The following is a 459,445-nucleotide window of genomic DNA, read 5'->3' as shown; positions in this document are numbered from 1 at the left end:
CCTGGGACATGATGGTGTTGAGGCGCTCGCTGCCGGCCATGGCCACGAGGGCACCGTGAAAGTGCTGGTTGGCGCTACCAAGCCCTTCGCTGTCGCCAGCCTCGGCCGCGCGCTTTCCTTCTTCCACGGCCGCGCGCACGGCCGCAACGCTTTCGGCACTGCCGCCACCCCGCACGGCGCTGACTTCGATGGCACGCCGTACGGCGTAGACGTCGTGGATGTCGCTGACCTCGAGGCTGGCGACAAAGACGCCGCGGTTGGGCTGGCGGACCACCAGCCGCTCGCTGGCGAGTTCGGCGAATGCCTCGCGCACAGTGTTGCGGGAGACCCCGAGCTCCTCGGAAAGCGCTTCTTCCTTCAGCTTTGTCCCGGGAGGAAGCCCCCCTTCAGCGATCTGGAGCCGCAACTCGCTCGCAACCCGGGTGGCCACCGACGGCACAGCCACGCGCAGCCGCGCCGCGCCGGATGCTGCTCGCTCCGTTGATTCCTGCGGGTTCACTGTGGCCATACACCGAATTTACACGAGCCAACCACAATCGGATTGTTGAATTGTTGAACATTTCCGCTGGAGGGTGCATCCTTGTGTAAGGACGAGTTGAGATGAGGGTCACAATGCACGCAATAGATTTGAACAGCGACGTCGGTGAATCCTTCGGGCGATGGAGCCTGGGAGACGACGCAGCAATGATGGCCTCCGTGTCGAGCGCCAACGTCGCCTGCGGTTTCCATGCGGGTGATCCCAGCGTCATCCGGGCAACCTGCGAGGCAGCCGCCAAGGCCGGCGTGGTGGTCGGGGCCCACGTTGGCTACCGCGATCTGGCCGGATTCGGCCGCCGGTACATGGACGTCGACCCCCGCGAACTGGCCGACGACGTCGTCTACCAGATCGGCGCGCTGCAGGCGCTGGCCGCAACGGCCGGCACCAGCGTCCGCTACGTGAAGCCGCATGGCGGCCTCTACAACGCCATCGTCCGCAACACCGCGCAGGCACGCGCCGTGGTGGACGCGGTGAAGTCGGTGGATCCCGGCCTGCCCATCCTTGGCCTGCCCGGCTCGGAAGTGCTGCGGCTCGCGGAGGCAGCCGGGCTCCGGGCCGTCTCCGAGGCCTTCGCGGACCGCGCCTACAACCCGGACGGCACGCTGACCTCGCGCTCCCAGCCCGGTTCTGTGCTGGAGGACCCGGAGACGGTTGCCGCCCGCGTCCTGCAGATGACCACCGGGCAGGCCATCAGCGCGGTCGACGGTTCGGACCTCAAGATCAGCGCGGAATCGGTGTGCGTCCACGGGGATTCTCCGGGAGCTGTGGCCATGGCCGTGGCTGTGAAGCGCGCGCTCGACACCGCTGGCATCAACATCAAAGCCTTCGTCTAGCATGAAGCGACGGATTCAGGACCCGATGGCAAACATCAACGCAGACACGCCCTTTGCATCATCCGGCCAGCCCGCGCCGGACGTCCGCCCCAACACCGCGCCCCCAAGCACCGCGCGTGCAAACACCACGCCCCCAGGCACCGCCCGCCCGGACCTTACGCGCCCCGGCAGGGTGCGCGCGGTGCGGCCGGTGGGAACGCGCACGGTCCTCGCCGAGCTATCCGGAACGCAGGACGTGCTCGCCCTGCAGGCCGTGCTCCTCGAGGACCCACTGCCGGGCCAGCAGGATGTCCTGGCTGCCGCCGAAACCGTCATGGTCAGGGCCGAATCGCCGGCCGCCGCCCGTCGGATCGGGCAGGCCCTCCTGGCGCTGGACCTCACGGCACCGGCTGAGCAGAGCGGCGGCCTGGTGGTCATTGACACCGTGTACGACGGCGAGGATCTCGCCGAAGTGGGGCAGCTGACCGGCCTCGGTGCCGACGGCGTCATCGCAGCCCACACGGGCCAGGTCTGGACCGTTGCCTTCGCGGGCTTCGCGCCCGGCTTCGGGTACATGGTGGGCGAGAACCAGGCGCTGGAGGTTCCGCGCCGGAGTTCCCCGCGCACCGCTGTCCCGGCAGGATCGGTCGCGCTGGCAGGGAACTACTCGGCCGTCTACCCGCGAAAGTCTCCGGGAGGCTGGCAGCTGATCGGCCGCACCGGAGCGAAGATGTGGGACCTCGACCGCCCCGAACCCGCGCTTGCCAGCCCGGGGCACCGCGTGCAGTTCCGCGCCGTCCGCGACGTGGTCCGGCTGGCAGGCCAGGACAGCGACCAAACCGACAGCCAGCAGCAAGCCCCGGCAACCACCTCCGGGCTCCGCGTCCTTGCGCCCGGAATCCACAGCCTCATCCAGGATCTGGGCCGGCAGGGGCATTCAGCCCTCGGTGTCTCCGCGGCCGGGGCGCTGGACCGGGCGTCGCTCCGCAGGGCAAACCGCCTGGTCGGGAACGCGTCGTCGGCCGCCGCCATCGAGACCGTCTCCGGCGGGCTCAGGGTCCAGGCCGTCGGGGACCAGGTCCTGGCCGTTGCGGGGGCACCGTCGGCACTCACCGTTTCGACGCCGTCGGCCTCCCCCGACGCGCCGGAAACCGGCGATGCACAGAACGGTGATGCACAGGACCGGCAGCGCACCGTTCCGGTGGCCGCACCGTTCGCCCTCCTGGACGGCGAAATCCTCACCATCGGGATTCCCGACGCCGGCTTCCGCAGCTACGTGGCTGTCCGTGGCGGCGTCGACGCGCCGCCGGTGCTGGGCAGCCGCTCCACGGACACCATGTCCGGCATCGGCCCGAAGCCTCTGGCGGCCGGCCAGCTGCTGCCCTCCGGCGGCGCGGCCGAGTCCGGGGTCGTGGGCAGTCCGGAAATCCAGCCCGACTATCCGCACGGCGGGGTCACGGTGCTGGACATCGTCCCGGGCCCGCGCGCGGACTGGTTCGACCAAGCCGCGATCGACTCCCTGTGCGGCCAGGACTGGACGGTCAAGCCGGAGTCCAACCGCGTGGGCATGAGGCTGCAGGGAACACCGCTGCAGCGCAGCCGGCAGGGCGAACTGCCCAGCGAAGGAACGGTGGCCGGTGCCATCCAGATGCCCCCGGAGGGCCTGCCCGTCCTTTTCCTCGCCGACCATCCCATCACGGGCGGCTACCCGGTGATCGGCGTGGTGGTGGACCACCAGCTCGACCTGGCCGCCCAGGTCCCGATCGGCGGGAGCATCCGCTTCCGCATCGCCCCCGAATCTGCCGCAGCCCCGGCCGGCCCCTCCGAAGAAGCTCCAGAAAGAAAAGCGAGTAACTGATGCACAAGGTCCTCATTGCCAACCGCGGCGAAATCGCCGTCCGCATCGCCCGGGCCTGCGACGACGCCCGGCTGGCCTCCGTGGCCGTGTACGCGGACATCGACGCGGACGCCATGCACGTCGCCGCCGCGGACGAGGCCTTCAGCCTCGGCGGCAACTCCCCGGCGGACACCTACCTGAACATCCCCAAGCTGCTCGATGTGGCAGCCAGGGCGGGAGCGGACGCCGTCCACCCCGGCTACGGCTTCCTGTCCGAGAACGCGGATTTCGCCCAGGCCGTGCTGGATGCCGGACTCGCCTGGATCGGGCCGTCGCCGGAGGCCATCCGCCAGCTCGGCAACAAAATCACCGCCCGCGAGATCGCCGTCCGCGCCGGAGCACCGCTCGTGGCGGGCAGCGACGGACCGGTGGAATCCGCCGCGGAGGCCCGCGCCTTCGCCGAAGAGCACGGCCTGCCGATCGCCATCAAGGCGGCCTTCGGCGGCGGCGGCCGCGGCCTGAAGGTGGTCCGGAACTTGGAGGAGATTGAGGAAGCCTTCGACTCAGCCGTCCGTGAGGCCGTGGCCGCGTTCGGCCGCGGCGAATGCTTCGTGGAGCGCTACCTGGACCGCCCGCGCCATGTCGAAGCCCAGGTCCTGGCTGACACGCACGGCAACGTCGTCGTCGTCGGAACCCGCGACTGCTCCCTCCAGCGCCGGCACCAGAAGCTGGTGGAGGAGGCCCCGGCGCCGTTCCTCAGCGAGGGGCAGCGGACCCAGATTTACGACGCCGCCAAGGCAGTTTGCCGGGAAGCCGGCTACTCGGGCGCGGGGACGGTGGAGTTTTTGGTCGCCGCCGACGGCACCGTCGCCTTCCTCGAGGTGAACACGCGGCTGCAGGTGGAACACCCCATTACCGAGGAGACCACGGGGATCGACCTGGTCCAGGAGCAGTTCCGGATCGCCGCCGGGGAACGGCTCCGCGTTACCGAGGATCCCGCCCCGCGCGGCCATGCCTTTGAATTCAGGATCAACGCCGAGGACGTGGGGCGCGGCTTCCTGCCCTCCCCCGGGACCATCGGCGACTTCACCGCCCCCACCGGTCCCGGCATCCGGCTGGACACCGGAGTCCGGTCCGGCTCCTTCGTGGCACCGCAGTTCGACTCGCTCCTGGCGAAGCTGATCGTCACCGGCGCCGACCGCCAGCAGGCGCTGCGGCGGGCGCGCCGGGCCCTGGCCGAGATCAGCATCACCGGCGTGGCCACCGTCCTGCCGTTCCACCGCGCGGTGGTGGAGGCTCCGGACTTCGTTTCCGAGGCCGGGCTGGACGTCCACACCCGCTGGATCGAGACGGACTTCGCGGACAGCATCCTCGCCGATCCTGACTTCAGCCCCACCAGTCCCGAGGGCCGCCGGCGCACCATCACCGTGGACGTCGACGGCCGCCGGCTCGCCGTCGGGCTGCCCGCCGACCTGCTGGATGGCTGGGCGCGTTCAGGCCAGGCGCTTCCCGCCGGCCTGGGGGTTTCCGCCGCCGGCCCGTCCGGCAGCGGCTCCCCGGACGGCGCCTCTGACCCGGCGGAACTCCGCGCCGCCATGAGCGGCACCGTGGTGAAGTGGCTCGTGGAACCGGGCACCGATGTGACCGCCGGCGATCCCGTGGTGGTCCTGGAAGCGATGAAAATGGAAACCAGTGTTCCCGCCCACCGGGGCGGCGTCCTTTCCGGCGTCGCCGCCAGCCCGGGCGACGTGATCACCTCAGGCTCGGTCCTCGCGCTTATCGGCTAAGCCGCTGACCGGCTCCGCCACCCTGCGCGAACGTACACTTGGGGCCCTTGGGAAGCGTTTCCTGAGGGCCTCAAGTGTACGTTCGCGCTGAATGTGGGGAGGCTCACGCGTGCCATGCACCGCGCCGTGGGTTGTGTGTCAAACCTCACCCTCCGATTCGGGTCAAATCGGTTGAAAAGCCTTCCCGCGCCTGTGCATCATGGAATGGAACCACAGAGGAATACGCTTTCCTACGACGGTTTAGAAGTTCAAACACAACAAAATCCTGGTGGACGCAATGAGGCCAAACCGGTGAGCTCGTCGAGCTGCCTTAGGCCTCCGAGCGTTTTCTGGGCCGACCTGTTCCGCGGCATCGCATTGGCGCTATGCCCAGACACGAAAGCACTGAGAAATGACCTTTGAAACCGCCGAATCAATGACGATCAAAATCTGGGACCGTTCTGCAGTGAACCACACGCTGGAGACGCTGGTGCACGATTTTTCCCGCCGGGCCAACGCACAGAAGAGTGACGTCGCCGTCACCCTCAGCGGCCCGAACACCTTCACGCTCAGCCTGAACACCGCAGGCGCTGCACTCTAGTCAGTACCCCGGACAAAACGTAAGAGGACGACGGCGGGACATTCCCGCCGTCGTCCTCTTACGTTTTTGATCTGAATAGCAGAGCAGCGCGTCAGGCGCGGGAGTGCTCGGCCAGGAGGGCGTCGATCTGCCCTGCGGCCTCCTTCATGCCGTCCTCCATGCCCATCTCGATCATCTTGTTCATCTGTTCTTCGGATTCGAAGACGGACTGGACGGTCATCCGGGTGCGGCCGCCGATGTCCTCGAGCGTGACGGTGGCGTGCGTGGTGCCCATCGCCTCCACCGGGGCGCCGTTGTCGTCGGCGAATCCGTCGTCGAACTCGAGGCGGTTCGGTGCCTGGATGTCGGTGATGCGCCACCAGCCGCCGGCCTTCTCGCCCTCCGGGCCGGTCATGTAATAGGAAGCCTCTCCGCCGGGGGTGAATTCGTACTGGCTGAACGTTGCCGGCCAGGTGGGCGGACCCCACCAGCGCTCGAGCTGCCGCGGGTCTTCCCAGATCTGCCAGACGCGCTTCACGTCAGCGTCGAACTCTGCCACGAGGATGAAGCTGAGCGCCTCTGGATTCTTGGTGGAACTGATAACCGTCATTGCCGGACCCTTCCTATTCTTCAGCGAGGATGTCTGCCATCCGGGCGACGCGCTGCCGCCAGATCGCCTCGTACTCGTCAAGCAGCCGGCGGGCTTTCTCCAGGCCTTCGTGGTTGCCCCGCACGATCTGCTCCCTTCCGCGCTTCTCCTTGGTGACCAGGGAGGCGCGCTCCAACACCGCCACGTGCTTTTGAACGGCGGCAAAACTCATGGCGTAGAGGGCCGCCAGGCCGGTCACCGAGTACTCGCCCACCGTCACTCGGCGCATGATGTCCCGCCGGGTGGTGTCCGCGAACGCCTGGAAGAGGCGGTCGAGTTCGGCATCGCTAAGCTGATCTACAACCATTTGGTTGTAGGATATGGCCGCCGGGGGAAGGGTGTCAATGGCCTTGGCCCGGCAGGCTGCCGCTCACAGTGCCCCCACCCCAGAGTCCGCGGGCATGGTCCCGTCGTCCTCGTACTCCGCGGCGCCGGCCAGGTCGCGGCCGGCAACGTATCCGAACGCCAGAGCCGGGCCGAGGTTGATGCCGCCGGCCGGATAATGGCCGCCCATCACGCTGGCCTGGTCATTGCCGGCGACGTACAGCCCCGGGATGGGCCGGCCGCCGTCGTCCAGGGCCCGCGAGCGCCCGTCCACGTCAAGCCCGGCGAACGTGCCAAAACTGCCCGGCACCACCCGCACGGCATAGAACGGGCCTTTCTCGATGGGGCCCAGCGACGGGTTCGGCTCCACAGACGAGTCGCCGCCGTAGCGGTTGAAGGGCGTGGAGCCGCGGCCGAAGTCCGGGTCCGCGCCTGCGGCGGCGTTGCGGTTGAACCGCTCCACGGTGTCCTTCAGCCCGGCGGGGTCGATGCCGCACCGCCTCGCGAGTTCTTCGATTGTGCGGCCCTTCTTCAGGTAGCCGGAGCGCAGGTAGGGGAAGAGCGGCACGGGCAGCGGCTTGGCCATGCCCAGCGGGAAGCGGCGCACAAAGCGGGAATCGGCGATCTGCCAGGCCTCCGCCTGCTCCCCCGCCGGCGTCGCCTCCAGCATCGCCGCCACGTAGTCGTAGTACCCGTTGGCCTCGTTGACGAACCGCTTCCCGCTGCGCAGGACGCCGATGCTGCCGGGCTTGGCGCGGTCCATGATGTGCGGGAACGTGCCGGTGCGGCCGCTGCGGTACGGCACCAGCGACACCGGGCACCACGCGGCCCCGGATTTCACGTCGGTCCGGAAGCGGGCACCCACCTGCTGGCCCAGGCTGATGCCGTCGCCGCTGGCCTCCGCAGGCGCCAGCGTCCAGTGTTCGCGCCCGGTGGGCGTGTGCGGGAACAACTCCTTCCGGCGCTCCACGTCCTGCGGGAACCCGCCGGCGGCCAGGACCACCCCGCGTGCGGCGTTGATCCGCAGCTCCCCTTCCGGGGTTCCGACGACGGCGCCCGTCACCTTGCCTGCCCCGTCGGTCAGCAGGCGGCGGGCCGGTGTGGAGACGCGGATGTCCACGCCAAAGCGATCTGCCGACTGCAGCAGCCGGCCGGTCAGGGCCGTGCCGTTGACCAGCTGCATGTTGCGCCGGTGCGTCAGCAGGTCCAGGATGTGCAGGCCAAAGCGCCAGCCTGCATGGATGAGTCCACGGGGATTGCCCCGGGACGCGGAAAGGAATTTGGCCAGGTCCGGTCCGGCCATGATGCCCATTCCCAGGAACGAGGTTTCATACAGCTGGTGCCGGAGCCTGGCGCGCACCTCCGGACGGATCCGCCGGGCGTTCATCGGCTTGGGCCCCACGGAGCGGTGCCCGGTCCCGGCGCCGGCAAGCCAGCCATAGATGTCGTTGATCCTGGCACCCGGCACGAACTGCAGCGCCGTCTTCTCGTGGAAGAAGCCCACCATGTGCGGCACCGCCTCCAGGAACGCGTCCACCCTGTCGGCCTGGTAGTCGGCCCCCAGGACACCGCGCAGGTAAGTGCGGAAGGTCTCCTTGTCCTCACTGACGCCGGCTGCCCTGGCCAGCGGATTGCCCGGCGCCCAGGCCCAGCCACCCGACCATGCCGTGGCGCCCCCGCACACGTCCGCCTTTTCCACCACCACAACCTTCAGCCCGTGGTAGGCGGCCGTCACGGCGGCGGCCAGGCCGCCCGCGCCGGAGCCCACCACCAGGACGTCGCAGTTTAAAATGTCGGGGTTCGGGGTGTCGGGGTTCGGGGTGTCGGGGTTCGGGGTGTCGGGGCTTGCGGGCGGCACACCGTCTCCGGCCGGGGAAGGGGTTGTTGCATCAGTCGGAAAAGTCATTTCTTGCTCCAGTGCTTCTTTCAGTGTCCGAATTCGTCAGAGTCCAGCCGCGGCGGTGCGCCTGTTTCCAGGGCATCGATGCCGGCCATTTCCGCCTCGGTAAGGGCAAAGCCGAAGACGTCGAGGTTTTCGCGCTGCCGCCGGTCGTCGGCGGATTTGGGGATGGCCACCCTGCCGGACTGGACCTGCCAGCGGAGCACCACCTGCGCCGGTGTCTTGCCGTATTCCTCGGCGGGACCGGTGACGGCAGCGGCGGAGAGGAAGCTGCCATTGCGACCCAGCGGGCTGTAGGCAGCGGTGGCAATGCCGTGCCCACGGTGGAAGGCCAGCTGGTCCGGCTGCTGGTGTTCGGGATCGATCTGCACCTGGTTGATGGGAATTTCCAGGCCTGCCGCCTGCAGCTCCCGCAGGTGGGCCGGCTTGAAGTTGGAAACACCCCAGCACCTGATCAGCCCCTCCTCGGCCAGCCGGGTGAGCCCCTCCGCTGCCTCGACAAACCGGCCCTGGGCAGGATTCGGCCAGTGGATCAGGAAGAGGTCCAGATACCCGGTGCCAAGCCGGCGGGTTGCCGCACCGAAGGCCTCGCGCACACCGGCTCTGCCGTGCCACTGCCTGTTGAATTTGGTGGTGAGGAACAGGTCCCCGCGGGCGATGCCGCTGCGGCGGATCCCCTCCCCCACGGCTTCTTCGTTGCCGTAGTTTTCGGCGGTATCGATGTGCCGGTACCCGTTGGCGATGGCGCGGGCCACGGCGTCGGCGGCCGCCGCGCCGGTCATCGGCCAGGTGCCCAGGCCGATCAGGGGAATGACGACGCCGGGCGCCAGTTCCGCCGTCGTGCTCTCCTGTACTGCCTGGCTTTCCTGTACTTCCCTGCTCATTTGCTGCCTGCTTTCTGGAGGTTGTCCGCCGCCTGCAGCACGGTGTCGGCTGCGGCTTTGAGCTTCCCTGCCCAGCCCAGCTCTCCCAGCCGGGCGACCGTGCTGTCCGACGGAACCTCGACGCTGGCCGGAACATCCGCCGGGAAGGTGTTGACCAGGGCGGCCAGGTCGAAGCCGCCCTCGCCCGGAACACCGCGTTCCGAGCGGGACTCCGTCACCAGCGCCGCATGGCCGGCCGGACGCGCCACGGGCCCGTCGCACAGCTGCAGCAGCGGCACCAGGTCAAGGTTCGCCTCGAGGTCCCGCCATTGCGCGGACCCCGGGAGGGCCCCGAAGCGGTTCAGGTGGAGAGCGTCCACCATAATGTTGCAGCCCGCGGTGCGCGCCAGGGCCACCGCATCCGGGATGGAGTGCACCGCCTGGTAGGAGATGGGCTCGAGCGTGGGGGTGATGCCGTGGTTGCGGCCGTCCTCCGTCATGCGCGCCAGCGTGTCGGCGAGGCGTGCGGTGTCGGGGTCGGACGCGGCCACCGTCAGGGATGCCGCGCCGAGGGCCTGCCCGGCCTCCATCATGGCAAGCCACGCGTCGCGCTGGTCGGTTCCGTCCAGCAGCAGGAACTCGATGTCGCGGACCGTGACCCCGGTGTCGTCCATCCGGGCCAGGGTCTCCTTCAGCATCAGCGACCCCGGCTGCAGGTCATAGGGCCGCTCGGCGGGAGTGACGGGGCGGACGCGGGCACCGATAAAGTCGAAGCCGGCCTCAGCGGCGACCGACACCAGCTGTGGCGGGGCGGTGTTGAGGAGGGAGAGCTGGGCCAGGCCCAGTGGGCGGCGCGGTGCGCTCATGATGTTGCTCCGTTCATACTGAGTTCGACGGGTCGGGTGGGTCCGGCGGAGGCCGAGGGCTCGGCCTCAAGCATTGCGGGCTCGGCGGCAAGCGCTGCGGCGATGCGCTGCGCTGCGTCATAGCCGCTCTTCACCGCATGTGAGGCGATGGCCGGGGTGTGGTCCACCACCGTTCCGGCCAACGCGACCGGCACGCCGGCTTCACGGGCCAGGTCCGCCTCGCGGTCCTCCGCGGGGACGGAACCGTCCAGCGGCAGCACCGAACGGGACACCAGCAGGTTCCCCGGCGCGTCCAGCCACTCCGAGACGGTTCCGTCCCGTCCCGTTCCGGCAGGGGACGGGACAGCGATCCGGATCCGGCCGCCGTCGTATTCCTCGATCGTGGCACCCAGCCGGATCCGGACACGGGGATTCTGTTCCAGCCGGGGCACGGCAAGGATCTTTGCCCGCCGCCCGGATTCGGGAGCGAGGACCTCCTGCGGCCCCACCAGCAGCACGGCGGTGCCGCGGACCGCGAGGGTGTCGGCCAGGCTCATGGCCACGGAGTCCGCGCCCCAGATGGTCACGGCTTCCGGGACGTCGCCGAAGGCCGGCCCATCGAGGTGCAGCACCTTGGGGTGGGCGGCGAGCCAGTCGCGCACGTCTGCCACGCCGGGCAGGCCTGCGCCGGGGAAGCCTGCCCGGGGCCGGTTCCCGCCGGTGGCGAGCACGACGGCGTCGGCCCCGGTTTCCCGGACCAGCGCACCGACGTCGCGCGGATCCACCTGGCTGCCCAACCGGACATCAACACCCAACCGGTCGTTCTCGGCAGCGGACCAGTCGGTGAACCGGTGGAAATCCGGCGTCGACTTCATCCGTTCGGCGAGGGCGAACTGCCCGCCGAGCCGGGCGCCGTCGTCGAGGACGGTCACCTGCGCACCTGCCAGGGCAAGTTCCCGGGCGGCCGTGAGGCCCGCGGGGCCGGCACCCACCACTGTCACCCGGGCGCCCGGCCGCACCCCCGGCGTCGGAAGCGGGACCCGCGAGCGCCCGACCGCGGGGTTGACGGTGCACGTGACCTGCCCCTGGCCAAGGGTATCGATGCAGACGTTGCACGCGATGCAGGGACGGTACGCCTCGCCCCGCAGCAGGCCGCCCACAAAGGCCGGGTCCGCGTGGATGGCCCGTGCCAAACTGACGAAATCGCAGACGCCGTCGCCGAGGACCTCCTCGATGACGGCCGGCGAGTTAAGCCGCCCGGCCATGCCCAGCGGCAGCCCGAACCGGCGGTACGCCGCGGCGTAGTCCCGGAGCAGGCCGGGCTTCCATTCGCCGGGCTGCACAATCCATTCGCCGGCGTCGTAGCTGCCGGCGGACAAATCCAGGAAGTCCAGCTGCTCCAGGTGTGCCTTGGCCATGATCGCCACCTGGTCTTCGGCGCTGATGCCGTCCGCCGGGCCCTCGACGACGGACACCCGCACCCCGACGATGGCGTCCGGCGCGGCCTCCCGGACGGCGTCGATGACCAGGTTCAGGAAGTGCTCCGGGGCGGCGAACTCGTCCGTGCGGTGGTTGGAGATAGGGGACATGAACTGGTGGATCAGGTAGCCGTGCGCGCCGTGGATGTTGATCACGTCAAAGCCGGCCTCCACCGCTCGGCGGGCCGCCGCGGCGTAGGACGCCACGAGATCGTGGCATTCCCCGGCGGTCAGTTCCCGCGGCACCTCCCCGCCGGCCACCGCGCACGGCACCGGCGACGGCGCCACGTTCTTGTGCCCGGTCACCGCCGCCTGGGCGGTCCGGCCGCCGTGGTTAAGCTCGACGGCGGCCAGGGCACCTTCGGCGTGCAGCGCCTCGGTGAGCCTGCGCAGCCCGGGAATCATCGCGTCGGTGTGCAGGCCCAGCTGGTGCGTGCGGCCTTTGCCGTCGGCCCGCACGTACGTGGCTTCGGTGGTCACCAGTCCGAGGCCGGCCCTGGCCCGGGTGACGAGGTAGTCGATGTACTGCTCGGTGATGTGCCCATCGGTCGTCCCGTAGTTCCGTTCCATCGGGGCTGAGGCGAGCCGGTTGCGGAGGGTGCGCGGCGTGCGGCCGTTCCGGCCCAGGGTGAGCGGGCGGGCGGCGTGGCGGGTGTTGTGCTCCGTCATGGCCTAGCCTGCCGCTTCCGCCGGGACCCGGGTAACGACGTCGGCCGGTATTTCCACAGTGCGTGGAACCTCGGCGTCGGCGAACCGGACGGGCCGGCCGGTGCGCGAGGATTCGTAAACGGCCAGCAGGATGCGGAGGGATTTCAGCGCGTCCCTGCCGGTGATGGCGGGCTCGGTGCCGGCGTCCAAGGCCTGCACGAAGTCGCGGACCTGGCTGGTGTGGTGCGGAATCAGCTGGCCGTTGATGGTGGAGAGGTCAACGTTCGGCTCCACGCCCTCGGGATGGACGGGCTCCACGGTGATCCTCTCCCCCACGGCCCACAGGTCCAGCCTGCCGTCGCTGCCCTCCGGGAATTCCGTCAGCGACGCCGAGGCTCCCGTTTCGCCGGTGATCCTCAGCTGGATGCCGAGGTTGGGCGACACCACCGTCGAGGCCTCCAGCGTTGCCATGGCGCCGGAGGTGAAGGTGATGACCGCCGTGGCGGAGTCCTCCACCTCGATGTAGTCGCCGTGGCGGTAGGTATTCACCTTCCCGTAGACCTCCGCCACGTCGCCGAGGTACCACTGCAGCAGGTCGATCTGGTGGATGGCCTGCGTCATGAGCACGCCGCCGCCGTCGTTCTCCCAGGTGCCGCGCCAGGCGTCCCGGTTGTAGTACTCCGGCGCGCGGTGCAGCATCACGGAACACTGGGCCATGAGCGGCCGGCCCAGTGTTCCGTCGTCGATGGCGGAGCGTATCCGCTGCGCGGCCGGCCAGAAGCGGCGCTGGAACAGCGCCCCGAACTGCACGCGGGCCTCCTCGCACGCCTCCACCATGCGCTCCGCCGATGCGAGCCGGGTGGCAATCGGCTTTTCGCACAGCACATGGACCCCGGCGGCCGCGGCCTTGACCACCACCTCTTCATGGGTCGGATGGGGTGTGCAGACGGACACGATGTCCACGCCCAGCGCCAGGATCTCGTCCACGGTGTTCACCGCATGCGGCACGTCCCAGTCCCGGGCGGTGGCGCGTGCCCGGTCAAGGTCGATGTCGCACACGCCAACCACCTGGACGTTGTCCAAAGCCCCGAAGGCCTCGAGGTGGTTGCGGGAGATGGCGCCGCAGCCCACGATTCCGGCTCGGTACGTGCGGGGGGCGGTTGCTGACGGGGTCATGGTTCCAACTTTCATTCTGGGTGGGGCGGTGGCCGGGTTTCAGCGGGGCGGGGCCGGGTTTCAGTGGGAAGTGCGCCGCTGGCGCGGCAGGCCGAGCTCCTCGAGCGGGGTCTTATGGGTTTCGCGGGCCGTGGCGATGGCGATCGCGGAGACTGCCAGGCAGGCCACGGTGAAGACCGCCACCGGGACCCAGCCGCCGGGTCCCGGCTGGGCCAGGACGGTGGCGATGGCGGGGGCGAACCCGGTGAGGATCAGGCCCACCTGGCTGCCGATGGCCATCCCGGAGTAGCGGACCAGCGCCGGGAACATCTCAGGGAAGAAGACGGTCCACACGCCGTTCCAGCAGGAGTAGAAGACGGACATGTTCAGGAATCCGAAGACGAAGATCAGGGCGATGTTGTGCTCGCTGATGGCCCAGAAGTATCCGAACGAGGTGACGGCGCAGCCGAGGGAGCCCACCAGGAGCACCTTCTTGCGGCCGATCCGGTCCGAGATGATGCCGGCCAGCGGGATGGTGAACATGGACAGGCCGATGGTGAGTGCGTTGACCGTGAGCATCAGGGTCCGGTCCAGTCCAATGCCCTTGCCGGTGGCGTAGGCCAGCGCGTACACAGTGAAGGTGGTCTGCATGACGGAAAACAGCATCACCAGGGCCACGCGTAGGACGTCGCGCCACTGGGTTTTCAGCACCTCGGCCGCCGGGATGCCCTTGGGCTTCTTCGCTTCCACGGTCTCCTCGAACACGGGCGGCTCCTCGAGCCGGGTGCGGATCCAGTAGGCGACCAGCAGCACCACGGCGGACAGCCAGAACGGGACGCGCCAGCCCCAGCCGAGCAACTGCTCCTCGGGGAGGGCAGCGAGCGGGATGAACACCACTGTGGAGAGCACCATGCCGGACGCGTAGCCGGTCATCACGAAGCTGGTGAAGAAGCCGCGGCGTCCTTCCGGGGAGTGTTCCATGGTCAGGGTGGACGCACCCGCGGCCTCGGCGCCGGCGGAGAATCCCTGCGCCAGCCGGCCCACCAGCAGGAGCGCCGTGGCCCAGTAGCCGACCTGGTTATAGGTGGGCAGGAAGCCGATGCCGATGGAGGCCACACCCATGATCACCAGCGTGATCATCAGCGCCTGCTTGCGGCCGATCCTGTCCCCGAAGTGGCTCATGATGACGCCGCCGAGGGGCCGTGCCAGATAGCCGACGCCGAACGTGGCCATCGCGCCGAGCAGGGCAACCACGGGGTCTCCGCCGGGGAAGAAGATCCTCGGGAACACCAGCGCTGCTGCCGTGCCGTAGATGAAGAAGTCGTAGTACTCCAGCGTGGATCCAAGGAAGGAAGCCAGTGCGGCCTTCCGCGGGGTCTTCGCCGGGAGGCTGGCCGCGTCTTCCAGGACGGCGGTCTGTGCTGCGGGTGTTGGGGGCTGGACGTGTCCCATAGGTTCTCCTCATTGAGTTTCCAGGGCGGCCGCCACCGAAGTTGGTGGGGCCAAAGTGGTGAGCGTGCACCGTGTCCGGTGGCTGTCGCTCTGGAGGAAAACACTAGGAGCAGGGAAAAGCGCCGCGGCGAAACTTCCCATTCAACGGGACGTTGACTGTCCCGGGGCCCGGGGGGGGAAAAGCGTCAGGTCAGGTTCCCTGAAGCCAGGGCCGCGTGCCGTACGGACGGCGCTCTGCGCCCATCATCCGGGACAAACCGCGGCCCGCGGCCACCAGGACGGGAAGAACCACCTTGGGGTCCTCATCCGCCGTCGGAATTACGACGGCGATCGCCCCGATCACGCTGTTGCCCTCGCCAAAGACGGGGACGGAGTAGGCGGTGTTTTCCTCCACCAGCACGCCCGCCATGCGGACGTAGCCGCGTTCCCGGATCAGGGCGAGCTGGGCGCGCAGGCGCACCGGGTCGGTCTCCGTGGCAGCCGTGGTTTTCTCCAGCGGCCCGGCCAGGAACCGTTCCTGCACGTCGCGCGGCATGTGCGCCATCATGGCCATGCCGGACGACGTGTTGTGGATCAGGAGCCGGCCGGCCACCGCGGCAAGATTGGTGGCGGTGCCATGCCGGTCCAGCTGTTCCAGGTAGAGCACGGTGCCGGAACCGACGTCGGGAATGGAGAGCGAAACCTGTTCCCGGACGGCGGCGTGGACACCTTCCAGGAACGGCAGGCCCCGGCGTCGGAATTCCTCAAGCGGATTGCTGCGGGATGCCAGTTCCCACATCTTCATGCCGACGCCGTAGTCGCCCGCCTCGCTGCGGTTCAGCAGCCCACTGTCCACCAGGTCGTTGGCCAGCCGGTGGGCGGTGCTGCTGGACATGCCCGTGGCGCGCACCAGTTCGCTCAGCGACATCCGCGGCCGGCCCTTCGAAAAGGCATCCAGGATCTTCACCACGCGCTGGATGACGGATTCGCCGGAGGGCGAGTTGGCCATCAGGCCCGCCGCAGCCCGGACGCATCCCCGCCATAGTCCAGGCCGATCTGCCGGGCAGCCTCCTGCAGGCGCGGCACCACGGACTTTTCAATGTCCTCGGCGGGCGAGCGGTGGGTCTGCAGGGAGACGTTGACGGCCGCCACCACGTCATGGCCGCGGCACACCGGTACAGCCACGCCGCGCAGCCCCTCCTCGAGTTCCTGTGACACGATGGCCCACCCCCTTGACCTGGCACGGTCAATTTCCGTCCGCAGCTGGTCGAGGCTTGCGATCGAGTGTTCGGTCAGCTTCTGCAGCCGGACGGTTTCAAAGTAGGCCTGCAGATCCGTGTCGGTCAGGGCCCCCAGCAGCACGCGCCCCATGGAGGTGGCCCAGGCCGGGAACCTGGTGCCCACGGTGATGGTCACGCTGAGCAGCCGGGGCGAGGGCACGCAGGCGACATACACGACGTCTGCGCCGTCCAGAATGCAGAGGGAGGTGGTCTCGTTCAGCTCGGCGGCAAGCGTCTTCAGGTGCCGGTCCGCGATGGCCGGAAGCTCGAGGTTGGCCAGGAAGGACCGTCCGATGTCCAGCGAGCGCGCGGTCAGCTCGAAGTGCGCCCCGTCCGCACGCAGGTACCCGAGGTCGGCAAGGGTGAGGAGGAACCGCCGGGCGGAAGCCCTGGTGGTATCCGCCGCCGCGGCCACCTGGGACACCGTCAACCGGGGAGTGTTCGGGGTGAAGGCCCGGAGCACGTCGAACGCTTTTTCGACCGATTTCACGAAGTAGGCCGGCTGTTCGTCCATGAGCTCCCTGCATCTCCCGGCAACCTCCAGCGATGACCGCTCAGACGTGTGGAAGCCGCACTGTTCCTGACGTACCAAGAATACGGTCCGCCGCCCGGCAGGGCGCAGGGCAACAAAAACGGATTGTGAGTCACTTCACTCTGCGCTATCCTTTTTCTAGTCGCATATCGCACGCCTGTTCGCGATACGCACAAATCAACGATCCGGACCCCGTCTTTCAGTGCGGAAGGACCCCCTGCAATGACCGATCTCGCCCCCACTCAGACCGCTGAGGCGAAGCAGTACCAGTTGAAGCGCGCCAAGAAGGCCGCCCTCGCCGCCTTCCTCGGCGGCGCGCTGGAGTACTACGACTTCTTCATCTACGCCACCGCGGCGTCGCTGGTCTTCTCCAAGATCTTCTTCCCCTCGGGCGATCCCACCGTCGCCCTCATCGCCTCGTTTGCCACCTTCGGCGTGGCCTACGTGGCGCGCCCCTTCGGCGCCGTCGTCTTCGGCCACCTGGGGGACAAGATCGGCCGCAAGAACACCCTCGTCCTGACCCTGGTGCTCATGGGATCGGCCACGTTCCTAATCGGTGCCCTCCCGGACTTCAGCGCCGCCGGCTACTGGGCGCCCGCCCTGCTGGTGGTCCTGCGGCTCATGCAGGGTCTCTCCGCCGGCGCGGAAACCGCCGGAGCCTCCGCCCTGTCCACCGAGGAGGCTCCGGAAGGCCGCCGCGGCTTCTTCGCCAGCTTCGCCATGAGCGGCATCTCCGCCGGCATCGTCCTGGCCTCCCTGGCCTTCCTCCCCGTGGCCGCCATGAGCGAGGCGGACCGCCTCGCCTGGGGCTGGCGCATCCCGTTCTGGCTGTCCCTCCTGGTGCTGGTGGTCGCGTACCTGGTCCGGCGCTCCCTCGAGGAGCCCGAGGTCTTCGAGGAAAAGCACGACCACGGCGAACTGGTGAAGCTCCCCTTCGCAAAGATGTTCAAGACGCACCCGGCGCAGTTCTTCCAGGTTGCCCTGATGTCCTTCGAAACCGTCACCAACACGTTCATGCAGTCCTTCGGCCTGGCCTACGCCGTGTCCGTCGGAGTCCCGGCATCGACCATGCTGTGGGTGAGTATCGTAGGCAACGTCATCGCCATGTTCAGCCAGCCGCTGCTGGCACGGCTCTCGGACAAGTTCGGCCGGCGCCCGGTGTTCATCGCCGGCGTCCTGGGATCCGGGCTGATGATCTTCGTGTACTTCTCCGTCATCTCCACGGGCAACATCCCGATGATCTTCCTCGCCAGCACCGTGATCACCGCCGGCACGTACTCGATGTCCAACGCGATCTACCCGGCCTGGTTCTCCGAGCTGTTCAACGTCAAGGTCCGCTACTCGGGCATGGCCATCGGCCTTCAGGTCGGCATCCTCTGCGCCGGCTTCACGCCGCTGCTGGGTACCGCGCTGGTCGGCGCCGACAAGGCCAACTGGGGCCCCGCCGCCTGGATCGTCGCGGCATCGTCCCTGCTGGCTGTGGCAGGTGCATACTGGGCCCGCGAAACCCACAAGACACCGCTGCGGCAGCTGGGCAACCCGGTCCGCTAGCACAAATCCGTAGCGCGAACTGGCAGATAATGCCCTCAAGTTACCGATTTGAGGGCATTATCTGCCTTTTCGTGGGATAGTTCTGCCGTCCGAGGGCACAGGAGGAACTGGATGGAGCTTCGGCAGATCGAGGCGTTCCTTGCCGTGGCCGAGGAACTGCACTTCGGCCGGGCAGCGCACCGCCTCCGCATGGCCCAGTCACCGCTGAGCCAGACCATCAGGAAGCTCGAGAAGGAGCTCGGCTCGGATCTGTTTGAGCGCAACACCCGTTCGGTGGCGCTAACGACGGCGGGTGTCGCTTTTCTGCCCCACGCCCGCCGGATCATCGACGAACTTGATCTCGCCCGCCGTTCCGCCGTCACCGAACCGGGCACGTTCTACGGCCGGCTCAGCATCGGCTTTTCCGGGGCGCTGAACCACCGGACCCTTCCCCCGCTGACGCGGGCGCTCCGCCACCGCTACCCGTCCCTGGACCTGACGCTCACCGGTGGCCTGCTGACCCAGGACGCCCTGCAGCAGCTCCGCAACGGTTCCCTGGACCTGGCCTTCGTCGGGCTGCCCCTGGACGCTGGCACGCTGTCCACCCGCACCGTCGCCCTCGAACAGCTGGGCGCCACCCTGCCGGTGGACCACCCGTTGGCCGAACGGCCGGCGGTCGGGCTCGCCGAACTGTCCGACGACGGTTTTGTCACCATGCGCACCGCGCAGGGATCCACGCTCCGCGAGGCCATCTTCTCCGCCTGCGCGGCCGCCGGGTTCCGGCCGAGGGTGGCACAGGAAGTCACGGATCCGTACACCGCGCTGTCACTGGTGGCCGGCGGCGTCGGAGTGAGCCTCATGCCCTCCTCCGTCGCGAGCATCATGCCGGGCGGCACCGTGTTCATCCCGCTGACCGGCACTGCTCCGCTGCTGGAATCGGGTCTTGCCTGGAACCCGGCCGGCATCTCCCCCGCCCTGGCACTCGCCCTGGCCGTCGCCGATGAAGTCCTCCCGACGCCGGCGGGCTGACCCGGTCTCCACTCGCTGGCACCCAGGCCGGCTGAGGCACCCAACCCGCCTCCGCCGTCGCACATTATGTGCTTTCCGCACATACTCATTGACCAAATAAGTGTTGGACGCGGCACAATCCCGATGGCCACGATGGAGGGAACATCCACCAGCTCAACGATGAGGACACACCCATGGGAACATTCGCCGTCACCTACGCCTACGCCGCCAACTCGACCGCCGGCCGGGACGAACACCGCCCCCGCCACGTGGAATTCCTGCAGGAGCAGTTCGACGGCGGCACGCTGGTGAAGAGCGGTCCGTTCGGGCCGGAGGAGGAACCGGGCGCGCTGCTGATCATCGAGGCTGACTCGAAAGCCGACGTCGAGGCCCTGATGGACCGGGACCCGTTCTATCTCAACGGGCTCGTGGAGCAGCGCAGCATCCGGCAGTGGAACGTCTTCTTTGGTGCCGACGCCGGCGCCAAGCGGAACTAGGTGCGCGCCATGCTGATCGCGCGCACCGTCGCCAGGGAGACCATCCGGTACGAGGAAGTTCCGGAGCCGGTCCTCGAGCCCGGCCATGCCCTGGTCCGCGTCCACAACGTCACCCTGTGCGGCACCGACCTGCACATCTGGGAGGACGACTATCCGGCCGGGCTGCCCGTCATCCAGGGCCATGAGTTCGCCGGCGTCGTCGAAGCCGTCGGAAACAACGACGCCGGCATCCGCACCGGTGACCGCGTTGCCGTCAGCCCGATGGTTTACTGCGGACAGTGCCGGCCGTGCCGCCTGGGCCGGTTCAACGTCTGCGAGAACATCGGCTGCATCGGCTGCTATTCGGACGGCGCGCTGGTGGAACTGCTCAGCGTTCCGGTGGAGAAGCTGTGCCCCGTGCCGGGCGGCCTGGAACTGGATCTCGCAGCAATGGCCGAGCCCGCGTCGATCGCCATGCAGGCGGTGAACCGGGGCCGGCCTGTGTCAGGGGAAACGGCCCTGGTGCTGGGCAGCGGTCCGATCGGTCTGCTCGCCACGCTGTACCTGACGGATCTGGGCGTGAACGTCGTTTGCGCCGACACCGAGCCGGACCGGCTGGCGCTGGCCTCCGTGTTCGGGGCCGTCGAGACGCTGCTGGTGGATCCCCGTGCGGACTTCCCTGGCGCGGACCAGGCCGTCCGGCTTGATGCGCTGACGGACTCGTCCGGGCCGGAGCTGGTCATTGAGGCCACCGGCGTTCCGTCCTCGCTGGAGACCGCCGTCCGCCTGGTGGCGAGCGCCGGACGGATCGTGCAGGTGGGGATTTCGGCGCGGACCGCGTCCGTCCCCATGAATGCCGTCCCGTTCAAGGAGATCGACCTGCTGGGCAGCCGGAACAGCCTGAATCTCATCCCGGCCGGGCTGGAGCTGCTGGCCCGGCACCGGGACCAGGCCCGCGCGCTGGTGACGCACCGCTTCGGCTTCGGGGACCTGCAGCAGGCCTTCGAACTGATGCGCAGCCGCACCGAACCGGTGGGCAAGATCGTGGTGGCCATGCCGGCCTCGCAGTCCGCCCACCCGGCGGGAACCGACGCGCTCACGGGAGTGCGGGCGTGAGCGGGATCGAAGCCGTGGGCAGCACGGCGCCAAGCCCGCTGCTCACCCCCGCCGGGAACATCTCGGGCACCTACGACGTGGTGGTCGCGGGCAGCGGTGCTGCCGGCCTGGTCGCCGCGATCCGGGCGGCCGACGCCGGGCTGAGGGTGCTGGTGGCCGAGAAGGCACCGCTGCTCGGCGGCACCACGGCGGCCGGGGGCGGTGTGATGTGGGCACCGAACAACCACCTGGCCCGGCAGGCCGGTTACCGGGACAGCCACGGGGACGGCGTCGCGTACCTCGCCGAGGCCGCCGGGCATGTGCTGAGCCGCGAGGAGGTGGAGTGGTACGTCAGCACTGTTCCACGCGCCGTCGCGTATCTCGACGCCGAAACCCGGCTTTCGCTGACGCCGATAGCCCGCCCGGACTACCACATGGAGTGGTCCGGCGCGGCCGACGGCGGACGCGGCCTGGACAACGGTGCCTTCGACCCGTCGGGGTACCCGGGCCTCGCTGAGGCGATCCGGCCGTCGTCGTATTTTCCGCTCCTGACCATGACGGAGCGCGACCAGCTCAACGGCCGGGCCGCGGATCCGGAGCTGCTGGCCCGGCGGGCCGCCACGGGCGTGCGGACCATGGGCGGCGCCCTGGTGGGGTCGCTGCTGGCGAGTGCGCTGGACCGCGGCGTGGAGATCGCAGTCTCCGCGCCGGTCGAGGAGCTGGGCCGCGATGGTGACAAGTGGACGGTGACCCTCGGCGGCGCAGCAGCCGGCAAAACTATCTCAGCGGCCGCCGTCGTGCTCGCTTCCGGCGGTTTCGAGTGGAACCCGCGGCTCCGCCAGGCGTTCCTGCCGTTTCCGGTGACGCCCATCAGCGCGCCGTCCAACGAGGGCGACGGCCTGGAGCTGGGGCTGAAGGCCGGCGCCGCGGTGGCCGACATGACCGCCATCTGGGGAGTGCCGGTAATTTCCGAGGCCGCGCACGAATACGACGGCGTTCGGTCCGGCCGGATGGGCAATGTGGAGATGACCCTCCCCGGCTCGATCACCGTGAATGCGGCCGGGAAGCGCTTCGTGAATGAGGCGCTGAACTACCACGACGCCTGCCGCGTGTTCGCGTCCGTTGACCCGCTGACCGGCCGCCAGCAGAACAACCCGGCGTGGCTCGTGTTCGACGCTGCGTATCTGGCGAAGTACCCGGTGGCCGGCTCGGCCGCGGGTTCTCCGGCCGTTTGGATGACGGCCGCGGATTCGCTGGAGGAGCTGGCCGGCAAGGTGGGGATCGATCCGGCCGGGCTGGCCGCCGCGGTGGCCCGGTTCAACGCCGACGCCTCGGAGGGGGTGGACACGGAGTTCCACCGGGGCGCCACGGCGCAGGACCGCTTCCTCGGCGACGCCGCCAACACCCCCAACCCGTGCCTGGCCCCGCTCGCGACGGCTCCGTTCTACGCCGTCCGGATTTCCGCCGGCGTGCTGGGAACCTCCGGCGGCCTGGACACCGACTTCAACGGCCGGGTCCTGGACCGGCACCGGCAGCCCATCCCGGGACTCTACGCAGCGGGCAACGTCTCCGCGGGAGTTTTCCGCAACAACTACCCCGGCGGCGGCGCAACCCTCGGCTCGGCCATCACCCGGGCCTTCGCAGTCGGAGAGCACCTCGCCGCAAACCTCTAGGCCGCGCACCTTGGAGTTTTTGTCCACTTGTCGCGACTTCCGGGGCGTTTAGCGCCCATTATCTGTACAAAAACTCCAGGCAAACGAAGGACGACGGCGGGACCACCCGCCGTCGTCCTTCTTGCGTTAGCGCCGTCCCCGGCAAACCGCAGGCCCATCCACTCACCCCTGTGACGCAACTCATGGAAAACCATTGACAAGCTTGTACAAGTTTTTCCATACTTGGAGGGAAGGGTTTCAACGAAGCAACTGGAGGACCGATGCCGGCCAAACTCACGGACGTCGCAAAGCTCGCGGGCGTCTCACTCGCCACCGCGTCACGGGCGTTCGGCGACCCCGGCAGGCTCGCCGCCGAAACCCGGCAAAAGGTCATGGACGCTGCCACCCAGCTTGGCTACGACGTCCCGGGACTCAGCGGCAGCCGGACCTTCGGCGTCGTGGTCCCGGACATCTCCAACGCAGTGTTCGCCGCCCTCATCAAGGCCATCCAGGACCGGGCCTGGCACGGCCGGCACCGGATGGTGCTGGCCGACACCGCCGAATCCTCCACCCGCGAACGCGACCACCTGGCGTCCTTCGCCACCGGGGTGGACGGCATCATCCTCTGCTCGCCGCGGCTTCCGTCGGAGCAGATCCACAACCTGGCCGGCAACGCGCCGCTCGTGGTGATCAACGGCGAGGCAGACCACGCGGCCCGTGTGCTGATGGAAGCCGGCGAAGGGATCCGGCAGGCCGTCGAGCACCTGCATGCCCTCGGCCACCGCAAGCTCGCCTACATCCCCGGCCCGGCCTCCTCCTGGGCCAACGGCCAGCGGCTCGCGGCCATCACCCGTCTCTGCGACGAGTGGGGCATCGAACTGGTCACCGTGGGCAACCAGAACGCCACGGTCGACGGCGGCCTGGCCGCCGCCGCTTCGGTGGTCGCCAGCGGCGCCACCGCCGTCATCGCCTACAACGACCTCGTCGCCATCGGCATGCTCGCCGGCGCCCGGACGCTCGGCTACCACTGCCCCGAGGACATCAGCGTGGTGGGCATCGACGACCTCGACATCGCCGCGGCCGCCGAACCCGGGCTCACGTCCGTCCGCGTTCCCATCAGCCGCAGCGGCTCCCTCGCCCTCGAGCTCCTCCTCGAACAGATTGCCGGCAAGCCCACCGCCACCGAGGCGGTCCACCTGAACTCGCAGCTCATCGTGCGCGGCTCCACCTTCGCCGCACGCAACGCAGACCACACCCTCCAGGGAAAGTAACCATGAGAATCGTCATTGCAGACTCCAACCTGATGCCCCAGCGTGCCACCTTCGAGGCGGCGCTGCCGGAAGGCACCGTCACGTCCTGGCACGACAGCTGGAACGAACACTCCGTCCTGACCGACCTCAAGGACGCCGACGTCTTCGTTGGCCCCAAATTCACCGCGGCCATGGGCGCCGAGGCACGGAACCTTCGCCTCGTGCACGTCGCGGGTGCCGGCTACGACGGCATCGACGCGGACGCCCTGCCCGCCGGGGCCGTCTGCGCCAACACCTTCCACCATGAGGGCTCCATCGCCGAGCACATTGCCACCGTGCTCGTGGCGCTGCGCCGCAACCTGCTGGGCCAGGATGCAGCCCTGCGCACCGGCGTCTGGTCCTCCTCGGTCTACTCCCCCGAGATCCGCCAGCCGGAAACGCTGCGCGGCGCAGTGGTGACCTTCCTCGGCTTCGGCCACATCGGCAGCGCCGCCTGGAAACTGCTGCAGGCCTTCGGCGCCGAAGGCATCGCCATTACCCGCAGCGGCTCCGTCAACGCCGAAGAACACTCCCTGCGCTGGACCGGCACCACGGACCGCCTGGGCGAGGCCCTCAGCGAATCCGACGTGCTGGTGGTCAGCATCCCGCTCGACGCCGGAACCGCCTCCCTGATCGGTTCGGCGGAACTGGACAACCTCGGCCCCGACGGGCAGATCGTCAACGTCGCCCGCGGCCCCGTCGTCGATGAAGCGGCACTTTACGAGGCCCTGAAGGACCGCCGGATCGCGGGCGCCGCCATCGACGTCTGGTACCAGTACCCGGGGACCGACGGCCGCGGCGAACCCTCTGCCCTGCCGTTCGGCCGGCTCGACAACGTCATCATGACCCCGCATTCCTCCGGCGTCACCGCCGAAACCTTCCGCGGCCGCGCCCGTGAGATCGCCGAAAACATCATCCGCCTGTCCGCGAACCAGCCCCTCAAGAATGTAGTGATTTCCCGATGACCCGAAAAATCGTCGACGTCGACGTCCTCGTCACCAGTCCCAGCCGCAACTTCGTCACCCTGAAGGTCACCACCGACGATGGGCTGATCGGCTGGGGCGACGCCACCCTCAACGGCCGCGAACTCTCCGTCGTCAGCTACCTCCGCGACCACCTCGCCCCCGCCCTGCTGGGCAGGGACGCGGACCGGATCGAAGACACCTGGCAGTACTTCTACCGTGGCGCCTACTGGCGCCGCGGGCCGGTGACCATGGCCGCGATCGGCGCCATCGACCTGGCCCTGTGGGACATCAAGGGCAAGGCCCTGGACGTCCCCGTCTACCAGCTACTTGGCGGCGCCGCCCGGGACAAGATCCTCACCTACACGCACGCCACGGGCTGGGACCTGCCCGAGCTCCTCGACTCCGTGGACCGCCGCCGCGAACAGGGCTTCCGCGCCGTCCGCGCCCAGTCCGGGGTGCCGGGCCTGGACAAGGTCTACGGCGTCACCCGCGGAGCGGCAAGCTACGAGCCGGCCGGACGCGGCGCCGGACCCGTCGAAGAGGACTGGGACACCTCCGCCTACCTGCGCCACGCCCCGAAGGTCCTGGCCGCGGTCCGCGAGCACGTGGGCCCGGAGCTCAAGCTTCTGCACGACGTCCACCACCGGCTCAACCCCACCGAGGCTGCCCGGCTGGCCCGGTCCCTTGAGGACGTGGACCTGTTCTGGCTCGAGGATGTCACGCCGGCGGAAAACCAGCGGCTGCTGCGCACGCTGCGCCAGCAGACCACCGTTCCGCTGGCCATCGGTGAGGTCTTCAACACCGTCTGGGACTGCGAGCAGCTCATCACCGAACGGCTCATCGACTTCATCCGTACCGCCGTCGTGCATGCCGGAGGCATCTCCCACGTCCGCAAGATCCTGGCCCTGGCGGAGGTTTACCAGATCAAGGGCGCGCCACACGGGCCCTCCGACGTCTCGCCGATCAACCTCTCGGCTTCGCTCCACCTGGGCCTGGCCACGTCCAACTTCGCCATCCAGGAATACATGGGCTACGACCCCCTGGTGTCCGAGGTGTTCCAGTCCAGCTTCCGCTTCGAGGACGGCTACCTCCACCCCGGCGACGAGCCGGGCCTCGGCGTGCACGTGGACGAGGACGCCGCCGCCCGCTTCCCCTACAAGCAGGCCTACCTGCCCATCGCCCGCGAGCTCGACGGCTCCATGAAGGACTGGTGACCATGACTTCCGCTTCCCCGCTGTCCGCCGCCATCCCCGGGATCCTGCGGCGACCGGCAGCACCGGCCGCAGGGATCGTGCACCTGGGCCTCGGCAACTTCCACCGCGCCCACCAGGCCGTCTACACCGACGCCGCCGTCACCGCCCACGGCGGCGACTGGGGCATCATCGGCGTCGCCAGCCGCTCCGCCGCCATCCCGGACGCCCTGCGCGCCCAGGACATGCTGTATACCGTGGTGGAAATTTCACCCGAAGGCTCGACGTTCTCCGTTCCCCGGGTCCACACGGATGCCTTCACGGCCGCCGCCAGCCCGGACCGGGTGGTCAGGGCCATCGGGGATGCCGGCACCCGCATCGTGTCGCTGACAGTCACCGAAAACGGCTACAACTACACCCCCGCCACCGGCGCCCTGAACCTGCAGGACCCGGCCATCCGGCACGACCTCGCCCACCCCGGCTCACCCCAGACCCCGATCGGGCAGATCGTCCGCGGCCTGCAGCACCGGTCCCGGACCCACGCCGAACCCGTCACCATCCTCAGCTGCGACAACCTGGCCGACAACGGCCACCACACGCAGCGGCTGGTCCGCGAATTCGCCGCGCTGCTCCCGCCCACCGAAGCCGCCGAGGCCCTGGCCTTCATCGACACCCGCACCAGCTTCCCGTCCTCCATGGTGGACCGGATCGTGCCGGCCACCACCGACCACTACCGCAGCCTGGTCTCATCCCAGCGAGGCTACAGCGACCGGATCCCGGTCCCGGCCGAACCGTTCACCATGTGGATCATCGAGGACAACTTCATCGCCGGACGCCCCACGTGGGAAGACGGCGGCGCGGTGTTCTCCGACGAGGTTGCCGGCTACGAGCAGCTGAAGGTCCGCATGCTCAACGGCACGCACTCCCTCATCGCCTACCTCGGAGCCCTCACCGGCGCCGCCACCATCCCCGAGTCCGTCTCCCACCCGGCCATCGAACTCGCCGCCCGCTCCGTCCTGCGCAACGAGTACCTGCCCAGCGTCTCTGTCCCGGCCGGGGTGGACGTGGACGCCTACGAGGAACAGCTCTTCTCCCGCTGGCGCAACACGGCACTGGGCCACCGCACCAGCCAGGTGGGCTCCGACGGGTCCGTCAAACTCCGCCAGCGGATCCCGCTGCCGGCACTGCAGATGCTCGAAGACGGCCGGATGCCGCAGCTGCTGGCCCTCACCGCCGCCGCGTATCTCGCCTGCATCGCCCCGCTGCCCGGGTTCGATCCCGGACCCCAGGCCCACGCCATGGAGGACCCCGCACGCGGACTACTCGCCGGGCTGGCGGCCGAATCCCGCTCAGGCCAGGACCTCGCCCGCAAGGTCCTCGGCGACCACCACCTCCTCGGCGAGGAACTGGCCGAACGCGACGAATTCACCGCCCGCACCGGCGAGTTCATCGACATCATCCACTCGGCAGGACCGCTGGCCGCCATTGCCGAAGCCAGCACTGCCGCGTCCCTCACTCCAGCCCCGTCCCTCCAAACCGTTCGGAGCACGCCATGACCACCCAAGCCATACCGTCAATCAACACAGCCGGGCTTCCCACCGGCACCCGGGCCGCCGTGCTGCACGGCGCCCGCGACCTGCGCATCGAACACAGGCCGCTGCCCGCCCTCGGCCCGCAGGACCTGCTGGTCGAAATGCGCTCCGGTGGGATCTGCGGCTCGGACATGCACTACTTCGCCGACGGCCGCAACGGCACCAACGTGCTGCGCCAGCCCACCGTCCTGGGCCACGAAGGCGCCGGCGTCGTCGTCGCCGCCGGACCGCAGGCCACCGTCGCCGCGGGCACCGCCGTCGTCATCGAACCGGCCCTGCCCTGCCGGGAATGCCCCACCTGCCGCTCCGGGGGCTATAACCTCTGCCCCGCCGGAACCTGCTTCGGTTCCCCGCCCACCGACGGGCTGTTCGCCCGCCACGTGGTGGTGCCCGAAGCCGCCGTCCACCTGCTGCCGGACACCATCCCGGCCGAAATCGGGGCAGCGATCGAACCGCTCGCCGTCGCCGTCTGGGCCGTGGAACGGGCGCAGGTCCGGAAGGGGCACCGCGTCCTGATCACCGGCGCCGGGCCCATCGGCCTGCTGGTCGCCCAGGTCACGGCAGCCCAAGGCGCCGCCGAGATCGTGGTGACGGACGTGAACGACGCCCGCCTCGCTGTCGCAGCGAAGTTCGGCGCCACCCGCACCATCAACACCGCAACCACGGCCCTGGACCTGGCGGGCGTGGACCGGCTGATCGAATGCTCCGGCAACACCCGGGCCCTCGCGGACGGCATCCAGACCCTCGCACCGGCAACCCGCGCCACCGTCGTTGGCCAGGCCAAACCCACGGTGGACGGCATCCCGCTGGGGTTCCTTCAGCGCTACGAAATCGACCTCGTCACCGCCTTCCGCTACGCCGACGCCTTCCGGACGGCGATCGACCTCGCCTCCTCCGGCGTCGTGGACCTGCCGTCCATCATCACCAGCACGTTCCCGCTCGAAGACGCCGCGGCCGCCCTCACCGCCCCGGTGACCGACCCCACCAACCTCAAAGTACTCATCACCTATTGACCAAAATGCAGGCCCGTCAGGGTCCGCTGGTTGAGCTTGTCGAAACCGCAGGACATCCATTCAAAGGAGTTTGGAAATGACCACAGCAGCACACCTCCCCCCGGGGGAAGTCGATCAGAGCAAAGTCCGGAAGGCCGCCGTCGCCGGCCTCATCGGCACCACCCTGGAACTGTATGACTTCGTCATCTACGGCACCGCCTCGGCGCTCGTCTTCAGCAAACTGTTCTTCCCCAACGTCTCCCCCGCAGCTGCGCTGATCGCCAGCTTCACCACCTTCGCCGTCGGCTTCCTGTTCCGTCCCCTCGGCGGCATCTTCTTCTCCCACTTCGGCGACCGCCTCGGCCGCAAATGGATCCTCGTGGTCACCCTGCTCCTGATGGGCGGCGCTACGCTGGCCATCGGCCTGCTTCCCACCTTCGACCAGATCGGCCTGTTCGCCCCGGTCCTGCTGTGCGTGTGCCGCGCGGCCCAGGGCTTCGGCGCCGGCGCCGAACAGTCCGGCGGCGCAACGCTGCTCACCGAATCGGCTGCCCCTGGCACCCGCGGCAAGCTGGCCTCGCTGATCATGGTCGGCGCGGCTGCCGGCACCGCCCTCGGGGCACTGGTGTGGATCGCCGCCCAGTCCCTGGCTCCGAACGACATGCTCACCTGGGGCTGGCGGCTGGTCTTCCTCTCCAGCATCTTCGTCACCATCGCCGCCCTCATCATCCGCCGCAAGCTCGACGAATCCCCCGTGTTCGAAGAGATCAAGCAGGCCCGCACCGAACCGCCCGCACCGCTCAAGGAGGTCGCCAAGCATGGCAAGGCCAACGTCCTGCGTGTCATCCTCATGAACTTCGGCGTCAGCACCCAGTCCTACACCATCCAGGTCTTCATGGCCTCGTACCTGATCACCGTCGTCGGCACGGACCCCAAGTTCATCCCGCCGGTGCTGCTCATCGGTGCGCTCTGCGGCGGCGTCGCGGCCGTGTCCTTCGGCATCCTGTCCGACAAGATCGGCCGCCGGCGGGTCGTCTCGCTCATCACCGGGGCGCTGATCCTCTTCCCGGCACCGGCCTTCATGCTCCTGACCACCGGCTCCCCCGTGGCCATCGTGCTGGTGATCATCGTTGGCTTCATGCTGGCCTGCCAGGGCGTGGTGGGTGTGCACATGAGCTACTTCCCGGAGATCTTCGGCAGCCGCTACCGCTACGCCGGCGTCACCCTGGGCCGCGAGTTCTCCTCCATCATCGGCGGCGGCATCGCGCCGATGGTCTGCGCCGGACTGCTGGGCCTCTTCAGCAACTCCTGGATCCCGGTGGCCATCTACATGTCGCTCACCATGCTCGTCAGCTTCGTCGCCACGCGGCTCTCGCCGGAGACCGTCAACCGCGACCTGACCGACCCCGAGGACGCCCGCCGTACCGGCGGCGTGGTCGCCACCCCTACAGTGGCGGCTGAACTGGCCGCCGCCCGCACCGCCAAGTAACGCACCCCTTCAGGCAACCAAGGACAGTGCACGACGGCGGCACGCGCCGCCGTCGTGCACTGTCAGTTCCGCTTTACAGCACTTCCACCGCAAAGGAATCCCATGCTCCGCCTCGAAAACCCCGGCACGGCGTCCCGGCCGGCACCCTCCGCAGTCCTCCGCGAGACCCGTGCCGTGGCTGTCCTCCGGGCCGGGCATGCCTCGGACTACGCGCCGGTCATCGAGGCCCTGCAGCGCGGCGGCGTGCTCAGCATCGAGCTCACCCTCAGCACGCCCGGCGTCTGGGAAGAGCTACCCCTCCTCCGCGAGCGGTTCGGTGACTCCCTCGAGATCGGCGTCGGGACGGTCACCGACGCAGCGGAAGCCGAGACGGCCCTCGACCTGGGCGCGGCCTACATCGTCACACCGGTCATGCATCCGGGCGTCATTGAGGCGTGCATCGGCCGCGGCGTTCCGGTCTACCCCGGCGGCCTGACGCCCACGGAACTGCACACCGGCTGGAAACTGGGCGCCACCGCGGTCAAGATCTTTCCGGCCTCCACGGTCGGTGCCGGCTACGTTTCACAGCTGCGCGGCCCGTTCCCGGACATCGAAGTGATCCCGTCCGGCGGCGTCAACATCGAGGACGTGCCGGCCTGGATCAGGGCCGGCGCGCTTGCCGTCAGCCTCGGCGGGCCGCTCCTCGGTGACGCCTTCAAGGGCGGCGACCTGCGGGACCTCACGGCCCGGGCACGGCGTGTGCGCGAGCTGATCGACCAGACGGCCGAGCAGCCGGGGGCGGCCAAGTGAGCGCGGGCAACCAGGTGAACCCGGCACCGTACGTCCTCACGTTCGGCGAGACCATGGCGCTGATGCGCGCCGACCAGGTCGGCCCGCTCGCGCACGCCTCCACCATGAGCCTGGGCATCGGCGGTTCCGAGTCCAACGTTGCCATCGGTCTCCGCCGCCTCGGCGTGCAGGCTGTATGGTGCGGTCGGATCGGGGCGGACTCCCTGGGCCAGCTCGTGGAGCGCGAGATCCGGGCCGAAGGCGTGGACGTCCGCATCGCCGTCGACCCTTCCGCCCCCACCGGGCTGATGATCAAGGAACGCCGCACTCCTGACGCACAGCGCGTCAGCTACTACCGCGCCGGAAGCGCCGGGTCCCGGATTGCACCGGCCGACATCGACGACGAACTCATCTCCGGAGCCGGGCTACTGCACGTCAGCGGCATCACGCCCGCCCTGTCACCCCAGGCGGAGGCCACGCTTCGGCATGCCATCGGTGTGGCCAGGGCTGCTGGCGTTCGCGTGTCCTTCGACCTGAACTTCCGCGGCAACCTCTGGTCCGCCGAGGGTGCCGGCAGCGTCTACCGCGGCATCATCCCGTTGGCCGACATCGTGTTCGCCGGCGAGGACGAGGCAGCGATCGCCGTCGGCCCGGGTGAACCCGAGGACCTGGCCCGGAGAATCGCCGACCTGGGTCCGGGCCAGGCCGTGATCAAACTTGGTGCCGACGGTGCCCTAGCCCTGGTTGACGGCACGTTGTTCCGGCAGGCCGCCGTTCCCGTTTCAGTGGTGGACACGGTCGGCGCCGGCGACGCCTTCGTGGCCGGATACCTGGCCGAACTCATGGAAGGCCGCAGCCCCGCTGAACGCCTCCGCACGGCCGCCGCCACCGGCGCCTTCGCCTGCCAGGTCCCCGGGGACTGGGAAGGTTTTCCCCGCCGCCACGAACTCGCGCTCCTGGAAGCGAAGGAGCCGGTCTCCCGCTAGCACCGTGCTACTTCAAGAGACCGGTTGGAGTTTTTGTCCACTTGTCGCGACTTCCGGGGTGTTTAGCGCCCATTATCTGTACAAAAACTCCACTCTCACCGGGCGAACTGGGCCGCTCCGAAGGAAACACTGAACTGGACGCACCACAGGTCCACAGACCTGTACCGGGCCAAGTCAACGTCCTCGGGGATCGCATACACCTGGTTGCCCTGGTTCCCCTTGATCACCCCGAGGTCATGGTGTTCCGCGGAACCGGCCGTGAACCACCCGGCCGTTCCCTCCACCACGTCCGCGGCACTGAGCCAGACATGCACATCCGGGCCGTTGGAAGTGTCCAGGTTCTCCAGAGTCAGAACGCGTTTCCCGTCAGGCTGCCGGATGATTCTGACGGTTCCTGTGGTGGCGTGCTCGTGGCTGATGAGGGAGCCCACGGCCAGTTGAACCGGACCGGCGGGCGGCTTCAAGGAGGGCGGCTTCGAGGCAGGCGGGGTGGCGGAGGGGGCGGGCGGCGTTGGCGCCGCGGAGGCCGCGACTGTGGGCAGCTGCTCATCCACCCGCACGTCGACAAACAACAGCCACGGTTTGAACAACGCGAGTCCCAGCGCCAGCACGGCGGCACCCACAGCGGCGGCGATCACCCAGCGGCGCTTGCGTTTGCGGGCCTGCATGCTGCAAATCTACACCCGGTCCCGCAGGCGAGTTTTTGTCCACTTGTCGCGACTTGAGGGGTGTTTTGGGGCCAATATCTGTACAAAAACTCCCGGCAGCTAGCCCACCTGCGGCAGGGGCTCCCCTGCTGGGATACCGGCTGACATGCCTGCGGCAATCGGCGCGGAAATCGCGGCAGGGAGTTTGCCCGGGTGGGACTGCAGCCAGGCCGGGATCCGTTCGGCCGGCAGCGGCTTGCTCCACAGGTACCCCTGGGCGAGGCGCACACCCAACCGGCGGAGTTCGCCCAGCTGGACGGCGGTCTCCACGCCTTCGGCCACGACGTCAAGCCGCAGGCTCTCGGCCATGCCAAGGACCAGTTCGATGATCGTGGCCCCGTGCGGATCGGTCCCCAGCTCCTCCACAAAGGTGCGGTCGATCTTGAGGGTCCGGGCCGAGAGCCACTTGAGGTAGCTGAGCGAGGAGTAGCCGGTGCCGAAGTCGTCGATGGACAGCCCTACCCCCAGGCGGGCCAGCCGCTGCAGCGTCTCCTTGGGCAGGTCCGGCTGGTCCATGAGCACGGTTTCGGTGATTTCCAGGTGGACGGCCGCTGCGTCGATGCCGGTGTCGCGGATGGCCGCCTCCACAACGTCGGGAAAGTCGCCGGCCACGAGCTGGCGGCCGGAAATGTTCACTGCCGCCGTGAAGTTCTCCGCCCCCGGGACCTGCGAGCGCCACTGCTGCACCTGGCGCAGCGCCTCGCGGAGCACCCATGTGCCGATCGGCAGGATCAGGCCCGTCTCCTCGGCAATCGGAATAAAGGCATCGGGCATGATCGGGCCGTGCTCGTGGTGGTGCCAGCGCAGCAGTGCCTCAAAGCCGACGGCGCCCTCGGTGGAAACGTCGATGACCGGCTGGTAGTTCAAAGACAGCTCATTCCGTTCCAGGGCAAGCCGGAGATCGGACTCCAGGTCCAGGCGCCCGGTGGCCCGTCCGGCCATGTGCACGTCGTAAATCGCCGACGAATCCCCGCCGGCGGATTTGGCCCGGTACATGGCGGCGTCAGCCCCCTGCAGCATCGATTCTGCGGTGTCCTCCTCCTCCGCCAATGCGATGCCCACGCTGACGTTGAGGTAAATCTGCCGGCCATCCACGTCGAACGGCTGCCGGGTCGCATCCCGGATCCTTTCGGCCAGGGTCTGGGCCCCGCCCATCTGCAGGTTCTGGCAGATCACCACGAATTCGTCGCCGCCGAACCGGCCCACCGTGTCACCGTCCCGGACGGCGGCCTTCAGCCGCTCACCCAGCAGCACCAGAATGGTGTCGCCGGCGCTGTGGCCGATGCCGTCGTTGATCAGTTTGAACCGGTCGACGTCGACGAACATCACCACCGGCCGGGCGGCCCGGTCCAGGAAACCCTGCAGTACCTCGGTGACCATGTACCGGTTCGGCAGGCCGGTCAGGGCGTCATGGCGCGCCTGCCATTCCAGGATCTGTTCAGCGTTCTTCCGGTCGGTGATGTCCAGGACGGTGTCCAGGAACCGGATCGGCTTGCCGTCCGCGCTGTTCATGCTGCGGATCCGCGAGTGCAGCCACCGCTGTTCCCCGGTGGGCCGGATGATCCGGTATTCGAAATCGGCGAAGCCGAGCCCGTGATCCAGGCTCTCCCACACTTCGCGGACACGGTCCCGGTCATCGGGGTGCGTCCGCGCCAGGATGGCTACCCGGTCTTTCCGGTCGCTGGCGGACATTCCCAGGATCCGGTCGAATTCCTCCGAATGCCACGTCTCCCCGGTGGCAACGGTGTGCTCGACGCTTCCAACGTGGGCCATCTCCTGGGCGGCCAGCAGCCGCTCACGTTCGGCATCGGCCGCGGCCTTCAACCTCTGGATCTCCGTGATGTCCCTGGCAATGGCCGATGCCCCCACCCGGATGCCGTCCTGGTCGTAGACGGGGGAAACGGTCAGTTCGACGTCGATCACCGACCCGTCCTTGCAGCGCCACCGGGCCTCCACACCGGTGACGAACGCCCCGCTCCCCGAACGGGAGGTGACCTCCGCGCCGAAGTAGGCTCCGTCGTCGGCGGTCACCAGCCCGTGGCTCTGTCCCACAGCCTCCCAGGAGCTCCAGCCGAGCATCCGCGCCGCCCCCGCATTCCAGCTGGTGATCTTCCCGGTGAGGTCAGCGCCGATGATGGCATCGCCGGAGGATTCGACCATGGCCGAGAGCCTGCGCAGGATCGCCTCGGTGTGCTTGCGGTCCGTGATGTCCTTTGAAATCGCCACGACCGCCACGGGGACGGTGTGCCGGCCCCTGATCCGGCTGACTGTCGCGTGCACCGGAAACTCCCGGCCCGTGCTGTGGCGGGCCCACAGTTCGCCCGCCCAGTCCCCGCCGCGGGCCACCCTGTTGGCGATTTCGCGGTCGGTTGCGCCGCCGCCACGGATCTCAGCGCCGCCGATGATGCCCAGGTCCGTGATCTTCAGCCCCAGAACCCTGTCCGAGCCCAGCCCGTACAGCCGCTCCGACGCGCGGTTCCAATACGTGATGCGCCAGTCGCCGTCCATGCCGATGACCGATTGGCCGATCTCGTCCAGCAGCAGCGACTGCATCACTAAATCGTCGCGATGTTCCCCAGCCATAACCTCTCCGACAGGTGCTCCCCCAATGGCAGCGCGCTATGCACTCGGACCCGTTTGCTTAGGGAACCGTGCTGGCAGTAAATCAGCAGGCCGGGTTTCCTGCAAGGGTTTTGGCTACGTGGCGGCCTCCGCCTCGGCGAGCCGGATCATGCGAAGCTCATCCCGCACCGCACGGGAAGGCCAGTGGTCACCGGCCAATTCCCTGAGCCGGGCGGGACCGGCCCCCGGGAAAAGCTTGTCCATAAGCCCCGCCGCGTGCAGCAGGCCAATCAGCGCGGCGGTCCTGGCGTCCGACGGCGATCCGTTGAGTATGCTTTCGATCCTCGCCAGAAGTGCCGCCTCCGGAGCATGGTCCTTCTCCGGGTAGCGCGTGGTCCTGAAGACGCCAAGATGCTTTTCGCCCACATGGGTCACGACGCCGAGAGCCGCCATGCCCTCATAGACGCTGTGCAGTACGGCGCGGCTTTCCAGCATGGCGACCCACCGCCGCGGGCCGTGCGGCCGGGATTTGTCGTGGATCAGCTCCCACTGGTGCCGCAAGTCAGATTGCGGAGGGGCTCCGGTGGCCCTGACGTATTTTCCCTGCAGCTGGATTGCGCCCAGCAGGTCCAGCTCGGCCAGGATTGCGCCGGACAGGGCCGCCCTGAGCACGCTCTGCGGCACCTCCGGCTCGCCGTCCTTGTCATTCGTTGCCAGAAGAAGGAACGCCTGCGGCAGGTTCAGCTCGCCGGCGCCCGGCGTTTCGGTGCTCATACCCTCATGGTCCACCGCTCCAGCCACCGCTGCAATGCAGGACCGGAGCGGATTTCACGCCGGAAACCAAAAACCACTTTCCGCAAACGAAATTGCAGAGTACATTGGATGCAATCAATCTTGCAGAGCGATCTGGGCCACAGATCCCGCGCCCGCCACAGATCCTGTCCAGAGAAAGAGGTCTGACTTGAACCCCAACACCGCCGGCCTGGAAGCCAGCCCCGGAACCGGCGCGGGCCCCACCTCCCATGCGTGGCTCGGCGACGCGCTTCCGGACGTTCCGCTGTCCAAGGCCCAGAGCCGCGTGGTGGACGTGATTGCGCGCAACCCGCAGCTTTCCTCGTACGCGGACATCGCGGAGATCGCCCAGCGAGCCGACGTCAACAATTCGACAGTGGTCCGGGCGGCCCAGCACCTGGGCTACCGGGGCTGGCCGGACCTTCAGCGGGAACTGCGGTCCCGCTACCTGGTGATGATCTCCACCGAGGACACCCTGACCGAGCACGGGGAACACCGCAGTCCCCTGCATGACGCGCTCAACCACGACATCGAGAACCTGCGCCTGACCCTGGACTCCAATACGGCCGACGACGCCGAAGCGGCCATCGCCACCATGGCGGCGGCCAAATCCATCATCGTTCTGGGGCTAGGATCGTTCGCCGGTCCCGCCAGCGTGATGGCCCATCTGGGCTCGACCATGGGATACCCCATCACCCTCGAGAACCGCGGCGCGGTCCACCTCGCTTCCAGCGCCAACGCCTTGGGGCCCGGTGATGTCCTGGTGGTCATCAACATGTGGCGCTCGATGCGGCAGATCATCGTCACCGCCGAAGCCGCGAAACAGGCGGGCGCCAAGGTCGTCGCCATCAGCGACATGCGCCGCGGCCGTCTGGCGGCCGTCGCCGACCACCTCCTGGTGGTGGCATCGGAGGGCATCTCCTTCTTCCAGTCCGTCACCGCCGCAAACTCTCTGGTCTACGGCCTGCTCGCGGGCATGGAGGCCGCGCACCCCGAGCGCAGCCGTGCAGCCATCCGCCGCACCCAGCAGCTGTGGAAAGACCTCGACATCTACCTCGACTGACCTGCAGCCCACACCCCTGCCTTCTTCCAGGAGCACATTCATGAACACCAGCACAGAACGCCGGATCGCCGTCATCGGCCTCGGCTCCATGGGCGGAGCGATGGCAGCCGCGCTTCACAACGCCGGCTGGGAGGTCACCGGCTTCGACCCCTCCGAAGCCGCACGGACCGCCGCGTCCGAGGCCGGCATCGCCACCACCGCCAGCGTCGGAGATCTCGCCGGCACGCCCTACGCGGTGCTCTCGCTGCCCGCGGCCAGCGTCGTCGAGTCCACCGTTCCACAACTCCTGGCGTCACCGGGAACTGTCGCGATCATCGACACCACCACCTCCGAACCGGCAACGAGCAAGCAGATGGCCGAACTCGCCGAAGCGCAGGGCGCGGCGTTCGTCGATGCCCCGGTCTCGGGCGGCCGCGACGGCGCGGCAACCGGAACGCTGAGCGCCTTCGTCGGGGCAACCGATGCGGCCCTTGCCGCCGCCGAACCCGTCCTGCTGGCACTCACCGGCGGCAAGTACAACCACATCGGCGGACCCGGCAGCGGCAACGTCGTCAAGCTCCTCAACAACGTCCTGGCCGCGGCCAACCTTGTCTCGGTCGGGGAGGCCCTGGGAGTCGCCAAGGCCTACGGCATCGATCCGGCCAAGGCGGCAGCAAGCATCAGCGAAGCCTCCGGCGGCAGCAAAGTCTCCGCGAACATGTACCCCAACTGGGTGCTCTCCGGTACGCACGATTCCGGTTTTTCCCTGGGGCTCATGGCACGCGACGCGGCCCTCGCGGTCGACGTCGCCGCGCGGATCGGCGAAAACCCGGCGCTGCTGGCCGCCGTCGCCGGCCAATGGCAGGACGCGCTGGCCGCCCTCGGACCGGGCGCGGATTTCACCGAGATCGCGCGGACCGTCGCCCCGGCCGTCACCCCTGCGGGCGCCCCGGGCAACACAGCCCCCGGCAACACAGCCCCCGGTAAAACAAGCCACACCACCGCCGTCGCCTGACTGCGCCCGAAGCAAAAGACTCAGACAACAAAGAGGATCGCCACATTGAGCACCACCACAGCACCCACTTCCTCGTCAGCGGCCACCGCCCGGTCGGTCCTGGACGCCGCGTTCCCGGCCGGGCTCGGAGCATTCCTTGACGGCAGGACAGTCCCCGGCAGCGGCGAGACCATCACGCTCACCGCCGCCGCAACGGGAGAACCGTTCGCCACCTACGCCGACCCCGGCACCGAGGGCGCCAACGCCATCCTTGAAAGCTCAGTCGCCGGGGCAGCAACCTGGGGCGAAATGAACGGGTTCGAACGGGCCGCCATCCTGCGCAACGTCAGCCGCACCATTGAAGTGCACGCGGAGGAACTGGCCATTCTCGAGTCAGCCACCACCGGGAAGCCCATCCGCGACGCCCGCGCGGAGGCCGCCAAGGTGGCCGAGATGTTCGGCTACTACGCGGGCTGGGCGGACAAACTGACCGGCCAGACCATCCCCGTACCAGGCCCCTGGCACACGTACACCGAACGGGTCCCCTGGGGCGTCGTCGTCGCCATCACCCCCTGGAACGCGCCCCTGTTCACCGCCGGCTGGAACTCCGCGGCTCCGCTGGCCGCGGGCAACGCCGTGATCATCAAACCCAGCGAATTCACGCCAGCCTCCAGCATCCGGCTGGCGCAGCTGGCGCACGGGGCCGGTCTGCCTGCAGGCGTGTTCAACGTGGCCACGGGGCTGGGCCAGACCGTGGGCGCGGCACTCACGAGCGACCGGCGCGTCGGCAAAGTCAGCTTCATCGGCTCCGTTCCCACCGGCCGCCGGGTTGCCGTCGCGGCCGCGCAGGCCGGCATACCCGCGCTGCTGGAACTCGGCGGCAAGAGCGCCAACATCGTGTTCGCTGATGCGGACCTGGAACGCGCCGCCGACGGCGCCATCGCGGCGATCTTCTCCGGCGCCGGGCAGTCCTGTGTGGCGGGGTCGCGGCTCCTCGTGGAGCGCAGCGTGCACGCCCAGTTCGTCGAACTGGTCGCACAAAAAGCCGCACGGCTGCGCGTCGGCGACCCGCTGAGCGCGGACACCGAGGTGGGCCCCATCATCACGGCGCAGCAGTTCGCCACCGTCACCACGCTTATCGAGGCCGGAATGAACGACGGCGGACGCCGGGTCACGGGCGGAACGCTTCCCGACGCTCTGGCCGGGTCGCCTCTGGCCGGGGGCCACTGGGTGATGCCCACCCTGCTCGACGGTGTGACGCCGCAGAACCGCCTGGAGACCACGGAAGTCTTCGGGCCCGTCGTCGGGGCCGACGCCTTCGACTCGGAAGCCGAGGCGATTGCCCGGGCCAACAACACCAACTTCGGCCTGGCGGGCGCGGTGTGGACCTCGGACGTTTCCCGCGCCCATCATGTGGCGCGCCAAGTGAACGCCGGCACATTCTGGATCAACTCCTACAAGACCATCCACGTGGCCGTTCCGTTCGGCGGTTTCGGGGACTCCGGCCACGGGCGCTCCTCCGGTCCCGGCGTCCTGGACGAGTACACGCAGACCAAGGCCATCTGGGTGCCGACCCGTGCAGCGGGTGCCCCCTTCCCGTCCCTCTCCTACTAGGGCAGGCATGTTCATGGAACCGACAGATACACCAGCCCTCCGCACGGCTCTTGCCGAGGGCGTTAGCAAATGGAAACCGCGGGCCCTGGCAATGGCGCAGCAAATCCACGCCCTCAAGGAGGTGTCCTTCGAGGAGGTCCACTCGGCCGGCGCGGCAGCAGACCTGCTGGCCGCGGGCGGCTTCGAGGTGGAACTCGGCACCTGCGGCCTCCCCACGGCCTTCACCGCCAGCGCCGGCAGCGGCGAACTGACGGTGGCCCTGTGCGTGGAATACGACGCGCTGCCCGACATTGGGCACGCCTGTGGCCACAACCTGATCGCGGGCGCCTCCGTCGCCGCTGCCCTGGCGCTGCGGCCCTTCGTCGACGAGCTGGGCATCACCCTGAAGACCATCGGAACGCCCGCCGAGGAACATGGCGGCGGCAAGGCGCTCATGCTCGAACGCGGCGCGTTCGACGGCGTCAGCCTGGCCCTGATGGTCCATCCCGTCCAGGACGGGGTGACGTATAACCCCGCAGGCACCAGCGCCCAGGCTGTGGGCCGGTACCGGGCGACGTTCACGGGAAAAGCCGCCCATGCGGCGGCCGCCCCGCACCAGGGCGTGAACGCCGCAGACGCCGCCGTGCTGAGCCAGGTGGCCGTCGGGCTCCTGCGCCAGCAGATCCCCGGTGACCACCGCATCGCAATGTATGTTGCAGAGGCCGGGCACGTCACCAACATCATTCCGGAACGGGCGGTGGTGGAGTTTGAATGCCGCGCCTTCACGCTGAAGGAATACGAAGCGCTGCTGGAGCGCGTCCGCCGCTGCTTTGAAGGGGCCGCGCTGGCCACCGGCGCCACGCTGGCCATCGAGGACACGGAACCGCTCTACGAACCGCTGATCCAGGACGATGCCCTGGCCGCGCACTGGACCGAAGCCATGGACGTGTTTGGCAAGGACACCTCGCCCTCGGCCGGCATCAGCGGCGGCTCCACGGACATGGGCAACATCTCCCAGGTCATCCCGAGCCTGCATCCCTGGCTGAGCATTCCCGGCGCGGACGTCCCCATCCACTCCCACGCCTTTGCCGCACTGGCAGACTCCCCGGAGGCCTACGCCGTGATGTTCGAGGCAGCCACCGCGCTGTCCTGGACAGTCGCCGCCGCGGCCACCACCCCCACCGAAAGGGCACGCCTGATCAGAGCGGCCTTTAGCCGTCGGACGGACACACAGGAAGGCACACCATGAGCACCAGCACAACACCCGCGCGGACAGACAAGGCCGGTATCCGGCTCACGCTTCCCATTGCCGCGCTGGCCTTCGTCATTGCGCTGGCAGTCCAGCTGATCGGCCAGGCGAAGATCGACGTGGGCATCGGCGCGATCGTTATCTTCCCCATGGTCTGGGGCCTGATCCTCGGCCTGCTGGTCTCGGTCCAGAAATTCAAGCCGCTGGGCCTGGACCTGCAGCGGGTCGCGGCCGCCCTGGTCGGTGTTGCCGTGCTCCTCCTCGTGGCCAGGCTGGCGTTCAACATCGGGCCCAGCCTTCCCACCCTGCTCAAGGCGGGCCCGGCGCTGCTGCTGCAGGAGGTCGGCCACCTGCTGGGCACCATCGCGCTGGCGCTCCCGCTGGCCGTGTTGCTCCGCATGGGCAAGGCGACGGTCGGAGCCACGTTCTCCCTTGACCGCGAACCGTCCTTCGCAATGGTCTCCGAAAAATACGGCCCCGACTCCGACCAATACCGCGGCGTCCTGGCCATGTACGTTTTCGGCACCCTGTTCGGCGCCGTCTACATCACGCTGCTGACCTCGCTCGTGTCCAACTGGAAGATCTTCGATCCCCTGGCCCTGGCCATGGGTGCAGGCGTGGGGTCCGGGTCCATGATGGCGGCGTCCTCCGCCAGCATCATCGCCGCCTACCCCGGCGATCAGGAGGCCGTCCTGGGCATGGCGGCCATCTCCAACCTGATCACCACCATCCTGGGTGTCTACGTCGGCATCTACCTCGCCCTGCCGCTGGCGGACCGTTTCTACCGGGTCCTCACCCGCAGGCAGAGCCGGGAAGAGGCTGCAGTCACGGCCGGCGCCCCGGCACAGCATGCGGACACCCAGCGCAGCACCGGCGGCGCGGACTCCGGCGGTGCGGACTCGGCCACGGAAGCAGCCCAGGCGGAGGAAAACCGCCGCTTCCGCGAACGGGTTGCCGAATCGTCGGCGGCCATGCACCTTCCGCTGTGGCTGTCCCTCTCGGTGCTGACCGTCCTCGGCATCGGCACGGCCTCGATCGCGGCCAAGGGATTCAGCCTGACCATCGTCGCCGGGTACGCGATCATGCTGGCCCTCGTTCTGGTCAGCATTGCCCTGGCCAGGCTCACCAAGAAGATCTCGGCCATCGTCTACATCACGACCATCGGCGCCTACATCTCGAGCCCCTGGTTCTTCGGCGCCGCGGCGCTGAACGGCCCCATCAAGTCGGTGGACTTCCTCTCGATCGCCACGGTCATGCTGACGCTCGCCGGCCTGTCCCTGGGCAAGGACATTCCGCTGCTGAAAAACATCGGCTGGAAGATCATCCCGGTGGGTCTGGTGGCAGTCACCGCATCGTTCCTGCTGTCCACCGTGATTGCGGAGTTCGCCCTCGGGCTTTGGCATTAAGCCTGTGGCATTAAGCCTTCGGCACTAAGCCTTTGGCACTAACCACGAACGCGCAAATGGGAAGCGGACGACGGCGGGACCTCCCGCCGTCGTCCGCTTCCTTTTCATTTGGCTCTTGTCAGCGCTATCGGTCCGTGAGATGGTGCGGCCAGCCGGACTTTCGGCCGCGCCGGATGTTTGGCAGTACAGCGCGGCACCCCAAATGGTGCCGCCGTCAGGGGCACATGGCCTTTACACGCCTGGCCCCGTACATCCGGCTCCCGGTCGCAGCAATGGCATGGCCACGGCGACGCAGGACGCCACGCTTCCATTCACAGCACCCTTTATCCAAGGAAAACCTGATGTTAGGCACCAGCAGCCGCCTCGCCGCCGTCGCACTCGCCGCCGGCCTCATGGGCATCGCCGCCCCCGCCCACGCGGCCCCCGCGGCACTCGTCAGCGCAGGACCCGGAATCCTCGTCGCCGACGGCGCCGCCGTCGATATTCCAGTGACCTTTGTCTGCGATACCGACCCCACCCTGCTCATCGCCGTGCCCGTCATCCAGCTCACCCAGAGGGTCAGCGACGGACGGATCGCCGGCGGTATCGGAAATGAACAGCTCAGCTGCACCAGGAAGGCCCAGACCGTCACCATCCGGGTGGTTCCCAACGTGATGGCGTTCAACGAGGGCACGGCCGCGGCTACGGTCGTTCTGCAAAGCTGCAACGCGCAGTTCCAGTGCTCCGCGGAAATCATCAACACCGAACTGAAACTCGCCAAGGGCGCGGGAACCGGGATCCTGCCCCAGAGGTAGGGCTACGAAAGTTCCAGCTCGCGGACGATGCGCTCCACCAGCGATGTTGGATCGCCGAGGATATCCACGGGAATATGCACCTCGTCGGGCCCCAGCGGCTCCAGCGTCGCAAGCTGTGAAGCCAGGAGGCTGCCGGGCATGTATTCGTGCGCCCTGCCGCTGATCCGGCCCGAAATGGTGGCGGCCTCGCCGGAAAGGTAAATGAAGACCAGGTCAGGTGCGAAGCTGCGCAGCAGGTCCCGGTAGCTCCGCTTGAGCGCCGAGCAGGCGATGATGCGCGTGCTTGCTCCGTCGCCGGATGTTGCCAGCGCGGCACCGATTTCGGCGAGCCAAGGCGCCCTGTCCTCATCGTTCAGCGGCGTGCCGCTTGCCATCTTCGCCTTGTTGGCGGCCGGATGAAAGTCGTCCCCGTCGAAGAAGGGCACGCCCAGGCGCTCGCCCAGCAGCGCACCGACGGTCGACTTTCCGCAGCCGGAGACACCCATGACAACCAGGGGCGGCAGGTTCGTGATCATTGTTGTTCTTTCCATAGGTGGCCCCGGCTTAGCCGGTGAAGTTGAGGAGGACTTTGCCGGATTGGGCGGAGTTGCGGGCGATGTCGAAGGCTTTGAGGGCCTCGGTGACGGGGTAGTCGTGGGTGATGACCGGGCCGATGTCCAGGGTGCCGTCGGCGAGGGCGGTGATGACTTCGTCGATTTCGTCGTTGAACCGGAACGAGCCTTTGAGGTCCAGTTCCCGGGTGATGGCCAGGGAGATCAGGACCGGCTGGGCTCCGGTGGGCAGCAGCCCGACCATGACCACGGTCCCGCCCCGGGCCGCGCCCTGGACCGCGGAGGCCAGGCCGTGGTGGTTCCCGGAGGACTCGATCACGACGTCGGCCTGGACCGCGCTGATCGCCTCCGTGTCAGCGGCGTTCAGGACCTCGTCCGCGCCGACCGCCGCGGCGATCTCCAACGGTTTGGCGTGCATGTCCACCGCGACGATCCGGGCCGCGCCGGCGCGTTTGAGGACAGCGACCGCCAACGCCCCGATCGGGCCGGACCCGATGACCAGGGCCGTTTTGCCGGCCACGTCCCCGGCCCGGGCCACCGCGTGCCAGGCAACGGACGCGGGCTCGACCAGCGCCGCGGTCCGCAGATCCAGGGTCTCGGGCAGGGCGCGGAGCATCCGCACCGGCAGGTTCACGTACCGGCTGAACGCCCCGTCCGTGTGCGGGAACCTCGCCGCCGAACCCAGGTACGTGCAGCCCGGGGACAGGTTCGGCCGCTCCGCCGGATACCGCGGCGCGTCAGGACCCTCACCGGGGCCCGGGGTGGCCGGGTGCACCGCCACCGGCGTCCCCGCAACCGGGCCGGTTCCGTCCCCCGCGGCCCGGACCACCCGTCCGGAAATCTCGTGCCCGAGGACCAGCGGGGCCCTCAGGATCGACTCGCCCGCCGCGCCGTGCAGCCAGTAATGCAGGTCCGACCCGCAAATCCCCCCGTACAGCACCTCCACCACCGCCTCATCCGGCGCCGGAGCCGTCAGCGGGACGTCCTCGACCCGCAGGTCCCCCTTCGCGTGCGCGACCACCGCCGGGCCCGATACCGGGAGTTTGAGCGTGCCCTCTGCTGTTGTTGAAGCTGCCGTGTGTGTCATCAGACCACCACCGTCATTCCGCCGTCGATAAAGATCGTCTGCCCGTTCACAAAATCAGACCCGGACGAGGCCAGCCACACCGCCGGCCCGGCCAAATCCTGCACCGTGCCCCACCTGGCCGCCGGGGTCCGGCCCAGGATCCAGGCGTTGAACTGCTCATCATCGACCAGGTTCTGCGTCATCTCCGTATGGATATACCCCGGCGCGATCCCGTTGATCTGCAGCCCAGCGCCCGCCCACTCAGCGGTCATCGCCCGGGTCAGGTTCCGCAACCCGCCCTTCGCCGCGACATACGGCGCGATCGTGGGCCGGGCCAGGTCCGTCTGCACCGAACAGATGTTAATGATCTTCCCGTGCCCCCGCCCGATCATGTGCCGGGCCGCCGCCCGCCCCACCAGGAACGCGCTGGTCAAATCCGTGGAAATCACCCGCTCCCAATCCGCCACATCCAAATCCAGCATCGGCACCCGGTGCTGGATCCCGGCATTGTTCACCAGGACCTCCAACGGGCCCACATGCTCCTCCACCCACGCCACACCCGCCGCGGCCGCAGCGTCATCCGTGACATCAAACGCCACACCATGCACCCGCCCCGGCGCGTACTCGGCCGCCATCACCGCCTCGGCAGCCTTCAGCCGCTCAGCATTCACACCGTTGAGCACCACCGTCGCACCCGCATCAGCCAACGCCCGCGCCAACGCATGACCAATCCCCCGGCTCGAACCCGTCACCAACGCAACCCGCCCAGTCAAATCAAAAAGCGACGTCATGCGAAGGGGCCCTTCTGAACCAGGTTGGCGGGGGTATGTCCTGCGGCCAGTGCTTCGAGCTGCCGCCGCAGGAGCTTCAGGATCCGCGGCTGGAACGCGGACGCGTTGCCGCCAACGTGGGGTGTGATCAGGGCGTTGGGCGTGGACCACAGCGGGTGGTCCTGCGGCAGCGGTTCGGGATCGACGACGTCGAGGGCGCACTGCAGGCGGCCGGACAGGACTTCCTTGGTCAGCGCTGCCGTGTCCACCACCGGGCCGCGCCCCACGTTCACCACGAGGGCGCCGTCGGGCAGGGCGGCGAGGACTTGCTCGCCGATCAGGTGGTAGGTGTGGTCGTTCAGCGGCAGAACCGTGACCAGGATGTCGTGCGCGGCGGCGAGCGCGGCCAGGTCCGCGGAGCCGTGGACCTCGCCGTGCTCGTCGGTCCGCGCCGTGCTTCCGACGCGGGTGACCGTGACCTCGAAGGGCTCGAGCCGGCGGGCGATCTCGTGGCCGATCCCGCCGACGCCCACCAGCAGCACGCGGCGGTCCGCGAGGGACTGGCGCCGTTCCGGCCGCCAGAGGCCGTACTGCTGGTCGCGGACGGCCTGGTCGATGCCGCGCAGTTTGGCGAGGATCAAACCGACCGCCAGTTCCGCCGTCGCCGCCGCATGGACGCCGGAGGCGTTGGCGACGCCGGCCGCCGGACCGGCGGCCTCAATGACGCCGTCGTATCCGGTGGACTGCGTCTGGACGAACTTCAGTTCGTCCACCCGGGCGAGCGATCCCAGAACCGCGCCGGCGTTGATGTACGGGAGGATGACGCCGTCGATCTCTCCCAGCGTCGCGTCTTCGGGGTCCGACGTCATGTCCCAGACGACACCTCTCAGCCCCTCCGGAAGGGGTGCGAGATCGGCGAGCAGTTGCCGGTCGGGGAAGCTGACGGTGCGTACTGGTTGCATCGGAAACCTGTTTCTGTGGAGCTGGACGGATTGGGCGGGCGGACTCTTGCGGGTCCGTGGCGGTTAGCGCCGGTCGAACGTGAGCCCGCCGGGGACCTGGAAGGTGGGCATGAGTTCCAGCATGCCAACGTTCACGTGGCGCGGCGTTTCGATGGCGTAATCCATGGCGTTGACGATGTCGTCAGTAGTCAGGGATTCGTAGCCCTCGTAGTACGTCTTCCAGGCCTCTTCCATGGCCTCGGGCGTGCCGCCCATGTTGCGGCCGAAGATCTCCGTCTCGACGCGTCCGGGGCAGATCTCGGTGACACGGATGCGCTTGCCCACGGTGTCGTTGCGCAGCTGGCGCGAGATCTGGTGCACGGCTGCCTTGGTGGCGTGGTAGACCGTGTGGCCGTAGAAGTTGTACAGGCCGGCGATGGAGCTGATGTTGATGACGTGGCCGCGGTCGCGTTCCACCATGCCCGGCAGGACCAGGCGGGTGAGCTGGAGCAGGCCGCGGAGATTGACGTCAATGAGCTCGTCGATGTCGTCCTCCGAGGAGTCCAGGATGTTGCCGGGCCGGGACACTCCGGCGCAGTTCACCAGGACGTCGATTTCGAGATTTCCGACGGCGGCAGTCAGGGCCGCGGTGTCAGTCAGGTCGACGACGTGGGGAATGGCGCCGGTCTTGTCGGCCAGCTCCTTCAGGCGCTCCTCGTTGCGGGCCACGGCGTGGACGGTGAGTCCGCGCTTGGTGAGGCGCTCGGCGATCGCGGCACCCATCCCGGTTGAGGCGCCGGTGACGAGGGCGGTTGAGTAGTCTGAAAACGGCATGTAAGTCTCCTGGTTGTGCAGTAGTAAGTGTTAGGCGTCGCGCAGCGGAAGGTGCGCGCGGTCCTTGACGGTGCTGACGGCGGCGAGGGTGCCCAGGGCCGTGATGACGGCGTAGAAGGCGGGCATGTAGACGTTGCCGGTGGACGAGATCAGCCAGGTCATCAGCAGCGGGGCGGTTCCGCCGAAGAGCGCCGAGGAGATGTTGTAGCCCAGGCCGTAGGCCGAGTAGCGGACGCGGGTGGGGAACAGTTCCACGATCAGGATGTGGATCACCGCGGTGTGCCCGGCGAAGACGACGGCCATGAGGCAGGCGCCCAGGATGGCCAGCGCCATGTTGCCGGTGGCGATGAGTGCGTACGAGGGGATGCCCAGGACAGCCATGGCGATGGCCGAGCCGGCGATGACCTTCTTGCGGCCAATGCGGTCGGAGAGGGCGCCCATGAACGGGATGGCGATGCAGATGACCACCAGGCTGCAGGCGGTGACGAGGAGGGCCTCACCGATAGTGAAGTTGAGCTGCTTGCCCTTGAGGAAGGTGGGCATGTAGGAGAAGAGAACGTAGTAGCCGGAGCCGTTCATGAGCGGGATGAACAGGGCCAGCAGCATCGCGCGGCGGTGTTCGGCGGAGGCGAAGGCTTCCTTGAGGGGGTTCTTGGACAAGCCGCCCTCTTCCTTCAGCTTCACGAAGTTGGGGGTGTCCGCGATGGCCTTGCGGATGTACCAGCCGATGACGCCCATGGGGATGGCGACCAGGAACGGGATGCGCCATGCGAACGCGCCGAAGCCACCGCCGTCGATCGCTGCTGCGGTAAGCCACGGGGACATGGAGAAGGCAACCAGGGTGCCGGTGAGCAGGGCGGCGAAGGAAGCGATCTGGGCGTACGAGGTGATGATGCCGCGCTTGCCTTCGGGGGCGTGCTCGGCGAGGAAGGTCATGGCGCCGGCAGCCTCACCGCCAACGGAGAAGCCCTGGAGCAGACGAAGCAACACCAGCAGCACGGGGGCCGCGATGCCGATCGCCGAGTAAGCGGGCAGGAGCCCGATGCCGGCGGTGGCGATGCTAATCAGCAGGATGACGAAGACCAGGAGCTTTTGGCGTCCGATCTTGTCTCCCAGGATGCCGCAGACGACAGCGCCGAGGGGGCGGACGAAGAAGGACACGGCGTAACCGGCGAAGACGAACAGCAGGGCGTTGTCCGGGTTGCCAGGTGCCAGGAACACGAGCGCAAGCGTTCCGGCCATGAAGGCGAAAATGCCGTTGTCGTAAAGCTCCACAAAGATTCCGACGCACCCGGCGGTGACGACTTTCCGGGTCTGCCTCGCATCGAGGCGGTCATGCTGGGGGGCACCCGCACGCGTTGATGTAGACATTTTCATTCCTAACTTGGACTTGGTTCGAGGGGAGGTCATCGGGGATCCTTAGCCGCCGGCGGCCGGTACGAGTTCCGGCCATCCGGGATCCTTGCCGATGCCCAGGAGGGCGAAGACAGTGCTGACTCGGGAACGGAGGTTTTCCAGTTCCCTTAGTGCCGCCCGATGTTTTGCTGTGGCCTCGGGGACGGTGGTCTTGCGGAAGGTGATGGTGTGCCCCGGCCGGGCCTGGGCGAGGGTGTCGAGCGAGCGGCTGGTGACCACTGCCAGGACGGGATAGCCAGCGGTGACTCCGCGTCCCCGGTGCAGCACCAGCAGCTCTTCCCTGGAGGGAACCTCGATGGCTCCCACCGGAACGCCGCGCGACAGCACTTCGGCCGACGATTGTCGTTCGGGAAGCGCCCCGCCGAGGCGCAGCCCGATGTGGTTGCTCCGGGCGCTGACGGTGTATTCGGTGTTGAACAGCAGCTCTGCTGTGGCGCCGAATTCTTCAACGTCCGGACCGTCCGTGACGTCAATGACCGCCCGGCTGCTGAACACGGGCCGGGTCAGCCCAAGCCGGAACAGCGGAAGGTCAAAGTATGGCTGCCGGATTGGTCCGACGCTCCTGGAGGTCTTCAGCTCGGATCCTTCGGAGAGCCGAAGGCCGAAGCCGATGACCGTATCGGGGGCACAGCTTCCCAGCAGCGCCGGTGCCTCGACCGAACCGTGGACGGCAATGTAGGCGCGGAGGCCGCCGGTGATGCGGCGCACCGCCACGGTCTCCCCCGCACGCACCGATACCGGTTCCCACTGCGGGCATTCGCGCCCGCCGACCGTGAGGGTCAGCGGTGCGCCGGTGACGGCGATGAGGAGGTCCGTGGTGGCCTGCATGCGGAAGTCCAGGGCGGTTATTTCCAGCAGCGGGGCGTTGTCGGCGTTGGCGGCGAGGATGTTCGCCGCCCGCGCGGAGAACTGGTCGAGCGCCCCGTTGACGGGAAGGCCGAACCGGGGACCGCGGAAACGGCCCAGGTCCGTGACCACGGAGTTTCCGGGCTGCTGGATGACCAGAGATCCGCTCATCGTGCCGCCTCCAGTTTCCGCCCCGCATAGTCAGCGAACTCTTCCGGCTGGATCTGGCGGAACGTCAGGAGGTCGCCGGGCAGGTAGGGAACCAACGGCTCGCTGGCTGCATCAAGGACGGTCAGCGGGGTCTGGCCGATGACGCACCATCCGCCGGGAGCCACCGCCGGGGCGATGACGGCCTGGCGGCCGGCGACGGCCACGGCGCCTGCCGGAACGGACAACCGGGGGTCCTTCAGCCGCGGAACGGGGAGCGGAAAATCGGGGCCGTCCATCATGGGTGAACCCGCAGGGGCGCCGAGACAACGGATGACGTAGGACTTGGCCGTATGCAGGGCGATGATCTCCTCCACGGAGAGCTGCTCGTGCTCGGCAACGCGCTCCAGGTCCGGGCCGTACTCGCCGCCGTAAACCACCGGAACGCTGAACGCCCGGGGCGTGCGGGCGGGGGCACCGACGTGCTCAAGCTGGCGCATGCCAAGGAGGACGAATGCGCGGACCTGGCGCGCCGAGGTGACCCCGGGGTCAAATTCCACGAGCAGCGAGTCGTACGTCGGCACTGCGCCGTGTACGCCGTCGGCCCCTGCAGTCTCAAGCCACTGGGCCAGGGAGTGGACGGTGTTCCAGTTGGCCTCCGTGTCAGCGGAGGAGGCGACGACCCGCAGGGCCGAATCGCCGGACTCGAAGATCTCCACGGGAGTTGGATTTGGGGTGGCAGCCATGTCAGGCGACCTTCTCTTTGGCCTCTTTGGCGGCAAGAACCTGGGCGAGCGGGGCGATGGTCACTCCGGCGTTCTCCAGTTCGGCGCGGACCTGGCGGGCCAGCTGCACGGCGCCGGGCGTGTCACCGTGCAGGAGGACGGTGTCGGCAACAATCGGCAGATCTGTGCCGGTGACGGTCTCAATGAGCCCCTCACAGACCATCCGCACGGTGCGCTTCACGATGGCGGCAGGATCGTGGATCACGGCGCCGGACCGGCCGCGGGGCACCAGGGTGCCGTCGGCTTCGTAGGCGCGGTCGGCGATGCCGACGATGCCCACTGGGAGCTGCCGTTCGGCAGCGGCGGAGGCCAGTTCGCCGTCCTGTGCCAGGACGATGAGGCCGGGGTTCAGGCGGGCGGCGGCGTCGGCTACGGCCGCTGCGTAGTCGGGGCGGGTGGCAACGAGGTTGCCCAGGCGTCCGTGCGGTGCAATGTGGGCGACGCTGGTGCCGTGGTACGCGGCGAAGGCGCTCAGGGCACCGAACTGGTACAGGACGTCGTTGCGGACCTCGTCGGCCGTCAGGTCCATGGCGCGCCGGCCAAAGCCACGCAGGTCCGGGAAGCTCGGGTGTGCCCCGATGCTGACGCCGCGGCGGACACATTCAGCGACTGTGGCGTGCATGATGTCCGGGTCACCGGCGTGGAAGCCGCAGGCGATGTTGGCACTGGAAACCACCTCGAGCAAGGCCGCGTCGTCGCCCATCGAGAAGGCGCCGAAGCCTTCTCCAAGATCTGCGACGAGATCAACTGTGGGTCCCATTATCTGCCTTCCTGGGGTGATTAGCAGCGGCCTTGCCCGCCGGGGCCAAGGGATCAGCTGCGCTGGTGATGGAGTGTGTCCGAACAGGCTCTGCGGAGGCTTCCTGGTTCGGCGCTGCCGGGCTACCGGCTTCTGCAAAAAAGTCTGACACCGGGATTTGGCTCACACAAAGACGTAATCGGTGTCACGGGATAGGTGCCGGTTATGACCTCCTCCGCAGTGGAGTCCATGATCGTCTCCTTCCCACTAAGGAGGGTTCGGCTCTTGGCGGCCCGCCCTCGTTGAATTGAAGATATGGAGCATTTATTTCGGGAATGTAAAACAGGGCGCCTATTTCGATGAAGTCTATTTCTATGCAAAATGCATCTGACCCCATCAGGAATTCGCATGTCACCGGAGGGGATAGAATGTAGGCTTAGTGAAATAGCGTTCTGGGTTCAACCTAGTGTCAGCGATGTGGATCACACAAAGACTTATTGCGTGTCCCTCCATAGCAACCCGTTATGACCTTCTCTGGGTTCAGGGCGCCGCGAAGAGAGAGGGCGGCCGTGGACACCAGGAAACTTGCGTACTTTGTACAGATCGTGGACTCGGGGAGCATCACCAAGGCGGCGGCCGCACTTCACGTGGCACAGCCGGCCCTGAGCCAGCAGGTTTCGGCGCTGGAGACTGAACTGAAGCAGCGGCTGCTGATCCGCAGCAAGCAGGGCGTGCAGCCCACGGCCGCCGGGCACACGCTGTACCGCCACGCCCAGTCCATCCTGCGGCTCGTCGCACAGGCCCGGCAGGACGTTGCCAAGTCCGGGGCCGCGCCGTCAGGCAGGGTGTCCATCGCCATTGCGCCCTACAGCATGGCCTCGAGCCTGACGCCTCAGATCATCAGCGAAGTGGCCCGCCGGTACCCGGATATCGTCCTGCACGTCACGGAAATCTATGGCGGCGTCCTGAGTGAAGCCATCAAGAATGGCCGGCTGGACATGGCCCTCATCTACGAGCCGGGCCCCATCCGCGGCGTCCTCTTCACCACGATGATCGTCGAGGACCTGCACCTGGTGGTCAACGCCGCCAGACCGGATGTTAACGCGCAGGACGGCGAGATCACGCTGGAGGAGGTGGCCCGCCTGGGGCTCTTCCTTCCCGAGAAGATCCACACCCTCCGCCAAGCCGTGGAGAAGGGCTTTGACAGCAAGGGACTCAAACTCCAACTGGTGGGCGAAGTGGAGTCGGTGCCGTCCATTGCCCGCCTCCTGCGGGCGGATCTGGGGGCTACGATCATGCCCAAGTCGGCTGCGGACGCACTGTTCCACGAGGAGGACTTCCGCGTTCTGCGGATTGTGGACCCCGCGCTGCAGTGCAAGATCGCGCTGTGCACGCCCGACCACGATCCCCTCTCGGAGGCGGCGTCCGCTGTACTCCTGGTGCTGAAGGAAATGCTGCAGGAAATGCTCAGCAATAAGTATGGCGGGTAGGGTTTCATAGGTTCCGCTTATTAGGGCACTCATCATTTGTCTTAGTAACCGGCTCCCCGGGATTCTAATATTGGCAGCAAGCCAAGAAATTGTGGAAAAGCACTTTCCACAAACAGAATCAACGGGGAGCCAGCCATGAAAAAGCTCAGCACCATCAGGAGAACTACCGACCCGAGTCTCGGACTTATGGCGAAAACCGGGTCCCACTGCCCCACCAACGGTTTCTGGCGGCCGGAGGACCGGTCCGCTCCAGTCTTCGTTTTCGAGGGGAGCATCATGCCGGTCAGCGGCGGCGGCTCGACGGTCTGGCACCTGGAAGACGCCGTCTTCGGCGCCCCGGCTTACCCGGGCCACCAGCGCGTCTAACCGCGCTCACCACTCCGGCACCCAACTGGGTAGCACTTCAGGGCGTTCCCAGGGCTGGGAAGGCCGCGAGCTGCTACCGAGTTTCCACTTCCCCGCGGGATGAAAACGCGTACGACGGCGGTGCTGCCGCGATTTGGTCCTTCTGCTCGGCTGTTTCCCGGCCCCGCACCCAACTGGGTAGCACTTCAGGGCGTTCCCAGCGCTGGGAACGCCCCCTGCTGCTACCCAGTTTTCGTTCTCCGGTGGGTTCAGGAAACTTTTTGAATCCCGCCCCATGTGGCGCCCGATCGACCCTTTATTGTCAGTCCCCCTTGGCAGACTGAGTACATGGAAGGCAGCTGGAATTCTGCACTGACAGCAGGAGCGCCGCACGGCGGAGTTCTGCAGGCTGCCGCGGTTCCTGACACTCTTCTTCCAGAGGCCGTTTTCCCCCTTGCCGCGTTCCCCGAGGGTGCGTTCGCGAACCGTTCCGTTCCGTTTGAGGGGTTGGCGGACGGCGGGTTGCCGTATGACGACGACCCTGACGCCGCGTATCCGGCCTCGTTCCCGGAGGACCCGTTTCCCGAGGCCTTGTTGGACCGTACAACAGCGACGGGTTGGCTTCTCCCGGCAGCAGACCTCACCGACGGTGCCGGGCTGATCGACCAGATACGCGGCTACGAGGACTTCAAGTGCTGGGCGGCCGGTCAACAGGCACGGCTTGCCGTCGCCTTCGAGATCCTGCACCGCGAGGAACAAACCGAACTCGCGGAGCAGGGCAGCCCTGAGACGCTGTTGGCTGAGGACCTCGACAAGAAACGTCCCAAAGAACAGAGCCCGGGCGCCGCTGAGCAGATTGCGCTGGCCCGGGGCGAGTCCCCGCACCGCGGCGGCCGGCTGCTCGGCATGTCGAAGGCCCTGGTCAAGGAGATGCCCCACACCCTGGCCGCCCTGGACACCGGCCAGCTCAATGAAGAGCACGCCATGTACGTCGTGAAAGAGACCGCCTGCCTGAGTGTGGCCGACCGGACCGCCGTCGACGAGGAACTCGCCGCCGACACCGGAACCTTCACCGGCGCCGGAACCCGCACCGTCATCGCCGCAACCCGGGCCGCCGCAACCCGCAGGGACCCACGCTCGGTCACCCAACGGGCGAGCCACGCCGCGTCCGAACGGACCGTCAGCCTGCGCCCGGCCCCGGACTGCATGACCTACCTGACGGCGCTGCTGCCCGTCCAACAGGGCGTTGCCGTTTACGCGGCCCTGACCCGGCAGGCCGATACCCTCCACGGCGCCGGAGACCCGCGCTCCCGCGACCAGATCAAAGCCGACACCCTCGTCGAACGCACCACCGGCACACCCGGCGGCATCACCGGCATCGAGATCAACCTCGTCATGACCGACCACACCCTCCTCCAAGGCGACACCGAACCCGCCCGGATCCCCGGCTACGGCACCGTCCCCGCAGACTATGCCCGGAACCTGCTAACGCAGGGGCAGGTAGAAGGAGGCCAGGGGCTCAAAATCTGGCTCCGCCGGCTCTACACCGCCCCCGGAACCGGCGACCTCGTCGCCATGGACTCCCGACGGCGCCTCTTCCCCGCACCACTGCGCCGCTTCATCCAAATCCGCGACGACACCTGCCGCACCCCCTACTGCGACGCCCCCATCCGCCACCACGACCACATCACCCCCTGGCACGACGACGGCCCAACCAGCCTGGCCAACGGTGCCGGGCTCTGCGAAGCGTGCAACCACGCCAAGGAACTTCCCGGCTGGAAAGCAAGGCCCAGACCCGGACCCCGGCACACCATCGAACTCACCACCCCAACAGGCCACACCTACCGATCCACTGCGCCTCCACCGCCCGGATCCGGGCTGATTCAAACCAGCCGGTCCGGAAGCGGGGTGTGCGAAACGCACCAATCCGAAAAGCCTGGCCCATCGCCCTAGCGGGCGGGGTTGCGGCGGACAGGCGCAGCCGGGGGGAGCAAGCGGGAAGCAAAGCGCAGGAGGCAAAAGAGCGGCGGCATAGTTACGCCTCAGGCGGGACAGAAGACTGTCCCGCCTGAGGCGGTGCCGGCGCTTACGATCGCGGCGCGGTCGCGTCCAGGCTGTCGGATCCAGCCACCTACGCAACTACGCGGGCTCGACGGCCAGGCCCCTGGCCTTCAGATCCTCGGGTCGCCGCTTCACGAAAACGCGATTACGCCTGTTCGACGAGCAGGCCCTTGGCCTTCAGAACTTCGGTGAGCTTGCACAGTTCGATGGTCGTTCCGCCTGCCTTGTAGAGGCCGATCAGCTCGCGCTCGGCGTCGTCACGTTCCTGCGAGAGGCGTATGACTTCCTCGATCTCGTCCTTCCGGACCACAACAACGCCGTCCGCGTCGCCGCGCAGGACGTCGCCGGGGTAGATGATCTCGTCACCGAAAACCACAGGGTGGTTGATGGGGCCGATGGTCTCCTTAACAGTGCCCTTGATGGAGACACTGCCGGAGAACACGGGCAGGCCCAGTTCGATGAGGTCCTGGGTGTCGCGGACGCCGGAGTCCGTCACCAGGCCCGCGAGGCCCTTGGCCTTCATGGCGTTGCCGAGGACGTCGCCGAACGTGCCGGCTTCCTCGTACTCGCCAGCCGCGGCCAGGACAACGTCCCCGGCCTCGGCGTAGTGGATGGCCACCTGCAGCATGAGGTTGTCCCGCGGCGCGCAACGGACGGTGGTGGCAGGCCCGCAGAAGGACATGCTGCGGTCGATTGGCTTGATCTTGGAGCTGAGCGCTCCCTTGCGGCCCTGTGCCTCGTGGATCGTGGCCGAGGAGAACTGCGCCAGGCGACGGACGGCGTCGGCGTCGGGTCGTTCGATGTTGGTCTTGACGTGGATCACGGGATTTTCCTTCATTTGATGGGGTTAGCTGAGTGCCCGATTAGTGGGGTTAGCTGAGTGCCCGCACGGCCTTGTCGATGGCTGCGATGGACTCTTCAATGACGTCGAGGCTGGTGGCGTAGGAGATGCGGAAGTACGGGCCCAGGCCGTAGGCCGAGCCCTGGATGACAGCGACCGAGGCTGCCTCAAGAAGGTAGAGCGTGAAGTCCTCATCGTTGGCAATGACCTTCCCTTCCGGGGTGGTTTTGCCGATGGCACCGCCGCAGTTGACGTACGCGTAAAAGGCGCCTTCCGGCGTCGCGCATGAAAGGCCGTCGACGGCGTTCAGCGCGGCTACCGCCGCATCGCGTCGGCTGCGGTAGACCTCTACGCTCTCCCGCACGAATGTCTGGTCGCCGGTGAGCGCGGCGGCGCCGGCGGCCTGGCTCACCGAGGACGGGCAGGAGGAGATCTGCGACTGGAGCTTGTTGATCGCCGCGATCAGCGGCGCCGGCCCGGCGGCGTAACCCAGCCGCCAGCCGGTCATGGCGTAGGCCTTCGAAACGCCGTTGACGGCGAGAACGCGGTCCTTCAGCTCCGGGACAACCTCCACCAGGCTCGAAATCCGGCCGGAACCGAAGTAGATCTGGTCATAGATCTCGTCCGTCAGGACGTAGACGTTCGGGAAGTCCGCCAGGACATCCGCCAGGGCCCGTAGTTCCGCCCGGGAGTACACGGCGCCCGTCGGGTTTGACGGGGTGTTCAGGATGACCCACTTGGTCCGCTCGTTCAGCGCCCCGGCCAAGGCTTCGGGGGTCAGTTTGAAGCCCGACTCCTCGCCGCAAGTGACAACCACCGGGGTGCCCTCGTTCGCAAGCACCATGTCCGGGTAGGAAACCCAGTACGGCGCGGGCACCACAACCTCGTCGCCGGCATCCAGCGAAGCCATGAACGCCGTGAAGATCACCTGCTTGGCGCCACCGCCGATGGTGATCTCAGCCGGTGTGTAGTGGAGGCCGCTGCGCAGCTCGATCGTCTGGAGGATCGCCTTCTGCAGTGCCGGCGTACCGGTGACCGAGGTGTACTTCGTCTCGCCCTTGCTGATCGCCTCAACCGCTGCAGCCTTGATGTGTCCAGGCGTATCGAAGTCCGGCTCACCGACAGTCAGGTCCAGGATCCGGCGCCCTTCCGCCTTCAACTCACGCACGCGGGCCGCTGCGGCCACGCTGGCAGAAGACTTGATGCGGGACACTCGCGATGCAGGTTCAAATTCAGACATGGTCTCTTCCTAGGGAGTCAGGACGGAGCGATACTCGTTCCTTCGACACTAGGGAATCCCCGCCCGTATGGATAAGACCTAATCTGCGTGGACGGATAAGCGTCTCTTATGGACCGCCGTCGGCCTCCTGCAAAAGGACGCAAGTCAAACTTTTTGGTTATGGCTCCACGCACTATAGGTATTTCCGCCCCAACGTCCGGCCTGCCTAGCCTTCTACATAAACCGGGCCCGCTTGGCGGCCGCCATCTGGCCAGCCCAAGCCGGCACCGTCCGACGTAAATCCGAACCGAGGAGTGCTCTTGGCTGTTCTGCACCGCGACGACCGCCGGGAGGGCTACTACCGCTACCGGGGGACGGCGAAACCCGACAAGACCGCTGTCCAGGCGGAAAAGACGCGCAAGCTGCTCAGGGACAGCCGGCAGCGGATTTCCTTCAATGCCACCAGCATGCGCGCCCTCTCCGTCCGGTTGAACCAGCGGATTGCGCAGGCGCTTTGCGACGGCCTGAAAATCACCCGCCTCGCCGACGCCGCGGAGCTCTCCCGCTGGGCGGTCCGCACAGTGGGCCTGTCGGCCGAGGACCTGATCCCGTCCGGGCTGCCGGCCGAGCAGCATCTTGCGGTGATCAGCCAGCTCAAGTCTGAGCTGGCTGAACTTGAAGAGGCCAAGACGGCCCTGGAAGACCGCCGCCTGAACCTCCTGGCAGGAGCACGACGGCGGGGGGTTCTGGATGACTATGAGCTCGCCGCCCTCAGCGGTTTGCAGCGCGAAACGATCCGGAAAATGACCTGGGGCGTCCAGCCGGAATCCGGAGCGATCCCTGCGTAATCCGGCACGGCGCCGTCGTACGCGGCAAGCCCTAGCTAGCCAGAGCATGCAAGCGTAGCGTCGAACTGCACGCTGTTGCTGGTTTCTCGGAGGTGGCCCCGATGGCTGGATGGAATGCTGATACGGCGGCGGGTCCTTTGGGGGCCGGGACAGTCACTTTGGTGGAGGGATCATCCTTCTGTATTTCCTTGCCGAACGGGGACATCAGTGCCGAGCATCCGCATGGCCTCTTCGTGCAGGACGCCCGCATTCTTTCGGGCTGGAGCCTGACGGTTGATGGCCTGGCGCTGGAGCCGCTGGCGGCCGAGACCAAGGAGCCGTACCGGGCGCTGTTTGTCGGGCGGGTTCCCCGCTCTGACGGCTACGCCGACAGCCCGCTGATCGTGGAGCGACTGCGGGAGGTCGGGGCCGGCATCCAGGAGCAGGTCACCGTCCGGAACTACTCCCTCGAGCCGGTCGAATGCGTCATCGCACTGAGGATCGAGGCGGACTTCGCTGACCTCTTTGAGGTGAAAGAGGCACGCATCCGGCGCCGCTGGGACGAAAGCCGTCAGGCCGACGGCGGTGCGCTCACCATTCGGGCCGCATGGCAGGACGTCCGGAAGGGAATGGTTGTCCAGGCCCCCGGTGCGGACATTTCGACGGGTGCGGTGACGTACCGGGCTTCAATTCCGGCGCACGGACACTGGAGCACGGTCCTGACCGTGCTGCCCAGCACCGGGGGAACCGCCTCCGCGACCGCATTTGTCCATCCTGACGGGGATGGCCTGTCCCCCCGGGACCGCCGCCGGCGGGAGTGGGTGGCGAAGATTCCGGTCCTGCAAATGGGCAACCGGTCGGTTGAACGGACCCTTCGCCGCAGCTACGACGATCTGGGCGCCCTTCGGATCGAGGACCCCGACCACCCGGAACGGGTCGTCGTGGCCGCCGGGGCGCCCTGGTTCATGACCCTGTTCGGCAGGGACTCGCTGTGGGCCTCAGTAATGGCGATGCCCGTGGACCCGTCCCTGGCCCTCGGCACCCTGCAGACCCTCGCGGACCGCCAGGGCACCGTGGTGGACCCGATGACCGAGGAGGAGCCGGGCAAGATCCTCCACGAGGTCCGGCTCGACGTTTCCAGCGGGCTGTCCCTGGGCGGCAAGTCCAACTATTACGGCAGCGTCGATGCGACACCCTTGTTCCTGATGGTGCTCGGGGCGGTCAGCCGCTGGGGCTTCGCCGGGGATACCATCGCCGCCCTGCTGCCGCATGCGGACCGCGCGCTGGAGTGGATCATGAACTACGGGGACAGGGACGGCGACGGCTTCGTCGAGTACGAGCGCCTCAACGACCAGGGGCTGATCAACCAGGGCTGGAAGGACTCTTGGGATGGAATCAACTTCGCCAACGGCAAACTCGCCGAGCCGCCGATCGCACTCTGCGAGGTCCAGGCCTACGTGTACGTCGCTTACCTTTCGCGCGCCTGGCTGGCGTACGACGCCGGGGACACGGCTTTTGGGAATGAGCTCGCCGACCGCGCGGCCCGGCTGAAGAAACAGTTCAACGAGCAGTTCTGGATCCCTGAACGCGGGTACTACGCCATTGCCCTGGACGGCCAGAAGCGGCAGGTCGACGCGTGCGCGTCGAACATGGGGCACTGCATGTTGCAGGGCCTCATTGACGAGGACAAGGCGCCTCAAGTGGCCGAACGTCTGATGTCCCCCGAAATGTTCAGCGGCTGGGGCGTGCGCACCCTGGCCAGCGACATGGGCGCGTACAATCCTGCCAGCTACCACAACGGATCGGTGTGGCCGCACGACAACGCCATCGTCGCGGCCGGACTCCTCCGCTATGGCTTCGTGGCCGAGGCGCAGCGGATCGCCACCGGCATGATGGATGCCGCCGAGTACTCCGATGGCCGGCTCCCGGAGCTGTTCTGCGGTTTCAGCCGGGAACAGCTCGCCGCCCCCGTCCCGTATCCGACGGCGTGCTCTCCGCAGGCCTGGGCGGCGACCGCGCCGATCCAGCTGGTGACGAGCCTGATGCGCTACGACCCGGTGGTTTCCGCCGGCGGGGTATGGATGGATCCCGTTCTTCCGGAGTCCTTTGGGGATCTGCACATCACCAACGCACCTCTGGGCGGTGGCCGCATCACCATCGACATTGCCAGTTCCATCCCCTCGGTCCAGGGGCTGCCCGACGGGATGACGTTCCTCCGGGGACACCGTCCGTGGATGATCGAACTGGTCGAGCAGGCCCATCAACGCCGAGCGGAAGCGCGGCGCGAAGCGGGACCGTAGGACTCCGGAACCACTAGTCAATCCCGATACCGGAGCCGAACTCCGTCGCGGTTGCCGTACATCTGGCCGCCCTGCCCCGCGGAACTGATGATCCACACCAAGCCGGAGTCCCGCGTCTTGGAGTCGACGCGGCTCTGGCCCTGGTCATGATACGCCGTCCTGTGTCATGCGACGCCCTCCAGGATCTTGGCCCGTGGCTGCACGGAGACGTAGTCGCCCTTGAAGAAGAGCAGGGGGTCGACGTCGGAACGGGCGCTCAGTGCGTGGACTGCGGCCACCACAATGGTGTGGTCGCCGCCGTCGTACTCCTGGTGCAGCTCGCAGTCCACCCAGGCCAGGGCGCCGTCGAGCACAGGGTTGCCGAGGGGCGACGGCGAGTGGTCAACGCCGGCGAACTTGTCCGCACCGGACCGCGCGAACTGGGCCGCGAGGTGCTGGTGGTCGGCGGGAAGGATGTTGATGGTGAAGCGGCCCGCCTGGCGCAGCAGCGGCCAGGTGCTGGAGGTCCGCGCCGGGCTGAAGGTCACCAGCGCCGGTTCCAGCGAGAGGGATGCAAAGGACTGGCAGGTGAACCCGGCAGGGCCGTTCTCCGTCGCCGCGGTGATCACGGTCAGGCCCGTTGCGAAGTGGCCCAACACGTTGCGGATCCGGCGCGGGCTGAGGTCTGAGAGTTCCGTCATGGCGAGTCCTTTCGAAGCGTGTACACCCAATCAAGCACCTCGCCGCCTGCTTCCAAACCTCGGCTGCAACGAATTGACGCGCATGGAAACGCAGCTTCACCGGCCGAAGCGGGGCGTAACAAAACCGGGCCAAATGCGTGCCTTGGGTGACGAATTCTGGTGCTGAGGACGCGGCCGACGGCGGCCTGGTGAGTACCGCGAGCCTGTTGCCCTTGCTGGTGGTGTACACGCTGGACCTGGCCGGATACCAGGCGGCGCAGTCCGTCATGGCGTAGTCAGCCGCCATGCAAAGACCGAGTTCTACACACAGGCGACATGGGGCCGGGGCTTGCCTAGGCTACCGGTACGTGGTGTGCCCGAGAGGCCAGGGAGCGGTCTGCAAAACCGTTGACGCGGGTTCGAATCCCGCCATCACGTCCAAGCGAAATCCCGACGGAGACCCAACCGGCCAATAGCTCGGCGGCCTTCTGCCGCCGCTTCAACCGGTCATAGTTCCGAATTTGCGGAAGAAAAAGCCACAGTTATCCGCAAATAGTGGATTATGGTGTTATGCCGAAAATCCGCATCTCCGAAGCAGCGCGGTTCCTGGGCGTCAGCGACGACACCGTCCGGCGCTGGACCGAGAATGGAACGCTCACCCCCGTCAAGGACGCCTCCGGCAGGCTGGCTGTTGAAGGACTTGAACTCGCGCACCTCGCCCGCGACCAGGCGCAGCTGCCCGAGGACCCCACCCGCGTGGGCAGCTCGGCGCGCAACCGGTTCGTTGGCCTCGTCACCGGCATCACCGCGGACAAGGTCATGGCCCAGGTGGAGCTGCAGTGCGGCCGGTTCCGCGTCGTCTCCCTGATGAGCAGCGAAGCCGTTCGGGAGCTCGGCCTGGAACTCGGCTCCGTGGCCACCGCCGTGGTCAAGGCCACCACCGTCATCATCGAAACACCCCAGGGAAAGAGCATCATATGAGCACCACCCGCGCGCGCATCACCGCCCTGCTGGCCGCCGGCGTCCTTGCCGCGGGGCTGTCCGGCTGCGCTTCCAGTACCGCGGGCGGCAATGCCGCCAACAGCACGGCCCCGAACGGCAGTTCGACGGCCGGCACCAGCGGCACCGTGACCGTGTTTGCCGCCGCGTCGCTGAAGGCGACCTTCACCAGGATCGCCTCCGAATTCGAAGCCGCGAACCCCGGCACCAAGGTCACGCTCAACTTTGCCGGGTCCTCGGACCTGGTCACGCAGATCAGCCAGGGAGCCCCGGCGGACGTGTTCGCCTCCGCCGACACCAAGAACATGGCCAAGCTGTCCGACGCGAAGCTCATCGACGGAGCGGCCAGCAACTTCGCCACCAACGTCCTGGAAATCGCGGTTCCGCCGGCCAACCCGGCGTCGATCAGTTCCTTCGCCGACCTGGCAAAGCCGGGCGTCAAGGTGGTGGTGTGTGCACCGCAGGTGCCGTGCGGCTCCGCCACAGAAACGGTGGAAAAGGCCACCGGAACCACCCTGAAACCTGTCAGTGAGGAATCGTCCGTCTCAGACGTCCTGGGCAAGGTCACCTCCGGTGAAGCCGACGCCGGCCTGGTCTACGTCACCGACGTCAGGACCGCAGGCGGCAAGGTCAAGGGCATCACGTTCGGTGAGTCGGACCAGGCCGTGAACACCTACCCGATCGCCACCGTGGGCAGCAGCAGGAACAAGGAACCGGCCAGGGCCTTCATCGCCACGGTCACCGGCAGCGAAGGCAGGAAGGTCCTCAGTGACGCCGGTTTCGGCACCCCGTAGCAAGGCTTGGACGGCCCGCAAAACAAACAGGCGGGACACCGGATACACCGGCGTCCCGCCGTGGGTGTTCGCCCTCGCGGCAGCAGGAGCCCTGTTTGTCCTGCTGCCGCTGGCTGCCATGGTGGCCAAGGTGAACTGGGGGCAGTTCATCCCGCTCATCACCTCGGAATCCTCCCTCACCGCGCTTGGCCTGAGCCTGCGGACCTCGGCCGCCAGCACCATGCTGTGCATCGTGCTCGGCGTCCCGCTGGCCCTCGTGCTGGCCCGAGCCAGCTTCCCGGGCCAGCGGCTGCTGCGGGCCTTCGTGCTGCTCCCCCTGGTCTTGCCGCCTGTCGTCGGCGGCATCGCCCTGCTCTACACATTCGGCCGGCAGGGCCTGCTCGGCCGGAGCCTGGAGCTGGCGGGGATCCAGATCGCCTTCTCCACCACCGCCGTCGTTCTCGCCCAGACGTTCGTCGCGCTGCCGTTCCTGGTGGTCAGCCTCGAGGGCGCCCTGCGCACCGCCGGCACGAAGTACGAGGCCGTCGCGGCGACCCTCGGCGCCCGCCCCACCACCGTGCTGCGCCGCGTCAGCATCCCGCTGGTGCTGCCGGGGCTGGCTTCCGGCGCCGTGCTGTCCTTCGCGCGCTGCCTTGGGGAGTTCGGTGCCACCCTGACGTTCGCCGGCAGCCTGCAGGGGGTCACGCGCACCCTGCCGCTGGAGATCTACCTGCAGCGGGAGACCGACGCAGACGCCGCCGTCGCGCTCTCACTGGTGCTGGTCGCGGTGGCCGTCGCCGTCGTCGGACTTTCCTACCGGCGCCCCCGGGCGCTGCCGGCAGAGGCAGGACCAACAGCATGACCTTCACACTCAACGCCGCCCTGCACGCTCGCAACTTCGACGTCGGGCTCACGCTCGGGCCCGCCGAAACCGTCGCCGTGCTGGGGCCGAACGGAGCCGGCAAGTCGACGTTGCTGGGGATCATCGCCGGGCTTCTCCGCCCGGACAGCGGGCACGCCGTGCTCGGAGGGAAAACGCTGTTCAACCTCGACGGCGGGAACAGTCACTTTCTGCCGCCGCACTCCCGGGGAACAGCATTGCTCGCACAGGAGCCACTGCTGTTTCCGCACATGACTGTGCTGGAGAATGTCGCCTTCGGACCGCGGGCGGCCGGCGCGAACCGGGCCAGTGCGATGCAGACGGCACGGCACTGGCTGGCCGAGGTGGAGGCCGCGGAGTTCGCGGACCGGCGGCCCGGCCAGCTCTCCGGCGGACAGGCACAGCGCGTCGCCATCGCCCGCGCCCTGGCCACGGACCCCGAGCTGCTGCTCCTCGACGAACCCATGGCCGCGCTCGACATCCATGCCGCCCCCATGCTGCGCAGGCTCCTTAAACGCGTCCTCGCCAACCGCCGGGCCATCATCATCACGCACGACGCCTTGGACGCCCTCATGCTCGCTGACCGGGCCATCGTCGTCGAAGGAGGGCGGATCACCGAGGAAGGACCTACCCGCGGCGTCCTGGAAAAACCGCGGAGCAAGTTCGCCGCCGGCTTGGCGGGCCTGAACCTCCTCCCCGGAACCATCACAGGCCACGGGCTCACGTCCGACGGCGGACTGGACATCACCGCGCACACCGAGGACGGTGCCGTTCCCGGCCAGAACGGCGTCGCCGTCTTTTCGCCGACGGCGGTCTCGGTCTTCCTGAGCGCTGAACACGGCAGCCCGCGGAACTCGTTCGCCGTCACCATCACGGACCTGGAGCCCCACGGCGACCAGATCCGTGTCCACGCCGGCGGGCTGTCCGCGGACATCACCCCGGCAGCCTCGGCAGACCTAGGACTCACCCCCGGGATGACCGTCTACTTCGTCATCAAGGCCACGGCCATCGCCGTCTATCCCGCGTAGGGACACAAACGTACGACGGCGGGACGTTCCCGCCGTCGTACGTCTTGCCTCTAGTTCCTGACGGCTAGTTCTTGACCACGTCCAGCTCGACGACGGCCCAGGACAGCGCCGGCAGGCTCAGCCGCAGCTCGGAGCCGCTTGCCTTCGCCCCTTCGAGCGGCTTCAGGTCCACGCGGTCCGGGCTTCCCTGGGTATTGATCGTGAAGCGGTCCCCGCCCTCCGGGATTTCCAGGACCTCGGCGCGGAGCACCTGGCGGGCGTCAAAGCCGCGCAGGGTTACCTCGACGTCGGCCGCTTCCTCCAGGCCGCGGTTCGCGAAGAACAGCGCCACCCGGCCGGATTCCTCATTCCACGTCGCGCTGACGTCCACGAGGTCGGTGTCGCCGAAGCGGGCGTTGCCGTACTTGTCCGAGTCGACGGACAGGCGCAGGATCTGGCCCTTCGCCAGTTCGGCCATCCGGGCGAACGGGTGGAAGATGGTCTGGCGCCAGGCCGGGCCGTTTTCCTCGCTGAAGATCGGCGCGATCACGTTGACCAGCTGCGCCTGGTTGGCGATCTTGACCCGGTCACCGTGGCGGAGCAGCGAGTTGAGCAGGGTGCCGACGACCACCGCGTCCGTCACGTTGTACTTGTCCTCGATGACCCTGGGGTGCTCGCGCCAGCCCGCCTTGGAGACGTTGTGCGGCTGGTCCTCGGTGTCGAGGCCGCGCTGGTACCAGACGTTCCACTCGTCGAAGGACAGGTGGATGTGCTTCTTGTGCTTGCCCTTCGCTCGGACGGCGTCCGCCGTGGCGATCACCGACTCGATGAAGTAGTCGGTGTCCACGGCGCTGGCGAGGAAGCTGCCGACGTCGCCGTCGTGCTCCTGGTAGTAGGCGTGCAGCGAGACGTAATCCACTTCGTCGTAGGCGTGGGTCAGCACGGTCTGCTCCCAGGCGCCGAAGGTCGGCATTGCGGAGTTGGAGCTGCCGCAGGCCACCAGTTCGATGTCCGGGTCCACGAAGCGCATGGCCTTGGCGGCCTCCTGGGCCAGCCGGCCGTATTCCTCGGCGGTCTTGTGCCCGATCTGCCAGGGCCCGTCCATCTCGTTGCCGAGGCACCACAGCTTGATGTTGAACGGGTCCTTGTGGCCGTTCTTGGCGCGCAGGTCGGACAGGTAGGTGCCGCCCGGGTGGTTGGCGTACTCCACGATCTCGCGGGCCGCCTCCACTCCCCGGGTGCCCAGGTTGATGGCTTCCATGATTTCGGTGCCCGCCTGCCGGGACCAGTCCACGAACTCGTGCAGGCCGAAGGCGTTGGTCTCAAGGGTGTGCCAGGCGCCGTCGAGCCGGCGGGGGCGGTTTTCCCGGGGGCCGATGCCGTCCTCCCAGTTGTAGCCGGAGACGAAGTTGCCGCCGGGGTAGCGGATGACGGTGGCGCCGAGCTCCTTAACGAGCTTGAGCACGTCCTGGCGGAAGCCGTTCTCGTCGGCCTCCGGGTGGCCGGGCTCGTAAATACCGGTGTACACGCAGCGGCCCATGTGCTCAACGAAGGAGCCGAAGAGGCGGCGGGGTACTTCCCCGATGGTGAAGTCGCGGTCGAGGGTGATCCTTGCGCGGGACATGTGGGGTATCTCCTTGGTTGTGTTTCAGATTCTTGATAGTCAGGGGAAAGCGAAGGTGCCTGGTCAGGTACCGGCGAGTCCCGTCGTCGCAACGCCTTTGATGATCTGGCGCTGGAAGAACAGGAAGACGAGGATGAGCGGCAACGCCGCGAGCAGCGCGGAGGCCATGTTCTGCGCATACTGGATGCCGTAGGCGCTCTTGATGGTCTGCAGCCCCACCGGCAGGGTCAGGATGGAGCCGTCATTGGTGGAGATGAAGGGCCAGAGGAAGTTGTTCCAGGCGCTGATGAAAACGAAGATTGCGACGGCGGCCAGGATGGGCCGTGAGAGGGGCAGGATGATCTGGGTGAAGATCCGCATCCGGCTGGCGCCGTCCATCACCGCGGCCTCCTCGAGTTCACGCGGGATCTGGTCGAAGAACTTCTTGAGCACGAACACCATGGCCGGGTGGATGACCTGCGGCAGGATGATGGCCCACGACGTGTCGATCATGTGCAGTGCCACCATTTGGTAGAACAGCGGGATGATCAGGACCGGCGGCGGGATGATGATGGAGGCGATGATCACCGTCATCAGCACCTTTTTGCCGCGGAAGTCGATGCGGGACAGGGCGTAGGCCACCAGCGCGGAAATGGCCAGCGTGATCACGGTGATGGCCGCGGAGGTGTAGAGCGAGTTCCACGTCCACAGCGGGATGTTGCCGTCCTGGAACACTTTGACGAACGCGTCGGCGGTAAAGCCCGACGGCGGGATCCAGCTTACTTTCGGCGCCGCGGCGTCCGTCTCGCTCTTGAAGGCGGTGGCGGTTGCCCAGGCGAAGGGAATCAGCCAGAGAACGGCGAGGACCGCGGCGACCGCCAGGACGGCGGCCCTGCCCGCCGTCATCTTCTTCCGGGGCTGGCGGAGTTGTGTGGCGGACGCGCTGCGGGGGGCGGGTCGGGTGAGGGTCTGGGTTGCCATGGTTATGCACTCCTGCGGCGAGTAATGAAGAACTGCATGACCGAGACGGCCACGATCAGCCCGAAGAAGATGTAGGAGATGGCTGCGGAGTAGCCGAGCCGGTAGCCGGTGAACCCGCTTTCGAAGATGTACTGCACCACCGGCCGGGTGGAACCTGCCGGGCCGCCGGCAGTCATCTGGTAGACCTGATCGAAGATCTTCAGTGAGGCCAGGATCTGCAGGAGCACTATCATCACCGTGGTGGGCGTCAGCTGCGGCAGGGTGATGGAGAAGAACTGCCGCCAGGCTCCGGCGCCGTCCAGCGATGCCGCCTCGTAGTGCTGCGCGGGAATGTTCTGCATGGCGGCCAGGTACAGCAGGAAGTTGAAGCCCACCGTCCACCAAAGGGTGGCGATGACGATGGCCCACATCGCCACGTTCGGGTCGTTCAGCCAGGCCACCTTGGGCAGCCCGATTTTCGCCAGGGAGTCGTTGATGAGGCCCAGTTGCGGGTTGTACATCCAGGAGAAGAAGAGCGAGACCACGGTGGACGCGAGCAGGTACGGGGCGAAGTAGGAGAGCCGCCACAGCCACTGTGCCGGGAGCCCGACGTTGACCAGTGCGGCCATGACGAGGGCCACGAGCACCAGCGGAACCGTGCTGATCACCGTGAAGTAGAGCGTGTTGCCGAGGGAATGCCACATGTCGGCGTCGGCCAGGGCTTCGGCGTAGTTGGCCAGGCCGATCAGGCTGTCGTTGGCCCCGGTGAGGGACTTGCCGGTGAGGCTCATATACAGGCCGTACAGCAGGGGCCACACCAGGAAGACCACGAAGAACGCCAGGAACGGGGCGGCAAAGCCCCAGCCGTTGAGGTTGTCCCGGGTCCGGCGGGGACTGGAGGTTGCTGAATCGGACGCGTTGCGGGACGGGTTTCTGCGTGACTGTCCGGGCAGGGACGACGCCTTCTGCTCGGCGCCTTGGGATGTTGCTAAGGAACTCATCGGGGACTCCTTTGTCGCTCAGTGCTTTCGGAAGCTCAGTGGCCTCAGACCGGGTTGGGCCGGGAAAGAAGGGTGTTGGTGCGCCGCACGAAGGCGTCCCAGCCATCGGCTGCCTTGTCGCGGCCGAGGAGTACGTTCTGCACGTTTTCCGCGAAGTACGTCTGCCAGTCCGAACCCGAGCCGCTAAACCAGGCCTCGGGATCGTAGGCGATGATGTCCGCGGCGTTGGCGTAATGGATCTGGGGCGTGAGTTCCCGGTAGGCCTGTGACTGCACAATGGGCTGGTAAGCCGGAATGTGGCCTGCCTCCGCCCAGGACAGCGACCCCTTGAGCATGTCGCTGACGAACTTGTACACGTCGCGCCGCTTCTCGTCGTCGACGTTCAGCTGCCTTGGCAGGACGAAGGAATGCGAGTCCGCGTAGGAGGCCGGGGTGCCGTAGAGCGTGGGGATGGTGGCGGCATCGACGGGCAGGTCCGCCTTCTTGAAGGTGGGGAGTTCCCAGACGCCGCTGAACAGCATCCCCGAACCGCCGCGGGCAAATTCCGCGATGCCCGTGCCGATGTCACCGCTCTTCGCCGCGACCGTGTCGTCGAACAGCGAGGCCATGAATTCCAGGGACTCGACGGCGGCATCCCGGTCGGCCTTCATCGGCTGGCCAGGTGTGAGTTCCATGTCCACCCCGTGCTGCTTGTAGAGCGTGTAGAACAGGCGCCACATCTGCGATCCGCTGCCGAGGTAACCGAAGGACAGGCCGTGCGCCTGCGTCACCTTCTGCATCTCGCGGGCCATGGCAAGGAAGTCCTGCGGAGAAGTCACCTCCTGCAATTGCCCGTTAGCGGCCAGTACCCCCGCTTTGCCGGCGACGTCGGTGTTGTAGAACATGACGAAGGGATGGGAGTCCAGCGCGATGGAGAACACCTTGCCGTCGTGCTGGCTCTTGTCCCAGATCCGCGGGGCGAAGCTCTCCGCCGTCACGCCGTGTTCGGCCAGCAGGGACATGTCCCACGGATCGATGAGTCCGCCCGGCGCATAGCCGGGGACGCGGCTGGCGTGCATAATGGCAAGCTCCGGGGGCCGGCCGCCGGCTGACGCCATGGCCAGCTTGGTGTAGTACGGCGGGCCCCACGCGAGGACGGTCGGATGGACCTTGAAGCCGGGGTTGGCCCCGTTCGCCGCGCTGATCATGGCCTGCATCTTGATGCCGTCGCCGCCGGACAGCAGATGCCAGAACGCAATGTCCCGAACGGCCGCCGCCGAGGCGGTTCCGCCGCAGCCGGTGAGGCCGGCCGCGGCAAACACAGCGCCCAGGGCCGCGGTTCCCGCCAGCAGCTGCCGCCGTGACACCTGTTTGCCGGACAACTGATTCCCGGCGAAAAATTCAAACTGCTTCACCCGTCACTCCTTTGGATGGGTCCGCTGAAAGTAATCCTTGTGGCACCGCGCCAGCCGTTCCGGTCCGCTGCATTCGGGATCCGGGGAGGGCTGGCGTGTGACGCAGACCTCACATTACATCGTTGTAAAACGTGGCACAAGGAAAAATTGTTAGCGCCAACAATATGATGTGACGGTCTCGCTTAGCTGGGGGTGCTGTCCCGCTCGATGATCCTGTAACCGACGGTGACCACGCGCTGTTCGCCGGCCCGGTCGGTCATCCGCTCGGTGAGCAGGCGCAGGGCCTCGCTGGCCACGCGGCGCTTGTCGAAGGACACGGTGGTGAGCGATGGGACGGCATATTGCCCATCGGCGATGTCGTCAAAGCCGGCCACCGCCACGTCGTCCGGAACCTTGATTCCGCGCCTCCACAGCACGCTGAGCGCGCCGATGGCCATGGAATCGGTGAAGCAGAACAGCGCGTCGGGGAGCGGGTGCGAATCCAGATAGGAGGCGAGCGCACCCGCCGCCGTCTGGGGCGTCCACTTCTCGCAAGGGATCAGCAGCGATTCGTCCTGGTCAATGCCGAGTTCCTCAAGCGCGGCCTGGTAGCCGCGGGTGCGCAGAACTGCCGCTGCCGAGTGCCGTCCTTCAGCAGTCCCCAGCACGGCGATGCGGCTCCGGCCAGTCCGGGCCAGCGCGAGGGTCATGTCGCGGGCGGCGGCAACACTGTCCACCCACACCCTGTCGGCCAACTGCTGGGACACCTCCCCCAGCAGGACCACCGGGGGAAGGGAGACGCCCATCTTGACGGCGCTCTCGTCCAGCACCACGGGGTTGAGGATCAGGCCGTCGATCAGGTTGGACCGCGCCCGGGACATCAGTTCGTATTCGCGGCGGGGATCGGACCCTGTTTCCTCGATCTGGACGTGCCAGCCCTGTTCGTGGGCGACCTCCACCACGTGGTGCGCGATCTCGGCAGAGTACGGCGTGGCCAGGTCCGGCAAGGCGAGAGCAATAACTCCCGACCTGCCGTTTCGCAGGCCGCGGGCGGAGAGGTTGGGCACATAGTCGAGTTCGAGGATGGCCTGTTCGACCTTGAGCCTGGTGGTTCCGCTGACCGGCACCACGCCGTTCATCACATTCGAGACAGTCTTGGGTGAAACCCCGGCACGGCGCGCGACGTCCTTGACCGTTGCGCGCACTGCTCCCCTTTCAAAGACGGATGTGAACGATGTTACAGCCCGCTACCCCGCCTGGCTGGCGCCGCCAGCCAGCCCGGCTTTCCGGCGTCGGCCATTCACCAGAATCCAAACGGCGACGCCGACGACGACCGCCGCCACCCCGCCGGCCACGGCGGGCAGGGCGTTCCAGGAACCGGCGGATGATTGTGACGCCGCTTCCGCCGTCGGCGCCCCGGACGCAGGCGGCGTTGCTGCCAGTGCTTCCGCGGAGTACCGGACCACCGCGCCGCCGCCCGGCGACGTTCCCGGGCTGATCACGATGACGGAGCCGTCGGGGGCCACCGCCAGGTGACCGGGGCCGCCGTCGGTGGGGATGGAGCCTCCCACTTCTTTGGCTTGGGGACGGATGACGGAGAGCTTCTCTGTCACCAGGCTCGTCACGTACAGCGAGCCGTCCGGTGCGACGGCTACGTCCTGCGGCCCGCCCTCGACGGAGATCCGCTCAGCCACGGTGCCGGCGCCCGGCTTGATGACGGCGATGTCATTGGACTTGATGTTGGCCACGAAGACGGTTCCGTCGGGGCCGGCCGCGATCCCGTGCGGTTCCTCGGACGTTCCGGTGCTGGAGACCAGCTCGATGGTCTTTGAGACGGCGTCCGCCCCTGCCGGGATCACGGAGACCGTGCCCGCGGTCTGGTTGGTCACGAACGCGGTTCCGTCCTTGGCCACCGCGATTTCCGCCGGTCCCGCCCCGACTTTGATGATCCGATCCACGGCCGTCCCCTTCGGCGCAATGACGGCGACGGTGTTTCCCGCGGGGTTGGCGACGTACACCGTTCCGTCGGGTCCGGCGGCGAGCGGGTGAAGCCCGGCGGACACCGGCATCGTTCGTGCCATCGTGGCGTCTCCGGCCGGAATGACGCCAACGGCGCTCTGGTCCCCGTCCGTCGTCGCTACGTAGAGGGTGCCGTCCGGGCCGAGCGCGAGCCCGGTGGTGATGTGTCCTCCGGTGCTGATGGTGCGGGTCGGCTTGGTGGCCCCGGAGGGAACCACGAAGATGCCGCCGCCCTGGCCGTAATTGCCGAGGTAGGCCGTGCCGTCTGCCGCAATGGCCACCCGCACGGGCGTGCCGCCGACTTCGAGATCCTCAGCTGGCGCTGCCACTGCCGGCGCCGTCCCCAGGCACAAGATTGCTCCGAAAACGGCAGTGAACGTGGCCCAGCGGTACTTCATGAAATTTCCCCCAACAGATTCCCCAATAATGCTTCGGCCTGAAGCCAACCCAAAGAAGCGTACTAGCTGCCGGGACGGCCCCATTGACCGCTGCCTCCGGAGTCCCAATAGTTGGGGGCATGGCAACAGCGATTTCCGATGCAGAGTTCTCTTCCGCCGACGGCGTCGCGGAGTGGCGGGTGCTGTTCTGGGGTGCGAAAACCCTGTACGAGACAGGCGACTTTGCCACTGGGGCAAAGTTTGTTGCCGCGATCGCAGAGGCCACCCAGGCCTTGGGCCACGCCCCGCTCGTGGACCTCAGGCCGGACACCGTGACAGTCCAGGTCATCACGCCGGGTGTGGGCCTGAGCGACCGCGACCTCGAGCTTGCCCGCAGCATCTCCGGCATTGCCGCCCGGCTGCGGCTGAAGTCGGATCCCTCGGCCGTGCAGCACGTGCAGCTCGCGTTCGACGCCGCAGACCGGCCGGCTGTGATGGAGTTCTGGCGGGCGGCGCTGGGCTACGTCGCCGTCGGGGACGAGGACCTCATCGAACCCAACCTCATAGGTCCACCCGCGTGGTTCCAGGACAAGGAGTTCGTTCCGCCGCGCAACCGCATCCACATGGACGTCTCGGTCCCGCACGACCAGGCACAGGCGCGCATTGACGCGATCGTGGCCGCCGGCGGCCGTGTCCTGGGCGACCGCTACGCGCCCGCGTGGGTGTCTCTCATCGACCCCGAAGGGAATGTGGTGGACATTTGCACCTGGCAGGGGCGCAACTGACATTGCACCAGTCCACCAAGCAGTGAGGAAAACAAAATGAGCAACGAAGGTCCTGTACTCGTCGTGGGCGGCACCGGCTTGCTTGGCGGCAAGGTGGTCTCCGCGCTGCTGGCCGGCGGCAAGCAGGTGCGCGCCCTGGTACGGCCGGGCTCCGATGCGTCGCGCCTTCAGGGCGGCGTGGAGGTTGTCCGGGGGGACATGATGGACCCAGATTCCCTAGTCCGAAGCATGGAGGGGCCGATGCCGTAATCACCACCGCAGCCGGATACACACGCCACAGCAAGGGCGACACTGCCGACATTGACATCACCGGCAACGCCAACCTCGCCGATGCGGCAGCCCATGCCGGTGTTCGCAGGTTCGTGCTCACCAGCATCCTGACGTGCGACCAGACGCCCGGAGTCCCCCATTTCTGGCACAAGAGGCTCGCCGAGGACCGGCTCGAGGAACAGCAGGTGCCATTCGTGGCGCTCCGTCCCGGCGCCTTCCTGGACCAGGTCACGCGGTTTGGCGGCGACCCGTACACGAAGCGCCGGCTGACCTGGTTCGGTTCCAGCGAGGTTCCGATGACCTTCGTGCTGACGTCCGATCTGGCCGCCTACCTCGCAGCTGCCGTCGATGCGGACGTCGCCCCCGGATCGCGAATCGATATCGGCTGGGACCGCCCGGTGTCCATGCACCAAATTGCGGATATCAGCGGCCGGCTTCTGGGCGGGCGGGTCAGGGTCCGTTCCGTCCCGGCAGGCGTCCTGCGCGCTGCCGGCAACGTCCTCGGAACTGCCGTTCCCCTGGCCCGGGACATGAGCGCCATGATCGACTGGTTCCAGACGGGCCGCTACGTCGCCGATACCACCCGCCAGCAGGAAGTCTTCGGTCCGCCGCCAACTGCTGAGGACGCCGTGGCCAGACTTCTGACCGAGCTCGGACACACTGTCCGGAAATAATCAGTCCCTACGCGTCCAGGAAGCGCAGCAGGTGCGGGAGCGTCGCGTGCATGGCCTGCAGGTCGCCGTTGCTGGCGGCGAGTTCGCCGAGGTAGTCGCCGTGGCCGCCGGGCACGACCAGCAGGCGGGCACCGGGGATGGCGCGGGACATCCGCATGGCGTGGTCGGGGCTCATTACGTCCCGGTCGGCGCAGAGCACCAGGGTTGGCGCGGTGACCCGGCCGAGGTCCTGCTCGGACCAACCCGGGAAGCCGACAATGCGCTGCCGGTCCAGCTCGAACAGCCGCTCGAGGTGCCCGGGTTCGGGATTGATGCTGCGGTCCGCGTCCTTGTAGGCGGCCGGCATGTTGTCCAGGGTGGCAGTCTTCATGCCCTCCCAGAATTCGTCGGGCACCGCGTCCCGGCTGAAGAACGTGGAGGCGGCGATGAGGCGGCGTACCCGCGCGGGGCGCTGCATTGCCAGCGCGAGGGCGGTGTGGCCGCCGGCGCTGAAGCCAAGCACGTCCACCGAGTCCAGCTGCAGCTGGTCGAGGACCGCAACGACGTCCCCGGCCGAGTTTTCGGCAGTGAGCGGCCGGTCTGTCGGCAGGGTGCGGCCGTGGCCTTCCTCGTCGACGGCGATTACCTGCCGCTGGGCGGACAGCAGCGGGATGATGCTGGCGAAGTTCGTCTGGATGGTTGAGCCGCCGCCGGGGATGAGGAGCAGCGGCCTTGTGCCGGTTGTCGCGCTGCCGTGGACCTCGTAGTACATGCGCAGGTCGCCGTTGGCCGCGTATCCATGGGTGAAAGTCACACGGCATCCTAACGCCGCGTGGTTAAGGGTGGATAGGGCTTCCCATCCGCTCCTCCCCGGGGTCCGAATACTTTTCAGAGTCCCAGGAGCAGCAGATGACCATCAGCATTCAGCAGGACACCGCCCGGACCGGAGTGCCTCCGCTGCGGCGGTGCGTCATTGCCACGGAGTTGGGTCCCGCCACTGTCCGTGTTCAGCAGGGCACGGGAAGCGGGCCCGGTAATCCGGCTACCGCGGCAGCGGAGGTCTACCTGCACGGCGCCGCAGGATCCTGGACCACGTTCCGGCCCCTGGTGGTCCGGACGCCGGTCATTGACCGCGTGCTCATTGACCTGCCCGGATGGGGTGATTCCACGGCTGGCGCCCGGCTGGACCACCTCAGCGTTGAATCCATGGGGCGCGCCGTCGTCGAAATACTGGATTCGCTCGGCTACCGGCGCTGGCACCTGGTGGGCCATTCCATGGGAGGCTTCCTGGCACTGCACATTGCCGCGAAATGGCCGCAGCGGGCTGCCAGCGTTGCAGCCATTTCGGCCACCACATTCGCCGTGTCCGCGGCGGCCCTGGGTCCCTTGCGCGGACTGCCCGGGTTCCCAGCGTTTGCTGGCATGCTGCTGGCCATGCGCTCCATGGCAGCGCTCGGCCCGTCAGGTCCGGCATTGATACGGGCTGCCGGCGCCACACCGGTGCTGGGGCTGCTGACGTCACCGCTATTCGCCGACCCGCCAGGCGTCCCCCGCCACGTGGTCCGCGGGCTTGCGTCCGATGCCCGGCCGGCCAGCTTCGCCGCAGCCGTCCGGGCTATCGCTCACTACGACTTTGGCCAGTGGCGCGCCATCCGCTGTCCGGTGCTGGCCACGCGCGGGGACAGCGATGTGTTCACGCCGCCGTCGGACCTTTTCCGGCTGGCCGGCGTCGTCCCGCACGTCCGGCTGGAGACCATCGCGCGCTGCGGCCACTTCGCCAACATCGAGCAGCCGGAGCATGTGCAGCGGCTGCTCGATGACCTTCGTTCTGCGTGAAGTTCCCACTCGTTCGGTTGGTGTTCCGCGGCGCTTCAACGTCCTGGGGGAGCTTCCCCGCCCTAAAGCTTCCCCGCCCTGAGAGGTTCGGACTGCGTTAACTGGCCGTTCACTATCGGATAAAGTGCCCTTGCCTGAATGGACGGGACCATCCCCATCACCGTTTCAGGAGACACTGTGTCCCGATCCTTCACCACGTCCAGGCGCGGATTCCTCGCCGCAACCGGCGGCGCCGTCGCGGCCGCCGCTGTCTACGGCTTCTCGGCAGCCCCCGCCTGGGCAGATCCGCGTTTCCCGCAGAACCCCTTCACGCTCGGGATCGCATCCGGTGACCCCACCCCGGACGGCATCGTGCTGTGGACCCGCCTGGCGCCCGAACCGCAGGCGGCAGACGGGATGGGCGGCATGCCGCCGTACCAGGTCCAGGTGAACTGGCAGGTAGCCACCGACCCCGGCTTCCGCAACGTGGTCAAGGCAGGCAGCGAACAGGCCACGCCCGAACTCGCCCACTCCGTGCACGCCGAAGTCAGCGGGCTGCGGCCGTCGGCGGACTACTGGTACCGCTTCCGCGTCGGCACCCAGGAAAGCCCGGTGGGCCATACGCGCACCGCCCCGGCTGCAGGCTCGGACCCCAGCCGGGTCACCTTCGGCCTGGCCTCGTGCCAGTCCTGGGCCGGCGGCCGCTACGCTGCCTACCGCACCATGGCGCAGGAGGATCTTGACCTCGTAGTGCACGTGGGCGACTACACCTACGAGGGCCGGAACCACGAGTCCCTGGCCGACTTCCGCAACAACCACGCCAAGTACAAGAGCTCGGTGGACCTGCAGGCCGCGCACGCGAAGTTCCCGTTCGTCGTGACGTTCGACGACCACGAGGTGGAGAACAACTGGGCCGACGGCGTATCGCAGCCGGACAACGAGGCATCCAACGATCCGGAGCGTTTCCTCCAGCTGCGGGCCCACGCCTTCCAGGCCTACTACGAGCACCTCCCGCTGCGCCGCCCGCAGCAGCCCACAGGCCCGGACATGGTCCTGTACCGCCGGCTGGACTACGGCAACCTCGCCAGGTTCCACGTCCTGGATACCCGGCAGTACCGTTCGGACCAGCTGACCGAAAACTTCCCCGGCGGCCCGCAGCACCCCGACGTGTACGACCCCTCCCGCACGCTGATGGGCGACGAACAGGAGCAGTGGCTCTTCCAGGGCCTGTCGTCCTCGTCCGCCCGCTGGAACGTAATCGCCCAGCAGACCATGATGGCCCAGTACGACTACGACCCCGGCGAGATCCTGTCGGTCAACCACGACCAGTGGGACGGCTACGTTATCTCCCGCAACCGGCTCACCAACTTCATCGACCAGCAGGCACCGGCCAACCCGGTGGTCCTCAGCGGGGACTGGCACGCCGCCTTCGTCAATGACCTCCGCCTCGACTACGCCGACCCGGGCTCGAAGGTGGTGGCCACAGAGTTCGTCGGAACATCGATCAGCTCCGGCTGCGGCTGGGCCCAGGCCATCAAGAACGGCCTGCCCGCGAACCCGCACACCCGCTACATCAACCCGGACAAGCGGGGCTGGACCCGCTGCACCGTGACGCCCGAGGAGTTCCGCAGCGACTACCTCGTCGTAGCCTCCGCCGCCGATACGGCCTCACCCGCCGTCGTCGACGCCTCGTTCGGTGTCCGGAACGGCCACGCGGGCGCGGAGCGGATCTGAACATGCCTATCCTCAACCACCGCCTCAGCAGGACCGGCATCGCCGCCCTGGCCTTGGGACTCCCCGTTGCCTGCCTCGTCGCCCCCGCAGGTCCCTCCGACGCTGCGCCGCTGACCCCGGCCCACGAAGCCGCTGCGCCCGCGGCGTCCGGCACCCTGGACCTTGGCGCCGCAGACCTGCCCGAGCACCGGACCGTCGCCACTCTGGCCCCCGGCCTGACCCGGACCTCCATCACCCGCGGGACCCCCAACCACGACCTGCAGTGGACCGCCGAGGTAGCCATCCCCTCGGCGTCACCAGACCCCGACGCGCCCGCGTCAGCACTCTCCACGGAGGCACAGGCCCGTTCGGTGGCCGGCAAACTCCAGGCAGCCGGCGTTCCCGCCCGCGCCGAGCACGTTCAGTCCCCTAAGCTGGCCGACTCAGGCGGCGACCTCGGCTACCGGGTGCGCGCCGGACAGTTCCCCACCAAAGCCGATGGGGCCGCCACCGTCGCGGAGATCAAGTCCGCCGGCTACGCCTCCTCCGTGATCTACACCGGCTGGGACGGCGACGAGGGCACCAGCGAAAACACCCGCGGACCCTGGAAGCTGGAAGTCCTCACCATTGATCCGAAGGTGTTCCGGGGAGACCTGGCATCCTCCTTCGGCCCGAACCTCCAGGACCGGGAAACCACCAGCCAGCTGGGATCCGCCGCGGGCGCACTCGCGGCCGTGAACGGCGGGTACTTCGTGCTGGACCCGAAAGCCGGAGCCCCCGGCGACCCGGCCGGCGCGGCTGTCCAGGACGGCAGGGTGCTCAGCGAACCGGTCGGCGACCGGCCCGCCCTGGTCATCGGCGCCAGGAATGAGGGTTCCATCCAGCGCCTGCACTGGGACGGTTCAGTTACTGCTCCGGGGAACGCCGGAGAACTTGCGCTGGACGGCGTCAACCGCGTGCCCGGCCTGGTCCGGAACTGCGGCGGCACCGACGACACCCCGACCTCCCTGCCCCTGCACGACTTCACCTGCACCGACACGGACGAGATTGTGGCCTTCACGCCCGAGTTCGGTTCCTCGACACCCTCCGGGCCCGGGCAGGAAGTCGTCCTGGATGCCCACGGGACGGTCACCGCCGTGAACAACGTCCGCGGCACAGCTGTCCCCGCGGGCGGGCACACCCTGCAGGCCACCGGAGCGGACGCGGACAAACTCGCGGGCCTGGCCAAGGTCGGCTCCCGGCTGAAGGTCGAAACGGCCCTCATCGACAACAACGGCACGCCCCTGAAGACCGGCGCCACCACCGACGTCGTCAACGGCGGCCCCGTGCTCGTCGAGAACGGCAGGGAAAACGTGACGGCTGCCCGGGACGGCATGGTCCGCACCGGCGACAGCAACAGTTTCTACTACGGCTGGGTCCACAAGCGGAACCCGCGAACGAATGCCGGTGTTGACGCCGAGGGCCGCACGCTGCTGGTCACCGCCGACGGACGCCAAACGACGTCCCTGGGCCTGAGCATCAAAGAAGCTGCGGACGTTGCCCGTTCGCTCGGCATGGTCAACGCCATCAACCTCGACGGCGGCGGGTCCACCACCATGGTCCAGGACGGCCAGGTGGTGAACTCACCCTCCGATGCCGCCGGTGAACGCCCGGTGGGCGACGCGCTGCTCCTTCTGCCCGGCCGCAGGCCCTGAGATTTGTCCACCCCCAATCAATCAACTGGAGAACAACCATGAAGTACACCAAGCTGCTGACCGCGGCTGCACTGTCCGCCGGCCTGGCGCTGGGAACATCCCTCCCGGCCCGGGCAGCGGACACCAACCCCAATGGCGTGGGCAACCACTTCGACCTGCAGGCGCACCGCGGCGGACTCGGCCTCACCGTCGAATCCACCCTCGCTTCCTTTGCCAAGGGACTGGAGGTCGGCGTGAGCACCCTCGAGCTTGACCTGCAGATCACCAGGGACGGCCGCGAAGTCATCACGCACGACCGCAAAATCAGCGGACAGAAGTGCCAGGACACGGCGCCCGTCACGCCTCGCGACCCGCTGTATCCGTATGTCGGGAAGTACATAAAAGACCTCACTTTCGCCCAGGTCCGCAGCCTGGACTGCGGCTCCCTGACCCTGGCCAACTTCCCCGGCCAGCAGGCATCCCCGGGCGCAAAGATGCCGACCCTGGCGGAGGTGTTTGACCTGACCAAGCGCTACCGCGCCAGCCAGGTCAAGTTCAACATCGAAACCAAGGTTGAAGCAGGCGCGCCCGAGCAGACGGCACCGCGGGAACAGTTCGTCGACATCGCCCTGCGCGAAATCAAGGCCGCCGGCATGCAGCACCGCGTCTCCATCGAGAGCTTCGACTGGGGCGCGCTCCGGCTGGTGAAGGAACGCGAACCCGGCGTCCGGACCGTGGCCCTCACCAACAAGGACTTCCTGCAGGCAGGGCAGCCCGGCGCCTCACCCTGGCTGGGCGGCATTGACTCCGACGACTTCGGCGGCGACCTCGTGGACGCTGCTTCCTCGCTTGGTTTCGACGCCATCTCCCCGGTCCACGGCACACCGCAAAACGGGAAAGTCACGGACGCCGGCTACGTACCCTACGTGACCGCGGACATGGTGAACCGTGCCCATGCGAAGGGTATGCAGGTCATCCCGTGGACCGTCGACGACCAGCCGACCATGCGCGCCCTGATGGATACCGGGGTGGACGGCCTGATCACCGACTACCCGGACCGGCTCCGGGACGTCATGTCGGAGCGTTTCCTGAAGCTGCCCAAGCAGTACACCCTGGAACCGGAAGCGTCCGGCGCGGCAATCAGCTGACGCCAACGTTCCAGTGCTCAAGGTCCTGCTCCGGTTCACCGGGGCAGGGCCTTTTGTCGGAGGGGCATCAGCCCGGCAAGGGTGAACGTTGGATTAAACGTGCGGCAACCCACGCCGGATCCAGGTTGCTGGTGGCTATCCTTAGCCCCATGGCTCCATGTCAACGCGGTGAGCAGGAAGGGATCGGGCGCTTGACGGATGCGCATCCGGAGTGGACCCTGATGTATCGCAAGGGCTTGTCCCGGAAGAAGATCGCCGAACTGGCACGGGTCAAGCTCTCCGCAGTCACGTCCCACCTCACTGCAGCCAAGGCCGCAGACCCCGGCCTGAAGAACGAGCACCGGGCAGCGTCGGACGATGCCGCCAGCCACGCGGCGCCCGGCATCAAACGCCTGTATCAGCTGCTCGCCATGGTCGAGGCTACGGGCCGCTACCCGTCCCGCAACGCCGAGGACAAGGCCGAACGGGAACTCGCCCAGTGGCTGCGGCGCCGCCGCCGCGACGCCGACGCTGGCATCCTGAACCCGGTTATCGGCGCCGGCCTGTCCGTCCTGCCCGACTGGCGGCGCAAGCCACGCGAGGCTAGGGAAGATCAACGATGGCAGGACCACCTGCAGCAGCTGGCCGCGTATCTGGCGGCAGGGAATCCCTGGCCCCGCACCACCCCCGGCGTGATCGGGCTGGAAAAGGAACTCGGTGGGTGGTTGCGCAGCCAACGCTACAAGTTCCGCCACGGCGACCTCTCCCCCGCACGTTCAGGCGCGTTGGACGCTGCCCTGCCAGGTTGGCTCGACGGCCGCAAGGACCTCCCGGGTTAGGGCCGGGACACCGGAATTTGGCGCGGGACGACAATTACCGGGCGGCGCTGGATGCGGATGAGCCGGGCAGACACGGACCGTTCCAGCAGCCTGCTGAAGGTGGCGCGGGCGCCGTAGCGGGGACCTCCGACGATGATGGCCGAGGCGCCGGCGCTGTCGGCCAGCCGTGCCAGCGCCTCCGGAACGGACCCGTTCAGAACGCGGAGGGACCAGGTTTCTCCGGGGGCGCCCAGGACCGCTTGCAGCGCTGAACGCACATCCGCTGCCGGGAACAAAGATTCGAGGTTGGGTTGGGGGTCGATTGAACCCGCCGTCCGCGTGCCAGCGGCATCGAATTCGGCAAGGTACCCGGACGGGTCCACGAACGCGCAGACAAGGTGCACGCCCAGCCCGTCCGCGAGTTCGGTTGCGCGCGCAATCAGACGCGGCGGCGGGGCCCACGGCACGCCGACGATCAGGGGTCTCCGTGTCCATGCGGGCCCCTGGTCCCGGTCGAAGGGAAGGTCATCCATCGGCTCGGGACGGCGCGTTGCCAGAACGGTTGACATGCGCACGACGGCTAATACGTTTCACGTGTCCTATTTTGTCCGGTTTGCCAGCACGCGGCCGAGGCGCAAGCGGATTAATCCGCCGGTAATCTCCCGTCCAGCGGCGGGGCACCTTTTGGTCACTGCCGCATCGTGTGGCCTCCCTAGTGTCTGAGCGGTGCCCTTCGCACCCATCACTCGCACTTGGGAGAACCTCCACATGAAACGCACATTTTCTGTGTCCGCATCGGCGACGCTTGTTGCAGTAGCCGCCCTTGCCGGGCTGGCCGCCGCTGGCTCCCCCGCCAGCGCAGCCAACGACGCCGCTGACAACGGCCGTGTGAAGAACGTCATCTATCTGGTCGGAGACGGCATGGGCCGCACCCATGTCACCGCCGGCCGTGAACGCTTCTACGGTGCCGACGGCAAACTGAACATGGAAAGGCTGCCAGCCCACGGCTACGTCAGCACCTATTCCGTGGAAAAAAACTCTGGCCAGCCCGGGCAGGAAGGTTTCCGCCCGAACTACGTCACCGACTCCGCATCATCTGCCACCGCGTGGGCATCCGGTGTCAAGACCTACAACGCCGCCCTGGGCGTGGACGCCAAGGGGACCTCCGTCCCGACGCTCATGGAAATGGCGAAGCAAGCCGGCTACCGCACCGGCAACGTCTCCACCGCCGAAATCACCGACGCCACCCCTGCCGGGCAGATGAGCCACGCCCTGGCCCGCGGCTGCCAGGGACCCGTGTACTCCGCGGCCGCCTGCCAGGACACCACCATCACCGGTTCGCCCCTTGCCACCAGCGACCTTCGCGTTACCCCGATCGCGGACCAGATCGCCCGCAACGGCACCGCGGACGTGATCCTCGGCGGCGGCCTGAGCCGCTTCGACACCGCTGACGAGAAGGCCCTCCGCGACCAGGGCTACACGGTACTCGGCTCCCCCGCCTCGCAGTCTGTGGCAACCAAGACCGACCTCGCCTCAGCAGCAGGGGACAAGGTGTTTGGCCTGTTCAACAAGGGCAACCTGACCGTGGAGAAATCGAAGCAGGACAACCCCTCGGCGCCACAGGCCCAGGAACCGACCCTGGCCGAAATGACCAAAAAGTCCATCGACCTGCTCGGCTCCGGCAGCAAAGGCAACGGCTTCTACCTCCAGGTCGAAGGCGCACTCATCGACAAGCGCTCCCATGCCAATGACGCGGCCCAGACCCTGGAAGAGATCAAGGCCTTCGACGACGCCGTCGCCGCGGCCATGGACTTCGCCCAGAAGGACGGCAACACCCTCGTGATCGTGACCGCAGACCACGAGTGCGCCGGGTTCAACATCATCGAAAAGGGCTCCTTCACCAACGCCGAAGCAGCGAACCCGCCCGCAAATGTGGACAGCGGCAATACGGCGAACAACTCCACGCCCACCCGTGCGGGCGGCAACACCAAGGACGCCACCCGCTCCACCGGCATCATCAACGGGGCAGGTTCGTCGGATCCGCACAACTTCGCCCCTGCCACGTTCCGCACCCCCGATGACGCCGCCGGCGTACAGGACGGATCCAAGGACGCCAGCCTGTGGCTGACCTACCTTTCCGGCAACCACACCGGAGCGGATGTCCCCGTCTTCTCCTTCGGCTCGGGCTCGGAAAAGCTCCAGGGCAGCGTAGACAACACCGATCTCTTCACCATTGTCGGCGACGCCCTGCGACTCAGCTAAGCAATAAGAAAACCGGTGGCCGGGGACGCTGGGCCGCCCCGGCCACCGGAACCATGCCCCATCCTTCCAGGACAGGAACACCCACATGCACCCCAAAACGAAGGCCGTCCTCGTGGGCGGCGCAACACTGCTGGCTGCGGCCGCTGTCCTCGCGGGGACGCTCAGCCAGCCCGCAGGCCCGGCATCCGCCGAAACGCCACATCCGGTAGCGACCGTCCAGACAACGCTGCCGGGCCTGGTTCCGGCATCCGGGGAACCCGAACTCCCCGCGCTGCAGACGGCGAATCCCCAGAAGGGCCGGGCCGTCCAGGTCAAGGGAGCCTTCGATGACCGGTTCGTCCTTGAGCAGCTGGCCTTCACCCCCACCGGCGCCCGCGGAACAATCCGCATCACCAGCGATGTCAGCGACCTGCTCGAGCTGCAGGTCCTGGCCGGCTTCTACGACAAACAGGGCAGGCTGCTCGGCACGGGCCGCTACGTACACCACGCCGAGGAAGACGGCCATAGCCACTCCGGACCGCCGTCAGAGACCGAAAAGTTCAGCGTCCCTGTCCCGGAAAACCTCCGAGGCAAAGCGGTCTCCGCCGCCGTGGGCGTCCCCGTCCTCGTCAACGAATAGGCATCGTCAACGAGTAGCGGCGGCGGCGCGCGCCGGGTGCTACGGCGCGGGGTCCAGGTGCGCGCTCTTGACCTCGGGAGGCGTCGCGCCCTGGATGACCCAGCGGTTGCCGTCCGGGTCGCTGAGGAAGGCGAACTGCACCCCGCCCATGTCCTGGACGTCACTGATGCCGGCGCCGCGCTCCTGCAGTTCGGCGCGGACAGCCTCAATGTCGGGCACCACGAGCTGCAGCCCTTCCAGGCTCCCCGGCGCCATGCTGGTCATGCCCGTCCCGATGACGATCGAGGCAGCCGAACCGGGCGGCGTCAGCTGCACCACCCTCATTCCCGGGATGTGCTCCACATCGTGGTCCAGGACGAAGCCCAGCTTCTCCACGTAGAACGACTTCGCAGCGTCCACGTCGGCTACCGGCACTTGCACAACTTCGAGGCGCATCTCCATGTGGCCCACCCTACCGCCCCGGCCCGCGCAAAACGCCGGTTCAGCCCGCCAGGACCTGCCGGATCCCGAACTCCCCCACGGAGTACATCCGCAGATTGTCGTCGGAGTTGCTCAGCATGGCGGTGGACAGGACGAGTGCCCAGCCGCGGGCACGCGTCCAGGTGTCCCTATCCACCGAGGTGCCAAAGGCGCCGATGAAGCGCTGCCGCGCGCCGGCGTCGAACATTAACCAGCCCACCGCAAGATCGACGGCGGGGTCCCCGGCCCCTACATCGCCGAAGTCGAGCACGCCGGCCAGGGATCCGTCGGCCGCCAGCAGAATGTTGGCCGGATGCAGGTCCCCGTGGAGCATCATGGCCGGACCAGCCCATGCCAGGGCGGCACGGGCCCGCGCCCATACCGCTCGCAGCCCCGCCGCCTGCGGGTAGCGGTCCCGGTCCGCGAGCCTTTCCAGCACCGCCGCGTTCCGGTCCACCAGCGGCACCCCGCGGACAGGATTCACCGGAACCGTTGCATCCGCGGGCACGTGAAGCGACTTCAGGAAGGCAGCCAGGCCATCAGCCGCCGGCGCACGGTCCGCCGGCGTGACGTCGACCGCCGGTGCGCCGGGAACCCACCGCACGATGCTCCACGGCCAGGGAAAGTCCGACGCCGGCTGCCCGGCATGGACGGGGACGGGCACCGGAACCGTGGACCGGCCTGCGATGCCCGGAAGGTACAGCTGCTCATGCAGGATCAGCGGCACGGCTTCGGCCCGGCGCGGCAGCCGGACCGCCAGATCGCTGCCGAGCCGGAAGGTCGCGTTGTCCCAGCCAGTGGCGACCCGCATGAGGGACCGCGCGGCAAGGTCCGGCCGCTGGTCCCGGATGAGGGCGTGGACGACGGCGTCACTCACCTCGATGGTGGCAGGCGGCATCTGTGCCATTCGGAGACCCGCTTTCCTCAGTAGACACTGCCCTCGAGCAGTTCAGAGAGCCGGTTTGCAGCCCGCCGCAGTTCGGGGACGCCCGCCTTCAGCCCCTCCTCGGTGGCGGCTTCCACCGGGCTGGTCAAGGCGATGGATTCACTGGGCAGCCCGGACCTGTTGATCGCAATCGCCACCGAGAGCACCCCGGTGGCGCGCTCGTCGGACGAGTAGGCGTAGTCCGTCCCGGGCTCGGGCAGGCGGGCCTTGAGTTCGGCCAGACTGAAGGTAGGACTTTCGTGCCCGGCCGCAACTGCGCCCTGAACCACGTCCTGGAGGTGTTCGTCCGGCGCGCCGGCCAGCAGGATCTTGCCGGCGGCGCCGACGGTCAGGGGAAGCCGCTTTCCGAGCGGCATGTCGTACCGGAGCGGGGCGTCACCGTCGACACGGACCACCAGGATGCGCTCAAAGCCAAGGCGGGTGTAGAGGGACGCCGTCATTCCGGTCTGCGCCGCCACCTGCTGGAGCACCGGGCGGGACGCGGTGACCAAGGGGTCGTTCTCTATGTAGCTGCGGGCCGCGGGCAGCACGGCCGGGCCGATCCGGTAGGTCTTGTCGGTCTGGCTGACCATCCCGAAATCCTGCAGCACGCGCAGGATACGCAGAGTGGTGGGCAGGCTCATGCCGCAGTTCCGCGCCAGATCGCTGAGCCGCTGGGGGCGGTCCGCCCGCTGCAGTTCCGCAAACACCTCCAATGCCCGCGACAGCGAGCGCATGTTGGAGGGCTTACCGCCGTCGTCCGCTGCAGTGGCGGGCTGCGCATTGGTGACCGTCATTCTTTCATTCTATGTAAGTTCCAGTCTCCCTCGACCCGCTTGACAGTCCCTGTGGGCCGTGTCACTATTTCTTCTGACGTAAGACACTTTCATTCTATGAAAGCAATTGGAAGGCATTTTGATGACAACGGAGTCGACCATGACCCAGTCCCCCGCCCGGGCGAGGCCAGCGCGCAGCGTCCTGGCCGGGATCGCCGCCTTCGGGGCACTGGGCGCCTACGTACTTGTCAGCTCAGTGGGCCTCGGCCTCTGGACCTCCCTGGGTCCCGGACCCGGGATGTTCCCGTTCGCCATGGGCGCGGTGCTCGCCTCGATGTCAGTCCTGTGGCTGCTTCAGGAGCTCAAGCGCCCCAGCGCGGCAGGCGAAAAGGCCGACGGCGGACTGGTGCTCGCCGTCGTCGTCAGCCTTGTGCTGCTGGCAGCGTTGCTGGACCTGCTCGGCTTCCAGCTGAGCATGTTCCTCTTCCTGATGTACCACCTGAAGATCCGGGGCAAGCGGGGCTGGCTGTCCGCCCTGCTGACCGCCCTGGCGGGAAGCGTCGGAGCTTTCTACGCCTTCAACTACGGACTGAACGTGGCCCTGCCTGTCTCCTCTATTCCCGTCCTGAACCTGATCGGACTCTAGACATGGACACCCTCAATGAACTGCTGAACGGCTTCGCGGCCGCGCTGACATGGCAGAACCTCATCTTTGCGTTCCTGGGCTGCCTGCTGGGTACCGTGATCGGCGTCCTGCCGGGCATCGGCCCGGTGGCCGGCGTCGCGCTGCTGATCCCGCTCACGCTGAACATGGACCCCACCGGCTCGATCATCATGCTCTGTGCCATCTTCTACGGCACGGCCTACGGGGGAACCATCACCAGCGTGCTGCTGAACACCCCGGGTGAGGCGGCATCGGCCATCACCACCATTGACGGCCATGCGATGACAAAGATGGGCAAGGCCGGAGCGGCCCTGACCATCGCCGCCATCGGTTCCTTCGTCGGCGGCACCATCGCCACGCTCGGGCTTGTCGCCGCCGCCAAACCCCTGGGCGAGCTCGGCCTCCTGGTCGGTCCGCCGGAGTTCTTCGCCCTCATGGTCGTCGGCATCTCCCTGCTCGTGGCGCTGGCCGGAAAATCCATGGTCAAGGCCCTGATCTCCGGAGCCCTGGGCCTGCTGATCTCCATGGTCGGCATCGACCCTGTCGCCGGCGCCCCCCGCTTCACGTTCGGCATGGACCGGCTCCTGGACGGCGTGAGCTTCGTGGCCGTCATCGTCGGTGTCTTCGGCCTGTCCGAGATCCTCTCCTACCGCAAGGGCGCGGCTCCGGCCGCCGTGCACGCCCCCGGCTTCCGGTCCCTGCTGCCCACGGGCAAGGAGTGGCGCCGCAGCGCGCCTTCCATGGCCCGCGGAACCGGCATAGGCTTCGGGCTTGGCCTGATCCCCGGCATGACCGGATCGGTCGCGTCACTGCTCTCCTATGGCGCCGAGAAGAAGTTCTCCAAGCACCGGAACGAGCTGGGCAAGGGCGCCGTTGAAGGCGTTGCCGGGCCGGAAACAGCCAACAACGCCCACGCCAACGCCGCGCTCATCCCCCTGTTCACCCTCGGCATCCCCGCCTCCCCGACCATCGCTGTCCTCATGGGGGCTTTCCTCCAGCAGGGCCTCACTCCCGGACCGACACTGTTCACCGAGCACTCCGAAATCGCCTGGGCAATCATCGCCAGCCTCTTCATCGGCAACCTCCTGCTCGTGCTGCTCAACGTCCCCCTGGTGGGGCTGTGGACCTCGATCCTGCGGGTCCCGGCCCCGATCCTGACCGCGCTGATCCTGCTCTTTATGGTCATCGGCGCCTACACCATCAACTTCAGCGTCTTCGACGTCTTCGTGATGATCGGTTTCGGCCTGCTGGGCCTGGCCCTTCGGCACTTGGAGATCCCGCTGGCCCCCATGGTCCTCACCCTGGTTCTGGGTCCGCTGATGGAACGGTCGCTGCGTGAATCACTGGAAATCTCCCAGGGCGATTTCAGCATCTTCCTCAACCGGCCGATCTCCCTGGTCCTGATCATCGTCGGCGTCCTGATCATCTGCAGCCCGCTGCTGAAGCTCCGCAAGCCCAAGGCCCTGATGGACGACGACCCCGAAACCTAAACCGCCCGCACTCCCCTCAAGAAACAACCTCCCCCCAACAAACAATCACCCTCTTCGAAGGAGAAGAACTTGTCACGCAAGAACCAGTCACGCGCCAAAATCACCGCGGCCATCGCCGGAGCAGCCCTGCTCGCCCTCACCGGATGCGGCGCCAATGCCGGCGCAACCTCAGCCGCCGGCGGTGACTTCCCTAAGAAAGGCAAGTCCATCGACCTCATCGTCGCCTTCTCCTCCGGCGGCGCCGTGGACACCGCGGCCCGGCTGGTCCAGCCCGTCCTGGAGAAGGAACTCGGCACCAACGTCGAGGTCATCAACAAGCCCGGCGCCGGCGGCCAGATCGGCTACACCCAGCTGACCAGCGCCAAGCCTGACGGCTACACGATTGGCGCCACCGGCTCCCCGTCCGTCGTCGTGTCCCCGCTGGACCCCAGCCGCGGCGCAAAATACACGCGCAGCAGCTTCCAGCCCCTGGGCCGCCAGGTCATTGACCCGGCCGTCATCGCCGTCCAGCCGGACAGCCCGTACAAAACGCTGAAGGAACTGCTCGACGCCGCCAAGGCCAAGCCCAAGTCCCTCACTGCGAGCACCACCGGCCTGCAGACCGGCGAGCACTTCGCGCTGGCCCAGATCCAGGAGGCCACCGGCGCCGAGTTCGCACCGGTCCACTTCTCGGAAGGTGCCTCCCAGGCCACCACGGCATTCCTTGGCAAGCACGTCGACATCCTCGTGGCCAACGTCAGCGACGTCACCGACCTGACCAAGCAGAACAAGGCCCGCGTCCTGGGCATCATGACCGCCGAGCGCTCCCCGTCGCTGCCGGACGTTCCCACGTTCAAGGAAAGCGGCTACGACGTCGAAGCCGGCACCGCCCGCGGCTACTCCGCCCCCGCCGGCCTGCCGGACGCCATCGCCAAGAAGCTCGAAGCTGCCCTCCAGAAGGCCATCGAGGACCCCGAGGTCATCAGGAAGATGAACGACCTTGGCCTGCAGACCAGCTACCTCTCCGGCAAGGACTACCAGACGTTCTGGGCAGGACAGGAAGCGGACTTCAAGAAGGTCCTGCCAATGGTCCAGAAGAAGGACTAGCCCGCCCGCGTACGGCCCAGACCGCCCGTCCCAGCTCAAACCAACACAACCAGGGAAGACACCGCCATGACCACCCCCGCCCTTCAGGACACCTCCTTCACCCGCCCGGACCAGGAACTCATCAATCGGCTGGCCAAGCTGCCCGCCGCGAACATCGGAGACGCGGTGGACCGCCTTGGTGTGGCGGATTCCGCGATCCAGGCGGTCTGGCCCGGCGCGAAAATCGCCGGACCCGCGTTCACCGTATGGACCCGCCCCGGGGACAACCAGGGCATCCACGAAGCGCTGAAGCTGGCGCAGCCGGGGGACGTCATCGTTGTTGCGGGCGGCGGCGACGAGTCCCGCGCCCTCCTCGGTGAGCTGATCGGCGAGCGCGCCATCAACCTCGGCATCGCCGGCTTCGCCCTTGACGGCGCGGCCCGCGATGCCGAGGCCCTCGGCGAGATCGGCATGCCGGTCTTCGCCCGTGCGGTCACCCCGGCAGGCCCGTACAAGAACGGGCCGCACCGGCTCGGCGGCCCCATCGCCTTCGGCGGCGTTCCCGTCCTGCCCGGCGACATCATCATCGGCGACTCCGACGGCATCGTGGTCATCCCCAGCGAGCAGGCCTCAGCCGTTGCGGAAGCAGCCGAAGCGGTTTTCGCCGACGAAACCAACCGCCGGGCGTCGATCATCGCCGCCCGCGGCCAGTAGCGAACGCCCAGTAAGTAAGGAACAAGTCTCATGACAAAGTGCACCATCATCGGCCTGGGCGAAGCAGGTGCGGCCTACGCCTCCGCGCTGGTAGCGGCCGGCCACCAGGTCACCGGCTTTGACCCCGTGGCCCCGAACACCCCGGCCGGAACAACGCGGGCAGCCACCTCCGCCGAAGCCTGCCAGGGCGCGGACATCGTGCTGGTGCTCACCGGTGCCGCGGCTGCCCGCAGCGTGGCCAAGGAGTGTCTGTCAGTGCTCCCGGCCGGCAGCACCTACGCGGACTTCACGTCGTCGTCCCCCGCCGTGATGGAGGAACTTGGCCGGCAGGCCGGCCAGGTCCAGTTCGCCGACGTCGCGATCCTTGGGCCCGTCGCTGCCCTCGGCGCCAAAACCCCGCTCATGGTCAGCGGTCCCGGATCCGCCGCGGTGGTGCAGCTTCTGGCGCCGCTGGGTGCCGGCGTCGAAACCGCCGACGGCGGGCCGGGGGCGGCCATGTCCCACAAGCTGCTGCGCAGCGTCCTGATGAAGGGCCTGGCCTCGGTGGTTGTCGAAGCGGTTACCGCCGGCCGGGCTGCCGGGCTTGAAAGCTGGATCCGGGAGCAGATCGCCCGCCAGCTCGCCGGGGACGGCCAGGCCGTCATCGACAGGTTCCTCACCGGAACGTCAAAGCACGCCGTACGCAGGTCGCGGGAAATGCAGGACACCGCTGACTATCTTGGCGAGCTCGGCGTCCCCGCGGAAATGACGGAAGCCTCAGCGGCCGCCCTTGCGCGGATCGCGGCAGCATCGGCACCGGAGGCGGCCCTGCGCTGACCGCGCATGAGGCAGAATCAATGAACAGGGAATCAAGGATGAACCCGGAAGCAAACGAACACCCCGAAGGAGCAGCCCGATGATCGGCATCTGGGCACTGGGAGCCTATCTGGCTGTCATCCTGCTCTGGACGACCGTCATCAAACGCAGCGTCGGCGAAGCGATGCTCCTCGGATTCCTCGTTGTCCTTCCGTTCACCGGGGCCGCCGCCCAGGTCGGCTGGGACGCGTTCTACGACGCCATTACCGATGAGATCGTCTATGCCACCATGGCGTTCGTCTTCATGGGTTACCTCCTGGAGCGGACCGGCGTGCTGGACCGGCTGATCGACCTGCTGAACTCCCTGATCGGTGGGGTCAAAGGCGGCCCGGCGTGGGTCTCCACGGTCGCGTCGGCCGGCCTGGGCGGGGTGGTCCACAACCAGGCCGCGATCGCCGCGACCGTGGGCTCGGTGACCATCCCGTGGATGGAAAAGTCCCGCCTCGACAAGCCGTCCGCCGCAACGCTCGTGGCAGGTAACGCAGGCATGGGCATCACCTTCCCGTTCAGCGCCTCGATGTTCGTCCTTGTGGGATCCTCCACCGTCGGGCCGCTGCTAAAGGTCAACGACCTCGTCCTTCCCCTGCTGCTCGGCGGGCTCTGGTGCTTCCTGCACCGCCTGATCGTCACCTACGTGCTGATCCGCAGGAGCGACATGGCACCCCTCGATGCGGCGCACCGGACGCCTGTCCGGCGGGCCTTCGCCCAGGGCTGGGCCACCATGGTCCTGTTCGTCGTGGTGGCCATCCCGCTGATCCTCACCTCCGGTGCAATCGCCAAGGCCCTTTCCGACTGGACGGGCTCGGACGTAGCCAAGTCCGTCAGCGTCATCGTCTGGATCCCCGTGGTCCTGATCATCACGGGCCTCATCCTGGGACGGAAAAGGCTGCCGCGCGGAGGCAAGGCCTACTGGGATTTCCTGCAGCAGTCCGCGCCTCGCTTCGGCGTCGTCGGCGTCACGGTGGTTTTCGCCTTCGCCGGCGCCAACGCCCTGGCCGCCACCGGACTGCCCAAGCAGATGACGGCGCTGCTGAACCAGTTCAACCTGCCGCTGTGGCTGCTGGCCATCCTGATCGGCCTGATTGTCATCGCCGTGGCGGCACCGCTGTCCGCGACGGCGACCATGGCCGCCGTCGGAACCGTGGGTGTGGCCACGCTGGTGGCCGCCGGCGTCCCGGCGACCACCGCGGCAGTCGCGGTGCTGGTCTTTTCCTCCTGCGAGGCGGCTGTGCCGCCCGGCGGCGCTCCGCTGTACGTCGCGTGCGGCATCGCCGACGTAGACCCGTACAAAACGTTTGCCCGCCTGTTCGTCCTCTACGCCCTGCCGCTGCTGGCCATCGGCGTGCTGATCGCCGTCGGTGTCCTGCCGATCTAAGGAAGCGTGGAAATGCAGAAGTTACGACACACCGTCAACGCCATCTTCGTGGTCAGCCTCGCGGCACTCCTCATCGCCGGAATAGTTTTCGTGGCCGGGCAGGCCCTCGCCCTGATCACCGGGCAGGGTGACTGGCTGGTGACACTCAACGAGGCCGTCAAGGGCCCGGCATGCATCGCCGCGTCCGTCTGTGCCATCGCCGGTTTCCTGCTCAGTTACAAGGCGCCCGCGAAACAGAACAGCCCGCAGCAGGAAGCCCGCACGCCATGACCTCCACGGAATCCGGCGCAACCTACCCCTCCTACGAGGCACTTCTGGAACGGGAAGGGCAGCTTTCGGGCACGTCGTGGGGTCTGTTTCCCGACGCCGGGCGCGGCACGCCGTCCTTTATCCGGCCCGATTCCGTCCGGGACGCGGCCGGCTGCGTCAGGACCGGCACCGTCTTCGGCCTCGACTACTCCGCCGACGCGTTCGACCCCGGGATGTCCCTGAAACGGCGCGCTCCCCGGCACACGATCTACTCGGCACACCCCGCCCACCGGGACGACTTCCTGGACGGGTATTACCTGCAGGGATCCAGCCAGATCGATGGCCTCCGGCACCGCCGGGCGGACGACGTCGGCTTCTACAACGGCACGCCCGACGACGACATCCGGGAAGGAACAGCGGCCCTCGGCATCCAGGGGTGGGCGGAGCAACCCATCGTCGGCCGGGGCGTGCTGGTGGACGTCGACGGATATTGCCGGGAACAGGGCACGCCCATCGACCATGCGGCCGGGCAGTCTCTTGGCCTGAACCTGATCCAGGCGGCAGCAGAGGCCCAGTCCCTGACTCTCCGGCCTGGGGACATCCTCATGATCCACACAGGGTGGTCCGAGTGGTTCCTCGCGCTCCCCGCCGGGGAAAAGGAGAGCCAGCGTGACAGCCGCCGGGCCAGCGGCATCGAACAATCGGCCGAGTTCGTCGCCTGGGCATGGGACAACCGGTTCGCCGTCATCGCGGCGGACAACTTCGCCGTCGAATGCCTGCCGCCCGTCCCGGCGAGCCCATTCCGGGACACGGCGCCCAACGACCACGGCATGATGCACCAGCAGCTCCTCGCCAAACTCGGCCTCCCCCTGGGCGAACTCTGGCAGCTCGGCCCACTCAGCCGGCACATGAACGCCACCGGGAGCTGGGACGCGCTCGTCACCATCAAACCGCTGAACATCACGGGAGCCACAGGCTCCCCGGCCAACGCTACGGCGGTGACCTAGCGCCGCCACCTCCCCGACTTGTTAGCCACGTCACATTCGTCTATCGTAGTCGGGGGCCACAGCGTGGTGGCCCTTTCTAAATTGGGGAGAAAACTTAGTGAATGAGAAGCTGCGGGTCCTGGTCAGCGTTGACCTCGACGGCGCCAAGGCCCGGGTCAAGACGCAGGGCCATGTGACTGTCCAGAGCATTCAGGGCCTGTACGACGTCATGAAGCGTGCCGACTCGCTGGTTCCGGGGCTGGCACTGGAACTCGACATGACCCTTGCCGAGGTGGAGCCCCAGGCCATGGAGGAGCTCCGCGGCTGCGCCCGCTCCCACCACCTTCCGCTGCAGGTCGATCCGTTCCAGCGCGACTACCGGTTCAGCATCCTGGCACCCACCCTGGTAGCCCTCCCGGTCGCCGCACCTGTGCTGGCAGCCGCCTGACCTCAAATCCCGGCGGCCCAGTCGTCGTCATAAGCGCGGCCTCGGAAGTGGGCCCGGAGGTACTCCCCCACAACAGCGGCGCCAAGGTCCCCGGTTTCGGGCGCCACCACCCGGCCGTCGATTCGGCGGGCCAGCCGCCGGACGAACCGTTCAAGTCCCGGGTCGTCGCCGAGCCGGAAGAACGTGGCCTGCGTGCCGGCACGCGCCAGCCGGTCCAGTTCCGCGATCGTGACGCGGATGGTCTCCGGGTCCGGCGGCCAGCAGAACCATGACTCGCCGTCGGCCAGCAGATGGGCGGTGGGCTCGCCGTCGGTCACCACGAGCAGGACGGGCTGCATCGACGGGTGCTGGCGGAAGAAGCGGCCGGCCAGCAGCAGGCCGTGGTGCAGGTTGGTTCCCTGTTCCCGCAGGGGCGGCAGGGCCGTGAGCTCGCCGATGTCCATGGACTGCGCGTAACGGCCGAACGTGACCAGCTGCAGCCGGTCCCCGCGGAACCGGGTCGAGACAAGGTGGTGCAGGGCGAGCGCCGTGCGTTTCATGGGCACCCACCGTCCTTCGGCCGACATGGAAAAGGACACGTCAGCGAGCAGGACGACGGCGGCCTGGGTCCGCGCCTCCGTTTCCGTCACCTCGATGTCGCCGACGGCGAGGTGCAGTCCCCGGCCCGGATCACCGCCGTCGGCCATGGTGCGCCGGATCGCGTTGGTGATGGTGCGGGTGACGTCCCACGGCTCGGCGTCGCCGAACTCCCACTGGCGGCTGGAACCGGTCTGCTCACCGGCGGCCCCGGCGACGCGCGTATCCCGCCCGCCCTGCCGGCCGGACAGTTGCTTGGCGGTGTCCCGCAGCAGCGATTTCCCGAGCCGCCGCATGGCCTGGGGTGACAGCCTGAGGTCACCGTCGGCCCCGCGCCGCAGGTAGCCGCCGTCCTGCATCGCCCGCTCGATCTCCGCGAGGGTACGGGCGGTCACCGCGGCGTTCTGCCCGAGCTGGCGGGCCAGGGCATCCAGGTCCAGGTCATCGAGGGTTGACCCGTTGTAGTGCTGGGAGAGCTGTTCGGACAGTTCGTCGAGCTCGGCGATGTCCTGCAGTACGCCGGTGCCGTCTCCCAGCCCAAGTCCTTCCTGGCCCCCGAAGCGTTCGGAGCCGTTCCAGTCCTCGCCCGGCCGCAGGGCGCGCAGGCTGTCGTCGAGCTGGTTGAGCTGGGCCATGAGTTCGGCCGAGCCGAACGCCTGGGCGGACAGCCGCATCAGCTCGGCGCGCTGCTCGGGGGACATCGACTGCAGCAGCCGCTGGGCCGCGGCCGCGCGCTTGGCGAGGGCGTCCACCAGTTCCTCGACGGACTGCGGATTCTCCGGAAAGTAGTCACCGTGCTTGGCCATGAACTCCCGGAAATCCGCGTCGGTGTCCTCGCCGCGGCGGTGCTTGCCGAGCAGTTCGTTGAGGTCGCGCAGCATCTCGCTGACGGCTTCGCGGTCCTCATCCGTGGCGTTTTCGAGCGCCTGCTTCATGCCGGCAAACCGCTGGTCAAGGACTTCACGGCCCAGCAGGTCCTTGATCCTGTCGTAGGCTCCCCGGGCGCTGCTCGACTGCCAGTCATAGGAGGCCAGTTCGTTGACCGCTGCCGCCGTGGACGGGGGCAGGTTCTGCAGCTGCATCTCCCGGAAGGCGCGCTCGGTGTTGTCCATCATGGCGTCGCGGGCGAGCTGCTTGCGCTCCTCCAGCACCGCGGTGTCGAGCAGCTTCCTGACCTCGTTGAGGGTGCCGTCCAGCCGGTGCCGGCCCAGCAGTTCACTCCGCCGCTGCTGGACGCGCCGGGCCAGGTTGTCGAGCCCTTCGCGGTCCCGGCCGCCGCGCCGCAGGAACTCCTGCAGGGCATGCCGCGGCGAGTAGCCGGCCATGACGTCCTCGGCGATTGCGTCGAGCGCCTCTGCCAGATCGACCGGCGGGGCGAGCGGATCCGGACCACCGGCGTACCGGCCGTACCTGGACCGGTTGTGAAGGGTCATCATGCCTCCTGTGCCGAGCAGAAACTGTACTTAGCCGTAGACCGTTTCCTCGTCGTCGGACTCCTTGGAGATCCGCCGGGCGAGGTAGAGGCCCTCCAGTGCAAGTTCGACGGCGGCGGCTCGCTGTCCGTCGTTTTTCGCGCCCAGGCGCTCACTGATTTTGTCGTAGAGGCTTGATCCGTTGAGGGACGGAAGGTTCTCGAGGAACTCCTGTGCCGTGACCTGGTCCCCGGTGGTCACGGTGGTGTGGCCGTCGAGGGCGGCCACGAGCGGGCCCATGTCGAGGCCCTGGAAGTGCGCCCGGACGGCTTCGGCCGTGGCCGTGCGCAGGAGGTGGTCCAGGACGCCCTGTTCGCGCCCTTCCTCACCCGACTCAAACTCGATCTTTCCCGTGAGGACCTCCACCGCGGTCTCGAGGTCGATGATGCGCGCCACGGCCTCGTCCTCCCCGCGCACGCTGGCCCGGCGCAGGGCTGCCGCGGCGACGGTCTCGGCACCGGCGATGGCGAACCGTGCGGAAACCCCCGAGGTCTGGTTGATGGCCGGCGACTGCCGCAGGGCGCGGGTGTAGCGGGCCAGGATCTCGAGGATGACGGGCGGGACGTCGGCCACCAGCTTCCCCTCCTGCCGGATGACGGAGACCTCGTCATCGAGCTCGATCGGGTAGTGGGTGCGGATTTCGGCGCCGAAGCGGTCCTTCAGGGGCGTGATGATCCGGCCGCGGTTGGTGTAGTCCTCGGGGTTAGCGGACGCGACGACGAGCACGTCAAGCGGCAGCCGCAGCACGTAGCCGCGGATCTGGATGTCGCGTTCCTCCATCACGTTGAGCATCGACACCTGGATCCGCTCGGCGAGGTCGGGCAGCTCGTTGATGGCGATGATCCCGCGGTTGGAGCGCGGGACCAGGCCGTAGTGGATTGTCTCGGGGTCCCCCAGACGGCGGCCCTCGGCCACGCGCATCGGGTCGACGTCGCCGATGAGGTCGGCGACGGAGGTGTCCGGCGTCGCAAGCTTTTCGACGTACCGTTCCGAGCGGTGGCGCCATGCCACCCGCATCCGGTCCCCCTCGGTGAGGGCACGGGCGCGGGACTGCTCGGTGATCGGATCGTACGGGTGCTCGTTGAGTTCAGACTCCTCGATCACGGGCGACCACTCGTCCAGCAGCCCGGCCAGGGTGCGGAGCAGCCGGGTCTTGCCCTGCCCGCGTTCGCCGAGCAGGACGACGTCGTGGCCGGCGATCAGGGCACGCTCGAGCTGCGGCAGGACGGTCCGGCTGAACCCGAACAACCCGGGCCACGGGTCGCGCCCCGCGGCGAGCGCGGCGATCAGGTTGTCGCGGATTTCGTGGCGCAGGTCCTTGTGGACATGGCCGGCAGCTCGCAGTTCGCCAACAGTGAAGATATCGGGACGATCACTCACCCCTCTACCGTAGTCCTAGGTGGTAGAGGGAATCGAGCAATTTCCTCGCTACGCTTAGATCCTGATGACTGCAGCAACGCCGCCGGCGCCGCCTTCGGAAGAACCACTGGGACCGCCGTCGAGACCGGAAAGCACGCTCCTGCTTCTGGTGCGCCACGGGGAGACGCCCACCACGGGCAAGGTGCTGCCGGGGCGGGCACCGGGACTGCACCTGTCCGAGCGGGGCCGGGCCCAGGCCGAGCGGGTCGCGGAACGGCTGGCGGGCCTGGCGGTCGATGCCATCTATTCCTCGCCGCTGGAACGCACCTTCGAGACCGCCGAGCCCACCGCAGCCCGCACAGGACTGGACGTGAACCACGACGACGGCCTGCTCGAATGCGACAAAGGCGACTGGACCGGCGCCGCGATCGCCGAAGTGGCGGCCTTGCCGGAGTGGCAGACCGTACAGCACAACCCGTCCGCCTTTCGTTTCCCCAACGGCGAGAGCTTTCCGCAGATGCAGGCGCGGATCGTCGGGGCGCTTGAAGTACTGTGCGCGGCGCACGCCGGGGGCGTCGTCGTCTGCTTTTCGCATGCCGATCCCATCAAGGCGGCAGTCGCGAATGCCCTGGGCACGCCCCTGGACCTTTTCCAGAGAATCGTGATCAGCCCGGGGTCGGTCTCGGCCATCTCCTATTCGGACGGCCAGGCGCCCGCCGTGCTCATGGTGAATTCGACGTCGGAACCGCTGAGCGGGCTGCGGGCGTGAAGGTCAAGGTGCCGTGACATGGGACAGAGGGTGACATGGGACAGCCGGTGTCCGGCCGGGAGCTGACCCTCCTCGCCGAGGGCCAGGTCGAGCTCCTCGGACGCATCCCGCGCAGCAGCAACGAGACGTTCCTGGTGGAGGTCTCCTCCGGAGACGACTCCTCGTATGCGGTGTACAAGCCGGAGGCCGGAGAACGGCCGCTGTCCGATTTCGAGCCCGGACTGTACCGGCGGGAGCGTGCGGCCTACCTGCTGAGCGAGTCCCTGGGCTGGGGAATCGTGCCGCCGACGGTGATCCGCGAGGAGGCCCCCCTGGGGGTCGGGTCGCTGCAGTGGTTCATCGACTGCGACTTCAGTGAGCATTACTTCACCCTGTACGCCGATGTTCCGGAAACCCATCGCGACCTGGCGCGGATCGCCCTGTTCGATTACGTCGCCAACAACACCGACCGCAAGAGCGGGCACGTGCTGCGCGGCGACGACGGGCGGGTGTGGGGCATCGACCACGGGCTGTGCTTCTCGGCAATCTTCAAACTGCGCACCGTGATCTGGGACTTCGCCGGTGACCCCATCCCCGAAGCCCTGATTGATGACATCGCCCCGCTCGCCGAGGCCGTGCCCGCCGACGTGACCGAACTCCTCGACGGCTCGGAGGTCGCGGCCCTGCAGCGCCGGGTGCGGCGCCTGCTGCACGAACCGGTGCTGCCGGTGGACCACACCGGCATGCGGTACCCGTGGCCGCTGGTGTAACAGGCTCCAGGCGCGAACGGACACTTGTGGGCCGGGCGTTGGGGCCACAAGTGTCCGTTCGCGTTATACGGTCGATTTACGCGTAGGGGTCAGCGATGCCGATGTACTGCGTGGTGGTGTACTCGGCGATGCCTTCGGAGCCGCCTTCGCGTCCCAGGCCGGACTGCTTCACCCCGCCGAAGGGTGCCGCGGCGTTGGAGATGACACCGGCGTTGAAGCCGACCATGCCGAACTCAATCTGCTCTGCCACCCGGAACATGCGCGCGTAGTCGCGGGTGTAGAGATAGGCGGCAAGGCCGTACTCAGAGGAGTTGGCCATGGCGATGGCCTGTTCCTCGGTGCTGAAAGTGGTGATCGGTGCGACCGGGCCAAAGATCTCGGTGCGCAGGATCTCGGCGGTGTTGGATACGCCCGACAGGACCGTGGGCTGGTAGAAGTATCCCTGCCCCTCTATCGGAGCCCCGCCGGTGACCACCGTGGCCCCCGAAGCGACAGCTTCCTCGACCAGGGCATGGACATCCTTGCGGGCGCCGCCGTCGATCAGCGGGCCAACCGTCACGCCGGCCTCTGTGCCGCGGCCGGGGCGAAGCGCCTTCATGGCCTCGGCGAACCTGGCGGTGAACTCCTCCGCCACGGACTCGTGCACGAGGAACCGGTTGGCGGCGGTGCACGCCTCCCCCATGTTCCGCATTTTCGCCGCCATCGCGCCCTGCACTGCCTTGTCCAGGTCGGCGTCCCCGAACACGATGAACGGGGCGTTGCCGCCGAGCTCCATCGACGTGCGCAGCACGTTCCGGGACGCCTCCGCCATCAGCTGCTTGCCCACCGGCGTCGAGCCGGTGAAGGAGATCTTCCGCAGCCGGGCGTCCGTCAGCAGAGGTCCTGAGATGGAGGAAGCCGACGACGACGAGACGACGTTCAGCACCCCGGCCGGCAGACCCGCTTCCATCATCACCTGCGCGAAGAGCTGGGAGGTCAGGGGCGTGAGCTTTGCCGGCTTGAGCACCATGGTGCATCCGGCCGCCACGGCAGGCGCTACCTTGCGGGTGGCCATCGCCAGCGGGAAGTTCCACGGCGTGATCAGCAGGCACGGCCCCACCGGCTTGTGCTGCACCAGGATCTTGTTCTTGCCCTCGGGGGTGGTCAGGTACCGCCCGTAGTCCCGCACCGCCTCCTCCGAGAACCAGCGCAGGAACTCGGCGGCGTAGGCAACCTCGCCCCGCGCTTCGGCCAGCGGCTTGCCCATCTCGAGGGTCATGAGCAGGGCGAAGTCCTCGGCGCGTTTGGTCACCAGCTCGAAGGCACGGCGCAGGATTTCGGCCCTTTCACGCGGAGCGGTCCGCGCCCAGGACGCCTGGACGGCGTCCGCTGCGTCAAGCGCGGCGAGGGCGTCCGCGCTGGTGGCCGAGGCCAGGGTCGCCAGGACCTTGCCGGTGGCCGGGTCTTCGACGTCGAACGTGCCTCCGCCGGAGGCCTCCCGCCATTCGCCGTTGATCAGCAGCCCGGTGGGCACCGACTCCAGCAGTCCGGCCTCGCGCTCAGTGGTCACGGATTTTCCTTCAGCCACATTGGGCTCCTTACTATGCGTAGCTCATGGGGTCAGGCCCGGGCGGCCGGCGTGGCGCGGGCGAGGAGTTCCTGGCTGGTAACCACTTCGCACATGGGCGAGAGCAGCGCCAGGAGGGCCAGGGTCTGCTGCTGGGCTTCGTCGCTGACGGCGGCGCAGGCGTCGGAAACAACAGTGACGAAGCGTCCGGCGTCGACGGCGCCGAGTGCCGTGGATAGGACACAGCAGTCTGTGGCCACACCGGTGAGCACTATCTCCGTGCCTTCGGGAACCAGGGCCGCGAGCTCGGGTCCCCATTTGGAGAAGGTCGGGGCATCGAGCACGGTTGCCCCGCCTGGGACATCCAGAGTGATGTCCCAGGCCTCAGAGCCAGAGGGGAACCGCATCCCGTCCCAGCGCCGGTAGTAGGCGGCCCAGGCCCCGGCCTCGGCCTCGTCCCGGACGAACCTGGTGAACACTGCACCGGAACCTAGTGCCTGCTGCAGCCGGCTGATGACCGGCACGATCTCCTGGTACCGGGGCACCTGCCACTGGCCATCGTCACGGAAAGCCCGCTGCATGTCGATCACCACGAGCGTGGCCCCGTCCAGCCGGGAACCGCCCTGTTTCACAGGGTCTGGGCCGCGGGGCTGCTGTCCAGCATTTCCCGTCCGGAGAGGCGCTGGCGCCGGTGGGTGGCGAAGTAGACACCGGTGGCGACGGCGGCACCCACGTAGTAGGAGAGGTCACCGATCTGCGGGAAGGCTGCGGCGATGGGGCCGGTGTAGATCGAGGACATCCAGAACGGGGAAGAGAGTACGACGCCGGCTGCCCAGGCCACGAAGCCCCATTCGAACTTCCGGCTCTTGTCGAACAGTTCGCGCAGGCCCCGCTCGGTCCGCCGGCCTCCGAAGAGGTAGTCGCACACGAGGACCGCGACGTACGGGGCGATGCAGTAGGCGGTCAGGTTGAGGAAGGCAGTGAATCCGCTGTTGAACCCGGTCTGGCCCCACAAAGCCACGAAGTATGAGGCTACGCAGATAAAGACGACTGCGGTGTGGCGCTTGACGGGGACACCCATGGTCTGGATGGAGATGGCGCCGCCGTAGACGTTCAGGAAGTTCTGCGTGAAGGAGGACAAGGCGACGACGCCGAGCCCGACGGCGGCCCAGGGGCCCATGAGCTCCTTGAGCGCACCGATGCTGTCGGACGCGGTGGTGGTCGATCCGAGGAGGGTGCCCAGGATGCCCATCCAGACAAGGGTGACGAAGTTTCCCGACATGGTGGCCCAGCCGGCGCCGCGCCGGTTGCCGGGGGTGTTGGGCAGGTAGCGGGAGTAGTCGGAGGCGAACGGCATCCAGGCGACGATGAAGGAGAAGAACCAGCCGAAGAAGATGATCCAACCGCCGATGCCGTCAAAGCCGGGCGCGGATTCGTTGGCGGTGTTGACGATGCGGCCGTTGGCCGCTGCCACGATGGTGATGAAGACGAAGCCGATAACCAAAACGAACGACAGGATGCGCTGCAGGAAGTGGATCAGGTTGTATCCGATGACGGCCACCCCGAGCTGGATGCCCATGAGAATCAGGGAGGAGACCCAGAACGGAATATCCGTCAGCAGCGCGATGGCCTGGCCGCCGAGGATTACCGTCACGGCGGCCCAGCCGATGCCGGCAAACACGTTCACGTAGGCCACCGGGAAGAGGTTGCCGATGAAACCGAGTGGTCCCCGGCCCTGCATCTGCTGCGGAACGCCCAGCCGGACTCCCATTGCCGACAGGTATCCCATTCCCGCCGAGGAGGTCACGCCGGCGAGGACGATGGCCAGGACTGCGGCCCAGAAGGGCAGGCCAAAGTAGGTGGCGCTGAAGCCGAGGACGACGATGGGGAAGTTCATTCCCGCGGCGAACCAGAGGAAGAACTGGGAGCGCGGCTTTCCGTGGCGTTCGACGTCGGGGATGTGCTCGATGCCGTACGGCTCGATCTTGGTGAGGCTGTCGCGGTAGCCGCGGTCTTCGGCGACGCTGTTTTCGGCGGCGCTCATGGTGTCTGGGCTCATTTTTGTCCTAAGGTGGGATGCGCACCTTGGTGCGCTGCTTGAGAGCAGATTGGGTCGGCGCGGCTGGTTTCCTGTCCGAGGGTGGTCAGCCGCGCCGGAACTTTAGAGTTGGGCGAGTTCAGCGCCGTCGAAGAACCGTCCGGCCTTGTAGACCATCGGTGCCGTGCTGCTGGTTTCCGCGTGGCGGACCCGGCAGATGAAGACCGTGTGGGTCTTGGCCTGGAACCGCTCCTGGATTTCGGCTTCGAGGGATGCCGCCGAGCCGTCCAGGAGGGGGCTTCCCTGGGGCCCTTCATGCCAGTCGAGCTCTGCGAACTTGTCCGGCGCCTTCGAGGCGAAAACCTTCACCGTGTCCAGCTGCTCAGTCCCCAGGATGTTGATGCCAAGGTGGCTCGAGGAGAAGAGCGCAGGGTAGGTGCTGGACGTCTTCTGGACGCATACCAGCACCAGGGGCGGTTCGAGCGAGACTGAGCAGTAGGAGTTGGCCGCCAGCCCCTTGGGGGTTTCGCCTTCCTTGGTGGTCACGACCGTGACCCCGGTGATGAACTGCCGGTTGAAGGCCTTCATCAGGTCCGGGTCCAATTCCGGGAAGCCCTCGCCGTCGGAAACGGCGGGTGCGGCGATGCCGCGCAGGGGCCGGATGCCGAGGCCGGCGAGCAGTTCACTCCCGTCCCAGGTCACTGATTCCCTGACGATCCTCCCGTCCTCGAGGACCAGGATGTTTGAACCCCGGGTCTGAACGGTGAGTCCCGTCGCGGGAACCCCGAGGTATTCGTGCGTGTGTGTGCCGGTAGAGGTCCAGAAGACGGCGACAGTGCCGTCCCCTTCAACGACGTCGTCGACCGTGGTGCGCAGGTCGGGGAAAGCTTCCCGGACCGCGGCGATCTCTGACTTGAGGCCGGCAAGGTCGACGGTTGCACCCGTCGCCTTGCTGGTGCGCGTGTAGCCGGCGGCCACGAGGCCATCGAGGGCATCAAGGTCTCCCTTGTCCCAGGCCGCGAGCCAAGCCGATGTGATGAGCGGTTCCAAGGTCTGTTGCATACCAACGACGGTAAGCCAGCTCACATCGTAAGGTCAAGAGGAATACGGAAATCCGCGGTTTTCCCCGAAAAATAGGGAGTTCTCGAAAAGAATCCCCAAACCGGTTGACGCCACTGATGCATGCAACATACGCTTTCATGTATGCAAGATGATCTTGAAGTAGTCAGGGAAGCAGCTGACCGGGACGCGCTCCTGGACAGGATCCGTCGCCTCGTCCTGGGAGGCGACTTTCCCCCGGGCGCAGTCGTTCCAGAGGCTTTCCTCGCCCAGGAGTTCGACGTGAGCCGGACCCCGATCCGCGAAGCACTTAAGCAGCTTCAGCATGAAGGCCTGGTGGAGATCCGCCCGAAGGTTGGCACCTTCGTGCGGGAACCCACCCGCAGGGAGATCATCGAGCTCTTCCAGCTCAAGGAGTCCCTCGAGGGACTCGCGGCATCACTGCTCGCCCGCCGCGGGGACGTCCAGGAACTGTCCGTACTGCGGCGGAACCTTGAGGAGTCGGAAATGGCTTCGCTTACCCATGACACCGACGCCTATGCCCGGCTGGTGCACGAGTTTCACTGGACGATCGTGCGTGGCTCGGACAACCGCAAGCTTGTTGAGCACTACGAGCGGCTCATGAACCAGCTCGCCTACCAGCGGCTGGTCCTGCGCACGGTCGAGCATCCGGGCAGGCTCGAAGCCTCCACCCGTGAACACCGCGCCGTCCTGGACATGATCGAGCACAAAGACCCCTTCGGGGCCGAATCCGCCATGAGGAACCACGTTCACGCCTCATCGAGAGAGGCCCTGGCCGACCCGGCGCAAGACCGCCGCCGCTGAACCAACGACCCACGAAAGGAAGCCATGCGCTTCTCCATGATTGAAGAGCCCAAATGACGGGCGACCAAAGTTTCGGCATCCGCAAGATCGTGTACTACAGCGAGGAAATCCTGCTCGAAAACGGTCTCTCCCCCGCCGTGCCGGCGGTCCGGGCAACGGCAGCGGCCGTGGTCACCAATCCCTGGCTGGGCGGCAGCGCTGCCGATGACCTCGGCGAGGAAGTGGTGCAGCTCGCCCCGGTGCTGGCGCGCAAACTCACCGACGTGCTCGCAGCCAACCTTGGGGGCGTGGAGGCAATCCAGGCCTTTGGCAAGGCCGCGATTGTTGGGACCGACGGCGAAATCGAGCACGGCGCTGCGCTCATCCACACACCGTTCTTCGGCAACCTCGTCCGCGAGTACTTCGAAGGCGAATCCATCATCTGCTTCGCCGATGACCGCGGCGACGCCGGCGCCTCCCTGGTCGTACCCCTCTGGCACAAGAATGCCGCAGCAACACGTACCCACTATCAAACCATCACCACACGCGTCGGTGACGCACCCCGCCCAGGTGAGATCGTCGTCGTCCTCGGCGCATCAACCGGGCCGCGCCCCCACTCCCGTATCGGGGACCGCCTCACCGACCCCATCGTCAAAGCAGACACACTAGGAGAACTTGTTTCATGAGCATCCGTAAGATCGTCACCCTGACCGAAGACGTCCTCATCGAAGGCGGCCGGGAGGTCAGCCCGGCGGCAAGGGTCGCCGTCGTTGCAGCCATCGTCAAGAATCCCTGGGCAGGCCAGGGCTTCGTCGAGGACCTCTCCGCCGGCATCGACGGCAACGCGTCCGACATCGGTGCGCTGCTGGCCCCCCGCGTGCTCGAAGCCCTCGGCTCGCCGGCCGAAGCGTACGGCAAGGCCGCCATCGTGGGGCTGAACGGCGAAATCGAGCACGGCTCCGGGCTGATCCACACGCTGGCCTTTGGTAACCACTTCCGCGACGCCGCCAACGCCACCACGCTCCTGCCCGCGGTGGAAAAGCGCGGCCCGGCCGGTGTTGTCTTCGACATCCCGCTCAAGCACATCACCGACGCCACCATCCGCTCCCACCACCAGAGCATCGAGGTGAGGATCAACGACGCACCGCACGCCGATGAAATCGTGATCGCCCTCGCCGCAGCTGCCCAGGGACGGCCCCAGCAGCGCCTCGCAGCGTTCGCCACCGAAACGAAGTAGGTGCCAGACGCCGTGAGCCGCGACCGCATAGCCCTCATCCACGGCGTCGGCCTCGACGGGTCGATGTGGGGCCCCCTTCGCGAGTTCCTCGAGCCGGAATACGACGTCCAGGTCCTGGAACTGCTGGGGCACGGACGCCGGCCGCACGCTCCCGACGGGGTGACGCTGGCCGGGCTCGCGGCGGATGTCGCCGAACGGCTCGAGCCGAATACGCACCTTGTGGGCTTCTCGCTGGGCGCCCTCGTGGCCCAGCAGCTGGCCAGGTTCAGGCCTGACCTGGTTGCCAGCCTGGTCTCGGTTGCCTCGGTATGCGCCCGTACCCCCGAGGAGCACGCCGCTGTCATGGTGCGCCTGGCCTCAGCGGAATCCGATTTTCCGGCAACAGTGGAAGCATCTATCCGCCGCTGGTATCCGGAAGGGTCCTCCGTCGCGGCGGAGCAGGTTGAGGCGACGCGGGAAGTCCTGCTGAAGAACGATCCCAAGTCCTTCCTGGCCTGTTACCGCGTGTTCGCGACCGCAGACGCGGAAATCGCCGCCGAACTGCCGCTGATCACCGTTCCTTCCCATGCCGTGACCGGTGAGCTGGACCCGGGGTCGACGCCCGAGATGAGCGCCCGGCTGGCCGCAGCCATCCCCGGCTGCACCTACTCCGTCATCAGCGGCGCCCGCCACATGATGCCGGTGGAACGTCCCCAAGAGCTCGCCAACACACTCACTGCTTTCTTCAAGGAGCATTCACATGTCCACTGATCGCCGCTATGAGCACTTCATCAACGGGGAGTGGGTCCCGCCGTCGAGCGGTGCCTACTTCGACAGCACCAATCCGGCGACGCTCGACGTGCTGTACCAGGCCGCACGGGGTAATGAGGCCGACGTCGAACGTGCTGTCTCAGCAGCGTCCGCGGCTTTCGAAAATCCCAGCTGGCGAAACCTCAGCCAGACCAAGCGTGGGCACCTGCTCCGCCGTCTCGGTGACCTCGTTGGTGAGCACGCAGATGAGCTCGCCCGGATGGAAAGCCAGGACAACGGCAAGCTCCTGCGGGAGATGCGTGCCCAGCTGGCGGCCATGCCGGAGTATTACTACTACTTCGCCGGGCTGGCCGACAAGATCCAGGGCGACACCATCCCCGGCTCCACCCCGGCCATCCTGAACTACACGCTGCGGGAACCCCTGGGCGTGGTAGGTGCCATCACGCCGTGGAACTCGCCCTTGACGCTGACCACCAGCAAGCTCGCACCCGCCCTAGCAGCCGGCAACACCATCGTCATCAAGCCCTCCGAATACACCTCGGCCACCGTCCTCCGCCTGGCAGCACTTGCCGATGAGGCAGGGTTCCCGGCCGGTGTGGTCAACGTGGTCACCGGCTTCGGCGCTGAGGCCGGCGCGGCCCTGGTGGATGACGCCCGGCTGGCCAAGATCTCGTTCACCGGCAGCACTGCCACCGGCGCGCGGATCGCGTCCTCAACGGCATCGCGCTTCATCGGCTCCACCCTGGAGCTGGGCGGCAAGTCACCGAACATCGTCTTCGAGGACGCCGACATCACGAACGCGTCCATGGGTGTTGTGGCAGGCATTTTCGCCGCGGCCGGCCAGACCTGCATCGCGGGAAGCCGGGTGTTCGCCCACAAGTCCGTTTACGACGAACTGCTGGAACGCGTCGCGAACCGTGCCCGCAGCATCGTGATCGGCGATCCGCTCCTCGACGCCACCGAGCTCGGCCCGTTGGCTTTCCAGGACCAGCGCGACAAGGTGGCCAGCTATGTTGACCTGGGCGTCTCCGAAGGCGCCACCGTCCTGACCGGCGGAGGCCGTCCCAATATCCCGCTCGGCGGCTACTTCTTCGAACCCACCGTGCTGACCGACGTCGATAATTCCATGCGCGTGGTCAGGGAGGAGATCTTCGGCCCCGTTGCGGCCATCATGCCCTTCGAAACCGAGGAGGAGGTGCTCCGGCTCGCCAACGACACCACCTACGGACTCGCCGCCGGCGTCTGGACCACCAACCTGGCCCGGGCGCACCGGATGGCCAGCCGGCTGGAGGCGGGAACGGTCTGGGTCAACACGTACCGCGCCATGTCCCCGGCGTCCCCGCGCGAGGGCTTCAAGACCAGCGGCGTCGGGGTGGAGCACGGCATGGAAAGCATCCGTGAGTACACCAGGCTCAAGAGCATCTGGATCAACACCGACGAGTCCCCCATCGCCGACCCCTTCATCATGAGGAGCTGACCGCCTTGCCTCTTATCGAAGTCTCCATCGCCCGGGGCCGGACCCCGGAGCAGCTCCGCGCGCTCATCGGCGAGCTTCACCGCGCCGCCGAGAACGCCGTGGGAGCGGCACCCGAAAACACCACCGTCATCATCCGCGAGATTGAGCACGAACACTGGTCCCGCGGCAACCAGACCATCGCCGAACGCAACGCGGCAGCCGCAGATCCTAGGAGTTCCTAATGCGCTTTTCCCTCTTCGTCCACATGGAGCGCTGGGACGAGTCCGTCTCACACCGCGAGTGCTTCGAGAACCTGACGGAACTCGCCCTGATCGCCGAGGCCGGAGGATTCAGCACCGTCTGGATCGGTGAGCACCACTCCATGGAGTACACCATCTCCCCCAGTCCCATGCCCCAGCTCGCCTACCTGGCAGCGCGCACGTCGCGGATCCGGCTCGGCGCCGGAACCATCATTGCGCCCTTCTGGAACCCGCTCCGGGTGGCCGGCGAGACGGCGCTGCTGGATGTCATCAGCAACGGCCGGATGGAAGTGGGACTGGCACGCGGCGCCTACCAGTTCGAGTTCGACCGGCTCATGGGCGGCATGTCAGCGGTCGACGGCGGCAAGCACCTGCGTGAGATGGTGCCGGCCGTGCGCGCGCTCTGGGAAGGTGACTACGCACACGACGGCGAGGTCTGGCAGTTCCCCACCTCCACCAGTGTCCCGAAGCCGCTGCAGAAGCCGACGCCGCCCATGTGGATCGCCGCCCGCGACATCTCCTCGCACGAGTTCGCCGTCGCCAACGGCTGCAACGTGATGGTGACGCCGCTGATGAAGGGCGACGAGGAGGTCGAGGACCTGGCTCGCAAGTTCGACACCGCGGTGGAGAACAACCCCGGCGTCCCCCGCCCGGACCTGATGGTGCTCCGCCACACCCACGTCCACCCCGCAGACGAGCCCGAGGGCTGGCGGCGTCCGGCCGAGGGCATCCAGAAGTTCTACCGGACGTTTGACGCCTGGTTCGGAAACAAGACCACCCCGAAGAACGGATTCCTCGAGCCCAGCCCGGAGGAGAAGTTCGCCGACCGCCCGGAGTTCACGCCGGAGTCCCTCCACCGGACCGCCATGATCGGCACGCCCGAGGAGGTCATCGAGCGGCTCCGCCACTACGAGGCGCTCGGGGTCACCGAGTTCAGCCTCTGGTCCGACAACAGCCTCACCCACGAGGAGAAGAAGCGCTCGCTCGAGCTCTTCATCGAGCACGTGGTGCCGGCCTTTCAGGAGCAGCCCGTAGCCGCGGCACGTTAGTGCCAAATGCCGGCTGAGCCCCTTTAAACGCGAACGGACAGTTGTGGCCCCTGCAGTTGGGGCCGCAACTGTCCGTTCGCGCGTTACGGGGTGAGGCGTATGCGAATGGTGCCTTAGCCTGCGGCCAACTGGGCGGCGGCAGTGTTGAAGTCGAAGTCAACGAAGGTCATGCCGCCGGTGATGTTGATGGCTTCGCCTGAGATGCTGCGTGCCGCGTCGGAGAGAAGGAAGACGCACAGTTCGCCAATCTCCCGTGCCGATTGTGGCCTGCCCATGGGGATGGGCTCTGTGTGTTTTGCGAAGATCTCGTCCGGGGAGTCGCCGGTTTCATCCGCCTCCGCTTCAAGGATCCGGTCCCAGATCGGGGTCCGCACAATGCCGGGGCAGACGGCGTTGACTGTCACGTTCAGTGGACCCATGTCGAAAGCGAGACTGGTGCTGAATCCGATGACCCCTGCCTTGGATGCGGCGTAGGCACCCTGGAGGGCGGCCGGATTGCGGCCGGTGATGGAGGCGATGTTGATGATCGCTCCGCCACCGTTTGCGTTCAGGACGGGGGCGATGGCAGAGCACGCGCGGATCGTTCCTTCGAGGTTGGTCCTTAGAATGCGTGTCCATTCCTCCTCACTGTTGAGCAGGAAATGCTTGACCAGGGAGATCCCGGCGCAATTGATGAGGCCCCAGACGTTTCCCGTTTCGACTGAGATGTCTTCAAGCCGGCTCTTGGCGGAGGGGTCTGCGACATCGACGACGACGGTGCGGTTGTGCGGCACGGAGGTGGCCGCGCTTGCGAGTTTGTCGGCGTCGATGTCCGCCATGATGATTCCGTATCCGGCTGCCGCCAGTGCCTGGCAGACGCCGTCTCCGATTCCGGAGGCTGCGCCGGTGACGACAACCCACTTCCTGCTGGTCTCAGACATGGCTGCTTCCCTTCCCGAGTTGCGGCTTGAAGATGACTTTAAGGCCGCGGCCGCTTCGTGCCAGGTCTATTCCTTCGAGCACGTCATGCAGCGGCAGCACGTGGCTGATGATGGGATCCAGCGGCAGCGCTTGGGACTGGATCAGGTCTAGCGCCTCCTGCATGGTGTACCGCATGAGGAACGCCCCGAGGATTTGGAGTTCTTTGGTGGTGACGTCAACGGCGGGAAAGCCCGTGGTGATGGCTGAATTGAGGCCGAGGACAACGATCCTGGCCTGGTTTGCCGCCATGTCAACCGACAGGTCTAGTTGTGACCCCACTGCTTCAAGGATCAGTGTGGGGCCATGGCCGTTGGTCGCGTCCCGGACCGCTTGTGCTGCGTCAGTCTCCCGCGGATTGATGACCAGGTCTGCGCCGACTTCCTTCGCGACGTGTGCCCGGTTCGCGGCGGGCTCGATAACGATGACTTGTCCTGCGCCTTGGTTTTTCAGTGCTGCCACGGCGAGCAGGCCGATGGGTCCGCCGCCGATGACGACTGCTGTTTCACCGGCGTGGACGCCGGATTTCCGCAGTCCGTTCAGGACGCAGCCCAGTGGCTCCGCCAGGACGATCTGTTCGGCAGGGATGTTGGGATCCACCCGGTAGGCGTAGTGGGCCGGTATCCGGACGTATTCGGCCATGCCGCCGTCCCACCACTGGCCTGGTGTGCGCGGCCACCCGGGAACCGGACATTCGGGATTGTCGTAAAGGGATTCGCAGAAGTTGGGGTCGCCGGTGCGGCAGGTGTTGCACCGTCCGCAGGGCGGATTCTGGTCGACGGCGACTGTGTCGCCGACGGTCAGGGAGCGGACATCCTGGCCGACGGCTACTACTTCTCCGCAGAACTCGTGGCCGAAGATTACGCCGGGTTTGGCGGGGTGGGTCGGCGGAACGTCAAGGATGTGCAGATCGGATCCGCAGATTCCGACTGCTCCGACCTTCAGGACGACATCATCGGGCTGGATGGGCGCGGGCACGGGGCGCTGTTCGAGTTCGAGGATCCCGTTTCCTTTGAATACGGCGGCGAGCATGGTCTCACGCATGAGCGTCGGGTTTCCTTTCTGTTTGTTGGTAGAGCTCGATGGTGACGCCGAAGGGGTCCTTGCCGTAGACCCACAGGTCTCCTTCCTGCCCGGGAAGGTCCAGAAGGTTCGGGTCGCTGTAGAACGTGATGCCTGCCTCTGCCAGGCGGCGCCGGGCGGAGTGGATGTCAGGCACTTTCAAGGCGAGGTGCCCTACGCCGGGCTGGTCCGTGGTCCGCGGAAGGGCGGATTGGTAAGGGCCGTCGAATTCGTGGATCTCGATAACTGTGCTGCCCAGGCGCATGAAGGCCCAGCGCAGCTTCACATCATCCCCGTCCAGTCCCAGGGGCTTCCCGGGGATCATGGCCCACGGTGATGGACTCCCGGAGACGAGTCCCAAATGCTGGGTGTAGAACGCCACGGCCTTCTCGAGGTCCGGCACCACGATTCCGACGTGATGTAGTTCGAATTCGCCAGCAGTCACGGCTGACGTAACGGTCACAGCAATCCGCCTTTGGTCCACCCGCGGGCCTGGTCACCGAAGGCGCGGTGCCCGTCCTCTGTGACAGCGACGGTGTCCTCCAGCTTGATGAAGCCGCGCGTCGGGTGCAGCATGGTCGTTTCGATGGACAGGACCATGCCGGCCTGCAGAGGGAGGTTGCCGTCTTCGTTGGGATAAGGGACCGGGCCTGTGGCGGTGAGCCGGGGAGCTTCGTGGCTGATCAGGCCCATGCCGTGGGCAACGAACGTGGTGACGCTGCGGTGCGGGCTGTCCTCGAGGACTTTGAGGGCCGAGTCGAAGATCCCCTGTCCGGGCGCGCCCTCTCGGACGGGGATGCGCGCGGCCTGTTGGACGGCCTCGATTTCCGCCAGCAGGTCGATCAGTTCGCTGTCGGGTTCGCCCATCACGGCCATGCGGGCCAGGTCTCCGATGTATCCGCCGAGATTTCCGCCTGAGTCGAGGCAGAGGACTTCACCTTCCTGCCAGGGGATGTCGGCGGGCGCGCGGTTGTGGCTGGGGCCGCTGCTGGCCAGGCAGTATTCGAACGTCAAACCGCGGTTGGTCTGTTCCCTGCGGAGTGCCTCGACAAGTTCCCTGCGCGTGGTGCCAGGACGGTGTCCGGTGAAGACGGCCTGCATCGAGTCAACGATGCTGACTGATGCCTGTTCCATGGTGGCCAGTTCGGCCGCGCTCTTGCAGGCGCGCAGGCGCTCGAGGACGAACTGGGCATCCGCGATTTCAATGTCCTGGGTTTTGTCCAGAACATTCATCGCTTCCACGGGCAGGAAGGATGCTTCGATGCCGACGCGTATTTGGCCGTGTTGGACATCGTGGAGGTGGGCTGCGGCGGATGTGATGGCGTCGGCCGCTCCCCAGCTGGTGGCTTCGATCCGCTCCACCCAGACCGGGTCCACGTCGAGCTGCCAGGGTTCCATGGCGTTGGCAATGTAGGTGCTGGCTTCCGGGTGCTTCCGGAAGTAAAGCAACACGGGAAGGTACCGGCTCACGCCGATGGCGTCCATGTAGTCGAAGAAGAAGAACCGGTGCCCGCCGAGGAGGTACTGGATGTTGTGTTTGGACGTGACGAGCAGGACGTCCAGGTTTGCCTCGTCCATGAGGCGGTCAAGATGGTCGTGGTTGAACGGAATTTTCATGTCTGGGCTCCTTTCCGGGTATCTAACGGTTGCTGAGGCGGCGGCTGTTGATGGCATCGAGCAGGACCGCGATGAAGATGATGGCTCCCTGCATGAACTGCACCCAGAAGGGGCTCACGTTCAGCAGGGTCAGTCCGTTGTTGATCACGCCGATGAGGAGCACACCAATGAAGGTCCCGAGCATGCTGCCTTTACCGCCGAACAGGCTGGCTCCGCCGATGACGACGGCGGCGATGACCTGAAGTTCGACGCCGGCACCGGCTGTGGGTGTGGCCGAACCGAGGCGTCCGACGAGGATGAGGGACGACAGACCGGCGCAGAGGCCGGCCAAGATGTACACGATGAACAGGACGCGGTTGTCCTTGATGCCGGAAAGACGGGCCGCTTCCCTGTTTCCGCCAACGGCGAAGATCTGGTGTCCCAGTGTTGTCCGCGTCAGGATGAGATGGCCGACGACGAAGACGAGAATCGTCAGTACCGCGGGCAGCTGCAGCCCCAGAAGCGAGCCGCTTCCGATCCAGGTGAGGTTTGGCGGCAGGCCGTAGACGCTTTGGCCCTGGCTCAGCTGCAGCGTCAGGCCCCGGCCCATGCCAAGGACTGCCAGTGTCACGATGAACGGCGCCAGTCCCAGAACTGTGATGGAGAAGCCGTTGAAGGCTCCGATAAGTGCTGCGACAGCGACGATGATCAAGACGCCGAGGAACCCGTCAACCCCGTTGTGAACGAGCGTTGCCCCGATCATCCCCGAGAGTGCGATAGTTGACCCGACGGCCAGGTCAATTCCGGAAGTGATGATGACGAACGTGGCGCCGACCGCGGCGATGCCGACGATGGCCGACTGCGTCACGATGTTGGTGACGTTGGCTGCCGTGAAGAACTTGCTGGAGAGCAGGCTCATGACGATGCAGCTGACCACAAGGGCCACCGCGATCGGTGTGGTGGGGTTCTTGGCAATCCGTGTCATCCAGCCGGAACCGGTCTGTGTCCAGCTGGAGGCTTTGGGTGTGTTCTGCTGCCGGACTGGAGGCCTGGCAGTTGTAGTTTGGTTTGTCATGGCTTTCCTGATTCTGCTTGACCGACCGACGCGTGATGCAGCATTGCTTCACGGTCAAAGCCGTCCCGGGTGTATTCGCTGACGACCCGCCCATTGCGGAGAACATAGGCGCGGTCCGACATGGCCAGCACTTCGTCTGTGTCCGAGCTGGCCAGGATCACGGCGGTTCCCGCGGCAGCCAGGTTGAGGACCTGCTCGTAAATCGCTGCCTTGGCGCCGACATCGACTCCCCGAGTGGGGTCGTCCAGGAGGACGACCTTTGGATTGTTCGCCGAGACGCGCGAGAGGATCACCTTTTGCTGGTTGCCGCCCGAGAGCCTACCGACCTGCTGCCGCACCGAGTCGGTCTTGATCCCGAACCTGCTGATTTGCTCGGTGGCGTGCTTTTCCACGGACCGTGGACGGAGCAGACCCAGGCGGGACACGGCGGGGTACAGACCGAAGACCAGGTTGTCCTGGACAGTTCCTTCCAGAACCAGGCCTTCCTGCTTGCGGTCCTCCGGGGCATAGATGACACCCTGGTCCCGCGCGCTGGCGATGCTGCCGGGCTTGAGGGGCCGGCCGCTGACGCTGACGGAGCCGCCGGTGACGGTGTGGGCGCCGGCGATGGCTTTCATGAGCTCGGTGCGGCCCGCTCCTGCGAGTCCGATCAAACCTACGATTTCGCCGGCGTGCGCTGTAACGCTGGCAGCTCGTACCCCCGGGGCATCGATCTGTGCGGTCTCCAGGACCGGTGCTCCGCGTGGCCGGTCCCGCCAGGGGTAGGCGTGTTGCAGGTCCCTGGCCAGCATGGCGGTGACCAGCATTGCCTCGTTCCATTCGGAGGTCGGTTTTTCGGCGACGACGGAGCCGTCCCGCATCACGACGATCCTGTCCGTCACCGTGAACATTTCGTCCAGGTGGTGGGTGACGTACAAGATAGCCAGTCCTTGGTCCCGCAGTTCCCGGATGGTGCCCAGGAGGGCGTCCACGTCAGCCTCCGGCAGGGAGGAGGTGGGCTCATCGAAGACGAGCACACGGGCCTCACGTGCCAGGCAGCGGGCGATTTCGACGAGTTGGCGCTGGGCGATGGTCAAGGATTTGACGGGCTGGGAGATATCCAGACGGCCAAGGCCAACCCGCTCCAGGGCTGCAACGGCTCGGCGGTCACGGGCACGGCGGTTCACTGCCCCGGCCAGGTTCGGTTGCCGCCCCAGCAGAACGTTGTCAGCGATCGACATTTCAGGAATGTCTGTCAGTTCCTGGTAGATGACGCTCACTCCGGACCGGATCACCCCGGCGGGGTTGCTGGGCAAGGGCGTCCCGCCCAGGACGGCGGTACCGGAGTCGGCCACCACCGCCCCGGCAAGGACCTTGATGAGGGTCGATTTGCCGGCACCGTTTTCCCCTGCCAGCCCGGTGACGGTTCCCGGTTCCAGTCGGAGCGACACGTCCTTGAGCGCCTTCACACCTGGATAGCTCTTGCTGATCCCGCCCAGCTGCAGGATTTGGGGCTGGCTAGAGAGCATCGGCCCACACGCCGTAGGACTTCACTTCGGCGGAGTCGATGTTGTCCTTGGTAATCAGCTGAGACGGCCATTCGACGCTCTTCTCAACCGTCTTGCCCGCGGCCATGTCGGCAATAAGGTCAATCATCTTCTCGGACATCTTGATGGGCTGCTGGCTAATGCTGGCATCCTGCAATCCCTTCCGGATGTCTTCGATGGCGGGCTTGGGGCCGTCGATTCCGATGACGTAAATATGGCCCTTCTCCCCGACGGGCTTCCACCGGCCTGCGGCCTGGATGGCAGCCGTGACGCCGACGGCTTCGGCGTCGTTGGCGCAGAACACTGCGTCGATTTCCGGGTTTGCCTGGAGGATGTCGGTCATGATGGCGTTCGCCTTGGCCGTGTCCCAGCCACCGTCCTGGGTGGCCACCACTTCAATGCCAGCGTGCCCGGCGACAGCTTCCTTGAAGCCCTTCTCGCGGCCATTGGCGGCCGGGGAGCCTGCCATGCCCATAATGTCCACGACCTTGCCGGTCACCGAACCGTTCTTCTTCTCAAGGAACTTGGCAATTTCGTCCACGGCCAGCTTGCCTGCCTTGACGTGGTCCTGGCTCAGGGTCACATCGACGGGCGCGTCGATGGTGTCGGCGAGGGCGAAAACGGGAATGCCCCGCTTCTTGGCTTCGTCGACGGCCCCGGCGATGGCCTTGCCGTCAGCAGGGTTGATGGCGAGGTAGTCCACTCCCCGATTGAGCAGGTTCTGGACGTCGCTGATCTGCTGGTTCGGGTCGCCGTTGGCGTTCGTGGTGATGAGTTCGTAGCCGTGAGTCTTGGCACCGTTTTCGAGGCCTTTCACGAGCCCGGCGAAAAAGGGGTTGGACACTGTGTAGCCGGAGTAGCCCACGGTGATCTTGCCGTCATCAGCGGCAGCGGCCTGAGCAGCGGGGGAGGAATCCTGGGCACAGGCGCTGAGGCTGGTGGTGCCGAGAGCGAGGGCTGCCAAAACGACGGCTGCCTTACGAATGGTTTGCTTCATTGCAACTCCAAGTTAGATGTATACAGGCGACTGTCGCCTGTATGCAGGTTAGGTAGATCACAGTAGGCTGTCAATAGGTCCTCAATTTCCGTAGATACTGGGAGGACCGGAGTGATCGGATGGAAGAGAAAATGACGAATCTAGGAGAGCTCGCCCGGGAAGAACGCCCCGTGCGGTCCCCGTCGCTGGCAGATCAGGCCTACGCCACCTTGAAAAGGTGGATCCTCAGCGGGCAGCTGGATGCCGAAACGGTATTGAGCGAGAATGACCTCGCGCGTCGGCTCTCGATCAGCAGATCCCCGCTCCGGGAAGCCATTCGTAAGCTGCAGGACGAAGGGCTGCTGGCTGCGTCGGGTCCGAAAGGCTTCGGTATTCCGCCGATCTCACTGGAACTGATTGATCAGGTATACGGGGTTCGCCTCGCGCTTGAATCCGAGGCCGCGGCACACGCCACCTCCATTCCTGAGGCTGAGCTGGCCAGGATGCGCCAGTTCATGGAGAAGATCCGCCCGGAAGTCATGGCCGGAGACGCCCAGCGCTTTACCGAGGTTGATTTCGAGTTCCACGACCTTTTCGTGCGGAATTGCGGCAATCCGTTGCTGATCAGTTACATCGAGCGGCTGCGGGGAAACATCCAGAGAATTCTGGTGTACTCAGGCCAACTGGAGGAACATTCCATACATTCCTTCGAGGAACACATGGCAATCCTGGAAGCCATGGAAGCCCAGGACCCTCCCCGAATCAAGAAGACCGTCCGGCAGCACATCGAGGGGGTCCGGGACAGGCTCCACAGTTCTCTCCTGGGCACGGCCGAATAGCCCGGAGGTACGGTCTGTCGGCCGGCCACAGCCGACCCCACAGAACGCGCCGGGGAACCGCGGTTTAGCTCGCGGTCCCCCGGCCGGTCCTTACGTGGAGGGGAAGTTGTAGGACGCTCCGGAGGTGTGGTGCGCTTCGGGCCAGCGTGAGGTGATGACCTTGCCGCGGGTGTAGAAGGAGACGCCTTCGGGGCCGTAGATGTGCTTGTCGCCGAAGAGCGAGGCCTTCCAGCCGCCGAAGGAGTAGTAGGCCACCGGGACCGGCAGCGGCACGTTGATGCCGATCATCCCCACGTCCACGGAGCGCTGGAACTTGCGGGCAGCGGCGCCCGAGGACGTGAAGATCGCGGTGCCGTTGCCGTAGGGATTCGCGTTGATCAGCTTGATGCCCTCGTCCAGGTCCTCGACGCGGACGACGACGAGGACAGGTCCGAAGATCTCCTCCTGGTAGGCGGTCATCTCGGTCTTGACATGGTCGATCACGGTGGGGCCAACCCAGAAACCTTCCTCGTGGCCCGGCACGACGAGGTCGCGGCCGTCCACCACCATGGCGGCACCGGCCCGTTCTGCCTCCGTGATCGTCTTGACGATGAACTCCCGGGATTCGGGGCTGATGACCGGGCCCATGTCGGCATCCGGTTCGGTGCCGTTCTTGACCCTGACATCGAGGGCACGTTCCTCGACCTTCTTCACCAGCAGGTCCGCCGCGTCCCCGACGGCGACGGCCACGGAGATGGCCATGCAGCGCTGCCCTGCCGAACCGAACGCCGCGGCGGCGAGGTGGTCCGCGGCGTTGTCCAGGTCCGCGTCGGGCAGGACGATGGCATGGTTCTTGGCGCCGCCGAGAGCCTGGACGCGCTTGCCGTGGGCGGTGGCGACTTCAAGGATGTGCTTGGCCACGGGGGTGGAACCGACGAAGGAGATGCCGTCGACGTCGGGGTGCGTCAGCAGGCCGGAGACCACCTCGCGGTCGCCGTGCAGGACCTGGAAGACGCCGTCGGGCAGGCCGGCCTGCTTCCAGAGCTTGGCCAGCAGCATTGCAGCCGACGGAACCTTGTGCGAGGGCTTGAGGATGAAGGCGTTGCCCGTGGCGATGGCCATCGGGGCCATCCACAGCGGCACCATGACCGGGAAGTTGAAGGGGGTGATGCCCGCGACGACGCCGATCGGCTCTCGGAAGGAGAAGACGTCGATGCCGGTGGACGCCTGGTCCGAGTAGTCGCCCTTGAGCAGCGTCGGGATGCCGCAGGCGAATTCGATGACCTCGAGGCCGCGGCCAATCTCACCCTTGGCGTCGGAGAGCACCTTGCCGTGTTCGGAGGTGATCAGTTCGGCGAGTTCGTCCACATGGGCGGCGACCAGTTCGCGGAACTTGAACAGCACGGCGGTGCGCTTGGCCAGGGAAACATCTCCCCAGGACTCTGCGGCTTCTTTGGCAATGGCCACTGTGGCGTCCAGGTCTTCGCGGTTCGCCAGGCGCAGCTGCGCGGTGACGGCGCCGGTGGCGGGGTTGTAAACGGCCTTGGTGCCGGTTCCGTTGCCGGCGGCCTCGGCGCCGCGGATGAAGTGGTTGATGGTGGTGGTCATTACTGCTCCTGTAGTAAACGGTGGTGTTCAAAGGGCTGTACTGCCCGGATTGCGGCAGGGAGCCCGGAGGCGAGGGATTCGTGCGCAGCCAGCCTGACCGCGAGATTTTGTTCAGTGAGTTCGCGGTGGACGACGTCATGGCCGGAGTTCCGCACCCAGGTGCTGAACCTTTCGATTTCGACCTTGAACTGGTCTTCAACGATGTCGAAGATCTCTGAGCGGCCGTCGCGGAGTGAAACAGTGACGCGCGCGGCCTCTCCCGGGTCCGGGTCAAAGGCCCTGTCCAGCGTGATGTGGCCTTCGGTTCCGATAATTTGCAGCGTGTGAGTGCGGGGTCCCTCAAAGCCGCAGTCAAAGGTTCCGATGACGCCGTCGTAGTCGAGGATGCCGGCCACGGTTGTTTCCACGGTGTCCGCCGGGCTGGTCCCTTTCGCAAAGACACTGCTGGGGGCCCTGCCCATAACCATGTTCATGATGTCGACGGCGTAGCATCCCACGTCGTTGATGGCGCCACCTTCGAGGCCTGTCTGGAGCCGGACCTCACCCGGTGTGCGGTTCATTACGAAGTGGAACCGTGCGTGCATCGACACGATCTGCCCGATCCGCCCCGAGTTGATGAACTCGCGAACCTTCTGGTGCTGGGGGTGGAAGCGGTACATGAAGGCTTCCATGAGCGTGACGTTGTTCCGCTGGCAGGCCTCCACGGCGCGGCTGTAATCCTCCAGACTTCCGACCAGAGGCTTTTCGCAGAGGATGTCCTTTCCTGCCTCGGCGGCGGCGACAATCCAGTCGGCGTGCAGACCGTTGGGGAACGGAAGGTACACGGCCTCAATGTTCGGGTCGGCAAGGAGCTCTTCGTGCGATTGGTACACCGTGGGGATGTTGAACCGTGCCGCGACCTCCGTTGTGCGTCCGTTCGGGCTGCTGATCGCCGACGCGACAGCGTTGCGCGCCTTCTGCATGGCAGGCAGGAACCTGTCCTGCGCGATCCGGGCAGTGGTGAGCACGCCCCAGCGCACGGCAGTCATGCCTGAAGCTCCTGCTCCAGTGCACGGAGGAAGGCAACGGATTGCCGGACGTCGCGGACAGGTCCTTCGTCGGCGGGTTCGGTTTCCAGGATGGTGTCCTGCTCCATAGTGAACCAGCCGGGGTATCCGGCGGAGAGCAGGTCTTTGACGATTCCGCCGATTCCGACATCGCCCTGTCCCAGGGGAACGTACATTCCGGTTTTCACGCCGTCGGTGTAGGAGATCTCACCGGCCTGGACCCGCCGGGCAACTGCCTTGCGGACATCCTTAAGGTGCGTGTGGCCCACGCGGGAGGCGTAGTCGCGGACCAGTTGGGTCGGGTCGGTGCCGCCGATGAGCAGGTGCCCGGTGTCGAGGCAGAGGTTCGCTCCGGTGTCGTTCAGGACCCGGTCCACATCGGCGGTTGTTTCGATCATGGTGCCCACGTGGGGATGCACGACTGCCTGAATCCCCTTGTCCGCGGCGGCCTTGACGATGGTGTCCAGGTTGCGTCCGAACAGGTACCAGCCCTCGGCGTCCAGCTCATGGCGCTGGTCGTAGCCGGCGACGCCTGTTTCGGCGGCCAGGACCATGATGCTGGCCCCTGCTGCTTCGTAGGCGTCCAGTTCCGCGGCGACGGCCCGCAGGGGGTCCTTGGCGGGGTCATGCAGGATGATCGGGAAGAATCCGCCGATGGCCTGGAGGTTGTGGCGCTTCAGGACTTCGGCGCGTTCGGCTGCCTGTTCGGGCAGGAACCCGGCAGGGCCGAATTCGGTGGCGCTGATCCCCAGAGCGGTCATTTCGGACAGTACCCGGTCTGCCTCAAGCTGGTGGCCCCATCCCGGGACCTCGCAGACGCCCCAGGAAATGGGGGCTGCGGCAAGGCGGCTGGTGATGATGCTCAATCTGATCCTCCAATGACGTACTGGTCCCAGTCGATGACAGATCCAGTGACCACTCCGCTCCTGCTGGAGAGGAGAAAAACGACGAACTCCGCGATTTCATCCACCTGGCCGAGCTTGCCCATGGGGACGGACTGGTTGGCCTTTTCGAGCCAGTCGTCGCCGGCACCGTGAAAGCGTTTCTGGGTTTCGGCTTCACCGTCGGTGGCGGTCCATCCGATGTCCAGCCCGTTGATGCGGATCTTGTCCCAGCGGTGGGCATGGGCCGCGTTGCGGGTCACACCGGCCAGGCCCGCCTTTGCTGCCACATAGGGCGCAAGGTACGGCTGGCCGCCAAGCTCGGCGATGGAGATGATGTTGACGATGGATCCGGGGGCCCCGCGGTCACGCAGGTGTTTAATGGTCTCCGCCATGATGAAGAACGGCGATTTCAGGTTTATTGCGATGTGGGCGTCGAAAAGGTCCGGCGTCGTGTCCAGCATGGTGCCGCGCGTGGTCAGGCCAGCCGCGTTGACAGCGCAGTCGAGGCGGCCAAAGGCGTCGATTGTTTCCAGCACTGATGCGCGCGCCTGTTCGACGTCGCCGAGGTCCGTTTTGATGAAGCGGCTCTCGGTGCCGGAATCCCGGAGCTCGGCGGCGATCCTTTCGCCCGAGTCCGCATTGCGGCCGGTGACAGCCACTGCGGCTGCACCTTCGGCGGCTGCGCGACGGGCGATGCCTGCCCCCAGTCCCTGCGTGCCTCCGCTGACGAGGAGGACTTTGTCTTTTAGCAGTTCGCTGTACATTACTCCTGTCCAACCTTCACAACGCGGCCCGAACGCGCGGATTCCTCAGCGGCATTGGCAAGGACCAGTGCCTGCAAGCCGTCCTCAAAGCCCGGGCTGCAGGAGGTTCCTGTGCGGATTGACTGGACAAAGCTCTCCAGCTCCCGGCGGTATGCCTCGGCGTAGCGCTCGAGGAAGAAGTGCAGGTACGGGTCGGCCTCTTCGGCGCCTGCCGCGGTGTATTTGCGGACGCTTGTGGGAGTGAGGTTGCCTGCGGTGAGCATGCCGTCGCTGCCGAATGCTTCCAGCCGCTGGTCGTGCCCGAAGGCGCTGTGGCGCGAGTTGATGATCGTGATCTGCTCGCCCCTGGCACCACGAAGACTGATAACGACTGAGTCAAAATCGCCTGCTTCTTCGATGTAGTCGCAGAACAGGTTCGATCCTGTCGCTGACACCTCGATGATCTCCGGGACAAAGAAGCGGGCCATGTCGAGATCGTGGATGCTCTGGTCCCGGAAGATGCCGCCTGAATTGGCGATGTAGGATGCCGGTGCCGGTGCGGGGTCGCGGCTGATGATGGTCAGCTGCTCGAGGCGGCCGATTTCCCCTGCCTGGACGCGTGCCTGGACCGAGGCGAAGTTCGGGTCGAAGCGGCGGTTGAACCCGAGCATCAGCGGCGACTTGCTGTCGCGGATGCTGTCCCGGCAGGACCGTACCCGGTCGATATCGAGGTCGATGGGCTTTTCGCACAGGGCGGCGACACCGTGGGCTGCGGCCCGGGAAATCAGGTCCACGTGGGTGCTGGTGGGCGATCCAATGATGATGGCGTCCAGATCGCCGGTGGCGAAGGCTTCGTCAACGGTTGCTACCGCACGGGCACCGGTTCCCGCTGCCAGAGCCTGGGCACCTTCGATGAACGGGTCAGCGATGACCGCCAGTTCCAGATCCGGGTTGGCGAGGATGTTGCGGGCGTGGACCTGGCCGATGCGGCCGGAGCCGAACAGCGCAACCTTGAGGGGTCGGTCAGTGGACATGGGTAGGGGTCCTTTCTTGGTCGGCACCGGTGAGTGGTTCGGCGGGTGCGCTGTCGTGGTCGTTGATGTGGATGGTGGCGCCGCCCTGGTTCATGGATCTCACCAGGGCATGCGCAACGCGGGTCGCGTTGAGGGCCTCTTCCGCTGTGGCCAGGGGAGACCGCGTCCGGGAGGTCAGTGCGTCGATCCAGGCCTGGGATTGAAGGCGGTAGGCGTCGGCAAAGACCGGCCTCCAGTCCGCCGCGTAGGTTCGTGTCGCGGCCAGTGCGCGGTTGGCCGTGGTCAGCTGGGGAGCTGACAGCGCGATGGAACCCTGTTCGCCCAGAACTTCGCAGCGCACCTCGTAGCCGTACTGGGCATTAAGGAAGACGTCGACGGTGGTCAGAACTCCGTCAGCCGTGCGAAGGTGCAGAAGCTGAGGGTCCTGCCGCGTGGTGTCCAGGGCTGTGCTTCTGGGGGCGTGCCAGCTCACAGATTCAATAGGTGAATCCAGAAGCCAGGCGGTGATGTCGATTTCGTGAATGCCGGAATTGGTAATCGTGGACGCCGAGTTCCCATCGGGATAGGACTTCACGTTGCGGTGCGAACTCAGGATCATCAGGGGCTGGCCGATGGCTCCCTCGGCGAGCCGTTCCTTGAGTTCCCGGTAGGCCGGATGGAACCTGCGCATGAAGCCCACTGAAATCAGCGGGGTGCCCCCTATGGCTTTTTGTTGGCTAACGAGGGCCTGGCACTCCTGGACTGTCGGCGCCAGTGGCTTCTCGCACAGGACAGGTTTGCGGAGTTCGAGGCAGGCGGCAACCTGATCTGCATGAGCGCCGTCATGCGAGGCAATCAGGACAGCATCCACGAACGGCGATGCAATGAGCTCCTCAGCGGAACTGAAGGGCCAGGCACCGGTTTCGACGGCAACGGCGTGGGCACGGTCACTCGCAGGATCCGCCACGGCTGTAACGGTCGCCCCTGAGATGCTGCCATGGAGAATCCGGGCGTGCTCGGCGCCCATGACGCCGGCTCCCACTACTCCAACTCGTATGGTCATGGTGCTGCCACCGCCGCGGGAGTCCGGCCGGCAAGTACGTCCACCGCGCCCTTGGCTGCGTCGCGGACGGTGTGGGCCATGCCCTGCCGGGTGAAGCCCATCAGGTGCGGCGTCAGTACGACGTTTTCGTGGTCGAAGACCGGATGGTGGGTCGGCGGCTCTGGATCATAGGCGTCCAGTCCGAGCCCGGCCAGATGTCCTGAGCCCAGTGCATCGTGGGCCGCATCCAAGTCCACCAAACCGCCCCGGCTGCAGTTGACCAGGACCGCCCCCGCCGGCATCAGGCCGATGCGTTCGGCGTTGATGAGGTTCCTGTTCTCCGGTGTCAGGGGAACATGGAGCGTGGTGAAATCACTGCGGGCCAGCAGTTCCTCGACGCTGCCGCACCGGATTTCGGCCGGCACATCGGCGAAAGGATCGTAGGCCAGGACCTTCAGGTCAAAGGCCTCAGCGATCCTTGCTACCCGGCGCCCGATCCTGCCGTACCCGACAATGCCCAGGGTGAACCCTTCGAGGTCACCCACAGTCACCGAGGCCCGTTGCTCCCAGCGGCCCTCCCTGACCAGCGATGTCAGGGTTGACAGCTTCTTGACGAGCGCGAGAAGGTGCGAGAAAACGCCTTCGGCAACGGAGGCTGTGTTGCTTCCCGGGGTGATGACAACCGGGATTCCCCGGCTGTTAGCTTCCGCGACATCGACAAGGTCGGTGCCTACTCCTGTCCTGGCGATGACTTTCAGGGCCGGCATGCGGTCCAGAAGCTCCCGGTCAACCCGGTAGGCAGCCCGGACGATGGCGGCGTCAGCCCTGGCGAGGTCGGCTTCGGTGGGATTTTGGATCAGTTGCTGGTGCGGCGAAAGCACCGGTTCCACGAGATCGGCTTCGACACTGCCGAGAGCCACGAATATTTGGGGTGTGCTGAAAGAAGCCATCGTCTTCCTTGAAGATGTGAGTATGCATTCCCCCGGGCCGAAGGGCCACAGGGGTGACTGTGTGGGTATAGGTCAGAGGCCCAGCAGGCTGGACTTGCGTATGACCAGTTCGGGCACGACCGGCTGGTGCACGAAGCCCTCGCCGCTGTCGCTGATGCGCTGCAGGAGGGTTTTGGCCCCTGTGATGCCGATCGTGGAACTGTCAGGGTCGACAGTGGTGAGTCCGAGCCTGGGCATGGCGCCGAGGGCGATGTTGTCGTAACCGGTGATCGCGATTTCAATCCCGCGCTCATCGGCTGCCGTCATCGCCCCAAGTGCTGCCAGGTCGTTGATGCAGGCCAAAGCCGTGGGACGCAGGCGTCCGGAGGAACCCAGCGCCCGTTGGGCTGCGACGTACCCGGACTCCTGTGAGAAGTCCGCGTCCACAATGTGAATATTGCGTCCCAGCCCATGTTCTTCCATGGCCGCCGTGTAGCCCCTGACGCGTTCCCTGCCAACCGAACCGCCGAGTCCGCCCAGGTGCGCGATGCGCTCGTGGCCTTGTTCGATGAGATGCTCTATGACCATCGAAAGTCCGTGGGCGTCGTCGCTGCGGACTACATCGGCGGTATCTATGTAGTCCGGCCCTCCGCCGGCGAAAACAACGGCCCCTCCGGAAACGACCCGGCTGAACGGGGCCTTGTCAGGCACCGTTCCGACTACGAGGAGACCCGCGACGCCCAGATCGCGGAACGCCTGGAGGATGGAGAGGTCGACGCCTGAACCTGCCGCCGATGCCGTGGCCGCGCTGAAGAGCACGGTGTGTCCGGCTTCTTCCAGTACCGGCCGTGCGGCATCGACGACGTCGAAGGCCCAGGGGTTATGGAGGTCACTGACCAGCACGCCGATGTTGCCGCTGTGCCTGCTGGACAGTGATCTGGCGGCGAGGTTGAGCTCGTACCCGATTTCCTCCATGACTTCCAGCACCCGCTGGCGGCGTTCCTCACTGACGCGCGGAGAGTTGCGCACGACAAGTGAGACCAGGGACTTTGATACGCCGGCGCGTTCGGCCACGTCCCTGATTGTTGGCCGCCGGACAGATGCTGTTGCCATGGTTACGCCCGGGCCGCGGTGGTGCCGTTGATTTCCTCGATCTTCTGCCACTGCCCCGACAGCGAGGACGCTTCGGCCGCGCTGACGATGGCGGCGGCCGAGGCAGCATCGTGGATGTTGGAGTTCTCCTGCGCTCCGCCGGTGACGGCGACCAGGAACTTCTTCGCTTCGATGACCTTCAGGTCATCGAAGCCCATGCTGTTGCCGGGGCCGGGCTGGAAGTGCGCGTAGTCGCCGTAACGGGGACTGGCGTTGACGGTGGTGTATCCCTGTTCCTCATTGCCGCGTCCCAGGCAGACCTTAAGCTCGTTCATGCGCTCGAAGTCCCATTTGAGTGAACCTTCGGTCCCGTACACTTCGATCTGGTAGCCGCACTCGGGGCCGACGGCGACGCGGGACGACTCGATGGTGCCAACGGCGCCGGCGCCGCGGGCGGACGGGCCGAAGCGGACGAGCGCTGCGGCGTAGTCCTCATTTTCGACGTCTCCCATTTCACCGTTTTCGATCACTGCGAAGTGCGTTGCGGACCCCATCGCAAGCTTCGGCCGCTGCGTATAGACGGTGCTGGTCAGAGCGGTGACCTCGGCGATCGGTCCAACTACATACTGGCACAGGTCGGTGGCGTGGCTGAACAGGTCTGCCAGGACGCCGGTGCCGGCGAGTTTGCGGTCGAAGCGCCAGGACAGTGCACCGTTGGGCTCGGAGGCGTAACCGGAGAAGAAGACTGCCCGGACGTTGGTGATGCGGCCCAGCCGGCCGGCGGCGATCAGCTCACGTGCATGCTCCACGGCCGGTGCGTGCCTGTAGTTGTAGCCGATGGAGGTGATCACGCCGGCATCCACTGCCGCTTCCTGCACCGCGGCCGTTTCTTCATAGCCGCGGCCCACCGGCTTCTCGATCCAGAAATGCTTGCCGGCCTTCGCAGCGGCGATTCCGATTTCCGCGTGCAGGAAGTTGGGTGCGCAGATGGAGACCACGTCCACGTCCGGGTGGTTCAGGACGTCGTTGTAATCGGCAGTGCCCTCGGCGAACCCAAGGACATCCTTCGCGAACTGGATCCGGCTGGGCTCGGTGTCGGCGGCGATGACCAGCTTCGTCTTGATGCCAAGTTCCGGGTAGACGTACGGTACGGCCTGGTAAGCGCGTGAATGGAGCTTTCCCATCCATCCGACGCTGATGAGGCCGACGCCGACGGTGCGGGTTTCTGTGCTCACGTTCTTGCCTTTCTTTCTAGGTTTGAGGTCAGTTGCGGGCGGTTTCGAAGGCGTCGCGGAACGCTGCCGACATGATGGTCGAGTCGGAGCCGATCGCGACGAACCGGAAACCCTGGCGGACGCACTTGGCGGCGGCCATGCCGTCCACGGCCAGAATCCCGGCCGCCTTGTTGTGCAGCTGCGCGGCAGCCACAACCCGCTGCAGTGCGTCCTGGAAAACACTGCTGTCCAGCTGCAGGGGAACGCCCAGGGCGAAGGACAGGTCCAGCGGGCCGATGAAAACGACGTCGACCCCGTCCTGAGCGGCGATGTCCTCGACGTTCTCGAGGGCCGCAGCGGTTTCGATCTGGATGATTCCGACGGTTTCCTGCTCGCCGGCCGTCAAGGGTCCCCGGTCCATGCCCCAGCGGCAGGCGCGGTTGTAGGTGGCCACACCGCGGTCCCCGTGCGGCGGGTACCGCAGGTGCCGCACAGAGTCCCGGGCCTGTTCGACGCTGTCCAACCGGGGAACCATGATGCCTGCCGCCCCGTTGTCCAGGACGCGGCCGATCCGGATCCGGTCCCCGGATTCAACCCGCACGATGGCCGGGACTCCGTACGCTCCGGCAGCGATGACGCCATCGCGGACTACGTCCTCACCCCCGGCGCCGTGTTCCAGGTCGATCAGGACCCAGTCTGCGCCGGCGGCGGCGCAGACTTCGGTGGCGGTGGCAGACGCCATGCCCACGAAGGTTCCGACAGTGGTTTCGCCGGACGCGAGCCGGCGGCGCAACTGGCCGGCGTTCAGGGGCGTGGCGCTCATCCGAACCACCGCTGGCGGCCGCGTGCCTCTTCGTACTCGGAGCGCAGCTTGTTGACCCATTCCTGGGATGAAACTTCGGCCGGGGCAACGTCCCACCAGACGTCCCCGCCGGGCAGGTCAACATGGGGAACCGTGGGTACCACGATGACGACGGGCCCTTCGGTGTCGCGGGTGGAGGCCAGTGCTTCCCTGACTTCTGCCGCCGTGGTGGCCCGGATGGCCAGCGCACCAAGGCCTTCAGCGATCTGGCGGAGATCGACTTTGAGGTAGTCACCGTCCAGGCGTGCCTTGGGGGCGTCGTCGACAGCGACGCTTCCGCCGGTGGTGCGGTACCGGAATTCGTTGCCGAATTCCCTGCCGCTGCGGTTCATCTGCAAACGGTGGATCACCTGGTACCCGTGGTTTTCGGACACGACCACGGTGACATTCAGACCCTCCTGTGCCGCGGTGACGATCTCCGTCGGTGCCATCAGGAACGTGCCGTCACCGATAAAGGTGACCACGCGGTTGTCGTTGTTTCCCTCGGCGAGGCGCACACCCATGCCGGCGGCGATTTCGTAGCCCATGCAGGAGAACCCGAATTCCAGATGGCAGTTGCGGTTGCCGGTGGCGTCCCAGACTTTCTGCAGGTCACCGGGCGGTCCCCCGGCGGCGGCGATGATGGTGTCACCGGAGCGGGCGTGCTCCTGCATCAGCCCGATCAGCTGCGGCTGCGTCAGGACCGCGCCGGTGACCGGGGCATCGGGGTGGTCCTCGGGGCGGAAGGCCGTGTCGGCGTCGAGCCACTGGGCCCGGATGGGGGCCCACTTGGCCTTCTCGGAGTGAACGGTTTCCTGCCACGCTTCGCTGGTGCTGTGGCCCTCCAGCGCACGGGCCAGTGCTTCCAGCCCGAGCCGGGCGTCCGCGAGGATGCCGGTGGCACCCTGCTTACGGGTATCGGCATCCACGATGTTCAAGGATGCGAAACGGACGTCCGGATTCTCAAAGATGGACTGCGATCCCGTGGCGAAGTCGGTCAGGCGGGTGCCTACGCTGAGAACCAGGTCGGCCTGCTTGACCAGGGTGTTGGAGGCGAAGTTCCCTTCAAGTCCGACACCACCGACCTGCCACCATTCATCCTTGGTCACGGCGCCCTTGCCGCCGAAGGTTTCAACCACGGGGATGCCCGCCTGGCCGGCCAGTGCCTCAAGCGCGGCGTGGGCATCGGAGTAGTGGATGCCGCCGCCGGCGATGATCACCGGACGGTCAGCCGCGCGGATGAGCCGGGCGACGTCGTCGACCTCTTCCAGGTCCGGCAGCGGCCGCCGGATCTTCCAGTCGCGGGGTTCGAAGAACTCGGCCGGGAAGTCGTAGGCGTGGGACTGCACGTCCTGGGGCAGCGAAATGACCACCGCGCCGGTATCCGTTGGGCTGGTGAGTACCCGCATCGCCTGCGGCAGGGCTGTCAGGAGCTGCTCCGGGCGTGTGATCCGGTCGAAGAACCGTGACACCGGCCGGAAGGAGTCGTTGACCGTGGCGTCAGCCTCGGTGGGGTGTTCCAGCTGCTGCAGCACCGGCCCCTGGTGGCGGGTCGAGTAAGTGTCACCGGGCAGCAGCAGGAGCGGGACCCTGTTGACCGTTGCCAGGCCGGCGGCGGTGACGAGGTTGAGGGCGCCCGGGCCGATCGATGCCGTCACGGCGAGCACAGCCTGGCGGCGGCTGGCCTTGGCGTAGGCGGTGGAGATGTGGGCCATGTACTGCTCGTGCCGGCCCTGAATGAACGGCATGTCGTCGGCCAGTTCGTCGAACGCCTGTCCGAGGCCTGCGACGTTGCCGTGTCCAAAGATCCCCAGTGCGGCGGGGACCAGGCGGCGCCGGACGCCGTCGGCCAGCGAATACTGGACGGAGAGGTACTTGATGACGGCTTGGGCGGTGGTGAGCCTGATGGTCTGCGTTGGTGTGGTCATTGCCTTAATTTCCGGTTGTCGTGGTTACCAGGGGCGTCCGTGCAGGACGACTGTCTTCTCTTCGGTCATTTCCTGGACGGCGGAGCGGACGCCTTCCTTGCCGATCCCGCTGCCTTTCAGGCCGCCGTAGGGCATCAGATCGGCACGCCACAGCGGGGACCAGTTGATGTGGATGTTGCCTGCGTCGATCTGCCGCATGGCCTGAACCGTTCCGGCCACGTCGTTCGTGAAGATTCCCGCCCCGAGGCCGTAGTCGTTGTCGTTGGCCATCGCGATGGCGGCGTCCATGTCCTGGGCGGAAGAAACCGCGACGGCGGGTCCGAACAGTTCGTTCCGGCTCAGGTTCGACCGCGGGTCGACGCCGGCGACGACGGCGGGTGTCACCACCGCGCCGTCACGGTCACCGCCGGTGAGGACCCGGGCACCGGAATGGCGTGCCTCGGTGATCGAGGAATGGACGCGGGCTGCTTCGTCCTCGGAGATCAGTGAGCCGAGCCTGGTGTCCTCTTCCTTGGGGTTGCCCACCGCGATCGCCTCCACCTTCGGGACCAGCGCGTCCAGGAAGTCCGCCTCGACGCGGCGGTCAACGATGACCCGCTGCACGGAGATGCACACCTGCCCGGCATTGATGAAGCCGCCTGCCGCCACGGCGGTGGATGCCAATTCGAGGTCGGCGTCCGGCAGGATGATCACCGGGCAGGAGGCCCCCAGCTCAAGGGAGAGCTTCTTCACGCCGGCGATTGAGCTGATGCGCGTGCCGGTGCTGGTGGAGCCGGTGAAGGACACCTTGCGCACCCGCGGGTCAGTCACCAGGACGTCGCCCAGGGAGCTGCCGGGACCCGTAATCACGGACAGCGCTTCCGGCGGCAGCCCGGCGTCGACGAAGCACTGTGCCAGCTTCAGCGCCGTAAGCGGCGTTGCCCGGGCGGGCTTGAGTACGACGGCGTTGCCGGCCGCCAGCGCGGGGGCAATCTTGTGCAGCACCAGCAGGGCGGGGTAGTTGAACGGCGTGATGGCGACGACGATGCCCACCGGCTGCCGCAGCGTGAACCCGATCTTATCCAGGCCGGTCCCGGCATTCGCGTCCAGCGGGAGCGTGGAGCCGTAAAGCTGGCTTCCTTCATACGCAGCCAGGCGAATGATGTTTCCGGACCGGCTCGCCTCGCCCCGGGCCTCCGTGATCGGCTTGCCGGTCTCGGCGCTGATCGTCTGGGCGATGTCTTCGGCCCGTTCATCTGCCAGGGCAGCTGCCCGGAGGAGGATATCGACGCGTGCATGGGCCGGCGTGGCCCTTTGCACGTGCGCGCCGATCTCGGCGCGGTCGAGGGCGGCCAAGGCGTCCTCCGCCGTGGCGACGGGCACCGTGTCGATGGTCCGGCCATCAAAGGGTGAACGGACCTCTTCGGTCCGGCCATCCGCGGCACCGCGCCAGGTTCCGCCTACTAGCATTTCCATAATTGCTCCATCCCAGGTGGTGACCGGCCTGGTTGGACCGCTCACGTTTCGTTCGTCTCTGTGTTTCGTTGGAATGCCGGGCGCACAGGCCCGGCAGCACCCTTAGCCGGCGCTGCGCCGCGAGTGTCCGGCCTGACTGGCAGGCTCGGAGTCAGTCACGTCGGCGACTTCTGCCTGGACTTCCTTCACGATGTCGCTGTGGCCGCCGAGCTGTTCGAGTTCGTGGGCGAGTTCGGCCAGTTCGGCGCCGCCGGCCATCTGGGCGGTCAGCTCGTCGATGGTGATGTCCTTCTTCTCGTAATAGCCGATCGACTTGCCGCGTTTGAGCAGCAGGAACCGGTCCCCGACCGGGAAGGCGTGGTGCGGGTTGTGGGTGATGAAGATGACCCCGAGCCCGCGGTCACGGGCCTGCAGGATGTACCGCAGGACGACGCCGGACTGCTTCACGCCCAGCGCGGCGGTGGGTTCGTCCAGGATCAGGACCTTCGCGCCGAAGTACACGGCCCGTGCGATCGCCACACACTGGCGTTCACCGCCGGAGAGCTGCCCGATGGGCTGCTCAACATCGCGCAGGTCGATGCCCATGTCTGCCAGTTCCTTCTTGGTGATGTCCCTCATCTGCTGGACGTCCATGCGGCGGAACGGCCCGGCGCCCTTGGTGAGTTCGGAGCCGAGGAAGAAGTTCCGCCAGATCGGCATCAGGGGGACCACGGCCAGATCCTGGTACACGGTGGCGATGCCGGCATCGAGCGCCTCACGCGGGGAACTGAACTTCCTTTCCTCCCCCATGATCTGCAGCACGCCCGCGTCATGCTGGTGCAGGCCGGCGATGATCTTGATCAGCGTGGACTTGCCCGCGCCGTTGTCCCCCAGCACGCAGGTGACACGGCCGTTGTCCACGGCCATGGTCACATCGCTCAGGGCGATGACGTTCCCGTAGTGCTTGCCCACGTTCTCCAGGGAGAGCAGGTGCACCGGGGTGTGGGTCAGCGGGTCTTTTTCGTCTTTCAGCAGCGTCTGCTGGTCGATCTGGTGTGCATTCATTGGTCCGGGCCCTTTACTTCAGTTCCGCGCGGCGCTTGACGATCAGGTTGACGATGGTGGCCAGCAGCAGCATCAGGCCCAGGAAGAACTTGAACCAGTCCGGGTTCCACTGCGCGTACACGATGCCCTTGTTGGCCATGCCGAAGATGAACGCACCGATCGCACCGCCGACGGCCGAACCGTACCCGCCGGTGAGCAGGCACCCGCCGATCACCGCGGCGATGATGTAGAGGAACTCGTTGCCCACGCCCTCACCGGACTGCACGGTGTTGAACGCGAACAGGTTGTGCATGCCCAGGATCCAGCCGCAGAACCCCACGGCCATGAACAATCCGATCTTGGTCTTGGTCACCGGCACACCCACGGCGCGGGCGGCGTTCGCGTCGCCGCCGGCCGCGAAAATCCAGTTGCCCACCCGCGTGCGCAGCAGCACCCACGACGCCACAGCCACCAGGGCAATCCAGATGAACACCGTGACATTGACTTCGATGCCTGCGATGTTGACGCTGGAGGCGAAGATCGCCCGGGCTGCCGCAAATCCCTCGATGTCCGAGACGGAAGGGGTTGCAACCGCTCCGCCGATCAGGCGGGTCAGGCCAAGGTTCAGGCCGGCAAGCATCAGGAAGGTCGCGAGGGTGACGATGAAGCTGGGCAGCTTGGTCTTGATCAGGATCCACCCGTTCAGGAACCCGATGCCCAGGGAAACGACCAGGGCGAAGGCCACCCCGATCCAGATATTCATGCTGAAGTACCAGCTGAACATGGATGCCGCCAGGGCAGACGTAATGACGGCGACGCCGGTGGAAAGGTCGAACTCGCCGCCGATCATCAGCAGGGCTACGCCGACGGCCATGATGCCGATCGTGGAACTGCCGTACAGGACGGTGGCCAGCGAGTTCGGCTGCAGGAACACGGGGGCTATCGCGGAAAAGAAAATGAAGAGGACAACCGCTCCGACGAGTGCTCCGATTTCAGGCCGGACGAGCAGTTTCTGAAGGGGGCTCCGTGAGCTGACGCGCTCATCGGGAGCGAAGGTTGTTAGGACAGCATTGGCCATGATGTTGACTCCTTTGCGTGGGGTGCCGGGCCCGGTACCGAATCCGGCACCCCACGGTTATCTCTTGCTGTTTAGCGGATGCCCGACTGGGCGAACTTGGAGACCTCGGCCGCGTTGGTCTTGTCGACGACTGCGGGACCGGTGTAGACCTGCTGGCCGCCTCCGACCTTGAAGCCGCCAATCTTGTTCAGCCAGATGGAGTCGACTGCTCCATAACCCTGGAGGTACGGCTGCTGGTCGACGGTGAACTCGACGCTTCCGTCCTCAACGGCCTTGGCCAGGTCACCGTTCAGGTCGAATGAGGCGACCTTGACCTTGCTTCCGGCTTCCTTCACGGACTTCACGATGGTCAGCGTGAACGGGGCACCGAGTCCGATGATGGCGTCAGCATCCGGAGTGGACTGAAGTTTGGCGGTGACGGTCGAAACCACCGAAGTCATGTCGGCACCATTGACATTGAGGCTTTCGGAGCCGGGCACCTGCTCCTTTACGCCTGCACACCGGTTCTCCAGCCCCACGTGCCCCTGTTCCTGAATCACGCAGATGGGATGCTTGATCCCCTCGGCGGCGAGCCGCTGGCCGACTGTCACGCCGGCGAGCTTGTCGCTCTGGCCGAAGTGGGTGATCGCACCCATGGCCTTGGACTGGTCTTCGCCGGCGTTAAAGCTCACTACCGGAATGCCGGCGTCGACCGCCTTTTTGACGACGTCCTTCAGGGCGTCGGGCTTCGCGAGGGTGACCAGGATCCCGTCGACTTTCTGGTCGATGGCCTGCTGGACCAGCTGCGCCTGGCGGCCGCCTTCAGCGTCGCCGCTGTAGAGCAGCTCCACGTTGTCCTTCTTGGCAGCGCTTTCGGCGCCCTTCCTCACGATGTCCCAGAAGGTATCGCCAGCCGCGGCATGGGTGATCATTGCGACCTTGAGCCGGGCTGTATCGGCCACCTGGCCTGCCCCGCTGCCGGAGGCTGCAGGCTCGGTCTTGCCGCCGGTGCTTGAGCACGCCCCCAGTGCCAGAAGTGGAACGACGGCCAGAGCGGTAATGCCCCGCCGCCAGTTGAACTTTGCCACGTGAAATCTCCTTTGATTCGCGCCATACCCGACCGTGAACTGCTGCTGCTGAACCCTGCCAAGACATGGAGGGAGGACGGGGGCCGGTGGTGTGTGAACGGATGTGATCCACATCATTTTGTGGAACGGTCCAACGGTAGAACGCGCTGCCCGCCTTTGTCAATGGACCGTTCCATCGCAGTAATGGACCGTTCCATCGAACTGTGGTTTTATATGGGGACACCTTGCCGACTCTGGCCACCGACCATCATTTGCTTCAAGGGAGAAACAATGACCACCAAGCCTGCCCCGGAGCTGGTTGCATCCTGCTGGACCAGCGCAGGAAACGCGGCACCCCTGCGGAACCCCGAGACCAGTCCAGTTCCCATCGCTGAGCGGATCGAGGCGATCGCTGCCACCGGCTGGTCAGGATTTGGATTGGCCCACGACGACCTGGCCGCTGCCCGCTCCACCCTCGGCTTCCAAGGGCTGCGAAAGCTGATCGATGACGCCGGGTTCCGTTATGTCGAGGTCGAATTTCTGAGCGACTGGTGGGACGACAGCCTCAGCTATGACTGGCGGCCCAAGTTCGATCTCCTCCTCGATGCCGCCGAGACGCTGGGCGCACGTTTCATCAAACTCGGAACGGCCTTCGGGGACGCGGCGCCGGATCTGGATATGTTCATTGATCCGCTGCGGCGCCTGACTGCAGAAGCAAAGGCAAGAGGCACCAGGATTGCCCTCGAACCCATGGCTTTCTCCGCAGTCCGGTCCATGCCTGCAGCCGCCGACCTGATGCGGTCAGTGGGCATGCCGGAATGCGGCCTGGCGGTGGACTACTGGCATGTCTTCCGTGCCGGCACCACGCTGGAGGAGCTCTCCGAGAGCCTGACCGCAGAGCAGATCTTTGCGGTGGAGCTCAACGACGCGGACGCAGACGTGCGGGGAACACTGTTCGAAGACACCCGGGACAACCGACAGCTGTGCGGGCACGGCGCACAGGACGTCACCGGTTTCATCGCCACGCTGCAGGACCTCGGCTTCGAAGGGCCCTGGGGAGTGGAGATCCTGTCCGAAGAACACCGGTCGCTTCCGGTCCGCGAAGCACTGCGGTTGGCTCGCACCACGGCATTGGACTGCTTTCCAGCATTGAGTAGGCAGCCGGATAACGCCCTGGAAAGTGTCTGAACACCTTGAAAAATCAGCTTCATCTCCAGCACGACTGGGGGCCTGTGGTGGGCGAACTCGTTGAAATCCGCCAGGGCGGGCAGGCAGTCCGCGCGGGACTGGTCGACGGAGTAACCGCGGACGGCGGCATCCTCTGGCTGGCCGCCCAAGGGGCGGAGCCCCGCTCGATGTTCGAACGCTCACAGGGGTTCAGCGTCTGGATCGAATACAAGTGGGAATCAGCCGCCGCACGGTGATACCAAAGCGGACGACGACGGCGGGACGTCCCGCCGTCGTCGTCCGCTTACGGGCCGTATGCTTGCCCGTCAGCTGTCAGTACACTGGGACGCATGACCGAGCAGGAACCGGCCCCGGTCGAGGATGCCGAGGCTCCGACTCTGACCGATCCAGACGCCGTCGATACGTCCTTGCGCAGTCCCGAACAGCGGTCCCGCACGTTCGCCGGAATCCTGGTGAATACCGCGCTGGCCAACGTCACCACCAGCTATCTCTGGTTCGCCCTGACGTTCTGGGTGTACCTGGAGACGCGCAACGTGATCGCCACCGGGGTGGTCGGCGGCGCCTACATGCTCCTGATCGCCCTTTCCAGCATCAGCTTCGGCACCTTCGTGGACCGCTACCGCAAGCTGGCCGTGATGCGCTTCGCTGCCGGCTTCACCCTGGTGATGTTCGTGCTGTCCGGGGTCATGTTCCTCCTGACGCCCGCCGGCCGGATCCTGGACCTGGCCCGGCCCTGGTTCTGGATCTTTACGCTGATCATCCTGGTCGGTGCGGTGGTGGAAAACATGCGCAACATTGCGCTGTCCACCACGGTCACCATCCTCATCGAGCCGGACCGGAGGGCCAACGCCAACGGGCTCGTGGGAATGGTGCAGGGACTGATGTTCATCGTCACCTCTCTGCTCTCCGGGCTGTCCGTCGGGCTGCTGGGCATGGGGTGGACGATCGTCGTCGCCCTGGTACTCACTGCCTTGGCGTTCGCGCACCTGCTCACCCTGCGCATGCCAGAGGAAGTGCGCGCGGCCGCCACGGATGCCCGGGGCGGATTTGATCTGCGCGGTTCACTCGCTGCCGTGCTTGCCATAGCCGGATTGTTCGCGCTCATCCTGTTTTCCACGTTCAACAACTTCATCGGCGGCGTCTACATGGCGCTGATGGATCCGTACGGACTGGAAATGTTCTCCGTGGAGATGTGGGGGGCCGTCTTCGCACTCGGCTCCACCGGCTTCATCGTGGGCGGCGCACTGATCGGCAAATTCGGGCTCGGCGCCAACCCGCTGCGCACCCTGCTCATCGCCGTGGCGGTGATGGGACTCCTCGGTGCGGTGTTCACTCTGCGGGAGTGGGCCTGGCTGTACGTTGCGGGCATCTGGCTGTACCTGGTCCTCATACCGTTCGTGGAGGCCGCCGAGCAGACAGTCATCCAGCAGGTGGTGCCCCTGCCCCGCCAGGGCCGGGTGTTCGGATTCGCCATGGCCTTCGAATCCGCTGCGGCGCCGGTCACCGCATTCCTCATAGCCCCGATCGCCCAGTTCTGGATCATCCCGTATGCGCGGTCCGCCGAGGGCGCCGCCCAACTGGCCCCGCTCCTGGGCGAGGGCACCTCGCGCGGCATCGCCCTGGTATTCCTGGCGGCCGGAGCCATCATGGTCGCGGCGGCGTTGGCCGCTTTTCTGACGCCTGTCTACCGCAGGGTTTCGGCATCGTATGCGCGGGCGGCGGCAGACGCCCCGGGGACTTGATGAGGTGCCCGGGAACGGGATGACGTGCCGGGCCTCCGCAGCAGTCATAAACCGCAAGGCCTAGGTCCGCGGCGTTGATGCAGAGCTACCGGTACCAGCCCACGGCGCGGTCGTAGTTGCACTCCAGCGCGCCCGTACCTTGGTCAGTGCCTCCTCCGGCCGGGAAGTAGATGGCGCCAAAGTTGGCGCCGACCGCTTCGATCCGTCCCTGGGCCCAGATCTGGGCCGCCTCCAGGTCGGTTTCAGGGATGGGTTCCCGCGTGGTGCGGCCCGTCTCGTAGTGGATGTCCAGTTGGTACTCCCCGGGCTGGGACGTCCCGGGATGATTGCGGGGGTCCTGCTCGTCCCGTCGGCTTATGAGCACCTGGGCCGCCGCATGGAGAGTGGACTGTTTGCTCGGTGCGTTGCCTTGCTGCTGCTGTTTAATTCGGAGGCCCGATGCCGCGCTTTCAACGGTATCCTCGGGCGTGACGACGTAGTCTGAGCCGCTAACGTCAGATTCTGAGCCCCCGACACTTTTCAGATGCTGCCCGAAGTGATCGGAGCTGGACTGGATGGGGTTCATGCACCCTCCTTGAGGGTATTCGCGGCGATTGCCGACGGTTCCCACCCTAGACCTACCTCCCGGCCTTCGGACCCTGTGCCGGTGATAATAATGTGCCGGGTTAGGCGCAGCGTGCCTGCGGCGCGTCTATGATGGCGAGCTGGCCGGTTTCGGGGACACCGGGAAACTGCACCTGCGGCGCTTCAACAATGGCCAGCTGGCCGGTTTCGGGGACACCAGGAAACTGCACCTGCGGAGCTTCAGCCGCGGGCGCCGCCGGCTCCTGCGCCGAGCGCATCCGAAGAAGCGCCACCGCGGAAATGAGGAACCAGGCGACATTCGTGACCACGGACGGCCATGCTTCGTGGAATGCACCATTGATAATGAAGGCACACGAACCGAGGAGGTTCGCGGTCTGGAATCCCTTGCCGGCCTTCAGCCAACCCATGGACACAGCCAGGTACGCACTGAGAATGGCAACCGCGCCTGCCCAACCGGAGATTTCCCACAGCAGTTCCATGATGTCCTTTCAGAGTTGCTGCCCGGCCGCCATTCGCTGGGCGGAGTGGAGATGACGGGCGATATGTTTTTGTTTCGCAAGAGGCGCCGTTGCCGAAAAGAACAGGCATCGCCGGATCAGCGTTTGTTCAGCCGTCCGGCAGGGACCTCGTCCCGCTGGACGGTCCGGCCTGTATCCCTTGTGTCTACTTTTAACTGCAATTATGAGGACGGAAAAGCTTTAGATCAATTGCATTCCACTGAAGACATGGTTTAGAACTACTTAACATGGATATCGATCCGCGCCGGCTGCGGGTTCTGCTTGCGGTTGCCCGCACGGGCGGGGTGCTCGCCGCGGCTGACGAACTGGGGATTACGCCGTCTGCCGTGTCCCAGCAGCTCAATAAATTAGAGGACGAGACGGGGCACGCTTTGGTGGTGCGCACACCCAAAGGCTCGGTTTTGACGCCCGCCGGACTGGCCATTGCGGAAGCCGGCGAGGAGATAGAACGCGCACTGAGCGTCGCCCGCGCCCGGATAGAAGGCGGGGCCAAGATCGCAGGGGTCGTGCGAGTGGGCGGATTCACCAGCTTTGTCCGCACGGTGGTGATCCCGCGCCTGCCCGAGTGGCGCATCCAGTACCCGCAACTGCAGATCCGGATGATTGAGGACGACTACCCCGCCTTGATGCGGCTGCTCCGGCAGCGCGCGCTCGACGCCGTCGTGGTCGAACTCGATTCGACGACGCCCGGTCAACGTTCGCTCTCCGCCGGAATGACCGAGGAGCCCCTCCTGGATGAGCCCTGGAAACTGGTCGTACCCGCGGGTGCCCTGCTCACCACCGAGAACATCGACCTTGGCCGGCTGCCGCTGCCGTGGCTCGGCGTCGAGTCCTCAGCCGCCAACGCTTCGGTGCTCGGCCGGCTCCGTGAGTCAACGGGTGCCCAGATGGAGACGGTGCACCAGTACCAGGACACGCTGACCGCTCTCGCGCTGATCGCCGCGGGCGAGGGTGTCGCCATTGTGCCCACCCTGGCGCTGACCGGAGTGGTCCAGGACGGCGTGGACATCCTGGACGTCCCCGGGCTGGGTACGCGACGCATCGTTCTGCGGCGGTTCGACCGGCGACGGTCGGCCAGCATGCCTGTGGACACAGTCGCGCGCCTTCTGCGGGAATCGGCAGCGGCGTTCGACACGCGGTCGACGTCCTGACCGGGGTCTAACCGTCCAGGCGCACACCGCGCAGCAGCACGAGCGTCCCGCCCACCACCACTGCCGAGGCCAGGAAGACTCCTGCCGCGCCAAGCCCGGCCGCCACTACGCCGATGGCGCTGGGCAGCACCACCTGGCCCACTCTGTTGCCGGCCAGCCGCAGGGCCAGCGCCCGGCCGCGCTGCCCCGCCGGCGCCTGCGCTGAAAGCCAGGACATGGTGAGTGGCTGGCCGATCCCGAGCCCCAAGCCCAGCACAGCCATGACCACAAACAGCAGCCAGGCCGGCATGGGAACTGCGGCCGCGGACAGTGCGATTGTGGACAACGCCAGGCTGAACACCAACAACCGCATGCGCCCCAGCTTCCGGGCCATCTGGCCCAACAAGAGCCGGGAAACCATGGAAAACACGGCGCGGGTGGTGAGCATCAGGCCCACCGTCGCCGCGCTGAGCCCGCGCTCGGATCCGAGCGCCGGGAGGTAGACCATGGTCAGGTCCACCACGGCCAGCACGGTGGCGCTGGTGGCCAAAGCCCGCGCGACGCCGGGTGTCTTCAGCGGCGAAACAACACCGCCTGTGCCGCCGGCGCCGTCGCCCACAACGGCTTTCCGTTTGCCGCCGCTGACTTTGGCCGAGACGCCGAAAGTGGTCACGAAAAGCACCAGGCTCATGCAGGCAGAGAGGAAGAAGATGGCCTGGGTGTCGGGGCGGACCGAGGCGCCTCCCACCAGGGAAATCGCCAACGGCCCCAGGGCCTGTCCCAACGATGCCGCGAAGGTCAGGTAGCCGAAGGCAGAGTCCATCCTGGATGAGGCAGCGTTGTTGGCCACCACGGCCTGCTGCCCCACGACGCAGGCAAGTTGGCCGGCACCGAGGAGCGCGGTTCCGATCACCAGAGTCACGATCGATGATCCCCACAGGAGCAGGAAAGCAGAGCAGGCAAGAACGACGCCGGATCCGATCGCCATCAGCCGGCGCTCACCCAGGCGGTCCACCAGTCCGCCCGTGGGGACGGCGAGCAACAGGGGAAAGACGGCGTAGCTGGCCGCGAGGAGACCCAGTGCGAAACCGGGAACGTCCAGCTCGAGCGCCCGGTAGGTGGCGGCCGGGCGGACCAGGAAGGTTACAGCCTGGATCAGGGCGGAATGCGTGAGGAGGGCAGTGGCCGAGCGGCGTCCCAGTTCACCGATCATGGGGTGACGAGGTTGCTGCCCGTGATGGCACGCACCGCCGCGTCCCGGGCTCCCATGACATGGTCGAACGCGAGCTTGGCGGCTTTTTCGGGCTTGCCGGCGGCCACCGCCTCCACCAGGATCCGGTGCTGTGCCAGGGCCTGGTCCCGCCGTTCCTGCGTGCTGTTGGTGAAGTGGCGGTACCGCTCCATCTGGCTGGAGATCTGGCCATGGAACCGCAGGGCCCAGGAATTCCCGGCAATCTCTGCGATTTTTGCATGCAGGGCCATGCCCAGTTTCATGGCTTCATCGGCAAACTGCACCAGGGCGGCGTTGCGCGCAAGGATTCCGTTGAGCGCTTCGATGTCCGCCGCCGTTGCCTTCACGCACGCCTGCCGCGCCATGAGCGATTCCATCGCCGCGCGCACCTCGTACAGCTCGGAAATTGCCGCCTCATCCAGGGCCGGGACCAGCACGCCCCCGGTGGGCTGCTGCTCCAGCAGGTTCTCCGAGATGAGCCTCCGGATTGCCTCGCGCAGCGGCGTACGGCTCACCTGCAGCGCCTCTGCCATTGCCGGTTCGTAAATGCGTGCCCCGGGCTTCAGCTCAAGGGTCAGGATCTGCCGCTTCAGCTCCGTGTAGACAACGTGTGCCCCGGTGTTCCGGGACGGTGAATCTGCCATGTCGTGACCTCCGGCTCCATCATACTTGTATACATCTATACAAGTACTCCTTTCCCGCTCAGGCGGGACAACGTACGTTTCAGTGGAGACCTGACGTCACACAACGCGAAAGCATCCTGCCCCGGACAAGCAACGTCCTACCCTTGACAGGTGACTTTGACTAAGATCCGCACCGCCGCCGCGAGCTCCCTCGCCGCCGCAGGTCTCCTGTTTACCCTCGCCGCTTGTTCCACGCCGGCCGCCACCCAGCCATCTACCTCTGCACCGGTTTCCCCGGCAACGTCTTCATCCAGCGCCGCTTCCGAGCCCTGCGCCGGAGTGAAGGTCATCATCGATTCGGGCGCCCTGAAGCAGAATGCCGCTGATACGTCCGTTTGCGTGCCCGTGGACGCGCCGACCCTCGCCTCCAAGGTGCTCGACGAGGCAAAGGTGAAAACCGAGGGCACCGCCCAATATCCCAAGGAACTTGTGTGCCGCGTGAACGGTGTGCCCGCCGCAGACTTCGACATCGCGCACAAGGGCGGCACGTACCGGGAAGAATGCAAAAAGATGCCAGCCGCCTTTGCCTACTGGGCTCTCTGGGTTAAGCCGGCCTCCGGTGCATGGGCGTACGCCCAGGAAGGCCTCGCCACCCTGAAGGTGAGCCCGGGACAGAGCCTGGAACTGCTCTACACGGTCGACGGCGCACCGGCCGCCCCCGCGGCATGACCTTTCGACCCGCGCCGTTACGTGCAGGGGCGGCTCTCGCCGCCGTATTCATCGCGGCGCGGGTCATCTACCGCATCCTTTTCAACGGGGCGGACATTGGTGACACGGTTCTGCTCAACATACCGGCGATGCCGTTGCCTGCCCCGTACGCCCATGTGGTCCTCCTCGGTCCGGTAACAGCGCCTGGCCTGTGGGAAGCGGTCCTGTCCGCCCTGCCGATTGCCGGGATGATTCTCGGTTTCGGCATCCTCAACGCCTGGGTGGACGTGGCCCGCGGCTTCGTGCACCTGGCCCGCGGCGGCCCCATGCAGGGCATTGCCCGGATGCTCGTGGTGGCTTGGGCGGCCCTTCCGGCGCTCGCCGACGCCGTGGGCTCTGTGCGCCTGGCGTTTCGATTGCGGGGCGAACGGTTCGGACCCCGCGCCCTCGTCCCCGTGCTCGAGCGCACCCTTGAGCACGCGGGCCGGGTCGCCGCCGCCCTGGAGCTGCGCGGCTTCGGGAGCCGGGCAGCACAGGAACCCGGCCCGCACCAACCAAGCCAGGGTACCGAAGCGCCGGTCCTCGTCCGGGATGCACAGTTCCGCATTGGCGACGCGCAGGTGCGCGTCGCCGGGTTCGCGCCGCCGGGCGGGTCAATTGCGGTCATTACCGGGCCGACGGGCTCCGGCAAGTCCACGATCCTGCGAGCCATCGCGGGCCTCCTCTCCCACGTTGACGGCGGAGAAATTTCCGGCACGCTGCGCATCGCCGGAACAGACCGTGCCACCACGCCGCCCCGAGATACCGCCCGCCTCATCGGCGTCGTCCTGCAGAATCCCCGCGCCGCCTTCGCCACCACCCGGGTCCGGGACGAAATCGCCCTCGCCCTTGAGCTGCGCGGCATCGCATCCGGGACCGCCACGGCCCGGGTGCTGGAGGTCGCGGAGAGCATCGGAGTGTCGACGCTGCTGGACCGGAATGTCAGCACCCTCTCCGCGGGTGAGGCAACGCTCGTAGCCATCGCCGCCGCGGTGGTGGAGCAACCGGCCGTGCTCCTGGTTGACGAGCCCCTGGCCGACCTCGACACCGCAGCACGCGGACACGTCATCGCCGTGCTCAGCGCCCTCGCCCGCGAAGCAGGTGTCTGCGTCATTGTGGCTGAGCACCGGGCGGAGCCGCTGGTACCCGTTGCCGACTCTTGGTGGACCCTCGACGACGGCGCCCTGGCGCCAGGTGCTGCCCCATCGCCGCCGTCGGCCCCTGTCATTGCCCGTCCGATGCCGGCCGTTGCCAGCCCGACGCCGGCACCGCCGGAGGAGCACGCGCCCGTGCTGACTGCCGCCAAGCTCGCTGTGCACCGCCAGGGCAAGCCGCTGGTGCGCGAGGCATCCCTGACCCTGCACCGCGGTGAAGTGGTGGCCCTGGTGGGGCCGAACGGAGCTGGAAAATCGTCCCTCCTGGTGGCGCTCGCCCTCGGTGAAGGCGCAGGCAGTGAAGGAACGGTCGACGGCGGTACGGTCGACGGCAGCCGTGTGGCCTTGGTGCCGGACGCCTCGGACGACCTCTTCACACGGGATACCGTCGCAGCAGAGCTCCGCGCGGCCGAGCGGCGCTTGGCCCGCGCTGCGCGTAAGGCAGGGCGGGTGGGCCCGGGCGGCGGCCAGCTTTCCCCACCGTCTGCGGCGTCGCACCTTGTCCGGTTGCGGGGAGACGGCAGCATTCCCATCGGACACGAGCATCCCCGGGACCTCTCCGCAGGAGAGCGCAGGATCCTTGCCATCGCGCTGCAGACCATGGACGATCCCCAGGTACTCCTCATCGATGAGCCCACCCGTGGACTCGATCCTGCGGCTCGCGCAGCAGTCTCGGCGGCGCTGCGGGCCGCAGCGGACGCCGGCGCGGCGGTCCTGATCGCCACCCACGACCACGATTTTGCCCACGGCCTCGGCGCCCGGATCCTCCCGATGCGTGACGGCGTGGCGCCCTCATCCGCAGAAGCCGGCCCGGCCATTGCCGCCACAGTCAGTGTTGCCACAGCGCAGCGCCTCGAAACAGCGGAACGCATCGTTGCACCACGGTTCACCGACCGACGAACAGACATTCCTGCTGGGAAAAAGGCCCGCCGCATCCGGATGCCGCGGGGCGTCGAGCTCGCGATTCTGGCCGCTGCGAATCTTCTGGCGCTCGGCGCATTCTGCTGGCCGCTGCTCGCCGCGGCCCTCCCGGAGGATGCCGCGGCGGCCCTCCCCTACGCGGCGCTGGCCATTGCACCGCTCGCCGTCGTTGCCATCGTGGTATCCCTCGACGGCTCGGTCCGCTCCGCGCACACGGTGGCGTTGCTCGGCGTCCTGGCCGCCGTCGGCTCGGCTGTGCGGGTGGCCAGCACCGGCGTCGGGGGCGTGGAGGCAGTCTTTATCCTGCTGATTTTGGCCGGCCGGGCCTTCGGAGCCCGTTTCGGCATGCTCCTCGGCGCCGCCACCATCGCCGTCTCCAGCGCCTTGTGGAGTGGCATCGGGCCGTGGTCGCCGTTCCAGATCTTCGCGTGTGCGTGGGTGGGCGCGGGGGCCGGCCTGCTCCCCCGCCGGGTGCGCGGAAAAGCCGAGCTGTGGATGCTGTGCGGCTACGGCGTCGTGGCGTCCTACCTGTTCGGCCTGTTGACCAACCTCTGGTTCTGGCCGTTCGCGGTGGGTGCCGGCACCGGGATCTCGTACGTGCCCGGCGCGCCGCTGGGCACCAATCTGTCCAGCTTCCTGCTCTATTCGCTTTTGACGTCGACGGCGGGCTGGGACACCCTGCGTGCCGTCACCACGATCATCGGAATCGCTGTGGTGGGGCGGGCCATTCTCGCCGCCCTCCGGCGGGTGAAGCCGGTCTCCAGCCTGGACAGGCAAGCCGGGCAGGCTCACTCCGCTCAGGCCGGGTACCGGCTTCAGCTCACACCTTAAAGAGCTGCACACAGGTAAGCGGACGACGGCGGGAATCTCCCGCCGTCGTCCGCTTTCCTTTATGTCAGACGTTGGCTTTCCGCTTGAACCAGCCCCACACGGCCGTGGCCAGGAACAGGACCAGGCCGATGAATGCCAGCCACAGCAGGCCCTTCACCACGAAGCCGAGGATCGAAAGGACAAGCCAGATGATAAGCAGTGTGATGATAATTCCCATAGGGGAAGCTTAGGCCTTGCCCCCGCTGAAACAGGCTTCAACTCACACCTTGAAGTACTTCGCCTCCGGGTGGTGGAACACGAACGCGTCGGTGGACTGTTCGGGGTGCAGCATCAGCTCATCGCTGAGGATCACGCCCATCCGCTCGGGTTTCAGCAGTTCCGTCACCTTGCGGCGGTCCTCCATGTCCGGGCACGCGGGGTAGCCCAGCGAGAAGCGGGCACCGCGGTAATCGAGCTTGAAGTACCCTGCCTTGTCCTTCGGCTCCTCGGCCGCGAAACCCAGCTCGGAGCGGATGCGCGCGTGCCAGAACTCCGCCAGCGCCTCGGTGAGCTGCATGACCAGACCGTTGAGCTCGTAGTAGTCGCGGTAGTGGTTTCCCTTGAACAGCTCGGAAGTCACCTCTTCGATCTTCGATCCGGCGGTGACCAGCTGCACCGGCAGCACGTCGATCTGGCCCGATTCGCGTGAGCGCACGAAGTCGGCAAGGCAGAGGTGCCGGTCCCGGCGCTGGCGCGGGAAGTCGAAGCGCAGCCGCTCGGTGCCGATCGGACCGCCTGAGCCACCGTCGGGGGCGAGCAGTCCCGCGGTGCCGAGCACGCCGTCGTGATCCTCCCCGTGGTGCAGCACCACCACCTGTTCCCCCTCGGAGACCACCGGGAAATAGCCGTACGCGACGGACGCATCGAGCATTCCCTCGGCGAGGATGCGGTCCAGCCAGTAGCGCAGGCGCGGCCGGCCCTCGACTTCCACCAGTTCCTCGTAGGAGGCGCCGTCGTCGCCGCGGCCGGGCTTGAGCCCCCACTGCCCCATGAACGTGGCGCGCTCGTCGAGCAACGCCGCGTAGTCGTGGAGTGCCACGCCGCGCACAATGCGCGTGCCCCAGAACGGCGGCGCAGGCACGGGGTTGTCGGCGGCCACGTCGGAACGGCCGGGCATGGCCTCCGGCTCGGTCACCGTGAACTGCGGGCCTCCCTTGTGGATCCGCTTCTTCAGGGGCGGAAGGCCGACGGCGTCCGGGGCGGCGCCGCGGGCCACCTGCACCAGCGGTTCCATGAGTGCCAGGCCCTCAAAGGCGTCCTTGGCGTACCTGACGGTTCCTTCAAACTGCCCCGCCAGGTCCTGCTCCACGTAGGCGCGGGTCAGGGCGGCACCGCCGAGGATGATCGGCCACTTTTTCCCAAGCCCCCGCGACTGCAGTTCCGCGAGGTTCTCCTTCATCACCACGGTGGATTTCACCAGCAGCCCGGACATGCCGATCACATCGGCGTTGTGCTCCTCGGCCGCGGCGATGATGTCGGCGATCGGCTGCTTGATGCCAATGTTGATCACTTTGTAGCCGTTGTTGGTGAGGATGATGTCCACCAGGTTCTTGCCGATGTCGTGCACGTCGCCGCGCACGGTGGCGATCACCATGGTGCCCTTGCCCGACGCGTCCGACTTCTCCATGTGCGGCTCGAGCAGGGCCACGGCGTTCTTCATCACCTCGGCGGACTGCAGCACGAACGGCAGCTGCATCTCACCGGCACCGAAGCGCTCACCCACGACCTTCATGCCCTCGAGCAGCTGGTCGTTGATGATGCCGAGCGGGGTCATGCCTTCGCTGCGCGCCAGGTCGAGGTCCTCTTCGAGGCCCTTGCCTTCGCCGTCGATGATGCGCCGCTGCAGGCGTTCGCCGGTGGGCAGCGCCGCGAGTTCCGCCGCACGCTGGTCCTTGAGCGCTGCGGTGTCGACGCCGGCGAAGAGGTCCAGGATGCGCGCCAGGGGGTCGTAGGTGACGTTGCCGTCGGCGTCGTATTCGCGGCGGTCCCAGACGAGGTCCAGCGCCACCTGGCGCTGCTCCTCCGGCAGTGAGGCAAGCGGCACGATCTTGGCGGCGTCGATGATGCCGCTGGACAGGCCCGCCTGCACGGCCTCGTGCAGGAACACCGAATTCAGCACGATGCGCGCTGCCGGGTTCAGGCCAAAGGACACATTCGAGACGCCGAGCGTGGTGTGGATGCCGGGATACTTCGCGGTGATCTGGCGGATGGCCTCGATCGTTTCGATGCCGTCGCGGCGGGTTTCTTCCTGGCCGGTCGCGATGGGGAAGGTCAGGCAGTCGACGATGATGTCCTCCACGCGCATCCCCCATTCGCCCACCAGGGCGTCGATGAGGCGCGAGGCGATCGCCACCTTGCCTTCGGTGGTGCGTGCCTGGCCGTGCTCGTCGATGGTCAGGGCGATCACGGCCGTGCCGTGTTCCTTCACGAGCGGCATGATGCGCGCGAAACGGCTGTCCGGGCCGTCGCCGTCCTCATAGTTGACGGAGTTGACCACCGGGCGCCCGCCGATGTGTTCGAGCCCGGCCTGCAGCACGGGCGGTTCGGTGGAGTCGATGACCAGCGGGAGGGTGGAGGCCGACGCGAAACGCGAGACGATCTCCTTGATGTCGGCCACGCCGTCGCGCCCCACATAGTCGATGCAGACGTCGAGGAGGTGCGCGCCAACACGGACCTGCTCGCGGGCAATATCGACGCAGTCGTCCCAGCGCTCTTCCAGCATCGCCTGGCGGAACGCCTTCGAACCGTTCGCATTGGTGCGCTCACCAATGGCAAGGTACGAGGACTCCTGGTCGAACGGCACATGATGGTAGAGGGAAGCGATGCCTGCTTCACGCTCGGTGGGGACGCGGCCGCCGTCGGCGCCCCTCCCGCCGATGGTGACGGCGGCGCTGCTGCGGAAGGGCGCAAGACGTTCGACGACGGCGGCCATGTGCTCCGGCGTCGTGCCGCAACATCCGCCCACGAGGCCCAGGCCGAATTCGCGCACGAACTGCTCGTGCGCGGTGGCGAGTTCGCTGGGTGACAGCGGATAGTGCGCGCCGTTGGGGCCGAGCACGGGGAGGCCGGCGTTGGGCATGCAGGCGATGGCCACGGAGGATTCCTTGGACAGGTGGCGCAGGTGCTCGCTCATCTCGTCCGGCCCGGTGGCGCAGTTCAGGCCGATGGCGTCGACGCCGAGCGGCTCCAGCGCGGTGAGCGCCGCACCGATCTCGGAGCCCATGAGCATGGTTCCGGTGGTTTCGACGGTCACCTCGACGAAGATGGGGAGCCGGACGCCGCGGGTCACGATGGCCTGCTTGCAGCCGTTGACCGCGGCTTTGGTCTGCAGGAGGTCCTGGCTGGTCTCGATGAGGAAGGCGTCCGCTCCGCCGTCGATGAGGCCCTCGGCCTGCAGGGCGAAGGTCTGCTTGAGGTAGTCGTAGCTGGTGTGTCCGAGGCTGGGGAGCTTCGTGCCCGGCCCCATCGAACCCAGGACCCACCGCATCCGGCCGTCTGTTTTTTCCGCCGCTTCTGCACGCTCGCGGGCGATCTGTGCACCCTTGCGGGCGAGCTCCTCGATCCGGTCGTCGATGCCGTAGTCAGAGAGGTTGGACCAGTTGGCGCCGAAGGTGTTGGTTTCGACGGCGTCGATTCCCGTGGCGAAGTACGCGTCGTGGATGTCCGCGAGGACGTCCGGCCGCGTGTCGTTGAGGATCTCGTTGCAGCCTTCCAGGCCCAGGAAGTCGTTCTCGAGCGACAGTTCCCGGCCCTGCAGCATGGTGCCCATGGCCCCATCGGCGATGACGACCCGGTGGTTCACTGCATCCAGGAGTTCCTGCGAACGGACGGGGCGGGGGACGGAGTCGATATCAAGCGCGAAACGAGGCATGTGACCAGATTACGGCGGGGCCCGAAACATTGCGCCGTGTTTCCGTGTACTACGACGGCGGGTGGTCGCCTTGGAGGGTCAGCCCGCACCCTGGCCCTCGCGGGCCGTCTCCTCCAGGATCCTGGCTGTGGGCGCCGCCGTCATCAGCTGCCCTATCACGTCCGGGTTGTCCCACACATCGCTGCGGAGCCGTTCCAGAAAGGCGTTCGCAGAGTCCTTGGTGTCGAAGTCAAGGAGCACCGCCACACTGTTCTGGTCCTCTGTATCCCGGAACAGGCGGACAGACCTGGCGCCCGAGGCGACGCGGCCCGCAGGATCGCTGTCGAATACTTTCTTGAAAGCCTCATAGTCCCGGACCGGATAGCTGATCTGCAAGGTGAACATCGTCGTTCCTTTCCTTCGGGCTGTGTCAGGTCAAAGATAGGCCTTCCAGCGTCATCCCGGTAGGGCCGAGGGCGGCAATGCTGCGGGGTCCTCCCGGCGTCTGGTGCCGCTCCCCTACAGTGCCGACCAGCCGCCGTCGGAGACGAGGATGGCACCGTTGACGTTGGTGCCGTCGCGGGTTTCGACGGCCTAATGGCCAGCGCCGGCGCTTACGTGGAGGTGGCCGGAACCGTACTCGTGGACCGACGCTTTCCGGCAGATCTGGCGGCCAGAACGGTCGGGGCGCTTGACGCGCATGACGCTGTTTATGTCCTGGAGGCGCCGGACGAGTTGCACGTACCACCGGCAGCGTTGGAACGTCTACGCGCTATCCTTGACGCCCGTTTCCGGAGGGCACCCCAAGGCCCGGTTGGTTCGTCCGCTATCCTCGGTGCCGTTCGCGCCACCGGGGTCCATGGCACTGTGCCGTTCGCCAAGGTTTCCGTGTTTGACTCGCCGGTAGCCATGGGGTCCCTGGTCGAGGAAATCGGCGGGGAGGTCGCCGCGATCGCCAATTCGGTGGCCGACGAGGGCCGGCACGCAGGGGAACTGTATCAGCGCGGGATCAGCAAGGCTGATGGCGTAGCATCCGTCATCGCTCATCTCGGCATTGCCCGCGAAGACACGATTGCTGTTGGTGACGGAGCCATTGACCTAGAGATCATCGCCTTCGCTGGCATTGGTATCGCTATTGAAGGATCCCTTCCCGAGCTTGTCGCGATCGCAGATGGCACTGCTGCCCGGCCGCGGGAGGAGGGCCTCGTTGCCGCCTTCGCCGATCTTGGCCTCATTTGACGGTGGTATTCGGGTTTTCTTCTCCGTCATGGCTGGACCGTTTCGGCCTTTGACCGCGTGCCGGCAATCTTCCCCCCACGACAACGGTCGGCTCGTGCCGGTTGTTGCCGACGTCGTCGACCGCGAAGGACCTGAGGTTGCCCTCGCCGAGCACCTTCCAGCCCTTGGCGAACTCCGGGTGGTAGCCAACATCGCCGGCATCTATCCGCCATCCACCCTGAAAACCGCCACGAAGGAGCTTTTCCGTAACGTCTTCGACGTGAACGTGCTTGGGGTCCATTAACGTCATGGCCGCCGCGTCCCCATACCTCTCCGAGGGCGCATCGACCGTCAACTTCGCATCCATCGACGGGTACGCCGTCTCTCCAGGCCAACTTGTGTACGGTGCGTCAAAAGCCGCAGTCATCATGCTGACCAAAGCGACAGCGCTGGAACTCGCCCCCGCGGCATCGGGGTGAATGCCATAGCCCCAGGTTGGGTCGCCACCACTGTCACTGCCGCCACGGACCGCATCAAGGAAGCAGCCGCATCCATTCCGCTGGGTCGGGTAGCAACTCCCGAAGAGATCGCCGAGTGGGTATGGATACTCTTCGCGAGCACGGCTTCATACGTCACAGGCGAAACCGTCAGCGCTGGCCGGTGGATTTGTTCTCAGGTGAACCCGCGTAGCTGTCCAGCATGAGCAGGGCCCATGGCCTGGAAATCGATCACTGCTGCGATCGGCCGGAGTTGCTCCGGCGGAAACGCGGCATCTAGCTGGGCTTCGAATACAGGTTCGTAGATGGCTATCGTCCGTTCTTCTACCCGATATTCCAATCAGATGCCGGGGTCGTCACTTATAGCCATCACGACCGCTTGGGCAATTTCACGTTTGTTGGAAGCGTCAAGACAAGTTATTCGTTGTTCTTGCATTCAGTCAGACTGGGCTACACCCCAACCTGACAAATTTCCCCCTTTGTCGGCGCTACAGATTTGGTTCTCTTAGCGAGAGTGAATTGGCCCGGCATCGCTGACACACTGCGCTGCCCGTACTCCGCTTGCCTCAGCATGCGGCACAGGTTAGGCCAGTAAGCGCCGTTCGCAGTTAATGCGTCTTGCTCCGGCCTTCCGTTCCTTTGGCGAGGACGTGGGGTCAGTGATCGCGCCGTGCCCACATGAAGCCACGACGCATTAGCTCTTGGACCGGAGCAGCGGTGAGGTCATCGAGATAGTGGCCGAGCGCGCTGTAAAAGATGCGGCCGTCCCCCCACTGCTTGGTCCATGCCTGGGGCATTCTTTGTCCGGCAAGCCATGGCATATGTTCACCATCAAACACGGTTTCAAGCAGCACGTGATTGCGCGGGTCCACATTCATGTAGTACTGCTCGCTGGCAGCCTGGAAGTCGTCGATGTCGGCGGTGATGGGGTGCTCCCGGTCCACGACGTATAGGGGGTAGGGGTGCCGGGTCCCTTCGCCTGCCGGGTGGTAGAACACGTCCGCGCCGAGCATCATGTGGTACATCACGCTCCCGCGGAAGGCGGCTCCCCCGCCGTGCCACGAAACGAATCCGGTTCCGGCCTGCACCGCACCAAGCAGACTGGCCTCCTGTGACGGGGTGAGGGTCTCACTGAGCAGGGCATTGTTCCAGTTATTGATGATGAGGTCGTAGCCGGTGAGATCCTGGTCCAGGACAAAAATATCGGTGGATTCGTCAACCTGGAATTCAAGCTCGTCCAGTAGGCCGCGGGTCCATTCCGCTACTCCGTAAGGGTTATGGCCTGGCCATCCACCGTATAGATAGAGCGCCCTCGTCATCCGGTTTTTCCTTCGCGGTTGGAGTTGATGTGACTGGCTGGCGGCATGGAGATAGTTTCAGGAAACCCCCCCGCTGCCGGCGGTTTGGGTTGCTTAGTTATCGGTAATTGTCGCCGTCGTCGGCCGGGACTCCGCTTTGCGAAGGTCGTGGTGTTCACCCGCGCCCCCGCCGATTTGAGTGAAAACCGTGGGCCGGGTCCTGCGCCATCGAAGTCCAATCAGGACTCCTGCGATCAGAATCGCGATGAGAAGGAGTTGTTCTCCCATGGCCACCCATTGGGGTGCCCCGATCGACATCGAGAAGTGCATCGATGTCAGTGTGACGAGGAGGATTAGACCGGCCAGGGCCAGGACCGGGGCGATGAGTGTGTTCCAGCGGCCCTCCGTGTGCCGGATGATTCGGAAGTAGCGCAGAGCCGAAATGGTGGTGAGGGTGAACAGGATCAGCAGGGCAAACGTACCCAGCGCGAACATTGATGAGTACATCGCAACGGCGTCCAGGCCGCTGAAGAGGAAAGGCAGAGTGACCAGGACGGCCGCGGCAGTCGCAGCGGCTGACGCATAAGCGGGTGAGCCGTGTTTGCTGTGTGCAGCGCCCAGGCGCGACGGCAAAATACCGTCCTTGCCAAGTGAATACAGGTACCGCGAAAGCGAATTGTGCGTGGAGAGGGCGCCAGCGAAGACACTTGTGACGACCAGGACGACCATGGCCTCCGTCAGGGTGCTGCCCATGTAGTACTTGAATCCACCGTTGAAGAGAATCGTGGGGTTCGCTGCACCCGCCGCTGCGACATGGTCCGGACCCCAAAAAGTCACCAGGGCCCAGGATGTCAGGATGTAGAAGCCGCCAAGGCCGATGATCGCAAGATAGGTCGCACGGGGGATCGTCTTATCGGGCTGCTTCACCTCGTCCCGGTAAATGGCTGATGACTCGAACCCGAGAAAGCACGTGATCGCGAACAACGTGGCCACACCCAGCTCGCCGGAGAAGACGTGGGAGGGCTCAAAGGATTCGAGCTGATAGCCCTGGGGGCCGCCTGTTGCCAGGACAGGCACGTTGAAGAGCATGACCAGCACAACTTCCATCACCATGAAAACCGCAAGGACCTTGCCGGAAAGTTCCACGTTGAAGTGGCCTAGGACAGTGATGATGACGCATGCCACCGCACCCCAGATCCACCAAGGTATGGAGGGGCCGTGAAAAGCGTCGAGCACGTTTCCGACTGAAACTCCGAAGAAGGCGTAGCTGCCGACCATGTACACCAGGTAGGTGACGGCGGCAAGAAATCCGGAACCGAGGCCGATGGTCCGTGACAGGCCCGCCGTGATGTAGGTGTAGAAGGCGCCCGGCTTGGGGAGGTTCCTCGTCATCGTGGTGAACCCGACAGCGAACAGCAGGAAGATCAAGCCGACGAACGCATAGATCATCGGCGTTCCGATCCCGTTGCCCTGTGTGATGCCCAGTGGCAGCACACCGGTGACATTGCCGATAGGTGCCGACATCGCCAAGACGGTCAAGGCTAGCTGCAGCGTGCCCATTGTGCCACGCAGTTGCCCGGATGCACCGGCCCCTGCGGCGCATTGCCCCTTGGTCTGCGGCGTCACAAAGGTCTCAGCTTCGGGATTGTGAACGTCAGTGCTCATGGTTCCTCTTGAAAGTTTGAGTATCGTGCCCAAAGCCTCGATCTGCTGGTTGCCTTGGACATTGGGTTGTCCGATCCACACGTGGTGCCCGGCAACCCCTTATTGGGTGACTCGCATCACTATAAGCAAGAATACACATAAAGTATCTTTAATCAAGGTTAACCTTTTGACGCCCGCCATCCACGGTGGCGGTCCCTATGGCCACACTCCGCAACTGCTGAGTCTCGCATCCTGTCCTCGTTAGGAAGTCGCTTGTGTACGATCGTACGCGCAAGAGGTTTCGGTCGCTAGTACCCCAGCTGCTCGAGAGCAGGTCTGTGGGCCTATCTGCTTAGTCGGATGCGGCGCCAAGGAAGGGGGCGGCCTGACGTGAATCGGGTGGCACGAGCGCCAGGGACGGAAACGAGTCCAGGCCGAATCGAGCGGCAAGCGGAGCCGGACCAGGCAGACAAGGCTGAAGCAGAACGCAGACTTGTCTTGAGGGACGGCGAGGCCCATGAACTGCTGAGGCGGGAATGGGAGAAGGAGGAGGTGCCATTTCTGTTAGCAGATCAGCCATGGAACCGCGCAAGCATCATCGTTTGCCGGAACGCCAGTGCCGGAGTGCATCGCCGCTGGGCACATTGCCGTAGCCGGACTTCTGCCACAGACCATGAAAGTTTCCTAGGTCAAACAAACCCAGGGCGGCACCCACAATTGGCTGATCCCGCGACACCTCAAGCACGGGGCTTCTAGTTCACCCCGGTTCGACTCCTTAGCCCCTGCGACGAGTATCGGGTTCGACCGCCCACGCAGCACGATGCAGGCTGGTGGCGAGGGCGCCCCGAAATGAAGCCCATACCGCTGCCCGTCCTGCCGATTCCGTGGCGACTATCGGGGCCTTGGGAAGGGCGCTTTGCGCCTCCCCTGCTTTGCCGGCGAGGAAAAGTGCAAGGACCGAGGTTTCCATGGTTCTCCAAAAAAATTCGTGAGCGTGGGGCTGAGGGCAGGCTGCCGCTTGGCATGATTGGCCGTGGAGGCTGCCTGCTGGGGACGGGGCAGCACTATAGGAGGTTGCACGGTTTTACCCGGGCCGGCCACTTGTGTACGATCGTACGCAGAAGTCCCGATGGAGTCTAATCCTTCCAAGTGGGAACTGCATACGTCATCGGCTAGCACCGTGCCGCCCCCACCGGCATGAAGCGTTCGCGCCATGCCACAGGCCAAGAGGCTGCTTCAAACGCCGAGGGTCTTTGCTGGACGGGCATATTAACGCTCGCGCCGTTGTACTTTCCTGATCCTGTTTTCCTACACACCAAGGATGAAGATGCCAGACGTTATCAGCAACACGCGCCAGTTGGTGCGGGCACGATGGGGCGTCTTCGGTGCTTTCACTCTCGTGGGTTTCTTAACAGCCATCTGGTTGGTTAATATCCCCGCGATCCAGGAGCGGACAGCAACTTCACATGCTGTGCTCGGCGGGCTGATCCTGCTCCTGGGACTGGGGGCGCTCGTTTCGATGCAATTTGCAGGGAGACTGATCGGGCGGTTCGGAAGCCGTGCCTCGACCGGGCTCGGATTGGTCATTTTGGTCGTCACTGTTAATCTCCCGGGATTGGCGAGTGATCCGGTATCGCTGGGACTGGCCTTGTTCATCTTTGGTCTGGGCCATGGGGTCACGGACGTAGCGATGAATCAGCATGCCGTCGTCGTTGAACGCGGATATCGTCGACCGATCATGTCAGCTTTCCATGCCTTCTATTCCCTCGGTGGTGCGGTGGGTGCAGTTGCCGGTGCCGCCGCTCAGTCCTTGAGTCTGGAGCTGCCCTGGACGCTGCTGTTTGCGAGTCTGCTGGGAGTGGCGGCCATTTCCTTTGCAGCGCCTGCTTTGCTGCCCCGGGCGCAGGAAAGGCGGCTCGAAGCCGGACTTCCTCATGGCGGCACGGCGGAAAACGCCGCCCCTGCGGAGGGCGTTCCAGTCCCCCGCCGGCGTGGGCGCGTATTTACGCTGGCGGTCTTGGCTTTCCTTATCCTGTTGTCCGAGGGGGCTGCCAACGACTGGAGCGCCCTTCAAACCGTCGAGCGGCTTAACCAGCCTGAAGCCGCGGCGGCCCTTGCGTACGGCGCGTTCGCCGCCGCGATGACCCTGGGGCGGCTTCTGGCTGACCGTGTGGCCCATGCATTCGGACCGGTAAACGTGGTTCGATATGGTTCGCTGGTCGCCGGAGGGGGAATGCTCGCTGTGGTCACCTCCGGTGTCTACCCGCTTTCCCTGCTGGGGTGGATCCTGTTCGGGCTCGGCCTCGCAGGCATCATCCCTCAGGTTTATACGGCTGCCGGAGACGCAGGAAAATCGGATTCCGGGAAGACATTGGGCCGTGTGGTCAGTTGCGGGTACGTCGGCCTGCTGGCCGGGCCGGCCATCATCGGCTGGTTAGGCGGACTCGTGAGTCTGACAGCGGCCCTCGTCCTTCCCCTGATCTTCTGTGTTCTGGGGATATTCCTGGCCAAGGCGGTGGCGCGGGAAGCCACGGGGACACCGGCGGGGTTTCCTGCGTTGGCTGGATCCTCCAGCGACCGGCCAGAAGGATAACACGGCCGCCACCGGGGATGTCCCCGGGTTTCCTTTCCCGGCGCTGCCGCGTGAATCCTTCGACCGGCCACGCGCGCTGTGGGGCCAGTGGCTCCGGGCTCCCTGCAGGAGGTGGATGGGTTCCCTCCCGGGACAGCAGGCGTCGGCAACCCGTTAGGCGTGCTGTGCTGCGCCCGGACATGTTCCTTACTCACCGCTACTATCGGCATACGTACGCTGTGCGTGCCGGAACCGGCTCCGTCGGCCGGCACCCGCGGCCTTGAAACCGGTAACCGGCACCTACATGTCAGCGGACGAGGAAGTCAATGGGCTGACGCTGGCCGGTGCGTGCTGCCTCAAGGATCGAGATGCTGACGGACAAGGCGTTTATGGCGTCCAGGCCGTCCACGATGGGCTGGGATCCCTCGTATATCGCCGATTTGAAGTGCTCGAGGGTGATGTCATACGTGTGCCGGCGGTCGTTGATCCGGACCTCGTGCCGGCCGCGCCGGTCAGCCAGAATGACTGAGCCATTCGGCTCCGGGGTCATGACGTCGATACCCAGAATGCTGCCATGCTCGCCGTTGACCTGGATGTAGGACGGGGTGAAGGGCAGCGTGAACGAGCCTGGAAGTCGACGAGGACTGATTCGTCATACCGGATGGAGGCGCTGGACGCGTCCTCGGCTCCGGACGACCACCTGCCTTGGGAAAGGCTCGAAGCGACAACATCCAGCGGGCGGGTCCCCAGCAGCGTTCACGATCGAAGCGTTATGACATGAAAGGTCCATGACCACCCCGGCGCCCGGAACGTTTTCGAGCAGCCGCCACCCCCGCAGGCGGTCGGGCAGCAGCGTTGAGTGCCGGACGTTGATACTGAGCGGCCGCCCGATGCGCCCCCCGCCTACCAGTTCACGGATCTTTCGATGTGTTCCGGCAGCAGGAAGGTGATGGTTGACGGCCAGTACCACGCCGGACTGCTCGCATGAGGCCAGCATCTCGTATGATTTATCGAGATCTGTTGCGAGCGGTTTTTCGCAAAGGACGTGCTTGCCGGCTGCCGCCGCTGCCAGTGTTTGACGATGGTGGTGCTCGTTCCGGCTGGATATGTAGACCACCTCGATATTGCCGTCAGACAGGAGAGAATCAAGATCATCGTGGTGTCTGGGGATGCTGTTGCGCACGGCATAGGTTTTGGCATGCTTCCTGTCGCCACTGACGACGCCGGCGACGGTGTCTCCGACTCTGCGGATCGCGGGAATCATCCGGGTCGCCGTAATGTCGCTGGCACCCACGAGACCCCAGCTGAGGGGTGGCGCGCTTGTCATTTATCCTTGCCCGTCCGAAGCGTATGTCACCCATGCGGCCGATAGCCCGCCTGCCCCAACCAGCAGAGGCACGAGCCCCAAAGCAAAGAGGGCAGTACTGGCAGCCGGGATGCACAGCACCAATCCGACGACGACCAGGATCAGCATCGAGAACGCGAAACGTGGAATCAAGGTTCTGCTCTCCAGACCCAACGGCGTCGGCGGCTTCATCACCCCGATGCAACCACCGACGCCGTCCGAGGTCCTAGTTGGAGGGGAAGTTGTAGGAGGCGCCGGAGGCGTGGGTGGGTTCGGGCCAGCGTGAGGTGATGACCTTGCCGCGGGTGTAGAAGGAGACGCCTTCGGGGCCGTAGATGTGCTTGTCGCCGAAGAGCGAGGCCTTCCAGCCGCCGAAGGAGTGGTAGGCCACCGGGACGGGCAGTGGCACGTTGATGCCGATCATGCCGACGGTGACAGAGCGCTGGAACTTCCGTGCTGCCGCGCCTGAGGAGGTGAAGATCGCGGTGCCGTTGCCGTACGGGTTGGAGTTGATCAGCTTGATGCCGTCCTCCAGGGTGTCAACACGGACGACGACGAGGACGGGTCCGAAGATCTCCTCCTGGTAGGCGGTCATTTCGGTCTTGACATGGTCGAGCACGGTGGGCCCGACCCAGAAGCCTTCTTCGTGGCCCGGCACGACGAGGTCGCGGCCGTCCACGACCATCGCGGCACCGGCGGCTTCGGCCTCGGTGACGATCTTCACGATCCGTTCCTTGGAGGCGGGGGTGATGACCGGGCCCATTTCGGCGCCGGGCACGGTGCCGTTGTTGACCTTCACGGCGGTGGCGCGTTCTTCGACCTTCTTGACCAGCAGGTCCGCGGCGTCACCGACGGCGACGGCGACGGAGATGGCCATGCAGCGTTCACCGGCGGAACCGAACGCGGCGGCGGCGAGGTGGTCGGCGGCGTTGTCCAGGTCGGCGTCGGGCAGGATGATGGCGTGGTTCTTCGCCCCGCCGAGGGCCTGGACGCGCTTGCCGTGGGCGGTGGCGGTCTCGTGGACGTACTTGGCGATCGGGGTGGAGCCAACGAAGGAGATGCCGTCCACGTCCGGGTGGGTCAGCAGGCCGTCGACGGTTTCCTTATCGCCGTGCAGGACCTGGAAGACGCCGTCGGGCAGGCCGGCGTCCTTCCAGAGCCTGGCCAGCAGCAAGGATGCGGAGGGGTCGCGTTCGGAGGGCTTGAGGATGAAGGCGTTGCCGGTGGCGATCGCCATCGGGGCCATCCACAAAGGGACCATGACCGGGAAGTTGAACGGGGTGATGCCGGCGACGACACCGAGGGGTTCGCGGAAGGAGAACACGTCGATGCCGGTGGAGACCTGGTCGGAGTAGTCGCCCTTGAGCAGGGACGGGATGCCGCAGGCGAATTCGATGACTTCCAGGCCGCGGCCGATCTCGCCCTTGGCGTCGGAGAGGACCTTGCCGTGCTCGGCGGTGATCAGCTCGGCAAGCTCATCGATGTGGTTGGCGACGAGTTCGCGGAACCTGAACAGGACGGCGGTGCGCTTGGCCAGGGAGATGTCACCCCAGGAGTCGGCAGCCTTGCGGGCGGCGGCGACGGTGGTGTCCAGGTCGCCGCGGTTGGCCAGACGCAGCTCAGCCGACACGGCCCCGGTGGCCGGGTTGTACACGGGCTGGGTGCGGTCGCCTTCGCCGGCGGTCTCGGCACCGTTGATGAAGTGGTTGATGGTGGTGGTGACGGTCGTCGTTGACATAGAGATGACTTCCTTGGTCTGAGGCTTCGGGGGCTGTGGCTTTGATGGAGGGTTAGCCGAGCAGCTTGCGCTGGCGGTTCTTGTGGCCGGTGTAGGTCCGGTAGGCCTGCTGGTGGCTCAGGCGTAGATCTCCTTGTAGAGGCCCTGGATCTGCTCGAGGTCGGGGATGATCGGGTTGTTTCCCGGAGAACCTGACGAAAGTGCCTGTTCGGCCATGAGGGGGATCTTGGTTTCCCAGGCTTCGCGCCCGATGCCGAAGGCCTCGGGCGTTGGAACTTGGAGGTCATGGTTGAGTGCGTGAAGTTCGGCCACGAGGGCCCCGGCAGCGTACTCGTCTGAACTGGATGAACCGGCTACGCCGAGGGCCCGTGCGCAGTCCGCATATCGTGTTTCGGCGGCAGATACTGAAAACTCCGTCACCGAGGGGAACAGCATGGCGTTGGCCAGGCCGTGGGCTACGTGGAAGTGCGCGCCGATGGGCCGGCTCATTCCATGAACCAGGGCCACGCTGGAGTTCGAGAAGGCAATTCCCGCTTGCGTTGCCGCAAGCATCATCGCTTCCCTGGCCTTCGCGTTCGACCCGTCGCTGTACACACGGCGTAGGTTAGGGCCGATGGTTCTAATGGCCGACAAGGCGAACGAGTCGGAAAACGGGTTGGCCTTTCGGCTCACGTAGGCCTCAATGGCATGCGTCAGTGCGTCGATGCCCGTGTCGGCCGTCAGGCGGGAAGGCATGGAGAGCGTGAGTTCGTAGTCAATCACGGCCGCTACCGGCAGGAACGAGATGCCGGCGCACAGCATTTTTTCCTGCGTCTCAGAATCACTGATGATCGTAAACTGAGTAGCTTCCGAGCCGCTGCCGGCCGTGGTCGGAATCGCAATGACGGGGACCGACGGACCGTTGTTGTTCCGCGGTGCTTTGAAATCACGCATCCGCCCACCTTGGCGACCCAGGAGGCCAAGGGCTTTGGCCGTGTCGATGGCGCTCCCCCCACCCAGACCGATGATGACGTCAGCCCCGTGGTCGCGGACAGCCTGGACGCCTTGTCCCAATGAATCCGTGGTGGGATCGGGCACGACGCCTGAAAATACCGCCGCGGCGAACCCGTTCTTCTGGATGGACCGAGTGACTGCCTCCACAATCCCGGTGGTCAGCATGAACGAATCGGTTACGATGAGCGGTCGGACAGAGCCCAATTCCTCGAGCAGCACTCCGACGCTGTGGATGGCTCCCCCGCCGACTTTGATGATTCTCGGGAGGGCAATATCAGCGACCATTGGACACCTTCGTTGTTGTTGTTAGCCGCTAGCGAGATTGGCGGCAGTTTGCGAATACATTGGCTCGACATCAGCCCTGGGGGTCACGCCGGGCGTTTAGGCGCCTAGGCAGACCAGATCTCATAGCCTTCCGCTCTCTCGACCATCAATCTGGTGACGGGGCCATCAGCAGCGAGCCACAGGATATTCCCATCGGCGGTGACGTCTTCCACCACTCCCGCCCATGTTGGGAAGGTGGCGTGCCAAACCTCGACAGTCTGTCCCCTGACGGAAGTCCAGTCCTGCACGAGCCGCGATACATTCCGTGCGTACGCGGGGTTCCACAAATACGGCACAACATAACCATTCACGACTTGTCCAACCTTTTGACGGGGGGCTTAAGGGATGGTGCCTGTTCGGGGACGTGTGGCCGCTTCGGGGTTCCTTCGCCCGCACGGGCGGCACCCTCATCTGGGTGCGCACCCGCCATGTTCCGTGGCGAAGCGGGCATGTGGCTGGCCGCGTAGAGGGTGGAGAACAAGCTGCCGCTGGGCACCATGGTTGGCGGCGCCTGTTCGGAACTGCCCGCCAGGAACCAGGCCATGAGGCCGGCCGGCCGGTCAGAATCCGGTTCTTCGTCCCCGGGCATGCGCCGCGGAGTCTTTGTCCCCATGCAATGCTCCCTCCGTACTTCAGCTCCGTCCTGGCCGAAGTCCCACGGCTTTGAACGCTTACAGATGATGGCACCGTCGATCCGACAACCGGTTTGTTGTTATGTCGAACGAGGAACGGTAAGGAACCGCGGCGGTCCGGGACGGCGCGAATTTTCGGGATGAGCCCCGGTGGAGCGCCCATGGCAGGCACTCCACCAGTTGCGGCGCTAGTAGGCCCAGGCCGGGCGTTCGTCCCGGACACGAGCGGCCCGGATGTCACCGGATCGCGCGTGGCCTTCGAAGTTCTCAGCCCGCGCCGCCCTGCCCAGCAGCTCACCCAGTTCAGCGCTGGCGGCGGTTGTCGTCACCTCCTGGTACGTCACTGTCTTGATGAACTTTCCAACCCAGAGGCCGCCCGTGTAGCGGGCCGCATGCCGAGTGGGCAAAACGTGGTTGGTGCCAATGACTTTGTCTCCAAAGGACACACAGGTGTTTTCGCCCAGGAACAGGGCCCCGTAATTGATCATGTTGTCCAGGGCTTCACGGGGGTTGCGGGTGAGGATCTGGACGTGTTCGCTGGCGAACTCATCTGCTACCGCGTAGGCCTCCTTCAGATCCTCGACCAGGATCACCTGGCCGTGATCCCGCCATGCCACTTCTGCGACGGCGCGGGTGGACAGGCCAACCAGTTGGTGGTCGATTTCTGCCAACACCTGCTGCCCAACCTCACGTGACGTCGTGACGAGGATTGCCGGGGAGTCCGGGCCGTGTTCGGCCTGGCTGAGCAGGTCAACCGCGATCAGGAACGGGTCGGCCGTCTCATCAGCGACGATGAGGACCTCGGTGGGGCCGGCGAAGAGGTCGATGCCGACCTCACCGAACAGCTGACGCTTGGCCTCGGCCACATAGGCGTTGCCCGGGCCAGCCAGGAAATCGACTGGCGCGATTGTCTCGGTGCCCACTGCGAGGGCTGCAACGGCCTGAACCCCACCGAGGAGGTAGATCTCGTCGGCTCCCGCCAAGTGCATGGCGGCGATGGAGGCGTCGGGAACCACTCCGCCGGCGGCGGGTGTTGCCGCAGCGACTCTGCGGACGCCGGCAACTTTTGCGGTCACGATGGTCATATGGGCGGAGGCCAGAAGTGGGTAACGGCCGCCGGGAACGTAGGCGCCTACAGCGTCAATGGGGATGTTTTTCTGTCCGAGGATAATCCCGGGTTCGACTTCTGCTTCAAACTCTGTCAAGGACTGGAGTTGCAGGCGGGCGAATCTTTCCACGTTGCGTTGGACGGTTTTGATGTCCTCCACGGTCTGTTCGGGGAGTCGGGCGATGGCGGCATCGATCTCGTCGCGGGACAGGAGGAACGACTCGGGAGACCACTTGTCGAACTTCTCGGAATAGGAACGGACGGCCGCGTCGCCCCGTTCACGGATGTCGGCGATGACAGCTTCGACGGTTTCCCGCACACCGGGAGGCGAGGTCGGGTCGGAAATGGTGACTTCAGCATTCTTGAGGGAAGCGCGCAATGGATTTCTCTTTCGTTGCAGGAGCCAGAGCGCAAGTAGTGCGTGTGCTCCACGTTACTTGGAAACGATCCAACCATAGCATTGCATGCCTACTTAAGCCAGAAAAGAAAGTATTTACTTATTGTTAGGTCCACCCAGTGGACTCTAATCAAACTAAAACTTATGTTTTTGTCATACAGCTACGCGTTTTGTTATGGTCAAGATTTGGCCGCCTAGTGCCTGTTGCGAGTCGACAGGAGTGAAGCCGGCCCGGGAGAAGTTAGGTGGTGAAGCATGGCCGATGTACGCCAAACACGTGTCGAAGCTGACTTGTTGGGTGCGCGGGACATCCCCGCCGCCGTTTACTGGGGAATCCATACGCTCAGGGCCACGGAGAACTTCCGATTGCGGGGTGAAACCGTTGGGAGCGCGCCTGGTCTTGTGGCTGCCCTGGCCGGCGTGAAGGAAGCGGCTGCGGAAGCGAATATGGAGCTGGGGCTGCTGGATGCCAGGGTCGGAACAGCCGTCGTTAAAGCCTGCCGGGAACTGAGGTCCGGGCTTTTCCAGGACCAGTTTCCGGTCTCCCTGATCCAGGGCGGGGCTGGGACCTCAACCAATATGAATGCCAACGAGGTCATCGCCAATCGGGCCTTGGAGCACCTGGACGAGCCCAGGGGGTCCTACGGTGTGGTGAGCCCCAACGAGCACGTGAACATGGGCCAGTCGACAAACGATGTCTACCCAACGGCCTTGAAGCTCGCCACCATCAGCGGCTGCAGGGGCCTCATTGCGGCTTTGGAAGAGTTCCAGCGCATCTGCGAACGGAAGGCGCGTGAGTTCGACCATGTCGTGAAGATGGGGCGGACCCAGCTGCAGGACGCGGTCCCGATGACGCTGGGACAGGAGTTCAGAAGCTACTCGGTGACCATCCGGGAGGACGTAGCGCGCCTTGAAGAGGCGGTAGCCCACCTGCATGAGATCAATCTTGGGGCTACGGCCATTGGCACCGGCCTGAACCCCCATCCGCGCTACGCATCGATCGTCCGCGCGAAACTCGAGGCCATTACCGGGTTTCCGGTGACCACCAGCCCCGACCTCGTCGAAGCCACACAGGACTGCGGCGTCTTTGTCCTGATTTCCGCCACCGTGAAAAGGGCTGCTGTTAAGCTCTCAAAAATCAGCAGCGACCTGCGCCTTCTGTCTTCGGGCCCACGGGCAGGCCTGGCTGAGATCAACCTCCCGGCGAGGCAAGCCGGTTCCAGCATCATGCCGGGGAAGGTAAACCCGGTCATTCCTGAATTGGTGAATCAGGTCGTCTTCGACATCATCGGAGCGGACGTCACCGTGTCCCTGGCCGCAGAATCAGGGCAGCTGCAGCTGAACGCCTTCGAGCCAATAATCGCTGCCAGCCTGTTCCGCAGTATCGACCACCTTCGGGTGGCCGTTACCGCCCTCGGCGAGGCGTGCGTCGAAGGTATCACTGCCAACGAGCAGACACTGGAAGATCACGTCGCCAACAGCATCGGAGTCGTCACAGCCCTGAGCCCATACCTCGGATACAAATTGTCCGGGGAGATTGCAGCTGAATCCCTCTGCACGGGCAGGGCCGTTACCGACCTTGTTCTTGACCGCGGCCTCCTCGGTCCTGATCTTCTGGCGCAGCTGCTGCACACTGCGGTAATCGCCAGAGGGGGAAAGCTGCCGGAAACCCCTGCCTTGACGGTGCTATCCCCACGAGAGCTATAGGATTGTCTTATGACATTGGCCCAGCTTGAGGCATTCGTGGCGGCTGCCACCGGACAGACATTCACCGCGGCAGCTGTGGAGCTCGGCATGAGCCAGCCTGCGGTGTCGGACCTGATCCGTCGGCTTGAAGGAGAATTCGGAGTGCCGCTGTTCAACCGCAGCGGCCGCGTGCTGCTGCTAACAACCGCCGGCGAGGAGCTGCTCCCCTACGCAGAACAGACCGTTTTCTCCGCCAAGCAAGGCACCGAGGCGGTCAACGCGCTGCTGTCCCTTGGCGGCGGCACGGCAACCTTCGGACTGCTGCGCAATGCTGAGTTCTACATCCAGCAGGATCTGGCCAAGCGTTTCCGTCAAAAGCATCCCAATGTTCGCATCCGACTCGTCGGTCAGAACAGCGCAGAGACTGTCAGCGACGTCGTAGCAGGCCACCTCGAAGCCGGCCTTGTGACCCTGCCCGTCGAGGACGACACCCTCGACGTGCTGCCACTTGCGCGAGACGAAGTCGTCTACGTCAGCGCAGTGCCGGAGCGCGTTCAAGCGCCGCCGAGCATTGAGGCCATCTGCAGCGCGCCGCTCATTCTCTACGATGCCCATTACGCCCGAACCGACCCTGCCCGCAAGCAGCTTTCGGCCAGAGCACGCCTTGAAGGACTGACACTTAACGCCGGAATCGAGGTGGAGTACCTTTCGGCAGCCCTGTCACTGGCGGCTGACGGGTTCGGTGACACCATCGCGTGCCGGGCTTCTCTGGAGTCAGAGGTCTACCCCTTGGGGCTGCACGCCGTTTCTATGGCTGAACCGATGTTCGACACCCTTGCACTGATCAAGCGTCGTGGCCAGCTGCTCTCCCCCGCCACGAAGGAAATGGCCCGACTGGCGCATTCGGCCCTGATCGACCACCAAAGCTCAGATCATGGCACCGCTGAAATACTCGACGGCGGACACGATATTGAGGCATTCCTGGGAGAAGGCCGCTAATCGACACGGCCTACCCACGTGGAGCGGCAAGCGGCCGGGCCGAAGAGAACGCAAAAGGTGGCCGGCACCTCCAGGTGCCGGCCACCTTTCATCTCTGCAAATAGGCAGAGACTACACCCCCCGCTGGTTGCGGGAGTGCCGCGGCGCTACCGATCGAAAACGGGCAAGGAGCGTAGCCACCGGGAGAACCTGCCGGTCCGGTCACCATCCGCGGGAAAGTGGAAATCCGGATCTGTTGCCCCAAAAGGCAGGTACAGGTCTGCCTTGGGAACCGCCAGCTGCTCCACCGGGTTACCGTTCGTATCCATGGAAACTCCTCCGTTCTCGAATTCATTGTTAGGTAAGGAATCGTCTGGCACGTGATGGTCTAAACAGAACCGGCCACGTGCCAGACGGTGGAAAGAGGTGCGCCTTGCCGAGGCGGCTACCGCCCCGCCAGGGATCCGGCGACGCCGCCGACGCTGAAGTACCTGTTGAGGGTTGCAAACACGATGGCCGGTGGCAGCATCATGATGACCGCTACTGCCATCACCGAACCCCAGTCCGTTGAGTGCTGCTGGAAGAACGTCTGCACACCGATGGGGAGCGTGAAAGTCCCTGATGACCGAAGAAAAATGCTGGCCACGAGGTAGTCGTTCCATGCCATCAGGAACGTGAAAATCGCTGTGGAGAGAATCCCGGGCAGCGAGTTCCTCAGAACAATGTGCCAGAAGCTGCCGAAAACAGACGCCCCGTCAATCCAGGATGCTTCTTCCAGGCTGCCCGGGATGCCGTCCATGTAGGAGGCCATCATCCAGGTGGCCACGGACATTGAGCTGGCCACGTACAGGATCGTGATGCCGATGAGGTTGTCGGCGAGCCCCAGGCCCGAGAAGAGGATGAACAAGGGAATGACGGAGGTGATGACCGGCAGTGACTGGATGACGAACAGAAGCAGCGAGTAGCCTTCAACGAGCCGGCTGCGGCCCCGAGAAAGCACGTAGCCGGCGGGGGCAGCGACCAGCACGGAGACCACGACCGTTGCAAGCGTCACCTGGAGGCTGTTCAGGAGCCATGCCACCACCTGCGTGTCCACGATGACGTGGACGAAGTTCTCCAGCGTGAAGTCGCCTGTACCGTTGTCGGCTCGCAACGACAGCACAAAAGTGCCTGCAATGGGGACCAGTGCGACTGCTGCGATCGCGGTCAGCAGCCAGAAGCGCTTCCATTTTCCACGGTCGGCCGGATCGAGGTTCCGACGCATCGGAGCGCTTCGGAGGTTCCGTGTGAGCTGGGTGGTGGTCATTCGACTCTCGACTTTCGGATCTGCCTGAACAGGAAGGTGGCGACGGTGGCCAGAGCGATGGTCATGATGAAGGCGATGGCCACACCCGGTCCGGTCTGGAAGTTTTGGAAGACAGTCCGGTACGCCAGCACGACGAGGGTGCTGGTGGATCCTACCGGGCCACCGTGCGTCAGCAGGTAGATCGCAGGGAACTCGTTGACGCAGAAGATCGTCATCAGGACCCAGGAGATGTACGTCGGCTTGGCGATGATGGGAAGAGTCATGTACATGAACTGCTGGCGCGGTGTGGCGCCGTCGATCTTTGCTGCCTCGTAGACACTTTCGTCAACCGAAGTGAGCGCGGCGCTCATCATGAGCATCATGAAGGGAAAGTTCAGCCACACGATGAACAAGCAGACAATGACCTGGGCGAGGAAGGGATCTGAAAGGAACCGTACTTCGCCCAGCCCCAGTGAGCGGAACAGCGTGGGGATGGGGCTGGAGTCTGTGCCCAAGAGCCAGTTCCAGGAGGTTGACGAGACAACGACCGGGACCACCCATGGCAGTAGCAGCAGTGTCTTGATCAGACCACGTGCCGGAACTCTTTTTTGCAGTACGAGTGCGATTCCGAGGCCTGCCAGCCAGCTGCCAAAGACGCCGGTGATGGTGAAGACCAAGGTAAAGCCGGCGGCCTTCCAGAAGGCCTCCCCGCTGAGGACGCGGGCGAAGTTATCCAAACCAACGAAGTCACCGGCGTTGATCAGCGATCCGTCGTGGACGGACTGGAATGCAGCGTAGACGATCGGGTATGCGTTGGTCAGCAAAAGGATGATGACCGACGGGGCGATCAGGATCGCCATCGTCGCACGCGACTGTCCGGCCACGTGCTGGCGCCGGGGCTTGTTTCGGCGGGCTGAGGGTTGTGACTTCGCCCCCTGGGCGGCTTGGGACCGCCCCGCGGGTGTATCAACTAGCGAAGATTGGGAAGTCATGACGACACAACAGCCTTGATATCGCTCTCGAGTTTTGTGAGGGCCGACTTGGCATCGCTCTTGCCTCCGAGCAGGGTCTGGCAGAAATCAGCCATTGCCTGGCCGCCGTCGATCGCGGCGAGCTTGGCAGACGACTGGCTTCCCTTCGTAGCAAGGGTCTTCGCGATCGGCTGCCACTTTTTCACGATTTCAACGTTGGACTGGCTTGCGGTGAAGAACGGGGCTTCGGCGATCGACTTCAGCGCCGGCAGCTGCGAGACCAGCTTCTTCTCCCACAGGACCTTCATGTTCTGCAGGTAGTGGGTGACGAATGCCTCCGAAGCCTCTTGGGAGGCGGTGTTTTTGTACATCATGATGTTGTTGACGTACTGGATTGTGCCTGTGTCTCCATGGGGTCCCGTGAGCGGATTCATGACGACGACGTCCTTGTCACCAAGGGCCTCGTCCAGGCCCAGGTAGTAGAAGCCCATGCCGATCTTTTTGTTGGTCCACTGGGTGACCAGATCGTCGTCTTTCAGGCTTACGGCCCCGGGGTCGGTCAAGCCTGCCTTGACCGCCTCAATGACGAACTCCGCGGTTTCGGTGTTCCGGTCCGTCACGATGTCGAGTTCGCCGCCGTCGTTGAACAGACCGCCGCCGTTGTTGATCATCAGGCTGAGGATGGCCATGGGCCCGAAGTTGCCGCTGCCTCCGCTGATGCCCCAGGCGTAGTAGCCCTTGGCTGCGATCTTCTTTCCGGCCTCAATGAATTCGGGCCATGTGGTAGGTGCGGCGACGCCCGCGGCCTCAAGCACGGACTTCCGGTACCAGAGGGTCTGGATGTCAACGGCCCAAGGAACGGCGACTGAACCTTCCGGGGTCTTCATCGCATCAAGGACGTTGGGCAGGAAGTCGTCGTGAAGACCATTGGACTTAAAGGATTCGATGAGCTTGTCCGCGTACTCAACGGCGCCTTGTGCTGCGAATTGGAAGGCCTGGAAGCCGCCACCGGTGGATACGGCCGGGCCGGTCTTTGACGCGATGGCTGATGAGTAGGTCTCGTTGAAGCCGTTCCAGAGAACCTGCTGGTAAGAGACGTCTTTGACGTTCCCGGCGCCCTTGAAGGACTTTGCAAGCTTTTCTGCTTCAGCGGCGTACGCGGATGGACCCCACGGCATGTCCCAGAACTTCAATGTTCCAGAAGCTGCGGAGCTTCCTCCTCCTGCGGCGCATGCGGAAAGTGAGGCTGTCAGCGCTGCTGCCCCGGCAAGGGAGATAAAGCCGCGCCGGGACATGTTAGAGACCAGCGATGCGTTGTTGTTCATTACTATTCCTCCGGTTTAGCTGATGGGTTGGGGAGATTGTTGGCTTACACGCCTCACGACGTCGTTCAGATAGTGGAAGCTCTTGGTTGCGGCATCCAACGACCCGCACTCAACGGAGAGAACTGTGTCGTGGTCAGCGGATGCCAGGGTGCGAATGATGCGTTCCCAATCAATGACGCCTTCGCCGCAGGCGCAGCCAAGCATCCCGCGGACTTTTCCGCGGTATTTTTGGGCGTCCTCTACGGAGACATCTTTGGCGTGAAGATGGGTGACGTTAGAGATAATGTCTTCCAGCCAAGCGTGAGGATCGTTCTCGCTCAGGTAGCTGTTGCCGGTGTCCAGGTTGATGGTCAGGACAGGGGTATCGATCAGCTTCATCAGCCGATCCAGCCCTTCAGGTGTTGCCGTGTGGGGGCCGTGGGTTTCGATGGCGATGGCGATGCCACGTGGTTCTGCGACCATGGCGGCTTCTTGGAGGGTCTACTTCATCAAGGTGAAGTTCTCCTCCTCGGTGGTCCAGCCGGGCACGGGCCCGTCGTCGACCATGATCATTGGTGCGCCGCATTCAGCTGCGTAGCGGATGGCCTGTTTGAGGTAGTCCACTGCGATGTCTGGTTTAGCCAGCGGCGCATGGCTGGAGATCGAGGAGATCTGCAGTCCGCGGCTTTCCGCTGCATGCTTTAGCTTCAGCGGGTCATCCAACATGGACCTGCTGTGGAAGTAGCCGGCCTCGCTCAGGAGTTCACGGCCCCAGTGGACCATGGGCTCCACGTACTGGTAGCCGATTTCCGCCGCTCGATCCATAGCCCAGTCGAAGGACTCATTTTCGTAGCGTGCAAACTCGAGATTGAGACCAAGCTTGATATTTCCCATGGCTTTTACCTCGTTAGAATCCGCGCTGAGCTACGTACTCGTCGCGGGTCTCACCGTGGTAGGCGGGGACGGCGATGTCCCACCAACCGGTCGGGTGCATCTCGCTCCAGGGCAGCTCGTGGGCGCTCATGGCTTCGATGACAACGGGGCCTTCCGTGGCGAAACCACGTTCAATCGCTTCCGCGAGCCGGGCGGGATCCTCAACCCGTTCGGCAGTGCATCCGAGGGAGCGGGCGAATTCCGCGATGTTGGCAAAGTAGGGCTTCCCGTCCGGGGTGCACCAGTTTGTGATGAGCCGCCGGTCCGCGCCGAACAGGCTGATCTGCAGGTCCTTGATGGCCTCCCAGCCACCATTGTTCAAAACAACGACGACGAGAGGGGTTCCCAGCATCACAGCGGTTGAAAGCTCGGTTCCGGTCTGCAGGAAGCTGCCGTCACCGACCATGGCCAGGACGGGAGTTCCCGGGACGGCGATCTGGGCGCCGATCGCGGCAGGCAGACCGAAACCGATGCCGGACATACCGCCGGCGACGATGTTGGTCTTGGGCCCGTAGATGGGGAACTCGTTGAAGGCCTGGTTGGCGGGGTTGCTGGAGTCCGTGACCAGAATGCCTTCGCGCGGCAGGGCCTTGCGGATCTCCACCATGGCACGGGAGTTGGTCATGGGGAGATAGTCAGTTTCGCGCATCGGGGCGAGGTGGTCCTCCCAGCGCTGTTTATAGTCCTGGAGTTCTTCGAAGTACTCCGTGCCGTGGTAGTCGGGGCCATCGCCCAGCTGTTCCCGCAGCAGCGCGAGCGAGCTTTTCGCGTCACCGACAATGCCGACCTCGACGGGGTAGTTGCGTCCGATCTCGAATCCATCGATGTCGATTTGGACGAGCTTGGTATTGGACGGGATATTGAAGGTGATTCCCTCTTTGTAGGAGGAGGTGATGCGGTCGCTGAAGCGGCATCCGACGGCGAGGATGACATCGGCCTGGGTCGTCATCCTGTTGCCCGGAATGGATCCCATGTCACCGCAGGGCCAGGCATAGAGTTCGTGGTCGGCTGGGAATGCGCCCTTGCCCATGAAGGAGTGCGTCACCGGCGCACCGAGGCGTTCGGCGATCGATCGCAGTTCCGCGGTGGCGTCAGCCGCGATGACGCCACCGCCAGCGAGAATGACGGGGCGCTTGGCGGAAGCCAACAGGGCAGCAGCTTCAGCGGTGGTCTTTGCATCGCCTGTCGGGCGGGTACGCGGACGCCGGTCACCCGGAATGTGCACGTAGGTGCCGAACTCTGCCTGCAGGTCCTGGGGTACGTCAACGAGGACGGGGCCTTTGCGGCCTTCATTCATCGTGTTGAATGCCTGGGCCATGATCGTGGGGATCTGCTCGAGACGGCTGGGCTGCCACCAGCGCTTGACAACGGGTTCGGCCATGCGCGGGAAGTTGTTGCCATGAGGGCGGTCGATTTCCTGCAGTACGCCGCGGTTTTCCATGTAGGTGTGGACGGCGCCGGTGATAAGGATGAAGGGCTGGGAGTCAGCGAATGCTGTTACCAAACCGGTCAGTGTGTTGGTGGCCCCAGGACCAATAGAGGTGCACACAGCCGCAATTTTGCCCGAGGCCCGGTAGTATCCGTCCGCCATGTGGGCAGCGCCCTGCTCGTGCATGGCGGGTATTACCTGGATTTCGTCTGAGCGGTCAACGAAGGCATCCAGAAGGGCGGTGTTGCCGTGGCCCGGCACGGCGAAGACACGGTCGACGCCTTCGCGGATGAGGCAGTCGACAATCATTTGTCCACCGGTCAGCTGCTTCTCAGTCATTGTGGTTACTTCCTGTAAGTACGGGTGTTATCGGTAGAAATTGGTTCTGACGTGCCGCTGCCCAGTGCTGGCTCGCGCCAGGCACGACATGGTCAGCAACGCGGAAGGCGTTTGCGGCAATCGTCAGCGCCGGGTTCATCACGGGTAGCGATGGGAAAAAGGACGAGTCAACGACGAAGAGGTTGTCGACATCGTGGGTGCGGCAGGTGGGGTCGAGCACCGAGGTCCGGGGGTCTTCCCCCGCCTTGATGGTTCCTGCCTGATGGGAATTCACGGCAATTCCTGTGGTCTCACTGAAGATCATCGGGTAGCCCATCTTGTGCAGGATGCGCTTGACCTCTCTTACGAGAAGCTGGTGGGCCCTGACATTGTTTGGTTTCCAGTTGATCTGGATTGCCTTGTCGTCCCTCAAGGTCACCCGGTTTTCGGGGTCGGGAAGGTCCTCGGTAAACAGCCACCAGTCGACGCTGTGGCCGGCAGCGATGTCCAGCGCCCACTTGGGGATGAGGGGCTTTTGCCCGACCAGCATGGCACCCTGCAGCTTGCCGATCAGTTGGACGTGGCCCAGCGGGTAAGGAAAGTCTTTGATTCCCTTGAGCAGGTAGTCATTGAAGTAGAGCGTCTTCTGGAACTCAACCTTGTTTCGCTTGGGATGGAAGGCAACCATGATGCTGTTGTTGTGCACCATATAGTTCCGGCCGACCATTCCCGACGAGTTGGCGAGCCCGTTGGGATGTTTGTCGCTTGCCGACCTGAGAAGCAGCGCTGCGGAGTTGACCGCGCCGCAGGAAACTACGACCTTGCCTGCCTCGATGAAGATGCTCTTGCCACCGACGACGACCTGGACACCGGTTGCGGTTCGTCCTGAAGCGTCCGTTAGAACCTTTTCGGCGTAGGCGCCGGTCAGGATCTCGACGTTGCCGGTTTCCAAGGCCGGCCGTACGCAGGCGACGTCTGCGTCCATTTTCGCCAGGACCCGGCACGGGAACCCATCACAGGTGCGGCACCGGATGCACGTCCCACCCTGCCTCCAGTCGATACCCAGGGGAATATTGGAAGGAGTGAGTCCCTGTTTGCGCAGGCCGTCCGCGACGGCTTGAATTTCTGGCTCGTGTCCAATTGCGGGATAAGGGAACGGTTCATCCCTGGGCAATGTGGGATCGTCGCGGTGGTCGCCATGGACTTTGTAGACGTGCTCTGCTCGTGTGTAATAAGGAGCCATATCGTCATAGTCGAAGGGCCACTGCGGTGAAGTTCCGTCTTCATGTTCGGAGGCGGCGAAGTCTTCCCGGCGGAAGCGCACCAGCGAAGAGCCGTAGAACTTCGTGTTGCCCCCGACGTAGTAGTACGTGCCAGGGCTAAAGGGCTCTCCGGACGATGAATACCACTTCTCAGCGTTTTTGTATCGGCCATGCTCGAACACGGCATCCGGATCCCAGTTTTGCGGTTCCTGCGGGACAAATCCTCCCCGCTCGATGAGCAAAACGCTGGCTCCGCTGTCTTTCAGAGCATAGGCAAGGGTGCCACCACCCATGCCGCTTCCGACGATGACAACGTCATACCTCGTCCTTGCCGGACCATCGGACTGCAAGGGAGCCTCATTAGCCATTCCTAAAACCTCTCGAATTGGTGCATCTCTGATTGCCTGAATTGGGTTCGCTTCGAGGACTACGAGTGCCGAAGTGCCGCCCGTGAGGCGCCTCACTCATAAGTAAGAGTACACGCTACTGGCATTTACTCAAGCATGAACTTTGGATAAAGTCGTTTTCGGCCTGCTTTCGCGCTCCGGTCCAGCCTTCTTCCGTGATTCGAATCACATCAAGCTGAAATTAGTGTACGATCGTACTTATAAGAAAGCCAGTGTATGTACGTACGTATCGATAGGGAAGGGAAAACCATGACGCGGGAAGAAGCTTTTGCCAAGTGCACCCCGGACTCGTACGTCGAGTTCTATGGCGGACGGTGGCTCGTCGTCCCGTTCGCCCAAGTGGAGCAGCCTCGTTTCTTCGTTTGCTCGCCACAGGCGCTCAGCGGCAGATTTCAGGCCTGAGCCGGCCTGCACCAGCTTGTGTAGAAGGGAACAAAATGGCCGAACCCGCTGTCAACAAAGACATCGCACCTTCCCCCGCCCCGACTACGACCTGGGACGCTGAAGCCGCAGGCTGCGTTCCGCTCCCGGTTGAGGGCAACCCCGAAGGGCTCGCTTCCCTGAACGTTTCGGAAAGCGGCAACCCACGCAGCCGCCGTTTTGATCCCGGCCGCAGTGAACGCATCATTGCCGCCGCCCTCGATGTGGTTGCCGAGCACGGACTGTCTGGCACAACCTACCGCCGCGTCGCGACGAGGGCAGATGTACCGCTGGGGTCGGTGAGCTATCACTTCGAGAGCATGCACGACCTCCTTCTCAATGCGTTCAGACGCTTTGTCTTCGAGCATGTTGCCCGGCTGGATGCAGGTATGAACGGAGCGCAGAACCTGCAAGAAGCGGCAGAAGCAGTTGTTCGCATCATTCACGAAGATGCAGAAGCCAATCCCCCCCGATATTTAGCCCTGGCTCGCGAATTTCAAGCCTTCGCTCTCAGGGAGCCGTCCAGCCGCGAAATTTCCCGGTCCTGGCTCCAGAGCGCCACTGCAGTCCTCGAGCATCATTTCGACCCAATGACGGCTGTCATCGTCGGTTTGCTGATGGAGGGCTTGACGCTGCGTGAATGCATCTGCCGCGACGCCGATCACTTGCCGCCGACTCTCGAGACCGTACGTCGGGTCATTGCCGGACTTTGATCTACGTCCGTTTCAGTTGCTTGAGAAGCGGCTATCACGAACACTGCCGGCAAAACTATGACTAACGACAGCAGACATGAACCCAATAACAATCCGATCAGCCCCGCGGGGCTTTCGACACCGGGCACAGAAGGACTCATTATTCTTGACCCTTTGGCGGCAACAAACCAGGAGGCGGCGGCGCAGGAGCTGCGTCTCACACCAGCTCCGCGCACCAGGGAACAGTCCCGCACTCGTGCGAAGCGTCCCCCAAGCAGCTCACGTCAGGACGCCTTGGATGAAGTCAGCAGATCCCTATGGGCTATGGCCGCGGAGCGCGGTATGGGGCCTAGTCAAGAGAGCTCGGCCACAGCCGGGGAGCCAGAACCGGCACCCGTATCAGAAAACTTCACCGCGGCGTCATCCGTGTAGGCTGCCTTCGAGGGCCGGGAATCAGCCAGGAGCTTTTCAACGGCTTCGGTCACCAGCTTCCGATCATTTTCGTGAGGTTCAAAGGCGCGGTGAATGGAGAGGCCCTCAACCAGGGCATCTAATTGCCGGGCCACGTCCGGCTCAAAGTGAAGCTCGAAGGCCCGTCTGCTGCGCATCATCCAGTCGTGGGTAAGGTGCCGGAAACCTGGCTCGCGCGCAGCTAGCGTGTAAAGCTCCAGCGTCAGGACGAGCGCGTTCCGGTCACCATAAGTATCTTGCAGGATCATTTCCACAACAGCTTCTTTAACCTCGGTAACGCTGGATGCCTCCCGCATCCGCCGCTCGAACCGGTCACTGATACGGGTAGCGAAAAGGTTAAAAGCCTCCTGCAGTAATTCCTCCATGCCTGCGAAGTGATAAGTCATGGAACCCAAGGGAACGTCGGCCATTGCTGCAACCTTACGATGAGAGGTCCCCGCGACGCCTTCCGCTGCAATCAAATCCAACGTCGCCTCAATGATCCGTTCCCGCCGGTTGGGGTCGAACCGCCGCTTGGCCATCAGGAATCACCGATCGTCTTGATGATTCGCGCAGGGGAACCAACCGCGACCACGTTCGCGGGAAGGTCATGCGTGACAACAGCCCCCGCCCCGACGACGCTGTTTTCTCCGATGGTTATTCCAGCCAAGACAATCGCTCCCCCGCCTAACCACACGTTATCTCCGATAACAATAGGCCTGGCTGCTTCAAGCTTGTCCCGTCGGGCCTCGGCCTCCACCGGATGGGTAGGCGTCAGCAACTGCACGCTCGGACCTATTTGGCAGTGCTTCCCGATATGAATAGGAGCAACGTCCAGCGCGGTCAGGTTGAAGTTGATGAACGTGCCCTCCCCAACACTAATTTGCGTACCATAATCAACGTATAAAGGCGGACGGATGTGTGCATCCTCTGCAAGATCGCCGATAAGCTCACGAATAATGCTCTGCGCGGCCGATACATCCCGCACATAGGCCCTGTGGTAGTCCTCAGCAAGCCGAAATGCCCGCTGTTGCCTCGCCGTGATTTCGGGATCATCGGAGATGTACAGGTCACCGGCCTTCATCCGCTCAAAATTGCTTCGAGTATCACCTGCGAAATAGTCCCGCGCCATATGTACAAGTGTACATACCTGAAGGCCTCAGTACACGTGGTTTTCGCTTTCTATGACGAACGATGCGGTTCCCCTGTCGTTCTCCGGCCCCCTGCGTCGGATCTGGATGCGGCAAACGCGTAACGAGCTGCGCCTAGAGGTTTTTTGACTACACCCCAACCTGAGGTCAGGCAGGTGGCGGAAAGACTGTCAGAATAGGGCCTAAACCGCGATTTCTAGACACACCATGGAGAAGGTCTTAGATTCCAACCTGACGTTTCGGCGGCGGGTGGGCTGCTGCAGGGTCGAAGCCCATGCAGCTGCCCCCCAGCTCGTAACTAGTGGCACGTGCAGTCGCGCCCACGGTCCCAGGCGTCATTCTCTCGAATCGTGACCTGCTCCCAAATGGGCTTGGTCAACCCGGGGGCACAGGACGCCACGTTGCGCGTCGCCGGTTGTGAGCGCATCACCGTCGACCCCGAAGAGACCAGCCGCATGGCGGATCGTCCTCGGTTGGATCGTATACCTCGACTACCCCCGCCCCGGCGACGTAGGCTTGGCGCCGTCGCCGGTCGAAGACGCCTTCGGTGGTCCACGGGTGCACGAGGCTGGCTGCAACAATTGCATGACAACTATTTGAAGGAGGCCCGGAACACGATGTTCACGAAGAAAGGCGACGCAGCCGTTCTCAGCAAGCTCAGCGAAGCCCCCGCACAGTACCGTGAGATAGCGGAACGCCTGCATCGCATCATCCGGGAGAGCGCGCCCTCGTTGGAGCCGATCGTCCGCTGGGGACTCCCGTTCTATGTGAAGGACGGGAAGGACATCTGCTACATCAAACCGGATAAGGACTTCATCGCATTCGGCTTTGGCGAAGTTGTGAACCCCGCACGTGAAGAGGGCGCCCACATGCACCCGGTCGCGTGGACCATCACCTCGCTGGACGCTGCGACGGAGGCCAGGATTCGCGCGCTCGTCGAGAAAGCAGTTGCCTGACACGGGTCGATGGCGAATTGGCGGTTGCCTTATGCCTTCCTTGCCTAAACCTCCGCCACCGGAGCCGCGAACTGCGCCTCATACAGCTGCGCGTAAGCCCCACCGGCAGCCAACAGCGATGCGTGCGTCCCCTGCTCCACGATCTGCCCGGCCTCCATCACCAGGATGAGGTCGGCGTCGCGGATGGTGGACAGCCGGTGCGCAATGACAAAGGAGGTTCGGTCGGACCGCAAAGCACTCATCGCCTTCTGCACCAGCAGCTCGGTCCGCGTATCCACTGAAGAAGTCGCCTCGTCCAGGATCAGCACCGACGGCCGGGCCAGGAACGCGCGGGCGATCGTCAGCAACTGCTTCTCGCCCGCCGACACATTGGAGCCCTCATCCTCCAGCACCGTGTCGTACCCTTCCGGCAGGGCACGCACGAACCGGTCCACGTACGTCGCCTGCGCCGCCTCCAGAATTTCCTCCTCCGAAGCGGAGGGCCGGCCGTACGCGATGTTGTCCCGGATGGTCCCGCCGAACAGCCACGTATCCTGCAGCACCATGCCCATCCGCGAGCGCAGCTCGCGCCGGGGAACCGAGGTGACGTCCACGCCGTCGAGCGTTATCCGCCCCGCGTCCAGCTCGTAGAACCGCATCATCAGGTTCACCAGCGTGGTCTTGCCCGCCCCGGTAGGCCCGACAATCGCCACCGTCTGCCCCGGCTCCGCCACCAACGAAAGCCCAGAGATCAGCGGTTTCTCCGGGGAATAGGAGAACGAGACGTCCTCGAACACCAGCCGCCCCCGCCCGCCAACCGGAGCCGCACCCGCAGCCTCCACAGACTGCTCGTCCTCATCCAGCAACGAGAACACCCGCTCGGCCGACGCCACCCCGGACTGCAGCAGATTGGCCATGGACCCCAGCTGGGCCAGCGGCTGGGTGAACTGCCGCGAGTACTGGATGAACGCCTGCACATCACCCAGCTGCATCGCCCCGGACGCCACCTGCAGCCCGCCCACCACGGCGATCCCCACGTACACCAGGTTCCCGATGAACGTCAGCGCCGGCATGATCAGGCCGCTGATGAACTGGGCCCCGAAGCTCGCCTCAAACAGCTCCGCATTCTTCTCCCGGAACCGCTCCTCCACCTCCCGCTGCCGGCCGAACACCTTCACCAGCGCGTGCCCCGTGTACGTCTCCTCGATCTGCCCGTTCAGCTCGCCCGTGTGCTTCCACTGCGCCACGAACAGCTTCTGCGAGCGCTTGGCGATCAGCGCCGTCGTCACCAGCGTCAGCGGCACCGTCACCAGCGCAATCAGCGCCAGCACCGGCGAGAGCAGGAACATCATCACCAGGACGCCCAGCACCGTCAGCAGCGACGTGACCGCCTGGCTGATCGACTGCTGCAGGCTCTGCGAGATGTTGTCCACGTCGTTCGTCACCCGGCTGAGCAGTTCGCCGCGCTGGATGGAGTCGAAATACCGCAGCGGCAGCCGGTGGATCTTCGCCTCGATCCGCTCGCGCAGCCGGTACACGGTCCGCTGCACCACGCCGTTGAGCGCGTAGGCCTGGATCCAGCCGAACGCCGACGCCAGCACATACAGCGCCAGCGCCCACAGCAGCACGTTCGCCAGCGCCGCGAAGTCGATCCCCGCCCCCGGTGTCAGCGTCATCGCCCCCAGCATGTCCGCCTGCGCATCCTGCCCGGATGCCCGCAGCCCGGCAATCACCTGCTCCTTGCTCGCCCCGGCCGGCAGGTTTTTGGACACCACGCCGGCGAAGATCAGGTTGGTGCCCTCGCCCAGCAGCCGCGGCCCGGTCACCGAAAACGCCACGCTGACGACGGCGAGCGCCAGTACCAGCACCAGCCACGCCCGTTCGGGGCGCAGTTCCCCCAGCAGCCGCCGGGCCGACGGCCCGAAGTTCAGTGCCTTCTCCGCCGGGACGTTCATCCCGGCGAACGGTCCGCCGCGTCCCGGTCCGCCGGCGGGCCGGGGAATGCGTACGACGTCGGGCTGCCGGGTTCCGGGGTCAGCTCCGGTTCCGGCCGCACCGGGTTCGGGTGCGGTACCGGTTCCGCGGGCGCGGCTTGGGGTGCTCATGCCGCCTCCTCCGCCGCCAGCTGCGAGGACACGATTTCGCGGTACGTTTCCGACGTCTCCAGCAGCTCCTGGTGCGTTCCGCGCCCGACGATCCTGCCGCCGTCGAGCACCAGAATCTGGTCCGCGTCCACGATGCTGGAGACGCGCTGGGCAATGATCACCAGCGTGGCACCGGCGGTGTCCCGCCGCAGCGCCTGCCGGAGCCGGGCGTCCGTGGCGGTGTCCAGCGAGGAAAACGAGTCGTCAAAGATGTACAGCTCCGGCCGCTTCACCAGCGCCCGGGCGATCGCCAGTCGCTGCCGCTGCCCACCGGACACGTTGGTGCCGCCCTGCGAGATGGGCGCGTCCAGGCCGTCCTCCATGTCCCGCACGAAGTCCGCGGCCTGGGCGGTGGCCAGCGCGTGCCACAGCTCCTCCTCGGTGGCGTCCGGCTTGCCGTACAGCAGGTTGCTCCGCACGGTTCCGGAAAACAGGTACGGCCGCTGCGGCACCAGGCCGATGTGCCCCCACAGCAGGTCCGGGTGCAGCTCGCGCACGTCCACGCCGCCCATCCGCACCGACCCGGAGGTGGCATCGAAAAGCCTCGGCATCAGATTCACCAAGGTGGTTTTCCCCGAGCCGGTGCTGCCGATGACCGCCGTCGTCCGGCCTGCGGCGGCGGTGAAGCTGACGCTGCTCAGGACCGGCCGTTCGGCACCCGGGTAGGCGAATCCGACGTCGCGCATTTCCAGCTCACCGCGGGCGGTGCCCGTTCCGGTCCCGGTGCCGGTTCCAGTCCGGGTGCCGCCGGAAGCATCGTCCGCGAACACCACCGGGTTTGCCGGTGGCCGGACGGACGACTCCGTCTCCAGCACCTCGCCGATCCGGTCCGCCGAGACGGCCGCGCGCGGGATCATCACGGCCATAAAGGTGGCCATCATGACGGACATCAGGATCTGCAGCAGGTAGCTGAGGAACGCCACCAGCGTGCCCACCTGCATGGAGCCGTCCTCGATCCGGAACGACCCGAACCAGATCACCGCCACGCTGGACACGTTCAGCACCAGCATCACCACGGGAAACGCGAGCGCCATCAGCCGCCCGGCCCGCAGCGCCGTGTCCGTGACGTCCGCGTTGGCGCCCGCGAAGCGCTCCGTTTCCAGATCCTCGCGCACAAATGCCCGCACCACCCGGATGCCCGCCAGCTGCTCCCGCAGCACCCGGTTGACGGCGTCGATCCGCAGCTGCATCAGGCGGAACAGCGGCACCATCCGGCTCACGATCAGCCCGACGCCGATCAGCAGCGCCGGCACGCTCACCGCGATCAGCCACGACAGCTGGGCATCCTGCCGGACGGCCATCACCACGCCGCCGATGCTGAGCATGGGCGCGGCCACCATCAGCGTGGCGGACATCAGCACCAGCTGCTGGACCTGCTGGACGTCGTTCGTGGACCGCGTGATGAGGCTCGCCGGGCCAAACCGGGTGACCTCCTGCTCGGAGAACCCGCCCACCCGGGTGAAGATCGCCCCGCGCAGGTCGCGCCCCATCGCCATCGCCGCCTTCGCGCCGAAGTACACTGCCGTCACCGCGCAGGCAATCTGCAGCAGGGTGATGAACAGCATGAGGCTGCCAACGCGCATGATGTAGGCGGTGTCCCCTCTGGCCACGCCCAGGTCAATGATGTCCGCGTTCAGGGTGGGGAGATAGAGGGAGGCAATGGACTGCGCCAACTGAAAAACGACGACGGCGATCAGCAGCCGCCGTTGCGGCTGCAGGTACCGGACAAGAAGCTTCCAGAGCATCCAGGTCCACCTTCGCAGCAGGTCCTCGAAGTGATGGGAAGGCCAGTGTACGTCCGGGGGCTGAGGACAGCCTGTAGGCTGGGGCCGTCGCCGGAAATCCGGAAACATTGCAATTGAACACCGCAAATTGAAGAATGGGGACTTCATTGAGCGATCAGCAGTTGGGCTTTGGCGAGCCCGGAAACATACCGGCGGCTGTCCGGCTCTCGGCGGCCTGCTGGGTGGCCAGCGCCGTGGTGGCCGGCATGATGCCCGTCATCCTGGAGGTGGCCGGAATCGACTTCGGCCAGTCAATCCCGGACTGGGCGGTGCCCTATCTCGTGGCCTTCGCCGTCCCGCTGACTGCCCTGCAGGTACTGGCGGCCCAGCATTTGCTGCACGGCGCGCACTGGGCCCGCATTCTCCTCACTGTCGCTGCAGCCCTGTCGGCGCTCGGCGCCCCCGTCGACCTGACGGCCCTGATACTTGCCGGCCTGGTCCTGACGCTGGCCGGGGCCACGCTCATGTGGCTGCCCGTGGCCAGCCGCTTTTTCCTGCTGCGCCGCAGCGTCCCCGCCTATCCGGCGGCGGCACCTTCCGGCCCCGGCGCCGACGCCACCGCCGCCCTCAAGGGAGAACTCCTGTAACCGACACGCTCCTTCTGCCCTCCGTGGCCGAGGCCCTGGCCGCCCACGGGTCAAACTCCCGGGAGTCGAGGTGGTGGACGGGCTCGCTACGCCGCGCGAGCCGGCGGTGCCGGGCGACTGAAGCCATGCTGGGCAAGCTGAGCCGCCGGCTGGCTGAGGCGGATGACGGGGCAGGCCACTTTCCGGGAGTGGCTCTGGTGTGCTGTCCGCCCGACTGCCTACGGTGATGTTCAGAGATTGACGTCCAGAGAAAGAACAGCATGTCCGCCACCGTGAACGAATATCCCTTTTCGCAAGTCGACGTTTTCGCCCCCGGGCCACAGCCCGGCAACCCGGTTGCCGTCGTCCATGGCGCCGACGGCCTGACCGCCGAGCAGATGCAGAGCTTCGCCAACTGGACCAACCTGTCCGAAACCACGTTCCTGCTCAAGCCCACGCAGCCGGAGGCGGACTACCGGCTACGGATCTTCACGCCGGCGTCCGAGCTTCCCTTCGCCGGCCACCCCACGCTCGGCTCTGCGCACGCATGGCTGGAGAACGGCGGCAAGGCCCAGCGCTCCGGCGAACTCGTGCAGGAATGCGAGGTGGGTCTCGTCAAGATCAGCCAGACCGGCGGCGAACAGTTCTTCGAGGCCCCGCCGCTGCGGCGTTCCGGTCCTGTGGAGCCTGAGGTGCTGGAGCAGGCCATCGCAGGCCTCGGCATCACGCCCGAACAGGTGCTGGACAGCAACTGGGTGGACAACGGCCCGGGCTGGCTCGGCATCCGGATGGCCTCGGCCCGGCAGGTGCTCGACCTGACGCCGGACTTCGTGGCCATGGGACGGCTGAACGTGGGCGTCATCGGTGCCTACGGGGACGGCGGCCCGGCGGACTTTGAGGTGCGCGGCTTCGTTCCCGGCCTGGACATCCCCGAGGACCCGGTCACCGGCAGCCTGAACGCAGGCCTCGCGCAGTGGCTGATCGGCTCAGGCGTGGCGGACGGCAACTACACCGTCAGCCAGGGAACTGTCCTGGGCCGCGGTGGCAGGCTGACCATCACCAGCGAAGGCAGCAGCATCTGGGTCGGCGGCACCAGCCGCACAGTCATCCGGGGCAGCGTCTTCCTGTAATTCCCGTTGCCTGAATTCCGGCCGCCCGTTCAACGAACGTGCCGGGGACGGGCTGGTGCCCCATTGCGCCTGCCCGTCCCAGTCCGTGGCCTTCGTGGGTGATCCGGATGGTGATCTTCGTGTCGGGTCTCTTGTGGGGGCCGCGGCGCTTCTGCACGGCCCCTGGGCAATACTGTCCCCCGCCAGGCTCAAGAATGGCGCAACTTTCCGGCAGGATAGCTGCAAGATCCGGCGTACCCGCCGTCGTCCGATTTAGGGCAGTGCGCGGGCCGTGGGCCGCCTCGGACGGTTGGTGATTGGGACACAGAACGTGACGTGCGCCGCAAAGCAGCAACGTTGCCCGGCCCCGGCGCGTTGGACAGGGGGACGGAAGGAGGCCACATGCTCATTGTTCTGACAGGAATCGACGGTTCGGGGAAAACGACGGCGGCCCGTTCCCTGGTTGCCGCAGCCCGGGCGGAGGGTAAGGACGCGGTTCTGCTGAGCAACTATGCCGGCCGGCGGCGGATGTCCGTGCTCAGCGCCAAACTCGGCGTCCGGCTGCCAGCCCGCCTGGCCGACACGGCCGAGACCACCCTGCGCGTGTTCAACGTGCTGATGTCCTCGGTCCGGGCACACCACTCCACGGGGCTCGTGGTCATGGACCGGCACCTTCACTGCCAGCTGGCGCTGCGCGAGGCGCGGGGCCTGCGCCGCGGACGGCTTCTCCCCTGGCTGCTCCGCGCGCTGCCGACCCCTGACCTGGTCCTCCATCTGGACGTGAGCCCCGAAACCGCGCACCGGCGGATCCTCGAGCGCGGCACGGACGAGGAATCAGTGGCCGAACTGACCATCCTGAGGAACGCCTACCGCGCGCTGCCCGAGTTCGCGGACATGGTGAAGATCGACGCCGGCGGCCCGCCTGCCGATGTGCTCGCACAACTGACTGACGCCGTCGGTCTCCACGGACGACTCAAGGTTTAGTCAAGAATTTCCGAAACGGCCCAATACGCATGCCCTTACGTCCCGCCGGCTGTACATTGGTGCAAGCTCTCCTCTTTCCCCCCAAACCGGAGTGCTGGAAGCCTCCGCGCTGGAGTCGTCTGATTCGCGCGGAGGCTTCCCCTTTTCACCCCCAACCCCACCGTCCGGGCATGGCATCCTCTGGCCATGCCCCGCCGCCGACGATATAGTAAGCATGCTGATGACTTCGGATTGCCGGACCATCATCTGTTCACTTCGACGAAGGAGACACTATGAGCACGAGGGTTGAGAAGCGCATTCTGGTGAACGTGCCGGTCAGCACGGCATACAACCAGTGGACCCAGTTCGAAGACTTTCCGCACTTCATGGGCGGCGTCAAGAAAGTGACCCAACTCAGCGACGACCGCCTCGAGTGGGTGGCCGAAATCGCGGGCGTGAAGCGCAAGTGGGAGGCACGGATCCTTGAGCAGAAGCCGGACCAGAAGGTTGCCTGGGCTGCCACCGAGGGTGCCACCAATGCCGGCTCTGTGGAATTTGAAGACGTGGGCGGCGGCCAGACCTCCATCAAGCTGTTCATCGACTACGAACCCGAGGGGCTCGTGGAGAAGATCGGCGACAAGCTTCACGTTGTGGAGCACCAGGCCGAGGCCGACCTCAAGAGGTTCAAGGCATTCATCGAGGACGAGGGCTACGCCAGCGGCGCCTGGCGGGGCTCGGTCAATGAAGGCGGCTCGGTGGGAACCCCTGGCGTGGAGCACGCGGCCGGATCGCTCGGAGACAGCGGCAAGGCCGGCGTCTCAGGCAAGGTGGCGGCGGCTGCCGGAGTGGCGGCCGCAGCAGGCGCGGCAGCAGCAGTTGCCGCGGGCAGCAAGGACAAGGACTCCGAAACCGTCTATGTCGTCGACGAAACCGTCACCCCGGTGGTTCCGGAGTACACCGAAACCACCGTTGTCACGGATACGACGGACACTCCCGGCTTCTCCGGCGGAACTGCGGCGGGCACCGTTGCCGGCGGAAGTGTTGCCGGCGGAACTGCGGCAGGCACCGGCTCGGCACTGACGGACGAGACCGTCGCCCATCCCTTCGACCAGACCAACGGCCTGATCGACGATGAAGGTGACTCGGACGAGACGATTGCGAGCGACACACGGAGCGCCGCGGACCGGGCCGAAAGCGCGGACCGCGATCCCGGAACGATTCCACCCCTGGGCGGCACCTCCGGCCAGCACTAGCAAAACCAAGTGCCGCCGTCGACCGTTTTTTCGACGGCGGCATCCAGCAAATCGCAAAAGCGGCGGCGGGAATACCCGCCGCCGCTTTTGTCCATTGCTGCCTAAATACGCGCTCCGAACGTTTGATATTGAGCATTGACCTCCACGCCCCGCGGTGGCAACGTGGGATTCATCTTTCGTGCCCCCATGACCGGGGCAGCCAAAGCCATTTTCTTGCCGTGACGCCTACGCCCGGCAACCACAAGTTAATGCCTCATCGGTTGCGGCAGCGATGCCGCGCGCCCGGACATGCGGGATCTTTACGGTTCTCTCATTTGCCGACAAAGTCTTCTCATTGAGGCCTCCCGAACAAACGCTGTTGTTGTGGTTCGGCAGGCTGTGGGGGCCCAAATGGAACAGTTAAGAATTGTTCTTTATTCACATGACTCGTTGGGTCTCGGTCATGTTCGGCGCAATCTCGCGCTGGCCCACGCCCTGAGCAACCAACTCCCGTTCCTGACGGGCCGCGCCGTGACAGGCATCCTCATTTCCGGCACCGCTTTAGCCCCGGGGTTCGATGTCCCGGCCGGCTGGGACTGGGTCATCCTGCCCGGAGTGGAAAAGAGCCCCGCCGGCTATCAGCCCCGCAACCTAAGCGTTCCGATGCAGGACCTCGTCTCGCTCCGCGCAGGCCTGATCGAATCTGTGCTGGGCAGCTTCCGTCCCGACCTGGTGGTGGTTGACCGCCACGCCACCGGCATCCACCGCGAACTTGAAGCCGCCCTGCGCCGGGCCCGCGCGGCCGGGCCCGTCCGCACAGTTCTGGGACTGCGCGAGGTCCTGGATGAGCCTGGGGCAGCCATCGCCGAATGGGAGAACGTGGGCGGCGCGCCACTGGTCAAAGACCTGTTTGACGCCATCTGGGTTTATGGCGATCCTGCCATCCACGATCCTGTGGCAGCGGGCGAAATTCCGGGTTCCTTCTCCAACCTGATCCGCTACACCGGATACCTTGCGGCAGGGAGGCCGCCCGGCTCCGGGAAACTCAGCGTGCAGCGCCCCTATTTCATGACGACGGTGGGCGGCGGCGCGGACGGGCACGCCCTGGCAGCCATGGCGGCGGCAGCCGACGTACCTGCGGGCGTGCGGCATCTGATCGTCGCCGGACCCCAGATGCCGGCCCGGCAGATCACGGACCTGCGGCGGCTCACGGCCCCAGGCGTAAGGATTGCCGAAAGGCTCAACGACATGGTGCTTCACCTGCGCGGGGCCCAGGCCATCGTGTCCATGGGTGGTTACAACACCGTGTGCGAAATCATGGGCACCGACGTTCCTGCCCTGATAGTGCCGCGCATCCATGCCCGCTCCGAGCAACGGATCAGGGCAGCCTCCCTGGCTTCCGCGGGGTACCTGGAATACCGCGAGATCAACACATTGACGCCGGGCATCCTCTCGGGCTGGCTGGTCCGCCGGCTGGGCACCAGGGTGGACCGGAGGCAGGCGCGGCTTGACGGGCTGGTCCGCGTGCCGCAGCTCGCGGCCGAACTCCTGCAGCCCCTGCTGCGCCCTGACGCTTCCGCGGCAGCCGGCAGCCCACGGGAAGGTGCCGCGCATGTTGCCATCTGAACCGGCTACCGCCTACATCCTGAAAATGTACCCGCGGTTCTCCGAGACGTTCATCGTCTCCGAGATTCTGGCGCGCGAGGCCGCCGGAGACAGGATTGAAATCTTCTCCCTCCGGCCGCCCAACGACCCCCGGTTCCATCCCGAACTGGCACGCGTCAAGGCGCCCGTGACCTATATCGCCCGGCCGAAGAGCGCCGAGCGCGTCTGGGAGACCTTCCGCGCCGCGGAGGCCGCCGGGCTCGCCCCGGCGGTGTCCCGGGTTTTCGCGGAACTGGCCACCACGGACACAAACGATGCGATTCAGGCCATCAGCCTCGCCGTCGCCCTGCAGAGCCGCAACATCAGGCACCTGCACGTTCATTTCGCGTCCATCCCCACGACTGTGGCAAGACTCGCCTCGGCCATCACCGGCATTCCCTATTCCTTCACGGCCCACGCGGTGGATATTTTCGTTGAGACCGTCGGCGACGATCTCCGGACCAAGTTTGCCCAGGCCCACCATGCCGTGACGATCAGCGAATACAACCTCCGGTTCCTGCGCCGCCGCTTCCCGGACGTTACCTCCCGCCTGCACCTGGTGCGAAACGGCCTGGAGCTCGAGCGCTTCCCGTACCGCGACCCCCGGCCCATCGGCGCCACGGTGCGGGTGGCCGCCGTCGGACGGCTCGTGGAGAAGAAGGGATTCCAGCATCTGCTGCCAGCCGCCGCCGAGCTCGTGGCCGAGGGCGTCCCCCTTGACCTGAGAATCGCGGGAACAGGAATGCTCGCCGCACAGCTGCAGTCCGCCGTCGAACAGCTGGGGCTTGCGGACCACGTCAGACTGCTGGGGCCGCAGACCCAGGACCAGGTCCATGAGCTGCTGGATTCCTGCGACGTGTTCGTCGCTCCCTGCGTCGTGGCGGCGGACGGCAACGCAGACGGGATGCCCACGGTGCTGCTGGAGGCCATGGCCACCGGCGCGCCATGCATCTCCACTGCGGTGACGGGCATCCCCGAGGTGGTGCACAACGGACGCACGGGAATCCTGACCCCGCCCGGCGACCCGCACCTGCTCGCACAGGCCATCCGCCGCATGAGCGCTCCGTCAACGAACAGGGTGTCCCTGGCGCGCAACGCCCGCGCACTGATCGAACGGGACTACGACGTGCGGCAGCAGGCAGAGATGCTCCGCGCCCTGGCACTCGTGGCAAGGAAGGTGGCGTGATGCGCGTCGCCTACGTCTGCGCCGATCCCGGCGTTCCCGTCTTCGGGACCAAGGGATCCTCGGTCCATGTCCAGGAGATCGTGCGCGCCTGGGGCAGGGCCGGGGCCGATGTCACGGTCTACTGCACCCGTGCCGGGACCGACCGGCCAGCGGACCTGGCCGGGCTGCCCGTCGTCGAAATCCCGCCGCGCCGCGCTGACGGGGCAGGGCCTGGTTCCGGGGCCGGGCCAGCCGGGGAGGAGTGGGAGCGTGCCATCGGGGAGGCAGCAGCGGCCCTGGCGGAGGCGGTGGTCCGGGACGGCTGCGACGTGGTCTACGAGCGCTACTCGCTCTTCAGCCCGGCGCTGGCCATGGCCTCCGGAGCCTTGCGCGTCCCGGCCGTGCTGGAGGTCAACGCCCCGCTGATCGAGGAACAGCAGCAGTACCGGCAGCTGTTCGACCGCCGCCTGGCGGAGGCCGTGCTCCATCGCAACGCCCTGGCCGCGGACACCGTGGCCGCTGTCTCGGAGCCCGTTGTGCGGTGGGTGGAGCGACGGGTCCCGGGCGCCAAAACGCTGCTGGCACCCAACGGCGTGAACACGGAGCGGATCGGTCCCCGGCCGCGCGGCCGCCGCCACCCGCGCCGGCTGACCGTGGGATTCGTCGGCACCCTGAAACCCTGGCACGGTGTCCCCGCCCTGCTCACCGCAGTGTCGCTGGCCAACGCCGAGGCAGGCACCGACGGAAGGTGGACCGTGAAGATCATTGGCGACGGCCCCGGCAGGCAGGACCTCGAGCGGGCGGCAGCCGGGCTGGGCATCGAGGCGGAGTTCACCGGCGCGGTGCTCCCTGATGCGGTGCCCGGGCTGCTGCATGCCTGCGATGCCGCCGCTGCTCCATACCCGCAGCCTGTGCCCGGCCGGGACGACTACTTCTCCCCGCTGAAGGTCTACGAGTACCTTGCCGCCGGCATGCCGATCGTGGCCACGGCGGTGGGCCAGATACCGTCCATCCTGGAAGACGGACGCACAGGCCTGCTCGTTGCGCCGGGCGATTCGTCAGCTTTCGCCGCAGCGCTTCTTCGCCTGGGTGCGGACCCCGCCCTGCGTGAGCGTCTGGGCATCCAGGCGAGGGCAGCCGCCGTCGGGCTTTACAGCTGGGACGGCGTGCTGTCCCGCATCACCGCGGCGCTGCCCCGCCGCCAGGAGGTGGCATGATGAGCGCCAACCCCGCCCACTCCGCGCGCACTGCCCACCCCACCCGTCCGGCCAAGCCTGCGCGTCAGGCTAAGCCTGCGCGTCAGGCCAGGCCAGCGTCCGGGCTGCGGCGGACGCTGCGGTGTGTCCGCCCGCATCTGCAGGGCCACCGTCTCCTCATGGCGGGCGGCTTTGCCGGGCTGGTGTTCGACGTGGTTTTCCGTCTTGTGGAACCATGGCCGCTCAAGCTGGTGGTCGACGCCGTTTCCCGCTCGCTCGGCGCCACACTGCACAAACCCGGCCCCACCATGGAGGCCAGCCTGCAGACACTCATCCTGTGCGGAGCGGCGGTGGTGGCCATCAGCATCGGGCGTGCCATCTCCAACTACTGGTCCGCCGTCTGCTTCGCCCTCATCGGCTCGAGGGTCGCCGCAGACCTGAGGGCACGGGCCTTCCGCCACGTGCAGAGCCTGTCCATGCGTCACCACACACGGGCGTCCACCGGGGACACGGTGCAGCGCCTGGTGGGCGATGTGTCCCGCCTCCAGGACGTGGCAATCACCGCCGGGCTGCCTCTTATGGGGAACATGGCCACGCTGGTGGCGATGATCGGCGTACTGCTCTGGCTGGATCCGCTGCTCTCTTTGGTGGTGGTTTGGGCCGGCGGCGTCTTCGTCCTCCTGTCCCGCGCCAGCTCAGGCCCGATCACGGCGGCGGCCGGCAACTCCCGCAAGGGGGAAGGGCACCTGGCCACGACGGCTGCGCAGACGTTGGGTGCCATCCGCGAGGTCCAGGCTTACGGTCTGGAGGACACCATCAGTTCCGGCTTCCGCAGCAGCAACCAGGCAACCTTGGGAACGGGCGTTGCTGCGCTGCGGCTCGCCGCCGGCCTCGAGCGGCGCACGGACGTGCTGATCGGCGTCGCGACGGCGGTGGTGTTGGCGGGCGGCGGCTGGCGGGTCATGGAGCACGTGATCACGCCGGGTGACCTGGTGATATTCCTGATGTACCTCAAGACGGGCATGAAACCGCTGAAGGACGTGGCGAAACAAATTGGCCGGATCGCCCGCGCCACCGCCTCCGGCGAACGCGTCGCGGACCTGCTCGAGGCCCAGACAGACCTCCCCGAGGCTCCCCACGCCCGGCACCTGGACAGCAGGAACCCGGACATCGTGATTGATGGCGTGTCCGCAGGCCACGGCGACGGAATGGTGCTGCACGGGATCCACCTGACCATTCGGGGCGGTGAGCACGTTGCCATCCTTGGCCCGTCCGGCGCCGGAAAGTCCACCCTGGCCAGCCTGATCCTGCGCATGATCGATCCCGCCACGGGATCGGTCAGGGTGGGCGGTGAGGACCTGCGGGACCTCAAAATCGCGTCCGTGCGGTCCCACGTGTCCATCCTGCTGCAGGACTCCGTGCTGTTCGGTGCTTCCGTCCGGGACAACATCCGGTTCGGCCGGCTCGACGCCACCGACGACGACATCGAAGAAGCAGCCGCCCTCGCCCAGGCGGACGGTTTCATCCGCAACCTTCCGGAGGGCTACGACACAGTGCTGGGCGAAGCGGCGAAGGACCTCTCCGGCGGCCAGCGGCAGCGGATCGCCATTGCCCGCGCCATCCTCCGGCGGGCCCCGATCGTGATTCTCGACGAAGCGACGGCGGGCCTGGACGCCGCCTCCCGGGATTCCGTCCTGCAGGCCCTCGCCGCCCTGACCCGCGGACGGACCTCCATCACGATCACGCACGATCCCCACTCCGCCCGTTCCTGCGACCGCATCGTGTGGCTCGAAAACGGCAGGATTGTAGAGGAGGGACGCCCGACGGAGCTGCTGCGGGATCCCGGGTCCAGGTTCGCCCGCTGGATGGCTGACGAGGACCCCAGCCGGCCCGAAGAGAAGCTGGAAGTGCCATGACCAGGGCAGAATCAGCGTTCAGGAATCCGGACCTCTCCCTGGCCAGCCGCGACGCCGCACTGCCCGGCCTCCCCTGGCTGCTGGACAATGCCCGCTTGTCCGAACTTCTCGGCGAGACGGTCCGAGTCACCCGCGTCCGCTACAAGCCGGGCACCTCCGTCCTGGTGGCGTTCCGCAGGATCCGCAACGGGACTTTCGATTACGGCTGGGCCTATACTCTGGCCGCCCCGTCCACCAAGCTGCTGCGGCGCGAAAGCACCTCACGGGCCCGCGGCGGGAACATGCGCGTCCTCAAACCCGATCCCCTGCACCCAGAGTCGCTGGTGGGGGTGGGCGGCGTGGAGGACGACTGGGCTCTGCACAAGAACCTCACCTGGCTGCGCGAGCACGGCGCCGAACGCCTGCGGCTTCACCCGAGCGCTGCCGCCGGCCTGCCCGGCGGCAGCAACGTCCTGCGCTACAAACCGGAGCGGCGCCTGGTGCTCTTCGCGCACGAGGCGAGCACCGCCGTCGTCATCAAAACCTCCGCCAAGCCCGCGGGCACCGGGCAGCAAACCCACTTCCTGAACCGGCTCGAGCGCCACGGGGTGCCATTGCTCCCCCAGCTGGGGGATGCGGAATGCCTGGACCATGGCATCAGCGCCGGCGTTGCCTGGGGCGGCGGTGACCTCGCAGGGCTCGACGACGATTCCAGCGCCTTCGCTGCCGGGGAAGCCCTGGCCAGGCTGCACGGCATTCCGGTGCCGGGCTTGCAAGCGGCGGGCGTCACCGCGCAACTGCAGGCCACGCGCAGAATGGTTTCCTCCCTGCTGCCTGCACTGGAGGAACCCGCCAGGCGGATCGAGGCTGAACTGGTCCGGCTCCTGATGGACAGCACAGGGCCGGGCCCGGTCCTGGTGCACGGCGACTTCTCTCCCGACCAAGTGCTGGTGGGAGCCTCGGAGGTCCGTCTCATCGACTTCGACCGGGCACATGCCGGGGCAGCCGAGGCCGATCTGGGGTCGTTCGCGGCAGCGGAAGAGACGGCGCTGCGCACGTCCGGGGGAGCACCGGCCGGGGGGCCCAAGACGGCACGGCTCACCGAAGGCTACCGCCAGACCGGCGGACGGTTCACGCAACCCGGCGTGAATGTCTGGGCGGCCTACCGGCTCTTCAACGGCAGTGTTGACCCCTTCCGCGACAGGTCCCCGGAATGGGCCGAGGACATGTCCTGGCACCTGAGGCGGGCAACGGAGCTGATCCAATGACCTGGCACCCGCCCGTCCCCCGCCGGGTGACCGACCCGGCAGGAAAAGAGTGGCTCGTAAGCCGTTCGTGGCCCGGCGTCTCGGCAGGCCGGTACGTCCTGGAGGTGCAGTCGCCCAGCCACCCCGGGGTGCTGGGCGGGTTCTTCCGCGAAGGCCGGTTTGTCCCCGTAGACGCGGACGACTCCAAACTGCCCGCACTCGCCCGCGAGTCACCCAAGGGCGAAACAGTGGTCCACCGCGCCCACAAGCGGGCAGTCCTCCGCGCGCCCGATGCCTACATCAAAGTGTTCCGGCCTGAACAGGCTCCGGCAGCGGCCACAAACCACGTGCTGGCCACCGAGCCCCTGGCCGGCGGCCGCTTCAGGACACCGGTGATGACCGCTGCCCGGCCGGATGTCCTGGTCTTCAGCCGCGTGGCCGGGCGGCCATACTATGAGCTCGGCCAGGACCTGACCGCCGTCCCGGACGACATTTTTGCCGGCATGTGGGCGGACTGGTCACAGGCCTGGACGGAGACTGTTGCCCGCGCCAGCAGCTCCGCTTTCCGCGCCGGCCTGGAGCAGCTTCCCCTGCACGATGCCGAGGAGGAACTGGTCAAGCTGCGGCGCTGGGTCGATCACTGGCTGCTCCACAGCGAAGGGATCCGCGCGGCTGAGCAGGGACGCGCTGCGCTCCTGGCACAGGCCGGCGCCGTCACGGCTGCTCTTTTGGCCGGGCCTCACGATCCCCTCGGGTGGGCGCACGGAGACCTGCACGACAAGCAAATACTGGGCACCAACCAAATACTGGGCACCGGCAACGCCGGAGCGCCGGGCCTGCTGGATTTCGACGAGGCCTGCAGGGCCGAGGCCGCCCTGGATCTGGCCAACCTGGACGTGCACCTGGAACTGCGCCGGAGGCAGAACCTCCTAAGTGGGCAGCGGTTTGCCATAGCCCACGCGAGCATCGTGTCTGCGGCGAGCCGCCTCCACGTCAGCCCGGACCGGTTCGAGGCGTACGCCGCCTCCGCCCGGCTCAGGCTGGCCTGCATGTACTCCTTCCGTCCACCATGGGGATCCTGGGCGGTGCGATACCTGGCGTCAAGGGACCTGGTTTCGCCGGAGCTGCGCCGATCGCCCGAAAGCCGGGCGCCCCGGCGCGAACCCGTCCCGCTATTGAGCACAGAACCGAGCCTGACATGAGCAATTCCCCATGGGGAGGTTACGCCGCTCCGTCCGCCCCGCCGTCGTCCGGTACAGGTCCCGCTGGCCTGTCGCTGTCCGTTATCGGCACCGGGTACCTTGGCGCCACGCACGCCGTATGCATGGCACTGCTGGGACACCGCGTGGTGGGGATCGACGTCGACAAGAACAAGATCCGCTCACTGGCCAGCGGAACACTGCCGTTCTACGAACCCGGACTGCAGGAACTGCTCCGCCGGATGCTGGACAGCGGCAGGCTGAGCTTCACCACCGACTTCACCGCCGCCGCCGGCGCTGACATCCATTTCCTGTGCGTCGGAACCCCGCAGATGCCCGACTCACCCGCCGCCGACCTCCGCTTCCTGGACGCCGCCCTCGCCCGGCTCGCACCCCACCTGGACACGGACTGCCTCGTCGCCGGCAAATCCACCGTACCGGTCGGCACCGCCGAACGGCTCACCCAGTTCCTCCGGTCAGGCTCGCCGGCGGGCGCCCGGGCCGAACTCGCCTGGAACCCCGAATTCCTCCGCGAAGGCCACGCCGTCCAGGACACCCTGCACCCGGACCGGCTCGTGTTCGGCGTCGCCTCCGGGCACGCCCGGGCACTCCTCGAGTCCTGCTACGCGCCCGTCATCGCCAACGGCACACCAGTGGTGGTCACCGACCTCCCCACCGCCGAACTCGTCAAAGCCGCCGCCAACTCCTTCCTGGCCACCAAAATCTCCTACATCAACGCCATGGCCGAAATCTGCGAAGCCACCGGCGCCGACGTCAACCAACTCGCCACCGCACTCTCCCACGACACCCGCATCGGCAGCCAATTCCTCACCCCCGGCCTCGGCTTCGGCGGCGGCTGCCTGCCCAAAGACATCCGCGCCTTCACCCACCGCGCCAAAGAACTCGGCGTCGGACACGCCGTCGGCTTCCTTAGGGAAGTCGACGCCATCAACCAGCGCCGCCGCCAACGCACCGTGGACCTCATCACCGAAATGGCCTGCGGAGACCTCGCCGGCGTGCACGTCACCGTCCTCGGCGCAGCCTTCAAACCCAACTCCGACGACATCCGCGACGCCCCCGCCCTCGACGTCGCCCGCATGCTCCACCAAGCCGGCGCCAACGTCACCGTCCACGACCCCAAAGCCATGGACAACGCCCGCCGCGCCTACCCCGACCTCACCTACGCCGACACCCTCGAAACCGCCGTCACCGGCGCCGAAATCGTCGCACTCCTCACCGAATGGGACCTCTACCGAAACGCCGACCCCACCAAACTCGCCGCCCTCGTACAACGGCGGAACATCGTCGACGGCCGCCACGCACTCAACGCCAACGCCTACCGCGCCGCCGGCTGGGACTACCGCGCCCTCGGCGCCCCCAACAAACTGCCGGCGGGGGTTCCGCAGGGTCAGGGTTCATTCGTTCCAGAGGCGCATGTGCCTGAGCCCGCGTAACGGGGCGGTGCCACGAGCCCGTATAGTGCGGCGGTGCCCTCAGAGTGCGGGGTCCGGGGCGCCTGCCGACTTGTTGCGGGTTTCCATCAGGTGCAGCTGCAGTTTCGCTTCTGCTTCCCGGCGCCGTTTGGCCTGCTCTCGCATCTGCCGTGTTGCCTCGGAGCCTTCGGAGTGGATCAGTCCGGCCGTTCGATTGCGGGGAGCGCCACCGCCGGAGGGTGCCGCCGCCATAAGTTCGTCGCTCATGCCCCATCGTCACATGAGCGTGACCTTGCGGGAAGAGTTGCCGCCGGAGCGTAACCGGATCGGAACCTGGCGGCATTCATAAGGGCCGGCGGCGGTTGGGAAGGCGCCCCGGGCTCGTAAGGATCGCTCTCCGGGGCTCTTGCCGTCGGCCCCACCTTTATTTTACGAGCCCGGAGCCCCATCAAACAGGGGTTTATTCGGTTTCCTGCCTCCCCAAACCGCCGGCCTGCACTACTGCCGCGCGGCCGCGTAGCTGATGGACGGCATGGCCGGGGTTTGCATGCCCTCGCCGATGAAGAAGCCCGGGTGCGGAGGCTGGTTGTAGGCCACGTTTTCGCGGGCCACGGACGTCCGGTACACGGGATCATGCATCAGGGTGCGGAGCCGCATCCCGGTCGGTGCCGTGGTGGTGTAGATCCGCAGCTCGGTGCTGTCGGCGGACGGCCAGGCCAGCTCCTCGCGCCAGTCACCCAGCAGGTCGGCCTGCAGCGACGGGTTGCCCTTGGTGGTGTTGTTGCTGCGCGCACCCGTGGCCGTCAGGAGCCTGTCGCTGGTTTCGGTTTCCCAGTTCCACTTCGAGATTGTGGGCACGCCGGTGGAGGTGGCGGCGTCGTAGTCGTGGTCCACGATCTCCCGCAGCGGATCGCCGTCCCACCAGGCCAGGAAGTTCGCTGCCGGGATGTTCTCCGAGATCAGCTCGCCCTTGGCGGACCTGAGCTCCCCCACGGGTGAATTCCAGGCAGCGGTTCCGCCGACGGCCCAGCCTTCGGCGCCTGCGTACCGCGGATCGATGTCACCCGCAGCGCCGCGGCCGGTGTCCCTGGTTGCGGGAATGCTCCAGAGGATCTCACCGGTGGCGGCGTCCCGGAAGGTGGCGCCGCGGTTCCCGCTCTGGCCCATGCTCTCGTGTACGGCGAAGGTTTCCAGTCCGGGGCGGGACGGGTCCAGGTCCGAGGTGTGGATGGCGTCGCCGTGGCCAAGCTTGGTGTTGTAGAGCGGCTTGCCGTCGTCGTCGATGGTCATGGAACCGAACACGAACTCGTCCTTGCCGTCCTGGTCCACGTCCGCCACGGACAGGTTGTGGTTGCCCTGGCCGCGGTATTCAGCCCCGGCCTCGTCAGAGTCGAACTTCCAGCGCTTCACGAGCTTGCGGTCCACCAGGTCATAGGTGACCAGGGCCGTGCGGGTGTAGTAGCCGCGGCTGAACATCATGGACGGGTGTTCGCCGTCAAGATAGGCCACCCCTGCGAGGAAGCGGTCCACGCGGTTGCCGTAGGAGTCGCCCCAGCTGGATACGCTGCCCCGGGCGGGCTCATAGGCGACCGTGTCCACGGCGGCGCCGGTCCCGCCGTCGAACACGGTGAGGAACTCGGGTCCGGACAGCACGTAGCCGGAGCTGTTGCGGTAGTCCGCGCCGGCGTCGCCGATCACGGTGCCCGCGCCGTCCTTGGTGCCGTCAGCCGTCTTCATCGCCACTTCGGCCTTGCCGTCGCCGTCGAAGTCGTAGGCCAGCACCTGGGTGTAGTGCGCGCCGGCGCGGATGTTGTGCCCCAGGTCGATGCGCCAGAGCTTGGTGCCGTCCGTCCTGTACGCGTCGACGTAGACGTTGCCGGTGTAGCCGGCCTGGGAGTTGTCCTTGGCGTTCGAGGGCGCCCACGACTGGATGATCTCGTACGTGCCGTCCCCGTCCAGGTCCGCGACGCTCGCGTCGTTGGCGGAGTAAGTGTACGGCTTGCCGTCCTTGGTGACGCCGTCGGCCGGCTTGTCCAGCTTGATGGCGAGGTAGTTCTGGGCCAAAGGCGTGAACTCCGCGGTGAGCTTGTCCTGCCCGTTGCCGTTGCCCACCGCCTTGATCACGTACCTGGACGACGCCGTTCCCTCCGGATCGACGTAGGTGGTGGTGTTGCGGACGGGCTCGTCGGTGATCTGCACGCCGTCGCGGATCACGTGGAAGCCGATGCTGTCCCGGTCCAGGCCAAGCATGCGCCAGCCCAGCGTGACGCCCTGGTCCGTGAGGACGGCCACCGGGGCGCGGTCCAGGTTTTCCATCTGGCGCTTGGGGCCCTGGGTTTGTTGCGCGGCTCCGGCTTCGGCGGCTGCTCCGGCGTCGGCGTGGCTTGCCGGCGCTTGGGTTACGGGTGCGGCCTGGCTGAGCGGAACGCCTGTGAACGCCAGCGCGGCGGCGGTCAATGACGCTGCCGTCGCTATGGATGGGGCCCTCCGGGTTTTGCGTTTTGCTTTGATGGTGGAGCGGTTGTCGCGGTATGCCAAAGAACATCTCCTTTGATGCGGGCGGCCGGAATCGGGCCGTCCCTGGTCGGTTTGTATCGTTTCATTCCTGTGCCGAAGTCACCCTCCGCATGTTTGGCAGGGAGTGGTCCGGATGCGAAGAAAGCGCTTTCCGCACCTAAGGTCTATCAGTGGCTGCGGACCGGGGTCAAGACCTCGGCGACGTATTGGCGCCCGTTTTACGCGACTGAGACGCCGCCTGGCCAAGTCACGCTGACCGGCATCGACTTTCATTTCGGAATTTTCCGACATATCCTGCAGACGTGCTTCCCGACGTCTTCGGCGCCTTGGCCAACCCGGCACGGCGCACCATACTCGACGAGCTCCGCAGCGGGCCGCGGACAGCAGGGGACCTCACGGGCCTGCTCGAGCAGAGCCGCTCCGCAGCGTCGGAGCACCTCGCCGTGCTGCGCGAGGCCGGGCTCGTCCGGGAAGAGCGGCGCGGCAGGCATCGGGTGTATCACCTCCAGGCCGCCGGCATGGCCGAGGTGGGCAGCTGGTTGAAGCATTACGAGCACTACTGGAGCCGGCGCCTCGACGCGCTGGGCAACCTACTGGACGAGGAGAATTCACCATGACCGACAACACGATCCGCCTCACCCGGCATTTCCCGCACCCGCCCGAGGCGGTCTGGAAGGCACTCACCACGCCAGGCCTGCTCGCGCGCTGGTGGGCGCCGGGTGACATCGCTCCGGCCGTCGGCCACCGCTTCACCCTCGACATGGGCGCTTGGGGCACACAGCAGTGCGAAGTCCTCAGCGTGGACCCGGGCACGTCCATCAAATTCCTGTTTGCCGAAGGCGCCCTGGACACCACCATCACGTGGACGCTCGAAACTGTGGAGGACGGCACAGTCCTGCACCTGGAGCACGCCGGCTTCAACCTTGATACCCCGATGGGCCAGCAGGCCCTGCAGGGCATGGGCAACGGCTGGCCCGGCGTGCTGTCGCGGATCGACGGCGTCCTTGTCGACGCGGCGCAGCCGTAGGGCGGCAGCGCAAGTACAGCCCGAGAATCAGGAAGGGCCGGCACCACGGGTGCCGGCCCTTCCTGCGTTTGCACGCAGCCTCAGGACGGCTCCAGCGCCGCTGGATGTTGGCTACCCGTCCAGCGGATCGTCACCCTCAGCCCAGTCAACGGCGCCCAGTCCGCGGTCCTCCACAGTAAGCAACCGCAGCTCGAGCGTGTCTTCTGCCGGGCTTGCGTTAGGGCCAACCCTGTCGTCGTCGGTCATGCGGAATTCTGCGGCCACGGCTACTCCTCGCTGGTAATCAGACGGCGTCGTCCTTTCACCCTACCCACGCCCCTTGACTACCCCGCCACCCCTTCCCTACACTTTTCATAAAGCAGAATCTAAATTCCACAAAGCGGAAACGGTAGAACAACCGAGAAGCAGGGAAGATAGATCAAAGCCCCTCCCCGGAAGGACCTACGATGACGTACACAGTGAACTGCTCCATCCTGCTGACGGAGCTGCCCTTGCTCGAGCGCCCCGCAGCCGCGAAAGCGGCGGGTTTTGACGCCGTCGAGTTCTGGTGGCCGTTTGAGAGCTCAGTCCCTTCCGACGCCGAGACCACGGCTTTTGAGCGCGCCATCACCAACGCGGGCGTCCAGCTCTCCGGCCTGAACTTCAACGCCGGCAACATGCCGGGCGGTGACCGCGGCCTGGTCTCCTGGCCCGCCCGCTCCACCGAATTCCAGGACAACATCGACGTTGTCGCCGGAATCGGCGGGCGCCTCGGTTGCAAGGCCTTCAACGCGCTCTACGGCAACCGCGTGGACGGCGAATCCGCCGAGAAGCAGGACGCCATCGGCGCCGAAAACCTTGCGGCGGCCGCTGCCGGCGTTGCCGCGATCGGCGGCACGGTCCTCCTCGAACCCGTCAGCGGAGCGCCCCGGTATCCCCTCCTCAAGGCCCAGGATGCGCTCGACGTGATCGCCCGGGTCAAGGCGGAATCCGGCGCGCAGAACATCAAGCTGCTCGCCGACTTCTACCACCTGGCTGTCAACGGGGACAATGTCGCCGCCGTCATCGAAAACCACGCCAAGGACTTCGGCCACATCCAGATCGCCGACAACCCCGGACGCGGGGCTCCCGGAACCGGCGAGCTTCCCCTCGGCGAGTGGATCGCCCGCAGCCGCGAACTCGGCTACGACGGCTACATCGGTCTCGAATACAAGGAACCGCAGGAAACCGCCTTCAGCTGGGCGATCCGGGAACACGCCGCCAACTAGTCCCCACCCGCCGTCGAACGCTACAAAACACAGACTTCAGAAAGAGAACCATCATGAGCAACGTTGCAGTCATCGGACTCGGAATCATGGGCCTGCCCATGGCCATCAACCTCGTCAAGGCCGGCCACACCGTCACCGGCTTCAACCGCAGCCAGGACAAGATCGACAAGCTCGTCTCCGAAGGCGGCAAGGGCGCCTCCAGCATCGCGGACGCCGTCAAGGATGCCGACGTCGTCATCACCATGGTGCCGGACTCCCCCGACGTTGAGGGTGTCGTCAGCGGCGCCGACGGCGTCTTCGCCAACGCCAAGCAGGGCACCCTCTGGATCGACGCCTCCAGCATCCGCCCCGACGTCGCCAAGCGCCTCTCCGAGGAAGCAGTAGCAGCAGGCATCCGCCCCCTCGACGCTCCGGTCTCCGGCGGCGAACAGGGCGCCATTGATGCCGTCCTGTCCATCATGGTCGGCGGCGACAAGGCCGACTTCGAGGCAGCCGAGGACGTCCTGAACGCCGTCGGCAAGACCATCGTCCACGTCGGCCCCTCCGGCTCCGGCCAGACCGTCAAGGCTGCCAACCAGCTGATCGTCGCCGTCAACATCGAGGTCCTCGGCGAGGCCATCGCCTTCCTCGAGGCCTACGGCGTGGACACCGACGCCGCCCTCAAGGTCCTCGGCGGCGGGCTCGCCGGCTCCAAGGTCCTGGACCAGAAGGGCCAGAAGATGCTGGACCGCAACTTCGACCCCGGCTTCCGCCTGGCCCTCCACCACAAGGACCTCGGCATCGTCACCTCCGCCGCCCGCGAAGCCAACGTCGCCGTCCCGCTCGGTGCGGTCGTCGCGCAGCTCGTCGCCGCCACCGTCAACCAGGGCGACGGCGGACTGGACCACTCCGGCCTCTTCAAGCAGGTCCTCCAGCTCAGCGGCCGCGAGTAAAGCACCTCCGGCAGTAGCCGGACAGCAAGCAAAACCGGAGACCCGCCGTCGTACTTAACGACGGCGGCTCCCCCAGTACACCCAAAAACAGGCTTTTCCCACAGATTTTAGGAGCACACCATGACCAAGATGCGCACCGTAGACGCTGCCGTCGCCATCCTGGAAAAGGAGGGCGCCACCGAGGCGTTCGGCCTGCCAGGCGCGGCGATCAACCCCTTCTACTCCGCCATGCGGGCCCACGGCGGCATCCGCCACACGCTGGCCCGCCACGTTGAAGGCGCCAGCCACATGGCTGACGGCTACTCCCGGGCAGCCGACGGCAACATCGGCATCTGCATCGGCACTTCCGGCCCCGCCGGCACCGACATGATCACCGGCCTGTACGCCGCGTGGGCCGACTCTATCCCCATGCTCTGCATCACCGGACAGGCCCCCGTGGCCAAGCTGCACAAGGAAGACTTCCAGGCCGTGGACATCGAGTCCATCGCCAAGCCCGTCACCAAGATGGCCATGACCATCCTGGAGCCCGGCCAGGTCCCCGGCGCTTTCCAGAAGGCCTTCCAGCTGATGCGCTCCGGCCGCCCCGGCCCGGTCCTGCTGGACCTGCCGATCGACGTGCAGATGGCCGAGATCGAGTTCGACATCGACACCTACGAGCCACTGCCCGTGGAAAAGCCCAAGGCCTCCCGCAAGCAGCTGGAAAAGGCCCTGGACATGCTGACGGCCGGCGAGCGCCCGCTGATCGTGGCCGGCGGCGGCATCATCAACGCCGGCGCCTCCGCGCAGCTGGTGGAACTGGCCGAGCTGCTGAATGTTCCCGTCATCCCGACCCTGATGGGCTGGGGCGCCATCCCGGACGACCACGAGCTGATGGCCGGCATGGTGGGCCTGCAGACCAGCCACCGCTACGGCAACGAGTCCTTCCTGCGCAGCGACTTCGTGATCGGCATCGGCAACCGCTGGGCCAACCGCCACACCGGCGGCCTGGACACCTACACCGCGGGCCGCAAGTTCGTGCACATCGACATCGAGCCCACGCAGATCGGCCGCGTGTTCTCCCCGGACTTCGGCATCGCCTCCGACGCCGGCGCGGCCCTGGACGGCCTGCTGGAGATCGCCCGCGAACGCCAGGCCGCCGGAACCCTGCCCGACTACAAGGCATGGGTTGCCGAGTGCGCCGAGCGCAAGGCCACCCTGCACCGCAAGACGCACTTCGACAACATCCCCATCAAGCCGCAGCGCGTGTACGAGGAGATGAACAAGGCGTTCGGCAAGGACACCACCTACGTGTCCACCATCGGCCTGTCCCAGATCGCCGGGGCCCAGATGCTGCACGTCTTCGGCGCCCGCAAGTGGATCAACGCCGGCCAGGCAGGCCCCCTGGGCTGGACCGCTCCGGCCGCCCTGGGCGTTGTCCGCGGCAAGCCGGACGAGACCGTGGTTGCCCTGTCCGGCGACTACGACTTCCAGTTCATGATCGAGGAGCTGGCCGTGGGCGCGCAGTTCAACCTGCCGTACATCCACGTGGTGGTGAACAACTCCTACCTGGGCCTGATCCGCCAGTCGCAGCGCGGGTTCAACATGGAACAGAACGTTTCCCTGGCCTTCGAGAACATCAACAGCCCGGAAACAAATGGCTACGGCGTGGACCACGTCAAGGTTGCCGAAGGCCTGGGCTGCAAAGCCATCCGCGTGGAGAACCCGGCGGACATGCCGGCCGCGTTCGACAAGGCCAAGGCACTGATGGGCGAGTTCCAGGTTCCCGTGGTGGTTGAAGTGATCCTGGAAAAGGTCACCAACATCTCCATGGGCCTCGAGATCAACGCCGTGAACGAGTTCGAGGAACTGGCCACCACCGCCGCCGACGCCCCCACCGCCATCCTGGCCCTGCAGGACTAAACCAGTCCAAATCCAGCCGCACCAAAAAGTACCGAAGATAGGCAAGCAATGCGCATCGTGATCGCGCCGGACAAGTTCAAGGGCTCCCTCTCCGCCCCGGACGTCGCCCGGCACCTTGAAACAGGGCTCCGGAAGGGCTCCGCCACAGCGGGCGGCCCCGGCAGCCCTGAGGGACTGGGCACCCTTGCGGTACTGCGGATTCCCGTGGCCGACGGCGGCGAGGGCACCCTCGACGCCGCCGTCGGCTCCGGCTTCACCCGCCGCCGCGCCGTGGTCAGCGGCCCCACCGGGCAGCCGCTGACGGCGGAGTTCGCGGTCCGCGGCCGGGAGGCCGTGATCGAAATGGCCGCGGCGTCCGGCCTCGCCGTCCTCCCGCCCTCCGCTGTGTCCAAGCACGACGGCGGGCGGCCGGGTTCGGAATCTGCCCGGACTGCCAGCAGCCTGGGCACCGGGGAACTGATCCGCGCGGCACTCGACGCCGGCTGCCGGCAGATCATCCTGGGCGTCGGCGGCAGCGCCAACACCGACGGCGGCGCTGGCGTGCTGCAGGGACTCGGTGCGAGGCTGCTCGACGCCGCCGGCAACGAACTGCCCCTCGGCGGCGCCGCTCTGGCGGACCTGGCGGCCATTGACTTCTCCGGCTTCGACGCCCGGCTGGAGGAATCGCGCTTCATCCTGGCGAGCGACGTGGACAACCCTCTGCTCGGACCGGAAGGCGCGGCAGCCATCTTCGGGCCACAGAAGGGCGCCACCCCCGTCGACGTCGTCGAACTGGATGCCGCCCTCGCCCACTTCGTCCAGGTCCTCGCCGCGGAGATCGGGCCGCGCGCGGTCAAGGCCGCCAACGCGCCGGGCGCCGGCGCGGCCGGCGGCGTCGGCTACGCCGCCATCGCGGCACTGGCGGCATCACGCCGCCCGGGCATCGACGTCGTGCTTGAATTCACCCGGCTGGCAGAACGGCTGGCTGGCGCGGACCTGGTGATCACCGGCGAAGGCAGCCTCGACGAACAGAGCCTGCTGGGCAAGACGCCCATGGGCGTGGCCCGCGCTGCCGCTGCGGCCGGCGTGCCGGTGCTCGCCGTCTGCGGCCGCACAACGCTGACGCCGGAACAGCAGCAGACATCAGGTTTCCGGCAGGTCTACCCCCTGACGGCGCTGGAACGCAATGTAGAGATATGTATAGCTGAAGCAGGCCGACTGCTTGAAGAATTGGGTCAGCACATCGGCGTGCACCTGACCGACAGTGTTTACACGAAGGAGCCCCTGAATGTCTGAAGAACGCTTTGACCTGGTCATCCGGGGCCGGCGCATCCTCACCACCGCCGGGATCGCCGCCCGTGAAGTGGGCGTGCGCGGCGGAAAGATCGTCGCCCTCGAGCCGCTCGGCAACGGCCTCGCCGGCGCCGAGGTAATCGAACTGGCCGACGACGAAACCCTGATCCCGGGCCTGGTGGACACCCACGTCCACGTCAACGAGCCCGGCCGCACCGAGTGGGAGGGCTTCGCCTCCGCCACCCGCGCCGCGGCCGCCGGCGGCGTCACCACCATCATCGACATGCCGCTGAACTCCATCCCGCCCACCACGAACGTGGACGGCCTCAAGCTCAAGCGCGAGGTGGCTGAGGACCAGGCCTTCGTGGATGTCGGGTTCTGGGGTGGCGCCATTCCCGGCAACAAGGCCGACCTGCGCCCGCTGCACGACGAGGGCGTCTTCGGCTTCAAGTGCTTCCTGCTGCACTCCGGCGTGGACGAGTTCCCGCACCTGGAGGCGGACGAGATGGAGGAGGACATGCGCGAGCTGAAGTCCTTCGACTCGCTCATGATCGTCCACGCCGAGGACTCGCACGCCATTGACCACGCGCCCCACCCCGGCGGCGCGCACTACTCCACGTTCCTCGCCTCCCGCCCCCGCGGCGCCGAGAACAAGGCCATCGCCGAGGTCATCGAGCGCGCCCGCTGGACCGGCGCCCGCGCGCACATCCTGCACCTCTCCTCGTCGGACGCGCTGCCCATGATCGCGTCGGCAAAGCGCGACGGCGTCCACCTCACCGTGGAGACCTGCCCGCACTACCTCACGCTCATGGCCGAGGAAATCCCCGACGGCGCCACCGCGTATAAGTGCTGCCCGCCCATCCGCGAGGCATCCAACCGCGAGCTCCTCTGGCAGGGCCTGCAGGACGGCACCATCGACTGCATCGTCTCCGACCACTCCCCCTCGACGCTGGACCTGAAGGACCTGGAAAACGGCGACTTCGCCGTGGCCTGGGGCGGCGTGTCCTCGTTGCAGCTGGGCCTGTCCCTGATCTGGACCGAGGCCCGGCACCGCGGCATCCCGCTGGAACAGGTGGTGTCGTGGATGGCCGAGAAGCCGGCCGCCCTGGCCCGCCTCTCCAACAAGGGCCAGCTTGCCCTGGGCTACGACGCCGACTTCTCCGTCTTCGCCCAGGACGAGGCCTTCGTGGTGGACGTGTCCAAGCTCAAGCACAAGAACCCCATCACCCCGTACGACGGCAAGGCACTCTCCGGAGTGGTCCGCCGCACGTACCTGCGCGGCAGCGTGGTGGACGGCCAGACCCCCGGCGGCAAGCTGATCCGCCGCGGCGGCATCTGAGGACCGCGCGGTGGCTGTGCATGCCCATTCACCGCGCGGCACTTCGGCCCCCTGGGGCGCCAAGGCCCACGGTGCTGCCAACGCCCCCAGAACCGCCATGGCCTCGGGGACTGCGAAGGCCCACGGCCTGGCTGTCTGGGTAGCTCCCCCCGAAGGCCAGGACATCGATCCGGAGGTCCTGGCCCGGGCCGCCGAGCTGGTGCTGGCGCGGGCCCTTCAATTTGCTCCGGAGGCGGAAGTCCACTGGCCCGCCGCCGGAGCTGCAACTTCCGCCGCCGGGACGCACCCGGGCACGCCCCCAGGGGAGGGGGACCCCAATGGTGCGCCCGACGGCGGAACTCCCGTGCCGCCGTCGTCCTCCCTGGCAAATTCCCCGCAAGCGGACTCCTCGCAACAGGAACCAGCGGAACCGGATACCCCGGAAACGGACGACGGCGGCGCTACCCACCTCCCGCCGTCGGCCGGGCACGTCAGCCGCGTGGCCGTGGACCTGGCCCAGTCTCAAGTACTGCTGGACGGCGAGCGGGTGCCGCTGACCGGCGTCGAATTCAAGCTTGTGCGCTACCTGGTGGAGCACTGCTCGCGGACCGTTGACCGGGAGGAGCTGCGGCTGTTCCTCGAGTCGTTCGACAGCCCCGGCGCCGCGACCCGTTCCATCGACGTCTACGTGGGGCGGGTGCGGCGGAAACTGCTCGGCGGCCGGCACGCGATCGCCACGGTCCGCGGCGGCGGCTACCGCTTCATCTGCGGACCCGCAGCCACCGTGCGCGGCCCGGCGGAATACAGTATCTAGGGCTGCTGTTATTCATATCAGTCCGATCAGTCATCGTGCTTGACCAGATTTTTCGCTCGACCCAGATCCACCAGAAGGAATCCCATGAGCCCCAAACTGACCACCAAGCTCCAGCCCGGAACCCAGGCGCCGGACTTCACCCTGCAGGACGCAGAAGGCAAGCAGACCGCGCTGGCCGACTACCGCGGCAAGAACGTCATCGTGTACTTCTACCCCGAGGCCGCAACCCCCGGCTGCACCACCGAGGCCTGCGACTTCCGCGACAACCTGTCCTCCTTCCAGGGCTCCGGCTACGCCGTGCTGGGCATCTCCCCCGACGCGCCGGAGAAGCTGGCCAACTTCACGGGCGACTTCGGGCTCACCTTCCCGCTGCTGGCTGACGAGGACCACGCCGTGGCCCTGGCCTACGGCGCCTGGGGCGAGAAGCTCGTCGACGGCGAGGTGCACGAGGGCATCGTCCGCTCCACCGTGGTCCTGGATCCCGAGGGCAAGGTCACGCTGGCCCAGTACCAGGTCAAGGCGCAGGGCCACGTCCAGGCGCTCCGCGAGCAGCTCGGCGTCTGAGCACGCTTCCTCACCTTTGGTCGCCTCACCGCCAACGCGTCCTCACCTTTGGTCGCTTACCCCGAAACGCTTCCTCACCTTTGGTCGCTTAACCCGAAACGCTCCTGCAGCAACTGCAGGAGCGTTTCGGGTTGAGCGGCAGGATGTGAGGAAGGGTCCCGATGTAAGCGGCAGGACGTGAGGAAGGATGCCTACTTCAGCACCACGGTCCGGTTGCCATTCAGGATGATGCGTCCTTCACAGTGCCAGCGGACGGCGTTGCTGAGCGCCTTGCACTCGGTGTCGCGCCCGGCGGCGACCAGGTCCTCGGGGCCGAAGGTGTGGTCCACCTCGACCACCTGCTGCGCGATGATCGGGCCCTCGTCGAGTTCCGCGTTCACGTAATGCGCCGTGGCGCCCACGGTCTTCACGCCGCGGGCGTAGGCCTGGTGGTACGGCTTGGCACCCTTGAACGAGGGCAGGAACGAGTGGTGGATGTTGATCGCGCGGCCATCCAGCTTCCGCGCCAGGTCGTCGCTGAGAACCTGCATGTACCGGGCCAGCACCACCAGCTCGACGTCGAGCTCGTCCACGATGTCCAGCAGCCGTGCCTCCGCCTGCGGCTTGGTGGCCGCGGTGACCGGGACGTGGAAGAACGGGATGCCGTGCCAGTCCACGAGGGCCTGGTGGTCCGTGTGGTTTGAAACCACGCCCACAACCTCGATGGGCAGTTCCCCCACGCGGGCCCGGAAGAGCAGGTCGTTGAGGCAGTGGCCGAACTTCGAGACCATGATCAGGACCTTGCGGCGGGACCCGTTCCGTTCCAGCCGCCACTTCATGTTGTATTTCTCGGCTACCGGGGCGAAGCCGGCGCGAAGCTGTTCCAGCGTGGATTCGTTCCCGTCGGACGCGAAGTGCACCCGCATGAAGAAGTGCCCTTCGGACCGGTCGCCGAACTGCTTGTTGTCGATGATGTCGCAGCCGTACTCCAGCAGGAAGCCGGAGACTGCGTGCACGATGCCCGGGCCTTCGGGGCAGTCCAGGGTCAGGACGTGCTCGACGCCGCTGCTTGCCTGCCCGGAGGCGCGGTCCTCAGTCTGAATAGCAGTCATGTTCAGCACTCAATTACATTCACAGCGAGGCCTCCTCGAGAGGTTTCCTTGTACTTGGTTTTCATGTCGGCTCCGGTCTCGCGCATGGTCTTGATGGCCTTGTCCAGCGACACCTTGTGGCTGCCGTCCCCGTGCAGGGCCAGCCGCGCGGCGTTGATCGCCTTGACGCTGGCGATCGCGTTCCGCTCGATGCACGGGATCTGCACCAGGCCGCCCACGGGGTCGCAGGTCAGCCCGAGGTTGTGTTCGATCCCCACCTCGGCGGCGTTCTCCACCTGTTCGGGCGTGCCGCCCAGCACCTCGCAGAGCCCGGCCGCGGCCATGGAGCAGGCCGAGCCCACCTCGCCCTGGCAGCCCACCTCCGCACCGGAGATGGAGGCGTTGATCTTGAACAGAATCCCGACGGCGGCCGCCGCCAGCAGGAAGCGCACCACACCGCCGTCGTCCGCTCGCGGAACAAATTTCATGTAGTAGTGCAGGACCGCCGGCACTATTCCGGCCGCCCCGTTGGTGGGGGCGGTGACGATGCGGCCGCCGGCCGCGTTCTCCTCGTTGACGGCCAGCGCGTAGAGGTTCACCCACTCCATGGCGCGGAGCGGGTCCGTGCTGCCGGAGTCCTTGGACAGGGTCTGGAAGAGCGACGGCGCCCGCCGCCTTACGTTCAGCCCGCCGGGAAGGATGCCTTCCGCGGCGCAACCGTTGTCCACGCATTCGCGCATGACGGCCCACAGCTTCAGCAGTTCCTCGCGGAGTTCCGCCTCGCTGCGCCACACCAGTTCGTTGGCGAGCATGACGTCCGAGATGGACATGTTTTCGCGGCTGCAGATCTCCAGGAGCTCGTTGGCCGTGGTGAAGGGGTACGGCAGCGGGGTTTCGTCCGCAATCACCTTGGCGCCGGCGTCGGCATCCCCGTCAACGACGAACCCGCCGCCGATGGAGTAGAAGCTCCGTTCGCTCAGCACCGTGCCCGCGTGGTCCAGGGCGCGGAAGGTCATGCCGTTGGGGTGGGCCGGGAGCGACTTGCGGCGGTGCAGCACCACGTCCTCGTCCCAGTTGAAGTCCACCCGGTGGTCGCCGCCGATCCGGAGTTCGGCGTCGAGGGCGGCGGCTGCCACCTGGTCGTCGGCGGTGGAGGTGTCCACCGTCTCCGGCTCCAGGCCCTGCAGGCCCAGCACCACGGCCTTGTCGGAGCCATGGCCCCGGCCGGTGGCACCAAGGGACCCGAAGAGCTCTGCCTGGACCCGGGTGGTGGCACTCAGCAGTCCACCGCCCTTGAGCCCGTCGGCGAACTGCTTTGCCGCCCGCATCGGGCCGACCGTGTGTGACGACGACGGCCCGATGCCAACGGAAAACAGGTCCAGGGCGCTTAGCGCCATCAGGGCACCTCGGGGGAAGCGAACTCCCTCATGGCATCCAGGAGCCAGCGGCCCAGGTAATCCGCGAACGAAGCACGGGGGAACAGCCGGAAGCTTTCCTCCCCGGTCTTGAACAGGACCACCGGGATGTTGCCGACTTCGGTGTTCAGGGCGGTGCCCGGCTTGAGGGTGCGCGGGTGCAGGTCCAGGGCGCAGCCCTTCTCCAGCACTGCACGGGCCCGGGGGCCGTTCAGCTCGAACGTGGTGCGGTTGGCGGAGAGATCCACCACCTGGCCGGCCGCGTCACCCAGGGCGGACTTGAGGGAGCCGATCAGGTCCCCGCCCAGGGAGTCGTGGGCGTCTTCCGGGGCCACCACCAGGAACTCCTGCGGACCGAGCCACAGGATGCTGACCCGTTCCGTGCCGCGGACCTCGCCGCAGCGCTCCGGCAGGCCGCCAATGACGGAGGCAATCCGGGCTCCGGCCTCGGAGCTGCGGTCCACCCGGATGCCGGCCATGGTCTGGAACGGGCCCTCTTTGAGGGTCACTGTTCCCTGCACGGACCCGGAGTCGAATGCTTCGGCGAGGTGGGAGGCTGGGCTGCGGCGGATTTCCCGGAGTCCATTGATGCCTGTGAAGGCTGCGGTGTTAGCCATCTTTGCGGGTCCCTTCGGGGTCAAAAAGTACGGTTTCTGCCACGACTACGTCGACGAGCTGGTTCCCGGCGGCGGCCACCAGGGTCTCGCCGATCCGGTTGCGGCCGTTCTTGATCAGGGCCAGGCCGAATGAACGGCCGAGCGCGGCGCTGTGGTAGCTGGAGGTCACGAAGCCCTGCATCGGAACCGGGCCGTAGGCGGGGCTGGTGCTGATGCCCTTTTCCACCAGCTGGGTTCCTTCCGGAAGCCTCAGTGAGCCGTCCACCGGCAGGACGCTGACCAGGTGCTTGCGGTCATCGCGCTGCTGGTCCGCCCGGGAGTAGGAGCGCTTGCCGATGAAGTCCTTGGCCTTGGAGACGATCCATTCCATGCCGGCATCCTGCGGGGTGACCGTGCCGTCGGTGTCCTGCCCGACGATCGGGTAGCCCTTCTCGGCGCGCAGCACGTGCATGGTCTCGGTGCCGTAGGGGGTGATGTTGAACTCGGCACCTGCCGCGGCCACGGATTCCCAGGTGTTCAGCCCGTACCAGGACGGTACGTTGATTTCGTAGGCCAGTTCACCGGAGAACGAGATCCGGCAGATGCGGGCCTTCACGCCGGACGCGAGGGTGGTTTCGCGGAAGGTCATGAACGGGAACGCCTCGGCGTCGAGGCCGCCGTTGGCGGCCAGTTCCGGGGCGACCTTGGCGATGACGTCGCGGGACTTGGGTCCGACGACGGCGATCGTGCTCCACTGTTCGGTCACCGAGGTGCAGTGCACATCGAGTTCCGGCCATTCGGTCTGCAGCCATTCCTCCAGCCAGTCCAGCACCTTGGCGGCGCCGCCGGTGGTGGTGGTCATGAAGTAGGTTTCGTCGTCCAGGCGCAGGGTCACGCCGTCGTCGAAGATCATGCCGTCCGAGAGGCACATGACGCCGTAGCGGGCGGAACCCGGGGCCAGCTTCTTGAACGCGTTGGTGTAGATCCGGTTCAGGAACTCACCGGCGTCCTTGCCACGGATTTCGATCTTGCCGAGGGTGGTGGCGTCCATGAAACCCACGGAGTCGCGGACGGCGGCGCACTCGCGGAGCACAGCCTCGTCCATGTCCTCCCCGTTCTGCGGGTAGTACCACGGACGTTTCCACTGCCCGACGTCCTCGAACAGTGCGCCCTGGGCAACGTGCCACGGCTGGATCGAGGTGACCCGGGCGGGATCGAACAGCTCGCCGCGCTGGCGTCCGGCCAGCGCCGCGAAGGCCACCGGGGTGAACGGCGCACGGTAGGTGGTGGTGCCGATGTCGCCGATGCCCCGGGACGCTTCGCCAGCCTGGCGGAGAGCCGCGGCAATGACGCCGATCGCGTTGACGCCTGACGTCTTGCCCTGGTCGTTGGCGGTGCTGATGGAGGTGTAGCGCTTGATGTGCTCCACGGACCGCATACCGGCGCCGGTGGAGCGCAGGACGTCGGCCACGGACTGGTCACGCTGGAAGTCGACGAAGTGGTGGTGCCAGTCGTCGGGGGTTCCTGTCTGGCCGGGGACCAGCCACAGCTGGCGGGTCGGGGCGGACGCCTTGGGTTCCGCCAGGGCGGAGGGCTCGACGGCGGACTCGAAGCCGGCGGCGATCGCAGCTGTTGCTCCGGCCGAGATGCCCTCGGCCAGGCAGTCCGCGAGTTCGAAGCTGCCGCGGCCGGAACCGATGGTCTGCTGGTTCGGAACCACGGTAGCCGGCACGAAGGCCGCCAGGTCCTCGTCCCAGCGCAGCTTGCCCTGGCGTTGCGAGTGCAGGTGCACCAGCGGGCTCCAGCCGCCGGACACTGCCAGCAGGTCGGCGGCGATCTCTTCGATGCCCGAGGTGAGTTCGCCGTCGTCGTTGATGCTGCGGACGGTGACGCCGTTCAGGCGGCCGTCCGGGTCAGCAGCGGTGTTGGCCACCGCACTGCCGATGAGCACCCGGGTGCCGGCTTCGACGGCGGCGGCAGCCACCGGCGTGAGGGCCGGACGGGCGTCGACGACGGCCGCGACCTTGATGCCGGCGGCGCGCAGGTCCGCGGCCAGGGCGTAGGCGCTGTCGTTGGTGGTGCTGATGACCACGCGGGACCCGGCAGCCACCGCGTAGCGGTTCAGGTAGCTGCGGACAGCTGAGGCGAGCATGATGCCCGGGCGGTCGTTGTTCTCGAACACCAGCGGACGCTCGTGGGCGCCGGGGGCCAGGACAACCTGGTTGGCACGGATGTGCCAAATACGCTGGCGGGAGACGCCGGCGGCGGCCGGGCTAGAGAGGTGGTCGGTGCGGTTCTGCACCGCGATGACGTAGTTGGCGTCGTAGGCGCCGAACGCGGTGGTGCGGTTCAGCACCGTGCTTTCGGCGCCCGAGACGAGCTCCGCCTCGACGTCGGCAACCCATTCCAGGGCGGGCTTGCCCTCGATGGTTTCCGCCAGTTCGGAGGCCGTGGAGCCGGACAGCAGCGAGCCGCCGAGTTCGGGCTGGTCGTCCATCAGGATGACGCGGGCGCCGCTGCGGACGGCTTCGCGTGCCGCGGCCAGGCCGGCGGGGCCGCCGCCGATCACGAGGATGTCGGTGTGCACGTACTTCTTGTCGTATTCGGCGCGGTCATCGGCCGGATCCAGCTTGCCCAGGCCGTTCAGCAGGCCGGCCTTCAGTCCGTCCACCAGCGAAACGGTGGTGGCGGGGAGCATGGACTCGGCAACGTCACCAGGGAACCGGGCTTCGATCCGGACCAGGGCGTTGGGCTCTTCCACGCCGGCGGCCAGGATGCCGCGGGCGCGGTCCTCGTACAGCGAGTTGCCGGCGGCGATGCGGCCGTTGGCCAGTAGCGCGGACGCCAGGGTGTCGCCCGGGTGTCCGGTGAATTCCTCGCCGTCCACGGTGAAGCGCCAGGAGATGCTGCGGTCGATGCGGCCGCCGGTGCTGAGGCGCGCGTTCTGGGAGGTCACTTGGTCGCTCCTTCCGGGGCGGTGCTGGGGCTGAGGGGGGTGGTGCTGGCGGCGCCGGTGCTTGCGGTGCCGGTGTCAGCTGCGGGTGGGACGGGCGAGGCGGGCCGCGGCACCCCCATCTGGTAGACGGCCTGGATGTCGTACGTGACCGTGTCGCGGAGCATGTTGAACCACTGCCGGCAGCCGGTGCTGTGCACCCACCGCTCGGCGAAGGTGCCCTTGGTGTTCTCGCGGTAGAACAGGTACTGGGCCCATTCCCGGTCGGTGAGGTCGTTGGGGTTCTCGGGGTAAGGCACGTGGGCCTGGCCGCCGTAGTGGAACTCGGTCTCGTCCCGCGGGCCGCAGTTGGGGCAGGAGATAAGCAGCATGTGCGTCTTCTTCTTTCTTGTGGACCGTGGCTAGTGGGCGACGGCGGCAGCGCCGTGTTCGTCGATCAGGGCACCGGTTTCGAAGCGTTCCAGGGCAAAGGGCCTGTTGAGCTTGTGCGGTGCGCCGGTGGCGATGGTGTGCGCGAAGGTCAGGCCGGCAGCCGGCGTGCCCTTGAAGCCGCCGGTTCCCCAGCCGCAGTTGACGAACATGTTGTCCACCGGGGTGGTGCCCACGATCGGTGAGGCATCCAGGGTGGTGTCAACGATGCCGCCCCAGGTCCGGAGCACGTGTGCCCTGGCAAAGATCGGGAACAGTTCGACGGCGGCCGCCATCTGGTGCTCGATCACGTGGAAGGAGCCGCGCTGGCCGTAGCCGTTGTAGGAGTCGACGCCGGCGCCCATGACCAGCTCGCCCTTGTGTGCCTGGGAGACGTACACGTGGACGTGGTTGGACATGACGACCGTGGGGTGCACAGGTTCGTGCAGTTCGGAGACCAGGGCCTGCAGCGGGTGGGACTGGATGGGGAGCCGGAAGCCGGCCATTTCCGCCAGGACCGAGCTGTGGCCGGCGGCGCAGAGGCCCACCTTCTCGGTGTTGATGGTGCCGCGGTTGGTCTTGACGCCCACCACGCGGTTGCCGTCCTTGACGAAGCCTGTGACTTCGCAGTTCTGGATGATGTCCACGCCCAGCTCGTCACACTTGCGGGCGAAGGCCCAGGCGACGTGGTCGTGCTTGGCGATGCCGGCACGCGGCTGGTAGGTGGCGCCCATGACCGGGTAGCGGATGTCATCGCGGATGTTCAGGATGGGGCAGAGTTCCTTGACCTGCTGCGGGTCCAGCCATTCCGCGTCCACGCCGCTGAGCTTGTTGGCGCCCACGCGGCGGATGCTCTCGCGCACGTCACCCAGGGTGTGGGCCAGGTTCATCACACCGCGCTGGCTGAAGAGGAAGTCGTACTCCAGCTCCTCGGGCAGGATCTCCCACAGCTTCAGGGCGTGCTCGTAGATGGCGGCGCTTTCGTCCCAGAGGTAGTTGGAACGGATGATGGTGGTGTTGCGGGCCATGTTGCCGCCGGCCAGCCAGCCCTTTTCCAGGACGGCGATGTTGGTCATGCCGTGGTTCTTGGCCAGGAAGTACGCGGTGGCCAGGCCGTGCCCGCCGCCGCCGACGATCACAGCATCATAGGAGGGCTTGGGGTCCGGGTTGTGCCACAGGAAATCCGGGTGCTCCGGGAGCTGGTGGGTGCTCACTGGGCTGCTCCAATCATGTCATTTTCAAAGGCGGCAATCTCGGTCGCGCCGCTGAGCTGGGGGTAGAGGGGGAACTGCTCGGCCAGTGCAGTGACACGGGCGCGGAGTTCGACGGCGGTGTCGTCGTCGAGCGTTCCGGTACTTGCGGCGCTGGTCAGCGCCGTGGCGATGATGTCCGCTACCTCAGTGAACTCGGTGGCGCCGAAGCCGCGGGTGGCCAGTGCAGGGGTACCGATCCGGAGGCCGGAGGAAACCATCGGCGGGCGGGGGTCGAAGGGGACGGCGTTGCGGTTTACGGTGATGCCGATCCGGTGCAGCGTGTCCTCGGCCTGCTGGCCGTCCAGCTCGGAATTCCGCAGGTCAACGAGGACCAGGTGGACGTCCGTGCCGCCGTTGACCACGGTGATGCCGGCGGCTTCGACGTCGGGCTGCAGGAAGCGCTCGGCCAGCAGCTTCGCACCCTCCAGGACGCGTTCCTGGCGCTCCTTGAAGCCCTCGGTTGCTGCGAGCTTGAAGGCAACGGCCTTGGCGGCGATGACGTGCTCCAGCGGGCCGCCCTGCTGGCCGGGGAAGACGGCGCTGTTGATCTTCTTGGCGTACTGCTCCTTGGCGAGGATGACTCCGCCGCGGGGACCGCCCAGGGTCTTGTGCGTGGTGGTGGTGACGACGTCGGCGTACGGCACCGGGTTGGGGTGCAAGCCCGCGGCGACGAGGCCGGCGAAGTGGGCCATATCCACCATCAGATAGGCACCGACGAGGTCGGCGATCCGGCGGAACTCGGCGAAGTCGAGCTGGCGGGAGTAGGCGGACCAGCCGGCCACGATGAGCTTGGGCTTGTGCTCCAGGGCCAGGGCCTCCACCTCGGCCATGTCCACCCGGAGGTCGGATTCGCGCACGTGGTACGGGACCACGTTGTAGAGCTTGCCGGAGAAGTTGATCTTCATGCCGTGGGTGAGGTGGCCGCCGTGGGCCAAAGAAAGGCCGAGGATGGTGTCGCCCGGGTTCAGCAGCGCGAACATGGCGGCGGCGTTGGCCTGCGCGCCGGAGTGCGGCTGGACGTTGGCGAACTCGGCGCCGAACAGCGCCTTCACGCGGTCGATGGCCAGCTGCTCAACGACGTCGACGTGCTCGCAGCCGCCGTAGTAACGCTTGCCCGGGTAGCCCTCGGCGTACTTGTTGGTGAGGACCGAACCCTGTGCCTCCATGACCGCCGCAGGAGCGAAGTTCTCCGAAGCGATCATCTCCAGCGTGGACTGCTGGCGGACCAACTCACGGGCGACAGCCTGCTGGATCTCGGGATCGACTGCGGAAAGTCGGTCGTTCAACTGCTCAACCACGAATACTCCTTATGAAATACCACTTTGCTTATGACTGATATATCAGTGTGAGGTCAATGGTATGATTGAGCTCACAACAGAGTCAATAGCTGGAAGCAAAATGGCACTTCGCTTCCGCTTGGAGCCCATGAAGATAAGCAAGGAACGGAGCCTCGCTGTGAATGCTCTTCCCGCCATGCCACCCGCCGAGGACGAAGCACTGTCCCAGGCCGAGGCTGCGTACCGGCAGCTGCGCGACAAGCTGATCATGCTGGACATCCGGCCGGGCGAACCCATCAATGACGGCCAGCTGGCGGCTGAACTCGGCTTCGGGCGCACCCCCGTGCGCGAGGCCATCAAGCGGCTGGAGGTTGACCACCTGGTGGTCTCCTACCCCCGGCGGGGTACATTCGCCACCACCGTGGACTTCACGGAACTGGCCGACGTCTCGGAGATCCGGGAGCTGCTTGAGCCGCTCGCGGCGCGCCGGGCTGCCAAGCGGGCCAACACCGCCATGCGCGAGGAACTGCTGGAGGTCGCCAAGGCCATCTCGGAGCTGGCGCCCACCCCCGCCCAGTCACGGGAGCTCATGCGCTACGACCTCACGGTGCACCGCCTGATCTACCGCGCCGCGGCCAACCCGCACCTCGAGGACACCCTGATCCGCTACGACAACCTCGCCACACGCATCTGGTGCCTGGTCCTGGACAAGGTCCCGTCGGTGAGCGGCCACATCAGCGAGCACGTGGACCTGCTCAAGGCCGTGGCCGAGGGGGATGCGGACAAGGCCGGCGAGCTCGCACTGCACCACGTCACGAGCTTCGAGGAAACCATCCGCAAGGTGCTGTAAACCGCAGCGTCGGATCGCCGTGCGCCTTGTTGGCGGCCGGAGCGCTTGTTGAAGGTCACGGTGGCGGCTATTCTGCCAGAAACGTCCGCCGCCAATGAGGGTGACCGCAGGCCACGTACCTGCCACTTCCAGGCCTGACCAGCGTTTCGAAAGAGGCACGCCGTGTCCGTTTCCCCCGCCCCCGCGTCCCGGCGTCGTCTGCTTCTAATTCTCCTTGCTGCCGTGGTGGTGGCTCTGGCGGGTGTGGCCATCGCCGTTTCTGCGCTCGCACCCCGGACGGACCAGCAGGCCGCCACGGCTCCCCCTTCCCCTGCCTCTGCGGCCGCCTCCACCGACGCGCCGAGCTCCGCGCCCCCGGCCTCCGCTTCCCCCACTGAGGAAGCGGCGAAGCCGGCGGCCGCGGAGCTCTTGGACGAGGCCAACACGGTGTGCGAAATGCGCGTGACGGAGAAGTACCCCACCGCTGAGGTCCAGCCCGGCACCAAGTCCGCCAAGGCGAAGAACGGCAGCTTCGAAACCACCGGCTCATACACTGACCCGACGGCCGGCAAGGCCGCGCCCACGCAATTCCAGTGCTCCTCTGTCAATTCCAGCGGAACCTGGACCGTAAACCTGGACCGGGGCTAGGACCTGCAGCCGGGCTAGAGGTTCAGCGGCTGCCGGAGGCTCGGCGCTGTCCTGGCATTCAGCAGGAGGTTGGTGATGCCCAGCATCTCCTCAGTGGCCCGCAGCAGTGAATAGTGGCTGTAGGCGCCTGTTACCACGGTCCCCGGAATGACGGATGGCGCCACCACGAAGTTGGGGATGGGCGTGTCCTCGTCATACAGAACCACGACGGCGGTCCGTCCCGCCTGGTAGCTTTGGCTCGCCAGGATCACCGGCAGCCACCTCGAAAGCCACGTGTCGCCGGTGGTGATGCTGCAGTCGTGTGTGTCATTGCAGACATTCGGGGTGATCAGCGAGAAGCTGGGAAGCGTGTTGTTCGTCAGGTCGTTGAACAGGTTCCCGGACGTCGTGGTTCCGAGCGAGACGTTGTTCGTTGCGCATGCAGCCCTGTCGCCCGGCCCCTGGTAGTACGCTTCCGGATTATGCCGCACCGCGTAAAGACCGGAATTGGTCAGCCTGCAGTTTGACGGCATGTCTTCCTGGTAACTCTTCTGGGTCCGTCCGAGCGCCCGGACCTGGCGGAAGAGATTGTCCGCGGTAATGGCGGGAAGACTGCCCGGGCTGCTGTCCGACGTCACACCCTGGTTGCTCCCGGAGGTCAGGGCGATGTAGTTCGGCAGAGACGGGAACGCGGACCCGGCGTCGCTCCAGTTGGTCATGCTGGCGCACTTTTGAGCCGTCTGCGTCATGTACGGCGCACTTGGGCTGCCGATGACCTGGGAGTACCTCTTGTTCTCGAAAATGATCCAGACGACGTGGTCATAGGTCGCCGGCGGCGCGGCTGCCGTTCCGCACGGTGAGCCCGGCGGAGGCGGCGGCGGAGGCGGAGGCGTGGAGCCTGTGGTGAGCACCAGCTGCGGGCGGCGGGTGGCGTCGCCGAATTCCTTCGAGTTGTAGATAACTCCATCGGAGTTCGTGCTGCTGATGCGCAGGGAGTACGTTCCGTCGCCCTTGACAAGGCTGAAGACATCCACTTCCACCCAGGTGCCGGTGCTGACGGCTCCCAGCGATGCGATGTTCGTGCTGCTTGCGGCAGGCGCGTTCGACCAGGTCACGGAACCCTCAGCCCAGCTGTTGTCCGGCACGTGCCGGAACTGTCCGCCGGAGGGCGAGGGATCCGCGACGAAGAGCCGCAGCTTCGCGGCTGTGACCGTGCCTCCCGTTCCGGTGACAACGAATTTCAGGAACGACATCTCCACGGGACTGTTGTCGGCTTTCAAGCCGGTTGCCGTGCCGTAATTGGTGCCTGGTGTCGCGCTCTTCACGACCGCGTCGGCCGACGGTCCGAGGGTAATTGTGGCCGCCCGGGCAGGAACGGAAGTTAAAGAGAAAGTGGCCGTGAGCAACAATGCTACAGCCACAGAAAATGGTCGAAGATGAGTATTCTTCGAACAGTGACGACTATGCTGCAGATTGCCCCGCGGGACCACGGAGCTTAATTGGAGTTTCATGAGAAAATTCCCATCTTGACTAAAGCATTGGCCATCTGCGCCGTGAGGGCGGCGGCGGCTCACCCCCTGCAGCAGGGTTGATGCGGGGATGAACAATAGGCTCTGGCTGCAAATAATGTTTGGATGTCGCCCCGGGCCTGCCCAGGAACCTCGGCGGGCAAGGGCTTCCACGTCCCTGACTGGCTGGACGGAGCGTTGCCTTTTGCCGGTGGCCTAATTATAGGAAGCCTATATATGTAAGGCTGTACGCACTCTTGCGTATGGCATTCATGAATTCGTTGCTTGCGGACAATCAGTCAGCAAGTTCTGCAAAGCAATTATCATGAATTGTCATCCAACTATCCAAAATGGAAACCGCTGAGCCGTGACCGTAATTGCTAGAATGCTAGCGTGGCGTGCAATGAAGCATTATACCGGGAGTGGCTGGAATTTGTCGGGCAATTCATGCAGCACCCATTTGCGGCACACACCAGTCCGGAGGAGGAAATCTCGAAGCGGCTCGCGGCTTCGTTCAACGCCGCCTGCTGCAGCCGCAGCAGCGTGGGGCCGGACTGGGTTGACCGCATGGAGGGCTGCTGGCCCGGCGATTACCTTCCCAAACTGCCGCCGGACCCGCGCGTTCCCGATGCCACCTGGCAGCCACTGCTGCGCTGGTACGCCGTATCCGGGCTTTCCGCTCCCCAGTCGCTTGCCCGGGTTCCCAGCCAGGTGGCGGACTGGCGCATGCAATCCGAATGGCAGGACCTTGCCCGGCCCATGGGAATCAACTACCAACTGGCCGTCCCCCTGCTCCTCGATGGTCCGGTTCATCGCGCCTACCTGCTGGCGAGGCCTGACCGCGAGTTCGACGACAGCGAGCTCACCCTGGCCACGGCACTTCAACCGATATTGACAGGCCTGTACTGGCAGCTCGCCTGGGCCTCGGAGGACAAGTCAGCTGACGGGCCCGGGCTGACCCAGCGGGAACTCGCCATCCTGGGGCTGCTCGGCCAAGGGCTGACCGCCACGTCGCTGGGCCATCACTTCAACATCTCGCCGCGGACAGCCCAGAAGCACCTCGAACACATCTACCGCAAGCTTGACGTGGGCGACCGCCTGATGGCCGTTCAAAAGGCCGCCCGGTTGGGTCTGCTGGACCAGGCGTTGGCGGTGCTAACAAACGGCAGGATGTGAGGCAGGGATCCCCATGATGCGACGGGATGTGAGGAAGGGGATCCAGGTGAGGCGACGGGATGTGAGGAAGCGTCGCAGGTGAGGCGACGGGATGTGAGGAAGCGTCGCAGGTGAGGCGACGGGATGTGAGGAAGCGTCGCAGGTGAGGCGACGGGATGTGAGGAAGCGTCGCAGGTGAGACGACGGGATGTGAGGAAGCGTTTGAGGGGAACGGGGAATCCCCCGGGACCTTCCCGGGGGATTCCTCGTTCTGGGTGAATTCAGGTCATGCGTGGATTTAGGTCATCTGTGAATTCAGGGCTGGCGGTGCCTGCAGCCTGTGGACTGGTTTCTAGTGGCCGCCGCCTCCGATCACGCCTTTCTCGACGGCCTTCGTGACGGCGTCGGCTTCGGCCTGGGTCAGGGTGCCGTCCTTGACGGCCGTGTCCAGCTTGGTCTTCAGCGCGGCGGCCCGCTCCGCCTGGGCCGCAGTGCGGATTTCCGTCAGGGCCGCGGTGACCTTCGACTCCTCGACACCGAGTGCCGTCGCCAGGGACTTGGCCATCGCCGCATCCTGGGCGGCACGGTCAGGCTTGGTGCCCTCGGCCGGAGCCGTCGTCGGCTTGTTGGCCTCGCGGAACGCCTGGATTGCCTCGGTCACCTTCGCTTCGTCAACACCCAGCTTGGTGGCAAGGTCCGCCGCGATCTGGCCGCGGTCACCACCCTTGTGGCCCCGGAAGCCGTCGGTCGATGCGCTATTGTCTGTCGACGTGCTCGACGTTGCACTGGGGCTCGGGGTGGTGGCGGCTGAGGCCATCCCGGTAACCCCCAGGCCGGCGCCCAGCGCCAGGGCGCCGGCAGTGATGCCGAGGGTGATTCTCTTGGTTCGTGACATGGTGTCTCCTTGATCGGCCGTGCGATACGGCTTTGAACGGAAGGGCATCTGTCCTAGCCCCTCACTCAAAGATCCGGCAGCAGCTTAGGGCGCCGCTGTTCGGAAACTGTCAGGAGGCTGTGAACCCTGCTGCCCTACGGAAATTTTCAACCAATGAAATCCGCGCATACTTCGGCCACCTGATCCGCCAAGCTTGTCCAAACGACGTCCCCGCGGCGATGCCGAAGAAAGAAGGAAGCAATGACCCTCAGCGTCGAGGAAATGAACAAGCAGCTGCCGGTTGCAAATGCGTTGCCCGGCGAAGCCGTGCCCTACTACATGGCGTCCGGCGAGGGTGCCCGCTACGAGATCGACGGGCAACTGGTTACCGTGATCGCCCGCGCCGCGGACACCGGCGGCATCTTCAGCGCCGCCTACATTTCCGGCGCCATGGGAGCAGAATCCCCCTTCGTCACGCACAGGATCGAGCACAAGACCCTCTACGTGTTTGACGGCATCCTCCATGTCTGGCTCCCCGGCGACAGCCGCATCCTGACGCCGGGCGATTCCGTGGTGATTCCGCCGGGAACGCCGCACGCCTACCGGATGGCCAGCCACTACACGCGCTTCCTGAACTGGATGACCCCCGGCGGCGCCGAGGCCTACTACGAGCGTGTTGGCACCCCCATCGATTCACACGTCCCGCCCGTGCACGCCGGGCATCGGCTGAGTTCCCGGGAAGCAGCAGATGTCGGCGCCGAATTCGGCATCTCCTTTCCGGACTTGGAGCGGGTGGCACCGTCGCTGCAGCAGAATACCGGGCTGCCTGCCACGCTGAGCCCCTACTTCCTCAGTGCCGGCGAAGGGGAACGCATGGTCAGCTACCAGACCATGTTCACGTACCTCTCCCGGCCGGAGAACACGGGGTCGAACTACTTTGCCGTCCACACCAAGGGCGCCAAGTCCCCGTATATCCCGCTGCACTTCCACTCCGAGCACACGGAGAACTTCCTCTGCACGGAAGGCCGCATGTGGCTCTATGCCAACGGCCGGGAGGTGCTGCTCACCAAGGGCGACTTCCTGCACGCCCCGGCGGGCACCGTCCACTCCTTCGCGTTCGACTCCCACAACACCCAGATGGTGGGCTTCCTGACGCCGTCGGTCTTCAACGGCTTCTTCGAATACTTCAACAAGCCCACCGACGACTACATGTACACGGAGGGCGGCGAGCCCTACATGGACATGGAGGGCTTCGGCCGCGCGCAGGCGGAGATGGACCTCACCGTCGTCGGCCCGCCGCCCCAGCGCCGCGCGGCCCTGGACATCTGAGGCTCCGAACAGCAACGCGGGGTCACTTCCCGCCCAATATGGTGAGGTTATTGGGCTGGAAGTGACCCCGCGTTGCGGTATTTAAGGGGTCAGGAACCCTGTGATTGCCGCACCAGCGCGCGGCCGTAGTCGTTGCCGTTGGGGGTGCGGAGCACGGTGTGCATGTGGAACGGGGCAGGGGCGTCGTTGTTGAGGAACACACCCGTGTGGTGATCCAGTTCCAGAACCACCACGGGGCTCTGGATCCGGAAGTAGAAGGCGTCCTCGCCCTGCCAGCCGCCGATCCAGGAGAACCGCGTTTCGCCGTAGTGCTCCTGGATTTCCCGCATCCGCGCGGCGCGGGGGCCGGCGGGGAGGCAGGCAACGAAGTCCTCCACGAGCCTGTCCAGCAGCGCCAGTGATTCGGGCGGCATGGAGCTGGCCAGGATGCCCTCGTAGGGGATCACCCGGTTGTCCTGGAAGCAGCCCGCCAGGTGGCGTTCGTCGCCGGGATGCAGCCGGCCCTCGGGCATCGCCGGGTCCTCCATGGCGGCGAAGGACAGTGCCTCCTGCCGCAGCGGATCAGGCAGCGACGCCATCAGGCCACGGGCCAGGCTGATGCGCTCCTTGAACACCTTCACCCCCTGGTGCGGGCCGGCGTCGATGACGTCCGGCTCGGCACCGAGGAACATCGGCGACAGGACCAGCTGGGTTCCGGCCACGAGGCAGTTCAGCGCCAGGTGATGGCCGAACAGCTGCCAGCCCCACGGCCCGGTTTCCGACGGTTCCCCGTAGAGGGCGAAGTTGTAGCTGTATTCGTTCATGAGTTCCGGCAGTTCCACCAGCTCGCCGAGGAAGGCGTTGATCCGCATCAGGTTCCGCGCCAGCGCGTACCCTTCCGGACTCAGGCTGGCCTCCACGACGGCGAGCGCGGCATCGCGCACGGCCGGGTCCAGGTCCTCGAGGCGCAGCCCTGTATCGTGCTGCATGAATTCCGGGTTCGCCCAGCTCTGCCATTCGTGGGCATCCACGGCGTAGCTCAGGCGGTCCCGCTGTTCCGCGGAGGCGGTGGCGAGCAGCTTGCCCGCGGCGGCCACCATCTCCGCCGTCGGCGCTTCCTCCCCGGGCCTCGCCTCGCTGAGGCTGAACAGCCCGGGGCGGATGACGCCGTCGTTCGTTACACCAACGAAAGGCTCCGGGTACAGCTTCTGCCAGCCCTCGATCATGGGGCCGGCAAAGGAGTCGGTCTTGGCCTCCTCGGCATAGGAGCGCGCGTCCAGTCCGCGCAACCGCGCCACGCGCGGGTGGTCGGGCGCGTACAGGAAATCACGAAACGACGGCGCCGGCATTGGTGCCCTCCTTCAGTTGTTCGAATGGGTTGCTGACGCCCCAGCCGGCCGCGACGGCCAGGGCTCCGGCGGCCGCCTCCGCGGAGGACCCGCGCCAGGCGATGTGCTGGTCCTGCCGGACGAGGACGGCATCGGCCGCCCACAGTTCCGCCATTGGCGTCCCGGCCTCGGATGGCCCGACGGCGGTGACGGTCACCGGGATGCCGTGGCTGGCACCCGCAGCGATGACGGGCGCGTACGCACGTTCCGCCGCGTTACCGGCGAGTGCCTCGCTGTCCACGAGCAGCGAAAATCCTGGTCCGAGGACGTCGTAGAGGGAGGTGCGCCCCTCCAGCCAGGCGTGCGGCAACAGGGCACCGGGGCTGGCCGAAGGTACGTAGCGGATCGGGTCCTCGGCCGGCACCGGAGCCCCGTCGGGGACCACCAGCGGGGACTCTGAGTAGCTGTACCCGAGGACCAGGCCAAGCGAATCGAACTCGCTCTGCTTGACGGCAAGCGCGTCGTGGGCGCCGGCCCGTGCGGCCTCACCTTCAACCCCGGCCGCCGTCAGCGCCGGGTCGGCGAAGTGGTAGGCGAGGGCCTTGCCGTTGGCCGCGGCGTCGCGGATGGTCCGGTCTGCAACGGGCCGGCGCTCCAGCCCGTAGCTCTCCAGCAGCTGCGGCCCCGCCCAGCCTTCGAAGGCGGCCGCGATTTTCCAGGCCAGGTTGGCGGCGTCGCCGATGCAGGTGTTGAAACCGTGGCCGCCCCACGGCGGGTTCTGGTGCGCCGCGTCCCCCACCAGGAAGACGCTGTCCGTGCCATAGGACGGGGCAAGGAGCATGCGGGCGGTCCAGGGGTCCGTCGCGATCACGTCAACGTCGATGTCCGCCCCCACCAGGGAGCGCACCAGGGCGGCCGGATCAAGCTCCGGTGCTCCGCAGACGTCTTGGCTGGCGACGCCCTGGACGATGGCCCACCAGGTCTCGTCCAGGTCCATCCGGCCCACCATGCCGGCCGCGCCGGGACCCAGCACCCAGTACTGCACGGCGGGGTCCAGCGTGATGGTGGCGGCGAGGTCGCGGGAGCGGAAGAGGATGCTGATGTTGGACAGGGAAGCGGATTCCCCCTCGAGCCGGAGACCCAGGCCGCGGCGGACCGTGGAGGAGCCGCCGTCGGCCCCGGCCAGGAAGGCGCAGTCGACGGCGGTGCGGCGCCCGGATTCGTCGGCAACGGTCACGCGCTGCCCGCCGTCGGGGAGGGCAGCGAAGCTGTCCACCCGCAGCCCCGTCACGAGGCTGGCGTTGGCCGACTCCGCCACGGCTTCCCGGAGCACCGCCTCCAGCACCGGCTGCGGCACCTGCTGGCCGCACTCGGGCTGCGGACCGTAGCGGCCAGCCGCGAGCTGGAACGCATTGGGGAAGCGCCTGATCTCGGCGCCGGTTAGCGCAGAACAGAAGATCACGTCCTGCGCGAAATCCACGGGCAGCGGCGCCGCGTTCCGGAGCGCGTCGGCGAGGCCGAGCCTGCGCAAATGCGTCATGGTGCGGGCGTTGGTGGTCTTGGCGCGCGGCCGGTCCGGGTCGAGCAGGGTGCGGGGCTCAATGACCGTGCTGCGGATGCCCCGGCTGGCCAGGTCAAGGGCGAGGAACAGCCCGCTGGGCCCGCCCCCGGAAATCAGGACCGGTGTTTCGGCCGGCACGTCCTGGAGCCCGGCGTAATTGACGGCGGTCATCAGGCCCTCGCCCGGAGGGACGGTTCGCCGACGGGAGTAACCAGGGTGCCCAGCCGCTCGATCTCGACCTCAACGGTGTCCCCCGGCTGCAGCAGCCACTGCGGCATGCGCGCATACCCGACGCCTTCGGGGGTGCCGGTGGCGATCACGTCGCCGGGGTGGAGCGTGAACGTCTGGCTGATCAGCGAGATGATGGCCGGCACGGAAAAGATCATGTCCCGCGTATTGCCGTGCTGGACCTCGGTGCCGTTGACACGGGTCCTGACCTCCAGGCCGTCGCGCAGGTCGCCCACTTCGTCCCGGCTGACCAGCGGTCCCAGCGGGCCAGTGAAGTCGCCGTTCTTGCCGAGGGTCCACTGCGTCGTGAGCTTCTGGGCGCGCCGGGCCGTGATGTCGTTGAAGGTGGAGTAGCCGAAGACGGCCTCCGCGGCCTGGTCCTCGGTCACAGACTCCGCGCGCTTGCCGATGTACGCGGCCACTTCGCCTTCCCAGTCCAGGCCTGCCTCGCCGCCAGGCACCGGGACGGGGACGTGGCCCACCGAAAGGGAAGCCGTCCAGCGCCCAAACAGGGTGGGGTAGGCAGGCAGCTCCTGGTCCTTGTAGCTGCCTTCCGCCGCGTGCGCCTTGTAATTGAGGCCGACGCAGATGACCCGGGCCGACGCCGGAACCAGGGGAACTTCAATGACGGTACTGCGCTCGATTGAACCGTGCTCGACTGAACCGTGCTCGAGCGGAAGTGAACCGGCGCCCGCAACGAGCGACTGCGCCTTCTCCTGCCACCCGTCGGGGTCGGCCCAAAAATCCGTCGCCGGAGCCAGCGGAAACACCCTGACACCGTCGGGACCAGTGCCGCCGGAACCGGTGCCGGTCAGGGCAGCTGCCCAGGTGTCGCCGTCGTGATTAATGCCTATGTACTGCATGGAGGGGCCTTTCAGGTTCGCCCGGGGCGGGTGTCGGTCAAAAGGGCACAGCAAATAGAGCCCCGTGCGGGCGGCGCCTGCCCGGGGGTCATGCCAAGCGGGATGCTGCGGAAAACTCAGGGGATGCCGGACTGCCGGCGGAAGAAACTGACGGTGGCGGCCAGTGCCTTCTCCGCCGCGGCGGGGCCGCCGTCGGGAAGGGACCACATGTGGTCCGCGCCGTCGAGGAGAAGAAGTTCGACGTCGGCGCCTGCCTTTTCGAGTTCCGTCGCCAGGGTTTCGGACTGGGCGGCCGGGACGAAGCGGTCGGCTGTGCCGTGGACCAGGAGGAAGGGCGGGGCGCCGGGACGGATATAGCTGACGGGGCTCGCGGCCGTCGCCTTCTCAGGTTCCTCCGCCAGGACTGCGCCAATGAGCTGTTCCTCCCGGGAGCCCGGGTCGCTGGCTCGCGCGACGGCGTTGGGCAGGGCCTGCTCCCCCATGCGGTTCAGGTCAGTCGGCGGGTACCAGGCCGCCACTGCAGCGACGGGGGTGTCGCCGCCGATCAGGCCCACCAGGCTCGCCAGGTGGCCGCCGGCCGAGTCGCCCCAGGCGAAGATCCGGTTGGGGTCAACGCCGTAGTCGGCTGCGTGGTTCCGCAGCCAGCGGACCGCAGCCTGGGCGTCGTGCAGCTGGGCGGGATAGACGGCTTCCGTGCTCAGCCGGTAGTCTGCCGAGGCGACGACGAAGCCGGCTTCGGCGAGGACCTCGAACGGGGTGGGCCCGAAGCCGTCCGTCACCGGCCCTAATGATGACCGTGTTCCGGCCCGCCAGCCGCCGCCATGGAAGTGAACGATTGCCGGCCGGGTCCCGGAACCGCCTCCGGCAAACTCCGGGAGGTACAGGTCCAGGAGCAGCGGACGGCCGGCGGGGCCACCCGTGCGGGCGAACTCCACGCCTTTGAGCACGCGGCCTTCCGTCATCATCGACTCCTTTGCTGCATCTGCCGGTTCCTCTTCGGCCCGGCCTGTCCCCTACGGGGCTTGTCCTTCTAAGACTGTCGGATCGGGAGCAGGGCCTGTAGCGCCCATTTCAATCATTGAAACGGCTTTGCCGACTCCAGCTCCACGGCCAGAAAGGACAGGCCCCGCCGCACCAGGCCGAGGGCGGCCGAGTGGTTGAGGTAGGCATGGAACGCCCCTTCCTCCAGCCGGTAACTGACTTCCACGTCCGCCGCCCGCAGGCCTTCGACGAAGGCCTCCGCAGAGAACCGGAGGGAGTCGTATCCGCAGGCGAGCACAGCGGCCGGCGGCAGTCCCGCCGGGTCGGCGGGCCCGGGCATGGCGTAGGAGGAGGCCATGGCCAGGGGTCCGCCGATGTAGTTCTCCACCATGTCCCGGCAGTCCTCGTCGGTGAACCGGAGAAACGGCGGCAACTGGCCGGTGGAGGACTGGTCATGTGGCGGTTCAGCCGGCAACTCACCCGGGAGTTCACCGTGCAGGAACGGGTACGCGAGTACGAGTTTGGCCGGCAGCTGCAGGCCCGCATCCATCAGGTAGAGTGCCGCCCCCACCGCCAGGTTTCCGCCGACGCTGGCACCGCCCAGGCAGATCCGCGCAGGGTCCGCGCCGAGTTCCAGGGCGTGTTCCCTGGTCCAGAACCATGCCGCCAGCACGTCCTCGTGCGGTACCGGGAAGTGGACGCCGCCGAGGGCCAGGCGGTAGCCGACGCTGACCACCACGCCGCCGCTTCGGGCCGCGACTTCCCGCCCGAGCTGGTCCGATTCGCGCATGTCCAGGTCACCGGCCGCGAAGTTACCGCCGTGCATCCAGACCAAGGCGGGGGAACCGCCGTCGCCGGTCCCGCCGCCGGAAGCTGCCGGCAGCCCGTCCTCCGGGCGTGCGCCGTAGATCCGGACCGGCACCGGGCCGTTGGGTCCGGGTACCTCCAGGTGGCGGACCGCTACGTCCGGCGGGATGTACGGCAGCAGGCCGCCGCAAAAGGCGTCGAGTCGCTCCCGCCCGCCGGGCCCGGCCAGCAGCTCCGGGACCGACACCACGCCGGCCAGGTGGTGCAGAAGCCCGGCCAGCTCCGGATCCAGGGTCATGGCAGGGCCGACAGCTGCGGGATCCCCGCGGTTCCCGCAAACGCACCGGGTTCACAGCTGAAGGAGTGCGTCCCGGACCCGGCCTCCACCGCCTCCGAGCCGTCCGGCAGGTACACCGAGGCGGTGCAGCCGGCGGGGACCGTTAGGGACAGGACGAAGGTGCCGCCGCGGTGCTCCCAGCGCACGGCCGCCTCGCCATAGGGGGTCTCGTGCCGGGCGGCGGCCCAGGTCAGACCGCCGCCGGGCAGCGGCCGGACCAGCAGTGTCCGGCTGGCCAGACCGGCGGGGGCAAGGCCCGCGACGGTGCGGTGCATCCAGTCGGCCACGGCGCCGAGCGCGTAGTGGTTGAAGGACGTCATGTCGCCGGGGTTGATGGTGCCGTCCGGGAGCATGGAATCCCAGCGTTCCCAGATGGTGGTGGCGCCCATCGTGACCGGATACAGCCAGGACGGGCACTCGGTCTGCAGCAGCAGGCGGTAGGCCGCCTCCACCTGGCCTTCGTCGCTCAGCGCGTCGGTGACCAGCGGTGTCCCCACGAAGCCGGTGGCGATCCGGTAGCCGTCAGCGGCCACGGTTTCGGCCAGCCGTTCCCCTGCTGCCGGGTGCTCCTCGGGTTCGAGCAGCCCGAAGCGCAGCGCCAGCGCGTAGGAGGTCTGCGTGGCAGGTCGGAGCTGGCCGTCGTCGGCGATGTAGTGCTTGCGGAACACGGCACGCGCCCGGCGGGAAAGTTCGCGCAGGCGGAGTGACTCGCTGTCCTCCCCCAGCAGGGCTGCGGCCTGCGACGCGGTCGCCGCCGAGTACGCCAGGTAGGCCTGCGCCACCAGCTGCCAGGGGGTCATGGCGGCACCGGGATCGTTCGGCGGCGCGGCCGGGTCCAGCCAGTCGCCGAACTGGAATCCGTGTTCGAAGCGCAGCTCCGGCCCGGCGGCGTCTGCCGCCGCGGCCAGCCATGCCGCCATTCCGGGCAGTTGCCGGCGCAGGAATTCCCGGTCTCCCGTCTGTTGGTAGAGCACCCAGGGGACCAGCACTGCGGCGTCACCCCAGGCGGCCATCACGGGGCGGGTGGGGAACGGCGGCTTGTCGAAGGTCACTTCCGGGACCACCAGCGGCGGCGGCCCGTCAGTTCCCTGCTCGGCGGCCAGGTCCTTCAGCCAGGACGCGGTGAAGCCGGGGATCCGGTAGAGGAACGACGCGGTGGAGGCAAAGACCTGGAAGTCCCCCGTCCAGCCGAGCCGCTCGTTGCGCTGCGGGCAGTCGGTGGGCACGTCCACGAAGTTGCCGCGCATGCCCCACACCACGTTGGAGTGCAGCTGGTTCAGCATGGGCTCGGAGCACTCGAAGAAGCCGGTGCGCTTGAGCTCGGAATGAACGACGACGGCGGTGAAGGCTTCGGGGGTCAGCTCACCCGGCCAGCCGCCCACCTCGACGTAGCGGAAGCCGTGGACGGTGAATTCGGGACTGTACTGCTCGTCTGCGCCGGATTCACGCACGCCGGTCCCGCGCAGGATGTAGGTGTCCGTCTGCCTGGCAACGCGGAGCGGGCGCACGCCGAGTTCGCCGTGTTCCAGCACCTCGGCGTGCCGCAGCACCACCTCGGTCCCGGCCTCGCCGCGCACCCGGATCCGGACGTGTCCCACGAGGTTCTGGCCGAAGTCGAGGATCGTCTTGCCGGACGGCGTGGTCAGCACTTGCCGGACGGGCAGCTCTTCGGTGGCGCGGACCGGCGGACCGTCCGGTGCCACCAGGAGGGCGGCGTCGAAGTCTTCGGCAACAACGGGCTCCAGTTCCCTGCCGCCTCCGGCCCAGCCCGCATCGGCTAGCCGTGCGTCGTACGTTTCGCCGTTGTACAGGTCTGCGGAGAGCACGGGCCCGCGGCCCGCCAGCCACGATTCGTCCGTGCTGATGACCCTGACCCGGCCGCCGGCGTCTACGATTTCCAGCTGGCCGATCACCGCCGTGCGGTTTCCGTATTTGTTGCGCTTCTCCTGGAAGCCGAGGTTGCCGCGCCACCAGCCGTCGGCCACCTCGAAGCCGATCACGTTGGTGCCCGGCTGCAGGTAGTCCGCGACGTCGTAGGTCTGGTAGCGCAGGCGGTGGTGGTAGCTGGTCCAGCCCGGCGCGAGGAGTTCGTTGCCCACGCGGCGGCCGTTGATCGTGGCCACGTAGATGCCGTGGGCACTCGCGTACAGGCGGGCTGACGCCACCCCGCCGTCCAGCTTGAAGGTGGTGCTGAGGCGGGACGCGGGCTCATCGGAGGTGCTCTCTTCGTCCCAGGACGGACGGATCATGGCGGCCTGCCAGTCCCCGGTGTCCAGAAGCCCGGCCTCGACCCAGGCGACGGGGCTCCATTCGGAGGGTCCGCCGTCGTCATTTCCCCAGACCCGGACCCGGACCGCGGCCCGCCCGCGGCTGGCCAGAGGGTGCGCCGGCCAGGGCTGCAGGAGCTGTTCCGCGGAGTCGACGCGCCCGTAGCTGGCCAGGCTGTCTGCGTCCGGGCCGACTTCCAGTTCGTACGCCGTCTGCACCCAGCCCGGGGCGTCGGCGCGGACCTGCCAGGACAGCCGGGGCCGGTCCTCGCCGATGCCGAAGGGCTCCTCGTGGTGTTCGAAGCGGAGGGCGGAAGGGGTGGTCATCGGGGTGGCTCCTGGAGTGGTTGTCATGGCTTGGTGAATTCCGTCCTGAAGAAGGAGACGGCGGTTTCGAGGATGCGGTCCAGCTGGTCCTCGGCGAAGAAGAAGCAGTGGTCGCCGCCCTCGACAGTGATGAGTTCCTGCTCGACGCCGGCCACGGCGAGGGCATCGGCGAGGAGTTCACTCTGCGACAGCGGGACCAGGCCGTCGCTGTCGCCGTGGATCAGCAGGAACGGCGGAGCGTCTGCGGTGACGTAAGCCAGCGGGCTGGCGGCATCCAGCAGGGCCGGATCGTGCGAATTGCCCACCAGCATGGGGCCGGGTTCCAGCGACACGCCGTCCGGCACGGCTGCCAGCAGGGCACCGCTCATGAAGCTGGTGGTCGCTTCCATTGGCGGCATCCGGGTCAGTGAGGACACACCGTAGAAGTCGACGACGGCGCTCACGGCGCTTGGGTGCCCCTGCGCGCCGAGGCCGCCCTCGAGGTCCGCCCGGCCGCCGGTCAGGCCCAGCAGCGCCGCAAGATGGCCGCCGGCGGACTCGCCCCAGGCGCCGATGCGTTCCGGATCGATGCCCAGTATGCCGGCGTGCTGCCGGAGATAGCGGACGGCGGCCTTGATGTCGTGAAGCTGGGCGGGGAACGGCGCCTCCAGCGCGTGCCGGTAGTCCACCGTGGCGCAGGCGATGCCTGCCTCATTCAGGAGCCGGAACACCGAGTCGGGCTGGAACGTGGGCGGCAGTTCGCGGCGGTCGCCGAGCTGGAACGCCCCGCCGTGGATCCACACCACCACCGGGACCGGGCCGCCGTCGGGATTGCGCGGGAGCCAGATGTCCATGGAAAGCCGGCGGAAGCCGACGGCGATCGCATAGTTGAGTTCGCGGTGCACCAGCGAGTGCCTGGAGACTTCCTCGGACGTGCCCGGCGTCTGGAACGCGGGGAACGGCGGCGGGGTGGGGACGCGGCGGGTAATTACCTGTTCAGACGGCACTGTTTCCGGGGTCACTCGGCGCTCCTTGAAGTTTGTGGTCAGTGTCAAAGTGGTTCAGGCGTAGTGGCAGGCGACGTCGGACTGGCCCACCCTGCGCAGGGCGGGCCGTTCGGCGGTGCACAGGTCGGTGGCCAGCGGGCAGCGCTGGCTGAACGGGCAGCCTCCTGCCGTGGCGGCCACCGCTGCGGCCGTCCGGACGCCAAGCGACTCGCGCAGCTTCCGCCGTTCCGCCTGCTCCGCGGGCCGTGGCACCGGGGATGCGGCCACGAGGGCCTGGGTGAACGGGTGCTTAGGGTTCTCGGTGACGGCGGCGGCCGGCCCTGTTTCCATCACCTGGCCGCGGTAGAGCACCACCACCCGCTGGGCGAGGAACTGGACCACGGCGATGTCGTGGGCGATGAACAGGTAGCTCAGGCCGCGCTCGTCCCGCAGGTCGGCGAGGAGATTCAGTACCTGGGCCTGGGTGGAGAGGTCCAGGGCGCTCACGGCCTCGTCGCACACCACGAGCTGCGGTTCGCAGATCAGGGCACGTGCCACGGAGATGCGCTGGCGCTGGCCTCCGGAGAACTGGCTGGGGTAGCGGTCCACGGCGTCGCGGGGAAGCCCGACCCGTTCCAGCATGTCCTCCGCCCGGGTCCGCGCTTCTGCGGCTGTGACGCCGCGGACCCGCAGCGGTTCGGCCAGCGAGGCGCCGATGGTCTTCCGCGGGTTGAGCGAGGAGTTGGGGTCCTGGAAGACGGCGCGCAGCTCGCCGCCGAGTTCCTGCCGGCGCGCGGAGCCGGCATGGGTGATGTCGCTGCCCTGGAAGCTGATGGAACCGCCGGACACCTTCTGCAGGCCCAGGATGGCCTTGCCGATGGTGGACTTCCCGGAGCCGGACTCCCCCACCAGGCCAACGGTTTCACCGGGGTGGATGGTGAAGCTCACGCCGTCGACGGCGGCCGGCGCCGAGGCCGCCTTGCGCCCGTGGCCGTAGCGGACCACCAGGTCCTTGACCTCCAGCATGGCCGGGCCGGGCACAACTGCTTCGGCGTCCTCGCGTTCTACGGTGCTGATGCTCATGCCATGTCCTTTTCAACGATCTCGAGTACGCGGTGGCTGGGCACCTCGGTGGCAAGCCAGCCAAGGCCCTCCACTGCCAGCTCGTCCGCCTTGACGCAGCGGACCTCGCCGTCTTCCGAACCCGAGGCAAGCAGCGGAACGGGAACGGTGCAGGCTGACCCGGCGAACTGGCAGCGGGCGGCGAAGCGGCAGCCGGCGGGCCAGTCTTTGGGCTGCGGCACCTGGCCCTTGATGGTGGCCAGCCGCTCCGGCATGTCGTGGGCGGTGTTGGCGTGCGGGTCGGCCGCCAGCAGGGCGAGGGTGTAGGGGTGCCGGGGGTTGTCCAGTATGCTCGCGGTCCGGCCGCTCTCCACCACCTGGCCGGCGTACATGACAGCGACGTTGTCGCAGATGTCCGCGACCACTCCGAGGTCGTGCGTCACCATGACGACGGACATGCCGGTGTCCTTCACCAGCGAGCGCAACAGCGAGAGGATCTCGGCCTGGACCGTGACGTCGAGGGCCGTGGTGGGTTCGTCGGCCACCAGCAGCCGCGGCTTCCCGGCCAGGGCCAGCGCGATGGCCACGCGCTGGGCCATGCCGCCGGAGATCTGGTGCGGGTAGGCCTTGAGGATGCGCCCGGCATCAACAATGCCCACCTTTTCCAGCAGGCCCAGCGCCTCGGCGCGTGCTTCGGCCTTGCCGGCTTTCCGCAGCCGGCGGATGGCGGCGGTCAGCTGGTAGCCCACCGTGAACATGGGGTCGAGGGCCCGCATGGGTTCCTGCGAGATCAGGGCGATGTCCCGGCCCCGGACGCCTTCCAGGTCCTTCTCGGTAGCGGAGGCCAGGTTCTTTCCGTTCCAGAGGATCTGTCCGCCGGTGACCGAAACGCCGGACGGCAGCAGCCCGAGCAGGGACAAAGCGGTCATGGTCTTGCCGCAGCCCGACTCCCCCACCAGACCCAGCACGGTGCCCGGTGCGACGTCGAAGGTGACGTCCGTGACCAGCGGAGTGCCGCCGTCGACCCCTACCGAGAGGCCGCGGACGCTGAGCTGGCCGGCGGCGGGAGCGTTTCCCACGGCGGGCGCGGCGGCAGCTGCTGCTGCCGCATCGGCGGCGCGCTTGCGGCGGATGGCAGCGGAGGGCAGGTGGGATGCGGCTGCGTTGGGCGACTTGCCGAGGGCGTTGCCGATGGCATTGGCCGACAGGACGGTGAGGGCGAGCACCGCGCCGCTGGGGACCATGAGCCAGGGGGCATCGTAGACGTGCTGGGAGGCGCTCTGGATCATCCCGCCCCAGCTCGGCTGGGGAATGGGCGGACCGAAGCCGATGAAGGCCAGTCCCGCCTGGATGAGCATGCCGACGGCAAAGATGAGCGCCGACTGCACCACCACAGTGTTCATCAGGCCCGGCAGCACATGGCGGAGGCCGATGCCCAGCGGCCCGACGCCGTCCACCTTGGCGGCGTCGACGTAGAGCTGGGACTGCAGGGACTTCGCCTGGCCGAGCATCACGCGGTAGATCCCGGAGGAGATGAGGACGCCGAGGATGGCCATGATCAGCGGAATGTTCGTCCCCACCGCTCCAATGACCGCCAGGATGATGACCGTTCCGGGCAGCGACATCATGATTTCGGTGACGCGGCTGATGCCCCCTTCCGCCCGGTCCCCGGACGCTGCCGTCATGGCCAGGATGGTCCCGAGCCCGACGCCGACAATCACCGTGATGAGCGACGTGCCCAGCGTCCCGGCTGCTGAGGCGAATATCCGGCTGAGCAGGTCCCGGCCAAGTTCATCCGCGCCCAGCCAGTGGGCGGCGCTGGGTCCGGAGAGGACCGCCGTAAAGTCCTGGTCCTCGGTTTTATACGGGAGCCACCAGGGAGCAGTGAGGGAGGCGACCACCAGGGCGGCGAGCCACACAGCGCCGGCGAGGCCGCCGGGCGAGGTGAGGAGGCGGTGTCCGGAGAATTTCGCCAGGGCGGTCTTCCGCGGGGTGGCAGTGGGTGCGATGGAGGGGATCATGAGGCACGCAACTTCGGGTCAAGGAATTTGGTGGCGAGTTCGAGGACCAGGTTCACAGCCACCACCACGACGGTGGCGATGACCACCACGCCCTGGACGGCCGGGGCGTCATGGGTGCTGACGGAGGACTGGACTGCCTGGCCCAGGCCGGGCATGGCGAACAGCTGCTCGGCAATGACGGATCCGCCGAACAGGCCGATGAACTGCAGGGCGATGCCGGCGACGATGGGGAGGCTGGCATATCGCAGCGCATGGACGTAGAGGATTTTCCAGGTGGGAGTCGCCGTGGCACGCAGTGTGCGGATGTGTTCCTGCTGCAGCGCTTCAAGCATGGAGGCCCGGGTCTGGCGGGCGATGAACGCCGCACCGCCGACCGCGAGGGTGACGACGGGCAGGGTGAGGGACAGCGCCCAGTCCTGCGCCGAGACTTCGAAGGGGACGTAGCCGGTGGCCGGAAACACCGATGACTGGACGGCGAACAGATAAACGAAGATGATGCCGATCCAGAAGGCCGGCAGGGCCACGAGGAGCCCGACGAACCCTCCGATGATCCGGTCCAGCAGCCCGCCGCGCACGGCTGCGGTGACTCCGAGTCCGATCCCGAGAACGGCGCTCAGCACGGTGGCACCGGCGGCAAGCGATGCTGTGACCGGCAGCCGGCTGGCGAGGTCGGCGGTGACGGACCGGCCGTCTATCAGCGAGGTTCCGAAGTTGCCCTGAACGGCGTCGCCCAGCCACCGGAAGAACTGGAGCACGAGGGGATCGTTCCAGCCGAGGCGCTGGTTCACCTCGTCGATGGCTTCCTGCGACGCGCCGGCGCCGAGGGATACCGCGCCCGGGCTGCCGGGCATCGCGTGGACCAGCAGGAACGCCAGCACCGCGACCACCAGCACGGTGGCGAGTGCCATCAGCAGGCGCTTAGCGGCGAACATTGCCATGGTGACATCCATTGATCAGGACCTCCGTTGGTCAGGATTTTTAGTGCCCAGGCCGGACACCTTCCGCGCGGGAAAGTGTCCGGCCTGGAGGTGGATCAGTTGGCGGGGGCGTAGGAGGAGAGCAGCGGGTATGCATTCGTGCCGGCGAACTTCACCTGCTGGACCTTCTTGGTGTTGTAGCCCTGGTTGGTGAGGGACTCGTAGAGCGGGATCATCCAGCCGGATTCCACCAGGCGGGTGTTCAGCTTGGTCAGTGCGGCCTTCCTGGCGGCGTCGTCCTTCGCGGCGGCAGCCTCGCCCGTGGCGGCACTCAACTGCTCATCGGTGGCTTTCTGCACATTGGTGAAGCCGTTAAGGACAACGCCGTACATCAGCCCCACCGGATTGTCCCAGCCGAGCGCGGCGTAGCCGAGGGGCGTGGTGGCAACTGCGGCGAAGGCTTCGTCGGTGGAGGAGGCCATCTTGACGTTCATCTTGATCCCGACGGCGGCCAGGTCCTTCTGCACGGCCTGCAGGTCCGTCTGGGTTTCTGCGCTGCCAACGATGGTGAACTCGAAGCCGTTGGCGTAGCCGGCCTCGGCGAGGAGGCTCTTGGCCTTCTCCGGATCGTAGGCGAACCTGGTGTTCAGCTCTTCAGTGAAGCCCGCCGAATCCTTCGGAAGAGCATTCCATGCCGGGATGTCGCCCTTGTGCAGTGCGTCCACCAGTGACTGGCGGTTGATGGCGTACTGGAACGCCTGGCGGACCTTCTCCTTCGCGAATGCAGGCGAGGTCTTACCGATCTTGTCGAAGGAAACCATGGTGTGCAGCGTCCCGCCGATCTGGGAGACGCCCAGGCCCTTGGACTTGGCGAAGTCCACCGTGGGCGAGGTGAGCATGGCGACGTCGGCCTGGCCGGACACGAGTGCGTTGGCGCGGGCCTGGGGATCCTGGATGACGCTGAAGGTGATCTTCTTGTAGGAGTACTTCGCGGCGTCCGTATACTTCTCATTCTTGGTGAACACGTACTTGTTGCCCTTGACCGTGCCCGTTGTGTCCAGCGTGTAGGGGCCGGAGCCGTCCGGGCTGGTGGCAAGGCTGGCGCTCTTGGTGGCCGCCGTCTTGCCGACGATCATGCCCATGGTGCCCGTGAGGTTCTTTTCGAACCCTGGCTGAGCTTTGGCGAACCTGATGGCTACCTTGGTGGGGCTGGTGACGGTCACCGAAGTGATCTCCTGGGCGCCGCCCTTGGCAATGGCCGAGTAGGCGCTCAGCGCCGGATCGCTGCGGCGGTCCAGGTTCGCCTTGACCAATGCCGCATCCAGGGTGGAGCCGTCAGTAAAGGTCACGCCTTCCTTGAGGGTCAGGGTCAGTACCGTGTTGTCCGCGCTGTAGCTGAACTCCTTGGCCAGGCCCGGTCCCACGGAACCGTCCGACTGCAGGGTCATGAGGTTTTCGTAAAGGCCTTCGAAGAACTGGCGCTGCGCGTCGGCTACCCGCAGCGGATCGAAGCCGAAGGAAGCGCTGTCGCTGTCGACGGCGATGGTGAGTGCGTCCTTGTTGACGGCCGTTGCCGCCTGGGTTCCGCCGCCGCAGGCGGTGAGCGGGCTCAGAAGGAGCGCACCGGCCAGGACGGCCGCGCTCCGGCGGGCAGGGGTGGAAAGGAGTTTCATGTGTGCGCCTTTGCATTCTCGATGACGAACGGGAATCAACATCTGGGGGCCGGGGCCAGCCGCGGTCTGCATCGACCGCCACGGGCCGTTCGGTCGGCGCCCTCTCGTCAGATGGCTTCCGGTGACCGGCTTCTACAAGAATCCTTTGGACGGCCTCACGGGCCCCACGGGAATTTCATTGGTTGAAACGATATTGTGGTGCTGGTCACTCGATGACTGACCGATTCGATGACCAAACGAAGGGACCGCAGTGGCGGAAGAACCAGGACCGGAAGCTGAGGCTCCGCAGCGCGGCAAGCGTCCCAAGCAGGGTGAGCCGGTGATAGACCGGGCGCTAAGCCTGCTCGCAGTCTTCACCGACCGCCGTCGGGCTTTGACGCTGTCCGAGATGGCCCGCCATGCGGGGATGCCGGCGCCGACGGCGCTGCGGCTCATTGCCCGGCTGGTGGCGTGGGGCGCGTTGGAGCGGCTCGAGGACGGGCGCTATGTGGTGGGCGTGCGGCTGTGGGAGGTGGCTTCGCTCTCGCCCCGCGGGCACGGCGTCCGGGAGATCGCCCTGCCGTACCTTGAGGACCTTTTCGCCGTCACCCGGCACCACGTGCTGCTGGCCGTTCGGGACAAAAACGAGGCCGTGCTCATCGAGCGGCTGTCCTCCAAGGAGGCCACCGAGGTGGCGTACCGCGTGGGCGGCCGCGCGCCGCTGCGTTCGACGGCGGTGGGCCTGGTGCTGCTGGCCGGCGCCGATGCTGCGTTCCAGGAAGCGGTCATCCGGCAGCCGCCGGACGCCGAAGCCGGCGTGGACGCCATGCCGGAGGGGCAGCTGCGGCGGACGCTCTCCGACGTCAGGCGCACCGGCGTCGCCATGATCAGGAGGTCCGCGCCGTCCCGGACGGTGTCCGTCGCCTCACCCATTTTTGATGCCGAGGGGTCCGTAGCTGCGGCCCTGTCCATCGTGGTTCCCGACGGCGGCACTCCGCCGAACGTCCTGGCGCCCGCCGTCCAGGCGACGGCCAGGGCGGTGTCCCGCAACCTGGGCTACAACGCGCAGCCGGTCCAGCCCAGGGGCGAGTGAGGCCCTTTGCGGCAGCCGCGGGGACGGCCGACGGCGGCCCCCACCATCAGATGCGGGCCGCCGTCGTGCTTCTTTTGGGGCTGTTTCAGCCCACAGTTGTAAGCCGCTCCTGCGCGGCCCGCGCCACGCAGCCCAGCCACTGGGCGCTGGGCTTGGGTGTGCGCTCCTGGGTGGTGCGGTCGACGGCGATGAGGCCGAACTTGGGCCGGTAGCCGAAGATCCACTCGAAATTGTCGAAGGCCGTCCAGGCGATGTAGCCGCGGACGTCGATGCCGTCGACGAGACAGGCTGAGACGCCTGCAACGGCGGTGCGGAGGTACTCCACCCGTTGCGTGTCGTCGTCGGTGGCCAGCCCGTTCTCGGTGACCATGACGGGGATGCCGGCGATCCGGTGGGCCTCGCGGATGGTCACCTCGAGGGCCTGCGGGTAGATCTCCTCCCCCATCGCGTTGGTGACAGCGCCCTCGGGAACCGGAGCCAGTCCGTCGGGGCCGAAGACGGTCCGGCCGTAGGTCTGGATGCCCACGAAGTCATCGCCGCGGGATGCTTCGAGGAAGCGTTCGTTGACGTCCCGCCGCACCTGGTCCGCCACCTGCCGGCCACCCTCGGCCGCCTGGATGTCGGAGTTGGCAAGGGTCCAGCCGACCAGGAGCTCCGGCCGGTGCGCCTTGATGGCGTCGCGGCCGGCCCGGTGGGCTGCGAGCTTGATGTCGAAGCCGGCTTCGGACACGGTGAACTGGAACGGCGCAACCCTCGCTGCCTCGATGCCCAGGCGTGCGGCGGCCGCCGACCAGAGCGGCACGTCCGCACGACGCTCGGCCGGTTCGCCACCAATGCCGAGTGCCTTCAGGAGCCACGGCAGGTTGGGTTCGTTGAGGGTGCAGGCCACGCCGATGAGGTCGCCAAGGTGTTCCGTCACGCGGCTGCAGTAGCGCGCGAAGCGTTCCGGCGTGGCTGCGTCCTCCCAGCCGCCGGCGGCGAGCAGCCAGCGCGGCGAGGTGAAGTGGTGATAGGTGACCACCGGCGTCAGCCCGTGATCATGGCAGGTTTCCAGCACCCGCCGGTAATGGTCGAGCTCCGCCACGGAAAAGTGGCCTTCCTCGGGTTCAATGCGCGCCCACTCCAGGGAAAAACGGTAGGTGGTGAACCCGAGCGAGGCGATCAGTGCGATGTCTTCGCGGAAGCGGTGGTAGTGGTCGATGGCATCCCCGGACGGCTCGGCGAAGATCGTGCCCGGCAGGTGCTCGAGGAACCAGGTGTCGCTGTTGGTGTTGTTGCCCTCCACCTGGTGGGCCGCGGTGGCCACGCCCCAGAGGAAGTTGTCGGGGAAGTGCTGGAGGTCGGTCATGGAGTTCCTTTCGGTGGTTGACCTTCACCTTAGGCAAACATTTTCCAAGTTGGAATACTTTCGCCGGAATTTCTTGACCAAAGTGGAAAAGAAACTTGGTAACCTCGAGGAAGGCAAGAGTTCAACCAAGCGGCCACGGCCGGGAGGAGGCGGAGCATGACGGAGACCACCACGGCGCGGCAGCCGGCGCGCAGCGGCGGGCGGGCGCCCTACGCCAACGGCGAGCGCAAGCGGGCCGAGCTGGTGGACGCTGCCTTTGCGGTTTTCGCCGAAAAGGGGTTCCAGCGCCTGTCGATCCGCCAGATCGCCGAGGAAATCGGAACGAGCCACACCGCGCTGCTCCACCACTTCGGGAGCAAGGACGCCCTGCTGGAGGCTGTCCTCGTCCGGCGCGAGGAACAGGAAGGGCCCTGGCGGCGCACCCTGCTGGAGCAACATGGGCTGCTCGAAACGGTGCCGGAGGTCATGCGCCGCAACGCCGGAATAAGGGGCGTAATCCAACTGGATGCCACCCTGCGCGCCGAGGCCGTCCGGCCTGACCATCCGGCCCACGGCTTCATCCGGCGCCGGGACGAGGAAATCATTGACTCCCTGCAGGCAGAGATCGGGCGGGAGGTCGCCGCGGGCCGCGTTTCGTCCGGCCTGGATACCGCCGTGCTGGCGCGGCAGATCGCAGCACTCATCGAGGGCGTGCAGCTGGCCTGGCTGTACGACGAGTCAGTGGACATGGCAGCGCACCTGGAGGGGTTTTTGCAGTTGGTTAAGGCGCCTGCAGGTCACCACTCGCCAGAATAGAGCGGGCCAGCCGGCGGGCGTAGTCGCGGATCCCGCCAACCAGGTCCAGCCCACCTCCGGAGAGGACCCACTGCAGCTGCAGCCCGTCGCTGACGGCGATGATTTCGCGAGCGATGGCCCCCGCATCCGTGTCCGGCCGGAAGAAGCCCCGCTCCACCCCGCGGGCGAGGACCTGCGCGGTTTCGTTGACCGCCTGCTCGTACCATTTGCCGTACAGCTGGTGTGCCGGAGTGGACGGATCCGCGGCTTCAGCCGAAACCAGCACGAAGAGCTCAATCAGGCCCGGCTCCGCCACGAGCCGGCGCGTGGATTCGACCATGGACCGGAACAGCTCATGGGGGTCGTCGCTGCCGTCCGCCTGGACGGAACTCCACCACAGGGCGGTCTGCTCCAGCCGCCGCTCGGCGACCGCCAGCAGCAGGTGCTTTTTGGAGCGGAAGTGGTGCAGCAGGCCGCTTTCGCTGAGTCCGACGTCGGCGGCGACCTGCGACAGCGGCACCCGGTGATAGCCCGAGGCCGCAAAGAGCCGCGTGGCAGCGTCCAGAATTTCGGCCCGCTTGGCCCGGCCTACCTCGTAACTGCCTGTTTTCCGCCTCGTCCGCACCGCTTCAGGGTAGCGGCCCGCGCCGCCCCGGGGTAACGGACGGCCGCAGCCCCGGCGCCCCCTCGATCGCGGCAGCAGCTACCGAGGAGTAGTGTGAAGGCCATGGACGAGTCGCCTCCGGACGGTGGACATACACCGGAACTGTTCCGCAACGTGGACGGAGAAACGCTTCGGCGCCAGGTGCTGGAGATCATCAGCGATGTGCTGGCAGACTCCGATCCGCAGAAGGCCTGGGCCAGGGAGCAACTGCTCGACCTGCTGGCGACCCATATGGACGACCCCGAACAGGCACTGCTGCACCATCTGATCAGCACCAGGAACGTGCCTGACTCCTCACATGAGGTTCCACCGGAAAATTCTTCCGAGCCCACCCCGGCCGCAACGGGAAAGCGGATGCTGCTGACGGCCTTCCAGCCGATCAGGCAGCTGCCCGGCGGCGAAGTGATCGGGGTTGAGGCGCTGGCACGTTTCGTCAGCCATGAAGGGACCAGCGCGGACGTCTGGTTCCGGGGAGCAGCGGCCATGGGACTGGGACCGGACCTGGAAATCGCGGCCCTGCACCTGGCTCTTGCCGCTGCAGGAGAGATTCCGCCTCACCTTTTTGCATCGTTCAATCTCAGCCCCGCCGCATGCGCCGACCCCCGCGTCCAGGCCCTGATGCTGGGCGGGACTGTCGACCCGGACCGGATGGTCATCGAAATCATGGGCGACATAGCGGACCGGGAACTGGCGACCCTCGCCGCGGTCCTGAGCCCCCTCCGCCAGCACGGCGTGCGTCTGGCTGTGGACGGCTCCGGTCCGGCCGCCACTTCAGCGAAGCACATCCTCCACCTGCTTCCCGACATCATCAAAGTCGACCGCGATTTCCTCGCCAGCGCCGTCGCTTCAGGGCACCGGCCGGCCACAACCCCCTTCGTTTTCGCACTCGCCGAGCAGACCGGTGCGACGCTGTCCGCGGAAGGAATCGAAAGCCGCGAGGAACTCGCCGCGGTCGTGGAATTGGGGATCGCCAGGGGCCAGGGCTACCTGCTCGGCAGGCCGTCGGTGGACCCGAGGGACTGGGCGGCCTGGACCGGTGAGTCTGATCCACTGAAGGAGTGGCGCTAAAAACAGTGCGTACTCGGTTTTTATCGGCTACTCTTTGAGCACACTTTTCAAGGAGAAGCCGTGACTGCCGATACTTCGCACACCTCCGTCCAGAACGCGCTCCGTGATGCCACCTGGATTTCCCCTGTTGAGACGGGATCCGAGGAAGCCGGCGGCCGGCCCGCCTACTGGCTCCGCAGTTCCCTGACCTGGCCGCCCAAGCCCCGAGACACGGAGACCCAGGACACGGGCAACGCTGCCAACGGGCGGGCTGTTGTGCACGCCACCGCCCACGGAATCTACGAACTCTTCGTCAACGGCACCCGTGTGGGCAATGACGAGCTGACTCCCGGCTTCACGTCCTACCGGAAGCGGCTCCAGGTGCAGCAGTGGGACATCACGGACCTGCTGGTCCGCGGCGAAAACGTTGTTGCCGCCCTGCTGTCCGACGGATGGTTCAGGGGCCGGCACGGTTTCGAGCGCCGGGCCGACGGCTTCGGCACCGAAACTGCGTTCCTGGCCGCGGTCACCAACGCCACCGGCACGCTGACCTTCCTCGCCACCGGCGAAAACTGGCTCTGCCGCGAAAGCCACATCACCCGCGCCGATCTCATGGAGGGGCAGACCACCGATTTCCGCCGCCTGGATCCAGCCTGGCTCAACCCGTCCGGTGCTGCAGGGCAAGCCGGTACGACGGCGGATGGCTGGGTTCCGGTGGTCCGGCCCACGGGTCCGCTGCTCGAGGACCGCTCCCGGCTCGTCCTGCCGGTCTCGCCGCCGGCACGGCGCATCGAGGAGATCCGGCCAGTCCGGATGACGACCCCGGCACCCGGCATCACGGTTGTGGACTTCGGGCAGAACATCAACGGCTGGGTCCGGCTGGGCAGCCTCGGGCGGGACGGAACGCGCACGGTCCTCCGGCACGGCGAGGTCCTGGACCCGGCCGGGCTGGTTTCCGTGCAGAACATCCGTGCCTTCAACTTCGCCACCAAGAAGCCCCTGCCTGCCGGACAGGTTGACGAGGTGGTGTCAGCGGCCCGGCCGGACGATGTTTTCGAGCCGCGGCACACCACGCACGGCTTCCGCTACGTCCAGGTCGAGGGCAGGTCCGGAACCCTTGCCGCGGAGGACATCACCGCCGTCGTGGTGCACACGCCCCTGGACCGCACCGGGTGGTTCCGGTGCAGCGATCCGCGGCTGAACGCCCTGCATGACGCCATCTCCTGGAGCTTCCGCGGCAATGCCTGCGACGTCCCCACCGACTGCCCGCAGCGGGAGAGGTCGGGATTCACCGGCGACTGGCAGGTTTTCGTGGACACGGCGGCCCTGATGTTCGATGTTGCCGCGTTCAGCGACAAGTGGCTCAGGGACGTCGCCGCCGACCAGTGGTCCGACGGGCGCGTGCCCACCGTCGTTCCGAACCCCGCCGGCGACGGCCCCTCCGGCAACGCCTTCGAAGACATGGCCGCGGGCTCCGCCGGTTGGGGTGACGCCGCCGTGCTGGTCCCGTGGTCACTCTGGCGCGCCTACGGGAACAAGCAGGCGCTGGCCCGGGCGTTCCCATCCATGCACCGGTGGGTCGATTACGCTGCCGCGGCCGCGGCCGGTGCGCGCCACCCGGAACGGTCCGGCAGGCGTCCCGCGCCGCTGGCGCACGAACGGTACCTGTGGGACACAGGCTTCCATTTCGGCGACTGGCTTGAGCCGGATAGCCCGCCCAACCCGGACCCGTCACGCGACCACGGGATCGTTGCCACGGCCTACCTCTTCCGCTCCGCCAGCGTCCTGGCCCGGACCGCCGAGGTGCTGGAGGACACGGCAGCGGCAACAAAGTATGCAGCCCTGGCAGGGCAGGTGCTCGCGGCCTGGCGGACGGAATACCTGGACGGGAACGGCATCCTTAGCGAGGAATCCCAGGGGCATTATGTGCGTGCCCTGGCGTTCGGGCTGGTGCCGGACGAGCTGGCGCCGCAGACCGCGGCCCGGCTGGTGGAGCTCATCCGCGCCAACGGGAACCGGCTCGGCACCGGGTTCCTGGCCACGGGACTGCTGCTGCCCGTCCTCGCGGACCACGGCTACCCGGACGTCGCCTACAGCCTGCTGCTCTCCGCCGGTACGCCCTCCTGGCTGGGAATGCTCGAAGCCGGCGCCACCACCATGTGGGAGTGGTGGGATGGGGTGACGGACCAGGGCGCCCGCGGTTCCCTGAATCACTACAGCAAAGGCGCGGTGGGGTCGTTCCTGTACACCCACCTGGCCGGCATTCGCCTGCCCGCGGATCCGGCGCAGGAGGAGACCGCTTACCGGCGCCTCACCATCGCCCCGCAGCCCGGCGGCGGCATCACTTCGGCGAGCGCCGCCGTCGTGACTCCCCGGGGCCGCATCAGCGTTGCCTGGACGCTTGAGCACGGCCAGTTCACGCTCGAGGTGGACCTGCCCCACGGCGTTGAGGCCGCCGTCGAGCTCCCGGACGGCCGCACCAGGCTGGTGGCGGGAGGATCGCACCTCTTTTCTGCCTGGAACCAAACTGTGAGTTCCCTCTTAATCTGACCCGCGGGCTTTCTGTCCGGGCCGGGCGGGCGTAGCTTTCGAGAAAGGGCCTCTTCTCCACGGCGCCGGCGCCGGAGATGCAGGCCGCCCGGTCCGGAAGGGGCCACCATGAAAACACGTACGCGTAATGCCACCGTCCTGGCGGGTATCGCCGTCCTCCTGGGGACGGCCAGCGGTGGAACAATCGCCGCGCAGGGGCAGGCGAAACAACAACTGATCTCCGGTGACGCTGTGATCCGGGTATCAGCTACTTCCCCGGATGACCACGCCCGCGGGGAACACAGGACCTCCCACCGCAACCACAACAGGTCTGCGCAGGAAACAGCGGCGCAGAACCGCACAGCGGAGGTCGGGGTGGAGGCGGCCGCGGATGCAGAGGCAAGAAGCCAGTCCGTCACCCAGTCTCCGCAGGGTACTGGCCTGGAGGTGGTCCTCAAGTCGCTGCCGGGGCTCGATTCAGACGGGGAACCGTGTTCCTAGCCGCCCCAAAGTGTTTGGCCACCGGTAGCCCTGTTTCCGGAACAGTTTCCAAACGCCGATGGCGGCCCCCACCTGTCGGTGAGGACCGCCCGGCGGCGGGCGCCGCCGTCGGCCGTGAGCCGGGAAAGACCTAGACGATGGCTGCGCGGAGTTCCTTTGCGGCCACTGCGGGGTCGGCTGCACCGTAGATGGCACCGCCGGCGACGGCGACATCGGCGCCGGCCTTCTGGACGTCTGCGATGGTGGCGAGCTTCACGCCGCCGGCCACGGAGAACGGAACGCGGGCTTCGGCACCGGCGCGGAGCAGACCGTTCAGGTCGAAGCCGGGCTTGGCCTGCTCGTCCAGGCCGGCGTGCATCTCAACGAACTTCGCACCCAGCGCGCGGACTTCCTTGGCCCGGGTGACCTTGTCGGCGATGCCGATCAGGTCCACGACGACGCCCTTGTTGTGGGCCTGGGCCGCCTTGACCGCACCGGCGATGGTGGAGTCGTCAGCGGCACCGAGCACGGTGACCAGGTCGGCGCCGGCCTTGAAGGCGATGTCGGCTTCGAGCTCGCCGGCGTCCATCGTCTTCAGGTCAGCGAAAACGATCTTGTCCGGGTGGGCATCCTTGACGGCGGTGATGACGGAAAGCCCTTCGGCCTTGATCAGCGGCGTGCCCAGTTCGATGATGTCGACGTACTCGGCAACCTGGCCGGCCAGTTCGAGGGCCGCTTCGGTGCTCAGGAGGTCGATGGCAACTTGGAGCTTCATGTGTTTTTTCCTTACTTGGGCGGGTTTGGATCGCCCTTCCATCTTCGAGCGCCGGGCAGGTGGGCACTACAGCATGTTCGGACAGTCTTTCCCACCCAAAGGGATAGGCGGCTCACTGCAGGGTGTAGGGTCAGGGGTCAGGAACCTCTTCGGTTCCACTACAGGAGCGATCATGGCTGACAAGTCCCCCCGTCAAGCAGCATCCAAGAAATCCACCAAATCCATCAAGGAAAAGCGTGCTGACAAGCGGGCCGCCGCGGCACCCGCCAGCTCACTTGACAAGACCAGCGCCAAGCCCGTTCCGGCAAAGAAGAAGTGACCGTTTCACCGAACTACCTCACCCTTGGGGTGCTCTCCTCGTCACGCAAACCTGATGAACAACGCGTTCCCCTGCACCCGCTCCACCTTGAACGCATCCCGCCGGAGCTGCGCCAGCACATGATCTTTGAGCGCGGCTATGGGGAACGTTTCGGCTTTTCCGACGCCCAGCTGGGCCGGCTGGTAGGACGGCTGGCCAACCGTCAGGAGATTGTGGCGCAGGCGGACGTTGTTCTGTTGCCCAAACCCCAGCCGCAGGACCTTGTCGAGCTGCGGGACGAACAGGTTCTCTGGGGCTGGCCGCACTGTGTCCAGGACAGGGCCATCACGCAGTTGGCCATCGACAAGAAGCTGACGCTGATCGCCTTCGAGGCCATGAACCACTGGGCATCCGACGGCGGCTTCGGCCTTCATGTCTTTCATAAGAACAATGAGTTGGCCGGCTACTGCTCGGTCATACATGCTTTGGCGCTGAGCGGTTCCACCGGGGATTACGGCCGCCGTCTCCGCGCCGTCGTCATCGGTTTCGGTGCCACCGCCCGCGGTGCTGTCACGGCGTTGAACGCACACGGCATCCATGACGTGCAGGTACTGACGAACAGGGGCGTTGCTGCGGTAGGCGCCCCGATCCACTCAGTACGGATCACCCAGTTTGATCACGACGACAAGGCGCCCTTCCTTAGCCAGGTCATCACCGAACGCGGCCGGGTTCCTTTGGCCCCGTTCCTGGCCGAGAGTGACATCGTAGTCAACTGCACCCTTCAGGACCCGAACAATCCCCTGACCTACCTGCGGACGGAGGATTTGGCCGCATTCCGGCCGGGAAGCCTGATCGTGGATGTGTCCTGCGACGAAGGCATGGGCTTCGGCTGGGCCAAGAACACTACCTTCGCAAAGCCGATGTTCACCGTGGGTGAGCACATCAACTATTACGCGGTGGATCACAGCCCGTCCTACTTGTGGAACTCCTCCAGCTGGGAAATCAGCGAAGCCCTCCTGCCTTTTCTCGGGCCGGTCATGTCAGGACCTGCGGCCTGGGATAACAGCGAGACAATCAGCAGGGCAATCGAGATCCGCGAGGGCGTCGTTCTCAACCCGGACGTGCTGGAATTCCAGGGACGCGAGCCGGGCTACCCCCACGCCGCGCCCGAAACGGTGGTCAGCTAACGGACCACCATTTCCGGCGCAGAGCTGGCTCTGCAGACTCTTCCCCGGTGCGCTCGGTATCAGAATCCTCAGTCCGGTCAAGAACCTCCCACACGACCACCGCCAGTGTGACGGCGGCGGCCACGCCCCCGGCGACGATCCAGGCGACCCGGGAGCCCTTGCCGCGTGCGTGTGAGTGTCCAAACATCCCTGTTCCCAACTTTCTCTGACCCTGCTGCAGTCCCGGGCGGGACTGCAAAACGTATCGAGCACGATAGCAAGAGTCACAGGAAAAGCTGAAGCGGGCGTTTTGGTGCTTGGTCTTGTCGGCGGCCCTGACCGGTGTCAGGGTAGCGGCATGGCGATCGAAGTCCGTCCGGCGACGCTGTTTGAGGACGTGAAAGCGGTGGTGGGGCCCAAGCGGCCGGATGCGACGGTGTGCTGGTGCCTGAGCTACCGCATACCCTCCAAACAGAACGTGGAGCTTCGGGGTACTGCCCGCGGGGAGTTGGTCCAGGAACTGCTCACGCAGGATCCGCCGCCCGGGGTGCTGGCGTACGACGGCGGGGAGGCAGTTGGGTGGGCAGGTGTCCATCCGCGCGCCGATACCAGCTTCGCCCGCAACCGCCGCATCCCCCACGTGGACGAGCTGGACGTCTGGTCAGTGTGGTGCATCCGGGTCCGGCCGGGGTACCGGGGAAAGGGAATCTCGCATCGGCTGCTGCAGGGCGCCATCGAATTCGCGCGCTCCTACGGCGCTCCTGCCATCGAGGGTTATCCGGTGGACAACCGGGGCAAGAAGGTGGACCTCACCATGGCCTATGTGGGCACCCGCAAGCTCTTCGAGGAGGCAGGCTTCACCAAGGCCGCCGGCACGGACTCCGTCCTCAACGGCTTCCCGCGGGTGCTCATGCGCCTTAACCTGCGCTGATTGCACCGGATCTGCGCGCCGCCTGCGATGACTTCCGACGGCGTTACCCGGCTTAACGCAATGTCGTCTCCGTCACATTCCCCGGCATAGGATCAACATTGTGGATCGGCCGCGAGGCCGGCCCACGCGGTCCTCCGGGAAAGCCGGCCGCCGAAACTACTTGAGAGTATGGATCATGGCTTCGAACAATGTCCTTGAATCCGATGCCGACGCCGAGGGTGAAGCCGGCCAACAGGGCGGCGTCCAATCCGTCGACAGGGCGCTCGCTGTCCTGGAGATCCTGGCCCGCGACGGCCATGCAGGCGTGAGCGAAATCGCCGAGGAAATGGGCATCCACAAGTCCACGGTGTCCCGGCTGCTCGGTTCCCTCGTGGGCAGGGAGATGGTCCACCAGAACAGCGAACGGGGCAAGTATCAGCTCGGCTTCGGCATCCTGCGCCTGGCCAGTTCCATTCCCGGCCGGCTGAGCCTGGTCCGCGAGGCCCGCCCGGTACTCGAAAACCTGGCCGAGGAATTCAAGGAAACCGTCAATCTCGCCGTTCTCCGCTCCAATTACGCCGTCAACGTGGACCAGGCCATGGGGCCATCAACCCTGGCCACCTACGACTGGGTGGGAAGCCTGACTCCCTTGCACGCGACGTCCAGCGGGAAGGTTCTGCTGGCAGCGCTGGCCGCCGACGAGCGTGAGCGCATCCTGAAGGAGACAGGGCTGCCGGCCCGGACACCGCGGACCATCACCAGGCGCGACAAACTCGAAAAGGAGCTGATCGACGTCGCCCATGACGGCTATGCAGTGGTCCTCGAGGAGTTCGAAATCGGGCTGAACTCCATGGCGGTGCCGGTCTACAACCACCTGGGAACGGTGATTGGCGCGGTAAGCATCTCCGGCCCGGCCTTCCGCTTCGACCCGGAGAAGGTGCCGGGCCTCGTGGAGGGACTCGGCCAGGCCGGCCTGCGGATCAGCGCCAACATGGGCTACACCCGCCGATAAGTCAGAACGCCCAGGTACTCCTCCATGGCATCGGCCGCCGCCGTTGCCCCGCCGGAGTTGCGGACGCGCGGGCTCATCGCCGCAATGTTGCGGCGGATCTGCTGGTCCTGACTGACCTCCGTCACGACGTCATGGATCATGCCCGGGGTAAGCCCGTCCGTGGGGAGGCGGCGGCCCAGCCCCAGGTCCTCGACGCGGCGGGCGTTGGCGTCCTGCTCCGGCTGCAGCGGAAACGCCACGAGGGGAACGCCCAAATACAGCGCCTCCATGGTGGAGTTCATCCCCGTATGGGAGAGGAACACGTCGGCACGGGCCAGAACATCCAGCTGCGGAAAGAAAGGCCGGACCTCTACGTTCTGCGGAATCTCCCCCAGCTCGGCCAGATCCAGGCGGTCGCCGATGGCCAAGGCCACCTGCCATTCGGTGCCGGCGAAGGCCTCCAGGCACATCCGGAAGAAATCCGGCTGGTCATTCAACGGCGTTGTTCCGAGCGAAATGAACAGCAGCGGCGCATCCTTCGTGCGGGGCCGCCAGGCCTCCTCAATGCCCCTCCGGCCAAGGCTGGGTCCCACGAAGTGGAACCGGCCATCGAAGGTGTCACCTGCGGGCTGGAATTCCCGCGGGATGAAACAGATGTTCAAGGAAGCCGGAGGTCCTTCCATGAAGTTAAACCCGGCCAGTCCTTGGTCCCGGGCGAAATCCTCGATGAGCTGACGGGCCTGCTTCCACGCCGCCAGCATTTCCGCAGGTGCACGGGAGGGCATCAGCTCCCGCATGGAGAAATGTTCATTGGTGGCGTAGGTCGGCAGCAATGCGATGTCGGGCAGGTCAAGCTTCATTGCGGCCATCTTCCCGGCGAGGGTCATGGCGTCGTAGCACACCGCGTCCGGCCGATCGGCGGCCAGGCGTGCCAGCAAGGCAGGGAATTCTTCCCGTGCCCTTTCCAGCAGCCGCTCCAGCAGTCCGGACATCAGGCCTGACCCCAGCCCCGCGAGCATGCCCGCTCGAGGCGACCGGCCGGCGTCGTCCGGGGCGGGACTGCCTGAAGCATTGCCGAACCGGGGAAATTGCGCGGACAGGTCCTCGCCGTTCTCGAAAATGGTGGCTCCCGCAGATTCGACGGCGGCGGCGTACCTGGCCGAGGTGGCATACGTGACGCGGTGGCCCCTGCGGACCAGCTCTGCGACCACCGGCAGCGTGGGGTTCACGTGGCCCGTGGCCGGAAGACAAACAAAGGCAAAATGCATGGCATTCACTCCTCCGCCGGGCAGCGACAGGATCATCGTACGCGCTTTAAAAACTGATGGGCCTTCCCGGATTTCGACTGGCCCAACCGGCGGTCCCATGATGCGCTTTTCCTTTTAATTGCCTCATGCGCAACAAGAATCACGATGAGCAACAGCCTGCTGCATCATATGCGCACTGTCAAGAAGTTACGGCGACAACAAAAAATCCTTGACAACGCGTGTGAGCTAGCGCACTCTGTTGCTGAAGGCGAAGTGTGTTGATTACTGCGGAACTAACGAGCACAACAAAAGCTCCGGCGAAACCGCCAGTCCGCATTCACGAAGCCAGGATCGTCGACGGTGACCATCCTGGCTGTCGACTCCGTGGACGAGCCGAACCTGGCGCCGGGCCTAACCCCGGCGGCACGGCTGGGCCGTCCCGCATATTCAATTAAGGAAACCCCTCATGACAATCAATAGTGACGTCACTATCGATGAAAGCAGTGAAGACAGTCGGGCCTCGGGGGTGGAGCCGGCGTCGGAACGAGAACCTGAAACTCCCGCGGAAGACCTGGAAATCCTTCAGGCCCTGCGGGAAACCGAAACAGAACACGAAGAAGCCCGGCGCAGCAGCCAGCTGTTCCGGAAGGGAGGCATCGACAAGGTAGTCTTCGGCGTCGCCGGACTGCTCACGCTGGCCTTTGTAATCTGGGGCTTTGCCGGCAAGGAGAACCTGGCCGCCACGTCCCAGGTGGTCCTTGACTGGGTCATGGAAAACACAGGCTGGCTGTTCGTTGCCCTCTCCTCCCTGTTCGTGGTCTACGTGCTGTGGCTGGCGGTCAGCCGCTTCGGGAACATTCCGCTTGGCAAAGACGCGGAAAAGCCCGAGTACTCCATGGTCTCGTGGGTCTCAATGATGTTCGCCGCAGGCATGGGCATCGGCCTGATGTTCTACGGCGTGGCCGAGCCGCTCTACCACTACATCTCCCCGCCGCCGGGCACCGTTGACGGCCAGACTCCCGCGGCCGTCCAGACTGCGATGGCAACCTCGATCTTCCACTGGACCCTGCACCCGTGGGCCATGTACGCGGTGGTGGGCGTCGCCATGGCTTATGGCACCTACCGCCTCGGCCGCAAGCAGCTCATTTCTACGATCTTCACGTCGCTGTTCGGCATCCGCAGGGTGGAAGGTCCCATCGGCAAGCTCATCAACATGCTTGCCATCTTCGCCACACTCTTCGGAACGGCAGCATCGCTCGGACTCGGCGCTCTGCAGATCGGCAGCGGCATGGCGTCCAACGGTTGGATCGACGGCCAGCTTGCCACTCCCGTGCTCGTGGTGATCGTTGCCGTGCTCACAGCCTGCTTCGTGGCCTCCGCAGTCTCCGGCATCAGCCGCGGCATCCAGTGGCTGTCGAACATCAACATGGTCTTGGCTGCAGTCCTGGCCATCATCGTGTTCGTGGCCGGCCCGACGCTCTTCATCCTGAACCTGATCCCGGCGGCAGTGGGCGACTATGCACGGGACCTGGCCGAGATGGCCTCCCGGACCGAGGCCGTCGGCGACGACGCCCTGCGCACATGGATGTCCGGCTGGACTATTTTCTACTGGGCCTGGTGGGTCTCCTGGACGCCGTTCGTTGGCCTGTTCATCGCCCGTATCAGCCGCGGCCGCACCATCCGCCAGTTCGTCACCGGCGTCCTGCTGGTCCCCAGCATCGTCAGCGTGATCTGGTTCGGCATCTTCGGCGGGGCCGCCATCAACATCCAGGCAAAGGCAGATGCCACCCCTGACACCGGCGATGGCCTGGCCAAGATCGTCGACGGGAAACCCTCGATTTCCTTCGATGGCGCTCTGTTCGACCTGCTTCATCACCTGCCCCTGCCCAACGCCATTGCGGGCGCGGTCGCCGTCCTGGCGATGGTCCTGGTGGCCATCTTCTTCGTCACCGGCGCCGATGCGGCGTCCATCGTGATGGGATCGCTCAGCTCCGACGGTGCTGAAGAACCACGCCGCGGGGTCGTTATCTTCTGGGGCGCCCTGACGGGCGCCGTGGCCGCAGTAATGCTCCTCGCCGGCGGCGACAAGCCTGCCGAGGCACTCGCCGGACTGCAACGGATCACCATCGTCTCAGCCCTGCCCTTCGTCGTCGTGATGTTCCTGATGTGCTTTGCCCTCACAAGGGATCTGCGCAGGGACCCGCTGTCGCTGCGCAAGCGGCTGGTCACATCCGTCATCGACCGCTCCATCCGGAGTGGTGTCGAGCAGCACGGCGGCGTCCAGTTCGACCTGGTGACCAAGCACGAGTGTGATGAACGGTGCGCCAAGAATGAGCTTGATCCGAACGGGGACAAGCGGCACTGAGCACCGAGCGGTCGGATCCGGGTGGCACAAGCCGCCGGGGTCCGGCCGCTCTGACGTTGGCCTCTAAAAGAAACGCACTCGTGGCTCACACTAGGAAAGGCATCTCATATGGCATCGGCGCCCGCAACGGCACAGGTTGAAACGGAATCGGAAGACCGCCCCGTTGATGACTGCGACTATCACGGCTGCTTTTTCTGTTCCGGCCCCGAGACCGACTGACTGCCGCTAGGGCGCCCCGGCGGGGCTGGGGCCCCCGCCGTCCTTGCTGTGAGCCCGGTTCTCGCACAGCCGGAACGCGATGTCTGCGGCGCGGGCAGTCGCCGCCCTGGACCCCTCCGGGCCCGCGCAGCCCTGCCCGGCTTGATGGCCGGCCACGTAGCCCACCATGAAAGCCGTTACCGGTGCCGCGGCATGAATTACTGAATCCGCAGCTTTCCTCGCCACATCCAGCAGCAGCTCTTGGTCGACGTCGAGGTCCGGGACCTCCAGCGCCCTCGCCAACTGCTCGCTCCACTCGGACAGGATCTGCATTTCATCGTCGACGGCCATGATCTCTCCTTGTACAGAACACTTCCGCTTCAAGCTGGTGCCCTGACCCTACAAGGCATGGCGGCGCAAGTCATGGGGGTTTTGCTGGCCGGCCCCGGCGGTGCCGTGCCGCTCGGCTGACGATGGCCCCGGCCACGTTGACGCAACCAAGTTCCGGCGAATACGATCGCTTATATATCAGTTATCTAGCTCACAAATATCAAAGGCATATCAGCCGCCTCGCTGATGTACCCTCAAAAGACCTCCGGCCACTGCTCCCCCGCCAGACAGCGCCAAGCGCCTCCCGGGTGGACTGTGTCAGCCGCAGAACACCCGAAAGGAACGAGATTTTATGGTTCATAGAGTGAAGGCAGTTGTTGTCAGGGCGAAGGATGCTCCGGTGTCGGTGGAGACGATTCTGGTGCCGGATCCTGGGCCGGCGGAGGCGTTGGTGGATGTGCTGACCTGCGGGGTGTGTCATACGGATTTGCATTACAAGCTGGGCGGGATCGGGGATGAGTTCCCGTATCTGTTGGGTCATGAGGCGACCGGTGTGGTCTCCGCGGTGGGTGAGGGTGTGACGGAGGTCGCTCCCGGTGACCGGGTGATCCTGAACTGGCGTGCGGTGTGCGGGCAGTGCCGGGCGTGCGCGAAGGGCCAGCCGCAGTACTGTTTCAACACGGCGAACGCGTCCCAGAAGATGACCCTGGAGGATGGCACGGTGCTGTCTCCGGCGTTGGGGATCGGGGCGTTCGCGGAGAAGACCCTGGTCGCTGCGGGTCAGTGCACGAAGGTCGATCCCGACGCCGATGCTGCCGCTGTCGGTTTGCTGGGGTGCGGGGTGATGGCCGGGATTGGTGCGGCGATTAACACCGGTGAGGTCAAGCGCGGCGAGTCGGTGGCCGTGATCGGCTGCGGCGGGGTGGGCATCGCGGCGATCGCGGGTGCGAAGCTGGCCGGGGCGACGACGATCATCGCCGTGGACATTGACGAGAACAAGATTCAGATGGCGAAGTCCCTGGGTGCGACGCACGGGGTGAACTCCCGCGAGGCCGATCCGGTGGAGGCGATCCGGGCGCTGACGGGCGGGAACGGCGCCGACGTGGTGATTGAGGCGGTCGGCCGGCCGGAGACCTATAAGCAGGCGTTCTATGCCCGTGACCTGGCCGGGCGTGTGGTCCTGGTGGGTGTGCCGACCCCGGAGATGGTGTTGGAGTTGCCGTTGCTGGATGTGTTTGGGCGGGGCGGGTCGTTGAAGTCCTCCTGGTACGGGGACTGCCTGCCGTCCCGGGATTTCCCGATGCTGGTCTCGCATTACCGGCAGGGGAACCTGGACCTGGACGCGTTCGTGTCCGAACGGATCACCATCGACCAGGTCGAGGAAGCCTTCGACAAGATGCACGACGGCAAGGTCCTGCGTTCAGTTGTTGAAATCCAGCCCGCGGGATCCTCCACAGCAGCGGCCACCCGGCCGGCCGCGGCAACGGCTGCCACGACTGCGGGGGCGTCCGTATGAGTGTCAGAATCGAGAACCTGGTCACCTCGGGCACGTTCTCCCTGGACGGCGGGACCTGGGATGTGGACAACAACGTCTGGATCGTCGGTGACGAACAGGAGTGCGTGATCATTGACTCCCCGCACGACGCCGCCGCGATCATCAACCAGGTCCGGGGCCGGAAGGTGAAGGCGATCCTGCTCACGCACGCGCACAACGACCACATCGGCGCCGCCCGCGAACTCGCCCACGCCGTGGGTGCCCCGGTCTGGCTGAACCCCGAGGACCAGGTCCTCTGGGAACAGGTCTACCCCGGCACCACCCCCGATAAGGGCATCGCGGACGGGGACGAGTTCGAAGTCGCAGGGGCCGTGCTGAAGGCGATCCACACGCCGGGCCACTCACCGGGCTCCACCTGCTTCCTGTTGGAAAGCGAGAACACCGTGTTCACCGGGGACACCTTGTTCAACGGCGGACCCGGCGCGACCGGACGCTCCTACAGCGACTACCCCACCATCCTGGCCTCCATCCGTGAACGCCTCCTCACCCTCCCACCGGAAACAACCGTCAGGACCGGACACGGGGAGAACACCACCATCGCCGCCGAACGCGGAACCCTCGCCAAGGTGGCACAGTAAGAAATCGGCAAACAGCGAACGGCCCCCATCCTTCGATGGGGGCCGTTCGTGTACCACTTAAACAGCGATGCGGGACACTGAAGTTTGGAGCAAGCCGCTACCGCCACGCGTCCTGCGTCGCAATGAGCTCCTGCGCCTCAGCCTCGGTGTCCACGCTCGGCATGGAGCCCGGCAGTGGGCGGCCGGCGGATTCACGAAGGAAATAGATGGCAATAGCACCGATGACCGACGTCGCCATCAGGTAATAGGCAGGGGCCATGTCGTCCCCGGTGGCCTCGATCAGGCCCTGGACCACGAACGGCGTTGTCCCGCCGAAGATCGCCACAGAGAAGTTGTAGGCGATGCCCATGCTGCTGTAGCGGCATGACGTGGGAAACAGCGCCGGAAGTGCTGATGCGAGGTTGGCAACGTAGAACGTCACGGGGAAGGCAACCAGGGACAGGCCCGCCAGGGTGGACCAGACGCTGCCGATGCCGATCAGCATGAAGGCGGGGACGGCGAACAGAACGGTGCTTCCGGCGCCGATCCACAGCACGGGTCGGCGTCCGATGCGGTCCGAAAGCTTGCCGGTGAGCGGGATGCACAAGGACATCACCACGAGCACCGGAATGGTCAGCAGCGTGCCGTGGACCGGGTCATAGCCTTTGGATTCGGTCAGGTATGTGGGCATGTATGACGTCAGGGCGTAGCCGACGGTGTTGGCAGCCCCGGCCAGGATCATGGCCAGCACGATCTGGCGCCAGTAGCTTTTCACGATGCCCACCGGCCCCCTGGCATCAGCGTTATCGCCCGCAGCGGCTGCCACGGAGGCTGCCTCCTGCGCGCCAAGGGTTGCCTGGAACTGGGGGGATTCCTCGATCTTGTTCCGGAAGTAGATGGCGATCAGGCCCAGAGGTCCGGCCACCAGGAATGGCAGCCTCCAGCCCCAATCCTCCATGGCGGCCTCGCCGAGGGTGACCTGCAGGACCGAGACCGTGGCAGCGCCCAGGGCAAACCCGATATAGGAGCCCATGTCCAGGAAACTGGCGAAGAAGCCGCGCCGCTTGTCAGGGGCATACTCACACACGAACGTGGTGGCCCCGGCATACTCACCACCCGTGGAGAAGCCCTGCACGAGCTTCAGGAGAACCAGCAGCGCGGCCGCCCAGACACCTATTTGCGCGTAGCCGGGCAGGAGGCCGACGGCGAAGGTGCTGGCCGCCATCAGCATGAGGGTCGCGGCGAGCACCTTCTGCCGCCCTACCTTGTCGCCAAGCCAGCCGAAGACGACGCCGCCGATAGGCCGCGCAATGAAGGTCGCCGCGAAGGTGCCGAGCAGGAACAGGGTCTGGACCGTCCTGTCCGCTTCCGGCAGGAACACCGGACCCATGGTGGTGATCAAATAGCCGAACACACCGACGTCGTACCACTCCATGGCGTTGCCCACGATGGTGCCGCCGAGGGCCTTCTTGAGCATCCGCTGGTCCACGACATTGACGTCGGACACCGTGAGCCGGCGGGAGCCCGGTCTGCCTTTACTGCTCTGGTCGGTTGTGACATCACCTTTGATTGTCATAAAGGGTTCCTTACTGAGTATTGGCGGGGGCTCGAATGCGGCGAGCTGCGTTTCCCCCGCGGACAGGCCCGGCGGGTCCACGGACTCCATAGCCAAGGAGGCGTCGTCCAGGACGATGACTGTCTACGTGGGACCGCGCGTGGGATCCCCTCGCGTTCCGTAGTAATCAACAGCATTCAGTTTATGCAACAGAGTGCGTCAGCTCACAGTCATTGTCAAAAACATGACACGCGCCGCGGTCTCTGGATGCTCCCCCACCCGAGATTGAGGAAGCATCGCTTTAAAACCCGCGAGAGGTGAGGAAGCATCGCGTTAAAACCCGCGAGAGGTGAGGAAGGATCGCGTTAAAACCTGCAAAAGGTGAGGGAGGGTCCAAGTTTGGCGGTAGAGGTCGCCGCGGATGCGTTTCAGACCAGCGCTAGGCAGCGAACAGGGCCGTCCGCACGGCCTTCTCAAAGCCGTCCACGTGTGCGCGGGCCAGCTCTGCCGACCGGGCCTCGTCCCCGTCGATCACCGCTTCAAGCAGCTCGACATGCTCGTGCACATGACGGGAAAGGTTCGGCAGGCGGTCCAGCACCATGCACCAAATCCGTGTTGCCAGATTGTCATAGCGGATCAGTGCGTCTTCCAGATGCGGATTTGCCGCTGCGGCGTAGATCCCCTGATGCACCCGGGCGTCCAGGCGCAGGGTCTCCACCACAGAAGCGCTCTCGACGTCGAAGGCCTCCACTTCCTCCACGATGAGGCGAAGGCGGTCCCGGGCGGCCGCTGTGGCCACCCGTGCGGCACGGGAGGCTGCGAGAGGCTCCAGCTGGGCACGGATTTCCGAGATGAATGCGAGGTCCGTAACCTCAACGCGCGTTGCGAATGTGCCGCGCCGCGGATAGGTCACCACGAGCCGGTCCACCTCCAGCCGTTTCAGCGCTTCCCTGACCGGAGTACGGCCCACGCCGAGTTCCTTTGCGATTCCCTCGTCGTAGAGCGGATCACCGGGCCGGATCTCCAGGGTCAGCAGGCTGTCACGTATCCGTTCATAGGCAACATCGGCCAGCGACCTCGAACCTCCGGCCTCCGTCACCGCCAAAGCTTCAAACGCCACCGCTCCGCCTCTCCCGGGCCAACATTCGCCTATTGACCTCATCCGCACACCAGTATACGCTGGCCACCACCCCTGATATATCAATAAGGTGATCAGCCATATATCTAAAGGATGCGACATGACCGCTGTGGACACAGCCACAAAGACCAGGCCGGCTGCGCAGACAGAAGCCTCTGAAGAAACCAAAAGCGGCAAGTTCGTGCTCACACTGTCGTGTGTCGAGCGTGCCGGCATCGTTCAGGCAGTGACCACGTTCCTGTTTGAGCGGGGATTCAACATCGAAGAGCACCAGCAGTTCGACGACGGCCTGCGCCAGACCCTGCACCTGCGCACGGCTTTCTCGGGAGCCACGGATTACGATCTTCAGGCGCTCGAGGAGGAGTTCGGCGCCATCGCGCAACGCTTTGAGATGAAGTTCAACGTCCACGACGAGACCAGGCCGCGGGTTCTGGTCATGGTGTCCAAGTTCGGGCATTGCCTCAACGACCTGATTTTCCGCTGGCGGGGCGGGAGCCTTGGCGGGGACCTGGCCCTGGTGGTTTCCAACCACGAGACGCACCGGGCAATGGCCGAGGCTGCCGGCCTGCCGTTCGTTCACATCCCGGTGACTCCGGAAACCAAGCAGGATGCCGAGCGGCGCCTGCTCGGGCTCGTGGATGAGTACGACATCGACCTCGTCGTCCTGGCCCGGTACATGCAGGTGCTTTCCGATGACCTGTGCCGGTCCCTCGAGGGCAGGGCCATCAACATCCACCACTCGTTCCTGCCGGGGTTCAAGGGTGCGCGCCCCTACCACCAGGCCTACGACCGCGGCGTCAAGCTGGTGGGCGCAACCGCGCACTACGTCACCGCCGACCTTGATGAGGGCCCGATCATCGAACAGGAAGTCATTCGCGTCGACCACAGCCACGGACCCACCACGCTCTCCACTATCGGGCAGGACGCAGAGGCTCTGGCGTTGTCCCGCGCGGTGCGGTGGCACTGCGAGCACCAGGTGCTGATCGACCAGGCCAGCACCATCGTCTTCCGCTAAGGCAGCCACCCACGGGCGGCGGAAACCCACTACTTAGATCAGCAGGAGAAACCCATATGGCATCCACGCCACGCATTGTCATCATCGGAGCCGGCATCGTCGGCACGAACCTGGCCGACGAACTGGTCGCCCGGGGCTGGAACAACATCACTGTCCTGGACCAGGGACCGTTGAACATGCCCGGCGGTTCCACGTCCCACGCTCCGGGCCTGGTCTTCCAGACCAACCCGTCCAAGACCATGGCCTCCTTCGCCAAGTACACAGTCGAGAAGCTGCTGTCGCTGACAGAGGACGGCGTGAGCTGCTTCAACCAGGTCGGCGGCCTGGAAGTCGCCACCACAGAAACCCGCCTCGCTGACCTGAAGCGGAAACTCGGTTACGCCTCCTCCTGGGGCATCGAAGGAAGCATTCTTTCCTCCGCTGAATGCAAGGAGCTGTACCCGCTCCTGAACGAGGAGAACGTTCTCGGCGGGCTCCATGTACCAAGCGACGGACTGGCCAGCGCCGCCCGCGCGGTTCAGCTGCTGATCAAACGCACGGAAGCGGCAGGAGTCAAATACCTGGGCTCCACGGCGGTGACCGGGATCGAGCAGTCCGATGGACGGGTCACCGGCGTCGAGACCAGCAACGGTCTCTTTCCGGCCGACATCGTCATCTCCTGTGCCGGGTTCTGGGGCGCGAAGATCGGCGCCATGATCGGCATGTCGGTTCCCCTGCTCCCGCTGGCCCACCAGTACGTGAAGACCACGGCGGTACCGCAGTTGCGCGGCCGCAATGAACTGCCGAACGGGGCCACGCTGCCGATCCTGCGCCACCAGGACCAGGACCTCTACTACCGGGAGCACGGCGAACGCTACGGCATCGGCTCCTACGCCCACCGCCCCATGCCCGTCGACCTCGACACCCTCGGCAGCTTCGCCCCGGAGGCCGTCAGCGAGCACAACATGCCCTCCCGCCTGGACTTCACCCTGGAGGACTTCCTGCCCGCGTGGGAGGCCTCAAAGCAGATCCTGCCCGGCCTGGCTGAAAGCGACATCGAGGATGGCTTCAACGGCATCTTCTCCTTCACCCCCGACGGCGGACCGCTCCTCGGTGAATCCAAGGAGCTCGACGGCTTCTTCGTGGCGGAGGCCGTGTGGGTCACGCACTCGGCAGGTGTCGCCAAGGCGATGGCCGAACTGCTGACCACCGGCCGGTCCGAAACCGACCTCGGCGAATGCGACATCACCCGCTTCGAGGACGTCCAACTCACCCCCGAATATGTCAGCGAAACCTCGCAGCAGAACTTCGTGGAAATTTACGACGTCCTCCACCCGCTACAGCCCAAACTCTCCCCCCGCAACCTCCGCGTCAGCCCCTTCCACGCCCGGCACAAGGAACTCGGAGCGTTCTTCCTGGAATCCGGCGGCTGGGAACGGCCCTACTGGTTCGAATCAAACGCCGCCCTCCTGAAAGAGATGCCGGCGCAATGGCTGCCCCCGGCCCGGGACGCCTGGTCCAACATGTTCAGCTCCCCCATCGCCGCGGCCGAAGCCTGGAAGACCCGCACGGCCGTGGCCATGTACGACATGACGCCGCTGAAGCGGCTCGAAGTTTCCGGGCCCGGCGCCCTGAAGCTCCTGCAGGAGCTGACGACGGCGGACCTGGCCAAGAAGCCCGGCGCGGTCACCTACACGCTGCTGCTCGACCACGCCGGCGGCGTGCGGAGCGACATCACCGTGGCCCGCCTGGACGAGGACACCTTCCAGCTCGGAGCCAACGGCAACATCGACACCGCCTACTTCACCAGGGCAGCCCGGCACCAGACCCAAAGCGGATCCGCCTCCGACTGGGTCCAGGTCCGCGACACCACCGGCGGCACCTGCTGCATCGGCCTCTGGGGCCCGCTGGCCCGCGACCTGGTCGGCAAGGTCAGCGACGATGATTTCACCAACGACGGGCTGAAGTACTTCCGGGCCAAGAGCGTTGTCATTGGCGGCGTCCCCGTCACGGCCATGCGCCTGTCTTATGTCGGTGAACTGGGCTGGGAGCTGTACACCTCCGCGGACAACGGACAAAGGCTCTGGGATGCGCTTTGGCAGGCAGGACAGCCCTTCGGGGTCATCGCCGCCGGACGGGCAGCGTTCAGCTCCCTGCGCCTCGAAAAAGGCTACCGCTCCTGGGGAACGGACATGACCACCGAACACGACCCCTTCGAGGCAGGCCTCGGCTTCGCCGTCAAAATGGCCAAGGAAAGCTTCATCGGCAAGGGCGCGCTCGAAGGCCGGACCGAAGAAGGCTCCGCCCGCCGGCTCCGGTGCCTGACCATCGACGACGGCCGGTCCATCGTCCTCGGCAAGGAACCCGTGTTCTACAAGGAACAGGCAGTGGGCTACGTGACCAGCGCCGCCTACGGCTACACCGTGGCCAAACCGATCGCCTACGCCTACCTCCCGGCCACCGTCTCGGTAGGCGATTCCGTCGAGATCGAATACTTCGGGCGGCGCATCACAGCCACCGTCACGGAAGAGCCGCTGTACGACCCGAAAATGACCAGGCTCCGCGGCTAAGCAGCCCGCAGGGCCCTTTGGGGACACGCAGCCCGGCTCATCCTCGCAACGGGAGCCGGGCTGCGTGCAGCCCCTTTCCGCTCCAGCCTCTACCAGCCCAGGAATGGACAAATGATCGGTTCAGAAACAATTAATGACTACCTCGGCAGGCTTGCCTCGCGGAAGCCCACCCCTGGTGGTGGTGCGGCCGCGGCGCTCCACGCGGCACAGGGTGCGGCCCTGGTGGCGATGGTCGCCAGATTCAGCACCGGCGGCAGATATGAGCAGCACGCAGAGACGACGTCCAGAATTATTGCCGCCGCCGACCAGCTCATCGGCGAGACGCTGGGGCTGGCCGACGCCGACGAAGCCGCCTTCAAAGCTGTCATCTCCTCCTATAAGTTGCCGGCGGAAGGCGACGCCGAACGTGAGGCGCGTGCAGCCGCCATCAACAACGCACTTGCCCAGGCCGCCGAACCGCCGGCCCGGCTGATCAAGCTGTCGGGCGCCGTCGTGGAACTCGCAGCCGAACTTCTGGATATTGCGAACCCGAATGTCATCAGCGACATTGCCGCCGCAGCCGACGCGGCCCGGGCAGCAGCCACCACGGCCCGCGTCAACATCGACATCAACGTCGTCGCCATTAAGGACGCCCAGGCGCGCGCCGCTTTGGCTGAACAGACTGACGGACTCGAAGAAAAAGTCGTGCTGGCAGCGGACTCGCTCTCGCGCCAGGTACGGGAAAGGATCCTCCAATGACGGCATCCCTGCTCTCCGGCAAGCCTCTCGCCAAACTGATCCAGCAGCAGGCCACGGTATTGGCCACGGTATTGACCGAAGAGGGCTCACGCCCTACCCTCGCCGTCGTGGTTGCGACGGAGGACAGCTCAACGCACTGGTACGTGCGCTCCATCGAGCGCGCCGCGGAAAACGCCGGCATCGGCTGCAGGATCATCGACCTCGGCCACGACGCGACCGAACAGGTACTCATCGCCGTGCTGAAGGACCTAAGCGCGGAGTCCTCCGTCAACGGCATCATCCTGCAGACTCCCCTGCCTCCCGGCGTCAGAACCCAGGAACTGGTGAAGTACATCGCCCCGGAAAAGGACATCGACGGTGCGAACCCACTGAGCCTGGGACTTCTCGCCGTCGGGGAACGCGCCTTCGCCCCGGCCACGGCACGCGCCGTAGTGGAAATACTGGACCACTTCGAAATCCCCGTGGCCGGCCGCAACGTGGTGGTGGTTGGCCGTTCCACCGTGGTTGGCAAGCCGCTGTCGCTGCTGCTGCTGCAGAAGGACGCCACCACGACCGTCTGCCACTCGAAGTCCGGCCCGCTCTCGAAGTACACCAAGGGTGCCGACGTCGTGGTTGTTGCCGCGGGGCGCACCGGGCTGCTCACCGGGCCGGATGTTTCGGAACATTCAGTGGTCATCGATGTGGGAACCAACGTGCTCTCCGATGGCTCACTCGCCGGCGACGTCGACGAAGCCAGTGTCCGTCCGGTGGCTTCCGCGCTGACGCCTGTCCCCGGTGGAGTGGGATCAGTCACCACCGCGCTGCTGCTTCTCCACACCGCCGAGGCGGCGCGCGAACAGTCACACGCAGCCCTGACGCCGGCCCTCACACGGTAACCCGGCTGCCCTGCAAAGATTCCAAGGAAGAGCCCATGGCCTCGAAAGCCCCCCGCGAGAACATCGACGAGTCAAAGCTGACCGTCAGCAAGCCCAAAACCAAGGCCGTGGGCATCCCCGCGGTGGCCAATGCCCTGAAAATCTCCCTGGAGCAGATGGGGCCGCTGCGCAGTGTCCAGACCCTGATGGCGGTCAACCAGATAGACGGCTTCGACTGCATGGGCTGCGCGTGGCCGGAACACGAGAAGCGCAATGCCGCGGAATTCTGCGAGAATGGCGCAAAGGCCGTGGCGGAGGAGGCTACCCGCCGCCGCGTCGGCCCGGAGTTCTTCGTCCGGCATTCCGTCGCCGACCTGAAGACCCGTGATGACTACTGGCTGGGGCAGCAGGGAAGACTGACCCACCCGATGGTCCTGGATGAGGGCGCAACCCACTACAAGCCCATCGGCTGGGACGACGCGCTGAAGCTGATCGCCCAGGAACTCAGGGACATGGAGCACCCCGACCAGAGCGTCTTCTACACGTCCGGCAGGACCTCCAACGAGGCGGCATTCGTGTACCAGCTGCTCGTCCGCGGCGTGGGCACCAACAACCTTCCGGACTGTTCAAACATGTGCCACGAGTCCTCCGGGTCGGCGCTGGTGGAGACCATAGGCATCGGCAAGGGATCTGTCAGCCTCACGGACCTGGAAACCGCCTCCCTCATCTTTGTGGCAGGCCAGAACCCGGGCACGAACCACCCTCGCATGCTCAGTGCCCTGGAAAAGGCCAAGAAAAACGGCGCCGCCATCGTCTCCGTCAACCCGCTCCCCGAGGCCGGACTCCTGCACTTCGAGAACCCACAGACCATCGCCGGAACGCTAGTGGGCACGCAACTGACTGACGACTTCCTGCAGATCAGGGCCGGTGGGGACCAGGCACTGTTCCAGGGCCTCGGGAAATACCTGCTGGACGCAGAACGTGCAGGCAGGAACACCCCGGGCCTGTCCACGGTATTTGACCACGACTTCATCAGGAACCATACGGTCGGCCTCGAGTCCTATCTCTCACAGCTGGAACAGGTGCAGTGGGACGACATCGTTGAGGCGACCGGCCTGACCATGGAGCAGATCAACGCCACCGGCGAACGGCTCCTGGCCTCGGGCTCCACCATCGCCTGCTGGGCGATGGGCCTGACGCAGCACAAGCACTCGGTGCCCACCCTTCGCGACGTCGTCAATGTCCTGCTGCTGCAGGGCAATATCGGCAAACCCGGAGCGGGAGTCTGCCCGGTCCGCGGACACTCCAACGTCCAGGGCGACCGGACCATGGGCATCTTCGAACGGATGCCCGAGTCCTTCCACGACCGGCTCGACCAGGAATTCCAGTTCCGTTCACCCCGGGCGCACGGCTACGACACCGTCGCCGCAATCCGGGCGATGCGTGACGGCAAGGTCAGGCTGTTCGTGGGCATGGGCGGGAACTTCGTGCGGGCTGCTCCGGACTCGGAAGCCACCGAGAAGGCCCTGGCCAATACCCGGCTGACCGTGCAGATCTCGACGAAACTGAACCATTCGCACCTGTCGACTGGAAGGCGTGCCCTGATCCTCCCGACGCTGGGCCGCACCGAGCGGGATACGCAGCGGTCCGGTGACCAAAGGGTCACCGTGGAGGATTCCATGAGCGCTGTTCATGCATCCCGCGGCCGGCTCAAGCCCGCCGGCGAGCACCTGATGTCCGAGGTGGCCATCGTCTGCAATCTCGCGCACAAGGTGTTCACGGACGCCGACGGCCAGCCCCGCCCCAACACGCCGGTGGCCGAGTGGCTCGCGCTCCGGGACGACTACTCCCTGGTCAGGAAACACATCGAGGCCGTCATCGATGGCTTCGAGAATTTCGAAGAGAGAATCCAGCACCCCGGCGGCTTCGTTCTGCCCCACCCGCCACGGGACAACAGGGAATTCAAGACCCCGTCCGGCAAGGCGCACTTCACGTCCAATGCCCTGGAGTACCTTCGGGTCCCGCCCGGCCGGCTGATCCTGCAGACCCTGCGTTCGCACGACCAGTACAACACCGCCATTTATGGAAAGGACGACCGGTACCGCGGAATCCACGGCGGCCGGCGCGTGGTGCTGGTCAACGCGGCGGACATCGCCGAGCTGGGTTATGCCGACGGCGACATGGTGGACCTGGTCTCGGAGTTCCGTGGAACGGAACGCAGGGCGGAGAACTTCCGCATCGTCAGCTACTCGACACCGAAGGGTTGCGCAGCCGCCTACTACCCGGAAACCAACGTGCTGGTTCCGCTGGACTCCGTCGCTGACACCAGTGGAACCCCGACGTCGAAGTCCTTAGTGGTGCGGATGGAACGAGCCGGGGCAAAGGCATCGGAAAATCAGATTCCTGCAACCCTTCCGCTCTGATATATCTTTCCGATATATTTGGAATATCAGGGCGCTCGCCGATGGCATGGCGCCCGCGCTCGCGTCACCAAGTGCACGGAGCAGGTTCGTTTCCCGTAAACGGTGTTTCGGAGGCCTGAAATACCTGGGGAGGTAAGCGCCGAAGCACCGCTTTCGGGAAACGAACAAGAGGGGCCTGTCGATCAGTTTGAGTCCACTTAGCGCCGCAATCAGAGCCTGAACGGGACCACATTTCGCCCCGAAACGCCTGCGCAGTCGCATGGCCGCCGGGCGCGGCACAGCCCAGTCGCAGGGACCGAAACTGGGGCCGTACTGGGATGCACACCTCGTCCAGGAGCGGCTCGGCCGCCCCACATCGCTCCCATGATGCACGGTACACGTAGAGGCGCAGGCGGAGCCGGTCGTTAATGAACTCGACCCGTGAGTCCCCTGCTTCACCCGCGGGGCATGGTGTGACGGTGGAGACAAATTCATCCGCAAGGATGTGCCCCCCACCCGCCGCGGTTGTTGTCCACGATCTTGATGCTGGCCCGGCCGCATTTACTGTGCAACGTCAGACCCCATCCGGGCCTGTTGCGTTATCCACGCTTCTGATGCGGCAATCTGGCCATACCAGGGGAAATGTCCCAGCTCTTCCGGTTCAGGCCCCCCGCGTGGTGACGCCGATGGTCGGGGTTAGACGTTGCGGTCGCATGCGTGGGGGTTGCGGTGCCGGGGCTGCGGGATGGGTTTCCCCTGTTCTCCTTTGCCAAAGTTTGCCAAAACGATTTGTCCTGCGGCCCGCGAATTACTGTATGGCGGCTGCCCTGGCGTGGTCAAGGGCTCCAAAAGTTGCAAAGTGACGCTTGACACGCAGCCGCCATCGGCCCTAATGTGATGCCAAGTCGATTTGGCAAAACGGTTTTGCACCGTGACTTGTAGCTTCCGAGCCCCACCCCAATGTAGATTCCGTTCAAAAGAAAGGGAGTCGACAGCGATGTCCTCTCGAACCAAGATTTCCCGGATCACCGCCATTGGCGGTCTGTCCACCGCGGTGCTTCTGGCAGCAACCGCCTGCGGCGCGGGGGGCCCGGCAGCGACGTCGGGTAGCGCCGCGAGCACCGTCAACGTCCTCGTCGAGGCCGGCGGCCACGCCGAACTGACAGGCGTCGCCGAACAGTGCAAGAAAGACACAGGCGTTACCGCCAACTTCGTCGAACTGCCTTACGACGGTATGTTCAACAGGCTCTCGGGCGAGTTCTCCTCCGGCAACGTCTCCTTCGACGTCGCGGCGCTGGACTCCGTTTGGCTTCCCAGCTTCAAGGATGCGGTCCAGCCCATTGACGAGCTCTTCACCGACGAGGCCAAGAAGGACATCTTCCCCGCGCTCGTGAAGGAAGCGAACGTGGACGGGCACTTCATCGGCATGCCGGCCTGGACTAACTCCGAAATCATCCTGTACCGCAAGGACCTGTTCGACGATGCCAAGAACAAGGCCGACTTCAAGGCCAAATACGGTTACGACCTCGCGGCTCCGACCACGTGGAAGCAATACCAGGACATCTCCGAATTCTTCACAAAGGACGGCATGTACGGCACTGACGTGAAGGGCGGCGTCGAAACCGAATGGCTGGCCCATGTCCTGCAGGCCGGTTCCCCGATGGTCATTGACGAGAACAACAACGTCGTGATCGACAACGCCGCGCACAAGGACGCGCTCGACTTCTACACCAGCCTGGTCAAGTCCGCCCCTCCCGGCGCTGCTCAGGTTGACTGGGCAGCCGCGCAGAACCTGTTCAACCAGGGCAAGACCGCGATGACCCGGTTCTGGGCCCACGCCTACCGCCAGATCCCCAAGGATGCCCCGGTCGCGGGCAAGGTCGGCGCGGCTCCGATGATCGGCGGCTCCGCCGGTGTTGCCGGTGTTCCGGGCCCCTGGTACCTTGCCGTGCCCAAGGCAACCAAGAACAGCGACGCTGCCAAGAAGTTCATCAAGTGCGCCTATGACCACAACGACCTGGGCATCGAATCCAGCCTCGGCCTGGCCTCGCGCATCTCGGCCTTCGAGAAGTACCAGGACAAGGCCGGCTACGAGAGCTTCAAGCCGCTCATCGAGACCCTCAAGGGCCAGGCAACGGCCACGCGCCCTGCTACGGCCAAATGGCAGCAGATCGTGGACACCGTCTTGGTTCCCCTGCTGCAAAAAGCCGTAGCCGGCGGCGACTCCGCCACTCTCTTGGCCGACGCGAAAAAGCAGATCCAAGACCTCCTCAAGTAAGACTCCACGGCCGGCACCCCCTGATGCTGCACTGACGGCAGAAGGGGTGCCGGCCGCGGACCCAACCAGCGGAAGAGAACCCCGTGCGTATCCCTGATCGCCGCTTCGCCCTTTATTTGATGACCCCGGCGGCCTTGTTCCTCGCAGTCTTCGTTGCCTACCCCCTGTTCAGGCTCGTGGCCGACAGTTTCTTCAAGATTTCCCCCATCCTCGGCGGTCCCCGCGACTTCGTGGGCCTGGACAACTACGTCCGCGCCTTCGCCTCCGAGGCCTTCATGGGCGCGGGCTGGCGGACCCTCGCCTATACCGTGGTGGTGGTGACGCTCGAATTCGCCCTCGGCCTGGGCATGGCGCTGCTGTTCACCACCCTCGGCCGGAAGTCCCAGATCTGGCGGACCGCCTTCCTCTACCCGCTCATGATCGCCCCGATCGTCGCCGGCCTGCTGTGGAAGTTCCTGATGATCGACAACTTCGGTCTCATCGGCACCCTCCTTCACCAAGCGGGCATCCTCTCCAACCCGAACCAGATCGGCTGGCTCTCGGACCCGAACATCGTGCTCTTCTCGGTGGCCGTCCCGGACATCTGGCTGACCACCTCGTTCATGTGTCTCGTGTTGTTCGCCGGTCTCCAGAACATCCCCGGCGACCTGATCGAAGCTGCCCGTCTCGATGGTGCCAGGGCTCCTGCGCTTCTGTTCCGGATCATCCTGCCGCTGCTCCGCCCGGTGATCGCCGTGGCACTGGTGGTCCGGGGCATCGACGCCGCCCGGGCCTTCGACACCATCCTCATCCAGACCAACGGCGGACCGCAGTCCGCCTCCGAAACCATGAGCCTGCTGATCTACCGCACCATGATCCGCTTCGGCGATCCTGGCCTGGCCAGCGCAATGGGCACCATCTATCTGCTGGCCATGCTCGCCGTCGCGTTCTTCGCGGTGACCACCATCTGGCGACCAGGAAAGGACACCTGATGCGCGTCGCAGAAAGAGTCAAGCACGACGGCGGGAAGCTGGCTGCAGTGCCTGCCAAGCCTTCTGCGGAGACTTCCGCACCGGACGGCGGGCGCCGGCGTCGGGCCGTGAACCGCGAGGGACTGGAAGCCGGCAAGCGCAGTACGCGCACCGTCCTCTGGATCCTGCTGGCCGTAGCCATGGTGCTGTACGGATTCCCCTTCCTGTACCTGCTGTTCACATCCTTCAAGGCCCCGATCGACACCATCGCCGTTCCGCCCACCATTCTCCCGAAGGAATGGACACTGGAGAACTACGCGAACGCCTTGGGTCGCAGTGGAGTGCTGGCGTCGTTCATCAACAGCGCACAGACCGCCATCATCAGCACCCTGCTGTCACTGGTCCTGGCGGTTCCCGCGGCGTATGGGATCACCCGCTACAAGACACCCAGTGGCCGGGTGTTTATCATGGCCGCACTGGTCACCCGCATGGTGCCGCCGGTAGCCATCGGCATTCCGCTGGCAACTATGATGTCCTCCGTGGGACTTTCGGACACCCCGATTGCCCTCTCCATCGCCCACACCACCATCTCGCTGCCGCTGTCCATCTGGCTGATGTCCAGCTTCTTCGAAGCAGTGCCCAAGGACCTGGAGGAAGCGGCCACCGTGGATGGCTGCAGCAGGCTTGGCGCCCTGTGGCGGGTGGTCATCCCGGTGGTCTCCGGCGGCATCGCGGTCACCGCGATCTTCGCCTTCCTGGCCTCCTGGAACGAGTTCCTCTTCGCCCTCCTCATGACGGCAATCCGCTCCCAGACCACCCCCGTGGTCATCGCGAATTTCCAGACCCAGTTCGGGCTTGACTGGGGATCCATGACGGCCCTGGCCGCCGTCTACTCGATCCCGGTCATCCTCCTCACCCTTCTCTTGCAGCGCAAGATCGTCGCCGGCATGACGCTCGGCGCCGTCAAGGGCTGAGGAACCACAGCACAAAGGGAAGAACCTATGTCAAGCAACAACTACTACGACGTGACCACGTGGCCCGTCGGCAATCCGTCCGAGGACGTCGGTGAAGTAATCAACAGCATCATCGCCGACATCAAGGCCCGGCAGACGGTCACCGATGCGAACAATGGAGGAAAGCCAGGCGCGGTGATCTACATTCCGCCCGGGGACTACCACCTTCGTACGCAGGTGGTGATCGACGTCAGCTTCCTCAGGATCCATGGCTCGGGACACGGCTTTACGTCCTCGAGCATCCGGTACAACGTTCCCGAAGACGAATGGCCCGACTTGCATGAGCTGTGGCCCGGAGGGAGCCGCATTCTCGTCGACATTCCCCTCGGTGGAGACGGGGAGGAATCCAAGGGAGCCGCCTTCTACGTTGAGCGAAGCGGGAGCCCGCGGATCAGCTCGGTCGAGTTCTCCAACTTCTGCATCGACGGATTGCACTTCACCTCGGATGGCTCGGCGATGCATCCCGAGAACACCTACGTCAACGGCAAGACCGGTATCTATGTGGCGAGCGCCAATGACTCATTCCGCGTGAACGGCATGGGGTTCGTCTACCTTGAGAACGCGCTCACTATCTATAACGCGGACGCGCTTTCCATTCACGATAACTTCATCGCTGAATGCGGAAGCTGCATCGAGCTGCGCGGGTGGGGACAGGCATCCAAGATCACCGACAACCTGGTCGGAGCCGGCTTCAAGGGTCACTCGATCTACGCCCAGAACCACGGCGGGCTCCTGATAACCGCGAACAACGTCTTCCCCCGCGGTGCGAGCAGCGTCCATCTCGACGGCGTCACGCGTTCAAGCGTCACCAACAACCGTTTGCATTCGTTCTACCCCGGGATGCTGATTCTTGCGGCGAATAGTTCGGAGAACCTCGTGGCCACGAATCACTTCCTGCGTGACCATGAGCCCTGGACGCCTTTCCTGGGAGTCGACAACGGACGGAACGACCTTTACGGACTTCTCTGTGTCAGCGGCAGCAACAACTCTGTCATCGGCAACCATTTCTCCCAGATCATCGACTCGCAGAGCATCCGGCCGGCAGGTGCGACGCCCGTCATCATCCGGCTGGTGGAGGGGGCTGGCAACTTCGTCTCCAACAACCACGTGGTGGCGATGGACGTCCGCTCCACGTCGAGTGACTCCTGTTTCTCGGCTCAGGTGGACGCTCTGTTGACGACCGAGGCGTCGGACGGTCTCGCGGTTACGGCCGTCATGGTCGATTCCGAATCAGCCCGGAATACGATCCTTGATTCCGGAAGTGACGCCCAAGTCATCGCGGATAGGGCCGTCAACGCCTTGAGGGCCACACCTACGGTCGGTTTCCAGGGCGGCGCCGCCGGCCGGAGCACGGGCTCTGGGACGATTATGTCGAACGCAGGATCAGCACCAACACCATGAGGACGTGGGAGACCAAATGACCAACAGATCAGTCGGTATCAAGGATGTGGCGGCCGCGGCCGGAGTCTCTGTCACGACCGTCTCCCACGTCCTCAATGACGTTGCCTACGCCCGCGTGGGTGCAGGAACGAGAGAACGGGTCCACGAAGCGGCCCAACGGCTGGGTTACGGGCCCAACCGGCTCGCCCAGGCGCTGCGCACTCAACGCTCCGGGATGATCGGGTTCATCAGCGAGGAAATCGCCACCACCCCGCACGCAGGCAGGATCATCCTCGGGGCCGAGGAAACGGCGCGTGCCCGCGGGTACCGCATCATGATCATCAACTCCACCAGCACCAGCTCCCAGGGTTCCAAGGAAAGCCAGGTGGCGGATCTCCTGGATCGGCAGGTGGACGGCATCCTGTACGCCACGATGTATCACCGGAAGCTGGCTGTCCCCAAGAACCTGGCCGGACTGCCGGCAGTCCTGGTGGACTCCGAAGACATCAGCCACACTGTTTCCTCCGTCATCCCCGACGAAGTGGGCGGCGCAAGGTCGGCCGTGCAAGCCCTGATCGACGCCGGGCACACCCGGATCGGCATGCTCAACAACACAGACGACGTGCCGGCAACTCACTCCCGGCTCAGGGCCTTCAAGGACACGCTGGCGGATGCCGGGCTGCCGTTCCACGAAGAACTGGTCCAGTCCGAGCATTCGGAGGTACCCGGCGGCTACCAGGCCGCCCTGCGCCTGCTGAAACCCCAAAGCCGGCCCACCGCCGTGTTCTGCTACAACGACCGCATGGCCATGGGCGCATACCGGGCCGCCGGGGAACTTGGTCTTAGGATTCCGGACGACATTTCCGTCGTCGGTTTCGACAACCAACAACTCATCGCCGAAAACCTCTACCCCGCGCTGACGACCGTCGCCCTGCCCCACTACGAAATGGGCGCATGGGCAACCGACAACCTGATCGACGCCATCGAAGGAAAAACCGACCTGCAGCTGTTCGCCGCTCACTCGACCGTTCTTCCCTGTCCCATGGTTCTTCGCGATTCCGTCGCCTCCCCAAGAGACAAGGGCGATTCCAGTAGAGCAGCACCGAACTCACCCACGCGCGCCAACACCTGACCTCGAGCGCGTCCAGTAGAGGACGCGCCCAACATTCCAAGGACCTCGAATGCACAGCTCCCCAGTTCCCCCACGCCCTGAAACGGATGTCGTCGTCGTCGGCGAGGCCATAATCGACATCATTGACACCGCCGCAGGGCCGATCGAGTTTCCAGGCGGATCGGGGATGAACGTCGCGTTCGGACTCGGTCGGCTGGGCATCAGCACCGCGTTCCTCACCGCACTGGGCAGGGACGAACGCAGCATGAACATCCAACAGCATCTGGACACCGCGGGAGTACGCCTGCTTCCGGGAGCCGAACACCTCAACCGCACATCCACTGCCAGGGCGCTTCTGGACAGCAGCGGTTCCGCAGAATATGAATTCGACGTCGAATGGAACCTCCCCCAAATCAGCCCCACTTTCCTCCCGAAGGTTCTGCATACCGGGTCACTGGCCTCCTTCATAGAGCCCGGAGCAACCCAAGTCCGGTCCTTGCTGGAACTGTTCTCCCGCCGCTGCTTGATCACGTACGACCCCAACATCCGCCCGACACTGCTTCACAGCCACACTGAAGCACTCAGGACCTTCGAACACACTGTTGCCCTGGCTACCGTCGTGAAGCTCAGCTCGGACGATGCCCAGTGGCTCTACCCCCGCACGTCTCCCCACGACGTCGCGCGGCGGCTGCTTGATCTCGGGACGGAACTGGCAATCATCACGGATGGCGCATCCGGATCCTATCTGCTGTCGAATGCCGCCGAGATCGAAGTGCCGGCACCACCAGTGGTCGTCAAAGATACTGTCGGCGCAGGCGACTCCTATATGTCTTCGCTTATTGCTGGCCTCATCGAGGACCCCGAGGACGATTTCGGCTACGGCAAACTCACACGCCTGGGAACGGCCGCCTCGGTCGCTGCGGCCATAACAGTCGGACGGCACGGAGCGAACCCGCCAACACGGGCAGAACTGATCCGATCTCTGGAACTGGCCCAGACTTCCCGAAAGAACTCCGATGACTGAAACAACAACGCACTCCGCCGGCTCCGCCGAAGACACCGCCCCTGACGTCCGGCCGATACTTCACTACACAGCCAAGAACACTTGGCTGAACGACCCCAACGGACTCGTGTGGCACCAGGGCGTCTACCACCTCTTCTACCAAAACAACCCCTTCGACAATGTCTGGGGCAACATGTCTTGGGGACATGCCACCTCAGCCGACCTTCTGCACTGGACCGAACACCCGGTTGCCATCGCCTGCGACGAGGAAGAAGACGTCTTTTCAGGCAGCATCGTGGTGGACCACGGCAATACGTCGGGATTCGGCACAGTGGAAGATCCGGCCTTGGTGGCCATCTACACGAGCGCCTTCAAGGAAGGCTCGGTGCATCGAGGGACACAAGCCCAGTCCCTCGCGTTTTCCACGGACGCCGGCATGACATGGAGCAAATACGCAGGCAATCCGGTGCTTGGCCGCGGCTCGGCCCATTTCCGGGACCCCAAGGTGTTCCGCTATGAGGGACCGGCCGGTTCCTGCTGGGTCATGGTGGCGGTGGAGGCCCAGCACCAGCAGGTTGTGCTGTACCGCTCGGCCAACCTCAGGGACTGGGAATACCTGAGCACCTTCGGCCCTGCAAACGCCGCAGGAGGCGAATGGGAATGCCCCGACCTGTTCCCGCTCCCCGTCGACGGAGATCCGGACAACGTCAAGTGGGTCCTGGTGGTCAATATCAACCCGGGTGCCGTGGCCGGTGGCTCGGGAGGGCAGTACTTCGTCGGCGACTTCGATGGGGTGCAGTTCACCGCCGACCCTGATTCACTCGTTCCGGCGGATACCGACGGGACCACGGATCTCAAAGACTGTCTGTGGCTTGACTGGGGACGTGACTACTACGCCGCCGTCTCCTTCAGCAATGCCCCGGAGGACCGCCGCATCATGATCGGCTGGATGAACAACTGGGACTATGCCAACACCTTGCCCACGTCTCCTTGGCGCTCCGGGATGTCGCTTGCCCGCGAGGTCGAGCTCGCGACGGTGGACGGTCTGCCGCGCCTGGTGCAGCGCCCGGTGCTGCCGTTGGACCGTGGGGAGCCGGCCCGCGCCATCCAGGACGTGGAACTTCGCGACTCCCTGTTGCAACTGCCCGACGCGATGCCCGGATCAGCGCAGCTGATCGAGGCCGAGATCCTGCCCGGCACGGCCCGGACCGTTGCTTTCACGCTTCTCGGCGCACCGGGCGGCACCGCCGGAACGGTTCTCAGCTTTGATGCCGTGACGAGTCGGCTCACCCTGGATCGCCGCAACTCCGGAAACACCGCCTTCCACGAAAAGTTCGCGTCCGCTGAGTCGGCACCGGTGAAGCTCGACGGCGGCGTGCTGAGGCTGCGTGTAATCGTCGACCAGTGCTCGGTGGAGGTCTTCGCCCAAGGCGGCAGGGTCGTCCTGAGCGATCTGGTGTTCCCCCTGTCCGGGAGCCTGGGCACCGACGTGTGTGTGGAGGGCGGCACGGCCATTGTGCGGAAACTGGCCGTCACGGCCTTGTCCTGAAGCAGGTCAGCCGGTCCACGGTCAGCCGGTCCACCATCGCGGCGCGCAGTCGCGGCGGGCTTCCTCGCACGTGGAAGGTGTACGTAAGGGCAAACGTTGTGTTCCTGTAAATGACGCCCCTGCGCCCGCGGCGTCTAGGATCAGAGGTGTGAAGCAGGCGGGATGGCGCAGAGCCTGACCGCTGGTCACGGCGACAACACGGGAGCACCTCTGATGGCTGCAAGAGACGATCCAAGGACCGGCAGGGATCCGGACGCCCAAGGCGGAGGCGTCCAGTCCGTTGACCGCGCCCTCCAGATTTTGGAGATCCTGGCCCGGGACGGACACGCGGGCGTCAGCGACATCGCGGACGAAATGGGCGTCCACAAGTCCACCGTCTCGCGGCTGCTCGGATCGCTGGTGTCCAGGGAGATCGTGCGGCAGAACAACGACCGCGGCAAGTATCAGCTGGGCTTTGGCATCCTTCGGCTGGCCAGCTCCATTCCCGGCAGGCTGAGCCTGGTGCACGAGGCACGTCCCATCCTGGAGGGCCTCGCAGATCAGTACAAGGAAACCGTCAACCTCGCCGTCCTGCGGTCCAACTACGCGGTGAACGTGGACCAGGCCATGGGCCCGTCAACGCTGGCCACATCCGACTGGGTGGGCAGCCTCACGCCCCTTCATGCCACCTCCAGCGGCAAGGTGCTGCTGGCAGCACTGCCGGTTGAAGAACGCTCCCGGATCCTCCAGCAGGTCGGCCTTCCGGCCCGCACCCCGCGGACCATCACGGACCGGGACACCTTGGAAAACCAGCTCCTCGACGTCTCCCGCAACGGCTACGCCGTTGTCCACGAGGAATTCGAGATCGGACTGACCGCGGTTGCCGTGCCCGTCTACAACCACTTCGGGACGGTCATCGGGTCCGTCAGCATCTCCGGCCCCGCCTTCCGCTTCGACCCGGAAAATACGCCCGGCCTGATCCAGGGGCTCCAGGAGGCCGGCCTGAACATCAGCGGAAAAATGGGCTACACCCACCGGTGACCCCGGCCGCTGGGCCGGGGTCACCGCAAGGGCTTAGGAGGCGGGGGTGGCTGCGGTTTCTTTGCGCTGCAGGGTTTCGGCCCGTTCCTCCAGCGGCGGGGTATCCGCGGTGAGGCCCAGCAGGGCTTCTCCGGACAGCGGGACGTCGCTTACCTTTTCCTGGATCCAGTCGTGGAAAGCGCCGATGTGGTGTTCGCTGGGGACGAGCACGCCGCCCTTGGCGTAGGACTTGGATGCCATGCCCGGCTGGCAGCGCTCGCACGCGTCGAAGTCCTGCATGTTCACGCGGTGGAACAGCTCAACGGAGGCGCTGACGTCCTTGCCTGACTCCACCACGGAGGGCAGGTACAGCCAGTCGCATTCGACGATCGTGTGGTCTGCGGACATCGGGAACATGCGGTGGATGATCACGTGGTCAGGGACCAGGTTCACGAAGACGGTCGGCTTGATCGTGATCGCGTAGTAGCGCCGGTCCTGGTCTTCGCCGACGCCCGGGATGATGTCCAGGCCCTCGGAGCCGTCCACGGTGAAGCCCTTGATGTCCTCACCGAACTCCGCGCCGTGGCCCACGAAGTACTGAGCGGCCAGGCCGTCGGCGAACTCGGGGAGCACCTCGGTCAGTTCCGGATGGATGGTGGCGCAGTGGTAGCACTCCATGAAGTTCTCGATGATGAGCTTCCAGTTTGCCTTCACGTCGTAGCGGATCCGGCGGCCGACGGACAGGTTCGCCACGTCGTACCCGTCAATGGCGTGCACGTTGCCCAGGCGTTCCTCGATCGCGCCCATCACTTCCTCTTCGAAGGACGGCGGTTCCTCGGCCAGGCAGACCCACACGTAGCCGAGGTATTCGCGGATGTGGACCTTGGACAGGCCGTATTCGTCACGGTCGATGTCGGGCATCTTGGTCAGGTTCGGGGCGGCGATCAGCTTGCCCTCGAAGTCATAGGTCCAGGCGTGGTAGGGGCACTGGAAGTTGCGGGCCGCTTCGCCCTTTTCCTCCATGCACAGCTTCACGCCGCGGTGCCGGCAGACGTTGTAGAAGGCCCGGATCTCGCCCTTGCGGGTCCGCGAGATCAGCACGCTTTCCCGGCCTACCTGCACCGTCTGCCATGCCCCGGGCTTGTCCAGGTCCGCGGACCGGATCGCGCAGAACCACATCTGCTCGAAAATACGTTCCTGCTCGGCCCGGAAGATAGCCGGATCCGTGTACAGGTGCCCGCCCAGCGTCGGGATCAGGCTCGGGGTGGATACCTCAACAGACAATTTGTTCTCCTAACAAAACAACCACAAACAACACGAATGACAAGAAAAGTTGGGGCTAAAGCCCCGCGGCGGCGCCAGCAAGGGCGGGTCCGCCCGCCGGCGTCAAAACTGAGGGCACGACGGCGGCTGCCGGCTTGGGCGCAGACGGCGCGAGGCTCCTGCGCCACTTGGTGAACAGCCGTGGCTGGTTCATGCCCAGTACGGCGACGGGAACGTCATCCCGGTAGTAGACGGCCAGCAGGCTGTGATCGGCAGCGTCCCCCGCTTCGACGTCCAGGCGGTCGTAGCCGGCCGAGTGGCCGGCGAACTGGATCTTTACGCCGTGCTGGTCCGACCAGAAGTACGGCGGCTTCAGCGGCTGCGCCGGGGCGTCGTCATCGAGCAGCGCCAGCACAGCCAGGGCCGCGCGCTCCAGCGCACCCGTCCAGTGCTCCACCCGGCGGTGCCTGTCGACGGCGGCGTCAAACCAAGCGGCGCAATCGCCTACTGCCACAATGCCCGGAACGTTGGTGCGCCCCATCGCATCGCACAGCACGCCGCCGTCGACCTCCACGCCGGAACCGGCGAGCCATTCAGCGTTCGGCTCCGCACCGATGCCCACCACCACAACGTCCGCAGCGACGAACGTCCCGTCGGCCAGCCGAAGGCCGGTGACGTTTCCCTCGCCTGCGTAGAAGTCTTCAATAACAGCCGAGGAGATGAGCCGGACGCCTTTGGCGGCGTGCAGGCCGCCCACTACCGAGCCCATCTCCATGCCCAGCTGGGCGGCGAACGGTACGGGCTTGGTGTCAACGAGGGTCACGTCCATCCCGCGGGAGGCGGCGGAAGAGGCAACCTCGGCGCCGACGAAGCCTGCCCCGATGACGGCCATCTTGCTTCCCGGCACCAGTTCCGGCGCCAGGCTTTGCGCATCGGCGAGGGTGCGCAGGGAGAAGACGTTGCTCAAGCCAGCGAGGGCCGGCAGTTGGCGGGCCCGTGCACCGGTGGCGATGACGATGCCATCGGCCTGGACAACCTGGCCGTTGGCCAGGCTGATGGTTTTCGAATCAGCGTCCAGGGACACCGCACGTGTACCCAGCAGCCATTCGGCGTCGAGGTCGTCAGTTTCGGTTTCCAGGGACAGGTCTTCGGCCGTGATGGACCCCAGCAGGAAGTCCTTGGAGAGCGGCGGCCTGTCGTACGGACGGTGCTCTTCATCGCCGATGATGACGAGCCGTCCGGTGAAGCCTTGGGCGCGGGCTGCCCGCGCGGCGGAAAGACCGGCCAGCGAGGCTCCCACGATCGCAAGTGTCTGCATTTCTTCACCCTCTTTCTATTGCGTTTGGCGCAACAACAATCGCTATATGCAACAGCGTGATCCATGCCACGGTGACTGTCAAGGGGTTGGTGACTCATTAAAGAAGGAGGGCGTAATCGGGCCCTTAGCCCTTGACAAAACAGTGTGAGCGAAAGCACTCTGTTGCATATTACGACTGCTGTTGAGCTATACGGAACAGACCGTCGACAGCATCCATATTCCTACCTTCCCCACAAGAAAAGAGGCCCCCCATGCACAAGGCATGCCCGCTCAGCGAACTGGCACCAGGGGAAGCCCTGCGCCTGAACACAGCACCGCCCATCGCCGTTTTCCACACCGAAGAGGGCGAGCTCTTCGCCATCGACGACACCTGCACCCACCAGGACGCCTCGCTGACCGACGGCTGGGTGGAAGGCTGCGAGGTCGAGTGCCCGCTGCACGCCTCCAAGTTCAGCCTCCGGACCGGACAGGTTGACGCACCGCCGGCCAAACTCCCCGTCCGCACACACGAAGTCACTGTTGTCGATGGCGACATCATGGTCATCGAGTCCGACGAGGAACCCAACCTTCCCCCCGGACTGACCGTGAACGGCCACGTCTAGGCAATCCCCGCCCTGCCACCATTTTCGCTGCCGCTACTCCACAGGAGAAAATTTTGTCCACAGTCCTTGAAGGCGCGCCCGCAGTCGGTGCCAGTGCCAAAGCCCGCAACGCTGAATTTGTCCTGACCCTGGCCTGCCCCGAACGGCCGGGCATCGTCCGCGCCATCACCACATTCCTGGCCGACCGCGGCTTCGACATCGTTGAGCACCAGCAGTTCGACGACCACGTCAGCGGCAAGCTCTACCTGCGCACCGCCTTTGGTTTCGACAAGCTCAACCAACGGGATCAGCAGACGGCCGAAAGCCTCAGCTCCGAGTTCGCGGCCATCGCCGGCGAATTCGGCATGGAATTCAGCATCCACGACGGACGCCCGCAGCGGCTGCTGGTCATGGTGTCGAAGTTCGGCCACTGCCTGAACGACCTCATCTTCCGCTGGCGGGCGGGCAGCCTGGGTGCGGAGATCGCCGTCGTGGTTTCCAACCACGAGGACCTGCGGCCGATGGCCGAGGCGGCCGGACTGCCCTTCATCCACGTGCCGGTGACCGCCGGCACCAAGCCCGAAGCCGAGGCCCGCCTGCTGGATCTGGTAGCCGAATACGATGCCGATCTCGTGGTGCTGGCCCGCTACATGCAGGTGCTGTCCGACGATCTGTGCCGCCAGCTGCGCGGACGGGCCATCAACATCCACCACTCGTTCCTGCCCGGGTTCAAGGGCGCGAAGCCCTACCACCAGGCCTATGACCGCGGGGTCAAGCTCGTCGGCGCCACCGCACACTACGTCACGGCGGACCTCGACGAAGGCCCCATCATCGAGCAGGAGGTCTTCCGGGTGGACCATGCCCTCGACCCGGACGCGCTGGTGACGGTGGGCAGGGACGCGGAGACCCAGGCGCTCTCCCGTGCCGTGAAGTGGCACTGCCAGCACCGCGTCCTGCTCAACAAAACCCGCACCGTCGTATTCCGCTAATTTTCCGCTAACGCGAACCAGGAGAACCACACACCATGAGCGCATCACCACGCGTCGTCATCATCGGCGCCGGCATCGTCGGCACCAACCTCGCGGACGAGCTGGCCAGCCGCGGCTGGAACAACATCACCGTCGTCGAACAGGGCCCGCTGGAACTGGCCGGCGGCTCCACCTCACACGCCCCCGGCCTGGTGTTCCAGAACAACGCGTCCAAGACCATGACGGAGTTCGCCACGTACACGGTCAACAAGCTGCTCTCCCTGAGTAAGGACGGCCAGTCCTGCTTCAACCAGGTGGGCGGCCTGGAGCTGGCAACCACTCCCGAGCGCCTGGCCGACCTCAGCCGCAAGATGGGTGTGATGACCTCCTGGGGCGTCGAAAGCCGGATCGTCGACGCCGATGAATGCGAAAAGATCTATCCGCTGTTGAACACCGGCAAGCTCTCCGGCGGCCGTGAGGTCCTGGGCGGGCTGCTCATCCCCACCGACGGCCTGGCCCTGGCTGCCCGTGCCGTGCAGCTGCTCATCGAGCGCTCCCGCGAGCGCGGCGTGACGTTCCTCGGTTCCACCGCAGTCACCGGCATCAGCCAGTGGGGCGGCAAGGTCACCGGCGTCGAGACGTCCTCCGGCGTGATTCCTGCCGACATCGTGGTGTCCTGTGCAGGTTTCTGGGGCCGCGAGCTCGGCAAGATGGTGGGCCTGGAGGTGCCGCTGCTGCCGCTGGCCCACCAGTACGTCAAGACCACGCCGCTGCCGGAACTCAAGGGCGTGAACGACCTGCCCAATGGTGCCCAGAAGCCCATCCTGCGCTACCAGGACCGCGACCTGTACTTCCGCGAGCACGGCGACCGGATCGGCATCGGCAGCTACGCCCACCGGCCCATGCCGGTGGACATGGAACAGCTGCCCCGCGTCGGCGCGGAGGAAATGTCCGACCACCGGATGCCGTCGCGACTTGATTTCACCCTGGAGGACTTCGCGCCCGCGTGGGAGGACTGCCAAGACCTGCTTCCCGCCCTGCACGCCACCCAGATCGAGGACGGCTTCAACGGAATCTTCTCGTTCACACCCGACGGCGGCCCGCTGATCGGCGAAGCCCCGGAACTCTCCGGTTTCTTCGTTGCCGAGGCCGTGTGGGTGACGCACTCCGCAGGCGTGGCCAAGGCTGTGGCCGAGCTGCTCATCGAGGGCCGCTCACGCACCGATCTGCACGGTACCGAGCTAACCCGCTTCGAAAACGTGCAGACCAGCGACGAGTACGTCAGCGAGACCTCACAGCAGAATTTCGTGGAGATCTACGACGTCCTGCACCCTCTGCAGCCCAAGGAGTCCCCGCGGGACCTGCGCGTCAGCCCGTTCAACGTCCGGCAGAAGGAACTCGGCGCATTCTTCCTCGACTCCGCCGCCTGGGAGCGCCCGCACTGGTTCGAGGCCAACCGCCCCCTGCTGGACGAACTGCCGGCAGAGTGGCAGGCGCCCGAACGCGAACCCTGGGCCGCGATGTTCTCCTCCCCCATTTCGGCGGCCGAAGCGTGGAAGACGCGTACCGCCGTCGCACTTTACGACATGACGCCGCTGAAGCGGCTGGCGGTCAACGGCCCGGGCGCGCAGGCGCTGCTGCACCGGCTGAGCACCGGCAACATCGCCAAGAAGCCTGGAGCCGTCACCTACTGCCTGCTGTTGGAGCACGACGGCGGCATCCGCAGTGACGTGACCGTCGCGCGGCTCGGGGAGGAGGACTTCCAGCTCGGCGTGAACAGCAACGTGGACTTCGACTACCTCCGCGTGGAGGCCCGGAAGCAGTCGGCCGCCGATCCGGCGAAATGGGTGCACGTCACCGACATCACCGGCAGCACCTGCTGCATCGGCCTGTGGGGCCCGCTGGCGCGCGAAGTGATCGGCAAGGTCAGCGCTGACGATCTCACCAACGACGGCCTGAAGTATTTCCGCACCAAGGAAATTTCGGTGGGCGGCATCCCCGTCACGGCGATGCGCCTGTCCTACGTGGGCGAACTCGGCTGGGAGCTGTACACCACCGCCGAATACGGCCTCAAGCTCTGGGACCTGCTCTTCGAGGCGGGCCGGGAGCACGGCATCATCGCCGCCGGCCGCGGCGCTTTCAACAGCCTGCGTCTGGAGAAGGGCTACCGTCTCTGGGGCACGGACATGACCACCGAGCACCACCCCTACCAGTCCGGCCTCGGCTTCTCGGTGGCCAAGGACAAGGACGGCTACGTGGGCTTCGAGGCGCTGGCGGCCCGCAAGGAACAGCCGGCGGAGAAGGTGCTGCGCTGTCTGACGGTCGACGACGGCACGTCCGTCGTGCTGGGCAAGGAACCCGTGTACGTGGGCGGGGCAGCGGCCGGTTACGTCACCAGCGCGGCCTACGGCTACTCCATTGGCAAGCCGATCGCCTACGCCTGGCTGCCCTCCTCGGTTTCCGAGGGTGACGCCGTGGAGATCGAGTACTTCGGCCGCCGGGTTCCCGCCAGCGTCAGCGCCGAGCCGCTGTTCGACCCCGGCATGGAGCGCCTCCGCGGCTGACGCTGCTGGTTGAGCTTGTCGAAACCTGGCGGGCTCAAGCCGGTGGTTGAGCCCGTCGACGGTGGTTGAGCTTGTCGGAAACCCGACGGGCTCAACCACCGTTTTTGCGTTCCGCCCCCGGTCGAGCGCCAACGGACACTTAGGCCCCCGTGAACGAGGCCGTGCGGGCGCGCCCGGACGGTCGTCACTCCTGTCGTTTTGTGGTAGCTTGCCGTGATGAAGCGGATCCAGGTGGGCCTCGTGGCCGACCCTGCCTCGCCCACGGAGATCGCACGCCTACTGAGCGACCTCGAGCCGCCCGGCGGCGAGGATCGCGGCGCCTGGGATATCAAGATCGTGAGCGAGCCATTCACCTTGGGTTCGGAGGACGTCGACACTGCGTTGGTGCGGCTTCGGGACCAGGCCCGTCAGCACGAATGGGACGTCGTGATCGGGTTGACCGAGCTTCCGTTTCGCGACGAGGATGACGGCCGGTACCTGCTGGCTGAGACCGACCCACAACGCCGCACGGCTGTGCTGTCGCTGCCGGCGCTCGGCGGGCTCCGTATGCAGCAGCGTGCCCGGCATGCAGTGCACGCTCTCGCCAGCGGCATGGCCGAGAACACCCGTGACGAGCACAGCGGGCCGCTCCCCCGCTTCACTAGCCGCTGGCGCTTGCTCGTGGGCATGGTGCTCGCCAACCGTCCGTGGCTCCTCGTGCCCGGGCTCAAGTCCGCGCTCGTGGCAGCACTGGCAACGGGAGCGGTCGCCACAATCAACTCCACGGTTTGGCTGCTGGCCGGCTCCCTGTCATGGTGGCGCCTCGTGGTCGCGACGATCGCCTCCATCGCGCTCGTTGTTGCCTGGCTCGTGATCGACGGGGAACTATGGGACCGCCCCGACGACAACTCTGCGGAGGCCAGGGAAAGGTCCCGTCTCTACAACACCTCGACGTTGGTGACCCTGACCATCGGGGTTCTCATCTGCTATCTGGCGCTCTACGTCGTGAACCTGGCCTGGGCGCTGTTTGTCCTCGACCCGGCTGTAATGGGCGGCTACCTCCACGTGTCGCTCGGCTATGGCGACCTGTTCGTGCTGACATGGTTTGTCGCGTCGGCGGCGACCGTCGGCGGCGCCCTTGGCACCGGTCTGGAGTCGGATGAAGCAATCCGCGCGGCCGCGTACTCAAAGCGCGAGGAGGAGCGCCGCGACCGGCTCGCACGCGAGCGGACCTAGACCGCTGCACCCAGTCTTCAACGCGGCATCGTCCATACATTTTTCGGGCGACCTCTCGACACCCTTAGTAAGTGTGCTTAGCATTAAGGTTCGATTAGTTTCTCTGTTGCGTACAGACGGGGCAGCCGGGTTTTTCCCGGACGGCCTGCCGTCTGAAAACCATTGGCCTCCCGACCCCTTTGGTTGGCCCAGGGGCCACAATCCTTTGTTCCCCCATTTCCCCGCCAGCTCCAATACGCGTATTCGGTGACACTCCGCGCCCTTTTTGGGCCGCCGTCCTGCAGGCGTGACGTTGGTGCGCGCCCGGAAGCTACGACTACTTGGCCACGGTCGGGATGCGATAAAGAAAAGAGCGGAAAAGTGAAGGCAGTAGTTTACAAAGGACCGAACGACGTCAGCGTCGAGGACGTACCGGATGCCAAAATCGAGCACCCGGCCGACGCGCTGGTGCGGATTACCGCGACGAATATCTGCGGCTCAGACCTGCACATGTATGAGGGCCGCACCAGTTTCGAACCCGGACGCACCTTCGGGCACGAGAACCTGGGCGAAGTGGTCGAGACCGGCCCGGCGGTGAGAAAAGTGCAGGTGGGCGAGCGTGTCGTGCTGCCGTTCAACATCGCCTGCGGATTCTGTAAAAACTGCGACCGCGGTTTCACCAACTACTGCCTGACCATGCAGCCAGAACCCCAGCTCGCAGGCGCGGCCTACGGGTTCGCGGACATGGGCCCATACCAGGGCGGGCAGGCCGAATACCTGCGGGTGCCGTACGGGGACTTCAACTGCCTGCGCCTGGGCGAGGACTCCGTGGAGAAGGAGCTCGACTATGTCATGGTCGCCGACATCTTCCCCACCGGCTGGCACGCCACCGAGCTGGCCGGGGTGTACCCAGGAGACTCCGTGGTCATTTATGGGGCAGGACCAGTCGGCCTCATGGCAGCCTACTCGGCCATTATCAAAGGCGCTGGCAAAGTCATGGTCGTGGACCGCCAAAGCGACCGCCTGAAGCTGGCCGAACAGATCGGTGCCATCCCTGTGGATGATTCCGCAGTGGACCCTGTCGAGTTCGTCAAGGACCAGACCATGGGATTCGGGGCCGACCGGGGCTGCGAATGCGTCGGCTACCAAGCCCACGACCCGGGCGGAAACGAACAGCCCAACCTGACCCTGAACCGGCTCGTAGACTCGGTCCGGTTCGTCGGTGGCCTGGGCGTGGTAGGTGTCTTCCTGCCCCAGGACCCCGGGGCGCCCGACAAACTCGCCCAGCAGGGGCAGGTGGCATTCGACTACGGAAACTACTGGTTCAAGGGACAGACGATGGGATCCGGTCAGTGCCCGGTCAAGAAATACAACCGGGCCCTGCGCGACCTGATCGCCGGCGGAAAGGCCAGCCCCTCTTTCATCGTCAGCCACGAGCTGCCGCTGGATCAGGCCCCCGAGGGCTACAGGAACTTCGACAGCCGCGAAGACGGCTGGACCAAAGTCGTCCTCCACCCGGCCGAAGCCTGAGAGGAGAAATTTCGATGTCGAAACAAGCAATTCCCGGGACGTGGTCCTGATGCGAGCAATGGTTTACCGCGGCCCGTACAAAGTCCGGGTTGAAGAGAAAGACATTCCGAAGATCGAGCACCCGAACGACGCCATCGTACGGGTCAGCACGGGTGCCATTTGCGGGTCCGACCTGCACCTTTATCACGGCATGATGCCAGACACCCGGGTGGGGATGACGTTTGGGCACGAGTTCGTTGGCACGGTGCATGAGGTGGGCTCCTCCGTGCAGAACCTGGCGGTGGGCGACCGGGTGATGGTGCCGTTCAACGTCTACTGCGGGTCCTGCTACTTCTGCTCCCGCGGGCTGTACTCCAACTGCCACAATGTCAACCCCAACGCCACCGCCGTCGGCGGGATCTACGGCTACTCCCACACCTGCGGAGGCTACGACGGCGGCCAGTCCGAGTATGTGCGCGTACCGTTCGCCGACGTCGGGCCAGGCTTGATCCCCGACTGGATGGACGAAGAGGACGCCGTCCTGCTCACCGACGCCCTCCCCACCGGTTATTTCGGCGCCCAACTGGGCGACATCGTTGAAGGCGACACCGTAGTGGTGTTCGGCGCCGGGCCGGTGGGCCTGTTCGCCGCCAAGTCCGCCTGGCTGATGGGCGCCGGGCGGGTGATCGTGATCGACCATCTGGAGTACCGGCTGGAAAAGGCCCGTTCGTTCGCGCACGCCGAAACGTACAACTTCGTGGAGTACGACGACATTGTGGTGCACCTGAAGAAAGCCACCGACTATCTGGGCGCCGACGTCGTTATTGACGCGGTGGGGGCCGAAGCGGACGGCAACTTCCTCCAGCACGTCACGAGCAGCAAACTGAAGCTGCAGGGCGGATCCCCCATTGCCCTCAACTGGGCCATCGATTCCGTGCGTAAAGGCGGAACCGTGTCCGTGGTGGGCGCCTACGGACCGATTTTCAGTGCAGTGAAATTCGGTGATGCCATGAATAAGGGGCTGACGCTGCGCATGAACCAGTGCCCGGTCAAACGGCAGTGGCCGCGGTTGTTCGAACACGTCAGGAATGGGTACCTGAAGCCCAGCGACATCGTCACCCACCGCATTCCGCTGGAGCACATCGCCGAGGGGTACCACATGTTCTCCGCGAAGCTCGATGACTGCATCAAGCCCCTCATCGTTTCCACCCCGGCCTGAACACGACAGCCTGAAAGGAAGAGCGTCATGGCTGAGATACCAACCCCCTACAAAGCCGGCAAGCCTGCCTTGAAGGAGTCCGCGGAGGACTTGCGGGCACGAATCCCGGGATGGGGCGCAGACCTCGACCCGGCCGACAGGCCCTCCTACCCCCGCGAGCAGCCCGGCATCGATACCGGTGCGCACTGGGACTTCCCTGAACGCCAGCCCGAGAAGTGGCCCCGGGAGCGGTCCGTCGAGCACGCTTTCGTGACGCCCGTTTTCGGGACCTCCACCCCTCCCAAGGGCGCCTCGGGGGCCATCCGGAAATACGCCTACAAATACAGTGAAGGCCGCGCCGCGCACTGGCTGCTGCTCATCGCCGCGGACAGGGTCGATGCGTGGGAACACCACCTTCGCTCGTTCGCCACCCTGCGCCCGGACAACCCGATCACTGAGACAGGAGTGCTCAGCGAGTTTTCCCGCCACGGAGTCCGCTCCCGGTTCGGCAGAAAGCGCGCTGACGTCAACCACCAGTGGATGGATCCTTTGATGGTGGGCGGGCCCTGGGTGCTTGCCGGCCTGGGCGGTGTCGTCGCCGTGCGGGCCCTCAGGCGGGCGGCGGTGGGTCGGAAATGACGCCGCCCTCATGACCTGGCGAAAGCACCGCGAAACCTAACAGCTGTTCTGCAAGGGCGGCGGACCAAGGGTGTCACCAGCAACGCATGGGCTGGTGACACCCGCACGTCGGCGGCACCGCACCCTAGTCCTTATGCGTCACATTTTGGTAGGCCAGCGCGTTACTCGCGGCGGCGGCGGCACGCGCCACGATGGGGCCGAGCCTGCGCACGTCGGCGGGCGTTATGCGCTGGGTGGGAAATCCCAGGCCCAGCACACCGGCGAGCCGGCCGGTGTGGTCAAAAACGGGTGCGCTGACCGATCCAACGTCTTCGTTGCGTTCACCGAAGGCCGCGTAGTAGCCCTGCTCTCGGGCCGCCTGCGCCTGCTGCCGAAGAAGCTCGAGGGTGACGGGAGTCGCAGGGGTGTAGCGGCTCATTTCCGATTCGGACAACGAACTCCAGGCATCCGGGTCATACGCCAGGAAGATCTTGCCAGGAGCTCCCGCGTGAAGGGGCATCACCATTCCGACCATGAATGGCCGCATTACCACGTGGCGGGTTTCTGCGACTGCGACCACGGTGCGGAACGCTCCGTCCCTGACGTAGAGACACGCGCTTTCGCCTGTCTCGTCGCGCAGCTGCTGCAGCACGGGTTTAACCAGCTTGACAAGGTCGAGCCCCAGGGTTCCGGGCGCGGCCCAGCGGACCATGCCGATTCCGATCCGGTACCGGTCTCCTTCGCGGTCCAGGAACCCTTCCCTGACCATGTTCTGAACGAGCCGCTGGCAGGTGCTGGAGGGCAGTCCCGTCCGGCGGATGATCTGCTGGAGGGTCGGCTCGGGTTCGGCGACCGAGAAACAGTCCAGGATCTCGGCGACCTTGTGCAGCACCAGAAGTGGTGAGGAACCTGAGCCTTGTTCCGATGTCACGGAGGTCCTTTCTGCTGTAATTCCCGATCCTGCGTGCATTCCATCCTAGACAGGCGAGAACCAGCCGTCCGGCGGTCCCACTCAGGGGTCGTGTGATCTGTTTGACATTCTAACCGTTCGACCCACATCATGGGACAGCAACCCAGATTATGGGTTTCCCTGTCAGCACAACGTCGTGGAGAAAACGATGAGCACTCCTGAAGTCACCTGTGAAACTGCCCCCGAGCCCAAGCGCCCCGGCGCCTCCCGCATCGGCCTGATCGTTCCCAGCTCGAACACCACCATGGAAACCGAGCTCCCCGAGCTCTTCCGCCGGCAGGCCGAGGCCACCGGGCACAAGTACACCTTCCACTCGGCCAGGGCGGGCATGAAGAACGTCAACCGAGAAGAACTTCTGGCGATGGTGGGCAAGGCTGCCGGCTGCGCCCAAGCCGTGTCGGACGCGGACGTGGACGTCATCGCCTATGCCTGCCTCGTGGCTGTCATGGCGCAGGGGCCGGGAGCCCATGCCGGATCTGAAGAGGTGATCGCCGCGGCAGCGGCCGAAAACGGGCACCCGGCACCGGTCACCAGCAGCGCCGGAGCGTTGGTACGAACCCTGCAGGAGATGGGCGTCCGGAAGATCGCCATGATCACCCCGTACATGAAGCCGCTGACCCAAATGGTGGTCGAGTACATCGAGGGCGCCGGAATCACCGTCCTTGATGCAACCAGTCTCGAAGTAGCAGACAACCTGGCGGTCGGTTGCCTGGATCCGCAGAACCTGCCGGCCATTGCCCGTAATCTCAAGCGCGAAGGCGCGGAGGCCATTGTTCTTTCAGCCTGCGTCCAGATGCCTTCACTTCCGGCGGTCCAGGCCGTTGAAGATGAACTCGGCTTGCCCGTCATCACCGCGGCGACGGCCACGACGTACGAAATCCTCAAAGCCCTCGGGCACACTCCGGCCATTGCGGGTGCCGGCAGCCTGCTCTCGGGAACGCGCACCCTGACCGGCGCGACGATCTAAGCGGACACCCTCATGTCCCTTTCCCTCATCGCGTTCTTCATCCTGGTAGCCGCCTTTGCCATCGGCTCGTTTACCAGGGTCAACGCCGGACTCATCGCCCTCGTCGCCGCCTTCGGCGTGGGGACGCTGCTGGTGGGCATGCCCATCAAGGACGTCATCGGCCAGTTCCCGGCCGGCCTGTTCTTCATCCTCGTCGGTGCCACCTTGCTCTTCGCCATAGTGAGGAGCAACGGCACCATCGACCTGCTTGCCTACTGGGCCGAGCGCCTCGCCGGCGACCGCAAGGTACTCGTTCCCATCCTGATGTTCCTCCTGACGGCGGCACTCGCCTCCGCCGGGGCCTTCACGCCGGCCGCCATCGCCATCGTCGCTCCGGTAGCCCTGGCACTAGGTCTCCGGTTCGGCATCAGCACACTGGCCATGGGTCTGGTCATCGTCCAGGGCGCGAACGCCGGCGCATTCTCCCCCGTCAACCCTTTCGGCGTGCTCGCCAACGTCATGCTCGATGACGCAGGAGCATCCGCCGATTCCCTGAAGCTCTACGTCTACTGCTTCGTGTTCAACGCCGTCCTCGCCGTCCTCGCCTACGTCCTCGTGCAGTGGATCATGAAACGCCGCGCTACACGGCTCAGCGGCCGTGAAACGGGCGCGACCGGAGCCGATGCCAGCCAGGACCCCGTACATCCCGGGGCGGCCCGGCGCGCTGCCGGCGACCCTGGGACCTCGGTGCTCACCGTTGCAGCGCCGGCGCAGGTGTCCACGGACCCGGCCTTGCGTCAGGGCCCGGTCAAGGTGGCGGCAACACCGATACGCATCCTGACCCTGATCGGTCTGGGGGCGTTGCTGATACTGACGACCGTCCTGGGCATCGACGTCGGAGTGGCTTCGCTCGTCGTTGCCCTCGTGCTGATCTGCGTGAACCCCGGCGTGCAGAAGCCTGCCGTTGAGAGCATGCCCTGGTCCGCCATCATTCTGGTCACCGGCATCGTCACCTACGTGGGCCTACTTGAAGAAATGGGGGCCCTGAAAGAACTGGAGGCCGGTATCGCCGGTTTGGGCGACAGCTCCCTCGCCGCCCTGATCGCCAGCTACGTTGTGGCGGTCGTCTCCGCCTTCGCCTCCACTACCGGCACCCTCGGTGTGATCAGCCCGATCGTCACTCCCATAGCAGTGGACCCGATGCTCTCCCCCATCGGCGTGATCACGGCGATCGCCATCAGTTCCTCCGTGGTGGACGTCAGTCCGATGTCCACCAGCGGGGCGCTGCTCATGGCCAGCGCCCAGCCAAAGGATGAGCGGATGTTCTTCCGGGCTTTGCTGGTCTGGGCGATCGCAATGATCGGGATCGTGCCGCTCCTCGTCTGGCTCATCTTCGTCCAGCTCGGCCTCGGCTAACCCACAAGCCCCGTTGCGGGGTGCCCGGGACCATACGGGCACCCCGCAACGGCTCAGCCCACGGAGCGGTTCTTCCGCCGGAATCCGCCCGGCCAATCGGCCCTGCGGATCCGTTTCAGTTCCCTGACCGATCCCGTGGTGCCCCATTCATCAAGCCCTAACCGTGCCAGCGGTTCCAGCAGATCGATCCGCGGGTGGCTGCCATCCAGAACGCCCGAATCAACCACCGCATGGGTGACCTCCCCGAAGACCAGAACGCAGTCACCGACCGGCAACGTACTGTGCAGCCGGCACTCCAGGGCCACCGGGGACTCCCCTACCCTGGGCACGCCCACGGTGCGACCTGCTTCCCGCGTCACTCCGGCCGCGTCGAACTCACTCACATCCGGGGGAAAATTCGTGCCGGTCGCATTGACCTCGGCCATCAGCCCGGCAGGCGCCAGGTTCACCACAAACTCTCCCCGCGAGCGGATATTACGCAGCGAATCCTTCTCTCCGACCGAGGTGAACTGAACGATCGGCGGATCCACTGATGCAACAGTAAAGAACGAATGCGGAGCAAGATTGTCCACGCCCTCCGCCGACCTGCTTGAGACCCACGCAATCGGACGGGGAACAACAACGGCCGTCAACAGCCGGTAAAAATCCCGCGATGACAGTTCGCCGGGATCAAAGTCTTTTCGCATGACTTCAGCCTACGCAGACAACACGGCGGGGAAGGAATCCGGGTTAGCCGGCGTAGGGGTCGGCGATGCCGATGTACTGGGTGTAGAGGTATTCCTCGATGCCCTCGATGCCGCCTTCACGGCCCAGGCCGGACTGCTTGACGCCGCCGAAGGGTGCTGCGGCGTTGGAAATGACGCCGGCGTTCAGGCCGAGCATGCCCGTTTCGAGCCGCTCGCCCATCCGGATGCCGCGGTTGAGGTCCTTCGTGAAGACGTAGGCCACCAGCCCGTATTCGGTGTTGTTGGCCAGGCGGACAGCGTCGTCCTCGGAGGAGAAGGTGGTGATCGGGGCGACGGGGCCGAAGATCTCCTCGGACAGGATCCGGGTTCCCTCGGACACGCCCTTCAGAATTGTCGGCTGGTAGAAGTACCCGGGGCCTTCCACCGGGGCGCCGCCCACCACGGCTGTGGCGCCGGCGGACACGGCGTCGGTGACCAGTTCGTGGACCTTGTCACGGCTCTTCGCGTCGATCAGCGGACCGACCTTGGACTCGGGCTCGGTGCCGCGGGCGGTGGTCATCTCCCTCATCTTCGCGGCGAACTTCTCCGCAAATTCGTCGGCCACGGACTCGTGCACGATGAAACGGTTCGCGGCGGTGCAGGCCTCGCCCATGTTCCGCAGCTTGGCCAGCATGGCGCCGGCAACGGCGGCATCGACGTCGGCGTCCTCGAACACCACGAACGGGGCGTTGCCGCCCAGCTCCATCGAGGTCCGCAGGACCGTCTCGGAGGCGTCGGACAGCAGGCGGCGGCCCACCTCGGTGGACCCGGTGAAGGACAGCTTCCGAAGGCGCTGATCCTTGATCAGCGGGCCGGTGGTGGCCCCGGCACTCGTGGAAGCGATGACGTTCAGGACACCGGCGGGCAGTCCGGCTTCCTGCATCACGGCAGCGAACAGCTGGGAGGTCAGGGGTGTGAGCCTGGCGGGCTTGAGGACCATGGTGCAGCCGGCCGCGACAGCGGGGGCGATCTTGCGGGTGGCCATGGCCAGCGGGAAGTTCCACGGCGTGATCAGCAGGCACGGGCCGACCGGCTTCTTGGTCACCAACAGGCGGGACTTGCCGTCCGGGGACACCGAGTAGCGGCCGAACGCGCGGACGGCTTCCTCCGAGAACCAGCGCAGGAACTCGGCTCCGTAGGTGACCTCGCCGCGGGCCTCGGCCAGCGGCTTGCCCATTTCCAGGGTCATCAGCAGCGCGAAGTCCTCGGCCCGCTCGGTGACCAGATCAAAGGCGCGCCGCAGGATCTCGCCCCGCTCCCGCGGCGGCACTTTCGCCCAGGACTCCTGCGCGGCGGCAGCCGCGTCAAGAGCCGCCATGCCGTCCTCCACTCCGGCATCGGCGATGCTCAGCAGGATCTTGCCACTGGCAGGGTCCTCAACCTCAAAGGTCTCGCCCGAGGCCGCCGAACGCCATTCGCCATTGATCAGCAGGCCGGTCGGGACAGCCGACAATATTTCATTCTCACGTTCTAAGGCCGTAGACATGTTTCTCCTTAGTAAATTCCTTGGTGGCGCCGCGTTGGCGCAGTATTTCGTTGAAAGACCCAGCGCTGGTCCGCCCGGAAAGCCGCCCCAGTCAGCGACGACGAAATCCGCTCCCGGCGAGAACCAGCGCAGCCCGCAGCGTTCCCACACATCGTGCACAAGGCTTGTGGTGGGAACGGGAAACGCGCGGGAGTCTAGTGCCGGTGAACGGCCTGGGTTGCCGAGATCCAGAGCCAGCGTGCCGGCACCGACCCCGGGTTCCGGTAAGAGTGCGGCGTTCCGGGATCGATCAGGACGGATTCGCCTGCCTGCAGGTTGTAGACGGTTTCCCCTGATTGGAGCTCGAGTTGCCCGTCCAGCATTACGAGGCATTCTTCCTCGTCCGGGTGCGCGTATGGTGCCACGCGGGAGCCTTCGCCGGGCTCCAGCACCGCTTCGATGACCTGGATCGTTTTTGCGTTCGCAGGGGTGACGAGCCGGTCCCGGTAGACCCCGGACGGGTGCTTCACGAGCGCCCGGGGTGCGGGGCTGGCCGCCAAATTTGTTTCATCAGATTCGGCGAGCAGCAGCGACATGGGAACATTCAGCGCCCCTGCTATCCGCAACAGCGACGAGAAGGATGGGTTGGCCTTTTGCCGTTCGATCTGGGAAATAAACCCTTCGGAAAGCCCTGTCTGACGCGCCAGCTCGAGAAGGGTCACGTCCTTGGACCTGCGGATTCTGCGGATACTGGGGCCAGGGGATGTGGCGGCGGGGGTGCCTCCGGAGTTGGCCGTAGGCTCCGCGTCTTCCATGCCGATTGCTCCTTCGCCGATTGTGCCTGCCCGATGACGGCTGGTCAGTACATGACCATATCAGTGGGATTGTGGTGGAACGGAGAGTGCCCTCATGCCACTCTCTTGAGCCTTTCAGCGGCTACGGCGGCGATCAGGACCATGCCAATGACAAGTTCCTGGATGTAGCTGGAGACGTGGAGCAGGTTCATGCCGTTGCTCAGCACGCCCAGGAAGAGGACACCGAGTACGACGCGCCACAGGACGCCTTCACCGCCGAAGAGCGAGGTGCCGCCGAGCACGGCAGCGGCGATGGACAGCATCACGAAGCTTGCACCCAGGGATGCTTCTCCCGAGCCCACACGGGCGGTGAGGAGGATGCCGGCCAGGGAAGCGAGGACGGAGCACAGGACGAACGCCAGTATGACCGTTTTCTTCACGTTAATTCCCGCCACCAGCGCCGCAGCCCGGTTGCCTCCGACGGCGTACATGTTGCGTCCCGGCACGGTGCGGGACATAAAGATCCCCATTCCGATGGCGATAACGATACCGAGGAGCACCGGCACCGGAATCCCCAGAACGGAGGAGGTGGCCAGCACGTCGGAAAAGATCATCGGGAGCCCGATGATGGGGGCGCCCTTGGAAATGATCAGGGCCAGGCCTGTCAGCACCGAGGTGGAACCGAGCGTGGCCATGAAGGACGGAACCTTCCAGAAGGCCACGATGCAGCCGTTCACCAGTCCAACCACTACGCCGAGCAGGAGCCCGGCCCCCAGTCCCAGCAGGACGCTTTCGGGTCCGCCGGAGCTGGCCGCGGTCACGGAGGCCACCACCACGCTTGTCAGTGCGACGGTTGCACCGACGGACAGATCCAGCTGTGCATTGATCAGCACGATCATCTGCCCCATGGCGATGAGGAGAAGGAAAACGGATTGGCGGGCGACGTTGAGCAGGTTTGACCCGTCCACAAAGCGCGGTTCCACGATGGCAAAGACAACGCACATCAGGATCAGAAGGGCGGGCAGGAGGCCGGTGGTCAGGATGAACTGCAGGCTGCGCCGCGCGGTGGCCGGGGCTGCTGTGCGTTGTGGACTAAGTGTTGCAGTCAAGGGTTTCTCTCCTTAAGAGATGGGAAGGGAGGGGTCAGGCCGGGGCTGCGGCGAAGAATGACCTGGCGATGTTTTCTTCGGTGATGTCGGCGCCGGCCAGATGGGCGGCGATGCGGCCTTCGCGCATGACGTAGACCCTGTCGCTGACGCCGATGATCTCCGTCAGGTCGGAGGAGATCACCACCACGCCGTGGCCGGCATCGGCATAGTTGTCGATCAGACGGTAAACATCGGCTTTCGCTCCAACGTCGATTCCCACCGTCGGTTCATCGAACAGGTGGACTTTCGCCGTGCGCAGCCGGCCCCTGGCCAGAACGGCTTTTTGCTGGTTGCCACCCGAGAACTTCCCGGACGTCCGTTCAAGCTGCATGGGCCGCAGATCCAACTCCTCGGCGATGCTGTGCGCCAGTTCATACTCTTTCTGCGTCCTCAGGAAACCCTTCCGGGTGATCTTCGCGGGCCGGTGGGAACCCATGGTCATGGATTCGAAGAGCGGGCGGCCCAAAACAAGGCCCTCGGTCCGGCGGTCCGAAGGATAGTAGACCAGCCCGCGCTCCAGCATTCCTGCCGGTGACGGCTTGGCGATCTGCTCGCCGTCGAGGTTAATGCCGCCGTCCTGAACCGGGTGCAGTCCGAAACAGGCCCGGGCCAGGTCTGATTTCCCGCACCCGAGCAGGCCGGCGACGCCGACGACCTCGCCGGCGCGCACGGTCATTGAAACATCGCGCAGGGTTGCGCTGCCGAGCCCGGAAACCACGAGGAGTTCCCGGCCAGGTTCCCGTCTCGAGTGCTGGTAGAGCGAGCTCGCCGGGCGCCCGATCATCCTCTCGACGATGATGGCTTCGTCCATCGGTGCATTGAGAGTCTCGATGAACTTCCCGTCTCGGAGGACCGAGACGCGATCGGCAATGGCCTCCACTTCATGCATGCGGTGCGTGACATAGAGAATGGCAACACCTCGCCGGGCCAGCCCGGTCACGATGTTCAGCAGCTGCCGGCTCTCGTTCTCGCCCAGCGAAGCCGTGGGTTCGTCCAGGATCAGGAGCCGCGCTTCACCCATCAGGGCACGGGCGATCTCGATCAGCTGCTGGGACGAACGCGGCAGGTCACCGGCACGGGCTTCCAGCGGCAGGTCTGCCCCCAACCCGGACAGGGCGTCGGCAGCGCGCTCGAGCATCTTCTTCCGGTCAACGAGGCCGGACTTAAGCGGCAGTGAACCCAGGGAGATGTTCTCGGCCACCGAAAGCTGCGGGACGATGTTCAGTTCCTGGAACACGGTCCGGATCCCGCCCTTCTCGGCGTCCTGGGGGCCGTCGAAAACTGTTTCGGCACCGTCCAGGGCTATTGATCCGGTCGTAGCCTTGTGAACTCCGCAGAGAATCTTGATCAGCGTTGACTTGCCTGCGCCGTTCTCGCCCATGAGCGCATGGATTTCGCCGCGCTTGATCTCGAAGGAGACATCACTGAGTGCCGTGACACCGGCAAACTTCTTGGTCACATTGCGGATAGCCACTAACGGGTTGGCGGTCATGCCTTCTCACCTCCTGAATACGCCAGGACTCCGTTGACGTATGTGCGTTCCACCCGGATGTTCTTCAGCTCCGCTTCGGGAACGGTATGGGGGTCCCTGTCCAGAACCACCATGTCCGCGGCTTTTCCAGGCACCAGGGAACCGGCCACGTGGTCGAGCCCGATGGCTTTCGCCGCCTCGATGGTGTGCAGCCGGAGAGCTTGCGCCACCGAGATCGACTCTTCCGGTTCGATGTGGTTTCCCCAGTAGCTTCTTCGGGACACCGCCGACCAGATGGTGTGTAAGGGATTCGTCGCACCCGGTTCTCCGCCGAGAGTGATGTCCGAGCTGATGACGGGCGATACGCCTTCGTGCAGTACGGTCCGCAGGGGAAGCCTTCCCGTGCTGCCTGTGGCGGGGAAAAGCATGGGCAGGTAGTCACCGATGAAGTTGTGCAGGAAGCCCGGTTGCATCACGGGGATCACGTTGGCCGCGCGCCATGATGCGATCTCCTCCACCGAATCCAGCACATTGCCCAGGTGCTCGATGCGCACTGGCGGGTGGTCGTGGGCGCCGCCCACGGCGAGAATGGCCTCGATCGCTTCGCGCTGGGCCCTGGTGCCGTTGGTATGGATGGCGATCTGCACGTCTTTGTGGCGCGCAGCCCTGATGGCTTCCATCAGGGCGCCGCGGGAGAGATTAAGTTTGCCCCTGTATCCGGCGCTGTGGCTGTGGTCGGGGGAGTAGTCGTCGAGGCTGGCCGCATTGCGTGCGGAGTATCCCCCGTCCGCGAACACCTTGACGCCCCGGGCCCAGACCCGTTCGGCCCCGCTGCGTGAGGAAAAGCCGGCCACCCAGTCGCACGCCGCCGCGACCGGGAGCAGCGACGGTGCCATGGCGTACAGCGCGATCCGGCCGTTGAGACTGCCGCCCGCGACCGCCGCGTCCAGCGCCTGCACGTTGCGTGCTGATTCGGCCATTTCACCGAGTGACGTAACGCCATGCGCGAGGAAGTCGCTGTGGAAGGTATCCGAATAGAAGCGCGTCAGTTCCTCGACGCTGCTTTCCGGAATCGGCAGCAGGCCGTCAATCTCCGCGACGACGCCGGTCGGCTGGCCGGCGTCGTCAAGGTGGACCACAGGGCTGCCCCACAGGCCTTCACCGCCGGTGATGAAGCGCTCCACCCCGGCCAAGGCCAGGGCAGGGGTGTTGAGCACGGACACGTGGCCGCCGCAGTGCAGGACAATGGGAGTCGTCTTGCTGACCGAATCCAGTTCCAGCCGGGTCGGCAGCCTGCGTTCGGCAATTTTTTGGTCGAAGAACAAGTTGCCGTAGCCGATGAGCCAGTCACCCACAGTCCGGCCCGTGTTCAGCCCCGTCCGCAGGGCATCGAGAACGTCCGCGATGGTTTTGCACGCCGGCACGCGGCAGTCGACGCCCCGGTGGGTTCCGGCCGCGTACTGGGCGAAGTGCACGTGGGGGTCAATGAATCCCGGAAGGATCGTCCGCCCGCCCAGGTCGTGGATGGTGATTCCGTTCCGCTGCAGTTCGCCGGCGTAGGCGTCGTCACCGACGCCGGCGATCTTGCCGTTTTCGACGTAGACGACGCGCGCATTGGGTGCCGCGGTCATGGTGACGACGTTGCCGGTTAGCGCAAAGGCGGTGGCACCCATCACTTGCCCGCTTCAACGTTGAAAGCCGGTGACCATCCCTGCGGCGCGAAGCTTCCGGTGGCGTCGAATTTCGACGTGTTGTCGTAACCGTCCTCCTTGGGCCCGCAGATCAGGAGGGGCTCCGGGGCGTAGCGCTGGATGTTCTTGTCCAGCGGTTTCTGCTCCAGTGTCCGCACCGCAAGGTCCACGGAGATCTTGCCGATCTGGCTGGACTGTTCGGACGGAGCGCATTTCGCCTGCCCGCGCTTGATGAGTTCAACTGCCTGCGGGGTCACGTACGTACCGTATAGTCCGATGTCCTCGGCCTTGCCCTGCTCGGCCAGGAGGGTTGCGGCGACTTCCATGGTGATCGCAGTGCCGACAATTGCATCGATCTCAGGGTTGGCGGACAGGGTGTCCTCCACGAGCTTCAGCTGGACCTCTTTGCCGGTGTCTCCGTACTTGACATCCACAATTTCGACGGCTGAGCCTGCGACAGCCGCCTCGAAGCCCTTCCGGGACCGCTCCGTCCATCCTGCCCCGGCCGGTCCCGGCAGGAGCGCCACTTTCAGCGGCTTCTTCAGTGATGCCAGATGGGTACCGATCATTTTGCCCATGTCCACGTAGTCCTGCAGCACCCGGGCATCCACCTCGGGGGAGGAGACTCCGTTCCCGACGTCGACCACCGCCACACCCTTCTTCTTAGCCTTGGTGATGGCAGGGTTCAGCGACTCGTTGCTGACCGCGCTTAACAGCACCGCGTTTGCGCCGGAGCTGACACAGTCCTCCACCTGCGTCACCTGCTGGGCGACGTTCTCATAGCCTCCCGCGTCCGTGGTGGTGAGGGAGACGCCCAACTGCCGCGCCTGCGTGGCTTGACCATAGTTCATCCCCACCCAGGTCGGGTCCTTCAAATGGGGCAGCACGGAGCAGATGCGCCAGGGCTTGGTGACCTCGCTCCGGCTCAGGGACGTGTAGGTCCCGGGGGTGTTCGGCCCTGTGCAGCCGCGGGGGTCCACTTTGGGGGACTTGCAGTCCGTCAGCAGCGCGGGTGCGGACCAGGATTCGCCGCTGACCGGCTCGGCCTCGGCGCTTGCCGTAGCGCATCCGGAGAGCAGGAGGAGTCCGACGGCGGCCAAGGCAACAATTTTCAGTTTCTGGGTTATCATGCGAGCACGTCCTCCCGGAGGACGCCGGCCGCGGTGTCGATGCGCTGGATCTGCCCGGCGGGAAAACGTTCGGCGGCGAAGTTGATGGACCCCTGCACCCGGCGGGATGCCGTGAGCTTCCTGACCAGGGCGGACCGTGCATCCATGAGACCCTTGGGCCACATGGTGCCGACCTTGCCATAGACGCGGGAGTAGCGCTGGACTCCTTCGCTCATCTCGCGCTGGCCTTCCTGCCACGACTTAAGGGCGAAATCGATGCTGCTGCTGTTTGTGACCGCAATGGCCAGGGCCACGGCATTGGTCATCGCGACGCAGGCCGCCTGACCCAGGTTCGGTGACATGGCGTGGGCGGCGTCCCCCACCAGTGCCGTCCGGCCGCTGTACCACTGGCTGACGTGCACATCGTGGAAAGGCGCCCAGCGTCCTTCGGTGTCGAAGGGGATCCGCTCCAGCTGGGAGCGGAACTCCGGGAAGCTTTCGATCCACGTGGCAGCGTTGAACGGATTCTGTTCGCGGCCCTCGACGTCGTTCGCAGGGCAGCAGAGGAAGACATACGTTTCGTCCGGTGAGCACGGGATGATGCCGATGCGGCGTCCGCCGTTCCACTGCTCGATGGTCTGGTGGACCGGATCGTCGCCCGTCCGGGGGATAAGGTGCCGCCCGCCGCCGTCGCGCAGATCCACAAGTTTTTGGCGCAGGCCGAGCGAATCCCGGACCTTGGAGAACACGCCGTCGGCCCCGATGGCAAGGTCAGCCGGGTACTCCTGACCGCCGGCCGTGGTCAGCGTCCCGTTCGGAGTGGCCCCGGTGACCGGCGAGTCGGTGACGATCTCCACACCCTGGCGGCGGGCCGCGTTAAGAAGACTCTGGTAGAGGTGCCGCCGGCCGACAGTGTAAAGGCGGTGGTTCCGCAGCCACTCGTCCTGGAGCGTGCTGCCATCATGGTCCCGCAGGAACGGAACCTCAACCTTCTCGGCCCGGGAGACAACTTCCTCGTATGCCCCGATGGCTTCCAGCGCCCGGAGGCCGTTTTCCCACAGGTAGATTCCAGCCCCGATCTCCCGGAGGATGGACCCTTTTTCGTGTACACGGACCGAACACCCGGCTTTGCCGAACGCCGCCGCTGCAGTCAGCCCCGCCAGACCGGCACCCGCGATTTCGATATGCATATAGGTGGCTCCTTTGCCGTCCCTTATCTGGATCTGCATTTCAGATCCCTTGGAGATGCTAATCACAAAAACTGTGATCAGCAATACTTTTCTTAGATCTCATCAAAGTTTTTTAACCACACCGCTGTGTTCGCGCAGAGCTGCGTCTCCCGAGGACAGGCAAGCGGCTCGGCGGCCGGAGCGTCCGACCGGGAGGTTCTTGCCTAGTGGGCAGCGGAAGAACGATTCCTTGCTGATTCGAGCTGGATGACCAGTTAAGGGCTCGGCAGGGGCACAGGCGCTCGCAGCCGAAGGCCAGGATGGCCGCGCCGGCAGGGGCAGGTGTGCAGGTCCGCGGCCCTCCCGGATGAAACGCTGGCGCGGCATTGCGCCAATGAAGCCTGGCCGCCGACCACGGGACGCGGGACGCGCTCGGGTGGCATCAACTCGCTCGATCAAAGACCCTAAGCGTGAGGCAGGGACTCCGTAACCACCTGGACGCCGTCGCCCTCGTGGATAAGACGCCGCCCTGCTCCAGCATCCAGCCAGATCCAGAAAGCGGACCCGTCGGGCATCCACTCGTCCAGGACACCGTCAATCGCGGGACGGCCACAGCTTTGCAGGCAGACGCGGCTTCCGGCTGGAACAGTTTCCGGTCCCGCTATCCACACATCGCGCCCCTGAGAGGTTTCGCCATCATCGGAGGCGGATACAGCCTGACCCGGAGAACTCGCAGGAAGGCCCCGGAATCTTTCTCGTTCTGCCAACTGCCTGTCCCTCCTTCCACCGATCGGCTGGACCGGAGGCGCCGGCCACTCCACAAGAACTGTTTTTCGCGGCTTGTCAGTTGACGGGCGCGGAATTGATGAGGCGGTGTAAGCCGTCCGGCGCCGCACATACGTTCCGCCCGGAGAGGATTGGGGGGCACCACTCCGGGCGGAACTGAAACAAGATATCAAATAGTTGCTGCGCAAACAATTCGTGCACGAATCAAGTTGGCTGGCCGCACCTCGAGTTCTCTGAAGCATCGCAGGCGCGGCACCGCACAGCTCGTCCAGAATCTGCTTCTCCACCGCCATGTCCGATCGGACGGCCTCCAGGGCGGCACCGCTAAACGGACCGGAGAAGGGGCGATCAATGGAAGTGTTACGAGAAGGGTGCGCCGCAAGGACCACCACGCGTTCCTTTGCGCAATTATTCTGCGCCTATTCTGCGCCGCGATGAACCGAGCGCCGTCGTCGAGGAGGTCACTGAACGGATCGACGCCGAACTCGCCCCGTTCGCCGACACGGTCGAGCAGTTGGTGACCGTCCCGGATATTGACCGCAAAGGCGCTGCGGTGATCATCGCCGAGACAGGTGGTGACATGACCAGGTTCCGGACCGCCGCGCATCTAGCTTCGTGGACGGGAGTACGCCCTGGCAGCCACGAATCCGGCGGAACCAAGAAGCCACGCAGCCAGCGAAACGGCAACAAAGCACTCGGAGCTGCCCTCGGCATGCGGCCATGGGAGCAGCCCGGACCAAAAACCCCTACTTTCGCGAACGCTACTACCGGTTCGCTGCGATGGCCCGTTGTTTGCCTCGGCTGGCATAGACACGCGTGGAGACACGCCCCGCCCGACGGGAGTGCCAAACATGGATAAGGAATGCTGCAAGAATGCGTGTATTAGCTCTTTCTGTGGCTTGGTGGCGCTCACGTTCCGGGTCTGAAGGTGCAACGCTTATTAGCCATGCTGTCAGCGCGTGGCGCGAGGGGCGGTGGAACCGCGTATCACTAGCCTTGGTTCCAGCGGAGGGATGTCTCCCTCCGCCTCCTCTTTGATCATGGCCAGGACTCGGCCTACAGCTGTGTGGCCGATCGCTTCGAAGTCAAGCCGTACGATCGTCAGTGTCGGCCGAAGATACGGTGCTTCCTTGACGTCGTCGAATCCCACAACGCTGACGTCGCCCGGCACGTTGCGTCCGGCGTCGTCCATGGCCTTAATCACGCCGAGCGCGAAGGGGTCGTTGGCGGCAAAGACCGCCGTGACGTCCTTCCTTGCGGCAAGGTCACGTCCCACGCGGTATCCCTCCGCGGCCGACCAATCGGTCGTTGCGAGCGGCGTCGGAACGACTCGTCCGGCCGCGCCCAGTTCCGCCGCCCATCCCTGGACCCGGGCGGATGTTGCCATCCAACCCGGCGGGCCTTGAACATGCCACACCGTCTCGTGCCCGAGGTCCAGCAAGTGGCGCACCACCATCCGGGCCCCGCGCACTTCGTCAACCGAAACGCTTGTCGGGCTCGGGTGCGATCCCTGCTGGAAGGTCACCACGGGGACACCGATGTCGAGGCCCTCAAGCACCGTGATCGCATCCAACAGGGGCGCGAGCACGATTACGCCGTCAACCGTGTCCGAATTGATGGATTCGAAGGCGGCCCGAATATCCCGCCGTTCGAGACTGGCCAACGTGACTAAACGCGTCGCATAGCCATGTTGCCGGGCTTCTTCCGAAATACCGTACAGGGCCACCGTTGGGCCCAGGACCGACAGTTCGAAGCTGACAACACCGATCGTCATGGTCCGGTTACTGGCGAGAGCCGCGGCCGCGGGATTCCGGCGGTACCGCAATTGCGCGATGGCGTGCTCCACGCGTTGACGGATGTCCGGATCCACATTCGTCGCTCCCCTGACAACCCGTGACACCGTCTGCTGGGACACCCCGGCAAGCCGGGCAACGTCCGACATCCGCGCAGCCTTTGACCTGGAAACCAGCCGCTCCCCCCGCCCATTGGAGTTCCGGGCTTCTGAGGGTACGGGGGTCGTGGACACCACTCCATTATCCCCGGCTACCCTTGACCGACTCGGCATGATGACCCCCGGCGTTGCGCCGGCTGTCACCGACGCCGGTACCGCAGGACTTCGGGATGCTGGTCGTACGGCCGAGAAACGCCCGCTCTACGGCCAGATTCTGGCCCGGGTCTTCACCACCAAGGCTAATCCGGGAACGCCAGCGCGAAGGTATCGCCCTGGCCAAGCCGCGCGACGCCTACCGCGGACGGAAGAAGACCCTCACCCCGGAACGAGCCGCCGAACCGGTTCAGCGGGCCGCCAGTGGAAGTCCTGAATCGGCCCTTGCCAGCGATTACGGCATCAGCCGGGAAACGGTGTACCAGTACCTGCGCCAGGCCAGGTCGGCGGAGGCATTTCCCCTACGGACCGGAACCTGAACCGCGTCATCTTGACGAAATCACGGTTATCGGCGAGCTCGCTCGATGATTTTGAGGACTTCCACGGCGTCGCTGGGATCAACAGGTGGGCTACCCCCGGTTTGTAGGGCATGCGCCAGCTGCGTATAGAACCGGGGATAGTCGCCCCGGCGGGTCGGCTGTTCCCGCAAGGATCCGGCCACACCTACTTTCCCCCAACTTTCCGGAGGTTCAATGCCGTATTCAGGATCGGTTGGGAGTACGCCCTCTTCCAACGCCTTTTCCTGTCCGTCAAGTCCCCATTTCGTGTAGGCGGCCTGGGAGCCCAGGACGTGGAAGCGGGGACCTAGCCGGGCAGCCTGTCCGTTCATCCACAGGCGGGACCGCGTTCCGGACCGGTGCAGAAGCGAGAGGAAGGCATCCTGGTCTGCATCGGACTCATCGGGATCGCCATGACGGGCGGTTTCCCCGTAGACTTCCGCGACTGGGCCAAACAACTGGATGGCCTGGTCGATCAGGTGGGCGCCGAGGTCGTGAAGTATCCCTCCGCCCTCAGCCAGCAGGGCTGTATCCCGCCAGTTCCGGAACCCCTCGGGCCTCCACCACTCGAAGCGGGATTCAAACGTGCGGACTTTGCCAAGCTTTCCGTCGCGAATCAGCTGCTTGAGGGTAAGGAAATCACCATCCCATCGGCGGTTCTGGAACACGGTCAGGCACCGACCGGCGTCATTCGCCGCGGCAATGAGCTCTTCACCATCTTCAGAGCATGGGACGAACGGTTTGTCGACAACGACGTGCAGACCGCGTTCGAGGGCTGCCTTGGCCAGTTGTTTGTGGTTGAGGGGAGGTGTGCCGATGACGACCACATCCAGGGCCAGCTCCCCTTCATCAACCCTGGCAAACAGTTCCTCGGGGGTGGGAATGATGCGGGCCTGCGGATAGCTTGCCCGAGCAGCACGAGTCCTTCCTGGGTCTGAAGTGACGATGGCTTCCAGAACGTAAGAATCGCTCGCCTGAATGAGCGGGGCGTGGAAGACGCAGCCGGATATGCCGAAGCCGATAATTGCGGCCCGCAATGAAGGCCTGTCGCTTCCTCTTGCTTCTTTCGGGTCTGATTTGTCGTCTTCGCCGGTCAGCGCTGGCTGGCGGATCATTGAGCATCCTCTTCGGTCGGATGGTGAACACAGTTGAGTAATCTGTCCGGGGTTCGCGCCAACGTCTCCGGCGACAGGCCTGCTACAGCTGAGCATTGGTGCAGAATTGGCCGGGGCCCACGAGACACGTGATCCCCGGCCAATTCCCCCACGTTAGGCCTTGTAGCCGGACGGCGGCGTGAGAACACCCCGCTCGATGAGCTTCTTGATGTTGGCAGCCCGTGTTGAGTCTTCCCGGGCCAGCCAGTCCTCACCGGGAGGTGCGTCGAGGTACTGGTTCTTCGGGTAGATCGGGTTGTCGTAAATGACCCTGTACTGCTCGGTGCGCAGGTCCTTGTACTGGTTGTACAGGCCGTTCGAGACACGGGCCCGGCGGAGTGCCTCGATGTCGATCGTGGTGCAGACGAACGAGTCGCCCGAGGTCCAGCCCTGCTGCTTGGTGAGGATCTGGCCGCGTGGACCGACGATCATGGACTGGCCGCCGAACAGGTCCTGCATGCTCCCGTCATCGCGGACTTCGGGCCCCAGGTTCGGGGCGACGACGTACGCCGAGTTGAACATGGCGTGTGCCCGGTTCTGCAGTTCCCACATACCGTTTTGGACGGCCGGCTCGATCAGGGTGCCCCGGATAATGATCTCGGCGCCGTTCATCGCGAGCCCACGCGGCACCTCGGGGTAGACACCCTCGTGGCAGATGGCGTACCCGATGTTGCCGATCTCGGTCTTCGCCACCGGGAAGATGGCGTCCATTGCGTTGCCGTTTCCCTTCTTTTCAATCCACTCGTCCCACACGTCGTGCGGGTTCATGTTGCCGAGCATGCCGCCCTCGTAGGCATCACTGGTGGCCTTGTAGCGCTTGTAGATGATCTCGCCCTGCGGATCGATGATGAAGGCGACATTGAAGTGGCGGTCCGGGAAGTCCTCGTCCTTGACCATGTACAGTTCGGCAGCGATGTAGGTGTTGAGTTCCACGGCTTTTTTCGCCAGCTCGTCTGTCTCCGGCCCGGGAATCGTCACGGCAAAGTGGCGTTCCTTTTCGCGGTTTCCTGGCGTGTTTGCGATCATGCCCTGGATCGCCATTTCGGGCAGGACTACCAGCTTGACCGGAGAGCCCTCCCAGGCCCCGACCATGACTGCCGTGTCGATGAATTCGTTGATGCGCTTGACGTTGGCAACGCCGTCACCGGGATTCTTCACATTGATTGTCCGCGGCGAAACCGCAACGACGACAAATGGATCGACCATTGTTTTTTCTCTCTTTTCTCTTCTTTGAGTACCCGAGTTAGCGCTAACTCACGGTATTCCGGTTAGGTAGGGAATTGCAAGACCCGGGGGTCATTGATTTTCAGAAATAGGGCAGGAGCCCTTGGGGGCCCAGAGCCGGGAGTTTAGCCCTGGGTATGGGTGCAGGCAGGCGCGGTTGGTGTCAGCGCCGGCTACGGGGCGGCGCTGTGGTGTCGCGGAGCATGAGGAGCGGTTCCAGCAGGGGGATGTCCCCCTCCGCCTCCTCCTTGATCATGGCGAGGATGCGGCCTACGGCGATGTGGCCGATGGCTTCGAAGTCCAACTTCACCGTGGTCAGTGCCGGCCGGAAGAACGGTGCTTCCTTGACGTCGTCGAATCCCACAACGCTGACGTCTCCCGGCACGTTGCGTCCGGCGTCGTCCATGGCCTTAATCACGCCGAGCGCGAAGGGGTCGTTGGCGGCAAAGACCGCCGTGACGTCCTTCCTTGCGGCAAGGTCACGTCCCACGCGGTATCCCTCCGCGGCCGACCAGTCGGTCGTTGCGAGCGGCGTCGGAACGACTCGTCCGGCCGCCCCGAGTTCCGCCGCCCATCCCTGGACCCGGGCGGATGTTGCCATCCAACCCGGCGGGCCTTGAACATGCCACACCGTTTCGTGTCCGAGGTCCAGCAAGTGGCGCACCACCATCCGGGCCCCGCGCACTTCGTCAACCGAAACGCTTGTCGGGCTCGGGTGCGATCCCTGCTGGAAGGTCACCACGGGGACACCGATGTCGAGGCCCTCAAGCACCGTGATCGCATCCAACAGGGGCGCGAGCACGATTACGCCGTCAACCGTGTCCGAATTGATGGATTCGAAGGCGGCCCGAATATCCCGCCGTTCGAGACTGGCCAACGTGACTAAACGCGTCGCATAGCCATGTTGCCGGGCTTCTTCCGAAATACCGTACAGGGCCACCGTTGGGCCCAGGACCGACAGTTCGAAGCTGACAACACCGATCGTCATGGTCCGGTTGCTGGCGAGAGCCGCGGCCGCGGGATTCCGGCGGTACCGCAGTTGCGCTATTGCGTGCTCCACGCGTTGGCGGATGTCCGGATCCACATTCGTCGCTCCCCTGACAACCCGTGACACCGTCTGCTGGGACACCCCGGCGAGCCGGGCAACGTCCGACATCCGGGGAGCCTTTGACCTGGAGGCCAGCCGCTCCCCGCGCCCATTGGAGTTCCGGGCTTCTGAGGGTACGGGGGTCGTGGACACCACTCCATTATCCCCGGCTACCCTTGACCGACTCGGCATGATGACCCCCGGCGTTGCGCCGGCTGTCACGGACGCCGGTACCGCAGGACTTCGGGATGCTGGTCGTACGGCCACTCGGCCCCCTCCACCATGTACTTGCGGGTGGTGTAGCTGCCGTCCATGGTTGAGGCGAGCGACGGAGGTCCGTCGAAGCCGATAACACCCCAACCGACGCGATTCTCGTTGCCTCCGTACGCCGGGTCGCCGTAAAACCCCTGACGGGTATTTAGCACGAGCAGCGGGAAGAACTCCAGGAAGTCCTCGTTGACCGGCTGGTTTCCTGCCGGCGCGCCCCCAAGACCAACGTCGGAGTGCTCCAATGAAAAAGCGTGTGGCTTCGCTGCGCCCGAAAGTGTCTCGAGCACCGCGTCCTGGTCCTCTGCCGGAAGTTCGAGGAACTCGACGTCGGCACGCTCTTTCGCCAGCCGGTCCAACTCCACAACGCCCTCGCGGTAAAACTCCCGGCGCTGCTTGATGCGTTCCTGCCACGCGGCCTCGTCGCGGCCCTCCATCCGGAGGAACCCGTTGCCGTCCGCGGCCGGGAAGATGAACTGCGTTCCCGCGAGCATCCGGTCAATGAAGCGCACGACCTTGGCCTCACGCGCGCCCGGGTGGTGGTCGGTGGGGATGATCCGGGCCGTTGCGGCCTCGATCGTATTCCACTCGTGCTCGGTGAAGAATACCGGCCCGTCGACGTCCCGGGTTGAGATGGGTACCGTAGCCCATTCCGCCTGTCCCATGTGAGATCTGTCCTTTCGTGTGTGAGGTGCGAATCAGTTTTCGGACCAGCCGTGGCGGTCGACCTGGAGGATGCGGTCAGAGCACCGCCAGGCGTTCGCCATGATCGTCAGGGCCGGGTTGATACCGGTCGCGGTCGGGAAGAAGCTCGCGTCGAAAACGTAGAGGTTTGGTACCTCGTGCGAGCGGCACCAGCGGTCGACGACGGACGTTGCCGGGTCGTTGCCCATGCGGGCGGTGCCCAGTTCGTGCGAGGTGTTGCCCGTGATCCGCTCCATGTTGACCGGAATGACCTTCTTCGCCCCGGCGGCCTCGAGGATCTCCCCGTTCTTGGCGACCTGCCAGCGTTCCTGGGCAAAGTCGTTGGAGTGGGGCGTATGGGTAATGCGGGCCACCGGCAGACCCCACGCGTCCTTGACGTTCGGGTCAAGGTCGACGCGGTTGTCCTCAACGGGCAAATCGTGCAGCAGGACACCGATCTTCATGCTGTGGTTGAAGAAGTCACGGTCAGCGTCCTTCGCCGCCTGGCCCCAGGTCGGCCTGCCGGGGAAGCTCCAGTTCACCGGGTGGCCGATCATCGACGGGAAGATCAGCGACCCCAGAATGTGGCCCCGGCTCTCGTCCGTTTCGTAGAAATCGAAGGAACACAGGCTCATGTAGTGGCCCGCCCACCCGTACAGCGGGTCACTCACCTCACGGTCGAACAAGCCAACGGAGAAGGAGTACTGGTGGAAGGTCGCGTTCTTTCCGACCATGCCGTTGCCGTTGCCGAGGCCGTCCGGGAAGAGCCCTGACTTCGACATGAGCAGCAGGCGAGGAGTCTCGATGCCGCCGCCACAGACGATCACGGCCTTCGCGTGCTGGACGAATTCGTCGCCGTCCTCGTCCTGGTAGCGCACACCGGTGGCGCGGCCGTCCTTGCCGACGAGTATCTCGCTGACGTAGGAGTCGGGGCGGAGGTCGTAGCGCCCGGTCGCAACCGCGTCCGGGATGAAGCTGATCAGCGTCGATGATTTGCCGCTGCCCGGGTCGGGGTATTGCTGCCAGAAGCCGTTTTCACTGAAGGGCTGCCGCCCCCGGTAGGGTTCGGTCACCATGCCCTGCGGCATGGGGAACGTGCCGTGGCCGAGCTTGGACATCGCGGTGGCGAAGGTTCGCCCGATCTGGCTCAGCGGTGACGGCTTGGTCGGGTAGCCGCGGCTTCGCCACGCTTCCCACTTGTTCGCCCCCGCCAGGCCCGACGTGCCGAACTCCCACTCAACGCGCGTATAGTACGGCTCCAGCTCGTCGTAGGAGATAGGCCAGTCGACCAGGCTCGCGCCCGGAACATCGCCATGCAGGCTGCGCAGCTTGAAATCGCTCTCGGCCATGCGCGGAACCATGCCACCCCAGTGGGTGGTGCCTCCGCCCACCACCTGCGGGGTGGCGGAGAAGTTGGTGATTTCCGCCTCGACCTTGTCGTTGGGGCGGTAGGTCCGCGGCTTGACCTTCGGGTCCTGCCAGATGAAATTCCGGTTGAGGAACTTCAGCTCGTCACCCGAGGCGTGCTCGGGCTTCAGCCATGGCCCCCGCTCCAGGCCCACCACCTTCAGGCCAGCCTCGGACAGCACCTTTGCCGCGGTGGCCCCGCCGGCGCCTGCGCCGACGATGACGACATCCACCGGCTCAGGCTGCTTCTTCCTGGTCATTATTTTGGTTTCCTTTCGTAAGTTCCTGCTTCGCGCCCCGGCGGTCAGACCGTCACGGTTTCAATGCCGTTCCGGCCGGCGCTTGCAAGGGGCAGGAGCTGGTCCCAGAGTTCCTGGGGGATGTCGTGGTTGAGCAGGCCGAGGGTCTCCTCGACGCGGGTCGGGCGGGACATGCCAACGATGGTGGATGCCACGCGCTCGTCTCGCACGGAGAATTGCAGGGCAGCTGCGGCGAGTGGGACGCCGTGCTGCCCGCACAGCGCTTCCATGCGCAGGACCCGGTCGATCGTCGCCTGGTCGACAGGTGCGTAGCAGTACCGCGGGACGGCCCGCGGTCCCTTGACGAGCATCCCGCCGCCGAAGGGGGCGGCGTTGACGAAGGCGACTCCGCGGCGGGCTGCGTCTTCCAGGAGCGGCTCGGCGGTCTGTTCGACGAGGGTGTAGCGGTTGTGGCTGATGACGGCGTCGAACGCGTCTGTGGCAAGGTACTGCAGCTCCAGGTCGATCGGGCCTCCGGCGACGCCCAGGTACTGGATAACACCCTGGTCCCGGAGATCGATGAGGGCTTCGAGGGGGCCTCCCTTGGCTACTCCCTCCTCGAACGAGATCTTCTCGGGGTCGTGCAGGTAGACGAGCTGGAGCTTGTCGAGGCCGAGGCGCTCGAGGCTTTCCTCGACGGACCGGCGGACGCGGTCTCCGGAGAAGTCGGTGCTCCCGGGAAGCGGGTCGACCTTCGTGGCGACGACGTATCCCTCGGGGATACCGCCGCGCTCGGCGATCGCCCGGCCAATCCGCTCTTCACTGGCCCCCCCGCCGTACTCGTTAGAGGTGTCGATGAAGGTGAAGGGCCCGTCGAAGACGCGCTGGATCGTGGCGACGGCGGTGTCCTCATCGACTTCGTAGCCGTACTGGGCGGGAAAGCTGCCGAGCGCGCTCGTGCCGACACAGATATCGGAGACTGTCAGATCGGTGCGACCGAAGGGACGAATGGACATGAAACTCCTGCTTTCTGAAGCTGAATGAGTTGATGATGGGTAGGCGTTTAAGCGGCCTGGGTTCTAAGCAGCCTGGGTTCGCCGGAAATGTTTGGAGAAGAATCCAGATATCCTCTGGACGCCGCCTGCGCTGGAGAGGAAGACGGCGAGGATGATTACTGCGCCCTTGATCACCAGCTGCGGTTCGGAGGAGATCCCGACGAGGTTCATAATGTTGATGATGGTCGTCAGGATGAACACGCCGATCACCGCGTTCAGGGGATCGCCCTTGCCGCCCATGAGGGAGGCGCCGCCCACGACGACGGCTGCGATGGCGTCGAGTTCGTAACCTACGCCGATGAGCGAGCTTCCCTGCCGTAGCTGGGCCGCGGCCACAAGGCCTGCGAGGCCCGCGAGCACGCCGGAGATGGTGTAGGTGATGATCAGGTTCCGGGCGACCGGCAGGCCTGAAAGCCTCGAGGCTTCGGGGTTGCCGCCGATCGCGTAGAGGGAGCGGCCGAACGTCGTGTACTTGGCCACGAGCGCCGCGACGACCGCAACGATGATGAAGATCAGGACCGGGTTGCGGATGCCGAGGAAGCTGCCGCGGGAGAAGGCCTGGATGAGCCCCTGGTCGCGGATCTCGATCAGGCTTGTTGACTGGATGATGTAGCTGAAGCCCTTGACGGCGCTCATCATGGCGAGCGTGGCGATGAACGGGGGGATGTTCAACCAGACGACGAGGACGCCGTTGACCAGTCCTGCGACAGCGCAGCAGGCCAGCACGAACACGACGGACGCGCCGGCGGGCATTCCGGCCTGCAGCGTCAATGCCGTAAGTACTGTCGACATGGCGAGGATCGATCCTACGGAGAGGTCGATGCCGCCCGTCAGGATGACGAAGTATTGGCCGATCGCCAGTACGACGACGATCGAGGCGGCCGTGATCACGTTTTCAGCGTTGCGGAACGTCAGGAAGTCGTCGGAGACGTAATAGCCCACCGCGATGATTGCGAGGAGCACGAGGATAAGGTAGCTCTTTGGCAGGGCTCGGAGGGCGCTGCCCCGCAGGCGGGAGCCGACGCTGGCGGATGGGGATGGGGAGGGGGCGCCACTTGTTGGAGGCAGGGGCGACAGGGTCCGGGACATGGTTGTTCTCCTGAATAGAAACTGATCGAGGGGGCCCTCAGGCGAAGCGCTCAAGGATGGCGTTGCCGGCGGGGTCGATGTCGTCATGGTCGAGTTCGGCGACGACTTGGCCGCGTGCCATCACGAGGACGCGGTCGCACATCATCGCCTCGGTGATCTCCGAGCTCGCCACCACGACGGTTCCTCCGGCCTGTGCGAACTCGCGGATGAGCTCGTACATGTCCTCCTTCGCCCCGACGTCCACGCCGCGGGTTGGTTCGTCGCACACGAGGATGCGTGACTGGCGGACAAGCCAGCGGGCCAGGATGGCCTTCTGCTGGGTTCCACCGCTCAGCGTCTTGAGCGGCTGGTTCACCCCGGAGACCTTCATGCCGAGCCGGGCCACCATCTCCCCGGCCACGCCGCGCTCCCGCCGGGACTGGATCACGCTCAGCCGGCTGAATTGCGGGAGGCTGGCCAAGGTGATGTTGCCGGCGACGCCCATGTCCGGGATGAAGCCCGCGGCTTTGCGGTCCTGCGGCAGCAGCCCGATCCCGCGGCGGATCGCGTCGCGGGGGGCACGGAAGTCCACGGCTTTCCCGTCGACGCGGATCTCTCCGGAGGTCCGCCGCCGCGCACCCGCGATGAGGCCAGCCAGTTCTGACTGGCCGCTGCCGATGAGCCCGGAGATGCCGAGGACCTCGCCTTCATGCAGTTCGAACGACACCTTGTCCACGTACCCCTGCTCGGAGAGGTCGCGGGCGGAGAGGATGACGCTCTCCCGAGGGCCGGCGCCGAGGCTGGGCGAGCGTTCCCCGCGGAGGGCTGCGTCGGCAATGGACCCTTCGAGGCTTTTCCCGACCATTGCCGTGACGACGTCGGCGGGCTTGGAGTCTGCCGTCTTCAGATCCGCGGCGTTCACGCCATCGCGCAGCACGGTCACGGCGTCGCATAGCGAGAAGAGCTCGTCCATGCGGTGTGAGATGTACAGCAGCGTCACGCCCTGTTCGGACAGCGACCGGAGGACCGTGAACAGCCGCTCAACATCGGGCAGGGGCAACGTGGACGTGGGTTCATCCAGTAGCAGGACCCGGGCGTCCTTGTGCAAGGCCTTAGCCAGCTCCACGGCCTGTTGCTCCGCTGTGGAGTAACTTGCTACGGGACGGCGGACATCCAGGTGGAAGCCTACGCGGTCGAGCGCCGTCCTGGCCTCGGCCTGCATACGCTGCCAGTCGACGGGGACCCCCGCCCGCCGGGGCAACTGGCCGAGGAAGATGTTCTCGGCCACCGAGAGCGACGGCACGAGCGAAAGCTCCTGGTAAATCGTGTGGATCCCGGCGCGCTGGGCATCCATCGGGTCACGGAACCGCTGAAGTTCGCCACCGAGGCGGATGGTTCCGTCGTCCGGGGATTCCGCACCGGAGAGGATCTTCACGAGCGTCGACTTGCCCGCGCCGTTCTGCCCGGCGAGTGCGTGAATGGATCCGCGGCTGACGCTGAAGCTGACGCCCTTCAGCGCCTGGACGCCAGGATAGGACTTGGTGACGCCGTCGAGCCGTAGCTCCGCAGCGCCGTCGTGGGTGTCTCGTGCCGTCTCCACCGCTGCGGTGGAAGGTGAGACCGGGTTATGGGCGAGCATCATGCTCCTTACATAGGGCTCTGGGTGGAACGGCCGACCACGGGCAGCGCCGGGCAGGGGCCTCAGTCTTTAGCGCGGACGTAGGTGTGCGTGGGGACGTAGTACTCGGGTGCTTCGGCGGGCGTAATCACCGTCGTGTCGATGTAGTTCGTCTTGTCCGGGCACTGGGACTGGTCGCCGTTGAAGGCGGCAAGTGCCATCCGCACTGCGGCGGCTCCCTGGTCCCACGGCTGGTTGGATGCGTCAGCCTGCAACGGGCCCTTCGGGTCGTCCACCATTTCCTTGATGGCTCCCATGCCGCCGTCATAGCTGGCCATGATGATCCCATCACCCCAGAGACCTGACTGCTGCAGGCCCTGGACAATGCCGCCGTGCATGACGTCGCTCATGCTGTAGATGACCTTGAGGTCCGGGTTGGCGGTCGCGACGTCGCGGATCGGTGCGAGCGCCTTATCGGGCTTCCACTCCCCGTACTTCGTGTCGAGCTTCACGGTGGTGACGCCTGGGTGCTTATCCATGACGCGGTTCCACCCCGTCATGAAGCCGTTGAATCGGAGGTCGCTTAGCACGTCTCCCGGGAAGCCGCCGATACCGACGAGCTTAATCTGGCCCTTGTCGCCGTACTTCTCGAGTGCCTTCTGAGCAGCGGTTTCGCCGGCGAGTGAGCCGGTGTGCTCCTGATCTTCCGCGACGTAGCAGAACATGTCCGGGACCAGGGATTTGTCCAGGCTTGAGTTGACGGTGACAACGGGTATGCCCGCATCCTTCAGCGCCTGAACCGAGGGTCCGACGCCAAGTGGGTCGTTCGGGTTCATGACGACGACGTCCACGCCCTTCGTGATGAGGGTCTGCACGTCAGCGTTCTGCCGGACGGTATCACCATTGGCATCCAGCAACTCGAGTCGCGCCCCGATCTTGCTCGCCTCGGCCTGGCCGCCCTCAACGAGGGTCTTCCACCAGTCACTGCCACTGATGCCGCGCTGGCTCCAACCGATGACCAGCCCCTTGCCGCTTGCCTTTTCCCCCGCATCGTCCGCGGCAGCGCCGCCCTTACAGCCAGCCAGCCCCAGCATGGCGACCGTCAGGACAGAAGCGCACAGAGCGGCCCTGCCAAGTCTTTTGTTCCGACGAATTCCAGTTGTAGTTCTCTGCATGAACAACACTCCCTTGTGTTCGTGACTACCCCACCTCGGGGCTACGTGAGCCAACTTACACCGTGAGTTAGCGCACTATCAAGAGCCTTTGGAAAAATCGGTCGAAGTTTTAATCCGCGCTGGTAATTCCGCCGCAGAGCCCGCAGAATAAGGGGAACGGCGAAGCAGTCTTCGATCAGCGACATTAGTAAGGGTGCTGATTTATCGCTAACTCAATCAACTCTTCTTCTGGCGAGTGCCATCGAAACCGCTCGCGCCAAACTAGGTAGGACAGATGTGCTCGGATCTTGACGAGAATCGGCCCCTGGAGCAGCGAGGCCGTTTGGATCGTGTATCGATGGTGGACGTCGCGGTGCTGGCGAGAGTCTCGACCCAGACTGTATCCCGTGTGGCGAACGGTAGCCCTGACGTGCGCGCTGCCACCAGGCGGCACGTCATTGCTGTGATGAACGAGCTGGGATACCGGCCCAACAGTGCGGCACGGGCACTGAGGCGTGGCAGTTTCCGGACCATCGGGGTGATCACGTTCTCGCTCTCCTCGCTGGGTAACATGCGCACACTGGAGGCCATTGCGCTGCGCGCAGCTCGGCAGGACTTCGCGATCACGCTGATCCCGGTGACGGCAGCCACCCAGGCGGGCATCCAGGGCGCGTTCTCGCGCCTGGGTGAACTCGCCGTTGACGCGGTGATCGCCATCATGGAGGTCCACCTCCTGGATGCAGCCACCGTGACGCTGCCTCCGGGCGTGAAGGTCGTCGTCGTCGACTCCGACGCCGGCGAGCAATACAGCGTGGTGGACACAGACCAGGCCGACGGCGCCCAAAAGGCCGTCCAACACCTTTTGGACCTTGGCCACAACACCGTCTGGCACGTCGCCGGCCCCGAGGAGTCCTTCGCCAGCGAACGCCGCGCCGCCGCGTGGCGCAGCACGCTCACTGCCGCCGGCAGGCCCGTCCCGCCTGTGCTCCGCGGTGACTGGTCAGCGGACTCCGGCTACGAGGCCGGGCTCCGGCTCGCCGACGAGCCCGGCTGCACCGCCGTCTTCGCCGCGAACGACCACATGGCCCTCGGCCTGCTCCGGGCCTTCCGCGAAAAGGGAAAAGCAGTCCCCGACGACATCAGCCTGATCGGCTTCGACGACGTCCCCGAAGCCTCCTCCTACGCTCCCCCGCTCACCACGGTCCACCAGAACTTCGCCGACGTCGGCAACCGGTGCGTCGACAACGTCCTGCAGCAAATCCGCACCAACACCACCGAACCCGGCGTCACGCTGGTGCCTACCCAACTGGTGGTCCGCGCAAGCACGGCGGCTCCCCCAAGTGGCTCCCTGAAGGCGGCCGATGCCAAATGGCCCCTTCATCAAGAAAAGGAGACGCGAATTGAAGACGGAAGAGAGCAGCACCTTAGTGAGCGGCGCATGGAAAAATCTCGTGGGGTGCACCGTCGAGGTACGTCGTAACGGCCACCGACTACGAAACGGAGTGGTGGAAGCGATACCCAGCGACTCGTCGATGATGTGGCTTCAATTTGACGATGTGCATGGCCGCCAGCTCATTATGAAGACCGACCCCTACGAAATGTACATTCTCGACTAATCCGTCGACCATCAGGGCCGGCAGGAATCCGGCCAAGACCGTGATCGCTCGGGTGTTAGCCCCACGACCCGGGGTGAACGCACCCGTGCGCCAAGCCTTTCCCTCACGGTTCAGACGGCCAACGGCGAGCAGAAGGCCGGCTTAGCCCGCGAATTCGGAATCAGCGATGCCCAAAGCGGAACCGTTGCCGTGCGTAGATTGCATAATGCGCTTCAGGAATTCGGCGTCGGCTATGACGTTCTCCTGGAGGTCGCCCGCTACGAATTCCAGCATGATGTCCAGCTCTTTACCGCTGCCGAGCAGCACCTCAGATATGCCCTGCCACAGCTGCGTTCGGTCCGCCAGCGGCAACCGTTCAGCCTGCGGCCACCAAGAGAAGCAGTGGACCCCCACTACATGCCCGATCACGTGGCGCAGCGACTCGAGTGCTTGGTGGTCGCCAAGACCGACGGAGGGCTGCCAGTAGGTGCCGACGGCACGCCGGTCCACCCGCCTGAGGAGTTCGAGCGTGGTCTCCGGCGTGTCCGTCAGCGTACCGCCGTGATACTCGAAGGCCAAGGTTGTGCCCCGTGTGGCCGCGAGCTCCGCGATCCGTTGCGTGTCTGCGACCACAGCGTCCCACTTCGCTGCGGTGGCTTCGGCGGAACCCACATCGCCGGCCCATATACGGATCCGGGGCGCGCCGAGTTCCGTTGAGCGAACAAGGATGTCCTCGAAGTCGCCGAATGAGCCGGCGCGGTAATAGGACCCCAAGGATAAGACGCGCAGCCCGGCGGCCTCCGTCGTGCACCGGGCATACGCCGCGGAGTCAGCATCGAGGACATGGACATCGGTCCCCCATTCGATTCCAGCCAGACCGGAGGAAGCGGCGGTTCGCACGACGTCGTTAATGCTGAGCGCCCGAAGGGTTACCGAGCACAGGCCCGGGCTGAGTTTCGTTGGCGGCACAGGAGGCCCCTTCTGCTTCCGGGCCAGCACGGATTTCAGCCGGACTGGCGTGTGCGGGTGACTTGACTCCTCACACTATGTGGCATGTAGTTCATAGTGAACAAAGTGCACAAAACTAAACACAAAAGGAGAGCGCTCCGGTGTTGACTGAGGACAGACAAAATCAGATCCTTCGGGAACTGTCACTCCGCGGGTCTTTGAACGCGGCTGAGTTCGCCCGGCGAATGGGAATCTCCGGCATGACCGTACGGCGCGATCTGGCCTTCCTCGACGGACAGGGCTTGCTGCAGCGTGTCCACGGAGGGGCTGTGGCGGCCACGAGCTCGGCCCGACGTCCTGCCGCGAAAGGTCACGGAGACTCCACGGATGCCGTCAGGGACTCACGGCATACTACTTCGGCCGGAAGGAGCGCCGGACCCTCCACCAGACAGCGCCCACTGGCCACCATCGGCATGATCGTACCCACCGCCAGGTACTACTTCCCCGGGATTATCAGGGGTGCCGAGGCTGCGGCTCAGGAGTTGGGTGTCAGACTGGTCCTTGGAGTCTCCAACTACTCCCCTGCCGAAGAAGAACGCCAGATTCAACGGCTCTTGAAAAGCGGTGTCGATGGGCTGCTGGTGACGCCCAGTCGCCAGACCCTGGCGAACACACCCACCCTTGGCCTGCTGGCATCAGCCGAAGTACCCGTGATCGTCGTGGAACGTTCGATCGATGGAGTGATGGATGACGGACATCTGGAATCGGTGCGGAGCGACCATGTGCGGGGGGCGGAGATCGCCGTCAACCACCTTGTGGCCCAGGGCCATCGGAAAATTGCGCTATGTGTGCGCGAAAGCAGTCCCACGTCATCACCCGTCGCCGAAGGCTACCGCCTTGCCATGCAGACGGCGGGGCTTTCGACGGATCCGGCCCTGATACGCACCATCACCCTGGCAGCCAACGACCCGGAGACGCTCCGTCAGGAGTTGGACAGCATCATCAGCGGGTTCGTTGGTGCGGGCACAACTGCCGCCATCGTTCACAACGACGAGGATGCGCTCATGTTTGCTGACTTGTGCGAGGCCCGGGAACTCCACATCCCGGGCGATCTCGCGCTGATGGCCTATGACGACGAAATCGCCTCCTTTGGGACCGTACCAATGAGCGCCGTGGCGCCGCCCAAGTTCGACGTCGGCTACCATGCCCTCCAAATGTGCCTCAACCGCCTGGGGGCCCGGCAGGGTTCGGGCCGTGCCCTTCAGAGGGTTATCCTGTCGCCCACTCTGATCGTCAGGGATTCGACAGCCGGCTGAGGTGACGGCAGGACCCCCTCCGAAGATGTCCACGAAAAATCCCTAATGTTCACTACTGTTCATTTCGTTGGGTTTGTTCAACTTTGCGTGTTTCATTGAAATACATCAGTGGCAGCGGCCACATCCCACCTTCGCATCGTGGATTTCAAGGGAGAACAAATGAAGCGTCGCAATCTGCTTATCGGGGCGGCCGGCCTGGCCAGCAGCGCACTGCTGCTGGCAGCCTGTGGAACAGGCCCGGGTCCGTCCACGGTACCCACGCCCGCCCAAGACGCCTCCGGCACCATTACTTTTTGGTCACCCCTGGCCGGCATGGACAAAGTGGCGGCCGCGTTCAACGCGAGCCAAAGCAAAATCAAGGTCACGTTCGAGACGGTCCCCAACGCCGACAGCGGGGGCTACGCCAAGCTGTCCACGGCCATCACCGCGGGTAACGGACCCGACGTCTCAACGATCGAATACCCGCAGTTGCCCCAGTTCGTCAGCAACGGCCAGGTGCAGCCCTTGGATGGACTGATCGACAAATCCGCCACCGTGGACAAGCTTGGCGGCGAAATCCGGGGCATGGTCCAATTCGGCGATAAGACCTACGGCGTGCCCTATGACGCCGCTCCCATGGTCATGTACTACCGCAAGGACATGCTGGCCAAGGCCGGCATCGACGTCCCCAAAACCTGGCAGGAATTCGAAGACGCGGCACGGAAGCTCAAAGCCGTTGCACCCGAAGCCTACCTGGCCAGCTTTAACCCCAACCAAGTACCGGCCACTGCCGGACTGGCCTGGCAGGCAGGGGCCAAATGGTTCGCTACCTCGGGCGACAGCTGGCAGGTCGGTGTGAATGATGACGCCACCAAGAAGGTGGCCGACTACTGGCAGAAGCTGATCGACAACAAACTGGTCAAGGTGACGCAGGCCTACAGCGATGAGTGGAGCCTCGATCTGGCAAACGGCACCGTCGTCGGCGTCATTGGGGCGAACTGGAGCGCAACGGGCATCCAGAAGCGCACGGAAGCGAGCGGACAGAAGGGGCAGTGGATCGCCGCGGAAATGCCGAACTGGGGCACGCCCGCCGGCGCCTTCTACGGCGGATCCAGCTTCAACGTCACCAAGAGCAGCAAGAACCCGGCAGCCGCCGCCAAATTCATCGAATTCCTGACCACAGACCAGGCTGCCATCAAGGCGCGAGGCAACACCGGCTCGGCTTTCCTGGCATTCCCGGGCCTGACTCCGGTGGCTGAAAGGGCCTACGACGCCAGCTACTTCGGCAACGATATCTACGCGGTCTTCGACAAGGCGTACACAACGGTCAGCCCGGGCTGGCAGTGGGGCCCCAGCTGGGACCTCACCAACACGGCACTCAAAGACGCCTACGGCAAGCTCAGCACCGGTGGCACTGTCCTGGAAGCCATAAACACGGCCCAGACGGCAACAGTGGCCGGACTCAAGCAGAACGGTCTTTCCGTCAAAGAGTAGCCCTGGGCTGCCTCCACGGAGGCAGCCCAGCCAGTTAGGAGATCTCCATGGCCTCTCAGGCCCCCATCGCTGTTCCGCTCCGCAAGCGCAGTGCAGCCCCAGGACGCAGTGCAGCCTCCGGAACAGGCGGCAGGACCGCGGCACTCTTCCTGGTCCCGTTCTTCGCAGTCTTTGCCATCGCCATGGTGGCGCCGGTCATCTACTCCATCGTGCTGAGCTTCTATGCGCAGCAGAAATCGGGTCTCGGTTTCGGCGAAGCCAAAACCGCTTTTGTTGGACTCGAGAACTACCTGCAGGTCCTGCAGTCGGAATCGTTCATCAGCGGCATCGCCCGGCTCGGCTTGTACTGCCTGATCTACATCCCCTGCATGGTGGGCGGCGCGGTTATTTTTGCGCTCCTCCTTGATGCAACGGTCGCCAGGGCACGCAAGCTGTTCCAGCTGCTCGTTTTCCTTCCGCACGCCGTGCCCGGCGTCATCGCAGCCCTGATCTGGGCGTACCTCTACACTCCCGGCATCAGCCCGCTCGTGCAGGCGCTCCAGGGCGGCGGCATCCAGATCAACTTCCTGGACGCACACATGGTCCTTCCGGCCATCGTCAACATCGGCGTGTGGGAATGGACCGGCTATAACGTCATCATCCTGTTCACCGCCCTGCAGGCCGTTCCACGGGAAATCCTCGAGGCGGCGCGGGTGGATGGCGCGGGCGAAATCCGCACGGCACTGAGCATCAAGTTCCCGCTCATCCTGCCTGCGCTGAGCGTGATCATGCTGTTCACCATCATCGGAACCCTGCAGCTCTTCACGGAACCCTCCATCATTGCCAAGGCCACGCCGTCCATCACCAGTACCTGGGTGCCCAACCTGTGGGCCTACGACGCGGCGTTCATCAGGCATAACCTCAACCAGGCCGCAGCCGCCTCAATCATCATTGCCGGGCTGGCAGCAATCCTGTCCCTGGTTGTCACCCGCTTCAGTTCCAGGATGAACAAACGATGACCACCAATACCCTGCCCCTCACCCGCAACAAAGAGACCAAGCCCATGGCTGTGAAACCCGCGCCGCGACAGAAGTCCACTGCCAACCAAGGCGGCTTCGGCAGCAAGCTCACCGTGAACGGGCTGCTGATCCTGGGCTCCGTTTACATGGTGGTCCCGGTCCTGTGGCTGCTCTTCGCGTCCACCAAGAACGCCGCAGACCTCTATGGCACCAGCGCCTACTCCTTTGGCAACTTTGCCCTCGTTGAAAACATCGTGGCAGTGGCTGCCCAGGACGGAGGAGTGTTCTTCCGGTGGATGGGCAACTCCGTCCTCTATGCGGGATTCGGTGCCGTCGCGGGCAGCCTCATCTCCGTGATGGCCGGCTACGCCTTCGACAAGTTCCAGTTCCGCGGCAAGGACTCCCTGTTTGGATTCGTGCTGGTTGGCGTCCTGATCCCCAACACGGCAACGGTGCTGCCCATGTACCTGCTGGCATCGGTGGCGGGAATGACCAACACCATCTGGGCCATCCTGATCCCCGTCCTGTGCAACCCGTTCGGCGTGTACCTGGCCCGCGTGTACGCCTCCTCCTATGTCCCGATGGAGACGCTGGAGGCAGCGCGCGTGGACGGCGCCGGAGCCATCCGTTCCTTCTTCTCGCTGGGCCTGCCCATGATGATGCCGGGCTACATCACCATTGCCCTGTTCCAGTTCGTCGGAGTATGGAACAACTTCATGCTTCCCCTGGTGATGCTCCAGGACCAGCAGCTGCTGCCGGTCAGCGTGGGCATCTCCATCTGGCAGGGCTACGCGGTCCCCCAGCCCGAGTTCGTCCCCATGGTGATCACAGGTTCGCTGCTCTCCGTCATTCCGCTGCTGCTGGCGTTCATCATGCTCCAGCGCTTCTGGAAGTCCGGCCTGACCGCGGGAGCCGTCAAATGAGCCCGGCAAACCTGAACGTCGCCCTTGCCATGGGCCCCGGCGTCGCCGCCAGGATCTTCTCCCCCCGGCGCCTGCAATCCCTGCACTCCGGTCTGCGGCTCCTGAGCCCGGAACCCATGGAGGACTTCACGTCATCACGTTCGCTGGGTCTGCTCGCAGAAACCGACATCCTCATCACCGGGTGGGGTTGCCCCACGGTGAACGGAGAGGTCCTGGATGCCGCCCCTCGGCTGCGCCACATCCTGCACGCCGGCGGGACCGTCAAGCACCACGTGGGTGATGAGTGCTGGGCGCGGGGCCTCCAGATCAGCACCGCGGCGGACGCCAACGCCATCCCCGTGGCCGAATACGCCTTGGCCATGATCCTGCTGGCGAACAAACGGGTCCTGCAGATTGCCCGGACCCTCCACGCCGAGAAGTCACCCATCGAGCCGGACGAACTGTTTCCGGAGATGGGCAACTACGGCAAACGCGTGGGCATCATCGGCGCGTCCAAAATCGGCAGGCACGTCATCCGGCTGCTCGAGCCCTACGACCTCGACGTGGTGGTGGCAGACCCCTACCTGAGCATCCAGGACGCCGCCGGCCTTGGCGTGCAATTGGTGGGCCTGGAGGAACTTGTGGAAAGCAGCGACGTCGTATCGCTGCACGCACCGTCGCTTCCCTCCACACGGAACCTGATCGATGCCGGGCTGATAGCGCGCTTGCAGCCCGGCTCCACGTTCATCAACACCGCCCGCGGCGAGCTGGTGGACCAGGAAGCACTACTGGCCCGGCTGGAACGGCACGAACTGTATGCCGTCCTCGACGTCACCACACCTTGGGTCCTGCCCGCGGATTCGGGCTTCTACTCCAATCCGAACGTCCTGCTGACCCCGCATCTTGCCGGCTCGCTCGGCGGTGAGCTGGAACGGCTCGCAGCCACCGCGGTGGCCGAAGCCCACCGCGTTTCCCGGGGCGAGCCGCTGCGCTTCCCCGTCCAGGTCGAGGACCTGGCCTTCACCGCCTAATCGGAGCACCGCCGTCGTACCTTGCATCTCCGGCATGCCCGCGCGCAATTCAGCGCGCAAAAAATGCCCAACGGGGCGCCTCGGCAACAGCTTTCACCACCCCAACAGATCAAAGGAAGTTCAATGCAGAATTCCAACATCAGCAGGCGGGCCATCCTCCTGGCCGGCGGCGCAGCCGGTCTCGCCGCCGCACTGGGCCTCGCCGCGTCGGGGCCGGCAGCAGCTACGGACCCGCCCGCCCAGCCCGGCACCACCGAAATCATCGACCTGGGACCGGCGGTAGTCCAGTTCTCACTGATGAGTTCGGTCCTGGTCGGCGACATCGTCTACATCGGTTCCCGCAACCTCGATCCCGTCCGCATCGTCGCGTTCCACGTGCCCACGGGCAAGGTACTCGGCGAGACCGTACTGGACACGGGCTACAGCATCCAGGCCCTGGCGGCTGATTCCACAGGCCGCTACCTGTACGCCGGCGTCCTCCAAAATGCCGTCGGTACCCTGCCGAACCTTTACCGCTGGGATCTGGCCAGCCTGTCCACGAAGGCAGCGCCGATCGGCCGCATCGGTGACCGCGACGTGCGCGACCTCAGCGTCGCACCAAACGGCCGCCTGTACGCGGTGGGCGGCGGAAGCGCCAGCAAGCCGGCTTTGTGGGAGTACGACCCCGCGACCGGCCAGGTCATCAGCCTGGGGATCCCCGACGCGGGCGCTACGCTGGCGCGGGCGGTTGCGGCCACCGACACCACGGTCTTCTTCGGCGCCGGCAGCACCCTCGGTGGCGGCGGGAGTGCAGGCCGGGCGTGCCTCTGGGCATACAGCCGCGCCACCCAGACCTTCACACAGGTCACGCCCACGGAGATGCTGGCCGATCCAAGCATCCGGGAACTGGCCATCCTCGGAGACAAACTACTGGTTAGCTCCGCCGCGTCGACCCAACAGTCGAAGGTGGCCCTCATGGACCTTGACAACCCCGTCTCTTATTCCGTGGCGACGTCCATCGGCAAGACCGCCAAGAACTTCACCAGCATCGGCGGGCACGTGTACTTCGCCAACGAGTCGGGCGTGTGCATGTACTCCGCGGCTTCGAACTCAATTTCGCAGCTAACGCTCAATGGTCCGGACCTCGGAGAAATCTGGGGCGTGGACGCCCGCGACAACAAGATCCTTGCCACCTCGGGCTACGGCTTCGTGGCCGAGATCGACCCCGGCACAGGAAGGATGGCCGTCAACGACCTTGGCGAGGCCGGCGCCTCCGCCACTCCCCAGACGGTCATGGGCATCGCGGCGGGCGCCGGATTCGTCTACGCCGGCGGCAACGGCGTGATCGCCCGCCACTCGCCCGCCACCGGCGAAGTGGTCAACCTGCAGTCCCAGGGCGAGGCCAAGGACGCCGTCATTGTGGACGGCGTCCTCTACACCGGCCAGTACAGCTCGCAGGGCATCTGGACGTACGATCCGCTCAGCGGCCAGCCGATCCACCAGGCCGCCGACTTCCCCGGTGCACAGAACCGGCCGCTCGACGTCTGCTGGGACGACGTCAACAGGCTCGTCCTGGTGGCTGCCCAGTCGGACACCGAAGGCGGCGGATCCTTCTGGACCTACGATCCCGCCACCGGGGCCAAGCAGTGCTTCATCAACCCGGTCGACAACCGCCAGCTCCTGCGCGCCGTAGCCACCCGCGACGGCATTGCCTACCTGGGCGGCGGCCTCCCCACCCTAGACGGCCCGGGCACGGTCGTCGCCTTCGATCCGGCCGCCGGCACGGAGCTCTGGCGGATTGAACCCGGGATGGGGGCAGGCATTGCCGCCCTCGCCGTCCAAGGCCGGAACCTGTATGGGCTGACGCGCAAGGGCGGGATCTTCATCGTCGACCTCCCCAAGCGCAAAGTGGTGCACCAGGCGGACATCAGCACCCGGTCCTATGGATTCGGCGCCCTGGTGGCAAACCGCGGCGCGGTCTACGGCGTCTCGGACACCACCGTGTTCCGCTTCGACCCCAGAACGTTCGAGGTAGCCACCGTACTCGCGGACACCAATGGCGGCTGGTACAGCGGATCCCACATCACCAACGATGAGGCGGGTTACCTCTACACCCTGCGCGGCCGCAACCTCATGCGGATCAACGACCATCCCAGGATGTAGGGAACCCAGAACAGCCCCGCTTCCAAAAAGGAAGCGGGGCCGTTCTCGCATGGGAATGCGTCAGCTGGCTGAGGCCGGCTCCAGGGCGCCAGCCTCCGCCGTCGCAACCCCGCCTGCGTGCGGCTCGAAGCGGACGAACATGGCCTTGAAGCCGGGGGTGTTGGACACGCGGGCCACGTTTTCCTTGTGGACCAGGGCGTTGGCTTCGGGGAAGTACGCCGCGGCGCAGCCCTTGGCCGTCGGGTAGGCCACCAGGCGGAACTTCTCGGCGCGCCGGTCCGTGCCCTGGAAGGTGCTCACCACGTCCACGAGGTCGCGGTCCTTGAAGCCCTGCTCGGCCAGGTCCTCCGGGTGCACCAGGATCACGCGGCGGCCGTCGGAGATCCCGCGGTAGCGGTCGTCCAGGCCGTAGAACGTGGTGTTGTACTGGTCGTGGCTACGGATCGTCTGCAGCACCAGGTGGCCCTCCGGCGGCGTCAGGTACTCCAGTGGGCTGACCGTAAAGCGGCCGCGGCCGATGTCCGTTTTGAACGAACGGGTGTCGCGCGGCGGGTTGGGCAGCACAAAGCCGTTCTTGGTCCGGACCCTGGCGTTGAAGTCCTCAAATCCAGGCAGGACGCGGGCGATGTGGTCACGGACCACGTCGTAGTCCTCAGCCATGGCCTTCCAGTCCACCGAATGGTCCGGCCCGAACGTGGCCTCGGCCATCCGTGCCACGATCACCGGCTCGGCGAGCAGGTGCTCGGAGACCGGGGTCAGCCTTCCCTGGGTGGAGTGGACCACGGACATGGAGTCCTCCACGGACAGGAACTGGGCACCCTTGGGGTGCTTGTCGTCCTTGTCCGTCCGTCCCAGCGTGGGAAGGATCAGCGAGGTGCGGCCGTGCACGATGTGCGAGCGGTTGGGCTTGGTGGAGATATGGACGGTGAGCCCGATCCGCTGCATTCCGGCTTCCAGCGTCTCCGTGTCCGAACACGCCAGCGAGAAGTTTCCGCCCATGGACACGAACACGTCCACCTCGTCGCGCTCGAACGCCTCCATGGACTCCACTGCGTCATGGCCGTGGTGCCGCGGCGACTGGATGCCGAACTCATTGTCGAGGGCTTCGAGCAGCCATTCCTTCGGCTTCTCCCAGATGCCCATGGTCCGGTCGCCCTGGACGTTGGAGTGTCCGCGCACCGGGCACGCGCCGGCACCGGGCTTGCCGAAGTTGCCCTGCAGCAGCAGGACGTTGACCATTTCCTTGATCGTATCCACCGAATGCGGCTGCTGGGTGACGCCCAGCGCCCAGCAGAAAATGGTGGCCTTGGACGCCACCAGCATCCCGGCCACATCCTCGATCTGCTGCCGGCCCAGGCCGGTGGCCCGCTCCGTCTCCTCCCAGTCCACATCGCGGCGGGCTTCGACGTACGCGTCGAAGCCGTCGGTCTGCGCGTCAATGAAGGAACGGTCGACGACGGTCCCCGGGTTTTGCTCTTCAGCCTGCAGCAGCAGGTGGCCGAGGGCCTGGAACAGGGCGAGGTCGCCGCCCACCTTGATCTGCAGGTATTCGTCGGCCAGCGGCGTGCCGCCGCCCACCACACCGGAAAGCGTCTGCGGATCGCGGAAGTTGAACAGGCCGGCCTCGGGCAGCGGGTTCACCGCCACCACCTTGCCGCCATTGTCCTTGCATTCCTTCAGCGCGGACAGCATGCGCGGATGGTTGGTGCCGGGGTTCTGCCCCACCACGAAGATCAGCTCGGCGTCGTGGATGTCGTCCAGGGATACCGTGCCCTTGCCGATGCCGATGGTCGGGTTCAGTGCCGAACCGGAGGACTCGTGGCACATGTTGGAGCAGTCCGGCAGGTTGTTCGTGCCCAGCGACCGGGCGAACAGCTGGTACATGAACGCCGTCTCGTTGGCCGTGCGGCCCGAGGTGTAGAAGACACAGCGGTCCGGCGTGCTGGCCCGGATGTGCTCGCCGATCAGCTCGAACGCATCCGCCCAGGAGATCGGCGAGTAGTGCGTCTCCCCTTCCCGGATGACCACCGGTTCGCTGAGCCGGCCCTGGTTGCCCAGCCAGTACTCGGTCTTTTCGGACAGCTCGGCGATGGAATGCTTCGCCCAGAACTCCGCCCCCACGGTCCGCAGGGTGCTCTCCTCGGCCACCGCCTTGGCACCGTTCTCGCAGAACTCGGCGGCCTTGCGCTTCTTGTCCGACTCCGGCCACGCACAGCCCGGGCAGTCAAAACCGCCGCGCTGGTTGAGCCGCAGCAGCGACTGCGCCGTGCGGGTCACGCCGGCCTGCGCCACGGCGCGTTCCAGCGCCACCATCACGGCCTTGACGCCGGCGGCTTCGGTCTTCGGCTTGTGGACTTCGAGCTCGTCCTCGTTGATGTCCGCGACGGGGGCGGGCTGCTTCCCGAACTTCATTGTTCCAACTTCCTTACCGCTGTATTCGTGCCTGAACTGACTCGCCACTAAGGCGCGCCAGGCATTCCTGGCGCGCCTTAGGTGTGCGATCTTGTCTTTCTTCTTACTGTGCCACCTTGGCGAGGGTTTCGCGTTCGGCGGCGATGGTGGTGTTCTCCCCGTGTCCGGTCCTGACGGTTGTGTCCGGTGGGAGGGTGAGGAGGCGTTCACGGATGGAGGCCAGGATGGTGGGGTAGTCGCTGTAGGAGCGTCCGGTCGCGCCGGGTCCGCCGTTGAACAAGGTGTCCCCGGTGAACACGGTGTTCTCGCTTTCCAACAGGAAGCAGGTGGAGCCCGGTGAGTGGCCCGGCGTGTGGATCGCCTTCAGCACGGCCCCTGCGACTTCGAACTCGTCCCCGTCCGCGATGCCCTTATCGGGGGTGGTGCCGGGGTAGACCTGTTCCCAGAGGACCTGGTCCTCCGGGTTCAGGTGGATCTCTGCACCGACGGCCTGGGCGAGTTCGCGGGCGGCGCCGATGTGGTCGTTGTGCGCGTGCGTGAGCAGGATCGCCTTCACCTTCCGGCCCCGGACCTGGTTGATGATCGCGGCGGCGTCGTGCGGGGAATCAATAATCACGCACTCCTGTTCGTCACCGACGATCCAGACGTTGTTGTCCACATCCCAGGTCCCGCCGTCCAGGGAAAACGTGCCCGAGGTGACCAGGTTCTCGATTCTGACACTCATACGGACGCCCCCGCAGTCGTGGCAGCCGTTGCCGCGGCCGGCCGGGCAGCCGCTGCTGTGGAGGATCCCGCGGGCTGGATTTCAACAACTGAACGCAGGACCTTGCCGTCGTGCATCTTGTCGAAGGCTTCCTCGACCTGGTCGATGGTGATCCGTTCGGACACGAACGCGTCCAGGTCCAGGTTCCCCTGCCGGTAATGGGAGACCAGCATCGGGAAATCCCGGGACGGCAGGCAGTCCCCGTACCAGGAAGACTTCAACGACCCGCCCCTCCCAAACACATCCAGCAACGGCAACTCCAACTGCATTTCCGGGGTCGGCACACCCACCAGGACCACACGCCCGGCCAGGTCACGGGCATAGAACGCCTGCTTGTACGTCTCCGGGCGGCCGACCGCCTCAATCACCACATCGGCGCCGTTCCCGCCCGTCAGCGCCCGGATCGCCTCCACCGGATCGGCCTCGCGGGAGTTCACCCCGTGCGTCGCACCCAGGGACTTCGCCATCTGAATCTTGTTCTCGTCAATGTCCACGGCGATGATCGTCGTCGCCCCGGCCAGCTTCGCGCCCGCGATCGCCGCGATGCCCACCCCGCCGCAGCCGATCACGGCCACCGACTCGCCGCGCTTGACCTCACCGGTGTTAATCGCCGCACCAATCCCGGCCATCACCCCGCACCCCAGCAAACCGACAGCGGCAGCATCGGCGTCGGGATCGACCTTCGTGCACTGACCCGCAGCGACCAGGGTCTTCTCCGCGAACGCCCCGATCCCCAACGCCGGAGACAGCACCGTGCCATCCTCCAGGGTCATCTTCTGGGACGCGTTCGCCGTGTTGAAACAGTACTGCGGCTGGCCCTTCGCGCACGCCCGGCACTGCCCGCACACCGCACGCCAGTTCAGGATCACCCGGTCACCGGGAGCCACCTCCGTCACACCCTCACCCACCGCGGAGACCACACCGGTCGCCTCATGACCCAACAGATACGGGAACTCATCCCCGATCCCGCCCAGCTTGTAATGCAAATCCGTATGACACACCCCGCACGTCAGCACATCCACCAACGCCTCCCCCGGCCCCGGATCCGGCACCAGAATCGTCTCCACCGACACCGGAGCATCCTTCGCCCTGACAACAACTGCCTTCACTCTATGAACCATAAAATCTCGTTCCTTTCCTGAGCCGGGGGGCCCTTTGGCTACGGCACCTCAGCCAAATCTAACCGACTTGCTGCGGTTCGAGATCCCCGTCCCGAGGACCGGACAGTCCGCTTGCCGTGCTGCTGCTGTCGATGGGGGCGGGCGGCTCCTGCACGGGCACCGGGGATGCGGCGGCGTGCACTGTGGCATGCTCCGCGAGAATGCCCGTCTGGTGCCTGATCTTTAGGCGGTAGAGCAGGGCCCCGCCGCCGGTGACGGCGGCGACGAAGAGGACCCCGCCCCACTGCAGGTACCACTCGAACGGCGGCACCGAGTTGTAGATTTCAGGGCGCGGCCAGATCAGGTTCAGGGTCATGGCGCCGCCCCACAGAACCGCGAGGATGTTCACGGGCAGCCCCCATTTGCCCATGCTGAAACCGGCCTCGGAGTGGTCGCCGGCGCCCGGCCACTTCTTCAGGAGGCGCTTGCGCAGCATGGGGACCGTGACCAGCAGGTAGGACATGTAGATCAGGACAATGCTGATGCTGGACAGAATCGTGAAAATCGCCGGCTGCATGACGTTGACCAGCAGCGGGATGACGGCCAGGACGCCGATCACGATGGCCGCAATCGTGGGGGTCTTGCGGACCGGGTCCACCTTGCTGAGCTGGCGGCTGAACGGGAGGTTGTTGTCCCGCGCCATGGCGAACATCATGCGGATGGCAGCGGCGTGCACGGCCAGCGTGCAGACCACGACGGCCACCACGATGCACACGAGGAAGGCCTTGCCGAAGGGGCCGCCCAGGACGGAGAGCACGATGTGCTGCAGGCCGCCGTCGGCCGCGCCGATCTTGGGGTCGGTAAGGTCCGGAGCGGCCAGGATGCCGAAGAGCAGGATCAGCCCGCCCAGCAGGAAGGACGCGGTGACAGCGCGCAGGATGGCCTTGGGGGCGGTGCGCTTCGGGTCCTTCGTTTCCTCGCCCAGGGAGCTGGCGGTGTCGAAGCCGTACATGACGTAGCCGGACGCCATCGCGCCGATGAGGAACACGCCGAAGAAGCCGAGGTCGTGGCCCTCGCCGAAGCCGGCCGTGTCGAAGAAGACCTCGGGTCCCCGCACCACATGCCAGCCCAGCGCAAGGATGAGCAGCACGGCCGCGACCAGCTCAACGAACACGCCGATGCTGTTGATCCGGGTCATGAGCTTCACACCGAACGCGTTTATGAGGGTGGAGATGGTGATCATGATGGTGGCGAGCAGAACCCCGTTGAGGGCAAAGTCGTAGGTGCCGGTGCCGTCGCCGACGATCTGGAATCCGGACCAGAGCTGCGGCAGGGTGATCTGCAGGGCGAGCGCCACGGACCCCAGCGCCATGATGGAAGACAGCAGCAGCAGCCAGCCGGCAAGCCAGGCCGAGGTGCCGGAGGCGAGGCGCTTGGCCCAGTTGTAGACCGAGCCTGCCACGGGGTAGCGGCCTGCCAGTTCGGCAAAGCACAGGGCTACCATCAACTGGCCGACGAAAACGATGGGCCATGACCACGCGTACGCCGGGCCGGCCATGGAGAAACCAAAGTAGAACAGTTGAAAAACACCGGTGAGGATGGAGATGTAGCTGACGCCTGCGGCGAAGCTGGCGAACTTGCCGATGCTCCGGTCCAGGGTCTGGGCATAGCCGAACTCGTCCATGCCGCTTGAATCAGTACTCTTGCTGGGTTCCAACATCTGAACTCCTAAGTCAGAAAAGCACGATGGTGATGACCCGCGGCCGCCTTTGGACGCGGGTAACACTACACGCAGTTGATACTGCGCGCAGGTGAAACCGGCGGCCGGGCACCGCGCTGCAGCGCCCGGCCGTCTCCCCCAAAGCTGATGCCTAGCCGGCCGCGCCAGCCCCCGTTTCCCCGGGGGTTTCCCCGGGAGCTGAGCCGAACCATCCGCTCGGGGCGGGTGCGATGTTCTGCCAGATGTGCTTGGCTTCGCGGTACTCGGCCAGCCCGGCCTGGCCGAGCTCCCGGCCGATCCCGGACTTCCCGAAACCGCCCCATTCCGCCTGGGGGACGTACGGGTGGTAGTCGTTGATCCACACCGTTCCGTGCCGGAGGGCGCCCGCGACGCGCTGCGCCTTCGACGCGTCCGACGTCCACACCGCTCCGGCCAGGCCGTACTCGGTGTCGTTCGCGATCGCGACGGCCTCGGCCTCGGTCCGGAACGTCTCCACGGTCAGCACCGGGCCGAACGATTCCTCCTGCAGCACGGTCATCCCCGAGCGGCAGTTGCCGAGCACGGTGGGCGGGTAGAAGAAGCCGTCCGCGAGCGGACCGTCGTCGGGGATGTAACCGCCGCACAGCAGCTCTGCGCCTTCCGCGATCCCGGCCTGGACGTAGGCGTGCACCTGATCGCGGTGCCTGGCGGAGATGAGCGGCCCGGTCTCGGCGTCAGCGTCGAACGGTCCACCCATCCGGATCTTCTTCGCCCGTTCGACCACCTCGGCCACAAAACGCCCGGCGATCGTCTCCTCGACGACGAGCCGTGCCCCTGCCGAGCAGACCTGGCCGGAGTGCAGGAACACTGCGGTCAGGGCGTTGTCGACGGCGGCATCCCAGTCAGCGTCCGCGAAGACGACGTTGGGGTTCTTCCCGCCGAGCTCGAAGGCGACGCGCTTCACGGTTTCGGCGGCGGCGGCCATGATCGTTTGCCCCGTGGCCAGGCTCCCTGTCAGGGATACGAGGTCGACGCGCGGATCGGAGCTGAGCGGGCCGCCCACCTTGGACCCGGATCCCGTGACCAGATTCGCCACGCCGGCCGGAACACCGGCCTCTGCGAGGGTCTCCATGAGCAGGATCGAGGTCGACGGCGTGAGCTCGCTGGGCTTGAGCACGAACGAGTTCCCCGCGACGAGTGCCGGCGCCACCTTCCACGCCGCCTGGAGGAGCGGGTAGTTCCACGGCGCAATGAGCGCGCAGACCCCGAGCGGCTCGTACACCACGCGGCTGATCGCATCCGCCCGGCCGGTGTCAATGACACGGCCGGCGTCGAGCCCCGCCACCTTGCCGTAGTACCGGAAGCACGCGGCGATGTCGTCCATGTCGTACTCGGCCTCCACGAGCCGCTTACCCGTGTCGAGCGCCTCGGCCCGCGCATAGGCCGCCTTGTCCCGCTCAAGGAGGTCCGCGACGCGGAGCATGACCGCACCGCGCTCGATGTCCGTGAGACGGCGCCACGGGCCGTCGTCGAACGCGGCCCGTGCACTGGCGATCGCCCGCTCCGCGTCCTGCACTGTCGACGAGGCCACGACAGCCACCTCACGCCCGTCCGCCGGGCAGCGCACAGTGGTGGTCCCGCCGTCGGACGCCTCTTGCCAGGCGCCGTCGATGTACAGGCCGCGGGCGAGCTCCAGTTGGGTATCGATCGTTACGCTCATGCCCCTAGCCCTTCGCCGCTGCGGCTGCTGCTACTGGCACGGATCCGCCGCGTTCCAGCGGGCTCACGCCGTGCCGGTAAAACTCGGCATGCTGGGGCGCGAGCGGCGCCTTGCCGGCGATCAGGTCGGCAGCCTTTTCGGCAAGCATCATCACCGGGGCGTAGATGTTGCCGTTGGTGACGTACGGCATGGCCGAGGCGTCCACCACGCGGAGGCCGCGGGTGCCGTGCACGGTCATGTCCAGCGGGTTCACCACGGCCATGGGATCGGAGTCCGGGCCCATCTTCGCGGTGCAGGACGGGTGCAGCGCCGTCTCGGCGTCGCGGGCAACCCAGTCAAGGATCTCCGCGTCGGTCTGGACGCTCCGGCCGGGGGAAAGCTCGCCGCCGTTGAAGGGTCCCATGGCGGACTGGCCCAGGATGTCGCGGGCAACGTGGATGGCCTCGACCCATTCGCGGCGGTCCTGCTCGGTGGAGAGGTAGTTGAACAGCATCGACGGGTGCACCGTGGGATCAGTGGACTTGATCTTCAGGCTGCCGCGGGCGTCGGAGTACATGGGGCCGATGTGCACCTGGTAGCCGTGCTTGGCGTCAGCCTTCTGGCCGTCGTAGCGGACGGCGACCGGGAGGAAGTGGAACATGAGGTTGGGATACGCCACGTCCTCGTTGGAGCGGACGAAGCCGCCGCCCTCAAAGTGGTTGGTGGCGGCCGGACCCTTCCGTCCCAGCATCCACTGCAGTCCGATCAGCGGATAGCGCCAGAGGTCCAGGGCGGGCTGCATGGAGACCGGCTGGGTGCAGGCGTGCTGGATGTAGACCTCGAGGTGGTCCTGGAGGTTTTCGCCGACGCCGGGCAGGTTCACCACGGAGTTGATGCCCAGCGAGTTCAGGTGGGCCGCGTCGCCCACGCCGGAGAGCTGCAGCAGCTGCGGGGTGTTGATGGCACCGCCGGCCAGGATCACTTCACCCGCGGTCACCTGGTGGGTTTTGCCGTTGCGGCGGTAGGTGACGCCGGTAGCCACATTGCCCTTGAAGTTGACCTTGGTGACGAGCGCACGGGTCAGGACGGTCAGGTTCTTCCGGCCGAATTCAGGCCGCAGGTAGGCGCGGGACGCGGAGAGCCGCTGGCCCTTGTGGACGTTGCGGTCGAACGCCGCGAAACCCTCCTGGCGGTAACCGTTGACGTCGTCGGTCAGGGGGTAGCCGGCTTCCTGGGCGGCGGCGAAGAAGGCCTGGAACAGCGGGTTGGTGGCAGGGCCGCGCTCCAGCACCAGCGGGCCGGAGTGTCCGCGCAGTTCATCGTCGGGGTCGGCGGCCAGCGCGTTTTCCATCCGGTTGAAGTACGGGAGGCAGTGTGCGAAGTCCCACGTTTCCATCCCGGCGTCGGCGCCCCAGCGCTCGTAGTCGAGCGGGTTTCCGCGCTGGAAGATCATGCCGTTGATGGAGCTCGAGCCGCCCAGGACCTTGCCGCGGGCGTGCGCCACGCGCCGGCCGCCCATGTGGGGCTCGGGATCTGACTCGTAGCGCCAGTCATAGAACGGGTTGCCGCTGGGGAAGGTCAGCGCGGCGGGCATCTGGATGAAAAGGTCCCAGGGGTAGTCGCTCCGTCCGGCCTCGAGAACCAGGACGCTGCTCTGGCCCCCGTCGCTCAGGCGGTTGGCAAGAACGGAACCTGCGCTTCCGCCGCCGACGATGACGTAGTCGTAGTTGGTCTGTGTCATGCAAAATCTCCTTCTACCTGGTGCAGATCAACCGCCGGGGGCGGGTTGTCCTTCATCCGGGAGCTGGCGATACGCCATGGTGCCCCGGAACGTAATTGGGTGGTCTTTAAGCCGGCGTGGGGATTGACGGGATGGCCAGGGAGTTGCTGCGAGTGAGGTTTTCCCTGGGCCCGAACCGGGAACTGTGGCCCGAACCGAAAGTCGCGCATGAAACGCCTTTATTTCCGCGGGACCCCGTTTGTGTGGTGTAGGTCATACACATGCAGAGTAGTCCACCTTGAACAAGTGTTCAAGGTTAAAACTGAACCGATGTTCAAGATTTTTTGGCGCAGTTTGCCGAAGGGCCGTGCTGTGCTTGTTTGGCTGGGGCCCAGATCCGCTACGCGGCGAAGGCGATCTGCTCCGTGCGGGCGATGCTCCTCATGATGGATGCCTCGTCGACGCCAAGGAGCGCCGTTAGCCACATCCCGTTTTGAACGACGACGATGTCAGCCGCCCGCTCCCTGCATTCATGGCCGGAAAGCTCGGGTTTGGCGTTCCCTATCAGCGCCGCGAGCCCATCGAGATACCGCTCAAACGCAGCCGCATTTATCAGCGCAAAGTCTTCATGGGCTTGCGCGAGTGCCCAAAGGTGGAGGCGCAGGGACAGGTGTTGCGTGGTCAGCAATTCCGGGTCCGCAACGCGGCGGAGGGCTTTCTGGAGCTGTTCGTCCGGGGCCGATGCCGGGTCGGGCGCAACGAGCTTAAGATCGCGCTCGTCAATCCGGTGCAGGGCCGCACGGATCAGGCTCGACTTGTCTTCGTAGTAGTAATTGACTAGCCCCAGTGCGACCCCGGCTTCGCGGGCCACAGCGCGCATGTTTACGCCTGAGATGCCGTGGCGTGACAGCAGGCCCAGCACCGCTTCGAGAATGCGCTCCTGCCGGTCAACCTGTTCGCCGGAGTTCACGGTGCTTGTATCCATTTGGCCAGAATATGGCGAAACCCGGGATGGTGCATCTGCCGTCCGGGCGACGGCCAATTCCGGTCAGGGGCGCGGCGCGCCCCTGAATGTGACGCGGGCGTCCAGGCCCGGGGCGCCGGGCCTGGCTTCGAGGGACGCCGCCGCGCCGCTGGCGTCGGCGAGCTGCTGGACAATGGCCAGGCCCAGGCCGCTGCCGTCGGACGTCGACTGGCCCCGCCAAAAGCGGTTAAACGCCCGGTGCCGGTCCTCCTCGGAAAGCCCCGGACCGTCGTCGAGCACGTGAAGCTCGTAAGCGCCAGAGGCGCCGTCCGGGCGGACCACGAGGCGGATCTCCGAGTCCGGCGGCGCCACGGCCAGGGCGTTGTCGATGAGGTTGTCGATGATCTGTTCCGCCGCGCCGGGCATGGCCACGACCCTGGCCTCCGGAACGGCGTCCAGGATTGTCCGCACTCCGCTTTCCTCGGCCAGCGCCTCCCACTGCTCCATGCGGTTCCGGGCGATCTCGCTGAGGTCCACGTCCTCCCGTGCAACGTGCCGGCTGTCCGCCCGGCTCAGGAGGAGCAGGCCGTCGATGATGCGCTGCAGCCGGTACGTCTCCTCCAGTGAGTCGGCCACCATGACGCGCGCGCCGTCGGGATCGTTGCCGACGGCGTCCACCGCGTTCTCCAGCCGCAGCCGCAGTCCCGTCAGCGGGGTGCGAAGCTGGTGCGACGCGTCGCTGGCAAATCCGCGCTGCTGCTGCAGCAGGTGCTCCAGCCGGTCCGCCATCTGGTTGAAGGACCGGGCCAGGGTGCGCAGCTCCGGCGGGCCCTGCTCCTCCTCGGTGCGGGTGGCGAGGTTGCCTTCCGCCAGCAGTTCGGTGGCCTTCTGCAGCCGCTTGATCCGCCTGGTCACGGCGCCGGCCATCAGGTAGGCCAGCAGCCCGGCGAGTAGCACGGTGGTGCCCGCCACCGCCCACATCACCCTCAGCTGCCCGGACACGCGGTCGTCCACCACCGATGCCGGATACGTCAGGCGCACGGCACCGGTGATGTTCTCGCCGCTGAGGACGGGAACCGTGACGTACACCAGATCGAATCCCAGGGTGTCCGAGTGGCGTTGGCCGGAGGTGATCTGACCGGCGAGCGCGGCGGAAATTTCGGGGCGCGAAAGGTAAGAGGACCCGGTGGACGACTGGTCGTCGTCGGACGTTGCCACCGCTGTGCCGGCGCGGTCCACCACCACCACGCGGGCCCCGCTGGCGCGTCCGTAATCGCGGACGGCGGTGGCCACCGTCCCGGGCGCGGGACCTCCGGTCTCAAGCAACTGCCGTGCCCGTCCGCTGAGCAGGAAGGCATCGCGTTCGAGCGAGGTGGCCAGGCGGTCGCGTTCCACCCGGACGAGATAGCTGCCCAGCGGAATGTCCTGCACCAACACCACGAGTAGGGTGATGGCCATGAACGCGCCAATCAGCCGCCACCTCATCCGGGCACATCCAGCCTGAATCCGACGCCGCGCACCGCCTCAATCCAGCGGGGGTCGCCGAGCTTCTTCCGGATTGCGGCGACATGCGCATCCAGGGTCTTGGTGGTTCCGTACCAGGTGCCGTCCCACACCGCGCGCAGAATGTCGCTGCGCTGGCACACTGCGCCGGGGTCCTCAGCCAGGTAATAGAGGAGCTCGAACTCCTTGGCGGTGAGGTGGATTTCGGCGCCGTGCACCAGGACCCTGCGTGAGCGCAGGTCAATGCTCAGCGTGCCGATCACGCGCGTGCCGTCGGCCGGCGGAGCGGTCTCGGACTGCGGGTCGGCCGTGCGGCGGGCCACGGCGCGGATCCGTGCAATGAGTTCCCGCATTCCGAACGGCTTCACCAGGTAGTCGTCAGCCCCCAACTCCAGCGCCAGCACGCGGTCGATCTCCTCGTCGCGGGCACTGACAACGATGATCGGCGTCGTGGTCAGGGAGCGGATGGAACGGCAGACGTCTGTGCCGTCCATGTCCGGCAGCCCCAAATCAAGGAGCACGAAGTCAGGGTTGGAGCGTCGGACCTCGGCGAGCGCCCCTGCCCCGTCGGCGACGTGCCTGGCCTGGAAGCCGGCCCTGGTCAGGCCCTCCAGCACGCCTGCGGCCACCGATTCGTCATCTTCAACCACCAGGATCTGCATATCCGATTATCTTCCGGCCGGAACGGTGCCGCGGCGGATAGCCACGGCGTGAACAGCGTACTTCTCCGAGCTTTGACAATTCTTGGCCCATCGAGGGCCCCCAGCCACCCCCTGCCTCCCCCAACGCTGCCTCAGGTCCTGCAGGAAAACCCCGAACCCTTCCTCAGATCCTGCAGGAAAACCCCAAACCCATCCTCAGGTCCCGCAGGGAAAGCCCAAACCCTTCCGCACCGATTGCGGGAGCGTCCGCCAAAAGACTGCGAAAGCCGAGGAAGGGTCTGTCGAAAGGCGGCAAGAGCTGAGGAAGCGTCGACACCTGCCAAGCTCAACCCCTGCTGTAGTCTCTTGACACCGGCGGACCTGCTCGGCTTCACTATTACGTATGCTGAAATAACAGTTCCATGATGCGGAACTCGCTGCTCCCAAGCGGGGTGGCGATCACCGGGAGAGTATCCGGTCCTCCGCATAGCCGTCACCATGGATGCCAGCAGACGCTTGAGGATCACAACGTGAAGCTTGCCGAATTCAATGCCGCGGACAGGGACGCTGCCCACGCAGTCCTGCGTCCCTGCATCGACGTCCCGCGCTGGGTGGACCAGATCGCCGCTGCGCGCCCGTTCGCGTCCCGCCAGGAGCTCCTCGACGGAGCCCGGGCCGCTGCCGCCCCGTTCACCCCGGAAGAGGTGGAAGGCGCCATGGCGCACCACCCGAGGATCGGCGAACGCCCCGCCGCGCAGACCACGGAGGCCGCCATGTCCCGGTCTGAACAGGCAGGCGTGGACCCGGCGGACACTGAGGTGGCCGACGCCCTGGCGCGCGGCAACCGCGCGTACGAAGAAAAGTTCGGCCGGGTCTTCCTGATCCGCGCCGCCGGACGCACCGCGCCCGAAATCCTGGCAGCGCTAAACGAGCGCCTGGCCAACACCCCGGCGCAGGAAGACGCCATCGTCGCGCAGCAGCTGCGGGAAATCGCGCTGCTCCGCCTGGAGGGAGTGATCAGCGAATGAGCGTTTCCCACGTGACAACCCACGTCCTGGACACCGGCGCCGGACGCCCGGCGGCGGGAATCGCCGTCGTGCTTTACGCGAACGACGGCGGCAGCTGGACAAAGCTGGGCACCGGCACCACCGATGCGGACGGCCGCGCGAAGGACCTGGGACCGGAGGTCCTGGCCCCCGGGAACTACCGGCTCAACTTCGCCACCGGCGACTACTACGCCCAGCAGGGCGGCACCACATTCTTCCCGGAGGTGGACCTGGTCTTCGAGGTCACGGGCACCGAGCACTACCATGTGCCGCTGCTGCTGAGCCCGTTCGCCTACTCCACCTACCGCGGCAGCTGAAAGGAGACAGCATGCGGCTGATGCGCATTGGCCCGGCGGGCCAGGAAATTCCGGTGGTCATCGACGACGCCGGCCAGGCCTACGACCTGCGTCCGGTCACCCAGGACATTGACGGGCACTTCCTGCAGGCCTGGACCGGCCAGCTGCCGGACCTGGACCTGGCCGGCCTTCCCCGGGTGACCCTCGACGGCAAACGGATCGGTGCGCCGATCGCCAGGCCAGGCGCCGTGATCGGCGTGGGACTGAACTACGCAGCGCACGCCGCAGAATCCGGCCTGCCAGTGCCGGAGCGTCCCATCATCTTCTTCAAGCACCCCAACACTGTGGTTGGCCCCGACGACGACGTCGTCATCCCGCCCGGGGCGCAGCGGGTGGACTGGGAGGTGGAGCTGGGCGTGGTCATCGGCCGGCGCGCCAGCTACCTGGCATCCGACGCCGAGGCGGCGGACTGCATCGCGGGCTACGTCCTGTCCAACGACGTCTCCGAGCGCGAGTACCAGCTGGAACACTCCGGGCCGCAGTGGTCCCTCGGCAAGTCCTGCCCCACCTTCAACCCGGTGGGGCCATGGCTGGTGCCCGCCGCAGCGGTGCAGGCGGACGATATCCGTCTCGCGTCCTGGGTCAATGACGAGGTCCGGCAGGACAGCTCGACGGCGGACATGGTCTTCGGGCCGGCAGAACTGGTCCGCCGGCTTTCGCAGTACATGGTGCTGGAGCCTGGCGACCTCATCACCACCGGCACCCCGGAGGGCGTGGCACTGTCCGGCCGCTTCCCCTACCTGAAAGCCGGGGACGTCATGCGGATGTCAGGCGGGGACCTCCTGGGCGGGCAGCGGCAGCGGCTGGTGCAGGCCTGAGCAGGCTGAACCCGCTGGGGCAGGCCCGCGGCCGGGATGACAGTAGGCTAGATGGCATGTCTTCCGACCACCCCACCCCCGAACGGCGCGAAGTTCCCGAACGGCGCGAGATCACAGTCCGGCGCGCCCCCAAGTATGTTCCCTTCCTGATTCTGGGCGGGCTGGTGGGCTTCGCCGCGGCGGCAGTCATTGCGTATGCCCTGCCCGGCGATGCCAGCTACGACCGCGGCGCCGTGTACGGCTTCTTCATGGTGCCGTGTGCCGCGGCCGGTGTGATTCTCGGCGCAGTTGCCGCCCTGGTGCTGGACCGGGCAAGCGTGCGCCGCGCCCGCCGGGGCGTGGTGGAAGCCGTGCCGGAAGCGGAGCATTCTGCCGAAGGCACGGCACCAGCCTCGCATCCAGCCACAGAATCGGGCACCGAACCCCGCACTGCCCCGGAACAGACCACGGACGACGGCGAGCCCGGCCAGCAGTCATAATCCGGCGGCCGGAAATTCCTTACCTCATGACGTGAGATAATCGACCAGTGGCACGCGGCGATGGAAAACTTTCTCATGATCTTCTCCCTGGCGAAAAAGGCCCGATGGACGCTTGCGGCGTCTTCGGAGTCTGGGCACCAGGTGAAGAAGTAGCAAAACTTACCTACTACGGGCTGTACGCGCTGCAGCACCGCGGTCAGGAGTCGGCTGGTATAGCCACCAGCGACGGCAAGCGGATCAATGTCTACAAGGACATGGGCCTCGTGTCCCAGGTCTTCGACGAGACCACGCTTAACACCCTGACCGGGCACCTGGCCGTGGGCCACTGCCGCTACTCCACCACCGGAGCCAGCCACTGGGCCAACGCGCAGCCGACGCTCGGGGCTACCGCCACCGGCACGGTGGCCCTGGCGCACAACGGCAACCTCACCAACACCGCCGAACTCAACGCCATGATCCATGAGCGCAACGGCGGCCAGCTCAGCGGCGAAATGAAGCAGGGCAACACCTCCGACACCGCCCTGGTGACGGCTCTCCTGGAGGGTGAAGAGGGCAAGACCCTCGAACAGACCGCCATCGAGCTGCTGCCCAAGATCCGCGGCGGCTTCTGTTTCGTGTTCATGGACGAAGGCACCCTGTACGCGGCCCGCGACACCTTCGGCATCCGCCCGCTGGTCCTCGGCCGGCTGGAGCGCGGCTGGGTGGTGGCCTCCGAGCAGTCCGCCCTGGCCACCGTGGGCGCCAGCTTCATCCGGGAGATCGAGCCCGGCGAATTCATCGCGATCGACGAGCAGGGCGTGCGGTCCCAGCGCTTCGCAGAGCCGACGCCGGCCGGCTGCGTTTTCGAGTACGTCTACCTCGCGCGTCCCGACGCCGCGATCGCCGGCCGGTCCGTGTACGAATCCCGCGTGGAGATGGGCCGCCAACTGGCCCGCGAAAACACGCAGGAAGCGGACATCGTCATCCCCGTCCCCGAGTCCGGCACCCCCGCCGCGGTGGGCTACGCCGAGGAATCCGGTATCCCGTTCGCCCACGGCTTCGTCAAGAACTCCTACGTGGGCCGCACGTTCATCCAGCCCTCGCAGACGCTGCGCCAGCTGGGCATCCGGCTGAAGCTCAACGCCCTGGAGTCCGTGATCCGCGGCAAGCGCGTGGTGGTGGTCGATGACTCGATCGTTCGCGGCAACACGCAGCGCGCGATTGTGCGGATGCTCCGCGAAGCCGGCGCCGCCGCCGTCCATGTCAAGATTTCCTCCCCGCCGGTCCAGTGGCCCTGCTTCTATGGCATCGACTTCGCCTCCCGGGCAGAGCTCATCGCCAACGGCGCCACCATCGAGGAGATCTCCCAGGCCATCGGTGCCGATTCACTGGCATACATCTCCGAAGACGGCATGATCGGCGCCACCCAGCAGCCCCGCGAACGGCTGTGCACGGCATGCTTCACGGGCAAGTACCCCATCGAGCTGCCCGGGTCCGACAAGCTCGGCAAGAACCTTCTGGAGCGCACGGACCTGGGCGGCCTGCCTGCTTCGTCCGCCGCGGCTCCGGCCGCCGGTTCGCCAGAGAACGCTGCCGCCGACGCCGCCATCGAACCGGCTGCCGCCACCCCCGGCAACCCGGACAGCATCCCCGTGACCGAGGACCCCGCGGAAAAGCCGGGCGCCACGGGCTGTGACCCGGGACCGGATTCCGAATTCGAGAACCTGCTCACCGATGCCGACCGCGTGCCCGATCTCCACCACGACGCTGCGACCGTCGGCGCTGACAAGAAAGAGTCCCTATGACTTCCGCTTCCTCCACTGCTGACATGAATGCTGCCCAGAACAACACCGGCATCACGTATGCGGCCGCCGGTGTGGACGTCGAGGCCGGCGACCGCGCCGTCGAGCTTATGAAGGACGCCGTCAAGGCGACCCACAACGCATCGGTGATTGGCGGCGTCGGCGGTTTCGCCGGCCTGTACGACGTCTCCAGGCTCCTCACGTACAAGAGGCCCCTGCTCGCCACGTCCACGGACGGCGTGGGCACCAAGGTGGCCATCGCCCAGGCCATGGACATCCACGACACCATCGGCTACGACCTCGTGGGCATGGTGGTTGACGACATCGTGGTGGTGGGCGCCGAACCGCTGTACATGACCGACTACATCGCCTGCGGCAAGGTGGTTCCGGAGCGGATCGCGGACATCGTCCGCGGCATCGCCGCCGCCTGCTCGGTGGCCGGCACCGCGCTGGTGGGCGGCGAAACGGCCGAGCACCCCGGCCTGCTGGGCGAACACGAGTACGACGTCGCCGGCGCCGCCACCGGCGTGGTGGAAGCCGACGCGCTGCTCGGACCGGACCGCGTCCGTGCCGGCGACGTGGTGATCGGCATGGCCTCCTCCGGCCTGCACTCCAACGGCTACTCGCTGGTCCGGCGCGTCATCAACCACGCCGGCTGGGCGCTGGACCGCCAGGTGTCCGAGCTCGGCCGCACGCTGGGCGAGGAACTGCTGGAACCCACCCGCGTCTACGCCGCCGACTGCCTGGACCTCGCCCGGGCCTTCCCGGTCACCGCGGACAAGGCTGTGCACGGCTTCAGCCACGTCACCGGCGGCGGACTGGCAGCCAACCTGGCCCGCGTGCTGCCGCAGGGCCTCGTGGCCACCGTTGACCGCTCCACCTGGGAGCTGCCCGCCATCTTCAAGCTTGTCTCCGAGCTGGGCCGCGTGCCGCTGCCCGACCTGGAGCGCACGCTCAACCTCGGCGTCGGCATGGTCGCCGTGGTCTCCGCCGAAGCTGCAGACGCCGCCGTGGCCCGCCTGAACGAGCGCGGACTGCCGTCCTGGATCATGGGTGCCGTCAGCGCCGATTCCGACGCCGTGGTCAAGGCCGGGCCGGACTACGTGCAGGGTGCCAAAGGCGTGGACGGCGGCGCAGTCCAGCTGGTCAACGCCTACGCCTAGCTAAAAGAGCGAGAGTGCTCCCCACCGTCGGGTGGGGAGCACTTGGCGTTTAAGGGCGGCTGGGCCCACGCCGGCAGGGTTCCCTGGCCGAGCTTGCGAGGCGAGGGGGCCGGTGGGGACTAAACCTCCAGGACGCTGAACACACCGCCCTGGGGGTCCTTCAGGGTGGCGATGGTGCCGGCGTCGTCGTCGAACTCCGGCTCCACCAGCACCTCGGCTCCGGCAGAGACGGCCGACAGCACTGCTTCCTTGACGCTGGAGACGCCGAAGTAGACCTGCCAGCCGCGGCTGCCGGGTTCACCGTCCCCGTCCTCCTCCGGAGCAGGGGCGATGCCCGCCACCTCTGCGCCGTTCACCACCAGCGTGGTGTAGGTTCCGCCGTCGTCCTGGGGGTATTCGGTCACCTCGTGCCCGAACAGCTGCTGGAAGAATCCGACGGCGGCCTGCGGCTCGGGTGTGATCAGTTCGGCCCAGGCGAACGCGCCGGGCTCGTTGTGCCGCCCGCTGCCCGGGTGGGTACCGGCCTGCCAGACGCCGGTGGCGCCGCCGCCCGGCGGCTCCACGAACACCATGGTTCCGGTGTCCCCGATGTCCTCCGGCCCGAACTGCACCGTGCCGCCGGCGTGGCTGGTTTCCTCCGCGGTGGACCGGGCGTCATCCGTGGCGAAGTAGACGTTCCACTGCGCGGGCTGCTCCGAGTCACCCTGCTGCGGCTGCGGTGCCACGGTCGCGACGAGGTCGTCATCCAGGAAGGCCTTCGCGTAGCTGCGGCCGTCCGGAGTTGGCAGGTCCTCGTAGCGCCATCCGAACACGGCGGCGTAGAAGGACTTGGCGGCGGCCACGTCCGGCGTCTGGACGTCCGCCCAACAGAGCTCTCCGAGGCTGTACCCGCTGCGCTGAACCATGCGTCCGTACCTTTCGTTGGCTGGGTTTCCTTCAGCCTAATTCCTCTAGGCGCCGGCGTGCACGGCCCGCCCGGTGAAGGCGACGAGCCGCTCCAGGCTGCCGGCGGTCTCAGCCACCTGCTGGGCGGGAGCGAAGCTGCCGCCGGCCCGCACCTGCTCGCTGATGGTCTGCTGGGCGAGTACCTCCACATAGTCGGTCAGGGCGTCGGCAACGCTGAGGTCCTCGCCGAGCGCGTTGCTGAAGTCCCAGGCGTGAACCAGGAACTCCAGGTTGAGGATGGAGGCCACCATGGTGGCGGGCAGTTCTGCGAAGCCCATGTCCACCGTCCCTTCCAGCCCCCGCCGGTAGAAGGCTTCCAACACGGGCTGGGCGAGGTCGGCAATGCGGGCCTCGGGCGCCTTCGCGGCGTCGTCGGAGACCTGCACGCCGAGCGCCTGGCCGATGCCGCTGATGGAGCCGGCCACATGGTCCAGGAGCTGGCCGGCGTTGTAGTCGGCGCAGGGGGTCTGGGTTTCGAGGTCGGCCGGAGTGACGGAGCGCAGCACGCGCTGCAGCACTGCCAGGGTGGCATCCGCAGCAGTGAGCTCGTTGATCGGGTCCGGCGCCGCCGCCCACTCGTCAGCGCCGGCATCGCCTGCCGCGCCGGCCGCAACCAGCCGGTCCAGGTAGTGGTTCCACCCTTCGGCGTGGGCTGCTTCCTGCTGCTCGCCGAGGCCGGCATGGGTCAGGCGGACGGAAGTGCCGCCGTCGACCGGCTCAAGCATGAGGGACACCACCGAGTCCGACGGAGCCATCTCCTGGCTCTGCTCCCAGCCCCAGGTGAAGACGAGGCGCTTTCCGGGTTCAATTTCCGTAAACGTACCGGTGGCGTGGTGCCCGGGGGTGACGGTCCACCGGTATTCGCCGCCGACCCTCAGGTCGACGCGCGCGGCGACGGTCTGCCACCGGCGGAGCCGCTCCGGCTGCGTGATCAGCGCAAACGTCTGATCGAGGTCCAGCGGAACGAGTACGGTCTTGTCGAAAGTCATGATTTTTCCTTTGACGTGGGAAGTTCGGATTTGGAGAGTTCGTTGGCTTCTGCAACCAGCAGGTCCAGCTCATGGGTCCAGAACTGGTCAAATAACCGGCGGAGTTCGTTCATGCCCCTCGGATCGGGCCTGTAATAGCGGTTCCGGCCCTCCTTGCGCGCGGACACCAGCCCGGCCTGTTCGAGCAGGAGAAGGTGCTGCGAGATGGCGGATCTGCTCACGGTGAAGTCGCGCGCCAGTTCGGTCACGGTCTTCTCACCGCCCGCCAGCAGCTGCAGCAATCGGCGCCGGTTCGGCTCGGCCGCGATTTCGAGGGGATCTAGCACGGTTAATACGTTAGCGATGACTAACGCATTTGGTCAAGGCTTCCCCTGCAACGGATGCGGAAACACAAAAGGCCCGTTGGGCACGCCAAAGACTGGCGTGCCCAACGGGCCTGATAACTGTGGCGGCACCGGACCTACCCCTGCGGCCAAATCTCTGGCTATGACCCGATGTCCGGGTCAGGCAGGGAAACGGGCAACCCGAATGCGGGAAATACCCAGGAGGTGCACGACGGCGGCGTTCAGCCAACTGCCTTACGGCAGTTCAGCAGGAACGACTAACCGATACGACGGCTGTCTACCTCGTCGTCGTCTTCATCCAAATCGTCCGCGTACTTATCCACGTAGGCTGAATAGTCCGGCTCGACCGGTTCATTCGCGAAATGGCTCGTGGCACGACTTCCCGGACCCGTGAGCTCGCGCTGTAGGGCCGAATAATCAGTGTTCGGGGAGTAGTACTTGATGTCCCGAGCCTGCTTGGTAGCTTTTGCCTTTTGACGGCCGCGCCCCATGGCGTGACCCCCTTTTGTACTTGGACCGGAGGTGGTCACCTTTGGCGATCGGTGAGGCCCCGGAATGTTTGGTCAATTTGTCGTACCCCTAGATTACATGCTTTCGGCGGCATCTGCTTGCCACGCGGGCCGCCGGGGGCACCCGCAGCCCGCTTCTCCGCGGCAATCCGGGGCTCGCAGGGATTTTTTGTTCGATAGAGTCTCCTGAACGACTGAATTAAGCGGGCATGGGAATCCGGCAACCGGCCGCCAGGGCCACACCGCGGAAACGCATTGATACCGGATCCTCACCGCCGAGCGAACGCCAGGAAGGGGTGCCGCCCCCATATGAATGACAACGATCCCAGCCGCGACGGGGAACGCGGGCAGGTCCGCTCGCTCGCCGTGCAGCCCGGGCCGGCTGAGGCCAAATCAGCCGAGTCGAAACAAACCCAACCCGGTGTTGCCCGGCTCGAAAGCCTCCTCGGCTCGATCCGCTCCCGCCTCGCGCAGAGCGAGGTCCGGCAAACCCTGCTCAAGGCCGGTTTTGTCGTTGCGCTGCTTGTGGCGGGCGGCCTGCTCGTGTGGCTCCTGACGTCACTCCTCGCCAGTGCCACCATGCAGGCCGCCAACCGGCCCGAGGCAACGGCTGCGCAGGCCTCCCCCGCCCCGCCGGCGGTCTCACCCCGACCCAGCCTGCCCCTGGCCAACGTGGGCCCGCTGGACTTCCGGGTAGGCGACTGCTTCAAGGACTTCGACCCCGAGGCATCCAAGTCCACCGTGGTTGCGTGCACCTCCGACCATTCCGCCCAGCTGGTGGCGGTCACCCATTACGCTGACGGTGACGCCTACCCGGGCCGGGACGCCCTGAAGACAAGGGCCAGGGAGACCTGCCAGACGGCGGCCCTGACGGAAAAGTCCAACGCCTACAACCTGAACTACCGTCTCGCCTACCCGAGCACGGCCAGCTGGGCCAAGGGCGACCGCCGCGTGGACTGCTACGTCACCGCGTCGGGCAACGTCATCAAGGCAAGCCTGCTCCCGTAGCTCCCTGTTCCATTTAGCTCCCTGTTCCCGTCCCGCTAGTCCCGGCGGCGGACCGTGAGCCCGCTGCCCAGTCGAGCGCCGCCGTCGGGCCCGGACAGTGCTTCCAGGCCCTCGACGGTGAGTTCCCCAAGGTCCGCGGCGGTGTCCACCAGGACCGTGTCGCCGTCGGAGATTTCACCGGCCAGGATGGCCTTGGCCAGCCGGTCGCCGATTTCGCGCTGCACGAGGCGGCGCAGCGGCCGGGCGCCGTATGCCGGGTCGAAGCCGGACATCGCCAGCCAGGAGCGGGCGCCTTCGCTGACCTCGAGCGAGAGCCGCCGCTCGTGCAGGCGCTTGGTCAGCTCCGCCACCTGCAGCTCGACAATGCGGGCGAGCTCCTCGACGGACAGCGGATCGAACAGCACCACCTCGTCCAGCCGGTTCAGGAACTCCGGCTTGAAGGAGGCGTTCACCGTGGCCATCACCGCATTACGCTTGGCGTTCGCATCCAGCGTCGGGTCAACAAGGAACTGGCTGCCCAGGTTGGAGGTGAGCACCAGGATCACATTGCGGAAGTCCACGGTGCGGCCCTGGCCGTCAGTGAGGCGGCCGTCGTCGAGCACCTGCAGCAGGATGTCGAACACCTCGGGGTGGGCCTTCTCCACCTCGTCCAGCAGCACCACGGAGTACGGCCGGCGGCGGACGGCCTCGGTGAGCTGGCCGCCCTCCTCGTAGCCGACGTAGCCGGGAGGCGCGCCGACGAGGCGCGCCACCGAGTGCTTCTCGCTGTACTCGGACATGTCGATCCGCACCATGGCGCGCTCGTCGTCGAACAGGAAGTCCGCGAGCGCCTTGGCGAGCTCGGTTTTGCCGACGCCGGTGGGGCCGAGGAACAGGAAGGAACCGGTGGGCCGGTTGGGGTCGCTGATGCCGGCCCGGGCACGGCGCACGGCGTCGGACACGGCGGTGACGGCCTTGGACTGTCCGATCAGCCGCTTGCCAAGTTCCTCCTCCATGTGCAGCAGCTTCTGGCTTTCGCCCTGGAGCATCCGGCCGGCCGGGATGCCGGTCCACGCCGCGATGACCTCGGCGATGTCGTTGGCGGTGACATCCTCCGCCACCATCAGGGCGGACTTGTCGGCGACGGCGGCCTCGGCCTCGGCGGCGGCGTTCAGTTCGCGTTCCAGAGCCGGAATTTCGCCGTAGAGGATCCGGGATGCCGTCTCCAGGTCACCTTCGCGCTGCGCCTTGTCCGCGGTGGACCGCAGCTCATCCAGTTTTGCCTTCAGGTCGCCCACGCGGTTCAGGCCCGCCTTCTCGGCCTCCCAGCGGGCGTTCAGGCCGGCCAGTTGCTCCTTCTTATCCGCCATGTCGGCCCGCAGGGCGGCGAGGCGCTCAACGGACGCGGCGTCCGTCTCGCCCTGCAGGGCGAGCTCCTCCATGGTGAGCCGGTCGACTGCGCGCCGCAGCTGGTCGATCTCCTCCGGAGCGGAGTCGATCTCCATGCGCAGCCGGGAGGCCGCCTCGTCCACGAGGTCGATCGCCTTGTCCGGCAGTTGCCGGCCGGAAATGTAGCGGTTGGAAAGCGTCGCGGCAGCCACCAGCGCGGAGTCGGCGATGGCAACCTTGTGGTGGGCCTCATACCGCTCTTTGAGGCCGCGGAGGATGCCGATGGTGTCGTCCACGCTGGGCTCTCCGACGTACACCTGCTGGAAGCGGCGCTCCAGGGCGGGGTCCTTCTCGATGTTCTCGCGGTATTCGTCGAGGGTGGTGGCGCCGATCAGCCGCAGCTCACCCCGGGCCAGCATGGGCTTGAGCATGTTGCCGGCGTCCATGGCGCTTTCGCCGCTGGCCCCGGCTCCCACCACGGTGTGCAGCTCATCGATGAACGTGACAATCCGGCCTTCGGAGTTCTTGATCTCCTCCAGGACGGCCTTGAGCCGCTCCTCAAATTCGCCGCGGTACTTGGCGCCGGCCACCATGGAGGCCAGATCGAGGGCGATCAGGGTCTTGCCTCGAAGGCTTTCCGGCACGTCGCCGGCCACCATCCTCTGTGCCAGTCCCTCGACGACGGCGGTCTTGCCGACGCCCGGTTCGCCGATGAGCACGGGGTTGTTCTTAGTCCGGCGGCTGAGCACCTGCACGACGCGCCGGATTTCGCTGTCACGGCCGATGACCGGATCAAGCTTCCCCGAACGCGCCACCGCGGTGAGGTCGGTGCCGAACTTCTCCAGGGCCTGGAAGGTGTTTTCGGGATCGGGCGAGTTGACCTTTCTGTCGCCACGGACGCCCGGAAGGGCCGCCCCCAGCGCCTCATGGGACGCGCCGGCATCGCGCAGCAGCCTGCCCACGCCGTCGCTCCCTGCCGAGAGCCCCAGCAGGAGGTGCTCGGTGGAGACAAAGGAATCGCCCAGCTTGTCTGCCTCGTTCTGGGCGTTCTGGATCGCCTGCAGGGAAGGCCGGGACAGCTGGGCCTGCTGGACCGAGCTTCCGGACGTGGCAGGCAGCGCCTTGATGGCGGTACTGGCCTGGACGCTGACAGCATCCGGGTCCGCTCCGGTGGCGCGGAGGAGTGCGACGGCGACACCCTCCCGCTGATCCATCAGCGCCTTGAGCAGGTGGGCGGGTTCCACCTGCGGGTTACCGGCCGTGGAGGCGTTCATGGCGGCAGCCGATAGAGCCTCCTGGCTCTTGGTGGTGAATTTGACGTCCAAAGAGAGCTCCTTTCAAAGACGGTTTAGCTGAGTTGAGTCTACTACGCTCAACTTTGCTTTTCAGGTCTTCACGGCCAAGTTTTCCCACAGCGAAATGCCCACTGCCGGTCAGGCGAATTTTCGGTGAATGGTGGCCCTTGAACTGTATCGCCGCAGGCCGAATCACCCTAGGATCGACCTGTGGCTGCGAGGGTCACGCCCCACCGCTCCAGAGACAGGACCAGCAATGAAGAAGTTTGTTGTTCTTTACAACGCACCGCAGTCGGCACAGTCCCAGATGGCGGAGAGTTCCCCCGAGGCCGCGCAGGAGGGCATGAAGGCGTGGATGGAGTGGGCGTCCCGGGCCGGCAGTGGCATCGTGGACATGGGCCAGCCCCTGGGCGCCGGCAAGGAGGTCAGCCAGTCGGGCACCTCGGACACGAACACGAGCGTGGGTGGATACGGCATCCTGCAGGCCGAGGACATGGACGGCGCTTTAGCCCTGCTCGAGGGGCATCCGCACCTCATGATGCCCGGCGCCAGCATCCAGGTCTACGAGACCCTGGACCTGCCCGGGATGTAGCTCCTACGAGCCCTGAATTCCCGAGACGCTGGTGATCCAGGCGAGGTTGCGGACCACGGAGGCGTGGTCGTTGTAGTAGTCAGTGAAATTCGACGGGGTCCGGGCCGGCAGGATGTCCGAGGTGGACAGGACCCCTGCAAGTTTGCCGTTCACGATCAGCGGCCCTCCCGAGTCGCCACTGAGCGTGTGGCCGCTTTCCGACCGCGTTCGGACAGACGGGCCGCCATAGTTGTCCACGCCCTGCCAGACCACCGAGACGGCCGCCGCCTTGAGGTAGTAGGACATGGCGCCGGACCCCTCGGACTGATCGCCCCAGCCATAGACCGCCGCGCGCGTTCCCGTGGCAGGAAAGGAACTGGACAGGCCCACATAGGAGCCGAAATACGGCGTGGACAGCTTCAGCAGCAGGACATCCCCGGCCGGCGCCGCATAGCGCGCGGCAACCGAACGGACCGCACCTCCGGTTCCGAGGTAGCTGGTGCCCAGGCGGACCGACCTCAGGCTTGTGGAGTTGCAGTGCTTGGCCGTGATGACCCAGCTCGCGCCGATCTGGCTGCCGGTGCACCCCACGTTGGCCCCTGCGGAGTCGAAGGAAACTTGCGCCACAAAGGGGGCGGCTGAAACTGTGGAGGTACTGCCGCCGGCGATGTCCCTGCTGAAGGTGCCGTCACCGGAGGGGGCCGGCACGTCCTTGGCAGGCGCTTCTATGGCCGGGGCTACTTCCTTGGCAGGGGCGGCCTGGGCCGGCGGGCCGCAAAGAACGGGAGCCAGCAGCGTCGCGCTGGCCGCGGCCGTGGCCAGGATTTTCGCGATCTTCACCGGGGGGCTCCTTAGCGTTGGGTGCGAGAGGTCCGACTGCGAGCGTACGTGCCGTGACAAGATTTGTCATATTCATTACGATTACTGTCACCGCCCCCGGGTCCGGACCCATGTATGGCATGGGGGCGCTGCGGGCATTACCCTGAGGGCCTAGCAGTAAATACCGTTCACCAGCCTGCAGCGGCATCAGGCTCGGTTCCGTGATGTGAGGGATCATGCCTGGACTGTCGAAAAAGTGGACATGGTCCGGCATGGCTCCCGCCGTACTCTCACTGGCGCTGCTGCTCACCGCATGCCAACAGGGTCCGCCCCCGCCGCCGTCGGGAACGACGGTTTCGCCTGGCACATCCGGACCGCCGGCAACCGCGCCGCCCAGCACGGCAGAATCCACCTCGTCCGCCGGGCCATCCTCACCGACAGAGCCCGCCGCCGTCCATTTCACGGCCCAGGGCGACATCGGGCTGGGCACGGGCGCACGCAAAGTGCTTGACGCCATCAACGGCCTCCGTCCCGAGCTGAACCTGGCCCTCGGGGATTTCTCCTACGAGGCAGGGCGCGAGCAGGAATTCTGCGACATGGTCACCGGCAAGCTGGGCGCGGACTTTCCCTACCAGGTGGTCACGGGAAACCATGAGAGCGACGGCCACGACGGCGACATCGCCAACATCGTCAACTGCCTGCCCAACAAACTGCCGGGGCTCCAGGGCGAGTATGGAATCCAGTGGTACGCCGACTACCCGGAACGGGACCCGCTGGTGCGCTTCATTATGGTGTCCCCCGGCATCAAGTTCCACGACGGAAACACCCTGGACTACTCCAGGGGCAGCGAGCGCTGGGCGTGGACAGCGGCCGCCCTTGACGGCGCCAGGTCCAAGAAGATCCCGTGGACCGTCGTCGGCATGCACACACCGTGCCTCAGCGTGGGCAAGTACGACTGCCAGGCGGGGCGTGACTTCACCAACCTGCTCATCGAGAAGAAGGCGGACCTGGTGGTGACGGGCCACGACCACAACTACCAGCGGAGCCATCAGCTGGGCCGCGGCCAGGATTGCCCGGCGCTGGTGCCGGACAGCTTCTCCGGGGGCTGCCTCGCCGACTCGGACAACGCCATGGTCCAGGGCGCCGGAACGGTGTTCGCCACCGTGGGAACCGGCGGCGTGGGGCTCTATGAAGTCAACGACCAGGATCCCGAATCCCCCTACTTTGCTGCCTGGTCCGGGAAGAACCGCGACGCCGCCCTCGGCACCCTGGATGTGACGGCCACCGCGGACCGGCTCTCGGCGCGGTTCATTCCGGCGGACGGCTACACGTTCACGGACAGCTTCGAGGTCAAACGGAAGTAGCCGAGCCGGCAAACCGTCGCCCCTACGCCCGCCTCCAGATGGCAATCCAGTCCAGGTAGACATGCCCCGCCGTCTCTGGCTTGGGGCAGCCGAACAGGCAGGCCTCGGTCTGGAGAATGTAGTGCATCGGGATATTCGGCGTCCGCGAGGTTCCCGCGCCCAGCGAGCGTCCGTCGAGGAAAAACTCGACCCTGCCCGGGCCCCACTCCATCGTGGCCACGTGCCACTGGGTGAAGGTGGTGTCGGAGTAGATGATATCGGTGGCGTAGGGGTCGTTTCCCATCTTGTGCACGGCGCCGTAGAACTTCGTGGAGAGGTCCCCCTCGGGGAAATCGAGTTCGCCGTCGCGTGGCCAGATCCCGCTGTCCGGCCACAGCAGCCAGGCCGTTTTGAAGCCGCGTAACGGATCGGCCTTGAACCGTACCGAGAACCTCCCGTAGAGGAGACTGTTGTCCCGGTGCGGGTTGGTGCTGCTGTTTGGGATTTTGGGGGTGGGCGCCGCCCCCATCGAGACGCCGTTTTCCGTGTGCAGATACCAGTCCAGCATGCCGTTCTTCACGCTGAGCACCTTGGACGGGTAGTAGCCCGACTTCGCGCCCCGCTGCCCGGCCGTGTCCGGGGTTCCGTCCACATAACCGGCGCTCCACTTCGCAGCATAGGCAGGGCCCGGAAATCCGCCAACGGGCACGTTTCCCTTGTCGAAGTCCTCCCGGAACACCTGTGTCCACCCGTGCAGGTCACCCATGGGCAGCTGGTTCAGCTTAGGGTCAGCTGCCGGCACCTTCTCCGTCAGCGGTCTTGGTGAGGGTGGTGCCACCGGGGCGGCTGTTGAGGGCGGCGCGGCTACGGATGGCCCCGCCGCCGGGGCCGCGGCCCGCGATGGCTTGGGACGGGATGACGACGGCGAGGCGGGCTTGGCAGCGTCCGCCGCCGGGGACGAGGACGCAGGGGACCCGGCTGCTGACGCAGCGCCCGTTTCGGTGGCGGAGGGTTCGGCGGCGGGCACCCGGTCCGGCGGAAGCCGCTGCGCTTCCGTGGCCACCGTTCCGTACACCGTCAGCGCCGCTACCGCCGCGAGCACAGCCAGCCGCCCGGGGAGGCTGGGCATCGTGCGGCGCCCACGGTGCCTGCCGTGAGCTGAGTTAATCATGGGGCAAGTGTGGCAGCCGGGACTAATGCATCCAAGGATTCTGCGACCCCCAAAACTGGGGCGGTTTCAAGGGTTCCCAAGCTTTTTACAAGTTGGCGGGCCGAACATGATCCGAGGGGGAGTGCAAGCAAAGTTGCCAGTACCGCAGCAGCAGGCGCTTCAATTTCCCGTATCCAGCCGGGGAGGCTGCTCGGGAGGGGCATAGGCATACGACTCCGATGAGTGGTGAGGCTAGTGACCATCCCCATACAAGTTTCAACTGTTCGTGCACCAAATCCGGTACCGGTACCCCTGGCCTCCATCAGCGTGGTAATCCCCACCCTCAATGAAGCCATGAACCTCCCGTGGGTCCTTCGCCGCATGCCCTCGTATGTGGACGAGGTGGTGATCGTCGACGGCCGTTCCCTGGACAGCACGGTCGACGTGGCCCGGGCACTGCGCCTGGACGTCGTGGTGGTCTCCGAACCCCAGGCCGGAAAAGGCTTCGCAGTACGGGCCGGACTGGCCGCGGCATCCGGGGACATCATCGTCATGCTGGACGCCGACGGAAGCATGGATCCGCAGGAAATCGGCTGGTTCATCTCGCCGCTCCAGCATGAATTCGACTTCGTCAAGGGCTCGCGGTACGTCACGGGCGGAGGCTCCGAGGACATCACGCTGCTCCGCAGCGCCGGCAACCGCACCCTGACCCGCCTCGCCAACCTTGTCCTGCACAGCAACTATTCGGATCTTTGCTACGGCTACATCGCCATGCGGCGGGAGTGCCTGCAGATCCTCGAGCTGGAGTCTGAGGGGTTCGAGATTGAAACCGAACTGATCGTCCGTGCTTCCAGGGCGGGCCTGCGGATCGCCGAGGTGCCCAGCAACGAACTGACCCGGATCTCAGGCAACTCCAACCTTCATACCTTTCGCGACGGGTGGCGGGTACTGCGGACCCTGGCCCGTGAATGCGTGGGCTGGGAAGCACCCACGGCCGGCGCCCGGCCAGAGTCGCTCAGGCGCGTGAAATACAGGTACCCCAGCTTGACCCTCCCCCACATTCCGACGGATCCGGCAACCGTCCTTGGCCTGATAGCGGGTGATTACAGTGAACCACGGTGAAGGGCTCCCGGCCGTTTCGGTAGTGATCTGCTCCTACACGGAAGACCGGTGGGACAGGCTGATGGCCGCCGTCGAATCCGTCCGCGCCCAAACGGTACCGCCGCAGCAAACAATCGTGGTGGTCGACTACAACGTTGATCTCTACAAGCGGCTCATCTTCACGGTCGATGATGTCGTGATTTTGGAGAACACGGGTGCCAAAGGCCTCTCCGGAGCACGGAACACGGGGGCCGCGGCGGCAACTGCCGGCGTCGTTGCCTTCCTCGATGACGATGCCGTGGCGGCCCCGGACTGGCTGGAGCGGCTGACGGCCCTCTACGACGACCCCGACGTGCTGGCCGTGGGCGGACGCGTCCTGCCGGACTGGGAAACAAGCCGGCCGGCCCATTTCGGCGAGGAGCTGGACTGGATCATCGGCTGCACGCACCGCGGCATGCCCAAGGTGGCGGCCGAAGTGCGCAACGTCATCGGCGCCAACATGTCCTTCCGCTCCCAGGTCCTTGAGGTGGTGGGAGGTTTTAATACCTCCCTGGGCCGCCAGAACTCACTGCCCCTGGGCTGCGAGGAGACGGAGATCTGCATCAGGGCGGCCATCGGTTCGCCCGGTGGCCGAGTGGTGTACGAACCGGCGGCACTGGTGAACCACTACGTTCCCGCCCAGCGGGGCACGCTGGGCTACATGCTGCGGCGCGCCTGGTCAGAGGGGATATCAAAAGCCCTGGTCAGCAAGATCGTCGGCCACAAGCGCGCCCTGGGGCCGGAGCGCCGGTACGTCCGCAGCGTGCTGCCGCGTGCCGTGGCGGCGGGGATAGCAGGCAGGATCCGGGGAACGGACCCCGCCGGCCTGCGACGCGCACTGGCCACGGTGGCCGTGCTGGCCGTAACTACCTGCGGGTACATCCGGGGACGCCGCCTGCCCCTTGATCCGGCGGACGCGGGACTCGCGCCGCACGAGCCACACGCCAGCTGGAGGGAAGTCAAATGATCCGGATGTACCAGCAGTACACGCCTGACTCTTTGGTCAGCACCGCCGATACCACTGGAGGGTACGGGGCATGAGCCAGTCCGAAAAAGACGTCCTGCGGGATTCTCTCCCGTCCACCGGCGCCAGCTTCGATGTCCACGGCCTCGTGGGCATCGATGTTGCCCCCGGTACCCCCGGCGAAGCGCAGCTGCGCGACATGCTCGCTCCGTTCCTGGGACCGTCGCGGGCACCGCTGCGGCTGAGCGTCAGCGCGGAAACAACGGAGGTGGCGGAACAGTCGCACGCCGAGGACGCCTACCGCTTCACGCCCGAGTCGCTCTACATTCCCGCGGACCGCGTCCAGGTCCAGGAAACCCGCGACGGCTACTCCGTCCAGGGCCGTGGCGAACTGCTGACCGCCGTCATCCCCCTGCTGGACCGGCTCTGCATCCGGCAGAACGCCGCCATGATCCACGCCGCGGTGGTCGACTTCCGCGGCTCGGGAGTCCTCCTTCCCGCCTGGGGCGGCGTGGGCAAGACCAGCACGGTCGCGAAACTCGTGGCCATGCCCGGCGTTCGCTTCATGGCCGATGACTGGGCCTTCCTGGATGCCGACGGCATGCTCATGGGCTACGCGAAGCCGATGTTCCTCAAGCCGCACCACCGCAGGATCTACCCCGAGGTGTTCAGCGGTGCCCGCAAGCCGCTCGCCCCGGGCTGGCTCACGAATTCGGTGGCCCACCTCGCCACGGCCGTGCACCCGGTGATCGTCCGCTACCCGAAGACCGCCGCCTTCACGCGCCGCTGGTCCCCGGAGCACCGGATGGTCCATCCCGAGATGGTCTTCGGGCAGGAGGGCATCTCGTCGGCGGCGCTCACCCGCCTGGCCATCTTCCTCGAACGCTATGACGGGTCCGAAGCCCGGCTGGAGACCCGAAGCCGCGAATGGATGACATCCCGCATCGTCGGGAACTTCCATTCGGAGCTCCCACTGGTGTCACGTCGGCTGATCGAGGCCCTGGGTGCGACCGGCCTCGTTCCGCTGGAGGAGTTCTTCAGCCAGAAGGCGGCAGTGGTGCGCCGGGCCCTGGACGACGTGCCCTGCTCCCTGCTCCGGATACCCGCCTCGTGGTCCGCCGACCGGACGTCCGACTACGTTGCCGGCCTGATCAACTCCAAGCTGGCCGAGTGACGTGGGCGCGCATGTGAGCGACCTCGAGGTGTCCGTGGTGGTTCCTGCGCGCAATGCAGCCCGCTGGCTGGGCGAATGCCTCGAGTCCATCCGCGCCGAAAGGCCGCGGGAGATCATCGTGGTGGACGGCTGTTCCACGGACAACACGGTGGAGATCGCGCTGTCCATGGGCGCCCGCGTCATCTCGGACGAGGGCCGCGGCCTGCCGGCAGCGCGGATGCTCGGCGCCGAGAACGCCTGCTCCGACCTGGTTGCCCTGATCGATGCCGACGTCGTCCTGCCGCCGGGCGCCCTGGGCGGGCTCCTGGACGAATTTAAGGCCTGCGGCTACGACGGCCTGCAGTTCGGTCTGGTCAGTGAAGCGGACGGCCCCGGGTACTGGGGCGCGGCCTTGACCTGGCACCACATCCACAGCCGGGTCCGTTCGTGGTTCGGCGTGTGCGCCACCCTCATGTTCCGAAAAGTCCTGCTGTCCGTGGCGTTCGATGACACCTTCCGCTCGGGTGAGGACATCGAGCTCAGGATCAGGCTCGAAGAGGGCGGCTACCGGCTTGGCGTTTCCAGCACCACCGCGGTGCGGCACCGGTTCATGGACACGTTCGACGCCGCCCGCGACAAGTGGCTCCAGGACGGCGCCGGGCTGGCCCGCACGGCCCGCAAGCACCCCGGCCGTGCCGGATGGCTTGTGCTGCTGCCGCTGCTGGCGACCATCCGCGGCGTCGGCATGTCGTTGCTGCATGCGCCCCGGTTCCTGGCGTACTGGGCCTGCTTCCTCGTCTACAACTACAGGTCGATGTTCGGCGAACTTATGCGTCCGCCCGGCACCGGGCTGTCCGTGAGCGGGAACGCGGCCTGGCTGACCGCCGCCCGGGTGGCCCCGATGGCCACCGGCTTCGTGTTCTGGGCGATGGCCGCGATCATGCTCCCGCCCGCGCAACTCGGCATGGGTTCCGCAGTGGTGGCCGCAGCGCTCCTGACCGTGCAGCTGGGGATGTTGGGAGTGGGGCCGGCCACTTTGACCCTGCTCCCCGAACAGTCCGACGGCGGCCGCCGGCTGGTTGCCAGCAGCCTCCTCACCGTCGGGGTTTCCACAGTGATTTTGTCCGGTGCCGTGGTAGCGGTAACCTCCTGGGTGGGGTCCGGCGTCGGCCTGGCCTGGAACGATCCCGTCATGACCGGATTGTTCGCCGTTACGGCCCTATTTGCCGCGGCCGCGTACCAGCTGGACCATGTGGGCGTGGCACAGGAACGCTCCGACCGTGCCCTGGTTAGGAGCCTTACCCAGAGCGTCGTGCAGCTGGCTGTGCTGGCCTTTGCCCTCGCAGGCGGAATCCGGGAAATGGCAGTGGTGGTCGGGGCGGTGGCCGCCGGAGCCCTTGCCAGCGTGGTCCTCGGGCTCCGCCAGCTCCACCGCGCCAAGGTGTCACCCGACTGGAAGCACGGGCTCCGCGTCGGACCGGCCCTGCGGCTGCTGAAGCCCGGCCTGCCGAACCATGCGCTGATGCTCGCCGACCGCGCCCCCGGCTACGTCCTGCCGCTGATCGTGGCCGCTGTCCTCGGCCCGGCGGCAACGGCGTCCTGGTACATGGTATGGATGATGGCGGCAGCGGTCTTCTTTGTGCCCCAATCCGCCGGACTCTCGCTCCAGACCGCACTGGCCGGCGGCAGGTCACGTCCCGGGCTGGTCTCGTCGGCGCTCAAGGCCAGCCTCGCCTTCACTCTGGCCGCCATTGTGCTACTGCTGGCCGCCGGCCCTTTCCTTCTTCGTTTCCTTGGCCCGGAGTATGCCGCGGCCGCCATCCTGATTCCCGTCCTGGTGCCGGCCGTGCTGCTCGGCTGCGTCACCCAGGTCTACTTCGGCCTGTGCCGCGCCCGGGGCCGGCTCGCCGAAGCTACGGCGGTGGCGGTGTCCGCAGCCGTCCTCATCGTGGCCCCGGCCGCCTTCACCGCCCAACAGTTCGGCCTCACCGGCGTCTCGGCCCTCTGGTCCGCCGCCCAGGCCGCCGCAGCCCTGGTAGCCGTCTGGCGCCTTCGGATGCTGACCTCCGCAATGCCCGCCGCTGGACCGGTCCAGGTTGCATCAGCGGTCTTTAACCAGCCGACGGAAATCGAGAAGCCATGACACCTGAACCCACGTCCACAGCACCGACGGCGCCACCGTCACCGGCCCCACCGACGCCGGCGCCGCCCTCGCATGCCCCGCACCGGCACGTCGAGCCGAAGCACGGCGAAACCCAGCACGGCAGCGGCCACCACGACGCTAAACACGGTGACACCAAGCACGATGGGCACGCCGAAACCAAGCACAGTGGTGCCAGGCACGGCGGGACGGAACCGCCCGCCGTCGTACATCACGGCCCCACACCACCTTGGAAGCTGGTCACGCTGGCTGCCTTGGCGGTCGCGGCGCTTACCCTCGGGATCTGGAGCCTGCTCACCGTAGATCCTGCCCGGATTGGCGGGACGGGGCTCGTGGAGGCGGTACCGCCGGCCTTCTTCATTGCCGTCCTCCTCAGCCTGACCGGGTTCGTGGCAACGCTTAACCTGCGCCGACACACCCCGGCGCTGCTGGCCACCCAGGTGCTGGTCCTCGTGGTGATCCTGCACGCCGCCGACCCCATCGTCCACGGCCTGCCCCGGCTGACGGCCAGTTACCGCCACCTTGGCGTCGCCGACTACATTGCCAGCTCCGGGCAGCTGGACACGAACCTCGACGCCTACTTCAACTGGCCCGGATTCTTTTCTTTTCTGGGGCTGCTGTCCGGTGCCACCGGCGTCAGGGACCTGATGGGCATCGCCACATGGGCACCCCTTGGAATGAACCTGCTGCTGCTGGCGCCGCTCCTGGCCCTGGCCAGGAGGCTTACCTCCCGCCCCCGGCAGGCATGGGCCGGCGTCTGGCTCTTCTATCTGGCCAGCTGGGTGGGGCAGGACTACCTCGCGCCGCAGGCCTACGCCTTCCTGCTCCTGGTCACGCTGGTCGCATGCCTGCTGAGCGCCTTCAGCGGCTGGGCCTGGCCGACCGGCAGCAACCGCTTCACGAGGTTCCTGGCCCACCACGTGACCAGGCTTGATCCGACTGTCCCGCACCAGGGGATGTCCAGCCCTCCGCCGGTGGACACCGCAATCCTGCTGGTCATCAGCGCCGGCCTCCTCGTGGCCATGACGGCCTCGCACCAGCTCACGCCCTTCGCGGCCATCCCGATCCTCACCGTGTTCCTCCTGAGCGGCCGGCTCCGGATGCCGTCCCTGCCGATCCTTGCAGTGGTACTGGCGTCCGGGTGGCTCGTGTTTGTGGCGAGCGACTTCTTTGACGGCCACCTGGCCCAGCTGTTCGGATCGTTCGGCGACGTCGAGGCCCACACCCTCGGGGTCATGACGCAGAGGGTTGGCGGCAGCGACCCCCACGTGCTGGTGGTTTACACCCGGCTGGCCGAAGTGGCCCTGGTTTGGCTTCTGGCCGCATTCGGGGCTTTTCTGGCGCACCGGCGGCGCACAGCCTGGCTTACCGCGGCGCTCGGGGCACTTGCTCCGCTCACCCTCATTCCCGGCCAGCCCTACGGCGGCGAACTGCTGATCCGCCTGTACCTGTTCAGCCTGCCGTTCGCAGCCTGCCTCGCCGTACTGACGCTCCTGCCGGACCGTCCCGGCGGTCCCGGCTGGCGCCGTGCATTTGCGCTGCTGGTGATGGGAGCCGTCCTGGCATCCGCCACCGTCGTCAGCCGGTACGGCAACGACAGCATGGAGAAGTTCGCGCCGGACGAAATCGCACTGGTCAACCAGCTCTACGCGACGGCCCCGCAGGGATCTGTCCTCATTGAGGTGGTGCACGACACTCCATGGAAGTTCCAGAAGTACGCGGACTACGACTACCGCGCCCTGCTTCTGGCCGAGCCGAGGCCCGGCGCGGAACCGCTGACCTGCGATCCGGCCAACAGGATCGCCCAGCAGTCAGGTGCCTACCTGATCGTCACCACAAGCCAGAAGCGGGCCGCGGACCTTCTCGAAACAACACCCCCGGGGGATCTTGACCGCTTTATCGCCACCTGTGGCAGTTCGCCGGGCTGGTCGAAGTTGTTTGAGAACGCCGGTGGGGTGGTCTTCCACATTCAAGGAGCAGGCAATGGCAATTGAACGTAAACACATCGCATGGGTGGTGGCCGCCGTTGCAGTTGCCGCGGTGCCGCTGGCATTTTTCGGTCCGGAGGGACTGCGGATGGTGGTCATCGGCCTTCTGATGCTCGCCGGCCCGGGAACGGCCCTGGTGCTCTATATTCGGCTCGGCTCGTCAGGCACTGACGACGCCGACGGCGCCGGCGCCCACCGCTCGGCCGCGCAGAGCACCCTTCCGCTGGCCATCTCCATCGCCGTGGCGTCAAGCCTGGCCCTCTCCACGATTGTCGCGACGGCCATGGTCTTTGCCCGGATGTGGGCGCCGCCCGTGGCAGTGCTCGTGCTGTCACTGGTCACCCTCCTCCTGCTGGTCCTGGGAGCCAAGAGGTCCACGGTCTCCGCGGCAGGTGCGTCATGATCGTCTTTTTGGCTGGCTTTGCCACCGTCGTGGCAGTGGTCACGTGTGATGCCTTGCGCATAGTTCGGCCGGATGCCCCCCTGCCGAAAGCTGCGGTGTACGCCGCAGCGGCTCTCCTTTCCCTAATCTGCGTTTCGCTTCTGACCAGGCTCATCCAACTGCTCTGACGGCGTTTCGCTCCTGGCGCGGCCTGTCCGCCGCTGGACCGGGACCGGCACATGATGCCGGCGACCCCTGAACCGAACACGATAGTGAGGACTACCAAATGAGCAAGCTGAAGAAACTGGGCACCCTGGGCACCGTCGGCGTCCTGATGACGGGCGGGCTGATCCTCGGATCGTCCCCGGTGGCCAATGCTGTGACCTGCAGCAATTCCAAGACACTGCCAACAAACTCGCTGACCGGCACCTCCGTGGCTGCCACGAGCTTCGAGGCGGCGTCCTTCACACCGTTCGTCCCCTCGACGGCGACCACCGGAGCCGCGACGATCAGCACGTCGCAGCGCCGGACGGGCACCTGCTCCGCGAAGTTGCACGTGACCGCTGACTCCGGCTCGGTGGCGAAGATGTCGGTCTCCTTGGGCTCCACCCCCGCTAAGAAGGCTAATGCCGATGGCTGGTTCAACATCACCACGGCGGGTGTCACAGGGAACGATGTCCCGTACCTGCGGTTCTTCTCGAACGGCACGCGGATCGCGGACATCTACCGCTACAACAGCAACGGCCAGCTGTGGCTGCGCATCACGGCGCCGAACGGCACGTTCTCCTACACCAAGCTGAAGTCCTCCAGCATCCCGCTGAGCACCTGGCACCGCGCCCAGATGGAGGTCACGGCCAACGGCAGTGCCTCCACCATCAAGGTGTGGTTTGACGGAGCACTGGAGTTCTCCAGCAGCGCGGTGAACCTCGGCGTCTCAAGCCTGACGCATGTGCAGCTTGGGGCGGAGCACTCCCGCCAGATGGGTGACGAATACATCGACGACGTCATCGTCAAGAAGACGTCGTAGCTGCAGCGGGTTCGCCCTATTACGGCACGGCAGGCGGTGGCCGGTAGTACGCCTGCCGTGCCGTGCTGCGCGGGCGCGGACTCGTGCTGCGCGGGCGCGGACTCGTGCGGGCACCGACTAGACTCTCCCCCATGGCCGTCTACCTCGATCCGCCGCTCTGGCCTGCCCACGAAACTCTGTTTTCGCACCTGATTTCGGACACCTCCCTGGTGGAACTGCACGCGTTTGCAGCCGCCGCGGGCATCCCGGAGCGGGCATTCGACGGCGACCACTACGACGTCCCGCAGCGCCGCTATGACGATCTGGTGGCTGCCGGCGCCATTGAAGTGGAGGCCCGGGTCCTGGTCCGTAAACTGATCGCCAGCGGGCTCCGGATCCCGGCCCGCAGCCGCACGAAGTCCCTCAAGACTCCCTTGCTCAACCGCTGGAACATGGTGATGCCAGGCCAGGACGCCCTGTTCCTGGACCTGCTGGACCGCTGGAGCGAGAGCCACCGCAGGTACCACGGCTGCACCCACCTGCTCGCCGTGCTGGAAGCCCTGGACCTGCTCACCGCACCCGCCCGGCCGCCGCGCACCGTCCTGCTGGCGGCTTGGTTCCACGACGCCGTCTACCGGGGAGTCGCCGGCCAGGACGAGGAGGAATCCGCCCGGCTCGCCGAACTTAGACTCGGCCAGGCCGGCCTCCCGGATGGCGACGTGGAAGAGGTGGCGCGGCTGGTCCGGCTCACCTCGGATCACCGGCCGGCGGAAGGGGACGACGACGGCGCCCTCCTCTGCGACGCCGACCTGTCAGTTTTGGGCGGGGAACCGGAGCCCTACGCCCGATATGTGGCTGCCGTCCGGGAAGATTATGCGCACATTGGCGACGCCGATTTCGCGGCCGGGAGGGCCGACGTCGTCCGCCAGTTACTGGCACTGGACCCGCTCTTCCATACCGAGCGGGCCCGAAAGCTGTGGCTGGACGCCGCACGGCGGAACCTGCAGGGCGAACTGGCCCGACCGGCGCCTCGCCTGAACTGACAGGCCGGTTGAACTGACAGGCCGGTGCGGGGTCAGCGGTAGGCGGTGATGAACGGCCTGTCCGTGGGCACGATCTGCTTGCCCAGCGGCATCAGCGAAACCGGGATCAGCTTCAGGTTGGCAATGGCCAGCGGGATGCCGATGATGGTCAGGGCCATAGCGATTGCCGTGACCACGTGCCCGATCGCGATCCAGATGCCGGCCACCAGCAGCCAGATAACGTTGCCGAGCAGTGCAAAGACGCCGTTTCCGCCCGGCTTATCCACCACCATCCGCCCAAAGGGCCACAAGGTGTAGGACGCGATCCGGAAGGAGGCGATGCCCCAGGGGATGGTCACGATGAGCAGGCAGCAGATGATCCCGGCCGCGAAGTAGCCGAGCGCCAGCCAGAAACCGCCGAAAACCAGCCAGATGATGTTCAGGAGTGTCTTCATCCGTCCATTCTGCCGCTCGCGGAGCCTGGATGGCCTCGGGACCTGCCCTGATTTAACCCTTAACTTGGGCGCTGCGAACTTTCACCTTTGGCAACATCCACACTTTGGCCAAGGCGGGGGACCCCGGCAGCCGCGACCAGCAGCGCCAGGAGCCCAAGGCCCAGCGGCAGCGAGGCGGCGGTGGCCACGGCTCCCACCAGAAGGGGGCCGCCGGCGTCGCCGAGTTCGCGTCCCAGCTCGGCCGACCCCATGGTCCGTCCCATCCTGTCCTTCGGCGTGCTGTCCGCCAAATGTGCAAAGCCCAGCGGCGTGGCCGCGCCCACGCCGGCGCCAATGACCGCCGCGGCGATGAAGATGGTGACCGGCCCCGGGGCGATGGCCACCAGGGCCACCCCCGCGGCGGTGAGCAGCAGGCCCGCGCGCATCCCGCCGGCGTCGCCGATGCGGTGCATGTCGCGCATCGCTCCGATCCGCGGCTGGACCAGCAGGGAGGCGACGGCCAGCACACTGACGGCGGCCGTACCGGCCACCGGATCCAGGCCGTGCTGCACCGCAAGGGCCGGGAGGAAGCCGATGGCCGCCCCCATGGCCGCCATCGATGCTGCCAGCACCAGGGTGGGCACCAGGAACCTGCGCTCGGCGACCTGCCGGGCCAGGTCCAGAACGGTGTACCGCTGGCGCGGGAGCGGCGGCAGGTGCGGCACGGCCAAAAGGACCCACAGGGCGGTGGCTGCGGCCAGCACCGACAGGGCCCCGAACAGCAGCGCAAAGCCGCCGGCGGCGATCAGCGCCGCGCCGAGCAGCGGGCCGACCACATACCCGAGGCTCTTCCAGGACCCGTACCTGCCGAAGAAGGTCCCGGCATTCTTCCCTGCCGACAGCCTGGCCACCATCGCCGAGGACGCCGGGGAGAACGCCGAGGCCGCGGCGCCCTGGCCCAGCCGGGCAAGGCCCAGCAGCAGCGGATCGGCCGCCCAGAGTCCGATCAGGGACAGGACGGCGAAGCCGATGAGGCCGCCGACGATGACCGGCTTGGCGCCGATCAGGTCGCTCAACGCGCCAAAGACGGGCTTGAGGAACACCTCGGAGATGTCGTAGACGGCCAGCAGGATGCCCAGGTTCAGCAGGGTCAGTCCGATGTTTCCGCTCTGGGCGCCCATGCCGGCGGCAATGCTGTGCGCGCCGAACGCGGTCACGAACCCGGCAGCGTAGAGGGGTGCCGCGGGTGTCGGGGCGCGCGTCGCCTGAGTCACGGGACTGTGAATGCCGGGGTCACGGGGCGGTCAGCCTTTGGCTGCCGACACGAACGCCCTGATCTTGGCCAGGTCCTTCACTCCCCTGCTTTGTTCGACGCCGGAGGAGACATCCACGCCCCACGCCCCCGCATCCCGGGCGGCCTGGGACACGTTGGCGGAATCAAGGCCACCGGCCAGGAGCCACTGCCGTCCCTCGAGGCCCTTGGCGCGGACGGAGCCGTAGTCCCAGGCCTCGCCGGAACCGGGAACTGCGGCGTCGATGAGGAGCAGCTCTTCTCCCCAATCGGCGAACGTGTCCGGTGCGGCGCCCATGGTGACGGCGCGGATCACTTTCATGCCGGCGTCGTGCACCGTTTTTACGTCGTCCGGGGTGCGCTCACCGTGAAGCTGGATCCAGCTCAGCCCGGCCGCGCGGGCGATGGCCACGGCGTCCACTGCCGGTTCGGCACGGAACACCCCGACGGCGGCCACACCGTCGGGCACCGCCCCCACGAGCTTGGTGACCTGCGCAGGCGACACCGCCCGGGGGCTGGCCGTCAGCACGAAGCCCACGGCGTCCGCTCCGGCCTCCACGGCCTCCCGGATTGATTCAGGCGTGCTCAGGCCGCAGACTTTGACGAACATTTACCGGCTCCTTGTAGTTATACGCGTCGCCCACAGCCGCAGCGATCCGTCGCCGACTTTACGCGGGGAGGGAGGGCGCGGGCAACGCCCGGATAGGCTGGACTGATGCAGATCATCCGCTTCGCCGACCTCAAACCCCAGCCCTGGCGCAACGGCGGCGGGGTCACACGGGAATTGGCCAGCCATCGCGGCGCGGCTTCATCAGGGGCCGCCTCATCAGCAGACGGGGCGTGGGACTGGCGGGTCAGCATCGCCGACGTCACCAGCGCCGGGGAATATTCCACCTTTCCCGGCATGGAACGTGTGCTGACGGTCGTCGAGGGCGAACTGCTGCTGCTGGCCGTGGACGGGACCGAGCACCCGCTCGAAAAGTACCGGCCCTTCCGGTTCCCCGGCGGCGCGGCTTCCTCCTCCGCCCTGCCCACCGGGGACATCCGCAACCTCAACGTCATCGCCCGGGACGGGGCCTTCAAGGCGTACACCTCGATCGTGGAGCTGTCCAAGAAGCGCGCGCATCCGGTGTTCAAGGGCCAGCTGGGCATCCTGCTGCAGGGACAGGCCGCGGCCAATGTGGAGCAGGACAGCGCCCCCGTGCCACTCGGCCGCTACGACGCGGTGGTGGGTTCGGACAGCCAAACGCCGGAAATCCTGGGCCGCGGCTTTCTGGCCGTGGTCTCCATCGATCCGGTGACCGGCTAAGCGGCTCTGGTCGCGGCCGGTGCCGGAACCTAGACTCGGTGCCATGACCAAGTCAAAGTTCAGTGATCTCCTGCTGCTCCAGATCGGCAACGAATTCGCGGCCTCCCAGCAGTACGTTGCCGTGGCGGTCTGGTTCGCCAACCAGGACCTGCCCCAGTTGGCCAAGTACTTCTACCGGCAGTCGGTGGAGGAACGCAACCACGCCATGATGATGGTCCAGTACATGGTGGACCGCGGCGTGTCCGTCCCTATCCCTGGTGTTCCGGCCGTCCGAAATGACTTCGCCTCCGTCACCGACCCGCTCGCGCTCGCGCTGCAGCAGGAGAAGGAAGTCACCCGCAGCATCGAAAGCCTGTTCCGCGCGGCCAGGGCCGAGGACGACGCACTCGGCGAGCAGTTCATGCTCTGGTTCCTCAAGGAGCAGGTGGAGGAGGTCGCCTCGATGACCACGCTCCTGAACATCGCCGAACGGGCCGACAACAGCTTCGACATCGAGAACTTCGTCGCCCGGGAAACCATCGGCGATGCCGGCCGCGGCACCGGAGCACCGGAAGCGGCCGGCGGCGCCCTCTGACCTGGCTGCCCTGTCGCAGCAGCCCCCGGCTTCATCCAACGGTGAGATTTGCCACCAACGCTGGCCGCCGCCGTCGGGCGTTGCTAGGGTAAATGCCAAGGTCCCCCACCCCGGACCTCCGGACGACGGTTCAGTACCCGGTGCGCGACAAGACTGGCCAAAGGATCTGTCATGTCGTGGTTCATCCTCATTCTTTCCGGCGCCCTCGAGGCGGTGTGGGCGGCAGCGTTGCACCGCGCTTCCCAGTCCTCGGGCCGCCGCCGGGTCGCCGCAGGGGCCCTCTTCCTCATCGCGGTGCTGGCCAGCACAGCAGGCCTCGGCATCGCCATGCAGTCCATTCCCACCGGCACCGCGTACGCGGTGTGGGTCGGCGTGGGCGTGGTGCTGACGTCCGCCTACGCGATCGTGGCCAAAGTTGAACGGCCGACGGCGGCGCGGCTGCTGCTGCTCGCCGGCATCGCTGCCTGCGTGGTTGGCCTGAAGGCGGTGGCGTGATGCTCGCGAAGCCTGCCGCGGCCTGGATGATCCTGCTCGCCTCCGCCGTCCTGGAAGCTGTCTGGGCTACGGCGCTGGGCCTGTCCGACGGCCTGACCCGGCCACTGCCTACCGTTGTTTTCGTGGTGACGGCCGCTCTCAGCATGCAGGGCCTGGGCATGGCGGTGAAGCACATCCCGCTCGGCACCGCCTACGCCGTCTGGGTGGGAATCGGCGCGGCGCTGACGGTCGGCTGGGCCATGGCCACCGGCGTCGAGCCCTTCAGCCTCCTGAAGGTGCTGTTCATCGGGGGGATTGTGGGATGCGCGGCCGGGCTCAAGATGCTGCCGGCGGGCCGTGCCCGTCGGCGCGGGGCTGATCCGGCTCCCTAGGCTGGGCACCTCCCTAGACTGGGGGCTCCTCCCTAGACTGGGCTCATGGACACGCTCATTCACTCACTTCGGGACATCACCATCCGCCGGATCTCGGTCAGCGAGATGGACAACAACGTGTATCTGCTGACGGCAAAGGGGTCCGGAGCGCAGCTGCTGATTGACGCCGCGGATGACCTGCCGGCGATCCAGGGCCTGCTGGCGGACGCCGCGGCGGACACGTCCGGCGAGCCGAAGCTGGCACTCATCGCCACCACGCACCAGCACTGGGACCACGTGCGCGCCCTGCCGGGCCTCGTCGAAGCCACCGGAGCCAGGACCGCTGCCGGCACCGACGACGCCCCGGAGCTGCCCGTGACGGTGAACGTGCCGCTGGACCACGGCGACGTGGGGAACTTCGACGGGTTCGACGTCACGGCCGTCCACCTGCGAGGCCACACCCCCGGTTCAGTGGCGCTGGTCTATCAGGATCCGGAGGGACCGGCCCACATCTTTTCCGGCGACTCACTGTTCCCCGGCGGCGTGGGCAACACCCAGAAGGACCCGGAGCGGTTCAACCAGCTGATCGCCGACGTCACCGAGCGGATCTTCGACGTCTACCCGGACGATACCGTGGTGCACCCGGGCCACGGCAAGCCCACCACGCTCGGCGCAGAGCGCCCGCACCTTGAGGAGTGGCGCGCCCGCGGCTGGTAGTCCCCGCCGGCCCCTCGCCTCGCAAGCTCGGCCAGCGAACCCTGCCGGCGTGGGCCCGCCGACGCTTCTTGCGCTACGCAAAATGCCGTGCGTTGCGGGAATTCCCGCAGCGCACGGCATTTTGCGTGTCGACAGCTATCTAGCGTGTCGCCAGGACCTTAGCGGCCGCGGCGCTCGTTCGACGCCGGGGCCGACGCGCGGCGCGGGGCCTTCCGGGCCGGACGGCCGTCACCGGAGCGGCCGCTGCCGCCCGCGGAGGATCCGCCGGAGAAGGAGCCGCCCGACGTGCCGCCGGTGGTGGAGGACCAAACGGCCTTGGAGCCGCCGGTCTTGCCGGCCGCTGCCCGCTGGCCGGTGGCCGGACGTCCGCTGCGCTGGCCTCCGGTGCTCGGGCGGCCGGTGCCGCCACGGGGAGCCTCGCTGCGGGTGAAGCGGGAATCGCCCCGGCCCTCCGCCGCACGCCCATCCGAACCGCGGCCGGCCGACGAACGGCCGCCAGCCGCAGGGACGTCGTTGCGGTGCGTGCTGGCGGCGGTCCCGCGGCCACGGGCGTTGCGGCGGGCTGCAGCTGCCGCAGTGGCGCGGTCCTCGTTCTGCTCTGCTACGCGCTCTACAGCGTCGCGGGCAGCGGCGCGGCCCTCGTAGGCCGCCGCACGGCGTTCGGCGCGGGGCAGATCCGTGCGGGGAGCCTCGGCGGAAACCCGTCCGCGGCCGCCACGCCCGCCGCGGCCACCGGCCGTGGGTGATGCCTGGCGGCGCGCGCGCTTGCGCTCAGCGTTGGCTCCGGTAGAGGTGCCGCCGCCCTGGTTGGCCTTCGCGGCGAGCAGCGCGGCGCGGGTCCGGGGGTCGACCTTGTCGGCGATCTCGCCCACCAGATCGGCAACGATAGGCGAGCTGGCGGTGACCCGCTCGAAGCTGACGTCGACGCCCGCAGCCTTCATGAGCTTCCTGACGTCCGTCTGCTGCTCGGGCAGGGTCAGCGTGACCACGGTGCCGTCGGAGCCGGCACGGGCGGTACGGCCGGAGCGGTGCAGGTACGCCTTGTGCTCGGTGGGCGGGTCGACGTGGATGACGAGTTCGACGTCGTCGACGTGCACACCGCGGGCGGCGACGTCGGTGGCCACCAGGACGCGGACCTCACCGGAGGAGAACTCGGCGAGGTTGCGGTCGCGGGCGTTCTGCGAGAGGTTGCCGTGCAGGTCGACGGCGGGGATCCCGGCGTCGGTCAGGGTCTTGGCCAGCTTGCGGGCGTGGTGCTTGGTCCGCATGAACAGCACACGGCGGCCGGCGCCGGAGGCCAGTTCAACGATCAGCTGCTTCTTGACGGTCTGGTCGTTGACTACCAGCACGTGGTGCTCCATGGTGGTCACCGCGGCCTGCGGATCGTCCACGGAGTGGGTCAGCGGGTTGGACAGGTAGCGCTGGACGATCTTGTCCACGCCGTTGTCCAGGGTGGCGGAGAACAGCAGGCGCTGGCCCTGGCTCGGGGTCATGTCCATGAGCTTCTTGACCACGGGCAGGAAGCCGAGGTCGGCCATGTGGTCGGCCTCGTCCAGCACGGTCACCTCGACGGCCTCGAGGGTCAGGATGCGCTGGCGGATCAGGTCCTCCAGCCGGCCCGGGCAGGCGATGACGATGTCGACGCCGGCGCGCAGCGCCTTCTCCTGGCGCGCCTGGGAGATGCCGCCGTAGATCACCGTGGTGTTCAGGCCCATGGCCTTGGCCAGCGGCTCAATCGTGGCGTTGATCTGCGTGGCCAGTTCACGGGTGGGTGCGAGGACCAGGCCCATGGGGCGGCCGGGCTTGCGGAAGTAGGCGGCTTCGCGCTCGGCGAGGCGGGCCACGAGGGGGATGGCGAAGGCGATGGTTTTACCGGAGCCGGTGCGGCCGCGGCCCAGGACGTCACGGCCGGACAGGGTGTCCGGCAGGGTCTTGACCTGGATGGGGAACGGGGATTCGATGCCCTGGGCGGCCAGGGTGTCGGTGAGTGCCTTGGGCGTGCCGAGGGCAGCAAAAGTAGTCATATGCGTTTATCAGGGTCTTTCAGGCGGTATCCAGCGGATATCGGCCCCCGACGCCGGTTGGCGCAGGGGGTCGCCGAAGAAAAGTCAGGTGGTCAACCGGGCTGCTGCCAGTGTTCAGACAGCGGCCGCCGGGACCAATAGCGTTCATCGACGCAGGATGTGCCTCTCACATGAAAAAAGCCCACCATAAGCGGGCATCACTGCACATCAAGTCCCATCAGTCTACCATCAGGGCCTCCCAGGCCTATTCCAGCCCCTTTCCGACCCTTTTTTAGGACCCCTTTCCAGACCTCTCTGCGGCTTCAGCCGGGCCGCCGGCCGGGGCCGTTCGCCCCTGCGCAGCACCGCTCCCGAAGGCGTGACGCAGCTCACGGACAAACAATGGACGACATTTGAGGCTGGCATGCTGGACATATGTCGAAGACTATTGCGGCGATTCGCCCTCCCCGCGAATCTCCTGCCGGCGGGTACGATTCCCGGCTGGACTGCGGGAATGCGCTTTTTCGGCCGGACCGCTCCGCCCGGTGCGCGGCCATCCTGCCTGCCCACCGTCAGGCGGCGCGGCCGGCAGGCGCACATTGCAGCGTCCCGCCGCTCATAGTCTTAACACCATCCCAATTGTTAGTTCCGTCACATCTTGGGCGGACCGACGCGGCCGGCACGGCAATCTCCCGCACGTGCCGGCACCTGTGACAAGGAAGAAGACTTGATGTCTGAACGCACCACCAGCATTTCCGTTCAACCCTCCACAGAACGTCCTGAACCCGGCCAGAGCAGGGAACCGCACCTCGCCCGCGGACTTGGCAACCGCCACATCCAGCTTTTGGCTATCGGCGGCGCCATCGGCACCGGCCTGTTCATGGGCTCCGGCAAGACCATCTCCCTTGCCGGCCCGTCCGTCATCTTCGTGTACATGATCATCGGCTTCATGCTGTTCTTCGTCATGCGGGCCATGGGCGAGATCCTGCTCTCCAACCTGAACTACAAGTCCTTCAGCGACTTCGCCGGCGACATCCTTGGCCCCTGGGCAGGCTTCTTCACCGGCTGGTCCTACTGGTTCTTCTGGGTGGTGACGGGCGTGGCCGACATTGTGGCCATCGCCGGCTACGTGGACAAGCTGGCTCCGGGCACGCCCCTGTGGATCCCGGCGCTGATCACACCCGTGGTACTCATCCTGCTGAACCTCCCCACGGTCAAGGCCTTCGGCGAAGCGGAATTCTGGTTCGCCATCATCAAGGTGGTGGCTATCCTCGCCCTGATCGTCACCGGCGTGGTCATGATCGCCACCAACTTCACGTCGCCGAGCGGCGCGGTGGCCAACCTGGCGAACATGTGGAACGACGGCGGCATGTTCCCGCACGGCCTGTTCGGCTTCATCCTCGGTTTCCAGATCGCCATCTTCGCCTTCGCCGGCATCGAACTCGTGGGCACGGCGGCCGCCGAAACCAAGGACCCGGAAAAGAACCTTCCCCGGGCCATCAACTCGATCCCGATCCGCGTCCTGCTCTTCTATGTGGGCGCCCTGGTGGTCATCATGGCCGTCAACCCGTGGCGCAGCATCGACCCCGCCAGCAGCCCGTTCATCGGCATGTTCACCCTCGCCGGCCTGGGGATCGCCGCCGTCGTGATCAACCTGGTGGTCCTGACCTCCGCGGCCTCCAGCGCCAACTCGGGCATCTATTCCACCTCGCGCATGGTCTACGGCCTCGCGCAGGACGGCAACGCCCCGAAGGCCTTCGGCAAGCTGAGCTCCCGCAAGGTTCCGCAGAACGCGCTCCTCTTCTCCTGCATCTTCCTGCTGGCCGGGCTGGTCCTGCTGTACGCGGGCGACTCCGTGATCGGCGCCTTCACCATCGTCACCTCGGTGGCGTCCGTCCTCACCATGTTCGTCTGGTCGATGATCCTGGTCAGCTACATCGTGTTCCGCCGCCGCCGGCCGGAACTCCACGCGTCGTCATCCTTCAAGATGCCGGGCGGCTCCTTCATGCCGTACGTGGTGCTGGCGTTCTTCGTATTCATGCTGGTGGCGCTGGCCCAGGCCGAGGACACCCGCCTCGCGCTGGTCGTGGCACCGGTGTGGTTCCTGCTGCTGGGCGCCGCCTGGTACTTCAACCGCCAGACGCCGCTGCAGCAGGCCCGGATCGAGGAATGGAAGGCCGAGGGGACCAGCGTTCCCGTCACCGGGGCAAACTCCTAATTCCGCACGAAAGAAGCCGCGCGGCGGGGCACCGAAGTGTCCGGCCGCGCGGCTTTTCTGTGCCTGTGTTCTTTGCCTGTTTTCTTTGCCGGGTCCAGGACCGGCGGACGGTGAGGAAGGTGTCATGCGGAAATTACACAGGCCGCCGGGCGCTGTAACACGCACGGCGAAGGATGGACCCATGCCGGGCTGACGGCAGCGGCCGCAGCCTCCCTCCGCCGAAAGGATCCGAACCGTGATCTTGAAGAACATCTTCCTTCAGGGCATCTTCCCGTTTGACGGTGCGGGGCTCGAGAAAGCCGTGCCCATCCACAGCCAGCTCTCACATTTCGTCCCGGACGGCGTAATCAACCAGACCCTCTATTTCCGTGGCGGCAACTCCTCCGCCGAGCTCATCACTGTGGTGCTGATGCGCGATGGCGTGCCCATGCGGTACTTCCCGATTGCCGCCAAGGGCGATGTCCACGTCCCGCTCCGGGTTGTGGAAGACATCGACGGCGGCTCGCTGATCGAGCTGAGGCTGCTGGCGGACACTGGGGTCAGCGGATCCGTGGTGATTGACATGGGCATGGTGGAGCACTGATGACCGCCCTCGCCAGCCGCTCCGGGCGGAGCACTCCGGCTGATACCCGGCGCCGGCTTGTGGTGATCGGCAACGGCATGGCCGGCGCCCGCGCCGTCGAGGAAATACTGGCCCGCGGAGGCGCTGTCCAGCACAGAATCACCATGTTCGGCGACGAGCCCTACGGCAACTACAACCGGATCATGCTCAGCCATGTCCTCTCCGGCGAGGAGGACGCCGGCGGCATTTTCCTGAATTCGCTGGACTGGTACCGGGAAAACGACATCACGCTGCACGCCGGGGTCCGGGTCGAAAAGATCGACCGCTTCGGCAAGCTGGTGTTTTCCGACGACGGCCGGGCCACGCCGTACGACGTCCTCATTATCGCCACCGGCAGCCGCTCGCACCTGCCGCCGATGGACGGCATGTACACGCCGGGCGGACGCCTGCTGCCCGGGATTTTCGCCTTCCGTACCATCGACGACACCACCGGCATGGTGTCCTACGCCCAGCAGGACAACCATCACCGCGCCGTCGTGGTCGGGGGCGGACTGCTGGGGCTGGAAGCCGCACGGGGCCTGCAAAGCCACGGTGTCGACGTCGACGTCGTCCATTCCGGCGCGCACCTGATGAACGCCCAGATGGGGCCCGACGGCGGCGCGGTCCTGCGCCGCAGCGTCGAGGCGCTGGGCATCAGGGTCCACACGAGCAGCCGGACCACCGCCATCCTGGGCGGCGACAGGGTGCGCGGCGTCCAGCTGCGGGACGCGCCGGACATCGAATGCGACATGGTGGTGGTGGCCGCCGGAATCCGTCCCAACGTGGAGGTGGCGGTGACCAGCGGCCTGCCGGTGGAGCGGGCCATCGTGGTGGACGACCACATGCGGGTCCCCGACGAGGACGAGATCTACGCCGTCGGCGAATGCGTCCAGCACCGCGGCGAGGTGTACGGCCTGGTGGCGCCGCTGTGGGAGCAGGCCGCGGTGCTGGCAGACCACGTCACCGGGGCAGATCCTTCCTCTGTCTACCTGGGATCCCGCACCGCCACGAAACTCAAGGTGGCCGGCGTCGACGTCGCCTCCATGGGACTGCAGGCCCCGGAACGGGACACCGACGAGCACGTGGTGTTTTCCGAGCCCAGCAGGGGTGTGTTCAAGTCCATCGTGATCCGGGACAGCAAGATCGTGGGCGCAACGCTGCTCGGGGACAGCCGCAAGGTTGCCTACCTGACGCAGGCGTTCGACCGCGGGCTGCCGTTGCCGGAGGAGCGGGTCTCGCTGATGTTCGATCTCGGCGGCCCCGGCGAGGAAGCGGGCGTGGCCGAACTCGACGGTGACGCCCAGGTCTGCAACTGCAACGGCGTCAGCAAGCAGGCGATCGCGGACACCGTGCGGGGCGGCTGCACAACGCTGTCCGGCGTCATGGACGCCACCCGGGCCGGCAAGGGCTGCGGCTCCTGCAAGCTGCTGGTCCGGCAGGTAATGGAGTGGGCCGCGGACGGCGCCGTCGAGGAGGACCCCGCGGCTGCCTACTATGTTCCCGGCGTGCCACTGGAGAAGGCCGCGCTCATGACGGCGATCCGGAAGCAGGGGCTGCGGTCAGTGTCTGCCGTGTTTGCGGCGCTGGCTCCGGGAGGTGCGGAGGATGCGAAGTCGAAGATGGGGCTGGCGTCCCTGCTGAAGATGATGTGGGCCGGTGAGTACATCGACGAGCGCGATGCGCGGTTCGTCAACGACCGCGTCCACGCCAACATCCAGCGCGACGGCACCTTCTCGGTGGTGCCGCAGATGAAGGGCGGGGTGACCTCCCCGGAGCAGCTCCGCCGGATCGCCGACGTCGCGGACAAATACAACATTCCACTGGTGAAGCTGACGGGCGGGCAGCGGATCGACCTGCTCGGGGTTCCCAAGGAGGACCTGCCGAAGGTCTGGGCGGACCTGGACATGCCGTCTGGCTACGCGTACGGCAAGAGCTTCCGGACGGTCAAGACCTGCGTGGGGCAGGAATTCTGCCGCTTCGGCACGGGTGACTCGACGAAGCTGGGAATCGAGATCGAGTCGCGGTTCCAGGGCATCGAGTCGCCGGCGAAGTTGAAGCTCGCGGTGTCCGGCTGCCCGCGGAACTGCGCCGAATCGCTGGTCAAGGACGTGGGTGCGGTGGCGGTGGACGGCGGCCGCTGGGAAATCTACGTCGGCGGCGCAGCGGGTGCCCACATCCGGAAGGGGGACCTGCTGGCAACCGTGGACGATCCCGAGACGGTGAAGCTGCTGGCCGGGCGGTTCATGCAGTACTACCGCGAGCGCGCCAACTGGCTCGAACGCACGTATTCCTTCGTCCCGCGGGTGGGGATCGAGCACCTCCGGGCGGTGATTGTGGACGACGCCGAAGGCTTGGCTGCGCAGCTGGACGCCGCCATGCAGGAGTCGGTGGACGCCTACGTTGATCCGTGGAATGAACGCAACGATCCCTTTACCCCCGGCCAGTTCCGCACCTCGCTCCCCCTCGAGGTTCTTCCCCAGGTGCCGGTCCGATGAGCGCCGAACTTTCCAGCGGCGGGCGGGCGGGCGGACTTCACGTCCTCGGCCCCGTGGACCAGATCCCGGTGGGTGAGGGGCGCGCGTACGGCGTGGCCGGGGAACAGGTCGCAGTGTTCCGCCTGCGGGACGGTTCCCTCCGTGCGGTGTCCGCCGTCTGCCCGCACAAGGGCGGTCCCATCGCCGACGGCACCATCGACCGGGCCGTGGTGATGTGCCCGCTGCACCAGCACGCCTTTGAGCTGGAGACAGGCTGCTCCACCACAGGGGCCGGCCCGTTGCGCAGTTATCCGGTGTTCGCCGACGAATCGCAAAACATCATCGTGCGGCTCCCCTGACGCACCCTAGTTGGACCCTGGTTTCTGTGGCAGGGTAATCCCCATGGACCACGAGGGGCAGGACGGCGCCGCCCGCCATTGGGACGAGATGTACCGAAGCCAGCCACGCGTGTGGAGCGGCCGGCCCAACCCGCAGCTGGTGGCCGAAGCAGCCGGGCTGGAGCCCGGCACTGCCCTGGACCTGGGCTGCGGGGAGGGTGCCGATGCCCTGTGGCTCGCCGAGCAGGGCTGGACGGTGACAGCGGTGGACGTTTCCGCCGTCGCACTGGAACGGGCCGAACAGCATGCCGCGGGCTCAGCGGCAGGGAACCGCATCACGTGGCTGCAGCGCGACCTTGACGCGTGGGCGCCGGAGGAACAGTTCGATCTCGTGTCTGCCCAGTTCCTGCACTCCACCGAGGCTCCGTGGCAGCGGCCGCACCGCGTGGCTGCCGATGCCGTGCGCCCGGGCGGGACGCTGCTGATTGTCGGCCACCATCCCGGGGGCCTGCCGCCGTGGCGGAGCCAATCGGACGAGGACCGCCACCCGGAGGACAGCCCGGCCCAGGAGCACAGCCACTCGCACGGGGGCGCCGGCCACGCGAATTCGGAGATGTTCTTCACTGCGGAGCAGGCCGCGGCCGAGCTCGGGATCGTGCAGCCGGAGTGGCGCGTGGATGTTGCCGCCAGCCGGGAGCGGGAAGCAACAGGCCCGGACGGGCAGTCGGCCGTGCTCGCCGACGCCGTCCTGCGCGCCACCCGGCTGCAGCCGCCACCCGCCTAGGCCGGAGTTTTTGTACAGATATCGTCCTCTAATCGCCCTTTAGCCCGCGATATCTGTACAAAAACTCGCGGCAGGATCACTACGGACGCCTATCGAGAGGAGCTCACGGATGGCCAGGTTGGTCGCCGAGATGACAATGTCCCTGGACGGTTTCATCGCCCTTCCCGACGACTCCGTCAACGGCCTGTTCGACTGGTATGGCAACGGCCCGGTGGAGGTCACCACGGCCCGGCCGGACATGACCTGGCACGTGACCGAGGCAAGCGCCATGCACCTGCGGCGCACCATGTCCACGGCCGGCGCCATGCTGGTGGGCCGCCGGATCTTCGACCTGACGGACGGCTGGGGCGGCCAGCATCCCATCGACTGCCCCATCGTTGTGCTCAGCCATTCGGTCCCGGACGGCTGGCCGCGCGATGGCGTCCCCTACACCTTCGTTACCACCGGGTTTGCAGACGCGGTGAAGGCCGCCACCGCGCTGGCCGGGGACAAGGACGTGGCCCTCGCCGGGCCGGACATCATCAGGCAGGCGATCGACGCAGGACTCGTGGAAGAGATCCGGGTGAACCTGGCGCCGTGGATCCTCGGCCACGGCATCCGGTTCTTCGACAACCTCGCCGCGGCCCCGGTGAAGCTCGAGCAGACCGCGGTGATCCAGGGCGACGCCGTGACCCACCTGTACTACAAGGTCCTCCCCCGCATCTGACCCGTTCCTTGGAGTTTTTGTACACGTATCGCGACTTCGAGGCGGTTTAGCTCACGATAGCTGTACAAAAACTCCGCTAGTGGGCGACGCGGGGCGCTATGGCGACCGCGGCTGCGGCGATCACAGCGGTCAGCATGAAGACGCCGGCGAAGGAGGCCGCCGTCGTCGTAAACGCCGTGAACACGATCCCCGTGGCGGCGAGCGCAAGGGCCCCGCCGAGCGAGTCGGAAATGGACATCGCCGAGCTGTTGAAGCCCTCCGTGTCCGGCGTGGAAAGAGCCAGCGTCATCACGCTCAGCCGCGGATACACGAGTCCCATGCCGCCGCCGGCAAGGACCCAGCCGGCAATTGCGACGCCGGCCGGCCAGCCAAGCGCGGTGGTCACCAGGGCCAGGGCGATCGCCAGCAGCACCATCACCGAGCCGATCCGCACGGCGAGAGGGCTGCCAAGCCGCCCTCCCAGACGGCTTTGGACGCCCGACGCCGCCGCCCAGGCGAGGGCCCCGCCGGTCAGCGTGAGGCCGGCGAAGGTGGGCGAGAAGGCGTAGCGCTCCACGAGCAGGTACGGCAGGTACACCTCGGCGCCGAAGAAACCGGCCGCAACCAGTCCGCGGATGAGGATCACGCTGGGCAGGCCCCGCCGGGCGGTGAGGGTCCCGCGCGGCACCAGCGGCCTAACGGCGAGCAGGGCAATGACGACGGCGGCCCCCGCCAGGAGCGGTCCGGCCACCGGAAGCCCGGAGGACAGATTCAGGCCCAGTACCGCCAGCGCGGCCAGGGCCGCCCAGGCCAGCCGAGCCGGCGCCCAGGGCACCGGGGAACCCGCCGGATCTGGCGCGTGTCCGCCGCGGGAAGCGTTCCCGTTTGCGTTGCCGTTCCCGTTCGCGTTGCCGGACCGGACGCCGCGCAGGGCGGGGAACAGCATCGCCAGGGCGGGGAGCACCAGCACGACGACGCCGAGGAACACCCAGTGCCAGCTCGCCAGCTGGGCCACAAGACCGGCGGCGAACGGCCCCACGAGGGACGGGACCACCCACGCGGCGGAGAAGGCTGCGAAGATCTTGGGGTGCAGGACGGCCGGGTAGACCCGTGCTACCACCACGTAGAGGGCCACCGTCATGGCGCCGCCGCCCAGCCCCTGCACCAGCCGGCCCGCCACCACGGCCCACATGGTGCCGGCGGTGCCCGCCACCAGCAGGCCCAGCGCAAAGACCGCCACGGAGGCGAGCAGCGGTCCGACGGGTCCGCGCCGGTCGGACCAGTTCCCGGCGCCCACCATGCCGATCACCCCCGTGGCCAGCGGGCCCGCGAACGCGAGGGCGTACAGGCCCGCTCCGCCGAGCTCCCGGCTTACGACAGGCATCACGGTGGTGACGGCGAGGGACTCGAACGCGGCGAGGAACACCAGCGCACAGGCACCCACGGTCACCAGCAGGTAGGGCCGCTGCAGGATTCCGGCACCGGGAGAGGCGGACACGGCTGATTCGCGCACGGTCAGCCCACCAGCTCGGGGGCGCCGGCGGTCACGGCAACAACGTCACCGCTGGCCGTCGAATCGGGGTTGAGCATCCAGCCCACGCGCTTGACCGTCCTGAGCATGACCACGCTCTCCACAAGTTCGATGCCCGGGATGCGCTGCTGAAGGGCGAGCTCCGCGGTCATGACATCGGCGAGCGACTGCAGCCACATGATGATGACGAAGTTGGTGCGCCCGGTGGTGGAGGCGCTGAGCCGCACGTTCCGGACGCTGCGGAGCTCCTCGGCCGCCGCTTCATGCTGGCCGGGCGGGACGTTGGCGAACCAGTGGCAGGTCACCGGGAAGCCCGAATACTTCTGCGCAATCTCGCAGCGGAAGGAGAGGACTCCGCTGGCGAGCACCCTGTTCAGCTGGCGCTGCACGGTGGCAGGATGCCGGTCCAGTGCCCTGGCGATTTCCGCCGCGGTCGCGCGGCCGTCCTTCGACAGGAAGGGCAGGATCGCCAGGTGGCTGGCGGGCAGCGGCTCCCCCACCGCCGCCGAGGGCGCAGACCCCGCGGCCTCGGGACCGGCGAGGGCCCGGAGCGCCTGGAGCTGGCTGCGGTTGAGGACATTGATGCGCCAGGCATAGGCGCCGGTGTGCAGCCGCGTGGCCAGTGCGGTCTGGTATTTGACGAGCCCCTCGATGGCATGCAGCTTCGACGCCACGGCGGTGAAGTGCTGCAGGGAGCCGGTGATGACCGTCAGCATCAGGTCCCGGTTGCTCGCCGCCTCCTCCACGGTGACGATCTCGGGCACCGCCGCGAGCGCCTGGGTGACCTCGGCCCGGCGGTGCAGCTCGCACTCGACGTCAACGAAGGCGAGGCACATTTTCTGCGGATCCCCCATCGGATGAGCCGTGACCCAGGCGGCACCGGCGGCGGTCAGGCGCTCCCACCGCGCGGCCAGGGTGGTGGCGTGCACGCCCAGGACCTCCGCGGCGTCGGCCCAGCTCAGCCGCGGCGCGATCTGGAGGGCGTTGATCAGCGCGAGGTCCTCCTCCGTGACGTCCAGCGGTCTTCCCTTCGGTACGGTGCACGAATCCTGCATATGGGCCCGGGCTTTTGCATTTTTCCAGCACTTCGGCCGGATGTGAACCAGGCCACTCCAGAATAGACCCACAGCACCGGACCACCAACGAGGAGAACACGTGCCGATTGCCGCAGACGCCCGCCAGATGCAGGAAGACCTTGCCCGGTTCCGCCACGACCTGCACCGGGAACCCGAAATCGGACTGCAGCTGCCGCGGACCCAGGAAAAGGTACTGAAGGCATTTGAGGGCCTGCCGTATGAAATCACCCTGGGCAAGGAGACGACATCGGTCACCGCGGTCCTGCGCGGCGGCGGCGATCCCAGTGGCACTGCAGGCACCGCACCCGCCGTCCTGCTCCGGGCGGATATGGACGGGCTTCCCGTCCAGGAAAAGACCGGCGTCGACTACACCTCCACCATCGACGGCGCGATGCACGCGTGCGGCCACGACCTCCACACCTCCATGCTCACCGGCGCGGCCACCCTCCTCGCCGAGCGGCGGCACCGGCTGGCGGGCGACGTCGTCCTGATGTTCCAGCCCGGCGAGGAGGGCTGCGACGGCGCCAGCTACATGATCCGCGAAGGCGTCCTGGACGCCCCCGGCAGGCGCGTGGACGCGGCCTACGGCATGCACGTGTTCTCCTCCCTCGAGCCGCACGGAACGTTCTGCACCAAGCCCGGCGTGATGCTCAGCGCCTCCGACGGCCTGGTGGTCACCGTGCTCGGCGCCGGCGGCCACGGCTCTGCCCCGCATTCGGCCAAGGATCCCGTGACGGCCGCAGCCGAGATGGTCACGGCCCTGCAGGTGATGGTCACACGCCAGTTCAACATGTTCGATCCCGTAGTCCTCTCCGTCGGGGTGCTCCACGCCGGCACCAAACGCAATGTCATCCCGGAAACGGCCCGCATCGAGGCCACCATCCGCACGTTCTCCGAGGAGAACCGGCAGCGGATGATGGACGCCGTGCCGCGGCTGCTCAAGGGCATCGCGGCGGCGCACGGCCTCGACGTCGACGTGGACTACCAGCAGGAATACCCCCTCACCATCACCGACCAGGACGAGACGCACACCGCGGAAAAGGTCATCACCGAACTGTTCGGCGACTCGCGGCTCTCCCGGTGGGCCACGCCGCTCAGCGGCTCCGAAGACTTCTCCCGGGTCCTGGCCGAGGTGCCCGGCACGTTTGTCGGTCTGAGCGCCGTCCCGCAGGACGCGGACCACGCCACCTCCCCGTTCAACCACTCGCCGTACGCAACGTTCGACGACGGCGTGCTGGCTGACGGTGCCGCGCTCTACGCGGAACTCGCCATTAGCCGCCTGGATGCCCTGGCCGCCGCCGGCGCCCGGGTCCCCGCTTCCGTTCCGGCTCTCTAGCCCGCCCATTCCAGGGAGAAAACCATGACCGCCATCATCAACGCCCAGCGCGAGGGCAGGACTTCGACCCGCAAGACCATCATCGGCACCGGCATCGGAAACGCCGTTGAATGGTACGACTGGGCCATCTATGCCACCTTCACCCCGTTCATCGCCAGCCAGCTGTTCAGCAAGTCCGACCCCGCCTCAGCCGTGCTGTCCACGCTGGCGATCTTCGCCGTCGGCTTCGTTGCCCGTCCTTTCGGCGGTTTCCTGTTCGGCTGGATCGGTGACCGGGTGGGCCGCAAGGCGTCCATGACGCTCGCCGTCGGCCTGGCGTCGCTGGGCAGCCTCATGATCGGTGTCGCCCCCACGTTCGCCAGCGTCGGAGCCTTCGCGTCGCTGATGCTGCTGGTGGCCCGGCTGGTCCAGGGCCTGGCCCACGGCGGCGAACTGCCGTCGTCGCAGACCTATCTCTCCGAAATGGCCCCCAGGGAACACCGCGGATTCTGGGCCACGCTGATCTACACCTCCGGGACGGTCGGGATCCTGTTCGGGACCCTGCTGGGCGCGGTGCTGAACATGGCACTGACCACCGAGGTCATGAACGCCTGGGGCTGGCGCATCCCGTTCCTGATCGGAGCCGCGATGGGCCTGTACGCACTGATCATGCGGTCCCGGCTGCACGAGACGGACGTCTTCGAGGGCGAGACCGCCACGGAGAAGCGCGCCCCGCTCTGGCCGCAGATTGTCCGGTACCGCAAGCAGGCCCTGCAGGTCATCGGCCTGACCGTGGGCCTCACCGTCATCTACTACATCTGGGGCGTCGTGGCTCCCAGCTACGCGACCACCGCCCTGAAGATCGACCGCGGCGAGGCCCTTTGGGCCGGCGTCATCGGCAACATCGTCTTCATTGCCGCGCTTCCAGTCTGGGGCAAGCTGTCCGACCGGATCGGACGCAAGAAGGTGCTGTGGGCCGGCGCGATCGGCTCAGCTGTGATGCATTTCCCGATGACGTGGCTGCTGAAGGATTCCGCCTGGCAGCTGGCCGTGAGCATGTCCGTGATGCTCATCTTCATCGCCGCGAGCGCCGCCATCGTTCCGGCAGTGTACGCCGAGCTGTTCCCCACCAGCATCCGCACCGTGGGCGTGGGCGTGCCGTACTCCATCTGCGTGGCAGTGTTCGGCGGCACGGCGCCCTACCTGCAGCAGTGGCTGGGCACCACCGTCCACATGCCGAACCTGTTCAACGTCTACGCGGTGGTGCTGCTGGCCGTCAGCGTGGCCTTCATCTTCACCATCCCCGAAACCAAGGGCAAGGACCTGGCGCACTAGCCCATCCCATCCCAACTAAGTAGCAGCAGAGGGCGTTCTGAGGGTTCAGAACGCCCTCTGCTGCTACCTACATGGGGGCTCAGCCGCCGATGTAGCGGCTCCGCCCCGCCCGGTAGCCAAACACCGCGGCCAGTGTTCCCACCGCCAGGAACAGGAGCCCCGCCGCAGTAAACGAGCCGGTGCCCTGGTGCAGCTGCCCCACCAGGAGCGTGCCGGTGGAGCCAAGCCCGTAGCCCACCCCCTGCATCATCCCGGAGAGGTGGGCTGCGGTGTGCCCGTCGCGGGTGCGGAGCATGATCATCGTCAGGGCGACGGCGGTGAGGCTTCCCTGGCCGAGCCCCAGCAGGCCCGTCCACACCCAGACCAGCTCGAGCGGGCCAAAGATGCTCAGGGCAAAGCCGCCGCCGGTCATGAGTGCCACCACGGTGTTGATCACCCGCTGGTCGCGGAACCGGGCTGCGAGTGCCGGAGCGAACAGCGAGCCCAGCATCTGCAGCACAATGGACACCGACACGATCAGCCCGGCCGTTCCGCCATCCACGCCGCGCTCGCGCAGGATAGGCGCTAGCCAGGCAAAGACGCTGAAGGACATCATTGCCTGCAGCACCATGAAGATAGTGACCTGCCAGGCCACCGCCGAGCGCCACACGTTCACGCCGTCCCGCACCGCCGTGTGCTGCCCGTGCCGCTGCCGCAGCGCCACCGGCAGGAAGAGCAGAAGAACGACGGCGGCCGGTGCCGCCCAGAACCACAGCGCCGAAGTCCACTGGCCGGTAGCGCTGAAAACGGGGTAGGTGAAGCCTGCACCCAGGGCGGCCGACGCGCAGATGGCCGTGGTGTACAGGCCGCCCATCAGGCCGAGCCGGTGCGGGAAGTCCCGCTTCACCAGCCCGGGCAACAACACGTTGCACAGCGCAATGGCGGCTCCGCAGGCAGCCGTTCCGGCGAACAGCGCCGGCAGATGCCCGGCGGCCGGGACCTCGGCGGGCCGCAGGAGCAGACCGGCGGTTAGGACCGCCATCGCCCCGAGCAGGACCCGTTCCGCGCCGAACCGGCGGGCCAGGACCGGGGCCAGCGGCGCAAACACGCCGAGCAGGGTGACCGGCACCGTGGTCAGCACCACCACCGCCCAGCCAGGCAGGCCGGCGTCCGACGTTACCTCGGGGAGTACCGCCGAAAAGCTGGAGAACACAGTGCGCAGGTTCAGCCCGATCAGCACCAGGCACAGGCCCAGGTATGCCAAAGCCCGACGGCCGGTGACGCGGGTGGGTTCAGCTGCGGGAACGTCGTCTGCCTCAGCGTCCACCAGGAAGTTCGGATTGGCGGCGTTGGGTTGCGGCGGATTGCCGTTGTGTTGGCGTGAGTTCTGGGCGTCGATCACCTGCCCATTCTTGCAGTCGCCCTGCGCGGGCCGGGCCGCCCGCGATCCATTGGCCCCGGACAGTGCCTCCCCAGATGGGTTATCCACATACGGGAACGCACGGTATCCCTGGTTCCCGCGGGGCCAATACTGTGGTCGGCACGCAGCCACTCAACCAGCCAGCCCGGCCGACTCAGGAGGGAACCATGAGCTTTCCGCAGGCACCGGAGCACGACGAGCCGCCACCGCGGAACGGCCCGGTACGCAAAGGCGCCGGCGGCCAATGGCAGGGCGGATCCGGCCCGGGCGTGGCCAGCATCATCTGTGCCGTGCTGGTGATGCCCAGCATGATGGTCACAATTGTGCCTACGATGTTCGTCGCCCTGTTCACCCGCCCGGATACCGGCAGTAACGGCAAGGAATGGATGGCCAATTTTGTCTTTCTTAGCCTGCCAGCGTTACTCGGAGTGCTCTCCATAATTTTTGGGCTCTTCGCCCTCAGACGGTCGCCACGCGGTTCCAACGGGTGGAGCACGGGTCTGGCCGGCCTCATCGTCGTGCCGCTGGAGGCCGTCATCATATTTCTGCCGGCGATTCAGCGCGGCCAGTTTGATGTCTTCTATTGAAAGGTTGGCCTGAAACCACGCCTTCATAACCGCCGGTATTCTGGAAGGGATGAGCGAATCTCCCGAACACCCGCAGCCGCCGGCAAATCCGAACCAGCCCCGGCCGGTCACGCCGGGAAGCCAGGCCTCCTACGGAACCTACGGCGGACGGCCGGTCAGCTTCGTTCGCCGCGGAACCCGGCTGCAGGGGCGACGCCAGGCGGCCTGGGAGGAGCACTCCGGCCGCTGGGCCATCGACGTGCCCCGCCACGTGGCCAACACCTCGGTCCACCCCGACTACTCGTTCGACGCCGAAGCCGAATTCGGGCGCCGGGCACCGCTGATTGTTGAGATCGGCTCGGGCCTGGGCGACGCCGTCTGCCACGCCGCGGAGGAAAACCCGGACAAGGACTTCCTTGCCGTGGAGGTCTACACTCCCGGCCTGGCCAACACCATGATCAAGATCAACAGCCGCGGCCTGACCAACGTACGCGTGGTGGAGGCGAATGCTCCTGAGGTCCTGGCCACCATGCTGCCGCCCGGCTCAGTCAGCGAACTGTGGGTCTTCTTCCCGGACCCCTGGCACAAGTCCCGGCACCACAAGCGCCGCCTGATCCAGCCCGAATTCGCCGAGCTCGCCGCGAAGGCCCTGAAGCCGGGCGGTCTCTGGCGCATCGCCACGGACTGGTCCAACTATGCCGTGCACGTCCGCGACGTCCTCGCCGGATCGGAGGCGTTCGAAAACCTTCACAATGGCGAGCGCAGCGGCCCCGAGAGTCCCCTCACCCATGTCTGGCAGACCGGCGTCGAGTCGCTGGTGGGCGGCGCGCCGGTCAAGGAGGGACGGGCGCCCGTGAGCACCGAACACACGGGACCCAACGAGGGCATCGACGAAAGAGGCGGCTGGGCCCCCCGCTTCGAGGGGCGCATCCGCACCAGCTTTGAGAACAAGGCGCACGAAGCCGGTCGGATGATTTTCGACCTCTGCTACCGCCGGATCTAGGCGCGCCGGGCCTCTGTTCCGCGGCGCCCCTCCGTGGCACGATAAGCGTGTGGCGGAGTGCCACAGCAGCTGCCGGCGCGAAGGAACGATCATCAAACGAGAACTGAGAAGCGCAGCCGGCAAGGCCGAGGACGTCACGAACTCGAAGCCCCTCGAAATGCTGGCACGCGGTGGATTTGCCGTTAGCGGTGTGCTCCACATCCTGGTTGGCCTCATTACCTTCGGGCTCGCCCGGGGCCGTGGCGGCCGCGCTGATGTGAGCGGCGCCGTTGCCGAACTTGCCAGCCAGCCGGCCGGGCCGGTGCTGCTGTGGTGCAGTTTCGCCGGATGCGTGGCACTCGCCCTGTGGCAGGCCGGTGATGCGATTTTCGACTTCGAGCGGTTGCCCTCAAAGCACAAGGCCGGCAAAAAGCTGCAGGCCGCAGCACAGGCCGCCGTGTATGCCGGGCTGGCATTCACGCTGGCCGCTTTCGCCCGCGGCGCCGGCAAGGACAACCGGGAATCAACCAGCGACTTCACGGTCAATCTGATGAAGGCGCCGGGCGGAGTCCTGCTCCTGGTGCTGATCGGTGCGGCTGTGGCTGTCGTCGGGATTATTTATGCGGTCCGCGGGTTCAGGAAGTCGTTTGAGAAGCACATCAATCCGCCGTCTTCCCCGGAGGGGCGCAAGGCCATCATCGTGCTTGGGATAGTTGGCTATGTGGCCAAGGGAGTTGCCCTGTTTGTGACGGGCTTGCTGGTGGTCATCGCCACAGTCACCGTCCACCCCGAGCAGTCGACAGGTCTCGACGGCGGGCTCCGCGCGCTGCGGGAACAGCCCTACGGAGTATACGTGCTGGCTGCGGTGGGCGCCGGGCTCATCTGCTACGGGGCCTTCACGGTGGTGCGGGCGCGGCTGGCCAGGATGTGAGTCCCCGGGGATTCAAGCACCAGCACCGTTCACGTGCCCGGCACGGCAATGACGGCAATGGTCTGCTGCCGGTCGTTCCGCACCTCAACGCTGGCGATGCTCGTGTACTGCAGCGGGGTGGCGCTGGTGACCCGGACCCTTCCGCTCGGCGTCGCCATCCACGCACAGGCCCTGTCCTCAACTCCGGCGCGGTCCTTCACCCACAGTGAAAGCCGTCCGTTCTGGGGCAGGCTTCGGCCGTCGACGGCCAGTTCGGTGCCCCAGGTTTTCTTAACCATTCCCACCGTGACCTGCATGCCGGTGTCGGCCTTGACCGAGTAGCTGGCGTCGGGTTTATCGGCGGGATCAAAGAGCGGCGCCGCCGCAAATCCCAGGGCCAGGCAGGCCGCCGCCACCACGCCCACAAGGGCCGTCAGCCGCCGTCGGGAATTACGACGGCGGGCAGCCAGTTCGTCCAGAACGGGCTGAGGGACGGGGGCCAGGTCGGGTGAAGCGGGGTCCGCTCCGGGCCGGCGGGCCGCCGGAACGGCGAGCGCCACGGCGTCCGGGACGGGCAGGGAATCCAGCAGGCCCGGCAGCGATTCCAGGTCCGACAGTTCAGTGCGGCACGTGCCGCACTGCTTGAGGTGGTCCTCGAAGCGCAGCCTGTCCGCGTCGTCGAGCCCTCCCAGCAGGTATGCCCCCAGCAACTCATGGACTTCCTTGCCGTTCACCGTTCCACACCCATTTCATCGAGTATTGTCCGCAGGGCCTTCACCGCGTAGAAGGCCCTGGATTTCACCGTTCCGCTCGGAATGTTCAACTGCACCGCCGCCTCGCCTACCGTGAACCGCCGGTAGTGCAGGGCCACCAGCACATCACGGTGCTCCGAACTCAGCCGCAGGAGCGCTTCCTCCATCAGTACCCTGTTCAGAAGATCGTCAACCCGGCCGGTGGCCTCCTCCGGGTCCGCGATGTCGCGGTCTTCGGTTTCCTCCGGCCGCCGTTGGGCTTTCCGGTAGTTGTCGATCATGATGTTGCGGGCAGTCCGGAACAGGTAGCTGCGCATGCTGCCCGTTATATGTGGCGCCTGCTGCCAGACGCGAAGCACTGTTTCCTGCACGATGTCGTCGGCCAGGTGCGGGTCGCGGGAGGCACTGAGTACGAACCGGCGGAGCGCCGTTCCGTGCTCGCGGTAGATCGCTGCAACCAAATCCTCATCCAGCGGCACCTTCGGCCTCCCTGCAATGACCTATGAAGCCGGATCCGAGGGCCGGCCTTCCTGGCAAATACGACGTCGGGACCCGGCGATAAGTTCAATTCCGGTCAGCGTCGGATCCTTTGAACCATTCTTCACCTTTGTGCGTCATTCCAAATAGCGCCGGTCTCCCAGTCTGCCGGCCCGAGCCAAGGAGCAGCACATGAAGAAGCAACTGAGCGTTGGCCTCGCAGTTATGGCCCTTGCCGCCTCACTGACGGCCTGTGGCGGCGGATCCGGCACAACCACCACCACTACGGCGGCGGCCCCGGCCAGCGAGTCACCGGCCACCACCGCCAGCGCATCGGCCACGGCAAGCGCCAGCGAAATGGCCAACGTGGACCTCAAGACCGCGTCGTCCAGCAAGGGTGACATCGTGGTGGACGGCAAGGGCATGAGCGTCTACTACTTCACGAAGGACGTCAAGGACTCGGGCAAGAGCAACTGCCTGGGTGACTGCCTTGTGAAGTGGCCGCCGGTGATTGCTGCCACGGACACCCCCAAGGTCGAGGGTGTAACGGGGAAAGTGGGCACCATTGATACGCCCGACGGCAAGAAGCAGGTGACGGTCAACGGCATGCCCGTCTACCTGTGGGAGAAGGACAAGGCGCCAGGCGACATCACCGGCCAGGGCGTCGGCAACGTTTGGTACCTCGTGGCACCCGACGGGACCATGATCAAGTAAAGCCTGCAGGTTTGGGCCGGCGCCTCTCCGGAGGTGCCGGCACTACCATCGGAGCCGGTGCAGGGACCACCCGAACCTGCGGCCCATCGCCAACACCCTCCTGGCATGGGCCGCAGCCCATCCGGGGTGGCAATCCAGGTGCGCAAATGTGACACTCCGCCTTGAGGCGCCTATTGGGGAGCGCCTCAAGGCGGTCAAGGTCCGTGCGGGCAATTTCTTCGACCGCAAGGTCCGGCTCAGCTGAAGCAACGCGGGGTCACGTACAGCCCATTCCGTACTGGCTATTGGGCTGTAAGTGACCCCGCGTTGCTTTAGGGTACGGGAGCTAGCCGGTGACGCTGAGGCTTACCAGGGTGGCGCCGTCGCCTTCGGCCAGCAGCCCGACGGCGGTGCTGGACTCCGTGGGGAAGATCTGGTCCGTGAGGGTCGCCAGCCCGTCCTGAGCGAAAACCTCCACGGAGCAGCGGTCCAGGAAGATCCTGAGCCGCAGCAGGCCGCTGCCGTCCAGGGAAACGGGCACCCGCTCGACGGACGGGAAGTCGGCGTGGAACCCGACGTTTCCGGACATGCTGCGGTCCAGGCTGAGCTCGCCGGACAGGCCGGACGAAGCGGACAGGCCGGACGAAGCGGACAGGGATGAGTAGGCCAGCACGGTCCGCTCCCGCACGCCGTCAGCCTCGCCGGCACGCAGCACCAGCCCGACCTTGCCTGACGGACCGGGCCGGAATGCGGCGTCGATGCGCAGCACATCCCCGGAGGCCTCCGCGGGCAGCCACTTCACGCCGTCCGCCAGCTGTTCCGGGCCCGCCGTGAACAGCTCCGTACCTGAAACCTCGAACGGGTCAACGGCCGACTGGACCAGCACAGGTTGCCCTTCGCGGGTCTCCAGCCGGACCTCGCGGACCAGGGACATGGCGCTGCGCCAGCCCTGCGACGGGGTGCTGGCCGCGTATTGCCAGTTGTTCATCCAGCCGATCATGAGGCGGCGACCGTCCGGTGCGTTGCTGAACGAGACGGCGGCGTAGTAGTCCCGGCCCCAGTCGAGCCACCCGTAGTCCGGCATCCGGCTGTCGTCCGTTTGCATGCCCTCGGTGACGGTGGTTTCGGAACGGAACGTCACGCCGTCGAACGTTCCCAGGAAGTACTGGCCCGCCGAGCCGCCCGCGATCCCGCCGGGGCTCAGGTTCACCACAAGGACCCACCGGGTATTCCCGGGATCGCCGTCCACGGGCAGTTCGAACAGGTCCGGGCATTCCCAGACCCCGCCCGTGGCGTTGGCGGGACCGAAGGTGCTCAAATACTCCCAGGACTTGAGGTCGGCGGACTTGTAGAGCACCACCTCATGCCGGACGGCCTCGACGGCGGCCATCACCCAGTAGCTGCCGGCCTCGCCGTCGTACCAGAAGACCTTGGGGTCGCGGAAGTCCGCGGAGGCCCGGTCCAGCACCGGGTTACCCTCGTACTTGGTCCAGGTGGCGCCGTCGTCGGTGCTGTAGGCAAGTGACTGCGCCTGCCTCCCGGCAAGCGGCGACGCCGGGGAGTAGGCACTGGTGTAGACGGCCACCAGCGGCGGCACCCCCCCGACGCCGAACCCGCTGGTGTTGCGGACATCCACCACTGCTGATCCGGAGAAGATGGCCTCCTGCCCGTCGCACGGGATGGCCACGGGCTGCTCGTCCCAGTTCAGCAGGTCCGGCGAGGTAGCGTGGCCCCAGGACATGTTGCCCCACACGTCAGCGAAGGGGTTGTGCTGGTAGAAGAGATGGTAGACCCCGTTGGAGTACACCAGCCCGTTCGGGTCATTCAGCCAGTTGCGCCCGGCGGCGTAGTGCCATTCGGGCCTGTAACGGCAGTCAAGCGCGGGCGTTGCATTCAGGGAAGTCATGGTTCGCTTTCGAACTAGAAAGTGGGGCTGGGTCAGCCTTTGACACCGCTGGAGGCGATGCTGTTGATGAAGGAGCGCTGGAACGCGATGAAGAGGACCACCACGGGAACCGTGATCAGCGAGGCGTAGGCCATGACTTCACCCCAGGAGACGTTCAGCTGGAAGAAGTACTGGATGCCGATCATCACCGGGCGCAGCTCCTCGGACTGGACCACCATGAGCGGCCACAGGTAGGAGTTCCAGGCGGGCAGGAATGTCAGGATGGCCACCGTGGCCGTCGCGGGACCGGCGAGCGGCATGACCACCTGGCGATAGATCTTGAACCAGCCGGCACCGTCGATCCGGGCTGCCTCGTCCAGTTCCTTGGGGATGGACTCGAAATACTGGTGGTACAGGTAGATGGAGAACGCGTTGGCGATGAACGGGATGATCTGCACCTGGTAGGTGTCCAGCCAGCCTTTGGACATCTCCAGGCTGAAGCCGTTGAGTTCGAAGTACGGCAGCTGGTTCACCCACCACACCAGCGGCAGCGCGAGGGTCTGGAACGGCACGATGAGCGTGGCGAGAATGGCGGTGAAGACCACCTTCTTGCCGCGGACCTGCATACGGGACAGCGCGAAGGCGCACAGACTGTTGACGAAGATTCCCAGCACCACTGTCACGGCGGACACACCCACAGAGTTGATGAGGAAGCGCGCGGCCGGAACCCGGTCAAAGACGGCAGTGTAGTTGTCCAGCGAGATGTTGCCGATGGGCAGGAAGGCCGCAACGGAGGACATGTCACCGAAGATCTGCTGGTCCGGCTTGAGCGAAGACACGAGCATGAACACGATGGGGAAGGCGGCGACGGCGGCGAACAGGATGCGCACGGCCATGGCGCCGATCGAATTGAGGCGGAGCACGTTTTTCACGTCAGTCCTTCTCTCGGGTCAGGTAGCGCTGGACCGCGGAGATCAGCAGTACCAGGACGAAGAATACGAGCGAGATGGCGGAAGCGTAAGAGGTCTCCTGCTGCTTGAAGCCGGAGCGGACCGCCTCGTAGATGATGGTGGTGGTCGAGTCGAGCGGGCCGCCCTGGGTCATGACGCTCACCTGGTCGAAGAGGCCAAGGGCCTGGATGGTGATTGTCACCAGGACGAGGGTGCGCGTGTGCTTCAGGCCCGGCCAGGTCACGTACCGGAACTGGTGCCAGCGGCTGGCGCCGTCCAGCTGCGCCGCCTCGTACAGCTCGCCGGAGATGCTCTGCAGCCCGGCCAGCCAGATGATCATGTGGAAGCCGGCGGCCTGCCAGATGGACAGCGCGATGATGGCCGGCATGGCGGTGGCGGGGTCGTTCAGCCAGTCCGCGCCCGGAATGAGGCCGAAGCTGAACGTGGACAGCAGCTCGTTGATCAGCCCGTCCTTGCGGTACATGAAGAGCCAGAGCAGCGACACCACCACCATGGACGTGACCACGGGGAGGAAGTAAACGGTGCGGAAGAAGTTCACGCCGCGGAACTTCTTGTTGATCAGCAGCGCCATGGCCAGGGCGAGGCCGGACTGCACAGGCACCACCACCACGGCGAAGTAGCTGACGTTCAGCAGCGCCCGCCAGAATGTGGGGTCGGTGAAGAGCCGGGCGAAGTTGTCCATCCCGACGAACTCCACCGGCCGCGGGGAGATGAGGCGGGCATTCGTGAAGGCCAGGCCGAAGCCAAGGATCGCCGGCAGGAACACGAAGGCGAGCAGGAGGACTGCTGCCGGCGCGATCATCCCCCAGCCGCTGAGCTGTTCGCGCAGGTGGCGGGGGCGTTTGCGGCGGGCTGCCGCAGGGGTGGTTCCGCCCGGCGCCGGAACGGCGGGGCGGCGGGAGGGAAGCTGGGTGGTTGTCATGGGAGTCTCCGTTGACAGTCAGTGCCGGGTGGAGGACGACGGCGGCAGTTGCCGCCCGCCGTCGTCCCCGTCCGGTGGCTGGCTAGTTCTTGTAGCCGCCGTTGGACTTGATGTTGGCGTCAATCGCCTTGACCGCCTTGTCCAGGACGGTCTTGGGCTCCGCGCCGGCCAGGATGTCCTGGACCGCCTTGCCGTACTCGGTGGCGATGAACGGGTACGCAGGCGTTTCCGGGCGCATGACGGCCTGCTGGCGGGAAAGTTCCATGAACACCCGGTTTTCGCCGCCCTCGGCGAACGCGGGGAGCAGGGCCGCGGCCTCATCGGTGGCCGGGATGGTTCCGGTGGCCTTGGCCACGGCGGCGACGTTCTCCGGCTTCAGCGAGTAGGAGAGGTAGTCCATGGCGGCCTCGGAGTTCTTGCAGCCGCTGGTCACGCCCCATTGCCACGAGGCGCCGCCGATCTTCGGGCCGTTGCCGAGGTCCACGGAAGGCATGACCACCAGGTCCTTGCCGAGCGCCTTGCGGGCCTTGTCCGCAGCCCAGGAGCCGGTGTAGACGATGCCGCTCTTGTTGTTCAGGAAGTCCTGGGTGGAATCCTTGCCGCTCTTCTTGGCCATGAAACCCTGGTCGGCAAGTCCGCGGAACCATCCGGCCCATTCGACGGCCTTGTCTCCGTTGAGGGCACCGTCCGCCGACTGGAAGCCGTCGCGGTTGACGAGGTCTCCGCCAAAGGACTGGAGCAGCGGCGAGTAGGCGTAGGGCAGCCACTCGCCGGTGCCGGCGGTCCCCATGTCGAGGGGGTACTGCCACTTGCCCAGGGCCTTGAGCTTGGTCAGCGCGTCCTGGAATTCCTCCTTGGTCCACGGCTTTTCAACGGTGGCCGCGCGGACCCCGGCTGCCTTGAGGTCAGAAGCGCGGCCGAACATGGCGAGGGCGACGTCGTAGTAACCCACCGCATACGTCTCGCCCTCCCACTTGGCGACCGTGCTGGGGAGGTTCTTGGACAGATCCGCCGAAAGCTTCAGCGGCGTCAGGTACTTGGCCCAGGCCCAGTTGGGCACGTTGGGCCCGTCGATGTCCACGATGCACGGCAGCTTCCCGGCAGCGGCGGCCGAAACCACGGAGTCGTTGTAGGACTCCTGCGGGAATGCCTGTACCTTGATCTGGGCTTTCGCGGCGCCGCTCTTGTTGTAGGAGTCCACGACGGACTTGATGGCGGCGAGCTCATCAGGGTTGCCCGCGTTGTGGGTCCACATGGTGATCTCGTTGCCGCCCTCGGACGTGGCGGACGCGCTGCCCTTCCCGCAGGCAGCGAGGCTGCCCATGAGCGCAGCCGCGGCTATGCTGGTGGCCAGGATCCGGGTGAATCGCTTGTTCATGAAGGTCCAGTCTTTCTGCTGATTTTGCGCGTGGATGATTGGCCCCGGGTCCGGAAGGGGCGCGGCCGCTGCAACGGCTGCGTCCCTTTTCAGGCGGACGCCGGGTGGATTGCTGGTGATTTGTTTTGGGATGCGGTCAGGCCCGGGGCGGCCCTACAGAGCCCCGCTCGATCAGGGGACATTCGAGCCGCACCTGTTCCGCCGGCGTGCCCGGATTCTCAATGTCGTCAAGAACCCGGTTGACCGCCCACCGACCCATGCCGTAGTGCGGCAGGGCCACGGTGGTCAGGCCCGGCCACAGCGAGCCCGCAATGAGCTCGAGATTGTCGATGCCCACGATCGAAACGTCGTCCGGGATGTTCAGCCCCAGTGCCGTTGCCGCCTGGTACGCGCCCATGGCCACCCTGTCGCTGAAGCAGAACAGGGCTGTTGGCGGGTCGGGCTGGCTGAGCAGCGCCAGCGCGGCTTCTCTGCCCCCCGAGGTCTCCGGCTCGACAATGACGAGGTGCCTTGGATCGTGCTGGATGCCGTGGCGGCGCAGGGCGTTGTGAAATCCTTCCAGCCGGCCGTGCGTTGCGGGAATGTCGTCCACGTTGTTGATCATGCCGATCCGCGTGTGGCCTGCCCTGATGAGGGCTTCGACCGCAGTTTCGGCGGCATCGACCTCGTCCGGGACGATGGACGACACCGTGGGGTCCCCGGTGACGGCGTCCAGCAACACCGTGGGGATCCCGGCGAGCGCCGGCGGCAGTTCGACTCCCTGGTGGTACAGCCGGGCGTACACCACGCCGTCCACCTGGTGCTGCTGAAGCATGGTGATTTCGCGGTGTTCGAGCTCGCTGTCCAGGCCCGAGTTCACCACCATGACCACGTAGCCCCGTTCGTAGGCCGCGTCCTGCGCTCCGCGGATCATGGCCCCGGCGAATGGCGTGGTAGTGATCTCGTCGCTGACCAGGCCGAGGATCTGGGAGCGCTGGTTGCGCAGCCCGCTGGCGAGCCGGTTGGGAGCGTAGCCAAGGTTCCTGGCCACGTCCCGGACGTGCTGCTGGGTTTCCGCTTTGACCCGGGAGCTGGTGGCGTCATTGAGTGCGTGGGACACAGTGGTCACGGAGACTCCGGCGGCCTTGGCCACTTCGCGTATCCCTACTCGCGTCGTCATCGACTTCCTTTGCAAAACGTTTTGGTTCGGTGTGACTCAGAATACACAAAACGTTTTGCATGTGTCAACCGTCACTCCCAGCCGCACCCTAAGCCCGCAAGCTCGGCCAGGGAACCCTGCGGGCGTGGGCGCAATGTTCAATAACCGGACATGGGTCCGGCCCGGCGCTGCCCTTTCGGGCGGCACCGGGCCGGAGATCCTGTGAAAGCTGCTCGGTTACCGTCCCGTGGTGAAGCTCCAGGAGAGGCCGCTGAGCGGGTTCCCGCCGGCATCCTTGATGCTGGTGGAAATGGTGGCCGTGTACTTCGTGTTAGCCGCCAGCGTCACGTTCGGGTTCAGCGTTGCCACGTGGCTGGTGGCGTTGTAGCTGACGGCGTAGCTCACCAGGGCGCCGGTGGCGGCGTTACGAAGGGCAAACGTTCCGTTGGCTACGCCGGTCACGTTCTCACTGATGGTTGCAGTGACGTTGGCGGTGCGGCTGACGGCCGTGGCGTTCGTGGCCGGGGACTTGGCCGTCACAACCGGCCGCGGTCCCGTGGTGAATGCCCAGGAGTTGGCGGCGATCGGGTTGCCGGCGATGTCCGTGATGCCCGCGGTCAGTGTTGCCGTGTGCTTCCGGTCAGCCGCCAGCGTTGCATTCGGGTTCAGGGTGGCAACCCGGGTGGTGGCATTCCACGTGACCGGAGCGGCAAGGACCGCTCCCGCGGAGTTCTTCAGGGTGAAGGATGCCGTTCCCAGGCCTGCAATCGGCTCGCTGAAGGTAGCCGTGACGTTGGCCGTCTGGCTTGCCATCATGGAGTTGATGGCCGGCGCCTTGGCGGTCACCACGGGACCCACGGTGTCGACAGTGAAAGCCAGTGAACCGGCGGACCGTGTTTCGACGCCGCCCGGGCTGACTTCGCCGGCAGTGACTGTGTGCCGCCCGTTGGCAAGCGGCCGGTTCGATGTGATCGAGTAGCTGCCGTTCGCGCCCACGGACGCCGAACCGCTGGCTACCCCGTCAATGTAGAGGTTGACGCTCGCGGCGTCCGGCAATGCGACGGCACCGGTGAAGGTCGGCGTGGTGGTGCGGGTGATGTTGTCCGTGTTGAAGCGGCCCGTGTCGCTGGCGGCCGTCAGGTCAGGTGTGCTCGGTCCCTTGGCCAGGGGCGCCGTGCACGGTGCGGCCGGGCCGCCGATCGCCGCGTACTCGAAGATCGTGACTTCGTTCCCGACGGCGGCGTTGCGTCCCAGCCACATGCCCCGGCTTTCGGCGGTGGTGGGTGATGTTGCGCGGTCCGCGTCGGACACGCCGTCCGCACCAACGCCGCCGAGGCCCGTCCAGGTGGCGGTCCAGGTGGTGAGGCCCGGTCCGTCGTACACAACGGTGCCGTCCTCGCCCGAACCCGGGGCACCGGCACGCAGCGTGCGCCGCCCGTTCAGCGCGAACGACTGGTTGCCTGCCACGACCCTGGCTTCCAGCTGGTCCGCCGGGAGCTGCCCGCCGCCGGGCGCAGCAGCGGTGCCCTTCATGACGACGGTGCTGGCGTTGAGCTTGGTGGCCGGCTGCGTGACGATGACGTTCCCGACGAACGTCTGGTCGCCGACGTCGGGCGCTGTCAGGACACGGATCACGTCACCGGAGCGGATGTCCGGAGTGGTGCCTTCCCAGCATCCTCCGCCCGGGTGGTTGACTTCAACGATGCCGGCCGCGGGCACCAGGTTGGACGCAGTGCCGATGACTGCGCCGCCGCGAAGCACCTGGATTGTGGGACGGTCACTGGCCGCGTACCCCTCGGCGGAGACCATGTCCCGTTCCGGGAAAACAGTGATGATGTGCGTACCCGGGTCACTGATGACGGCGAAAGCCGGAACAGCCGCCGTCGGAACGGCCAGCGCCACCAGCGCGCCAGCCGTGATGGCAGCTGCGAGGCGTGGACGGTTTCTTGCAGATTTCATGGAAAGCTCCCCTCAAAGGCCCCAGACTTCACCCGGCTGAGACCCAGCGAGGTGATCCTCTTCAGGTCCATGATCTGAAGAGGATGCCAGTATCTGGACGCCACCCTGCGGAAACCTTGATCTTCGGGCGGCCCGCCCCCTCAACGGGGTTGCTGCAAGGGGGGCAGCCGGCACAGGGAAATACCGGCTGCCCCGCGCGGCTCTATGCCTCCACGAGGTCCTCGTCGAGGTCTCCGTCCAGCTCTTCAAACTCGACGGCGGCAACGATTTCCTTGGTATCGGGGTTGAGCATGAAGGCCTCGTCGTCGTCCTCGATCATGAGGAAGTCGCCGTGGTCGGTGCTGAAGCGCCACGCGAGCACCGTCTCGCCGTTGTGGTCGTAGTTCGGATCGCCCATGGTGATTTTCTGCAGCTCGTACCCGGCGATGTCACACAACTCGCGGATGATGACCTCGAATTCCGGGGCGTTCTCCAGGGCCTCTTCCTCGGCTTCGGCGCGCCGCTGTTCGAGGTCCGGCAGCGCAGCCACGCGCTGGGCGATGTGTGCGGTGAGCTCGTCGTCGTCGAGGACCAGCAGGCCTTCCTGTCCGCGCAGCCACGCCGCGTTGAGGGCCACGATGTCTTCCGTTTCCAGGAGCGATTCGAATTCGGCGTCGAGGTCCTCCATGGCCTGCACGCGTTCCGGGAGTTCGCCGTCCTCCTCAGCGTCGGCCTCGCCGTCCAGGTACACGTCCGCTTCCTCCTCCGACAGGGAGTCGAATGCCTCCACGGTGCGGTCGAAGAGGTCAACATGCCCGGCGGCGCCCATGGCTTCCAGGCCCTCGCGGATGTAGGCGTCAAGCTCCTCACGGTCCGGGGCGGTGAAGACGTACTGCGCAAAGCCGCCGCCCAGGGACTGCGTCAGGTAGAAGTCCACGAAGTAGCTGCGCAGGGCGTTGGGCGCGATCTCCCCCGGGCCGAGGAGCTCCTGGTACATGGCGTTCACCACGGCAACGTTGGAATCAACTGTCTCTGCATCCCTGCCGCTGTCGCCGCCTGCGGCGCCATCGACGGTCAGGACAACGGGGTATTCGCTGGAGGTCATGGAAAATCCTTACTGCAGAAAGCCGGTGATGCTCAGGACCCTCCAAACGTACGCGGCGCCGGCGGCCCGCCGGTTTAGGGCGAAGTGAACGTCAGGCGAAGTTTGCGCCGCAGCTCCCGCAGGGACAAAACGGGACAAACCAGGACAAAAACCGAAGAGCCCGACGGCGGGCGGCGGCAAATTTGAGGGCCCCTCCCGCCCGACTAAGATGGATCAGATAACCTGCAGATTTTCGACCTGCCGAAAGTAGCGCGCACCCATGCCTTCCCAACCGGACGACAGTGCGGCACTGGCAATCCAGACCCCCGCGATCAACGACCGCTCCCTCGCGGCCGGGCTCGCCTATGCCATGGGCGGCCGCGTCTCCGGGATCTCGTTCGACTCCGCCACCGGACTGATGCTCGGCAAGGTCCGCGGCGGCTCAGAGGTGCCATACTCCACCACGGCCAAGCTGGTCCGCAAGGGCGGCGGCTGGAGCTGCACGGTGGGCGTCTGCAGCTGCCCGGTCCGCAAGGACTGCAAGCACGTGGCCGCGCTCCTGTTCGCGGCCGAAGACAACCCGGCCGTGCGGGTGCAGCTGCTGTCCCCGGCTGACGTCTCACGGCTGTCGCGGGAAAGGTCTGTGCCCGCGCTCTCGGACTGGGAGCAGGCGCTCGGCCCCCTGATTTCGCAGGCCGGCCCTGCCCAGCAAAACGGCGGCACTCCGCTGGCCCTGCAGTTCGAGGTGGAGGAACCGGCCCCGCACTTCTCCTACACAGGCCGCCGTGATCCGCTCCGCAGCGTCCGTCAGCTCAAGGCCCGCCCGGTGATCATGGGCGCCAAGGGCAAGTGGATCCGCGGTGACGTCTCGTGGAACACGCTGAGCTACCTGAGCTTCAAGCGTGAGTGCAACCAGGCCCATGTGGAGTGGATGCAGACCTTCCTCGCCGCGCACACCGCGGGCGCGAACCGCGCATACTCGTCGTCGTCTCTTTGGCTGGGGCTGAACACCTTCGCCGGCAAAAATCTGTGGGGCCTGCTGGAGGAAGCCCGGCAGCTCGGCGTCGCGCTGGTGCATAGCCGCGGCCAGGAACCCGTGAAGGTGGCGGCGGAGCCTGCGGCGGTGGGCCTCAACCTTGGCCGCTACGGAAGTGACACCCAGGACGGGGGCCTGGAGCTCGCATCCACCATCACGGTGGACGGCACCGAGGTTGATCCGGCGTCGGTAGGCACCATCGGCCGCCCCGCCCACGGCATTTTCCTCACCTCCAGCGGGGACGCACTGCCGGGGGTCGCCGCGGACGAGACCATTACCCTGGCCCCGCTGGAGAGCGGACTGAGCGAGGAACTGCTGGCCTTCGTCACGGCGGGCAGTACGCTGCACATCCCGGCACGGGATGAAGGCCGCTTCCTCACCGGGTTCTACCCCAAGCTCAAGCAGACCGCGCGTGTGACGGCGGCGGACGAGTCCGTCGAGCTGCCCGAGCTCGCGGTCCCGACGCTCTCGCTGCTGGCCAACTACGGCACCGACCACCGCGTGCGCCTCCACTGGGAGTGGCACTACAAGTCCGGCACCATCGTCACCGCCCAGCCGCTCTGGCGACATCCCGGCGATCACGGCTACCGTGACGATCCGGCCGAGGCCCGGATCCTGGAGGCTGTGGGCCAGCCGTGGGACGCGGTGCCCAAGCTGGGTGAGTCAGCCACCGGCGGCTGGGGCACGCCGCGGCTTGCGGCCACGGCGGAGCTGAGCGGGCTGGACACCCTGGCTTTCACGGAGGACGTGCTCCCTCAGCTGCGGAACACGCCCGGCGTGGACGTGGACACCTCGGGCGACATCGCGGACTACCGGGAGGCCGAAGAGGCGCCGGTGGTGGCGATTTCCACCAAGGCCACTGACCAGCGCGACTGGTTCGACCTTGGCATCGTGATCACCCTTGAGGGCCAGCCGGTGTCCTTCGCGGCCCTCTTCTCCGCCCTCGCAGCAGGTCAGACGCGGATGCTCCTGCCCAGCGGCGCGTACTTCTCCCTCGATCTGCCGGAGCTGCACCAGCTGCGGGCCCTGATCGACGAGGCCCGCAGCCTCCAGGACAACCCCGGCGACAAGGACGCCCCGCTGCAGATCAGCCGCTTCCAGGCCGGCCTGTGGGATGAACTTGCCCAGCTGGGGATCGTGGACGAGCAGGCGTCCGCCTGGCGCGAGGCGGTGGGCGGGCTGCTGAAGGACGGAGTCCAGGGTCTGCCGCTGCCGGCCACCCTCAACGCCGAGCTGCGCCCGTACCAGCTGGAGGGCTACAACTGGCTGAGCTTCCTGTACCGGCACAGCCTCGGCGGCGTGCTCGCCGACGATATGGGCCTGGGAAAGACCGTGCAGGCGCTGGCCCTGATGTGCGCGGCCAAGGAACACGCCGCGTCTTCTGTGGACGCTAAGGGAACGGACGGTACAACAGCGGACGACGGCGGCACGCCCTTTTTGGTGGTGGCGCCCACCAGCGTCGTGGGCAACTGGGAGGCCGAGGCCGCCCGCTTCGCGCCTGGCCTTACGGTCCGTGCCGTCGGCGAGACGTTTGCCAAGAGCGGCGCCGATCCCGCCGAGGCCATGGCCGGGGCGGACATCGTCATCACGTCCTACGCGCTGTTCCGGATCGACTACGAGTCCTACGCGGGACGGCGCTGGGCCGGGCTGGTGCTGGACGAGGCCCAGTTCGTCAAGAACCACCAGTCCAAGGCCTACCAGTGCGCCCGCAAGCTTCCGGCGGCGTTCAAACTGGCCATCACCGGCACTCCGCTGGAGAACAACCTCATGGAGTTCTGGGCCCTGACGTCCATCGTGGCACCCGGGCTGTTCGCCAGCCCTTCGCGGTTCGCGGAGTATTACCAGAAGCCGGTGGAGAAGAACGGCGACCGGGGGCAGCTGGACAAGCTCCGGCGTCGGGTCCGTCCGCTCATGATGCGCCGCACCAAGGAGCAGGTCATCAAGGACCTGCCACCCAAGCAGGAACAGGTCCTTGAAGTGGTGCTCAACCCCCGGCACCAGAAGGTCTACCAGACCCATCTGCAGCGCGAGCGGCAAAAGATCCTGGGCCTCATCGAGGACGTGAACAAGAACCGCTTCACCATCTTCCAGTCGCTGACGCTGCTGCGTCAGCTCAGCCTGGACGCCTCGCTGGTGGATGAGTCCCTGTCCGGCGTGCGCTCCAGCAAGCTGGACGTGCTGTTCGAGCAGCTGGAGGACCTCGTTGCCGAGGGCCACCGCGCCCTCATTTTCAGCCAGTTCACCGGCTTCCTCGGCAAGGTCCGCGAGCGGCTCGTCGAGGAGAACATCGAGTTCTGCTACCTCGACGGCGGCACGCGGAACCGTTCCGACGTCGTCAATGAGTTCAAGAACGGCACGGCACCGGTGTTCCTGATCAGCCTCAAGGCCGGCGGTTTTGGCCTCAACCTGACCGAGGCAGACTACGTGTTCCTGCTCGACCCGTGGTGGAACCCGGCGTCAGAGGCGCAGGCGGTGGACCGCACGCACCGCATCGGCCAGGCCAGGAATGTCATGGTGTACCGGCTGGTGGCCAAGGACACCATCGAGGAGAAGGTCATGGCGCTCAAGGCCAAGAAGTCGCAGCTGTTCGCCGACGTGATGGAGGGTGATGCCCTCTCGGGCGGTGCGCTCACAGCGGAGGACCTGGCGGGGCTCTTCAACGACTGACGGACACTGCGGGGCCATATTCCCGGGCAGCGGGCCGTCCTGCATCGCTGCGGCCGGGGCGGGCCGAAGCCCGAAGGTGCTCCGTTTGCTGAACCACCTTCCCAGGGCCTTGCCCTTGCCCTTCCACCAGCTGTCCTCATCCGTATCGGTGCGCCACCGGTAGATCAGCACCACCAGCACAAACATCCCGGCTGTGACGTTCGGCCACACGCCCGAGGCAGCGTCGAGCAGTGCCCTCAGCGCCGTGGCCAGGATCGCCGGCGGGGCCAGGGTACGGAAGACGGTGTTCGCCAGGTACCGCCGGTGGGAGCGTGGCACGGAGAGCAGGCGCACCATGTCGGAACAGGCGCACACCACCACTACGGCCTGACCGAGCGTGAGCAGAATGGAGCCCGGCAGGGACCCGGCGAACTGTATGGCTGACGCCAGCCCGGAACTCATGGCCTGCACCGTTCCATGTTCGTTTCCTCCATCGCATTCCCTTGCACGGCTACATGTGACCAGTCAACGGCGCGGGGGTCCGGTAAGTCACGGGGGTCGACTACCCGTCTTTCCCGCCCGCACTACCCGTGCTCCCGCTGCTGTACGTACCCCGGCCGGAAGCAACCATGCGGGAACTCTGATCGCGGCCGGCAGACACTACCATTGGCCCTATGGGTGCCCACGACAGTCCGCCCGTCCGTGCCGGCGGTGCTCCCCCTCCCGAAGGGATGACGCTGGGACGGCTTTTGGCACTTCTGGGGGAAGGCGTCTCTGCCGAGGCCCTGGAAACTCACTTGGCAGCCATGCAGGCGGAGAGCCTGCTCGATCCGCCGACGGCAATAGCGGCCCGCAGCCTCAATGCCAGGCTCCGTGAGGCCAGCCGGCGGGAGGGCCTGCTGCGCGTCCTGTACGACACCGCCACGGACCTCACCGGCATTCGGGATGTGGAAGCCGTCCTGAAGGCCATTGTCCGCAGAACCCGCTCGCTCATCGGCAGCGACATCGCCTATCTGAGCCTGAACGACTACGACTCCGGAGAGTCGTACATCCGGGTGACCGACGGTGCCGCCACGGCACAGTTCCGGAACATCCGTATGCCACTGGGCGAGGGTGTCCTTGGTGCGGTAGCCACCGGTGAAGCCCCCTCGCAATCCGCGGACTACCTGAGTGACCAGACCAAGTCACACCTTGAGTCGAGTGACGCGGCGGTCGCGGCAGAAGGCGTCAAGGCCATCATGGGCGTCCCTTTGCGGGCTGAGGGCAAGGTGATCGGCGCGCTCCTTGTTGCGGACCGGCATGCGCACAACTTCAGCAGCGACGACGTCGCCCTCATGGAATCAATCGGCACCCACGCCGCCGTCGCGCTCGAGAACGCCCGTCACTTCACCGAAATGGCCGATGCCCTGGCCCGGCTGGATCAGGCTCAGCGGCAAAATCTTGCTCATGTGAAGGCGTTGGAGGAGCTTTCCTCCCTCGATCAGCGGCTGATGGAGACCCTGGCGTCCGCCAACAGCCTGCCCAACCTCATGCTGCTTTTGGCCGAGTCGATGGACAGCGAGGTGTTCGTGGTTTCGCCCATGGGCGAGACCGTTGCAGGGCTGGGCGCGAATCCGGACTTCGGCCATCCGGCTGCGTTGAGCGCCGCGGAGCTCTCCGCCTCGAGGACGCTGCCCGTGCCTTTCACGGTCAAGGGCCGGCAGTACACCGTGATGTCCGCGGTCGCCGGCGACCAGCACCTGGCCTCGCTGATCGTTGCCGGTCACATCAGCCAGGACCGGCTTGCAGTGCTCGAGCGAAGCGCCCTGGTCCTCAGTGCGGCGCTGCTCTTTGAAAGGACCTTCCAGGACGCGCAGTACCGATTGCAGCTGGAACTCATCGACGAGCTCCTGAATCCGCGGTCTGAGGACACGGAAGCGCTGAAGCGGCGGGCCGGGAGATTCGGCCTCGCGGACAGCACCCCGCTGGTGGTCCGGGTGGTGGGCGTCCGGGAGGACCAGCGGCAAAGGGCCCTCGCAGTATTGAAGCGGCATGCCCAGGACCGTCCCGGGATCACCGCCCTTCACGAATCGCATTTGTGCGTCATCGAGCCGCCCGCACCACGCGGCGGCAGTCCGGGTGCTGACCGCGGCACCGACAACGGGCAGTTGATCGTCGCTGCCCTGAAGCACCAGCGCATCGACGCCAGCGTTGGATCGTCACAGCCGGTGACAGGATTTTCCCGGCTGGCAGGGGCCCACGCCGAGGCCGATGCCGTGCTGCGCGCGCTGCAGGCGCTGTCACGGAACGGCGAGGCCGCCGACCGGGCAGCCCTCGGCACGGCCGGGATGCTGCTGGGCGCCATGGACAGCCCATTCGCCGCCCAACTGCTGGCCGCCCAACTCGGACCCCTGCTGGACTACGACAGCCGCCGCGGAACGCAGCTGGTCCTGACCGCCTGGACCTTCCTGGAGAACGACGCGTCCGGCACGGCGGCTGCGGAGGCCCTGCACGTTCATCCCAACACGCTCCGCCAGCGGCTGGAGCGCATCGACACTGTCCTCGGCGCCAGCTGGCGCAGGGGCGGCCGGTCCCTGGACATCCACGTGGCCCTGCGGCTCTGGCGCCTGCAATCCGCCGGTATCGGCGGCCAGTTACGCTGAGCCCGCCCGCGCCGATGTGGTCCTGACGCACATGTTCCTACTGCCAATATGGCAGAAACATCCATAGGCCGCCTCACATGGCTCTGGAACGATGAGATCTGCGGCACCTATCAGGTAGCCCGAGATCCCCATCTTTAGGAGTCAGTCACAATGTCGTGTGCGCATGCAGCGGGCATCCGTCCCGCAACCTTCGGCGTCCTGCGCTTGCCGCGGAACATCGTCGTCGGCGCCCAGCAGCGTTTTGCCATCGCCGATATCGCAGCAGAGCTTGGCGACAGCGTCCTCATCTGCACGGACCCCCGGCTTGCAGCCTCGGACGAACTGCAGGCCCTGGTCACAAGCCTGGAGAACCGGAAGCTGTCCGTCCGGGTCTTCGGAGAAACCCAGGCCGAGCTGCCCACCCCGGGCATCATTGCCTGCGTCGAAGAGCTCAAGGGACAGGACATCGACGTCGTCATCGGCTTCGGCGGCGGCAGCTGCATGGACATGGCCAAAGTGGTCTCGGTGCTTCTGACCCACGGCGGCCAGCCCAGCGACTACTACGGCGAGTTCGCCGTTCCCGGTCCTGTCAAGCCCGTCATCGCACTGCCCACCACGGCGGGCACGGGGTCCGAAGCGACAGCCATCGCCGTGGTTTCCGACCCCGCACTCGGCATGAAGATGGGCATCTCAAGCCCCCACATCATCCCCTTCGCCTCGGTGTGCGACCCCGAACTGACCTACACCTGCCCGCCGCCGCTGACGGCGGCCACCGGCGCGGACACCTTCGTGCACCTGGTCGAGTCGTTCACCGCCATCACCCGGGAACCAACCCGCACTCTCGCCAACGAGCGCGTGTTCGTGGGCAAGAACGTCCTGACGGACTCCCTGGCACTGGACGGGATCCGGCTCCTGGGCCGGAGCCTGGCCACCGCCTACAAGGACCAGGGCAACACCGAGGCCCGCGCCGACATGATGCTGGCCGCACTCTACGGCGGCATTGTGCTCAGCAACGCCGGAACGGCGGCGGCGCATGCCATCCAGTACCCCGTCGGCGCACTGACCCACACTCCGCACGGCGTCGGCGTCGGCCTGCTGCTTCCTTACGTCGTCCGCCACAACTTCAGCGCCATTGAACCGCAGCTGGCACAAATTGCCGACGCGCTGGGACGCGACATCAAGGGCCTGGGCGTACGCAGCGCTGCGATCGCCGGCGTCGAGGCCATCGACGAAGTCATCGCCACCATCGAACTGCCCGCGACGCTACAGGACCTCGGCGTACAGGAGCGGGACCTCGGCGAGATCGCCAGGCTGTCGCTGAACTCCAAGCGGCTCATCGACAACAACCCGGTACCGCTCGACCTTGAGTCCGTCACGTCCATCGTGCAGGCCGCTTACGCCGGCGACCGCACCATCCGCTAAATCACTTCGCTGACGCATCAACACTTGATCAAAACCTGAGGATCACCCATGACACTTCTCTCCGCACAGGAACCGCTCGACATCGATGAGCTGGCGATCCCCCGCCAGCTGCTCATCGCCGGAAACTGGCAGGACGCCGCCGGCGGCGGCACCGTCGCCGTCGTCAATCCCTCCGACGGGACCGCGATCACCGCCATCGCGGACGCCGACATCGAGGACGGCCTGGCCGCCGTCGACGCCGCCGCCGCGGCGTTCCCGGAGTGGGCCGCCACACCGCCACGGCGCCGCGCCGAGATCCTCAGCCGCTGCTTCGAGCTGATGACCGAACGCAGGGAACAGCTTGCCCACCTCATCTCCCTTGAGAACGGCAAGGCACTGCCGGACGCGCGCGGCGAAGTGGCGTACGCGGCAGAATTTTTCCGCTGGTACGCGGAAGAGGCCGTACGGATCATCGGCGACGTTTCCATCTCACCGTCCGGCGCGAACCGCATCCTGGTCCAGCACCAGCCGATCGGCGTCTGCGTACTGATCACGCCGTGGAACTTCCCCGCCGCGATGGCCACCCGCAAGCTGGCGCCGGCGCTTGCCGCCGGCTGCACCGCCGTGCTCAAGCCGGCCACCCTCACGCCCCTGACATCGCTGGCGATCGCCCAGCTGATGGTCGACGCGGGCGTCCCGGCCGGCGTCGTCAACGTGGTCACCACGAGCAAGACGAGCGATGTCATGACGCCGATCCTGGCCGACCCCCGCGTCCGGAAGCTGTCGTTCACCGGTTCCACCGGCGTCGGACGCCATCTGTTGCGGCAGGCCGCGGACAACGTCCTCAAGTGCTCCATGGAACTCGGCGGCAACGCGCCGTTCGTGGTTTTCGATGACGCGGACCTGGACAAGGCAATCGACGGCGTCATGATCGCCAAGATGCGCAACGGCGGCCAGGCCTGCACCGCAGCCAACAGGATCTACGTCCAGCGCGGGATCCAGGCGGAGTTCGCCAGCCGCCTGGCGGCCCGCATGGCCGGCCTGACGGTCGGGCCCGGTACAGATCCAACCACCGAAGTGGGCCCGCTGGTTGATGAGGCAAGTGTCCTGAAGGTCGATGCCCTGGTGCGCGATGCCCTCGACCAAGGTGCGCGGCTGCTCACCGGCGGGCAGCTACCGGAAGGGGAAGGCTACTTCTACCCGCCCACCGTGGTGACCAACGTGCCACTCCACGCGCGCATGGTGAGCGAGGAGATCTTCGGGCCCGTGGCATCGGTCATCGGCTTCGACACCGAGGATGAAGTCGTCGCGGCCGCCAACGACTCCGAGTACGGCCTCGCGGCGTATGTCTTCACCGAGGACCTGCGCCGGGGGCTACGGGTATCCGAACGCATAGAAAGCGGAATGGTGGCCCTCAACCGCGGGCTCGTCTCGGACCCGGCAGCGCCGTTCGGCGGCGTCAAGCAAAGCGGTCTGGGACGCGAAGGCGCCCACCAGGGCCTCCTGGACTTCACGGAAACCAAGTACATCGCCCTTGACTGGTGAACCCGGTTCACTCCCACCAGATCATCCCCCACATCCTTATTTGACCTTCGAAAGAGAAGACCAATGACGCTCTCCGCAGCAACGACCGGCAACGCACGCCGGGTGCCCTGGCGGGTATCCCTCGCCAGCTTCGCCGGAACCACCATCGAGTGGTACGACTACTACATCTTCGGCCTCCTTGCGGCCACCGGCGTTTTCAGCCGGCTCTACTTCCCCGAGCAGGACCCCGCCACGGGTCTCCTGCTGGCCTTCCTCACCTATGCGGTTGGCTTCGTTGCCCGGCCCTTCGGGGGCATGTTCGCGGGCCACTACGGGGACAAGATCGGCCGCAAGCCAATGCTGGTGCTCTCACTGCTCCTGATGGGATTCGCCACCCTGGCGATGGGCCTGTTGCCCACCTACGCGCAGATCGGCGTCTGGGCCCCGATCCTCTTGACGGTTCTGCGGCTCATGCAGGGCTTCGGCGCAGGGGCTGAATGGGCAGGTGCCGCCATCATCTCGACGGAACACGCCCCGGAAGGCCGCCGCGGATTCTTCGGCAGCTTCACCCAGATGGGTGTACCGGCGGGCATGCTGCTGGCCAACTCCTCGGTCCTGGCCGTGAAGGCCATGGTCCCGGCCGATGCCTTCGACGCCTGGGCCTGGCGCGTTCCGTTCCTCCTCAGCGTGCTGCTGATCGTCGTGGGCCTGGTGGTCCGCGCAAAGCTTGAGGACTCCGATGACTTCAAGGAGCTGGTGGCCAAGAAGCAGACTGCTCACAACCCGCTCGGGGAAGCCCTGAAGAAGGAGACCAAGGGCGTCTGGCTGGTCGTCGGCATGCGCCTCGCCGAAAACTCGGCCTTCTACCTGTACACCACCTTCTCGGTTGTCTACATCATGCGGACGTTCGGGCCCGAACGGGCCAACCAGGGCTCGATGTCCGTTCTGATCGCCTCCGCCATCGGCGTCATCGCGGTGCCGCTCTGGGCAGCGCTGTCCGACCGGATCGGCCGGAAGCCGCTTTACCTGTTCGGCTCCATCGGCGGGCTGCTGTTCTTCCCGCTCTACTTCGTCATGACGGACACCGGCAGCGCCCTGCTGGCAACCCTGGCCATCATCATCGGCCTCGCGGTCTTCCACAACTCCATGTATGGCCCTCAGGCCGCCTTCTTCGCCGAGCTCTTCTCCACCAAGCTCCGCTACAGCGGCGCCTCCATGGGCTACCAGTTCGGCTCGGTCCTGGCCGGAGGCATTGCGCCGCTGGTCGCCGTGGCCCTGCTCAATGCAGGCAACGGCGAACCCGGCTGGGTGATCCTGTACTTCAGCGTCATCGGCGTCATCACTGTGGCCTCGGCAATCATGGCTCCGGAAACGGTGAAGCGCGTTCGCGGAAGCCTTGAGACGGCACAGGCGCGGGACTCCCTGGACTCCGAGGACGCAACCGGCAAGGCCGGCGTCCGCTAGAGGCTTTATTTAGCACGCCAGAGTTAGAAAAACCGGCGGCATCGGCAGTGTTTGCACTGCTGATGCCGCCGGCGGACTTTCTCCGGTCAGGCCGGGGACAGCTCCTCGGCCCGCGGCAGCGGATCCAGGTGACTGATACCGGTGGGTGTGATCTGCAGGACCCGGGCCGTGGCGATGTCATAGAACAGGCCCGTCACATGGACATCACCGCTCCGGACGGCGTCCTGCAGGCTAACGTGCCGCTGCAGCCGCTCAAGCTGGACGGCAACGTTGACCATGGCCAGCTGGTCCACCGCGCCGTACCCTGCCTGCTCGGCGGCAACCTGCACGGGGTGTCCTGCCTGGAACGACTCCAGGCTCGGCCGGCCGTGGTCCAGCCAGGACTCGACCGGGCAGCGTTTCTCCTGCCCTTCCGAGCCCTGCCCTTCCGAGCCCTGCCCGGCGGGTCCGGCGAGCAGCGCGGTCATTGCGCCGCAGCCGGAGTGGCCGCAGACCACCACCGATGTGACAGACAGCTCGTCGAGGGCGAACTTGAGGGACGCCTCGACCGACGGTTCGAGGCGGTCGCTCCCCACTACGTTGCCCACGTTGCGGACCGTGAACAGGTCCCCCGGGCCGCTGCTGGTGATCAGGTTGGGCACCAGCCGGGAGTCGGCGCAGGTGATGAACAGAGTGTCGGGATCCTGGAAAGTGGACAGCTCCTGGACGTGCGGCCGCAGCAGGTGGGCGTGGCGGCGGTGGTAACTGTCCACGCCGTTGAGCACCGAGCGCACCGGGGCCGGGAGATGCCCGGCCGCCTCTGGGGGCAGCGGTGCGCTGTTCCGCTGCCAGCTCCGCCACGGTGCGAAGCCTCCGCGCAGCGCGGAGCGCGATGACCCGCGTGCGGGAGTTCCAGCCACGGCGGCGTGCAGGGTGGCCGTTCCGGTTTCCTCGATCTCGACGCTGCCGCCGTTGTTGACGTGCCGGACGCGCCACGCCTCCAGGGTGTCGTGGACCGGGTGGTCCAGGTAGTCGACGTCGAGCTCCACCGTGACGTGCGCCGCCGGCGGAACCGCGGCCAGCACCTTGCTCAGGCGGGGAAGCGACAGGAACGTGCAGGACCCGTCGATGACCACCCGCCAGCGGTTTTCGGCTGCTCCACCGAGGGGCTCGGCATGGATGCTGGCACGGACCACGCGCCATACGACCAGCAGCACGGCCAGGGCGAGCCCCACCAGCACACCGGCGAGAAGGTTGACGAACACCACCGTCAGCAGCGTGGCGGCATAGATGGCCAGGTCACCGGTGACGCGTGCCGTTTGGAAATCGGCCACCTTCACCAGGCGGATGCCGATCATGATGAGCAGCCCGGCAAGCACGGACTCGGGCACCAGCTGGATGACTCCCGCCAGCAGCAGCGAAAAGACGAGGACCCAGATGCCGTGCAGGATGGCGGACTTTCGGGTCCGTCCCCCGGCCTCCACGTTGGTGGCACTGCGGACGATCACGCCGGTGACGGGAAGCCCGCCCAGCATGCCCGACGTCACGTTGGCGGCACCCTGGCCGAGGAGCTCGCGGTTGAAGTCCGTGCGCTCCCCGTGGTGCATCTTGTCGACGGCGACGGCGGACAGCAGCGATTCCACGCTGGCCACCAGGGCGATGGTGACGACGCCGACAGCGATGGCGGTCCACTCCCCCTGCGGCAGGTGCGGAAGGGACAGGGCGTCCAGCAGCGAACCGTCAAAGGTGATCCGGTCGACGTCGGAATTGAACGGCAGCGACAGCAGGGTGGCGGCCACGACGGCGACGAGCGGGCCGGGCACCCGGCGGACGGCGGCCGGCATGTGCTTCCACCCGACGAGGAGTGCGATCACCACAGCCCCGAGGAAGGCGGCCTGCGGATCGACGGCGGCAAGGCTGTCCGGCAGCGCCAGGATGTTGTGCAGTGCAGCCTCGCCCGCTTCGGCGCCGAGCATCACGTGCAGCTGCTGCAGGACGATGATGATGCCGATGCCGGCAAGCATGGCATGCACCACCACGGGTGCGATGGCCAGTGCCACGCGTCCCACCCGCGCCATCCCCAGCAGGACCTGCAGAACCCCGGCCGCCACGGTGATGGCACAGGTGACGGGCCAGCCGAACTGTTCGATGAGGCCGGCGACAATGACCGTCAGGCCCGCAGCGGGGCCGCTGACCTGCAGCGGTGCGCCGCCCAGGCTGCCGGCCACGATGCCGCCGACAGCGGCCGCGATCAGTCCGGCCATGACCGGAGCGCCCGACGCCGCGGCGATGCCGAGCGACAGCGGAACGGCAACGAGGAACACCACGAGGGACGCCGGCAGGTCCCAGCGGAGGCCCGATGTCAGGCGTGCCAGGACTGGTATCCGGCTCCTGCCGGGGTGGATGGGGTCTGGATCCATGGCGGCTGGCGAGGGCATATAAGTCCTTAGCTCGTTCGAAGGGTCCTTATCCACGCTATTGACGCCCCGACACAGGCCGCAAGGGTGCCGCCCGTGAGAAGAAACACGAGGTCAGGCCCGACATAAAGCGCAAACTAGTGCACTAATCCATTCGTTTGCATAAAGGCCGCTACACGTCGGCAGGCGGAGCTCCTCTGCCGCAAAGGTTCCCCGTCCGCGTAGCGAAAACCGGCGGCCGTTCAAGTCACATGGCCCCTTACACGGGTGACCGTGTGTTCACCGCAGAAAAGAATTTTCGACGACGGGACCCGCGGCCGCCCGGACGGCCACCAGACCGGTCGCTGAAGGCGGGTTAAACAGCTGTGGACCCATCCCGGGGGATGGATCCACAGCTGTCTAAGCCGGTGCTGGGAGGCGGCGTTAGCGCTTGACGGCGTCCAGCTTCAGCATCTTGGCGATGACGCTGTCGAGTTCGGAGTCGTCGAAGATCTTCTTCCAGTCGTCCTTGATGATGGTGTCCTTGCCGTACTGGATGGCGATTTCGCAGGCCTCGGAGAACGGGTTGGAGCCGCGCAGGGCGTTGGTGAGGGCGATCTGCACGTGGCCGAACAGCATGGCTTTGGCAGCTTCCTCGGGCACGCCGGCGGTGTGGACGGTCTCGTGCAGCGCTTCGTTGAGCAGGGTGCCGATCATGCAGGCCACGGTCTCCACCAGGGTGGGCTCGAGGATGGCGAGCTGCTTCACGGTGACCCAGTGGACGTCGATCACGGGGGCGTAGATAACGCGGATGGTCGCCTCGGCGGCAGCCTTCGTGGCGTCGGAAGCGTCCTCGTCGATCGCGGCAACGACGTTCTGCGGGGCGCCCTGGCCGCCGAAGGTGTCGGCCCATTCTTCCTTGGTGGTGCGCTCCAGGAACACGGACGGGTGGCAGGGGTGGGCCACGGCCTGGACGACGTCCTCGCGCTGGGCGAGCAGGCCGGCATAGGCGGCGGCTGGGTCGAGCGTGAGCAGGATGGCGCCGGACTTCATCTGCGGGACGACGCCTTCGGACACGACGCCCAGGACGGTGTCCGGAACGGCGAGGATGACGACGTCGGCGCCCTTGACGGCTTCATCGGTGGCGGTGATTTCACGGCCTTCGGCGCGGACGCGGTCCTGGCCGGCGGGTGAGTTCTCGGCGTAGAACACGGTGTGGCTGGACTTCTGGAGGTTCCGGGAAACGCGCATCCCCATCTTGCCTCCGGCTCCGATCACGGCGACGGTCAACTGTTCTGCAGACATTTCATTTGCTCCTTAGGAAATCGAGGCTTTGCTTGGTCCACTGGTTTTCGAGGCGGATGGTTTCGTCCTCGGAGTCCTGCCACGGCAGCCAGTGTTCGACGATCTGGTTGATGTTTCTTTCTTTGGGCTGAAGCTTCCGGACCATGTAGTCGTAGTCCAGAAGGCCTTCGCCGAGCGGCGCGCCGGAGTATGTGAATCCGACCCACCCCTCCTTGCGGCTGAACGCAAAGTCTTTGATGTGCATGTTCAGGACATGGGGTGCGACGGCGTCAATCACCTCACGCGGCGACTCCAAGGCCGCCACGGTGTTGGCCGGATCGCTGCAGATGCCCAGGTACAGGCTTCCGACTCGCTCCACGACTTCCAGGATCCGGGACGTGGGGACCTGCTCGTAGGTCTCCAGCGCGATCCGCACCCCGGCCGCCTTGAACTCGGGCAGGACCTCGGTAAAGATCTCCACCGCCTCGTCCGCTGTCGGGGTGTGGCCCGGGGTGTTGGACATGGTCCGCAGCAATGGCGCCCCCAGGATCTTGGCGATGTGCAGGAACTTGCGGAGGTGTTCGGGCCGGATCCCCTTGGTGCCCAGTTCGAGGCTGATCCCGAGCGAGTCGGCGGTGGCCCGCACGGCCCGCAGTTCCTCCTCGGTCATGGTTTCCAGCGGCGCGTAGTCGCAGATCTGGAACAGGTCCACGCCCAGCGCCGCGGTCCGCTCCAGCGCCTCGTGGATGCTCAACGGCTTGCTCACCTTGTCGGAAAGCTGCCAGAAGAACGCGTAGCTGCTCAGACCAATCCGTGAACCCTGGCCAGCGGTCGGGTTCATGCTCTGCCCCCTACGGGTTGCAGGAGCCCGAGACGCGCTGCGGCCTCGTCCAGGATGTCCCGCACCGCTGCCGGGTTGTGGGCGAAGCGGCCCAGGAAGAGTCCGGTGACGGCGGGGCCGAGCTGGCTGATGAGGCCGGGGCCGGCGCTGCCGCCGTAGATGACCCGGCTGCCTTCCTGGCCCGGGCGGCTGCGCAGGTGGGTGTCCAGTCCGGTGATGACTTCGCTGATGAAGTCCGGCGACGCCGGTTCGGGTGCGCCGATGGCCCACTGCGGCTCGTAGGCCACGATGGTGCGTCCGGTGCTGCCGAGGCTTCCGGCACGGTTCAGGACGCCGTCGATTTCACGGATGCAGTGGTTGATGGCATCCGCCGCGCTGCCGTGGTCTGGTTCGCCCACGCACAGCACCGGGGTGAGGCCGTTGCGGTAGGCGGCTGCGGTCTTCAGCCCAATCACGTCGTCGTCCTCGCCGAAGATGCGGCGCCGCTCGGCGTGGCCCACCTCGGCGTACCGGCCGCCGGTTTCGGCCACCATCTTGCCGCTGACCTCGCCGGTGAAGGCTCCTTCGTCCTCCCAGAAAATGTCCTGGGCACCGGTCGCCGCCCCCGCGGCGGACAGGATCCGTGCGCACTCGGGCAGCACCGGATGGGCCGGCAGGGCGAAGAGTTCAATGTCGCCGCTGCGGACGGCCGGGTGGGCCGAGGCGATCGCGGCCACGTCCCGGCACCAGTCCAGGGTGCGCTCGTAGCCGAAGTACATCTTCAGGCTGACGCCGATGATCGCCTTTGGCTGCGCAGTGCCGCCGGCGGAGGGGTTAGCAGGAAGTGACACCTTCGTAGTCCTTAATCAGGGTGACTTTCTCGGCGGAGGCCGAGGACTCGTCAAAGGTGTAGGTCAGCCATTCCTTGGCGAGCCGGCGGGCGAGTTCCAGGCCCACGACGCGCTGGCCGAAGGTGAGGACCTGGGCGTTGTTGCTCAGGATGGAGCGCTCAACGGAGAAGCTGTCGTGCGCGGTGACGGCGCGGACGCCGGTGACCTTGTTCGCGGCGATTGCCACGCCCAGGCCCGTGCCGCAGACCAGCAGGGCGCGGTCGGCCTTGCCGGCGGCGATGAGTTCGGCGGCGGCGATGGCCACGGACGGGTACGGGGTGTGGCTGGTGGCGTCGACTCCGACGTCGGTCACGGACTCGACCAGTTCGCTGGCTTCCAGGTCCGCCTTCAGGGCTTCCTTGTACTCGAATCCGGCGTCGTCGGAACCGACGACCAGGCGCAGTTTGGCGCTCATGCGTTCTCCTTAGTGGTGGTTGCTGCAGCTTTCGCCTCGGCGAAGGTGTTGTGGATGGCGCGGACGATCAGCGCCATGGATACGGCGCCGGCGTCCGGGGTGCCCAGGCTCTTCTCGGCGTGCGGGCGTGCCCTGCCCATGAGGGGCAGCAGGTTGGCGGTTTCCTCGGCGGCCTGCTGGGCCACGGTGGCTGCCTCGCCCCAGGCGTCGGTAAGGGACTGCCCGGAGCCGGCGGCGGCGGCCAGGGCGTCGCGGAACGGAACCAGCACGTCCACGAGGGTCTTGTCGCCCACCTTGGCCTTGCCAAAGCCCATGATCGAGGCGGCGGCCTCCGCCACTCCGGCGGCGACAGCGCCGGCGTCGGGCGTGGTGCTGTCCCCGACCGCGTCCCCGACGGCCCGCAGGGCCATGCCCCAGAGCGCACCGGAGGTGCCGCCGGCCCGGTCGGCCCAGGCGTCGGCGGCCAGGTGCAGGGTGGTGGCGGCGCCGGCACCGCGTTCGACGGCGTGTGTTGCGGCCTCGACCGCTGCCCGGACACCGCGCTCCATGCCAATGCCGTGGTCGCCGTCGCCGGCGACCGCATCGATGCGGCCCAGTTCCTCGACGTTCGCGTCGATGACGTCCTTGGCGGCGCCGAGGGCGGCCAGGACGCGGACTGCAGCGGCACGCGACTCGTCCGTCGCTTCCGGGATCACCACGTCTTCTGCTTCCACGGACAGTTCCTCGGCGTCCAGGGCAGCAGTGTCGAGGGCAGCGGCCGTGACAGCACGGCGGCGGAAGGCAGGCGCGTCTGCGGGTGCATTCCAGAGGGTTTCAAGTTCTTCGTCCAGCCAGAACAGGGTCAGCGAGGTGCCCGCCATGTCGAAGCTGGTGACGAGCTCGCCGACCTGCGGGTCGACGGCTTCCAGTCCGGCCTCGGCGAGGAGCTGGGCGACGCGGCGGTAGACCACGAACAGTTCCTCGTACTTGACGCTGCCCAGTCCGTTGAGGATGGGCACCACGCGTGCCCCCCGGGCCTGGAGGCCCTCCGGGACCTCGGTGAGCAGCTTGGCAACCAACAGTTCGGCGAGCTCATCCGCCGTCGGGATGTCTGTTTCATCGATGCCGGGCTCGCCGTGGATGCCCATGCCCACGGCCATCCGCCCCGCGGGGACGGTGAACAGCGGGTTCTCCGCGCCCGGGAGGGTGCAGCCGGTGAAAGCGACGCCGAAGGAGCGGGTGCGGTCGTTGGCGCGTTCGGCGATTTCGACGGTGCGGTCCATGCTGTAGCCGGCCTCGGCCGCGGCGGCCGCGACCTTGAAGACGGTCAGGTCGCCGGCGACGCCCCGCCGCTTGGCACGCTCCTCCAGCGGGGCGGAAGAGACGTCGTCGGTAACGGCGATGCTGCGGCAGTCGACGCCCTCGCGGCGCAGGCGCTCCTGGGCCTGGGTGAAGTGCAGGACGTCGCCGGCGTAATTGCCGTAGCCCAGCAGGACGCCGGCGCCGTTGTTGGCGGCCTTGGCCACGCTGTAGACCTGCTGTGCCGAGGGGGACGCGAAGAGGTTGCCCATCGCGGCGCCGTGGGCCAGGCCCTGGCCCACCAGCCCGGCGAACGCAGGATAATGGCCGGAGCCGCCGCCGATCACCAGTGCCACAGTGCCCGGGGTGCTCTTCGTACTGCGGGCCACGCCGCCGGAAACACGCCGCACCCACCGGCCATGCGAGGCAACAAAGCCCTCGATCATCTCATCAGCAAACGCTGCGGGTTCATTGAACAGGCGGGTCATTGGGAACTCCTGGGACTATCAGTGGAAATCGTGGGGCGCTGCGGTCGGGGTGGTGACCCAACTGACTGGCAGTTGTTGTCGTTATGGCCGTCCAAAACGACAACAACTGCGAGTTAGTTGGGCGGGCCCGCGCTTAGGGCTCGGAGTGATGTCCGGCGCCCGCGGGGTCCAGCGCCTCGGCAGGAACGCCCTCGCTGACCTTGCCGGAGCGGCTCAGGGCCACCATCAGGATGCAGGACAGGAGCATGAAGCCGCCGACGACGAACATCGGGACGGTGTAGCCGCCGGTCCAGTCCTTGAGCCAGCCGGTGATATAGCCGGCGCTGAAGCCTGCCAGGTTGCCCACGGTGTTGATCAGGGCGATGCCAGCCGCGGCAGCCGCGCCGGTGAGGAACTGGGTGGGAACGGTCCAGAAGTTGGGCAGTGCGGCGAAGATGGACATGGCCGTGATGGTGATGACGGCGATGGTGGCTGCCGGGGATCCGGCGAACAGGGCCAGCGGGATGCTCAGGCCGCCCACCAGGGCAGGGATCGCGATGTGCCAGGTCTTGACGCCCCGCTTGGATGCGTCCTTGGACCAGAAGTACAGGGCGAAGGCTGCGGGCAGGTACGGGATCGCGGTGATGAGCCCCTTCTGGAAGACATCGAACTTGGTGCCGTAGATGCCTTCGAAGCCGGCGATGATGGTGGGCAGGAAGAACCCGAGGGCGTAGAGGCCGTAGATGAAGCCGAAGTAGATCGCGGCAAGTACCCAGACGCGGCCGTTGCCGAAGACGGTGCGGACGCTGACGTGCTGGTTGCTGGCGACGGTTTCGTTCTTTTCCTTCTCCAAGGCGCCGGTCAGCCAGGTCTTTTCTTCAGCGGTGAGCCATTTGGCCTTTGCCGGGGAGTCTGCCAGGTAGAACCATGCGATGACGCCGATGATGATCGCGGGGAGGGCAACGCCGAAGAACATGACGCGCCAGCCGGCGAGGCCAAAGAGTCCGTGCTGCTGGATGAGGAGGCCGGCCAGCGGGGCACCGATGACGGTGGTCAGGGGCTGGGCCAGGTAGAAGAGTGCGAGGATCTTGCTGCGGTGCCGGGCCGGAACCCAGAGGCTCAGGAAGAGGATGGCGCCCGGGAAGAAGCCGGCCTCGGCCACACCGAGGATGAACCGCAGGATGTAGAGCTGCTCAACGTTGCCAACCCAGGTGAACAGGAGCGAGACGATGCCCCAGCTGACCATGATGCGGGCCAGCCAGCGCCGGGCGCCGAACTTGTGCAGGGCCAGGTTGCTGGGGACCTCGAGCAGGATGTAGCCGATAAAGAAGACGCCGGAGGCGAAGCCGAACTGCGCCGCGCCGAGGGCCAGGTCCGTGTTCATGCCGTTGGGGCCGGCAAAGGAGATGGCCGTGCGGTCCAGGTAGTTGATGAAGAACATCAAAGCGACGAACGGCACCAGCCGGATTGCCACTTTCCTGATTGCAGATCTTTCGACCACCGATTGTGTGGTGTCCACATTGACTCCTAGATGTTGGTATCCCCGGGCGTCCTGCTCTGGATGCTTGGGGGCTGTCTCAAATGCCGTCCGCCGGAAGGAGACCGGCACTGGCTACGCGTTGTGAGATCAACCATACGACCGGAGCACCGAATTGGTCAACCGGTTGACGGATTCTCGCTGCGCCGCTCTGACCCGGGAATTGGTCAGCCGGTTGCTACCCTGTGAAGATGTCCGAAAACTCCGCAGCCGCCACGGCCAGGATCAGCGCAGCCCTCGGCCCCATGGAACAGGGGTCGGTGGTATCCGAGGTTGCCGAACGCCTGCTGGCCTACTTCACCAGCGGAGACATAGCAGTCGGAACCAGGCTTCCGGCCGAGCGGACACTTGCCGCCTCCCTCGGCGTGGGCCGGTCAGCCGTCCGCGAAGCATTGGCGGCCCTGGAGATCCTGGGCATTGTGATCGTCAGGCCGGGGTCGGGAACGTACCTGAGGGACGGCATCTCGGAACTGTTGCCCCGCACCCTGAGCTGGGGCCTCATGCTCGGCGCCCCCCGTACCCGCGAGCTGGTGGAGCTCAGGAGCGGGCTCGAGGTACAGGCAGCACAGCTGGCCGCCGAACGCATCGACGATGCAGCACTGGACCGCATGCGCACCAACCTGCAGGCCATGGAAGACAACCTCGAAGACCTGGCCGCGTTCGTCGAGGCAGACGCCGCCTTCCACCGCGAGATCGCCGTCAGCTCGGGCAACCAGGTACTCCGCGAACTGCTGCAAAGCATCCGGTCACTGCTTCGCATCTGGGTTGACCGCGCCCTGACCGACGAAGGCCACGCCGCTGCCGCCCTCAAAGAGCACCGCGAAATCTTCACCGCGCTGGAAACCCATGATCCCGCCGCAGTCACCGCGACTATGCGCTCACACATGCAGACCGCGTCGCGGCGGCTTCTCGCGGGGTTCGACGCCGCCCAGTAGGCACCGCCCGGTAGGCACCCGCCCGGTAGAGGGGCTGCGCCGGCCGCCCCCCCAAGTTTGGGGGTGCCCCGTTAGGAATCCCGAAGGCCAGCGCGCCAGCCTGTCTCCATGGTCACCGCCCAAAGCGAGCCCGCAGGCTCCCGCGTCAGCGAGGCCCTGATGATGCTCGACATGGAGCAGCGGGAAGTCCTGCTGGCCCTGCACTACAGTCGGCTCACGGTGGCCGAGGTGGCGGAGCAGTTCGGCATTTCCCCGGCCATGGTGAGCCACCGGGCTCTCGCCGCCCTGAGGACCTTCCGCCGGCTGCTTGACCAGAGTGCCCAGGTGAATTCCGGGAGGACGTTGAACGGCTCACCCGCACCTGGGCCGGAGCATTGAGTCCTTGACATGCCGGCCCCGGCGGGCCTACAACGTGGCATGGCAGTCAGCGGCATCTGCGTTCCGGGCCTTCATTCCAAGAGCAGGAATACCCACAACAGGAGGTAAAAATGCCAGGTCTAATTCGCAAGAGTTTCGACTCCCCCGAGGAGACCCGGCCGTTTGAGGACGGCAAGGGCCAGCTCCAGCTGGTCAACATGGAGGCCGGCGGCGTCGGCCGGGCCACGTTCGAGCCGGGCTGGAGGTGGTCGGAGCACGTGAAACCGATCGCGAAAACGGACAGTTGCCAGGCCGCGCACATGGGATATTTCATCTCCGGGCGCATGAAAGTCGTCATGGACGACGGCGAGGAGATGGAGTTCGGACCGGGCGATTTCAGCATCATCCAGCCCGGACACGATGCCTGGACCGTGGGCGATGAAGCCTGCGTGGTGATCGACTGGCAGGGGTTTGCTGACTACGCGAAGAGGTGAGCAGCACGTAAGCGCCGCCCACACCACCGTTTGGGTGGCGCGGCGCCGTTTGGATTAGGCGGCGCCGGGCGTGACATCATACGGAACATGGCCCAGAAAATTGCGTTCCAGGGTGAGCCCGGCGCCAACTCAGACATAGCCTGCAAGCAGATGTACCCCGGCCTGGAGAGCATTCCCTGCGCCAGTTTCGAGGACGCCTTCGAGCTGGTGTCCAGCGGCGAGACGGATCTGGCCATGATCCCGATCGAGAACTCCATCGCCGGCCGGGTGGCGGATATCCACCTGCTGCTGCCTCACTCCGGCCTGCAGATCGTGGGAGAGTTCTTCCTGCCCATCCACTTCGACCTGCTCGGCATTCCCGGCAGCACCATCGAGGGGGCAACCGAGGTCCACAGCCACATTCACGCCCTGGGCCAATGCCGGAAGCTGATTCGTGAGGCCGGGCTCAAACCTGTGATCGCCGGCGATACCGCCGGGTCGGCCCGTGAGGTGCGCGAGTGGAACGATCCCACCAAGCTGTCCCTCGCGCCGCCGCTCGCTGCGGAGCTCTACGGCCTTGAGGTTCTGGCCTCCGCGGTGGAAGACGACCCCTCCAATACCACCCGCTTTGTGGTCCTGGCCCGGGAGACGGAACTGCCTGCCCGGGAAGCCCTGCCCGGACCGGCAGTCACCAACTTCGTGTTCCGTGTGCGGAACGTCCCCTCCGCGCTCTACAAGGCCCTGGGCGGCTTCGCCACGAACAGCGTAAACATGACCCGGCTTGAAAGCTACATGGTGGGCAACGAGTTTGCCGCGACCATGTTCATGGCGGATGTCGAGGGCCACCCCGAGGACCTGCCGCTGAAGCTTGCCCTGGAGGAGCTGGACTTCTTCACCACCGAGGTATGGATCCTTGGCGTCTACCCGGCCGCCGACCACAGAACACAGCGGGAGGCTGGCAACTAACCCGCGGCTTTGCCCTCGGACTTGTTCCGGTCCTTGAGGACCTCCCGGACCAGGAGCCCTGCCAACAGGGCCCAGAACGCTGCCCCGATGCCCATGAAGCTCAGCCCTGATGCGGCCACGAGGAAGGTTGCGACGGCGCCCGTCCGCTCTCCCGGCTCTGCCAGCGCCGAGGCGGCTGAGCCTGCGAGTGTGCCCAGCAGGGCGAGTCCTGCGACGGCTTCCAGGACCCCCGGCGGAGCCGCAGCCACCAGCGCGGCGAGCCCGGCGGAGAAGGCCCCCAGGAGGAGGTAGGCCAGTCCTGACACGAAGCCTGCCACCCAGCGCCGGCCGCGGTCTGCGCCGGCTTCCTCTCCGGCAGCCAAAGCGGCGCTGAGCGCGGCAAGGTTGATGGCGTGGCCGCCGAACGGCGCGGCCAGCAACGTGCCGGCACCGGTGACCAGCATGGAGGCACGCCATGGCGCCCGGTAACCGAACGACCCCAGCACCGCCACCCCGGGAACGTTCTGGGATGCCATGGTGACGATGTACAGCGGCAGGGCGATGCCCGCCACTGCGCCCAGCGACCAGGAAGGCGCGGTCAACTCCATCGCCGGCAGCACGCCGTCCGACGGCACAGCACGTCCTTCAACCACCAGCTGGACCACGATGCCGGCGAGCGCCACGGCCAGCGCGCCGGGCACCGACCAGCGGGGTGCGAACCGTGAAAGGACCAGCCAGCAGAGCAGCACCGGAACCACCAGCAGCGGAGCGGTCTGCAGCGCCTCCACGGGGGAAAGGCACAAGGGCAGCAGAACCCCCGCCAGCATGGCTTGTGCCAGGGGCGTGGGGATGCTGCTGATGAGCCGGCCCAAAGGCCGGACCATCCCCGTCACGGCGACCAGAACCCCGGTCACAAGAAAGGCGCCGACGGCGGCGGCCCACCCGCCGTCGGGAACTCCGGCGACGGCCAGGAGGGCGGCTCCCGGCGTTGACCAGGCGAGTGTTACCGGCAGCCGGCTCCGCCAGGCGAGGAGCACGACGCCCGCGCCCACCGCCAGGCAGAGGGCCAGGAGGCCGCTCGACGCCTGCTGCTGGTTGGCCCCCACGGCACGGAGGCCGGAGAGAACCACGGCGAAGGTCGAGGTGAAGCCGACAAGGGCCGTCACTATGCCCGCCATGATCGGCCTTGCCAGCCCCTCGGAAACCGGGGCAGCGGGGTCGCGGGATATTCGGAGTGATGGCAGCGGCATGTGAAAGTACGTTACCGGAGCCTGACCTGCCAGCACCTTGTCATCGGGTCCACGGGGATGCACACTTTGGTGCACCACCTGTCCTGACTGCCAGGCCCAAGGAGTCCGCCGTGAACCCATTGCATGCTTTAGTTGATGCCATTGAACACTTCGACCGGCTGGACGGGGTGGCTTCCGCCATTGCCAAGGCCGTTGGAAAGGCCGTGCAGCCGCGGCCGGTCCGCAATACCCTCAGCGGCACGTCACTGGGCCATCCGCTGCATCCCGTCCTGACTGACTTCCCCATCGGGGCCTGGACCATGGCGACTGTCCTGGACGCCGTGGGAGGACCCGCCTCCGAACCGGCCGCGGACATCCTGGTCGCCGTCGGAATAGCAACAGCCGTTCCAACCGCAGCCGCCGGCCTCAACGACTGGTCCGACACGCAGGGAAAGTCACGGCGGGTGGGGCTGGTCCACGCGGTTGCCAACGGATCAGCGCTCTGCCTGTTCTCGTCCTCGGCCGTGGCCCGGGCCTCCGGCAACCGGACCATCGGAAAGGCTCTTGGGCTCGCCGGCTTCGGGGTACTGATGTTTGGCGGCTTCCTCGGCGGCCACCTCAGCTTCGGCAACGCCGTCAACGTCAACAAGACCGCAGGAAGGACAGGCCCGAAGGAGTGGACGCCCGTCATGGCCGAGTCAGAGCTCGCGGACGGGGAGCACCGGAAGGTGGACGCGGGCAAAGTCTCAGTCCTGCTGTACCGCTCGGGGTCCGGGATCCTGGCTCTGGACAGCGTGTGCAGCCACATGGGTGGTCCGCTTGAGGAGGGAACTATCGCCAATGGCTGCGTCACCTGCCCCTGGCACGGCAGCACGTTCCGGCTCGGGGACGGCCACGTAGTCCGTGGGCCGGCAACCACTCCCCAGCCAAGCTATGAAGCCCGGGTGAATGACGGCCGGATTGAGGTCCGCCGGCGCGGTTAGGAGGCGCTTCCGGCAGCGTGCAGTTTGCCTCTGGCTTCCACACCCGGCTGCTGATAGATTGCCCACCTCAGACCGGCAGGAGTCCTGGGAGGGGCACCGTGGGAATTACCGATCCGCATGCCATGCACATGGCGTGGGCCGCGCGCTTCAATGCCAGGGACGTCGACGGAATGCTGGAATTCTTCGAACCGGATGCGGTGTTTGTTCCCCAGCCGGGCATGCCCACAACGGGCGAAGACAGCGTCAATGCGATGATGGGGTTTCTGCAGGCGGGGCTGCCCATCAGGATGACCACCCGCCATGTCTACGTCCTCGGCGACATTTCCCTCGCCATCGCCGATTGGGCCATTAAGGGCACCGCGGCCGACGGCAGCAGCGTGGACCTCCACGGCACAACGGCAGACGTCCTGCGCAAAGGACGCGAGGGATGGAAGTTCGCCATCGACAACCCCTTCGGAACCGCCTGAACCGCGGGCTGCATGTGGCCTGCCTGGTGCCGCCCGCGCCGCAAAGCGCGCGCCGAAAAAGCCCACCCGCAAAAAATTTCAGGCTGCCTGTCGATTTCCGCAAGACCCGTTCGACGGGTTAGTAGACGGACGCGCACGGCGTCCACGTCAAGGCAAGGAGAGAACCATGAAGTACATGTTCATCATGCGGGCCACGGAAGAAGCCATCGAAGCGTCGAAGCAGGTTCCGTTCGAGGAGATCCTCAACCAGATGGGCGCCTATAACGAACAGCTCATCAAGGCCGGCGTCATGCTCGCCGGCGAGGGCCTGACCGACCTGTCCGAGGGCTCGGCCTTCGTGGTCGATTTCGCCGAAGAACCGCCCGTCGTGACGGACGGCCCCTACGGCGAAACGCACGAGCTGTTCAACGGCTTTTGGATTGTCCAGGTGGCCTCCAAAGAAGAGGCGAAGGAATGGGCCAGCCGCTGCCCGCTTGGTCCCGGATCGAAGCTTGAGGTCCGCCGGATTGCTGAGGCTGACGACTTCGCCGACTTTGCGGACAACGAGTACATCAAGAAGGAAGCGGTGTGGCGCCAGGAGCTGAACCAGCCTTGAGCCGGAAGCCGGCGGTGGGCGGAGAGGCCGTGAACGATGCGGCAGCCGCGGTGCGGCGAAGGATTGATGCCCTGTGGCGCATCGAGGGTGCCCGCATCATCGCGGCCCTCGCCCGGGCCACCCGGGATGTTGGCTTCGCCGAGGATCTGGCCCAGGAAGCCCTGGCCGAGGCGTTGGTCCGGTGGCCGGAATCCGGGACACCGGACAATCCTGCCGCCTGGCTCACCGCCGTCGCCAAACGCAAGGCCATCGACGCCTGGCGCCGGTCGGATCGGCTCGAGGAGCGGTACCGGGCCATAGCCCGGGACCTGGAAGACGACGACGGCGTGGGCTGGGTTCCGCTGGAGGACGACGTGCTCAGGCTCGTGTTCACCGCCTGCCATCCGGTCCTCTCCCGGGAGGCGCAGATGGCGCTGACGCTGCGGGTGGTGGGCGGCCTCACCACCGAGGAGATCGCCAGGCTGTTCCTCGTTCCCGTCGCCACCGTGCAGCAGCGCATCGTGCGGGCCAAGAAAACGCTGGCAGCGGCCCGGGTGCCTTTCGAGGTTCCCGAGCCCAACGAGTGGGGCGCCCGGCTGGGAGCAGTCCTCGGCGTCGTCTATCTGATGTTCACGGAAGGGTACGCCGCCACCGCCGGAGATGCGTGGATCAGGCCCGACCTGGCCCACGAGGCCCTTCGGATCGGGCGCATCCTGGCCGGGCTGGTCCCCCGCGAACCGGAGGCCCACGGGCTGGCGGCCCTGATGGAGTTCCAGGCGTCCCGCTTCCCCGCCCGCACCAAGCCCGACGGGTCTCCGGTCCTGCTGGCGGACCAGGACCGGACCCGGTGGGACCGGGCGCAGATTGGCCGGGGCCGTGCCGCCCTGCGCCGGTGCGACGGACTGGGCCGGGGCCGGGGCAACTACGCGCTGCAGGCCGCGATCGCCGAATGCCACTCGATGGCGCCCAGCATCGAGGACACGGACTGGCAGCGCATCGTGCTGCTCTACGAGGCACTGGGCAGGATCGCTCCCAGCCCCGTGGTGGAACTGAACCGGGCCGTGGCGGTATCCATGGCCACCGGACCGGGGGCCGCGCTGGCCATCGTGGACGGCCTCGCCTCCGGAGGCGCCCTGCAAGGAACGCACCTGCTGCCCAGCGTCCGCGGGGAACTGCTGGTCCGGCTCGGGCGGACCGGGGAGGCGCGGTTCGAGTTCATGACGGCGGCCGGGCTGGCCAGGAACCAGCGCACGCGGGAACTGCTGGAGCAGCGGGCAGCCGGCATGTGACCGGCACGCCGCTCAGCCAGGCATCCGGGCCAGGCGCGTCCGGGTGAGCGGGGTTCAGCCGGGTTCAGCCGGGGTCAGCCGCTGAACGTGACGTCCTTTGTCTCTGCCACCGCAGCCGTCCGGCCGGGCCCTCCGTGGAATTTCCAGTAGAGGTTCGTGTGGGCTATGACCTGGTCCGGCGGAGGGGCGCCCCATTCGGTCAGGTCCTCCGTGGTGTGGGCGTCGCTGACCAGTGTCACGTCGTAACCGCGGACGAACGCCCCGTGGATGGTGGACCTGATGCATTCGTCCGTCTGCGCTCCGGCGACCATCAGCCGGCCCACCGCCGCGGCCGCCAGCACCTGCTCCAGGTCGGTGCCGTCGAAGGCGTCGCTGAACGACTTGTGCACCACCGGTTCCTGTTCGCGGCGCTTCAGCTCGGCCACGTACTCCCAGGCCTCGCTCCCCTTCTCCAGCCGGTCGTCGGAGTGCTGGGCCCAGACCACCGGGACCCCGGCTTCGCGGGCCCTGTCCACGAGCACGGCGATGTTGGACACCACTGCGTCCCGCTGGTGCGCGTCGGCCACGACCCCCTTCTGCATATCAAGCACCATCAGGGCGGTGTTGGGCCGGTCCGGCAGCGTGGTCATGATGGTCTCGGCGTGGTCACGGAAGCTCCTTGGCCGGTGGTTGGTGGAACCCAGCCTAGGAGCCGCCACCGCCGTTGTGAACAGCCGCCACCCATTGCAGGCGGACCGGGCCAGCGGAACAATGGGGCCTAGCGTGCTTTCTCGGCAGATCGGACCAAAAGCATGACCCGCATCCTGCTCATCGGCCCGCCCGGCTCAGGCAAGGGCACCCAGGCACACCGGCTCAGCGGACAGCTGCACATCCCCGAAATCTCCACCGGGGACATGTTCCGCAGCCATCTGGCCAACGGGACGCCCCTGGGCCGCGAAATCAAGGAGTTCCTCGACGCCGGCAACCTTGTTCCGGACAATCTCACCACCGCCATGCTGCGGGAGCGGCTGCAGGAACGGGACACGAGGACCGGATTCCTGCTGGACGGCTATCCGCGCACCGTGAGCCAGATGGACGACCTCGACGGCATCCTGGACGCGGCCGGGACCAGCCTCGATGCCGTGGTGGAAATTACCGCCCCCGACGACGAGATCGTCCGGCGGCTGCTGCTCCGCTCCGGGGCCGAGGGGCGAAGCGATGACACCGAGGACGTCATCCGCCACCGGCTGGAGCTGTACCGGCAGGAAACGGAGCCCGTCATCGAACGCTACGGCCGGCGCGCCCTGCTGGTCAGCGTTGATGGCACGGCGGACGTTGACGCCGTCACCGTCAGCGCGCTGCGGGGCATTGAAGCCATCAGGGCGCAGCCATGAACCGCTGCCCTAAGCACGGGCCGTTCACCCCGCCTTCCACTCATATCGCCGTTCGGGGCGCCCGACGCCGTACTTGAGTGTCACGTCCACCAGCCCCTCGTCGTTGAGGTACTCCAGATAACGCCGCGCGCTAACGCGCGACGTCCCCACTTCACTGGCCAGTTCCGCAGCCGACACGTCGGCGCCTGCAGCCCGCAGCGCCTTTTCCACCACCTGGAGCGTCTCGACGCTGCAGCCTTTCGGCAGGGGACGGTCCGCGCGTTCCAGTCCAAACACGCGGTTGACGTCCGACTGTTCCGCCACATCCTTGGATGCGTCGAGGCTTTGGTAGGTGTTGCGGTAGTGCTCCAGCCGCTCCTGCAGGTCGGTCTGGGAAAACGGCTTGATCAGGTAATGCACGATCCCGCCACGCAGTGCCTTCCGCACGGTCTCCACTTCGCGCGCAGCACTGATCACCAGCACGTCCAGCTCGGGCGCCACATCCCGCAGCTGGTGCATCAGGTCCAGGCCGTTGACGTCGGGCAGGTGGATGTCCAGCAGCACCAGGTCCGGCTGCAGCCGTTCCGTCTCCAGCACGGCCTGCGCGCCCGTGTGCGCCACTCCGACGACGGCGAACCCCGGCGTGCGCTGGATGAAGCCGGCGTGAACCTTGGCCACCATGAAGTCGTCATCGACGATAAGTACCTTGATCAAATTTTCTCTCCCTTACGCGTCAGCAGGGCTGTAAAGACGGCGCCGCCGTCGTTCCGAACGGTCAGCCGTCCGCCGCGCCGCTGGCAGACCACCCTGGCGAGCGCAAGGCCGTAGCCCCGGCCGCCGTCGGGCGAGTTCTTCGTACTGAACCCCTGCCGGAAAATGTCGTCCATGACCTCCACCGGGACCCCCGGTCCCGAGTCCCGCACGTCAACCCGCACGCCGCCGTCGGCCTCTCCGATAAGTACCTCGACCTTCGCTTCGGAGGTGTTGGTGACGGCGTCGAGCGCGTTGTCCACCAGGTTGCCCACCACGGTGGTCAGGTCACGGGACAGTTCCTCATCCACCTTGCCCAGCCGGGCTTCCTCCGCGAGCTGCAGGGACACGCCGCGCTCGGCGGCGAGGCTCGACTTGGCAATGAGCAGCGCGGCGAGGGCGGGGTCCTCGATCCTGCTGGTCACGTCGTCGTTCAGGCGGGTCCGGTTCGACGTCGTGCCGTTGACGAACTGGACGACGGCGTCATACTCGCCGATCTGGATCAGGCCCGAAATCGTGTGCAGCTGGTTGGCGAACTCGTGTGCCTGCGCCCGTAGCGTGTCGGTGGCCGTCCGCGTCGTGCCCAGCTCACGTTCCAGGGATGCCAGCTCCGTCCGGTCGCGCAGGGTGGTGACGGAGCCGATTACCCGTCCGTGCGAGCGCATCGGCATCCGGTTCAGCACCACCAGCTTCTCCCCCACGAGGACCAGCCGGTCCGGCCCCGGCTGGTCCTCGGTGAGGACCTCGCGCAGCATCGGCGGCACCGCAAGGCTCCCCAGGTCCTTGCCCACGCAGTCGTGGGGCAGGTTCAACAGGCTCCGCGCACTGTCGTTGACCACCGTGATCCGCTGCTGGGGGTCCAGCGCGACCACGCCTTCCTTGAGCCCGTGCAGCATCGCCTCCCGGTTTTCCACGAGGCCGGTGATCTCGTCCGGCTCCATGCCCAGCGTCTGCCGTTTGACGCGGCGGGCCAGCAGGAGCGAGCCGGCCACGCCCAGAACGCTCGCCACACCCAGATACGTCAGCAGGTTCGGGACCGCATCGCCCAGCCGCTCCAGCACCGACGGGTAATTCCTGCCGACCACGGCAATTCCCACCATTTTCCCGGCGTCGTCCAGCACCGGCACATGTGCGGCGACCGCTTCCCCGGTTCCGGTTCCAATCACGCCGGTCCACGCACGCCCGGACATCACCGCGCTGTCGCCGAGTTCCAGCTGGCGTCCTTCCTGCGACGGGTCCGACGACGTCACCACCGTCCGGTCGGCCCGGGCCAAAGACACCTGGGAGGATCCCGAAATGGTCCGCACCGCCTCGGACACCGAAGGCAGCACGGAGTTGCCCTGGGGCTGGGCATCCGGCAGCAGGCTGCGGACGGCAGGGTTCGCTGCCAGCGTTTCCGCGGCCGAGAGGGCGCGCCGGCCCTCGACGCGTTCAAACGCCGCCGCCGACTGGGCCAGCGAGATCGCCACCACGGCCACCAGCACGGCCAGCACGATCAGGAGCTGCAGCCGAAGATACTGCCCCGCAAGGGACATTCCTCGCCGTCGAGTCATGTGCTGCTGTTCTTCCTGTGGGTCCGTGGGTGGGGTGAACTATACCTGACACGGTACCGGGCCTACCCCTGCGTTTGCTGCCCCGTTGGAGAGCGGAAACGTGAACGAAATGAACTTAACTTTCTCTGCTTACACAAGAGTGAGCCCTGTCACGTTCGGCCCTAGCATCGGAAGCACCCCGATCAAACGGATCAAACGAGAAGAGGAACAACATGCGCGGAATGAGCGCACTGCGCGTGGCCGCAGTAGCCGCAGGCATCGCCCTGATGGCGTCCGGCTGCGGAGCTACCGGCAAGACCAACGCAGGCCCGTCCACCGCCGGCGCCAGCGCCGCACCCCTCACCGGGCTGCGCATCATGGTGCCGAACACCGCCGGTGGCGGCTACGACACCACGGCCCGCGCTGCGGCGAAGGTTCTCGATGACGAGAAGCTCGCCCCGAACACGGAGGTCTTCAACCTCGCCGGCGCCGGCGGCACGGTGGGCCTGGCGCGCGTGGTGAACGAGAAGGGCAACGGCGACCTGGCCATGCTCATGGGCCTGGGCGTCGTCGGTGCCAGCTACACCAACAAGTCCGAGTCGAAGCTGACCGACACCACCCCGCTGGCCCGCCTCATCGAAGAGCCCGGTGCCATCATGGTGTCCAAGGATTCCCCGTACAAGACCATCGACGATCTGGTGGCCGCCTGGAAGAAGGACCCGTCCAAGGTCAGCGTCGGCGGCGGCTCCTCGCCCGGCGGCCCGGACCATCTCCTGCCCATGCAGCTCGCTGGCGCCGTGGGCATCGACGCCACCAAGGTCAACTTCGTTTCCTACGACGGCGGCGGCGACCTGCTCCCGGCAATCATCGGCAACAAGCTGGGCTTCGCGGCCTCCGGCGCCGGCGAATACCTGCAGCAGATCAAGTCCGGAGATGTCCGCGTCCTCGCCACGAGCGGCGAGAAGCGGCTGGAAGGCGTGGACGCCCCCACCCTCAAGGAATCCGGCATCGACCTGGTCTTCACCAACTGGCGCGGCATTGTGGCCCCTCCCGGCATCAGCGACGCAGACCGCGACGCCCTGATCGCCACGCTGGAGAAGATGCACGAGTCGGCGGCCTGGAAGGAAGCCCTGAAGACGCACAGCTGGACCGATGCCTTCATCACCGGCGATGAGTTCAAGTCCTTCCTGACCGACCAGGACAAGCGCGTCGCCGACGTCCTGACGAAGCTCGGCCTGGCGTGACCTCTCTGTCCACCCGCCTTAAAGGCCGCTCCGAGCTGGGCGTTGCAGCCCTGCTCGGGGCGGCCGGCGCCCTGGTCCTGCTGGATGCAGCGCGCCTGGTCGTGCCCTACTCCCAGTCAGATCCGGTGGGCCCCAAGACGGTTCCCCTCATCGTGGGAGCACTCCTGCTGGTCTGCGCAGTCATGCTGGCAGTCAACGTGTTGCGCGGCGGCCGCGGCGAGGCCGAGGCCGGCGAGGACGTCGACCTGACCCACCCCGCTGACTGGAAGACCGTCCTCCCGCTGGCCGGCGCGTTCATCGCCAACATCCTGCTCATCGACTGGGCCGGCTGGGTCATCTCCGGAACGGTGCTCTTCTGGGGCAGCGTCTGGGCCCTTGGAAGCCGCCACTACGTCCGCGACGGACTTATCTCCCTGGCGCTCTCCCTGCTGACCTTCTACGGCTTTTACCTCGGCCTTGGCATCGCACTTCCCGCCGGGCTTCTTGAAGGGATTCTCTAGATGGACATCTGGTCCTCACTCATGGACGGGTTCGCGACGGCGCTGACCCCCATGAACCTCCTGTACGCCTTCATCGGCGTCCTGCTGGGCACCGCCGTCGGTGTGCTGCCCGGCATCGGCCCGGCCATGACCGTGGCCCTGCTGCTTCCCGTGACAACCGTCCTGGAACCCACCAGCGCATTCATCATGTTCGCGGGCATCTACTACGGCGGCATGTACGGCGGCTCCACGACGTCGATCCTGCTCAACACTCCCGGCGAATCATCCTCGGTGATCACCGCCATTGAAGGCAACAAGATGGCCAAAGCCGGTAAGGCCGCGCAGGCCCTGGCGACGGCGGCCATCGGCTCGTTCGTCGCCGGCACCATCGGCACCACACTCCTGGTGGTCTTCGCACCGATCGTCGTCCAGTTCGCCGTCAGCCTCGGTTCGCCGAGCTACTTCGCCATCATGATGCTCGCGCTGCTGGCAGTCACGGCAGTCCTGGGCGCCTCACGGCTGCGCGGCTTTGCTTCCCTCGGCCTCGGCCTGGCCATCGGCCTGGTGGGCATCGACTCTGTGACAGGCCAGCGTCGCCTGACCTTCGGCCAGCCCCTGCTGGCTGACGGCCTCGACGTCGTCGTTGTCGCGGTGGCGATTTTCGCCGTCGGTGAGGCCCTCTGGGTCGCGGCGCACCTGCGCCGCACACCGCTGCAGATCATCCCGGTCGGCCGGCCCTGGATGGGCAAGCAGGACTGGAAGCGGTCCTGGAAGCCGTGGCTGCGCGGCACGGCGTTCGGTTTCCCCTTCGGCGCGCTGCCTGCCGGCGGCGCCGAGATCCCGACCTTCCTCTCCTACGTCACGGAGAAACGGCTCTCCAAGCACCCTGAGGAGTTCGGCAAGGGTGCCATCGAAGGCGTTGCCGGGCCCGAGGCTGCCAACAACGCCGCCGCTGCCGGCACGCTGACCCCGATGCTCGCCCTGGGTCTGCCGACGAACGCGACGGCCGCCGTCATGCTCGCCGCGTTCGTGCAGTTCGGCATCCAGCCCGGTCCGCTGCTGTTCCAGAATGAAGGCCCCCTGGTGTGGGCGCTGATCGCCAGCCTCTTCATCGGCAACACGCTGCTCCTGCTGGTCAACCTGCCCCTGGCACCGGTGTGGGCCAAGCTGCTCCGCCTGCCGCGCCCCTACCTGTACGCCGGCATCCTGTTCTTCGCCACGCTGGGCGCGTACGCAGTGAACCTGCAGGCCTTCGACCTGGCGATCCTGCTGGTCCTTGGCTCGCTCGGCTTCATGATGCGCCGCTACGGCCTGCCCGTCCTGCCGCTGATCCTCGGCCTCATCCTCGGTCCGCGCGCCGAAGGCCAGCTGCGGAAGACCCTGCAGCTGAGCGCGGGCGACGTGTCCGGCCTCTGGAGCGAGCCGATCGCCGTCGTCGTCTACATCATCGTGGCCCTGGTCCTGGCCTGGCCTCTCCTGGCCAAGCTCTGGCGCCGACTGCGGCAGCGGCCGGCCGGGCTGGCCATCGCCGGCGGACCCGCAGATGAGCCCCCGGTTGAGGGACTCACAGCCGGATCCTATCTTTCACCCGCTGTTCAGGCACCTGCTGCCGAGCGGCCTGCTGGTGCGGGCCACCGCAAGGCGGACGCCACCCACGCCAACCACGGACAGGAGAAGCCGTGAGCATCATTGTCGGCTATATCCCCACGGCCGAGGGCACCGCAGCCCTGGACCGGGCCATCGCCGAGGCGCAGAAGAGCCAAGCGCGACTGGTCATCATCAACTCCTCCCGGGGAGACGCCATCGTTGACAAGCGGTACGCCCAGGCTGAGGACATCTCCGCATTGACGGAGCGGCTGGACCGGGAAGGGATTGAGCATCTGGTCCTCCAGCCGGTGCGCGGCAACGACGCGGCCAACGAGGTGCTGGAGGCGGCGGAGAAGTACCGGGCCGAACTCATAGTGATCGGCCTCCGGCGCCGCACTCCCGTGGGCAAGCTGATCATGGGCAGTGCTGCGCAGCAGATCCTGCTGGAGGCATCGTGCCCGGTGCTGGCCGTCAAGGCCGACGCCTGAGATTGAGCCACTAAAACGGCCCCCGCCACTAACCAACACGGGCCGGTGTCCGGATCCATCGGGATCCGGACACCGGCCCCTGGCGCTTTGAAAGGACCACCCATGACCGCTTGCGCCCCCAATATCCAAGCCCGTTCGCCGTGGCCGGCCCGCGAACCCATAGCCAACTGGGCCACGCTCTCCCCCGCTGACGAAGTAGAGATCCGCCGCAACGGGCGCACGGTCGCCGCCGGCTGCGTCGACATGCGGGCACCGGACGGCAGCGTCATCTGGCTCATCCAGGACGGCGGCCGCGGGCGTGCGCTGTTTCTGCAAGGCGACGGTGTGGCGGTCTTCCGGCGCACCCGGAGGCACATCGCCGGCACGGGCCGCACCGGAATTCCGGACGGGGCCCGCCAGGTCCGCCGGCCCTGACCGCCGCAACCATCCGATACCGTAAGGCCATGAACCAGTACCGGCTAGCCATTCTGGACGACTACCAAGGAGTCGCGGAGGACTTCGCACCATGGAGCTCCCTGGCGCAGCGGGGCGTCGCCGTCACGGTGTTCGCCGCGCATTTTGGCTCGGAGACCGAAACCGCGGCGGCCCTCGCGGACTTTGACATCGTCATCGCCATGCGGGAGAGGACACCGTTTCCCCGCAGCGTCATCGGGCAGCTGCCGCAGCTGAAACTGCTCGTGACCACCGGCGCCGCCAATGCGGCCATCGATCTGCAGGCGGCAGCCGACCACGGCGTCGTGGTGTGCGGAACGGGCGGCTCACCCACAGCAGCGCCGGAACTGACGTGGGCACTGCTGCTGGCTTTCGCCCGGAACCTGACGGCGGAAGAGAACAACCTGCGTGCGGGCGCCTGGCAGCGGACGGTCGGCTTTGAGCTGTCCGGAAAGACCCTGGGAATCGTTGGGCTGGGGAAGATCGGCACCCGTATCGCCGCGTACGGCCGCGCCTTCGGGATGGACGTGCTGGCCTGGAGCCAGAACCTAACGGATGAAACCGCCGCAACGGCCGGCGCCCGCATAGTCAGCAAGGAAGAACTCTTCACAGAGTCCGACGTCGTATCCCTGCACCTGCGCCTATCGCCGCGTTCGGAGGGGACAGTAGGAGAACGGGAGCTGCAGCTCCTCGGCCCCGACGGCGTCCTGGTGAACACCGCCCGCGGCCCGCTGGTGGACCAACAGGCTCTGGTCACCGCCCTCCAAGAGGGGTGGATCCGTGGCGCCGCGATCGACGTGTTCGACCAGGAACCCCTTCCGGCAGGGCATCAGCTGCTGACCACCCCCCGGACACTCCTGACGCCCCATCTGGGCTACGTCACACAGGAAAGCTACCGGGCCTTTTTCGGCGGCGCGTTCGAGGACGTCACTGCGTGGCTGGACGGTTCCCCGGTGCGGGAGCTGACGCCATAGCGCTCCGTGGACAGTAGGACCCGGCTCCGGATCGCAGATTGGGCGCGTCGCAATATGGCGACGCGCCTTTATGCGGCCGCGGGTGTGGACCAGTCGGGCCAGGGGTCCAAAGGCAGCGGTGGCTCAAGGCCGTCGAACGCCATCGCGCTCTCAACGCCGTCAAGGGCGTCGGGATGTTCCGAATGTTCGGGATCCTGGTCTAACCAGTCCGGCAGCCACTGCCATTCTTGGCCGGGTGGTGGTTCCGGCCAGATGGGTGGTTCCCAGTCCCGTTGTTCAGCCGGGTAGGACCGTCCCGCGGGTGAAATCCAGGCCGGCGGGCTCTCGCGGGTCGCGCCGACCGGTCTCCACGCTGTGGTGTGTTTGAGGCGATGGTGTTTCGGGCAGGGCTGGCCGAGGTTGGCGACGCCGGTGCCGCCGCCGGCGGACCAGGCCAGGATGTGGTCGGCGTCGTTGTCCAGGGAATGGTTGTTGCAGGCGGGGAACGTGCAGCGCGCGTCCCGGAGCCGGAGCCATTGGCGCATCGGTTTCGTCAGGCGGTAGCTGGTGCGTCCGATCTCCAGCGGCGCCCCGTTCCGCGGGTCAGTCAGCACCCGCAGGAACGATCCACCGCCGTCGGCGACGAGCCGGCGGGCCATCGACGGCGGGATCGGTCCGTACCCGTCCAGCGTGGCCGGCTCCTCCGTCTGGCCGAGCAGCGAAAACACCGGAACCGTGACCAGGACCTGAGCCCGCGGGGACGGCACAACACCGACCGGGGCAGAACCTGCGGGTAGGGAGCCTGAGGCCGCTCCGTCGACCCCCTGGGCGGGCGTGAGCAGCCAGCCGGCGGCCACATCCGCCCGGAGCTGGGTCAGGGTCCTGGGTTCTGCCGGGACCTGCAGGGCCCGGGCCGCGGCCGTGGCGCGGTCCCAGATCCCGGCCGCCTGGTCCGCGGGCAGATACGCCGAGAGCCAGGCCATGCCGTCCCGGTCCGGGACATACTCCAGCCGCCGGTCCCCCGCACTCTTGGTGTGGCGGGTTTCGATGCTGACCGGGTGGTGCCGTTCCCGCCAGGCACGCGCCCTGGCACGGAACCTGCCCGGCACCAGCTCCCCGGCAAAACAGCCCCGGGCAAACCCCGGAGTTTCCGAGTCGAGGAAATGGGCTTCCAGGGCCGCCGCCGCGGCGGGCTCCAGGTTGGCTGTTTCGTCACACATGATTCGGGCGTGCTGAAACGAAATCCTTCCTGACCCCAGAGCGGTCAGCGTCATCGGCCGCTCGGTGGCCAGGGTGTGGGCCTCGCACAGCAGGGCACCGGCACTGCGTTCGCTCACGGTCAGGGCACCGGCGACCTCAGCCGTCACGGACATTTCCCTCGCGGTGCCCGCCTGGGGCGAACTGGCCGGTACCGCCAAGGCCTCATCCAAGGTGGAATACCCCGCGGCCAATCGGACCTTCAGAGCCGCCAGGCGGGCCTCCAACCTGCCCAGCTCAGCCAAACCTTCCAAACACGCATCCGCCCGATCCCGAAGCGGATTACCCGCAGCGGGATCCACAGCGGCCAGATTATCGGTCGCCTCGCCGTCACCGAGTCCGGCGGCCTCGCGGACAATACCAGCCAGCACAGCAACACAGGACTCAATGCCCTCCCACGTTTCCACCACTGCCGTGCTATCCATACCCACAGCATGACAGGGGGGACAGACAATTTTGCGCGCGCCAAGGCAGACGATCCCCGGGGCGGTTCCGCTGGTTGCGCAGGTTGATTTCGACAGGCTCAACCAGCGGTTCGGTTACACCTCGACAGCGCCGAGAAGGTGCCCCCGCAGGTCAGCTGCCCGTACCTTCGGGGGTCCTGGCACCTTCGACGGTCCCGGAACCGTCGAGCGTGACGGTGCCGGCGTCGCCGTCGACCTTAACCTGCTGTCCGCTGGACAAGCGCTGGGTGGCCACCCCCGTTCCGAGGACGGCCGGAATGCCGTACTCCCGGGCAACAATGGAACTGTGGCTCAGCGGCCCGCCGACGTCCGTGACGACGCCGGACGCCATCGCAAACAGCGGTGTCCAGGCGGGGGTGGTCATGCGTGCCACCAGCACCTCGCCGGGCCGCATGCTGGCGAAGTCGTCGGGGCCGTGCAGCAGCCGGGCCGGCGCGCTCACCTGCCCGGAGCTCGCGCCGACGCCGGTGATGACGTCCCCGGCCTGCTGCACCGAACGGGCCGGCATCATGCTGCCAAAGGCCCACTCCATCCAGCGGCTCTCGGGCAGCAGCTGCGGGGCAGCTGCTTTCCGCTGGCCCCGCCACAGCATCTTGCGCTGTTCAACGGCCTCCGCCCGCACCGGCCGGTCCGTGCCGGTGATGGCCGCTCCGGGAGTGGCCAGCCCGAAGTCGATGGCGTTGCGGAGTTCGTCGAGCCGCAGCCAGAAGATATCCGACGGCGCGGCGATGACACTCGAAGCCATCAGCCGCTCCCCCAGTTCCAGCAGCATCCGGCGCATCAACGGCCAGGCCAGCCCGACGTCGGCCAGTGCGTCCTCACGGACGGGCGCGGCCTTCTGCGCCCAGCGGAGCAGCCTGCGGAAGACAGCGCGGCGGCGCGGCCCCAGCCTAGCGCTGACCAGCCGGCTCTGCTCCTCGCGCCGGTCGGCAGACCGCCGCTGGCGCTCGTGCGGATCCTTCCCCTCCCCCCGCACGAAGAACCTCAGGGTCTCCAGCAGGGCGGAGGGGTCATCGGCCGGCACAGGGTTGACGAAGTCCAGGTTGTAGACGGCATGCCCGTAGCGGTCCAGGTGCCGCTGGAGGCGGGAGCGCCACTCGTCCCACTGTGCCGGATCCACATCCGGGGCTCCGGCCACGCCCCCGGGAGGCGTGCCGCCGCGGAGAGCCTCGGCGATGCCGGCCGCTGGTCCTTCCGTGAGGGCCGAGGCGAGCTTCGGCCTTTCGCGGGTCCACACCGCAAGGTCGTACAGGGACTTCTCCGCGCGGATGGGTTCGCTGTCGTAACCGAGGAGGAAGACCTCCGCGGAGGGGTCGCCGGGCCGCCGGACGAGCTTGTCGTAGTAGCTCCGGAACATGATCTCGCTGGTTGCGGCGATGGGGATGATGGACTGCACGGCGGTGTAGTACGCGGCGCCGGCGTCCAGCAGCGCCGAAATGCCCTCCAGCAGTTCGGCAGCCGTACGGTCCGCCGGCGGCCTGGCCGCCCAGAACTTCACGAGTCCGCGGTACTTCGGGTGCGAGTGGTCGCGCCAGCCCTTGATTCCCATGTGGGCCTTGCCCTGGGCCAGCGCGCGCATCGCCGTCAGCGACCTGCCCATGACCCGCCGCATTCCGGCGTTGTTGTAGTAGTAGTACGCGTAGCCGTTGACGGTGGGCAGCGAAACGTCCCCGGGCCGCACCACACTCTTGCCGAATGCCTCGTTGAGCAGGGCGTTCAGCGACCGCACCACGGCACCGTCGATGAGGTCGGCGAACAGGGGCGACAACGGGTCCGGCAACTGCTCAACGATGCTGGCCCGGAAGTACATCCCGTTCGGATAGGGCAACGGCCACTCCGTCGGGGCGTCGGCCGAGGGCTCCGGCAGTGCGGTGATGGGACGGGCCTGCAGAATGAAGAAGGCCCCTGCCGCCTGCGCCCACTCGATGTCCTGGGGCACCCCGAAGTGCCTCGCTATGGCCGTTCCCTGGCGGGCCAGCGCGGCAGCCGCGTCGTCGTCGAGCACGGGCTCCCGGCGCTTCTCGTCCGGGACCGGCTGCTCCCTGGTGCCTGTGCCGTCGTAGACCGTCATGACGTCCTTGTCCGCCGTCCGGCGTTGCTCCACGCGGCCCGTCGCGGCATCCACCACGACGTCATCCGTGGTGACGGCGCCGCTGACCACGGATTCACCCAGCCCCCAGGCGGCGCTGATCACCACCTGGTCGCGGCGGCCGGTAGCGGGGTTGGCGGTGAACAGCACGCCGGCGGCCCCGGCGTCGACCATCTCCTGGATCACCACAGCGAGGCGCACGGTGGCTGGGTCGAAGCCGTTCCGTGAACGGTATGCCATGGCGCGGGCGTTCCACAGCGACGCCCAGCAGTCGATGACGGCGGCAGCGACGGCGTCGGCCCCGGAAACGTTCAGATAAGTGTCCTGCTGGCCGGCGAAGCTGGCCGAGGCGAGGTCTTCCGCGGTGGCTGAAGAGCGCACCGCCACGCGCGCGGCGTGGTCGCCGCTGGACGCCGCGCCGGCCTCCTCGACTGCTCCGGCCGCCGTCTGGCTCAGCCGCCCGTAGGCCGCGCGGAGTTCGCCGCCTATCTCCCCGGGCATCGTGCTCTCGGCGAACAGGGCGCGGATCTGCCCGGCGGCGGCATCATAGTCGTCGTTCGAAGCGCCGGCGGGGAGGGCGGCGAGCTCAAGGATGCGGCCCGCGATCCCATTGGCGTTGACGAAGTCCTGGTAGGCCGCCGTGGTGAGCACGAAGCCGGGCGGCACCGGGAAACCGGCCCGGGCCAGCTCGCCGAGGTTGGCGCCCTTGCCGCCTGCCTCGTCCAGATCGCCGCGTCCCAGCTGGTCAAAGCCCTTGATGTAGGTCACGACCTTGCGTCCCTTCTGCCCGGGAGCCGGGACCGCGGCATTGCGGCTGGTGACCCCGTTTCGGCACTGCACCCTATTGTGGCACTGCACCTGATTCTGGCAATGGGGAAGGCCAGACGGGGATAGTTAGACGGGGATGGCTAGACCCGGCTGGCTAGATGTCGCCGCGCGGGCGCCACACCACCATGGCCTGCGAACGGGGCCGGGGCCGCTGGCCGCGCGCCAGGCTCACCACGTCACCGGCGGTGCCGGCTGCAAAGATCCGTGATTCCAGCGGCTCACGACGGCGGGCCAGTTCCTCGGTCAGTTCGCCCACCCGGCGCTGCAGGGCAGCAACCTGGTTTTCGAGCTCCAGAATGCGTTTGATGCCCTCAAGGGAGACGCCCTCATGGGACAGCCGCTGCACCTCACGGAGCCGGTTCACGTCCCGCTGGGAGTATCGGCGGGACTTGCCCGGCGCCCGGCTGGGCGAGACGATGCCCAGCCGGTCGTACTGGCGGAGTGTCTGCGGGTGCATGTCGGCGAGCTCGGCGGCCACCGAGATAACGAAGATCGGCTGATCGAAATTGATGTCCACGGCCGGCACCCGTCCCTAAAGCCGGGCCTTGGCTGCCAGGCCCTGACGGACGTCCGCACCGGTGGTGGCGGCTGCGAATGCCTTCACGGCCTCCTCGGCTTCCTTGCTCAGGTTCTGCGGTACAGCGACGTCGATGGTCACCAGCAGGTCCCCGGTGGCCTTCGACGTCTTCACGCCGCGGCCCTTGACCCGGAGCGTGCGCCCCGACGGGGTGCCGGCAGGAACGCGGACCCGGACGTGTTCGCCGTCGATCGTGGGAACCTCGATGTCGGCCCCCAAAGCAGCCTCCGGGAAGCTGACGGGCACGTGGATCCGGAGGTTGTCGCCGTCGCGCGTGTAAAAGTCATGGGTTTTGACGTTGACGGTGACCAGCAGGTCGCCGTTGCCCGCCGGGCCGTACTGGCCCTTGCCGCGGACGCGCACCTTCTGGCCGTCCTTGATGCCCGCAGGCACCCGGACGTCGATGACCTCGCCGTCCGGTTCACGCAGACCAATGGTGGTGCCGCGGATGGACCCGGCGAACGAGATGCTGGTGCTGGCCGTGCGGTCGGCGCCCTTCTGCGGTGCGCGCTGGTAACCGGCAGGGCCGCCACCGAAGCCGCCGCCGAACAGGTCAGCGAACTCGGGCGGAACGCCGCCGGCGGTGCTGAACCCGCCGGAGTGCCGGCCGGCGCCGCCGGTGAACAGGCCGCCGAAGAGGTCCTCGAAGCCGCCGTTAGCGGTGCTGCCCGCGCCGTGCGGTGCAAAGCGAGCGCCGCCGCCCATGGCCCGGATGGCGTCATACTGCTGCCGCTCATCAGGATCGGACAGCACAGAGTACGCCTCGGAAATGTCCTTAAACTTCTTCTCAGCAGCAGCATCCCCGGAGTTCGTATCAGGGTGGTACTGCCGGGCGAGCTTCCGGTAAGCCTTCTTAATGTCAGCGTCGGAAGCGTCCTTGGCAACACCAAGGATCTTATAAAAGTCCTTGTCCACCCAGTCCTGGCTAGCCAATGGCGTTTCCTCTCTAAAGTAATAGGCCGGTGGTTGAGCTTGCCGAAACCGGGTTTCGACGAGCTCAACCACCGGAGATAAGACTACGCAGGTACCGCGACGATGACCTGTGCGGCCCGGAGGACCCGTTCGCCTGACTTGTAGCCGGAGCGGAGCACCTGGCTGACGGTGTCAACTTCGATGTCATCGCCGGGCTGCTGGATGAGGGCCTCGTGGATGGTCGGATCGAACTCCACGCCGGTCTCATCGATGCGGGTCAGGCCGTACGTCTTCAGCGCGTTCTCCAGCTTGGTGGCGATCGCGGCGAACGGGCCGTCCGCGAGGTCACCGTGCTGGCGGGCGGCGTCGACGTCGTCCAGCACCGGGAGCAGGGAGTTCAGGACGCCGATGACGGCCATCTCCCCTGCCACGGCGCGGTCGCGTTCAACGCGCTTGCGGTAGTTGACGTACTCGGCCTGCAGGCGGAGCAGGTCGTTCTTCAGCTCCGCCGCCGCGGCGGCTTCGGTACCCTGCGCCACGGACTCCTCGGCGGGCACCTCGACCTGGTTGAGGATTTCCTCAGCCTGGGCGAGGGCGTCGCCGTCGGAATCCGCTTCCGCCGCAGAGGACTGTCCGCCCTCCGGATGCCGGGCCTCCCCGGTCACCGGGTCCACCTTGCGGTGGTCCCGAATGACCGGCTCGTCGCGCTTGCTGCTCTGGTCTCGGGAAGAGTTGTGCTCTTCTTCGTTACCGTGGTGCGGCATGGTTACTTCTTCTCTTCTTCGTCGACGATCTCGGCGTCGACGATATCTTCATCTGAAGAACCCGTCTTGTTTCCGCCGGCGGGAGCGCCTTCGGCACCCGCAGCGCCGGTGGCGCCGTCCGGGGAACCGGCCTGGGCATAGATGGCCTCGCCGAGCTTGGTCTGGGAAGCCTGCAGCTTCTCAAACGCGGTCTTGACGGCGGCGTCGTCGGTGCCTTCGAGGGCCTTCTTGAGGGCATCGACGTCGGCCTGGACCTCGGTCTTGACCTCTTCAGGCAGCTTGTCGCTGTTGTCAGCGATCAGCTTGTCCACGGAGTAGGCGAGCTGCTCGGCGGTGTTGCGGGTGTCCGTGGCCTCGCGGCGTGCCTTGTCCTCGGCTGCGTGCTCCTCGGCGTCCTTGACCATGCGGTCGATGTCTTCCTTGGAGAGCGCGGTGCCGCCGGTGATGGTCATGGACTGTTCCTTGCCGGTGCCCTTGTCCTTCGCCGAAACGTGAACGATGCCGTTGGCGTCGATGTCGAACGTGACCTCGACCTGCGGGACGCCGCGCGGGGCCGGCGCGATGCCGGTCAGCTCAAACGTGCCCAGCGGCTTGTTGTCGCGGGTGAACTCACGTTCGCCCTGGAAGACCTGGATGGCCACCGACGGCTGGTTGTCGTCAGCGGTAGTGAAGGTCTCGGACCGCTTGGTGGGGATGGCCGTGTTGCGCTCGATCAGGTGCGTCATGACACCGCCCTTGGTTTCGATGCCCAGGGACAGCGGGGTGACATCGATCAGGAGAACGTCCTTGCGCTCACCCTTCAGCACGCCGGCCTGCAGGGCTGCACCAACGGCCACAACCTCGTCCGGGTTGACGCCCTTGTTGGGCTCCTTGCCGCCGGCCAGTTCCTTCACGAGCTCGGACACGGCGGGCATACGGGTGGAGCCGCCGACGAGCACGATGTGGTCGATGTCGGAGAGCTTGATGCCGGCTTCCTTGATGACGTCGTGGAACGGCTTCTTGGTGCGCTCGAGCAGGTCCTTGGTCAGGTCCTGGAACTTGGCGCGGGTCAGCTGCTCGTCCAGGTGGACCGGGCCGTCCGGGGTGACGGAGAGGTACTGGAGCGAGACGTTGGTGCTGGTGGAGGAGGAGAGTTCCTTCTTGGCCTGCTCGGCAGCTTCGCGGAGGCGCTGGAGGGCGATCTTGTCCTTGGACAGGTCGATGCCCTTGACCTTGAGCTGGTTCAGCAGGTATTCGACGACGCGGTTGTCCCAGTCGTCACCGCCGAGGCGGTTGTCACCGGCGGTGGCGCGCACCTGGATGGTGGAGAAGTCGTCCTCGTCCTTGCCGACTTCCAGCAGGGAGACGTCGAACGTGCCGCCACCGAGGTCGAAGACCAGGATGAGCTCGTCTTCCTTGCCCTTGTCCAGGCCGTAGGCCAATGCGGCCGCGGTGGGCTCGTTGACGATGCGCAGGACGTTCAGGCCGGCGATCTCGCCGGCTTCCTTCGTTGCCTGACGCTCGGCGTCGTTGAAGTAGGCGGGAACGGTGATCACGGCGTCGGTGACCTTTTCGCCGAGGTAGGACTCGGCGTCGTTCTTCAGCTTCATGAGGACACGGGCGGAAATTTCCTGGGCCGTGTACTTCTTGTCGTCGATGGCCACGGACCAGTCGGTGCCCATGTGCCGCTTGACCGAGGCGATGGTGCGGTCGATGTTGTTGACGGCCTGGCGCTTGGCGATTTCGCCGACCAGGACTTCGCCGGACTTGGAGAACGCAACGACCGACGGCGTGGTGCGGCCACCCTCGGCGTTGGCAATAACGGTGGGCTCGCCACCTTCGAGAACGGAGACGACGGAGTTGGTGGTTCCGAGGTCGATACCTACTGCACGTGACATGTGTTGCTTCCTTCTTTCCTTGGAAACTTGGGGCTCGCCCACTTCCTTGAGCGATCTGCACTCAACTTTACTCAGCGCGGAATTTAAGTCAACCCAAGTTGAGTCGAGAACGCTCAACTTTGCCTTCGGCTGGCCCCGCCGCAGGACAGAACCCCCGGTTGCCACACGGTATTTCCGCGTGAAACCGGGGGTTTCTCTATGAATGTCAGACGGATTTCGCTCAGCGTGAACCTGCGCCTAGCCTCCCGAGGAGGTGCCGCCGTCGTCATTTCGGGGTGCATTGACCTGGCCGTCGATCAGCCCATCCTTCAACTCTTCGGCGGCACCGCCTCCGGGGGCTGTGCCGGTGGCGCCGTAGTCACCCTCGGGGTATTCGCCTTCCTCGTCCCCGGGCAGTTCCTGGCCGACGGTTCCGGCCCGGCCATAGTCACCTTCCGGATACTCACCCTCTGCCACCTCGGCGGATGGTTCAACCGCCCCCGCGTCGCCGTAATCACCTGCTGTATATTCGCCTTCGGCTTCGGCGCTGGCCTCGTCTCCGGCCACGCCGGCATCGCCGTAATCACCCTCCACATACTGGCCGCTGTCCCCCTCGAGTGCCGGATTCCTGGAGCTGTTGTGCGTCTTGCCCGCGTCGCCGGACTCACTGTTTTCGGTCATCGGTTGATCACTCCTTCGAAAGGACTGTGCGCGCCTGGTTCGGGCGCAGTGGCAGTCTACTCAGCCGGCTCGGGCGGCAACAGGGGGCCAGGTATGGTGCCACCCGGCCGGGCCCAAACCGGCCGAAACTACAGCCCGGCGAGATCCGCCAGTACGGCTACGTGGTGCTCGAACAGTTCATCCGGCGCGGAAAAGGTGCCGGCGCCATACTGCCCGAACACTTCAAAACTGACGGCTCCAAAGAGTGAGGTCCAGACGAGGGTGCCGCGGGCCAGCAGGGCGTCCGGGACTTCCACGTTCAGCTCACGCCGGATTGCCTCGAGATCGGCGGCCAGGGGTGCCGGCACGGAGGAAGGCCCGCGCCCGGCAAGCCGTCCGGCCCGGTGCGCGGCGTCCAGAATCTCCACCAAACTGTTGACCACCCGCGTGCCGGGTGCCGTGGTCCGCTCCGCCGGAGCCTGATAGCCCGGGACCGGGCTGCCGAACAGGAGGCCGTAGCGCGCCGGCTCCCGGAGGGCCCATCCGCGGACAGCGCGGGCCAGCGCAGCGAACCGGCCCCGGGACTCTTCCGCGGGGACGGACCCGACGGCGGCATCCACCGCGTCCCCCAGGTCGTTGTAGGCATCCACGAGCAGGAGAGTGAGCAGCTCGTCGCGGCTCCCGACGTACCGGTAGACGGCGGAGGAGACCACGCCCAGGTCACGGGCGACGGCGCGGAGCGACAGGGCTGCGGCCCCATGTTCGGCCAGGTGCTGCCGGCCCAGCCGGATGATGTCGGCGATGGTCTGCGCCCGGGCACGTTCACGCGGTGTACGGATTTCCCCGCCGGCAGTCTGGGAGGTGGCTGGCATCAGCCCAGCATGGCATGAATCAGAGCGGTGTCAACAATTGAGAGCAGTGCTCTTGACTTCGCCGGGCGGCAGCAGGATCCTTGTTTTGAGAGCAGTGCTCTCAAAACCCCACTTGGCCCTCCGGGACCATCCGCACAAAGGAGAAATATTATGTCCAGTCTTTATGTGGTCACCGGCGCCGGCCCAGTGGGCTGGGCGGTGGCGGAGCAACTGGCGGAGCGCGGCGAGCGGGTCCGCGTCCTCACCCGCTCCGGCAGCGGCCCCGACCACCCGCTGGTCGAGAAACTGCAGGTGGATGCCTCCAACCCGGGCCTGCTGGGTGACGCTTTCGAGGGCGCGGCGGCGGTCTTCCACTGCATCCACGGCTCGGCCTACAGCGCCGCAGCCTGGGAACAGGATCTGCCGGCTGCCGAACAGGCGGTCCTGGCGGCGGCAGGCGAGGCGGGCGCCGTCGTCGTTTTTCCGGAAAGCCTTTACTCCTACACCGATCCGGAGCGGGTGATGACCGAAGACAGCCCGCGCGAGGCGGCGGGCGGCAAGCGCGGCGTCCGCGCCGCGCTGCTGCGGGCACGGGCGGCGAGCGCCGCTGACACCGTGTCCGTGGTGGCAGGCGACTTCTTCGGCCCCCGCGTCCGGATGGCCCATGCAGGCGAACGCATGGTGCCCGCCGTCCTCGCCCGGCGCCCGCTGCAAGTGGTGGGAAGCGCCGACCAGCCGCATTCCTTCACCTACGTTCCCGATCTGGCCGCGGCAATGATCGGGGCCGCCGGAAGGCCTGAGCTGTGGAACCGGGTGCTGCACGCGCCCACCAACCCGCCGCTCACGCAGCGCCAGATCGCTCAAGCCTTCGCCGCAGCCGCCGGAGTGCCGCTCGCGAAGGTCCGCGCGGTACCGGGATGGGCGCTGCGCACCCTTGGTGCGTTCTCCGCCGACATGAGGGAGCTCGGCGAGGTGCTCTACCAGTTCCAGCGGCCGTTCGTGATGGATTCAACGGCCAGCCAGGAGCAACTGGGCCTTCACCCGACTCCCCTGCAGGTGGCAGCCAAGGAGACGGTGCAGTGGTGGCGTTCGGGGCTCGCCGCAGGCCCGGGGACGGGACGGGCCCCCGCGTCGACGCCGGCCGGCACCTAGCGGACGAAAACTTCCGCAGGGCCCTCCAGCTTGCTGGCTTCCTCCGCCTCGAGCCGGCTGAATCTACCCGGCCACCAGATGCGCCGGCCCAGGTCGTAGGCCAGTGCCGGAACCAGGAGCGAGCGCACCAGAACGGTGTCCAGCAGCACCCCAAACGCCACGATGAACGCCAACTGCACCAGGAACATGATGGGGATGACGCCAAGGGCCGCAAACGTGGCGGCCAGGACCACCCCTGCCGAGGTGATCACCCCGCCGGTCACTCCCAGTCCGCGGAGAATCCCCGGCCGGGTCCCGTGCTTCAGTGACTCCTCGCGGACGCGGCTCATCAGGAAGATGTTGTAGTCCACACCCAGTGCCACCAGGAACACGAAGCCGAACAGCGGCACGGTGGCGTCGGCTCCGGGGAAGCCCAGGATGTTGTTGAATACGAGGGCCGAGACGCCCATGGCGGCCGCGTAGGAAAGAACCACCGAGGCGACAAGCAGGACGGGCGCGAGGACGGACCGCAGCAGCACCATGAGGATGAGCAGGATGACGGCCAGGACAACGGGGATGATGGTGGCGAGGTCGCGCTGGGCCGTGGTGTTCGTGTCCAGCGCGGTGGCGGTCACGCCGCCGACGAGGGCGCCGGGGTCCACGCTTTTCACGCTGGCCCGCATCGCTGCCACGGCATTCTCCGCGGCATCAGAGTCGGCTGCGAAGTCGAGGGTGGCGTTCAGGAGCACCCTGCCGTCGCGCACGGCCGGGCTGGCTGGCGTTCCCGGGGTTCCCGTGATGGGTACGCTCCCCTCTGCCAGGAGGTAGGCGGCCCCCACGCCGCTGGTGGCCTTGACGGCTTCGAGGACTTTCCCGGCTTTCCCCTGGCTGGCGACGATGACCGCGGGACTGCCGCTGCCGGCGTCGAAATGGCGCGCCAAGGCGTCCTGCCCGTCGACGGCATTGGAGGCACTGAGGATGACGGCGGTCTGTGGCACACCGTTGGCCTTCAGCTGCAGGATCCCGGCCGAGGCCACGACCAGCACGAGAACGGATGCCACCCACACGGTGCGGGGACGCCGCAACACCAGTGTTCCGGTGGCACGCCAGAGCCCGCGCTGGCCCTCCAGCCCGGTGGTCAGTTCCGGCTCACGCGCCTCGTCGGGCAGGAGCCTGGGCCGGAACGGCCAGAACGCGGCACGCCCCAGGAGCGCCGCGAAGGCCGGGAGCAGGGTGAGCGCCGCGAAAAGGGAGCACACGATGCCAGCGGCCGCCACCGGGCCCAGCGCCTTGTTGGAGTTGAGGTCGGAAAACAGCAGGCACAGCAGGGCGATCGCAACCGTGGCGCCCGACGCCAGGATCGGCGCGAAGGAGGCCCGCCAGGCGGCGAGTGCGGCGGCGGTGCGGTTGGCCGTGTGCTCGAGTGCTTCACGGAACCGGGCCACGTAGAGCAGGGCGTAGTCTGTGGCGGCGCCGATCACCAGGATGGAGAGGATGCCCTGGCTCTGGCCGTTGAGCTGGATCCAGCCCGCCTTCGCCATGCCAAACACCAGCAGGATGGCCGCGCACAGCGCAAACACCGACGTCAGGAGCACGGCGAAGGGCAGGAGCAGGGACCGGTAGACAACCAGGAGGATGACAAACACTGCCGCCAGCGCGACGAGCAGCAGGATGCCGTCGATGCCGGCGAAGGCTCCCGTGAGGTCGGCCGCGAGCCCGGCGGGACCGGTGACGAAGATCTGCGTGCCGTCCGGAGCCGCCGCCCGGACCTCCTTGCGCAACTCTTCGACGGCCTCCGCTGGCTCCGCTGCCGCAACGGACACGATGTACTGCACGGCTTTCTGGTCCTGCGAGGGCACCGGCCCCACCACCGTGCTGCCCAGCTGCAGGTCTTCCAGCGTGGCTTTCAGGCCGGCGGCCGTGCCCAGCTGGGCAGGGGTGAGGGCGCTGCCGCTTTCAATAACGACGACGGCGGGCACCTCGCCGGAGTCCTGGAACTTCTGTTGCCACTCGCGGGCCTCGGTGGCCTCCGCTCCGGCCGGAAGGAAAGACGCCTGGTCATTGGACGAAACCTCATCCAGCCTGCCGAACGTGGGTCCGCCGACCCCCGCAATGGCGACCCATCCGACGACGAGGATTGCCGGGATGAGCCACCGGAGCCAGAACGGAATGCTCGGGGTGCGGGCTGCCTGGTTCATGCGGAAGACCTCCTGGGCGTGACAGCCACACGGACCGTCGTCGATGATGGTTCCAGCATAGACTATCTCTACCATGGAGATATATAGTTCTTTCCCCTGGAATGCGGGCGTCCGGGCGGTAAACTCCGGAAGGCAACATTGAGGAGAGGAGGCGGTCGTGGACGAGAAGCCTGGCACCCCGCGGCAGCCCGACGGGCCCGCCTCCTCCGCCCCGGGGACGCAGCATCCCCTGATACGGCTGCTGCAGGAGTTCACCCTGGAGGCCAACCGCTACGTTGACTCTGCAGGCGGCCGGAACGACATGCACCGGACTGACCTCAACGCCCTCGCCGCCGTCATGAGGCACGCAGCCAATGGCGATGTCGCAACCCCGGGAACGCTGCGGAAGGAACTGAACCTCAGCTCCCCTGCCACCACGGCGCTGATCGACCGGCTGTGCGGCTCCGGGCATCTGGTCCGCGTGCGCGAAGGGCAGGACCGGCGGCAGGTGCAGCTCCGGATGACGGACAAGGCGTACCGGGATGGCTCCACCATGTTCCTGCCTCTCGCCCGCCACATGGGCAGTGCAATGGCCGGGTTCACCGCGCAGGAACTCGAGACGGCCACCCGGTTCATGGACGCGATGATTGCGGCAACGGTCCGGGCCAGCCAGGAAGCCTCCGGCGCTCCATAACGGCCCCTCCCGCTACCTGCCCGAGGTTCGGAGAAGGAGTAGCGTTTCCCTATGAGCGCGCAGCAGCCGGAAGATGTCTACACTCACGGCCACCATGAGTCCGTGGTCCGGGCCCATGCCTCGCGGACGGCGGAGAATTCGGCCGCGTTCGTCATCCCGTACCTCACCCCCGGCGTATCGGTGCTCGACGTCGGGTGCGGGCCGGGGAGCATCACGTGTGACTTCGCGCTTCTGGTGGCCCCCGGGAATGTGACGGGGCTGGACCGCTCCCCCGATGTGATCACCCATGCCCGCGAACTGGCGGCCGACCGCGGCGTGGAGAACGTTGAGTTTGTCGCGGGCAACATCTACGACCTCGATTTCGAGGACGACAGCTTCGATCTGGTCCACGCCCACCAGGTCCTGCAGCACCTGACCGATCCGGTGGAGGCGCTGCGGGAAATGCGGCGCGTGGCCAGGCCCGGCGGCATCGTTGCGGTCCGCGACGCGGATTTCCACGGCATGAGCTGGTACCCCGCCATTCCCGAGCTCGACGAGTGGATGGAGCTCTACCAGCGGATCGCCCGCCGGAACGGTGCCGAGCCCGACGCCGGCCGCCGGCTCGTCTCGTGGGCCCAGGCCGCCGGCTTCACGGATGTGGCGCCGACCAGCAGCAACTGGCTCTACGCCACCGGGCAGCAGCGCCGCTGGCAGGCCAGGGTGTGGGGCGAGCGCGTGCTGCATTCGGCCTTCGCGGAGCAGGCCCTTGAGTACGGTTTCGCGCAGGAGGCCGACCTCACGCGCATCTCGGCCGGCTGGCACCGCTGGGGCTCCACCGACGACGGTTGGTTCCTCATTCCCAACGGCGAGGTCATCGCGCGGGCGTAAACGGGCCGGGCCTTGCGGAACAGGCCGTGAACCGCCCCCCGCGCAGGCCGACTAAACTTGATGGGTGCAGTTCTCCCTTTGGCTGGCCCTCGCGGGCGCCGGCGTCCTCATCAGCTTCACCCCCGGCGCAGGCGCCATAAACACCATGAGCAACTCGCTGACCGCCGGGTTCAAGCGATCCATCTGGGGCATCCTGGGGCAACAGGCCGCCCTGATCCTGCACGTTATTGTGGTGGCCCTCGGTGTCGGTGTCCTGGTTGCCGGCTCCCCGGTCGCCTTCAACGCCATCCGCTACGCAGGCGCCGCTTACCTGGTGTACCTCGGCATCAGGCAATTCCTGCGCAAACCGGACCTGGACCAGGAGAAGGTCGCCGCGCTCCGGAACGAGCCTGCCTGGTCCATGTTCCGCAGGGGGCTGTGGGTCAACCTGCTCAACCCCAAGGCCATCGTCTTCTTCCTGGCTTTCATGCCGCAGGTCATCCGGCCCGCCAGCCCGCTCCTCCCCCAGTACTCCGTCCTTGCCGCGACCGTGGTTCTCATCGACATCCTCGTAATGTGGTTCTTCTTCGCGGCGGCGGCGAAGTCGTTCCAGCGCTTTACCCACAATGCCCACGGCCAAACCGTGCTCAACAGGCTTTTCGGTGTCCTGTTCGTCGCAGTGGGCGTGCTGCTGGCATTCATCCACTAATTACGGCGCGCCGCGACGCACTTTTGTGACAGCAGGGCCAGCCAACTTTACGCGATCTGTCGATAATAAGGGCACTTACTAGCCAAGAGGAGCCGGCGTCGTCCATGCTTATCGAATGAACTCAACGACGAGCCCATACCGCGTCATCGCCGTCTGCACGGGCAACATCTGCCGGTCGCCCATGGCGGAGCTGATGCTTAGCGCCGCCTTCGCGGAGGCGGGGCTCGCCGACGTCGTGATCGTTGATTCCGCGGGCACCACCGCCTACGAGGCCGGACGCCCCATCGACCCGCGGGCGGCACGGAAGCTCGCCACCCACAACCTTTTCTCGGACCGGCACATTGCACGGGAATGGCGCTCCGAATGGTTCACGGAGCGGCACCTGATACTGGCTCTGGACGTGGACCACTACGGCTGGCTGCGGGCCTCCGCCCCGGACGACGACTCGCTGTCCCGGATCCGCATGCTCCGCAGCTTCGACCCCGCCCTGGAGGACGGCGATCCGCTCGAGCAGGGCATCGAGGACCCCTGGTACGGCGGCCACGCCGACTTCGAGGCTGTGTGGGACCAGGTCCAGGCCGCTGTCCCGGGCATCATCCACTACGTGCAAGACGCCCTCGCGCAGGACGCACGAGGTGCCGACCGGAACGAAGCCGGCACGGTCGCGGCCCCTGTCCGGTGAATGTCCGGTGAATGGGCACCGGGCCCGCAGCGGCAAGCGCCACAGCCACCAGGCCGGCAGCAGTCCGCTTCACAACGTCCAGGTTGAGGACAGCCAGCAGGTACGCTCTATTTCATGACCCCCGCACCTGTGATCATCGCCATTGACGGGCGGTCCGGCGCAGGTAAAACCACATTGGCGATCGAGCTCGCGGCCACGCTGCGGAGCCACCACAAGGTCTCGCTGTTCCATCTGGAGGACATCTATCCCGGCTGGGACGGATTGTCCGCCGGCATCGAACGCTACGTCACTACGGTGCTGGCTCCCCTAAGCCGCGGCGAAGCGGCCACGTGGGTCAGCTGGGACTGGAAAAACCATAGCGACGGCGACCCGCGGGTCACCCTGCCCGCCGAGATCGTGATCGTCGAGGGCGTTGGGGCAGCGGCAGCCGCCGCCAGGCCGCATCTCGACGCCGTCATCTGGGCCGATGCCTCCGACGGCGAGCGCCGCACGCGCGCGCTGGCACGTGACGGCGCGACGTACGAGCCGTTCTGGGACCAGTGGGCCGGCCAGGAGGCGGACCTCCTGGCCGCGGACGACATCCCGCAGCATGCGCAGGTCCGGGTCCTCAACCGCGCGGACGGCACCGCCCCCGCGGACGCCCTGCAGGCACTCACCTACCTCCCGGTGCTCACCACGGCCCTGGTTCCCGAGCTCTCCTCCCGGCGCGGCCTGCGACTGCTGTCGGAACGCATCGAGACCAGCCCCGATCCCGCCGCACTTTTTCAGGCGCTGTACGGAACGTCGGGCAATGCGGTCTGGCTGGACTCCTCCCTGCGTTCGGCCGGTACAGCCGGTCCCAGCACGGGAACCCCCGCGGCGGAGCGGAGCCGCTTCAGTATTTTGGCGGACGACGGCGGCATTTTCGGCCAGTCTGTCCTGCACAGTTCCGGGGTCACCCGGATCACCGCCGGATGCGCCACGGCCAACGTGTCCGGGCCGTTCTTCCGCTGGCTGGAGACGGTGTGGGGACGCAAGGCCGTGCGCGGGCCGGAGGACTACCCGTGTGACTTCGCGCTGGGCTGGCTGGGCTACCTCGGTTATGAGCTCAAGCGTGAAACCGGCGGGCAGGACATCCCCTCGGACGCGCCTGATGTGGGCCTGATCTTTGCCGGCCGCGGCGTGGTCCTGGACCACACGGACAACACTGTGTGGCTGCTTGCCCTCGACGCGCCGGACGCTGCGGGCTGGCTGGACCGGGCCCGAGATGCCGTGGCCGCTGCACCGGAAGCCGGCGGCAGCAACGGCGTCGTACTTCCGGCGGCGAACTCCGCAGCTCCGGCGCATGACGCAGCCCCGGCATTTGCCGGCCGCGACAGTGAGGCGAGCTACAAGCGCAAGATCGCCGAAGCGCAGCACCAGATCGCCGAGGGGAATTCCTACGAGATCTGCCTCACCACCACCCTCGCGGCGGAGGTGCCGGCACTCGACAAGTGGGCCGCGTACCTTGCCCTGCGCCGGCGAAACCCGGCGCCGTTTGCGAGCTACCTCCGGCTCGGCGGGCTCACGGTAGCCAGCACGTCGCCGGAGCGCTTCCTGCGGATAGCGTCCGACGGCGGCATGCGCGCTGAGCCGATCAAGGGAACCCGCCGCCGGGCTGCTGACCCGGACACCGACGCCGCCCTCCGCCACGACCTGGCCACGTCCCTGAAGGACCGGGCGGAGAACATTATGATCGTGGACCTGCTCCGGAACGACCTCAGCCACTTCGCCGAGCCGGGATCGGTGACCGTCAGCCGGCTGTGCGAGATCGAAAGCTATGCCACGGTGCACCAGCTGGTGAGCACCATCGACGCCGTTCTTCTTCCGGGGTCGCCGCGGGCCGAGGCCGTGGCAGCCTGCTTCCCGGCCGGCTCGATGACCGGCGCGCCGAAGATCAGCACCATGGCCATCCTGGACCGGCTGGAGGAGGGCCCGCGCGGCGTCTATTCGGGCGCAATCGGGTACTTTTCGCTGAACGGGGCCACGGATCTGGCGGTGGCCATCCGCACCCTGGTGGTGCAGGAGGACGCCGCGGGCGGAAAGGTAAGGCTCAGCCTCGGCGTCGGCGGCGCCATCACGGCGGATTCCGTGCCGCAGGACGAGTACGAGGAGATCCGCACCAAGGCCTACGGCGTGCTGTCCACCCTCGGTTCCGCCTTCCCCGATTGAGTTTTTGTACAGATATCGCGAGCTAAAGGGCCTCTAAGTCGTGACAAGTGGACAAAAACTCCAAAGTACGTGGGGTGCAGTTATTGGACCGTGGCCGTGAGGCGGGCCACGTTGTCCACGTATCTTGCCGCGAGGGGCCGGCGCATCCAGTCCTCCAGCCGCAGTTCGTGCGAGATGTCACGGTAGGTGTCCTCCACCGCGCGCATGCTGTTCACGGTGTCCGCGCCCAGCAGCATCACCGAAACCTCCAGGTTCAGGGAGAAGGACCGCATGTCCATGTTGCTCGAACCCAGGACCGCCACCTCATCGTCGATGGTGAAGTGCTTGGCGTGGAGCACGAACGGCGCCTTGTACAGGTAGATCCGGACGCCGGCCCGCAGCAGGGCCTCGTAGTAGGACTGCTGGGCATGGTGGACCAGGAACTGGTCCCCCTTCTCGGAGACGAACAGTTCCACGTCCACGCCGCGCTGCGCCGCGGTGGTGATGGCGTAGAGCAGGGAATCGTCCGGCACAAAGTAGGGGCTGCAGACGGAAATCCGGTGCTGCGCCGAGTAGATCAGCGTGTTGAAGAGCCGGAGGTTGTTCTCGGTGGTGAAGCCTGGGCCGCTGGGCACCACCTGGGCCGTGACGCCGCCCGGCGACGGCTCGGCAGGCAGCTGCAGCTGGTCCTCGAGTGACTCGTCGGTCTCACTGAGCCAGTCGGTGGCGAAGACAACATTGAGCGTGGGTACGATCGGTCCCCGCAGGCAGGCCATCAGCTCGATCCACTCCCGGCCGGCCTTGCGGTGCTTGGGGTTGTTGTAGGAGGGCTCGATCAGGTTCTGCGACCCCGTGAACGCGACTTCGCCGTCGATTACCATGATCTTGCGGTGGTTCCGCAGGTCCGGCCGGCGCCACTGGCCGTGGATGGGCAGCAGCGGCAGCATCCGCCGCCACTGGATGCGGCTGGCCTTGAGGCGTTTCAGCAGCTTGTTGTACCCCTTCACGCGCAGCGTTCCGATGTGGTCGAACAGCACGCGGACCTGGACGCCGCGGTCCGCCGCCTCCTCGAGGGCGGTGAGGAGGTCGTCCGTGACGTGGTCCGTGCTCATGATGTAGAACTCGGCGTTGACGAAGCGCTTGGCCTTCCGGACGGCCTCGGTCATGGCGCGGATGGAGTCCGGGTAGCCGGGAATCAGTTCCACATGGTTGCCGTCCACCAGCGGGATCGACCCGAGCCGGCGGTTGAGTTCGGCCGCGGACTGGACCCACTCGGGACCCGAATACTCACTGGCGACGTCGGAAAGCGCCGCACTGCCGGCGCGGACCCGCTCGTTAACCTGCTGCTGCTGTTCGACGCGGCGGCGCGAGAGCTTGAAGTTGCCGAAGAGCAGAAAGAGGATCAGCCCCAGGGCCGGCACGAAGAAGATGCCCAGCAGCCAGGCCATGGCCGTGGTGGGCCGCCGGTTGCCCGGGATGATGCCCACCGCCAGGACCCGGATGACCAGATCCGCGCCGCTGAGCAGCAGGATCAGCCATGCCGGCAGTGTTTCCGCCAGCGGAAATGGCCACAGCACAGTTGAAACCCCCGTTAATTCTTACCCTCGCAGCCATTCCGTATGGAGCGTTGAGGCCAGCCTATCGGGCACCGGCCGCACTAAGCTTGAGGCATGACCTCTCGTACCTCCCACACAGTGCTGGTGTTCCTGGATCCGGACTATGTGAACGGCCGGCTTGCCGACCCCGAAAAGCCGCAGCTGATGGCCACCGACCTGGGCGCCACCCGCGGTGACGGGGTGTTCGAGTCCATGCTCGCCGTCGCCGGCCACACGCGGAAGATCCAGGCCCACCTGGACCGGCTGGCCCGCTCGGCCGAGGCATTGGACCTTGAGATTCCGGGGCAGGACGACTGGCGCCGTGCGGTGCAGACGGGCGTCGCGGCGTTCCGTTCCGACAACCCCGCCTCCTCCCCGGAGCTGGACGAGGCCGTGGTCAAGCTCATCGTCACCCGCGGCGTCGAGGGCGCCGCCGCCCCCACCTGCTGGGTACAGGTCTCCCCCGTGGCCGCGGCCGGCCGGCGCCAGCGCGAGACCGGCATCGACGTCATCCTCCTTGACCGCGGCTATGACAGCGACGCGGCCGAGCGCGCCCCGTGGCTGCTGCTCGGCGCCAAGACCCTGTCCTACGCGGTGAACATGGCCGCGCTGCGCCATGCCCACAAGCAGGGGGCGGACGATGTCATCTTCACGTCCTCGGACGGCCGCGTGCTGGAGGGCCCCACGTCCACCGTGCTGCTGGCGAATGTTGAGAAGAACGACGGCGGCGCAACTGTTAAGCGGCTCGTCACGCCGCAGCTGGACAGCGGCATTCTCCCCGGAACCTCACAGGGCGCCCTGTTCGCCGCCGCCAAGGCGGCCGGCTGGGAACTGGGCTACGGCCCGCTGAAGCCCCAGGACCTGGCGGACGCCGACGCCGTCTGGCTGATTTCCAGCATCCGCCTCCTGGCCCCCGTCAATCACATTGACGGACGCGAAATCGGCACGCCGGCGCTCCGCAAGCAGCTGACCGCCGAGCTGAATGAACTGTTTGCCGGAATCGAGTGATAACAAAAGGGCACCGTTCGAAAAAATGTAGGACAAGCCAGCGCCCCGCGTTGTAGTCTTCTTCCACGGCCAACTGCCCGTACCCGCAGGGGTACTGACACGCGGTCTGGTTCCGGGCTCAGCCGGAATGAGTACGTATAAAGGAATAGCCGATGTCTTGGGACGAGAATTCCCTTCCCGCATGGACAAACTCACCACCCACGGGCTTGGGGGCCCAGGCAGCGTTGCCGGGGGACATGGGTGGAATTTCTGTGCGCTGGCAAGCCCGCCAGATCATCACCGAACTGCTCGCCGAGACAGATCCGGCCAGCGAGTGGACCCGCACGCAGTTGCGGGTCCTGTTCGAGGCACATCCGGATAATCCCGAACAGGTGCTGCTTGAGCACCTCACCGCCACCACAGAGTTGGCCAACGCGGAGAATGGCGCTATCCCTGTCAGCGTGCCTTCGCAGGCTGTTGCTGCGCCTGTGCCGGTTCCGTTTACCCGGCGCAGCAGGAACCGGATTGAAGCCATCCTTTCTGACAAGATGCTGTTGACCGCGTTCCAGCCGATCTGCCGGCTTCCGGAGGGGCAGGTGATCGGGGTCGAAGCCCTGACCCGCTTCGTCAGCGACGACGGTGCCAGTGCAGACCACTGGTTCAACGAGGCAGAGTCCGTCGGCCTGGGCACAGACCTTGAACTCGCTGCGCTTCACCGGGCCCTCTCTGCGGCCCAGGCCGTGCCCGAGCACATGTTCATCGCGCTGAACCTGACACTTGCAACGTGCGCGGACCCAAGGATCCCCGGGCTGCTGGAACATTCCCAGTTGGCCATGGACCGGATCGTCATCGACCTGAACGGGCCGATCGCCCTGGACCAGTACCCGACCCTGACGGCCGCCATCGCTCCGCTGCGGCGCCGTGGACTGCGGATCGCAGTGAACGGCGCCGAGGCCGGCTTCACTTCCATGGACCAGGTCCTGGAGCTTCACCCGGACATCATCAAGCTGGACCGGAATTTCATCGCAGGCATCGAGGACTCCCCGGGCCAGCGCCTGAGGGCCGCCGCCATGGGTGAACTCGCCCGGTACATCGATGCGGCACTCGGCGCCCAGGGCGTGGAGACGCCGGAGGAACTCGAGGCCGTGACCGGACTTGGCGTGGCCGCTGCGCAGGGCTACCTGCTGGGCAGGCCCTCCGTCCACCCGCTGGACTGGAATGAATGGATCCGTTCCGAAAGCGAGACGGCCACCAGCGGCCCTGCCTCCTGACGGGCCTCGGCGTGTCTGGTCCTCCGCGAGGCTCCGGCCCTCCTGGGCTAGTCCTCCGCCAGATCTGCGGCCAGGCGAATGTGGTTGTCCGCCAGCCACACAGGGTTGAATGCCTTGCTCTGGTAGTTGCTGCCCGTGTCCGGGGCGATCGCCACCAGCACTGACCCGTGCGGCGCCGCCTTGGCCACCCGGAGCGCCGCCGCCACGGTCAGTCCGGACGACGGCCCGAGGGACAGGCCTTCGTCGTTAAGCAGCCGGTGCAGCGTGGTGTACACCTCGTCGTTCGGAATCCGCAGGAACCGGTCCAGCAGCCCACGGTCGAAGACCTTCGGCCAGTCGGGCTTGGGCCAGGAGTTGCCCACACCGTCCACCAGGATCTGGCCCGGATGCCCGCCGCTGTAGACCGAACCGTACGGGTCCGCGCCGATCACCTCGACATGCCCGCCGGATTTTTCCTTGAGGTACCGCCCGTTCCCGCTGATGGTGCCTCCGGTGCCCACGCCCGCCACGAAGTGCGTCACCCGGCCGGCCGTCTGCTCCCAGATCTCCGGCGCCGTCCCCTCATAGTGCGCCTGAGGGTTGGCCGGGTTGTCGAACTGCAGGGGACGCCACGCGCCGGGAATTTCGGCCGTGATCCGGGCCGCGACCGCCCGCGCGTTCTCCGGCGAATCCGATGGCGCGCTCCAGTCCGTGAACACCACCCGCGCCCCGTACCGGTTGAGGGCCTCCAGCTTCTCCGAGGAAATGGAATCACCCGTGACCACCACCACCGGATGGCCGGTCAGCGCCCCGATCAGCGCGAGCCCGATTCCGGTGTTCCCGGAGGTGCTTTCCACGATGGTCCCGCCGGGCTGCAGCTCGCCGGTGCGCTCGGCCGCCCGGACCATGCTCAACGCGGTCCGATCCTTGATGGAACCGCCGGGGTTCTCGGATTCGAGCTTGACGAAGACGGTGCTCCCCAGCCCGCGGCTCAGCACGTCCAGCGGCACCAGCGGAGTGTTCCCCACCCGTGCCAGCACCGCACCGGCGTCCATCCCGGGGTCCAGTACCTGCGCCGCATGCCTTGCCTGGCGGCCGCTTCCTGTCACGGTGGTCATGATTCTCCTCCCCCATCATCCGGATTCGGGTCATTCGGGCCGCCGTCATTCGGGCGGCCGCCATTCGGGCGGCCGCCATTCGGGCGGCCGTCATTCGGGCCGCCCAGATCCGGTGTCCGTAATTCGGGCATTCCTGCCAGCAGGTCCCCGAGCGCAGCACGCGCGCTGTCAACCAGCACCGCCGCCGGCAGCCGCCCGGCCAGCAGCTCCGACAGCCGCGCCACGACGGCGCCGGTGCCTGCTCCAAGCTGCCGGATCTCCGCCTCGCGCAGATCGGTGTCCTGTGCTTCGGCCAACAGGTAGGAGGCCGTCAACGCCTCAATGGTGAGCAGCTTACCGGCGGCCTCCACCGAGCGCTCCAGCTGCTGGAGGGCCAGCGGGGCCAGCGTGGAGTGGTCCTCGACGTCCGCGGACAGGGTGGGGGCGCCGAGGGTGGCAGGCGCCGCCAGGAACTTCAGCTCCGCCAGCAGGCCGGCGGCCGAGTACCAGAGCAGTCCCGGCAAGTCCTCGGATGCGAGCGGCGTGCCGGCCCTGGCCGCCTCAAGGTTGAGCTGCCGGATCAGGCGCTGCGGCGGATAGAGCTTGGCGATCCGCCGCTCGCTGCTGATTCCGACATGTGCCAGACCGAGCCGCAGCGCCTCGAACGCCAGGGCGAGCTGCATGGGCTGGAAGTTTCCGCCCGACACCATCCGGCCGGAGGCTATGTCCGTGAGGGGGTTGTCGCCCCTGCCGTTGAGCTCCACCTCGAGCGCCGCGGCCAGGGCGGTGACCTGGGCCCGGAACGCACCGTGCGTCTGCGGCGCGGCACGGAAGGACAGGGCGTCCTGGACCGATACCTGCCGCCGAGGGTCCTCCAGCCAGCCGCCGCGCACCAGGCGCCGGACATTGGCCGCCGAGACGCGCTGGCCGTCCACTGCCTTGGCCGACTGCACAGCCGGCGAAAACGGGCTGAGGTTCCCGCCGCCGTCGTACCTGGCAGTGGCCTCAAGCGACAGCGCCAGCGCGGTGTCCGCCAGATCCGCAAGTCGCCGGATGCGGCGGAGCTCCAGCGCGCCGGCGCCGATCGAATAGGAGTTGGCGCTGACCAGCGCCAGGGCCTCGCCCGGCGCCAGGACCAGCGGTTCCAGCCCGGCGGCGGTGAGCGCCTCGGCGCCGTCCTGCAGGCCGCCGTCGGGAGCAAGCGCCTGTCCCTCACCGATGGCGACGGCGGCAACCGCCGCCAGCTGGGTGAGGTCCGACGAGCCGACGGACCCGTCGCGCGGAACGGCCGGCACCACGCCCCTGTTGAGCAGTTCGGCGTAGAAGCGGGCGGTCTCCGGACGCACCCCCGAGCCACCACGGGTGAACCCGATGAGCCTTGCCAGGATGAGGGCGCGGACTTCATCCCGGTCCAGCAGCGCGCCGACGCCGCTGTGGTGGTAGCGCACCACCTGCAGCTGGAAGTCGAGGATGGATTCCTGCTCCACGGCGGTGTCGCGGCCGGAGCCGAGCAGGGTGTTCAGGCCGTAGACGCGGCGGCCGGAATCGATGGCCGCCTGCACCACCTCGCGGGACAGGCCCACGAGCTCGAGGGCTTCGGCACTGAGGACCACCTCCACCGCGGGATCGGCCGCCACTTCGGCAACGTCGTCAGCTCGGATGTGGGCGGTACCGATCAGGAACGTGCCGCGCCGGACGCCCGGCAACAGCCCGTCGTACCCCCTGGCCCCTGCCATGGCGCTAGAAGTCCAGCAGGTTCCGGCGGAAGCCGCCGTCGCCGTAACTCGTCCGCAGCAGTCCCCGCCTCCGAAGCACCGGCGCCAGCCTGTCCAGCACGCCGTGAATGGTGGCCGGATCCACGAAGCCGGAGAAGAGGAACCCGTCGCCGCCCACCGCGGCCCCGGTCTCCTCGAGGTAGTCGGCGATTTCCTCCGCGGTGCCGATGATGCTGTCGCCGGCGCCGCCGCTGCGGGCCTGCAGGATCTGCCGCAGGGTGGACCCCGGCGGCGCGGCCTTGGAGAAGTGCTCCAGCGTGCCCTGGTTGCTGTTGGTGCTGAGCTCGGGGAGGGGCGCATCGAGGTCGAACTGCTTGAAGTCGATGACGGACAGATAGGAGATCGAGTTGAGCTGGCTGTCGATGTCCCGTTGCGTGAGTTCCCGGCGGGCAGCCCGCAGCTCCTCCGCCTCGGCCCTGGAACCGGTCACCGTGGGTTTGAGGACGAACAGCACCTTGACGTCGTCGGGGTTCCGGCCGGCCCCGGCGGCCTCGGCTCGGATGGAGTCCCGGTACGCCTTCATGCCGTCCGCACCGCGGGCCAAGGCAATGGCAACATCCGCGTTCGCGCCGGCGAAGGCCTTGCCCCGCGGGGATGCCCCGGCCTGCACCAGCACCGGCTCCTCCGGCAGCGGTGCCGTGTTCAGCGGTCCGCGGACCTTGAAGAACTCCCCGTCGTGGTGGATGGGCCGGACCTTGGTATGGTCCGCGAAGACGCCGGCCCGGGCGTCCTCCAGGATGGCGTCGGGTTCCCAGCTGCGCCAAAGCTTGCGCACGACGTCCACGAACTCCTCGGCCTTCTCGTAGCGGAGGTCGTGCTCGATCTGCTGGTCCAGCCCGTAGTTCTGCGCGGCAAGGTCGCTGCCGGAGGTCACCACGTTCCAGCCCAGCTGCCCGTTGGAGAAGTGCTGCAGCGTAGCCAGCAGCCGGGCCGCGGTGAACGGCGGATAGAAGGAGGCGCTGATAGTGGGCACAATGCCGAGATGCTCCGTGGCGGACAGCAGGTACGGCACCAGGGCCAGCGGATCGTGCTTGGGCGCAAAGGATGCCTGCGCCAGCGAAACCTGCGCGCTGCCGCCATACGTGTCCGGGACCGTGAGCGAATCCTCGATGATGAACAGGTCCAGCCCGGCCCGCTCGAACTCCCGGACCGCATGCTGGTAGGGGGCGGGCTTCTTCCAGTCATAGCCGATTCCGTAGCCGGGCGTCCCCCAGCCCTGAACCCCGAAGCCGTGGCCCACAAACCATCCAAAGTGCAGCATGGGAGTCACTGTATTCGCGGTCGAATCATTCACTGTGGCCTGGTTTCATCCGGCGTTACGGCGGTTCATCTCCCGTCATTATCCTCCCGGCCACAGGCTTTGTAACCGCAGCGCTTGGACTGCTGTCCCCACCCCGTTGCTTTGGATGCGTTACGGAACATGACGACGACGGCGGTGCGCACCGCCGTCGTCAGTGTTACGTTTTTCGGGAGTAATGAGTACCGGCATTAAGCCCTGACTGGCCGGTCGGCAACCCTCCTTCCACGGCGGGGTGCCTCAGGTGAATACTCGGCATATCGACCACTTCGAGCTGCAAGCGTGAGAAAAGGAGATCCGTCGTGTCAGACGCCCCCGCCGTTGCAACGCTGCCGTCCCAGCAGGATAAACCCGAGGAAAAGCTGTCCTACCGCCTGATCACGGGCCCGGACGACCGTGCGTTCTGTGAGCGCATCTCGGCTGCCTTGGCCGAGGGATACGTGCTGCACGGCAGCCCCGCCGCAACCTTCAACGGCACCAGCGTCATCGTGGCCCAGGCCCTTGTGCTGCCCGCCGCCATCGCCACCGCGGATGCCGCCGTCGCCACCGCCGTGGACCGGCTGGACTCCGATGACGACCTCAACGCAGAAGCCTACGAGGGCCACGCATGAGCTACGCCGGAGACCTCACCCCGCAGGACGCGTGGGCCAAGCTCGAGGAGGGCGCCGTCCTGGTGGATGTGCGCACCGAGGGCGAATGG

General features: G+C 66.4%; 400 protein-coding genes, 1 tRNA gene, 4 pseudogenes and 2 riboswitches (2 of these 407 only partly in view). Of the genes and pseudogenes, 208 read left to right on the top strand and 197 right to left on the bottom strand.

The annotated features are described in order from the left end of the window. Positions 1-508, bottom strand: the 5' portion of a protein-coding gene (locus tag AC57BR_RS18465; RefSeq protein ID WP_496363171.1) for a GntR family transcriptional regulator. 188 nt of this gene lie to the left of the window's left edge; the window shows 508 of its 696 coding nt (coding positions 1-508); the start codon lies at positions 506-508; its stop codon lies off the left edge, out of view. A gap of 104 nt (positions 509-612) precedes the next feature. Between AC57BR_RS18465 and AC57BR_RS18460 the strand changes: the two genes are divergently transcribed. From AC57BR_RS18460 to AC57BR_RS18445, 4 genes are all read left to right on the top strand, one after another. Beyond that, complete coding sequence (locus AC57BR_RS18460; protein WP_496363351.1) at positions 613-1,371, top strand: LamB/YcsF family protein; 759 nt, start codon at positions 613-615, stop codon at positions 1,369-1,371. 25 nt (positions 1,372-1,396) lie between these two features. Then, entirely contained in the window at positions 1,397-3,208 is a 1,812-nt protein-coding gene (locus AC57BR_RS18455) for a 5-oxoprolinase subunit B/C family protein (protein WP_496363169.1), read from the top strand. Beyond that, complete coding sequence (locus AC57BR_RS18450) at positions 3,208-4,974, top strand: acetyl/propionyl/methylcrotonyl-CoA carboxylase subunit alpha (protein WP_496363167.1); 1,767 nt, start codon at positions 3,208-3,210, stop codon at positions 4,972-4,974. The genes AC57BR_RS18455 and AC57BR_RS18450 overlap by 1 nt, the downstream gene beginning before the upstream one ends. 391 nt (positions 4,975-5,365) lie before the next feature. Then, positions 5,366-5,554 (top strand): hypothetical protein, encoded by a 189-nt coding sequence (locus tag AC57BR_RS18445; protein ID WP_306925890.1) that lies wholly within the window; start codon positions 5,366-5,368, stop codon positions 5,552-5,554. A gap of 91 nt (positions 5,555-5,645) precedes the next feature. Here AC57BR_RS18445 and AC57BR_RS18440 read toward each other — a convergent pair whose 3' ends face one another. The 10 genes from AC57BR_RS18440 to AC57BR_RS18395 all read right to left on the bottom strand — a co-directional run bounded on the left by AC57BR_RS18440 (position 5,646) and on the right by AC57BR_RS18395 (position 16,620). Beyond that, positions 5,646-6,143: an SRPBCC family protein gene (locus tag AC57BR_RS18440; protein WP_496363165.1), complete on the bottom strand. Its 498-nt coding sequence runs from the start codon at positions 6,141-6,143 to the stop codon at positions 5,646-5,648. A 13-nt stretch (positions 6,144-6,156) separates the two neighbouring features. Then, positions 6,157-6,489 (bottom strand): ArsR/SmtB family transcription factor, encoded by a 333-nt coding sequence (locus AC57BR_RS18435; RefSeq protein ID WP_496363163.1) that lies wholly within the window; start codon positions 6,487-6,489, stop codon positions 6,157-6,159. 63 nt (positions 6,490-6,552) lie between these two features. Continuing rightward, positions 6,553-8,412 (bottom strand): FAD-dependent oxidoreductase, encoded by a 1,860-nt coding sequence (locus tag AC57BR_RS18430; protein WP_496363161.1) that lies wholly within the window; start codon positions 8,410-8,412, stop codon positions 6,553-6,555. Between the two features lie 20 nt (positions 8,413-8,432). Further along, positions 8,433-9,290 (bottom strand): aldo/keto reductase, encoded by an 858-nt coding sequence (locus AC57BR_RS18425; RefSeq protein ID WP_496363159.1) that lies wholly within the window; start codon positions 9,288-9,290, stop codon positions 8,433-8,435. Continuing rightward, entirely contained in the window at positions 9,287-10,135 is an 849-nt protein-coding gene (locus tag AC57BR_RS18420; RefSeq protein ID WP_496363157.1) for a sugar phosphate isomerase/epimerase family protein, read from the bottom strand. Before AC57BR_RS18420 ends, AC57BR_RS18425 begins: the two co-directional genes overlap by 4 nt. After that, on the bottom strand, positions 10,132-12,261 hold the full coding sequence (locus tag AC57BR_RS18415) for an oxidoreductase (protein WP_496363155.1): 2,130 nt from the start codon (positions 12,259-12,261) through the stop codon (positions 10,132-10,134). The genes AC57BR_RS18420 and AC57BR_RS18415 overlap by 4 nt, the downstream gene beginning before the upstream one ends. A gap of 3 nt (positions 12,262-12,264) precedes the next feature. Beyond that, a complete protein-coding gene (locus AC57BR_RS18410) occupies positions 12,265-13,416 on the bottom strand; it encodes a Gfo/Idh/MocA family protein (protein WP_496363153.1) in 1,152 nt (383 codons plus the stop codon). Positions 13,417-13,476: 60 nt separating this feature from the next. After that, positions 13,477-14,847, bottom strand: a complete 1,371-nt coding sequence (locus tag AC57BR_RS18405) for an MFS transporter (RefSeq protein ID WP_496363151.1) — start codon at positions 14,845-14,847, stop codon at positions 13,477-13,479. Between the two features lie 190 nt (positions 14,848-15,037). Then, entirely contained in the window at positions 15,038-15,835 is a 798-nt protein-coding gene (locus AC57BR_RS18400; protein ID WP_496363149.1) for an IclR family transcriptional regulator, read from the bottom strand. Beyond that, positions 15,835-16,620 (bottom strand): IclR family transcriptional regulator domain-containing protein, encoded by a 786-nt coding sequence (locus AC57BR_RS18395; RefSeq protein ID WP_496363147.1) that lies wholly within the window; start codon positions 16,618-16,620, stop codon positions 15,835-15,837. The genes AC57BR_RS18400 and AC57BR_RS18395 overlap by 1 nt, the downstream gene beginning before the upstream one ends. Before the next feature lie 240 nt (positions 16,621-16,860). Here AC57BR_RS18395 and AC57BR_RS18390 point away from each other — a divergent pair, with 240 nt between their 5' ends. From AC57BR_RS18390 to AC57BR_RS18330, 13 genes are all read left to right on the top strand, one after another. Then, on the top strand, positions 16,861-18,189 hold the full coding sequence (locus AC57BR_RS18390; protein ID WP_496363145.1) for an MFS transporter: 1,329 nt from the start codon (positions 16,861-16,863) through the stop codon (positions 18,187-18,189). A 111-nt stretch (positions 18,190-18,300) separates the two neighbouring features. Further along, positions 18,301-19,197 (top strand): LysR family transcriptional regulator, encoded by an 897-nt coding sequence (locus AC57BR_RS18385; RefSeq protein ID WP_496363143.1) that lies wholly within the window; start codon positions 18,301-18,303, stop codon positions 19,195-19,197. 173 nt (positions 19,198-19,370) lie between these two features. Continuing rightward, a complete protein-coding gene (locus AC57BR_RS18380; protein ID WP_496363141.1) occupies positions 19,371-19,673 on the top strand; it encodes a YciI family protein in 303 nt (100 codons plus the stop codon). A gap of 9 nt (positions 19,674-19,682) precedes the next feature. Then, on the top strand, positions 19,683-20,768 hold the full coding sequence (locus tag AC57BR_RS18375) for an alcohol dehydrogenase catalytic domain-containing protein (RefSeq protein WP_496363139.1): 1,086 nt from the start codon (positions 19,683-19,685) through the stop codon (positions 20,766-20,768). After that, positions 20,765-22,420, top strand: coding sequence for an FAD-dependent oxidoreductase (locus AC57BR_RS18370; protein WP_496363137.1), 1,656 nt, complete (start codon positions 20,765-20,767; stop codon positions 22,418-22,420). Before AC57BR_RS18375 ends, AC57BR_RS18370 begins: the two co-directional genes overlap by 4 nt. 260 nt (positions 22,421-22,680) lie before the next feature. Continuing rightward, the gene (locus AC57BR_RS18365) at positions 22,681-23,670 is read left to right on the top strand and encodes a LacI family DNA-binding transcriptional regulator (RefSeq protein ID WP_496363135.1); all 990 of its coding nucleotides are present in this window, start codon (positions 22,681-22,683) and stop codon (positions 23,668-23,670) included. Positions 23,671-23,672: 2 nt separating this feature from the next. Then, positions 23,673-24,653: a 2-hydroxyacid dehydrogenase gene (locus AC57BR_RS18360; RefSeq protein ID WP_496363133.1), complete on the top strand. Its 981-nt coding sequence runs from the start codon at positions 23,673-23,675 to the stop codon at positions 24,651-24,653. Beyond that, positions 24,650-25,867: a D-mannonate dehydratase ManD gene (manD, locus tag AC57BR_RS18355; RefSeq protein ID WP_496363131.1), complete on the top strand. Its 1,218-nt coding sequence runs from the start codon at positions 24,650-24,652 to the stop codon at positions 25,865-25,867. The genes AC57BR_RS18360 and manD overlap by 4 nt, the downstream gene beginning before the upstream one ends. Before the next feature lie 2 nt (positions 25,868-25,869). Continuing rightward, complete coding sequence (locus AC57BR_RS18350; protein WP_496363129.1) at positions 25,870-27,399, top strand: mannitol dehydrogenase family protein; 1,530 nt, start codon at positions 25,870-25,872, stop codon at positions 27,397-27,399. Continuing rightward, complete coding sequence (locus AC57BR_RS18345; RefSeq protein WP_496363127.1) at positions 27,396-28,448, top strand: NAD(P)-dependent alcohol dehydrogenase; 1,053 nt, start codon at positions 27,396-27,398, stop codon at positions 28,446-28,448. Before AC57BR_RS18350 ends, AC57BR_RS18345 begins: the two co-directional genes overlap by 4 nt. A gap of 76 nt (positions 28,449-28,524) precedes the next feature. Beyond that, positions 28,525-29,916 carry an MFS transporter gene (locus AC57BR_RS18340; RefSeq protein WP_496363125.1) on the top strand — a complete coding sequence of 464 codons (1,392 nt, stop codon included), beginning with the start codon at positions 28,525-28,527 and terminating at the stop codon, positions 29,914-29,916. Positions 29,917-30,018: 102 nt separating this feature from the next. Next, entirely contained in the window at positions 30,019-30,705 is a 687-nt protein-coding gene (locus AC57BR_RS18335) for a bifunctional 4-hydroxy-2-oxoglutarate aldolase/2-dehydro-3-deoxy-phosphogluconate aldolase (RefSeq protein WP_496363123.1), read from the top strand. Further along, complete coding sequence (locus AC57BR_RS18330; protein WP_496363121.1) at positions 30,702-31,670, top strand: sugar kinase; 969 nt, start codon at positions 30,702-30,704, stop codon at positions 31,668-31,670. The genes AC57BR_RS18335 and AC57BR_RS18330 overlap by 4 nt, the downstream gene beginning before the upstream one ends. Positions 31,671-31,765: 95 nt before the next feature. Here the strand turns inward: AC57BR_RS18330 and AC57BR_RS18325 are convergent, their stop codons facing one another. The 3 genes from AC57BR_RS18325 to AC57BR_RS18315 all read right to left on the bottom strand — a co-directional run bounded on the left by AC57BR_RS18325 (position 31,766) and on the right by AC57BR_RS18315 (position 35,713). Continuing rightward, a complete protein-coding gene (locus AC57BR_RS18325) occupies positions 31,766-32,338 on the bottom strand; it encodes a DM13 domain-containing protein (RefSeq protein WP_496363119.1) in 573 nt (190 codons plus the stop codon). Positions 32,339-32,437: 99 nt separating this feature from the next. Further along, complete coding sequence (locus tag AC57BR_RS18320; RefSeq protein WP_496363117.1) at positions 32,438-34,930, bottom strand: sensor domain-containing protein; 2,493 nt, start codon at positions 34,928-34,930, stop codon at positions 32,438-32,440. A gap of 144 nt (positions 34,931-35,074) precedes the next feature. After that, entirely contained in the window at positions 35,075-35,713 is a 639-nt protein-coding gene (locus tag AC57BR_RS18315) for a GOLPH3/VPS74 family protein (RefSeq protein ID WP_496363115.1), read from the bottom strand. 187 nt (positions 35,714-35,900) lie between these two features. On the opposite strand from AC57BR_RS18315, the gene AC57BR_RS18310 reads away from it, so the two are divergent. From AC57BR_RS18310 to AC57BR_RS18285, 6 genes are all read left to right on the top strand, one after another. Continuing rightward, positions 35,901-36,794 (top strand): MurR/RpiR family transcriptional regulator, encoded by an 894-nt coding sequence (locus AC57BR_RS18310; protein ID WP_496363113.1) that lies wholly within the window; start codon positions 35,901-35,903, stop codon positions 36,792-36,794. Positions 36,795-36,834: 40 nt separating this feature from the next. After that, on the top strand, positions 36,835-37,788 hold the full coding sequence (locus tag AC57BR_RS18305; protein WP_496363111.1) for an NAD(P)-dependent oxidoreductase: 954 nt from the start codon (positions 36,835-36,837) through the stop codon (positions 37,786-37,788). A gap of 45 nt (positions 37,789-37,833) precedes the next feature. After that, entirely contained in the window at positions 37,834-39,381 is a 1,548-nt protein-coding gene (locus AC57BR_RS18300) for an aldehyde dehydrogenase family protein (protein WP_496363109.1), read from the top strand. Positions 39,382-39,394: 13 nt separating this feature from the next. Continuing rightward, positions 39,395-40,609, top strand: a complete 1,215-nt coding sequence (locus AC57BR_RS18295) for an amidohydrolase (RefSeq protein WP_496363107.1) — start codon at positions 39,395-39,397, stop codon at positions 40,607-40,609. Next, complete coding sequence (locus AC57BR_RS18290; protein ID WP_496363105.1) at positions 40,606-42,015, top strand: DUF3100 domain-containing protein; 1,410 nt, start codon at positions 40,606-40,608, stop codon at positions 42,013-42,015. The genes AC57BR_RS18295 and AC57BR_RS18290 overlap by 4 nt, the downstream gene beginning before the upstream one ends. Positions 42,016-42,356: 341 nt before the next feature. Further along, positions 42,357-42,809 carry a hypothetical protein gene (locus tag AC57BR_RS18285; protein ID WP_496363103.1) on the top strand — a complete coding sequence of 151 codons (453 nt, stop codon included), beginning with the start codon at positions 42,357-42,359 and terminating at the stop codon, positions 42,807-42,809. A gap of 2 nt (positions 42,810-42,811) precedes the next feature. On the opposite strand, the gene AC57BR_RS18280 is transcribed toward AC57BR_RS18285, so the two are convergent. The 9 genes from AC57BR_RS18280 to AC57BR_RS18240 all read right to left on the bottom strand — a co-directional run bounded on the left by AC57BR_RS18280 (position 42,812) and on the right by AC57BR_RS18240 (position 50,925). After that, positions 42,812-43,324 carry a gluconokinase gene (locus tag AC57BR_RS18280; protein ID WP_496363101.1) on the bottom strand — a complete coding sequence of 171 codons (513 nt, stop codon included), beginning with the start codon at positions 43,322-43,324 and terminating at the stop codon, positions 42,812-42,814. A 28-nt stretch (positions 43,325-43,352) separates the two neighbouring features. After that, a complete protein-coding gene (locus AC57BR_RS18275; protein ID WP_496363099.1) occupies positions 43,353-44,447 on the bottom strand; it encodes an L-idonate 5-dehydrogenase in 1,095 nt (364 codons plus the stop codon). Further along, a complete protein-coding gene (locus AC57BR_RS18270) occupies positions 44,447-45,217 on the bottom strand; it encodes an SDR family oxidoreductase (RefSeq protein ID WP_496363097.1) in 771 nt (256 codons plus the stop codon). Before AC57BR_RS18270 ends, AC57BR_RS18275 begins: the two co-directional genes overlap by 1 nt. Next, entirely contained in the window at positions 45,214-46,158 is a 945-nt protein-coding gene (locus AC57BR_RS18265; protein ID WP_496363095.1) for a 2-hydroxyacid dehydrogenase, read from the bottom strand. The genes AC57BR_RS18270 and AC57BR_RS18265 overlap by 4 nt, the downstream gene beginning before the upstream one ends. 63 nt (positions 46,159-46,221) lie before the next feature. Continuing rightward, positions 46,222-46,971: an SDR family oxidoreductase gene (locus AC57BR_RS18260; protein WP_496363093.1), complete on the bottom strand. Its 750-nt coding sequence runs from the start codon at positions 46,969-46,971 to the stop codon at positions 46,222-46,224. 30 nt (positions 46,972-47,001) lie between these two features. After that, on the bottom strand, positions 47,002-48,342 hold the full coding sequence (locus tag AC57BR_RS18255; RefSeq protein WP_496363091.1) for an MFS transporter: 1,341 nt from the start codon (positions 48,340-48,342) through the stop codon (positions 47,002-47,004). 48 nt (positions 48,343-48,390) lie between these two features. Further along, entirely contained in the window at positions 48,391-49,404 is a 1,014-nt protein-coding gene (locus tag AC57BR_RS18250) for a 5-oxoprolinase subunit C family protein (protein WP_496363089.1), read from the bottom strand. Further along, positions 49,401-50,126, bottom strand: a complete 726-nt coding sequence (locus tag AC57BR_RS18245) for a 5-oxoprolinase subunit B family protein (protein WP_496363087.1) — start codon at positions 50,124-50,126, stop codon at positions 49,401-49,403. Before AC57BR_RS18245 ends, AC57BR_RS18250 begins: the two co-directional genes overlap by 4 nt. Before the next feature lies 1 nt (position 50,127). Next, positions 50,128-50,925, bottom strand: coding sequence for a LamB/YcsF family protein (locus tag AC57BR_RS18240; protein ID WP_496363085.1), 798 nt, complete (start codon positions 50,923-50,925; stop codon positions 50,128-50,130). A gap of 548 nt (positions 50,926-51,473) precedes the next feature. On the opposite strand from AC57BR_RS18240, the gene AC57BR_RS18235 reads away from it, so the two are divergent. The 3 genes from AC57BR_RS18235 to AC57BR_RS18225 all read left to right on the top strand — a co-directional run bounded on the left by AC57BR_RS18235 (position 51,474) and on the right by AC57BR_RS18225 (position 54,692). Continuing rightward, positions 51,474-52,394 carry a LysR substrate-binding domain-containing protein gene (locus AC57BR_RS18235; protein WP_496363083.1) on the top strand — a complete coding sequence of 307 codons (921 nt, stop codon included), beginning with the start codon at positions 51,474-51,476 and terminating at the stop codon, positions 52,392-52,394. A 135-nt stretch (positions 52,395-52,529) separates the two neighbouring features. Further along, positions 52,530-52,760, top strand: coding sequence for a hypothetical protein (locus AC57BR_RS18230; protein ID WP_496363081.1), 231 nt, complete (start codon positions 52,530-52,532; stop codon positions 52,758-52,760). 327 nt (positions 52,761-53,087) lie between these two features. Then, entirely contained in the window at positions 53,088-54,692 is a 1,605-nt protein-coding gene (locus AC57BR_RS18225) for an HNH endonuclease (RefSeq protein WP_496363079.1), read from the top strand. A gap of 253 nt (positions 54,693-54,945) precedes the next feature. Here AC57BR_RS18225 and AC57BR_RS18220 read toward each other — a convergent pair whose 3' ends face one another. Together AC57BR_RS18220 and AC57BR_RS18215 are read right to left on the bottom strand one after the other, a co-directional pair. Further along, a complete protein-coding gene (locus tag AC57BR_RS18220; protein WP_496363077.1) occupies positions 54,946-55,623 on the bottom strand; it encodes a 4-carboxy-4-hydroxy-2-oxoadipate aldolase/oxaloacetate decarboxylase in 678 nt (225 codons plus the stop codon). Between the two features lie 49 nt (positions 55,624-55,672). Continuing rightward, entirely contained in the window at positions 55,673-56,881 is a 1,209-nt protein-coding gene (locus AC57BR_RS18215) for an aspartate transaminase (protein ID WP_496363075.1), read from the bottom strand. Positions 56,882-57,180: 299 nt separating this feature from the next. On the opposite strand from AC57BR_RS18215, the gene AC57BR_RS18210 reads away from it, so the two are divergent. Both AC57BR_RS18210 and AC57BR_RS18205 read left to right on the top strand, forming a co-directional pair. Next, positions 57,181-57,708 (top strand): hypothetical protein, encoded by a 528-nt coding sequence (locus AC57BR_RS18210; protein ID WP_496363073.1) that lies wholly within the window; start codon positions 57,181-57,183, stop codon positions 57,706-57,708. A 101-nt stretch (positions 57,709-57,809) separates the two neighbouring features. After that, positions 57,810-59,987: an amylo-alpha-1,6-glucosidase gene (locus AC57BR_RS18205; RefSeq protein ID WP_496363071.1), complete on the top strand. Its 2,178-nt coding sequence runs from the start codon at positions 57,810-57,812 to the stop codon at positions 59,985-59,987. A 164-nt stretch (positions 59,988-60,151) separates the two neighbouring features. Here AC57BR_RS18205 and AC57BR_RS18200 read toward each other — a convergent pair whose 3' ends face one another. Next, positions 60,152-60,667 carry a flavin reductase family protein gene (locus tag AC57BR_RS18200; RefSeq protein WP_102974202.1) on the bottom strand — a complete coding sequence of 172 codons (516 nt, stop codon included), beginning with the start codon at positions 60,665-60,667 and terminating at the stop codon, positions 60,152-60,154. A 146-nt stretch (positions 60,668-60,813) separates the two neighbouring features. Here AC57BR_RS18200 and AC57BR_RS18195 point away from each other — a divergent pair, with 146 nt between their 5' ends. From AC57BR_RS18195 to AC57BR_RS18170, 6 genes are all read left to right on the top strand, one after another. Next, positions 60,814-60,942, top strand: a complete 129-nt coding sequence (locus tag AC57BR_RS18195) for a hypothetical protein (RefSeq protein WP_496363069.1) — start codon at positions 60,814-60,816, stop codon at positions 60,940-60,942. A 71-nt stretch (positions 60,943-61,013) separates the two neighbouring features. Then, positions 61,014-61,087: transfer RNA gene (locus tag AC57BR_RS18190), tRNA-Cys, on the top strand. Between the two features lie 129 nt (positions 61,088-61,216). Then, the gene (locus tag AC57BR_RS18185; RefSeq protein WP_496363067.1) at positions 61,217-61,627 is read left to right on the top strand and encodes a TOBE domain-containing protein; all 411 of its coding nucleotides are present in this window, start codon (positions 61,217-61,219) and stop codon (positions 61,625-61,627) included. After that, a complete protein-coding gene (modA, locus tag AC57BR_RS18180; protein WP_496363065.1) occupies positions 61,624-62,439 on the top strand; it encodes a molybdate ABC transporter substrate-binding protein in 816 nt (271 codons plus the stop codon). Before AC57BR_RS18185 ends, modA begins: the two co-directional genes overlap by 4 nt. Further along, on the top strand, positions 62,414-63,280 hold the full coding sequence (locus tag AC57BR_RS18175) for an ABC transporter permease (protein ID WP_496363063.1): 867 nt from the start codon (positions 62,414-62,416) through the stop codon (positions 63,278-63,280). Before modA ends, AC57BR_RS18175 begins: the two co-directional genes overlap by 26 nt. Continuing rightward, entirely contained in the window at positions 63,277-64,326 is a 1,050-nt protein-coding gene (locus AC57BR_RS18170; RefSeq protein ID WP_496363061.1) for a sulfate/molybdate ABC transporter ATP-binding protein, read from the top strand. The genes AC57BR_RS18175 and AC57BR_RS18170 overlap by 4 nt, the downstream gene beginning before the upstream one ends. A gap of 64 nt (positions 64,327-64,390) precedes the next feature. Here the strand turns inward: AC57BR_RS18170 and arfA are convergent, their stop codons facing one another. The 6 genes from arfA to AC57BR_RS18140 form a co-directional block, all read right to left on the bottom strand. Continuing rightward, on the bottom strand, positions 64,391-65,929 hold the full coding sequence (arfA, locus tag AC57BR_RS18165) for an arabinosylfuranosidase ArfA (RefSeq protein WP_496363059.1): 1,539 nt from the start codon (positions 65,927-65,929) through the stop codon (positions 64,391-64,393). Positions 65,930-65,992: 63 nt separating this feature from the next. Continuing rightward, positions 65,993-66,889, bottom strand: coding sequence for a carbohydrate ABC transporter permease (locus AC57BR_RS18160; RefSeq protein WP_496363057.1), 897 nt, complete (start codon positions 66,887-66,889; stop codon positions 65,993-65,995). Between the two features lie 2 nt (positions 66,890-66,891). Continuing rightward, positions 66,892-67,869: a carbohydrate ABC transporter permease gene (locus AC57BR_RS18155; protein ID WP_496363055.1), complete on the bottom strand. Its 978-nt coding sequence runs from the start codon at positions 67,867-67,869 to the stop codon at positions 66,892-66,894. Between the two features lie 44 nt (positions 67,870-67,913). Further along, entirely contained in the window at positions 67,914-69,263 is a 1,350-nt protein-coding gene (locus AC57BR_RS18150; protein WP_496363053.1) for an extracellular solute-binding protein, read from the bottom strand. 182 nt (positions 69,264-69,445) lie between these two features. Continuing rightward, on the bottom strand, positions 69,446-70,447 hold the full coding sequence (locus AC57BR_RS18145) for a LacI family DNA-binding transcriptional regulator (RefSeq protein ID WP_496363051.1): 1,002 nt from the start codon (positions 70,445-70,447) through the stop codon (positions 69,446-69,448). Positions 70,448-70,489: 42 nt separating this feature from the next. Continuing rightward, positions 70,490-71,659, bottom strand: coding sequence for a virginiamycin B lyase family protein (locus AC57BR_RS18140; protein ID WP_496363049.1), 1,170 nt, complete (start codon positions 71,657-71,659; stop codon positions 70,490-70,492). A 119-nt stretch (positions 71,660-71,778) separates the two neighbouring features. Here AC57BR_RS18140 and AC57BR_RS18135 point away from each other — a divergent pair, with 119 nt between their 5' ends. Together AC57BR_RS18135 and AC57BR_RS18130 are read left to right on the top strand one after the other, a co-directional pair. Next, the gene (locus AC57BR_RS18135) at positions 71,779-72,423 is read left to right on the top strand and encodes a 4a-hydroxytetrahydrobiopterin dehydratase (RefSeq protein ID WP_496363047.1); all 645 of its coding nucleotides are present in this window, start codon (positions 71,779-71,781) and stop codon (positions 72,421-72,423) included. 36 nt (positions 72,424-72,459) lie between these two features. Further along, a pseudogene (locus tag AC57BR_RS18130) lies at positions 72,460-73,367 on the top strand (NmrA family NAD(P)-binding protein). A 7-nt stretch (positions 73,368-73,374) separates the two neighbouring features. Here the strand turns inward: AC57BR_RS18130 and AC57BR_RS18125 are convergent. After that, positions 73,375-74,160: an alpha/beta fold hydrolase gene (locus AC57BR_RS18125; RefSeq protein ID WP_496363045.1), complete on the bottom strand. Its 786-nt coding sequence runs from the start codon at positions 74,158-74,160 to the stop codon at positions 73,375-73,377. 95 nt (positions 74,161-74,255) lie between these two features. Between AC57BR_RS18125 and AC57BR_RS18120 the strand changes: the two genes are divergently transcribed. The 5 genes from AC57BR_RS18120 to AC57BR_RS18100 all read left to right on the top strand — a co-directional run bounded on the left by AC57BR_RS18120 (position 74,256) and on the right by AC57BR_RS18100 (position 80,513). Next, positions 74,256-75,182 (top strand): alpha/beta fold hydrolase, encoded by a 927-nt coding sequence (locus tag AC57BR_RS18120; protein WP_496363043.1) that lies wholly within the window; start codon positions 74,256-74,258, stop codon positions 75,180-75,182. Positions 75,183-75,359: 177 nt separating this feature from the next. Beyond that, positions 75,360-76,895 (top strand): alkaline phosphatase D family protein, encoded by a 1,536-nt coding sequence (locus tag AC57BR_RS18115; protein ID WP_496363041.1) that lies wholly within the window; start codon positions 75,360-75,362, stop codon positions 76,893-76,895. Positions 76,896-76,897: 2 nt separating this feature from the next. Then, positions 76,898-78,568 (top strand): phosphodiester glycosidase family protein, encoded by a 1,671-nt coding sequence (locus AC57BR_RS18110; protein ID WP_496363039.1) that lies wholly within the window; start codon positions 76,898-76,900, stop codon positions 78,566-78,568. A gap of 38 nt (positions 78,569-78,606) precedes the next feature. Then, positions 78,607-79,695 carry a glycerophosphodiester phosphodiesterase family protein gene (locus tag AC57BR_RS18105; RefSeq protein ID WP_496363037.1) on the top strand — a complete coding sequence of 363 codons (1,089 nt, stop codon included), beginning with the start codon at positions 78,607-78,609 and terminating at the stop codon, positions 79,693-79,695. Positions 79,696-79,886: 191 nt separating this feature from the next. Further along, entirely contained in the window at positions 79,887-80,513 is a 627-nt protein-coding gene (locus AC57BR_RS18100) for a helicase associated domain-containing protein (protein WP_496363035.1), read from the top strand. Here the strand turns inward: AC57BR_RS18100 and AC57BR_RS18095 are convergent. Then, entirely contained in the window at positions 80,510-81,061 is a 552-nt protein-coding gene (locus AC57BR_RS18095) for a universal stress protein (RefSeq protein ID WP_496363033.1), read from the bottom strand. The genes AC57BR_RS18100 and AC57BR_RS18095 overlap by 4 nt on opposite strands. A 199-nt stretch (positions 81,062-81,260) precedes the next feature. Between AC57BR_RS18095 and AC57BR_RS18090 the strand changes: the two genes are divergently transcribed. Next, positions 81,261-82,754 carry an alkaline phosphatase gene (locus tag AC57BR_RS18090; protein ID WP_496363031.1) on the top strand — a complete coding sequence of 498 codons (1,494 nt, stop codon included), beginning with the start codon at positions 81,261-81,263 and terminating at the stop codon, positions 82,752-82,754. An 85-nt stretch (positions 82,755-82,839) separates the two neighbouring features. Continuing rightward, complete coding sequence (locus tag AC57BR_RS18085) at positions 82,840-83,373, top strand: hypothetical protein (RefSeq protein WP_496363029.1); 534 nt, start codon at positions 82,840-82,842, stop codon at positions 83,371-83,373. A gap of 39 nt (positions 83,374-83,412) precedes the next feature. Here AC57BR_RS18085 and AC57BR_RS18080 read toward each other — a convergent pair whose 3' ends face one another. Genes AC57BR_RS18080 through AC57BR_RS18070 form a run of 3 tightly spaced genes read right to left on the bottom strand, consistent with a single transcriptional unit; the run spans position 83,413 to position 85,554 of the window. Beyond that, positions 83,413-83,814, bottom strand: coding sequence for a VOC family protein (locus AC57BR_RS18080; protein WP_496363027.1), 402 nt, complete (start codon positions 83,812-83,814; stop codon positions 83,413-83,415). A 40-nt stretch (positions 83,815-83,854) separates the two neighbouring features. Further along, a complete protein-coding gene (locus tag AC57BR_RS18075; protein WP_496363025.1) occupies positions 83,855-84,739 on the bottom strand; it encodes an aminoglycoside phosphotransferase family protein in 885 nt (294 codons plus the stop codon). Between the two features lie 17 nt (positions 84,740-84,756). Continuing rightward, positions 84,757-85,554 carry an IclR family transcriptional regulator gene (locus AC57BR_RS18070; protein ID WP_496363023.1) on the bottom strand — a complete coding sequence of 266 codons (798 nt, stop codon included), beginning with the start codon at positions 85,552-85,554 and terminating at the stop codon, positions 84,757-84,759. Positions 85,555-85,675: 121 nt separating this feature from the next. On the opposite strand from AC57BR_RS18070, the gene AC57BR_RS18065 reads away from it, so the two are divergent. From AC57BR_RS18065 to AC57BR_RS18025, 9 genes are all read left to right on the top strand, one after another. Then, complete coding sequence (locus tag AC57BR_RS18065) at positions 85,676-86,179, top strand: tripartite tricarboxylate transporter TctB family protein (RefSeq protein WP_496363021.1); 504 nt, start codon at positions 85,676-85,678, stop codon at positions 86,177-86,179. A 2-nt stretch (positions 86,180-86,181) separates the two neighbouring features. Further along, positions 86,182-87,687 (top strand): tripartite tricarboxylate transporter permease, encoded by a 1,506-nt coding sequence (locus AC57BR_RS18060; RefSeq protein ID WP_496363019.1) that lies wholly within the window; start codon positions 86,182-86,184, stop codon positions 87,685-87,687. Positions 87,688-87,756: 69 nt separating this feature from the next. Then, positions 87,757-88,773 carry a tripartite tricarboxylate transporter substrate binding protein gene (locus AC57BR_RS18055; RefSeq protein ID WP_496363017.1) on the top strand — a complete coding sequence of 339 codons (1,017 nt, stop codon included), beginning with the start codon at positions 87,757-87,759 and terminating at the stop codon, positions 88,771-88,773. Positions 88,774-88,839: 66 nt separating this feature from the next. After that, positions 88,840-89,466 (top strand): RraA family protein, encoded by a 627-nt coding sequence (locus tag AC57BR_RS18050; RefSeq protein WP_496363015.1) that lies wholly within the window; start codon positions 88,840-88,842, stop codon positions 89,464-89,466. A 30-nt stretch (positions 89,467-89,496) separates the two neighbouring features. Then, positions 89,497-90,282, top strand: coding sequence for an NAD(P)-dependent oxidoreductase (locus tag AC57BR_RS18045; RefSeq protein ID WP_496363013.1), 786 nt, complete (start codon positions 89,497-89,499; stop codon positions 90,280-90,282). A 79-nt stretch (positions 90,283-90,361) separates the two neighbouring features. After that, positions 90,362-91,696 (top strand): TRAP transporter large permease subunit, encoded by a 1,335-nt coding sequence (locus AC57BR_RS18040; protein WP_496363011.1) that lies wholly within the window; start codon positions 90,362-90,364, stop codon positions 91,694-91,696. A gap of 12 nt (positions 91,697-91,708) precedes the next feature. Beyond that, positions 91,709-91,966 carry a hypothetical protein gene (locus tag AC57BR_RS18035; RefSeq protein WP_496363009.1) on the top strand — a complete coding sequence of 86 codons (258 nt, stop codon included), beginning with the start codon at positions 91,709-91,711 and terminating at the stop codon, positions 91,964-91,966. Then, positions 91,963-92,952, top strand: coding sequence for a cyclase family protein (locus tag AC57BR_RS18030; protein WP_496363007.1), 990 nt, complete (start codon positions 91,963-91,965; stop codon positions 92,950-92,952). The genes AC57BR_RS18035 and AC57BR_RS18030 overlap by 4 nt, the downstream gene beginning before the upstream one ends. A 97-nt stretch (positions 92,953-93,049) precedes the next feature. Continuing rightward, positions 93,050-93,379, top strand: coding sequence for a hypothetical protein (locus tag AC57BR_RS18025; RefSeq protein WP_496363005.1), 330 nt, complete (start codon positions 93,050-93,052; stop codon positions 93,377-93,379). Between the two features lie 2 nt (positions 93,380-93,381). On the opposite strand, the gene AC57BR_RS18020 is transcribed toward AC57BR_RS18025, so the two are convergent. Both AC57BR_RS18020 and AC57BR_RS18015 read right to left on the bottom strand, forming a co-directional pair. After that, entirely contained in the window at positions 93,382-95,388 is a 2,007-nt protein-coding gene (locus tag AC57BR_RS18020; protein ID WP_496363003.1) for a vWA domain-containing protein, read from the bottom strand. A 30-nt stretch (positions 95,389-95,418) separates the two neighbouring features. Then, complete coding sequence (locus AC57BR_RS18015; RefSeq protein WP_496363001.1) at positions 95,419-96,807, bottom strand: sigma 54-interacting transcriptional regulator; 1,389 nt, start codon at positions 96,805-96,807, stop codon at positions 95,419-95,421. A 64-nt stretch (positions 96,808-96,871) separates the two neighbouring features. Here AC57BR_RS18015 and AC57BR_RS18010 point away from each other — a divergent pair, with 64 nt between their 5' ends. After that, the gene (locus AC57BR_RS18010) at positions 96,872-97,555 is read left to right on the top strand and encodes an MSMEG_4193 family putative phosphomutase (protein ID WP_496362999.1); all 684 of its coding nucleotides are present in this window, start codon (positions 96,872-96,874) and stop codon (positions 97,553-97,555) included. 35 nt (positions 97,556-97,590) lie between these two features. After that, positions 97,591-98,304 (top strand): SCO1664 family protein, encoded by a 714-nt coding sequence (locus AC57BR_RS18005; RefSeq protein ID WP_496362997.1) that lies wholly within the window; start codon positions 97,591-97,593, stop codon positions 98,302-98,304. Between the two features lie 76 nt (positions 98,305-98,380). On the opposite strand, the gene AC57BR_RS18000 is transcribed toward AC57BR_RS18005, so the two are convergent. The 4 genes from AC57BR_RS18000 to AC57BR_RS17985 form a co-directional block, all read right to left on the bottom strand. Next, on the bottom strand, positions 98,381-99,853 hold the full coding sequence (locus tag AC57BR_RS18000; RefSeq protein ID WP_496362995.1) for an NAD-dependent succinate-semialdehyde dehydrogenase: 1,473 nt from the start codon (positions 99,851-99,853) through the stop codon (positions 98,381-98,383). A 50-nt stretch (positions 99,854-99,903) separates the two neighbouring features. Further along, positions 99,904-100,482 (bottom strand): cysteine hydrolase family protein, encoded by a 579-nt coding sequence (locus AC57BR_RS17995; protein WP_496362993.1) that lies wholly within the window; start codon positions 100,480-100,482, stop codon positions 99,904-99,906. Continuing rightward, positions 100,479-101,909, bottom strand: a complete 1,431-nt coding sequence (locus AC57BR_RS17990; RefSeq protein WP_496362991.1) for a purine-cytosine permease family protein — start codon at positions 101,907-101,909, stop codon at positions 100,479-100,481. Before AC57BR_RS17990 ends, AC57BR_RS17995 begins: the two co-directional genes overlap by 4 nt. A 102-nt stretch (positions 101,910-102,011) precedes the next feature. Beyond that, a complete protein-coding gene (locus AC57BR_RS17985) occupies positions 102,012-102,950 on the bottom strand; it encodes a flavin reductase (RefSeq protein ID WP_496362989.1) in 939 nt (312 codons plus the stop codon). A 141-nt stretch (positions 102,951-103,091) separates the two neighbouring features. Between AC57BR_RS17985 and AC57BR_RS17980 the strand changes: the two genes are divergently transcribed. The 7 genes from AC57BR_RS17980 to AC57BR_RS17950 are packed head-to-tail and all read left to right on the top strand — an operon-like array spanning position 103,092 to position 108,503. Further along, positions 103,092-103,772 (top strand): GntR family transcriptional regulator, encoded by a 681-nt coding sequence (locus AC57BR_RS17980; RefSeq protein WP_496362987.1) that lies wholly within the window; start codon positions 103,092-103,094, stop codon positions 103,770-103,772. Between the two features lie 53 nt (positions 103,773-103,825). After that, positions 103,826-104,437, top strand: a complete 612-nt coding sequence (locus AC57BR_RS17975) for an amino acid synthesis family protein (RefSeq protein WP_496362985.1) — start codon at positions 103,826-103,828, stop codon at positions 104,435-104,437. Further along, positions 104,434-104,988 (top strand): amino acid synthesis family protein, encoded by a 555-nt coding sequence (locus AC57BR_RS17970; protein WP_410555623.1) that lies wholly within the window; start codon positions 104,434-104,436, stop codon positions 104,986-104,988. The genes AC57BR_RS17975 and AC57BR_RS17970 overlap by 4 nt, the downstream gene beginning before the upstream one ends. A gap of 12 nt (positions 104,989-105,000) precedes the next feature. After that, entirely contained in the window at positions 105,001-105,738 is a 738-nt protein-coding gene (locus AC57BR_RS17965) for an alpha/beta fold hydrolase (RefSeq protein WP_496362982.1), read from the top strand. Then, on the top strand, positions 105,728-107,215 hold the full coding sequence (locus AC57BR_RS17960) for an aldehyde dehydrogenase (RefSeq protein WP_496362980.1): 1,488 nt from the start codon (positions 105,728-105,730) through the stop codon (positions 107,213-107,215). Before AC57BR_RS17965 ends, AC57BR_RS17960 begins: the two co-directional genes overlap by 11 nt. Positions 107,216-107,220: 5 nt before the next feature. Then, a complete protein-coding gene (locus tag AC57BR_RS17955; RefSeq protein WP_496362978.1) occupies positions 107,221-107,436 on the top strand; it encodes a tautomerase family protein in 216 nt (71 codons plus the stop codon). Continuing rightward, positions 107,436-108,503: an LLM class flavin-dependent oxidoreductase gene (locus tag AC57BR_RS17950; protein WP_496362976.1), complete on the top strand. Its 1,068-nt coding sequence runs from the start codon at positions 107,436-107,438 to the stop codon at positions 108,501-108,503. The genes AC57BR_RS17955 and AC57BR_RS17950 overlap by 1 nt, the downstream gene beginning before the upstream one ends. 113 nt (positions 108,504-108,616) lie before the next feature. Here the strand turns inward: AC57BR_RS17950 and AC57BR_RS17945 are convergent, their stop codons facing one another. Genes AC57BR_RS17945 through AC57BR_RS17915 form a run of 7 tightly spaced genes read right to left on the bottom strand, consistent with a single transcriptional unit; the run spans position 108,617 to position 115,716 of the window. Then, positions 108,617-109,423, bottom strand: a complete 807-nt coding sequence (locus tag AC57BR_RS17945; RefSeq protein ID WP_496362974.1) for an SDR family NAD(P)-dependent oxidoreductase — start codon at positions 109,421-109,423, stop codon at positions 108,617-108,619. After that, on the bottom strand, positions 109,416-110,504 hold the full coding sequence (locus AC57BR_RS17940) for a zinc-dependent alcohol dehydrogenase (protein WP_496362972.1): 1,089 nt from the start codon (positions 110,502-110,504) through the stop codon (positions 109,416-109,418). The genes AC57BR_RS17945 and AC57BR_RS17940 overlap by 8 nt, the downstream gene beginning before the upstream one ends. Then, complete coding sequence (locus AC57BR_RS17935) at positions 110,497-110,985, bottom strand: VOC family protein (protein WP_496362970.1); 489 nt, start codon at positions 110,983-110,985, stop codon at positions 110,497-110,499. Before AC57BR_RS17935 ends, AC57BR_RS17940 begins: the two co-directional genes overlap by 8 nt. Further along, complete coding sequence (locus tag AC57BR_RS17930; protein ID WP_496362968.1) at positions 110,982-112,139, bottom strand: M24 family metallopeptidase; 1,158 nt, start codon at positions 112,137-112,139, stop codon at positions 110,982-110,984. Before AC57BR_RS17930 ends, AC57BR_RS17935 begins: the two co-directional genes overlap by 4 nt. Positions 112,140-112,161: 22 nt before the next feature. Then, the gene (locus AC57BR_RS17925; protein ID WP_496362966.1) at positions 112,162-113,193 is read right to left on the bottom strand and encodes an ABC transporter permease; all 1,032 of its coding nucleotides are present in this window, start codon (positions 113,191-113,193) and stop codon (positions 112,162-112,164) included. Further along, entirely contained in the window at positions 113,190-114,701 is a 1,512-nt protein-coding gene (locus AC57BR_RS17920) for a sugar ABC transporter ATP-binding protein (protein ID WP_496362964.1), read from the bottom strand. Before AC57BR_RS17920 ends, AC57BR_RS17925 begins: the two co-directional genes overlap by 4 nt. Beyond that, the gene (locus tag AC57BR_RS17915) at positions 114,691-115,716 is read right to left on the bottom strand and encodes a sugar ABC transporter substrate-binding protein (protein WP_496362962.1); all 1,026 of its coding nucleotides are present in this window, start codon (positions 115,714-115,716) and stop codon (positions 114,691-114,693) included. Before AC57BR_RS17915 ends, AC57BR_RS17920 begins: the two co-directional genes overlap by 11 nt. A gap of 131 nt (positions 115,717-115,847) precedes the next feature. Here AC57BR_RS17915 and AC57BR_RS17910 point away from each other — a divergent pair, with 131 nt between their 5' ends. Then, on the top strand, positions 115,848-116,534 hold the full coding sequence (locus tag AC57BR_RS17910) for a GntR family transcriptional regulator (protein ID WP_496362961.1): 687 nt from the start codon (positions 115,848-115,850) through the stop codon (positions 116,532-116,534). Between the two features lie 90 nt (positions 116,535-116,624). On the opposite strand, the gene AC57BR_RS17905 is transcribed toward AC57BR_RS17910, so the two are convergent. From AC57BR_RS17905 to AC57BR_RS17835, 15 genes are all read right to left on the bottom strand, one after another. After that, positions 116,625-118,121 (bottom strand): CoA-acylating methylmalonate-semialdehyde dehydrogenase, encoded by a 1,497-nt coding sequence (locus AC57BR_RS17905; protein ID WP_496362960.1) that lies wholly within the window; start codon positions 118,119-118,121, stop codon positions 116,625-116,627. After that, positions 118,121-119,149 carry a Gfo/Idh/MocA family protein gene (locus AC57BR_RS17900; RefSeq protein ID WP_496362959.1) on the bottom strand — a complete coding sequence of 343 codons (1,029 nt, stop codon included), beginning with the start codon at positions 119,147-119,149 and terminating at the stop codon, positions 118,121-118,123. The genes AC57BR_RS17905 and AC57BR_RS17900 overlap by 1 nt, the downstream gene beginning before the upstream one ends. Further along, a complete protein-coding gene (locus AC57BR_RS17895; RefSeq protein ID WP_496362957.1) occupies positions 119,146-120,033 on the bottom strand; it encodes a sugar phosphate isomerase/epimerase family protein in 888 nt (295 codons plus the stop codon). The genes AC57BR_RS17900 and AC57BR_RS17895 overlap by 4 nt, the downstream gene beginning before the upstream one ends. Then, entirely contained in the window at positions 120,030-120,815 is a 786-nt protein-coding gene (locus tag AC57BR_RS17890; RefSeq protein WP_496362955.1) for an SDR family oxidoreductase, read from the bottom strand. Before AC57BR_RS17890 ends, AC57BR_RS17895 begins: the two co-directional genes overlap by 4 nt. Beyond that, a complete protein-coding gene (gene iolG, locus AC57BR_RS17885) occupies positions 120,815-121,828 on the bottom strand; it encodes an inositol 2-dehydrogenase (protein WP_496362953.1) in 1,014 nt (337 codons plus the stop codon). Before iolG ends, AC57BR_RS17890 begins: the two co-directional genes overlap by 1 nt. Next, positions 121,818-122,870, bottom strand: coding sequence for a Gfo/Idh/MocA family protein (locus AC57BR_RS17880; protein ID WP_496362951.1), 1,053 nt, complete (start codon positions 122,868-122,870; stop codon positions 121,818-121,820). Before AC57BR_RS17880 ends, iolG begins: the two co-directional genes overlap by 11 nt. Then, entirely contained in the window at positions 122,867-123,799 is a 933-nt protein-coding gene (locus AC57BR_RS17875) for a hydroxyacid dehydrogenase (protein ID WP_496362949.1), read from the bottom strand. Before AC57BR_RS17875 ends, AC57BR_RS17880 begins: the two co-directional genes overlap by 4 nt. 72 nt (positions 123,800-123,871) lie before the next feature. After that, the gene (locus AC57BR_RS17870; protein ID WP_496362947.1) at positions 123,872-124,891 is read right to left on the bottom strand and encodes a LacI family DNA-binding transcriptional regulator; all 1,020 of its coding nucleotides are present in this window, start codon (positions 124,889-124,891) and stop codon (positions 123,872-123,874) included. 2 nt (positions 124,892-124,893) lie between these two features. Further along, a complete protein-coding gene (locus tag AC57BR_RS17865) occupies positions 124,894-126,105 on the bottom strand; it encodes a Gfo/Idh/MocA family protein (RefSeq protein ID WP_496362945.1) in 1,212 nt (403 codons plus the stop codon). Between the two features lie 28 nt (positions 126,106-126,133). Next, positions 126,134-126,907, bottom strand: coding sequence for an HpcH/HpaI aldolase family protein (locus AC57BR_RS17860; RefSeq protein ID WP_496362943.1), 774 nt, complete (start codon positions 126,905-126,907; stop codon positions 126,134-126,136). Continuing rightward, on the bottom strand, positions 126,904-128,853 hold the full coding sequence (iolD, locus tag AC57BR_RS17855; RefSeq protein WP_496362941.1) for a 3D-(3,5/4)-trihydroxycyclohexane-1,2-dione acylhydrolase (decyclizing): 1,950 nt from the start codon (positions 128,851-128,853) through the stop codon (positions 126,904-126,906). Before iolD ends, AC57BR_RS17860 begins: the two co-directional genes overlap by 4 nt. 24 nt (positions 128,854-128,877) lie before the next feature. Then, entirely contained in the window at positions 128,878-130,308 is a 1,431-nt protein-coding gene (locus AC57BR_RS17850) for an aldehyde dehydrogenase family protein (RefSeq protein WP_496362939.1), read from the bottom strand. Between the two features lie 102 nt (positions 130,309-130,410). Further along, on the bottom strand, positions 130,411-131,352 hold the full coding sequence (locus AC57BR_RS17845) for an ATP-binding cassette domain-containing protein (protein ID WP_496362937.1): 942 nt from the start codon (positions 131,350-131,352) through the stop codon (positions 130,411-130,413). A 13-nt stretch (positions 131,353-131,365) separates the two neighbouring features. Further along, positions 131,366-132,409, bottom strand: a complete 1,044-nt coding sequence (locus tag AC57BR_RS17840; RefSeq protein WP_496362935.1) for an ABC transporter permease — start codon at positions 132,407-132,409, stop codon at positions 131,366-131,368. A 71-nt stretch (positions 132,410-132,480) separates the two neighbouring features. Further along, positions 132,481-133,476, bottom strand: coding sequence for a substrate-binding domain-containing protein (locus AC57BR_RS17835; protein ID WP_496362933.1), 996 nt, complete (start codon positions 133,474-133,476; stop codon positions 132,481-132,483). 270 nt (positions 133,477-133,746) lie between these two features. Between AC57BR_RS17835 and AC57BR_RS17830 the strand changes: the two genes are divergently transcribed. From AC57BR_RS17830 to AC57BR_RS17820, 3 genes are all read left to right on the top strand, one after another. Beyond that, complete coding sequence (locus AC57BR_RS17830; RefSeq protein ID WP_496362931.1) at positions 133,747-134,643, top strand: sugar phosphate isomerase/epimerase family protein; 897 nt, start codon at positions 133,747-133,749, stop codon at positions 134,641-134,643. A 5-nt stretch (positions 134,644-134,648) separates the two neighbouring features. Further along, on the top strand, positions 134,649-134,879 hold the full coding sequence (locus AC57BR_RS17825) for a hypothetical protein (protein ID WP_496362929.1): 231 nt from the start codon (positions 134,649-134,651) through the stop codon (positions 134,877-134,879). Positions 134,880-134,972: 93 nt separating this feature from the next. After that, the gene (locus tag AC57BR_RS17820) at positions 134,973-136,385 is read left to right on the top strand and encodes an MFS transporter (protein ID WP_496362927.1); all 1,413 of its coding nucleotides are present in this window, start codon (positions 134,973-134,975) and stop codon (positions 136,383-136,385) included. A gap of 85 nt (positions 136,386-136,470) precedes the next feature. On the opposite strand, the gene AC57BR_RS17815 is transcribed toward AC57BR_RS17820, so the two are convergent. Both AC57BR_RS17815 and AC57BR_RS17810 read right to left on the bottom strand, forming a co-directional pair. Further along, positions 136,471-136,950: a hypothetical protein gene (locus AC57BR_RS17815; RefSeq protein WP_496362925.1), complete on the bottom strand. Its 480-nt coding sequence runs from the start codon at positions 136,948-136,950 to the stop codon at positions 136,471-136,473. 100 nt (positions 136,951-137,050) lie between these two features. Next, on the bottom strand, positions 137,051-137,449 hold the full coding sequence (locus tag AC57BR_RS17810) for a CBU_0592 family membrane protein (protein WP_496362923.1): 399 nt from the start codon (positions 137,447-137,449) through the stop codon (positions 137,051-137,053). Between the two features lie 266 nt (positions 137,450-137,715). On the opposite strand from AC57BR_RS17810, the gene AC57BR_RS17805 reads away from it, so the two are divergent. Further along, a complete protein-coding gene (locus AC57BR_RS17805; RefSeq protein WP_496362921.1) occupies positions 137,716-138,639 on the top strand; it encodes a LysR family transcriptional regulator in 924 nt (307 codons plus the stop codon). A 7-nt stretch (positions 138,640-138,646) separates the two neighbouring features. Here the strand turns inward: AC57BR_RS17805 and AC57BR_RS17800 are convergent, their stop codons facing one another. After that, positions 138,647-139,831 carry an MFS transporter gene (locus tag AC57BR_RS17800; RefSeq protein ID WP_496362919.1) on the bottom strand — a complete coding sequence of 395 codons (1,185 nt, stop codon included), beginning with the start codon at positions 139,829-139,831 and terminating at the stop codon, positions 138,647-138,649. Beyond that, positions 139,828-140,493: a GntR family transcriptional regulator gene (locus AC57BR_RS17795; RefSeq protein WP_496362917.1), complete on the bottom strand. Its 666-nt coding sequence runs from the start codon at positions 140,491-140,493 to the stop codon at positions 139,828-139,830. The genes AC57BR_RS17800 and AC57BR_RS17795 overlap by 4 nt, the downstream gene beginning before the upstream one ends. 150 nt (positions 140,494-140,643) lie before the next feature. Between AC57BR_RS17795 and AC57BR_RS17790 the strand changes: the two genes are divergently transcribed. Both AC57BR_RS17790 and AC57BR_RS17785 read left to right on the top strand, forming a co-directional pair. Continuing rightward, a complete protein-coding gene (locus AC57BR_RS17790) occupies positions 140,644-141,201 on the top strand; it encodes a hypothetical protein (RefSeq protein ID WP_496362915.1) in 558 nt (185 codons plus the stop codon). Then, positions 141,198-144,125: an ATP-binding cassette domain-containing protein gene (locus AC57BR_RS17785; RefSeq protein WP_496362913.1), complete on the top strand. Its 2,928-nt coding sequence runs from the start codon at positions 141,198-141,200 to the stop codon at positions 144,123-144,125. Before AC57BR_RS17790 ends, AC57BR_RS17785 begins: the two co-directional genes overlap by 4 nt. A gap of 64 nt (positions 144,126-144,189) precedes the next feature. Here AC57BR_RS17785 and AC57BR_RS17780 read toward each other — a convergent pair whose 3' ends face one another. The 3 genes from AC57BR_RS17780 to AC57BR_RS17770 form a co-directional block, all read right to left on the bottom strand. Further along, a complete protein-coding gene (locus tag AC57BR_RS17780) occupies positions 144,190-144,342 on the bottom strand; it encodes an LPXTG cell wall anchor domain-containing protein (RefSeq protein ID WP_496362911.1) in 153 nt (50 codons plus the stop codon). Between the two features lie 42 nt (positions 144,343-144,384). After that, positions 144,385-148,035, bottom strand: coding sequence for a methionine synthase (metH, locus tag AC57BR_RS17775; protein ID WP_496362909.1), 3,651 nt, complete (start codon positions 148,033-148,035; stop codon positions 144,385-144,387). 78 nt (positions 148,036-148,113) lie between these two features. Beyond that, the gene (locus AC57BR_RS17770; RefSeq protein WP_496362907.1) at positions 148,114-148,419 is read right to left on the bottom strand and encodes a hypothetical protein; all 306 of its coding nucleotides are present in this window, start codon (positions 148,417-148,419) and stop codon (positions 148,114-148,116) included. 192 nt (positions 148,420-148,611) lie between these two features. On the opposite strand from AC57BR_RS17770, the gene AC57BR_RS17765 reads away from it, so the two are divergent. From AC57BR_RS17765 to AC57BR_RS17755, 3 genes and pseudogenes are all read left to right on the top strand, one after another. After that, positions 148,612-149,253, top strand: coding sequence for an HAD hydrolase family protein (locus AC57BR_RS17765; RefSeq protein ID WP_496362905.1), 642 nt, complete (start codon positions 148,612-148,614; stop codon positions 149,251-149,253). 94 nt (positions 149,254-149,347) lie between these two features. Further along, on the top strand, positions 149,348-149,536 hold the full coding sequence (locus AC57BR_RS17760; RefSeq protein ID WP_496362903.1) for a hypothetical protein: 189 nt from the start codon (positions 149,348-149,350) through the stop codon (positions 149,534-149,536). Between the two features lie 4 nt (positions 149,537-149,540). Next, positions 149,541-149,935: pseudogene (locus tag AC57BR_RS17755) on the top strand (SDR family NAD(P)-dependent oxidoreductase). Between the two features lie 450 nt (positions 149,936-150,385). On the opposite strand, the gene AC57BR_RS17750 reads toward AC57BR_RS17755, so the two are convergent. Beyond that, complete coding sequence (locus tag AC57BR_RS17750) at positions 150,386-151,048, bottom strand: ThuA domain-containing protein (protein ID WP_496362901.1); 663 nt, start codon at positions 151,046-151,048, stop codon at positions 150,386-150,388. 93 nt (positions 151,049-151,141) lie between these two features. Then, positions 151,142-152,692 carry an APC family permease gene (locus AC57BR_RS17745; RefSeq protein ID WP_496362899.1) on the bottom strand — a complete coding sequence of 517 codons (1,551 nt, stop codon included), beginning with the start codon at positions 152,690-152,692 and terminating at the stop codon, positions 151,142-151,144. A gap of 1,300 nt (positions 152,693-153,992) precedes the next feature. On the opposite strand from AC57BR_RS17745, the gene AC57BR_RS17740 reads away from it, so the two are divergent. After that, a complete protein-coding gene (locus AC57BR_RS17740; protein WP_496362897.1) occupies positions 153,993-155,264 on the top strand; it encodes an MFS transporter in 1,272 nt (423 codons plus the stop codon). A 286-nt stretch (positions 155,265-155,550) separates the two neighbouring features. Here AC57BR_RS17740 and AC57BR_RS17735 read toward each other — a convergent pair whose 3' ends face one another. The 5 genes from AC57BR_RS17735 to hisD form a co-directional block, all read right to left on the bottom strand. Further along, the gene (locus AC57BR_RS17735; protein WP_496362895.1) at positions 155,551-155,793 is read right to left on the bottom strand and encodes a hypothetical protein; all 243 of its coding nucleotides are present in this window, start codon (positions 155,791-155,793) and stop codon (positions 155,551-155,553) included. Between the two features lie 102 nt (positions 155,794-155,895). Further along, on the bottom strand, positions 155,896-156,570 hold the full coding sequence (locus AC57BR_RS17730) for a Gfo/Idh/MocA family protein (RefSeq protein WP_496362893.1): 675 nt from the start codon (positions 156,568-156,570) through the stop codon (positions 155,896-155,898). A gap of 244 nt (positions 156,571-156,814) precedes the next feature. Beyond that, positions 156,815-158,326 (bottom strand): CoA-acylating methylmalonate-semialdehyde dehydrogenase, encoded by a 1,512-nt coding sequence (locus tag AC57BR_RS17725; RefSeq protein ID WP_496362891.1) that lies wholly within the window; start codon positions 158,324-158,326, stop codon positions 156,815-156,817. 117 nt (positions 158,327-158,443) lie between these two features. Then, a complete protein-coding gene (locus tag AC57BR_RS17720; protein WP_496362889.1) occupies positions 158,444-159,604 on the bottom strand; it encodes an iron-containing alcohol dehydrogenase in 1,161 nt (386 codons plus the stop codon). A gap of 859 nt (positions 159,605-160,463) precedes the next feature. Beyond that, positions 160,464-161,762, bottom strand: coding sequence for a histidinol dehydrogenase (hisD, locus tag AC57BR_RS17715; RefSeq protein WP_496362887.1), 1,299 nt, complete (start codon positions 161,760-161,762; stop codon positions 160,464-160,466). Between the two features lie 273 nt (positions 161,763-162,035). Here hisD and AC57BR_RS17710 point away from each other — a divergent pair, with 273 nt between their 5' ends. Together AC57BR_RS17710 and AC57BR_RS17705 are read left to right on the top strand one after the other, a co-directional pair. Next, positions 162,036-163,487 (top strand): aspartate ammonia-lyase, encoded by a 1,452-nt coding sequence (locus AC57BR_RS17710; RefSeq protein WP_496362885.1) that lies wholly within the window; start codon positions 162,036-162,038, stop codon positions 163,485-163,487. A 9-nt stretch (positions 163,488-163,496) separates the two neighbouring features. Then, a complete protein-coding gene (locus tag AC57BR_RS17705) occupies positions 163,497-164,465 on the top strand; it encodes a LysR family transcriptional regulator (protein ID WP_496362882.1) in 969 nt (322 codons plus the stop codon). 424 nt (positions 164,466-164,889) lie between these two features. Here AC57BR_RS17705 and AC57BR_RS17700 read toward each other — a convergent pair whose 3' ends face one another. The 6 genes and pseudogenes from AC57BR_RS17700 to AC57BR_RS17675 all read right to left on the bottom strand — a co-directional run bounded on the left by AC57BR_RS17700 (position 164,890) and on the right by AC57BR_RS17675 (position 172,314). Then, positions 164,890-165,750 carry a carbohydrate ABC transporter permease gene (locus AC57BR_RS17700; protein ID WP_496362880.1) on the bottom strand — a complete coding sequence of 287 codons (861 nt, stop codon included), beginning with the start codon at positions 165,748-165,750 and terminating at the stop codon, positions 164,890-164,892. Next, positions 165,747-166,589, bottom strand: coding sequence for a carbohydrate ABC transporter permease (locus tag AC57BR_RS17695; protein ID WP_496362878.1), 843 nt, complete (start codon positions 166,587-166,589; stop codon positions 165,747-165,749). Before AC57BR_RS17695 ends, AC57BR_RS17700 begins: the two co-directional genes overlap by 4 nt. 128 nt (positions 166,590-166,717) lie before the next feature. Next, a complete protein-coding gene (locus tag AC57BR_RS17690) occupies positions 166,718-168,025 on the bottom strand; it encodes an ABC transporter substrate-binding protein (RefSeq protein ID WP_496362876.1) in 1,308 nt (435 codons plus the stop codon). A 15-nt stretch (positions 168,026-168,040) separates the two neighbouring features. After that, a pseudogene (locus tag AC57BR_RS17685) lies at positions 168,041-168,829 on the bottom strand (sugar phosphate isomerase/epimerase family protein). A gap of 82 nt (positions 168,830-168,911) precedes the next feature. Beyond that, positions 168,912-170,705: a thiamine pyrophosphate-binding protein gene (locus AC57BR_RS17680; RefSeq protein WP_496362874.1), complete on the bottom strand. Its 1,794-nt coding sequence runs from the start codon at positions 170,703-170,705 to the stop codon at positions 168,912-168,914. Beyond that, positions 170,698-172,314: a GMC family oxidoreductase gene (locus AC57BR_RS17675; RefSeq protein WP_496362872.1), complete on the bottom strand. Its 1,617-nt coding sequence runs from the start codon at positions 172,312-172,314 to the stop codon at positions 170,698-170,700. Before AC57BR_RS17675 ends, AC57BR_RS17680 begins: the two co-directional genes overlap by 8 nt. Before the next feature lie 476 nt (positions 172,315-172,790). Here AC57BR_RS17675 and AC57BR_RS17670 point away from each other — a divergent pair, with 476 nt between their 5' ends. Further along, positions 172,791-173,486: a TetR/AcrR family transcriptional regulator gene (locus tag AC57BR_RS17670; RefSeq protein WP_496362870.1), complete on the top strand. Its 696-nt coding sequence runs from the start codon at positions 172,791-172,793 to the stop codon at positions 173,484-173,486. 332 nt (positions 173,487-173,818) lie between these two features. On the opposite strand, the gene AC57BR_RS17665 is transcribed toward AC57BR_RS17670, so the two are convergent. After that, positions 173,819-174,457 carry a TetR/AcrR family transcriptional regulator gene (locus tag AC57BR_RS17665; RefSeq protein ID WP_496362868.1) on the bottom strand — a complete coding sequence of 213 codons (639 nt, stop codon included), beginning with the start codon at positions 174,455-174,457 and terminating at the stop codon, positions 173,819-173,821. Continuing rightward, positions 174,457-175,047 (bottom strand): sugar O-acetyltransferase, encoded by a 591-nt coding sequence (locus AC57BR_RS17660; RefSeq protein ID WP_496362866.1) that lies wholly within the window; start codon positions 175,045-175,047, stop codon positions 174,457-174,459. The genes AC57BR_RS17665 and AC57BR_RS17660 overlap by 1 nt, the downstream gene beginning before the upstream one ends. 636 nt (positions 175,048-175,683) lie before the next feature. On the opposite strand from AC57BR_RS17660, the gene AC57BR_RS17655 reads away from it, so the two are divergent. Further along, on the top strand, positions 175,684-176,022 hold the full coding sequence (locus AC57BR_RS17655; RefSeq protein WP_496362864.1) for a DUF1801 domain-containing protein: 339 nt from the start codon (positions 175,684-175,686) through the stop codon (positions 176,020-176,022). Between the two features lie 44 nt (positions 176,023-176,066). On the opposite strand, the gene AC57BR_RS17650 is transcribed toward AC57BR_RS17655, so the two are convergent. Beyond that, positions 176,067-178,106: an ABC transporter ATP-binding protein gene (locus tag AC57BR_RS17650; RefSeq protein ID WP_496362862.1), complete on the bottom strand. Its 2,040-nt coding sequence runs from the start codon at positions 178,104-178,106 to the stop codon at positions 176,067-176,069. Beyond that, positions 178,103-179,890, bottom strand: a complete 1,788-nt coding sequence (locus AC57BR_RS17645) for an ABC transporter ATP-binding protein (RefSeq protein WP_496362860.1) — start codon at positions 179,888-179,890, stop codon at positions 178,103-178,105. Before AC57BR_RS17645 ends, AC57BR_RS17650 begins: the two co-directional genes overlap by 4 nt. A gap of 146 nt (positions 179,891-180,036) precedes the next feature. Here AC57BR_RS17645 and AC57BR_RS17640 point away from each other — a divergent pair, with 146 nt between their 5' ends. The 11 genes from AC57BR_RS17640 (at position 180,037) to AC57BR_RS17590 (ending at position 193,599) form a co-directional block, all read left to right on the top strand. Then, positions 180,037-180,516, top strand: a complete 480-nt coding sequence (locus tag AC57BR_RS17640) for a hypothetical protein (RefSeq protein ID WP_496362859.1) — start codon at positions 180,037-180,039, stop codon at positions 180,514-180,516. A gap of 260 nt (positions 180,517-180,776) precedes the next feature. After that, positions 180,777-181,625, top strand: a complete 849-nt coding sequence (locus tag AC57BR_RS17635; RefSeq protein ID WP_496362857.1) for a PhzF family phenazine biosynthesis protein — start codon at positions 180,777-180,779, stop codon at positions 181,623-181,625. A 381-nt stretch (positions 181,626-182,006) separates the two neighbouring features. Further along, on the top strand, positions 182,007-182,588 hold the full coding sequence (locus AC57BR_RS17630) for an AAA family ATPase (protein ID WP_496362855.1): 582 nt from the start codon (positions 182,007-182,009) through the stop codon (positions 182,586-182,588). A 272-nt stretch (positions 182,589-182,860) separates the two neighbouring features. Next, complete coding sequence (locus tag AC57BR_RS17625) at positions 182,861-183,820, top strand: SRPBCC family protein (protein ID WP_496362853.1); 960 nt, start codon at positions 182,861-182,863, stop codon at positions 183,818-183,820. 429 nt (positions 183,821-184,249) lie between these two features. Further along, positions 184,250-185,425 (top strand): glycosyltransferase family protein, encoded by a 1,176-nt coding sequence (locus AC57BR_RS17620; protein ID WP_496362851.1) that lies wholly within the window; start codon positions 184,250-184,252, stop codon positions 185,423-185,425. Then, the gene (locus AC57BR_RS17615; protein WP_496362849.1) at positions 185,412-186,629 is read left to right on the top strand and encodes a glycosyltransferase; all 1,218 of its coding nucleotides are present in this window, start codon (positions 185,412-185,414) and stop codon (positions 186,627-186,629) included. Before AC57BR_RS17620 ends, AC57BR_RS17615 begins: the two co-directional genes overlap by 14 nt. After that, entirely contained in the window at positions 186,629-187,825 is a 1,197-nt protein-coding gene (locus tag AC57BR_RS17610; protein ID WP_496363349.1) for a glycosyltransferase family 4 protein, read from the top strand. The genes AC57BR_RS17615 and AC57BR_RS17610 overlap by 1 nt, the downstream gene beginning before the upstream one ends. Then, positions 187,825-189,720 carry an ABC transporter ATP-binding protein gene (locus AC57BR_RS17605; protein WP_496362847.1) on the top strand — a complete coding sequence of 632 codons (1,896 nt, stop codon included), beginning with the start codon at positions 187,825-187,827 and terminating at the stop codon, positions 189,718-189,720. Before AC57BR_RS17610 ends, AC57BR_RS17605 begins: the two co-directional genes overlap by 1 nt. Beyond that, on the top strand, positions 189,717-190,967 hold the full coding sequence (locus AC57BR_RS17600; RefSeq protein ID WP_496362845.1) for a phosphotransferase family protein: 1,251 nt from the start codon (positions 189,717-189,719) through the stop codon (positions 190,965-190,967). Before AC57BR_RS17605 ends, AC57BR_RS17600 begins: the two co-directional genes overlap by 4 nt. Further along, entirely contained in the window at positions 190,964-192,148 is a 1,185-nt protein-coding gene (locus AC57BR_RS17595; protein WP_496362843.1) for a hypothetical protein, read from the top strand. Before AC57BR_RS17600 ends, AC57BR_RS17595 begins: the two co-directional genes overlap by 4 nt. Beyond that, positions 192,145-193,599 (top strand): UDP-glucose dehydrogenase family protein, encoded by a 1,455-nt coding sequence (locus AC57BR_RS17590; protein ID WP_496362841.1) that lies wholly within the window; start codon positions 192,145-192,147, stop codon positions 193,597-193,599. The genes AC57BR_RS17595 and AC57BR_RS17590 overlap by 4 nt, the downstream gene beginning before the upstream one ends. A gap of 39 nt (positions 193,600-193,638) precedes the next feature. Here the strand turns inward: AC57BR_RS17590 and AC57BR_RS17585 are convergent, their stop codons facing one another. Both AC57BR_RS17585 and AC57BR_RS17580 read right to left on the bottom strand, forming a co-directional pair. After that, positions 193,639-193,845: a hypothetical protein gene (locus AC57BR_RS17585; protein ID WP_496362839.1), complete on the bottom strand. Its 207-nt coding sequence runs from the start codon at positions 193,843-193,845 to the stop codon at positions 193,639-193,641. A 231-nt stretch (positions 193,846-194,076) separates the two neighbouring features. Further along, positions 194,077-196,116, bottom strand: coding sequence for a rhamnogalacturonan lyase (locus tag AC57BR_RS17580; RefSeq protein ID WP_496362837.1), 2,040 nt, complete (start codon positions 196,114-196,116; stop codon positions 194,077-194,079). Positions 196,117-196,397: 281 nt separating this feature from the next. Here AC57BR_RS17580 and AC57BR_RS17575 point away from each other — a divergent pair, with 281 nt between their 5' ends. Both AC57BR_RS17575 and AC57BR_RS17570 read left to right on the top strand, forming a co-directional pair. Continuing rightward, positions 196,398-196,712, top strand: a complete 315-nt coding sequence (locus tag AC57BR_RS17575) for an ArsR/SmtB family transcription factor (RefSeq protein ID WP_496362835.1) — start codon at positions 196,398-196,400, stop codon at positions 196,710-196,712. Next, positions 196,709-197,122, top strand: a complete 414-nt coding sequence (locus AC57BR_RS17570) for an SRPBCC family protein (protein WP_496362833.1) — start codon at positions 196,709-196,711, stop codon at positions 197,120-197,122. The genes AC57BR_RS17575 and AC57BR_RS17570 overlap by 4 nt, the downstream gene beginning before the upstream one ends. A gap of 111 nt (positions 197,123-197,233) precedes the next feature. Here AC57BR_RS17570 and AC57BR_RS17565 read toward each other — a convergent pair whose 3' ends face one another. Continuing rightward, positions 197,234-197,386 carry a hypothetical protein gene (locus tag AC57BR_RS17565; RefSeq protein WP_496362831.1) on the bottom strand — a complete coding sequence of 51 codons (153 nt, stop codon included), beginning with the start codon at positions 197,384-197,386 and terminating at the stop codon, positions 197,234-197,236. A gap of 182 nt (positions 197,387-197,568) precedes the next feature. Here AC57BR_RS17565 and AC57BR_RS17560 point away from each other — a divergent pair, with 182 nt between their 5' ends. From AC57BR_RS17560 to bcp, 7 genes are all read left to right on the top strand, one after another. After that, positions 197,569-198,369, top strand: coding sequence for a hydroxypyruvate isomerase family protein (locus tag AC57BR_RS17560; protein ID WP_496362829.1), 801 nt, complete (start codon positions 197,569-197,571; stop codon positions 198,367-198,369). 53 nt (positions 198,370-198,422) lie between these two features. Then, complete coding sequence (locus tag AC57BR_RS17555) at positions 198,423-199,301, top strand: 2-hydroxy-3-oxopropionate reductase (protein ID WP_496362827.1); 879 nt, start codon at positions 198,423-198,425, stop codon at positions 199,299-199,301. Positions 199,302-199,421: 120 nt separating this feature from the next. Beyond that, positions 199,422-201,200 carry a glyoxylate carboligase gene (gene gcl, locus AC57BR_RS17550; protein WP_496362825.1) on the top strand — a complete coding sequence of 593 codons (1,779 nt, stop codon included), beginning with the start codon at positions 199,422-199,424 and terminating at the stop codon, positions 201,198-201,200. Positions 201,201-201,248: 48 nt separating this feature from the next. Then, positions 201,249-202,475: a glycerate kinase gene (locus AC57BR_RS17545; RefSeq protein WP_496362823.1), complete on the top strand. Its 1,227-nt coding sequence runs from the start codon at positions 201,249-201,251 to the stop codon at positions 202,473-202,475. Further along, positions 202,468-203,811: an allantoinase AllB gene (allB, locus tag AC57BR_RS17540; RefSeq protein WP_496362821.1), complete on the top strand. Its 1,344-nt coding sequence runs from the start codon at positions 202,468-202,470 to the stop codon at positions 203,809-203,811. Before AC57BR_RS17545 ends, allB begins: the two co-directional genes overlap by 8 nt. A gap of 10 nt (positions 203,812-203,821) precedes the next feature. Then, positions 203,822-204,604, top strand: a complete 783-nt coding sequence (locus AC57BR_RS17535; protein ID WP_496362819.1) for a winged helix-turn-helix domain-containing protein — start codon at positions 203,822-203,824, stop codon at positions 204,602-204,604. An 84-nt stretch (positions 204,605-204,688) separates the two neighbouring features. After that, positions 204,689-205,168, top strand: coding sequence for a thioredoxin-dependent thiol peroxidase (gene bcp, locus AC57BR_RS17530; protein ID WP_496362817.1), 480 nt, complete (start codon positions 204,689-204,691; stop codon positions 205,166-205,168). A 191-nt stretch (positions 205,169-205,359) separates the two neighbouring features. On the opposite strand, the gene purU (AC57BR_RS17525) is transcribed toward bcp, so the two are convergent. From purU (AC57BR_RS17525) to glyA, 7 genes are read right to left on the bottom strand one after another with little or no spacing between them, the layout of a single operon-like run. Then, positions 205,360-206,259, bottom strand: a complete 900-nt coding sequence (gene purU, locus AC57BR_RS17525; RefSeq protein ID WP_496362815.1) for a formyltetrahydrofolate deformylase — start codon at positions 206,257-206,259, stop codon at positions 205,360-205,362. A 2-nt stretch (positions 206,260-206,261) separates the two neighbouring features. Further along, positions 206,262-207,635: an L-serine ammonia-lyase gene (locus tag AC57BR_RS17520; protein ID WP_496362813.1), complete on the bottom strand. Its 1,374-nt coding sequence runs from the start codon at positions 207,633-207,635 to the stop codon at positions 206,262-206,264. After that, positions 207,635-208,270: a sarcosine oxidase subunit gamma gene (locus AC57BR_RS17515; RefSeq protein ID WP_496362811.1), complete on the bottom strand. Its 636-nt coding sequence runs from the start codon at positions 208,268-208,270 to the stop codon at positions 207,635-207,637. Before AC57BR_RS17515 ends, AC57BR_RS17520 begins: the two co-directional genes overlap by 1 nt. Further along, complete coding sequence (locus AC57BR_RS17510) at positions 208,263-211,205, bottom strand: sarcosine oxidase subunit alpha family protein (protein ID WP_496362809.1); 2,943 nt, start codon at positions 211,203-211,205, stop codon at positions 208,263-208,265. Before AC57BR_RS17510 ends, AC57BR_RS17515 begins: the two co-directional genes overlap by 8 nt. Next, positions 211,202-211,573 carry a sarcosine oxidase subunit delta gene (locus tag AC57BR_RS17505; RefSeq protein WP_496362808.1) on the bottom strand — a complete coding sequence of 124 codons (372 nt, stop codon included), beginning with the start codon at positions 211,571-211,573 and terminating at the stop codon, positions 211,202-211,204. The genes AC57BR_RS17510 and AC57BR_RS17505 overlap by 4 nt, the downstream gene beginning before the upstream one ends. Positions 211,574-211,603: 30 nt before the next feature. Beyond that, entirely contained in the window at positions 211,604-212,824 is a 1,221-nt protein-coding gene (locus AC57BR_RS17500; protein WP_496362806.1) for a sarcosine oxidase subunit beta family protein, read from the bottom strand. Next, positions 212,821-214,161, bottom strand: a complete 1,341-nt coding sequence (gene glyA / locus AC57BR_RS17495) for a serine hydroxymethyltransferase (protein WP_496362804.1) — start codon at positions 214,159-214,161, stop codon at positions 212,821-212,823. The genes AC57BR_RS17500 and glyA overlap by 4 nt, the downstream gene beginning before the upstream one ends. Positions 214,162-214,318: 157 nt before the next feature. Between glyA and AC57BR_RS17490 the strand changes: the two genes are divergently transcribed. Both AC57BR_RS17490 and AC57BR_RS17485 read left to right on the top strand, forming a co-directional pair. Beyond that, positions 214,319-214,990, top strand: coding sequence for a GntR family transcriptional regulator (locus tag AC57BR_RS17490; RefSeq protein ID WP_496363347.1), 672 nt, complete (start codon positions 214,319-214,321; stop codon positions 214,988-214,990). Positions 214,991-215,152: 162 nt separating this feature from the next. Continuing rightward, positions 215,153-215,617: a hypothetical protein gene (locus tag AC57BR_RS17485; protein ID WP_496362802.1), complete on the top strand. Its 465-nt coding sequence runs from the start codon at positions 215,153-215,155 to the stop codon at positions 215,615-215,617. Positions 215,618-215,631: 14 nt separating this feature from the next. Here the strand turns inward: AC57BR_RS17485 and AC57BR_RS17480 are convergent, their stop codons facing one another. After that, positions 215,632-217,107: a CBM96 family carbohydrate-binding protein gene (locus tag AC57BR_RS17480; protein ID WP_496362800.1), complete on the bottom strand. Its 1,476-nt coding sequence runs from the start codon at positions 217,105-217,107 to the stop codon at positions 215,632-215,634. A gap of 444 nt (positions 217,108-217,551) precedes the next feature. Here AC57BR_RS17480 and AC57BR_RS17475 point away from each other — a divergent pair, with 444 nt between their 5' ends. Further along, a complete protein-coding gene (locus tag AC57BR_RS17475; RefSeq protein ID WP_496362798.1) occupies positions 217,552-218,280 on the top strand; it encodes a helix-turn-helix transcriptional regulator in 729 nt (242 codons plus the stop codon). A 331-nt stretch (positions 218,281-218,611) separates the two neighbouring features. Here the strand turns inward: AC57BR_RS17475 and AC57BR_RS17470 are convergent, their stop codons facing one another. Continuing rightward, positions 218,612-219,154: a hypothetical protein gene (locus tag AC57BR_RS17470; protein ID WP_496362796.1), complete on the bottom strand. Its 543-nt coding sequence runs from the start codon at positions 219,152-219,154 to the stop codon at positions 218,612-218,614. A 240-nt stretch (positions 219,155-219,394) separates the two neighbouring features. Here AC57BR_RS17470 and AC57BR_RS17465 point away from each other — a divergent pair, with 240 nt between their 5' ends. Then, complete coding sequence (locus tag AC57BR_RS17465) at positions 219,395-220,462, top strand: quercetin 2,3-dioxygenase (RefSeq protein ID WP_496362794.1); 1,068 nt, start codon at positions 219,395-219,397, stop codon at positions 220,460-220,462. Between the two features lie 89 nt (positions 220,463-220,551). On the opposite strand, the gene AC57BR_RS17460 is transcribed toward AC57BR_RS17465, so the two are convergent. The 11 genes from AC57BR_RS17460 to AC57BR_RS17410 form a co-directional block, all read right to left on the bottom strand. Next, positions 220,552-221,790 (bottom strand): DUF3500 domain-containing protein, encoded by a 1,239-nt coding sequence (locus AC57BR_RS17460; RefSeq protein ID WP_496362792.1) that lies wholly within the window; start codon positions 221,788-221,790, stop codon positions 220,552-220,554. Further along, entirely contained in the window at positions 221,768-223,501 is a 1,734-nt protein-coding gene (locus AC57BR_RS17455; RefSeq protein ID WP_496362790.1) for an FAD-dependent monooxygenase, read from the bottom strand. Before AC57BR_RS17455 ends, AC57BR_RS17460 begins: the two co-directional genes overlap by 23 nt. Next, a complete protein-coding gene (locus tag AC57BR_RS17450; protein WP_496362788.1) occupies positions 223,501-224,421 on the bottom strand; it encodes a fumarylacetoacetate hydrolase family protein in 921 nt (306 codons plus the stop codon). The genes AC57BR_RS17455 and AC57BR_RS17450 overlap by 1 nt, the downstream gene beginning before the upstream one ends. 116 nt (positions 224,422-224,537) lie before the next feature. Beyond that, complete coding sequence (locus tag AC57BR_RS17445; RefSeq protein WP_496362786.1) at positions 224,538-225,383, bottom strand: alpha/beta hydrolase fold domain-containing protein; 846 nt, start codon at positions 225,381-225,383, stop codon at positions 224,538-224,540. A 113-nt stretch (positions 225,384-225,496) separates the two neighbouring features. Further along, a complete protein-coding gene (locus tag AC57BR_RS17440; RefSeq protein WP_496362784.1) occupies positions 225,497-226,507 on the bottom strand; it encodes an alpha/beta hydrolase fold domain-containing protein in 1,011 nt (336 codons plus the stop codon). Further along, positions 226,504-229,140, bottom strand: a complete 2,637-nt coding sequence (locus AC57BR_RS17435; RefSeq protein ID WP_496362782.1) for a glycoside hydrolase family 78 protein — start codon at positions 229,138-229,140, stop codon at positions 226,504-226,506. The genes AC57BR_RS17440 and AC57BR_RS17435 overlap by 4 nt, the downstream gene beginning before the upstream one ends. A gap of 23 nt (positions 229,141-229,163) precedes the next feature. Continuing rightward, complete coding sequence (locus AC57BR_RS17430) at positions 229,164-230,141, bottom strand: alpha/beta hydrolase fold domain-containing protein (RefSeq protein WP_496362780.1); 978 nt, start codon at positions 230,139-230,141, stop codon at positions 229,164-229,166. Between the two features lie 39 nt (positions 230,142-230,180). Continuing rightward, on the bottom strand, positions 230,181-231,188 hold the full coding sequence (locus AC57BR_RS17425) for an oligopeptide/dipeptide ABC transporter ATP-binding protein (RefSeq protein ID WP_496362778.1): 1,008 nt from the start codon (positions 231,186-231,188) through the stop codon (positions 230,181-230,183). Continuing rightward, the gene (locus AC57BR_RS17420; protein WP_496362776.1) at positions 231,185-233,188 is read right to left on the bottom strand and encodes a dipeptide/oligopeptide/nickel ABC transporter permease/ATP-binding protein; all 2,004 of its coding nucleotides are present in this window, start codon (positions 233,186-233,188) and stop codon (positions 231,185-231,187) included. The genes AC57BR_RS17425 and AC57BR_RS17420 overlap by 4 nt, the downstream gene beginning before the upstream one ends. Next, on the bottom strand, positions 233,185-234,138 hold the full coding sequence (locus AC57BR_RS17415) for an ABC transporter permease (protein WP_496362774.1): 954 nt from the start codon (positions 234,136-234,138) through the stop codon (positions 233,185-233,187). The genes AC57BR_RS17420 and AC57BR_RS17415 overlap by 4 nt, the downstream gene beginning before the upstream one ends. Positions 234,139-234,221: 83 nt before the next feature. Further along, positions 234,222-235,778, bottom strand: coding sequence for an ABC transporter substrate-binding protein (locus AC57BR_RS17410; RefSeq protein WP_496362772.1), 1,557 nt, complete (start codon positions 235,776-235,778; stop codon positions 234,222-234,224). A 250-nt stretch (positions 235,779-236,028) separates the two neighbouring features. Between AC57BR_RS17410 and AC57BR_RS17405 the strand changes: the two genes are divergently transcribed. Then, positions 236,029-236,850, top strand: a complete 822-nt coding sequence (locus AC57BR_RS17405; RefSeq protein ID WP_496362770.1) for an IclR family transcriptional regulator — start codon at positions 236,029-236,031, stop codon at positions 236,848-236,850. Between the two features lie 85 nt (positions 236,851-236,935). Here AC57BR_RS17405 and AC57BR_RS17400 read toward each other — a convergent pair whose 3' ends face one another. After that, complete coding sequence (locus AC57BR_RS17400; protein WP_496362768.1) at positions 236,936-238,198, bottom strand: glycoside hydrolase family 1 protein; 1,263 nt, start codon at positions 238,196-238,198, stop codon at positions 236,936-236,938. A gap of 156 nt (positions 238,199-238,354) precedes the next feature. Between AC57BR_RS17400 and AC57BR_RS17395 the strand changes: the two genes are divergently transcribed. Further along, positions 238,355-238,993, top strand: a complete 639-nt coding sequence (locus tag AC57BR_RS17395) for a TetR/AcrR family transcriptional regulator (protein ID WP_496362766.1) — start codon at positions 238,355-238,357, stop codon at positions 238,991-238,993. Here the strand turns inward: AC57BR_RS17395 and AC57BR_RS17390 are convergent. Next, positions 238,959-239,597 carry a TetR/AcrR family transcriptional regulator gene (locus tag AC57BR_RS17390; RefSeq protein ID WP_496362764.1) on the bottom strand — a complete coding sequence of 213 codons (639 nt, stop codon included), beginning with the start codon at positions 239,595-239,597 and terminating at the stop codon, positions 238,959-238,961. The two genes, AC57BR_RS17395 and AC57BR_RS17390, sit on opposite strands and share 35 nt — an antisense overlap. A 102-nt stretch (positions 239,598-239,699) precedes the next feature. Here AC57BR_RS17390 and AC57BR_RS17385 point away from each other — a divergent pair, with 102 nt between their 5' ends. The 3 genes from AC57BR_RS17385 to AC57BR_RS17375 all read left to right on the top strand — a co-directional run bounded on the left by AC57BR_RS17385 (position 239,700) and on the right by AC57BR_RS17375 (position 243,713). Continuing rightward, on the top strand, positions 239,700-240,704 hold the full coding sequence (locus AC57BR_RS17385) for an EAL domain-containing protein (protein ID WP_496362762.1): 1,005 nt from the start codon (positions 239,700-239,702) through the stop codon (positions 240,702-240,704). 60 nt (positions 240,705-240,764) lie between these two features. Next, complete coding sequence (locus AC57BR_RS17380; protein ID WP_496362760.1) at positions 240,765-243,233, top strand: family 78 glycoside hydrolase catalytic domain; 2,469 nt, start codon at positions 240,765-240,767, stop codon at positions 243,231-243,233. A gap of 108 nt (positions 243,234-243,341) precedes the next feature. After that, a complete protein-coding gene (locus AC57BR_RS17375) occupies positions 243,342-243,713 on the top strand; it encodes a hypothetical protein (protein ID WP_496362758.1) in 372 nt (123 codons plus the stop codon). 130 nt (positions 243,714-243,843) lie between these two features. On the opposite strand, the gene hxlA is transcribed toward AC57BR_RS17375, so the two are convergent. Next, positions 243,844-244,467 (bottom strand): 3-hexulose-6-phosphate synthase, encoded by a 624-nt coding sequence (gene hxlA / locus AC57BR_RS17370; protein ID WP_496362756.1) that lies wholly within the window; start codon positions 244,465-244,467, stop codon positions 243,844-243,846. A gap of 172 nt (positions 244,468-244,639) precedes the next feature. Between hxlA and AC57BR_RS17365 the strand changes: the two genes are divergently transcribed. The 4 genes from AC57BR_RS17365 to AC57BR_RS17350 all read left to right on the top strand — a co-directional run bounded on the left by AC57BR_RS17365 (position 244,640) and on the right by AC57BR_RS17350 (position 247,853). Then, positions 244,640-244,786 carry a hypothetical protein gene (locus AC57BR_RS17365; protein ID WP_175305048.1) on the top strand — a complete coding sequence of 49 codons (147 nt, stop codon included), beginning with the start codon at positions 244,640-244,642 and terminating at the stop codon, positions 244,784-244,786. Continuing rightward, positions 244,783-245,952: a N(5)-(carboxyethyl)ornithine synthase gene (locus tag AC57BR_RS17360; protein ID WP_496362753.1), complete on the top strand. Its 1,170-nt coding sequence runs from the start codon at positions 244,783-244,785 to the stop codon at positions 245,950-245,952. Before AC57BR_RS17365 ends, AC57BR_RS17360 begins: the two co-directional genes overlap by 4 nt. Before the next feature lie 337 nt (positions 245,953-246,289). Continuing rightward, positions 246,290-246,862, top strand: a complete 573-nt coding sequence (locus AC57BR_RS17355; RefSeq protein ID WP_496362751.1) for a GNAT family N-acetyltransferase — start codon at positions 246,290-246,292, stop codon at positions 246,860-246,862. A gap of 175 nt (positions 246,863-247,037) precedes the next feature. Next, the gene (locus tag AC57BR_RS17350; RefSeq protein WP_496362749.1) at positions 247,038-247,853 is read left to right on the top strand and encodes an IclR family transcriptional regulator; all 816 of its coding nucleotides are present in this window, start codon (positions 247,038-247,040) and stop codon (positions 247,851-247,853) included. Here the strand turns inward: AC57BR_RS17350 and AC57BR_RS17345 are convergent. Beyond that, the gene (locus AC57BR_RS17345; RefSeq protein WP_496362747.1) at positions 247,838-249,100 is read right to left on the bottom strand and encodes a macrolide family glycosyltransferase; all 1,263 of its coding nucleotides are present in this window, start codon (positions 249,098-249,100) and stop codon (positions 247,838-247,840) included. The genes AC57BR_RS17350 and AC57BR_RS17345 overlap by 16 nt on opposite strands. A 445-nt stretch (positions 249,101-249,545) precedes the next feature. Here AC57BR_RS17345 and AC57BR_RS17340 point away from each other — a divergent pair, with 445 nt between their 5' ends. Continuing rightward, entirely contained in the window at positions 249,546-251,444 is a 1,899-nt protein-coding gene (locus tag AC57BR_RS17340; protein WP_496362745.1) for a BCCT family transporter, read from the top strand. A gap of 225 nt (positions 251,445-251,669) precedes the next feature. Here the strand turns inward: AC57BR_RS17340 and AC57BR_RS17335 are convergent, their stop codons facing one another. Next, complete coding sequence (locus tag AC57BR_RS17335) at positions 251,670-251,993, bottom strand: DUF6457 domain-containing protein (protein ID WP_496362743.1); 324 nt, start codon at positions 251,991-251,993, stop codon at positions 251,670-251,672. Positions 251,994-252,324: 331 nt separating this feature from the next. Between AC57BR_RS17335 and AC57BR_RS17330 the strand changes: the two genes are divergently transcribed. Then, on the top strand, positions 252,325-253,488 hold the full coding sequence (locus AC57BR_RS17330) for an S-(hydroxymethyl)mycothiol dehydrogenase (protein WP_496362741.1): 1,164 nt from the start codon (positions 252,325-252,327) through the stop codon (positions 253,486-253,488). After that, positions 253,485-254,105, top strand: coding sequence for an MBL fold metallo-hydrolase (locus AC57BR_RS17325; protein WP_496362740.1), 621 nt, complete (start codon positions 253,485-253,487; stop codon positions 254,103-254,105). Before AC57BR_RS17330 ends, AC57BR_RS17325 begins: the two co-directional genes overlap by 4 nt. Before the next feature lie 97 nt (positions 254,106-254,202). On the opposite strand, the gene AC57BR_RS17320 is transcribed toward AC57BR_RS17325, so the two are convergent. Both AC57BR_RS17320 and AC57BR_RS17315 read right to left on the bottom strand, forming a co-directional pair. Then, a complete protein-coding gene (locus AC57BR_RS17320; protein WP_496362738.1) occupies positions 254,203-255,660 on the bottom strand; it encodes an MFS transporter in 1,458 nt (485 codons plus the stop codon). A 418-nt stretch (positions 255,661-256,078) separates the two neighbouring features. After that, the gene (locus tag AC57BR_RS17315) at positions 256,079-256,759 is read right to left on the bottom strand and encodes a GntR family transcriptional regulator (RefSeq protein WP_496362736.1); all 681 of its coding nucleotides are present in this window, start codon (positions 256,757-256,759) and stop codon (positions 256,079-256,081) included. Positions 256,760-256,877: 118 nt separating this feature from the next. On the opposite strand from AC57BR_RS17315, the gene purU (AC57BR_RS17310) reads away from it, so the two are divergent. The 13 genes from purU (AC57BR_RS17310) (at position 256,878) to AC57BR_RS17250 (ending at position 274,639) form a co-directional block, all read left to right on the top strand. Next, a complete protein-coding gene (gene purU, locus AC57BR_RS17310) occupies positions 256,878-257,792 on the top strand; it encodes a formyltetrahydrofolate deformylase (RefSeq protein ID WP_496362734.1) in 915 nt (304 codons plus the stop codon). A gap of 56 nt (positions 257,793-257,848) precedes the next feature. Beyond that, positions 257,849-260,341: a GcvT family protein gene (locus tag AC57BR_RS17305; protein WP_496362732.1), complete on the top strand. Its 2,493-nt coding sequence runs from the start codon at positions 257,849-257,851 to the stop codon at positions 260,339-260,341. 111 nt (positions 260,342-260,452) lie between these two features. Beyond that, positions 260,453-261,079: a cyclodeaminase/cyclohydrolase family protein gene (locus tag AC57BR_RS17300; protein WP_496362730.1), complete on the top strand. Its 627-nt coding sequence runs from the start codon at positions 260,453-260,455 to the stop codon at positions 261,077-261,079. After that, positions 261,076-261,954 (top strand): bifunctional 5,10-methylenetetrahydrofolate dehydrogenase/5,10-methenyltetrahydrofolate cyclohydrolase, encoded by an 879-nt coding sequence (locus AC57BR_RS17295; protein ID WP_496362728.1) that lies wholly within the window; start codon positions 261,076-261,078, stop codon positions 261,952-261,954. Before AC57BR_RS17300 ends, AC57BR_RS17295 begins: the two co-directional genes overlap by 4 nt. A gap of 35 nt (positions 261,955-261,989) precedes the next feature. Beyond that, positions 261,990-264,356 (top strand): FdhF/YdeP family oxidoreductase, encoded by a 2,367-nt coding sequence (locus AC57BR_RS17290; protein ID WP_496362726.1) that lies wholly within the window; start codon positions 261,990-261,992, stop codon positions 264,354-264,356. Between the two features lie 976 nt (positions 264,357-265,332). After that, the gene (locus AC57BR_RS17285) at positions 265,333-266,613 is read left to right on the top strand and encodes an ABC transporter substrate-binding protein (RefSeq protein WP_496362724.1); all 1,281 of its coding nucleotides are present in this window, start codon (positions 265,333-265,335) and stop codon (positions 266,611-266,613) included. A gap of 83 nt (positions 266,614-266,696) precedes the next feature. Next, the gene (locus AC57BR_RS17280; protein WP_496362722.1) at positions 266,697-267,584 is read left to right on the top strand and encodes a carbohydrate ABC transporter permease; all 888 of its coding nucleotides are present in this window, start codon (positions 266,697-266,699) and stop codon (positions 267,582-267,584) included. After that, the gene (locus AC57BR_RS17275; protein WP_496362720.1) at positions 267,584-268,537 is read left to right on the top strand and encodes a carbohydrate ABC transporter permease; all 954 of its coding nucleotides are present in this window, start codon (positions 267,584-267,586) and stop codon (positions 268,535-268,537) included. Before AC57BR_RS17280 ends, AC57BR_RS17275 begins: the two co-directional genes overlap by 1 nt. A 27-nt stretch (positions 268,538-268,564) precedes the next feature. Continuing rightward, positions 268,565-269,977, top strand: a complete 1,413-nt coding sequence (locus tag AC57BR_RS17270) for a NosD domain-containing protein (RefSeq protein WP_496362718.1) — start codon at positions 268,565-268,567, stop codon at positions 269,975-269,977. 16 nt (positions 269,978-269,993) lie between these two features. After that, positions 269,994-271,088, top strand: coding sequence for a LacI family DNA-binding transcriptional regulator (locus AC57BR_RS17265; protein ID WP_496362716.1), 1,095 nt, complete (start codon positions 269,994-269,996; stop codon positions 271,086-271,088). Positions 271,089-271,137: 49 nt separating this feature from the next. Beyond that, positions 271,138-272,091 carry a carbohydrate kinase family protein gene (locus AC57BR_RS17260; RefSeq protein WP_496362714.1) on the top strand — a complete coding sequence of 318 codons (954 nt, stop codon included), beginning with the start codon at positions 271,138-271,140 and terminating at the stop codon, positions 272,089-272,091. Continuing rightward, the gene (locus AC57BR_RS17255) at positions 272,084-273,619 is read left to right on the top strand and encodes a glycoside hydrolase family 32 protein (protein WP_496362712.1); all 1,536 of its coding nucleotides are present in this window, start codon (positions 272,084-272,086) and stop codon (positions 273,617-273,619) included. Before AC57BR_RS17260 ends, AC57BR_RS17255 begins: the two co-directional genes overlap by 8 nt. Positions 273,620-273,832: 213 nt before the next feature. Continuing rightward, a complete protein-coding gene (locus tag AC57BR_RS17250) occupies positions 273,833-274,639 on the top strand; it encodes an IclR family transcriptional regulator (RefSeq protein WP_496362710.1) in 807 nt (268 codons plus the stop codon). A 33-nt stretch (positions 274,640-274,672) separates the two neighbouring features. Here AC57BR_RS17250 and AC57BR_RS17245 read toward each other — a convergent pair whose 3' ends face one another. Then, positions 274,673-275,902 (bottom strand): aromatic ring-hydroxylating oxygenase subunit alpha, encoded by a 1,230-nt coding sequence (locus AC57BR_RS17245; RefSeq protein ID WP_496362708.1) that lies wholly within the window; start codon positions 275,900-275,902, stop codon positions 274,673-274,675. 55 nt (positions 275,903-275,957) lie between these two features. Continuing rightward, entirely contained in the window at positions 275,958-277,199 is a 1,242-nt protein-coding gene (locus AC57BR_RS17240) for an NAD(P)/FAD-dependent oxidoreductase (protein WP_496362706.1), read from the bottom strand. A 251-nt stretch (positions 277,200-277,450) separates the two neighbouring features. On the opposite strand from AC57BR_RS17240, the gene AC57BR_RS17235 reads away from it, so the two are divergent. The 7 genes from AC57BR_RS17235 to AC57BR_RS17205 all read left to right on the top strand — a co-directional run bounded on the left by AC57BR_RS17235 (position 277,451) and on the right by AC57BR_RS17205 (position 285,852). Then, positions 277,451-277,801, top strand: a complete 351-nt coding sequence (locus tag AC57BR_RS17235) for a bifunctional 3-phenylpropionate/cinnamic acid dioxygenase ferredoxin subunit (protein ID WP_496362704.1) — start codon at positions 277,451-277,453, stop codon at positions 277,799-277,801. Positions 277,802-277,854: 53 nt separating this feature from the next. After that, the gene (gene purU, locus AC57BR_RS17230) at positions 277,855-278,769 is read left to right on the top strand and encodes a formyltetrahydrofolate deformylase (protein WP_496362702.1); all 915 of its coding nucleotides are present in this window, start codon (positions 277,855-277,857) and stop codon (positions 278,767-278,769) included. A gap of 35 nt (positions 278,770-278,804) precedes the next feature. Continuing rightward, on the top strand, positions 278,805-281,312 hold the full coding sequence (locus AC57BR_RS17225) for a GcvT family protein (protein WP_496362700.1): 2,508 nt from the start codon (positions 278,805-278,807) through the stop codon (positions 281,310-281,312). Positions 281,313-281,648: 336 nt separating this feature from the next. Further along, on the top strand, positions 281,649-282,527 hold the full coding sequence (locus tag AC57BR_RS17220) for a hypothetical protein (RefSeq protein WP_496362698.1): 879 nt from the start codon (positions 281,649-281,651) through the stop codon (positions 282,525-282,527). Between the two features lie 360 nt (positions 282,528-282,887). Beyond that, positions 282,888-284,036: a glutathione-independent formaldehyde dehydrogenase gene (locus AC57BR_RS17215; RefSeq protein WP_496362696.1), complete on the top strand. Its 1,149-nt coding sequence runs from the start codon at positions 282,888-282,890 to the stop codon at positions 284,034-284,036. A 49-nt stretch (positions 284,037-284,085) separates the two neighbouring features. Continuing rightward, the gene (locus AC57BR_RS17210; protein WP_496362694.1) at positions 284,086-285,234 is read left to right on the top strand and encodes a zinc-dependent alcohol dehydrogenase; all 1,149 of its coding nucleotides are present in this window, start codon (positions 284,086-284,088) and stop codon (positions 285,232-285,234) included. Between the two features lie 27 nt (positions 285,235-285,261). Further along, positions 285,262-285,852: a hypothetical protein gene (locus tag AC57BR_RS17205; RefSeq protein ID WP_496362692.1), complete on the top strand. Its 591-nt coding sequence runs from the start codon at positions 285,262-285,264 to the stop codon at positions 285,850-285,852. Between the two features lie 124 nt (positions 285,853-285,976). Here AC57BR_RS17205 and AC57BR_RS17200 read toward each other — a convergent pair whose 3' ends face one another. Then, positions 285,977-286,762, bottom strand: coding sequence for an IclR family transcriptional regulator (locus AC57BR_RS17200; protein WP_496362690.1), 786 nt, complete (start codon positions 286,760-286,762; stop codon positions 285,977-285,979). Between the two features lie 187 nt (positions 286,763-286,949). Between AC57BR_RS17200 and AC57BR_RS17195 the strand changes: the two genes are divergently transcribed. Next, positions 286,950-287,768 carry a maleate cis-trans isomerase family protein gene (locus AC57BR_RS17195; protein ID WP_496362688.1) on the top strand — a complete coding sequence of 273 codons (819 nt, stop codon included), beginning with the start codon at positions 286,950-286,952 and terminating at the stop codon, positions 287,766-287,768. Positions 287,769-287,780: 12 nt separating this feature from the next. Then, positions 287,781-289,163, top strand: a complete 1,383-nt coding sequence (locus AC57BR_RS17190; RefSeq protein ID WP_496362686.1) for an SLC13 family permease — start codon at positions 287,781-287,783, stop codon at positions 289,161-289,163. A gap of 53 nt (positions 289,164-289,216) precedes the next feature. Here the strand turns inward: AC57BR_RS17190 and AC57BR_RS17185 are convergent, their stop codons facing one another. The 8 genes from AC57BR_RS17185 to AC57BR_RS17150 all read right to left on the bottom strand — a co-directional run bounded on the left by AC57BR_RS17185 (position 289,217) and on the right by AC57BR_RS17150 (position 298,756). Further along, positions 289,217-289,795 carry a flavin reductase family protein gene (locus tag AC57BR_RS17185; protein ID WP_496363345.1) on the bottom strand — a complete coding sequence of 193 codons (579 nt, stop codon included), beginning with the start codon at positions 289,793-289,795 and terminating at the stop codon, positions 289,217-289,219. 97 nt (positions 289,796-289,892) lie between these two features. Continuing rightward, a complete protein-coding gene (locus AC57BR_RS17180; protein ID WP_496362684.1) occupies positions 289,893-291,374 on the bottom strand; it encodes an NAD-dependent succinate-semialdehyde dehydrogenase in 1,482 nt (493 codons plus the stop codon). Positions 291,375-291,568: 194 nt separating this feature from the next. Beyond that, entirely contained in the window at positions 291,569-292,168 is a 600-nt protein-coding gene (locus tag AC57BR_RS17175) for a helix-turn-helix domain-containing protein (protein WP_496362682.1), read from the bottom strand. 92 nt (positions 292,169-292,260) lie between these two features. Continuing rightward, positions 292,261-293,256 (bottom strand): ABC transporter permease, encoded by a 996-nt coding sequence (locus AC57BR_RS17170; protein WP_496362680.1) that lies wholly within the window; start codon positions 293,254-293,256, stop codon positions 292,261-292,263. A 34-nt stretch (positions 293,257-293,290) separates the two neighbouring features. After that, a complete protein-coding gene (locus AC57BR_RS17165) occupies positions 293,291-294,787 on the bottom strand; it encodes a sugar ABC transporter ATP-binding protein (RefSeq protein ID WP_496362678.1) in 1,497 nt (498 codons plus the stop codon). Continuing rightward, complete coding sequence (locus tag AC57BR_RS17160) at positions 294,784-296,439, bottom strand: amidohydrolase (RefSeq protein ID WP_496362676.1); 1,656 nt, start codon at positions 296,437-296,439, stop codon at positions 294,784-294,786. Before AC57BR_RS17160 ends, AC57BR_RS17165 begins: the two co-directional genes overlap by 4 nt. Then, positions 296,439-297,587, bottom strand: a complete 1,149-nt coding sequence (gene torT / locus AC57BR_RS17155) for a TMAO reductase system periplasmic protein TorT (protein ID WP_496362674.1) — start codon at positions 297,585-297,587, stop codon at positions 296,439-296,441. Before torT ends, AC57BR_RS17160 begins: the two co-directional genes overlap by 1 nt. Further along, positions 297,584-298,756 (bottom strand): FAD-dependent oxidoreductase, encoded by a 1,173-nt coding sequence (locus AC57BR_RS17150; protein ID WP_496362672.1) that lies wholly within the window; start codon positions 298,754-298,756, stop codon positions 297,584-297,586. The genes torT and AC57BR_RS17150 overlap by 4 nt, the downstream gene beginning before the upstream one ends. 1,282 nt (positions 298,757-300,038) lie before the next feature. Between AC57BR_RS17150 and AC57BR_RS17145 the strand changes: the two genes are divergently transcribed. Then, positions 300,039-300,380 (top strand): IS110 family transposase, encoded by a 342-nt coding sequence (locus tag AC57BR_RS17145; protein WP_496363343.1) that lies wholly within the window; start codon positions 300,039-300,041, stop codon positions 300,378-300,380. Between the two features lie 93 nt (positions 300,381-300,473). Here the strand turns inward: AC57BR_RS17145 and AC57BR_RS17140 are convergent, their stop codons facing one another. Beyond that, positions 300,474-301,463 (bottom strand): LacI family DNA-binding transcriptional regulator, encoded by a 990-nt coding sequence (locus AC57BR_RS17140; RefSeq protein ID WP_496362670.1) that lies wholly within the window; start codon positions 301,461-301,463, stop codon positions 300,474-300,476. Positions 301,464-301,711: 248 nt separating this feature from the next. On the opposite strand from AC57BR_RS17140, the pseudogene AC57BR_RS17135 reads away from it, so the two are divergent. After that, positions 301,712-301,945: pseudogene (locus tag AC57BR_RS17135) on the top strand (helix-turn-helix domain-containing protein); the annotation flags it as partial. A gap of 26 nt (positions 301,946-301,971) precedes the next feature. Here AC57BR_RS17135 and AC57BR_RS17130 read toward each other — a convergent pair. The 9 genes from AC57BR_RS17130 to AC57BR_RS17090 all read right to left on the bottom strand — a co-directional run bounded on the left by AC57BR_RS17130 (position 301,972) and on the right by AC57BR_RS17090 (position 312,941). Beyond that, complete coding sequence (locus AC57BR_RS17130) at positions 301,972-303,078, bottom strand: Gfo/Idh/MocA family protein (protein ID WP_496362668.1); 1,107 nt, start codon at positions 303,076-303,078, stop codon at positions 301,972-301,974. Positions 303,079-303,231: 153 nt separating this feature from the next. After that, positions 303,232-304,323, bottom strand: coding sequence for a nitrilase-related carbon-nitrogen hydrolase (locus AC57BR_RS17125; RefSeq protein ID WP_496362666.1), 1,092 nt, complete (start codon positions 304,321-304,323; stop codon positions 303,232-303,234). A gap of 181 nt (positions 304,324-304,504) precedes the next feature. Beyond that, positions 304,505-305,497: a LacI family DNA-binding transcriptional regulator gene (locus tag AC57BR_RS17120; protein ID WP_496363341.1), complete on the bottom strand. Its 993-nt coding sequence runs from the start codon at positions 305,495-305,497 to the stop codon at positions 304,505-304,507. Positions 305,498-305,646: 149 nt separating this feature from the next. After that, positions 305,647-306,360, bottom strand: a complete 714-nt coding sequence (locus AC57BR_RS17115) for a gluconate 2-dehydrogenase subunit 3 family protein (RefSeq protein ID WP_496362664.1) — start codon at positions 306,358-306,360, stop codon at positions 305,647-305,649. 33 nt (positions 306,361-306,393) lie between these two features. Beyond that, positions 306,394-308,046, bottom strand: coding sequence for a GMC family oxidoreductase (locus AC57BR_RS17110; RefSeq protein ID WP_003798247.1), 1,653 nt, complete (start codon positions 308,044-308,046; stop codon positions 306,394-306,396). A 44-nt stretch (positions 308,047-308,090) separates the two neighbouring features. Beyond that, the gene (locus AC57BR_RS17105) at positions 308,091-309,041 is read right to left on the bottom strand and encodes an aldo/keto reductase (RefSeq protein ID WP_496362661.1); all 951 of its coding nucleotides are present in this window, start codon (positions 309,039-309,041) and stop codon (positions 308,091-308,093) included. A gap of 63 nt (positions 309,042-309,104) precedes the next feature. After that, positions 309,105-310,043 carry an ABC transporter permease gene (locus AC57BR_RS17100; RefSeq protein ID WP_496362659.1) on the bottom strand — a complete coding sequence of 313 codons (939 nt, stop codon included), beginning with the start codon at positions 310,041-310,043 and terminating at the stop codon, positions 309,105-309,107. 163 nt (positions 310,044-310,206) lie between these two features. After that, the gene (locus tag AC57BR_RS17095; protein ID WP_496362657.1) at positions 310,207-311,790 is read right to left on the bottom strand and encodes a sugar ABC transporter ATP-binding protein; all 1,584 of its coding nucleotides are present in this window, start codon (positions 311,788-311,790) and stop codon (positions 310,207-310,209) included. A gap of 59 nt (positions 311,791-311,849) precedes the next feature. Then, entirely contained in the window at positions 311,850-312,941 is a 1,092-nt protein-coding gene (locus AC57BR_RS17090) for a sugar ABC transporter substrate-binding protein (protein ID WP_496362655.1), read from the bottom strand. A 322-nt stretch (positions 312,942-313,263) separates the two neighbouring features. Here AC57BR_RS17090 and AC57BR_RS17085 point away from each other — a divergent pair, with 322 nt between their 5' ends. Continuing rightward, on the top strand, positions 313,264-314,400 hold the full coding sequence (locus tag AC57BR_RS17085; protein ID WP_496362653.1) for a LacI family DNA-binding transcriptional regulator: 1,137 nt from the start codon (positions 313,264-313,266) through the stop codon (positions 314,398-314,400). A gap of 277 nt (positions 314,401-314,677) precedes the next feature. Here the strand turns inward: AC57BR_RS17085 and AC57BR_RS17080 are convergent, their stop codons facing one another. Continuing rightward, positions 314,678-315,484 carry a sugar phosphate isomerase/epimerase family protein gene (locus tag AC57BR_RS17080; RefSeq protein ID WP_496362651.1) on the bottom strand — a complete coding sequence of 269 codons (807 nt, stop codon included), beginning with the start codon at positions 315,482-315,484 and terminating at the stop codon, positions 314,678-314,680. A 140-nt stretch (positions 315,485-315,624) separates the two neighbouring features. Between AC57BR_RS17080 and AC57BR_RS17075 the strand changes: the two genes are divergently transcribed. The 6 genes from AC57BR_RS17075 (at position 315,625) to AC57BR_RS17050 (ending at position 323,325) form a co-directional block, all read left to right on the top strand. Next, entirely contained in the window at positions 315,625-316,779 is a 1,155-nt protein-coding gene (locus tag AC57BR_RS17075; protein ID WP_496362649.1) for a LacI family DNA-binding transcriptional regulator, read from the top strand. A gap of 159 nt (positions 316,780-316,938) precedes the next feature. Then, a complete protein-coding gene (locus AC57BR_RS17070; RefSeq protein WP_496362647.1) occupies positions 316,939-318,252 on the top strand; it encodes an ABC transporter substrate-binding protein in 1,314 nt (437 codons plus the stop codon). Between the two features lie 47 nt (positions 318,253-318,299). Further along, entirely contained in the window at positions 318,300-319,250 is a 951-nt protein-coding gene (locus AC57BR_RS17065) for a carbohydrate ABC transporter permease (protein WP_496362645.1), read from the top strand. Next, entirely contained in the window at positions 319,247-320,173 is a 927-nt protein-coding gene (locus AC57BR_RS17060) for a carbohydrate ABC transporter permease (RefSeq protein WP_496362643.1), read from the top strand. Before AC57BR_RS17065 ends, AC57BR_RS17060 begins: the two co-directional genes overlap by 4 nt. Next, a complete protein-coding gene (locus AC57BR_RS17055; protein WP_496362641.1) occupies positions 320,170-321,183 on the top strand; it encodes a hydroxyacid dehydrogenase in 1,014 nt (337 codons plus the stop codon). Before AC57BR_RS17060 ends, AC57BR_RS17055 begins: the two co-directional genes overlap by 4 nt. A 123-nt stretch (positions 321,184-321,306) precedes the next feature. Beyond that, the gene (locus AC57BR_RS17050; protein ID WP_496362639.1) at positions 321,307-323,325 is read left to right on the top strand and encodes an outer membrane protein assembly factor BamB family protein; all 2,019 of its coding nucleotides are present in this window, start codon (positions 321,307-321,309) and stop codon (positions 323,323-323,325) included. A 60-nt stretch (positions 323,326-323,385) separates the two neighbouring features. Here the strand turns inward: AC57BR_RS17050 and AC57BR_RS17045 are convergent, their stop codons facing one another. The 9 genes from AC57BR_RS17045 to AC57BR_RS17005 form a co-directional block, all read right to left on the bottom strand. Further along, the gene (locus AC57BR_RS17045) at positions 323,386-325,737 is read right to left on the bottom strand and encodes an FdhF/YdeP family oxidoreductase (protein WP_496362637.1); all 2,352 of its coding nucleotides are present in this window, start codon (positions 325,735-325,737) and stop codon (positions 323,386-323,388) included. Positions 325,738-325,840: 103 nt separating this feature from the next. Continuing rightward, the gene (locus tag AC57BR_RS17040) at positions 325,841-326,461 is read right to left on the bottom strand and encodes an MBL fold metallo-hydrolase (protein ID WP_496362635.1); all 621 of its coding nucleotides are present in this window, start codon (positions 326,459-326,461) and stop codon (positions 325,841-325,843) included. Then, entirely contained in the window at positions 326,458-327,621 is a 1,164-nt protein-coding gene (locus tag AC57BR_RS17035; protein WP_496362633.1) for an S-(hydroxymethyl)mycothiol dehydrogenase, read from the bottom strand. The genes AC57BR_RS17040 and AC57BR_RS17035 overlap by 4 nt, the downstream gene beginning before the upstream one ends. 58 nt (positions 327,622-327,679) lie before the next feature. Further along, positions 327,680-329,320: an APC family permease gene (locus tag AC57BR_RS17030; RefSeq protein ID WP_496362631.1), complete on the bottom strand. Its 1,641-nt coding sequence runs from the start codon at positions 329,318-329,320 to the stop codon at positions 327,680-327,682. Positions 329,321-329,471: 151 nt separating this feature from the next. Then, positions 329,472-331,019 carry an aldehyde dehydrogenase family protein gene (locus AC57BR_RS17025; protein ID WP_496362629.1) on the bottom strand — a complete coding sequence of 516 codons (1,548 nt, stop codon included), beginning with the start codon at positions 331,017-331,019 and terminating at the stop codon, positions 329,472-329,474. A gap of 4 nt (positions 331,020-331,023) precedes the next feature. Next, a complete protein-coding gene (gene betA, locus AC57BR_RS17020; RefSeq protein WP_496362627.1) occupies positions 331,024-332,739 on the bottom strand; it encodes a choline dehydrogenase in 1,716 nt (571 codons plus the stop codon). A 379-nt stretch (positions 332,740-333,118) separates the two neighbouring features. Continuing rightward, positions 333,119-333,703 (bottom strand): TetR/AcrR family transcriptional regulator, encoded by a 585-nt coding sequence (locus AC57BR_RS17015; RefSeq protein ID WP_496362625.1) that lies wholly within the window; start codon positions 333,701-333,703, stop codon positions 333,119-333,121. A gap of 63 nt (positions 333,704-333,766) precedes the next feature. Then, entirely contained in the window at positions 333,767-335,140 is a 1,374-nt protein-coding gene (locus AC57BR_RS17010) for a HAMP domain-containing sensor histidine kinase (RefSeq protein WP_496362623.1), read from the bottom strand. Between the two features lie 23 nt (positions 335,141-335,163). After that, a complete protein-coding gene (locus AC57BR_RS17005; protein WP_496362621.1) occupies positions 335,164-335,847 on the bottom strand; it encodes a response regulator transcription factor in 684 nt (227 codons plus the stop codon). A gap of 509 nt (positions 335,848-336,356) precedes the next feature. On the opposite strand from AC57BR_RS17005, the gene uraD reads away from it, so the two are divergent. Genes uraD through purM form a run of 6 tightly spaced genes read left to right on the top strand, consistent with a single transcriptional unit; the run spans position 336,357 to position 341,469 of the window. Beyond that, complete coding sequence (uraD, locus tag AC57BR_RS17000) at positions 336,357-336,854, top strand: 2-oxo-4-hydroxy-4-carboxy-5-ureidoimidazoline decarboxylase (RefSeq protein WP_496362619.1); 498 nt, start codon at positions 336,357-336,359, stop codon at positions 336,852-336,854. Further along, on the top strand, positions 336,851-337,189 hold the full coding sequence (gene uraH / locus AC57BR_RS16995) for a hydroxyisourate hydrolase (protein ID WP_314195716.1): 339 nt from the start codon (positions 336,851-336,853) through the stop codon (positions 337,187-337,189). Before uraD ends, uraH begins: the two co-directional genes overlap by 4 nt. A gap of 11 nt (positions 337,190-337,200) precedes the next feature. Beyond that, positions 337,201-338,046 (top strand): fumarylacetoacetate hydrolase family protein, encoded by an 846-nt coding sequence (locus AC57BR_RS16990; protein ID WP_496362615.1) that lies wholly within the window; start codon positions 337,201-337,203, stop codon positions 338,044-338,046. Positions 338,047-338,102: 56 nt separating this feature from the next. Further along, on the top strand, positions 338,103-338,525 hold the full coding sequence (locus AC57BR_RS16985; RefSeq protein WP_496362613.1) for a hypothetical protein: 423 nt from the start codon (positions 338,103-338,105) through the stop codon (positions 338,523-338,525). A 47-nt stretch (positions 338,526-338,572) separates the two neighbouring features. Further along, complete coding sequence (gene purF, locus AC57BR_RS16980) at positions 338,573-340,309, top strand: amidophosphoribosyltransferase (RefSeq protein WP_496362611.1); 1,737 nt, start codon at positions 338,573-338,575, stop codon at positions 340,307-340,309. After that, complete coding sequence (gene purM, locus AC57BR_RS16975) at positions 340,306-341,469, top strand: phosphoribosylformylglycinamidine cyclo-ligase (protein WP_496362609.1); 1,164 nt, start codon at positions 340,306-340,308, stop codon at positions 341,467-341,469. Before purF ends, purM begins: the two co-directional genes overlap by 4 nt. A 119-nt stretch (positions 341,470-341,588) precedes the next feature. Here the strand turns inward: purM and AC57BR_RS16970 are convergent, their stop codons facing one another. The 4 genes from AC57BR_RS16970 to AC57BR_RS16955 all read right to left on the bottom strand — a co-directional run bounded on the left by AC57BR_RS16970 (position 341,589) and on the right by AC57BR_RS16955 (position 344,238). Continuing rightward, positions 341,589-342,374, bottom strand: a complete 786-nt coding sequence (locus tag AC57BR_RS16970) for a VOC family protein (protein ID WP_496362607.1) — start codon at positions 342,372-342,374, stop codon at positions 341,589-341,591. Between the two features lie 45 nt (positions 342,375-342,419). Next, positions 342,420-343,403, bottom strand: coding sequence for a TIGR03086 family metal-binding protein (locus AC57BR_RS16965; protein ID WP_496362605.1), 984 nt, complete (start codon positions 343,401-343,403; stop codon positions 342,420-342,422). Continuing rightward, positions 343,400-343,729 (bottom strand): ArsR/SmtB family transcription factor, encoded by a 330-nt coding sequence (locus AC57BR_RS16960; RefSeq protein WP_496362603.1) that lies wholly within the window; start codon positions 343,727-343,729, stop codon positions 343,400-343,402. The genes AC57BR_RS16965 and AC57BR_RS16960 overlap by 4 nt, the downstream gene beginning before the upstream one ends. Positions 343,730-344,004: 275 nt before the next feature. Next, the gene (locus AC57BR_RS16955; RefSeq protein ID WP_003803040.1) at positions 344,005-344,238 is read right to left on the bottom strand and encodes a DUF3073 domain-containing protein; all 234 of its coding nucleotides are present in this window, start codon (positions 344,236-344,238) and stop codon (positions 344,005-344,007) included. 327 nt (positions 344,239-344,565) lie between these two features. Here AC57BR_RS16955 and AC57BR_RS16950 point away from each other — a divergent pair, with 327 nt between their 5' ends. Then, positions 344,566-345,264: a septum formation family protein gene (locus tag AC57BR_RS16950; RefSeq protein WP_496362600.1), complete on the top strand. Its 699-nt coding sequence runs from the start codon at positions 344,566-344,568 to the stop codon at positions 345,262-345,264. 35 nt (positions 345,265-345,299) lie between these two features. Here the strand turns inward: AC57BR_RS16950 and clpB are convergent, their stop codons facing one another. Beyond that, positions 345,300-347,957 carry an ATP-dependent chaperone ClpB gene (gene clpB, locus AC57BR_RS16945; RefSeq protein WP_496362598.1) on the bottom strand — a complete coding sequence of 886 codons (2,658 nt, stop codon included), beginning with the start codon at positions 347,955-347,957 and terminating at the stop codon, positions 345,300-345,302. A 226-nt stretch (positions 347,958-348,183) separates the two neighbouring features. Here clpB and AC57BR_RS16940 point away from each other — a divergent pair, with 226 nt between their 5' ends. Beyond that, on the top strand, positions 348,184-348,519 hold the full coding sequence (locus AC57BR_RS16940) for a YciI family protein (protein WP_306926337.1): 336 nt from the start codon (positions 348,184-348,186) through the stop codon (positions 348,517-348,519). A 3-nt stretch (positions 348,520-348,522) separates the two neighbouring features. Here the strand turns inward: AC57BR_RS16940 and AC57BR_RS16935 are convergent, their stop codons facing one another. After that, a complete protein-coding gene (locus AC57BR_RS16935; RefSeq protein WP_496362595.1) occupies positions 348,523-349,338 on the bottom strand; it encodes a S1 family peptidase in 816 nt (271 codons plus the stop codon). Between the two features lie 251 nt (positions 349,339-349,589). Here AC57BR_RS16935 and AC57BR_RS16930 point away from each other — a divergent pair, with 251 nt between their 5' ends. Then, a complete protein-coding gene (locus AC57BR_RS16930) occupies positions 349,590-350,681 on the top strand; it encodes a metallophosphoesterase (RefSeq protein WP_496362593.1) in 1,092 nt (363 codons plus the stop codon). A 22-nt stretch (positions 350,682-350,703) separates the two neighbouring features. On the opposite strand, the gene AC57BR_RS16925 is transcribed toward AC57BR_RS16930, so the two are convergent. After that, entirely contained in the window at positions 350,704-351,831 is a 1,128-nt protein-coding gene (locus AC57BR_RS16925; RefSeq protein WP_496362591.1) for a glycoside hydrolase family 16 protein, read from the bottom strand. A gap of 234 nt (positions 351,832-352,065) precedes the next feature. On the opposite strand from AC57BR_RS16925, the gene AC57BR_RS16920 reads away from it, so the two are divergent. The 8 genes from AC57BR_RS16920 to AC57BR_RS16885 all read left to right on the top strand — a co-directional run bounded on the left by AC57BR_RS16920 (position 352,066) and on the right by AC57BR_RS16885 (position 361,647). Then, positions 352,066-352,932: a glycosyltransferase family 2 protein gene (locus AC57BR_RS16920; protein ID WP_496362589.1), complete on the top strand. Its 867-nt coding sequence runs from the start codon at positions 352,066-352,068 to the stop codon at positions 352,930-352,932. Then, positions 352,919-353,917, top strand: coding sequence for a glycosyltransferase (locus AC57BR_RS16915; protein ID WP_496362587.1), 999 nt, complete (start codon positions 352,919-352,921; stop codon positions 353,915-353,917). Before AC57BR_RS16920 ends, AC57BR_RS16915 begins: the two co-directional genes overlap by 14 nt. Before the next feature lie 70 nt (positions 353,918-353,987). Then, positions 353,988-355,088: a hypothetical protein gene (locus tag AC57BR_RS16910; RefSeq protein ID WP_496362585.1), complete on the top strand. Its 1,101-nt coding sequence runs from the start codon at positions 353,988-353,990 to the stop codon at positions 355,086-355,088. Positions 355,089-355,101: 13 nt separating this feature from the next. After that, positions 355,102-357,210, top strand: a complete 2,109-nt coding sequence (locus AC57BR_RS16905) for a glycosyltransferase (protein WP_496362583.1) — start codon at positions 355,102-355,104, stop codon at positions 357,208-357,210. Then, positions 357,207-359,222 (top strand): hypothetical protein, encoded by a 2,016-nt coding sequence (locus tag AC57BR_RS16900; RefSeq protein ID WP_496362581.1) that lies wholly within the window; start codon positions 357,207-357,209, stop codon positions 359,220-359,222. The genes AC57BR_RS16905 and AC57BR_RS16900 overlap by 4 nt, the downstream gene beginning before the upstream one ends. Continuing rightward, the gene (locus AC57BR_RS16895) at positions 359,212-359,619 is read left to right on the top strand and encodes a hypothetical protein (RefSeq protein ID WP_496362579.1); all 408 of its coding nucleotides are present in this window, start codon (positions 359,212-359,214) and stop codon (positions 359,617-359,619) included. The genes AC57BR_RS16900 and AC57BR_RS16895 overlap by 11 nt, the downstream gene beginning before the upstream one ends. 265 nt (positions 359,620-359,884) lie before the next feature. Continuing rightward, the gene (locus AC57BR_RS16890) at positions 359,885-360,625 is read left to right on the top strand and encodes a hypothetical protein (protein WP_496362577.1); all 741 of its coding nucleotides are present in this window, start codon (positions 359,885-359,887) and stop codon (positions 360,623-360,625) included. Between the two features lie 131 nt (positions 360,626-360,756). Next, positions 360,757-361,647, top strand: coding sequence for a DUF4031 domain-containing protein (locus tag AC57BR_RS16885; protein ID WP_496362575.1), 891 nt, complete (start codon positions 360,757-360,759; stop codon positions 361,645-361,647). Positions 361,648-361,679: 32 nt separating this feature from the next. Here AC57BR_RS16885 and AC57BR_RS16880 read toward each other — a convergent pair whose 3' ends face one another. From AC57BR_RS16880 to AC57BR_RS16870, 3 genes are read right to left on the bottom strand one after another with little or no spacing between them, the layout of a single operon-like run. Continuing rightward, the gene (locus tag AC57BR_RS16880; protein ID WP_496362573.1) at positions 361,680-362,081 is read right to left on the bottom strand and encodes a YccF domain-containing protein; all 402 of its coding nucleotides are present in this window, start codon (positions 362,079-362,081) and stop codon (positions 361,680-361,682) included. A gap of 59 nt (positions 362,082-362,140) precedes the next feature. Beyond that, positions 362,141-363,334 carry an MFS transporter gene (locus AC57BR_RS16875; protein ID WP_496362571.1) on the bottom strand — a complete coding sequence of 398 codons (1,194 nt, stop codon included), beginning with the start codon at positions 363,332-363,334 and terminating at the stop codon, positions 362,141-362,143. Between the two features lie 30 nt (positions 363,335-363,364). After that, a complete protein-coding gene (locus AC57BR_RS16870; RefSeq protein WP_496362569.1) occupies positions 363,365-363,961 on the bottom strand; it encodes a phosphoribosylanthranilate isomerase in 597 nt (198 codons plus the stop codon). A 105-nt stretch (positions 363,962-364,066) separates the two neighbouring features. On the opposite strand from AC57BR_RS16870, the gene AC57BR_RS16865 reads away from it, so the two are divergent. The 5 genes from AC57BR_RS16865 (at position 364,067) to AC57BR_RS16845 (ending at position 366,796) form a co-directional block, all read left to right on the top strand. Next, on the top strand, positions 364,067-364,660 hold the full coding sequence (locus tag AC57BR_RS16865; protein ID WP_496362567.1) for a HutD/Ves family protein: 594 nt from the start codon (positions 364,067-364,069) through the stop codon (positions 364,658-364,660). 43 nt (positions 364,661-364,703) lie between these two features. Beyond that, the gene (locus tag AC57BR_RS16860; protein ID WP_496362565.1) at positions 364,704-365,234 is read left to right on the top strand and encodes a ferritin; all 531 of its coding nucleotides are present in this window, start codon (positions 364,704-364,706) and stop codon (positions 365,232-365,234) included. Between the two features lie 94 nt (positions 365,235-365,328). Continuing rightward, positions 365,329-365,396, top strand: a riboswitch (guanidine-III (ykkC-III) riboswitch). 9 nt (positions 365,397-365,405) lie between these two features. Beyond that, entirely contained in the window at positions 365,406-365,729 is a 324-nt protein-coding gene (locus AC57BR_RS16855; protein WP_496362563.1) for a DMT family transporter, read from the top strand. Beyond that, a complete protein-coding gene (locus AC57BR_RS16850; RefSeq protein WP_496363339.1) occupies positions 365,729-366,100 on the top strand; it encodes a DMT family transporter in 372 nt (123 codons plus the stop codon). Before AC57BR_RS16855 ends, AC57BR_RS16850 begins: the two co-directional genes overlap by 1 nt. Positions 366,101-366,145: 45 nt before the next feature. After that, positions 366,146-366,796, top strand: a complete 651-nt coding sequence (locus AC57BR_RS16845; RefSeq protein ID WP_496362561.1) for an MBL fold metallo-hydrolase — start codon at positions 366,146-366,148, stop codon at positions 366,794-366,796. Between the two features lie 158 nt (positions 366,797-366,954). Here the strand turns inward: AC57BR_RS16845 and AC57BR_RS16840 are convergent, their stop codons facing one another. Continuing rightward, positions 366,955-368,820 carry a DEAD/DEAH box helicase gene (locus AC57BR_RS16840; RefSeq protein WP_496362559.1) on the bottom strand — a complete coding sequence of 622 codons (1,866 nt, stop codon included), beginning with the start codon at positions 368,818-368,820 and terminating at the stop codon, positions 366,955-366,957. A gap of 709 nt (positions 368,821-369,529) precedes the next feature. Here AC57BR_RS16840 and cycA point away from each other — a divergent pair. The 6 genes from cycA to AC57BR_RS16810 all read left to right on the top strand — a co-directional run bounded on the left by cycA (position 369,530) and on the right by AC57BR_RS16810 (position 375,920). Then, positions 369,530-371,017: a D-serine/D-alanine/glycine transporter gene (cycA, locus tag AC57BR_RS16835; protein ID WP_496362557.1), complete on the top strand. Its 1,488-nt coding sequence runs from the start codon at positions 369,530-369,532 to the stop codon at positions 371,015-371,017. 235 nt (positions 371,018-371,252) lie between these two features. Then, positions 371,253-371,600: a hypothetical protein gene (locus AC57BR_RS16830; protein ID WP_003803084.1), complete on the top strand. Its 348-nt coding sequence runs from the start codon at positions 371,253-371,255 to the stop codon at positions 371,598-371,600. After that, positions 371,600-374,113, top strand: coding sequence for a nitrite reductase large subunit NirB (gene nirB, locus AC57BR_RS16825; protein WP_496362555.1), 2,514 nt, complete (start codon positions 371,600-371,602; stop codon positions 374,111-374,113). Before AC57BR_RS16830 ends, nirB begins: the two co-directional genes overlap by 1 nt. Next, complete coding sequence (locus AC57BR_RS16820; RefSeq protein ID WP_496362553.1) at positions 374,110-374,451, top strand: Rieske (2Fe-2S) protein; 342 nt, start codon at positions 374,110-374,112, stop codon at positions 374,449-374,451. The genes nirB and AC57BR_RS16820 overlap by 4 nt, the downstream gene beginning before the upstream one ends. A 43-nt stretch (positions 374,452-374,494) precedes the next feature. Next, the gene (locus AC57BR_RS16815) at positions 374,495-375,214 is read left to right on the top strand and encodes an SAM-dependent methyltransferase (protein ID WP_496362551.1); all 720 of its coding nucleotides are present in this window, start codon (positions 374,495-374,497) and stop codon (positions 375,212-375,214) included. Positions 375,215-375,323: 109 nt separating this feature from the next. Further along, complete coding sequence (locus AC57BR_RS16810; RefSeq protein ID WP_496362549.1) at positions 375,324-375,920, top strand: dihydrofolate reductase family protein; 597 nt, start codon at positions 375,324-375,326, stop codon at positions 375,918-375,920. Between the two features lie 76 nt (positions 375,921-375,996). Here AC57BR_RS16810 and AC57BR_RS16805 read toward each other — a convergent pair whose 3' ends face one another. After that, a complete protein-coding gene (locus tag AC57BR_RS16805) occupies positions 375,997-377,412 on the bottom strand; it encodes an MFS transporter (protein WP_496362547.1) in 1,416 nt (471 codons plus the stop codon). A gap of 2 nt (positions 377,413-377,414) precedes the next feature. Next, entirely contained in the window at positions 377,415-378,485 is a 1,071-nt protein-coding gene (locus AC57BR_RS16800; RefSeq protein ID WP_496362545.1) for an Lrp/AsnC family transcriptional regulator, read from the bottom strand. 100 nt (positions 378,486-378,585) lie between these two features. Between AC57BR_RS16800 and AC57BR_RS16795 the strand changes: the two genes are divergently transcribed. Both AC57BR_RS16795 and AC57BR_RS16790 read left to right on the top strand, forming a co-directional pair. Next, positions 378,586-379,842 (top strand): M20 metallopeptidase family protein, encoded by a 1,257-nt coding sequence (locus tag AC57BR_RS16795; RefSeq protein ID WP_496362543.1) that lies wholly within the window; start codon positions 378,586-378,588, stop codon positions 379,840-379,842. A gap of 24 nt (positions 379,843-379,866) precedes the next feature. After that, positions 379,867-381,156, top strand: a complete 1,290-nt coding sequence (locus tag AC57BR_RS16790) for an MFS transporter (protein WP_496362541.1) — start codon at positions 379,867-379,869, stop codon at positions 381,154-381,156. Positions 381,157-381,235: 79 nt separating this feature from the next. On the opposite strand, the gene AC57BR_RS16785 is transcribed toward AC57BR_RS16790, so the two are convergent. Continuing rightward, positions 381,236-382,534: an MFS transporter gene (locus AC57BR_RS16785; RefSeq protein WP_496363337.1), complete on the bottom strand. Its 1,299-nt coding sequence runs from the start codon at positions 382,532-382,534 to the stop codon at positions 381,236-381,238. A gap of 188 nt (positions 382,535-382,722) precedes the next feature. On the opposite strand from AC57BR_RS16785, the gene AC57BR_RS16780 reads away from it, so the two are divergent. The 3 genes from AC57BR_RS16780 (at position 382,723) to AC57BR_RS16770 (ending at position 385,034) form a co-directional block, all read left to right on the top strand. After that, on the top strand, positions 382,723-383,142 hold the full coding sequence (locus AC57BR_RS16780) for a hypothetical protein (protein WP_496362539.1): 420 nt from the start codon (positions 382,723-382,725) through the stop codon (positions 383,140-383,142). 49 nt (positions 383,143-383,191) lie between these two features. Beyond that, a complete protein-coding gene (gene trmB / locus AC57BR_RS16775; RefSeq protein ID WP_496362538.1) occupies positions 383,192-384,124 on the top strand; it encodes a tRNA (guanosine(46)-N7)-methyltransferase TrmB in 933 nt (310 codons plus the stop codon). A 103-nt stretch (positions 384,125-384,227) separates the two neighbouring features. Continuing rightward, positions 384,228-385,034 carry a DUF1206 domain-containing protein gene (locus tag AC57BR_RS16770; protein WP_496363335.1) on the top strand — a complete coding sequence of 269 codons (807 nt, stop codon included), beginning with the start codon at positions 384,228-384,230 and terminating at the stop codon, positions 385,032-385,034. A gap of 29 nt (positions 385,035-385,063) precedes the next feature. Here AC57BR_RS16770 and AC57BR_RS16765 read toward each other — a convergent pair whose 3' ends face one another. After that, entirely contained in the window at positions 385,064-385,747 is a 684-nt protein-coding gene (locus tag AC57BR_RS16765) for a zf-HC2 domain-containing protein (protein WP_496362537.1), read from the bottom strand. After that, positions 385,744-386,244, bottom strand: a complete 501-nt coding sequence (locus AC57BR_RS16760; protein ID WP_496362536.1) for a sigma-70 family RNA polymerase sigma factor — start codon at positions 386,242-386,244, stop codon at positions 385,744-385,746. Before AC57BR_RS16760 ends, AC57BR_RS16765 begins: the two co-directional genes overlap by 4 nt. A 190-nt stretch (positions 386,245-386,434) precedes the next feature. On the opposite strand from AC57BR_RS16760, the gene AC57BR_RS16755 reads away from it, so the two are divergent. Further along, positions 386,435-386,956 (top strand): COG4315 family predicted lipoprotein, encoded by a 522-nt coding sequence (locus tag AC57BR_RS16755; protein ID WP_496362535.1) that lies wholly within the window; start codon positions 386,435-386,437, stop codon positions 386,954-386,956. Positions 386,957-387,281: 325 nt separating this feature from the next. On the opposite strand, the gene AC57BR_RS16750 is transcribed toward AC57BR_RS16755, so the two are convergent. The 7 genes from AC57BR_RS16750 to AC57BR_RS16720 form a co-directional block, all read right to left on the bottom strand. Continuing rightward, entirely contained in the window at positions 387,282-388,841 is a 1,560-nt protein-coding gene (locus tag AC57BR_RS16750; RefSeq protein WP_496362534.1) for a glycoside hydrolase family 32 protein, read from the bottom strand. A 32-nt stretch (positions 388,842-388,873) separates the two neighbouring features. Continuing rightward, the gene (locus AC57BR_RS16745; RefSeq protein WP_496362533.1) at positions 388,874-389,752 is read right to left on the bottom strand and encodes a carbohydrate ABC transporter permease; all 879 of its coding nucleotides are present in this window, start codon (positions 389,750-389,752) and stop codon (positions 388,874-388,876) included. A 1-nt stretch (position 389,753) separates the two neighbouring features. Further along, a complete protein-coding gene (locus AC57BR_RS16740; RefSeq protein ID WP_003803122.1) occupies positions 389,754-390,713 on the bottom strand; it encodes a carbohydrate ABC transporter permease in 960 nt (319 codons plus the stop codon). An 82-nt stretch (positions 390,714-390,795) separates the two neighbouring features. Next, positions 390,796-392,091, bottom strand: a complete 1,296-nt coding sequence (locus tag AC57BR_RS16735) for a sugar ABC transporter substrate-binding protein (protein WP_496362531.1) — start codon at positions 392,089-392,091, stop codon at positions 390,796-390,798. 136 nt (positions 392,092-392,227) lie between these two features. Continuing rightward, positions 392,228-393,250: a LacI family DNA-binding transcriptional regulator gene (locus tag AC57BR_RS16730; RefSeq protein WP_496362529.1), complete on the bottom strand. Its 1,023-nt coding sequence runs from the start codon at positions 393,248-393,250 to the stop codon at positions 392,228-392,230. Between the two features lie 216 nt (positions 393,251-393,466). Then, positions 393,467-395,188 carry an Ig-like domain-containing protein gene (locus tag AC57BR_RS16725; protein ID WP_496362527.1) on the bottom strand — a complete coding sequence of 574 codons (1,722 nt, stop codon included), beginning with the start codon at positions 395,186-395,188 and terminating at the stop codon, positions 393,467-393,469. Between the two features lie 202 nt (positions 395,189-395,390). After that, positions 395,391-396,272, bottom strand: a complete 882-nt coding sequence (locus tag AC57BR_RS16720; protein WP_496362525.1) for a DMP19 family protein — start codon at positions 396,270-396,272, stop codon at positions 395,391-395,393. A 259-nt stretch (positions 396,273-396,531) separates the two neighbouring features. On the opposite strand from AC57BR_RS16720, the gene AC57BR_RS16715 reads away from it, so the two are divergent. From AC57BR_RS16715 to AC57BR_RS16690, 6 genes are all read left to right on the top strand, one after another. After that, positions 396,532-399,954, top strand: coding sequence for a DEAD/DEAH box helicase (locus tag AC57BR_RS16715; RefSeq protein WP_496362523.1), 3,423 nt, complete (start codon positions 396,532-396,534; stop codon positions 399,952-399,954). Between the two features lie 193 nt (positions 399,955-400,147). Next, positions 400,148-400,324, top strand: coding sequence for a hypothetical protein (locus AC57BR_RS16710; protein WP_496362521.1), 177 nt, complete (start codon positions 400,148-400,150; stop codon positions 400,322-400,324). A gap of 283 nt (positions 400,325-400,607) precedes the next feature. After that, positions 400,608-402,575: a helix-turn-helix domain-containing protein gene (locus AC57BR_RS16705; protein ID WP_496362519.1), complete on the top strand. Its 1,968-nt coding sequence runs from the start codon at positions 400,608-400,610 to the stop codon at positions 402,573-402,575. Positions 402,576-402,725: 150 nt separating this feature from the next. Then, a complete protein-coding gene (locus AC57BR_RS16700) occupies positions 402,726-403,976 on the top strand; it encodes an iron-containing alcohol dehydrogenase (RefSeq protein WP_496362517.1) in 1,251 nt (416 codons plus the stop codon). 48 nt (positions 403,977-404,024) lie between these two features. After that, positions 404,025-405,500 (top strand): NAD-dependent succinate-semialdehyde dehydrogenase, encoded by a 1,476-nt coding sequence (locus AC57BR_RS16695; protein ID WP_496362515.1) that lies wholly within the window; start codon positions 404,025-404,027, stop codon positions 405,498-405,500. A gap of 63 nt (positions 405,501-405,563) precedes the next feature. Beyond that, the gene (locus tag AC57BR_RS16690) at positions 405,564-406,943 is read left to right on the top strand and encodes an MFS transporter (RefSeq protein WP_496362513.1); all 1,380 of its coding nucleotides are present in this window, start codon (positions 405,564-405,566) and stop codon (positions 406,941-406,943) included. Positions 406,944-407,029: 86 nt separating this feature from the next. Here the strand turns inward: AC57BR_RS16690 and AC57BR_RS16685 are convergent, their stop codons facing one another. The 7 genes from AC57BR_RS16685 to AC57BR_RS16655 form a co-directional block, all read right to left on the bottom strand. Then, entirely contained in the window at positions 407,030-409,360 is a 2,331-nt protein-coding gene (locus AC57BR_RS16685) for a SulP family inorganic anion transporter (protein WP_496362511.1), read from the bottom strand. A 402-nt stretch (positions 409,361-409,762) separates the two neighbouring features. After that, entirely contained in the window at positions 409,763-410,623 is an 861-nt protein-coding gene (locus AC57BR_RS16680) for a phosphogluconate dehydrogenase C-terminal domain-containing protein (RefSeq protein WP_496362509.1), read from the bottom strand. 1 nt (position 410,624) lies between these two features. Then, complete coding sequence (locus tag AC57BR_RS16675; RefSeq protein ID WP_496362507.1) at positions 410,625-411,443, bottom strand: sugar phosphate isomerase/epimerase family protein; 819 nt, start codon at positions 411,441-411,443, stop codon at positions 410,625-410,627. Next, positions 411,440-412,273, bottom strand: a complete 834-nt coding sequence (locus AC57BR_RS16670; protein ID WP_496362505.1) for a triose-phosphate isomerase family protein — start codon at positions 412,271-412,273, stop codon at positions 411,440-411,442. Before AC57BR_RS16670 ends, AC57BR_RS16675 begins: the two co-directional genes overlap by 4 nt. Next, a complete protein-coding gene (locus tag AC57BR_RS16665; protein WP_496362503.1) occupies positions 412,257-412,727 on the bottom strand; it encodes a ribose-5-phosphate isomerase in 471 nt (156 codons plus the stop codon). The genes AC57BR_RS16670 and AC57BR_RS16665 overlap by 17 nt, the downstream gene beginning before the upstream one ends. Beyond that, the gene (locus AC57BR_RS16660) at positions 412,724-414,493 is read right to left on the bottom strand and encodes a dihydroxyacetone kinase family protein (protein ID WP_496362501.1); all 1,770 of its coding nucleotides are present in this window, start codon (positions 414,491-414,493) and stop codon (positions 412,724-412,726) included. Before AC57BR_RS16660 ends, AC57BR_RS16665 begins: the two co-directional genes overlap by 4 nt. Positions 414,494-414,626: 133 nt before the next feature. After that, positions 414,627-415,991, bottom strand: coding sequence for an MFS transporter (locus AC57BR_RS16655; protein WP_496362499.1), 1,365 nt, complete (start codon positions 415,989-415,991; stop codon positions 414,627-414,629). A gap of 209 nt (positions 415,992-416,200) precedes the next feature. Here AC57BR_RS16655 and AC57BR_RS16650 point away from each other — a divergent pair, with 209 nt between their 5' ends. The 4 genes from AC57BR_RS16650 to AC57BR_RS16635 all read left to right on the top strand — a co-directional run bounded on the left by AC57BR_RS16650 (position 416,201) and on the right by AC57BR_RS16635 (position 418,740). Beyond that, complete coding sequence (locus AC57BR_RS16650; protein ID WP_496362497.1) at positions 416,201-416,944, top strand: FadR/GntR family transcriptional regulator; 744 nt, start codon at positions 416,201-416,203, stop codon at positions 416,942-416,944. 108 nt (positions 416,945-417,052) lie between these two features. After that, positions 417,053-417,322, top strand: coding sequence for an RNA polymerase sigma factor (locus tag AC57BR_RS16645; protein ID WP_496362495.1), 270 nt, complete (start codon positions 417,053-417,055; stop codon positions 417,320-417,322). 110 nt (positions 417,323-417,432) lie between these two features. Further along, positions 417,433-417,795 (top strand): cupin domain-containing protein, encoded by a 363-nt coding sequence (locus AC57BR_RS16640; RefSeq protein WP_496362493.1) that lies wholly within the window; start codon positions 417,433-417,435, stop codon positions 417,793-417,795. 87 nt (positions 417,796-417,882) lie between these two features. Beyond that, a complete protein-coding gene (locus AC57BR_RS16635) occupies positions 417,883-418,740 on the top strand; it encodes a prephenate dehydratase (protein WP_496362491.1) in 858 nt (285 codons plus the stop codon). Here AC57BR_RS16635 and AC57BR_RS16630 read toward each other — a convergent pair. After that, positions 418,737-419,963 carry a benzoate/H(+) symporter BenE family transporter gene (locus AC57BR_RS16630; RefSeq protein ID WP_496363333.1) on the bottom strand — a complete coding sequence of 409 codons (1,227 nt, stop codon included), beginning with the start codon at positions 419,961-419,963 and terminating at the stop codon, positions 418,737-418,739. The genes AC57BR_RS16635 and AC57BR_RS16630 overlap by 4 nt on opposite strands. Positions 419,964-420,079: 116 nt before the next feature. On the opposite strand from AC57BR_RS16630, the gene AC57BR_RS16625 reads away from it, so the two are divergent. The 4 genes from AC57BR_RS16625 (at position 420,080) to AC57BR_RS16610 (ending at position 423,261) form a co-directional block, all read left to right on the top strand. Continuing rightward, on the top strand, positions 420,080-420,931 hold the full coding sequence (locus tag AC57BR_RS16625; protein ID WP_496362489.1) for a Rieske (2Fe-2S) protein: 852 nt from the start codon (positions 420,080-420,082) through the stop codon (positions 420,929-420,931). Positions 420,932-421,029: 98 nt separating this feature from the next. Then, the gene (locus AC57BR_RS16620) at positions 421,030-421,398 is read left to right on the top strand and encodes a YybH family protein (protein ID WP_496362487.1); all 369 of its coding nucleotides are present in this window, start codon (positions 421,030-421,032) and stop codon (positions 421,396-421,398) included. 166 nt (positions 421,399-421,564) lie between these two features. After that, the gene (locus AC57BR_RS16615; protein WP_496362485.1) at positions 421,565-421,993 is read left to right on the top strand and encodes a YciI family protein; all 429 of its coding nucleotides are present in this window, start codon (positions 421,565-421,567) and stop codon (positions 421,991-421,993) included. Next, positions 421,990-423,261 (top strand): RNA polymerase sigma factor, encoded by a 1,272-nt coding sequence (locus AC57BR_RS16610; RefSeq protein ID WP_496362483.1) that lies wholly within the window; start codon positions 421,990-421,992, stop codon positions 423,259-423,261. The genes AC57BR_RS16615 and AC57BR_RS16610 overlap by 4 nt, the downstream gene beginning before the upstream one ends. A 74-nt stretch (positions 423,262-423,335) precedes the next feature. Here AC57BR_RS16610 and AC57BR_RS16605 read toward each other — a convergent pair whose 3' ends face one another. Beyond that, positions 423,336-423,959 carry an isochorismatase family protein gene (locus AC57BR_RS16605; protein ID WP_496362481.1) on the bottom strand — a complete coding sequence of 208 codons (624 nt, stop codon included), beginning with the start codon at positions 423,957-423,959 and terminating at the stop codon, positions 423,336-423,338. A 93-nt stretch (positions 423,960-424,052) separates the two neighbouring features. Here AC57BR_RS16605 and AC57BR_RS16600 point away from each other — a divergent pair, with 93 nt between their 5' ends. Further along, entirely contained in the window at positions 424,053-424,634 is a 582-nt protein-coding gene (locus tag AC57BR_RS16600) for an adenylate kinase (protein WP_496362479.1), read from the top strand. 24 nt (positions 424,635-424,658) lie between these two features. Here the strand turns inward: AC57BR_RS16600 and AC57BR_RS16595 are convergent, their stop codons facing one another. Then, on the bottom strand, positions 424,659-425,327 hold the full coding sequence (locus tag AC57BR_RS16595) for a response regulator (RefSeq protein WP_496362477.1): 669 nt from the start codon (positions 425,325-425,327) through the stop codon (positions 424,659-424,661). Next, positions 425,324-426,898, bottom strand: coding sequence for a sensor histidine kinase (locus tag AC57BR_RS16590; RefSeq protein WP_496363331.1), 1,575 nt, complete (start codon positions 426,896-426,898; stop codon positions 425,324-425,326). The genes AC57BR_RS16595 and AC57BR_RS16590 overlap by 4 nt, the downstream gene beginning before the upstream one ends. Positions 426,899-427,128: 230 nt before the next feature. On the opposite strand from AC57BR_RS16590, the gene AC57BR_RS16585 reads away from it, so the two are divergent. The 6 genes from AC57BR_RS16585 to AC57BR_RS16560 all read left to right on the top strand — a co-directional run bounded on the left by AC57BR_RS16585 (position 427,129) and on the right by AC57BR_RS16560 (position 432,099). Then, complete coding sequence (locus AC57BR_RS16585; RefSeq protein ID WP_496362475.1) at positions 427,129-428,139, top strand: Bug family tripartite tricarboxylate transporter substrate binding protein; 1,011 nt, start codon at positions 427,129-427,131, stop codon at positions 428,137-428,139. Further along, positions 428,136-428,639: a tripartite tricarboxylate transporter TctB family protein gene (locus AC57BR_RS16580; RefSeq protein WP_496362473.1), complete on the top strand. Its 504-nt coding sequence runs from the start codon at positions 428,136-428,138 to the stop codon at positions 428,637-428,639. The genes AC57BR_RS16585 and AC57BR_RS16580 overlap by 4 nt, the downstream gene beginning before the upstream one ends. Beyond that, a complete protein-coding gene (locus AC57BR_RS16575) occupies positions 428,640-430,301 on the top strand; it encodes a tripartite tricarboxylate transporter permease (protein WP_496362471.1) in 1,662 nt (553 codons plus the stop codon). Continuing rightward, the gene (locus AC57BR_RS16570) at positions 430,298-430,693 is read left to right on the top strand and encodes a universal stress protein (RefSeq protein ID WP_496362469.1); all 396 of its coding nucleotides are present in this window, start codon (positions 430,298-430,300) and stop codon (positions 430,691-430,693) included. The genes AC57BR_RS16575 and AC57BR_RS16570 overlap by 4 nt, the downstream gene beginning before the upstream one ends. A 102-nt stretch (positions 430,694-430,795) precedes the next feature. Then, positions 430,796-431,107, top strand: coding sequence for a hypothetical protein (locus AC57BR_RS16565; protein WP_496362467.1), 312 nt, complete (start codon positions 430,796-430,798; stop codon positions 431,105-431,107). Positions 431,108-431,136: 29 nt separating this feature from the next. Then, complete coding sequence (locus tag AC57BR_RS16560) at positions 431,137-432,099, top strand: D-2-hydroxyacid dehydrogenase family protein (protein ID WP_496362465.1); 963 nt, start codon at positions 431,137-431,139, stop codon at positions 432,097-432,099. A 68-nt stretch (positions 432,100-432,167) separates the two neighbouring features. Here the strand turns inward: AC57BR_RS16560 and AC57BR_RS16555 are convergent, their stop codons facing one another. The 8 genes from AC57BR_RS16555 to AC57BR_RS16520 form a co-directional block, all read right to left on the bottom strand. Beyond that, positions 432,168-433,760: an HNH endonuclease signature motif containing protein gene (locus AC57BR_RS16555; protein WP_496362463.1), complete on the bottom strand. Its 1,593-nt coding sequence runs from the start codon at positions 433,758-433,760 to the stop codon at positions 432,168-432,170. 151 nt (positions 433,761-433,911) lie between these two features. Continuing rightward, entirely contained in the window at positions 433,912-436,656 is a 2,745-nt protein-coding gene (locus AC57BR_RS16550; RefSeq protein WP_496362461.1) for a PEP/pyruvate-binding domain-containing protein, read from the bottom strand. 154 nt (positions 436,657-436,810) lie between these two features. After that, a complete protein-coding gene (locus AC57BR_RS16545) occupies positions 436,811-437,233 on the bottom strand; it encodes a heat shock protein transcriptional repressor HspR (protein ID WP_496362459.1) in 423 nt (140 codons plus the stop codon). 15 nt (positions 437,234-437,248) lie between these two features. Next, complete coding sequence (locus AC57BR_RS16540) at positions 437,249-438,226, bottom strand: DnaJ C-terminal domain-containing protein (RefSeq protein ID WP_496362457.1); 978 nt, start codon at positions 438,224-438,226, stop codon at positions 437,249-437,251. A gap of 83 nt (positions 438,227-438,309) precedes the next feature. After that, a complete protein-coding gene (locus tag AC57BR_RS16535) occupies positions 438,310-438,969 on the bottom strand; it encodes a nucleotide exchange factor GrpE (RefSeq protein WP_496362455.1) in 660 nt (219 codons plus the stop codon). A 2-nt stretch (positions 438,970-438,971) separates the two neighbouring features. Continuing rightward, complete coding sequence (dnaK, locus tag AC57BR_RS16530; protein WP_496362453.1) at positions 438,972-440,846, bottom strand: molecular chaperone DnaK; 1,875 nt, start codon at positions 440,844-440,846, stop codon at positions 438,972-438,974. A gap of 237 nt (positions 440,847-441,083) precedes the next feature. After that, on the bottom strand, positions 441,084-441,506 hold the full coding sequence (locus AC57BR_RS16525) for a hypothetical protein (RefSeq protein ID WP_496362451.1): 423 nt from the start codon (positions 441,504-441,506) through the stop codon (positions 441,084-441,086). A gap of 128 nt (positions 441,507-441,634) precedes the next feature. Beyond that, positions 441,635-442,357 (bottom strand): TetR/AcrR family transcriptional regulator, encoded by a 723-nt coding sequence (locus tag AC57BR_RS16520; RefSeq protein ID WP_496362449.1) that lies wholly within the window; start codon positions 442,355-442,357, stop codon positions 441,635-441,637. Between the two features lie 150 nt (positions 442,358-442,507). Between AC57BR_RS16520 and AC57BR_RS16515 the strand changes: the two genes are divergently transcribed. Continuing rightward, the gene (locus AC57BR_RS16515; RefSeq protein WP_496362447.1) at positions 442,508-443,488 is read left to right on the top strand and encodes an NAD-dependent epimerase/dehydratase family protein; all 981 of its coding nucleotides are present in this window, start codon (positions 442,508-442,510) and stop codon (positions 443,486-443,488) included. On the opposite strand, the gene AC57BR_RS16510 is transcribed toward AC57BR_RS16515, so the two are convergent. Then, the gene (locus AC57BR_RS16510; RefSeq protein WP_496362445.1) at positions 443,485-445,665 is read right to left on the bottom strand and encodes an MMPL family transporter; all 2,181 of its coding nucleotides are present in this window, start codon (positions 445,663-445,665) and stop codon (positions 443,485-443,487) included. The genes AC57BR_RS16515 and AC57BR_RS16510 overlap by 4 nt on opposite strands. A 157-nt stretch (positions 445,666-445,822) precedes the next feature. Here AC57BR_RS16510 and AC57BR_RS16505 point away from each other — a divergent pair, with 157 nt between their 5' ends. The 5 genes from AC57BR_RS16505 to AC57BR_RS16485 all read left to right on the top strand — a co-directional run bounded on the left by AC57BR_RS16505 (position 445,823) and on the right by AC57BR_RS16485 (position 450,765). Beyond that, positions 445,823-446,338, top strand: a complete 516-nt coding sequence (locus AC57BR_RS16505) for a MarR family winged helix-turn-helix transcriptional regulator (protein ID WP_496362443.1) — start codon at positions 445,823-445,825, stop codon at positions 446,336-446,338. A 51-nt stretch (positions 446,339-446,389) separates the two neighbouring features. Then, positions 446,390-447,205, top strand: a complete 816-nt coding sequence (locus AC57BR_RS16500) for a class I SAM-dependent methyltransferase (RefSeq protein ID WP_496362441.1) — start codon at positions 446,390-446,392, stop codon at positions 447,203-447,205. 64 nt (positions 447,206-447,269) lie between these two features. Beyond that, entirely contained in the window at positions 447,270-447,893 is a 624-nt protein-coding gene (locus tag AC57BR_RS16495; RefSeq protein WP_496362439.1) for a LysE family transporter, read from the top strand. 115 nt (positions 447,894-448,008) lie between these two features. Next, a complete protein-coding gene (locus AC57BR_RS16490) occupies positions 448,009-448,575 on the top strand; it encodes a low molecular weight protein-tyrosine-phosphatase (RefSeq protein ID WP_496362437.1) in 567 nt (188 codons plus the stop codon). Positions 448,576-448,689: 114 nt separating this feature from the next. Then, on the top strand, positions 448,690-450,765 hold the full coding sequence (locus AC57BR_RS16485) for a chorismate-binding protein (RefSeq protein ID WP_496362435.1): 2,076 nt from the start codon (positions 448,690-448,692) through the stop codon (positions 450,763-450,765). Between the two features lie 80 nt (positions 450,766-450,845). Here the strand turns inward: AC57BR_RS16485 and cls are convergent, their stop codons facing one another. Then, entirely contained in the window at positions 450,846-452,321 is a 1,476-nt protein-coding gene (gene cls, locus AC57BR_RS16480; RefSeq protein WP_496362433.1) for a cardiolipin synthase, read from the bottom strand. A gap of 93 nt (positions 452,322-452,414) precedes the next feature. Between cls and AC57BR_RS16475 the strand changes: the two genes are divergently transcribed. Beyond that, positions 452,415-453,347, top strand: a complete 933-nt coding sequence (locus AC57BR_RS16475) for an aminodeoxychorismate lyase (RefSeq protein WP_496362431.1) — start codon at positions 452,415-452,417, stop codon at positions 453,345-453,347. A 251-nt stretch (positions 453,348-453,598) separates the two neighbouring features. Beyond that, the gene (locus tag AC57BR_RS16470; RefSeq protein WP_496362429.1) at positions 453,599-454,597 is read left to right on the top strand and encodes an EAL domain-containing protein; all 999 of its coding nucleotides are present in this window, start codon (positions 453,599-453,601) and stop codon (positions 454,595-454,597) included. Positions 454,598-454,644: 47 nt separating this feature from the next. On the opposite strand, the gene AC57BR_RS16465 is transcribed toward AC57BR_RS16470, so the two are convergent. From AC57BR_RS16465 to AC57BR_RS16455, 3 genes are read right to left on the bottom strand one after another with little or no spacing between them, the layout of a single operon-like run. After that, on the bottom strand, positions 454,645-455,694 hold the full coding sequence (locus AC57BR_RS16465; protein WP_496362427.1) for a PLP-dependent cysteine synthase family protein: 1,050 nt from the start codon (positions 455,692-455,694) through the stop codon (positions 454,645-454,647). Beyond that, a complete protein-coding gene (locus AC57BR_RS16460; RefSeq protein WP_496362425.1) occupies positions 455,691-457,409 on the bottom strand; it encodes an aromatic amino acid ammonia-lyase in 1,719 nt (572 codons plus the stop codon). The genes AC57BR_RS16465 and AC57BR_RS16460 overlap by 4 nt, the downstream gene beginning before the upstream one ends. 4 nt (positions 457,410-457,413) lie before the next feature. Next, positions 457,414-458,709, bottom strand: coding sequence for an NtaA/DmoA family FMN-dependent monooxygenase (locus AC57BR_RS16455; RefSeq protein WP_496362423.1), 1,296 nt, complete (start codon positions 458,707-458,709; stop codon positions 457,414-457,416). 210 nt (positions 458,710-458,919) lie between these two features. Then, a riboswitch (SAM riboswitch) is annotated at positions 458,920-459,034 on the top strand. A gap of 13 nt (positions 459,035-459,047) precedes the next feature. Here AC57BR_RS16455 and AC57BR_RS16450 point away from each other — a divergent pair. Both AC57BR_RS16450 and AC57BR_RS16445 read left to right on the top strand, forming a co-directional pair. After that, positions 459,048-459,356 (top strand): DUF1737 domain-containing protein, encoded by a 309-nt coding sequence (locus AC57BR_RS16450; protein WP_496362421.1) that lies wholly within the window; start codon positions 459,048-459,050, stop codon positions 459,354-459,356. Continuing rightward, a protein-coding gene (locus tag AC57BR_RS16445; protein ID WP_496362419.1) for a rhodanese-like domain-containing protein crosses the window boundary here: on the top strand, positions 459,353-459,445 show its 5' end (the start). The gene runs 318 nt beyond the window's last position; only the first 93 of its 411 coding nucleotides appear in the window; the start codon lies at positions 459,353-459,355; its stop codon lies beyond the right edge, outside the window. Before AC57BR_RS16450 ends, AC57BR_RS16445 begins: the two co-directional genes overlap by 4 nt.

The organism is Arthrobacter sp. BGA-UO-ETr-C19, assembly GCF_059568005.1.
The sequence above is the reverse complement of the archived record's forward strand: the minus strand, read 5'-3'. Positions and strand labels throughout refer to the sequence as shown.

Excerpts from the sequence above, each read along its gene's own strand:
- AC57BR_RS17270 (WP_496362718.1), top strand. The coding sequence starts at position 268,565 with ATGTCAAGCAACAACTACTACGACGTGACCACGTGGCCCGTCGGCAAT.
- AC57BR_RS18405 (WP_496363151.1), bottom strand. The coding sequence starts at position 14,847 with ATGGGACACGTCCAGCCCCCAACACCCGCAGCACAGACCGCCGTCCTG.
- AC57BR_RS17060 (WP_496362643.1), top strand. The coding sequence starts at position 319,247 with ATGACCACCAATACCCTGCCCCTCACCCGCAACAAAGAGACCAAGCCC.
- metH (WP_496362909.1), bottom strand. The coding sequence starts at position 148,035 with ATGCCTCGTTTCGCGCTTGATATCGACTCCGTCCCCCGCCCCGTCCGT.
- AC57BR_RS16840 (WP_496362559.1), bottom strand. The coding sequence starts at position 368,820 with ATGACTACTTTTGCTGCCCTCGGCACGCCCAAGGCACTCACCGACACC.
- AC57BR_RS18155 (WP_496363055.1), bottom strand. The coding sequence starts at position 67,869 with ATGAGTTCCTTAGCAACATCCCAAGGCGCCGAGCAGAAGGCGTCGTCC.
- AC57BR_RS17330 (WP_496362741.1), top strand. The coding sequence starts at position 252,325 with ATGGTTCATAGAGTGAAGGCAGTTGTTGTCAGGGCGAAGGATGCTCCG.
- AC57BR_RS17195 (WP_496362688.1), top strand. The coding sequence starts at position 286,950 with ATGAGCACTCCTGAAGTCACCTGTGAAACTGCCCCCGAGCCCAAGCGC.
- AC57BR_RS17025 (WP_496362629.1), bottom strand. The coding sequence starts at position 331,019 with ATGAGCGTAACGATCGATACCCAACTGGAGCTCGCCCGCGGCCTGTAC.
- iolG (WP_496362953.1), bottom strand. The coding sequence starts at position 121,828 with ATGTCCACTGACCGACCCCTCAAGGTTGCGCTGTTCGGCTCCGGCCGC.
- AC57BR_RS16515 (WP_496362447.1), top strand. The coding sequence starts at position 442,508 with ATGTCCAGTCTTTATGTGGTCACCGGCGCCGGCCCAGTGGGCTGGGCG.
- AC57BR_RS17120 (WP_496363341.1), bottom strand. The coding sequence starts at position 305,497 with ATGTCGGACGTTGCCCGGCTCGCCGGGGTGTCCCAGCAGACGGTGTCA.
- AC57BR_RS17355 (WP_496362751.1), top strand. The coding sequence starts at position 246,290 with ATGGCGATCGAAGTCCGTCCGGCGACGCTGTTTGAGGACGTGAAAGCG.
- AC57BR_RS17805 (WP_496362921.1), top strand. The coding sequence starts at position 137,716 with ATGGATATCGATCCGCGCCGGCTGCGGGTTCTGCTTGCGGTTGCCCGC.
- AC57BR_RS16500 (WP_496362441.1), top strand. The coding sequence starts at position 446,390 with ATGAGCGCGCAGCAGCCGGAAGATGTCTACACTCACGGCCACCATGAG.
- AC57BR_RS18265 (WP_496363095.1), bottom strand. The coding sequence starts at position 46,158 with ATGCAACCAGTACGCACCGTCAGCTTCCCCGACCGGCAACTGCTCGCC.
- AC57BR_RS18340 (WP_496363125.1), top strand. The coding sequence starts at position 28,525 with ATGACCACAGCAGCACACCTCCCCCCGGGGGAAGTCGATCAGAGCAAA.
- AC57BR_RS17030 (WP_496362631.1), bottom strand. The coding sequence starts at position 329,320 with ATGTTGGAACCCAGCAAGAGTACTGATTCAAGCGGCATGGACGAGTTC.
- AC57BR_RS17665 (WP_496362868.1), bottom strand. The coding sequence starts at position 174,457 with ATGGCCAAGCGGCGGTTCGACCCCAACCGGCGGGAACGGATCATTGAG.
- AC57BR_RS17910 (WP_496362961.1), top strand. The coding sequence starts at position 115,848 with ATGACGAATCTAGGAGAGCTCGCCCGGGAAGAACGCCCCGTGCGGTCC.
- AC57BR_RS18215 (WP_496363075.1), bottom strand. The coding sequence starts at position 56,881 with ATGTCTGAATTTGAACCTGCATCGCGAGTGTCCCGCATCAAGTCTTCT.
- AC57BR_RS17190 (WP_496362686.1), top strand. The coding sequence starts at position 287,781 with ATGTCCCTTTCCCTCATCGCGTTCTTCATCCTGGTAGCCGCCTTTGCC.
- hxlA (WP_496362756.1), bottom strand. The coding sequence starts at position 244,467 with ATGAAGCTCCAAGTTGCCATCGACCTCCTGAGCACCGAAGCGGCCCTC.
- AC57BR_RS17275 (WP_496362720.1), top strand. The coding sequence starts at position 267,584 with ATGCGCGTCGCAGAAAGAGTCAAGCACGACGGCGGGAAGCTGGCTGCA.
- AC57BR_RS16695 (WP_496362515.1), top strand. The coding sequence starts at position 404,025 with ATGACACTTCTCTCCGCACAGGAACCGCTCGACATCGATGAGCTGGCG.
- AC57BR_RS16680 (WP_496362509.1), bottom strand. The coding sequence starts at position 410,623 with ATGTCTGCAGAACAGTTGACCGTCGCCGTGATCGGAGCCGGAGGCAAG.
- AC57BR_RS16780 (WP_496362539.1), top strand. The coding sequence starts at position 382,723 with ATGAGCTTTCCGCAGGCACCGGAGCACGACGAGCCGCCACCGCGGAAC.
- gcl (WP_496362825.1), top strand. The coding sequence starts at position 199,422 with ATGACCAAGATGCGCACCGTAGACGCTGCCGTCGCCATCCTGGAAAAG.
- AC57BR_RS17740 (WP_496362897.1), top strand. The coding sequence starts at position 153,993 with ATGAAGATGCCAGACGTTATCAGCAACACGCGCCAGTTGGTGCGGGCA.
- AC57BR_RS17105 (WP_496362661.1), bottom strand. The coding sequence starts at position 309,041 with ATGTCCATTCGTCCCTTCGGTCGCACCGATCTGACAGTCTCCGATATC.
- AC57BR_RS17445 (WP_496362786.1), bottom strand. The coding sequence starts at position 225,383 with ATGACGGAAGGCCGCGTGCTCAAAGGCGTGGAGTTCGCCCGCACGGGT.
- AC57BR_RS17880 (WP_496362951.1), bottom strand. The coding sequence starts at position 122,870 with ATGACCATACGAGTTGGAGTAGTGGGAGCCGGCGTCATGGGCGCCGAG.
- AC57BR_RS17920 (WP_496362964.1), bottom strand. The coding sequence starts at position 114,701 with ATGCTCTCTAGCCAGCCCCAAATCCTGCAGCTGGGCGGGATCAGCAAG.
- AC57BR_RS17345 (WP_496362747.1), bottom strand. The coding sequence starts at position 249,100 with ATGCATTTTGCCTTTGTTTGTCTTCCGGCCACGGGCCACGTGAACCCC.
- AC57BR_RS16850 (WP_496363339.1), top strand. The coding sequence starts at position 365,729 with ATGCTCGCGAAGCCTGCCGCGGCCTGGATGATCCTGCTCGCCTCCGCC.
- AC57BR_RS17695 (WP_496362878.1), bottom strand. The coding sequence starts at position 166,589 with ATGGCGATCCTGATCGCCCCGTCGGTCATCATCCTTTTGCTGACCAAC.
- AC57BR_RS17785 (WP_496362913.1), top strand. The coding sequence starts at position 141,198 with ATGACCTTTCGACCCGCGCCGTTACGTGCAGGGGCGGCTCTCGCCGCC.
- AC57BR_RS16800 (WP_496362545.1), bottom strand. The coding sequence starts at position 378,485 with ATGCAGGATTCGTGCACCGTACCGAAGGGAAGACCGCTGGACGTCACG.
- AC57BR_RS17455 (WP_496362790.1), bottom strand. The coding sequence starts at position 223,501 with ATGACCGCCGTCAATTACGCCGGGCTCCAGGACGTGCCGGCCGAAACA.
- AC57BR_RS17945 (WP_496362974.1), bottom strand. The coding sequence starts at position 109,423 with ATGTCTGAGACCAGCAGGAAGTGGGTTGTCGTCACCGGCGCAGCCTCC.
- AC57BR_RS18280 (WP_496363101.1), bottom strand. The coding sequence starts at position 43,324 with ATGATCACGAACCTGCCGCCCCTGGTTGTCATGGGTGTCTCCGGCTGC.
- dnaK (WP_496362453.1), bottom strand. The coding sequence starts at position 440,846 with ATGTCACGTGCAGTAGGTATCGACCTCGGAACCACCAACTCCGTCGTC.
- AC57BR_RS17745 (WP_496362899.1), bottom strand. The coding sequence starts at position 152,692 with ATGAGCACTGACGTTCACAATCCCGAAGCTGAGACCTTTGTGACGCCG.
- AC57BR_RS17300 (WP_496362730.1), top strand. The coding sequence starts at position 260,453 with ATGATCGGTTCAGAAACAATTAATGACTACCTCGGCAGGCTTGCCTCG.
- AC57BR_RS18040 (WP_496363011.1), top strand. The coding sequence starts at position 90,362 with ATGATCGGCATCTGGGCACTGGGAGCCTATCTGGCTGTCATCCTGCTC.
- AC57BR_RS17375 (WP_496362758.1), top strand. The coding sequence starts at position 243,342 with ATGAAAACACGTACGCGTAATGCCACCGTCCTGGCGGGTATCGCCGTC.
- AC57BR_RS16815 (WP_496362551.1), top strand. The coding sequence starts at position 374,495 with ATGGACCACGAGGGGCAGGACGGCGCCGCCCGCCATTGGGACGAGATG.
- AC57BR_RS17400 (WP_496362768.1), bottom strand. The coding sequence starts at position 238,198 with ATGACCGACCTCCAGCACTTCCCCGACAACTTCCTCTGGGGCGTGGCC.
- AC57BR_RS17010 (WP_496362623.1), bottom strand. The coding sequence starts at position 335,140 with ATGGCCATCACCCTACTCGTGGTGTTGGTGCAGGACATTCCGCTGGGC.
- AC57BR_RS18455 (WP_496363169.1), top strand. The coding sequence starts at position 1,397 with ATGGCAAACATCAACGCAGACACGCCCTTTGCATCATCCGGCCAGCCC.
- AC57BR_RS16615 (WP_496362485.1), top strand. The coding sequence starts at position 421,565 with ATGAAGTACATGTTCATCATGCGGGCCACGGAAGAAGCCATCGAAGCG.
- AC57BR_RS16590 (WP_496363331.1), bottom strand. The coding sequence starts at position 426,898 with ATGTCCCTTGCGGGGCAGTATCTTCGGCTGCAGCTCCTGATCGTGCTG.
- AC57BR_RS16925 (WP_496362591.1), bottom strand. The coding sequence starts at position 351,831 with ATGATTAACTCAGCTCACGGCAGGCACCGTGGGCGCCGCACGATGCCC.
- AC57BR_RS17915 (WP_496362962.1), bottom strand. The coding sequence starts at position 115,716 with ATGAAGCAAACCATTCGTAAGGCAGCCGTCGTTTTGGCAGCCCTCGCT.
- AC57BR_RS18360 (WP_496363133.1), top strand. The coding sequence starts at position 23,673 with ATGAGAATCGTCATTGCAGACTCCAACCTGATGCCCCAGCGTGCCACC.
- AC57BR_RS17095 (WP_496362657.1), bottom strand. The coding sequence starts at position 311,790 with ATGATGCTCGCCCATAACCCGGTCTCACCTTCCACCGCAGCGGTGGAG.
- AC57BR_RS18325 (WP_496363119.1), bottom strand. The coding sequence starts at position 32,338 with ATGCAGGCCCGCAAACGCAAGCGCCGCTGGGTGATCGCCGCCGCTGTG.
- AC57BR_RS18400 (WP_496363149.1), bottom strand. The coding sequence starts at position 15,835 with ATGGCCAACTCGCCCTCCGGCGAATCCGTCATCCAGCGCGTGGTGAAG.
- AC57BR_RS18005 (WP_496362997.1), top strand. The coding sequence starts at position 97,591 with ATGGGACAGCCGGTGTCCGGCCGGGAGCTGACCCTCCTCGCCGAGGGC.
- AC57BR_RS16720 (WP_496362525.1), bottom strand. The coding sequence starts at position 396,272 with ATGACCTCCAGCGAATACCCCGTTGTCCTGACCGTCGATGGCGCCGCA.
- AC57BR_RS17420 (WP_496362776.1), bottom strand. The coding sequence starts at position 233,188 with ATGATCCCCTCCATCGCACCCACTGCCACCCCGCGGAAGACCGCCCTG.
- AC57BR_RS17595 (WP_496362843.1), top strand. The coding sequence starts at position 190,964 with ATGACCTGGCACCCGCCCGTCCCCCGCCGGGTGACCGACCCGGCAGGA.
- AC57BR_RS17470 (WP_496362796.1), bottom strand. The coding sequence starts at position 219,154 with ATGTCACGAACCAAGAGAATCACCCTCGGCATCACTGCCGGCGCCCTG.
- AC57BR_RS17480 (WP_496362800.1), bottom strand. The coding sequence starts at position 217,107 with ATGAAACTCCAATTAAGCTCCGTGGTCCCGCGGGGCAATCTGCAGCAT.
- manD (WP_496363131.1), top strand. The coding sequence starts at position 24,650 with ATGACCCGAAAAATCGTCGACGTCGACGTCCTCGTCACCAGTCCCAGC.
- AC57BR_RS17660 (WP_496362866.1), bottom strand. The coding sequence starts at position 175,047 with ATGGCGCGGGACTATTTCGCAGGTGATACTCGAAGCAATTTTGAGCGG.
- AC57BR_RS16910 (WP_496362585.1), top strand. The coding sequence starts at position 353,988 with ATGAGCCAGTCCGAAAAAGACGTCCTGCGGGATTCTCTCCCGTCCACC.
- AC57BR_RS18290 (WP_496363105.1), top strand. The coding sequence starts at position 40,606 with ATGAGCACCAGCACAACACCCGCGCGGACAGACAAGGCCGGTATCCGG.
- AC57BR_RS17295 (WP_496362728.1), top strand. The coding sequence starts at position 261,076 with ATGACGGCATCCCTGCTCTCCGGCAAGCCTCTCGCCAAACTGATCCAG.
- AC57BR_RS18425 (WP_496363159.1), bottom strand. The coding sequence starts at position 9,290 with ATGAGCAGGGAAGTACAGGAAAGCCAGGCAGTACAGGAGAGCACGACG.
- AC57BR_RS17050 (WP_496362639.1), top strand. The coding sequence starts at position 321,307 with ATGCAGAATTCCAACATCAGCAGGCGGGCCATCCTCCTGGCCGGCGGC.
- AC57BR_RS17385 (WP_496362762.1), top strand. The coding sequence starts at position 239,700 with ATGGACGAGTCGCCTCCGGACGGTGGACATACACCGGAACTGTTCCGC.
- AC57BR_RS16675 (WP_496362507.1), bottom strand. The coding sequence starts at position 411,443 with ATGAACCCGACCGCTGGCCAGGGTTCACGGATTGGTCTGAGCAGCTAC.
- AC57BR_RS17560 (WP_496362829.1), top strand. The coding sequence starts at position 197,569 with ATGACGTACACAGTGAACTGCTCCATCCTGCTGACGGAGCTGCCCTTG.
- AC57BR_RS18315 (WP_496363115.1), bottom strand. The coding sequence starts at position 35,713 with ATGAGCACCGAAACGCCGGGCGCCGGCGAGCTGAACCTGCCGCAGGCG.
- uraH (WP_314195716.1), top strand. The coding sequence starts at position 336,851 with ATGAGCGTTTCCCACGTGACAACCCACGTCCTGGACACCGGCGCCGGA.
- AC57BR_RS17925 (WP_496362966.1), bottom strand. The coding sequence starts at position 113,193 with ATGACAAACCAAACTACAACTGCCAGGCCTCCAGTCCGGCAGCAGAAC.
- AC57BR_RS17070 (WP_496362647.1), top strand. The coding sequence starts at position 316,939 with ATGAAGCGTCGCAATCTGCTTATCGGGGCGGCCGGCCTGGCCAGCAGC.
- AC57BR_RS16575 (WP_496362471.1), top strand. The coding sequence starts at position 428,640 with ATGGACATCTGGTCCTCACTCATGGACGGGTTCGCGACGGCGCTGACC.
- trmB (WP_496362538.1), top strand. The coding sequence starts at position 383,192 with ATGAGCGAATCTCCCGAACACCCGCAGCCGCCGGCAAATCCGAACCAG.
- AC57BR_RS18285 (WP_496363103.1), top strand. The coding sequence starts at position 42,357 with ATGTTAGGCACCAGCAGCCGCCTCGCCGCCGTCGCACTCGCCGCCGGC.
- AC57BR_RS17860 (WP_496362943.1), bottom strand. The coding sequence starts at position 126,907 with ATGAGCGCCACGCCCCTGAACGCCGGCCAGTTGCGCCGCCGGCTCGCG.
- AC57BR_RS17585 (WP_496362839.1), bottom strand. The coding sequence starts at position 193,845 with ATGAGCGACGAACTTATGGCGGCGGCACCCTCCGGCGGTGGCGCTCCC.
- AC57BR_RS17810 (WP_496362923.1), bottom strand. The coding sequence starts at position 137,449 with ATGGAACTGCTGTGGGAAATCTCCGGTTGGGCAGGCGCGGTTGCCATT.
- AC57BR_RS17730 (WP_496362893.1), bottom strand. The coding sequence starts at position 156,570 with ATGACAAGCGCGCCACCCCTCAGCTGGGGTCTCGTGGGTGCCAGCGAC.
- AC57BR_RS17235 (WP_496362704.1), top strand. The coding sequence starts at position 277,451 with ATGCACAAGGCATGCCCGCTCAGCGAACTGGCACCAGGGGAAGCCCTG.
- AC57BR_RS18035 (WP_496363009.1), top strand. The coding sequence starts at position 91,709 with ATGCAGAAGTTACGACACACCGTCAACGCCATCTTCGTGGTCAGCCTC.
- AC57BR_RS18395 (WP_496363147.1), bottom strand. The coding sequence starts at position 16,620 with ATGGACGAACAGCCGGCCTACTTCGTGAAATCGGTCGAAAAAGCGTTC.
- AC57BR_RS17875 (WP_496362949.1), bottom strand. The coding sequence starts at position 123,799 with ATGGCTTCTTTCAGCACACCCCAAATATTCGTGGCTCTCGGCAGTGTC.
- AC57BR_RS16970 (WP_496362607.1), bottom strand. The coding sequence starts at position 342,374 with ATGGTTCAGCGCAGCGGGTACAGCCTCGGAGAGCTCTGTTGGGCGGAC.
- AC57BR_RS18320 (WP_496363117.1), bottom strand. The coding sequence starts at position 34,930 with ATGCAGTCGCTGCTGCTGGACGAGATCGGCCAATCGGTCATCGGCATG.
- AC57BR_RS17175 (WP_496362682.1), bottom strand. The coding sequence starts at position 292,168 with ATGGAAGACGCGGAGCCTACGGCCAACTCCGGAGGCACCCCCGCCGCC.
- AC57BR_RS17900 (WP_496362959.1), bottom strand. The coding sequence starts at position 119,149 with ATGACTGCCGTGCGCTGGGGCGTGCTCACCACTGCCCGGATCGCGCAG.
- AC57BR_RS17610 (WP_496363349.1), top strand. The coding sequence starts at position 186,629 with ATGCGCGTCGCCTACGTCTGCGCCGATCCCGGCGTTCCCGTCTTCGGG.
- AC57BR_RS16810 (WP_496362549.1), top strand. The coding sequence starts at position 375,324 with ATGGCCAGGTTGGTCGCCGAGATGACAATGTCCCTGGACGGTTTCATC.
- AC57BR_RS18085 (WP_496363029.1), top strand. The coding sequence starts at position 82,840 with ATGCACCCCAAAACGAAGGCCGTCCTCGTGGGCGGCGCAACACTGCTG.
- AC57BR_RS18390 (WP_496363145.1), top strand. The coding sequence starts at position 16,861 with ATGACCGATCTCGCCCCCACTCAGACCGCTGAGGCGAAGCAGTACCAG.
- AC57BR_RS16790 (WP_496362541.1), top strand. The coding sequence starts at position 379,867 with ATGACCGCCATCATCAACGCCCAGCGCGAGGGCAGGACTTCGACCCGC.
- AC57BR_RS16555 (WP_496362463.1), bottom strand. The coding sequence starts at position 433,760 with ATGGATAGCACGGCAGTGGTGGAAACGTGGGAGGGCATTGAGTCCTGT.
- AC57BR_RS18375 (WP_496363139.1), top strand. The coding sequence starts at position 19,683 with ATGCTGATCGCGCGCACCGTCGCCAGGGAGACCATCCGGTACGAGGAA.
- AC57BR_RS16730 (WP_496362529.1), bottom strand. The coding sequence starts at position 393,250 with ATGACGACGCGAGTAGGGATACGCGAAGTGGCCAAGGCCGCCGGAGTC.
- AC57BR_RS17930 (WP_496362968.1), bottom strand. The coding sequence starts at position 112,139 with ATGAAAATTCCGTTCAACCACGACCATCTTGACCGCCTCATGGACGAG.
- AC57BR_RS17320 (WP_496362738.1), bottom strand. The coding sequence starts at position 255,660 with ATGACAATCAAAGGTGATGTCACAACCGACCAGAGCAGTAAAGGCAGA.
- AC57BR_RS18430 (WP_496363161.1), bottom strand. The coding sequence starts at position 8,412 with ATGACTTTTCCGACTGATGCAACAACCCCTTCCCCGGCCGGAGACGGT.
- AC57BR_RS18415 (WP_496363155.1), bottom strand. The coding sequence starts at position 12,261 with ATGACGGAGCACAACACCCGCCACGCCGCCCGCCCGCTCACCCTGGGC.
- AC57BR_RS17210 (WP_496362694.1), top strand. The coding sequence starts at position 284,086 with ATGCGAGCAATGGTTTACCGCGGCCCGTACAAAGTCCGGGTTGAAGAG.
- AC57BR_RS18445 (WP_306925890.1), top strand. The coding sequence starts at position 5,366 with ATGACCTTTGAAACCGCCGAATCAATGACGATCAAAATCTGGGACCGT.
- AC57BR_RS17350 (WP_496362749.1), top strand. The coding sequence starts at position 247,038 with ATGGCTTCGAACAATGTCCTTGAATCCGATGCCGACGCCGAGGGTGAA.
- AC57BR_RS17970 (WP_410555623.1), top strand. The coding sequence starts at position 104,434 with ATGAGCATCCGTAAGATCGTCACCCTGACCGAAGACGTCCTCATCGAA.
- AC57BR_RS18260 (WP_496363093.1), bottom strand. The coding sequence starts at position 46,971 with ATGCCGTTTTCAGACTACTCAACCGCCCTCGTCACCGGCGCCTCAACC.
- AC57BR_RS17950 (WP_496362976.1), top strand. The coding sequence starts at position 107,436 with ATGCGCTTTTCCCTCTTCGTCCACATGGAGCGCTGGGACGAGTCCGTC.
- AC57BR_RS17830 (WP_496362931.1), top strand. The coding sequence starts at position 133,747 with ATGACCACCAAGCCTGCCCCGGAGCTGGTTGCATCCTGCTGGACCAGC.
- AC57BR_RS16890 (WP_496362577.1), top strand. The coding sequence starts at position 359,885 with ATGAGCAAGCTGAAGAAACTGGGCACCCTGGGCACCGTCGGCGTCCTG.
- AC57BR_RS16750 (WP_496362534.1), bottom strand. The coding sequence starts at position 388,841 with ATGACTTCCCTGAATGCAACGCCCGCGCTTGACTGCCGTTACAGGCCC.
- AC57BR_RS17005 (WP_496362621.1), bottom strand. The coding sequence starts at position 335,847 with ATGCAGATCCTGGTGGTTGAAGATGACGAATCGGTGGCCGCAGGCGTG.
- AC57BR_RS16755 (WP_496362535.1), top strand. The coding sequence starts at position 386,435 with ATGAAGAAGCAACTGAGCGTTGGCCTCGCAGTTATGGCCCTTGCCGCC.
- AC57BR_RS17605 (WP_496362847.1), top strand. The coding sequence starts at position 187,825 with ATGAGCGCCAACCCCGCCCACTCCGCGCGCACTGCCCACCCCACCCGT.
- AC57BR_RS17780 (WP_496362911.1), bottom strand. The coding sequence starts at position 144,342 with ATGGGAATTATCATCACACTGCTTATCATCTGGCTTGTCCTTTCGATC.
- AC57BR_RS18030 (WP_496363007.1), top strand. The coding sequence starts at position 91,963 with ATGACCTCCACGGAATCCGGCGCAACCTACCCCTCCTACGAGGCACTT.
- purU (WP_496362815.1), bottom strand. The coding sequence starts at position 206,259 with ATGACTGCTATTCAGACTGAGGACCGCGCCTCCGGGCAGGCAAGCAGC.
- AC57BR_RS17700 (WP_496362880.1), bottom strand. The coding sequence starts at position 165,750 with ATGACCACCACCCAGCTCACACGGAACCTCCGAAGCGCTCCGATGCGT.
- AC57BR_RS16725 (WP_496362527.1), bottom strand. The coding sequence starts at position 395,188 with ATGAAATCTGCAAGAAACCGTCCACGCCTCGCAGCTGCCATCACGGCT.
- AC57BR_RS18120 (WP_496363043.1), top strand. The coding sequence starts at position 74,256 with ATGACCATCAGCATTCAGCAGGACACCGCCCGGACCGGAGTGCCTCCG.
- AC57BR_RS18345 (WP_496363127.1), top strand. The coding sequence starts at position 27,396 with ATGACCACCCAAGCCATACCGTCAATCAACACAGCCGGGCTTCCCACC.
- AC57BR_RS16665 (WP_496362503.1), bottom strand. The coding sequence starts at position 412,727 with ATGAGCGCCAAACTGCGCCTGGTCGTCGGTTCCGACGACGCCGGATTC.
- AC57BR_RS17975 (WP_496362985.1), top strand. The coding sequence starts at position 103,826 with ATGACGGGCGACCAAAGTTTCGGCATCCGCAAGATCGTGTACTACAGC.
- AC57BR_RS17870 (WP_496362947.1), bottom strand. The coding sequence starts at position 124,891 with ATGGCAACAGCATCTGTCCGGCGGCCAACAATCAGGGACGTGGCCGAA.
- AC57BR_RS18185 (WP_496363067.1), top strand. The coding sequence starts at position 61,217 with ATGCCGAAAATCCGCATCTCCGAAGCAGCGCGGTTCCTGGGCGTCAGC.
- AC57BR_RS18070 (WP_496363023.1), bottom strand. The coding sequence starts at position 85,554 with ATGACGGTCACCAATGCGCAGCCCGCCACTGCAGCGGACGACGGCGGT.
- AC57BR_RS17890 (WP_496362955.1), bottom strand. The coding sequence starts at position 120,815 with ATGTACAGCGAACTGCTAAAAGACAAAGTCCTCCTCGTCAGCGGAGGC.
- AC57BR_RS17325 (WP_496362740.1), top strand. The coding sequence starts at position 253,485 with ATGAGTGTCAGAATCGAGAACCTGGTCACCTCGGGCACGTTCTCCCTG.
- AC57BR_RS17125 (WP_496362666.1), bottom strand. The coding sequence starts at position 304,323 with ATGGTCGATCCATTTGTCGTCGTTGCGGTTTCGCCGCGGACAATCAAT.
- AC57BR_RS18020 (WP_496363003.1), bottom strand. The coding sequence starts at position 95,388 with ATGACCCTTCACAACCGGTCCAGGTACGGCCGGTACGCCGGTGGTCCG.
- AC57BR_RS17905 (WP_496362960.1), bottom strand. The coding sequence starts at position 118,121 with ATGACCACCACCATCAACCACTTCATCCGCGGCGCCGAGGCCGCCGGC.
- AC57BR_RS18335 (WP_496363123.1), top strand. The coding sequence starts at position 30,019 with ATGCTCCGCCTCGAAAACCCCGGCACGGCGTCCCGGCCGGCACCCTCC.
- AC57BR_RS17505 (WP_496362808.1), bottom strand. The coding sequence starts at position 211,573 with ATGCTGCTTATCTCCTGCCCCAACTGCGGCCCGCGGGACGAGACCGAG.
- AC57BR_RS18275 (WP_496363099.1), bottom strand. The coding sequence starts at position 44,447 with ATGACACACACGGCAGCTTCAACAACAGCAGAGGGCACGCTCAAACTC.
- AC57BR_RS16460 (WP_496362425.1), bottom strand. The coding sequence starts at position 457,409 with ATGGCAGGGGCCAGGGGGTACGACGGGCTGTTGCCGGGCGTCCGGCGC.
- AC57BR_RS18095 (WP_496363033.1), bottom strand. The coding sequence starts at position 81,061 with ATGTCAACCGTTCTGGCAACGCGCCGTCCCGAGCCGATGGATGACCTT.
- AC57BR_RS17415 (WP_496362774.1), bottom strand. The coding sequence starts at position 234,138 with ATGGATGTCACCATGGCAATGTTCGCCGCTAAGCGCCTGCTGATGGCA.
- AC57BR_RS18305 (WP_496363111.1), top strand. The coding sequence starts at position 36,835 with ATGAACACCAGCACAGAACGCCGGATCGCCGTCATCGGCCTCGGCTCC.
- AC57BR_RS18200 (WP_102974202.1), bottom strand. The coding sequence starts at position 60,667 with ATGACGGAACTCTCAGACCTCAGCCCGCGCCGGATCCGCAACGTGTTG.
- AC57BR_RS18225 (WP_496363079.1), top strand. The coding sequence starts at position 53,088 with ATGGAAGGCAGCTGGAATTCTGCACTGACAGCAGGAGCGCCGCACGGC.
- AC57BR_RS17410 (WP_496362772.1), bottom strand. The coding sequence starts at position 235,778 with ATGAAACTCCTTTCCACCCCTGCCCGCCGGAGCGCGGCCGTCCTGGCC.
- AC57BR_RS17990 (WP_496362991.1), bottom strand. The coding sequence starts at position 101,909 with ATGAGCCCAGACACCATGAGCGCCGCCGAAAACAGCGTCGCCGAAGAC.
- AC57BR_RS18060 (WP_496363019.1), top strand. The coding sequence starts at position 86,182 with ATGGACACCCTCAATGAACTGCTGAACGGCTTCGCGGCCGCGCTGACA.
- modA (WP_496363065.1), top strand. The coding sequence starts at position 61,624 with ATGAGCACCACCCGCGCGCGCATCACCGCCCTGCTGGCCGCCGGCGTC.
- AC57BR_RS16535 (WP_496362455.1), bottom strand. The coding sequence starts at position 438,969 with ATGCCGCACCACGGTAACGAAGAAGAGCACAACTCTTCCCGAGACCAG.
- AC57BR_RS17285 (WP_496362724.1), top strand. The coding sequence starts at position 265,333 with ATGTCCTCTCGAACCAAGATTTCCCGGATCACCGCCATTGGCGGTCTG.
- AC57BR_RS18170 (WP_496363061.1), top strand. The coding sequence starts at position 63,277 with ATGACCTTCACACTCAACGCCGCCCTGCACGCTCGCAACTTCGACGTC.
- AC57BR_RS17545 (WP_496362823.1), top strand. The coding sequence starts at position 201,249 with ATGCGCATCGTGATCGCGCCGGACAAGTTCAAGGGCTCCCTCTCCGCC.
- AC57BR_RS18205 (WP_496363071.1), top strand. The coding sequence starts at position 57,810 with ATGGCTGGATGGAATGCTGATACGGCGGCGGGTCCTTTGGGGGCCGGG.
- AC57BR_RS18050 (WP_496363015.1), top strand. The coding sequence starts at position 88,840 with ATGACCACCCCCGCCCTTCAGGACACCTCCTTCACCCGCCCGGACCAG.
- AC57BR_RS17555 (WP_496362827.1), top strand. The coding sequence starts at position 198,423 with ATGAGCAACGTTGCAGTCATCGGACTCGGAATCATGGGCCTGCCCATG.
- AC57BR_RS17615 (WP_496362849.1), top strand. The coding sequence starts at position 185,412 with ATGTTGCCATCTGAACCGGCTACCGCCTACATCCTGAAAATGTACCCG.
- bcp (WP_496362817.1), top strand. The coding sequence starts at position 204,689 with ATGAGCCCCAAACTGACCACCAAGCTCCAGCCCGGAACCCAGGCGCCG.
- AC57BR_RS16525 (WP_496362451.1), bottom strand. The coding sequence starts at position 441,506 with ATGACCGAAAACAGTGAGTCCGGCGACGCGGGCAAGACGCACAACAGC.
- AC57BR_RS17260 (WP_496362714.1), top strand. The coding sequence starts at position 271,138 with ATGCACAGCTCCCCAGTTCCCCCACGCCCTGAAACGGATGTCGTCGTC.
- AC57BR_RS16990 (WP_496362615.1), top strand. The coding sequence starts at position 337,201 with ATGCGGCTGATGCGCATTGGCCCGGCGGGCCAGGAAATTCCGGTGGTC.
- AC57BR_RS17515 (WP_496362811.1), bottom strand. The coding sequence starts at position 208,270 with ATGGCTAACACCGCAGCCTTCACAGGCATCAATGGACTCCGGGAAATC.
- AC57BR_RS16870 (WP_496362569.1), bottom strand. The coding sequence starts at position 363,961 with ATGTTCGTCAAAGTCTGCGGCCTGAGCACGCCTGAATCAATCCGGGAG.
- AC57BR_RS17240 (WP_496362706.1), bottom strand. The coding sequence starts at position 277,199 with ATGCAGACACTTGCGATCGTGGGAGCCTCGCTGGCCGGTCTTTCCGCC.
- AC57BR_RS16880 (WP_496362573.1), bottom strand. The coding sequence starts at position 362,081 with ATGAAGACACTCCTGAACATCATCTGGCTGGTTTTCGGCGGTTTCTGG.
- AC57BR_RS17735 (WP_496362895.1), bottom strand. The coding sequence starts at position 155,793 with ATGACCCCGGAGCCGAATGGCTCAGTCATTCTGGCTGACCGGCGCGGC.
- AC57BR_RS17630 (WP_496362855.1), top strand. The coding sequence starts at position 182,007 with ATGCTCATTGTTCTGACAGGAATCGACGGTTCGGGGAAAACGACGGCG.
- AC57BR_RS16635 (WP_496362491.1), top strand. The coding sequence starts at position 417,883 with ATGGCCCAGAAAATTGCGTTCCAGGGTGAGCCCGGCGCCAACTCAGAC.
- AC57BR_RS18435 (WP_496363163.1), bottom strand. The coding sequence starts at position 6,489 with ATGGTTGTAGATCAGCTTAGCGATGCCGAACTCGACCGCCTCTTCCAG.
- AC57BR_RS17305 (WP_496362732.1), top strand. The coding sequence starts at position 257,849 with ATGGCATCCACGCCACGCATTGTCATCATCGGAGCCGGCATCGTCGGC.
- AC57BR_RS16650 (WP_496362497.1), top strand. The coding sequence starts at position 416,201 with ATGTCCGAAAACTCCGCAGCCGCCACGGCCAGGATCAGCGCAGCCCTC.
- AC57BR_RS17645 (WP_496362860.1), bottom strand. The coding sequence starts at position 179,890 with ATGCTCTGGAAGCTTCTTGTCCGGTACCTGCAGCCGCAACGGCGGCTG.
- AC57BR_RS18105 (WP_496363037.1), top strand. The coding sequence starts at position 78,607 with ATGAAGTACACCAAGCTGCTGACCGCGGCTGCACTGTCCGCCGGCCTG.
- AC57BR_RS17265 (WP_496362716.1), top strand. The coding sequence starts at position 269,994 with ATGACCAACAGATCAGTCGGTATCAAGGATGTGGCGGCCGCGGCCGGA.
- AC57BR_RS16700 (WP_496362517.1), top strand. The coding sequence starts at position 402,726 with ATGTCGTGTGCGCATGCAGCGGGCATCCGTCCCGCAACCTTCGGCGTC.
- AC57BR_RS18065 (WP_496363021.1), top strand. The coding sequence starts at position 85,676 with ATGACAACGGAGTCGACCATGACCCAGTCCCCCGCCCGGGCGAGGCCA.
- purM (WP_496362609.1), top strand. The coding sequence starts at position 340,306 with ATGACTTCCGCTTCCTCCACTGCTGACATGAATGCTGCCCAGAACAAC.
- AC57BR_RS17720 (WP_496362889.1), bottom strand. The coding sequence starts at position 159,604 with ATGGTCGCTGATATTGCCCTCCCGAGAATCATCAAAGTCGGCGGGGGA.
- AC57BR_RS18010 (WP_496362999.1), top strand. The coding sequence starts at position 96,872 with ATGACTGCAGCAACGCCGCCGGCGCCGCCTTCGGAAGAACCACTGGGA.
- AC57BR_RS18350 (WP_496363129.1), top strand. The coding sequence starts at position 25,870 with ATGACTTCCGCTTCCCCGCTGTCCGCCGCCATCCCCGGGATCCTGCGG.
- AC57BR_RS16475 (WP_496362431.1), top strand. The coding sequence starts at position 452,415 with ATGACCTCTCGTACCTCCCACACAGTGCTGGTGTTCCTGGATCCGGAC.
- AC57BR_RS18140 (WP_496363049.1), bottom strand. The coding sequence starts at position 71,659 with ATGAAGTACCGCTGGGCCACGTTCACTGCCGTTTTCGGAGCAATCTTG.
- AC57BR_RS17365 (WP_175305048.1), top strand. The coding sequence starts at position 244,640 with ATGGCTGACAAGTCCCCCCGTCAAGCAGCATCCAAGAAATCCACCAAA.
- AC57BR_RS17850 (WP_496362939.1), bottom strand. The coding sequence starts at position 130,308 with ATGGAAATGCTAGTAGGCGGAACCTGGCGCGGTGCCGCGGATGGCCGG.
- purU (WP_496362734.1), top strand. The coding sequence starts at position 256,878 with ATGACCGCTGTGGACACAGCCACAAAGACCAGGCCGGCTGCGCAGACA.
- AC57BR_RS17045 (WP_496362637.1), bottom strand. The coding sequence starts at position 325,737 with ATGAAGTTCGGGAAGCAGCCCGCCCCCGTCGCGGACATCAACGAGGAC.
- AC57BR_RS16715 (WP_496362523.1), top strand. The coding sequence starts at position 396,532 with ATGCCTTCCCAACCGGACGACAGTGCGGCACTGGCAATCCAGACCCCC.
- AC57BR_RS17845 (WP_496362937.1), bottom strand. The coding sequence starts at position 131,352 with ATGAATGCACACCAGATCGACCAGCAGACGCTGCTGAAAGACGAAAAA.
- AC57BR_RS16965 (WP_496362605.1), bottom strand. The coding sequence starts at position 343,403 with ATGACTTTCGACAAGACCGTACTCGTTCCGCTGGACCTCGATCAGACG.
- AC57BR_RS16860 (WP_496362565.1), top strand. The coding sequence starts at position 364,704 with ATGACCAAGTCAAAGTTCAGTGATCTCCTGCTGCTCCAGATCGGCAAC.
- AC57BR_RS17650 (WP_496362862.1), bottom strand. The coding sequence starts at position 178,106 with ATGAGCACCCCAAGCCGCGCCCGCGGAACCGGTACCGCACCCGAACCC.
- AC57BR_RS16735 (WP_496362531.1), bottom strand. The coding sequence starts at position 392,091 with ATGAACAAGCGATTCACCCGGATCCTGGCCACCAGCATAGCCGCGGCT.
- AC57BR_RS17140 (WP_496362670.1), bottom strand. The coding sequence starts at position 301,463 with ATGTCGGACGTTGCCCGGCTTGCCGGGGTGTCCCAGCAGACGGTGTCA.
- AC57BR_RS17520 (WP_496362813.1), bottom strand. The coding sequence starts at position 207,635 with ATGGCGCTAAGCGCCCTGGACCTGTTTTCCGTTGGCATCGGGCCGTCG.
- AC57BR_RS17065 (WP_496362645.1), top strand. The coding sequence starts at position 318,300 with ATGGCCTCTCAGGCCCCCATCGCTGTTCCGCTCCGCAAGCGCAGTGCA.
- AC57BR_RS16510 (WP_496362445.1), bottom strand. The coding sequence starts at position 445,665 with ATGAACCAGGCAGCCCGCACCCCGAGCATTCCGTTCTGGCTCCGGTGG.
- AC57BR_RS16820 (WP_496362553.1), top strand. The coding sequence starts at position 374,110 with ATGAGCGCCGAACTTTCCAGCGGCGGGCGGGCGGGCGGACTTCACGTC.
- AC57BR_RS17165 (WP_496362678.1), bottom strand. The coding sequence starts at position 294,787 with ATGACCGCCAACCCGTTAGTGGCTATCCGCAATGTGACCAAGAAGTTT.
- AC57BR_RS18090 (WP_496363031.1), top strand. The coding sequence starts at position 81,261 with ATGAAACGCACATTTTCTGTGTCCGCATCGGCGACGCTTGTTGCAGTA.
- AC57BR_RS17335 (WP_496362743.1), bottom strand. The coding sequence starts at position 251,993 with ATGGCCGTCGACGATGAAATGCAGATCCTGTCCGAGTGGAGCGAGCAG.
- AC57BR_RS16690 (WP_496362513.1), top strand. The coding sequence starts at position 405,564 with ATGACGCTCTCCGCAGCAACGACCGGCAACGCACGCCGGGTGCCCTGG.
- AC57BR_RS18245 (WP_496363087.1), bottom strand. The coding sequence starts at position 50,126 with ATGGCTGCCACCCCAAATCCAACTCCCGTGGAGATCTTCGAGTCCGGC.
- AC57BR_RS17725 (WP_496362891.1), bottom strand. The coding sequence starts at position 158,326 with ATGTCAACGACGACCGTCACCACCACCATCAACCACTTCATCAACGGT.
- AC57BR_RS18160 (WP_496363057.1), bottom strand. The coding sequence starts at position 66,889 with ATGGCAACCCAGACCCTCACCCGACCCGCCCCCCGCAGCGCGTCCGCC.
- AC57BR_RS17600 (WP_496362845.1), top strand. The coding sequence starts at position 189,717 with ATGACCAGGGCAGAATCAGCGTTCAGGAATCCGGACCTCTCCCTGGCC.
- AC57BR_RS16885 (WP_496362575.1), top strand. The coding sequence starts at position 360,757 with ATGGCCGTCTACCTCGATCCGCCGCTCTGGCCTGCCCACGAAACTCTG.
- AC57BR_RS17710 (WP_496362885.1), top strand. The coding sequence starts at position 162,036 with ATGGCCGATGTACGCCAAACACGTGTCGAAGCTGACTTGTTGGGTGCG.
- AC57BR_RS17985 (WP_496362989.1), bottom strand. The coding sequence starts at position 102,950 with ATGCAACAGACCTTGGAACCGCTCATCACATCGGCTTGGCTCGCGGCC.
- AC57BR_RS17750 (WP_496362901.1), bottom strand. The coding sequence starts at position 151,048 with ATGACGAGGGCGCTCTATCTATACGGTGGATGGCCAGGCCATAACCCT.
- AC57BR_RS17015 (WP_496362625.1), bottom strand. The coding sequence starts at position 333,703 with ATGGATACAAGCACCGTGAACTCCGGCGAACAGGTTGACCGGCAGGAG.
- AC57BR_RS16865 (WP_496362567.1), top strand. The coding sequence starts at position 364,067 with ATGCAGATCATCCGCTTCGCCGACCTCAAACCCCAGCCCTGGCGCAAC.
- AC57BR_RS17465 (WP_496362794.1), top strand. The coding sequence starts at position 219,395 with ATGACCCTCAGCGTCGAGGAAATGAACAAGCAGCTGCCGGTTGCAAAT.
- AC57BR_RS17770 (WP_496362907.1), bottom strand. The coding sequence starts at position 148,419 with ATGTTCACCTTGCAGATCAGCTATCCGGTCCGGGACTATGAGGCTTTC.
- AC57BR_RS17655 (WP_496362864.1), top strand. The coding sequence starts at position 175,684 with ATGTTCACGAAGAAAGGCGACGCAGCCGTTCTCAGCAAGCTCAGCGAA.
- AC57BR_RS16900 (WP_496362581.1), top strand. The coding sequence starts at position 357,207 with ATGACACCTGAACCCACGTCCACAGCACCGACGGCGCCACCGTCACCG.
- AC57BR_RS18385 (WP_496363143.1), top strand. The coding sequence starts at position 18,301 with ATGGAGCTTCGGCAGATCGAGGCGTTCCTTGCCGTGGCCGAGGAACTG.
- AC57BR_RS16685 (WP_496362511.1), bottom strand. The coding sequence starts at position 409,360 with ATGCCCTCGCCAGCCGCCATGGATCCAGACCCCATCCACCCCGGCAGG.
- AC57BR_RS16520 (WP_496362449.1), bottom strand. The coding sequence starts at position 442,357 with ATGCCAGCCACCTCCCAGACTGCCGGCGGGGAAATCCGTACACCGCGT.
- torT (WP_496362674.1), bottom strand. The coding sequence starts at position 297,587 with ATGATAACCCAGAAACTGAAAATTGTTGCCTTGGCCGCCGTCGGACTC.
- iolD (WP_496362941.1), bottom strand. The coding sequence starts at position 128,853 with ATGACCACACCAACGCAGACCATCAGGCTCACCACCGCCCAAGCCGTC.
- AC57BR_RS17425 (WP_496362778.1), bottom strand. The coding sequence starts at position 231,188 with ATGAGCATCAGCACCGTAGAACGCGAGGACGCCGAAGCAGTTGTGCCC.
- AC57BR_RS18440 (WP_496363165.1), bottom strand. The coding sequence starts at position 6,143 with ATGACGGTTATCAGTTCCACCAAGAATCCAGAGGCGCTCAGCTTCATC.
- AC57BR_RS17960 (WP_496362980.1), top strand. The coding sequence starts at position 105,728 with ATGTCCACTGATCGCCGCTATGAGCACTTCATCAACGGGGAGTGGGTC.
- allB (WP_496362821.1), top strand. The coding sequence starts at position 202,468 with ATGTCTGAAGAACGCTTTGACCTGGTCATCCGGGGCCGGCGCATCCTC.
- AC57BR_RS18410 (WP_496363153.1), bottom strand. The coding sequence starts at position 13,416 with ATGACCCCGTCAGCAACCGCCCCCCGCACGTACCGAGCCGGAATCGTG.
- AC57BR_RS16895 (WP_496362579.1), top strand. The coding sequence starts at position 359,212 with ATGGCAATTGAACGTAAACACATCGCATGGGTGGTGGCCGCCGTTGCA.
- AC57BR_RS16585 (WP_496362475.1), top strand. The coding sequence starts at position 427,129 with ATGCGCGGAATGAGCGCACTGCGCGTGGCCGCAGTAGCCGCAGGCATC.
- AC57BR_RS17765 (WP_496362905.1), top strand. The coding sequence starts at position 148,612 with ATGGCCAGCGCCGGCGCTTACGTGGAGGTGGCCGGAACCGTACTCGTG.
- AC57BR_RS16645 (WP_496362495.1), top strand. The coding sequence starts at position 417,053 with ATGGTCACCGCCCAAAGCGAGCCCGCAGGCTCCCGCGTCAGCGAGGCC.
- AC57BR_RS17255 (WP_496362712.1), top strand. The coding sequence starts at position 272,084 with ATGACTGAAACAACAACGCACTCCGCCGGCTCCGCCGAAGACACCGCC.
- AC57BR_RS17635 (WP_496362857.1), top strand. The coding sequence starts at position 180,777 with ATGTCCGCCACCGTGAACGAATATCCCTTTTCGCAAGTCGACGTTTTC.
- AC57BR_RS17225 (WP_496362700.1), top strand. The coding sequence starts at position 278,805 with ATGAGCGCATCACCACGCGTCGTCATCATCGGCGCCGGCATCGTCGGC.
- AC57BR_RS17705 (WP_496362882.1), top strand. The coding sequence starts at position 163,497 with ATGACATTGGCCCAGCTTGAGGCATTCGTGGCGGCTGCCACCGGACAG.
- AC57BR_RS17180 (WP_496362684.1), bottom strand. The coding sequence starts at position 291,374 with ATGTCTACGGCCTTAGAACGTGAGAATGAAATATTGTCGGCTGTCCCG.
- AC57BR_RS16455 (WP_496362423.1), bottom strand. The coding sequence starts at position 458,709 with ATGCTGCACTTTGGATGGTTTGTGGGCCACGGCTTCGGGGTTCAGGGC.
- AC57BR_RS17205 (WP_496362692.1), top strand. The coding sequence starts at position 285,262 with ATGGCTGAGATACCAACCCCCTACAAAGCCGGCAAGCCTGCCTTGAAG.
- AC57BR_RS16740 (WP_003803122.1), bottom strand. The coding sequence starts at position 390,713 with ATGACAACCACCCAGCTTCCCTCCCGCCGCCCCGCCGTTCCGGCGCCG.
- AC57BR_RS17815 (WP_496362925.1), bottom strand. The coding sequence starts at position 136,950 with ATGAACCCCATCCAGTCCAGCTCCGATCACTTCGGGCAGCATCTGAAA.
- AC57BR_RS18380 (WP_496363141.1), top strand. The coding sequence starts at position 19,371 with ATGGGAACATTCGCCGTCACCTACGCCTACGCCGCCAACTCGACCGCC.
- AC57BR_RS17040 (WP_496362635.1), bottom strand. The coding sequence starts at position 326,461 with ATGAGTGTCAGAATCGAGAACCTGGTCACCTCGGGCACGTTTTCCCTG.
- AC57BR_RS16565 (WP_496362467.1), top strand. The coding sequence starts at position 430,796 with ATGACCGCTTGCGCCCCCAATATCCAAGCCCGTTCGCCGTGGCCGGCC.
- AC57BR_RS16955 (WP_003803040.1), bottom strand. The coding sequence starts at position 344,238 with ATGGGGCGCGGCCGTCAAAAGGCAAAAGCTACCAAGCAGGCTCGGGAC.
- AC57BR_RS17690 (WP_496362876.1), bottom strand. The coding sequence starts at position 168,025 with ATGAACAACAACGCATCGCTGGTCTCTAACATGTCCCGGCGCGGCTTT.
- AC57BR_RS17395 (WP_496362766.1), top strand. The coding sequence starts at position 238,355 with ATGACGGAGACCACCACGGCGCGGCAGCCGGCGCGCAGCGGCGGGCGG.
- AC57BR_RS17460 (WP_496362792.1), bottom strand. The coding sequence starts at position 221,790 with ATGCCGGCGCCGTCGTTTCGTGATTTCCTGTACGCGCCCGACCACCCG.
- AC57BR_RS18450 (WP_496363167.1), top strand. The coding sequence starts at position 3,208 with ATGCACAAGGTCCTCATTGCCAACCGCGGCGAAATCGCCGTCCGCATC.
- AC57BR_RS17115 (WP_496362664.1), bottom strand. The coding sequence starts at position 306,360 with ATGGGACAGGCGGAATGGGCTACGGTACCCATCTCAACCCGGGACGTC.
- cycA (WP_496362557.1), top strand. The coding sequence starts at position 369,530 with ATGTCTGAACGCACCACCAGCATTTCCGTTCAACCCTCCACAGAACGT.
- AC57BR_RS18080 (WP_496363027.1), bottom strand. The coding sequence starts at position 83,814 with ATGGAGATGCGCCTCGAAGTTGTGCAAGTGCCGGTAGCCGACGTGGAC.
- AC57BR_RS17590 (WP_496362841.1), top strand. The coding sequence starts at position 192,145 with ATGAGCAATTCCCCATGGGGAGGTTACGCCGCTCCGTCCGCCCCGCCG.
- AC57BR_RS17250 (WP_496362710.1), top strand. The coding sequence starts at position 273,833 with ATGGCTGCAAGAGACGATCCAAGGACCGGCAGGGATCCGGACGCCCAA.
- AC57BR_RS17940 (WP_496362972.1), bottom strand. The coding sequence starts at position 110,504 with ATGCGTGAGACCATGCTCGCCGCCGTATTCAAAGGAAACGGGATCCTC.
- AC57BR_RS16560 (WP_496362465.1), top strand. The coding sequence starts at position 431,137 with ATGAACCAGTACCGGCTAGCCATTCTGGACGACTACCAAGGAGTCGCG.
- AC57BR_RS16705 (WP_496362519.1), top strand. The coding sequence starts at position 400,608 with ATGGGTGCCCACGACAGTCCGCCCGTCCGTGCCGGCGGTGCTCCCCCT.
- AC57BR_RS16640 (WP_496362493.1), top strand. The coding sequence starts at position 417,433 with ATGCCAGGTCTAATTCGCAAGAGTTTCGACTCCCCCGAGGAGACCCGG.
- AC57BR_RS17570 (WP_496362833.1), top strand. The coding sequence starts at position 196,709 with ATGACCGACAACACGATCCGCCTCACCCGGCATTTCCCGCACCCGCCC.
- AC57BR_RS16930 (WP_496362593.1), top strand. The coding sequence starts at position 349,590 with ATGGCTCCCGCCGTACTCTCACTGGCGCTGCTGCTCACCGCATGCCAA.
- AC57BR_RS16490 (WP_496362437.1), top strand. The coding sequence starts at position 448,009 with ATGAACTCAACGACGAGCCCATACCGCGTCATCGCCGTCTGCACGGGC.
- AC57BR_RS17160 (WP_496362676.1), bottom strand. The coding sequence starts at position 296,439 with ATGGGTGCCACCGCCTTTGCGCTAACCGGCAACGTCGTCACCATGACC.
- AC57BR_RS18240 (WP_496363085.1), bottom strand. The coding sequence starts at position 50,925 with ATGGGACCCACAGTTGATCTCGTCGCAGATCTTGGAGAAGGCTTCGGC.
- AC57BR_RS17680 (WP_496362874.1), bottom strand. The coding sequence starts at position 170,705 with ATGACTGAGAAGCAGCTGACCGGTGGACAAATGATTGTCGACTGCCTC.
- AC57BR_RS17475 (WP_496362798.1), top strand. The coding sequence starts at position 217,552 with ATGCAGCACCCATTTGCGGCACACACCAGTCCGGAGGAGGAAATCTCG.
- AC57BR_RS17290 (WP_496362726.1), top strand. The coding sequence starts at position 261,990 with ATGGCCTCGAAAGCCCCCCGCGAGAACATCGACGAGTCAAAGCTGACC.
- AC57BR_RS17035 (WP_496362633.1), bottom strand. The coding sequence starts at position 327,621 with ATGGTTCATAGAGTGAAGGCAGTTGTTGTCAGGGCGAAGGATGCTCCG.
- AC57BR_RS16600 (WP_496362479.1), top strand. The coding sequence starts at position 424,053 with ATGACCCGCATCCTGCTCATCGGCCCGCCCGGCTCAGGCAAGGGCACC.
- AC57BR_RS17980 (WP_496362987.1), top strand. The coding sequence starts at position 103,092 with ATGCAAGATGATCTTGAAGTAGTCAGGGAAGCAGCTGACCGGGACGCG.
- AC57BR_RS17090 (WP_496362655.1), bottom strand. The coding sequence starts at position 312,941 with ATGCAGAGAACTACAACTGGAATTCGTCGGAACAAAAGACTTGGCAGG.
- AC57BR_RS17675 (WP_496362872.1), bottom strand. The coding sequence starts at position 172,314 with ATGGCTAATGAGGCTCCCTTGCAGTCCGATGGTCCGGCAAGGACGAGG.
- betA (WP_496362627.1), bottom strand. The coding sequence starts at position 332,739 with ATGACACAGACCAACTACGACTACGTCATCGTCGGCGGCGGAAGCGCA.
- AC57BR_RS18255 (WP_496363091.1), bottom strand. The coding sequence starts at position 48,342 with ATGTCTACATCAACGCGTGCGGGTGCCCCCCAGCATGACCGCCTCGAT.
- AC57BR_RS16940 (WP_306926337.1), top strand. The coding sequence starts at position 348,184 with ATGAAGAAGTTTGTTGTTCTTTACAACGCACCGCAGTCGGCACAGTCC.
- AC57BR_RS18110 (WP_496363039.1), top strand. The coding sequence starts at position 76,898 with ATGCCTATCCTCAACCACCGCCTCAGCAGGACCGGCATCGCCGCCCTG.
- AC57BR_RS16855 (WP_496362563.1), top strand. The coding sequence starts at position 365,406 with ATGTCGTGGTTCATCCTCATTCTTTCCGGCGCCCTCGAGGCGGTGTGG.
- AC57BR_RS18250 (WP_496363089.1), bottom strand. The coding sequence starts at position 49,404 with ATGAGCGGATCTCTGGTCATCCAGCAGCCCGGAAACTCCGTGGTCACG.
- AC57BR_RS16845 (WP_496362561.1), top strand. The coding sequence starts at position 366,146 with ATGGACACGCTCATTCACTCACTTCGGGACATCACCATCCGCCGGATC.
- AC57BR_RS18135 (WP_496363047.1), top strand. The coding sequence starts at position 71,779 with ATGGCAACAGCGATTTCCGATGCAGAGTTCTCTTCCGCCGACGGCGTC.
- AC57BR_RS18365 (WP_496363135.1), top strand. The coding sequence starts at position 22,681 with ATGCCGGCCAAACTCACGGACGTCGCAAAGCTCGCGGGCGTCTCACTC.
- AC57BR_RS17055 (WP_496362641.1), top strand. The coding sequence starts at position 320,170 with ATGAGCCCGGCAAACCTGAACGTCGCCCTTGCCATGGGCCCCGGCGTC.
- AC57BR_RS17110 (WP_003798247.1), bottom strand. The coding sequence starts at position 308,046 with ATGACCAGGAAGAAGCAGCCTGAGCCGGTGGATGTCGTCATCGTCGGC.
- AC57BR_RS17150 (WP_496362672.1), bottom strand. The coding sequence starts at position 298,756 with ATGCATATCGAAATCGCGGGTGCCGGTCTGGCGGGGCTGACTGCAGCG.
- nirB (WP_496362555.1), top strand. The coding sequence starts at position 371,600 with ATGACCGCCCTCGCCAGCCGCTCCGGGCGGAGCACTCCGGCTGATACC.
- AC57BR_RS18420 (WP_496363157.1), bottom strand. The coding sequence starts at position 10,135 with ATGAGCGCACCGCGCCGCCCACTGGGCCTGGCCCAGCTCTCCCTCCTC.
- AC57BR_RS18295 (WP_496363107.1), top strand. The coding sequence starts at position 39,395 with ATGGAACCGACAGATACACCAGCCCTCCGCACGGCTCTTGCCGAGGGC.
- AC57BR_RS18075 (WP_496363025.1), bottom strand. The coding sequence starts at position 84,739 with ATGGCACAGATGCCGCCTGCCACCATCGAGGTGAGTGACGCCGTCGTC.
- AC57BR_RS17440 (WP_496362784.1), bottom strand. The coding sequence starts at position 226,507 with ATGACCCTGGATCCGGAGCTGGCCGGGCTTCTGCACCACCTGGCCGGC.
- AC57BR_RS16950 (WP_496362600.1), top strand. The coding sequence starts at position 344,566 with ATGAATGACAACGATCCCAGCCGCGACGGGGAACGCGGGCAGGTCCGC.
- AC57BR_RS17800 (WP_496362919.1), bottom strand. The coding sequence starts at position 139,831 with ATGATCGGTGAACTGGGACGCCGCTCGGCCACTGCCCTCCTCACGCAT.
- AC57BR_RS17130 (WP_496362668.1), bottom strand. The coding sequence starts at position 303,078 with ATGATCCGCCAGCCAGCGCTGACCGGCGAAGACGACAAATCAGACCCG.
- AC57BR_RS17670 (WP_496362870.1), top strand. The coding sequence starts at position 172,791 with ATGGCCGAACCCGCTGTCAACAAAGACATCGCACCTTCCCCCGCCCCG.
- arfA (WP_496363059.1), bottom strand. The coding sequence starts at position 65,929 with ATGTCCCGCGCAAGGATCACCCTCGACCGCGACTTCACCATCGGGGAA.
- AC57BR_RS16660 (WP_496362501.1), bottom strand. The coding sequence starts at position 414,493 with ATGACCCGCCTGTTCAATGAACCCGCAGCGTTTGCTGATGAGATGATC.
- AC57BR_RS18460 (WP_496363351.1), top strand. The coding sequence starts at position 613 with ATGCACGCAATAGATTTGAACAGCGACGTCGGTGAATCCTTCGGGCGA.
- AC57BR_RS16985 (WP_496362613.1), top strand. The coding sequence starts at position 338,103 with ATGTCTTCCGACCACCCCACCCCCGAACGGCGCGAAGTTCCCGAACGG.
- AC57BR_RS18230 (WP_496363081.1), top strand. The coding sequence starts at position 52,530 with ATGAAAAAGCTCAGCACCATCAGGAGAACTACCGACCCGAGTCTCGGA.
- AC57BR_RS17795 (WP_496362917.1), bottom strand. The coding sequence starts at position 140,493 with ATGGCAGATTCACCGTCCCGGAACACCGGGGCACACGTTGTCTACACG.
- AC57BR_RS17840 (WP_496362935.1), bottom strand. The coding sequence starts at position 132,409 with ATGGCCAATGCTGTCCTAACAACCTTCGCTCCCGATGAGCGCGTCAGC.
- AC57BR_RS18270 (WP_496363097.1), bottom strand. The coding sequence starts at position 45,217 with ATGACGTCGCTTTTTGATTTGACTGGGCGGGTTGCGTTGGTGACGGGT.
- AC57BR_RS17625 (WP_496362853.1), top strand. The coding sequence starts at position 182,861 with ATGAGCACGAGGGTTGAGAAGCGCATTCTGGTGAACGTGCCGGTCAGC.
- AC57BR_RS16465 (WP_496362427.1), bottom strand. The coding sequence starts at position 455,694 with ATGACCACCGTGACAGGAAGCGGCCGCCAGGCAAGGCATGCGGCGCAG.
- AC57BR_RS16485 (WP_496362435.1), top strand. The coding sequence starts at position 448,690 with ATGACCCCCGCACCTGTGATCATCGCCATTGACGGGCGGTCCGGCGCA.
- AC57BR_RS17435 (WP_496362782.1), bottom strand. The coding sequence starts at position 229,140 with ATGACCACCCCTTCCGCCCTCCGCTTCGAACACCACGAGGAGCCCTTC.
- AC57BR_RS18045 (WP_496363013.1), top strand. The coding sequence starts at position 89,497 with ATGACAAAGTGCACCATCATCGGCCTGGGCGAAGCAGGTGCGGCCTAC.
- AC57BR_RS17450 (WP_496362788.1), bottom strand. The coding sequence starts at position 224,421 with ATGCAGTACATAGGCATTAATCACGACGGCGACACCTGGGCAGCTGCC.
- AC57BR_RS17820 (WP_496362927.1), top strand. The coding sequence starts at position 134,973 with ATGACCGAGCAGGAACCGGCCCCGGTCGAGGATGCCGAGGCTCCGACT.
- AC57BR_RS17340 (WP_496362745.1), top strand. The coding sequence starts at position 249,546 with ATGACAATCAATAGTGACGTCACTATCGATGAAAGCAGTGAAGACAGT.